This is a genomic window from Methylorubrum rhodinum (genome assembly GCF_014199935.1).
Classification (GTDB): Bacteria; Pseudomonadota; Alphaproteobacteria; order Rhizobiales; family Beijerinckiaceae; genus Methylobacterium; species Methylobacterium rhodinum.
The window spans coordinates 1-451,433 of sequence record NZ_JACHOP010000001.1; the positions used below are offsets into that span (position 1 = coordinate 1).

General features: G+C 70.5%; 406 protein-coding genes, 3 tRNA genes, 1 other RNA gene, 3 pseudogenes and 1 other annotated feature (1 of these 414 running past the window's edge). Of the genes and pseudogenes, 195 read left to right on the plus strand and 218 right to left on the minus strand.

All coding sequences use genetic code 11. The features are described 5' to 3' along the window. Window positions 1-178 precede the first annotated feature (178 nt). From zigA to speG, 3 genes are all read left to right on the plus strand, one after another. Window positions 179-1,396 carry a zinc metallochaperone GTPase ZigA gene (gene zigA, locus HNR00_RS00005; RefSeq protein WP_183562903.1) on the plus strand — a complete coding sequence of 406 codons (1,218 nt, stop codon included), beginning with the start codon at window positions 179-181 and terminating at the stop codon, window positions 1,394-1,396. Then, window positions 1,396-1,689, plus strand: a complete 294-nt coding sequence (locus tag HNR00_RS00010; RefSeq protein ID WP_183564190.1) for a hypothetical protein — start codon at window positions 1,396-1,398, stop codon at window positions 1,687-1,689. Before zigA ends, HNR00_RS00010 begins: the two co-directional genes overlap by 1 nt. A gap of 82 nt (window positions 1,690-1,771) precedes the next feature. Then, a complete protein-coding gene (gene speG, locus HNR00_RS00015) occupies window positions 1,772-2,320 on the plus strand; it encodes a spermidine N1-acetyltransferase (protein WP_183562906.1) in 549 nt (182 codons plus the stop codon). A gap of 303 nt (window positions 2,321-2,623) precedes the next feature. On the opposite strand, the gene HNR00_RS00020 is transcribed toward speG, so the two are convergent. Beyond that, window positions 2,624-3,886, minus strand: coding sequence for a hypothetical protein (locus tag HNR00_RS00020; protein WP_183562909.1), 1,263 nt, complete (start codon window positions 3,884-3,886; stop codon window positions 2,624-2,626). Between the two features lie 487 nt (window positions 3,887-4,373). Between HNR00_RS00020 and fabZ the strand changes: the two genes are divergently transcribed. From fabZ to HNR00_RS00045, 5 genes are read left to right on the plus strand one after another with little or no spacing between them, the layout of a single operon-like run. Beyond that, entirely contained in the window at window positions 4,374-4,847 is a 474-nt protein-coding gene (fabZ, locus tag HNR00_RS00025) for a 3-hydroxyacyl-ACP dehydratase FabZ (RefSeq protein ID WP_183562912.1), read from the plus strand. 5 nt (window positions 4,848-4,852) lie between these two features. Further along, window positions 4,853-5,659: an acyl-ACP--UDP-N-acetylglucosamine O-acyltransferase gene (gene lpxA / locus HNR00_RS00030; RefSeq protein WP_183562915.1), complete on the plus strand. Its 807-nt coding sequence runs from the start codon at window positions 4,853-4,855 to the stop codon at window positions 5,657-5,659. A gap of 2 nt (window positions 5,660-5,661) precedes the next feature. Next, window positions 5,662-6,510 (plus strand): LpxI family protein, encoded by an 849-nt coding sequence (locus HNR00_RS00035; RefSeq protein WP_183562918.1) that lies wholly within the window; start codon window positions 5,662-5,664, stop codon window positions 6,508-6,510. Further along, a complete protein-coding gene (gene lpxB, locus HNR00_RS00040) occupies window positions 6,507-7,670 on the plus strand; it encodes a lipid-A-disaccharide synthase (protein WP_183562921.1) in 1,164 nt (387 codons plus the stop codon). Before HNR00_RS00035 ends, lpxB begins: the two co-directional genes overlap by 4 nt. An 11-nt stretch (window positions 7,671-7,681) precedes the next feature. After that, entirely contained in the window at window positions 7,682-8,158 is a 477-nt protein-coding gene (locus HNR00_RS00045; protein ID WP_183562924.1) for a YaiI/YqxD family protein, read from the plus strand. Between the two features lie 42 nt (window positions 8,159-8,200). Here HNR00_RS00045 and HNR00_RS00050 read toward each other — a convergent pair whose 3' ends face one another. From HNR00_RS00050 to HNR00_RS00065, 4 genes are all read right to left on the minus strand, one after another. Beyond that, window positions 8,201-8,689: a DUF1178 family protein gene (locus HNR00_RS00050; protein ID WP_183562927.1), complete on the minus strand. Its 489-nt coding sequence runs from the start codon at window positions 8,687-8,689 to the stop codon at window positions 8,201-8,203. Between the two features lie 64 nt (window positions 8,690-8,753). Next, window positions 8,754-9,590 (minus strand): carbon-nitrogen hydrolase family protein, encoded by an 837-nt coding sequence (locus tag HNR00_RS00055; protein ID WP_183562930.1) that lies wholly within the window; start codon window positions 9,588-9,590, stop codon window positions 8,754-8,756. An 8-nt stretch (window positions 9,591-9,598) separates the two neighbouring features. Then, entirely contained in the window at window positions 9,599-9,856 is a 258-nt protein-coding gene (grxC, locus tag HNR00_RS00060) for a glutaredoxin 3 (RefSeq protein WP_183562933.1), read from the minus strand. A 470-nt stretch (window positions 9,857-10,326) separates the two neighbouring features. Next, entirely contained in the window at window positions 10,327-10,557 is a 231-nt protein-coding gene (locus HNR00_RS00065) for a hypothetical protein (protein WP_183562936.1), read from the minus strand. A gap of 301 nt (window positions 10,558-10,858) precedes the next feature. Here HNR00_RS00065 and HNR00_RS00070 point away from each other — a divergent pair, with 301 nt between their 5' ends. Further along, the gene (locus HNR00_RS00070) at window positions 10,859-11,113 is read left to right on the plus strand and encodes a hypothetical protein (RefSeq protein ID WP_183562939.1); all 255 of its coding nucleotides are present in this window, start codon (window positions 10,859-10,861) and stop codon (window positions 11,111-11,113) included. A 123-nt stretch (window positions 11,114-11,236) separates the two neighbouring features. On the opposite strand, the gene HNR00_RS00075 is transcribed toward HNR00_RS00070, so the two are convergent. Continuing rightward, window positions 11,237-11,860 carry a DNA-3-methyladenine glycosylase family protein gene (locus HNR00_RS00075; protein WP_183562942.1) on the minus strand — a complete coding sequence of 208 codons (624 nt, stop codon included), beginning with the start codon at window positions 11,858-11,860 and terminating at the stop codon, window positions 11,237-11,239. Window positions 11,861-12,159: 299 nt separating this feature from the next. Between HNR00_RS00075 and HNR00_RS00080 the strand changes: the two genes are divergently transcribed. Further along, entirely contained in the window at window positions 12,160-13,857 is a 1,698-nt protein-coding gene (locus HNR00_RS00080; RefSeq protein ID WP_183562945.1) for a methyl-accepting chemotaxis protein, read from the plus strand. Between the two features lie 20 nt (window positions 13,858-13,877). Here the strand turns inward: HNR00_RS00080 and HNR00_RS00085 are convergent, their stop codons facing one another. The 4 genes from HNR00_RS00085 to HNR00_RS00100 all read right to left on the minus strand — a co-directional run bounded on the left by HNR00_RS00085 (window position 13,878) and on the right by HNR00_RS00100 (window position 17,606). Beyond that, the gene (locus tag HNR00_RS00085) at window positions 13,878-15,374 is read right to left on the minus strand and encodes a carboxypeptidase M32 (protein ID WP_183562948.1); all 1,497 of its coding nucleotides are present in this window, start codon (window positions 15,372-15,374) and stop codon (window positions 13,878-13,880) included. 215 nt (window positions 15,375-15,589) lie between these two features. Then, complete coding sequence (locus HNR00_RS00090) at window positions 15,590-15,727, minus strand: hypothetical protein (protein WP_183562951.1); 138 nt, start codon at window positions 15,725-15,727, stop codon at window positions 15,590-15,592. A gap of 284 nt (window positions 15,728-16,011) precedes the next feature. Next, window positions 16,012-17,283 (minus strand): NAD(P)/FAD-dependent oxidoreductase, encoded by a 1,272-nt coding sequence (locus HNR00_RS00095; RefSeq protein ID WP_183562954.1) that lies wholly within the window; start codon window positions 17,281-17,283, stop codon window positions 16,012-16,014. After that, window positions 17,280-17,606: a c-type cytochrome gene (locus HNR00_RS00100; RefSeq protein WP_183562957.1), complete on the minus strand. Its 327-nt coding sequence runs from the start codon at window positions 17,604-17,606 to the stop codon at window positions 17,280-17,282. The genes HNR00_RS00095 and HNR00_RS00100 overlap by 4 nt, the downstream gene beginning before the upstream one ends. Before the next feature lie 521 nt (window positions 17,607-18,127). On the opposite strand from HNR00_RS00100, the gene HNR00_RS00105 reads away from it, so the two are divergent. From HNR00_RS00105 to HNR00_RS00130, 6 genes are all read left to right on the plus strand, one after another. Then, window positions 18,128-18,427: a hypothetical protein gene (locus HNR00_RS00105; RefSeq protein WP_183562960.1), complete on the plus strand. Its 300-nt coding sequence runs from the start codon at window positions 18,128-18,130 to the stop codon at window positions 18,425-18,427. Between the two features lie 69 nt (window positions 18,428-18,496). Then, window positions 18,497-20,215 (plus strand): NAD(P)H-dependent oxidoreductase subunit E, encoded by a 1,719-nt coding sequence (locus HNR00_RS00110; protein ID WP_183562963.1) that lies wholly within the window; start codon window positions 18,497-18,499, stop codon window positions 20,213-20,215. A gap of 64 nt (window positions 20,216-20,279) precedes the next feature. Beyond that, window positions 20,280-23,249, plus strand: a complete 2,970-nt coding sequence (gene fdhF / locus HNR00_RS00115) for a formate dehydrogenase subunit alpha (protein WP_183562966.1) — start codon at window positions 20,280-20,282, stop codon at window positions 23,247-23,249. Between the two features lie 453 nt (window positions 23,250-23,702). Continuing rightward, a complete protein-coding gene (locus HNR00_RS00120) occupies window positions 23,703-24,377 on the plus strand; it encodes a hypothetical protein (RefSeq protein ID WP_183562969.1) in 675 nt (224 codons plus the stop codon). Between the two features lie 356 nt (window positions 24,378-24,733). Beyond that, window positions 24,734-25,900 (plus strand): multidrug effflux MFS transporter, encoded by a 1,167-nt coding sequence (locus HNR00_RS00125; protein ID WP_183564193.1) that lies wholly within the window; start codon window positions 24,734-24,736, stop codon window positions 25,898-25,900. A 79-nt stretch (window positions 25,901-25,979) separates the two neighbouring features. Then, window positions 25,980-26,492 (plus strand): DoxX family protein, encoded by a 513-nt coding sequence (locus HNR00_RS00130; RefSeq protein ID WP_183562972.1) that lies wholly within the window; start codon window positions 25,980-25,982, stop codon window positions 26,490-26,492. On the opposite strand, the gene HNR00_RS00135 is transcribed toward HNR00_RS00130, so the two are convergent. Beyond that, window positions 26,449-27,912 (minus strand): MFS transporter, encoded by a 1,464-nt coding sequence (locus HNR00_RS00135; RefSeq protein ID WP_183562975.1) that lies wholly within the window; start codon window positions 27,910-27,912, stop codon window positions 26,449-26,451. The genes HNR00_RS00130 and HNR00_RS00135 overlap by 44 nt on opposite strands. 259 nt (window positions 27,913-28,171) lie before the next feature. On the opposite strand from HNR00_RS00135, the gene HNR00_RS00140 reads away from it, so the two are divergent. Beyond that, on the plus strand, window positions 28,172-29,065 hold the full coding sequence (locus HNR00_RS00140; protein WP_183562977.1) for a DUF3313 domain-containing protein: 894 nt from the start codon (window positions 28,172-28,174) through the stop codon (window positions 29,063-29,065). 36 nt (window positions 29,066-29,101) lie between these two features. Here the strand turns inward: HNR00_RS00140 and HNR00_RS00145 are convergent, their stop codons facing one another. Together HNR00_RS00145 and HNR00_RS00150 are read right to left on the minus strand one after the other, a co-directional pair. Further along, the gene (locus HNR00_RS00145) at window positions 29,102-30,037 is read right to left on the minus strand and encodes a glycosyltransferase family 2 protein (protein WP_183562980.1); all 936 of its coding nucleotides are present in this window, start codon (window positions 30,035-30,037) and stop codon (window positions 29,102-29,104) included. A 246-nt stretch (window positions 30,038-30,283) separates the two neighbouring features. Next, window positions 30,284-32,200, minus strand: coding sequence for a cation:proton antiporter domain-containing protein (locus HNR00_RS00150; protein WP_183562983.1), 1,917 nt, complete (start codon window positions 32,198-32,200; stop codon window positions 30,284-30,286). Window positions 32,201-32,471: 271 nt separating this feature from the next. On the opposite strand from HNR00_RS00150, the gene HNR00_RS00155 reads away from it, so the two are divergent. The 4 genes from HNR00_RS00155 (at window position 32,472) to HNR00_RS00170 (ending at window position 35,748) form a co-directional block, all read left to right on the plus strand. Then, on the plus strand, window positions 32,472-33,680 hold the full coding sequence (locus HNR00_RS00155) for an ATPase (protein ID WP_183562986.1): 1,209 nt from the start codon (window positions 32,472-32,474) through the stop codon (window positions 33,678-33,680). A gap of 50 nt (window positions 33,681-33,730) precedes the next feature. Continuing rightward, window positions 33,731-34,384 (plus strand): glycoside hydrolase family 25 domain-containing protein, encoded by a 654-nt coding sequence (locus tag HNR00_RS00160; RefSeq protein WP_183562989.1) that lies wholly within the window; start codon window positions 33,731-33,733, stop codon window positions 34,382-34,384. 61 nt (window positions 34,385-34,445) lie between these two features. Beyond that, a complete protein-coding gene (locus HNR00_RS00165) occupies window positions 34,446-35,297 on the plus strand; it encodes an AAA family ATPase (protein WP_183562992.1) in 852 nt (283 codons plus the stop codon). A 52-nt stretch (window positions 35,298-35,349) separates the two neighbouring features. Beyond that, window positions 35,350-35,748: a hypothetical protein gene (locus HNR00_RS00170; RefSeq protein ID WP_183562995.1), complete on the plus strand. Its 399-nt coding sequence runs from the start codon at window positions 35,350-35,352 to the stop codon at window positions 35,746-35,748. 75 nt (window positions 35,749-35,823) lie between these two features. Here HNR00_RS00170 and HNR00_RS00175 read toward each other — a convergent pair whose 3' ends face one another. After that, on the minus strand, window positions 35,824-36,804 hold the full coding sequence (locus HNR00_RS00175) for a catalase family peroxidase (protein WP_183562998.1): 981 nt from the start codon (window positions 36,802-36,804) through the stop codon (window positions 35,824-35,826). A gap of 245 nt (window positions 36,805-37,049) precedes the next feature. On the opposite strand from HNR00_RS00175, the gene HNR00_RS00180 reads away from it, so the two are divergent. The 4 genes from HNR00_RS00180 (at window position 37,050) to HNR00_RS00195 (ending at window position 43,478) form a co-directional block, all read left to right on the plus strand. Next, window positions 37,050-38,030, plus strand: coding sequence for an aldo/keto reductase (locus HNR00_RS00180; protein WP_183563001.1), 981 nt, complete (start codon window positions 37,050-37,052; stop codon window positions 38,028-38,030). Then, window positions 38,027-38,557 (plus strand): SixA phosphatase family protein, encoded by a 531-nt coding sequence (locus tag HNR00_RS00185; protein ID WP_183563004.1) that lies wholly within the window; start codon window positions 38,027-38,029, stop codon window positions 38,555-38,557. Before HNR00_RS00180 ends, HNR00_RS00185 begins: the two co-directional genes overlap by 4 nt. A 155-nt stretch (window positions 38,558-38,712) precedes the next feature. Then, entirely contained in the window at window positions 38,713-39,867 is a 1,155-nt protein-coding gene (locus tag HNR00_RS00190) for a hypothetical protein (protein WP_183563007.1), read from the plus strand. A 338-nt stretch (window positions 39,868-40,205) separates the two neighbouring features. Then, window positions 40,206-43,478, plus strand: a complete 3,273-nt coding sequence (locus HNR00_RS00195; protein WP_183563010.1) for a glycosyltransferase — start codon at window positions 40,206-40,208, stop codon at window positions 43,476-43,478. A 90-nt stretch (window positions 43,479-43,568) separates the two neighbouring features. On the opposite strand, the gene HNR00_RS00200 is transcribed toward HNR00_RS00195, so the two are convergent. The 9 genes from HNR00_RS00200 to coxB form a co-directional block, all read right to left on the minus strand. Beyond that, window positions 43,569-43,994, minus strand: coding sequence for a DUF4864 domain-containing protein (locus HNR00_RS00200; RefSeq protein ID WP_183563012.1), 426 nt, complete (start codon window positions 43,992-43,994; stop codon window positions 43,569-43,571). An 82-nt stretch (window positions 43,995-44,076) separates the two neighbouring features. Continuing rightward, window positions 44,077-44,844 carry an SURF1 family protein gene (locus HNR00_RS00205; protein WP_376770342.1) on the minus strand — a complete coding sequence of 256 codons (768 nt, stop codon included), beginning with the start codon at window positions 44,842-44,844 and terminating at the stop codon, window positions 44,077-44,079. Further along, entirely contained in the window at window positions 44,841-45,212 is a 372-nt protein-coding gene (locus tag HNR00_RS00210) for a DUF983 domain-containing protein (protein WP_183563015.1), read from the minus strand. Before HNR00_RS00210 ends, HNR00_RS00205 begins: the two co-directional genes overlap by 4 nt. Window positions 45,213-45,340: 128 nt before the next feature. Continuing rightward, window positions 45,341-46,192, minus strand: a complete 852-nt coding sequence (locus HNR00_RS00215) for a cytochrome c oxidase subunit 3 (protein WP_183563018.1) — start codon at window positions 46,190-46,192, stop codon at window positions 45,341-45,343. A gap of 143 nt (window positions 46,193-46,335) precedes the next feature. Beyond that, a complete protein-coding gene (locus tag HNR00_RS00220; RefSeq protein WP_183563021.1) occupies window positions 46,336-46,944 on the minus strand; it encodes a cytochrome c oxidase assembly protein in 609 nt (202 codons plus the stop codon). A 10-nt stretch (window positions 46,945-46,954) separates the two neighbouring features. Continuing rightward, window positions 46,955-47,119: a cytochrome c oxidase system small membrane protein gene (locus HNR00_RS00225; RefSeq protein WP_183563024.1), complete on the minus strand. Its 165-nt coding sequence runs from the start codon at window positions 47,117-47,119 to the stop codon at window positions 46,955-46,957. Between the two features lie 8 nt (window positions 47,120-47,127). Continuing rightward, on the minus strand, window positions 47,128-48,075 hold the full coding sequence (locus HNR00_RS00230) for a heme o synthase (protein WP_183563027.1): 948 nt from the start codon (window positions 48,073-48,075) through the stop codon (window positions 47,128-47,130). Between the two features lie 200 nt (window positions 48,076-48,275). Beyond that, on the minus strand, window positions 48,276-49,904 hold the full coding sequence (gene ctaD / locus HNR00_RS00235) for a cytochrome c oxidase subunit I (protein ID WP_183563029.1): 1,629 nt from the start codon (window positions 49,902-49,904) through the stop codon (window positions 48,276-48,278). Window positions 49,905-49,984: 80 nt separating this feature from the next. Further along, the gene (gene coxB / locus HNR00_RS00240) at window positions 49,985-50,827 is read right to left on the minus strand and encodes a cytochrome c oxidase subunit II (RefSeq protein WP_183563031.1); all 843 of its coding nucleotides are present in this window, start codon (window positions 50,825-50,827) and stop codon (window positions 49,985-49,987) included. A 278-nt stretch (window positions 50,828-51,105) separates the two neighbouring features. Here coxB and fdhD point away from each other — a divergent pair, with 278 nt between their 5' ends. After that, window positions 51,106-51,945 carry a formate dehydrogenase accessory sulfurtransferase FdhD gene (gene fdhD / locus HNR00_RS00245; RefSeq protein WP_246390129.1) on the plus strand — a complete coding sequence of 280 codons (840 nt, stop codon included), beginning with the start codon at window positions 51,106-51,108 and terminating at the stop codon, window positions 51,943-51,945. Window positions 51,946-51,960: 15 nt separating this feature from the next. On the opposite strand, the gene HNR00_RS00250 is transcribed toward fdhD, so the two are convergent. Continuing rightward, on the minus strand, window positions 51,961-52,965 hold the full coding sequence (locus tag HNR00_RS00250) for a hypothetical protein (protein WP_183563036.1): 1,005 nt from the start codon (window positions 52,963-52,965) through the stop codon (window positions 51,961-51,963). A 595-nt stretch (window positions 52,966-53,560) separates the two neighbouring features. Between HNR00_RS00250 and gltB the strand changes: the two genes are divergently transcribed. From gltB to HNR00_RS00270, 4 genes are all read left to right on the plus strand, one after another. Continuing rightward, window positions 53,561-58,273 (plus strand): glutamate synthase large subunit, encoded by a 4,713-nt coding sequence (gltB, locus tag HNR00_RS00255; protein WP_183563038.1) that lies wholly within the window; start codon window positions 53,561-53,563, stop codon window positions 58,271-58,273. 7 nt (window positions 58,274-58,280) lie between these two features. Continuing rightward, the gene (locus HNR00_RS00260) at window positions 58,281-58,517 is read left to right on the plus strand and encodes an AbrB/MazE/SpoVT family DNA-binding domain-containing protein (protein ID WP_183563040.1); all 237 of its coding nucleotides are present in this window, start codon (window positions 58,281-58,283) and stop codon (window positions 58,515-58,517) included. Further along, window positions 58,518-58,919 (plus strand): type II toxin-antitoxin system VapC family toxin, encoded by a 402-nt coding sequence (locus HNR00_RS00265; RefSeq protein WP_183563043.1) that lies wholly within the window; start codon window positions 58,518-58,520, stop codon window positions 58,917-58,919. Between the two features lie 68 nt (window positions 58,920-58,987). Next, window positions 58,988-60,421, plus strand: coding sequence for a glutamate synthase subunit beta (locus HNR00_RS00270; RefSeq protein ID WP_183563046.1), 1,434 nt, complete (start codon window positions 58,988-58,990; stop codon window positions 60,419-60,421). 132 nt (window positions 60,422-60,553) lie between these two features. Here the strand turns inward: HNR00_RS00270 and HNR00_RS00275 are convergent, their stop codons facing one another. From HNR00_RS00275 to galE, 3 genes are all read right to left on the minus strand, one after another. Beyond that, window positions 60,554-61,999, minus strand: coding sequence for an SGNH/GDSL hydrolase family protein (locus HNR00_RS00275; protein WP_183563049.1), 1,446 nt, complete (start codon window positions 61,997-61,999; stop codon window positions 60,554-60,556). Window positions 62,000-62,109: 110 nt separating this feature from the next. Further along, window positions 62,110-63,291 carry a lytic murein transglycosylase gene (locus HNR00_RS00280; RefSeq protein WP_183563052.1) on the minus strand — a complete coding sequence of 394 codons (1,182 nt, stop codon included), beginning with the start codon at window positions 63,289-63,291 and terminating at the stop codon, window positions 62,110-62,112. Continuing rightward, on the minus strand, window positions 63,288-64,280 hold the full coding sequence (galE, locus tag HNR00_RS00285; RefSeq protein ID WP_183563055.1) for a UDP-glucose 4-epimerase GalE: 993 nt from the start codon (window positions 64,278-64,280) through the stop codon (window positions 63,288-63,290). The genes HNR00_RS00280 and galE overlap by 4 nt, the downstream gene beginning before the upstream one ends. 174 nt (window positions 64,281-64,454) lie before the next feature. Between galE and galU the strand changes: the two genes are divergently transcribed. Then, window positions 64,455-65,315 carry a UTP--glucose-1-phosphate uridylyltransferase GalU gene (gene galU, locus HNR00_RS00290; protein ID WP_183563058.1) on the plus strand — a complete coding sequence of 287 codons (861 nt, stop codon included), beginning with the start codon at window positions 64,455-64,457 and terminating at the stop codon, window positions 65,313-65,315. A 347-nt stretch (window positions 65,316-65,662) separates the two neighbouring features. On the opposite strand, the gene HNR00_RS00295 is transcribed toward galU, so the two are convergent. Then, window positions 65,663-66,559: an N-formylglutamate amidohydrolase gene (locus tag HNR00_RS00295; RefSeq protein ID WP_183563061.1), complete on the minus strand. Its 897-nt coding sequence runs from the start codon at window positions 66,557-66,559 to the stop codon at window positions 65,663-65,665. Between the two features lie 206 nt (window positions 66,560-66,765). Between HNR00_RS00295 and cpdR the strand changes: the two genes are divergently transcribed. From cpdR to HNR00_RS00325, 6 genes are all read left to right on the plus strand, one after another. Continuing rightward, window positions 66,766-67,125: a cell cycle two-component system response regulator CpdR gene (gene cpdR / locus HNR00_RS00300; protein WP_056242220.1), complete on the plus strand. Its 360-nt coding sequence runs from the start codon at window positions 66,766-66,768 to the stop codon at window positions 67,123-67,125. A 480-nt stretch (window positions 67,126-67,605) separates the two neighbouring features. Next, entirely contained in the window at window positions 67,606-68,853 is a 1,248-nt protein-coding gene (locus HNR00_RS00305; protein WP_183563064.1) for an Hsp70 family protein, read from the plus strand. Between the two features lie 163 nt (window positions 68,854-69,016). Further along, window positions 69,017-70,417 carry an RluA family pseudouridine synthase gene (locus HNR00_RS00310; protein ID WP_183563067.1) on the plus strand — a complete coding sequence of 467 codons (1,401 nt, stop codon included), beginning with the start codon at window positions 69,017-69,019 and terminating at the stop codon, window positions 70,415-70,417. A gap of 215 nt (window positions 70,418-70,632) precedes the next feature. Then, complete coding sequence (locus HNR00_RS00315; protein WP_183563070.1) at window positions 70,633-71,001, plus strand: serine/threonine protein kinase; 369 nt, start codon at window positions 70,633-70,635, stop codon at window positions 70,999-71,001. 16 nt (window positions 71,002-71,017) lie between these two features. Further along, the gene (locus tag HNR00_RS00320; protein WP_183563073.1) at window positions 71,018-71,719 is read left to right on the plus strand and encodes an HAD-IA family hydrolase; all 702 of its coding nucleotides are present in this window, start codon (window positions 71,018-71,020) and stop codon (window positions 71,717-71,719) included. 38 nt (window positions 71,720-71,757) lie between these two features. Next, window positions 71,758-72,564 carry an ATP12 family chaperone protein gene (locus tag HNR00_RS00325; protein WP_183563076.1) on the plus strand — a complete coding sequence of 269 codons (807 nt, stop codon included), beginning with the start codon at window positions 71,758-71,760 and terminating at the stop codon, window positions 72,562-72,564. Between the two features lie 22 nt (window positions 72,565-72,586). Here the strand turns inward: HNR00_RS00325 and HNR00_RS00330 are convergent, their stop codons facing one another. Next, complete coding sequence (locus HNR00_RS00330) at window positions 72,587-73,744, minus strand: 2OG-Fe(II) oxygenase (RefSeq protein WP_183563079.1); 1,158 nt, start codon at window positions 73,742-73,744, stop codon at window positions 72,587-72,589. 245 nt (window positions 73,745-73,989) lie between these two features. Here HNR00_RS00330 and HNR00_RS00335 point away from each other — a divergent pair, with 245 nt between their 5' ends. Then, window positions 73,990-75,522: an acyl-CoA carboxylase subunit beta gene (locus HNR00_RS00335; RefSeq protein ID WP_183563082.1), complete on the plus strand. Its 1,533-nt coding sequence runs from the start codon at window positions 73,990-73,992 to the stop codon at window positions 75,520-75,522. Between the two features lie 174 nt (window positions 75,523-75,696). Here HNR00_RS00335 and HNR00_RS00340 read toward each other — a convergent pair whose 3' ends face one another. The 4 genes from HNR00_RS00340 to dusB form a co-directional block, all read right to left on the minus strand. Continuing rightward, window positions 75,697-76,026, minus strand: coding sequence for a hypothetical protein (locus HNR00_RS00340; RefSeq protein ID WP_246390131.1), 330 nt, complete (start codon window positions 76,024-76,026; stop codon window positions 75,697-75,699). 108 nt (window positions 76,027-76,134) lie between these two features. Next, window positions 76,135-77,598, minus strand: a complete 1,464-nt coding sequence (gene ntrC, locus HNR00_RS00345; RefSeq protein ID WP_183563085.1) for a nitrogen regulation protein NR(I) — start codon at window positions 77,596-77,598, stop codon at window positions 76,135-76,137. 10 nt (window positions 77,599-77,608) lie between these two features. Continuing rightward, entirely contained in the window at window positions 77,609-78,745 is a 1,137-nt protein-coding gene (locus HNR00_RS00350) for a two-component system sensor histidine kinase NtrB (protein WP_183564203.1), read from the minus strand. A 14-nt stretch (window positions 78,746-78,759) separates the two neighbouring features. Next, entirely contained in the window at window positions 78,760-79,806 is a 1,047-nt protein-coding gene (gene dusB, locus HNR00_RS00355) for a tRNA dihydrouridine synthase DusB (RefSeq protein ID WP_183563088.1), read from the minus strand. A gap of 126 nt (window positions 79,807-79,932) precedes the next feature. On the opposite strand from dusB, the gene HNR00_RS00360 reads away from it, so the two are divergent. From HNR00_RS00360 to HNR00_RS00370, 3 genes are all read left to right on the plus strand, one after another. Further along, window positions 79,933-81,237 carry a bifunctional 2-C-methyl-D-erythritol 4-phosphate cytidylyltransferase/2-C-methyl-D-erythritol 2,4-cyclodiphosphate synthase gene (locus HNR00_RS00360; RefSeq protein ID WP_183563091.1) on the plus strand — a complete coding sequence of 435 codons (1,305 nt, stop codon included), beginning with the start codon at window positions 79,933-79,935 and terminating at the stop codon, window positions 81,235-81,237. Beyond that, window positions 81,234-81,731 (plus strand): CinA family protein, encoded by a 498-nt coding sequence (locus tag HNR00_RS00365; protein ID WP_183563094.1) that lies wholly within the window; start codon window positions 81,234-81,236, stop codon window positions 81,729-81,731. Before HNR00_RS00360 ends, HNR00_RS00365 begins: the two co-directional genes overlap by 4 nt. A gap of 62 nt (window positions 81,732-81,793) precedes the next feature. Continuing rightward, window positions 81,794-82,408, plus strand: coding sequence for a hypothetical protein (locus HNR00_RS00370; RefSeq protein WP_183563097.1), 615 nt, complete (start codon window positions 81,794-81,796; stop codon window positions 82,406-82,408). Window positions 82,409-82,460: 52 nt separating this feature from the next. Here the strand turns inward: HNR00_RS00370 and HNR00_RS00375 are convergent, their stop codons facing one another. Next, a complete protein-coding gene (locus tag HNR00_RS00375; RefSeq protein ID WP_183563100.1) occupies window positions 82,461-83,315 on the minus strand; it encodes a methyltransferase domain-containing protein in 855 nt (284 codons plus the stop codon). A 405-nt stretch (window positions 83,316-83,720) separates the two neighbouring features. Here HNR00_RS00375 and HNR00_RS00380 point away from each other — a divergent pair, with 405 nt between their 5' ends. Then, window positions 83,721-85,508 carry an ABC transporter ATP-binding protein gene (locus tag HNR00_RS00380; protein WP_183563103.1) on the plus strand — a complete coding sequence of 596 codons (1,788 nt, stop codon included), beginning with the start codon at window positions 83,721-83,723 and terminating at the stop codon, window positions 85,506-85,508. 198 nt (window positions 85,509-85,706) lie between these two features. Here HNR00_RS00380 and HNR00_RS00385 read toward each other — a convergent pair whose 3' ends face one another. Further along, a complete protein-coding gene (locus tag HNR00_RS00385; RefSeq protein ID WP_183563106.1) occupies window positions 85,707-87,803 on the minus strand; it encodes an ethylmalonyl-CoA mutase in 2,097 nt (698 codons plus the stop codon). Between the two features lie 196 nt (window positions 87,804-87,999). Next, window positions 88,000-88,215 (minus strand): hypothetical protein, encoded by a 216-nt coding sequence (locus HNR00_RS26135; RefSeq protein WP_446685654.1) that lies wholly within the window; start codon window positions 88,213-88,215, stop codon window positions 88,000-88,002. Window positions 88,216-88,850: 635 nt separating this feature from the next. Here HNR00_RS26135 and ccrA point away from each other — a divergent pair. Beyond that, a pseudogene (ccrA, locus tag HNR00_RS00395) lies at window positions 88,851-90,149 on the plus strand (crotonyl-CoA carboxylase/reductase). Between the two features lie 35 nt (window positions 90,150-90,184). Beyond that, window positions 90,185-91,351 carry a DUF5677 domain-containing protein gene (locus tag HNR00_RS00400; RefSeq protein WP_183563109.1) on the plus strand — a complete coding sequence of 389 codons (1,167 nt, stop codon included), beginning with the start codon at window positions 90,185-90,187 and terminating at the stop codon, window positions 91,349-91,351. A gap of 201 nt (window positions 91,352-91,552) precedes the next feature. Here the strand turns inward: HNR00_RS00400 and HNR00_RS00405 are convergent, their stop codons facing one another. Next, window positions 91,553-91,729: a hypothetical protein gene (locus HNR00_RS00405; protein ID WP_183563112.1), complete on the minus strand. Its 177-nt coding sequence runs from the start codon at window positions 91,727-91,729 to the stop codon at window positions 91,553-91,555. A 180-nt stretch (window positions 91,730-91,909) separates the two neighbouring features. On the opposite strand from HNR00_RS00405, the gene leuD reads away from it, so the two are divergent. Continuing rightward, window positions 91,910-92,512 carry a 3-isopropylmalate dehydratase small subunit gene (leuD, locus tag HNR00_RS00410; RefSeq protein WP_183563115.1) on the plus strand — a complete coding sequence of 201 codons (603 nt, stop codon included), beginning with the start codon at window positions 91,910-91,912 and terminating at the stop codon, window positions 92,510-92,512. A gap of 203 nt (window positions 92,513-92,715) precedes the next feature. Here leuD and HNR00_RS00415 read toward each other — a convergent pair whose 3' ends face one another. The 3 genes from HNR00_RS00415 to HNR00_RS00425 all read right to left on the minus strand — a co-directional run bounded on the left by HNR00_RS00415 (window position 92,716) and on the right by HNR00_RS00425 (window position 93,993). After that, window positions 92,716-93,027, minus strand: a complete 312-nt coding sequence (locus HNR00_RS00415; RefSeq protein ID WP_183563117.1) for a hypothetical protein — start codon at window positions 93,025-93,027, stop codon at window positions 92,716-92,718. Between the two features lie 86 nt (window positions 93,028-93,113). Beyond that, on the minus strand, window positions 93,114-93,617 hold the full coding sequence (locus tag HNR00_RS00420) for a VOC family protein (RefSeq protein ID WP_183563120.1): 504 nt from the start codon (window positions 93,615-93,617) through the stop codon (window positions 93,114-93,116). Window positions 93,618-93,687: 70 nt separating this feature from the next. Then, on the minus strand, window positions 93,688-93,993 hold the full coding sequence (locus HNR00_RS00425) for a hypothetical protein (RefSeq protein ID WP_183563123.1): 306 nt from the start codon (window positions 93,991-93,993) through the stop codon (window positions 93,688-93,690). 269 nt (window positions 93,994-94,262) lie between these two features. On the opposite strand from HNR00_RS00425, the gene HNR00_RS00430 reads away from it, so the two are divergent. Next, window positions 94,263-95,735 (plus strand): hypothetical protein, encoded by a 1,473-nt coding sequence (locus HNR00_RS00430; RefSeq protein ID WP_183563126.1) that lies wholly within the window; start codon window positions 94,263-94,265, stop codon window positions 95,733-95,735. Window positions 95,736-95,880: 145 nt separating this feature from the next. Here HNR00_RS00430 and HNR00_RS00435 read toward each other — a convergent pair whose 3' ends face one another. From HNR00_RS00435 to HNR00_RS00450, 4 genes are all read right to left on the minus strand, one after another. Further along, complete coding sequence (locus HNR00_RS00435; RefSeq protein WP_183563129.1) at window positions 95,881-96,351, minus strand: hypothetical protein; 471 nt, start codon at window positions 96,349-96,351, stop codon at window positions 95,881-95,883. A 246-nt stretch (window positions 96,352-96,597) separates the two neighbouring features. Then, window positions 96,598-96,672: transfer RNA gene (locus HNR00_RS00440), tRNA-Gly, on the minus strand. Window positions 96,673-96,777: 105 nt separating this feature from the next. Further along, on the minus strand, window positions 96,778-97,251 hold the full coding sequence (locus tag HNR00_RS00445) for an NUDIX domain-containing protein (RefSeq protein WP_183563132.1): 474 nt from the start codon (window positions 97,249-97,251) through the stop codon (window positions 96,778-96,780). 27 nt (window positions 97,252-97,278) lie between these two features. Further along, a complete protein-coding gene (locus HNR00_RS00450) occupies window positions 97,279-97,974 on the minus strand; it encodes a fumarylacetoacetate hydrolase family protein (protein ID WP_183564206.1) in 696 nt (231 codons plus the stop codon). Window positions 97,975-98,145: 171 nt separating this feature from the next. Between HNR00_RS00450 and HNR00_RS00455 the strand changes: the two genes are divergently transcribed. From HNR00_RS00455 to HNR00_RS00465, 3 genes are all read left to right on the plus strand, one after another. Continuing rightward, on the plus strand, window positions 98,146-99,594 hold the full coding sequence (locus tag HNR00_RS00455) for an FAD-binding oxidoreductase (RefSeq protein ID WP_183563135.1): 1,449 nt from the start codon (window positions 98,146-98,148) through the stop codon (window positions 99,592-99,594). 376 nt (window positions 99,595-99,970) lie between these two features. Next, window positions 99,971-100,264 carry a DUF2218 domain-containing protein gene (locus tag HNR00_RS00460; protein ID WP_183563138.1) on the plus strand — a complete coding sequence of 98 codons (294 nt, stop codon included), beginning with the start codon at window positions 99,971-99,973 and terminating at the stop codon, window positions 100,262-100,264. A 56-nt stretch (window positions 100,265-100,320) separates the two neighbouring features. Next, entirely contained in the window at window positions 100,321-101,571 is a 1,251-nt protein-coding gene (locus HNR00_RS00465; protein ID WP_183563141.1) for an aminopeptidase, read from the plus strand. Window positions 101,572-101,640: 69 nt separating this feature from the next. Here the strand turns inward: HNR00_RS00465 and HNR00_RS00470 are convergent, their stop codons facing one another. The 4 genes from HNR00_RS00470 to HNR00_RS00485 all read right to left on the minus strand — a co-directional run bounded on the left by HNR00_RS00470 (window position 101,641) and on the right by HNR00_RS00485 (window position 105,875). Next, window positions 101,641-102,363 (minus strand): DUF1223 domain-containing protein, encoded by a 723-nt coding sequence (locus HNR00_RS00470; RefSeq protein WP_183563144.1) that lies wholly within the window; start codon window positions 102,361-102,363, stop codon window positions 101,641-101,643. Beyond that, window positions 102,363-103,379, minus strand: coding sequence for a lipid A biosynthesis lauroyl acyltransferase (locus HNR00_RS00475; protein ID WP_183563147.1), 1,017 nt, complete (start codon window positions 103,377-103,379; stop codon window positions 102,363-102,365). Before HNR00_RS00475 ends, HNR00_RS00470 begins: the two co-directional genes overlap by 1 nt. A gap of 346 nt (window positions 103,380-103,725) precedes the next feature. After that, window positions 103,726-104,454, minus strand: coding sequence for an acetoacetyl-CoA reductase (phbB, locus tag HNR00_RS00480; protein WP_183563150.1), 729 nt, complete (start codon window positions 104,452-104,454; stop codon window positions 103,726-103,728). A gap of 236 nt (window positions 104,455-104,690) precedes the next feature. After that, window positions 104,691-105,875, minus strand: coding sequence for an acetyl-CoA C-acetyltransferase (locus tag HNR00_RS00485; RefSeq protein ID WP_183563153.1), 1,185 nt, complete (start codon window positions 105,873-105,875; stop codon window positions 104,691-104,693). Between the two features lie 323 nt (window positions 105,876-106,198). Between HNR00_RS00485 and phaR the strand changes: the two genes are divergently transcribed. Next, window positions 106,199-106,795, plus strand: a complete 597-nt coding sequence (gene phaR, locus HNR00_RS00490) for a polyhydroxyalkanoate synthesis repressor PhaR (RefSeq protein WP_183563156.1) — start codon at window positions 106,199-106,201, stop codon at window positions 106,793-106,795. 191 nt (window positions 106,796-106,986) lie between these two features. Here the strand turns inward: phaR and HNR00_RS00495 are convergent, their stop codons facing one another. The 9 genes from HNR00_RS00495 to HNR00_RS00535 all read right to left on the minus strand — a co-directional run bounded on the left by HNR00_RS00495 (window position 106,987) and on the right by HNR00_RS00535 (window position 117,228). Beyond that, window positions 106,987-108,363 (minus strand): FAD/NAD(P)-binding protein, encoded by a 1,377-nt coding sequence (locus tag HNR00_RS00495; protein WP_183563159.1) that lies wholly within the window; start codon window positions 108,361-108,363, stop codon window positions 106,987-106,989. A gap of 22 nt (window positions 108,364-108,385) precedes the next feature. Then, window positions 108,386-109,333: an aliphatic sulfonate ABC transporter substrate-binding protein gene (locus tag HNR00_RS00500; RefSeq protein ID WP_183563161.1), complete on the minus strand. Its 948-nt coding sequence runs from the start codon at window positions 109,331-109,333 to the stop codon at window positions 108,386-108,388. Window positions 109,334-109,532: 199 nt separating this feature from the next. Further along, window positions 109,533-110,519: a sulfonate ABC transporter substrate-binding protein gene (locus HNR00_RS00505; RefSeq protein WP_183563164.1), complete on the minus strand. Its 987-nt coding sequence runs from the start codon at window positions 110,517-110,519 to the stop codon at window positions 109,533-109,535. An 11-nt stretch (window positions 110,520-110,530) separates the two neighbouring features. Further along, on the minus strand, window positions 110,531-111,730 hold the full coding sequence (gene ssuD / locus HNR00_RS00510) for an FMNH2-dependent alkanesulfonate monooxygenase (protein ID WP_183563167.1): 1,200 nt from the start codon (window positions 111,728-111,730) through the stop codon (window positions 110,531-110,533). 32 nt (window positions 111,731-111,762) lie between these two features. Next, window positions 111,763-112,521 (minus strand): ATP-binding cassette domain-containing protein, encoded by a 759-nt coding sequence (locus HNR00_RS00515; protein WP_183563170.1) that lies wholly within the window; start codon window positions 112,519-112,521, stop codon window positions 111,763-111,765. Window positions 112,522-112,730: 209 nt separating this feature from the next. Further along, the gene (gene ssuC / locus HNR00_RS00520; protein WP_183563173.1) at window positions 112,731-113,570 is read right to left on the minus strand and encodes an aliphatic sulfonate ABC transporter permease SsuC; all 840 of its coding nucleotides are present in this window, start codon (window positions 113,568-113,570) and stop codon (window positions 112,731-112,733) included. Between the two features lie 8 nt (window positions 113,571-113,578). Beyond that, on the minus strand, window positions 113,579-114,532 hold the full coding sequence (locus tag HNR00_RS00525) for an aliphatic sulfonate ABC transporter substrate-binding protein (RefSeq protein WP_183563176.1): 954 nt from the start codon (window positions 114,530-114,532) through the stop codon (window positions 113,579-113,581). Window positions 114,533-114,541: 9 nt separating this feature from the next. Further along, a complete protein-coding gene (msuE, locus tag HNR00_RS00530) occupies window positions 114,542-115,120 on the minus strand; it encodes an FMN reductase (protein ID WP_183563179.1) in 579 nt (192 codons plus the stop codon). Between the two features lie 485 nt (window positions 115,121-115,605). After that, window positions 115,606-117,228, minus strand: coding sequence for an ABC-F family ATP-binding cassette domain-containing protein (locus tag HNR00_RS00535; protein ID WP_183563182.1), 1,623 nt, complete (start codon window positions 117,226-117,228; stop codon window positions 115,606-115,608). 194 nt (window positions 117,229-117,422) lie between these two features. On the opposite strand from HNR00_RS00535, the gene HNR00_RS00540 reads away from it, so the two are divergent. Beyond that, window positions 117,423-118,601, plus strand: a complete 1,179-nt coding sequence (locus HNR00_RS00540) for an MFS transporter (protein WP_183563185.1) — start codon at window positions 117,423-117,425, stop codon at window positions 118,599-118,601. Window positions 118,602-118,656: 55 nt separating this feature from the next. Here HNR00_RS00540 and HNR00_RS00545 read toward each other — a convergent pair whose 3' ends face one another. The 6 genes from HNR00_RS00545 to HNR00_RS00570 all read right to left on the minus strand — a co-directional run bounded on the left by HNR00_RS00545 (window position 118,657) and on the right by HNR00_RS00570 (window position 123,750). Continuing rightward, complete coding sequence (locus HNR00_RS00545) at window positions 118,657-119,355, minus strand: metal ABC transporter permease (protein ID WP_183563188.1); 699 nt, start codon at window positions 119,353-119,355, stop codon at window positions 118,657-118,659. Between the two features lie 208 nt (window positions 119,356-119,563). Beyond that, window positions 119,564-120,364, minus strand: coding sequence for a twin-arginine translocase subunit TatC (gene tatC / locus HNR00_RS00550; RefSeq protein WP_183563192.1), 801 nt, complete (start codon window positions 120,362-120,364; stop codon window positions 119,564-119,566). Further along, a complete protein-coding gene (gene tatB / locus HNR00_RS00555; protein WP_183563195.1) occupies window positions 120,361-120,804 on the minus strand; it encodes a Sec-independent protein translocase protein TatB in 444 nt (147 codons plus the stop codon). The genes tatC and tatB overlap by 4 nt, the downstream gene beginning before the upstream one ends. A gap of 100 nt (window positions 120,805-120,904) precedes the next feature. After that, the gene (locus HNR00_RS00560; protein ID WP_183563198.1) at window positions 120,905-121,189 is read right to left on the minus strand and encodes a twin-arginine translocase TatA/TatE family subunit; all 285 of its coding nucleotides are present in this window, start codon (window positions 121,187-121,189) and stop codon (window positions 120,905-120,907) included. Window positions 121,190-121,358: 169 nt separating this feature from the next. Beyond that, window positions 121,359-123,236 carry an aq_1923 C-terminal domain gene (locus HNR00_RS00565; RefSeq protein WP_183563201.1) on the minus strand — a complete coding sequence of 626 codons (1,878 nt, stop codon included), beginning with the start codon at window positions 123,234-123,236 and terminating at the stop codon, window positions 121,359-121,361. 187 nt (window positions 123,237-123,423) lie between these two features. Then, window positions 123,424-123,750: a HesB/IscA family protein gene (locus HNR00_RS00570; protein ID WP_183563204.1), complete on the minus strand. Its 327-nt coding sequence runs from the start codon at window positions 123,748-123,750 to the stop codon at window positions 123,424-123,426. Window positions 123,751-123,890: 140 nt separating this feature from the next. Here HNR00_RS00570 and HNR00_RS00575 point away from each other — a divergent pair, with 140 nt between their 5' ends. Then, window positions 123,891-125,138 (plus strand): deoxyguanosinetriphosphate triphosphohydrolase, encoded by a 1,248-nt coding sequence (locus HNR00_RS00575; RefSeq protein ID WP_183563207.1) that lies wholly within the window; start codon window positions 123,891-123,893, stop codon window positions 125,136-125,138. Window positions 125,139-125,141: 3 nt separating this feature from the next. Here HNR00_RS00575 and HNR00_RS25745 read toward each other — a convergent pair whose 3' ends face one another. Continuing rightward, window positions 125,142-125,675 (minus strand): hypothetical protein, encoded by a 534-nt coding sequence (locus HNR00_RS25745; RefSeq protein ID WP_183563210.1) that lies wholly within the window; start codon window positions 125,673-125,675, stop codon window positions 125,142-125,144. Window positions 125,676-125,791: 116 nt separating this feature from the next. Between HNR00_RS25745 and HNR00_RS00585 the strand changes: the two genes are divergently transcribed. Further along, the gene (locus HNR00_RS00585) at window positions 125,792-126,256 is read left to right on the plus strand and encodes an acyl-CoA thioesterase (RefSeq protein ID WP_183563212.1); all 465 of its coding nucleotides are present in this window, start codon (window positions 125,792-125,794) and stop codon (window positions 126,254-126,256) included. On the opposite strand, the gene HNR00_RS00590 is transcribed toward HNR00_RS00585, so the two are convergent. Continuing rightward, the gene (locus HNR00_RS00590; RefSeq protein WP_183563215.1) at window positions 126,247-126,513 is read right to left on the minus strand and encodes a ParE family toxin-like protein; all 267 of its coding nucleotides are present in this window, start codon (window positions 126,511-126,513) and stop codon (window positions 126,247-126,249) included. The genes HNR00_RS00585 and HNR00_RS00590 overlap by 10 nt on opposite strands. Beyond that, on the minus strand, window positions 126,513-127,061 hold the full coding sequence (locus HNR00_RS00595) for a hypothetical protein (protein ID WP_183563218.1): 549 nt from the start codon (window positions 127,059-127,061) through the stop codon (window positions 126,513-126,515). The genes HNR00_RS00590 and HNR00_RS00595 overlap by 1 nt, the downstream gene beginning before the upstream one ends. 210 nt (window positions 127,062-127,271) lie before the next feature. On the opposite strand from HNR00_RS00595, the gene argS reads away from it, so the two are divergent. The 3 genes from argS to HNR00_RS00610 all read left to right on the plus strand — a co-directional run bounded on the left by argS (window position 127,272) and on the right by HNR00_RS00610 (window position 131,755). Next, window positions 127,272-129,032, plus strand: a complete 1,761-nt coding sequence (gene argS / locus HNR00_RS00600) for an arginine--tRNA ligase (RefSeq protein WP_183563221.1) — start codon at window positions 127,272-127,274, stop codon at window positions 129,030-129,032. Window positions 129,033-129,062: 30 nt separating this feature from the next. Further along, window positions 129,063-130,487: an SPOR domain-containing protein gene (locus tag HNR00_RS00605; RefSeq protein WP_183563223.1), complete on the plus strand. Its 1,425-nt coding sequence runs from the start codon at window positions 129,063-129,065 to the stop codon at window positions 130,485-130,487. Window positions 130,488-130,750: 263 nt separating this feature from the next. Further along, complete coding sequence (locus tag HNR00_RS00610) at window positions 130,751-131,755, plus strand: glycoside hydrolase family 3 N-terminal domain-containing protein (RefSeq protein ID WP_183563226.1); 1,005 nt, start codon at window positions 130,751-130,753, stop codon at window positions 131,753-131,755. Window positions 131,756-132,003: 248 nt separating this feature from the next. On the opposite strand, the gene HNR00_RS00615 is transcribed toward HNR00_RS00610, so the two are convergent. From HNR00_RS00615 to HNR00_RS00625, 3 genes are all read right to left on the minus strand, one after another. Continuing rightward, window positions 132,004-133,383 carry a septal ring lytic transglycosylase RlpA family protein gene (locus HNR00_RS00615; RefSeq protein WP_183564209.1) on the minus strand — a complete coding sequence of 460 codons (1,380 nt, stop codon included), beginning with the start codon at window positions 133,381-133,383 and terminating at the stop codon, window positions 132,004-132,006. A 416-nt stretch (window positions 133,384-133,799) separates the two neighbouring features. Then, window positions 133,800-134,114 carry a ribbon-helix-helix domain-containing protein gene (locus HNR00_RS00620; RefSeq protein WP_183563229.1) on the minus strand — a complete coding sequence of 105 codons (315 nt, stop codon included), beginning with the start codon at window positions 134,112-134,114 and terminating at the stop codon, window positions 133,800-133,802. After that, complete coding sequence (locus HNR00_RS00625) at window positions 134,098-134,769, minus strand: division plane positioning ATPase MipZ (RefSeq protein ID WP_183563231.1); 672 nt, start codon at window positions 134,767-134,769, stop codon at window positions 134,098-134,100. The genes HNR00_RS00620 and HNR00_RS00625 overlap by 17 nt, the downstream gene beginning before the upstream one ends. Window positions 134,770-135,081: 312 nt before the next feature. On the opposite strand from HNR00_RS00625, the gene HNR00_RS00630 reads away from it, so the two are divergent. Together HNR00_RS00630 and HNR00_RS00635 are read left to right on the plus strand one after the other, a co-directional pair. Next, the gene (locus HNR00_RS00630) at window positions 135,082-135,645 is read left to right on the plus strand and encodes a hypothetical protein (protein ID WP_183563235.1); all 564 of its coding nucleotides are present in this window, start codon (window positions 135,082-135,084) and stop codon (window positions 135,643-135,645) included. 109 nt (window positions 135,646-135,754) lie between these two features. Then, a complete protein-coding gene (locus tag HNR00_RS00635) occupies window positions 135,755-136,756 on the plus strand; it encodes an NUDIX hydrolase (protein WP_210306225.1) in 1,002 nt (333 codons plus the stop codon). Between the two features lie 22 nt (window positions 136,757-136,778). On the opposite strand, the gene HNR00_RS00640 is transcribed toward HNR00_RS00635, so the two are convergent. Next, window positions 136,779-137,294: a Ros/MucR family transcriptional regulator gene (locus HNR00_RS00640; protein ID WP_183563238.1), complete on the minus strand. Its 516-nt coding sequence runs from the start codon at window positions 137,292-137,294 to the stop codon at window positions 136,779-136,781. Window positions 137,295-138,017: 723 nt separating this feature from the next. Next, window positions 138,018-138,959, minus strand: coding sequence for an N-acetyl-gamma-glutamyl-phosphate reductase (gene argC / locus HNR00_RS00645; protein ID WP_183563241.1), 942 nt, complete (start codon window positions 138,957-138,959; stop codon window positions 138,018-138,020). 186 nt (window positions 138,960-139,145) lie between these two features. Between argC and HNR00_RS00650 the strand changes: the two genes are divergently transcribed. Next, window positions 139,146-139,676 (plus strand): hypothetical protein, encoded by a 531-nt coding sequence (locus tag HNR00_RS00650; protein WP_183563244.1) that lies wholly within the window; start codon window positions 139,146-139,148, stop codon window positions 139,674-139,676. A gap of 3 nt (window positions 139,677-139,679) precedes the next feature. On the opposite strand, the gene HNR00_RS00655 is transcribed toward HNR00_RS00650, so the two are convergent. Next, window positions 139,680-139,922 (minus strand): BrnA antitoxin family protein, encoded by a 243-nt coding sequence (locus HNR00_RS00655; protein ID WP_183563247.1) that lies wholly within the window; start codon window positions 139,920-139,922, stop codon window positions 139,680-139,682. Window positions 139,923-139,927: 5 nt separating this feature from the next. Next, complete coding sequence (locus HNR00_RS00660; RefSeq protein ID WP_183563250.1) at window positions 139,928-140,164, minus strand: hypothetical protein; 237 nt, start codon at window positions 140,162-140,164, stop codon at window positions 139,928-139,930. A gap of 400 nt (window positions 140,165-140,564) precedes the next feature. On the opposite strand from HNR00_RS00660, the gene HNR00_RS00665 reads away from it, so the two are divergent. Next, the gene (locus tag HNR00_RS00665) at window positions 140,565-141,305 is read left to right on the plus strand and encodes a Crp/Fnr family transcriptional regulator (protein WP_183563253.1); all 741 of its coding nucleotides are present in this window, start codon (window positions 140,565-140,567) and stop codon (window positions 141,303-141,305) included. A 19-nt stretch (window positions 141,306-141,324) separates the two neighbouring features. On the opposite strand, the gene HNR00_RS00670 is transcribed toward HNR00_RS00665, so the two are convergent. The 6 genes from HNR00_RS00670 to HNR00_RS00695 form a co-directional block, all read right to left on the minus strand. Then, entirely contained in the window at window positions 141,325-142,329 is a 1,005-nt protein-coding gene (locus HNR00_RS00670) for a magnesium transporter CorA family protein (protein WP_183563256.1), read from the minus strand. 21 nt (window positions 142,330-142,350) lie between these two features. Then, window positions 142,351-143,205, minus strand: coding sequence for an SDR family oxidoreductase (locus HNR00_RS00675; RefSeq protein ID WP_183563259.1), 855 nt, complete (start codon window positions 143,203-143,205; stop codon window positions 142,351-142,353). Continuing rightward, window positions 143,202-144,047, minus strand: coding sequence for an SDR family NAD(P)-dependent oxidoreductase (locus HNR00_RS00680; RefSeq protein ID WP_183563262.1), 846 nt, complete (start codon window positions 144,045-144,047; stop codon window positions 143,202-143,204). The genes HNR00_RS00675 and HNR00_RS00680 overlap by 4 nt, the downstream gene beginning before the upstream one ends. Further along, complete coding sequence (locus HNR00_RS00685; RefSeq protein ID WP_183563265.1) at window positions 144,044-144,805, minus strand: enoyl-CoA hydratase-related protein; 762 nt, start codon at window positions 144,803-144,805, stop codon at window positions 144,044-144,046. The genes HNR00_RS00680 and HNR00_RS00685 overlap by 4 nt, the downstream gene beginning before the upstream one ends. Before the next feature lie 132 nt (window positions 144,806-144,937). Beyond that, a complete protein-coding gene (katG, locus tag HNR00_RS00690) occupies window positions 144,938-147,211 on the minus strand; it encodes a catalase/peroxidase HPI (RefSeq protein WP_183563268.1) in 2,274 nt (757 codons plus the stop codon). Window positions 147,212-147,659: 448 nt separating this feature from the next. Next, window positions 147,660-148,679, minus strand: a complete 1,020-nt coding sequence (locus HNR00_RS00695; protein ID WP_183563271.1) for a KpsF/GutQ family sugar-phosphate isomerase — start codon at window positions 148,677-148,679, stop codon at window positions 147,660-147,662. Between the two features lie 181 nt (window positions 148,680-148,860). Between HNR00_RS00695 and HNR00_RS00700 the strand changes: the two genes are divergently transcribed. Next, window positions 148,861-150,708, plus strand: coding sequence for an outer membrane beta-barrel protein (locus HNR00_RS00700; protein ID WP_312885982.1), 1,848 nt, complete (start codon window positions 148,861-148,863; stop codon window positions 150,706-150,708). A gap of 128 nt (window positions 150,709-150,836) precedes the next feature. Here the strand turns inward: HNR00_RS00700 and HNR00_RS00705 are convergent, their stop codons facing one another. Continuing rightward, window positions 150,837-151,400 (minus strand): AprI/Inh family metalloprotease inhibitor, encoded by a 564-nt coding sequence (locus HNR00_RS00705; RefSeq protein WP_183563276.1) that lies wholly within the window; start codon window positions 151,398-151,400, stop codon window positions 150,837-150,839. A gap of 288 nt (window positions 151,401-151,688) precedes the next feature. Between HNR00_RS00705 and HNR00_RS00710 the strand changes: the two genes are divergently transcribed. The 6 genes from HNR00_RS00710 (at window position 151,689) to HNR00_RS00735 (ending at window position 161,167) form a co-directional block, all read left to right on the plus strand. Continuing rightward, window positions 151,689-152,513, plus strand: coding sequence for a DNA-binding protein (locus HNR00_RS00710; protein WP_376770343.1), 825 nt, complete (start codon window positions 151,689-151,691; stop codon window positions 152,511-152,513). Between the two features lie 5 nt (window positions 152,514-152,518). After that, on the plus strand, window positions 152,519-154,024 hold the full coding sequence (locus tag HNR00_RS00715) for a M48 family metalloprotease (protein WP_183563279.1): 1,506 nt from the start codon (window positions 152,519-152,521) through the stop codon (window positions 154,022-154,024). Window positions 154,025-154,274: 250 nt separating this feature from the next. Next, window positions 154,275-155,177, plus strand: a complete 903-nt coding sequence (locus HNR00_RS00720) for a glycosyltransferase family protein (RefSeq protein ID WP_183563282.1) — start codon at window positions 154,275-154,277, stop codon at window positions 155,175-155,177. Further along, window positions 155,174-156,115, plus strand: a complete 942-nt coding sequence (locus HNR00_RS00725; RefSeq protein ID WP_183563285.1) for a glycosyltransferase family 2 protein — start codon at window positions 155,174-155,176, stop codon at window positions 156,113-156,115. The genes HNR00_RS00720 and HNR00_RS00725 overlap by 4 nt, the downstream gene beginning before the upstream one ends. 85 nt (window positions 156,116-156,200) lie before the next feature. Continuing rightward, window positions 156,201-157,934, plus strand: coding sequence for a sensor histidine kinase (locus tag HNR00_RS00730; RefSeq protein ID WP_183563288.1), 1,734 nt, complete (start codon window positions 156,201-156,203; stop codon window positions 157,932-157,934). 377 nt (window positions 157,935-158,311) lie between these two features. Then, window positions 158,312-161,167 (plus strand): S8 family serine peptidase, encoded by a 2,856-nt coding sequence (locus tag HNR00_RS00735; RefSeq protein WP_183563291.1) that lies wholly within the window; start codon window positions 158,312-158,314, stop codon window positions 161,165-161,167. A gap of 19 nt (window positions 161,168-161,186) precedes the next feature. Here HNR00_RS00735 and HNR00_RS00740 read toward each other — a convergent pair whose 3' ends face one another. Beyond that, a complete protein-coding gene (locus tag HNR00_RS00740) occupies window positions 161,187-162,080 on the minus strand; it encodes a hypothetical protein (RefSeq protein WP_183563294.1) in 894 nt (297 codons plus the stop codon). 290 nt (window positions 162,081-162,370) lie between these two features. On the opposite strand from HNR00_RS00740, the gene HNR00_RS00745 reads away from it, so the two are divergent. The 4 genes from HNR00_RS00745 (at window position 162,371) to HNR00_RS00760 (ending at window position 165,956) form a co-directional block, all read left to right on the plus strand. After that, window positions 162,371-162,970: a superoxide dismutase gene (locus tag HNR00_RS00745; protein ID WP_183563298.1), complete on the plus strand. Its 600-nt coding sequence runs from the start codon at window positions 162,371-162,373 to the stop codon at window positions 162,968-162,970. A gap of 327 nt (window positions 162,971-163,297) precedes the next feature. After that, window positions 163,298-164,827, plus strand: a complete 1,530-nt coding sequence (gene murJ, locus HNR00_RS00750) for a murein biosynthesis integral membrane protein MurJ (protein WP_183563301.1) — start codon at window positions 163,298-163,300, stop codon at window positions 164,825-164,827. A 35-nt stretch (window positions 164,828-164,862) separates the two neighbouring features. Continuing rightward, a complete protein-coding gene (locus HNR00_RS00755; RefSeq protein WP_183563304.1) occupies window positions 164,863-165,537 on the plus strand; it encodes a haloacid dehalogenase type II in 675 nt (224 codons plus the stop codon). Between the two features lie 83 nt (window positions 165,538-165,620). Continuing rightward, entirely contained in the window at window positions 165,621-165,956 is a 336-nt protein-coding gene (locus tag HNR00_RS00760) for a hypothetical protein (protein WP_312885983.1), read from the plus strand. Window positions 165,957-165,980: 24 nt separating this feature from the next. On the opposite strand, the gene HNR00_RS00765 is transcribed toward HNR00_RS00760, so the two are convergent. From HNR00_RS00765 to tlpA, 3 genes are all read right to left on the minus strand, one after another. Further along, window positions 165,981-167,750, minus strand: a complete 1,770-nt coding sequence (locus tag HNR00_RS00765) for a carbamoyltransferase family protein (RefSeq protein WP_183563307.1) — start codon at window positions 167,748-167,750, stop codon at window positions 165,981-165,983. 193 nt (window positions 167,751-167,943) lie between these two features. Next, entirely contained in the window at window positions 167,944-169,137 is a 1,194-nt protein-coding gene (gene nhaA, locus HNR00_RS00770) for a Na+/H+ antiporter NhaA (protein WP_183563310.1), read from the minus strand. Between the two features lie 102 nt (window positions 169,138-169,239). Beyond that, window positions 169,240-169,887: a thiol:disulfide interchange protein TlpA gene (gene tlpA / locus HNR00_RS00775; protein WP_183563314.1), complete on the minus strand. Its 648-nt coding sequence runs from the start codon at window positions 169,885-169,887 to the stop codon at window positions 169,240-169,242. Between the two features lie 42 nt (window positions 169,888-169,929). On the opposite strand from tlpA, the pseudogene argH reads away from it, so the two are divergent. The 3 genes and pseudogenes from argH to HNR00_RS00790 form a co-directional block, all read left to right on the plus strand. Beyond that, window positions 169,930-171,318 (plus strand): annotated as a pseudogene (argH, locus tag HNR00_RS00780) (argininosuccinate lyase); the annotation flags it as partial. A gap of 167 nt (window positions 171,319-171,485) precedes the next feature. After that, complete coding sequence (locus HNR00_RS00785; protein ID WP_183563317.1) at window positions 171,486-171,776, plus strand: hypothetical protein; 291 nt, start codon at window positions 171,486-171,488, stop codon at window positions 171,774-171,776. Between the two features lie 117 nt (window positions 171,777-171,893). After that, entirely contained in the window at window positions 171,894-172,592 is a 699-nt protein-coding gene (locus HNR00_RS00790) for an invasion associated locus B family protein (RefSeq protein ID WP_183563320.1), read from the plus strand. 101 nt (window positions 172,593-172,693) lie between these two features. On the opposite strand, the gene HNR00_RS00795 is transcribed toward HNR00_RS00790, so the two are convergent. The 3 genes from HNR00_RS00795 to HNR00_RS00805 all read right to left on the minus strand — a co-directional run bounded on the left by HNR00_RS00795 (window position 172,694) and on the right by HNR00_RS00805 (window position 176,383). Next, a complete protein-coding gene (locus HNR00_RS00795; protein WP_183563323.1) occupies window positions 172,694-173,455 on the minus strand; it encodes an ABC transporter permease in 762 nt (253 codons plus the stop codon). A gap of 10 nt (window positions 173,456-173,465) precedes the next feature. Beyond that, complete coding sequence (locus HNR00_RS00800; protein ID WP_183563326.1) at window positions 173,466-174,392, minus strand: ABC transporter ATP-binding protein; 927 nt, start codon at window positions 174,390-174,392, stop codon at window positions 173,466-173,468. Window positions 174,393-174,610: 218 nt separating this feature from the next. Next, window positions 174,611-176,383 (minus strand): glucan ABC transporter ATP-binding protein/ permease, encoded by a 1,773-nt coding sequence (locus HNR00_RS00805; RefSeq protein ID WP_183563329.1) that lies wholly within the window; start codon window positions 176,381-176,383, stop codon window positions 174,611-174,613. A 261-nt stretch (window positions 176,384-176,644) separates the two neighbouring features. On the opposite strand from HNR00_RS00805, the gene HNR00_RS00810 reads away from it, so the two are divergent. Both HNR00_RS00810 and HNR00_RS00815 read left to right on the plus strand, forming a co-directional pair. Further along, the gene (locus tag HNR00_RS00810; protein WP_183563332.1) at window positions 176,645-177,418 is read left to right on the plus strand and encodes a motility protein A; all 774 of its coding nucleotides are present in this window, start codon (window positions 176,645-176,647) and stop codon (window positions 177,416-177,418) included. Between the two features lie 114 nt (window positions 177,419-177,532). After that, window positions 177,533-178,366, plus strand: a complete 834-nt coding sequence (locus HNR00_RS00815) for an OmpA/MotB family protein (RefSeq protein WP_183563335.1) — start codon at window positions 177,533-177,535, stop codon at window positions 178,364-178,366. Between the two features lie 18 nt (window positions 178,367-178,384). On the opposite strand, the gene HNR00_RS00820 is transcribed toward HNR00_RS00815, so the two are convergent. Beyond that, the gene (locus HNR00_RS00820) at window positions 178,385-178,903 is read right to left on the minus strand and encodes a CAP domain-containing protein (protein WP_183563338.1); all 519 of its coding nucleotides are present in this window, start codon (window positions 178,901-178,903) and stop codon (window positions 178,385-178,387) included. Window positions 178,904-178,956: 53 nt separating this feature from the next. After that, complete coding sequence (locus HNR00_RS00825) at window positions 178,957-181,644, minus strand: DUF3772 domain-containing protein (protein WP_312885984.1); 2,688 nt, start codon at window positions 181,642-181,644, stop codon at window positions 178,957-178,959. Between the two features lie 626 nt (window positions 181,645-182,270). On the opposite strand from HNR00_RS00825, the gene HNR00_RS00830 reads away from it, so the two are divergent. After that, the gene (locus HNR00_RS00830; RefSeq protein ID WP_183563344.1) at window positions 182,271-182,819 is read left to right on the plus strand and encodes an HNH endonuclease; all 549 of its coding nucleotides are present in this window, start codon (window positions 182,271-182,273) and stop codon (window positions 182,817-182,819) included. 4 nt (window positions 182,820-182,823) lie between these two features. On the opposite strand, the gene HNR00_RS00835 is transcribed toward HNR00_RS00830, so the two are convergent. The 13 genes from HNR00_RS00835 to HNR00_RS00895 form a co-directional block, all read right to left on the minus strand. Further along, window positions 182,824-183,060: a hypothetical protein gene (locus HNR00_RS00835; protein WP_183563347.1), complete on the minus strand. Its 237-nt coding sequence runs from the start codon at window positions 183,058-183,060 to the stop codon at window positions 182,824-182,826. 26 nt (window positions 183,061-183,086) lie between these two features. Beyond that, on the minus strand, window positions 183,087-183,989 hold the full coding sequence (locus HNR00_RS00840) for an outer membrane protein (protein ID WP_183563350.1): 903 nt from the start codon (window positions 183,987-183,989) through the stop codon (window positions 183,087-183,089). A gap of 353 nt (window positions 183,990-184,342) precedes the next feature. Further along, window positions 184,343-185,188 (minus strand): outer membrane protein, encoded by an 846-nt coding sequence (locus HNR00_RS00845; RefSeq protein WP_183563354.1) that lies wholly within the window; start codon window positions 185,186-185,188, stop codon window positions 184,343-184,345. 162 nt (window positions 185,189-185,350) lie between these two features. Then, the gene (locus HNR00_RS00850) at window positions 185,351-186,223 is read right to left on the minus strand and encodes an outer membrane protein (protein ID WP_183563357.1); all 873 of its coding nucleotides are present in this window, start codon (window positions 186,221-186,223) and stop codon (window positions 185,351-185,353) included. Between the two features lie 190 nt (window positions 186,224-186,413). Then, complete coding sequence (gene glmM / locus HNR00_RS00855) at window positions 186,414-187,757, minus strand: phosphoglucosamine mutase (protein ID WP_183563360.1); 1,344 nt, start codon at window positions 187,755-187,757, stop codon at window positions 186,414-186,416. 141 nt (window positions 187,758-187,898) lie between these two features. After that, complete coding sequence (locus tag HNR00_RS00860; RefSeq protein WP_183563363.1) at window positions 187,899-188,645, minus strand: sulfite exporter TauE/SafE family protein; 747 nt, start codon at window positions 188,643-188,645, stop codon at window positions 187,899-187,901. 248 nt (window positions 188,646-188,893) lie between these two features. Further along, window positions 188,894-189,211: a type II toxin-antitoxin system HicB family antitoxin gene (locus HNR00_RS00865; RefSeq protein ID WP_376770344.1), complete on the minus strand. Its 318-nt coding sequence runs from the start codon at window positions 189,209-189,211 to the stop codon at window positions 188,894-188,896. Between the two features lie 22 nt (window positions 189,212-189,233). Further along, the gene (locus HNR00_RS00870) at window positions 189,234-189,428 is read right to left on the minus strand and encodes a type II toxin-antitoxin system HicA family toxin (protein ID WP_210306246.1); all 195 of its coding nucleotides are present in this window, start codon (window positions 189,426-189,428) and stop codon (window positions 189,234-189,236) included. Window positions 189,429-189,538: 110 nt separating this feature from the next. Then, window positions 189,539-191,467, minus strand: coding sequence for an ATP-dependent zinc metalloprotease FtsH (ftsH, locus tag HNR00_RS00875; protein ID WP_183563366.1), 1,929 nt, complete (start codon window positions 191,465-191,467; stop codon window positions 189,539-189,541). Between the two features lie 137 nt (window positions 191,468-191,604). Next, window positions 191,605-192,648 carry a tRNA lysidine(34) synthetase TilS gene (tilS, locus tag HNR00_RS00880; protein WP_183563369.1) on the minus strand — a complete coding sequence of 348 codons (1,044 nt, stop codon included), beginning with the start codon at window positions 192,646-192,648 and terminating at the stop codon, window positions 191,605-191,607. Beyond that, entirely contained in the window at window positions 192,645-193,658 is a 1,014-nt protein-coding gene (gene ybgF / locus HNR00_RS00885) for a tol-pal system protein YbgF (protein WP_183563372.1), read from the minus strand. Before ybgF ends, tilS begins: the two co-directional genes overlap by 4 nt. Window positions 193,659-193,754: 96 nt before the next feature. After that, window positions 193,755-194,258: a peptidoglycan-associated lipoprotein Pal gene (gene pal, locus HNR00_RS00890; RefSeq protein ID WP_183563375.1), complete on the minus strand. Its 504-nt coding sequence runs from the start codon at window positions 194,256-194,258 to the stop codon at window positions 193,755-193,757. Between the two features lie 241 nt (window positions 194,259-194,499). Beyond that, window positions 194,500-194,838: an Hpt domain-containing protein gene (locus HNR00_RS00895; protein WP_183563378.1), complete on the minus strand. Its 339-nt coding sequence runs from the start codon at window positions 194,836-194,838 to the stop codon at window positions 194,500-194,502. Between the two features lie 102 nt (window positions 194,839-194,940). On the opposite strand from HNR00_RS00895, the gene HNR00_RS00900 reads away from it, so the two are divergent. After that, window positions 194,941-195,339, plus strand: a complete 399-nt coding sequence (locus HNR00_RS00900) for a response regulator (protein ID WP_183563381.1) — start codon at window positions 194,941-194,943, stop codon at window positions 195,337-195,339. An 8-nt stretch (window positions 195,340-195,347) separates the two neighbouring features. On the opposite strand, the gene HNR00_RS00905 is transcribed toward HNR00_RS00900, so the two are convergent. After that, on the minus strand, window positions 195,348-196,367 hold the full coding sequence (locus tag HNR00_RS00905; RefSeq protein ID WP_246390138.1) for a WcbI family polysaccharide biosynthesis putative acetyltransferase: 1,020 nt from the start codon (window positions 196,365-196,367) through the stop codon (window positions 195,348-195,350). Between the two features lie 69 nt (window positions 196,368-196,436). On the opposite strand from HNR00_RS00905, the gene HNR00_RS00910 reads away from it, so the two are divergent. Then, entirely contained in the window at window positions 196,437-197,549 is a 1,113-nt protein-coding gene (locus HNR00_RS00910; RefSeq protein ID WP_183563384.1) for a GSCFA domain-containing protein, read from the plus strand. Window positions 197,550-197,573: 24 nt separating this feature from the next. On the opposite strand, the gene hemC is transcribed toward HNR00_RS00910, so the two are convergent. Beyond that, the gene (gene hemC, locus HNR00_RS00915) at window positions 197,574-198,500 is read right to left on the minus strand and encodes a hydroxymethylbilane synthase (protein ID WP_183563387.1); all 927 of its coding nucleotides are present in this window, start codon (window positions 198,498-198,500) and stop codon (window positions 197,574-197,576) included. A 210-nt stretch (window positions 198,501-198,710) separates the two neighbouring features. On the opposite strand from hemC, the gene HNR00_RS00920 reads away from it, so the two are divergent. Continuing rightward, window positions 198,711-198,786: transfer RNA gene (locus HNR00_RS00920), tRNA-Lys, on the plus strand. A gap of 307 nt (window positions 198,787-199,093) precedes the next feature. On the opposite strand, the gene HNR00_RS00925 is transcribed toward HNR00_RS00920, so the two are convergent. Both HNR00_RS00925 and HNR00_RS00930 read right to left on the minus strand, forming a co-directional pair. Beyond that, window positions 199,094-199,315, minus strand: coding sequence for a hypothetical protein (locus tag HNR00_RS00925; RefSeq protein ID WP_183563390.1), 222 nt, complete (start codon window positions 199,313-199,315; stop codon window positions 199,094-199,096). A 226-nt stretch (window positions 199,316-199,541) separates the two neighbouring features. Next, window positions 199,542-200,144 carry an LOG family protein gene (locus HNR00_RS00930; RefSeq protein ID WP_183563393.1) on the minus strand — a complete coding sequence of 201 codons (603 nt, stop codon included), beginning with the start codon at window positions 200,142-200,144 and terminating at the stop codon, window positions 199,542-199,544. A gap of 215 nt (window positions 200,145-200,359) precedes the next feature. Here HNR00_RS00930 and HNR00_RS00935 point away from each other — a divergent pair, with 215 nt between their 5' ends. From HNR00_RS00935 to pssA, 5 genes are all read left to right on the plus strand, one after another. Continuing rightward, window positions 200,360-202,438 (plus strand): LysM peptidoglycan-binding domain-containing protein, encoded by a 2,079-nt coding sequence (locus HNR00_RS00935; RefSeq protein ID WP_246390140.1) that lies wholly within the window; start codon window positions 200,360-200,362, stop codon window positions 202,436-202,438. 304 nt (window positions 202,439-202,742) lie between these two features. Beyond that, a complete protein-coding gene (locus HNR00_RS00940; RefSeq protein WP_183563396.1) occupies window positions 202,743-204,662 on the plus strand; it encodes an ABCB family ABC transporter ATP-binding protein/permease in 1,920 nt (639 codons plus the stop codon). Between the two features lie 140 nt (window positions 204,663-204,802). Further along, on the plus strand, window positions 204,803-205,837 hold the full coding sequence (locus HNR00_RS00945) for a diguanylate cyclase domain-containing protein (RefSeq protein WP_246390142.1): 1,035 nt from the start codon (window positions 204,803-204,805) through the stop codon (window positions 205,835-205,837). 61 nt (window positions 205,838-205,898) lie between these two features. Further along, a complete protein-coding gene (locus tag HNR00_RS00950; protein WP_183563399.1) occupies window positions 205,899-206,609 on the plus strand; it encodes a phosphatidylserine decarboxylase in 711 nt (236 codons plus the stop codon). Between the two features lie 31 nt (window positions 206,610-206,640). Next, entirely contained in the window at window positions 206,641-207,462 is an 822-nt protein-coding gene (gene pssA, locus HNR00_RS00955) for a CDP-diacylglycerol--serine O-phosphatidyltransferase (protein ID WP_183563402.1), read from the plus strand. 6 nt (window positions 207,463-207,468) lie between these two features. Here the strand turns inward: pssA and cysS are convergent, their stop codons facing one another. Beyond that, a complete protein-coding gene (gene cysS, locus HNR00_RS00960; protein WP_183563405.1) occupies window positions 207,469-208,857 on the minus strand; it encodes a cysteine--tRNA ligase in 1,389 nt (462 codons plus the stop codon). Between the two features lie 314 nt (window positions 208,858-209,171). Here cysS and HNR00_RS00965 point away from each other — a divergent pair, with 314 nt between their 5' ends. Together HNR00_RS00965 and HNR00_RS00970 are read left to right on the plus strand one after the other, a co-directional pair. Beyond that, window positions 209,172-209,504, plus strand: coding sequence for a hypothetical protein (locus tag HNR00_RS00965; protein WP_183563408.1), 333 nt, complete (start codon window positions 209,172-209,174; stop codon window positions 209,502-209,504). A 90-nt stretch (window positions 209,505-209,594) separates the two neighbouring features. Next, on the plus strand, window positions 209,595-209,870 hold the full coding sequence (locus tag HNR00_RS00970) for a type II toxin-antitoxin system Phd/YefM family antitoxin (protein ID WP_183563411.1): 276 nt from the start codon (window positions 209,595-209,597) through the stop codon (window positions 209,868-209,870). Between the two features lie 145 nt (window positions 209,871-210,015). Here HNR00_RS00970 and HNR00_RS00975 read toward each other — a convergent pair whose 3' ends face one another. Continuing rightward, window positions 210,016-210,552 (minus strand): CreA family protein, encoded by a 537-nt coding sequence (locus HNR00_RS00975; RefSeq protein WP_183563414.1) that lies wholly within the window; start codon window positions 210,550-210,552, stop codon window positions 210,016-210,018. A 154-nt stretch (window positions 210,553-210,706) separates the two neighbouring features. On the opposite strand from HNR00_RS00975, the gene HNR00_RS00980 reads away from it, so the two are divergent. From HNR00_RS00980 to HNR00_RS00995, 4 genes are all read left to right on the plus strand, one after another. Next, complete coding sequence (locus HNR00_RS00980; RefSeq protein ID WP_183563417.1) at window positions 210,707-211,708, plus strand: DUF2865 domain-containing protein; 1,002 nt, start codon at window positions 210,707-210,709, stop codon at window positions 211,706-211,708. Window positions 211,709-211,861: 153 nt separating this feature from the next. Beyond that, window positions 211,862-214,204 carry an OmpA family protein gene (locus HNR00_RS00985; RefSeq protein WP_183563420.1) on the plus strand — a complete coding sequence of 781 codons (2,343 nt, stop codon included), beginning with the start codon at window positions 211,862-211,864 and terminating at the stop codon, window positions 214,202-214,204. A gap of 166 nt (window positions 214,205-214,370) precedes the next feature. Beyond that, window positions 214,371-215,573 (plus strand): MFS transporter, encoded by a 1,203-nt coding sequence (locus HNR00_RS00990; protein WP_210306228.1) that lies wholly within the window; start codon window positions 214,371-214,373, stop codon window positions 215,571-215,573. A gap of 7 nt (window positions 215,574-215,580) precedes the next feature. After that, window positions 215,581-216,360, plus strand: coding sequence for a class I SAM-dependent methyltransferase (locus HNR00_RS00995; RefSeq protein ID WP_183563423.1), 780 nt, complete (start codon window positions 215,581-215,583; stop codon window positions 216,358-216,360). A gap of 527 nt (window positions 216,361-216,887) precedes the next feature. Here HNR00_RS00995 and gltX read toward each other — a convergent pair. The 7 genes from gltX to HNR00_RS01030 form a co-directional block, all read right to left on the minus strand. Next, window positions 216,888-218,237 (minus strand): glutamate--tRNA ligase, encoded by a 1,350-nt coding sequence (gltX, locus tag HNR00_RS01000; RefSeq protein WP_183563427.1) that lies wholly within the window; start codon window positions 218,235-218,237, stop codon window positions 216,888-216,890. A 128-nt stretch (window positions 218,238-218,365) separates the two neighbouring features. Next, a complete protein-coding gene (locus tag HNR00_RS01005; RefSeq protein WP_183563429.1) occupies window positions 218,366-220,084 on the minus strand; it encodes a methyl-accepting chemotaxis protein in 1,719 nt (572 codons plus the stop codon). Window positions 220,085-220,272: 188 nt separating this feature from the next. After that, complete coding sequence (locus HNR00_RS01010; RefSeq protein ID WP_183563432.1) at window positions 220,273-221,340, minus strand: efflux RND transporter periplasmic adaptor subunit; 1,068 nt, start codon at window positions 221,338-221,340, stop codon at window positions 220,273-220,275. Further along, window positions 221,337-221,531, minus strand: coding sequence for a DUF1656 domain-containing protein (locus tag HNR00_RS01015; RefSeq protein WP_183563435.1), 195 nt, complete (start codon window positions 221,529-221,531; stop codon window positions 221,337-221,339). The genes HNR00_RS01010 and HNR00_RS01015 overlap by 4 nt, the downstream gene beginning before the upstream one ends. 5 nt (window positions 221,532-221,536) lie before the next feature. Beyond that, window positions 221,537-223,561 (minus strand): FUSC family protein, encoded by a 2,025-nt coding sequence (locus HNR00_RS01020; protein WP_183563438.1) that lies wholly within the window; start codon window positions 223,559-223,561, stop codon window positions 221,537-221,539. Then, a complete protein-coding gene (locus HNR00_RS01025) occupies window positions 223,558-223,992 on the minus strand; it encodes a DUF4345 domain-containing protein (RefSeq protein ID WP_183563441.1) in 435 nt (144 codons plus the stop codon). Before HNR00_RS01025 ends, HNR00_RS01020 begins: the two co-directional genes overlap by 4 nt. Window positions 223,993-224,079: 87 nt before the next feature. Further along, window positions 224,080-224,346, minus strand: coding sequence for a hypothetical protein (locus HNR00_RS01030; protein WP_183563444.1), 267 nt, complete (start codon window positions 224,344-224,346; stop codon window positions 224,080-224,082). A gap of 239 nt (window positions 224,347-224,585) precedes the next feature. Here HNR00_RS01030 and HNR00_RS01035 point away from each other — a divergent pair, with 239 nt between their 5' ends. Together HNR00_RS01035 and HNR00_RS01040 are read left to right on the plus strand one after the other, a co-directional pair. Continuing rightward, the gene (locus tag HNR00_RS01035) at window positions 224,586-225,221 is read left to right on the plus strand and encodes a glutathione S-transferase N-terminal domain-containing protein (RefSeq protein WP_183563447.1); all 636 of its coding nucleotides are present in this window, start codon (window positions 224,586-224,588) and stop codon (window positions 225,219-225,221) included. A gap of 572 nt (window positions 225,222-225,793) precedes the next feature. Further along, window positions 225,794-226,285, plus strand: a complete 492-nt coding sequence (locus tag HNR00_RS01040; protein WP_183563450.1) for a DUF3280 domain-containing protein — start codon at window positions 225,794-225,796, stop codon at window positions 226,283-226,285. A 456-nt stretch (window positions 226,286-226,741) separates the two neighbouring features. Here HNR00_RS01040 and HNR00_RS01045 read toward each other — a convergent pair whose 3' ends face one another. The 9 genes from HNR00_RS01045 to ruvB all read right to left on the minus strand — a co-directional run bounded on the left by HNR00_RS01045 (window position 226,742) and on the right by ruvB (window position 237,214). Beyond that, the gene (locus HNR00_RS01045) at window positions 226,742-229,057 is read right to left on the minus strand and encodes a calcium-binding protein (protein WP_183563453.1); all 2,316 of its coding nucleotides are present in this window, start codon (window positions 229,055-229,057) and stop codon (window positions 226,742-226,744) included. A gap of 297 nt (window positions 229,058-229,354) precedes the next feature. Continuing rightward, a complete protein-coding gene (gene tolB, locus HNR00_RS01050; RefSeq protein ID WP_183563456.1) occupies window positions 229,355-230,695 on the minus strand; it encodes a Tol-Pal system beta propeller repeat protein TolB in 1,341 nt (446 codons plus the stop codon). Between the two features lie 55 nt (window positions 230,696-230,750). After that, a complete protein-coding gene (gene tolA, locus HNR00_RS01055) occupies window positions 230,751-232,109 on the minus strand; it encodes a cell envelope integrity protein TolA (RefSeq protein WP_183563459.1) in 1,359 nt (452 codons plus the stop codon). Between the two features lie 16 nt (window positions 232,110-232,125). Continuing rightward, complete coding sequence (locus HNR00_RS01060; protein WP_183563462.1) at window positions 232,126-232,572, minus strand: ExbD/TolR family protein; 447 nt, start codon at window positions 232,570-232,572, stop codon at window positions 232,126-232,128. 28 nt (window positions 232,573-232,600) lie between these two features. Continuing rightward, a complete protein-coding gene (tolQ, locus tag HNR00_RS01065) occupies window positions 232,601-233,317 on the minus strand; it encodes a protein TolQ (protein WP_183563465.1) in 717 nt (238 codons plus the stop codon). A 173-nt stretch (window positions 233,318-233,490) separates the two neighbouring features. After that, entirely contained in the window at window positions 233,491-233,931 is a 441-nt protein-coding gene (gene ybgC / locus HNR00_RS01070) for a tol-pal system-associated acyl-CoA thioesterase (RefSeq protein WP_183563468.1), read from the minus strand. 281 nt (window positions 233,932-234,212) lie between these two features. Then, window positions 234,213-234,929 (minus strand): DUF4142 domain-containing protein, encoded by a 717-nt coding sequence (locus HNR00_RS01075; protein WP_183563471.1) that lies wholly within the window; start codon window positions 234,927-234,929, stop codon window positions 234,213-234,215. Between the two features lie 294 nt (window positions 234,930-235,223). Next, window positions 235,224-236,144, minus strand: coding sequence for a metallophosphoesterase (locus HNR00_RS01080; RefSeq protein ID WP_183563474.1), 921 nt, complete (start codon window positions 236,142-236,144; stop codon window positions 235,224-235,226). Between the two features lie 5 nt (window positions 236,145-236,149). Then, window positions 236,150-237,214, minus strand: a complete 1,065-nt coding sequence (gene ruvB / locus HNR00_RS01085) for a Holliday junction branch migration DNA helicase RuvB (protein WP_183563477.1) — start codon at window positions 237,212-237,214, stop codon at window positions 236,150-236,152. 161 nt (window positions 237,215-237,375) lie between these two features. On the opposite strand from ruvB, the gene HNR00_RS01090 reads away from it, so the two are divergent. Beyond that, on the plus strand, window positions 237,376-239,073 hold the full coding sequence (locus tag HNR00_RS01090; protein WP_183563480.1) for a L,D-transpeptidase family protein: 1,698 nt from the start codon (window positions 237,376-237,378) through the stop codon (window positions 239,071-239,073). Between the two features lie 156 nt (window positions 239,074-239,229). Continuing rightward, the gene (locus tag HNR00_RS01095) at window positions 239,230-239,757 is read left to right on the plus strand and encodes a Dps family protein (protein ID WP_183563483.1); all 528 of its coding nucleotides are present in this window, start codon (window positions 239,230-239,232) and stop codon (window positions 239,755-239,757) included. Window positions 239,758-239,818: 61 nt separating this feature from the next. Here HNR00_RS01095 and HNR00_RS01100 read toward each other — a convergent pair whose 3' ends face one another. The 3 genes from HNR00_RS01100 to HNR00_RS25750 all read right to left on the minus strand — a co-directional run bounded on the left by HNR00_RS01100 (window position 239,819) and on the right by HNR00_RS25750 (window position 244,159). Continuing rightward, window positions 239,819-241,096, minus strand: a complete 1,278-nt coding sequence (locus tag HNR00_RS01100) for a glycosyltransferase (RefSeq protein ID WP_246390144.1) — start codon at window positions 241,094-241,096, stop codon at window positions 239,819-239,821. 130 nt (window positions 241,097-241,226) lie between these two features. Continuing rightward, entirely contained in the window at window positions 241,227-243,938 is a 2,712-nt protein-coding gene (locus HNR00_RS01105) for a bifunctional acetate--CoA ligase family protein/GNAT family N-acetyltransferase (protein WP_183563490.1), read from the minus strand. A gap of 86 nt (window positions 243,939-244,024) precedes the next feature. Further along, on the minus strand, window positions 244,025-244,159 hold the full coding sequence (locus HNR00_RS25750) for a hypothetical protein (protein ID WP_281383217.1): 135 nt from the start codon (window positions 244,157-244,159) through the stop codon (window positions 244,025-244,027). A 143-nt stretch (window positions 244,160-244,302) separates the two neighbouring features. Here HNR00_RS25750 and HNR00_RS01110 point away from each other — a divergent pair, with 143 nt between their 5' ends. The 6 genes from HNR00_RS01110 (at window position 244,303) to cynS (ending at window position 251,041) form a co-directional block, all read left to right on the plus strand. Further along, the gene (locus tag HNR00_RS01110; RefSeq protein ID WP_183563493.1) at window positions 244,303-244,953 is read left to right on the plus strand and encodes a class II aldolase/adducin family protein; all 651 of its coding nucleotides are present in this window, start codon (window positions 244,303-244,305) and stop codon (window positions 244,951-244,953) included. Window positions 244,954-245,311: 358 nt separating this feature from the next. Next, on the plus strand, window positions 245,312-245,758 hold the full coding sequence (locus HNR00_RS01115) for a Ros/MucR family transcriptional regulator (RefSeq protein ID WP_183563496.1): 447 nt from the start codon (window positions 245,312-245,314) through the stop codon (window positions 245,756-245,758). A 146-nt stretch (window positions 245,759-245,904) separates the two neighbouring features. After that, window positions 245,905-246,690: a restriction endonuclease gene (locus tag HNR00_RS01120; protein ID WP_183563499.1), complete on the plus strand. Its 786-nt coding sequence runs from the start codon at window positions 245,905-245,907 to the stop codon at window positions 246,688-246,690. Window positions 246,691-246,899: 209 nt separating this feature from the next. Next, a complete protein-coding gene (locus HNR00_RS01125) occupies window positions 246,900-249,086 on the plus strand; it encodes a transglycosylase domain-containing protein (protein ID WP_183563502.1) in 2,187 nt (728 codons plus the stop codon). Window positions 249,087-249,360: 274 nt separating this feature from the next. After that, window positions 249,361-250,434 (plus strand): adenylate/guanylate cyclase domain-containing protein, encoded by a 1,074-nt coding sequence (locus HNR00_RS01130; protein WP_183563505.1) that lies wholly within the window; start codon window positions 249,361-249,363, stop codon window positions 250,432-250,434. Between the two features lie 118 nt (window positions 250,435-250,552). Further along, a complete protein-coding gene (gene cynS / locus HNR00_RS01135; RefSeq protein ID WP_183563508.1) occupies window positions 250,553-251,041 on the plus strand; it encodes a cyanase in 489 nt (162 codons plus the stop codon). A 347-nt stretch (window positions 251,042-251,388) separates the two neighbouring features. Here cynS and HNR00_RS01140 read toward each other — a convergent pair whose 3' ends face one another. The 13 genes from HNR00_RS01140 to HNR00_RS01200 form a co-directional block, all read right to left on the minus strand. Beyond that, entirely contained in the window at window positions 251,389-255,696 is a 4,308-nt protein-coding gene (locus HNR00_RS01140) for a translocation/assembly module TamB domain-containing protein (RefSeq protein ID WP_246390190.1), read from the minus strand. A 192-nt stretch (window positions 255,697-255,888) separates the two neighbouring features. After that, window positions 255,889-257,874: an autotransporter assembly complex protein TamA gene (locus tag HNR00_RS01145; protein WP_183563514.1), complete on the minus strand. Its 1,986-nt coding sequence runs from the start codon at window positions 257,872-257,874 to the stop codon at window positions 255,889-255,891. Between the two features lie 209 nt (window positions 257,875-258,083). Beyond that, window positions 258,084-258,776 (minus strand): HWE histidine kinase domain-containing protein, encoded by a 693-nt coding sequence (locus tag HNR00_RS01150; RefSeq protein WP_183563517.1) that lies wholly within the window; start codon window positions 258,774-258,776, stop codon window positions 258,084-258,086. 49 nt (window positions 258,777-258,825) lie between these two features. Continuing rightward, entirely contained in the window at window positions 258,826-259,566 is a 741-nt protein-coding gene (locus HNR00_RS01155; RefSeq protein ID WP_183563520.1) for a Crp/Fnr family transcriptional regulator, read from the minus strand. Window positions 259,567-259,750: 184 nt separating this feature from the next. Next, window positions 259,751-259,834 (minus strand) — tRNA-Tyr (locus tag HNR00_RS01160). A gap of 252 nt (window positions 259,835-260,086) precedes the next feature. Continuing rightward, entirely contained in the window at window positions 260,087-261,910 is a 1,824-nt protein-coding gene (gene recJ / locus HNR00_RS01165) for a single-stranded-DNA-specific exonuclease RecJ (protein WP_183563523.1), read from the minus strand. Window positions 261,911-262,187: 277 nt separating this feature from the next. Continuing rightward, window positions 262,188-263,585, minus strand: coding sequence for an NAD(P)(+) transhydrogenase (Re/Si-specific) subunit beta (locus tag HNR00_RS01170; protein WP_183563526.1), 1,398 nt, complete (start codon window positions 263,583-263,585; stop codon window positions 262,188-262,190). 4 nt (window positions 263,586-263,589) lie between these two features. After that, a complete protein-coding gene (locus HNR00_RS01175) occupies window positions 263,590-264,036 on the minus strand; it encodes a proton-translocating transhydrogenase family protein (RefSeq protein WP_183563528.1) in 447 nt (148 codons plus the stop codon). Between the two features lie 23 nt (window positions 264,037-264,059). Next, a complete protein-coding gene (locus tag HNR00_RS01180) occupies window positions 264,060-265,199 on the minus strand; it encodes a Re/Si-specific NAD(P)(+) transhydrogenase subunit alpha (RefSeq protein WP_183563532.1) in 1,140 nt (379 codons plus the stop codon). 121 nt (window positions 265,200-265,320) lie between these two features. Beyond that, a complete protein-coding gene (locus tag HNR00_RS01185) occupies window positions 265,321-265,614 on the minus strand; it encodes an aa3-type cytochrome c oxidase subunit IV (RefSeq protein WP_183563535.1) in 294 nt (97 codons plus the stop codon). 120 nt (window positions 265,615-265,734) lie between these two features. Beyond that, the gene (locus HNR00_RS01190) at window positions 265,735-267,105 is read right to left on the minus strand and encodes an ABC1 kinase family protein (protein WP_183563538.1); all 1,371 of its coding nucleotides are present in this window, start codon (window positions 267,103-267,105) and stop codon (window positions 265,735-265,737) included. Window positions 267,106-267,282: 177 nt separating this feature from the next. After that, the gene (locus HNR00_RS01195) at window positions 267,283-267,507 is read right to left on the minus strand and encodes an AbrB/MazE/SpoVT family DNA-binding domain-containing protein (protein WP_183563541.1); all 225 of its coding nucleotides are present in this window, start codon (window positions 267,505-267,507) and stop codon (window positions 267,283-267,285) included. 65 nt (window positions 267,508-267,572) lie between these two features. After that, a complete protein-coding gene (locus HNR00_RS01200; RefSeq protein ID WP_183563544.1) occupies window positions 267,573-269,450 on the minus strand; it encodes a M3 family oligoendopeptidase in 1,878 nt (625 codons plus the stop codon). A gap of 323 nt (window positions 269,451-269,773) precedes the next feature. Between HNR00_RS01200 and HNR00_RS01205 the strand changes: the two genes are divergently transcribed. The 3 genes from HNR00_RS01205 to HNR00_RS01215 all read left to right on the plus strand — a co-directional run bounded on the left by HNR00_RS01205 (window position 269,774) and on the right by HNR00_RS01215 (window position 275,150). Beyond that, window positions 269,774-271,264 (plus strand): sigma-54-dependent transcriptional regulator, encoded by a 1,491-nt coding sequence (locus HNR00_RS01205; RefSeq protein WP_183563547.1) that lies wholly within the window; start codon window positions 269,774-269,776, stop codon window positions 271,262-271,264. A 268-nt stretch (window positions 271,265-271,532) separates the two neighbouring features. After that, complete coding sequence (locus tag HNR00_RS01210; RefSeq protein WP_183563550.1) at window positions 271,533-273,290, plus strand: L,D-transpeptidase family protein; 1,758 nt, start codon at window positions 271,533-271,535, stop codon at window positions 273,288-273,290. Between the two features lie 345 nt (window positions 273,291-273,635). Then, window positions 273,636-275,150, plus strand: a complete 1,515-nt coding sequence (locus tag HNR00_RS01215; RefSeq protein ID WP_183563552.1) for a peptidoglycan L,D-endopeptidase MepK — start codon at window positions 273,636-273,638, stop codon at window positions 275,148-275,150. A 102-nt stretch (window positions 275,151-275,252) separates the two neighbouring features. On the opposite strand, the gene HNR00_RS01220 is transcribed toward HNR00_RS01215, so the two are convergent. The 4 genes from HNR00_RS01220 to HNR00_RS01235 all read right to left on the minus strand — a co-directional run bounded on the left by HNR00_RS01220 (window position 275,253) and on the right by HNR00_RS01235 (window position 277,374). Next, window positions 275,253-275,750, minus strand: a complete 498-nt coding sequence (locus tag HNR00_RS01220; protein ID WP_183563555.1) for a lipocalin-like domain-containing protein — start codon at window positions 275,748-275,750, stop codon at window positions 275,253-275,255. 95 nt (window positions 275,751-275,845) lie between these two features. Further along, window positions 275,846-276,112 carry a DUF2312 domain-containing protein gene (locus HNR00_RS01225; protein ID WP_003601858.1) on the minus strand — a complete coding sequence of 89 codons (267 nt, stop codon included), beginning with the start codon at window positions 276,110-276,112 and terminating at the stop codon, window positions 275,846-275,848. A 119-nt stretch (window positions 276,113-276,231) separates the two neighbouring features. Then, window positions 276,232-276,540: a DUF1244 domain-containing protein gene (locus HNR00_RS01230; protein WP_183563558.1), complete on the minus strand. Its 309-nt coding sequence runs from the start codon at window positions 276,538-276,540 to the stop codon at window positions 276,232-276,234. Between the two features lie 60 nt (window positions 276,541-276,600). Continuing rightward, entirely contained in the window at window positions 276,601-277,374 is a 774-nt protein-coding gene (locus HNR00_RS01235; RefSeq protein WP_183563561.1) for an N-formylglutamate amidohydrolase, read from the minus strand. A gap of 220 nt (window positions 277,375-277,594) precedes the next feature. Between HNR00_RS01235 and HNR00_RS01240 the strand changes: the two genes are divergently transcribed. Both HNR00_RS01240 and HNR00_RS01245 read left to right on the plus strand, forming a co-directional pair. Then, on the plus strand, window positions 277,595-278,908 hold the full coding sequence (locus HNR00_RS01240; protein ID WP_183563564.1) for a glycerate kinase type-2 family protein: 1,314 nt from the start codon (window positions 277,595-277,597) through the stop codon (window positions 278,906-278,908). A gap of 115 nt (window positions 278,909-279,023) precedes the next feature. Further along, window positions 279,024-279,440 carry a DUF1036 domain-containing protein gene (locus HNR00_RS01245; protein WP_183563567.1) on the plus strand — a complete coding sequence of 139 codons (417 nt, stop codon included), beginning with the start codon at window positions 279,024-279,026 and terminating at the stop codon, window positions 279,438-279,440. Window positions 279,441-279,476: 36 nt separating this feature from the next. Here HNR00_RS01245 and HNR00_RS01250 read toward each other — a convergent pair whose 3' ends face one another. Then, entirely contained in the window at window positions 279,477-280,034 is a 558-nt protein-coding gene (locus tag HNR00_RS01250; RefSeq protein ID WP_183563570.1) for a GcrA family cell cycle regulator, read from the minus strand. A gap of 432 nt (window positions 280,035-280,466) precedes the next feature. Between HNR00_RS01250 and HNR00_RS01255 the strand changes: the two genes are divergently transcribed. Then, the gene (locus HNR00_RS01255; protein ID WP_183563573.1) at window positions 280,467-281,342 is read left to right on the plus strand and encodes a cell envelope integrity EipB family protein; all 876 of its coding nucleotides are present in this window, start codon (window positions 280,467-280,469) and stop codon (window positions 281,340-281,342) included. A gap of 10 nt (window positions 281,343-281,352) precedes the next feature. Here HNR00_RS01255 and HNR00_RS01260 read toward each other — a convergent pair whose 3' ends face one another. Then, window positions 281,353-282,264 (minus strand): MBL fold metallo-hydrolase, encoded by a 912-nt coding sequence (locus tag HNR00_RS01260; protein ID WP_183563576.1) that lies wholly within the window; start codon window positions 282,262-282,264, stop codon window positions 281,353-281,355. 185 nt (window positions 282,265-282,449) lie between these two features. On the opposite strand from HNR00_RS01260, the gene HNR00_RS01265 reads away from it, so the two are divergent. Next, window positions 282,450-283,784: an ATP-binding protein gene (locus HNR00_RS01265; protein WP_183563579.1), complete on the plus strand. Its 1,335-nt coding sequence runs from the start codon at window positions 282,450-282,452 to the stop codon at window positions 283,782-283,784. Window positions 283,785-283,792: 8 nt separating this feature from the next. Beyond that, window positions 283,793-284,437, plus strand: coding sequence for a response regulator (locus tag HNR00_RS01270; RefSeq protein ID WP_183563582.1), 645 nt, complete (start codon window positions 283,793-283,795; stop codon window positions 284,435-284,437). Between the two features lie 5 nt (window positions 284,438-284,442). Here HNR00_RS01270 and HNR00_RS01275 read toward each other — a convergent pair whose 3' ends face one another. Beyond that, a complete protein-coding gene (locus HNR00_RS01275) occupies window positions 284,443-285,720 on the minus strand; it encodes a DNA polymerase IV (protein WP_183563585.1) in 1,278 nt (425 codons plus the stop codon). A gap of 43 nt (window positions 285,721-285,763) precedes the next feature. Between HNR00_RS01275 and HNR00_RS01280 the strand changes: the two are divergent. Next, window positions 285,764-286,573: pseudogene (locus HNR00_RS01280) on the plus strand (cobalt-precorrin-6A reductase); the annotation flags it as partial. 136 nt (window positions 286,574-286,709) lie between these two features. On the opposite strand, the gene HNR00_RS01285 reads toward HNR00_RS01280, so the two are convergent. The 4 genes from HNR00_RS01285 to HNR00_RS01300 form a co-directional block, all read right to left on the minus strand. Then, window positions 286,710-288,305 carry a glucosamine inositolphosphorylceramide transferase family protein gene (locus tag HNR00_RS01285; protein WP_246390146.1) on the minus strand — a complete coding sequence of 532 codons (1,596 nt, stop codon included), beginning with the start codon at window positions 288,303-288,305 and terminating at the stop codon, window positions 286,710-286,712. A 54-nt stretch (window positions 288,306-288,359) separates the two neighbouring features. Beyond that, the gene (locus HNR00_RS01290; RefSeq protein WP_183563592.1) at window positions 288,360-289,799 is read right to left on the minus strand and encodes a L,D-transpeptidase family protein; all 1,440 of its coding nucleotides are present in this window, start codon (window positions 289,797-289,799) and stop codon (window positions 288,360-288,362) included. A 144-nt stretch (window positions 289,800-289,943) separates the two neighbouring features. Continuing rightward, the gene (locus HNR00_RS01295; protein WP_183563595.1) at window positions 289,944-290,699 is read right to left on the minus strand and encodes a DUF1796 family putative cysteine peptidase; all 756 of its coding nucleotides are present in this window, start codon (window positions 290,697-290,699) and stop codon (window positions 289,944-289,946) included. A 171-nt stretch (window positions 290,700-290,870) separates the two neighbouring features. After that, window positions 290,871-291,833: an acetyl-CoA carboxylase carboxyltransferase subunit alpha gene (locus HNR00_RS01300; RefSeq protein WP_183563598.1), complete on the minus strand. Its 963-nt coding sequence runs from the start codon at window positions 291,831-291,833 to the stop codon at window positions 290,871-290,873. Between the two features lie 342 nt (window positions 291,834-292,175). Here HNR00_RS01300 and HNR00_RS01305 point away from each other — a divergent pair, with 342 nt between their 5' ends. Further along, a complete protein-coding gene (locus HNR00_RS01305) occupies window positions 292,176-292,961 on the plus strand; it encodes a 3-hydroxybutyrate dehydrogenase (RefSeq protein ID WP_183563601.1) in 786 nt (261 codons plus the stop codon). A 28-nt stretch (window positions 292,962-292,989) separates the two neighbouring features. On the opposite strand, the gene HNR00_RS01310 is transcribed toward HNR00_RS01305, so the two are convergent. Both HNR00_RS01310 and HNR00_RS01315 read right to left on the minus strand, forming a co-directional pair. Then, the gene (locus tag HNR00_RS01310) at window positions 292,990-293,349 is read right to left on the minus strand and encodes a CsbD family protein (protein ID WP_183563604.1); all 360 of its coding nucleotides are present in this window, start codon (window positions 293,347-293,349) and stop codon (window positions 292,990-292,992) included. Between the two features lie 125 nt (window positions 293,350-293,474). Then, complete coding sequence (locus HNR00_RS01315; protein WP_183563607.1) at window positions 293,475-294,884, minus strand: malonyl-CoA decarboxylase; 1,410 nt, start codon at window positions 294,882-294,884, stop codon at window positions 293,475-293,477. A gap of 341 nt (window positions 294,885-295,225) precedes the next feature. Between HNR00_RS01315 and HNR00_RS01320 the strand changes: the two genes are divergently transcribed. From HNR00_RS01320 to HNR00_RS01330, 3 genes are read left to right on the plus strand one after another with little or no spacing between them, the layout of a single operon-like run. After that, window positions 295,226-296,482 carry a pilus assembly protein TadG-related protein gene (locus HNR00_RS01320; RefSeq protein WP_183563610.1) on the plus strand — a complete coding sequence of 419 codons (1,257 nt, stop codon included), beginning with the start codon at window positions 295,226-295,228 and terminating at the stop codon, window positions 296,480-296,482. Next, complete coding sequence (locus HNR00_RS01325) at window positions 296,479-297,084, plus strand: TadE/TadG family type IV pilus assembly protein (RefSeq protein WP_183563613.1); 606 nt, start codon at window positions 296,479-296,481, stop codon at window positions 297,082-297,084. Before HNR00_RS01320 ends, HNR00_RS01325 begins: the two co-directional genes overlap by 4 nt. Continuing rightward, the gene (locus HNR00_RS01330) at window positions 297,084-297,719 is read left to right on the plus strand and encodes a TadE/TadG family type IV pilus assembly protein (protein ID WP_183563616.1); all 636 of its coding nucleotides are present in this window, start codon (window positions 297,084-297,086) and stop codon (window positions 297,717-297,719) included. Before HNR00_RS01325 ends, HNR00_RS01330 begins: the two co-directional genes overlap by 1 nt. 35 nt (window positions 297,720-297,754) lie before the next feature. On the opposite strand, the gene HNR00_RS01335 is transcribed toward HNR00_RS01330, so the two are convergent. Beyond that, a complete protein-coding gene (locus HNR00_RS01335) occupies window positions 297,755-297,955 on the minus strand; it encodes a hypothetical protein (RefSeq protein ID WP_183563620.1) in 201 nt (66 codons plus the stop codon). Window positions 297,956-298,194: 239 nt separating this feature from the next. On the opposite strand from HNR00_RS01335, the gene HNR00_RS01340 reads away from it, so the two are divergent. Next, window positions 298,195-299,370: an MFS transporter gene (locus HNR00_RS01340; protein WP_183563623.1), complete on the plus strand. Its 1,176-nt coding sequence runs from the start codon at window positions 298,195-298,197 to the stop codon at window positions 299,368-299,370. Here HNR00_RS01340 and cobD read toward each other — a convergent pair. Beyond that, on the minus strand, window positions 299,363-300,352 hold the full coding sequence (cobD, locus tag HNR00_RS01345) for a threonine-phosphate decarboxylase CobD (protein WP_183563626.1): 990 nt from the start codon (window positions 300,350-300,352) through the stop codon (window positions 299,363-299,365). The genes HNR00_RS01340 and cobD overlap by 8 nt on opposite strands. A gap of 4 nt (window positions 300,353-300,356) precedes the next feature. Between cobD and cbiB the strand changes: the two genes are divergently transcribed. Both cbiB and HNR00_RS01355 read left to right on the plus strand, forming a co-directional pair. Further along, window positions 300,357-301,352: an adenosylcobinamide-phosphate synthase CbiB gene (gene cbiB / locus HNR00_RS01350; protein ID WP_183563629.1), complete on the plus strand. Its 996-nt coding sequence runs from the start codon at window positions 300,357-300,359 to the stop codon at window positions 301,350-301,352. A 210-nt stretch (window positions 301,353-301,562) separates the two neighbouring features. Continuing rightward, the gene (locus HNR00_RS01355) at window positions 301,563-302,651 is read left to right on the plus strand and encodes a DUF3616 domain-containing protein (RefSeq protein ID WP_183563658.1); all 1,089 of its coding nucleotides are present in this window, start codon (window positions 301,563-301,565) and stop codon (window positions 302,649-302,651) included. Here the strand turns inward: HNR00_RS01355 and HNR00_RS01360 are convergent. Beyond that, on the minus strand, window positions 302,627-304,093 hold the full coding sequence (locus tag HNR00_RS01360) for a cobyric acid synthase (RefSeq protein WP_183564240.1): 1,467 nt from the start codon (window positions 304,091-304,093) through the stop codon (window positions 302,627-302,629). The two genes, HNR00_RS01355 and HNR00_RS01360, sit on opposite strands and share 25 nt — an antisense overlap. 481 nt (window positions 304,094-304,574) lie before the next feature. On the opposite strand from HNR00_RS01360, the gene HNR00_RS01365 reads away from it, so the two are divergent. Then, on the plus strand, window positions 304,575-304,832 hold the full coding sequence (locus tag HNR00_RS01365) for a hypothetical protein (protein WP_183563661.1): 258 nt from the start codon (window positions 304,575-304,577) through the stop codon (window positions 304,830-304,832). A 209-nt stretch (window positions 304,833-305,041) separates the two neighbouring features. Further along, on the plus strand, window positions 305,042-305,881 hold the full coding sequence (locus HNR00_RS01370; protein ID WP_246390149.1) for a cell wall hydrolase: 840 nt from the start codon (window positions 305,042-305,044) through the stop codon (window positions 305,879-305,881). 11 nt (window positions 305,882-305,892) lie between these two features. Here the strand turns inward: HNR00_RS01370 and HNR00_RS01375 are convergent, their stop codons facing one another. Then, a complete protein-coding gene (locus tag HNR00_RS01375) occupies window positions 305,893-307,524 on the minus strand; it encodes an alpha-D-glucose phosphate-specific phosphoglucomutase (protein WP_183563667.1) in 1,632 nt (543 codons plus the stop codon). A 92-nt stretch (window positions 307,525-307,616) separates the two neighbouring features. After that, window positions 307,617-308,297: an MgtC/SapB family protein gene (locus HNR00_RS01380; RefSeq protein WP_183563671.1), complete on the minus strand. Its 681-nt coding sequence runs from the start codon at window positions 308,295-308,297 to the stop codon at window positions 307,617-307,619. A 139-nt stretch (window positions 308,298-308,436) separates the two neighbouring features. On the opposite strand from HNR00_RS01380, the gene lgt reads away from it, so the two are divergent. The 5 genes from lgt (at window position 308,437) to HNR00_RS01405 (ending at window position 313,520) form a co-directional block, all read left to right on the plus strand. Beyond that, complete coding sequence (gene lgt, locus HNR00_RS01385) at window positions 308,437-309,327, plus strand: prolipoprotein diacylglyceryl transferase (protein WP_183563674.1); 891 nt, start codon at window positions 308,437-308,439, stop codon at window positions 309,325-309,327. A 35-nt stretch (window positions 309,328-309,362) separates the two neighbouring features. Further along, the gene (locus HNR00_RS01390; protein ID WP_376770346.1) at window positions 309,363-310,400 is read left to right on the plus strand and encodes a class I SAM-dependent methyltransferase; all 1,038 of its coding nucleotides are present in this window, start codon (window positions 309,363-309,365) and stop codon (window positions 310,398-310,400) included. 14 nt (window positions 310,401-310,414) lie between these two features. Continuing rightward, complete coding sequence (gene pgeF / locus HNR00_RS01395; protein ID WP_183563677.1) at window positions 310,415-311,176, plus strand: peptidoglycan editing factor PgeF; 762 nt, start codon at window positions 310,415-310,417, stop codon at window positions 311,174-311,176. A gap of 412 nt (window positions 311,177-311,588) precedes the next feature. After that, entirely contained in the window at window positions 311,589-312,485 is an 897-nt protein-coding gene (locus HNR00_RS01400; RefSeq protein WP_183563680.1) for an outer membrane protein, read from the plus strand. A gap of 294 nt (window positions 312,486-312,779) precedes the next feature. Next, on the plus strand, window positions 312,780-313,520 hold the full coding sequence (locus HNR00_RS01405) for a DUF2076 domain-containing protein (protein ID WP_183563682.1): 741 nt from the start codon (window positions 312,780-312,782) through the stop codon (window positions 313,518-313,520). Window positions 313,521-313,610: 90 nt separating this feature from the next. Here the strand turns inward: HNR00_RS01405 and HNR00_RS01410 are convergent, their stop codons facing one another. Next, a complete protein-coding gene (locus HNR00_RS01410; protein WP_183563685.1) occupies window positions 313,611-314,906 on the minus strand; it encodes a TadE/TadG family type IV pilus assembly protein in 1,296 nt (431 codons plus the stop codon). Between the two features lie 122 nt (window positions 314,907-315,028). Beyond that, window positions 315,029-315,757: a L,D-transpeptidase gene (locus HNR00_RS01415; RefSeq protein ID WP_183563688.1), complete on the minus strand. Its 729-nt coding sequence runs from the start codon at window positions 315,755-315,757 to the stop codon at window positions 315,029-315,031. 216 nt (window positions 315,758-315,973) lie between these two features. Here HNR00_RS01415 and HNR00_RS01420 point away from each other — a divergent pair, with 216 nt between their 5' ends. The 4 genes from HNR00_RS01420 to moaD all read left to right on the plus strand — a co-directional run bounded on the left by HNR00_RS01420 (window position 315,974) and on the right by moaD (window position 320,087). Then, entirely contained in the window at window positions 315,974-316,696 is a 723-nt protein-coding gene (locus HNR00_RS01420) for a chemotaxis protein (protein WP_183563691.1), read from the plus strand. A 316-nt stretch (window positions 316,697-317,012) separates the two neighbouring features. After that, window positions 317,013-319,088, plus strand: coding sequence for an excinuclease ABC subunit UvrC (uvrC, locus tag HNR00_RS01425; RefSeq protein ID WP_183563694.1), 2,076 nt, complete (start codon window positions 317,013-317,015; stop codon window positions 319,086-319,088). An 82-nt stretch (window positions 319,089-319,170) separates the two neighbouring features. Further along, window positions 319,171-319,770, plus strand: coding sequence for a CDP-diacylglycerol--glycerol-3-phosphate 3-phosphatidyltransferase (pgsA, locus tag HNR00_RS01430; RefSeq protein ID WP_183563697.1), 600 nt, complete (start codon window positions 319,171-319,173; stop codon window positions 319,768-319,770). 65 nt (window positions 319,771-319,835) lie between these two features. Further along, window positions 319,836-320,087 (plus strand): molybdopterin converting factor subunit 1, encoded by a 252-nt coding sequence (moaD, locus tag HNR00_RS01435; protein WP_183563700.1) that lies wholly within the window; start codon window positions 319,836-319,838, stop codon window positions 320,085-320,087. Window positions 320,088-320,285: 198 nt separating this feature from the next. On the opposite strand, the gene HNR00_RS01440 is transcribed toward moaD, so the two are convergent. Together HNR00_RS01440 and HNR00_RS01445 are read right to left on the minus strand one after the other, a co-directional pair. Continuing rightward, complete coding sequence (locus tag HNR00_RS01440) at window positions 320,286-322,166, minus strand: S9 family peptidase (protein WP_183563704.1); 1,881 nt, start codon at window positions 322,164-322,166, stop codon at window positions 320,286-320,288. A 55-nt stretch (window positions 322,167-322,221) separates the two neighbouring features. Then, entirely contained in the window at window positions 322,222-323,193 is a 972-nt protein-coding gene (locus HNR00_RS01445) for a L,D-transpeptidase (RefSeq protein WP_183563707.1), read from the minus strand. Between the two features lie 354 nt (window positions 323,194-323,547). Between HNR00_RS01445 and HNR00_RS01450 the strand changes: the two genes are divergently transcribed. The 6 genes from HNR00_RS01450 (at window position 323,548) to HNR00_RS01475 (ending at window position 331,337) form a co-directional block, all read left to right on the plus strand. Continuing rightward, window positions 323,548-323,796, plus strand: a complete 249-nt coding sequence (locus HNR00_RS01450; protein WP_183563710.1) for a hypothetical protein — start codon at window positions 323,548-323,550, stop codon at window positions 323,794-323,796. Window positions 323,797-323,929: 133 nt separating this feature from the next. Further along, entirely contained in the window at window positions 323,930-325,174 is a 1,245-nt protein-coding gene (locus tag HNR00_RS01455) for an exonuclease SbcCD subunit D (protein WP_183563713.1), read from the plus strand. 116 nt (window positions 325,175-325,290) lie between these two features. Further along, window positions 325,291-325,536 carry an AbrB/MazE/SpoVT family DNA-binding domain-containing protein gene (locus tag HNR00_RS01460; protein WP_210306230.1) on the plus strand — a complete coding sequence of 82 codons (246 nt, stop codon included), beginning with the start codon at window positions 325,291-325,293 and terminating at the stop codon, window positions 325,534-325,536. Beyond that, complete coding sequence (locus HNR00_RS01465) at window positions 325,490-325,882, plus strand: type II toxin-antitoxin system PemK/MazF family toxin (protein WP_183563716.1); 393 nt, start codon at window positions 325,490-325,492, stop codon at window positions 325,880-325,882. Before HNR00_RS01460 ends, HNR00_RS01465 begins: the two co-directional genes overlap by 47 nt. Before the next feature lie 53 nt (window positions 325,883-325,935). After that, window positions 325,936-329,682, plus strand: a complete 3,747-nt coding sequence (locus tag HNR00_RS01470; protein WP_183563719.1) for an AAA family ATPase — start codon at window positions 325,936-325,938, stop codon at window positions 329,680-329,682. Window positions 329,683-330,077: 395 nt separating this feature from the next. Next, window positions 330,078-331,337 carry an MFS transporter gene (locus tag HNR00_RS01475; protein WP_183563722.1) on the plus strand — a complete coding sequence of 420 codons (1,260 nt, stop codon included), beginning with the start codon at window positions 330,078-330,080 and terminating at the stop codon, window positions 331,335-331,337. A gap of 117 nt (window positions 331,338-331,454) precedes the next feature. On the opposite strand, the gene HNR00_RS01480 is transcribed toward HNR00_RS01475, so the two are convergent. Together HNR00_RS01480 and HNR00_RS01485 are read right to left on the minus strand one after the other, a co-directional pair. Further along, a complete protein-coding gene (locus HNR00_RS01480; RefSeq protein ID WP_246390151.1) occupies window positions 331,455-332,219 on the minus strand; it encodes a ComF family protein in 765 nt (254 codons plus the stop codon). A gap of 22 nt (window positions 332,220-332,241) precedes the next feature. Beyond that, window positions 332,242-332,469 (minus strand): hypothetical protein, encoded by a 228-nt coding sequence (locus tag HNR00_RS01485; RefSeq protein WP_183563725.1) that lies wholly within the window; start codon window positions 332,467-332,469, stop codon window positions 332,242-332,244. A gap of 143 nt (window positions 332,470-332,612) precedes the next feature. On the opposite strand from HNR00_RS01485, the gene HNR00_RS01490 reads away from it, so the two are divergent. Continuing rightward, window positions 332,613-333,509: a methyltransferase domain-containing protein gene (locus tag HNR00_RS01490; RefSeq protein ID WP_183563728.1), complete on the plus strand. Its 897-nt coding sequence runs from the start codon at window positions 332,613-332,615 to the stop codon at window positions 333,507-333,509. Continuing rightward, a complete protein-coding gene (locus HNR00_RS01495; protein ID WP_183563731.1) occupies window positions 333,506-333,850 on the plus strand; it encodes a DUF427 domain-containing protein in 345 nt (114 codons plus the stop codon). The genes HNR00_RS01490 and HNR00_RS01495 overlap by 4 nt, the downstream gene beginning before the upstream one ends. 167 nt (window positions 333,851-334,017) lie before the next feature. Here HNR00_RS01495 and HNR00_RS01500 read toward each other — a convergent pair whose 3' ends face one another. Genes HNR00_RS01500 through argJ form a run of 4 tightly spaced genes read right to left on the minus strand, consistent with a single transcriptional unit; the run spans window position 334,018 to window position 337,965 of the window. Further along, window positions 334,018-335,574 (minus strand): DUF6880 family protein, encoded by a 1,557-nt coding sequence (locus tag HNR00_RS01500; RefSeq protein ID WP_183563734.1) that lies wholly within the window; start codon window positions 335,572-335,574, stop codon window positions 334,018-334,020. 23 nt (window positions 335,575-335,597) lie between these two features. After that, window positions 335,598-336,017: a (deoxy)nucleoside triphosphate pyrophosphohydrolase gene (locus HNR00_RS01505; protein WP_183563737.1), complete on the minus strand. Its 420-nt coding sequence runs from the start codon at window positions 336,015-336,017 to the stop codon at window positions 335,598-335,600. Continuing rightward, a complete protein-coding gene (locus HNR00_RS01510; protein WP_183564251.1) occupies window positions 336,014-336,697 on the minus strand; it encodes an SIMPL domain-containing protein in 684 nt (227 codons plus the stop codon). The genes HNR00_RS01505 and HNR00_RS01510 overlap by 4 nt, the downstream gene beginning before the upstream one ends. Window positions 336,698-336,720: 23 nt before the next feature. Next, the gene (argJ, locus tag HNR00_RS01515) at window positions 336,721-337,965 is read right to left on the minus strand and encodes a bifunctional glutamate N-acetyltransferase/amino-acid acetyltransferase ArgJ (protein ID WP_183563740.1); all 1,245 of its coding nucleotides are present in this window, start codon (window positions 337,963-337,965) and stop codon (window positions 336,721-336,723) included. A gap of 251 nt (window positions 337,966-338,216) precedes the next feature. Here argJ and HNR00_RS01520 point away from each other — a divergent pair, with 251 nt between their 5' ends. Together HNR00_RS01520 and HNR00_RS01525 are read left to right on the plus strand one after the other, a co-directional pair. Continuing rightward, window positions 338,217-338,684: a response regulator gene (locus HNR00_RS01520; protein ID WP_246390153.1), complete on the plus strand. Its 468-nt coding sequence runs from the start codon at window positions 338,217-338,219 to the stop codon at window positions 338,682-338,684. 151 nt (window positions 338,685-338,835) lie between these two features. Continuing rightward, the gene (locus HNR00_RS01525) at window positions 338,836-339,387 is read left to right on the plus strand and encodes a glutathione peroxidase (RefSeq protein WP_183563743.1); all 552 of its coding nucleotides are present in this window, start codon (window positions 338,836-338,838) and stop codon (window positions 339,385-339,387) included. Window positions 339,388-339,510: 123 nt separating this feature from the next. Here HNR00_RS01525 and HNR00_RS01530 read toward each other — a convergent pair whose 3' ends face one another. Next, a complete protein-coding gene (locus tag HNR00_RS01530) occupies window positions 339,511-340,707 on the minus strand; it encodes an MFS transporter (protein ID WP_183563747.1) in 1,197 nt (398 codons plus the stop codon). 93 nt (window positions 340,708-340,800) lie between these two features. Here HNR00_RS01530 and HNR00_RS01535 point away from each other — a divergent pair, with 93 nt between their 5' ends. Beyond that, complete coding sequence (locus HNR00_RS01535) at window positions 340,801-341,556, plus strand: AraC family transcriptional regulator (RefSeq protein WP_183563750.1); 756 nt, start codon at window positions 340,801-340,803, stop codon at window positions 341,554-341,556. 4 nt (window positions 341,557-341,560) lie between these two features. Here the strand turns inward: HNR00_RS01535 and HNR00_RS01540 are convergent, their stop codons facing one another. After that, a complete protein-coding gene (locus HNR00_RS01540; RefSeq protein ID WP_210306231.1) occupies window positions 341,561-341,794 on the minus strand; it encodes a hypothetical protein in 234 nt (77 codons plus the stop codon). A gap of 11 nt (window positions 341,795-341,805) precedes the next feature. On the opposite strand from HNR00_RS01540, the gene HNR00_RS01545 reads away from it, so the two are divergent. Both HNR00_RS01545 and HNR00_RS01550 read left to right on the plus strand, forming a co-directional pair. After that, the gene (locus HNR00_RS01545) at window positions 341,806-342,135 is read left to right on the plus strand and encodes a hypothetical protein (RefSeq protein WP_246390156.1); all 330 of its coding nucleotides are present in this window, start codon (window positions 341,806-341,808) and stop codon (window positions 342,133-342,135) included. A gap of 103 nt (window positions 342,136-342,238) precedes the next feature. Further along, window positions 342,239-342,481: a DUF2188 domain-containing protein gene (locus tag HNR00_RS01550; RefSeq protein ID WP_183563753.1), complete on the plus strand. Its 243-nt coding sequence runs from the start codon at window positions 342,239-342,241 to the stop codon at window positions 342,479-342,481. 249 nt (window positions 342,482-342,730) lie between these two features. Here the strand turns inward: HNR00_RS01550 and HNR00_RS01555 are convergent, their stop codons facing one another. After that, complete coding sequence (locus HNR00_RS01555) at window positions 342,731-343,678, minus strand: aspartate carbamoyltransferase catalytic subunit (protein ID WP_183563757.1); 948 nt, start codon at window positions 343,676-343,678, stop codon at window positions 342,731-342,733. 453 nt (window positions 343,679-344,131) lie between these two features. On the opposite strand from HNR00_RS01555, the gene HNR00_RS01560 reads away from it, so the two are divergent. From HNR00_RS01560 to topA, 4 genes are all read left to right on the plus strand, one after another. Then, window positions 344,132-344,422 (plus strand): hypothetical protein, encoded by a 291-nt coding sequence (locus HNR00_RS01560; protein ID WP_183563760.1) that lies wholly within the window; start codon window positions 344,132-344,134, stop codon window positions 344,420-344,422. 100 nt (window positions 344,423-344,522) lie between these two features. Beyond that, window positions 344,523-345,395 carry a cytochrome b/b6 domain-containing protein gene (locus HNR00_RS01565; RefSeq protein WP_183563763.1) on the plus strand — a complete coding sequence of 291 codons (873 nt, stop codon included), beginning with the start codon at window positions 344,523-344,525 and terminating at the stop codon, window positions 345,393-345,395. Then, entirely contained in the window at window positions 345,395-346,300 is a 906-nt protein-coding gene (locus HNR00_RS01570; protein ID WP_183563766.1) for a molybdopterin-binding protein, read from the plus strand. The genes HNR00_RS01565 and HNR00_RS01570 overlap by 1 nt, the downstream gene beginning before the upstream one ends. A gap of 364 nt (window positions 346,301-346,664) precedes the next feature. Then, window positions 346,665-349,376, plus strand: a complete 2,712-nt coding sequence (gene topA, locus HNR00_RS01575; RefSeq protein ID WP_183563769.1) for a type I DNA topoisomerase — start codon at window positions 346,665-346,667, stop codon at window positions 349,374-349,376. Between the two features lie 100 nt (window positions 349,377-349,476). On the opposite strand, the gene HNR00_RS01580 is transcribed toward topA, so the two are convergent. Continuing rightward, on the minus strand, window positions 349,477-351,900 hold the full coding sequence (locus HNR00_RS01580) for a penicillin-binding protein 1A (RefSeq protein WP_183563772.1): 2,424 nt from the start codon (window positions 351,898-351,900) through the stop codon (window positions 349,477-349,479). 154 nt (window positions 351,901-352,054) lie between these two features. Next, window positions 352,055-353,329, minus strand: a complete 1,275-nt coding sequence (locus tag HNR00_RS01585; RefSeq protein ID WP_183563776.1) for an N-acetylmuramoyl-L-alanine amidase — start codon at window positions 353,327-353,329, stop codon at window positions 352,055-352,057. Between the two features lie 907 nt (window positions 353,330-354,236). Between HNR00_RS01585 and HNR00_RS01590 the strand changes: the two genes are divergently transcribed. The 3 genes from HNR00_RS01590 to HNR00_RS25755 all read left to right on the plus strand — a co-directional run bounded on the left by HNR00_RS01590 (window position 354,237) and on the right by HNR00_RS25755 (window position 357,776). Beyond that, window positions 354,237-357,266, plus strand: a complete 3,030-nt coding sequence (locus HNR00_RS01590) for an Rne/Rng family ribonuclease (protein WP_183563779.1) — start codon at window positions 354,237-354,239, stop codon at window positions 357,264-357,266. Between the two features lie 81 nt (window positions 357,267-357,347). Next, a complete protein-coding gene (locus HNR00_RS01595; protein WP_183563782.1) occupies window positions 357,348-357,641 on the plus strand; it encodes a hypothetical protein in 294 nt (97 codons plus the stop codon). Window positions 357,642-357,644: 3 nt separating this feature from the next. After that, window positions 357,645-357,776, plus strand: coding sequence for a hypothetical protein (locus tag HNR00_RS25755; RefSeq protein ID WP_281383219.1), 132 nt, complete (start codon window positions 357,645-357,647; stop codon window positions 357,774-357,776). Between the two features lie 9 nt (window positions 357,777-357,785). On the opposite strand, the gene HNR00_RS01600 is transcribed toward HNR00_RS25755, so the two are convergent. Beyond that, entirely contained in the window at window positions 357,786-358,958 is a 1,173-nt protein-coding gene (locus tag HNR00_RS01600) for a pyridoxal phosphate-dependent aminotransferase (protein ID WP_183563785.1), read from the minus strand. Between the two features lie 190 nt (window positions 358,959-359,148). Between HNR00_RS01600 and HNR00_RS01605 the strand changes: the two genes are divergently transcribed. Then, a complete protein-coding gene (locus tag HNR00_RS01605) occupies window positions 359,149-359,373 on the plus strand; it encodes a type II toxin-antitoxin system HicB family antitoxin (protein ID WP_183563788.1) in 225 nt (74 codons plus the stop codon). A 10-nt stretch (window positions 359,374-359,383) separates the two neighbouring features. Here the strand turns inward: HNR00_RS01605 and HNR00_RS01610 are convergent, their stop codons facing one another. Continuing rightward, window positions 359,384-360,427, minus strand: coding sequence for an HD-GYP domain-containing protein (locus HNR00_RS01610; protein WP_183564263.1), 1,044 nt, complete (start codon window positions 360,425-360,427; stop codon window positions 359,384-359,386). A 304-nt stretch (window positions 360,428-360,731) separates the two neighbouring features. Here HNR00_RS01610 and HNR00_RS01615 point away from each other — a divergent pair, with 304 nt between their 5' ends. Beyond that, the gene (locus tag HNR00_RS01615; protein ID WP_183563791.1) at window positions 360,732-361,511 is read left to right on the plus strand and encodes a DsbA family protein; all 780 of its coding nucleotides are present in this window, start codon (window positions 360,732-360,734) and stop codon (window positions 361,509-361,511) included. Window positions 361,512-361,556: 45 nt separating this feature from the next. Here the strand turns inward: HNR00_RS01615 and HNR00_RS01620 are convergent, their stop codons facing one another. From HNR00_RS01620 to HNR00_RS01640, 5 genes are all read right to left on the minus strand, one after another. After that, window positions 361,557-363,248 (minus strand): AMP-binding protein, encoded by a 1,692-nt coding sequence (locus HNR00_RS01620; protein WP_183563794.1) that lies wholly within the window; start codon window positions 363,246-363,248, stop codon window positions 361,557-361,559. Window positions 363,249-363,368: 120 nt separating this feature from the next. Further along, window positions 363,369-364,079, minus strand: coding sequence for a hypothetical protein (locus HNR00_RS01625; RefSeq protein WP_246390159.1), 711 nt, complete (start codon window positions 364,077-364,079; stop codon window positions 363,369-363,371). Window positions 364,080-364,090: 11 nt separating this feature from the next. Then, window positions 364,091-365,581: a leucyl aminopeptidase gene (locus HNR00_RS01630; RefSeq protein WP_183563797.1), complete on the minus strand. Its 1,491-nt coding sequence runs from the start codon at window positions 365,579-365,581 to the stop codon at window positions 364,091-364,093. 124 nt (window positions 365,582-365,705) lie between these two features. Continuing rightward, window positions 365,706-366,005: a type II toxin-antitoxin system RelE/ParE family toxin gene (locus tag HNR00_RS01635; RefSeq protein WP_183563800.1), complete on the minus strand. Its 300-nt coding sequence runs from the start codon at window positions 366,003-366,005 to the stop codon at window positions 365,706-365,708. After that, on the minus strand, window positions 366,002-366,292 hold the full coding sequence (locus HNR00_RS01640) for a type II toxin-antitoxin system ParD family antitoxin (protein WP_246390162.1): 291 nt from the start codon (window positions 366,290-366,292) through the stop codon (window positions 366,002-366,004). Before HNR00_RS01640 ends, HNR00_RS01635 begins: the two co-directional genes overlap by 4 nt. 196 nt (window positions 366,293-366,488) lie before the next feature. Here HNR00_RS01640 and lptF point away from each other — a divergent pair, with 196 nt between their 5' ends. The 7 genes from lptF to HNR00_RS01675 all read left to right on the plus strand — a co-directional run bounded on the left by lptF (window position 366,489) and on the right by HNR00_RS01675 (window position 379,892). Continuing rightward, entirely contained in the window at window positions 366,489-367,658 is a 1,170-nt protein-coding gene (lptF, locus tag HNR00_RS01645; RefSeq protein ID WP_183563803.1) for an LPS export ABC transporter permease LptF, read from the plus strand. A 13-nt stretch (window positions 367,659-367,671) separates the two neighbouring features. After that, window positions 367,672-368,760 carry an LPS export ABC transporter permease LptG gene (gene lptG, locus HNR00_RS01650; protein WP_183563806.1) on the plus strand — a complete coding sequence of 363 codons (1,089 nt, stop codon included), beginning with the start codon at window positions 367,672-367,674 and terminating at the stop codon, window positions 368,758-368,760. Between the two features lie 75 nt (window positions 368,761-368,835). Then, on the plus strand, window positions 368,836-371,436 hold the full coding sequence (locus HNR00_RS01655; RefSeq protein ID WP_183564272.1) for an LPS-assembly protein LptD: 2,601 nt from the start codon (window positions 368,836-368,838) through the stop codon (window positions 371,434-371,436). Window positions 371,437-371,476: 40 nt separating this feature from the next. Then, complete coding sequence (gene pdxA / locus HNR00_RS01660) at window positions 371,477-372,517, plus strand: 4-hydroxythreonine-4-phosphate dehydrogenase PdxA (protein WP_183563809.1); 1,041 nt, start codon at window positions 371,477-371,479, stop codon at window positions 372,515-372,517. Window positions 372,518-372,533: 16 nt separating this feature from the next. Beyond that, complete coding sequence (gene rsmA, locus HNR00_RS01665) at window positions 372,534-373,406, plus strand: 16S rRNA (adenine(1518)-N(6)/adenine(1519)-N(6))-dimethyltransferase RsmA (protein ID WP_183563812.1); 873 nt, start codon at window positions 372,534-372,536, stop codon at window positions 373,404-373,406. A 346-nt stretch (window positions 373,407-373,752) separates the two neighbouring features. Continuing rightward, the gene (locus tag HNR00_RS01670; protein WP_183563815.1) at window positions 373,753-377,448 is read left to right on the plus strand and encodes a cadherin-like domain-containing protein; all 3,696 of its coding nucleotides are present in this window, start codon (window positions 373,753-373,755) and stop codon (window positions 377,446-377,448) included. 194 nt (window positions 377,449-377,642) lie between these two features. Continuing rightward, entirely contained in the window at window positions 377,643-379,892 is a 2,250-nt protein-coding gene (locus HNR00_RS01675) for a CHASE2 domain-containing protein (protein WP_246390164.1), read from the plus strand. 10 nt (window positions 379,893-379,902) lie between these two features. On the opposite strand, the gene HNR00_RS01680 is transcribed toward HNR00_RS01675, so the two are convergent. From HNR00_RS01680 to modC, 6 genes are all read right to left on the minus strand, one after another. Further along, window positions 379,903-381,381 carry a SulP family inorganic anion transporter gene (locus HNR00_RS01680; RefSeq protein WP_183563818.1) on the minus strand — a complete coding sequence of 493 codons (1,479 nt, stop codon included), beginning with the start codon at window positions 381,379-381,381 and terminating at the stop codon, window positions 379,903-379,905. Between the two features lie 65 nt (window positions 381,382-381,446). Next, window positions 381,447-381,502 (minus strand) — a sequence feature (sul1 is cis-regulatory element that is thought to sense ions involved in sulfur or methionine metabolism; They are found in Alphaproteobacteria). 58 nt (window positions 381,503-381,560) lie between these two features. Then, on the minus strand, window positions 381,561-382,706 hold the full coding sequence (locus HNR00_RS01685; RefSeq protein ID WP_183564278.1) for an adenylate/guanylate cyclase domain-containing protein: 1,146 nt from the start codon (window positions 382,704-382,706) through the stop codon (window positions 381,561-381,563). 206 nt (window positions 382,707-382,912) lie between these two features. Further along, window positions 382,913-383,629 (minus strand): LrgB family protein, encoded by a 717-nt coding sequence (locus tag HNR00_RS01690; RefSeq protein ID WP_183563821.1) that lies wholly within the window; start codon window positions 383,627-383,629, stop codon window positions 382,913-382,915. Beyond that, window positions 383,626-384,027, minus strand: coding sequence for a CidA/LrgA family protein (locus HNR00_RS01695; protein WP_183563824.1), 402 nt, complete (start codon window positions 384,025-384,027; stop codon window positions 383,626-383,628). The genes HNR00_RS01690 and HNR00_RS01695 overlap by 4 nt, the downstream gene beginning before the upstream one ends. Before the next feature lie 10 nt (window positions 384,028-384,037). Further along, on the minus strand, window positions 384,038-384,517 hold the full coding sequence (locus tag HNR00_RS01700; RefSeq protein ID WP_183563827.1) for a tellurite resistance TerB family protein: 480 nt from the start codon (window positions 384,515-384,517) through the stop codon (window positions 384,038-384,040). Window positions 384,518-384,567: 50 nt separating this feature from the next. Further along, window positions 384,568-385,671, minus strand: coding sequence for a molybdenum ABC transporter ATP-binding protein (gene modC / locus HNR00_RS01705; RefSeq protein WP_183563830.1), 1,104 nt, complete (start codon window positions 385,669-385,671; stop codon window positions 384,568-384,570). Between the two features lie 159 nt (window positions 385,672-385,830). On the opposite strand from modC, the gene HNR00_RS01710 reads away from it, so the two are divergent. Then, a complete protein-coding gene (locus HNR00_RS01710; protein ID WP_183563833.1) occupies window positions 385,831-386,487 on the plus strand; it encodes a glutathione S-transferase in 657 nt (218 codons plus the stop codon). 200 nt (window positions 386,488-386,687) lie between these two features. Here the strand turns inward: HNR00_RS01710 and modB are convergent, their stop codons facing one another. From modB to HNR00_RS01730, 4 genes are all read right to left on the minus strand, one after another. Beyond that, window positions 386,688-387,389, minus strand: a complete 702-nt coding sequence (gene modB / locus HNR00_RS01715) for a molybdate ABC transporter permease subunit (protein WP_183563838.1) — start codon at window positions 387,387-387,389, stop codon at window positions 386,688-386,690. 22 nt (window positions 387,390-387,411) lie between these two features. Continuing rightward, window positions 387,412-388,206 (minus strand): molybdate ABC transporter substrate-binding protein, encoded by a 795-nt coding sequence (modA, locus tag HNR00_RS01720; RefSeq protein ID WP_183563842.1) that lies wholly within the window; start codon window positions 388,204-388,206, stop codon window positions 387,412-387,414. 97 nt (window positions 388,207-388,303) lie between these two features. Further along, window positions 388,304-388,474: a hypothetical protein gene (locus HNR00_RS01725; protein WP_183563845.1), complete on the minus strand. Its 171-nt coding sequence runs from the start codon at window positions 388,472-388,474 to the stop codon at window positions 388,304-388,306. Between the two features lie 68 nt (window positions 388,475-388,542). Next, window positions 388,543-388,743: a hypothetical protein gene (locus HNR00_RS01730; RefSeq protein ID WP_183563848.1), complete on the minus strand. Its 201-nt coding sequence runs from the start codon at window positions 388,741-388,743 to the stop codon at window positions 388,543-388,545. A 229-nt stretch (window positions 388,744-388,972) separates the two neighbouring features. Here HNR00_RS01730 and HNR00_RS01735 point away from each other — a divergent pair, with 229 nt between their 5' ends. Further along, window positions 388,973-389,902, plus strand: coding sequence for a 50S ribosomal protein L11 methyltransferase (locus HNR00_RS01735; protein WP_183563851.1), 930 nt, complete (start codon window positions 388,973-388,975; stop codon window positions 389,900-389,902). Window positions 389,903-389,954: 52 nt separating this feature from the next. Here HNR00_RS01735 and HNR00_RS01740 read toward each other — a convergent pair whose 3' ends face one another. Then, on the minus strand, window positions 389,955-391,400 hold the full coding sequence (locus HNR00_RS01740) for a methyl-accepting chemotaxis protein (RefSeq protein WP_183563854.1): 1,446 nt from the start codon (window positions 391,398-391,400) through the stop codon (window positions 389,955-389,957). 308 nt (window positions 391,401-391,708) lie between these two features. Between HNR00_RS01740 and HNR00_RS01745 the strand changes: the two genes are divergently transcribed. Together HNR00_RS01745 and HNR00_RS01750 are read left to right on the plus strand one after the other, a co-directional pair. Further along, the gene (locus HNR00_RS01745) at window positions 391,709-392,710 is read left to right on the plus strand and encodes a helix-turn-helix transcriptional regulator (RefSeq protein WP_183563857.1); all 1,002 of its coding nucleotides are present in this window, start codon (window positions 391,709-391,711) and stop codon (window positions 392,708-392,710) included. Window positions 392,711-392,797: 87 nt separating this feature from the next. Next, complete coding sequence (locus HNR00_RS01750; RefSeq protein ID WP_183563860.1) at window positions 392,798-394,630, plus strand: aminopeptidase P family protein; 1,833 nt, start codon at window positions 392,798-392,800, stop codon at window positions 394,628-394,630. On the opposite strand, the gene HNR00_RS01755 is transcribed toward HNR00_RS01750, so the two are convergent. Both HNR00_RS01755 and HNR00_RS01760 read right to left on the minus strand, forming a co-directional pair. After that, entirely contained in the window at window positions 394,617-394,952 is a 336-nt protein-coding gene (locus HNR00_RS01755; protein ID WP_183563863.1) for a DUF6883 domain-containing protein, read from the minus strand. The two genes, HNR00_RS01750 and HNR00_RS01755, sit on opposite strands and share 14 nt — an antisense overlap. Then, window positions 394,949-395,236 carry a DUF4926 domain-containing protein gene (locus tag HNR00_RS01760; protein ID WP_246390166.1) on the minus strand — a complete coding sequence of 96 codons (288 nt, stop codon included), beginning with the start codon at window positions 395,234-395,236 and terminating at the stop codon, window positions 394,949-394,951. Before HNR00_RS01760 ends, HNR00_RS01755 begins: the two co-directional genes overlap by 4 nt. Before the next feature lie 71 nt (window positions 395,237-395,307). Between HNR00_RS01760 and HNR00_RS01765 the strand changes: the two genes are divergently transcribed. Both HNR00_RS01765 and HNR00_RS01770 read left to right on the plus strand, forming a co-directional pair. Next, window positions 395,308-395,772, plus strand: coding sequence for a low molecular weight protein-tyrosine-phosphatase (locus HNR00_RS01765; protein ID WP_183563866.1), 465 nt, complete (start codon window positions 395,308-395,310; stop codon window positions 395,770-395,772). After that, a complete protein-coding gene (locus HNR00_RS01770; RefSeq protein WP_183563869.1) occupies window positions 395,769-396,572 on the plus strand; it encodes a fructosamine kinase family protein in 804 nt (267 codons plus the stop codon). The genes HNR00_RS01765 and HNR00_RS01770 overlap by 4 nt, the downstream gene beginning before the upstream one ends. Before the next feature lie 102 nt (window positions 396,573-396,674). On the opposite strand, the gene HNR00_RS01775 is transcribed toward HNR00_RS01770, so the two are convergent. The 3 genes from HNR00_RS01775 to carA all read right to left on the minus strand — a co-directional run bounded on the left by HNR00_RS01775 (window position 396,675) and on the right by carA (window position 401,680). Next, complete coding sequence (locus HNR00_RS01775; RefSeq protein WP_183563872.1) at window positions 396,675-398,792, minus strand: ABC transporter ATP-binding protein/permease; 2,118 nt, start codon at window positions 398,790-398,792, stop codon at window positions 396,675-396,677. A gap of 294 nt (window positions 398,793-399,086) precedes the next feature. Beyond that, window positions 399,087-400,352, minus strand: coding sequence for an adenylate/guanylate cyclase domain-containing protein (locus HNR00_RS01780; protein ID WP_183563875.1), 1,266 nt, complete (start codon window positions 400,350-400,352; stop codon window positions 399,087-399,089). A gap of 68 nt (window positions 400,353-400,420) precedes the next feature. Next, window positions 400,421-401,680, minus strand: coding sequence for a glutamine-hydrolyzing carbamoyl-phosphate synthase small subunit (carA, locus tag HNR00_RS01785; protein ID WP_183563878.1), 1,260 nt, complete (start codon window positions 401,678-401,680; stop codon window positions 400,421-400,423). Window positions 401,681-401,871: 191 nt separating this feature from the next. On the opposite strand from carA, the gene HNR00_RS01790 reads away from it, so the two are divergent. After that, window positions 401,872-402,330: a GatB/YqeY domain-containing protein gene (locus HNR00_RS01790; protein ID WP_183563881.1), complete on the plus strand. Its 459-nt coding sequence runs from the start codon at window positions 401,872-401,874 to the stop codon at window positions 402,328-402,330. A gap of 15 nt (window positions 402,331-402,345) precedes the next feature. Here HNR00_RS01790 and HNR00_RS01795 read toward each other — a convergent pair whose 3' ends face one another. Both HNR00_RS01795 and HNR00_RS01800 read right to left on the minus strand, forming a co-directional pair. After that, entirely contained in the window at window positions 402,346-403,503 is a 1,158-nt protein-coding gene (locus HNR00_RS01795; RefSeq protein WP_183563884.1) for an L-dopachrome tautomerase-related protein, read from the minus strand. Window positions 403,504-403,514: 11 nt separating this feature from the next. Continuing rightward, window positions 403,515-404,477, minus strand: coding sequence for an SMP-30/gluconolactonase/LRE family protein (locus tag HNR00_RS01800; protein ID WP_183563887.1), 963 nt, complete (start codon window positions 404,475-404,477; stop codon window positions 403,515-403,517). Window positions 404,478-404,599: 122 nt separating this feature from the next. Between HNR00_RS01800 and dnaG the strand changes: the two genes are divergently transcribed. From dnaG to HNR00_RS01815, 3 genes are all read left to right on the plus strand, one after another. Beyond that, window positions 404,600-406,507: a DNA primase gene (dnaG, locus tag HNR00_RS01805; protein ID WP_183563890.1), complete on the plus strand. Its 1,908-nt coding sequence runs from the start codon at window positions 404,600-404,602 to the stop codon at window positions 406,505-406,507. 211 nt (window positions 406,508-406,718) lie between these two features. After that, a complete protein-coding gene (gene rpoD / locus HNR00_RS01810; protein WP_183563893.1) occupies window positions 406,719-408,719 on the plus strand; it encodes an RNA polymerase sigma factor RpoD in 2,001 nt (666 codons plus the stop codon). Between the two features lie 424 nt (window positions 408,720-409,143). After that, the gene (locus HNR00_RS01815; protein ID WP_183563896.1) at window positions 409,144-409,518 is read left to right on the plus strand and encodes a hypothetical protein; all 375 of its coding nucleotides are present in this window, start codon (window positions 409,144-409,146) and stop codon (window positions 409,516-409,518) included. On the opposite strand, the gene HNR00_RS01820 is transcribed toward HNR00_RS01815, so the two are convergent. Continuing rightward, complete coding sequence (locus HNR00_RS01820) at window positions 409,515-412,196, minus strand: heparinase II/III domain-containing protein (protein ID WP_183563899.1); 2,682 nt, start codon at window positions 412,194-412,196, stop codon at window positions 409,515-409,517. The two genes, HNR00_RS01815 and HNR00_RS01820, sit on opposite strands and share 4 nt — an antisense overlap. A gap of 147 nt (window positions 412,197-412,343) precedes the next feature. On the opposite strand from HNR00_RS01820, the gene flgB reads away from it, so the two are divergent. From flgB to fliP, 10 genes are all read left to right on the plus strand, one after another. Then, window positions 412,344-412,730, plus strand: coding sequence for a flagellar basal body rod protein FlgB (flgB, locus tag HNR00_RS01825; protein ID WP_183563902.1), 387 nt, complete (start codon window positions 412,344-412,346; stop codon window positions 412,728-412,730). Beyond that, a complete protein-coding gene (flgC, locus tag HNR00_RS01830) occupies window positions 412,727-413,143 on the plus strand; it encodes a flagellar basal body rod protein FlgC (RefSeq protein ID WP_183563905.1) in 417 nt (138 codons plus the stop codon). The genes flgB and flgC overlap by 4 nt, the downstream gene beginning before the upstream one ends. A gap of 10 nt (window positions 413,144-413,153) precedes the next feature. After that, window positions 413,154-413,489 (plus strand): flagellar hook-basal body complex protein FliE, encoded by a 336-nt coding sequence (gene fliE / locus HNR00_RS01835; protein WP_183563908.1) that lies wholly within the window; start codon window positions 413,154-413,156, stop codon window positions 413,487-413,489. Between the two features lie 12 nt (window positions 413,490-413,501). Further along, window positions 413,502-414,290, plus strand: a complete 789-nt coding sequence (flgG, locus tag HNR00_RS01840; protein ID WP_183563911.1) for a flagellar basal-body rod protein FlgG — start codon at window positions 413,502-413,504, stop codon at window positions 414,288-414,290. Between the two features lie 61 nt (window positions 414,291-414,351). Further along, window positions 414,352-414,861: a flagellar basal body P-ring formation chaperone FlgA gene (flgA, locus tag HNR00_RS01845; protein ID WP_183563914.1), complete on the plus strand. Its 510-nt coding sequence runs from the start codon at window positions 414,352-414,354 to the stop codon at window positions 414,859-414,861. Beyond that, complete coding sequence (flgI, locus tag HNR00_RS01850; protein ID WP_246390168.1) at window positions 414,861-416,015, plus strand: flagellar basal body P-ring protein FlgI; 1,155 nt, start codon at window positions 414,861-414,863, stop codon at window positions 416,013-416,015. Before flgA ends, flgI begins: the two co-directional genes overlap by 1 nt. A 221-nt stretch (window positions 416,016-416,236) precedes the next feature. Continuing rightward, window positions 416,237-416,848 (plus strand): MotE family protein, encoded by a 612-nt coding sequence (locus HNR00_RS01855; protein ID WP_183563917.1) that lies wholly within the window; start codon window positions 416,237-416,239, stop codon window positions 416,846-416,848. Then, complete coding sequence (flgH, locus tag HNR00_RS01860) at window positions 416,848-417,561, plus strand: flagellar basal body L-ring protein FlgH (RefSeq protein ID WP_183563920.1); 714 nt, start codon at window positions 416,848-416,850, stop codon at window positions 417,559-417,561. The genes HNR00_RS01855 and flgH overlap by 1 nt, the downstream gene beginning before the upstream one ends. A gap of 180 nt (window positions 417,562-417,741) precedes the next feature. After that, window positions 417,742-418,227, plus strand: a complete 486-nt coding sequence (locus tag HNR00_RS01865; protein ID WP_183563923.1) for a flagellar basal body-associated FliL family protein — start codon at window positions 417,742-417,744, stop codon at window positions 418,225-418,227. Window positions 418,228-418,454: 227 nt separating this feature from the next. Further along, window positions 418,455-419,192, plus strand: a complete 738-nt coding sequence (gene fliP, locus HNR00_RS01870; RefSeq protein ID WP_210306258.1) for a flagellar type III secretion system pore protein FliP — start codon at window positions 418,455-418,457, stop codon at window positions 419,190-419,192. Between the two features lie 15 nt (window positions 419,193-419,207). Here the strand turns inward: fliP and HNR00_RS01875 are convergent, their stop codons facing one another. Next, window positions 419,208-419,501 carry a type II toxin-antitoxin system RelE/ParE family toxin gene (locus tag HNR00_RS01875; RefSeq protein ID WP_183563929.1) on the minus strand — a complete coding sequence of 98 codons (294 nt, stop codon included), beginning with the start codon at window positions 419,499-419,501 and terminating at the stop codon, window positions 419,208-419,210. Next, window positions 419,498-419,725, minus strand: coding sequence for a hypothetical protein (locus HNR00_RS01880; RefSeq protein ID WP_183563932.1), 228 nt, complete (start codon window positions 419,723-419,725; stop codon window positions 419,498-419,500). Before HNR00_RS01880 ends, HNR00_RS01875 begins: the two co-directional genes overlap by 4 nt. Before the next feature lie 218 nt (window positions 419,726-419,943). On the opposite strand from HNR00_RS01880, the gene fliF reads away from it, so the two are divergent. The 6 genes from fliF to HNR00_RS01910 are packed head-to-tail and all read left to right on the plus strand — an operon-like array spanning window position 419,944 to window position 429,472. Next, complete coding sequence (gene fliF, locus HNR00_RS01885; protein WP_183563935.1) at window positions 419,944-421,644, plus strand: flagellar basal-body MS-ring/collar protein FliF; 1,701 nt, start codon at window positions 419,944-419,946, stop codon at window positions 421,642-421,644. Continuing rightward, complete coding sequence (locus HNR00_RS01890) at window positions 421,644-422,405, plus strand: hypothetical protein (RefSeq protein ID WP_183563938.1); 762 nt, start codon at window positions 421,644-421,646, stop codon at window positions 422,403-422,405. Before fliF ends, HNR00_RS01890 begins: the two co-directional genes overlap by 1 nt. 1 nt (window position 422,406) lies before the next feature. Continuing rightward, on the plus strand, window positions 422,407-423,819 hold the full coding sequence (locus HNR00_RS01895) for a MotB family protein (RefSeq protein ID WP_183563941.1): 1,413 nt from the start codon (window positions 422,407-422,409) through the stop codon (window positions 423,817-423,819). Beyond that, window positions 423,816-425,132, plus strand: a complete 1,317-nt coding sequence (locus HNR00_RS01900) for a MotC family chemotaxis protein (protein WP_376770345.1) — start codon at window positions 423,816-423,818, stop codon at window positions 425,130-425,132. Before HNR00_RS01895 ends, HNR00_RS01900 begins: the two co-directional genes overlap by 4 nt. Before the next feature lie 43 nt (window positions 425,133-425,175). After that, window positions 425,176-428,868 carry a flagellar hook-length control protein FliK gene (locus tag HNR00_RS25400; RefSeq protein WP_246390207.1) on the plus strand — a complete coding sequence of 1,231 codons (3,693 nt, stop codon included), beginning with the start codon at window positions 425,176-425,178 and terminating at the stop codon, window positions 428,866-428,868. Then, entirely contained in the window at window positions 428,822-429,472 is a 651-nt protein-coding gene (locus tag HNR00_RS01910; protein ID WP_183563944.1) for a transglycosylase SLT domain-containing protein, read from the plus strand. The genes HNR00_RS25400 and HNR00_RS01910 overlap by 47 nt, the downstream gene beginning before the upstream one ends. 175 nt (window positions 429,473-429,647) lie before the next feature. On the opposite strand, the gene HNR00_RS01915 is transcribed toward HNR00_RS01910, so the two are convergent. From HNR00_RS01915 to HNR00_RS01940, 6 genes are all read right to left on the minus strand, one after another. After that, window positions 429,648-430,331, minus strand: a complete 684-nt coding sequence (locus tag HNR00_RS01915) for a response regulator transcription factor (protein WP_183564293.1) — start codon at window positions 430,329-430,331, stop codon at window positions 429,648-429,650. 265 nt (window positions 430,332-430,596) lie between these two features. Further along, window positions 430,597-431,043: a BspJ family T4SS effector nucleomodulin gene (locus tag HNR00_RS01920; RefSeq protein ID WP_183563947.1), complete on the minus strand. Its 447-nt coding sequence runs from the start codon at window positions 431,041-431,043 to the stop codon at window positions 430,597-430,599. After that, window positions 431,040-432,104 carry a flagellar biosynthesis protein FlhB gene (gene flhB / locus HNR00_RS01925; protein WP_183563951.1) on the minus strand — a complete coding sequence of 355 codons (1,065 nt, stop codon included), beginning with the start codon at window positions 432,102-432,104 and terminating at the stop codon, window positions 431,040-431,042. The genes HNR00_RS01920 and flhB overlap by 4 nt, the downstream gene beginning before the upstream one ends. An 85-nt stretch (window positions 432,105-432,189) precedes the next feature. Further along, on the minus strand, window positions 432,190-433,233 hold the full coding sequence (locus tag HNR00_RS01930; RefSeq protein ID WP_183563954.1) for a flagellar motor switch protein FliG: 1,044 nt from the start codon (window positions 433,231-433,233) through the stop codon (window positions 432,190-432,192). A gap of 46 nt (window positions 433,234-433,279) precedes the next feature. Then, window positions 433,280-433,600 carry a flagellar motor switch protein FliN gene (gene fliN, locus HNR00_RS01935; RefSeq protein ID WP_183563956.1) on the minus strand — a complete coding sequence of 107 codons (321 nt, stop codon included), beginning with the start codon at window positions 433,598-433,600 and terminating at the stop codon, window positions 433,280-433,282. Window positions 433,601-433,678: 78 nt separating this feature from the next. Beyond that, complete coding sequence (locus HNR00_RS01940) at window positions 433,679-434,425, minus strand: competence/damage-inducible protein A (RefSeq protein ID WP_183563959.1); 747 nt, start codon at window positions 434,423-434,425, stop codon at window positions 433,679-433,681. 97 nt (window positions 434,426-434,522) lie between these two features. Here HNR00_RS01940 and sfsA point away from each other — a divergent pair, with 97 nt between their 5' ends. Then, window positions 434,523-435,245, plus strand: coding sequence for a DNA/RNA nuclease SfsA (gene sfsA, locus HNR00_RS01945; RefSeq protein ID WP_183563962.1), 723 nt, complete (start codon window positions 434,523-434,525; stop codon window positions 435,243-435,245). A 54-nt stretch (window positions 435,246-435,299) separates the two neighbouring features. Here sfsA and HNR00_RS01950 read toward each other — a convergent pair whose 3' ends face one another. After that, a complete protein-coding gene (locus HNR00_RS01950) occupies window positions 435,300-436,097 on the minus strand; it encodes a GGDEF domain-containing protein (protein ID WP_183563964.1) in 798 nt (265 codons plus the stop codon). A 168-nt stretch (window positions 436,098-436,265) separates the two neighbouring features. After that, the gene (locus HNR00_RS01955) at window positions 436,266-437,096 is read right to left on the minus strand and encodes an FkbM family methyltransferase (protein WP_183563967.1); all 831 of its coding nucleotides are present in this window, start codon (window positions 437,094-437,096) and stop codon (window positions 436,266-436,268) included. A gap of 122 nt (window positions 437,097-437,218) precedes the next feature. On the opposite strand from HNR00_RS01955, the gene HNR00_RS01960 reads away from it, so the two are divergent. Continuing rightward, a complete protein-coding gene (locus HNR00_RS01960; protein WP_183563970.1) occupies window positions 437,219-437,983 on the plus strand; it encodes an alpha/beta fold hydrolase in 765 nt (254 codons plus the stop codon). A 78-nt stretch (window positions 437,984-438,061) separates the two neighbouring features. Here HNR00_RS01960 and HNR00_RS01965 read toward each other — a convergent pair whose 3' ends face one another. Both HNR00_RS01965 and HNR00_RS01970 read right to left on the minus strand, forming a co-directional pair. Continuing rightward, window positions 438,062-438,295 carry a hypothetical protein gene (locus HNR00_RS01965; RefSeq protein ID WP_183563973.1) on the minus strand — a complete coding sequence of 78 codons (234 nt, stop codon included), beginning with the start codon at window positions 438,293-438,295 and terminating at the stop codon, window positions 438,062-438,064. A gap of 402 nt (window positions 438,296-438,697) precedes the next feature. Continuing rightward, entirely contained in the window at window positions 438,698-439,375 is a 678-nt protein-coding gene (locus tag HNR00_RS01970; RefSeq protein ID WP_183563976.1) for an HAD family hydrolase, read from the minus strand. Between the two features lie 267 nt (window positions 439,376-439,642). Between HNR00_RS01970 and HNR00_RS01975 the strand changes: the two genes are divergently transcribed. After that, entirely contained in the window at window positions 439,643-439,990 is a 348-nt protein-coding gene (locus HNR00_RS01975; protein ID WP_183563979.1) for a PetM family of cytochrome b6f complex subunit 7, read from the plus strand. A 4-nt stretch (window positions 439,991-439,994) separates the two neighbouring features. Here HNR00_RS01975 and HNR00_RS01980 read toward each other — a convergent pair whose 3' ends face one another. Continuing rightward, window positions 439,995-440,378 (minus strand): PRC-barrel domain-containing protein, encoded by a 384-nt coding sequence (locus tag HNR00_RS01980; protein WP_183563982.1) that lies wholly within the window; start codon window positions 440,376-440,378, stop codon window positions 439,995-439,997. A gap of 108 nt (window positions 440,379-440,486) precedes the next feature. Between HNR00_RS01980 and mepA the strand changes: the two genes are divergently transcribed. After that, on the plus strand, window positions 440,487-441,410 hold the full coding sequence (gene mepA, locus HNR00_RS01985) for a penicillin-insensitive murein endopeptidase (protein ID WP_183563985.1): 924 nt from the start codon (window positions 440,487-440,489) through the stop codon (window positions 441,408-441,410). Between the two features lie 85 nt (window positions 441,411-441,495). Here mepA and msrA read toward each other — a convergent pair whose 3' ends face one another. Beyond that, the gene (msrA, locus tag HNR00_RS01990; RefSeq protein WP_183563988.1) at window positions 441,496-442,155 is read right to left on the minus strand and encodes a peptide-methionine (S)-S-oxide reductase MsrA; all 660 of its coding nucleotides are present in this window, start codon (window positions 442,153-442,155) and stop codon (window positions 441,496-441,498) included. Window positions 442,156-442,289: 134 nt separating this feature from the next. Here msrA and HNR00_RS01995 point away from each other — a divergent pair, with 134 nt between their 5' ends. Next, window positions 442,290-443,357 carry a PAS domain-containing protein gene (locus HNR00_RS01995; protein WP_183563991.1) on the plus strand — a complete coding sequence of 356 codons (1,068 nt, stop codon included), beginning with the start codon at window positions 442,290-442,292 and terminating at the stop codon, window positions 443,355-443,357. Window positions 443,358-443,450: 93 nt separating this feature from the next. After that, window positions 443,451-443,714, plus strand: a complete 264-nt coding sequence (locus tag HNR00_RS02000; RefSeq protein ID WP_183563996.1) for a hypothetical protein — start codon at window positions 443,451-443,453, stop codon at window positions 443,712-443,714. 45 nt (window positions 443,715-443,759) lie between these two features. On the opposite strand, the gene HNR00_RS02005 is transcribed toward HNR00_RS02000, so the two are convergent. Then, on the minus strand, window positions 443,760-445,319 hold the full coding sequence (locus tag HNR00_RS02005) for a YifB family Mg chelatase-like AAA ATPase (RefSeq protein ID WP_183563999.1): 1,560 nt from the start codon (window positions 445,317-445,319) through the stop codon (window positions 443,760-443,762). Window positions 445,320-445,585: 266 nt separating this feature from the next. Here HNR00_RS02005 and HNR00_RS02010 point away from each other — a divergent pair, with 266 nt between their 5' ends. Further along, complete coding sequence (locus tag HNR00_RS02010; protein WP_183564002.1) at window positions 445,586-445,846, plus strand: PepSY domain-containing protein; 261 nt, start codon at window positions 445,586-445,588, stop codon at window positions 445,844-445,846. 297 nt (window positions 445,847-446,143) lie between these two features. On the opposite strand, the gene HNR00_RS02015 is transcribed toward HNR00_RS02010, so the two are convergent. Beyond that, entirely contained in the window at window positions 446,144-446,620 is a 477-nt protein-coding gene (locus tag HNR00_RS02015) for a DUF5991 domain-containing protein (protein ID WP_183564006.1), read from the minus strand. An 84-nt stretch (window positions 446,621-446,704) separates the two neighbouring features. Between HNR00_RS02015 and ffs the strand changes: the two genes are divergently transcribed. Both ffs and HNR00_RS02025 read left to right on the plus strand, forming a co-directional pair. Further along, window positions 446,705-446,801: signal recognition particle sRNA small type (gene ffs / locus HNR00_RS02020), an RNA gene on the plus strand. Window positions 446,802-446,863: 62 nt separating this feature from the next. Next, window positions 446,864-448,726: a DNA polymerase III subunit gamma/tau gene (locus tag HNR00_RS02025; RefSeq protein WP_183564009.1), complete on the plus strand. Its 1,863-nt coding sequence runs from the start codon at window positions 446,864-446,866 to the stop codon at window positions 448,724-448,726. Between the two features lie 139 nt (window positions 448,727-448,865). Here the strand turns inward: HNR00_RS02025 and HNR00_RS02030 are convergent, their stop codons facing one another. Together HNR00_RS02030 and HNR00_RS02035 are read right to left on the minus strand one after the other, a co-directional pair. Beyond that, window positions 448,866-449,141 carry a hypothetical protein gene (locus HNR00_RS02030; RefSeq protein ID WP_312885987.1) on the minus strand — a complete coding sequence of 92 codons (276 nt, stop codon included), beginning with the start codon at window positions 449,139-449,141 and terminating at the stop codon, window positions 448,866-448,868. Window positions 449,142-449,253: 112 nt separating this feature from the next. After that, window positions 449,254-449,598, minus strand: coding sequence for a hypothetical protein (locus HNR00_RS02035; protein ID WP_183564015.1), 345 nt, complete (start codon window positions 449,596-449,598; stop codon window positions 449,254-449,256). Window positions 449,599-449,795: 197 nt separating this feature from the next. Between HNR00_RS02035 and HNR00_RS02040 the strand changes: the two genes are divergently transcribed. The 3 genes from HNR00_RS02040 (at window position 449,796) to HNR00_RS02050 (ending at window position 451,045) form a co-directional block, all read left to right on the plus strand. After that, window positions 449,796-450,119: a YbaB/EbfC family nucleoid-associated protein gene (locus HNR00_RS02040; RefSeq protein ID WP_183564018.1), complete on the plus strand. Its 324-nt coding sequence runs from the start codon at window positions 449,796-449,798 to the stop codon at window positions 450,117-450,119. Between the two features lie 117 nt (window positions 450,120-450,236). Continuing rightward, window positions 450,237-450,596 carry a zinc metalloprotease gene (locus HNR00_RS02045; protein ID WP_183564020.1) on the plus strand — a complete coding sequence of 120 codons (360 nt, stop codon included), beginning with the start codon at window positions 450,237-450,239 and terminating at the stop codon, window positions 450,594-450,596. 101 nt (window positions 450,597-450,697) lie between these two features. After that, the gene (locus HNR00_RS02050) at window positions 450,698-451,045 is read left to right on the plus strand and encodes a hypothetical protein (RefSeq protein WP_183564023.1); all 348 of its coding nucleotides are present in this window, start codon (window positions 450,698-450,700) and stop codon (window positions 451,043-451,045) included. 87 nt (window positions 451,046-451,132) lie between these two features. On the opposite strand, the gene HNR00_RS02055 is transcribed toward HNR00_RS02050, so the two are convergent. Then, window positions 451,133-451,433: the end of an alginate lyase family protein gene (locus HNR00_RS02055; protein WP_183564026.1), read on the minus strand. 677 nt of this gene lie beyond the right edge of the window; the window shows 301 of its 978 coding nt (coding positions 678-978); its start codon lies off the right edge, out of view — the gene reads right to left on this strand; the stop codon is at window positions 451,133-451,135.

The following is a 451,433-nucleotide window of genomic DNA, read 5'->3' on the forward strand; positions in this document are numbered from 1 at the left end:
CGCCCTCATGCGGCGCCTCATCGTCATCGCAAACGCGCGCCTGCGCGACGCCTTCGCCGAAAAACGACAGGTCGCCACGAACTGAGTTGATGACGCAGGCGCGTCGATGGTCGGCCGACGAAGGCTTGACGGAGCAGGCAAATGCAACGTTATAAAGTTTCAAACTGAAGGAGTTCCGATGCCGTCCACCGATGCCCGTCTTCCCGTCACCGTGCTGTCCGGCTTCCTCGGCGCGGGCAAGACGACGCTGCTCAACCACGTGCTCAACAACCGCGAGGGCCGCCGCGTCGCGGTGATCGTCAACGACATAAGCGAGGTGAACATCGACGCCGACCTGCTGCGGGCCGGCGGCGCGAACCTGTCGCGCACCGACGAGCGGCTGGTGGAGATGACCAACGGCTGCATCTGCTGCACGCTGCGCGACGACCTGCTCGCCGAGGTGCGCCGCCTCGCGACTGAGCGCCGGTTCGACTACCTGCTGATCGAGGGAACCGGCATCGCCGAGCCGCTGCCCGTCGCCTCGACCTTCTCGTTCCGCGACGAGGCCGGCCATGCGCTCGCCGACGTCGCCCGGCTCGACACGATGGTCACCGTGGTCGATGCCGTGAATCTCCTGCGGGACTACGGCTCCAACGAATTTTTGAGGGACCGCGGCGAGACCGCGGGTGCCGAGGACACCCGCACCCTGGTCGATCTCTTGGTCGAGCAGATCGAGTTCGCCGACGTGGTGGTGATCAACAAGGCCGGCGACGTGAGCCCCGAACAGCTCGACCTCGTCCGCTCGGTGGTGCGCGGGCTGAATGCCGACGCCCGCATCGTCGAGGCCTCGCACGGGCGCGTGCCTCCGGAAAAAATCCTCGAGACCGGCCTGTTCGACGAGGAGAAGGCGCAGGAGCATCCGCTCTGGTTCAAGGAACTCTACGGCGCCCACACGCACGTGCCGGAGACCGAGGAATACGGGATCGGGTCCTTCGTCTACCGGGCGCGCCGGCCGTTCGACCCACAAAAGTTCCAGGCCTTCGTGAACGCGACTTGGCCGGGGCTGATCCGGGCCAAGGGCCATTTCTGGCTCGCCACCCGGCCCGACTGGGTCGGCGAGTTCTCGCTGGCCGGCGCGGTGGCGCATGTCGGCGCCATGGGCTTCTGGTGGGCGGCGGTGCCGCGCCGCCGCTGGCCGGAGGAAGAGGTGTTCCGCGAGCGGCTGCATTCGGTCTGGAGCGACAATTGGGGCGACCGGCGCCAGGAACTCGTCTTCATCGGCCGCGACATGGACCGGGCGGCGATTCAAGCCGCGCTCGATGCCTGCCTCGTCGGCGCGGAGGCGGCGCGGTTCGAGCCGGAGGCGTTCCGCCACCTGCCCGACCCGTTCCCGGCATGGCGCCGGGCGGCGGCCTGATGGGCTTCGTCACTCTCCGCGATTGGCGCGCCCGCTCGGCGGCGCTGGCGCAGAGCGCCGCGCGCGCCAAGGCACTGATCGCCCCGGCGCTTGGGCTCACCGAGGCCGACGCGCTTTCGGTCAACGAGATCGTCTGCCACGATCCCGCCTGCCCCGGCGCCGAGACGGTGGTGCTGGTGATGCGCGCGGGCGAGCCGACGCGGGCGTTGCGCCTCCCCTGCGGGCTCGATGCGGTGACGGGGGCCGAGGCGGCGGCGCTGGCGGTGGAGGAGGCCGCGTTGCGCGGCGTTTGAGAGCCGGCTTTCATCATTCCGTCGTGACGGCCGTGGGAGTAGGCCATGGGGCAACGTCACAGCCTCACGGCCCGAGACCGCCATGACCATCAAGCTGAGACCGCTGGAGCGCGAGGACCTCCTCTTCGTGCATCAGCTCAACAACAACGACAGCATCATGCGCTATTGGTTCGAGGAGGCCTACGAGTCCTTCGCCGAGCTGGCGCAGCTCTACGAGCGCAACATCCACAACCAGACCGAGCGTCGTTTCATCATCGCCACCGAGCGTGGAGAGCCCGCCGGCATGGTCGAGCTGGTGGAGATCAACCACCTGCACCGCCGCTGCGAATTCCAGATCGCGATCCACCCCGACCATCAGGGGAAGGGCTACGCCAAGCGCGCCACCCGCATCGCCATCGACTACGCGTTCAAGGTGCTCAACATCCACAAGCTGTACCTGCACGTGGACAAGGACAACAAGCGCGCCGCCGGCATCTACGAAAGTTGCGGCTTCCGCCCCGAGGGCATCCTCCGGGACGAGTTTTTTGTGAATGGCCGCTATCGGGATGCGGTTAGGATGTGCCTGTTCCAGCCGCATTACCTCGCCGAGCGCGGCGCGGGCGAGGTGGCCGAGCCGGTGCTGAAGACCTGATTTTTTTCACATAGGCTTCGACCACCCTCCCCGTCATTGCGAGGTGGAGCCGAAGCAATCCAGCCCTTCGCATTATCCGAAAGAGGCGCTCACGGAGCCGTTTCGTCGGCGCGGTCTCGCCTTCCCTTGAGAGGTCGCGCTCTGGATTGCTTCGGCTCCGCCTCGCAATGACGGCGTGAAGCGGAAATGGAAGCGCAGGTTCGGAAAAACGAAAACGGCCCCTACCCGAAGCGGGTGAGAGCCGAATTCTCCGGGCTTCGAAGCCGCGCCCCTTCGCGAGGTGCGCGGCTCCAAAGGTGAGCCTTACCGGCCGCCCATACCCTCGCGGCCACCGGCGCCGCCGCGGCCGGACTCCATGCCGCCCGAGGCGCCGCCCTTCATGCCGCCGGCCTCGCCGCCGCGCATGTTGCCGCCGCCCATCGAGCCGCGGTCGGCGCCGCCCTTGTCGGAGGCGTTGCGGACGGTGTCACCGCCCTCGCCACCGCGCATGCCGGCATTGCGCATGCCGTCGCGCTCCGTGCCCTTGTTGTCCTTGCCGTCGCGCATGCCGCGGTCGTTCATGGCCTTGTCGCCGCCCATGCGCTCGCCGCGGGTCCGGTCGCCGCGCATCTCGTTGCGCTGCGAATCGCGGGTCTCGGTGCGACTGGCGTTGCGGACATCCGTGCGGCTGGAGCGGCTCTCGCTGAAGCCGACGCCGACCGCGCCGCCGCGGCGCTCGGTGGTCGAGACCGTGGTGGAGAGGCGGCGGTACTCCGGCGAGCCGTAGACGACGCGCTGGCCGCGGATCGTCACGATGCGGCGCCCCTCGCCGACGCTGACGAGGCGGCGGTATTCCGGCGAACCGTAGATCACGCGCTCGCCGCGTATGGTGACGTAGCGGCGGCTCTCGCCTCCGGTGCCGACCAGACGGCGGTATTCCGGCGAGCCGTAGATCACCCGCTGGCCGCGGATCGTGACGTAGCGGCGCGGGCCGGAGCTGGTGCGCTCGGTGACGATCAGGCGGCGGTACTCGGGCGAGCCGTAGACGACGCGCTGGCCGCCGATGAACACGAACCGACCCTCGCGGCGGAAGCCGCCGTCGACCGTGGTCGAGCGTATGTCGGTGCGGCTGCCGACGCGGGTCCGGTCGCTTTCGCGGAAGCTCGAACGCTCGTTGCGGTCGCCGCGCATCCGCTCGCTGCGGTCACCGCGGTCGCCCCGCTCGGCGGTGTCGCGGTCGCGTCCGGCGCGGCCGTCCATGCCCCGCTCGCCGCGGCCGTCGCGGGCCATGTCGCCCTTCGTGTCAGCGTTCATGCCAGCCTTGGCGCCCTTGCCCTCGGCCTTGTCCATGTCGCCGCCGCGGCCGGCCATATCGCCCTTCGTGTCGCCCCGATCGGCCTTCATGCCAGCACCGCCGCGCTCACCGCCCATGCTGTCGCCGCCGCCGCGGGACTGCATGCCGCCCGAGGAACCGCCGCGCTCCGCGCCGGACTGCATGCCGCCGCGCTCCGCGCCACCCGCCGCCCCTTGAGCGTAGACCGAAGTGCTCATCAGCAGAGCGGCAAGACCTATGGCAACCGTTCTCATCGGCGTAACCTCCATATTTCGAAAGACGCACTGAAACGCAGCAGATATCGAAACGGTTCGCTAAAAAACGTGGCGGATGTGGAAGGATTTTCGCCATCTGTCTCTCTTGGTCCGCACTGAAGAGAGCTTGGCCATGAGCGCGCGAGGCCTTGGTGCGGGCCGCGATAACTGGCGACGCGCGCAAAGCGTTCCGCGCGAATGCAGACGTTGCGGCAGCAGAGCGACCCCCCTCGGCGCAGACGGCCGGCGCGGTCGCGCGAAGCCGCGTCGGCGGCCTCGCGCCGCGAGAGTTCGCGGGGCGGGCGCCGGCGATGGCGGCAAGCCGGAAACCGAAGCGAAAGCGTCGAGCGATTGCCCGGCCAATCGGCCCAAACGTCTTGCATCCGCCCGATTTTCTGCCGAAGAGGCCGCATTCCACCGGACAGGGTCACCGGAACGGGGCGGCACAAGCCGCGCCGCATGCGTCGAGCGGGGAGCGTTGGGACCGATGAGCGAAGAGCCGCGGGAGCTGGGATCGGCCGATATCCAGAAGGTTCTGGAATTGCTGCCCCACCGCTACCCGTTCCTGATGATCGACAAGATCATCGAGATCGATCGCGACGAGAGCTGCATCGGCATCAAGAACGTCACCGCCAACGAGCCGCAGTTCACCGGGCACTTTCCCGGCATGCCGGTGTTTCCGGGCGTGCTGCTGATCGAGGCCATGGCCCAGACCGCAGGGGCGATCTGCTGCCGCCACGTCATCGGCGACCGGGCGGCGGAGCTGAAGACCAAGCAGGTCTTCTTCATGACCATCGACAAGTGCAAGTTCCGCAAGCCCGTCGTCCCCGGCGATCAGGTGCGGCTGCACATGACCAAGATGAAGCAGCGCAAGACGATGTGGTGGTTTCGCGGCGAGGCCCGCGTCGAGGGCACCCTCGTCGCCGAGGCCGAGATCGGCGCCATGCTGGTGACGGAGTGAGCCCCTTGCGCGACGGTATCCACGAGAGCAGCGTGATCGAGGACGGCGCCCGCCTCGGCGAGGGCGTGCGGATCGGCCCGTTCTGCCATGTCGGCCCCGAGGTGACGCTGGGCGACGGCTGCGAACTCATCAGCCACGTGGTCGTGGCCGGCCGGACCACGGTCGGGGCCCGTACGAAAATCTACCCCTTCGCCTCGATCGGCCATCCGCCGCAGGACCTGAAATATCGCGGCGAGCCCTCGACGCTCACGGTCGGCGCCGATTGCCTGATCCGCGAGGGCGTGACCATGAACCCCGGCACCGCGGGCGGCGGGCTGGAGACGGTCGTGGGCAACCACTGCGCGTTCCTGGCCAACAGCCATGTCGGGCACGATTGCCGCGTCGGCGACCACGTGATCTTCTCCAACAACGTCATGCTCGCCGGCCATTGCACGGTCGGCAACTACGCGATCCTGGGCGGGGGCGCGGCGGTGATCCAGTTCGCCCGCGTCGGCGACCATGCCTTCGTCGGCGGCCTGTCGGGACTGGAGAACGACTGCATCCCCTACGGCATGGTGCTCGGCAACCGCGCCTATCTCTCGGGCCTCAACATCATCGGCCTGCAGCGCCGCGGCTTTTCCCGCGAGGACATCCATGCGCTGCGCCGCGCCTACCGCCTGCTCTTCGCGCAGGAGGGCACGCTGATGGAGCGGGTCGAGGACGTGGCCGCCGAGTTCGACACCCACCCGGCGATCCACGAGATCCTCTCCTTCATCCGCGAGGGCGGCAAGCGCTCGATCTGCACGCCGCGCCCCGTCGCCGCGGCCATCTAGCGGTGAGCGGAACCGCCCGGCCGCTCGCGCTGGTGGCCGGGGCGGGCCGCCTGCCCGAACTCGTGGCCGACTCGCTGGAGCGGGCGGGCCGGCCGTTCCGGGTGCTGGCCGTGCGCGGCTTCACCGAGCGGGCGATGCGGGCTCGCGCCGACGCGACCGTCGATCTCCTCGACATCCCCGGTACGCTGCGCATCCTGAAGGACTGGGCGCCCGAGGCCGTGGTGCCCGCGGGCGGCGTCGCCCGCCCGAGCCCGGCGGCGCTCCTCAACGCCGCCCACGCCGTGAAGAACCGCGACATTCTGCGGGGGCTGGCCGGCGGCGACGACCGGCTGCTGCGCGCCGTGCTGGCGCTGCTCGAAGAGAACGGCCACCGGGTGCTCGGCGTGCACGAGGTCGCCCCCGACCTGCTCGGGCGGCCCGGCCGCCTCGGCCGCCACGTGCCGGACAAGGAGGCCACGCTCTCGATCGCCACCGGCCGCGCCATGCTCGGCGCGCTGAGTCCGTTCGATGTCGGGCAGGCGGCGGTGGTCGCCGCCGAGCGCGTGATCGCGGTCGAGGGGCCGGAGGGCACCGACCGGATGCTGATCCGCGCCCGCGCGCTCGGCCGCAAGCCGTTCGGCTACGGCAACGCCCCCAAGGGCACGGTGCTGGTGAAGCTGCCCAAGCTCGGTCAGGACCTGCGCATCGACCTGCCGGCGATCGGCCCGCGCACGGTCCACCGCGCGGCGGCCGCGGGCTGTGCCGGCATCGCCATCGGCGCCGGCTACACCCTGGTGATCGATACGGAGCAGACCGTGGCGGCAGCGGACGCGGCCGGGCTCTTCCTGATCGGCCTGGAGGTCGCGCCGTGAGCCAGCACCAAAAGATCTGGCTGGTGGCGGGCGAGGATTCCGGCGACCAGCTCGGCGCCAAGCTGATCCGGGCGCTGCGCGCCCTCTCGCCCCAGCCGCCGACGCTCGGCGGCGTCGGCGGCGAGGCCATGGCGGCGGAGGGTTTTTCGTCGCTCTTCCCCATCGATGACGTGGCGGTGATGGGCTACCTGCCGGTTCTCGCCCGCGCCCGCACGCTGCTGCGGCGCATCCGCGAGACCGCGGACGACGTGGTCGCGGCCGGTCCCGACGTGCTCGTCATCATCGACAGCCCCGGCTTCACCCACGCGGTCGCGACCCGCGTGCGCAAGCGCCTGCCCGATCTGCCGATCGTCGATTACGTCTCGCCGAGCGTCTGGGCGTGGCGGCCGTGGCGGGCCAAGGGCATGGTGCCGTTCATCGACCACGTGCTCGCCCTCCTCCCCTTCGAGCCGGAGGCGCATCGGCGCCTGGGCGGCCCGCCCTGCACTTACGTCGGCCATCCGCTGATCGAGCGGCTTGCCGAGTTGCGCCCCTCCCCCGAGGAGCAGGCGGTCCGCGAGGGCCGCCCGCCGGTGCTCGCGGTGCTGCCGGGCTCGCGCCGCTCCGAGATCGAGCGGCTGATGCCGGTCTTCGGCCGCGCGCTCTCGGAACTGACCAAGCGCGTCGGCCCGTTCGAGATCGAATTGCCGGCCGTCAGCCGTCACAGGGCGCTGATCGAGCGCCTCGCGGTCGCCTGGGAGCGTCATCCGCGCATCGTCCACGGTGAGGCCGCGAAGTACGCGACCTTCCGCCGGGCCCGCGCGGCGCTGGCGGCCTCGGGCACCGTCACCCTCGAACTCGCGCTGTCGGGCGTGCCGATGGTGGTGGCCTACAAGGTCTCGCGGGTCGAGGAAGTCATCGCCCGCCGCCTGATCCAGGTGCCGACCATCGTGCTCCCGAACCTGATCCTGTCCGAGAACGCCATGCCGGAATTCGTGCAGGCCGATTGCACGCCGGAGCGGCTGGCCGACACCCTGGCCCCGCTGATGGCCGGCGGCCCCGCCCGCCGGGCCCAGCTCGACGCGCTGGCCCGCATCGACGGCAGGATGCGGCTGGCAAACGACGAGGAGCCGAGCCGCGCGGCGGCCCGCATCGTCCTCTCGGCCCGGCGGGCGGCATGAGTGCCCCTGACATGAGTGCACCCGACCCGATCCGCATCTACGTCGATGCCGACGCCTGCCCGGTCAAGGACGAGGTGTTTCGCGTCGCCGGCCGCTACGGGCTCCACGTGTACGTCGTCTCGAACAGCTTCCTCAACCTGCCGCGCGAGCCCTGGATCGAGCGCGTCGTCGTCGGCGACACGTTCGACGCCGCCGACGATTGGATCGCCGAGCGGGCGAGCCCCGGTGCCGTCGTCATCACCGCGGACGTGCCGCTGGCGAGCCGCTGCGTGAAGGCCGGCGCCACGGCCCTGAGCCCCACCGGAAAGGCCTTCACCGACGCGTCCGTCGGCATGGCGCTGGCCACCCGCAACCTGATGCAGGAATTGCGCGAGGCCGGCGCCGTCACCGGAGGACCGAAGCCGTTCTCGAAGAGCGACCGCTCGGCATTTCTCGGCGCGCTCGACCGGGCGATCGTGCGGCTGCGGCGCGAGCGGGGGATGCGGTAGCGGAGCGTCGCGCCGATCGGCCGGCGACGGTCAAAAGACGAATCAGTGCCGGTCGTCCGGGGCCGGCGGCAGGGGCATGACCTCGATGCCCTCCTCCGCCAGCTCCCGCGCCTCGTGCGCCGTTGCTTCGCCGTAGATCGGGCGGCTGTCCGCGTCGCCGTAATGGATCGCCCGCGCCTCCTCGGCGAAGCGGTCGCCGACATGCTCGGCGGTCGAGACCACGTGCTCGCGCACCGCCTTGAGCAGGGCGCGCAGCCGTCGCTCCGGCTCGGCGATCATCGGCACGGGAGCGGTGGGCGGAGGGCCTGGGACCGCGGGAAGGCCGGCCGAGGCGGGCGGCTCGGCGGCGGGACGGCGCTCCCGGTCGGTGCGGGCCACGGCCGGAGCCATCGGTGCCTTGGTGATCTTCGCCGAGTCGCAGACCGGGCAGGTCACGAACCCGCGGGCCGTCTGCTCGTCGTAGGCCGAGCCCGAGGGGAACCAGCTCTCGAAGCCGTGGCCGGAATCGCAGACGAGGGTGAAGCGGATCATGGTGACAGGAGCCTCGGGCCCCGGCGCGGAAGGCCGGGTCCGCGGGCGAGACGTGACAAAGAAATCAGACCCGGCGCACGTCGAAGGGGCGGGCGTGGGACAGGGTGGGGATGCGGGCGCGGGCGTCCGCGACGCGGGCGAGGTCGATCTCGGCGAGGATGATGCCCGGCGCGTCGCCCTCGGCCTCGGCGAGGATGCGGCCCCAGGGATCGACGATGAGCGAGTGCCCGAAAGTCTCGCGCCCGTCCTCGTGCCGCCCGCCCTGCGCCGCCGAGATCATGAACGAGCCGGTCTCGATGGCGCGAGCCCGCTGCAGGATGTGCCAGTGCGCCTCGCCGGTCTGGCGGGTGAAGCAGGCGGGCGCCGTCAGCACCGTGGCCCCGGCCTCGGCCAGCGCCCGGTAGAGCGCGGGAAAGCGCAGATCGTAGCAGATGGTGATGCCGAAGGCCGCGAGCGGCGTTTCGGCCACCACCGCGCAGGCCCCGCCCGAATAGGTCGCCGATTCGCGCCAGCTCTCGCCGTTGGGCAGATCGACGTCGTAGAGGTGCAGCTTGTCGTACGACGCGCGGATCTCGCCGTCCGTGCCGATCAGGAAGGCCCGGTTGGCGATCTTCTCGCCCTCGCGGATCGCCAGCGAGCCGATCTGCAGGACGATTCTGTCCGCCCGCGCGACCTCGCGCAAGGTGGCGAGCGTGGCGTCGGAATCCTGCGGGCCGACATGGGCGAACAGGGCGTCGCGGTCGCGCTCGATCAGCGAGGTGGTCTCGGGCGTCTGGACGTAGGCGGCGCCCGCCGCGGCCGCCTCGCGCACGGCCGTCACCGCGGCCTCACGGTTGGCGGCCGGATCGCGCCCGCCGCGCATCTGCACGCAGGCGGCGACGAACTTCGACGCGTCGCTCATCGTGGCGCTCATGCGGCCAGCAGCGGGTCGAGCCCGCCCGCGCGGTCGAGGGCGTAGAGATCGTCGCAGCCGCCGACATGGCGCTCGCCGACGAAGATCTGCGGCACGCTGGTGCGCCCGCCGGCCCGCTGGACCATCGCGGTCCGCGCGCCCGCCGTCTTCTCGACGTCGATCTCGGTGAAGGCCACGCCCTTGTCGCGCAGCAGGCTCTTGGCCGCCGAGCAATAGGGGCACCAGGCCGTGGTGTAGATCGTGACCGGCTGCATGGTCGCTCGCGCGCCCGAGGAAGGGGGAGCAGCCGATATAGGTGAGGGGGGCCGATCTTCCTACTGCGCCGAAGACACAGCGAGGGCGAACGCAGCGCCTTCGGGCGCCATGCCGAAGCACGCTGAGGGGAGAGGCACCGTCCTTCCGGGGCCGCGGAGCGGAATCCGGACCCGAAGGGCGCGCCGGAGGCGTGCAGCCCACCCTCCCGCGCCCCGGAACGGCGTTGGTGGGAGGCCGGCAGCCGTTCCCCGCCGCCGGCCGGATCGTCGAGCCATATCCGACCCGATCGCATCGGGCCGGCGGCTCTTGCTCCCTGTTCTGCCGCGCATTCGCACGACGAACCGGTTTCCGCCGCGTCGGAATGCGCTTCGGAGAATCGTCCCGGCTCCCGAATCCCGGACGACTCTCTGAGTCTTCGTGCCGCATCGGATTTTTCCGATAAGCCGGCACCCGCCTTTCGGGCCGATGCCTAACCCGGCACCTTCTTGACTGCCTGAGGCTTTGGGGTAGCGGCGTTCGCGACTTCGGCCGGGCGTGCGGTGTCCTGCACCGCCCCGGAGAGGGCGACGGCGTGGAGCGCCAGCACGGGCACGAAGACGAGCGCCATCATCAGCGCCACGACGAGACCCGCCGGGCGGCTGCGCTTGTGGCGGGCCGCGCGGGTGCGGGCACGCCGGGTGGTTACGGTGGAGTCAGTCATGGCTCACCTCCGGTCGGACCAGCCGCCAAAGGCCGGTCGCGGGGCGAGCCAGATCGGGACGATCAGGCGCGGATCACGCGGGCGGCCAGAGGCGGCGTGGTCGATCGACTACTGTCGTCGGGCATGGGGTTCGGTCGTTCCTGTGGAACCGGGCAGTGGATTCCGAGGATGGTCTCACGGCACACTGCACGGATAACGCGCCGATGCCCGACTCGTTCGCCGTCGTCAAGCGCGGGCGGGACACGGTCCCCTTGCAATCGACGCAATGCGAACGGAAACGCGCCGGCCGCATTGTGGGAGCATGGCCTCTTCTCCCATCGTCTGGTCCCAGGCCCGCTCGGCGGGCGTGCCGATGCAGCGCTTCACCGGCCATGTCGGCACGGTCGAGGTCGGGATCGTCGAGTACGACGGCTCGAACCGGCTGTGGACGTGGTGGAGCCCGCTCGCGGAAGCCGCCTGGGGCCACGGGCAGGACGCCGAGGGCGCGCAGCGCGGGTTCGAGGCGTGGCTGCGCGGCTGGCTGGAGAATTTCCGGCCGTTTTTCGAGCACGCGTGAGACGGCTCATACCAAGTTGCACGGACCATGACCGATGGTCCTGTTCCGTGCGTCCGGCGGACGGCCGCCGCCGCGCAGTCGCGCGGGCAATCGGCGATGAGTCATGATCATCGCCGATTGGTCTCAGGCCGCCTCGATGGCCGGGGCGGCGGCGTCGCGGGCACGCCAGAGGTATCGCGCGAGGATCGAGCGGTAGGGCGCGAAGCGGGCGGCGACCGCCGTGGTGTCGTTCCGCTCCGTGAGCCGGCGCAGCACGCCCACCGCCGCCACGTCGCCCGCGGGCCAGATGTCGGGATCGAGGAAGTGGAAGATGCCGACCATGTCGGCGGTCCAGGGCCCGACGCCGCGGATGCCGCACAGCACGGCCGCGCGCTCCCCATGCGGCAACAGGCCGAGATCGGCCCCGAGCAGGCCCCGTGCCTCGGCCTCGCGCACGGCATGGAGCGCCCGCACCTTGTTGGCCGATACGCCGCATCCGCGCAGAACCGCCTCGGTGCCCGGCACGAACAGGTCGCGGGGTGCTCCCCCCTGCGCCTGCGCGGCGGCCTCGATCCGCGACCAGATCGCGAAGGCCGCCTTGGTCGAGAGCTGCTGGTTGACGATCTCGACGAAGAGCCGTTCGGCCACCCCGGCATGGACCGGCGGTTCGATCGCGACCGGGCCGATGCGGGCGATCGCCGCGTGCAGGGGCGCGCTCGTCGCCTCGGCTTCGGTCAGGAGCCGGCGATAGACCTCGGGATCGAGCATGGATGCGTCCCGAGCCGACGACGTCCGAGCAGATGCGTCCAATTCCGTCCACATCTCTCGCCTCCCGCTCGTATCGGCGCTGCATATTCGCAAATGATGTTTTCAAGCTCACACAACATTTGTTGTTTTTATCGCGCGAGGCGAGCGGGTTGCCATCGCAAATGCCTGATGGATCCGACGCTCTACGATGCGGCGTCGAAAACGATCACGTGCTGTTAACTCCAATTGATCACTTATCCGTGATCCGCCCCGGTTCAGGGCGCCGCGCGGATCGCTGCAACGCCCCTCGATGGCCGATCATGAGCTGGTTCCTCGATCTCCGCCTGCTCGGAAAACTGGCCATTCCGGCGGCGCTTGCCGCGCTCGTCGCCATCGGCATCGTCGTCATGGCGCGCGGCAACATCGCGACGCTCGCCGACGTCGCGCGGGAGGTCGTGGACGTGCGCGGCGCCCGGGCTGTCGGCGCGCTTCAGGTGGCCGCCGCCACGGACGAGGCGGTCATCGCCGAGAAGAACATCATCATCGAGACCGACGAGGCGGTGATGGCGGTCCAGCACGAGCGCTTCCGGACCTCCCGTCGCAAGGCCGAGACCGCGATGGATCACCTCGTCGAGCTGGCCGACTCGCCGGAGCGGCGGGCGGTGCTGGTCGGCATCCGGGAGCAGCTCGCCGCCGTGTTCGCTGCTGCCGAGCGCTCGGTCGCGCTCGGTTTGCGTCATCGGCGCGAGGAGGCGACCCACGTCTCCTACGACGAGGTCCGACCGGCCCGGATGAAGCTGAACCAAGCGATCGAAGGCCGGATCGAGGCCAACCTGCACGATCTCGACCGCGCCCGCGACGCGGCGACGGCGCTCGCCGCGTCGGCCTCCGCGACGATGACGGCGGTCGCGGCCCTCGGCCTCGTCCTCGCCTTCGGCCTGCTCGGGCTGATCGTCGTGGCGGGCGTGACACGGCCGATGGGCCGGCTGGTCGCCGTGCTTCAGCGCATGGCGCAGGGCGCGATCGACACCGACATCGCCGAGGCGCGCCGCGGCGACGAGATCGGCGCGGTCGGCCGCGCGGTCGAGGGCATCAAGGCGATGGTGGCGCAAAAGGCCGCCGAGCAGGCCGAGATGAAGCGGATCGCCGACGCGGCCGCCGCCCAGGAGCGCCGCCGCACCATGATCGAACTCGCCGACGGCTTCGAGCGGACCATCGGCAGCGTGGTCGGCATGGTCTCGGCCTCGGCCACCGAGTTGCAGGCCACCGCCTCGTCGATGACGGCGACCGCCACCGAGACCGCCGCGCAATCGACGGCGGTCGCGGCCGCCGCGGAGGAGGCCGCCTCCAACGTCGGCACGGTCGCGGCAGCGGCGGAGGAACTCGGCGCCTCGGTCCACGAGATCGGGCGGCAGGTCGGCAGCTCGGCGGACATCGCGCAGGTCGCCGTCGGCGAGGCGGACCAGAGCGCGGTGCTGGTGAACGAACTCAGCCAGGCGGCCGCCCGGATCGGCGACGTGATCAGCCTGATCTCCTCGATCGCGGCGCAGACCAACCTGCTCGCGCTCAACGCCACCATCGAGGCGGCACGGGCCGGCGAGGCGGGGCGCGGCTTCGCCGTGGTCGCGGCGGAGGTGAAGGAACTCGCCTCGCAGACCGCGCGGGCGACCGACGAGATCGCGGGGCAGATCGCCCGCATCCAGGGGGCGACGGGTCAGGCCGTCACCGCGATCGGCGGCATCACGGGGCGCATCCGCGAGATCAACGCGGTGACGACGACCATCGCCGCCGCGGTCGAGGAGCAGGGCGCGGCGACCCAGGAGATCGTGCGCAACGTGAGCCAGGCCGCGGCCGGGGCCGGCGAGGTGACGAGCAACGTCGCGGGCGTCGCCCAGGCCTCCGAGGAGACCGGCGCGGCCGCGGCGCAGGTACTCGCCTCCGCCGCCGAGCTGTCGCGCCAGTCGGAGCATCTCAATGCCGAGGTGACGCGATTCCTGTCGGAGGTGCGGGCGGCCTGACGCCCGGTCGGGATGCGCCCTCACGCTTCCCCGAGATACCGCCGCCGCAGGTGCGCCAGGAAATCGACCGTCCCGAGCGGGCGGCCGGTGGCGGCGATCAGCAGGTCGTCGGTCTCCATCAGGCTGGCGCGGGCGTGGACGTGCTCGCGCAGCCAGCCGAGCAACGGTGAAAAATCGCCGCGCGCGAGGCCGGGCCGGATGTCCGGCACCGCGGCGCAGGCGGCGGCGAAGAGCTGGGCGGCGGCGAGCGCGCCGAGCGTGTAGGTCGGGAAGTAGCCGAAGCTGCCGCCGGGCCAGTGGATGTCCTGCAGGCAGCCGAGGCGGTCGCTCGGCACGGCGAGGCCCAGAAGCTCCTTCATCCCGGCGTCGAAGGCGCCCGGCAGGTCGGCCACCGCGAGGTCGCCCGCGATCATCGCGGTCTCCAGGCGGTAGCGCAGCAGGACATGGGCCGGATAGGTCACCTCGTCGGCATCGACCCGGATGAAGCCGGGCTCGACCCGCGTGTAGAGCCGGTGCAGGTTCTCGGAGGTCCAGGCCGGGCCTTGCCCGCCGAAGGCCTCGCGCAGGACGGGCGCGAGATACGCGCAAAATTCCGGACCGCGGCAGGCCTGCATCTCGATCAGCAGCGACTGGCTCTCGTGCAGGCTCATGCCGCGGGCGAGCCCGACCGGCTGGTGGCGCCACGCGGCCGGGCGGCCCTGCTCGTAGAGGGCGTGGCCGGTCTCGTGCAGCACGCCCATCAGGGCGCCGGTCGCGCTCGCCTCGTCGTAGCGGGTGGTGATGCGCACGTCGTCGGTCGCCCCGCCGCAGAACGGGTGCAGGCTGACGTCGAGCCGCCCGCGCGAGAAGTCGAAGCCGGCGGCCCGCATCAGCGCGAGGCCGAGTTCTCGCTGGGTCGCGACGGGAAAGGGGCCGGGCAGCTTCAGGGGCGAGGCCTCGGCGGCCTGCCGCTCGCGCACCTCGACGACCAGATCGGGCAGGACGGCGCGCAACTCCGCGAACAGCGGATCGATGCGGGCCCGGCGCATGCCCGGATCGTAGCCGTCGAGCAGGGCGTCGTAGGGCGAGAGCGCGAGTACCGCGCCCTTGGCCTCGCCGACGAGCCGCTGGAGCCGCAGCACCTCCGTCAGATGCGGGCGCAGCTTGGCGAAATCGGACTCGGCGCGGGCCTCGCGCCAGACCATCTCGCAGCGGGTCGCGGCCTTCGAGGCCGCGGCGACGAGGTCGCCCGGCACGGCGGCCGCATGGACATAGGCCCGGCGCATCTCGCGCAGGTTCGCCCGCTCCCACCCGCCGAGGTTTTCCGCATCGCCCTCCGCGGCGTCGAGCCGTTCGAGGGTGCGCGGATCGGTCAGGATCTCGTGGGAGAGCACCTTGAGCACCGCCATCTGTTCGGCCCGGGTGTCGGCGGCGCCGTCCGGCATCTGGGTCTGGGTGTCCCAGCCGAGGATGCCGCCGGCATCGTCGAGCGCGCCGAGACGAGCGAAGGTCGCCGCGAGGGTGGTGTAGGCCTGCATTGGGCTTCCCCGTGATGTCGCCGGGGCCGGTCTAAAGCATCGGCCCGAGCGACGGCAGCCGGCTTTCGGAAAAAAGCCGATGCTTCGGAGGCAGGCGGCGGTGCGAGGCGATCGGGCGATGACCGCCTACGGGGCGCGCACGATCCTCCCGCCGGATCCCGTCGCCGCTGGCGTCGAGCGCCCGCGTTCCGGAAGCGCGCCGCGATGCCGAATCGTCAGCGGCTCAGAACCCTCACCTTGTTCGGCTCCGGCTTGACGATCTGCACGATCTTCCGGTTTCGAAACTCGTCGGATTCGAGGTAGCTCTTGAGCACGTCGGCCAGATCGTTGCCGATATGAGCTTTGGTGTGCACGAGGATTTCCTCGGTCGATGGCTCGCGGCCGAGCAGGATCCTGAAACAGGCCGCGATATCGGAAAACGTTGCCTTCACACTGGCCCCCTCTGCATGCGCGGCGGCATCAAAAGCAGATTTCGCACCAATCCCAAATGGCCGTGCGTCTCAAAAATCGCGACGATCCGATCGGCGGTTCGGATTCGACCTCGGCGAGGCCACGACGCCCCGTCCGCGGATCCGTCCGGACGACGGCGCCTCGTGCCGCAGCGCGACACGGCCGTCCTGCGAACGGGATCGCGGCCTCAGCCGAACAATTGCCGCGTCATGCCGGCGAACCACGCCCGTCCCAGGTCCGCCTCCCGTGCCCGGAGCGCCGGGCTCGCGTCCTCCGGGCTGAGACCGTCCGAGCCCGGGACGGTCACGAGCCGGTCCCATTCGGGCCGGTAGACCCCGGCGATGGAGAAGCCGTAATCCGGCGCGGCGAGGCTGTAGCAGACGTTGATCAGCTTCGGCTCGGGCGGGGCGCGGCCGGCCAGCAGGTCCGCCACCGCCCCGGCGCAGACCTGGGCCTGCGCGAAGGCCGAGAAGGCCGATTTCGGCATCGCCCCGGCCGCCGCGGCGTCGCCGATGACGTGGATTCCCGGCCGAAGGGCGGATTCGAAGGTGATCGGATCGACCGGACACCAGTCGCCGGCGTTGGCCAGCCCGGCCTCGATGCAGAGCCGCGGTGCCGTCTGGGGCGGGACGACGTTGATCACCGCGGGCCGGAACAGCCCGGCCTCCGCCCTCAGCGTCCGGGCGGCGGCATCGACCGAGTCCAGCCGGCCGCCCTTCCCGAGCGGCACCCACTCGATGTGGTCGGGATAGAGCGCGGTCCAGGCGGCCTGGAACAGGGGCTGCTTGGAGAAGCTGTCCTTGGCGTCGAGGACGATCACCTTCGAGCGCGGCTTCCTCGTCTTCAGGACATGCGCGATCAGGCCGGCCCGCTCGTAGGGGCCGGGCGGGCAGCGATAGGGCAGAGCCGGCACCGTTAGCACGACGAGGCCGCCGTCCTCCATCGCCGCGATCTGGCGGGCCAGCAGGGCGGTCTGCGCGCCCGCCTTCCAGGCATGGGGGATCGTGGCGCTCGCCGCCGCGTCGTAGCCCGGGATCGCGTCGAACCGCAGGCCGATGCCGGCGGAGACGACGAGCCGGTCGTAGGCGAGGCTTTGGCCGCCCGCGAGCCCGATCCGGCGCGCGTCCGCATCGATGGCGGTCACCGTGTCGTGGACGACCGTCACGCCCGCCCGCCGCACGCCGTCGTAGCCGAAGGTGATCGCCGACATCGGCATGAGCCCGGCGATGACCGCGTTGCTCGACGGGCAGGTGGCGTAGAGCGTCGAGGGTTCGATCAGCGTCGCGGCGATCCCGCTCCGGACCAGGGCGCGGGCGGCCGCGGTGCCGCCGAAGCCGCCGCCGACGACGATCACCCGGGGCGCGGCACGGGCCAGGGCCGGTGCGGCCAGGGCTCGCGTGGACAGCGAGGCGGCCGTCAGGCCGGCGAGGAGCCCGCGCCGGGTGGGGCCCGCGCTCACCGGGCCGCCTCCTCCGGTTCGGGATCTCGGCCGAGCGCGCGCGCGAGGGCGCGGGCCTCGTCTGCGGAAAATCCCCTGGCGATGCGCGGCATCACCGTGCCGGCCCGCGCGCCGGAGCGGTAGGCCGCCAGCGCCTCCTCGATCGCCCGCGCCGACAGCGATCCGAGATCGGCGAAGGCGCCGTCCGTCTCGGGGCCATGGCAGGCGCGGCAGGACGCGGCGCCGGGCGGCGCCGGCTCGGCCCGGCCGGCGCCCGAACTCGCCGCGAGAACGAGCCGGGCGGCGCAGGCGGCGCCCCCCGCCGGAAAGGGCGGCCGGCTCATCGGCCCGCGCCGTTGCGGCTCGGGGCCGCCGGTCCCCGCGAGGCGTCGCGCGTAATAAAGTGCATCGCTCCCGACCGTCGGCCGGGTTCGAGGCGTGCCGCGAACGCGGGCTGCGCCCTCATGCGGGCGCAGGACGATGCGTCGGGATCGTCGCCGGCCGGCACCACGCGTCTCATGAACCTCTCCTCCGGACGCGTGCGAAGATCGTCCCCGCCGCGGGCGAAAGCGAGGCCGCGCGGCCATCGACCGCGGCGCTCCGCACGAACGCGCGCCGATGGCCGGGATCGCGCGCGAAGGGAGGCGAGGCGCACGACGCCCGGGCGCGCCGGGCGGCATCGACCACGTGCGGCCGGGCGGGCCCAAGGCATCGCGGCACGCTGATGGGGTATGTCCTACGCGCAGTTTGAGATAATGATAATTCGACATATGACCTGCATTATATCGCTCTTCGACGGTCGCGGTTGGTCAGGGGTATACGAGGTCGGCATGCGTAGCTTTCCCATCGCGGACACCGGACAGGCATGACCACGGATGCCCGCCGTCTCGCGGCCGCCGTCACGGATGCCTACGCCGCGCAAGCCAAGCCGCCGCTCACGCAGGAGCTGCTCGCAAAGGTTCGCGAGACGCTCGAGTGGGCCGTCGAGTCCGGTGCGGGCGCCGATAGCCTGGAGCGGCTGAACGCCGCCCTCGACGCGTTCGAGACGGATCTCGACGCCGTCGTCGGTCCCCGGGTCGCCTCGCTCGACGAGGCGTCGGGGACGGTCGCGATGCGGTCGCGCTCCGAGGCCGGGCAGCCGCTGCGTGCCTTCGGCGGCCAGTAGCGCCCTTCGACCGCCTTTCGGCACCCTCCCGTCCGTTCGCATCTCCGAAGCTGGAACACAGGTCGCGCCATGAGTGAGGATACGGGGACTGTCCGGCGCTTCGCGCATCCGGGCCGTGGCCGCAACGTCGCCCGCGCCGTGCCGAAGGGCCGTCAGGTCGATCCGCAGGCCAAGGTCGAGATCGAGGAATTGCTCGGCGCCCGCTCGCGCCAGCGCGACCTGCTGATCGAGCACCTGCACCTGATCCAGGACACCTACGGCCAGATCGGCGCCGACCATCTCGCCGCGCTCGCCGACGAGATGAGTCTCGCCTTCGCCGAGGTGTTCGAGACCGCGACCTTCTACGCGCATTTCGACGTGGTGAAGGAGGGCGAGGCCGACATCCCGCGCCTGACCGTTCGGGTCTGCGACAGCATCACCTGCGCGATGTTCGGCGCCGACGAACTGATCGAGACGCTGCAGCGCGAACTCGCCTCCGACACGGTGCGCGTCGTGCGCGCCCCCTGCGTCGGCCTGTGCGACCACGCGCCCGCGGTCGAGGTCGGCCACAACTTCCTGCACAAGGCTGACCTCGCCTCCGTCCGTGCCGCGGTCGAGGCCGAGGATACCCACGCCCACATCCCCGACTACATCGATTACGACGCCTACCGGGCCGGCGGCGGCTACGCCCTGCTGGAGCGGCTTCGCTCGGGCGAAATGCCGGTCGACGACGTGCTGAAGGTGCTCGACGACGGCGGCCTGCGAGGCTTGGGCGGCGCCGGCTTCCCGACGGGGCGCAAGTGGCGCTCCGTGCGCGGCGAGCCGGGTCCGCGGCTGATGGCGGTCAACGGCGACGAGGGCGAGCCCGGCACCTTCAAGGACCAGCTCTACCTCAACACCGACCCGCACCGCTTCCTCGAGGGCATGCTGATCGGCGCCCACGTGGTCGAGGCCGCGGAGGTCTACATCTACCTGCGCGACGAGTACCCGATCTCCCGCGAGATCCTGACCCGCGAGATCGCCAAGCTCCCGGAAGGCGGCACCCGCATCCATCTGCGCCGGGGCGCGGGCGCCTATATCTGTGGCGAGGAATCCTCGCTGATCGAGTCGCTGGAGGGCAAGCGCGGCCTGCCGCGGCACAAGCCGCCCTTCCCGTTCCAGGTCGGCCTGTTCAACCGCCCGACGCTGATCAACAACGTCGAGACCCTGTTCTGGGTGCGCGACCTGATCGAGCGCGGCGCCGAGTGGTGGAAGAGCCACGGCCGCAACGGCCGCGTGGGCCTGCGCTCCTACTCGGTCTCGGGCCGGGTGAAGGAGCCGGGCGTCAAGCTGGCGCCCGCGGGCCTCTCGATCCAGGAACTGATCGACGAGTATTGCGGCGGCATGTCGGAGGGCCACAGCTTCGCGGCCTACCTGCCGGGCGGCGCCTCGGGCGGCATCCTGCCGGCTTCCATGAACGACATCCCGCTCGATTTCGGCACGCTGGAGAAATACGGCTGCTTCATCGGCTCGGCCGCGGTCGTGATCCTGTCCGACCGGGACGATGTGCGCGGTGCCGCGTTGAACCTCATGAAGTTCTTCGAGGACGAATCCTGCGGCCAGTGCACGCCCTGCCGCTCGGGCACCCAGAAGGCCCGGATGCTGATGGAGAACGGCATCTGGGATACCGAGCTTCTCGGCGAGCTGGCGCAGTGCATGCGCGACGCCTCGATCTGCGGTCTCGGTCAGGCGGCCTCGAACCCCGTCAGCTCCGTGATCAAGTATTTTCCGGATCTCTTCCCGGAGCCGCGGGCCGTGGCGGCCGAGTGACGCCCGATCCGACGCCCACACCGACACTGACTCACCTCAAGAAGCCAGAGCCTGGAGCGGACGCATGAGCAACGGCCCCGAACCGCGCGGCGACAAGACCGGGCGGCCCGAGATCCGCGCCAACGGCCGGCAGGATGCCGGCGGCCCGGCAAACGGCGCGCAAGCCGCCACCGGCGGCGCCTATTCGCAGGGCGCCAAGGCCGGCGGCCAGGCCGCGCCGGAGCCCACGGGCACCTACGGCATCAAGGACCGCCCGACCGCGCCCGCGACCATCGCGTTCGAGCTGGACGGACAGCAGGTCGAGGCGCGGCCCGGCGAGACGATCTGGGCCGTCGCCAAGCGGCTCGGCACGCATATCCCGCATCTCTGCCACAAGCCCGAGCCCGGCTACCGCCCGGACGGCAATTGCCGCGCCTGCATGGTCGAGATCGAGGGTGAGCGCGTGCTCGCCGCCTCGTGCAAGCGCACGCCCGCCATCGGCATGAAGGTGAAGTCGGCCACCGAGCGCGCCACCAAGGCCCGCGCGATGGTGCTGGAACTGCTGGTCGCCGACCAGCCCGAGCGCGCGACCTCGCACGACCCGTCGTCGCATTTCTGGGTCCAGGCCGACGTTCTCGACGTGTCCGAGAGCCGCTTCCCGGCCTCCGAGCGCTGGACGAGCGACGTCAGCCACCCGGCGATGAGCGTCAACCTCGACGCCTGCATCCAGTGCAACCTCTGCGTCCGCGCCTGCCGCGAGGTCCAGGTCAACGACGTGATCGGCATGGCCTACCGCTCGGCCGACGCCAAGGTCGTGTTCGACTTCGACGATCCCATGGGCGCCTCGACCTGCGTCGCCTGCGGCGAGTGCGTCCAGGCCTGCCCGACCGGCGCCCTGATGCCCTCGGCCTATCTCGACGCGAACCAGACCCGCACCGTCTACCCCGACCGCGAGGTGAAGTCGCTCTGCCCCTATTGCGGCGTCGGCTGCCAGATCTCCTACAAGGTCAAGGACGAGAAGATCGTCTACGCCGAGGGCGTGAACGGCCCGGCCAACCAGAACCGGCTCTGCGTCAAGGGCCGGTTCGGCTTCGACTACGTGCACCACCCCCACCGCCTGACGGCGCCGCTGATCCGCCTGGACAACGTGCCCAAGGACGCCAACGATCAGATCGATCCGGCCAATCCCTGGACCCACTTCCGCGAGGCGACCTGGGAGGAGGCGCTCGACCGCGCCGCCGGCGGCCTCAAGCGCATCCGCGACACCAACGGGCGCAAGGCGCTCGCGGGCTTCGGCTCGGCCAAGGGCTCGAACGAGGAGGCCTACCTCTTCCAGAAGCTCGTGCGCCTCGGCTTCGGCACCAACAACGTCGACCATTGCACGCGGCTGTGCCACGCCTCGTCGGTCGCCGCCCTCATGGAGGGCCTGAATTCCGGCGCCGTCACCGCGCCGTTCTCGGCGGCCCTCGACGCCGAGGTGATCGTCGTGATCGGCGCCAACCCGACCGTGAACCACCCGGTCGCCGCGACCTTCCTCAAGAACGCGGTGAAGCAGCACGGCGCCAAGCTGATCATCATGGACCCGCGGCGCCAGACGCTGTCGCGCCACGCCTACCGGCACCTCGCCTTCCGCCCCGGCTCGGACGTGGCGATGCTCAACGCGATGCTGAACGTCATCGTCGAGGAAGGTCTCTACGACGAGCAGTACATCGCCGGCTACACCGAGAACTTCGAGGCGCTGAGGGAGAAGATCGTCGACTTCACGCCGGAGAAGATGGCGCCGGTCTGCGGCATCGACGCCGAGACCCTGCGCGAGGTCGCGCGCCTCTACGCCCGGGCCAAGTCCTCGCTCATCTTCTGGGGCATGGGCGTCAGCCAGCACGTCCACGGCACCGACAACTCGCGCTGCCTGATCGCGCTCGCCCTGATCACCGGCCAGATCGGCAGGCCGGGCACCGGCCTGCACCCCTTGCGCGGCCAGAACAACGTCCAGGGCGCCTCCGACGCCGGCCTGATCCCGATGGTCTATCCGGACTATCAGTCGGTCGAGAAGTCGGCCGTGCGCGAGCTGTTCGAGGAATTCTGGGGCCAGTCCCTGGACCCGCAGAAGGGCCTCACCGTCGTCGAGATCATGCGCGCGATCCACGCGGGCGAGATCAAGGGCATGTTCGTCGAGGGCGAGAACCCGGCGATGTCCGACCCCGACCTCAACCACGCCCGCCACGCTTTGGCGATGCTCGACCACCTCGTGGTGCAGGACCTGTTCCTGACCGAGACCGCCTTCCACGCCGACGTGGTGCTGCCGGCCTCGGCCTTTGCCGAGAAGGCCGGTACCTTCACCAACACGGATCGACGCGTGCAGATCGCCCAGCCGGTGGTCGCCCCCCCCGGCGACGCGCGCCAGGATTGGTGGATCATCCAGGAACTGGCCAAGCGGCTCGGCCTCGACTGGACCTATACCGGCCCGGCCGACATCTTCGCCGAGATGGCGCAGGTGATGCCGTCGCTCAACAACATCACCTGGGAGCGCCTGGAGCGCGAGGGGGCGGTGACCTATCCGGTCGATGCCCCGGACCAGCCCGGCAACGAGATCATCTTCTACGCCGGCTTCCCCACCGAGAGCGGGCGCGCAAAGATCGTCCCGGCGGCGATCGTGCCGCCGGACGAGGTGCCGGACGCCGAGTTCCCGATGGTGCTCTCGACGGGCCGCGTGCTGGAGCATTGGCACACCGGCTCGATGACCCGGCGCGCGGGCGTGCTCGACGCGCTGGAGCCCGAGGCGGTGGCGTTCATGGCGCCGAAGGAGCTCTACCGCCTGGGTCTGCGTCCGGGCGGCGCGATGCGGCTGGAGACGCGCCGCGGCGCCGTCGAGCTGAAGGTCCGCTCCGACCGCGACGTGCCGGCGGGCATGATCTTCATGCCCTTCTGCTACGCCGAGGCCGCCGCCAACCTCCTGACCAACCCGGCCCTCGACCCGCTCGGCAAGATCCCCGAGTTCAAGTTCTGCGCGGCGCGCGTGGCGCCCGTGGAGCCCGCGTCGATCGCGGCGGAATAGTAGCGCCCCGCTCGAAGCCGGCGGCCCGCCTCGGCGCGCCGCCGGCGTCGCAAGAACGGTCCGTCCTCCCGCAGGCCGTCGCCCCCGCCGGCCGGGCCGGTACGGCCCGCAAGGATTCGCCTCGCCCCCTGTCGGGCGGACGCGCTCGCCCCGGCGCCGCCGCGCGGGGCCTGCCGCGGCACGGCTCCGCGCCGGACGCCCCGTCACCTGCCGTTCCCCGCTCCGGGGCCGTCGAGCCGTTCGAGGCACGCACGCGACCGTGTCGTGGCCCGCTGCAACCGTTTCCGGCTCGGGACGTTTCGGGGGCGCAGCATGGGCGGGGCGCAGCTTGGGCCGCCCCCTCGGCGATCACGGTTTCGCCGCGACGCGCAGACATTCTCCCACGGCTCGACCGGGCCCGCCCTCGGCCCTCGGCCCCGGACGAGCGACGACACAGCTGAAGGCAGACGATCCATGACGACATCCGCGCGCCTCTTCCTGGCCGCCTCCCTCGTCGGAGCGGGCTTGGCCGCCGCCTCCCTCGTGAGCGCCCCCGCGCTCGGGCAGAAGGCGGACGCCGCCGGGCCCAAGGCTCCCGAGAAGGCCTTCCCCGCGGAGAAGGCCGCGGACGCGCCGAAGCCGGTCGCCCTGACGCAGGCCCAGATCGACGGCGTGCTCGCCGCCCAGCCCGAATTGGCCAGGATCGACGGCGGCTCCGCCGACAAGCCCGACCCAAAGGCCGAGGCCAAGGCGCAGGAGGCGGCCGAGGCCATCGTGAAGCGCAACGGATTCGCCAGCCTCGACGCGTTCCAGGACGCCAGCGAGAGCATCGATGCGGTGCTGGAGGGGATCGACCCCGAGACCAAGACCTATGTCGGCGTGACGCCGCTGCTCAAGAAGCAGCTCGCCGCGGTCGAGGCCGACAAGACCCTGCCGGCCAAGGACAAGGCGGCGGCGGTCAAGGAGCTGAAGGGCGCCATCGCCTCGGGCGAGCCGGGCGGCAAGCCGCCGGAGGGCAACATCGCCCTCGTGACCCAGAACTACGACAAGCTCAACGCGGCGCTCGGCCCGGACGTCGGCGACGACAAGGAGGCCGGCAAGGCGGCGCCCGCGCAGGATTCCTCGGGGAAGGCCGCCGGGAAGAAGTGAGGCTCGCGCTGCGAGCACGCGCCTCTCCTCCCCCTTGCGGGGAGGAGCCGGAGGTGGGGGTGGTTCAGGATCGAGCGCGGCGGTGCCTCCTGCCCGACCCCCACCCCTGACCCCTCCCCGCAAGGCGGAGGGGACCCGTGCTTGCCGTTCGGGAACGATCCCCGCGCACGGTGCCTTTCCGCACCGACCGCGCCCGACGCCGCTCCCCACAAGCGGCCGGGTCATCCCGGCCGCCTCAAGGCATCGCATCCGTGACCCCCTCCCCCCGGCCCGCTCCCGGCAGCGCGACGCCCGCCGCCGGGCCGCCCTGGTCGGGGCCGGGCTTCGCCGAGTTCGTTGGCATCGTCGCGCTGATGATGGCGGTCACCGCCATGTCGATCGACAACCTGCTGCCGGCCTTCCCGCTGATCCAGCAGCGCTTTGCCGTTCAGGACGCCAACAGCCTCCAGCTCCTCGTCTACGTCTACATGATCGGCTTCGGGCTGGCGCAGATCGTCTACGGGCCGGTCTCGGACGCGCTCGGGCGGCGCAGGGTGCTGCTCGCGAGCCTCGCGATCTACGCCGCCGGCTGCGGGCTGGCGATGGTGGCGCCGAGCTTCGAGTGGCTGCTCGCCTCCCGCGTCATCCAGGGCATCGGCGCGGCGGGGGGAAGGGTGCTCTCCACCGCGATCGTGCGCGACCGCTTCGCGGGGCGCGAGATGGCGAGCGTGATGTCGCTCATCATGATGGTGTTCCTGATCGTGCCGATGCTCGGGCCGGCCATCGGCGCGACGATGCTGCTGCTCGGCTCGTGGCACTGGGTGTTCGTCTCGATGCTGGCGCTCGGGGGCATTCTCGCCCTGTGGTTCGCCGCGCGGATGCCGGAGACGCTCCATCCCGAGTATCGCCGGCCGCTGTCTTTCTCGGCGACGCTGCAGGCGCTCGGCACCGTGCTGCGCACCCGCGTCGCCATCGGCTACGCCACGGCGCTCGGGCTGATGACCGGCTGCATCATGGGCTATGTCGGCTCGGCCCAGCAGGTGTTCGACACCGGACTCTACCATCTGGGGAGCCTGTTCCCGGCCGCCTTCGGACTGGTGGCGGGCGCGATGGGCGCGGCGACGCTGGTCAATTCCCGCCTCGTGCGGCGGCTCGGGATGCGCAGCCTCTCGCATGCCGGCGTCACCGCCTTCACCGCGGTCGGGCTCGTGCAGGTGGGGATCGGGCTCGCCTATCACGGACAGCCGCCGATCGCCCTGTTCCTCGGGGTGCTGGCAGCCAACCAGTTCCTGATCAGCTTTGTCATGCCGAACTTCAACGCGCTGGCGCTGCAGCCGCTCGGAGCCATCGCCGGCACCGCCTCGTCGTTCCTCGGCTTCTACACGACGATGCTGGGCGCCTTTTGCGGCTGGCTGATCGGGCGCGCCTTCGACGGCACGGTGATGCCGGTGGCGGTCGGCTATGCGGGCCTGGGCGCCCTCTCGCTTCTCGTCGTCGCCTGGACCGAGCGGGGGCGCCTGTACCGGGCCGGGATTTCCGGTTGATGGTCGGGTCCGCTTAACCGGCGATTCAGCCTGACAGGACACCGTTCCGGGACTGCTTTCCTGCCTCGGAGCGTCCCCCGTGTTCGGTTCTGCCCAGAACGGCGTGCTTCTCGCCGCCCGCCTCCTCATGGCCGCGGCGCTCCTGCCGACGGGGATCGCGCGGGCGCTCAACGTCTCTGGCTTCGCGCTCACGCTCGCGGGCGCGGGCTGCCCGGCTCCGAACGCGGTGGCGACGGCCGCTGTGATCGTGCAGGTGTTCGGACCGCTCGCCCTGATCCTCGGGGTGATGCCGCGGGTCACCGGGCTCGCCATGGCGCTGTTCGTGGCCGCCATGGCCGCCCTGCTGCATCCGTTCTGGCACTATGTCGGCGGCAGCGCCGTGACCGAGCGCAGCTTCTTCCTGGCCGATCTCGGGCTCGCCGGCGCCTTCCTGATGTACGCCATGACCGGCCCCGGCGCCTGGAGCTGGCAGGGCTATTTTGCGCGTTCTGGCCGTGGGCCCGAGCCGGCCCGGGCTCCGGCCCGGGCGGCTGCGAAGAACGCGCCGGCTAAGCGCGCGGGCGGTCGGGCGCCGGCGCGGGCGGCGGCGTGAGAGAGGGACGCGTCGAGGCCGGCCCGTCGCCGCTCACGCGGCGCTGACCCGACACCTCGGCGCCGGCATCCGGCGCGAGCCGCCGGAACACGAAGAACGAGCCCGCCGAGATGACCGCCACCGCGAGGAAGGCGATCGAAAAGTCCTCCGTCCGGATGCCCGAATGGCCGTGCCAGGAGGCCGCCCCCTCCAGCGCCAGGGCGCCGATGGAGACGCCGAGACTGAGCGAGAGCTGTTGCGCGACGCTGGCCAAGCTGGTCGCCGCGCTCATCTCCCGCGACTCGAGATCGGCATAGGCGATGGCGTTGACGCAGGTGAATTGCAGCGAGCGCACGCAGCCGCCGAAGAGCAGCACGCAGACGATGATCCAGTGCGGGGTCTGCGCGGTGAACAGCCCGTTGATCGCCAGGAAGGCGGAAGCGATCAGCGCGTTCGTCACCATCACCCGGCGGAAGCCGTGAGCCCGCAGGATGCGGGGACCCACGATCTTGATGAGCAGGGCGCCGGCGGCCGCCGCGAAGGTGATCAGCCCCGAATGCAGCGGATCGAGCCCGAAGCCGATCTGCAGCATCAGCGGCAGCAGGAAGGGAATCGCCCCGGTGCCGATGCGGAACAGGCTTCCCCCCGTCACCGCGGCCCGGAAGGTCGGATAGCGGAGAAGGTCGAGGCGGATCAGCGGGTGCGCGGTCCGCCGGGCGTGGCGCAGGTAGAGCGCCATCAGCACCGCGCCGGCGCCCATGCAGCCCCAGGACACGCCGTCCGGCAGGAGATGGCGCCCGGTCGAGGCGAAGCCGAGCATCAGGAGCGCCAGCCCGGCGCCCGAGAGCAGGAAGCCGATCCCATCGAGCGGCGGGCGCTCTTCTTCCCGAATGTCGCCGATATAGAGCGTCGCCAGAACGATCCCGGCGAGGCCGATCGGGATGTTGATGAAGAAGATCCAGCGCCAGTCGGCATAGGTGGTGATGAAGCCCCCCAGCGGCGGCCCGAGGATCGGGCCGATCAGCGCCGGGATCGTCAGGTAGGCGAGCGCCCCGACGAGTTCGGATTTCGGCACGGAACGCAGGATCACGAGGCGCCCGACCGGCACCATCATGGCCCCGCCGATCCCTTGCACGAAGCGGGCGGCGACGAAGCCGAGGAGCGAGTTGGAGGCCGCGCAGGCCAACGAGCCTGCCATGAAGACGCACAACGCCGTGCGAAAGACGTTGCGGGCGCCGTAGCGGTCGGCGGCCCAGCCCGAGACGGGGATGAAGATCGCGAGGCTCACGAGATAGGCGGTGAGCGCGAGCTTCAGGGCAATCGGGTCCTCGTTCAGGCTCGCGGCGATGGCCGGCAGCGCCGTGGCGATCACCGTGGAATCGGTGTTCTCCATGAAGAGCGCGGTCGCGACGACGAGGGGGACGATCTGGGCGGGACGCATCGGCGGAGACAAGCGCGGGGCGGGCGGATCGGTTGCAACGCGACGGGGATCGAGGCAAGCGCCGGAGCCACCGGAAACAACGTTGCCGAACGGTCACAGACGGCCGGATACGGGGCCATCGAGGCGGCACGGCCGCACGGCGTCCTTCCGGCGGGGGGCCGCTAAGGCTAGGCTTGCCGCCAGAGACGACATACCCCTTCCGCCCCTGGCGGGGCGGCGCTCCTCGGGCGCCCGCTCCGTCCATCCGCGAAAGAGACTGATGCTGCGGTCGCAATCCTCCCGCTCGCCCGTTCGGGCGGTGCGCCTCGGGCTGGCCACGGCCGCTTTCGGCCTGCTCGCCGGCTGCGGCGACGTGGTGCTCACCGACGGGCGCTCGCTGTCGCGGGCCGACCAGTTCGTGACGAGCGACGCGGTCGCCTCCGAGTCCAAGCTGTTCATCGACCCGACCCTGCCGCAGACGGTCCGCACCGTGCGGATCGTGCCGACCGTGTTCACGCAAGCCGTGTCCGGCCCCGGCCTCGACGCGGTGGAGCGACGCCTCGTCGCCAACGCCGCCGACCGGGCACTCTGCTACGACCTCTCGCTGCGCTACGACATCGTCTCCTCGGGCCGCGCCGACCTCACGGTGCGCTCGGCGATCACCCGCATCGACCTCACCAACGTGCCCGCGGCGGGCGCCACCATCGCGGCCTCGACGGCGATCTCCATCGCCGGACAGGTCGGCGTGGGCTTCGCCAACACTGTCGGCAAGGTGCCGGTGCCGCGGGTGCCGCTCGGGCTCGGCAGCCTGACCATCGAGGCGGAGGCGCTCGACGCGCGCAACCGCCAGCGCGCCGCGATGATCTGGGGCGGCGCGGCCAACGCCTTCACCAACCAGGCCCGCTTCTCGGCGGCCTCCGACGCCTACGACCTCGCGGGCGAGTTCGGCCAGGATTTCGGCTCCTACCTCGCCACCACCAAGGACCCCTTCCGGGGCGAATTGCAGATCCCGACCTACGACCGCATCCGCATCACCACGCTGGGCGAGGCGCCCCTCGATCCGGATTGCGACGCCTTCGGTCGCGCGCCGGGCATCGACGGCATCATCGGCGATTCCCTGGGCCTGCCCCCGGACTGGACCGACCGGGGACCGGACGCCCGGCCGTCCCGGTAGGGCGGCGACGCGGCGCGACGGATCGCGCGGCACCTTTCAATCGAGCGGATAATCCAGCCCGAGCACGGTCGATGGCGCGGCGCCCGGCTGCATCTCGTCCAGATCCCTCTGGAAGGGATATTCCGCCGCCACGCGCGCTAGGCGGGCCTTGAACGGAATCGTCCTGGCGTTCGGCGTCTTGAAGCCGGCGATGTAATCGGCCTCGGACATCAGGAAGTAGGGGACGAGATGGCGGCCCCGCCCCTTTCGGGCGATCAGGTCGGTCAGGTCCTCGCGGGAGAACGACTTCACGCGCCCGGCCAGCTTCTGCCGCGCCGAGCGCAGGAGGCTGGCATAGGGCCGGTTGTGGAAGTGAAGCAGCGCGATGCTGCGAACCGTCTCGGACGTGCCGTTGACCGCCTGGCCGTGGTGGAAACCCGTGTCGAGGGACTTCAGGGTTTCCCTTTCGAAGAACGACTTGCGTTCGTTCTTGAAGTAGAATTTGTCGATTTCGGTCGGATGGTTATTGTACGTCCCGCGAACGTACTTGGCCGACCCGGTTCTCGGCAACGCTTCCAGGACGCCCAGAACGGCGCCGTCCGAAAGGTCGACAGCATTCTTGTCGTTGACGGCGACGATGAATTCGTCGCAATCGAGGAAAATGAAGTAGGTGTAGTCCGGATCGCTTTTTTCGAGCTGGCGGACCTTGGACTTGAAGACCTCGCCCTTCTTCTCGAAATGCATGTGCGTCTTGCAATCCAAGATCACTTGGGCGCCGGCCTCGCCGGCCCGGGCCACGATCCCGAGCGTTTCCTCGTCCGTGCTTCCATTGTCGAAGACGTACAGGTTTTCGATCCCGAAGAGATCAGCGTGATAGCGGATCCAGCTGTCGAGCATCCTCCCTTCGTTCTTCTGCATCATCAGGCAAGCGACTTTCACCGACACCATCTCCCATCCGAGCTCCGGCAGGCCGCGCCTGCTCGGATCGTCCACCTTCGTCGCCGAGCACTTCGAGATCCGTTCCCGAGGCGGATGCCCGATACACCGATGAAGGGATGGGCATCGCCGGGCGGCCCTCTCCGAAGCGTCGTGCGGAATGCCGCCGGTGACGCTCGCCGACCTCACGATCCGCCGATATACACGCAGTGCGGCCTCCTCCCATAGGCCCGGGACCACACGGATTAAATGTGTCCTCCGATCGTCACGCCGTCCCGGCCGGACGGGCGAGGTCGGAGGCCCTCACGCGCTCCGGCTCACCGGCTCCGACGGCTTGCCCTCGCGCGGCGCGGCCGGTTCGGGCGCGATCCCGCTTCCCTTCCCGCTCTCCTTGCCGCTCTCCTTGCCGACGGTGCGGCGGGCGCGGAAGACCGGGCGCTGGTCCGCCTCCTTGCGCTTGAGCATGGTCCGGTACTCGTCCCGGCGCTCGTGGATCGAGGCGATGACGTGGCCCATCGGCACGCCGACATCGACGAGCAACGCCTCCGAGAGCTGGAGCGAGGCCTCGATCGTCTCCGGCACCGCGTCGGTCACGCCCATCTCGTAGAGCTGCGTGGCGTGGCGGGCGTCGCGGGCACGCGCCACGATGGTCAGGTCGGGCCGCTCGGCGCGGGCGGCCTGCACCACCGCCTCGACGGCGCTCGGATTGTCGAGGGTGACGACCAGCGCCCGCGCCGTGGCGATGTCGCAGCGGCGCAGCATCTCGGTGTTGGCCGAATCCCCGAAATAGACCGGGCTGCCCAGCCGCCGCTGCTCGGTGACGCGGGCCGGATCGGCGTCGAGGGCGAGGTAGGGGATGTCGTGGCGTTTGAGCATCTCGCCGACGAGCCGCCCGACCCGGCCGAAACCCGCCACGATCACCCGGTTCTGCACCGTCTCGGGCACCGGCTCGGCGCGCGCCCGGCCGAGCTGCGCCTTCGAGACGCGCCGGCCGACGCGACGCCCCAGCGCCGCGAGCGCGGGGATCGCGATCATGGTGACGGTGGTGACGATCAGGGCCGCCCCGCCGACGGGCTCCGGCACCAGCCCCGCGATCATGGCGCCGCCGATGAGCACGAAGGCGAACTCGCCGCCGGGGCCGATCAGCAGCGCCGTCTCCAGGGCGACGGGGCGGGGGATCCCCATGAAGCGGGCGCCGGCCAGCACCACCGCGCCCTTGATGGCCAGGAGGCAGAGCGCGAGGCCGAGGATCGCGCCGGGCGCGGCGAGAAGCTGGGCCGGATCGAGGCTCATGCCGACCGAGACGAAGAACACCCCGAGCAGCAGACCCTTGAACGGGTCGATCGTCGCCTCGATGGCGCGGCGATACTCGGTCTCAGCCAGCAGCAGGCCGGCGACGAAGGCCCCGAGCGTCATCGACAGGCCGCTCGCGGCGGCCACCAGCGCGGTCGCCACGATGACGAGCAGGCAGGCCGCCATGAACAGCTCGGGCGAACGGGTCAGCGCCACGAGGTGGAACAGCGGGCGCAGCGCGACGCGGCCGGCGACCACGATCAGCGCCAGCGCCACCGCCGCCTGACCGAGCGCCAGGGCGAGCGCCGCGCCGAGATTGCCGCCGTCGTTGCGGCCGAGCACGGCGATGGCGAACAGGATCGGGGCCACCGCGAGGTCCTGGAACAGCAGCACGGCGAAGCTGGTGCGGCCGGCGGGCGTGCCGAGCCGTTTCTGCTCGGCCAGGACCGGCAGCACCACCGCGGTGGAGGAGAGCGCCAGCGCGAGCCCGACCAGCACCGCGCCCGCCACCGGCTGTTCCAACACCACGAGGATCGCCGCGATGATCCCGGCCGAGGCGATCACCTGGATCGAGCCGAGGCCGAAGACGAGGCGGCGCAGCACCCGCAGGCGCTCCCAGGACAGCTCGACCCCGATCATGAACATCAGGAAGATGACGCCGAATTCGGCGAGATGCGCGATCTCGGAGCGGCTGCCGATGGTGACGGCACCGAGCCAGGGATGGTTCTCGGCGAAGCGGCCGAGGCCGAACGGCCCGAGCAGGGCGCCCGCGCCGATGAAGCCGAGCACCGGGCTCACCCGCAGGCGGTGGAACAAGGGCACCACCACGCCCGCGGTGACCAGAAAGAGGATCGCCTCCTTGTAGCCGCCCGCCTGCGCGCCGGCCTCGGCGGCGATCTGGGTGGCGGCCTGCACGGGAACGGTCATCGAGGGATCACGCTGGGGCCTGTCGGTGAGGGTCGGGGCTTGCCACAAGGTCTGCCGCCATCATGGGCGGCGGGTCCACGCGGGGGCAACCGATTTCATCCCGCAGGACGATCGCCTCGCGAGGAATCCCGCGCTGCGGCAATCGGCAACGCCTTCGTCCACCACTCAAAGGGCGAGCCGGCACAACTTCGGCACAATGCACGCTTACGCTTGAGTAACGCGATGTTAGGGAATGGCCCGTTCGCCGCCCCGCAGAGGCCCGTCGAGATCCATGTTGAGCAAGCCGCCGAACCGGGACGTCGCGCGGGAACGGCGCGAATGGGCGCTCGACCAGAGCCGGTGGAAGCACGAGCGCGCCGTCGAGCGCGGCTACCGCATCAAGTGGGGCTACGTCGGAATCGCCTACCTCGTCGAGTTCATGGTGATCGGCGCCTCGCTGGCGGGGGCGTGGCTGTTCGCAGATTACTACAGCGACGGCGACAACCGGGCCTTCTACTTCATGCTGCTGGCGCCGCTGGTCTACGCCGCGGTGGAGCTGTGCCGGGTGCCGCTCGGCATCCTGGCGCGCACCCAGCGCTCGTGGTTCGTGAAGGGGCTCGCGATCATCGGCATCGTGTTCGCGGCGGGCGTGACGACGAAGTCGGTGTCGCAGCTCGGCGAGATGATGTTCCATCCCCGCCTGATGGACGCGGCCAAGGCCAAGACCGCCCTCAAGGACGCCCAGGCCGACCGCGACAGCATCGACACCCGGATCGCCGCGGCCAACGCCCGCGTCGAGCAATACGCGACGGAGCTGGAGCAGATCGAGAAGCGCTCGGCGGAGAACGCCTCGCAGCTCGCGGGCCTGCCGGCGCAGCGCTGCGAGCGGGTCTACGGCACCAACAGCCGGGGCGTGCGCTACTCGAACCTCAAATGCGTCACCGATCCGCGCACCGCGACCCTCAACGCCGCGGTGTCCAAGGCCGGCACCGACCGCGGCGCCGTCGTCAAGGAGCTGGAGGAAGCACGGAAAGCCCGCGGGCTGCTCGATCGGGGTGCCGCCGACCGCAAGGTGGCGGATGCCGAACAGACCTACCGCAACGCGGTCAACCGCTCGCAGCTCCACTCCTTCACCGCCATGGTCTACGGCGTCGATCCGATCGAGGTGAGCGACGCGCAGGTCCACGCCTTCCTGCGCATCTTCGTGTTCGTGCCCGCGCTCTGCGCCGCCTTCGCCTCGACCATCCTGGCGCTCTCGGCGGTCTCGGTGCGCAAGACCTTCATGGACGAGGACGATCTCGGCGCCGCGGTGAGCGCGGAGGCCGCGCCCTACCTGCTGGCCACGGTCGCCGAGACGGTGCGGCAGGAGATGGCGACCAACCCCCTCCGGCCGGCGGCGGCGCGGGAGGGCTCGGTCATCCCGCTCGACCGCCGCACCGCCCCGACGGTGCCGCCGGGCCCGCCCGCCCCCGTGCCGGCCACCGCCGGCGCCTCCGCTTAGGTCTTCCCGCGCACGTCTAACGGCGCGAATCTTCCGATGAGTGTTCGGTCATGAGCATCCTCACCGACGGCACGCACGAGAACATCGTGCTGGCGCAGAGCGTGAACAGCCGCCTGCGGGCGGAATCGCGCATGACCTCCGCCCGGGCCTTCCTGCTGCAGGCAACCGGGGCGGGCGCGTTCGTGGCGCTCGCCGGCCTCGGAATCGGCCTCGCCTCCTACGGCTACGCCTACATGAACCAGTTCGACTCGGCCGCCGAGAAGATCGCGACTGCGATGCAGACGGCGCTCGCCGACGTGACGCTCAAGACCAAGGGCGAGGTGACGCTCACCGACACCACCCTCAAGCTCGAAGGGCTGCCGGCCCCGCGGGCCGAGGCGGTGCCGACCCCGACCAAGGCGCAGCTCGGCGCCGAGGCCACCCCGGCCTCGAAGGCCCCGGTCAACACCACCTTCACGGTGTTCAAGCAGGTGCCCTATCTCGACGGGCAGATCGTGACCGGCTGGAACTTCAAGGCCAACGAGGACCGGCCCTACCAGCAATATTGCTACTTCTCCCGCCGGTCGAACGAGACGAAGGGGCAGGTCGAGATCAAGATCGACCTCGCCATGGACGGCCGGACCCTGCCGCAGCCGCAGAAATCGGACGTGAACCTCGGGATCCTCGCCACCAACTGCGTGTGGCACGACGGGAAGACGCTGTAGGCTTGCGGCGGCAGAACGGGACGCGTAGGGCGACGGACACGCCCTTGCATCGGAAGCCCCCATGCGATTCACCGGAACCGACACCTACGTCGCGCCGCCCGATCTCACCACCGCGGTCAACGCCGCGATCGTGCTGGAGCGTCCGCTCCTCGTGAAGGGCGAGCCCGGCACCGGCAAGACGGTGCTGGCGGAGGAGATCGCCAAGGGGCTCGGGGCGCCGCTGCTGACGTGGAACGTCAAGTCGACGACCAAGGCGCAGCAGGGGCTCTACGAGTACGACGCGGTCTCGCGCCTGCGCGACTCGCAGCTCGGCGACCCGCGGGTGTCGGACATCGCCAACTACATCCGCCGCGGCAAGCTGTGGGAAGCCTTCACCGCCCCGGAGCGGCCGGTGCTGCTGATCGACGAGATCGACAAGGCCGACATCGAGTTCCCCAACGATCTCCTGACCGAACTCGACCGGATGGAGTTCCACGTCTACGAGACCGGCGAGACGGTGCGGGCGGCCGTGCGCCCGATCGTCATCATCACCTCGAACAACGAGAAGGAGCTGCCGGACGCGTTCCTGCGGCGCTGCTTCTTCCACTACATCAAGTTCCCGGACGCGCAGACGCTGCAGGCCATCGTCGAGGTGCATTATCCGGGCATCAAGCACCGCCTCGTCGAGGAGGCGCTGCGCGTCTTCCTCGAGACCCGCGAGGTGCCGGGCCTCAAGAAGAAGCCCTCGACCTCGGAACTCCTCGACTGGCTCAAGCTGCTGGTGGCCGAGGACATCTCGCCCGAAACCCTGCGCGAGCGTGACGGCCGCAAGCTGATCCCGCCGCTGCACGGGGCGCTGCTCAAGAACGAGCAGGACGTCGGCCTCTTCGAAAAGCTCGCCTTCCTGATGCGGCGGGATGGGAGGGGCGGGTAGACAATCAAAACCTTAGCGCTAAGAGTCGTATGTATTTGACTTGGAAAAAACGATGAGTATGTTCCTGGATGCAAAAGATGTATTTTTGATATTTATCGGATTTGCGCTCAATTTAGCCGCAGCAGCTGTCTATACATGGTGGGGAGCAAGATCGCAGAAAGCTAAGGCGACATCCGAAGAAAATACCAACGTATGGAAGCGGCGAATCAATAGCAAAGATATTAATGATAGAACCGATGCGTTCTTCGAAATAATTATCAGATCATTTTACTGGCTGATTGTTGGAAATATGCTTTTTGCAGCCTCGGGTCTGGCCTGGGTTCTAGATTTGACTGGAATCGATGGATTTCAGTCTGTGTTTGCGTCAGCAACATCTTTCATTGCTTTATTCTTCTTTTGGATTTCCCTAAAATGGCTGAGGATGTATTTCAAATTAAAAACTTCGATTTGAAATATAAATAATTCCAGATATGCAAGTCATAATTGGCAGGGCGGAATTGCCGCCCTGCTCGCTGATACCAAATTATCAATTCGCCCGGCGCGAGACCGAGACCGCGTAGGCCGGCGAGCGGATCGCGAACATCGGGTCGTCGCTCGGGCCGGCCACGCCCTCGGGCAGGTCCACCACCGGATCGAAGGTGCGGGCGTCGCAGGTGGCGTCGGGCTCGATGGCCGTGATCGAGAGCGTGCCGAGCGTCTCGGCCTTGCGCTCGTCCTCCGGCCACGCCACCGTCGGGTCGCTGGTCGTGTCGCCGGGCTGCCCCAGGACCGCGACGAGGTCGAACTTGGCCGGGCCCTTGGCCAGACGCTCCTTCAACTCGTCGGCGTAGAAGCTGTCGGGCTTGGCCTTCAGCTCGTCGTCGGAGAGGCCGGCCTTGTCGGCGGCGACGAACTTGAGCCGGGCGGTCTTGGTCTCGCCCCCCGCATTGGTCAGCGTGTAGGCGTGGACCGCCCAGTAATCGACGCCCGCGAAGCTCGCCGGCACCGGGCGGGCGTTGAGCCACGCGGCCTGGCGCGTCGTCTCGGGATTGGCGGCGGCGAAGGCCTTGACCTTCTCGGCATCCGGCTTGCCGTCCGGGCCCGGCGCCCGGACCCGCACGAATTCGAGGAGTTGCGCCGGGGTCTTGGCCGAGAAGACCGGCGCCGAGATCGTCACGAACACCATGTCGCCGGCCTCCCCGCTCATCCGCACCGAGAGGCCGCGGGTGACGGGCTTCACCTTGTCCGAGACCTTGGGGTTGCTGCCGCCCATGGAGAAGCGGGCGGTCACCGGCACTTCCTTGGCGAAATGCGGGGCCTTCGACAGGGTCGCCGCGCCGGAAGCCGGCGCGAAGCTGCCCTTGAGGCAGACGCCCTTGGCGCCGCTGGCGCGCACGCCCGCGTGGTTGCCGCCCGCCGCGAACTGCCCGGCGACGATCGCCGCCGGGTCAGTCTCCTCCGCATGCGCGGCCGTGAGGAGGCAGGCGGTCGCGGCGAGGCCGCCGAAGAGCGCGCGGGTTCGGCTCATGGTCGTGGTGTCCCCTCACTTTGGAATCGCGCGAAATTGCGCATGGCCACTCGTGAATTGCGCGCAATCTTTTTGCAAGCGCCTTGGTCGTCACGGGCCCGTCATATCGCTCGAAAAGATCCGCCCCCGCCGCAAGCCTCACGCTTGCCGCAAGCCCCGCGCTTGCCACAGGGCCGGGCCGCGGTGACGATCGCCGCGACCGCCCCAATTAAGGGCGCGTCGCCCTCCCGCGCGGTGCCATTCGCATGAAGACGAAGAAACTCGGCCGCACCGGCCTCGACATCTCGCCGCTCTGCCTCGGCTGCATGACCTACGGCGTGCCGGAGCGCGGGCCCCATCCCTGGACCATGGGCGAGGAGGAGAGCCGGCCGCTGATCCGCCGGGCGCTCGACCTCGGCATCAACTTCTTCGACACCGCCAATTACTATTCCGACGGCACCTCGGAGGAGATCGTCGGGCGCGCGCTGAAGGATTTTGCCCGCCGCGACGACATCGTGCTGGCGACCAAGGTCTATTATCCGCTCACCGACCGACCGAACGCGGGCGGCCTGTCCCGCAAGGCGATCTTTGCCGCCATCGACGCCTCGCTGAAGCGGCTCGGCACCGACTACGTCGATCTCTACCAGATCCACCGCTGGGACTACGACACGCCGATCGAGGTGACGCTGGAGGCGCTGCACGACGTGGTCAAGGCCGGCAAGGCCCGGACCATCGGCGCCTCGTCGATGTACGCGTGGCAGTTCTCCAAGGCGCTCTACACCGCCGACCGCAACGGCTGGACGCGGTTTTCCACGATGCAGAACCACCTCAACCTGCTCCACCGCGAGGAGGAGCGGGAGATGATCCCGCTCTGCGCCGATCAGGGCGTCCCGCTGATTCCCTGGAGCCCCCTCGCCCGCGGCCGGCTGACCCGCGACTTCGACGAGGGCAGCGCCCGGCAGGAGAGCGACCTCGTCGGCAAGGGTCTCTACGACGCGACGGTCGAGTCCGACCGCAACGTGGTCGAGGCGGTGGCCGGGATCGCGCGGGCGCGCGGCGTGTCGCGGGCCCAGGTGGCGCTCGCCTGGGTGCTCCAGAAGCCGGGGGTGGCCGCCCCGATCGTCGGCGCCTCGAAGCCGGGCCATCTCGACGAGGCGATCGCCGCCCTCGACCTCGCCCTCACGGCGGACGAGATCGCCGCGCTGGAGGCGCCCTACGTGCCGCACGCCGTGGTGGGCTTCAAATGACCCGCCGCCTGCTGCTCCTGCGCCACGCCAAGTCCGCCTATCCGCAGGGCGTGGCCGATATCGACCGGCCGCTCGGCCCCCGCGGGCGCGAGGCCGCCCCGCTGATGGGCGCCTACATCGCCGGCGAAGGCCTGCGGCCCGACCTCGCCATGGTCTCGCCCGCGCGGCGCACGCAGGAGACCTGGGCCGCCGTGCGCCCCTTCCTCGACGGGACGCGCGAGGAGACCGTGCCCTCGATCTACGAGGCGCCGTCGAACCGCATCCTCGCCGCGATCCGCTCCGCGCCCGACGCGGTCGGCACCCTTCTGGTGATCGGCCACAATCCGGGGATCGGCGAGGCGGCGCTTCGCCTCGTCGGCGAGGGCGAGAGCGACCTTCGGCGCGACCTCCGCGAAAAATTCCCCACCGCGGCGCTCGCGGTGATCGCGTTCGAGGCCGAGCACTGGACGGCGATCGCGGACGGGGCCGGGACGCTCCTGCGCTACGTGCGCCCGCGCCAGCTCGCGGCGGAGATGGAGGACGATTGAGGCGCAAGGGACTTCGAAGCGACGCCGCGGCGTGACTCCGCCGCGCCGCATGGGTTAGGCCTCCGGACAGGGCGCATAGAACCGTCCGGAGGCCTCCGCCGTTTCCGACCGAAGCCGCGCCGAGAGCGCCCGCAGATCGCCCGACGGGGAAAGTCTTGCTCCTCGAAGCCCTCCTCGTCCTGACGATGCTGCCGCGCGAGGCCGGGACGGCGGGCCGGGCCGCCGTGCAGGCGGTGCAGGCACGGCTCCCGCCGCGGCCGGCCCCGGAGGCGGCGCCGGCCCCGCCGCCGAGCCTCAGCCTCGTCGCCCGGGCGGTGTCGAACTGGCGCGAACAGGCGGGCGACAACCTCGCGCCGCTCTCGCTGGCCTTCGTGGTCCGCCACGCCGCGACCGAGCCCGGCTTCGTCGCCCGCTGCGTGCGGCTCAACAATTACTGGTGCGTGAAGCAGGCACGCTGGTCGGGCGAACTCGGCGGCGACGCGGAGGGCCATACCGGCTTCGCCACCGCCGCCGACGGGGCCGATGCCGCGGCCCAGCTCCTGCGCCGCTACTATCGCGGCTACGGCCGCCGCACCGCACTCGCCATCGTGCGGCGCTGGGCGCCCGCCGAGTGCGGGGCGCCGCGCCCGGCGGCCCGCGCGGCCCCGCAGGCCGGGGCGGTCTCGTCGGCTATCGCGCCGCAGGGCATCGGCCGGACGCTGCGCGCCCGCTTCCTGGCGCGGCACGGTCGGGGCGGCGTGGCGCGGGCGGCGCCGGTCGCGGTCGGCTTGAGGGTTCAGCCCTGGTCGGCGCGCGCGCGTCTCGCCGGCCATCCCGGCCGCATCCCGGTGCCCCGGGCGGCGGCGCTGCCGCCGCTCAGGCCCTCCGCCGATATCGCGACCGGCCTGACCGCCGGGACGAGCGCCCGTCCGGGGACGGCCTCCGCCGGTTCCGCTCCCCGCGCCGCGGCGGACCCCGCCGCGCTGCTCGCGCCGAATCGCCTCGCGGCGGAGGCCGCCGCCCTGCCGCCGCTCGCCGCCCTGCCGAAGGGAAGCCTGCTCGACCTCTCCATCCCGGCCCCGCTCTGCGCTGGCGACGAGACGCGCATCCGCAACTATGCCGCACGCATCGCGGGCAGCGTCGGCGTCGGACCCGAGGACGATCTGCGGTTGTTCGGCGAGGACGGCGGGGCGGGAGAAAACCTCCTGCCGGTGATGCGGGCGATGTCGGCGGTGGAACTCGGCACGCTGCATGCCTCGCGAGATCTGATCGCGGCGGCCGTCGCGCGTCTTCGGGATCGTCCCGCCGCGGCCGCGGCCGCGGAACCCTAGGCTGAGAGCGGCTTTCAGGTCGCGGAACGCAGCATCGATCCGATCACGGCCCGCACCCTGCACGCAAGACTATTATCGTCGAGCGCAATATCTCGTAAGAAACTAACCAATACCTGTCTCAATATCACCTCGATCCGTAGATATTGATATCGGATACTCAGTCATTCGTCGCTTGACCGAGCGGATCGGTTCCCATACTGACGGTTACGCCGGTTGTCGACATCGGGGGCGTGGTCGGCCGCGGCGGCGCGAACCCTCGAAACGACATCCAAACCTCCTGTCGACAGGGCCATCGGGACATGACCATCCATCGCGCTCAGGAAGATGCGAAAGGCCATGTGGCGTCCTACAAGATCTGTTCCGACAAGACGATCGAGTTCATCCAGGCCGGTGCACCGGATATCGAGGCTTCGGTCATCCTGCGGGATCGTTACGGCTTCCAGGAGACCGGCGTCACCCTGAGCCGTCGCGCCCTCGACCGGAAGACGGTCAACCATCTGGTCACGACCGACAAGGGCCTGATCTGGCGGCTCGTCGAGACGCCGACGGGCGCGCGCATCGGCAAGAACGTCCGCAACTGGACCCTGACCGGAAGCGACACCTACTTCATCTTCACGGAGAACGACCTCGCCGGGGGCGGCCAGCCCGCCAATGCCGTGGTGCGGCTGCTCGACCCGCTCGGCGGCGAGGACCTCGCGGTGGAGCCGCGGCAGCCCTACCTGTTCTCGGCCCTCGTCGCCGCCCATCGCTGCGAGGCCCGCTTCGTCTTCCAGTTCCTCGATGCCGACGGGCAGACCCTCCACCGGCAGATCCACGACGTCGCCACCGTCCGCCGGGGTGGGGCGCGGATCGAGGATTATCAGCCCGTGGTCGTCCGCCTCGACGTCCCCGCCGCCGCCGCGGGCCTGCGCATCCTGGTCGAGAAGGGACCCAGCACCAGCCAGACCAACAGCTACCTCTTCCTGGCCAAGCCAGCGCTGGCCGTGGAGGTCGAGGATCCGATCGTCCTGTCGAGCGAGTTCCTCCGGCTGACCCGTGAGGAGGGTCCCGCCCAGATGCTGGCCTACACGGCGAAGCTGCCGCTTCTCGCCTTCGAGGGCCGCAAGGGCACCAACGACATCGCCATCGTCATCGGCGAGCAGGAGCACGTGATCAAGAATGCGATCTCGTACGGGTTCGATTTCAAGATCAACGAGTTCCGGGTCAACTTCGATCAGATCAACGTCTCGGTCTCGCGCAATTCGGCGAACCATACCTACGTCAAGCTCGGCGCCTATATCGACGAAGAGCTGATCGGCCAGCTCGATCTGATGCTCGGCACCGATCAGATCGGGCACAGCCTCAAGATCGACCGCAAATACTTCGACGGCCAGTACCACCTCGTCTCGATCCGGAACATGGACGACGGCACGGTGCTGCATCACACGACCGTGGTGCTCGACTTCCAGATGACCCCCTGGGAGGCGCTGCAGACCTACGCCAAGAAGCCCTTCGACACGACGCTGTCGCCGCTGGCCGCCTATCACCTCAAGTCGTTCCGGAGTTGGCACCGCGACCCGCGGGACGCGGAGCGCATCCCGAACCTCTACGCGCTGCAGGAGACGCTGCTCGACGGCATCCGCAAGCGCGCCAGCTACCGGCCGATCGCCTTCCCCGCGGTCGAGACGCCCGATGTCAGCATCGTCATCCCGCTGCACAACAAGTTCGAGGTGACCTATCTCTGCCTGTCGGCGCTTCTGTTCGCCTACACGGCCTACAGCTTCGAGGTGATCGTCGTCGACGACGGCTCGACCGACACGACCGTCTCCATCGCCGAGATCGTCTCTGGCCTCACCTGCCTGCGCAACCCGACCGCCAAGGGCTTCGTCGAGAGCTGCAACCGGGGCGCCGCCGCCGCGCGGGGCCGCTACACGGTGTTCCTCAACAACGACACCGAGGTCACCGCCCACTGGCTCGACGAACTGATCCACGCCTACGAGGATTTTGACGAGGTGGGCCTCGTCGGCTCCAAGCTGATCTACCCCAACGGTGCGCTGCAGGAGGCCGGCGGCGTCGTCTGGGGCAGCGGCAACCCGTGGAACTACGGCCGCAACCAGAACAACCACGACCCCAAGTTCAACTACCTGCGCCAGGCAGACTACGTCTCCGGGGCGGCGCTGCTGATCGATTCCGGCCTGCTGCGCGAGATCGGCTATTTCAGCCGCGAGTTCATCCCCGGCTATTTCGAGGACACGGACCTCGCGATGAAGGTGCGCAACGCCGGCAAGCGCGTCCTCTACGTGCCGAGCTCGGTCGTGGTGCATTACGAGGGCCAGTCGTCGGGCACCGACGTGTCGTCCGGCATGAAGAAGTTCCAGGAGGTCAACCGGCCCAAGTTCAAGAAGAAGTGGGTGAGCCTGTTCAAGGACCACGGCCGCGAGGGCGTCAACGTCGACCGGGAGAAGGACCGGCACGTGCGCCAGCGGCTGCTCGTGATCGACAACCACTATCCGATGGTCGACAACGACGCGGGCAGCTACGCCGCCTTCCAGGAGATCCGGCTGTTCCAGAGCCTGGGCATGAAGGTCACCTTCCTGCCGCTCAACCTCGCCTTCATGGACCGGCACACCCGGGTCTTGCAGAAGATCGGCGTCGAGTGCCTGTACGCGCCGTTCGTCACCGACATCTCGGCCTTCATCCGCGACCGCATCGGCGAGTTCGATCTCGTCTACGTGACGCGCTACTATACCTTCGGCAGCGTCATCTCGCTGATCCGCGAGCATTCGCGCGCCGTCAAGGTGATCCTCAACCTCGCCGACCTGCACTTCCTGCGGGAGATGCGGGCGGCCAAGGCGCAGGAGCCGAACTACAGCATCGAGGGCGCGATGGAGACCAAGCGCCGCGAGCTGGAGATGATCGCCGAGGCCGACCTGACGCTGAGCTATTCCGACGTCGAGCTGACGGTGCTGGAGAGCCATCTCCCGGCGGCGAAGCTCGGGCGGGTGCCGTGGGTCGTCGACATGCGCGCCGACCTCAAGCCGAGCTTCGCCGACACCAAGGACATTCTGTTCCTGGGTGGCTTCGGCCATCCGCCGAACGTCGAGGCGGCCCGCTTCTTCGTGTCCGAGGTGATGCCCGAGCTGCTGGCCCGGGACCCGTCGATCGTCTTCCACATCGTCGGCAGCAACCCGACCAAGGAGGTGATGGACTTCGCCTCCGACAGCGTGAAGGTGCACGGCTACGTACCGGATCTCGAAGCGGTGCTGACCTCGACCCGCGTCTTCGTCGCCCCTCTCCGGTCCGGGGCGGGCATCAAGGGCAAGGTGCTGGAGAGCCTCTCCTACGGGCTGGCCGGCGTGTTCTCGCCGATCGCCATCGAGGGCACGGGCCTGTCGGACTCGCTCGACTGCCTCGTCGCCCAGACCAATCAGGATTGGGTCGAGCAGGTGCTGCGGCTCTATTCCGACGAGGATCTGTGGGAGCGCATCAGCACGGGTGCCCTGGCGCGCGCCAAGCGGTTCTCGTTCGAGCACGCCCGCGACGAGTTGCAGAAGACGCTGGCGACGGTCGACATCTACACGACCAAGGACGGCCTGCATTACCAGCGCGTCCGGCCGCGTTCCTACCTCTGACGCCCCGATGACACCCGCCGCTCCGTCGGCGGGCGTCATTCCCGGAGGACGGGTCGCGTCCGCGCCGATCGACGGCGCGCCCGGTCGCCGTCAGGTCGCCTCGCCCGGCGCCTTCTTCAACTGGCAGCCGGTGATGCGCCATTGGCCGTCGACCTGCCGCTGGAGCGTATAGAGCGCGACCCAGTCGATGCCGGCCTCGTCCTGCAGGCTGACGCCTTGCGCGATCTCGTCTTCGGCCGTCTCCTTGGCGGTCTCGAAGCGGTAGCTGCGCGGGCGCAGCACAGGGGCGTAGCCCTTCTCCACCATGGCGATGAAGGTGTCCGGCGAGGGGAACAGGTTGCGGATCTGCGGGGCGGCCTCGGCATAGGCGGCGCCCGAATCGTTGCGGCGGAAGGCTTCGATCTGGCGCTCGATGGTGGCCTGGGCGGCCTTGCGGGCCGCTTCGTCGGCCCGGACGGGCGGGGCGGTGACGGCGCCGACGAGGGTGAGAGCGAACAGGACGGCGGCTCTGCGCATCGCGGGGGCGCTCCGTGCTTCCGGCACCGGAGACATGTCCGGCGCGGCCTGCCTTCGTGAAGCAGGCGGTGGGCCAACGCGGTCAGGCCGCGCCGGGCTCCGCCGGATCGTGCAGGCGCCGCCACGCGAAGACGGAGAAGACGCCGACGAGGCAGGCGGCGATGCCGAACCACGTGAAGGCGTATTGCAGGTGGTTGTTGGGCAGATCGACCCGTAAGTTCCCGCCGCGGGGCCAGCCGCCGGGATTCTCGGTGGCATCCGCCTCGATCAGGTAGGGGGCGACGTTCGTCAGCCCGCGGGCGGCTCCGATCGCCGCGATGTCGCGGATGTACCACTGGTCGCGGGCCGGGTCGGATTCGGGCACGAACATCGTGCGGACCTCGCTGCCGCGCAGCATGCCGGTGACGCTCGCCGCGCCCGCGACCTGTCCGGCCGCCCGGCTCTTCGGGTCCTTCAGCTCCGTCGGGATGAAGCCGCGATTGACCAGGATGGTCGTGCCGTCGTCGCGCTCGAGCGGGGTCAGCACGTAGAAGCCCTGGAGCGCCCGGCCGGGCTCGCCCGGCGCGAGGCCGTGGACCAGCGTCTCCTTGTCGTGAAGGAAGGTGCCGCTCGCCCGCACCCGGCGGAACTCGTCTGCCTTCGGATCCCAGGCCTCGAAGGGCGGCGGCGCGGCCGGCGGCTCGGCGCGGGAGCGCTCGATGATGCGGGCGATCAGCGCCTCCTTCTCGCCCTTGCGGGCGAGCTGCCAGACGCCGAGGCCCAGCAGGATCGCGAGGCAGACCAGCGCCGCGAGACCGGGGGCGATCAGGCTGCGCAGGCGGGCGACGCGGTCGGCGGCGGTCACGGTCACGGTCGAAATCGTCCCTGCTCGGCCTTGTTGGCGAACTGGACGGCGGCCAGCACCCCCTTCAGCGGGCGGACCAGCAGCAGGCTCAAGCCGATCGCGAGCGTCCCGGCCACGGCAGCGTGGACCCAGATCGGCGGCTCGAAGGTGAACTCCATCCACAGCGCGGTGCCGGCCACGACGAAGCCGGTGATCGACATCACGAAGAAGGCCGGACCGTCGGCGGAGTCGAACCGCGAAAAATCCTGGCCGCAGACCTCGCAGGCCGGGCGGACGGCGAGGAAGCCGCGGAACAGATGCCCTTCGCCGCAGGCCGGGCATCGGCCGCGCAGGCCGGTCGGGATCGGGGCGGGGGTGGTGACGGTTCGGTTCACGGGCTTTTCCTCGCGCCCTCTCGGTATGACGAGCCGGGAGGGACGGCGCACGCGAAAAAGGGCGGCTCGCGCCGCCCTTCAGGGTTGCCGCCCACGCAAGACGCGAGGGCGGCGGAGTGCGAGAGGCCTCAATGGGCCGAGGTGCCGGCGCCCCAGACGTAGATCGCGGCGAACAGGAACAGCCACACCACATCGACGAAGTGCCAGTACCAGGCGGCGAACTCGAAGCCGAGATGCTGCTTGGGGGTGAAGTCGCCCTGATAGGTGCGAAGCAGGCAGACGGCGAGGAAGATGGTGCCGATGATGACGTGGGCGCCGTGGAAGCCCGTCGCCATGAAGAAGGTCGCCGAGTAGATCGAGCCCGAGAAGCCGAAATGGGCGTGGCTGTACTCGTAGGCCTGGCAGGCGGTGAACAGCACGCCGAGGATGATCGTCAGCCACAGGCCGTATTTCAGGCCCTTGCGGTCGCCGTGCAGCAGGGCGTGGTGGGCCCAGGTCACGGTGGTGCCGGAGGTGAGCAGGATCAGCGTGTTGAGCAACGGCAGGTGCCAGGGGTCGAACGCCTCGATGCCCTTGGGCGGCCACACGCCGCCGGTGAATTCGACGCGGGTCGCCTGGATCGGATCGGCGGTGTAGATCGCGGCCTCGAAATAGGCCCAGAACCACGCCACGAAGAACATCACCTCGGAGGCGATGAACATGATCATGCCGTAGCGGTGATGGAGCTGGACGACGCGGGTGTGGTCGCCGGAATTCGCCTCGTGGGTGACGTCCTTCCACCACGACAGCATGGTGTAGAGCACGCCGAGGGTGCCGGCGCCGAACACGTAGGGTCCGACGGCCAGACCGCCGAGCGACAGGCCCTTCATCCAGAAGACGGCGCCGAAGGCCATCAGGAACCCTGAGAACGCACCGATCAGGGGCCACGGGCTCGGGTTGATGATGTGGTAGTCGTGATTCTTGGCGTGCGCCCCGGCCATCGCAATGGGTCTCCCTTCGCCCCTACCCGTCTCGCCGCATCGACGGCCGGGCCCTCTCTTGCCTTGCTCGAGGACCGCGCCCGTCAGGCCCGATCCCGGTGAAGCTCTACTGCGGTCCCCGCGCGCTTGTCACGCTTCGGCCTTCAGAAATTCGTGGTCCTGGCCGGCTTGGCCACCTCCGCCACCGGCGCCCCGTTCTTCGACGGGAAGTAGGTGTAGGACAGCGTCATCTCCGCCAGCGTGCCGATGTCCGGATCCTTGCGCAGGGCCGGATCGACGTAGAACACCAGCGGGAACTCCGCCGACTCGCCCGGGTGAAGGGTGTGCTCGTCGAAGCAGAAGCACTGCACCTTCACGAAGTAGGGGCCCATCAGGTCGGGCTGAACGTTGAACACGGCGATGCCCTTCGAGGGCTCGGTGCCCGTGTTCGTCACCTTGAAGAATACGGTGGCGGTCCGGCCCGGCACCGCCTCGACGCTCGACTGCTCCGGCCGGAAGCGCCACGACAGGTTTTTTGCGACGTTCGTATCGAAGCGGACGGTCACGGGGGCCAAAGCCTCGCCGTCGGTGATCGCGGGGGCGGCACCAACGAGCGGCGTGCCGTTGAAGCCGGTCGCCTTGCAGAACATGTCGTAGAGCGGCGCCGAGGCGAGCGCGAGGCCGCCCATGGCCAGCACCACGCCCGCGCAGGCCGCCACGGTGCGGCGCACGCCGCGGGCCGCCTGACTCTGCCTGTCGGAGCCTTGCGTCATTCCCTCGCCCCTAGAGCGGCCGCTGCAGGACCTGCGGTCCGAGCTTGGCGATCGTCAGCACGAAGAACAGGATCACCAGGGCGCCGAGCGTCAGTGCGATGGCGATCGAGCGCTTGCGGCGGGTCTGCGCCTCTTCGGGCGTCAGCGGGCGCAGGCCGTCGGGAAGGTCGCTCATACCCGGCCTCACACCAGCACCGCGCGGTAAAGGCCGAGTCCCTGTTCGGCCAAGAGCGCCGAGAACAGCAGGAACAGGTAGAGGATCGAGAAGGCGAACAGGCCCATCGCGGCCTTGCGCTCGGATTCACCCTGGCGCAGGCGAAACACCTGCACGGCGCCCGCCAGCATGCCGAGGCCGCCGAGCACGCCGACGAGCGCATAGAGCCAGCCGCCGAAGCCGAGATAGACCGGCGCGAGGCCGAGCGGCGCGAGCAGCAGGGTGTACCAGACGATCTGGCGGCGGGTGGAATCCGGGCCGGCGACGTTCGGCATCATCGGGATGCCGGCGCGCGCGTACTCGCCGCTCTTCACCAGCGCCAGCGCCCAGAAATGCGGCGGCGTCCAGATGAAGATGATGGCGAACAGGATCAGCGACTCGATGCCGACATGGCCGGTCACCGCGGCCTGGCCGACCACCGGGGGCAGCGCGCCCGCGGCGCCCCCGATGACGATGTTCTGCGCCGTCGCCCGCTTCAGCCACATCGAGTAGATCACGGCGTAGAAGACGATGGTGAAGGCGAGCAGGCCCGCGGCGAGCCAGTTGGAGGCGAGCCCGAGGATCAGCACGGAGCCGACCGAGAGCACGATGCCGAAGGCGAGCGCCTCGTCGGGGCGGATGCGCCCGTCGGGGATCGGCCGCTTGGCGGTGCGGGTCATCAGGGCGTCGATGTCGGCGTCCCACCACATGTTGAGGCAGCCCGAGGCGCCCGCGCCCACCGCGATCATCAGGAGCGAGATCGCCGCGATCACCGGGTTCACGGTGGCGTCCGACACCACCATGCCGACGAGCGCGGTGAAGATGACGAGCACCATCACCCGCGGCTTCAGCAGCGCGAAGAAGTCGCGCACCTCGCCCCCCACGGCAGGGGCGAAGGACGGGGTGTCGGCGGTGACGCTGTTCGACAGGGTCGTCATGAAAACCGTGATCTGAACGCTTGGGTGGAGGCGTGGGGTGGGGGAGGTTCGGATCGCCGCCCTTTGCCGGAAGCCTTCGGTTGTCCGCGAAGGCCTCGGGGAAAGGGCGAGGACCGCCGGGGCGGTCCTCGCGTTTGGCCTAGGTTCTGTGCCGCATCGGCTTCTTCCGAAAGCCGGCACCCACCTTTCGGGCCGATGCTTTAGTGGGCCGGCTCGTCGACGATCTTGGGGAGCGTCTCGAACTGGTGGAAGGGCGGCGGCGAGGACAGGGTCCACTCCAGGGTGGTGGCACCCTCGCCCCACGGATTGTCCGCGGCGCGGGTCTTCGAGCGGAAGGCGAGCACGATGCCGATCACGAAGACCACCATGCCGAGCGCGAAGATGTGTCCGCCGAGCGTCGCGACCTTGTGCCAGCCGGCGAAGGCCTCCGGATAGTCGGCGTAGCGACGCGGCATGCCGGCGAGCCCGAGGAAGTGCATCGGGAAGAACAGGACGTTCGCGCCGACGAAGGCCAGCCAGAAGTGCAGCTTGCCCGCCCACTCGGGGATGATGTGGCCGGTCATCTTCGGGAACCAGTAGTAGACACCGGCGAAGATGATGAACACGGCGCCGAGCGAGAGCACGTAGTGGAAGTGCGCGACGACGTAGTAGGTGTCGTGCAGGTACTTGTCGACCGCCGAGTTCGCGAGCACGACGCCGGTGACGCCGCCGACCGTGAACAGGAAGATGAAGCCGACCGCCCAGTGCATCGCGGCGGTGAAGCGGATCGAGCCGCCCCACATGGTGGCGATCCACGAGAAGATCTTCACGCCGGTCGGGACCGCGATCACCATGGTGGCGAAGACGAAGTAGGACTGCGTCTGGAGCGACAGGCCGACGGTGTACATGTGGTGGGCCCACACGACGAAGCCGACGACGCCGATGGCGACCATGGCGTAGGCCATGGCGAGGTAGCCGAAGACGGGCTTCTTCGAGAAGGTGGCGATGATGTGCGAGACGATGCCGAAGGCCGGCAGGATCATCACGTACACCTCGGGGTGACCGAAGAACCAGAACAGGTGCTGGTAGAGCACCGGGTCGCCGCCGCCGGCCGGATCGAAGAAGGTGGTGCCGAAGTTGCGGTCGGTGAGCAGCATCGTGATCGCGCCGGCGAGCACCGGGAGCGACAGGAGCAGCAGGAAGGCGGTGACGAGTTCGGCCCAGGCGAAGAGCGGCATCTTGTGCAGCGTCATGCCGGGAGCGCGCATGTTCAAGATGGTGGTGATGAAGTTGATCGCGCCGAGGATCGAGCCCGCGCCCGCGAGGTGGAGCGAGAAGATCGCGAAGTCGACCGCCGGGCCCGGATGGCCGGCCGTGGAGGAGAGCGGCGGGTAGACGGTCCAGCCGGTGCCGGCGCCCTGTGCGCCGGGCGAGCCCTCGACGAACAGCGAGCAAACGAGGCAGGCGAAGCCGGCCACCGTCAGCCAGAACGAGATGTTGTTCATCCGCGGGAAGGCCATGTCCGGCGCGCCGATCATCAGCGGCACGAACCAGTTGCCGAAGCCGCCGATCAAGGCGGGCATCACCATGAAGAACACCATGATGAGGCCGTGGCCGGTCACGAACACGTTGTAGGTGGCCGGGTTGGAGAAGTACTGGAGCCCCGGCTCCTCCATCTCCATGCGGATGCCGAAGGAGAGGAAGGCGCCGATCGTGCCCGCCATGAAGGCGAACACGAGGTAGAGCGTGCCGATGTCCTTGTGGTTCGTCGAGAGGAACCAGCGGGAGAAGAACGAGGGCTTGTGGTCGTCGTGGGCGTCGTGCCCGGCATGTGCTGCGGCTGTGGCCATCTCTCGTGCCTTGCTCAGATCTCTGTCGCCTCTGGCGAGTTCAGGGTTCGGCCGGAGCGGTGCCCCGGCCCGACGAAGCGTCAGCGGGCGTCCGCGAGGCGCGAGCCGTTGTCGATGGCGGCGTACTTGGTCTTCGCCTCGGTCAGCCACTCGGCGTAGGCCTGCTCGGAGACCACGCGCACGGTGATGGGCATGTAGGCGTGGCGGGCGCCGCACAGCTCGGAGCACTGGCCGTGATAGGTGCCCTCGCGGTCGGCCCGGAACCACCACTGGTTCAGGCGGCCGGGGATCGCGTCGATCTTGCCGCCGAAGGACGGCATCGCCCAGGAGTGGATCACGTCGCCGGAGGTGACCTGCACCTTCACGACCTTGCCGACCGGCACGACCATGTCGTTGTCGGTGGCGAGCAACTTCGGCTGCTTGTCCTCGTCGACGTTGGCGTCGAAGGTGAAGCCGCCCTTGTCGCCCTCGGCGGTCGGGTACTCGTAAGACCAGTACCACGCGTGGCCGATCACCTTGACCATCACGTCGGCCTTCGGATCGGAGAGCTGGGTGCGCAGCGTCCGGAACGAGGGGATCGCGACGGCCACGAGGATGAGGACCGGGATGATGGTCCAGGCCACCTCAATCATCGTGTTGTGCGTCGTGCGCGAGGGCGTCGGGTTCGCCTTCTCGTTGAACTTGAAGATGCAGTAGACGATCAGCGCCAGCACGAACAGCGAGATGCCGAACGCGAGCCAGTGCAGCCAGTTCTCGAAGACGTGGAGGTCGTGGGCTTCCGCCGTCACGGCGACCTGACGGTCCATCTGCCACGGCTCGGGCTGGCCGATGCCGGCCGCCAGCGCGATGGAGGACGGGACGAGGAGGGCGCCGAGAGCGGCGGCCCCTCTCAGTGACCAATGTTGCGCCTGCGTCGTCCGCATGTTCCCCGCCTGGCTCCCCAAAGTGCCTGTTGAGTTCTTAGCCCTTGAATTCGCGAAGCTTGGTCGCAAATCCTTTGGGCAACCCGACCCTGGCGTGCCAAGCCGTTGTTCGGCTTGATCTGGCGCTGCCGGTTGGGCGATCGCGACGTAGAACCATACTGATCGTAAAACCGCAACCGCAACGGCGTCGCTTCGCGTCGGTTGGACGCGGGTCAATGGGTGCGGCGTGACAGCCGGCGTGGTCTGAAGGTGCGACGATGGAGCAGGGCGGAACCGGCATGGACGCAGGCCTTCCCCCCACCGCCGTCCGGGTCGGCACGCTGGTCGTCGCCTACGGGTCTCCCGAACCGAGGCCCGATTCGCGTGCTCTCGCGGTCGAGACACCGGTCAACGTCGTCTACGGCAGCGTGCCCTACGCCGTGATGATGCTGACGCCGGGCGACCTGACCGACTTCGCCTACGGCTTCAGCCTGACCGAGGGCGTGGTCGAGTCGGCCGACGAGATCCGCGGCGTCTCGGTCGAGGAGGGAGAGGGGGGCCTGCGGCTCCTCGTCGATCTCGCGCCGGGGCGGCTTCGCGAACACCTCGCCCGAAAGCGCGCCATCGCGGGCCGGACCGGCTGCGGCGTCTGCGGCATCGATGATCTCGCCGCCCTCCCCATGGCGAAGGCACGGGACGACGCCGCCTCGAGCGGGCCGCGCGTGTCCCTGCTGGCGATCCAGGCGGCGCTCGACGCGCTCTTCGACAGGCAGTCCCTCAACCGCGAGACCCGCGCGGTCCACGCCGCCGGCTGGGCCCGGCTCGACGGCAGCCTGCTGGCCGTGCGCGAGGATGTCGGCCGCCACAACGCGCTGGACAAGCTGATCGGCGCGCTGATGCGCGAGCGCGTGGGGCCGGACGAGGGCTTCCTGGTCATCACCAGCCGCTGCTCGTTCGAGATGGCCGAGAAGGCCGCGGTGCTCGGCGCCTCGGTGCTGGTGGCGATCTCGGCCCCGACCTCGCTTGCCATCGAGCGGGCGCGCTGCCACGGCCTGACGCTGTGCGCCATCGCCCGCTCCGACACCCTCACGGTGTTCTCCGGCCGGGAGCGGCTGGTGCTGGCGGGCGAGGAGGGCTGACGCCCTCCGTCGCGCTCAGTTCGCGCCGGCCTCGCCCGTGCCGCCGGGGACGATCGTCGCACCGCCGATCACCCGGACCGGCTTGCGGTCGGCGGGCGGGTCCTGCCAGTTGCGATCCTTGGGTGCGGGCGCCGGAGCCGGGGACGACTCGGCGGTCTTCACCGCGCCGGAATCGCCGGCCGGCTCCGTCGTCTTCGCGGGGGCCGCGGCGTCCACCGGCTTCTCATCCGACTTCGCCGCCGGCGTCATCTCGCTCGGAGCGACAGCTTCGGCCGGGCGCAGGCTGGGCGCGGGGGCGGGCGGGGCCGTGCGGGCGACCGAGGGCTTGGCCGGCGGGGCGGTCCTGGCCGTCCGGCGCGCGGCGTCCGCGCGGGGGGGCGCGTCGGGATTGAGGCCGTAGGGATTGGCCTCGGGCGCGGCCTGCGGGGCGATGCCCGCATGGGCCTCCTGGCGCGGCAGCGCGGGGCGCGACGGGCGCTCGGCCCGGACGCGGCCGTCGTCGAGGGACGGGCCGCGAGGGGCAGGGACCGAAGGCGCGGCGGAGGGGATGTCGGCGGGCGGCAGGAACGCTTCGGCCTCGCGGAAGCGGCGGGGCCGGTCGTCCTCCTCGGTCCAGCCGTAGCCCGGCGTCACCGGCCGCGGGCGGATCGCGGACGGGTAGTAGGCATCGCCGACGACCTCGCGGCCGATCACGGCGCCGTCGCGGGCATCCACCACGAGGCGCAGCCGCGCGCCGCGCGGGCCGGTGGCGTCGACCACGTAGGCGCGCCCGTCGAAGCGCGGGCGGCCGATCTCGGTGAAGCCGCGATCCTGCAGGCTGTAGGCGACGGAGCGCGGCGACAGCGGCGGCTCGGCGCGATAGACCGCCCGCGGTGGCCCGTAGACCTCCTCGGGGCCGTAGCCCCAGGAATAGCCTTGCGCGGCGGCGCCCTGCATGCCCGCGCCGAGGAGAAGCCCGGCGGCGCCTGCGCGGCGCAGGATCGTCGCGGCACGACCGGAGACGGAACGGCTCGGAGCCATGCGGACCTCGCGAGATCGAAACTGGAAAAGACCTTGTATCCGGGAGCCCGCTGTTGGCCTCGGGTCTCCCGGCGTCACGGGCGGTCGCGTTTCCCCGCATTCCCTCCGTGCCGGCGGACACGGTTGAAGCCTCCGAATGGGGCGAGATTGCGAAGCGCCGAACCGATACACCGGCTGATTGCGCGCGCCGCGCCAGGGTCGCGTCGGGCGAATTGGGGGCATGCTCCGGCGCATGGTTGAAAGGCGCGCCGCTGCGGCTCTGCGCCCCTTGCTGGAAACCCTAAAATCTGGCAACGTCCCCTATAGGACAGCAACACTGTCCCATTTATCGCGCCGGCCGCCGGGCGAGCTTTGGGGATCCCTCACGTGATCGACGTGACGTCCGAACGAGCTGACAAACCGGCGACCGTCAAGGCGATCCGGGCGAGCGACGGCTGAAGCGAGCCGGATGCTGCAGCCCGCGGGTCTCGCGGGCGATTCCGGCAGGAAGACCCCGACAGGACCGATCGGCCAAAAGTCGCGCGCGGCCCGGGCACCGTTGGTGTTCGGGCACGAAACATGCTCGCATGCGGGCAGGGTCGGAGATTGGCGGACGATGAGTGGAATTTCGTCTGAACTGTCGGTGGTCGAACACGAGGCGCCCGCTCCGTCGCGGGCCGGGCCCGCGACGCTGATCGTGCGCGATCCCGCCCTGCCGATCGCGCAGGGCGCCTACGATCCGGCCCGGGAGCGCGACGCCTGCGGCGTCGGCTTCGTCGCCGACATGCACGACCGGCGCAGCCACGCGATCGTCCAGCAGGGTCTCAAGATCCTGGAAAACATCGACCACCGCGGCGCGGTCGGCGCCGACCCGACCATGGGCGACGGCTGCGGCATCCTCACCCAGATCCCGCACGGCTTCTTCGCCGAGGAATGCTCGCGCCTCGGCTTCGAGCTGCCGCCCGCCGGCGGCTACGCCATCGGCCAGTTCTTCATGCCGCAGGCGGAGGACGCCCGCGCGATCATCGAGGGCATCGTCGAGAAGACGCTGGCCGACGAGGGCCTGCCCCTGCTCGGCTGGCGCGACGTGCCGGTCGATTCCGCCGATCTCGGCAAGGCCGTGAAGGAGACCGAGCCGCATCACCGCCAGCTCTTCATCGGCTGCCCGGCCAGCGTCACCGATCAGGACGCCTTCGAGCGGCGCGTCTACATCGCCCGCAAGGCGATCTCGGGGAAGGTCTACGGCCACGACGACAAGCGGCTGATGGCGTTCTATCCCGTCTCCGTGTCGAGCCGGACCATCGTCTACAAGGGCATGGTGCTCGTGCACCAGCTCGGCCACTACTATCTCGACCTGAAGGACGAGCGCTTCGTCTCGGCGCTGGCCCTCGTGCATCAGCGCTTCGCCACCAACACCTTCCCGACCTGGCGCCTGTCGCACCCCTATCGGCTGGTGGCCCATAACGGCGAGATCAACACGCTGCGCGGCAACGTGAACTGGATGGCCGCCCGCCAGGCCAGCGTCGATTCGGAGCTGTTTGGCAACGACATTTCGAAGATCTGGCCGATCTCCTACGAGGGCCAGTCCGACACCGCCTGCTTCGACAACGCCCTCGAATTCCTTGTGATGGGCGGCTACTCGCTCTCGCACGCGATGATGATGCTCATTCCGGAGGCATGGGCCGGCAATCCGCTCATGAGCGAGGAGCGGCGCGCCTTCTACGAGTACCACGCCGCCCTGATGGAGCCGTGGGACGGCCCCGCCGCCGTCGCCTTCACCGACGGCCGCCAGATCGGCGCGACGCTCGACCGCAACGGCCTGCGCCCCGCCCGCTACATCGTCACAGACGACGGCCTCGTCGTGCTCGCCTCCGAGATGGGCGTGCTGCCGATCCCGGACGAGAAGATCGTCCAGTCCTGGCGCCTCCAGCCGGGCCGGATGCTGCTGATCGATCTGGAAAAGGGCCGCATCGTCTCCGACGAGGAGATCAAGGGAGAACTGGCCGGCGCGCATCCCTACGCCGACTGGGTGAAGAACACCCAGATCGTGCTGGAGGAACTGCACCCGATCCAGCCGCGGGCCTCGCGCACCGACGTGTCGCTGCTCGATCGCCAGCAGGCCTTCGGCTACACCCAGGAAGACCTCAAGCTGCTCATGGCCCCGATGGCCGTGACCGGCCAGGAGGCGGTCGGCTCCATGGGCTCGGACACGCCGCTCTCGGCGCTCTCCGACAAGCCCAAGCTCCTCTACACCTACTTCAAGCAGAACTTCGCGCAGGTCACCAACCCGCCGATCGACCCGATCCGCGAGGAGGCCGTGATGAGCCTCGTCTCGTTCATCGGCCCGCGGCCCAACCTGCTCGACATGGAGGGCGCCTCCCGTCGCAAGCGGCTCGAAGTGCGCCAGCCGATCCTGACGAACGGCGACCTCGAAAAGATCCGGTCGATCTCGCATTTCGAGGACCGCTTCGACACCCGCACCCTCGACATCACCTACGCGGCGGAGGCCGGCGCGAACGCGATGGAGGGCGCGCTCGACCGCCTGTGCGACCGCGCCGAGGTCGCCGTGCGCGGCGGCTACAACATCATCATCCTGTCCGACCGCGCGGTCGGGCCGGACCGCATCCCGATCCCGGCGCTGCTGGCGACCGCGGCGGTCCACAACTACCTGATCCGCAAGGGGCTCCGCACCTCGGTCGGCCTCGTGGTCGAGTCGGGCGAGCCGCGCGAGGTGCATCACTTCGCCTGTCTGGCCGGCTACGGCGCCGAGGCGATCAACCCCTACCTCGCCTTCGAGACGCTGATCGCGATGAAGGGCGAGTTCCCGCCGGACCTCACCGACGACGAGATCGTCTACCGCTACATCAAGTCGATCGATAAGGGTCTGCTCAAGGTCATGTCCAAGATGGGCATCTCGACCTACCAGTCCTATTGCGGCGCGCAGATCTTCGACGCGATCGGCCTCAACGCGGACTTCGTCGCCCGCGACTTCTTCGGCACCGCCACCACCATCGGCGGCATCGGCATGGCCGAGATCGCCCGCGAGACGGCGGAGCGCCACCGCGACGCCTTCGGCGACGCCCCGATCTACCGCACCGCCCTCGATGTCGGCGGCGAGTACGCCTATCGCCTGCGCGGCGAGACCCACACCTGGACGCCCGACACCGTGGCCACGCTCCAGCACGCGGTGCGCCTCGGCGCGCCCGAGCGCTACCGCGAATACGCCCGGCTCGTGAACGAGCAGGAAAACCACCTCAAGACCCTGCGCGGCCTGTTCCGCATCAAGACCGCCGCCGACCTCGGCCGCGAGCCGATCGACATCTCGGCGGTCGAGCCGGCCGTCGAGATCGTCAAGCGGTTTGCCACCGGCGCGATGTCCTACGGCTCGATCTCGAAGGAGGCGCACGAGACGCTGGCCATCGCCATGAACTCGTTCGGCGGTCGCTCGAACTCGGGCGAGGGCGGCGAGGAGCCGCGCCGCTTCGTCACCGGGCCGGACGGGCGCTCGCGCCGCTCGGCGATCAAGCAGGTGGCCTCGGGCCGCTTCGGCGTGACGACCGAGTACCTCGTCAACGGCGACATGATTCAGATCAAGGTGGCCCAGGGAGCCAAGCCCGGCGAGGGCGGCCAGCTCCCCGGCCACAAGGTCGACGCCAAGATCGCCAAGGTCCGCTACGCCACGCCGGGCGTCGGCCTGATCTCGCCGCCCCCGCACCACGACATCTACTCGATCGAAGACCTCGCGCAGCTCATTTTCGATCTCAAGAACGTCAATCCCGCCGCCGACATATCCGTAAAACTGGTCTCCGAGGTGGGCGTCGGCACGGTTGCGGCAGGCGTCGCCAAGGCGCGCGCCGACCACATCACGATCTCCGGCTTCGACGGCGGCACGGGCGCGGCCCCGCTGACCTCGATCAAGCACGCGGGCGGCCCCTGGGAGACGGGTCTCGCCGAGACTCAGCAGACCCTGGTACTCAACGGTCTGCGCGGTCGCGTTGCGCTCCAAGCCGACGGCGGCATCCGCACCGGCAAGGACGTGATGATCGCCGTGCTGCTGGGCGCCGACCAGATCGGCTTCTCGACCGCGCCCCTGATCGCGGCCGGCTGCATCATGATGCGCAAGTGCCATCTCAACACCTGCCCCGTGGGTGTCGCCACCCAGGACCCGGTGCTGCGCAAGCGCTTCAAGGGAACGCCGGAGCACGTCGTCAACTACTTCTTCTTCGTGGCCGAGGAGCTGCGGGAGCTGATGGCGGCGATGGGCTTTGCCCGGCTCGAAGACCTGATCGGCCGCTCCGATCTCCTCGACAAGCGCGAGGCGATCGAGCACTGGAAGGCCCGCGGCCTCGACTTCTCCAAGCTGTTCCACCGGCCGGATGTCGGTCCCGAGGTGGCGATCCGCCATGTCGAGAAGCAGCACCATCCGATCGACACGGTGCTGGACCGCCGCCTGATCGCGGGCGCCGAGGCCGCGCTCGCCGGCGGCGAGGCGGTGACGCTGACCGACGTGATCCGCAACTCGGACCGCGCGGCGGGCGCCATGCTCTCGGGCGCGGTCGCCAAGGCACACGGCCACGATGGTCTGCCCGACGACACCATCGTGGTGAAGCTCTCCGGCACCGCCGGCCAGAGCTTCGGCGCGTGGCTTGCCGCGGGTGTCACCTTCGACCTGACCGGCCACGGCAACGACTATGTCGGCAAGGGCCTGTCCGGCGGCAAGCTGATCATCCGTCCGAGCGACGCGCTGAAGGCGCCTCCCGCCCGCACGATCATGGCCGGCAACACTGTGCTCTACGGCGCCATCGCAGGCGAGTGCTACATCCGCGGAGCCGCGGGCGAGCGCTTCGCCGTGCGCAACTCGGGCGCCATCGCGGTGGTCGAGGGCATGGGCGACCACGGCTGCGAGTACATGACCGGCGGCGTCGTCGTGTCGATCGGCGTGACCGGCCGCAACTTCGCGGCGGGCATGTCCGGCGGCCTCGCCTACGTCCTCGACGAGGACGGCTCGTTCCGCGACCGCTGCAACCTGTCGATGGTCGATCTCGAACCGGTGGAGGAGGAGGACGACATCATGCGCCGCTTCCACCAGGACGGTGACCTGGAGACCAAGGGCCGGGTCGACATCCTCGCCGACATGTCGGGCCACGACGAGGAGCGGCTCAGCCAGCTCCTCACCAACCACCTCAAGTACACCGGCTCGCCGAAGGCCAAGCAGATCCTCGACGACTGGGCGGGCTTCCGCACCAAGTTCGTCAAGGTGATGCCGGTCGAGTACCGCCGGGCCCTGCGCGAGATGGAGATGGCGCGGATGCCGGCGGCGGCGGAGTAGGGGCGCGATGGGCGAGCAGACGGCGCGCGTCCGCCTCGTCCGGACGCCGGACGGGCAAAGGCTCGACATCCCGCCCGGCTTCATGCTGGGCGGGGACGAGGCGATCCTGACGGCGAAGGACGGGCGGCTCGTCGTCGAGCCGGTGGCCCGGTCTTCGCTCCTGTCCGTCCTGGCCGGTCTCGACGACCTCGACGAGGATTGGCCGGAGATCGACGACGCGGCGCCGGGCGACGTCTTGCTTTGAATGCCGTATCTGCTCGACACCAACATCCTCTCGGCGCTGGTGCGCGCGCCGCGGGGACCGGTCGCGGAGCGGATTCGACAGGTCGGCGAGGCGCAGGTTTATACGAGTGTCATCGTCGCGGCGGAACTTCGCTACGGCGCGGCACGGAAGGGGTCTGATCGGCTGTCGCGGCAGGTCGAAGCCGTGCTCGGATCGATCCGGATCGCCGGATGGAACGAGCCCGCCGACCGGACTTACGCGGGATTGCGTCTCGCACTGGAGTGGGCCGGGACGCCGATCGGTGGAAACGACCTGCTCATCGGGGCCCAGGCGCTCGCCGATGGCAGCGTTCTGGTAACGGACAACACGAGGGAGTTCGAACGGATCACCGGATTAACGATCGAGAACTGGCTTCGGCCATGATCGACCGTCTCATCCGAGCGAACCGGGTGTTCCTCGCCACAGGCAAAGCGGCGCGATTGGACTGATCGATGGGCAAGGTCACGGGCTTCCTCGAATTCGACCGGCAGGAGCAGAAGTATCAGCTCGCGGCCGACCGCGTGCGGCACTTCCGCGAATTCACGCTGCCGCTCGACGAGCACGACCTGTCGAAGCAGGCGGCGCGCTGCATGGATTGCGGCATCCCGTTCTGCCACGGGCCGACCGGCTGCCCGGTCCACAACCAGATCCCGGACTGGAACGACCTCGTGTTCCAGTCGGACTGGCAGGAGGCCGCGCGCAACCTCCACTCCACCAACAATTTTCCGGAGTTCACCGGCCGCATCTGCCCGGCGCCGTGCGAGGAAGCCTGCACGCTCAACCTCGAGAACCAGCCGGTCGCGATCAAGACGATCGAGCAGGCCATCGCCGATCGCGCCTGGAACAACGGGTGGGTCAAGCCCGAGCCGTCCGAGACCCGCACGGGCAAGCGCGTGGCAGTGATCGGCTCCGGCCCCGCCGGCATGGCGGCGGCGCAGCAGCTCGCCCGCGTCGGCCACGACGTGCACGTCTACGAGCGCGAGCCCAAGGCCGGCGGCCTGCTCCGCTACGGCATCCCGGACTTCAAGATGGAGAAGCGCCACATCGACCGGCGCGTGAAGCAGATGGAGGCCGAGGGTGTCGTCTTCCACTACAAGGCGAATATCGGCGTCAACGTGCCGCTTGAGGAGCTGACCGGCAAGTTCGACGCCGTGCTGTTCTGCGGCGGCGCCGAGGACCCGCGCAACCCGCAGCTGCCGGGCCAGGAGCTCGACGGCGTGCACTACGCCATGCCCTACCTCGTCCAGTCGAACCGCCGGGTCGGGGCGGAGCCGATGCCGGGCAACGGCGAGCTGCCGATCCTGGCCGCGGGCAAGAACGTCGTCGTCATCGGCGGCGGCGACACCGCGTCGGACTGCGTCGGCACAGCCTTCCGCCAGGGCGCGCTCTCGGTGACGCAGCTCGACATCCGCCCGCGCCCGCCCGAGCGCGAGGACAAGCTGACCGTGTGGCCCTACTGGCCGACCAAGATGCGCACCTCGTCGAGCCAGGCGGAGGGCGCCGAGCGCGAGTTCCAGGCCGCCACCCTCAAGCTCCAGGGCAACCGCAAGGGCCAGCTCACCGGCGTGGTCTGCGCCCGCGTGGACGAGAAGCGCCAGCCGGTCGAGGGCTCCGAGTTCGTGCTGCCCGCCGACCTCGTCTTCATGGCGATCGGCTTCGCCGGCTCGATGCGCAAGGGCCTCGTCGAGGAATCCGGCGTGGCCCTGGACAAGCGCGGCAACGTGGTCGCCGACGACGAGAGCTACCAGACCTCGAAGGACAAGATCTACGTCGCGGGCGACATGCGCCGCGGCCAGTCGCTGGTGGTCTGGGCAATCCGCGAGGGCCGCCAGGCCGCCCGCTCGATCGACGAGGCGCTGATGGGTGCAACGGTCCTGCCGCGCTGAGCGCGATTTTTGGAGATGATCGGGGCCGTCGCTGCGAAGCGGCGGCCTTTTCTCTATACCGTCCAAGCATGAGGTGCGTGGTCAGCCCGGCTCCGTCTCACGATGACGGCGCGACGCGAAAGTCCCCAAAAATCACCCCGGCGGCCACCGGAAATCGTCCGCCCGGCCCGGCTGGGGCAGCGGTGCGGCGCCGCGTTGCAGGCTGCGCTCGCGGGTGCCGGTGGCGTCGCCCTCGGAGGGGCGGCCGGTCATCAGCGTGCCGCCCGGCGCGGTCTCGGCCCGGCCCAGCGGCACCACCGGGCCGGCCGCGGGCTTCACGGGAAGCGTCGGGATGCCGGGGGGCTCGGGCAGGCTCGGCAGCATCGCGGTGATCTTGCGGTCGATCGCCGCCGTATCGTCGAGGTTCGATGCCCCCGAGGCCGGCGCGCCCTCGGGGGGAGCCGTGGTGGCGACCGGGGCGGCGGGTTGCTCGGCGGGCAGGCCGCCGCGGGCGCCCATCAGGCGCTTCAGCTCCACGTCGGCGAAGTGGGCGACCTTGCGGGCGCCCGCGCTGGTGAAGTGAATGCCGTCGGCGGTGCGCAGCCGCGCCTGCTGGCCCTCCACGTCGGGGCCGTTGGCGGCGAAGCGGTTGCGGTCGTCGACGAAGCCCTGCCAGATCTCGACATAGGTCTGGCCGGCCTTCTGCACCCGCTCCCGCACGAGGTCGTTGATGCTGGCATAGTCGCGGGTGAGGCTGTCGCTGCGCACCGGCGGCAGGCCGACCCAGATCAGCGGCACCTTGGCGTCGGCGAAGACCTTGAGCACCGCATCGACGCGGGCGGCGTAGAGTTCGCGCCAGCGGTCGGACAGGGCCTCGCTGCTCTGATCGCCGTCGCGGATCGCCTGCCGATCGTTCGCGCCGACCATCATCAGGGCGTAGGAGAGATTGGGATTGGCCTTGAGGAAGTCCTCGGCGCTCTTGGCCCAATCGACCACGTCCTTGCGCACAAGGCCGCTGTCGCCCTTGGAGCGGTCGATCACCGCCACGTCGGCGTTGTCGGAAAACGCCTCGTCGACGCCTTTGCCGAGATAGCTCGCCAGCGAATCGCCGAACACCGCGATCTGCGTGGTCGGCGTCGCCTTCGGCACCGCGGGGCCGGGCGGCTGGGCGATGCTCGGCGACGGGCTCGGCCGGCGGCGGCGGGCGGCGCGCTCGTCTTCGGGGCGGTTCGTCGCCGTCGGGGCGCGGGGGCGGGTGGGCCGCGCAGTGCCCGGCGCGCCCTGTGCCGCCCCCTGGCTCGGCGGCTGCTGGGCCGGCTGGCCGCGCGGCTGGTCCTCCCAGGGCCAGAAGAACGAGCGCGATTCCTGCTGCGGCTGCGGCGCATAGCGGCGGGGTTGGGGCCGGGCGTAACCGTCGTCGCGGTAGCCGCCGCGGGGGCGCCGCGGGGCGTAGTAGGGATCCTGCGGCGGCGCGTCGTAGGTGTCCCCCCACTGCGCCGCGGCCGGCGAGGGGGCCGTGAGGCAGGCCGTGAGCGTGAGCAAGCCGAGGATCGCGGCGGCGCAGGGCAGCGCGGGGCGATCTTTCGGGCGGTGATCCATCCGGGAACCTCGGGGCGATGATGCGCGGGTCGGGCGCGCGGCCGGCCCGATCTGAAGGGGTCAGGATAGCGCGGGAGGGCGCCCGCGTCGAAGCCTTGGGACAATCGGGCTCACGGCCGCCCCTCCAGCCGCTCCAACAGAGCCGGGCGGGCGTAGCCGTCCGCGGGCAGGCCCTCGCGGATCTGGTAGCGGCGGATCGCCTCGCGCAGCTTTGGCCCGGCCCGCCCGTCCTGATCGCCCTCGTAGAACCCCTCGCGGGCAAGCCCCGCCTGGAGCCGCTTCAGGCCCGGCCCGTCGAGGCGGGCGGCCCCGTTCGGCCAGGGGGCGGCGAGCGCCGGGGCGCCGGCGAGCCGGTCGGCGAGGTGGCCCACGGCGAGCGCGTAGGAATCGCTGGTGTTGTAGCCGCGGATCGCCTCGAAGTTCGGGGTGATGAGGAAGACCGGGGCGCCCAGGCCTCCGGGCAGGAACAGGCTCGCCTCGCCCGCCTTCGGCAGCGGCTTGCCGTCGGTGCGGCGGACACCGCGGGCGGCGAAGTCGGGAATCGGGCCGCGGTAGCGCGTCAGGTCGAAGTCTTTCGGCAGGGTGACCTCGTAGCCCCAGGAGAGGGCCGGATCCCAGCCGAGCGAGCGCAGGTAATGGGCGATGGAGGCGAGCGCGTCGGCCTCCGAGCGCCAGATGTCGCGTCGCCCGTCGCCGTCGAAATCGACCGCCTCCCTCAGGTAGATCGAGGGCAGGAACTGCACCTGCCCCATGGCGCCGGCCCAGGAGCCGACCATACGCGTCGGCTCCACGTCCCCGTTCTCGAGGATCTGGAGGGCGGCCAGGAGTTCGTCGCGAAACAGGCGGCCGCGATGCCCGACCGAGGCGAGGCTCGCCAGCGACCGCACCACCGGCAGGCTGCCCGCGCTCGCCCCGAAATCCGACTCGATCCCCCAGAAGGCGAGCACCACGGCGCGCGGCACGCCGGTCTTCGCCTCGATCGTCGCGAGCGTGGCCGACAACCGGGCGGCTTGCGCCTTGCCCTTGGCGATCCGGGCGCCCGAGACCGCGCCGACGAGATAGTCCCAGACTGGGCGGCTGAACTCGCTCTGGCGGCGGGTGCGGGCGATCACGTCCGGATCGGGCCCGCTCACCCCGGCGAACGCCGCGTCGAAGGTCTTTTGCGAGACGCCGCGGGCCTTGGCCTCGGGCCGCAGCGAGGCGACGAAGGCGGAGAAGTCGCCCTCCTGCGCCCGCGCCGGACCGGAGGCGACGAGGACCGCCGCGAGCAGGGCCGCGAGGCGCCGCCTCACCGCCGATTCCGCTTGGCCAAGGAATCCTCCCAGGCCAGCGCCTGGGCCACGATGGCGTCGAGGTCGTCGTGCTTCGGGGTCCAGTCCAGCTCGGACCGGATGCGGTCGGCGCCCGCCACGATCTGGGCCGGATCGCCGGGGCGTCGGGGCGAGAGCCGCACCTCGAAGTCGCGGCCGGAGATGCGCTTGACCACCTCGATCACCTCCAGAACCGAGTAGCCGCGGCCGTAGCCGCAATTGAGCGTCAGGCTGTCGCCGCCGGAGCGCAGGTGGTTCAGCGCCACCATATGGGCCTCGGCGAGGTCGGAGACCTGGATGTAGTCGCGCAGGCACGAGCCGTCGCGGGTCGGGTAATCGGTGCCGAACACCTCCAGATGCGTGCGCTGGCCCAGCGCCGCCTGCGTCGCGACCTTGATCAGGTGGGTGGCGTTCGGCGTCGATTGCCCGGTGCGCCCGCGCGGGTCGGCGCCGGCCACGTTGAAGTAGCGCAGCACCACGTACGTGAAGCCGTGCGCCGCCGCCGCATCGGCCAGCATCCACTCGCTCATCAGCTTGGAGCGGCCGTAGGGGTTGATCGGGTTGGTGGCCAGAGTCTCCGGCACCGGCACGGTCTCGGGCTCGCCGTAGACGGCCGCGGTGGACGAGAAGATGAAGTGCTTCACGCCCGTGCGCGCCGCGGTCTCGATCAGCGCGCGGGTCTTGACCGTGTTGGCGAGGTAGTAGCCGAGCGGGTCGGTGACCGAATCTGGCACCACGATCTTGGCGGCGAAATGGGCGATGGCATCGATCCGATGGCGCAGGATCGTCTCGGTGACGAGCGCCTGATCCGAGACGTCGCCGACGACGAGGCGCACCTCGGGCGGCAGCGCCCAGTCGAAGCCGGTGGAGAGGTCGTCGAGCACGACCACCTCCTCGTGCCCCGCATCGACCAGCGCCAGCACCATGTGGCTGCCGATATAGCCCGCGCCCCCGGTGACCAGAACGGCCATGGATTTCCCCCTCGATCGGTTCGGCGCCAGCATAACGGCGAAAGTTTCAGGCCCGATTAATCGCGAAAAGCGCCGTCTGCCGGGCGAAGCGGGGCTGTTGCCGGGCGCGAGCGTGCTATCTCAGCATGATCGACCAGGGTCGTCCCGAAACACGCCATCAACGGGTCCCGCCACATGAAACCGATTCGCAAGGCCGTCCTCCCCGTCGCCGGCCTCGGCACGCGCTTCCTGCCGGCCACCAAGGCGGTGCCCAAGGAGATGCTGACGGTCGTCGACCGCCCGGTGGTCCAGCACGTGGTGGACGAGGCCCGCGAGGCCGGCATCGAGCATTTCATCTTCGTCACCGGCCGCGGCAAGGCCGTGATCGAGGATCATTTCGACATCGCGTTCGAACTCGACCACACCCTGCAGGAGCGCGGCAAGACCGCCGCCTACGAGGAACTGAAGCGGGACCTGCCCAAGGCCGGCCAGACCAGCTTCACCCGCCAGCAGGCCCCGCTCGGCCTCGGCCACGCGGTGTGGTGCGCCCGCGAGATCGTCGGCGACGAGCCGTTCGCGGTGCTCCTGCCGGACATGCTGAGCCGCGGCTGCATGGGCCAGATGCTCAAGGCCTACGAGCAGCACGGCGGCAACGTCATCGCCGTCGAGGAGGTGAAGCCCGAGGAGACCCACCAGTACGGCATCGTCGCCGTGGGCGAGACCTTCGGCCAGACCTTCGAGATCACCGGCATGGTCGAGAAGCCGAAGCAGGGCACCGCGCCCTCGAACTTCATCATCTCCGGCCGCTACATCCTCCAGCCCGAGATTTTTTCCATTCTGGAGCGCGGCGACAAGGGCGCGGGCGGCGAGATCCAACTCACCGACGCGATGATCCGCCTCTCCGAGCAGCAGAAGTTCTACGGGATGCGCTTCGACGGGCGCACCTACGACACCGGCTCGAAGATCGGCTTCCTCACCGCCAACCTCGCCTACGGCCTGGAGCGGCCGGAACTCGCCGAAGCGCTGAAGGCGGAAATCCGCGCGCTGCTCGGCTGAGGCCGACGGCCGGGGCGAGCGATCCCGGCTCTTGAGAGAATCCGATACGGATCAGACGTTTAGGGGCCCGCCTGGGATACCGTATCCCATGCGGGCCCCCGTTTTTGGAAGGTTCCCTGCCGGAATGCGGGCCGGCCATGCATATGGCGCAGGTGGAATCGTTCTCACGAGACTTGCGCTTTGTGCAGCGCGATGCGAATTGTGCGTTGCGAGATCGCGATGGCGTCGCGGTCCCGCAGCCCTTCTTGGGCGTTTCCTCCCTAGACTTCGGGCCGTCCCTCGGGACGGCCTTTTTTCTTTTCTTTCGGGATTTGCCTCAGCCCGGCTCGCCGCCAAGAGGAAACCGGCTACTCGGCCGCGATGCGAAGGGGCGTCGTATCGACCGTCTCGGCCGCGACTTCTGCGAACACCTGGGCGAGATGCCGGCTGAGCGGGGCGAAGCCCGCGGTGAGCGCCAGCGACTGCTCGTTCATGTAGAGCGCCCGGTTGATCTCGATCTGCAGCGCGTGCCGCCCGAGCCCCGGCTCGCCGTAATGCTCGGTGATGAAGCCGCCGGCATAGGGCTTGTTGCGCACCACCCGGTAGCCCAGCGCCCGCAGGCGCACCTCGACGCTTTCGGTCAGCGTCGGCGCGCAGCTCGTCCCGAAGCGGTCGCCGAGCACGAAATCGGCCTGGGCGGCCTCGTCGCGCCCGAGGCTGGAGGAGGGCATCGAGTGGCAATCGATCAGGATCGCCTTGCCGAAGGTCCGCGCCGTGCGCTGGACCAGGCCGCGCAGGGTCCGGTGATAGGGCTTGTAGAGGGTCTCGATCCGCGTCACCGCCTCCTCGACGGGGAGCCGCTCGCGGTAGATCTCCTGTCCGTCGGCGACGATGCGCGGCACGGTGCCGAGGCCGCCCGCGACCCGCATGGAGCGGGTGTTGGCATAAGCCGGCAGGCGCCCGGTGAACATGCGCGGGTCGAGCTCGTAGGGCTCGCGGTTCAGGTCGAGATAGGCGCGGGGAAAATTCGCCCGCATCAGAGGTGCGCCGAGCCCGACCACGGCGGCGAACAGCCGGTCGACATGGGCGTCCTCCGAGCGGCGCAGCGTCAGCGCGTCGAGCCGGGAGGCGGCGAGGAAGGCCGGCGGGTAATGCGCGCCCGAATGCGGTGCGTTGAACACGAACGGAACGGCGTGCGTGGCGGGCTCGTCCACGTCGAAGGGCGGATCGAACGTCTCGTTGCCGTCGGCGGGGGGGAAGCTCATCGCGTGGCGGGCGCCGATCTGCGGTTCGGGAGGACCATCGACATCACTTTGCGGCGGCGGCGGCGGCCTGTCCACTGGGGCTCACGCCGTCGCGAGCGGGCGCGCCGAGCGCGATCGGACGCCGCGCGTTCTTAACCCCGTGTTTACCATGCCGCCGCTTTATGGAATGAACACCCCAGGGCGTAGAGGCATCGGGACGTCGTGCGATGAAGATCCTGCTCGCGGAAGACGACAACGACATGCGTCGGTTCCTGGCCAAGGCGTTGCAGAACGCCGGCTACGACGTGCTGTCGTTCGACAACGGTCTGTCCGCCTATAACCGCCTGCGCGAGGAGCCGTTCGAGCTCCTGCTCACCGATATCGTGATGCCCGAGATGGACGGCATCGAGCTGGCGCGCCGCGCCACCGAGCTCGATCCCGACATCAAGGTGATGTTCATCACCGGTTTCGCCGCCGTGGCGCTGAACCCCGATTCGAAGGCTCCGAAGGACGCGAAGGTCCTCTCGAAGCCCTTCCACTTGCGCGAACTCGTCAACGAGGTCGAGAAGCTGCTCGCCGCGGCGTGAGGCGCGAAAGCCGCTGGACGAGGCGGCGCTTCGATCCGCGTCCGGCCATCGGCGGGTGCCAATGATACATCGGCAACGGTGTCTCCAGGCCGTTGCTCGATGGGTCGGGCGGCACACCGAACCGGGGCGGCGCGCGCCCGACGGCCACAGCTCGTCTGCCTGCCGCCCGACACGCCCGAACTCCAGCCCGCATATCCCTCGACAAGCTCAGGATGAGGAGCTCCGGCGCCTCGTCGACGAGCACTTCGATACGACGGCCGCGGATCCAGCCCCGCATCGAAGCGCGATGCCGCGACCTCGACGCCGATCCGGACACGAGGCGGAACCACACCCTCTTCCACGGGTAGCCCCCCGAGACCAAACCGATCCGATCGTCCGGAAATGACATGATCCGCGCCCGGCCCGACTTTTGGATTGCACGCGGCGTCGGGGCGCCTTAACGGGGCCGCCCTCCCGGCAGACGAGAAGCGATCCCGTTCCATGGCGGCCTGCGGCCTCGATTTCGGCACGTCCAACACCACACTCGGAATCGGCCGCGACGGCGTTCCGTCCCTGGTGCCGCTGGAGGGCGCGCACCGCACCCTGCCGAGCGCAATCTTCTTCGCCCCCGGCCGCGAAACCCAGATCGGCCGCGCCGCGATCGAATCGTATGTCGAGGGCACGCCCGGCCGGCTGATGCGGGCGCTCAAATCCGTGCTCGGCTCGTCGCTCGTCGAGGAATCGACCCCGGTCGGGCGCGAGCGCATCCGTTTTCGCGACGTCATCGCCCGCTACCTCGCCGCGGTGAAGGCCCGCGCCGAAGCCGAGACGGGCATGAGCCTCGACGCGGTGGTGCATGGCCGCCCGGTCCACTTCGTCGACGACGACCCGGCCGCCGACCGCAAGGCCGAGGACACGCTGCGCCGGATCGCCGAGAGCATCGGCTTCCGCCACGTCCGCTTCCAGTACGAGCCCATCGCCGCCGCCCTCGATTACGAGCGCACCGTGACGGGCGAGGAGATCGCCCTGATCGCCGATATCGGCGGCGGCACGTCGGATTTCTCCATCGTCCGCCTCTCGCCCGAGCGGCACCGCCGGGAGGATCGCGCCGACGACATCCTGGCCAATGACGGCGTGCGCATCGGCGGCACCGATTTCGACCGCACGCTCAGCCTCGGCGCGGTGATGCCGCTCCTCGGGCTCGGCAGCCCGATGAAGCGGGGCGATCTCGCCGTGCCGAACGCCTATTTCCATGATCTCGCCACGTGGTCGAGCATCAACCGGCTCTACAACCCGAAGACCCTGCGGGAGATCGACGAGGTGGTGCGCGACGCAGCCCGCCCCGAACTCGTCACGCGGCTGCGCCGGGTGGTCGAGGCCGAGCGCGGGCACGCGCTCGCCATGGCGGTGGAGGGCGCCAAGATCGCGACCTCCGACGAGGGCCGGGGCACGGTCGATCTCGGCTGGGTCGAGCCCGACCTCTCGGCCACGGTCGATCGCCCGCGGCTCACCTCCCACACCGACGACCTCGCCCGCCGCATGGCCCAGCGCATCGGCCGCTGCCTCGATCAGGCCGGCCTCTCGGCCGAGCGCATCGACGCCCTGTTCCTCACCGGCGGCTCGACCGGCCTGCCCCACGTCCGCGCGGCGCTGACGGCGGGCGTGCCGGGCGCGCGGGTGGTGGACGGCGACACCTTCGGCTCGGTCGGGCTCGGGCTCACCCTGGAGGCGGCCCGCCTCGCCGGCTGATTCCTTGTGATGGAAACAGCCGTGTCTCACCGGTCTCCGCTTTGGCGCATCGGTAGGTGCCGAGCGTGTCCCCTCCCCACAAGGGCGAGGAGAGCGCCTGCGGCATCCTCAGCTTGCGTCCGCCCCGCTTTGCGCCGTCATCCCAGGATGATAGCAGCGGACCATGAAGGGACGTCCTCCACATCGCGGCTCGGGCGGCAAGCGCCCCCCGGGCAAGCCCGGCTTCGCCTCGCGGCCGGGCACCGGTCCGCGCACCTCCGCCCTGGAGGCGGCCAAGCGCGCCGCCCGCAACCGCGGCGAGGACGCGGGCGAGCGCGCGCCCTGGGGCGAGGCGGAGGCCGCGCCGCCGCCCCGCCCGCCGCGCACCCGCAAACCGGCGCCGGCCGAGGCGGAAGCGCCCCCGCCGCGCCGCTCGGCTCCCAAGCCGTTTGCAGCCAAGCCGTCTGCAGCCAAGGGGCCGTCGCCCAAGGGACCCTCCCCTAAGGCGCCCTCCCCTGATAAGAACCCGGCCCCGCCCGCCGGCCCGACCCGGCGCGAGCAGCGGGCCGCCGCCTCGGCGACGCTGGCGAGCGGCGTGCAAACGCTCACCGTCGCCCCCGACGAGGCCGGGATGCGCATCGACCGCTTCCTGAGCGTGCGGTTTCCCCAGCTTCCCTTCACCCGCGTCCAGAGTCTCGTGCGCAAGGGCGAATTGCGGGTCGACGGCAAGCGCGCCAAGGCCGCCGACCGGCTGGAGCCCGGTTCCTCCGTGCGGGTGCCGCCGCTCAAGCTCGATCCGCAGCCCGACCGCCCGCGCAGCCCGGGCAAGGCCGCGAACGACGCCGAGTTCCTGCGTTCGCTGATCCTCTACGAGGACGCGGAGATGATGATCCTCAACAAGCCGTTCGGGCTGGCCGTGCAGGGCGGCTCCGGCACCGTGCGCCACGTCGACGGCCTGCTGGAGGCGCTGACCGGGCCGGACGGGCAGCGCCCGCGCCTCGTCCACCGCCTCGACAAGGACACGGCCGGCTGTCTCATCGTCGCCAAGACCCGGCTCGCCGCCGCGACGCTCGCCAAGAGTTTTCGCTCGCGGGCGGCCCGAAAGATCTACTGGGCGCTGGTGGCGGGCGTGCCGCGCACCCGGCAGGGCCGGGTCTCGACCTACCTCGCCAAGGACGAGCCGACGGACGCCGACGCGCGCATGCGGGTGGCCAAGCACGGTGACGAGGGCGCGAGCCACGCGCTGACCTACTACGCCACCGTCGATCAGGCGGCGCAGAAGCTGGCATGGCTCTCGCTGAAGCCCGTCACCGGCCGCACCCACCAGCTCCGCGCGCATGCCGCCCATATCGGCCACCCGATCGTCGGCGACCCGAAATATTTCGAGGTCGAGAATTGGGAGCTGCCCGGCGGCCTCCAGAACCGCCTGCATCTGCTCGCGCGCCGGATCGTGATCCCGCATCCGCGCACCGGCCAGCCGGTCGATGTCAGCGCGCCGCTGCCGCCGCACATGGCCCAGAGCTGGAATCTTCTGGGCTTCGACGCCGCCCGCTACGACCCGATCGTCGAGGCGCCGGAGGCCTGAAGGTCCCTGCCCTCGCCTTGGAAAGCGGACCTTCCGCCATAGGTCGTGGCGGCGCGCGAGAGTCACGCCCGGACAGCGCGCCCGAAACGTCGCCGATGCCGCGTGGACGGGTGAGCGGCGAGATGATTGTATTCGCGCGATCGAGATTCGGGAGGAGGCGGACACCGCCTTCCCCGGTCGTGCCGACGACGCCGTCGCATCGAGGTCAGGAACGCATGAGGCTGCCCACGCTGATGTCCCTCGTGCTGGCCGTATCGCTTGCGGGCGCGGCCGTGCCGGCCCCGGCGGCGGCGCCCGAGCGCGACGTGGCCCCAGAGCGTGCGCCCGCCGAGCGGACCCCGCCCGTCTCCGGTGTCGCGGCGAATCCCGTGAATCCTGCCACCAACCCCACTTCGGCTCCCAATACGGCCCCCGCGACGCGGCCGGGCGAGCGCCGCCGCCGTCCCTCCTACGCCGCCTGCAACCGCGAATCGCATCGGCGCAATCTCTACGGCGGCCCGCGCCGCCGCTTCCTCATCCGCTGCCGCCTCGGCTACGAGCAGCGGCGCCCCGGCCCCGCCGCCGGGCCGGCGCGCCGGCCGTGACGGATCGATCGCACCCGTGGTGAAACTCGTCGTCTTCGACGTCGACGGCACCCTCGTCGACAGCCAGCACCTCATCGTCGAGGCGCAAAGGCGCGCCTTCACCGAGCACGGGCTGGTGCCGCCGCCGCGCAAGGAGGCCCTGTCGGTGGTCGGCCTGTCGCTGCCCGACGCTTTCCGGCGCCTCGTCGGCGAGGCGGGGCCGATCGAGGCACTCTCCCACAGCTACCGCCGCGCGTTCCAGGCCCTGCGGATCGACCCGGACTACGAGGAGCCTCTGTTCCCCGGCATGGCCGAGCTGATCGCGCGGCTGCGCGGGCGCACCGACATCAGCCTGGGCATCGCCACGGGCAAGTCGCGCCGCGGCGTCGACCATCTCGTCGACAAGCACGGCTGGGACGGCTGGTTCGCCACGATCCAGACCGCCGACGACGCCCCCTCCAAGCCCGATCCGACCATGCTGCGCCAAGCCATGGCGGAAGCCGGCGCAGAGCCGGCCATGACGGTGATGATCGGCGACACCACCTTCGACATGCTGATGGCGCGGGACGCGGGCGCGGCCGCCGTCGGCGTCGCCTGGGGCTATCACGCGCCGGGCGCCCTGTTCGGCGCGGGCGCGGTCACGGTGGTCGAGACGGCCGAGGCTTTGGGCGACCTGTTCTCCGGCCCCCTCGACGCGTCGGAGGCCACCCCGGTGACGGAACGTCTCGGCCTGCGCTGAGGCTCGCGCGGACCGCGCAAAACCCCTATCTGCGGGACATGAGCACCGATGACGACGTGACCCGCGACTGGCTCGGCGGACCTGGCGATCTTGGCGAGACCCGGCGCCCCGATCCGCTCCGCGCCGCCCGCGCGAGCACGGCCCCGCCCCTGCCGAAGCGCTTCTACGAGCAGGCGGGCCTTGCCGAGATCGAAGCCGGCCACCGCCTCGTCCTCGACGGGCGCGGCGCCAACACCCCCGGCCGCCGCCCGCTCGCGGTGCCCTCGCGCGCGCTCGGCGAAGCGCTCGCCGCCGAGTGGGCGGCGCAAACCGAGACCATCGATCCGCGCACGATGCCGCTGACCCGCCTCGTCAACACCGCGATCGACGGCGTCGCCGAGCGCATGCCGGAGGTCGCGGCCGATCTCGGCGCCTTCGCCGACACCGACCTGATCGCCTACCGCGCCGCCTCGCCCGAGCGTCTCGTCGCCGAGCAATCCGCGGCCTGGGACCCGCTGGTGGCCTGGGCCGGCGAGACCCTGGGCGCACGCCTGTTCCTCGCCGAGGGCGTGATGCATGTCGCACAGCCGGAGGCTTCCGTCGCGGCGCTCCGCGCAGCGGTCCAGGCCGTGGACGATCCCTTTCGGCTCGCCGCGCTCCACACCCTGACGACGCTCACCGGCTCCCTGGTGATCGGCCTCGCCGTGCTGCACGGGCGCCTCTCGCCCGACGAGGCCTGGGCCGCGGCGCATGTCGACGAGACCTATCAGGCAAGCGTCTGGGGGCCTGACGCCGAGGCCGAGGCGCGGCTGGCGCATCGGCGGACGGAGTTCGAGGCAGCGGCGACGGTGGCGGCCCTGGCTTGAGAGCGTAGGCCCGCGCGCGGCTTCAGGCCGCCGGTGCCGCCACATCTGCTCGATACCCGCTCCCTTCGCTCAGATACCCGGCATTCGCCTCGCGCAACTTGGCCGCCGCCTCGTCGTAGAGGAACGGCAGGAAGGCGAAGCGGCGGCCCGTCGTCACCCGCGAGACCGCGTGGAGCAGCGCGCAGGGGAAGATCACCGCGCCGCCGGGCGGGGCCTTGAAGCTGCGCTTGCCGTATTCCGGAAAACTGACTTCGCCGCCCTCGAATTCGGCGTTGAGGTTGATCGAGACGGCGAAGCGCCGGTGCGCCGTGCCGCGGGTGGTGTTGTCGCGGTGCGCGCGGAAATGGCCGCCGTCCTCGGCCGCGTAGCAGGAGACGATGTAGCGCTCCATCCGGGTCGCGTCGAAGTGGAAGATCTTCTTGATCTCGCTCGCCACGCGGCGCCGGATGCGGGCCTGGATCGCGCCGACGAGCCCCGGCTCCTCCACCGTCACGTCGCGGCGCCGCTTGTGCGCGTGGTCGTGGACGAGCGTCGTCTTGCCGTCGACCTCGCGCATGAAGCCGGATTCCTCGCCGCCCTGGCGCTCGTAGAGGGCGATCAGGTCGCGGCAGAGCGCGGGCTCGAACACGTTGGGCAGCACGAGGATCGGCGGCGGGATCTCGAAGCCGGCGAAGCGGTCGGGCGGCGGCAGGCGGGCGAGTTCGGAAAACAGGGCCTCGCGGTCGCTGCCGTCGCGGGTGAACGGGATGCGGGCCAGCACCCGCAGGGTCGGGTCGAGGACGATCCAGAACGGCCGGATCTCGACGCGTGCGCCGGTCTCGGCCTCCCGCGGCACGGCGCCGTAGAGGCGCGAGACCTGCCAGTCGAAATCGAGGAAGTGGCGGATGCCCGGCAGGTTCTCGCGGATGCGGTCCTCGGCCCGGTCCGCCGGATCGAGGCTGACGCCGAAGAACGAGATCCGCTCGTCGTCGAACAGCGTCCGGTTCCGCTCGATCGCCGCGAGCGCCGCCGCGCCCGCCTCGCTCCCGGCCGAGCCGTAGAAGCCCAACACGATGTAGCGGCCCGCCGCCGTGTCGAAGGTGTAGCGTGGGTTGCCCGTGCTTCCTTGCGCGAACCAGGGCGCCGGATCACCGGGCGAGAGCACGACGTAGGACATCTTGGGTTCGGCGGAGGCGCTCATCGGCGATTCTCAGGGCGATTTCTTCGCACACCATCGCACCACCCTCGGGTGAATGCCCCCGACTCATCGCATGCGGCGGCGCCCCTCGCCAAGTGGCCGAGGGTGGGGCCGTGCAGGAGCGTCCAAGCCCCGTTTCCGCCGGCAAGGCCGCGTGCTAAGGGCGATTCATCCAAGCAAGGTCAAGCTGTTCGGCTTCGTCTTGTATTCAAAAAACGTTTGTGCCCGCAGGGAGGCTCCTCAGGACCATGAAGGACATTCTCGAGAAGCTTGAGGAACGTCGCGCCCAGGCCCGCCTCGGCGGCGGTGAGAAGCGGCTCGAGGCCCAGCACAAGCGCGGCAAGCTCACCGCGCGCGAGCGCATCGAACTCCTGCTCGACCACGGGTCGTTCGAGGAGTTCGATATGTTCGTGCAGCACCGCTCCACCGATTTCGGCATGGAGAAGCAGAAGATCTCCGGCGACGGCGTCGTGACCGGCTGGGGCACCGTCAACGGGCGCACCGTCTTCCTGTTCTCGAAGGACTTCACGGTCTTCGGCGGCTCGCTGTCCGAGGCGCACGCGGCCAAGATGGTCAAGGTTCAGGACATGGCGCTCAAGATGCGCGCCCCGATCATCGGCATCTTCGACGCGGGCGGCGCCCGCATCCAAGAGGGCGTGGCGGCGCTCGGCGGCTACGGCGAGGTGTTTCGCCGCAACGTGATGGCCTCGGGCGTGATCCCGCAGATCTCGGTCATCATGGGCCCCTGCGCGGGCGGCGACGTGTACTCGCCGGCCATGACCGACTTCATCTTCATGGTGCGCGACACGAGCTACATGTTCGTCACCGGCCCGGACGTGGTGAAGACCGTCACCAACGAGGTCGTCACGGCCGAAGAACTCGGCGGCGCCAAGGTCCACACCTCGAAGTCCTCCATCGCCGACGGCTCGTTCGAGAACGACGTCGAGGCGATCCTGCAGATCCGCCGCCTTCTCGACTTCCTGCCCGCCAACAACATCGAGGGCGTGCCGGAGATCGAGAGCTTCGACGACGTCGAGCGCCTCGACAAGTCGCTCGACACCCTGATCCCGGACAACCCGAACAAGCCCTACGACATGGGCGAACTGATCCGCCGGGTCGTCGACGAGGGCGACTTCTTCGAGATTCAGGCGGCCTACGCCCGCAACATCATCACCGGCTTCGGCCGCATCGAGGGCCGGACCGTCGGGTTCGTGGCCAACCAGCCGCTGGTGCTGGCCGGCGTGCTCGATTCGGACGCCTCCCGCAAGGCCGCACGCTTCGTACGCTTCTGCGACTCGTTCTCGATCCCGATCGTCACCTTCGTCGACGTGCCGGGCTTCCTGCCGGGCACCGCGCAGGAATACGGCGGCCTGATCAAGCACGGCGCCAAGCTGCTGTTCGCCTATACCCAGGCGACGGTGCCGCTCGTCACCATCATCACGCGAAAGGCCTTCGGCGGCGCCTACGACGTCATGGCCTCCAAGCATGTCGGCGCCGACCTCAACTACGCGTGGCCCACCGCGCAGATCGCCGTGATGGGCGCCAAGGGCGCCGTCGAGATCATCTTCCGCAGCGAACTCGGCGACCAGGAGAAGATCGCGGAGCGGACGAGGGAATACGAGGACCGCTTCCTCTCGCCCTTCGTCGCGGCCGAGCGCGGCTACATCGACGAGGTGATCATGCCCCACTCGACCCGCAAGAGGATCGCGCGGGCGCTCGGCATGCTGCGCACCAAGAAGATGGAGCAGCCCTGGAAGAAGCACGACAACATCCCGCTCTGAGGGGGATGCTCGGCGATCATCCCGACCAACTGTCCTCATCCTGAAGTGGCGGCGCAAAGTGCCGCCCTCGAAGGAGGGCTCCCGTGCATCGCGCGATCCCTGGAGCCCTCCTTCGAGGCCGCTTCGTGGCACCTCAGGATGAGGGTGAGTGTCGGAGAAAGCCGTCTTGGCGCGCTACTCCGGCACCGCCGCCACGCACAGCCGCACCGCCGCGTCGAGTTCGAGGTCGCGCGGGTCGCCGATATTCACCGTTTCTTCCAGGCAGCGGATGAAGTAGTCGCGATCGAGCCGCGGCGAGAGCGCCGAGAACGACTTGGCGAGGCGGTTGGCGAGGTCGATCCGGTCCTCGCTCGACGCGCGGCGATAGGTGCTGAGCTTGTCGGTGACCGAGAGCCGCGCCTCCGCTGCCCCCGTCAGGGCGCCGAGCAGGCCGCAGGCCAGGAGCAGCGCACGGATCGGACGCGGCGCGGCCGTCGTCGGGATTCGGGAAGGGGCGAGCGGCATCGGCGATCCATGGTCGACCCCCGGATGCGGGGGGCGCCCATCTCGCCGTGCGGCCGATGAAGGGTCAATGGCAATCGGTCAGGCAAAAGTGCCCGGCGGGCCCGCCCGTCAGCGCGAGGTGCGGAACACCTGAAGGTCGAGATCGCGCACCTTCTTGCGCAGGGTGTTGCGGTTGACGCCCAGAAGCTCCGCGGCGCGGATCTGGTTGCCGCGGGTGGCGGCGAGCGCCGCGCCGATCAGCGGCCCTTCGATCTCCCGCAGGATGCGGTGATACAGGCCGGGCGGGGGCAGCGTGTCGCGGTAGCCCGAGAAATAGTCGGCGAGGTGCCGCTCGACGGCGCCGGACAGAGTCTCGCTGTCCGAGGCGCCGTTCTTGCGCGGCGCTCCGTTGGCGGCCGCGGGCTGGGCGAGCGGCAGGGTGTCGAGTTCGGCCTCGATGACCGGGCCGGTGATCGTCTCCTGCGGGTAGAGGGCGGCCAGCCGCCGCACGAGGTTCTCGAGTTCGCGCACGTTGCCGGGCCAGCGGTAGCGCTTCAGCCGCTCCATGGCGTCGCCGTCCAGCGTCTTGCGGGTCAGGCCCTCGCGCTCGACCAGGACGAAGAAGTGGCGGATCAGGTCGGGTACGTCCTCGGCGCGCTCGCGCAGGGCCGGCAGCCGCAAGGGGACGACGTTGAGGCGGAAGAACAGGTCCTCGCGAAAGATCCCCTGCTGGATCGAGACGCGCAGGTCCTTGTTGGTGGCCGCGATGATGCGGACGTTGGTCTTGATCGGCACGCGCCCGCCGACGGTGGTGTACTCGCCCTGCTGAAGCACGCGCAGGAGCCGGGTCTGCGCCTCCATCGGCATGTCGCCGATCTCGTCGAGGAACAGCGTGCCGCCCTCGGCCTGCTCGAATCGGCCGGCCGAGCGCGACAGCGCTCCCGTGAAGGCGCCCTTCTCGTGGCCGAAGAGTTCCGACTCGATCAGGTCGCGCGGGATCGCCGCCATGTTGACCGGCACGAACGGCCCGGTGCGGCGGCGGCCGTAATCGTGGAGCGCACGCGCCACCAGCTCCTTGCCGGTGCCGGACTCGCCGGTGATCATCACGGTGAGGTCGGTCGGCATCAGGCGCGCGAGCGCCCGGTAGATCTCCTGCATCGCGGGCGAGCGGCCGACCAGCGGGATGTCCTCGTTCTCCGGCCCTGCCCCGGGCGCGGGCGCCCCGCGGGGACGGGACAGCGCGCGGCCGACGATGGCGGTCAGCTCCTTCAAGTCGAAGGGCTTGGGCAGGTACTCGTAGGCGCCCCGCTCCGAGGCGCGGATCGCCGTCATGAAGGTGTTCTGCGCGCTCATGACGATGATCGGCAGTTCGGGCCGGACCCGCTTGATGCGCGGCAGCAGATCGAACACGTTCTCGTCGGGCATCACCACGTCGGTGATGACGAGGTCCCCCTCCCCCTGCGCCACCCACCGCCAGAGCGTGGCGCAGTTCGAGGTGGTGCGGACCTCGTAACCGGCCCGCGACAGCGCTTGGTTGAGCACGGTGCGGATCGCTGCGTCGTCGTCCGCGACGATGATGTGGCCGTTGGGCATGACTCTCGACTCAGCGCTCCGCGGCCGATTCACGCCCGTCGCGGGCGCTCGACATGGGCAACAGGATTCGGAAGGCGGTGCGGCGGGGGACGGGATCGCACTCGACGATGCCCCCGTGGTCCCCGACGATCTTGGCGACCAATGCAAGTCCGAGGCCGGAGCCCTGCGCCTTGGTGGTCACGAACGGGTCGAACAGGTCGCTCAGCAGGTCGGCCGGGATGCCCGGCCCGTTGTCGCGCACCGCCACCTCGATCGGCAGGCTGACGCGCTCGCGCGAGCCCGGCACCTGCAGGCGAAGGCCTGTGCGAAAGGCGGTCGACAGCGTGATCTCGCCCTCAACCGTGTCGGTGCCGATGGCTTCCGCCGCGTTCTTCACGAGGTTGAGGATCACCTGGATCAGCTGATCGCGGTTGCCGAGCACGGGGGGCAGCGAGGGATCGTAGTTCTCGATGAAGCGGATGTGACGGGCGAAGCCCGATTGCGCCGAGCGCTTCACCTGATCGAGCACGCCGTGGACGTTGACGGGGCCGCGCTCCACGGGCCGCTCCTCGCCGAACAGCTCCATCCGCTCGACGATGCGCACAATCCGGTCGGACTCGTCGCAGATCAGCCGCGTCAGCACCCGGTCCTCGTCCTCGCGGTCGAGTTCGAGCAACTGCGCCGCGCCGCGGATGCCGGCGAGCGGGTTCTTGATCTCGTGGGCCAGCATCGCGCCCAGCGCCACCATCGAGCGGGCGGCGCCGCGATGGGTGAACTGGCGGTTCATCTTGTCGGCGATGGTGCGCTCCTGCAGCATCAGCACCACCGAATCGTCCTCGTCGCGCAGCGGCGTGGCGAAGACGTCGACGCTGCGCTCGGCGCCCGAGCGCGGCTGGATCAGCTCGACGCGATACTCCGCGACCGAGGAGCGGCGGCGGCGCACCTCCGCCACCAGCGCGATGATCGGCGAGGCGAAGGGGATGATGTCGCGCAGGCGCCCCCGCTGCATCACCTTGGCGGAGGCGTCGAAGAACAGCTCGGCGGCGTGGTTGACCCGCAGGATGCGCTCGTCCGGCCCGATGGTGAGCACCGGCAGCGGCAGGGCGTTGAGCACGGATTCCGCCGCCGGCAGGGAGGCGGGATCGGGCTCGTCGCCGGAGAAGCTCATGGTGTGGCGCCCGGTCATGCGGCCTCGCCGATCGTCGTGGCGGCGGATGCCGGATCGAGGAAGGCCGGATCGAGGAAGGCCCGCCGCAGCAGGCCGAGCGCGTCGGCCGGGTCCGAGGTGGTGACGAGCCGGCGCCGGTCGGCCGGGTTCAGCGCGCCGGGGCCGGCGGCGTCGGCATAGGCCGCCAGATGCTTGCGGGCGTGGCGCACGCCCATGGCCTGCCCGTAGAGCGCGATCAGACCCTCGTAATGCTCGGTGGCCGCCGCCACCCGCGCCTCGGCCGAGAGCGGAGCGAGGGTGCGCCCGGCGAGCCCCGCGGCGATTTCGCCGACGAGCCAGGGGCGGCCGACCGCCGCGCGCCCGACCATCACGCCCGCGGCCCCCGAGGCCGCGAGGCAGGCCCGGGCGTCCTCCAGGCTCGTCACGTCGCCGTTGGCGATCACCGGCAGGCCCGTGGCCTCGACCACCGCGCGGATCGCCGACCAGTCGGCCCGCCCCTTGTAGAATTGCTGCCGGGTGCGGCCGTGGACGGTGACGCCGTTCAGGCCGAGCGCCTCGGCGCGGCGCGCCAGTTCCGGCGCGTTGAGGCTCGCGTGATCCCAGCCCAGCCGCATCTTCACCGTGACCGGCACCGCCACCGCCTCCCGCACGGCGGCGAGGAGGCGGGCGGCGTGGTCGAGGTCGCGCATCAGCGCCGAGCCCGCCACGCCCCCGGTCACGGTCTTGGCCGGGCAGCCCATGTTGATGTCGATGGCGTCGGCGCCGTTGTCCACGGCGATCCGGGCAGCCTCGGCCATCGGGTTCTCCGCACAGCCGGCCAGCTGCACCACGTGAGGGCTGACGCCCTCGCCTTCCGCCCGCACCTGCGATTCGGCATCGCCGCGGGCGAGTTCGGCCGCCGCCACCATCTCGGAGACGACGGCGCTCGCCCCGAGCCGTTGGGCGATGCGGCGCATGTGCAGGTCGGTGACGCCCGACAGCGGAGCGAGCAGCACCGGCGGCGAGCCTGCGCGCCGGACGTCCGCGGAGCGCAGGGCGCTCAAATAATGGTCAGGCTTCATTCTGCCCAATAAGTAGCCAAACCCCGGCAGGACGCAAGCGCCGCCTGCGTTTGCCTTCGGACATTCCGACGCATATGAGCCCTGCAATCCCGGCTTTCCCCAGCCGAAATCAACCGAGGCTCGATCATGTCCGACAGCGCCGCGCGGCAGGAGGTGGCCGCCGTCGTGGTGGCGGCGGGCAAGGGCCTGCGCGTCGGCGGCGATCTGCCGAAGCAGTATCGCCGCGTCGGCGGGCGCGCCGTCCTGACCCGGACGCTGGCCGCGCTGGCGGATTCACCCCGCATCGGCCGCATCCAGCCGGTGATCGCCCCGGACGCCGCCGACTTTTTTTCAGAATGCGTCGCGGAGCTGGAGCCCGCCCATCGCGAAAAGCTCGCCGAGCCGGTGCCCGGTGGGGCGACGCGCCAGCAATCTGTGGCCGCCGGACTCGAAGGGCTGGCCCGCATCGGCGCGCCCGATCTCGTGCTGGTGCACGACGCCGCCCGCCCCTTCGTCGACGAGGCGCTGATCGCCCGCGCGGTCGCGGCGGGTGCCGAGCACGGTGCGGCGGTGCCGGGTGTCGCCGTCTCCGACACCATCAAGCTGGTGGAGGAGCTGTCTCCGGGCATCGGCCGCGTCCACGAGACGCCCGCCCGCGAAGCCCTGCGCGCGGTGCAGACCCCGCAGAGCTTCCGCTTCGGCCCGCTCCGCGACGCCCATCGCCGGGCGGTCGCGGAGGGTCGCGACGGCTTCACCGACGACGGGGCGCTGGCCGAATGGGCCGGGCTCTCCGTCGTGGTGTTCGAGGGTGATGCCCGGAACCGCAAGATCACTCAGGCCGCGGACCTGATCGAGGCGGATCGGGCTTTCTCCGGCCAGACTTTCGCTGACGGCCCGCCCGCGATATCTGAGGGCCCCATGACCACCTACGTGACCCGCCTCGGCACCGGCTTCGACGTCCACGCCTTCACCGAGGGCGACCATGTCTGGCTCGGCGGCATCCGAATCCCGGCCGACCGGGGCGTGCTCGCCCATTCCGACGGCGACGTGGCGCTCCACGCGCTGACCGACGCGCTGCTCGGCGCCATCGCCGACGGTGACATCGGCACCCACTTCCCGCCCTCCGACGAGACGTGGCGCGGCGCCTCCTCGGACCGGTTCCTGGCCCACGCCTGCTCCCTGGTGCGGGCGCAGGGCGGCAAGATCGACCATCTCGACATCACCGTACTGGCGGAAGCCCCGCGCATCGGCGCGCATCGCGAGGCGATCCGCGCGCGCATCAGCGAGATCGCGGGCGTGCCGCTCACCGCCGTCTCGATCAAGGCGACGACGACGGAAAAGCTCGGCTTCGTCGGGCGCGCCGAGGGGCTCGCGGCCCAGGCCGCCGCCACCGTGCGCCTGCCCGAGGTCGAGGTGGACACCGGCAGCGAGACCGCCGAGCGCCGCTCGTGATCGAGGACGCCGCGCTCCTCGCCCGCGCCGAGGCGCTGGTGCGGGCCTACGCGGCGTCGGGCAGAAGAATCGCGACGGCCGAATCCTGCACCGGCGGCCTCGTCGCAGGGCTGCTCACCGCCGTGCCCGGCTCCTCCGCGGTGGTGGATCGCGGCTTCGTCACCTATTCCAACGCGGCCAAGGCCGATCTCGTCGGCGTGCCGATGGACCTCATCGACACCCACGGCGCGGTGAGCGAGCCGGTCGCCCGCGCCATGGCGGAGGGCGCGCTCGCCCGCTCGCTCGCGGACGCGGCGGTCTCGATCACCGGCATCGCCGGGCCGGGCGGCGGCTCCGCGGACAAGCCGGTCGGCCTCGTGCATTTCGCCCTTGCCGCGAAGGACGCCCCCACCCGCCACGTCGAGCGCCGCTTCGGCGACCCCGGCCGAGCGGAGATCCGGCTTCTGTCGGTGGAGCAGGCGGTGGCGCTGCTACAGGACGCGGTCGAGACCTGATGCCGCTCGCACGCGGTCATCGTCTCCCCCCGACCGGAAGAGGCGGGTTCAGGGTGAGGCCGATGCGTTTCGGCAAGCGAACCATCGTCGCCGTTCTCTTGGTCGCCGTTCTCCTGGCCGCGAACATCTGTCGACTGGACACGGCCTCGGCCGATTCCCCGATGCGGTGCCAAAACCTCGACGATCAGGAGCCGATCACGATCGATGCGGTTCCGGCGCGGCAGCGCGCACGGGCTCGATTCCTTCTGGAACAGGCCGCGTCGATCGCGGCGCGCCGCGGAACCGCGGGTCTGCCTGTGCTGATACGGCTGAAGAGCAACGATCCAGGCGTCGTCAGCCTCGTGGCGTGGGTGCGCGATCCGGCCGGAGGCGCCGTCGTCCTGATCCTCTACACCAGCGGCCTCGACCAGATGCATTCGCTCGTGGACGGATCGCCGTTCTTCGTGAAGAGCAGGAATGAGCCCGTCTTCAAGGGTGCTCATTCCGAGGAAACCGGCTTCAGTTACCAGTTCTACGACCGGACGAACGACCACATCCACCTGTCCGACTCGATGATCCGAACCGCGCGATCAGGGAAGGCCGATCGCACGTCCTATCGGCAGACGATCATGACCGGCTATTCCTACGGCGGCTTGCCGACAGCCTGCCGGACCTCCGGTGGGACCGGAGCCGAATGAGCGCGCCAGACGTCGCGCTTGGAACAATCGTTAAGCGATACGGGTCTGCGTCTCATCCCCGATCCGACGGAAACGGACTCGCGAACCGCAGCGGCGGCGGGTCGCCGGGGCCGGGCTCTCCCTTCTGCGCCACCACGACGATGTTGTAGGGGCGGCGCGCCTCCACCGCGAGCGGGCGAAATCCCGCCTGCCGGAGCATCGCTTCGGCGAGGCCCGTGTCGAACACATGGTGGTGCAGGGCGCGGTGGGCGAGGTTGTCCTGCGAGCGCCGCACGAAGTCCTCCCGCGTGCCGCCTCCGGGATCGCGCGACAGATCGTGGTGCGCCAGGATTTCGGGCAGATGCGTCCGGTCGTCCTCGCCCGTGCCGGCCTCGAAATCCGCGATCAGGTGATCGAGGCGCGTCACCGGCCGGCGGTGATCGAAGGTGCGGTCCTTGTGCGGGGCGATCAGCACCAGGAGCCCGTCCTCGGTCAGCAGGCGGCGCCATTCGGCGAGCGCCTTCAACGGGTTCGCCGTGTGCTCGATCGTGTGCGAGGACAGGATCACCTCGTAGGCGCCCGTCGGCACGGCGGCGAGATCGGTCGCCTCGGCGATGAACTGGCGCCCCGGCGGACGGGCGGGATCGGTGTGGAAGCTCGCCCCGGCCTCGATCGTGCCCTCCCACAGCGTGGTCGAGGCGAAGTTGCAATTGTCGACGCCCGCGAGCCGCGGATAGACCGGGAAATAGCCCTGCGCCCGGAAGCAGGCGCTCGGGCCGCCGATCTCCAGGGCGCGGCGCCCGTCGAAGCGCTGGTGCAGCGCCTTGAAGCTGCCGGCGCGGGCGCGGACGAGCCGACTTCCGGCCCGGTGCAGCAGGCCGCCGATCCCCTCCGTGCGCGCGACCGACAGGATCTGGTTGAGCAGCATGGCGGTTCGCGTGAGCCCCGGCCGGAAATCCGAAGCGCTCTATAGCAGGCCCTCGGCCGATCGCATCCGGGCGGCGCCGTCGAAGCCCGGATGCGTGACTTCGGATCTCGAACGCGAGGCGCCGCGACGCCCAGGTTGCGAATCACCACCGCGCCGCTTACCTCTGGCAGCGGTCGCACGGGAACAGGGAGAGGACCGTATGAGCGTCATGCCTGCCTTCTCCCCCCTCGGAATCGCTGCGATCCGCGCGCGAGCCGGGCTCGCCTAGGCGCTTTCCCTCGAGCCGCCGGCCTCGCGGCCCCGCCGCTCTTCACACCCTCCCGATCCGACCCTGCCGGTCCGCTCCGTTTCCTTTGCGCGGGCCCGTGCCTTTCGGAGCCGACGCCCTGGCGTCGGGCGCTTCCCATGGCCCTGTCTTCTCCCCGGCGCACGGACGCGGTCCGTCGCGTCCTCGTCTTCGTCGTCCGCGGCTGGCGCAGGCGGCGCGCCACCGTCTCAGGCCTCGTCGCCGCGATCACGCTGGCGACCCTCGCCGACGTGATGCTGCCGATCTTTGCCGGCCGCCTCGTCGATGCGCTGGCCGGCGCCGACCGCGAGGCGGCGCTCGATGCCGCGATGCCGGCCTTCGCCGCGATGACCAGCTTGAGCCTCGCGGCGGTCGGCCTGCGTCATGTCTCGTGGGCCCTCGTCGTGCCGCTGACGCTCGGCACCATGTCGGACGTGCTCGGCGACAGTTTTGCGCGCGTCCAGCGCCTCTCGACGGAGTGGCACGCCAGCACCTTCGCGGGCTCGACCGTGCGCAAGATCTCCCGCGGGATGTGGGCGATCGACAGCCTCAACGACGTGCTGCTGCTCTCGCTGCTGCCCTCCCTCGTCGTGCTCGCCGGCACCGCCCTGGTGCTCGGCCTGCACTGGCCGGCGATGGGGGCGGTGGTCGGGATCGGCGCGCTCGCCTACGTCGCGGCCTCCGTGTTCCTGGCGACGCGGGTGATCGCGCCCGCCGCCACGCTCTCGAACGCCCTCGACACCCGGCTCGGCGGCGCGCTGTCGGACGCGGTCGGCAACAACGCCGTGGTCAAGGCGTTCGGCGCGGAGGCGCGCGAGGAGGCGCGGCTCGCCCGCATCCTCGGCCGCTGGCGGCGGCGCACGCACCGCACGTGGATGATCGTGACGTGGAGCGGCACGGCGCAACTCGGGCTGCTGCTCGCCTTCCGCACGGCCATCGTCGCAACGGCCTTATGGCTGTGGTGGGTCGCGCGGGCGAGCCCCGGCGAGGTCGCCTACGTGCTGACCACCTACTTCGTGGTCCACGGCTACCTCCGCGACATCGGCGGCCACATCAACCACCTCCAGCGCGCGGTCAACGAGATGGAGGAATTGGTCGCGCTGGAGGCCGAGCCCGCTGGCGTGGCCGACCGGCCGGACGCGGTGCCGCTCGCGGTCACGGGTGGCGCGGTCCGGTTCGAGGGCGTGCGCTTCCACTACGGCGAGCACGGCACGCCGCTCTACGACGGCCTGTCGGTGACGATCCCCGCCGGGCAGCGCGTCGGCCTCGTCGGCCGCTCGGGCTCGGGCAAGACCACCTTCGTCAAGCTGATCCAGCGGCTCTACGACGTGGCGGACGGGCGCATCGCCATCGACGGGCAGGATGTGGCCGGCGCCACGCAGGCGAGCCTGCGGGCGCAGGTCGCGATCGTGCCGCAGGAGCCGGTGCTGTTCCACCGGAGCCTGGCCGAGAACATCGCCTACGGCCGGCCCGGTGCCTCGCCGGAGGCGATCGAGCGGGCGGCGCGGCTCGCCAACGCGCACGACTTCATCGCGCGGCTGCCGAAGGGCTACGCCACGCCGGTGGGCGAGCGCGGGGTGAAGCTCTCGGGCGGCGAGCGCCAGCGGGTGGCGCTCGCCCGCGCGTTCCTGGCCGATGCGCCGATCCTGATCCTCGACGAGGCGACGTCGAGCCTCGATTCGGAATCGGAGGCGCTGGTGCAGGAGGCGATGGAGCGGCTGATGCGTGGGCGCACCGCGATCGTGGTGGCGCATCGCCTCTCGACGGTGCAGGCGCTCGACCGCATTCTCGTGTTCGACCGCGGCCGCATCGTCGAGGACGGCCCCCATGCCGCCCTGATGCGCCGCCCGAACGGCGCCTACCGGTCGCTGTTCGAGCGGCAATCGGTGCTGGCGCAGAGTGCGTAAAGGCGCCTCCGGCAATCCCTCTTCCCGCATGCGGGAAGCGCAGGCGAAGCCGGAGCGATGGTGAGGGGGAGTTGCCGAAGGAGTCTCTTCCGTCGAAGCCCCCTCACCCCCCGCTGCCGCCTCGCTTCGGCGACGACCAGGTCGCCGAAGCCCTCTCCCCGCACGGCGGGGCGAGGGGATGCTTCGGCCAACGGCCGCTCAGAAAACCTGCGCGGCGTTCCCGTTGCTCTTCGGCGCGCCGGGCACGCCGGCCGCGGCGTCCGCCCTGTCGGCGGCGTGCTTGTCGAGGGCGCGTCCGACCACCTTGGCCAGCCCGACCATGATCTTGTCGAGCTCGTAGTCCTTCGGCGTGTAGACCGCGGTGACGCCCATGTTCTTGAGCACCAGCTCGTCCTCGGGCGAGATGATGCCGCCGACGACGACCGGCACGTGGTCGAGCCCGGCCTCGCGCAGCTTCGCCTTTACCTCGCGCACCAGCGGCACGTGGCTGCCCGACAGCACCGACAGGCCGATGACGTGGGCGCCGCGCTCGACCGCCTTGGCGACGATCTCGGTCGGGGTCTGGCGGATGCCGTCATAGGTGACGTCGAAGCCGACGTCGCGGGCGCGCAGCGCGATCTGCTCGGCGCCGTTCGAATGGCCGTCGAGGCCCGGCTTGCCGACGACGAGCTTCGGCGTCTCGCCGAGGCGCTCGCCGAGATCGGCGATGAGGAGCTTGGCCTCCTCCGCCGCACCCGACGAGACGGTCTGCAGCGTCACGCCGGTCGGCGCGCGGTACTCGCCGAAGACCTGGCGCAGGCGCCCGCCCCACTCGCCCGTCGTCACGCCCGCCTTCGCGGCGGCGATCGAGACCGGCATGATGTTGGCGCCCGAGCGCGCGGCCGCTTCGAGATCGTCCAGCGCCTTGCCGACCGCCTTGTCGTCGCGCTTCGAGCGCCACTCGCGGATGCGGGCCTCGGCCTCCATCTCCACCGTCTCGGAAACGGTGAAGATCGCGCCTTCGCCCGCAGTCAGCGGCGAGGGCTCGCCGTTCTGCCACTTGTTGACGCCGACGACGATCTGCTCGCCGCGCTCGATCGCGGCGATGCGCTTGGCGTTCGACTCCACCAGCGCCCGCTTCAGCTCGCCCGCCTCGACCGCGGTGACGGCGCCGCCGAGTTCGGCGATGCGGGCCAACTCGGAACGGGTCTGTTCCTTCAGCGCCTCGACGCGGGCCTCGATCACCTTCGAGCCGTCGAAGATGTCGTCGTATTCGAGGAGATCCGTCTCGAAGGCGAGGATCTGCTGCATCCGCATCGACCATTGCTGGTCCCAGGGGCGGGGCAGGCCGAGCGCCTCGTTCCAGGCCGGGAGCTGCACCGCGCGGGCGCGGGCGCGCTTCGACAGGGTGACGGCCAGCATCTCGATCAGGATGCGGTGGACGTTATTTTCGGGTTGCTGTTCCGTCAGTCCGAGACTGTTGACCTGCACGCCATACCGAAAGATGCGCTTCTTGGCGTCGGTGATGCCGTAGCGCTCCTGGGCGATCTCGTCCCACAGCTCGGCGAACGCCCGCATCTTGCAGATCTCGGTGACGAACCGCATGCCGGCGTTCACGAAGAACGAGATGCGGCTGAACACGTTCGAGAAGTTGGCCTCGTCGAAATCGGGATCGTCGCGCACGGTGTCGAGCACCGCGATGGCGATGGCCAGCGCGTAGGACAGCTCCTGCACCGGCGTCGCGCCCGCCTCCTGCAGATGGTAGGAGCAGACGTTCATCGGGTTCCACTTCGGCACTTCCTTGGTCGTGAACAGGATCACGTCCTTGGTCAGCCGCAGGCTCGGCGCGGGCGGGAACACGTAGGTGCCGCGCGAGAGATATTCCTTGATGATGTCGTTCTGCGTGGTGCCCTGGAGCGCCGAGATCGGCGCGCCCTGCTCCTCGGCCACCGCGAGATAGAGGGACAGCAGCCACGGCGCCGTGGCGTTGATCGTCATCGAGGTGTTCATCTGCGCCAGCGGAATCTGGTCGAACAGCGTGCGCATGTCGCCCAGATGCGCCACCGAGACGCCGACCTTGCCGACCTCGCCGCGGGCGAGTTCGTCGTCCGGATCGTAGCCGGTCTGGGTCGGCAGGTCGAAGGCGACCGACAGGCCGGTCTGGCCCTTGGCGAGGTTGCCGCGGTAGAGCTTGTTCGATTCCGCCGCGTTCGAATGGCCGGCATAGGTCCGGATCAGCCAAGGTTTGTCACGCTCGGGCTTGTCGCGCTCGGGCTTGTCGTTCTTGGTCTCGGCGACGCTCGCGGTGGCGCTCATCCGGCTCGACTCCCTCAACAGTCTTGGTCTGCGCGCCGCGCGCGCGATGTGAGCGGCACCGTAGCGAAGCTGCGGCGGCCCGTCATCCGGGAGAAAGGTCGAGGAGCGACCCGAAACTCTGAGGAAAACTTGACGAGCCCGTGAAGCGGACTTTTCGGGGACGGCCCGCCCACCGGAGCGGGCGGACCGTCCGGGATCAGCGGGCGCCGCCGCAGACGCGCATCCGGCCCGGCCCGCCGTTGCTCTGATGGCTCTTGGCGTGGCCGATCGAGCCGGTCATGTCCTGGGTCGGGTTGCCGCCGGGACGCTTCACGACGATGTCGCAGCGCTGGCCGCCACCCCAACCGGGGAACGGCATCGTCGGCATGCCGCCGACGACCGGGGCGGGCACGATGCGGCCCGGTGCGGGCAGCGAGCCGACCCGATCGACATCGGGTGCGATGCTCGACCAGTGCGAGGCGGGTTTGCCGATCTTGGCCTTCTTCGGCGCGGTCCTGGCCGGGCGGCGGTCCTGGCCGGCGACCGGTCGCGCATCGGCCGGCAGGGCCGTGCTGGCGACGAAGACGAGGGAGAGCGAGGCAAGGGCGAACAGGCGCGGCAAGGTTCTGCTCCAAAAGATGTCGGACACTGATGAAACGAACGGCGCCTGCATCTTCATTGAGCGATTTTTTCGACGATGTGTGTTTCGTCACAAATATAAAAAGCCGATTTAATCCTGAAATATGGAATTTATCTCGATGGATTATTTGCGCAGTGCGCTCTCATGACTTCGGCCGTTGGGCCTGCAACGACCGCGACCGGGGGGCGTACGACACGGGCCTCACTGCGATCCGTTCGACTTTCGCGGACCGCTCAGATGGCGTCGAAAAGATTATTTTGCATTCACAGGGGTCGGCATAGATTGCTGCCTATTTTTTATGCGGAGTGGAGGAATCCTCGCCTTTTAGGCCACTTGGAAGGCCTGGAACATCATGCATATAGCTTCAGCCAAGTTCGCTGCGGCGCCTTCGCCCGCGGACCAGCGATGATAATGATAGGGAGTGCATGATGGCTGACAGCGCAGCGCCGGCCTGGACCGGGCAGACGGCGGAAGCCAAGGACCTTTACGAACTCGGTGAGATCCCGCCGCTCGGCCACGTGCCGGCCAAGATGTACGCCTGGGCGATCCGCCGCGAGCGCCATGGCCCGCCGGAGCAGTCGCACCAGCTCGAAGTGCTGCCGGTGTGGGACATCGGCGACGACGAGGTGCTGGTCTACGTCATGGCCGCGGGCGTCAACTACAACGGCGTCTGGGCGGGCCTGGGCGAGCCGATCTCGCCGTTCGACGTGCACAAGGGCGAGTACCACATCGCCGGCTCCGACGCCTCCGGCATCGTCTGGAAGGTCGGCGCCAAGGTGAAGCGCTGGAAGGTCGGCGACGAGGTCATCGTCCACTGCAACCGCGACGACGGCGACGACGAGGAGTGCAACGGCGGCGACCCGATGTTCTCGCCCTCGCAGCGCATCTGGGGCTACGAGACGGGCGACGGCTCGTTCGCGCAGTTCTGCCGGGTGCAGTCGCGCCAGCTGATGAAGCGCCCGCAGCACCTCACCTGGGAAGAGGCGGCCTGCTACACGCTCACCCTCGCCACCGCCTACCGCATGCTGTTCGGCCACGCCCCGCACACCGTGCGTCCGGGCCAGAACGTGCTGGTTTGGGGCGCCTCGGGCGGCCTGGGCGTGTTCGCGGTGCAGCTCTGCGCGGCAAGCGGCGCCAACGCCATCGCGGTGATCTCGGACGACACCAAGCGCGACTACGTGATGAGCCTCGGCGCCAAGGGCGTCATCAACCGCAAGGACTTCGAGTGCTGGGGCTAGCTCCCGAAGGTCAACTCGCCAGAATACAACACCTGGCTCAAGGAAGCCCGGAAGTTCGGGAAGGCGATCTGGGACATCACCGGCAAGGGCAACGACGTCGACATCGTGTTCGAGCATCCGGGCGAGTCGACCTTCCCGGTCTCGACGCTCGTGGCCAAGCGCGGTGGCATGATCGTGTTCTGCGCCGGCACCACCGGCTTCAACATCACCTTCGACGCCCGCTACGTCTGGATGCGCCAGAAGCGCATCCAGGGCTCGCACTTCGCCCACCTCAAGCAGGCCTCGGCCGCGAACCAGTTCGTGATCGACCGCCGCATCGACCCCTGCATGAGCGAGGTGCTGCCCTGGGACAAGATCCCGGCCGCCCACACCAAGATGTGGAAGAACCAGCACCCGCCGGGCAACATGGCGGTGCTCGTCAATTCCACCCGCGCGGGCCTGCGCACCGTCGAGGACGTGATCGAGGCGGGGCCGCTCAAGGCGATGTAAAACGAGCTGAAACTTCAGCGAGCTTCGAGTAGAAAATGAGCGCAGGTCGGGCAGCTTTATCAAGAGATCATGCTCGACCTGTGCGTACCTCTGGCGCTATCGATGTCAGTAATTCCATTAATTTGGAGGACTGGATTGTTTGGCCGAAAGACCATTTTCAAAAAATTTTCGAGGAAGCATTAGACTCCAAGACTGATGGAGAGCTGGAGCTGCCGGATGAAGAGCCGCCAGACGAAAAAGAATTAAATGGTATTATTAGGTCTGAAATCGACAAATTTTCGACCGCCGTCTCCCTGCAGATAATTAAAAAGGCTCCTTTTGATCGAATTTCTTATCTTATCGAGTATGAGCAAACTGAGGCGTTACAGCAAATTCTGCTGCGCAAAGTATGGGGGCTGACCTTCGAACAAGCTAAATATCAATGGTTTATTGCTCGTGATACATATTCTTATGTATATAAAAATCACACAAGCAGATTTAAAAAGAGTAAGCGAGAAGCTATCGGCTCTATCATTACAAGGTCGTTGTTGGTCTATAGAGAAATTCTTGCTCTTTGTGAGGCGGGATTTCCAGACGGAGCCGTAGCTCGGTGGCGGACATTATACGAGCTTTATATTGTTTTTCTCTCGATCCGGAAGATGGGTGGTAAGGCGTACGAGCTTTTTTTAGTTTCAGAGCAGATGCAGAAATTTCGATACCAGGAATCGCTTGAGCGCCAGATAGGTAATAGCTCAAAGAAATTTGAGGCCCTAAGGAAGGAAATCGAAAGTCTCCGGCGCACGTATGGAATCGCCATCACAGAAGATTATGGTTGGGCAACGATTTGCTTAAACAAAAAACGCGTAAATCTGCGGGATTTAGAAATATTTGTTGGACATGAGCTCCAAAGGGCAGAAGTCAAATTCGTTTCGAAATTTATCCACGCTGGGCACCTGAGTCCTGACCAATTTTTAGCATTCCCGGATTGGGCCGGGTCGCTTAGCCCTATCGTTGGGCCAAGTCCTTATGGAATACAGTATCCCATTAACGAAGCGGCTCGAACCCTAACGTTGCTGGCCCTCGAAATCGCCGGTATAAAATATACCATGGATACAATAATATTATCCAAGGCAAACGTTGCAAATTACAATAAGATAGAAAATTCTATCAGAATTTCCCTGAGGTTGTTAAAGCTCCATACCCAAGAGGTTAACAAGCGTTGAGCGTTTGATTGCTTGGAATGGTATCTAATAATCAAAACAGCAGTGATATATCTGTTGATAAGACATCATAAAAGATGCGTCCCTTTTTTTAGGGGCTCGCACTGTGGGTCCTGGTCTTCGCCCAATTCTTCGGTCTCGTGCCGCTTGGCTGCACGACGAATTCGACCGACCGCCCGTAACGATTAACCGTGTGGAGCGGCGTCAGCGCCGCTTCGGCTCGTCCTGGCGCAGGTGGCGCTCGTAGCCCTCCTGCTTCGCCTCGCGCTCCTTGATCAGGTCGGCATAGGCCTGCCGCATCTCCGGCGACACCGCCACGCTCTTGCCCTTGGACGGCTTGCGCTTGGGCGCCTTCTTGAAGGTGTCGGACGTGTCGGCCATCGGTCGCAGCAACCCCTCGCGTGCCGGCGGCGGCGTGGAGCGAGGCTCGAGGCCGGGGCGGCGCGCATCCGCGACGCCTTCCGGCACGGCGGCCCCGCTGCTAGAACGCGCCGGACATCGGAACGAGCCCAGCATACCCGTTCCGCGCGACGGTATCGAGACGAGCGACCGAGACGAGCGATGGAAAAGTTCACGACCCTCGAGGGCGTCGCCGCGCCCATGCGGATCATCAACGTCGACACCGACCGGATCATTCCGAAGCAGTATCTCAAGACGATCAAGCGCACCGGCCTCGGCACGGGTTTGTTCTCGGAGATGCGCTACAACGACGACGGCTCGGAGAAGCCGGATTTCGTCCTCAACCAGCCGGCCTACCGCCACGCCAGGATCCTCGTCGTCGGCGACAATTTCGGCTGCGGCTCGTCGCGGGAGCACGCGCCGTGGGCGCTGGCTGATTTCGGCATCCGCTGCCTCATCTCGACGAGCTTCGCCGACATCTTCTTCAACAACTGCGCCAAGAACGGTATCCTGGCGATCATCGTCTCGCCCGAGGATCTGGAGAAGCTCTTTCAGGATGCCGAGCGCGGCGCCAACGCGACGCTGACGATCGATCTCGCTGCCCAGACCATCAAGGGCCCGGACGGCGGCACGCTGCATTTCGACATCGACGAGGGCCGCAAGCACAACCTGCTCAACGGCCTCGACGAGATCGGCCTGACGCTGGAGCGGGCCCCGGCCATCGCGGATTTCGAGGCGAAGCTCGCGCAGCGGGAATGGGCCTGACCGCCCTCCCCTGTCAGGAAGTCGCGGCTCCGCGGTTGCTTCGCGGGGTGAGCCGACATCCCTCTGTCGTCATTCCGGGGCGCCGTAGGCGAACCCGGAATCCACGACTGGCCGCGTCGCTTTGCCGATGCCGCGCATCACGGGTGGATTCCGGGTTCCGCTGCGCGGCCCCGGAATGACGGCGGAGGATGGAAAAGTTCGGCTCAGTGCCGCTCGTTCGGCTTGCTGCGGAACGGGCGCAGCATCCAGGCGAGGCGCCCGATCTCGTCGTCGCGACGGGCCCGCTTCGGGTCGGCGCGTTCCGTGTTGATCTCGTGCATCACCTGGCCCAGCAGCGGCGGCAGCGCCTGCCCGTAGGCGTCGAGCAGCTCGGCGGCCTCGACGAGGGCGCGCAGCTGCAGGTCGGGGATCGGACGGTGCTCGATCTGCGCGTCGAGCGCTTGGTCGGCCAGCAGGGTCGCGAGGCGCGAGACCTCCGACAGCCGTGCCGGCGAGGAATGGATGCCGCTGCTCATGGATAACGCTCCCTTCGGGTCCGAGCCGATGCAGGCTAGACCGCTAAGGTGAGCCAATCGTTAGGGCGCGGTTTTGCGCATTGTCCTCATCCGGCCGCGGCGCGCTCCAGGGCGGCGACGTCGATCTTCACCATGCCCTGCATGGCGGTGAAGACGCGGGCGGCAACGGCCGGATCGGGATCGGCGAGGAGGCGCGGCAGACTCTCGGGAAAGACCTGCCAGGGCACGCCCCAGCGGTCGCGCAGCCAGCCGCAGGCGATCTCGGCGCCGCCCTCCGTCAGTGCCGCCCAGAGGCGATCGACCTCGGCCTGATCGGCGCAAGGGACCGAGATCGAGGCGGCGGTGCCGTATTCGGCCCGCGTGCCGCCGTTGAGCGCCTGGAAGCTCTGGCCGCCCAGCGTGAACGCGATCAGGATCACGTCGCCTGCCGCGCCCGCCGGCCACGGGCCCGGGGCGCGCTGGACGTGATCGATGCGCGAGTCGGGCACGAGCGCGACGTAGCGGGTCACCGCCTCTTCCGCGTCCCGCTCGAACCAGAGGCAAGTACTGACCTTGAGCGTGCTGACCTTGAGCGTGCTGATGTCGGGCATGGGCGTCCTCGCTGCACGGCGACTCGGTCGAGGATAGCCGGATCGCGCGCCGCGCTGAACCCGCCGCCGCTCAGCGGGCGGGGCCGGAGCGCCTGGGGCCGCCGGAGCCGAGCACGCTCCGGAGCACGCTTCGGGTCGAGGGGCTCAAGCCCTGATCGCCGCGCAGGCGCCGCGGGTCGGCCCGGTCCAGCCGCTCGATCTCGACGGCGCATCTCCGGACGGCGTCTCCGGCCCCGGCGCGCTGCGCCCGCGCGCCTTCAAGCTCGAACCGCAGGCACGTGGCCAGATCGGCCTTGAGATCGTCGAAGGCCGCGGCCCTGGCCTCCGGGCCGAGGGCGAGAAGCAGCAGGACGAGCGCGGCGGCGCGGGCGGGCATGGAACGGCTCCGGTGGAGGGCGACTGAAGCCGACAACGCGGCAGCCGGCGGATCGTGGCGTGCTCTTCGACGGCGGGCCGAACACCCTTGTCGAATGCCGGCATCACGGGAAAAGTGTCCGGCAGGTCCGACCGGCCGGCTCGCCCAGGCTCCGGCGGCGCGAACCGCAGGTGATGGACCACCGCAGGAACTTTCTTTAAGGTGTAATTTTATTGAAATTCAACTTCAGATAGGATAACTCGATGCTCCCGTATCGATGGGGGCACATCATGAAGATCCGTGTTCTTTCATTCCTGGCGTTTGCCGCCGCGCTGCCGGCGGCACCGGCCACGGCGTTCCAGATGGGCGACGCGACGCAGACGCTCTGCGCCGACGGGACGAACGCCCTGTGCAGCACGCAGCCGACCGACATGAACGGGCACCCGCCGTCGATCGGCTACGATCCCAACACGTCCGAGGGAGGTCCGCAGAGCTTCAACCAGACTTTCGTCGATTACTTCGGCTGGCAGGCTTTCGTGGCCCTCAACTGGCCCGTCGATGCCGATGGGAGGCCCTCGACCGGTCGGACGATCGTGACGGACACCACGTCGCCGCGTGTCTGGACGACGTTCAAGACCAAGGACGACGTCTTCGGGACCGAGAAGAGCGCGCTGAGCGGCACCGATTGCGCGACGAAGAAGGGCAGTCTCAAGCTGTTCCGAACCTCGAAGTTCGGCTTGTCCGATTTCACCGAAGCCTTCACGCCGTATCCGCTCATCGACCGCCAGGGCAATTTCGTGCTCTACGATGTCAGGCTGAACGACACGGAGGTGAAGTACCTTCTGTCGAACAACCTGACCACGAAGGCCGGTCAGCAGGCCTTCGGCAAGGCCTACGATTTTCCCGGAGGAAGCGGCACGCAGGTCGGCTCGATCGAGATCAAGTCGTCATGGCGGATCATGACCGACAAGGACGACAGGTCGCGCTACTACACCTCGCCCGCCACGATCGTCGTGCCGGCCAAGTACAGCGAGACCGACCAGCCGATGTGCATCGAGGCGGTCGTCGGACTGGTCGGCATGCACATCATGCAGAAGTTCAGCAATCCGAGCCTGTTCTCGAACTTCTGGTCTTGGTCGACGTTCGAACATGCGCTGAACGCGCCACTGGCCGACGGCGCGCCCGTGTCTCCGGTCAATCCGCGTTCGACGGTGACGTCGCTGGCGCCGCCCGCCTGCAACCGCTCCCCCGATCCGGGCGATACCACGTCCTACTCCTTCTACAACCAAGCCTGCCAGTCCGGCACCCAGAACTGCCCGGTCAACCAGCCGCCGAAGCTGCAAGGCTCGCAGACGGTCTACAAATGGTCGGCCTCGCAGCCCTACGCGAGCGCTTACCTGACGGCGGGGGCGAACGGGAAGTACGGCACCCAGGTCGCCCGCTGCTTCGCCCTCTATCCGAGCGCCCTGATGGTGTCGAAGACCTTCCAGGCACAGTTGGCGAACTCGCCCTGGTCCAACTACATGCTGGTGGGGGCGCAGTGGGCGGCGAACACGACCACCGAAACCGGACCCTTCCAGAAGTTGAGCCCCTTCGCGGCGCCGCTCTACTTGGCGAACACCACTTCGGAAACCTACCTGCAGACCGGCTCGCTGACCGATCCGAACAAGGGGTCGGGGTCGTGCATCACCTGCCACAATCTCGGCACGGACACGGCGAACAACCCATCGAACTTCAGCTTCCTGCCGGGCGACGCGCAATAGGAACGGCTGTCGGAGCACGCTCAGACCCGACCGAGCGGCCCGGCATTCGAGCCTCGTTCTGAATATCGGATCCGGGACGAGGCTCTCTGTCCTTGTGCCGGATCGTCTTTTTCGAAAGCCGGAAACCAGCTTTCTTGGCGATGCTCTACCGGCTCCAGCGCCCGAGGCGCCGGGTCTTCCAGCGCTCGCCGCGGGGAAGCTCCGCGACCGGCAGGTCTTTGCGCTTGCGCGGGCCGGTGGGGGACGGGGCTGCGGGTTCCGGCGAGACGGCGGTCTCGGGCTCCGCGACCACCTCGACCTTCGCGAGGATCGGCGCCTCGACGGGCAGCGCGAAGGGAAGCGGGTTCTTGCGCGGACGTCCGCGCGGGCGCCGCGGGGCTGCGTCCTCGGCGACGGGGGGCGGGACGGCCTCGATGTCCGGCACCTCCGGCACGATCAAGTTCGGCAGGACGCGGCGCTTCTCGGCGGCCGGCTCGCGGGCGGAGGCGGGGGGCGAGAAGATCGAGTGCGTGGCGGGCGCCGGAGGCGCGGCGACGCGGGTCGGGATGATCGCCGCGGAACGGCGGCCGACCGATTTGACTTCGACGGTGAAGGACCGTCGAGAAACATTGCGCATGTGGCAGGACTTCCGGGCCGGAGCGTTCCGGCCGACACGATGATTATGAAGATGCGATCTTAACGAAAGAACACCGGGCTCAGTTCGGTCGCGAACAGTCGATTCGCGGGATCGCTCGGGTCTCGATGGCGTAGACTGCGAAACGACGAATAGGCAAGGGCTAATCCGGTCGTTCCGGTCATCGTCGGCACGATTGCGGCGGCCGTCGATCGGCGGCCATCCTCGTGAAGATCCGGTTGGGAAAACTGGAGCGGGCGAAGGGATTCGAACCCTCGACCCCAACCTTGGCAAGGTTGTGCTCTACCCCTGAGCTACACCCGCTCTCTGTTCCGTCCGGTGGCGCCGTGGCGCTCGCCGTCGGTGGCGTGTCTAAACACCATTCCGGCGGACGGCGCAAGTGCGAACTTCGCCTTTCGTTGCCCGGGCTCACCATGCCTCCGACGGGACGCCTCCGGTGCGGATCTCGTCGAGGCGCGCGCGGGTGGCGCGGGTGGTCTCGGGCGGCAGCGCGTCGAGGGGGAAGAAGGCGCATTCCGCGATCTCGCGGTCGGGACGCTTCGGGCCGGTCACGGCGAAGGCCGGGGCCACGTAGACCGCGATGTGGTCGCGCCGGGGCGCCCGCGCGTTGAGGAAGAAGCCGTGCAGCCGCAGCGGCACGGCGGGATCGACGGTGATCTCCGCCTCCTCGCGGAACTCCCGGCGCATCGCCTCGGGGGCGCTCTCGCCGGGGTCGATCGCGCCGCCGGGCAGGTGCCAGCCGCCGACATAGGTGTGGCGCACGAGGCAGACTCGGCCCTCCCCGTCGATCGCCGCGCCCCGCACCCCCAGCGTCATGCCGCGGGTGAGGAGGCCGGCGCGCATGAAGAGGCCGTAGAGCCAGGGGCGGTCGAGACTGATCATGGCCCGTGTCTATCCGGCGCGCCGCCCTCAGGCGACCATCAGCGCGAGACTGCCGACGCCCTCGATCCGCGCGTGAAGCGTCTGGCCGCGCCGGACCGGCCCGACGCCCGACGGCGTGCCGGTGAAGATCAGGTCGCCCGGATGCAGCTCGAAATAGGTCGAGAGCAGAGCCACCTGCTCCGGCACCGACCAGATCATCTCGGACAGGTCGCCGCGCTGGCGCTCGGCTCCATCGCAATCGAGCGTGATCGCGCCCGCCCTGGGGTGGCCGATATCGCCCGCCGGGTAGAGCGGGCCGACCGGCGCTGAGAAATCGGCGGCCTTGCCCATCTCCCAGGGGCGTGACAGGCGCTTGGCTTCGTCCTGGAGGTCGCGCCGGGTCATGTCGAGGCCGACCGCGTAGCCGTAGACATGGGTGCCCGCATTCTCGACCGGGATGTCGCGCCCGCCCCTGCCGAGCGCGGCCACCAGCTCCACCTCGAAATGATAGTTGTTGGTGCGCGGCGGATAGGGGTGCTCGGCGGTCTCGCCCTCGGGGATCACCTGCAGCGTGTCGGCGGGCTTGAGGAAGAAGAACGGCGGGTCGCGCTCGTCGGCGCCCATCTCGCGGGCATGCGCCCGGTAATTGCGGCCGACGCAATAGACCCGGCGGACCGGAAACAGGTCGGCGCTGCCGTGGATCGGCAGGGCGGGGCGCGGCGGATTCGGGATCACGGACAGCATGGCGTCGGGCGGCCTCGGGTCGATGGCGTCGGGGAGAGTGTAGCGCAGGTCGCGCGGCCTCGCGCTGCGGATCGACAACGGCGAACCGGCGCCCCGCGTGCCGCTCAACCGTGCAAAACCGGGCGGGCCGGCTTATGATCCGCGCCCGTTCCGGAGCCCCCTGCCCCGCCGATGTCCGACACCTCCGCCGCACGCCTGCTCGCCACCCTCACGGAGCGGCTCGGCGCGCGCCATGTGCGCACCGACGCGGAGGCGCTGGAACCCCACCTCGTCGAATCGCGCGGGCTCTATCGCGGCCACGCGCTGGCCCTGGTCGAGCCGGGCAACACCGAGGAGGTGGCGTTCACGGTCGCGGCCTGTGCCGAGGCGCGGGTGCCGGTCACCGCGCAGGGCGGCAACACCGGCCTCGTCGGCGGCGGCGTGCCGTTCGGCGGGATCGTGCTCTCCTTGAATCGCCTGAACCGCCTGCGCGCGGTCGATCCGCTCGGCGCCAGCATGACGGTGGAGGCCGGCATGGTGCTGGCCGACGTTCAGGCCGCGGCGGCCGAAGCCGGCATGCTGTTCCCGCTGTCCTGGGCGGCGGAGGGCTCGGCCCGGATCGGCGGCGGCATCGCCACCAATGCCGGCGGGCTCGCGGTGCTAGCCTACGGCAACGCCCGAGACCTCGTGCTCGGTCTCGAAGTGGTGCTGGCCGACGGGCGCGTCTGGAACGGGCTGAAGGCGCTCCGCAAGAACAACGCCGGCTACGACCTCAAGCACGCCTTCATCGGCTCGGAAGGGACGCTGGGCATCATCACCGCCGCGACCCTGAAGCTGTTTCCCCGCGTGCTGTCGCGCAGCGTCGGCTTCGTCGGGCTGCCGTCAGTGCGCGCCGCGCTCGCCCTGTTCGAGCGGCTGCGGGCCGGGGCCGACCGGGGCTTGACCGCCTTCGAGTACATCCCCCGCTTCGGCCTGGAGATGGTGCTGCGCCACGGCATCGACGTGCGGGCTCCCCTCGAAGGCCGGCACGCGGCCTACGCGCTCGTCGAACTCTCCTCGCCGCGACCCGGCGCCGACACTCGCTCCGAGCTGGAGGAACTGCTCGGTGAAGCGATGGAGGCGGGCCTCGTCGAGGACGCCACCATCGGCGGGAGCGCGGCCCAGGACGCCGCCCTGTGGCGCCTGCGCGAGTTGCTGCCGGAGGTGCAGAAGGCGGAGGGCGGCTCGATCAAGCACGACGTGTCGCTGCCGCTCTCCCGCCTCGCCGACTTTCTGGAAGAGGCGGAGGCCGCGTGTCTGGCCGCGATGCCGTCCTTACGCCCCTGCCCGTTCGGGCATTTCGGCGACGGCAACATCCACTTCAACCTCACCCAGCCCGTCGGCATGGACAAGGCGGCCTTCCTCGCCGAGTGGGCCCGCTTCAACGACATCGTCCATGCAATCGTCGCGCGGATGGACGGCTCGATCGCCGCCGAGCACGGCGTCGGCCTGATCAAGCGCGACGAACTCGCCCGTACCGCCGATCCCGTCGGCCTCGACCTGATGCGCCGCCTCAAGGCCGCGCTGGACCCGCACGACCTGCTCAATCCCGGCAAGGTCGTGGCGCTGTCCGACGATCCGCCCCCCGCCCTGCCGGTGTGAGGCACAGGGCTGCGATCCGGGAACGACCCGCCCGCGCGTCCGCGTTCTTCCGATGACGATCGCGTGACGCCGCGCACGCCGAGCCGCCTCGGACCTTCACCGGTCATTGTGCATCGCACAAGAAATCGGCATGATCTTCCCCGAACCCGTGGGGAATCAGCCTTGCGCACAACCGGAAACGCGGTCCGGATGATGGAAGCGTTAACCATTGCGGCCCGACAATCGCCTGAAACGGCGAGGCTTGGCGGGTTTTCCCGCCTCGGTTTCGTCGCAAGGCCCGCTTACCCCGATCCCCATGCTGCGCTGCGGCGCATCGGAGAGCCCGGCGCCCCGCGCCGGCGATCCGTTTGACAAGACCATTCCGAAAGGAGACGACATGCCCACCTCTCAGGCCCGTGTCCCCACCGCGGAAGCGAGCCGTTACCTGAAGCAGCTCTGCCGCCACTGGAGCCACAAGTTTCCGGTCGAGGCGAGCGAGGAGCACGGCCGCGTGCCCTTCGGCGAGGACCGCATCTGCACCTTCGAGGCGAGCCCCGACGCCCTGCTGATGCGCGTCGCCACCCCCGATCCCGCCGCCCTGACCCGGCTGGAGAATGTGGTCTCGGACCACCTCCTGCGCTTTGCCTTCCGGGAGAATCTGGGCGAGATCACGTGGTCGCGCGCGGCCTGATCCGACCCTGACCGGCCGGCGCGCATCGGGACGACCCGCCAGGAGAAGGCTCCACGATGACCGCCATCCCCACCCCGCCGGCCTTCGCCGAGCGCCTCGACCGGCTCGCCGAGGTCGCGGTCCGGGTCGGCCTCGGGTTGAAGCCCGGCCAGGAACTGGTGATGACGGCGCCCCTCGAGGCGGTGCCGCTCGCCCGCGCCATCACCGAGCACGCCTACCGGGCCGGCGCCTCGCTGGTCACCACCTTCTACGCGGACGACGCCGCGACGCTCGCGCGCTTCGTGCACGCCCCCGACGAGGCCTTCGATCACGCCGCGGGCTGGCTCTATGCGGGCATGGCCGACGCCTACCGCAACGGCGCCGCGCGTCTCGCCATCTCCGGCGACGACCCCTCGCTGCTCTCCGGCCAGGACCCCGCCAAGGTCGCCCGCGCCAACCGGGCGCGCTCCCGCGCCTACGTGCCGGCTTTGGAGTTGATCGCGGGCTTTTCCACCAACTGGACCATCGTCTCGGCGGCCACAAAGCCGTGGGCCCGCACCGTCTTCCCCGAACTCCCCGAAGATGAGGCTTTGGCCCGCCTGTGGGACGCGGTGTTCGCCGCCTCGCGCATCGACGGGCCGGACCCGGTCGCGGCCTGGGAAGCGCATAACGGCGATCTGCGCGCCCGCACCGAGCGGCTCAACGCCGCCCGCTTCGCCGCTCTGCGCTTCACGGGCCCCGGCACCGACCTGACGGTGGGACTCGCCGACGACCACGAATGGTGCGGCGGCGCGACGACCGCCAAGAACGGCGTGGTCTGCAACGCCAACATCCCGACGGAAGAGGTCTTCACCACCCCGCACAAGGACCGGGTGGAGGGCACCGTCACCAGCACCAAGCCGCTCTCCTACCAGGGCACCCTGATCGACGGCATCCGCGTGCGCTTCGCGGAAGGCCGCATCGTCGAGGCCACCGCCCGCACCGGCGCCGACGTGCTCGCCAAGGTGCTGGAGACCGACGAGGGCGCTGCCCGTCTCGGCGAGGTCGCCCTGGTGCCGGCCTCCTCGGCGATCTCGGCCTCGGGGCTCCTGTTCTACAACACCCTCTACGACGAGAATGCCGCGAGCCACATCGCGCTGGGCCAAGCCTATTCGAAGTGCTTCCGCAACGGCGGCGAGGGCCTGAGCGAGGCCGACCTCTCCGAGCGCGGCGCCAACCGCAGCCTGATCCACATCGACTGGATGATCGGCTCGGCCGAGATCGACGTCGACGGTGTCACCGGCGAGGGCGAAGCCGTGCCGGTGATGCGCCGGGGCGAGTGGGTGTAAGGGTCGGAGGTTTCGAAAGGACAAGTCCTTTCGCGGGTCCAGGGCAGAGCCCTGGAAGGAACGCAGGGCCTACAATCCCGGCCCCTTGGCCGCCCCCAGAATCCGCCGGTTGGCGCCGCCGGCCTGGAGCAGCACGGCGTAGCCGTCGGCGCCGCCGATGCGGGCGGTGGCGCGGGAGAGTTCGAAGCGGGCCGCCGCCCCCGTCCACGTGCCGACCCGGTGGAAGCCGCGCACGACGTTGGCGTAGACGGCGACCCGGCCCTCGTTGGCGCCCCGCCCGATCACCACCGGGCGGCTGCGGGCGACCGGGACCAGCCAGATCTCCGCCGGGCGGGCCGTGGAATCGGCATCGATGTCGATGACGATGCGCTCGTTGTGCTCGTACACCTTGACCCGTACCGGCAGCGTCCCGGATTCGGCGATGAGGCGGGACAGCCGGCCCCGGTCCGAGCCGGGGATCAGCTCGCGGCCGCTCACCACCGCCTGCGGCGTGGCGAGCTGGTGGAAGCGGTTCTGGACGGCGTAGGCGCGCTGGCGCTCGTCGAAGGCGTGCTCGGCGAGCGTGTCCTTCCAGCCGAGATAGTCCCAGTAGGTCACCGGCACGGTCAGCGCGAGCAGCCCCGGCTCGCGGCTGAACTCGCCGGCCAGCCGGTCGGCGGAGAGGCAGGCGGAGCAGCCCTGGCTCGTGAACATCTCGACCACCGCCCGCACCGGAGGGGCGGGGTCGGCGAAAGCGGGGCGGACGGGGAGCGCGAGGGCCGCCGCCAGCCACACCGCCCAGGTGCTCCGCATCAGCGGCCCCGCGCCCCGTCGAGAGCGGGCTCGGTGGCGGTTTCGACCGGGCCCGGCGTCGCGACCGGGCTCGGCGCCGCGAGGCCCTCGGGCAGCATCGACGGGCGCCAGCGGCGGTGCATCCACAGCCACTGGCCGGGATGCTCGCGCACCCACTCCTCGATGACCGAGGTCATCGCCTGCATCGCACCCTGCACCTCGATCAGCCCGTCCGGGCCGCGGGGCAGGTTCAGGGCAGGCGTCAGTTCGAGCAGGAAGCGCCCGCCGGCTTTCCGCACCACCCGCACCCCGTGAACCGGGCAATCGTGATGGCGGGCGAGCTTGCCGAGCAGCGGGTTGACCAGCACCGGCCGGTCGAAGAAGCGCACCACCACGCCGCGGGTGAAGTGCTGGTCGATGAGCTGGCCGAGATGCCCGCCGCGCTCCACCGCGCCCTGCATGGCGAAGACCGCGCCGGGGCCGGAGGCGGCCAAGCCCCCCATGGTCTTGCGGCGCACTTCCTGCACCAGCTGCGCCGCGGCCGGGTTGTTCGGCGGGCGGAACACGGCGGTGGTCTCGAGCCCGAACTTGTGGGCGCAGATCGCCGGCAATTCCCAGTTGGCGAGATGGGCGGAAAAGATCAGCCCCGGCCGGCCGTCGTCGCGAATCGCATAGAACTGCTCGATGCCGCGCACCTCCATGCGCTGGCTGTCGGTGTTGTCCGGGTCGTAGTCGAAGATCGTGTCGAGATGGGCGTATTCCGCGCCCGTGCGCCCGAGATTGTCCCAGGCCCCGAGCGCGATCGCCCGCAGCCCCGCCTCGTCCGTCTCCGGGTAGGCGGCGCGCAGGTTGGCCATCGCGGTCCGGTGAGAAGGCAGGAGCGGGCCGACCGTGCGGGCGATCCATCCGCCGAGTGCGCTCGCCCGGTCGGTGCCGAGTGCGCGGGCGAGCCAGAACAGGATCCGGATCAGGGGAACGGTCGCGAAGCCCGCCAGCCGTGGCAGGTTGCGCCGGAGGATCAGCGCGAGACGCAGCACGGACGGATCATCGAGGCATGGACATGGAAGGGCGGATACCAGGCGGCATGGTTCATCGATACCAGTAGCATGCGGACCCTGCGAGAAAATGCGGCATTTTCCATACCGTATCCGAAAGGGTTGCGGAGCCTCATCTCGGAACGGAGGTCCGGTTCGTCCCGGATCGTGTGCGGAATCCTCCCGACCGCCGCCGACAGGGTCCTGAAACGTCTGGGCAATTTCGCCTGTCGATCCCGGGGCGGGAGGCCGGTTGCGGCATGCCGCGAACATGCCAGAGCCGCCGGCCCGTTTCCGGATCGGCGGCTCTGGCTCGCGGTATCGTGTCTGAGGCGCGGACGGCGCCCGATCAGACGAAGTGCTGGCCGCCGTTGATCGTGATGGTCGAGCCGTTGACGAAGCCGGCCTCGTCCGCCGCCAGATACTCGACGGCGTGGGCGATCTCGTCGGCCTCGCCGAGGCGGCCGGTGGGAATCGTCGAGATGATCTTGTTGCGGATGTCCTCCGGCACGGCCATCACCATCTCGGTGGCGATGTAGCCCGGCGCCACCACGTTGACCGTGATGCCCTTGGAGGCGCTCTCCTGGGCCAGCGCCTTGGCGAAGCCGATCACGCCGGCCTTGGCGGCGGAGTAGTTGGTCTGGCCGGCCTGGCCCTTCTGGCCGTTGATCGACGAGATGATGATGATGCGGCCGAAGCCGCGCGAACGCATGCCCTCGATCAGCGGACGGGTGCAGGTGAACATCGAGTCGAGGTTGGTCTTGATGACCGCCTGCCACTTCTCGAAGGTCATCTTGTGGAAGGCGCCGTCGCGGGTGATGCCGGCGTTGTTGACGAGGATGTCGATCGGGCCGACCTCGGCCTCGATCGCCTTGATGCCGGCCTCGCAGCTCGCCAGATCGCCGACGTCGAACTTGAACACCGGGATGCCGGTCTCGGCCTTGAAGGCGTTGGCCGCCTCGTCGTTGCCGCCGTAATTGGCGGCGACCTTGTAGCCCTTCTCCTTCAGGCGCTTGGAGATGGCGGCGCCGATGCCGCGCGTTCCGCCCGTGACGAGGGCGACGCGTTCCTGAGCCATGATTTCCTCCGTGTGTTGGGTCGTGTTCTGGTCGAGTTTCTGAGCTGACCTCGGCGGTGCTTCTAACCCGGCCCTACCGGGAGCGGCACGCCATTTAAATTTCCGCTGCGGTCAAAGCGGATTTGCGCAAATTTTTTTGAGTTTTGGGAGGGCCCGCAGGCCCTCCCGGAGCGCGCTCGATTGGTGTGCCGCATCGGCTTTTTCCGAAAGCCGGCGGCCACCTTTCGGGCCGATGCTCAGACGCGCTCGACGCACATGGCGACGCCCATGCCGCCGCCGATGCAGAGGGTGGCGAGGCCCTTCTTGCCGTCGCGGCGCTTCAGCTCGTGCAGCAGGGTGATGAGGACGCGGGCGCCCGAGGCGCCGATCGGGTGGCCGATGGCGATGGCGCCGCCGTTGACGTTCACCTTCTCGTCGTCCCAGCCCATGTCCTTGTTGACCGCCAGAGCCTGGGCCGCGAAGGCCTCGTTGGCCTCGATCAGGTCGAGGTCGGACGGCTTCCAGCCGGCCTTCTCCAGGGCCTTGCGCGAGGCCGGGATCGGGCCGGTGCCCATCACCTTGGGATCGACGCCCGCGGTCGCCCACGAGACGATCCGGGCGAGCGGCTTGATCCCGCGCTTCTCGGCCTCGGAGGCCGACATCAGCACGAGGGCGGCGGCGCCGTCGTTGAGGCCGGACGCGTTGGCGGCGGTGACCGTGCCGTCCTTGGCGAAGGCGGGCCTGAGCTTGGCCATCGCCTCGACGGTGGCGCCGTCGCGGATGTACTCGTCGGTGTCGACGATGGTGTCGCCCTTCTTACCCGCCACGGTGACCGGGACGATCTCCTCCTTGAAGCGGCCCTCCTTGCGGGCGGCCTCGGCCTTGTTCTGCGAGCGGACCGCGAACTGGTCCTGCTGCTCGCGCGTGAGCTGGAAGGCCTGGGCCACGTTTTCGGCGGTCTGGCCCATGTGGTAGCCGTTGAAGGCGTCCCACAGGCCGTCCTTGATCATGGTGTCGACGAGCTTGAGGTCGCCCATCTTCTGGCCGCCGCGCAGGTACTGCGCGTGGGGCGCGAGCGACATCGATTCCTGGCCGCCCGCGACGATGACGGTGGCGTCGCCGTTGGCGATCTGCTGCATGCCGACCGCGACGGTGCGCAGGCCCGAGCCGCAGACCTGATTGAGGCCCCAGGCGGTCGCCTTCTCGGGGATGCCCGCGGCGATGGCGGCCTGACGGGCCGGGTTCTGGCCGGCGGCCGCCGTGAGCACCTGGCCGAAGATCACCTCGTCCACGTCGTCGGGCGAGACGCCGGCGCGCTCCAGGGCGGCCTTGATCGCCACCGCCCCGAGTTCGTGGGCCGGCACGCTGCCGAAGGCGCCGGCGAACGAGCCGACCGGCGTGCGCGCCGCCCCGACAATGACGATATCTTCGCTGGCTGCCATCGTGCGTTCTCCTCGTTCCGGCGGCGCGATCATGAGGGACGGGAAGCGTCCGGCGCGCGGCCTGCCGTTCCCCGGATGAAGAGCGCGGACCCCCCGAAGTCAAGCCGGCACGGGGACAACCCTGGCTGATCGTCGCGCAGAAGTGGGTGGAGCGTGGCCGGAATCTGCGGGACAAGAGATAAATTGCTGTTTTCGCCGCCGGGCGAGTGCCTTAAGGTCGGCTTTGGACGAGCCAAGAACCCGCCCGCGCGCGGGCAGCCGAAATCGAAGCGGAGCGGTGAGCTTTGCGCGGACTCATGAGCGAAGCGGGAGGCGTCTCAACGATGGCCGAGAGCGGCAGGGCGCACCAGACCGTCATCAAGAAATACGCCAACCGGCGGCTCTATCACACCGGCACCTCGACTTACGTCACCCTCGAAGACCTCGCGACGATGGTGCAGAACGGCGAGGATTTCGTCGTCTACGACGCGCGCTCGGGCGACGACATCACCCGCTCGGTGCTCACGCAGATCATCTTCGAGCAGGAAAACAAGGCCGGCGACGACAACCTGCTGCCGGTGGCGTTCCTGAGGCAGCTGATTCGCTTCTACGGCGACAGCATGCGCACCATGGTGCCGAGCTTCCTCGAATTCTCCATGGCGAACTTCGCCAAGGACCAAGACGGCCTGCGCGAGAAGCTGGCTCAGAGCTTCGCCCCCTCCGCCTTCCAGCAGGCGGTGCAGGAGCAGGTGCGGGCGAACATGACCTTCTTCGGCGATGCCATGAAGATGTTCACCGGCGGCTTCGGCCCCCCCGCCCCGCCGGCCCCGTCTCAGCCCGCCTCGCCGCCCGCGCCGGTCTCCGGCGGCGGCGATCTCGACGAGTTGAAGAAGCAAATGGCCGAGATGCAGGCGCGGCTGGATTTGCTGGCGCGGAAGTAATTTTTCGGCTTCAAGCCTCTCCGGCGACACCGGATTTTGCGCGGGTCCCCTCCCCCTTGCGGGGAGGGGTTCGGGGTGGGGGTGGTTCAGAAGGCACCGCCGAGGTTCCTCCTGAACCATCCCCACCTCCTCCCTTCTCCCCACAAGAGGGAGGAGAGCCCCCGTTTGAGCCTGAGAGCGGTTCGATCGCGTTAGGCCGCCACGGCCCGCTCCAGATCCGCCGCGATCAGACCGGCCAGCTCCGCCGCCTCGTTGCGGATGTCGGGCACTGCGGTGCATTCCCATAAGACCCCGCGCAGCAGCGGACCCAGGAGCCAGAGCGGGCGGCCGCCAGCCGTCCCGCGCGCCCGGTAGTCGGGCCCGGCGTCGAGGCCGAGGCCGAACGGTTCGGGGCGCACCAAACCGCGCTCCAGCAGGCGGCGCAGCAGCGGGTCGCGGCTCTGGGCCAGATGGCCGAAGCCGGTGGCGTCGATCATCGCCTGCACGCCGAGGCGCTCGGGCGCCGCGGCCCCGCGCAGGCGCAGGGTCACGATCGCCTGCGCCGACTCGTCGGCCACGTCGAGCAGGCGCCCGGCCCGCACCGTCAGGGCACCGCGGGCGATCTCGGCGCGGATCGTCTCGGCCGCGGGCGGGGCGGTGCGGTGGCGATGCACGTCCCAGAACGGGCGTAAGTGGCGCAGGAAGCGGCGGCGCTCGGGCGGCGGCAGGCTGCGCCAGATCGTGTCGGTGAGCGGGCGCAGGGCGTCGATCACCCCGTGCCAGCCGATGCTTTGGGCGTTTGCCCTTGCCACCTCGGCGCGGATGCGGGCGAGCAGGCGCGGCAGCGAGGCGAACTCGGTGGGGGTGAGGTTCGGCGTGGGCCAGAGGGCGGCCGGGGCATGGGCGTTGGGCAGCAGTCCGCGCCGGGAGAGCGCCAGGATCGCGCCCTCGAAGCCGTGGGCACGCAGGCTCGCGACCGCGTCGAGCATGGTGAGCCCGGTGCCGAGGATCAGCACGGGGGCGTGCGGGTGCAGGCGGCCGAAATGCTCGGCGTCCCACGGATCGAGGCTGTGGCGGCTGCGCGCCGGGGCGGTGGCGAGGTTGCCCATGGCGAGCACGGCGCCTGCCACCGCATGGCTCTGGCCGCCCTCGGTGTGCAGGCGGAAGTTTTGGCCGCGCGGTTCGAGATCGGTCACGGCGTCGAGCAGGAGCCGCAGGCGGCCCGCTTCCCGGCCAGTGACGGTTTGGGCCAGCAGTTCGGTGAGGTAGCGCCCGTAGAGGCCGCGCGCCGCGAAGGTGCCGGCCGATGTCGCGCGGATGCCCTCGGCCTCCTCCGGCCCGAACTGGGCGAGCCAGTCCTCGAAATGGCCCGGCCGGTCGGGGAAGGCGCTCATGTTGGCAGCGCGCAGGTTGAGCAGATGCGCCGGATTGCCGGTGCCGTAGGCGAGCCCCCGCCCGAAAGTCCCCGCGCGCTCGCACAGCAGCACCGGCCGCTCCGGCGGCAGCGTCGAGAGCAGTTGCAGCGCGGCCATCGTGCCGCTGAACCCGGCGCCGATCACGGCGACGGGCGGCAGGCTTGCCCGGGTCATGTCCCAAAAATCCTTTTGACGGTCAGCGGGTCGGCGGCGCCCAGACCGGGAGCGCCGCGGCATCGACGGCCCGCGGCAGCAGCCCCTCGGCCCGGAAGGCGTCGGCGATGGTCTGCTGCTCGGTGAGCCCGTCGAGGGTCACCGGCTCGACCCGGTAGGTGCGGCGGGCATTGGCCCTGAGAACGATGGGCGCCTCGATCTTCCACAGGGCGGCGAGCCGCTCGGCCGCGGCCTCCGGGTTGGCCTTCACCCAGGCGCCCGTCTCCTTGAGCTTGCCGAACAGCAGGGCCAGCACGTCCGGCCGCTTGGCGGCATAGTCGTCGGAGGCGAGGTAGTAGCGCTTGTAGTCCGACAGGCCGGTGCCGTCCTTGAGGACGCGGGCGCCGGCCTGGACCTCGGCCGCCGACAGGAACGGGTCCCAGGCCACCCAGGCCTCGACGCTGCCGCCGGCGAGCGCGCTGCGCCCGTCGGCGGGGGTCAGATAGGCCGGAACGATGCTCTTGAACGGCAGCCCCTCGGCCTTGAGCGCAGCGAGCAGCAGGTAGTGACTGCCCGCGCCCTTGGTGACGGCAACCTTGCGGCCCTTCAACTCGGCGACTGACTTCAGCGGGGAATCGCCCGGCACCAGGATCGCCTGCGCGGTCGGCGAGGCGGCCTCCTGCGCGAAATAGGTGATCCTCGCGTTCGCCCCCTGCGCGAAGACCGGCACGGTGTCGGCGACATCGGCCGACACGTCGATGCGCCCGACGTTCAGCGCCTCCATGATCGGCAGGCCGCTGGTGAACTCGTGCCAGGAGACCTCGACGTTGAGGGGCTTGAGCGCGGTTTCCAGGGCGCGGTCCTCGCGCAGCAGCGCGATGAGGGTGGAGGAGCGCTGGTAGCCGATGCGCAGGGTGGACGGGTCTTGCGCCGCAACTGGCGCGAGGCCGGCGGCGAGGAGCGCGAGAGCGGCGAGGAGGGAGCGGATCACGGGGGGTACCGGTACGGGAGGACGTGAGGGTTGGTTCGGTTCTGATTTTCCCACCCAACCCCCTCATCCTGAGGTGCTGCGAAGCAGCCTCGAAGGAGGGCTCCAGTACGCGCGCGATCCCTGGAGCCCTCCTTCGAGGGCGACGCTGCGCGCCGCCACCTCAGGATGAGGGAGTTGGGTGGGATGAGGGGAAAGGGAGCTAGCTCCCCGGCTTGCGCACGGCGCCAGCGATGTCGACCGCCTTCGGGACCAGGCCGAGGCCGTGAAACGTGTCGGCGATGCGCTGCTGCTCGGCGGTCACCGCGGCATCGAGCGGGCGGATGCCGTAGGTCTGGCGCCGGAGCGCGGCGGCGAGGATCGGCGCCGGGATGCCGACGGACGGGCTCAGCTCTTTGGCGGCGGCGTCGGTGTTGTCCTTGGCCCAGGCATCGACCTCGGCCACCGCCGCCACGACCGCGTCGAGTGCGGCGCCGTTCTTCGCGGAAAAATCGCGGGAGGACAGGTAGAACTGATGGTTCGGCACGAGGCCGGTGCCGTCGGCGAGCACGCGGGCGTTGCCGCCGGCTTCCGCCGCCGCGAAGAACGGGTCCCAGATCACCCAGGCATCGACCGCGCCGCGCTCGAACGCGGCCCGACCGTCGGCGGGAGCGAGGTAGACCGGGGTGATGTCGGCGAGCGAGAGTCCGGCGGCGTCGAGCGCCCGCACCAGCAGGTAATGGACGTTCGAGCCCTTGTTGAGCGCGACCTTCTTCCCCCGCAGGTCGGCGACCGACCGGATCGGGCTCGCCTTGGGCACCAGGATCGCCTCGCCCTGGGGCGCGGCGGGCTCATGCGCCACGTAAGCGAGTGCGTCGCTCGCGGCCTGGGCGAAGATCGGCGGGGTCTCGCCGGCCGAGCCGAAATCGATCGCGCCGGCGTTCAGCGCCTCCAGCAGCGGCGGGCCGGAGGGGAACTCCGACCACTGCACCCGGTAGCCGAGCGCCTTGAGCTTCGGCTCGAGGTTGCCGCGGCCCTTCAGCAGCACCAGCGTGCCGTATTTCTGGTAGCCGATCCGCACCACTTTATCGTCGGCACGGGCGGCGAGCGTCAAGCTCGCGAAGATCAGGGCGGCGAGCGCGAGCCAGAGGCGCGACAGGATCGTCGGCGCCAAGGGGGTTCGGGAGAGCGCGCGGGAGCGGGTTTGCATCTCGCGCCTCCTCAATGTGCGCCGACGCGGCGGGTCGGCACGATGTCGTTGGCGATGACCTCGCCGAACGGGCCGTTGTTGCGCGCGGTGCTCGGCGCCCGGCCGGTGGTGGCGCGCAAGGGGAGCTTCGGGAAGACCAGTTCGGCGAAGCGGTAGGCCTCCTCCAGGTGCGGGTAGCCGGAGAGGATGAAGCGGTCGATGCCGAGATCGATGTACTCCTTCATCCGGTCGGCGACTTGGGTCGCCGAGCCGACGAGCGCCGTGCCCGCGCCGCCGCGCACGAGGCCGACGCCGGCCCAGAGGTTGGGGGAGACCACCAGCTTGTTCCGGTCGCCGCCGTGCAGCGCCATCATCCGCTTCTGCCCTTCCGAATCCTGACGCTTCAGGGTGGCCTGCGCCTGGGCGATGGTGGTGTCGTCGAGCCGCGAGATCAGTTTTTCGGCTTCCGCCCACGCCTCGGACTCGGTCTCCCTCACGATGACGTGGAGCCGAATGCCGTAGGAGAATTTTTTGCCCTTCTTCTCGGCGGCCTCGCGGGCGCGGGCGAGTTTCTCGGCAACGCCTGCGGGCGGTTCGCCCCAGGTGAGGTAGACCTCGCAATGCTCGGCCGCGACCTCGATGCCGGCGGGCGAGGAGCCGCCGAAATAGAGCGGCGGATACGGCGCCTGGACGGGGCGGAAGATCACCCGGCCGCCCTCGGTGCGCAGGTGCTTGCCCTCGAAGTTCACGGTCTCGCCGGCCATCAGCCCGCGCCAGATGTGCAGGAACTCGTCGGTCACCTCGTAGCGCTCGTCATGCGCCAGAAACACGCCGTCGCCCTTCAGCTCGACGGGGTCGCCGCCGGTGACGACGTTGATGAGGAGGCGCCCGTCCGAGATCCGGTCGAGCGTCGCGGCCATGCGGGCGGCCACCGACGGCTCCTGCAGGCCCGGCCGCACGGCGACGAGGAAGCGCAGGCGCTGGGTCAGGGGTGCCAGCGCCGAGGCGACCACCCAGGAATCCTCGCAGGAACGTCCCGTCGGCAGCAGCACGCCGAAATAGCCGAGCTCGTCCGCGGCCTGCGCGATCTGCCGGAGATAGGGCAGCGACACGTCGCGGGCGCCCTCGGAGGCGCCGAGATAGCGGCCGTCGCCGTGGGTCGGCAGGAACCACAGGACGTCGGTCTTGCCGTCGGTGGGCGGGTTGCTCGGTAGGCCGGTCGAAGTGCTCATGGGGGTACGCTCCGGAAAGTCTTCCAAAAAAATCAGGCGCCGTTGCGCAGCAGCCGGTCGAGGATGCGGCCCTCCAACTCGGCGAGCGCCGGGTCGCCGCGGCGGCGGGGGCGGGGCACGTCGACATCGACGTCGAGCGCGATGGCGCCCTCCTCGATCACGAGGATGCGGTCGGCCATCGCCACCGCCTCGCCGACATCGTGGGTGACGAGGATCGCGGTGAAGCCTTGGGCCTCCCAGATCCGCTCGATCATCGCCTGCATCTCGATGCGGGTGAGCGCGTCGAGGGCGCCGAGCGGCTCGTCCAGCGCCAGCAGCGCCGGGCGGCTGACCAGCGCGCGGGCGAGGGCCACGCGCTGACGCTGACCGCCCGACAGGGTGGCGGGCCATTGCCCGGCCTTTTCCGACAACCCGACCTCGCGCAGCACGTCGAGGGCGCGGACCTTGCGGTCGGCCTTGCCGATGTCGCGGGAGAGCCCGACGGCGACGTTGTCGGCGACCCGCGCCCAGGGCAGCAGCCGCGGCTCCTGGAACATGATTCTCTTCGTTTGTTCGCTGCCGTCGAGCGTGATGCGGCCGGCGCTCGGTTCTTCGAGGCCGAGGATCAGCCGCAGCAGGGTGCTCTTGCCGCAGCCCGAGCGCCCGACCACGGCGACGAACTGGCCGGCGGGGATCGTGAGGTCGAGACCGCGGATGACGGCGGGGCCGTTCTCGAAGGATTTTGCGAGGCCGCGCACGTGAATGGCGAGGCCGCGGTCGGGTGTTTCGGAGAGGCGGAGGGCGGCGGTCATTTTTCAGGTCCGAGCTTCGAGGTTCGGGTCGCGTCGCTCATCCCACCCCTCCCCCCTCATCCTGAGGTGCGGAGCGAAGCGTAGCCTCGAAGGAGGGCTCCAGAAGTCGCTGTGATCCCTGGAGCCCTCCTTCGAGGCCCCTTGCCGAGGCAAGAGGCACCTCAGGATGAGGGGAATGGGTGGGATGGCTGGGAGGTCGAAAAAACCTCTCACGTGTTCCGGTAGGCCGGGTTCCAGCTCAGGCAGGCGCGCTCCAGGGCGCGGGTCAGGCTGTCGGCGAGCTTGCCGAGGGCGGCGTAGATCAGGATCGCCAGCACCACGACATCGACCAGCATGAACTCGCGGGCCTGCATCGCCATGTAGCCGAGGCCGGAATTGGCCGAGATCGTCTCGGCCACGATCAGCGTCAGCCACATGATGCCGAGAGCGTAGCGCACGCCGACGAAGATCGACGGCAGCGCGCCGGGCAGCACCACGCGCCAAAAGAGTTCGTGCCGGTTCATGCCGTAGACCCGGCCCATCTCGATCAGTTGCGGATCGACCGAGCGGATGCCGTGGAGCGTGTTGGCGTAGATCGGGAAGAACACGCCCAGCGCCACGAGGAAGAGCTTGGCCTCCTCGTCGATGCCGAACCACAGGATCACCAGAGGGATCAGCGACAGGTGGGGCACGTTGCGCACCATCTGCAAGCTGGTGTCGGTGAGCCGCTCCGACAGGCGCGACAGCCCGTTGGCGAGCCCGAAGAACAGGCCGATGCCGCCGCCGATCAGGAAGCCGGTCGCCGCCCGCGCGAAGCTGACCCAGAGGTTCTCGAACAATTCGCCCGTCAGCGCGAGGCGCCAGCCCGCGGCGGCGACGTCGAGGGGAGCGGGCATGAAGCGGGTGGAGACCAGTCCCAGGCTCGCCGCCGCCTGCCAGCCGACGATGACGAGGGTCGGCAGCAGCCAGGGCAGCAGGCGCCCGGCATCGTATCGGGCGGCGGATTTCGGGATGGCCTCGGCGGCGCGGGCGCGGCCGGGAAGCGAGCGGATGGCGGCGGAATCGGCCATGGTGGGGCTCATCCGTTGTTGGTGTTGCGCTGACGTCCGACGATGTCGGCGACGCGGATGGGGCGGGGAATGATGCCGAGGCCGTGGAAGCGATCGGCGATGCGCTGCTGCTCGGCGATCACGACCTCGTCCATCGGCGCGATGACGTAGCGGATGCGGTCCACCGTGCGGCGCGTGGCGGCGAGCGGCACGCCGGTGATGCGCGACAGGCTGGCGGCGACCGAGCCGCGGTTGGCCTCGCACCAGATCGCGACCTCGCCGAGCGCCGCGAGCGCGCCGTCGAGGAGGGCGGGCTGCGCCTCGGCGAAGGTCTTGTTGGCCAGGAAGAAGTTGTTGGTGGGGGTGATCTCGGGCGCCTGCGCCAGCACGCGCACCCCCTCCCCCTGCTCGGCGATGGCGAAGTAGGGATCCCACACCGTCCAGGCATCGACGGTGCCGCCCGCGAACGCCGCGGCGCCGTCGGCGGGGCTCAGCAGCACGGGGGTGATGTCGCGGTAGGTCAGCCCCGCCTTCTCCAGCGCGGCGACGATGAGGTTGTGCGAGGAGGAGCCCTTGGCGAAGGCGACGCGCTTGCCCTTGAGTTCGGCCAGCGAACCGATGGTCGACCCCTTCGGCAGCAGGATCGCCGCGCCCGAGCCGCCGTTCGGCTGGGCGGCGGCGTAGACGAGGTTGGCGCCAGCCGCCTGGGCGAAGATCGGCGGCGCGTCGCCGGTCTGGCCGAAATCGATCGCGCCGAGATTCAAGGCCTCCAGCAGCGGCGGGCCGAACGAGAACTCGACCCAGCGGACCGTTGCGCCCTGCCCCTTCAGCCGCGCCTCGATCGCGGCCTGCTCGCGGGCGACCGCGAGGATGCCGTTCTTCTGGTAGCCGATGCGCAGCACGCCGGGCTCGGCGGCGCGGCTCGCCCGCGGCACCAGCGCGGTCGCGAGGCCGACGGCGAGGAGATGACGACGGTGGAGCATCGCCCGCCCTCAGCGCGCGGCGGCGCGGGGGAGCGCCTCATGATGCGCCTCTCGGGGCGCGGCCGCATCGATCAGCCGGGCGAGTTCCGCGGCGGCCTGCGCGACGCGGGCCCGCACCACGTCGTCGGCGACCCTGCCGTCGGCGATCTCGGTGTCGCCGGCATAGACCGAGGTCGGCGCGGTCTGGGCCGCGAAGAAGCCGAACAGCGGACGCAGGGAATGCTCGACCACGAGCGCGTGGCGCGGGCCGCCGCCGGTCGCGGTGAGCACCACCGGTTTGCCGACCTGCGTCTCCGGGCCGACGAAGTCGATCAGGTGCTTGAACAGGCCGGCATAGCTGCCCTTGTAGACCGGTGAGCCGACGATCAGCGCGTCCGCGCCCTCGATCGCCTCGACGATGCGGGCGGCCGGCAGCGGCAGGGCCGAGCGGTTCGCCACCGCGATGCCGGTGCCGGCATCGACGAGATCGAACACCTTCAGCTCGATAGGCCGCAGCCGCGCCACCTCGGCGGCCACCGCCTCGACCAGGGTGCGGGTGCGCGAGGGGCGGTGCGTGTTGCCCGAGAAGGCGACGATCCGGGTGGGCATGCGGGGTATCCGTCCTGCTGGCTCGTCCGGCGGCCGATCGGCACAGCTCTCCCGTCAGCCGGCGCAAGGTCGCGCCGTCCGCCGGAGAAGGATGCCGTTCGTTGTGCGGGATGAGCGTGTGTCGTTGGACGGAAATGTAATGAATGCAGGGGCCTCGGAGCAACGGATCGATCTTGCGTTGTTGATCCGAGGTGGAAAAGGATAGCCTGCCGCGTCGGGTGATAAAGGGAATGTTCTTCGCGGCGGCTCTCCGCGACGACGCCTCGCGGGATCGGGGCGTCCTTTCGCGCCGATCGTCTCTCGTTCGCTGAGACGAACGAATGCCGGTTTCGAGTGAGGCTCGATCTATGACGTCGGGCCTCCCCCTCCCCCTTGTGGGGGTGGTTCAGGATGAGGCAAGAGCAGCGCCTCCTGCACCACCCCACCTCCCACCTCCCCTCCACGAGGGGGAGGAGAAGCGGCCGTTTCGGTGCCGTCGAGGCGCCCTACCCCCGCAGCCCCGGCGCCTCCTGGCCGGTGCGCGCGACGTATTCGGTGTAGCCGCCGCCGTACTGGTGCACCCCGTCCGGCGTCAGCTCCAGCACGCGGTTCGAGAGCGCGGCGAGGAAGTGGCGGTCGTGGGAGACGAACAGCATCGTCCCCTCGAACTGCGACAGCGCGTCGATCAGCATCTCCTTCGTGCCGATGTCGAGGTGGTTGGTCGGCTCGTCGAGCACCAGGAAATTCGGCGGGTCGAACAGCATCTTGGCCATCACGAGGCGCGCCTTCTCGCCGCCCGAGAGCACCCGGCACGGCTTCTCGACATCGTCGCCCGAGAAGCCGAAGCAGCCCGCGAGCGCCCGCAGCGAGCCCTGGCCGGCCTGTGGGAAGCTCGCTTCGAGATCGCCGAAGACGGTGGCGTCGCCATCGAGCAGGTCCATGGCGTGCTGGGCGAAGTAGCCGAGCTTGACGCTGCCGCCGACCGTGACCGTGCCGGCATCCGGCGGGGTGCTGCCGGTGATGAGCTTCAGGAGCGTCGACTTGCCGGCGCCGTTGATGCCCATGATGCACCAGCGTTCCTTGCGGCGGATCGAGAAGTCGAGCCCCTCGTAGACGATGCGGCTGCCGTACTTCTTGTGGATGCCCTTGAGCATGGCGACGTCGTCGCCCGAGCGCGGCGCGGGCTGGAACTCGAAGGCCACCGTCTGGCGGCGCTTCGGGGGCTCGACCCGCTCGATCTTGTCGAGCTTCTTCACCCGGCTCTGCACCTGCGCGGCGTGGCTCGCCCGCGCCTTGAAGCGCTCGATGAACTTGATCTCCTTGGCCAGCATCGCCTGCTGGCGCTCGAACTGCGCCTGGGCCTGCGTGTCGGCCATCGCCCGCTGCTGCTCGTAGAAGCCGTAATCGCCCGAATAGGTCGTGAGGCTGCCGCCGTCGATCTCGACGATCTTGGTGACGATGCGGTTCATGAACTCGCGGTCGTGCGAGGTCATCATCAGCGCGCCGTCGTAGTTCTTCAGAAAATCTTCCAGCCAGATCAGGCTCTCGAGATCGAGATGGTTCGACGGCTCGTCGAGCAGCATCACGTCGGGGCGCATCAGCAGGATGCGGGCGAGCGCCACGCGCATCTTCCAGCCGCCCGACAGCTTGCCGACATCGCCGTCCATCATCTCCTGGCTGAAGCCGAGGCCCGCCAGCACCTCGTAGGCCCGGCCCTCCAGCGCGTAGCCGTCGAGTTCCTCGAACCGGCCCTGCACCTCGCCGTAGCGCTCGATCAGCGCCTCCATCTCGTCGGCGCGGTCGGGATCGGCCAACCCCGCCTCGATCGCCTTGAGTTCGGCCGCGATCTCGCTGACGGGCCCGGCCCCGGCCATGGTCTCGGCGACCACGCTGCGCCCGGACATCTCGCCGACATCCTGGCTGAAATAGCCGATGGTGATGCCGCGGTCGGTCGAGACCTGGCCCTCGTCCGGCGGCTCCTCGCCGGTCATCATCCGGAACAGGGTGGTCTTGCCGGCGCCGTTCGGGCCGACGAGCCCGGCCTTCTCGCCCTTCTGCAGCGCAGCGGAGGCTTCGACGAAGACGAGCTGCCGGCCGTTCTGCTTGCCGATCTTGTCGAGGCGTATCATGGCGTCCGCGGGTATGTTTTGGGGGTGACTCGCCGCGGATCTACGGCATCGGCGCTCTCGCGGAAAGCCGCAGCCCTGCCCCGCGCGCAGGCCAGCCTCCCGCCCCCTCCCGGTCCACGCAGCGACGGAAGCGGCCATCTACCGGGCTTACCGCAGCGCACCATCGCGCCCTCCCCCGTGTCCGAAGGAGCCCCATGCTCCCGCTCCCCATCCTCGCGCTCGCCGTCGCCTCGTTTGGCATCGGCACCACCGAGTTCGTCATCATGGGGCTGCTGCCCGAGGTGGCCCGCGATTTTTCCGTCACCATCCCGCAGGCGGGCCACCTCGTCTCGGGCTACGCCATGGGCGTCGTGATCGGCGCGCCCATCGTCGCGATGGCGACCGCGCGGCTGCCGCGCAAGGCCGCTTTGCTCGCCCTGATGGCGGTGTTCACTCTGGGCAACCTCGCCTGCGCGCTCGCGCCGGCCTACTGGCCGCTGATGGCGGCCCGCGTCGCGACGGCGTTCGCCCACGGCGCCTTCTTCGGCATCGGCGCCATCGTCGCCCGCGACCTCGTGCCCAAGGAGAAGCGCACGCAGGCCGTGGCGCTGATGTTTGCAGGACTCACGCTCGCCAACGTGCTCGGCGTGCCGCTTGGCACCGCACTCGGTCAGGCGCTCGGCTGGCGCGCGACCTTCTGGGCCGTGGTCGGGATCGGGCTCGCGGCAGGCGCCGCCATCGCGTTCGCGCTGCCCGGCGGGATGCCGGGAACGCGCGGCGGACTGGCCAAGGAATTCCGGGCGCTCGGGCGTTGGCCCGTGCTGCGGCCGATGCTGGTCTCGACCCTGTCCTCGGTGAGCTTCTTCACCGTCTTCACCTACATCGCCCCCTTCCTCACCGGCGTGACCGGGCTGACGCCCGGCGGCGTCACGGGCGCACTGTTCGCCGCGGGCGTCGGGCTGACGGTGGGCAACCTCGCGGGCGGCTGGCTCGCCGACCGCAGCCTGATGGGCACCGTGCTCGGGAGTTTTTCCGGCATCGTCGGGGTGCTGCTCGTCCTAGCCTTCGTCGCGCCCCACACGGTGCCGGCGCTCGCCGTGCTGGTTGTGTGGAGCGCGCTGGCCTTCGCGCTGGTCTCGCCGCTTCAGGTCTGGGTGGTGGAAGCGGCGAGCGATGCGCCGAACCTCGCCTCGACCCTGAACCAGGGCGCGTTCAACCTCGGCAACGCCACCGGCGCGTGGCTCGGCGGCACGGCGCTGACGCTGGGCGCCGGCTATCGCGAGTTGCCGGTGCTGGCGGCGGTGGTGTCGCTGATCGGGCTTGGGCTCGCCGCCACAGCGGTGATGCGGTCAAAAGAAAAACCGTCCTTGAGCCTCGCCCAAGGACGGTCCTGACGACACCGACGGCGCCCGCCCGATGCACGGGCGGGCGCCAATAACTCGAAAAGAATCACATCGGCGGGGTGAGGCCGTCCTTGCCGACCGCGACCAGCTTGGCCGTCAGCTTGTCGCCGTCCTTGGCGGCGACCACGAACACCTTGCCGCCGGGCGTCAGCACCGACTTGTCGGATTTTTCGAACGCGACGATCGGGGCTTTGGGCGGCACCACGATCGTCTTCGAGCCGTCCTTGTCGTAGGTGACGGTGAGCGTGCGCTCGCCCGCGGCGCCGCTGGCGGTGTTGCCGGTGACGGTGGCGTTGGTCATCGAGCTCTTGACCTTCGGGGCGCCGCCCGAACTGGCACCGCCGGCCTTCACGGTGCCGTTGGTCATCGAGCTCTTCACCACCGAGCCGCCGCCGGTCTGGTCGGGGATCGCGTCCCAGGCGTAGTGGCCTTCCGCCGTGCCGCGCATCTCCTCGGGGAACAGCACGACTTCCAGCGCGGTCGGCGGGTTGTCGCCCTTGGTGGCGGTGCCGATGAAGACGCCGTCCTTGATCTGGTCGAGGCTCGACTTCACCACCCAGGCGAAGGTCGCGCCGTCGATCTGCACCGTCTGCGTGCCGCCCTCAACGGTCTTGACCGTGAGCGTGCCGCCCTCGCTCTTCTCGACCGTGCCGCGCACGCGCTGCAACTCCGGCGCCGCGAAGGCGCCGCCGCCGAACGTCGTCATCGCCGCGACCGCGAGCGCCGTCCACATCGTCCGTCTCATGTCGTCTCCTCCGGATCGGATTTCGGAGGGGGTTATGGGGCGGAGGTTCGCGGCATCCAGCTTGCGCACGACAGAGTGATGCGCAAGCGAGTTTATTTTTCGCTTACGCTGAGCGGCGGTGGCCGAGGCCACCGCGCCCGGCGGACGTCCGCCGCCCCGCAGTCGCGGGGGCGATCGGCGATGTCGCGCCGATCGGATTTCGCGTGCTTCAGTCCTCCAGCCCCTGCGCGCGGCGGCGCGCGGCGCGGATCTTGTCCATGCGGGCGACCGAGAACACGGAGGCCTCGTAGAGCAGCAGCATCGGGATCGCGAGCGAGAGCTGCGAGATCACGTCGGGCGGGGTCAGGATCGCGGCGGCGACGAACACCAGCACGATGGCGTAGCGCCGCTTCTCCCGTAGGAACGCCGCGTCGATCACGCCGACCTGACCGAGCAGGGTGAGGATCACCGGCATCTGGAAAGCCAGCCCGAAGGCGAAGATCAGCGTCATGATCAGCGAGAGGTACTCGTCGACCTTCGGCAACAGCTTGATCGTCGCCTCGCCCGGCTGCCCGATCTGCTGCAGCGAGACCGAGAACTGGATCAGCAGCGGCATCGCCAGGAAGTAGACCACTAGCGCGCCGAGCACGAAGAAGACCGGCGTCGCCACGAGATAGGGCAGGAAGGCCTGCCGCTCGTTGCGGTACAGCCCCGGCGCCACGAAGGCATAGACCTGGGTGGCGATCACCGGAAACGACAGGAAGCCCGCGCCGAACACGCTGAGCTTGATGTTGGTGAAGACCTGCTCGAGGAAGTGGGTCGCGATCAGCTCGGCGTTCGAGGCGCCGACCACCGAGACGTAGGGATGGACGAGGATGTTGTAGATGTTCTTCGAGAAGAAGAAGCAGCCGAAGAACATCACGATGAAGGCGATCAGCGACTTGATCAGTCGCGAGCGCAGCTCGATCAGGTGCTCCAGGAGGGGCGCCCGCGAGGCCTCGATCTCGGCCTCGTCACGCTCGTCGGTCATGGAGTCGGGCCTGTCTCGGGCTTGGCCGTGGCGGGGCTCGCCGTGGAAGGAGCCGCAGGGGGATTTGCCACGGCGGCCTGCTGCTCGGCGCCGGGGCGCGGCACGTCGAAGCTGCCGGTCTCCTTGGCGGGAGCGGCAGGGGACGGGGCGCGCCCCTCGACGGCGCTGCGGATCTCGTTGCGGATGGTATCGACCGGGTTGAAGCCGGGCTTGGCGGCATCGACCGTGCGCTTCACGCCCTCGACGTCGCGGCGGACCTCGTCGAGTTCCGCCTCCCGGATCGCCTCGCTGAACTGGTGCTGGAACTCGCCCGCCATGCGGCGGACCTTGGTGGTCACCTGCCCCAGCGTACGCAGGGCCTTCGGCAGGTCCTTGGGTCCGATGACGATCAGGGCGACGCCGCCGATCAGCATCACCTCGCCCCAGCTCATGTCCAGCATTGCAGCGTCCGTCCCGCGGGTCCGCGCCTGATTAGGACGGTCGCGCCGTCCGCGCCATCCCGTCCGACGCCGGTCTCATGGCGTCGCAGCGCGTGGTCCGTCAGAGCGCCTTGTGATCGCCGGCCGGCACGTGGGTCTGCTGCGGGCTCGCATGGGTCGCGCCCGGAGCCGGGTTCGGCGGCAAGGTCCGCATCGGCTCGCCGGCGGACGGCGGCGGCACGGCGTTGTTGACGCCCGGCGCGGTCTCGTCGTCGGCCATGCCCTTCTTGAAGGCCTTGATGCCCTTGGCGACGTCGCCCATCAGCTCGGACACCTTGCCACGGCCGAACAGCAGCATGACGACGACCGCCACGATGACCCAGTGCCAGACACTCATGCTGCCCATGGCAACCTCCTGCGCCGCGGCCCCATGGCGGCGGCGCCTCTCCTGAACGCGTGAATTGGGGCGAACCTAGGGATCGGCTTGCGCGAACACAAGCAGCACAGGAGGCCGCGGGCGGGACAAAGCGCGTATTGACGGGTCGCCGCGGCCGCAGCCCGCTCCGGCTTCGCCTTCACTCCGCCTTGGCGTTCACCTCCAGCTTGTCCAGCACGGCGGCCGGGGTCGGGGCGGTGCTGACGTCGACCATGCCGAGACCCTCGCCGTTCTTGGCCTTGGCGCTGATCGACAGCGTGCCGGGCTTCGAGACGAATTTGCCCATCGCCGCGCCGATCGCCTTGGCGGCGGCGGAGTTGCCGAGGATCACCGGCACGCCGATGACGCTCGCCGTGACGTATTCCTTGCGCAACTCGTCGGGCTTGAGGCTCAACGTCTTGGCCTGGGCGGTGATGAAACGGTCGAACAGGCCGCCGTTCTCCAGGGTCAGGTCGAGCGCCTTGGCGGTGGCCGAGAGCATGGCGAAGCCCGAGACCGCCGCATCGGGATCGAACACGTCGGGGCCGATGCCGCCGAGCGTCGCGTTGAGGCGAAGCTTGCCCATGTCCTTGCCGGTGAGCGACAGCTCGTTGAAGGACAGCTCCTTCGTGCCCTCGTTCCAGGCGGTGTCGGCGATCACGTCGAGGTCGAGGTCGCGGTAGCCGTAGAGGCCGAGCGAGCCGAGGCCCGGCACGCTCTCCACCGCGCTCGCCGGCAGGGTCAGCCCGGTCAGCGACAGGCGGCTCGCCGTCGGCACGCCGTCCTTGGGCGGGCCGAAGGTGACGCTGCCGCCGCGCACGCCGATCGACATCGGCTTGGCCGCGGCATCGGCGCCGTGCCCGGGCAGATCGAGATTGAGATCGGAGAGGGTCAGGGTACCGATCACGGGGGTCAGGCGGCGCCATTCCGCCTCCTGCGCCGCTGGATCGACGGCGGGCGGCAGCGGCGCGGGCTTCTCGCCCGGCTTCTCCGGGGCGGCGGGCTTGTCGGGCGCCGCCTTGGCGAGGCGCCGCAGGGTGGCGATGGTGGGTTCCAGCGAGAAGCCGGTGAGCGCCAGCCGTCCGAGCCTGCCGTTCGCCTCCGCCGAGCCGAAGGCGATGTCGGCGAGGCTCACGCCGGCCTCGGCGCCGTTGCCGGTGTAGGAGAACCGGCCGATGCCGAAATGCAGCGGATCGGGCCCCCTCACCTCCTTCACCGCGATGTCGTTCGCCTCCAGGCTCCCGACCGAGACCGATTCGGCGAGATCGGCGACGAGACCGGCAGCCCGTGCGCGCTTGGCCGGATCGGGCTGCGACAGGTCGGCGCCCGCCAGCGACTCGACCGCGCCGGACCACGTGGCGGGCGTCTGGCGCCCGGCGAGGTCGCGGCCGGCGAGCCGCGCGATCGAGACGGTGGTGCCGCGTTCGTCGACGAAGGCGATGGCCTCGACCGCAAGCGCCGCGTAGAGCCGCTGGAAGCCGCTGCGGGCGGTGCCGGCCTCGGCGTAGAGGCGGGCGAGCGCGGTCAGATCGACCTCCTCCGCCCGGATCTTGCCGTAGCTGCCGCTGGCCTTGGCCGGCTGCCCGGCCGCACCCTCGACCGAGAGGGTCGCGCCGGCCGACGTCAGCTCGCTGATGCGCCCGCCATGGACGTTGCGCGCGGTCACGTCGCGGTAGGTCACGACCTGCCGCTTCTCGCCGCGGCGCTCGACCCGCAGTTCCGGCATCGTCAGGCTGCCCGCGTCGAGGCGCTGGAGCCGGGTGCCCCAGCTCTCCTTGGCGTCGCCCTGGAAGATCGCCAGCAGCTCCTCCTTCGACAGCCGGGTGCCGCTCACCGCGACCCGCGGCGCGCTCACACCGGTCTCGCCGAAGGTGAGCGCGACGTTCTCGAGGACGAGGTCCTGGACCGCGGAGGCCGCCTCCTGCGCCGCGACGGGCGCGAGCAACGGCGACGCGGCGGGCGCGGCCAGCAGGGCGGCGGCGCAGGCCGGGGCGAGCAGCGCCCGCGTGAGGACGGGACGGCGCGTCGGAAGCGTCATGGTTCGATCGGATCGAAGGCTGTCGAGGGAAGGGAGCCGTGTGCGGGCCCCATCCCTGCCGGTTTTCCACAGGCGAGGCAATTGCGCGGAGGCCACGGAGGGGCGTTGTTTCCGGCTTGCCTCGGGCGTCGAGGGGAGCGCCGTTCGCTCCCGACGATACGGAACGCCGTGATGCCCCGATGCGGGATCAGATCGCGAAGGACGTGCCGCAGCCGCAGGAGGCGGTGGCCTGTGGGTTCTCGATCTTGAAGGACTGGCCGATCAGGTCGTTGACGAAATCGATGGTCGCCCCGCCCATGTATTCGAGCGAGGTCGGATCGACCAGCACGGTGGCGCCGTCGCGCTCGATCACCACGTCGTCGCCCTCGCGGGCCGCGGTGATGTCGAAGGCGTAGGAGAACCCGGAGCAGCCGCCGCCGTTCACGCTGATGCGCAGCGACGAGCCCGGTGGCTCCGAGCCCATGATCTCGTTGATGCGCTTGGCGGCGCGGGCGGTCAGATTGATGTCGGCCATCGCGGTGGCGGTCCCGTCTCGAACCTGTGTGTGGGTCTGCGGCCGCGATTGCCGCGGGCGCGTTCCACGCAAGATATGAGGCCAAGATATGGGTTGATGACCGGGGCCGCAACGCGGCCGAACGCGGGGAAGGCGAGACAGTGCGGCAGAACGGCGAGCGCTGGCGGGCGCAATACGCGACCGATCCGGGCGCGACCCGCGGCCGGCTGATCCCGGAGGCCGCCTCGCCGACCCGCAGCGACTTCCAGCGCGACCGCGACCGCATCGTCCACTCGACGGCCTTCCGCCGCCTCAAGCACAAGACCCAGGTCTTCGTGCATCACGAGGGCGACCATTACCGAACCCGGCTGACCCACACCCTCGAAGTCAGCCAGATCGCCCGTGCGCTTGCCCGCGCGCTCGGCCTCGACGAGGACTTGGCGGAGGCGCTCGCGCTCTCCCACGACCTCGGCCATACCTGCTTCGGCCATACCGGCGAGGACGCGCTCGACGCCTGCATGGCGGCCTACGGCGGCTTCGACCACAACGCCCAGGCGCTGCGCATCGTCACCCGGCTGGAGCGGCGCTACGCCGGCTTCGACGGGCTCAACCTCACCTGGGAAACGCTGGAGGGGCTGGTCAAGCACAACGGGCCGCTGCTCGACGCGTCGGGCGCCCCGGTCAGGCGCTACGCTGCCACCGGCATCCCGGCGGCGGTGATCGAATACGACGCGATCAACGATCTGGAGCTGTCGCGCTTCGCCGGGCCGGAGGCGCAGGCCGCGGCGTTGGCCGACGACATCGCCTACGACGCGCACGACCTCGACGACGGCTTGCGGGCCGGGCTGTTCGACCTCGCCGACCTCGCCACCGTGCCGTTCCTGAAGGGGCTGCTCGACGAGATCGAGCGGCTCCACCCCGGCCTCGAACCGTCGCGAAAGATCCACGAGCTGGCGCGGCGGGTCATCACCCGCTTCGTCGAGGACGTGATCCGCGAGGGCGAGGCCCGGCTCGCCGCGCTGGCGCCGAAGACCGTCGCCGACATCCGCGGGGCGGACGCGCCGGTCATCGCCTTCTCGGCCGGAATCGCCGAGGCCGACGCCTCGATCAAGCGCTTCCTCTACGCGCGGATGTACCGCCATCCGGGCGTCATGGCGGTGCGGGCCAAGGCCAACGCCATCGTGGCCGACCTGTTTTCCGCCTTCCGTGAGGACCCGACCCGGATGCCGCCGGAATGGTGCGAGGGGCTCTCGGGCGCGGGCGAGGCGCGGCTGGCGCGGCGGGTGGCCGACTACATCGCCGGCATGACCGACACCTACGCGGTGCTGGAACACGGGCGCCTCTTTGCCGAGACGCCCGATCTCCACTGGAGCCCGCCGAGCCGCGGGCTCCCGCTGACGGAGCCGTGAGGCTCAGTAGCAGACGCAGTTCGAGCCGGTGTTGTAGGCCGGGGCGTATCCGGTGGCGGTGCCGTAGCCCGTGCCGTAGGCGGCCGGGGCGTAGCCGTAAGCGGCCGGAGCGTAGCCGGTTCCGTAGCCGTAGGCCGGGGCGTAGCCGTAACGCGCGCCGTAACCGTAGCCCGAGCCGTAGCCATACCCCGAGCCGTAGGTGCTGCCGGCCGAGAGCGCGCCCGCGGCGAGACCGAGGCCGAGCCCCACGCCGGCACCCGCCAGCCCGAGCCCGACGCCCCGGCCGTAGCCGCCGTAACCCCGGCCATAGCCGCTACCGGCATAGCCGTAGCCGCGGTGACCGGCGAAGCCGCCATGATGGCCGAAGCTACGATGGCCGCCGAAGCCGCCGCGGTGACCGCCGAACCCACCGTGATGGCCGAACCCGCCATGATGACCACCGAAGCCGCCGTGGCGGCCGAAGCCTCCGGCTTGGGCGGTGGCCGGGAGGGCGATGAGGGCGGCCAGCGCCGCGCCCGTCAGAACGAGGGACTTCATGGAATCGCGATCTCCTGTAGAGGCGTCGGATCCCACAACGCCGCCTCGGACGGCGACCGCGCAACGGTGCATTCTACTGAAGCCGCACGCCGTCCCGGACAAAACCGAAGAGAGCCGTGAGCGACACTGAAAAAGCCCCCCGCGCGACCCGCAGCCGGTATCCCCGCCTCGTGCCGCTCGCCACGCGCTGGGGCGACAACGACGTCTACGGGCACGTCAACAACGTGGTCTACTACGCCTTCTTCGATACGGCGGTGAACGGCATCCTGGTCGAAGCGGGCGCCCTCGACATCGCCGACGGCCCGGTCATCGGCCTCGTGGTCGAGACCGGCTGCCGCTACTTCGCCCCCGTGGCCTTTCCCGATGCGCTGACGGCGGGCGTGCGGGTGGCCCGTCTCGGCCGCTCCAGCGTCCGCTACGAGGTCGCGATCTTCGCGCCCGATTCGGACGAGGCCGCCGCGCAGGGGCATTTCGTGCATGTCTACGTGGACCGGACGACGCGCCGGCCGGTGCCGTTGCCGGGGGAGTTTCGGAGCGTGCTGATCGGGTTGATGCCGGAGCGCCTGACCGCCTATCCGTAGGCGCGGTCCACGTAGTCGTGGTTGCCGATGTCCACCATCTCATAGCGATCGTCGCCTTCGTCCCGCACGACGATCCGATGGTTCATGTCGACGCGGATCGTGCAGTAGTTCGAGCCGCTCAGCTTTTCGAAATGCAGCGAGGGATGGCGCGGGTTGGCCTGGAACTGCAGCAGGGACTTCTTGGCGCGCTCCATCTGCTTGTGCCCGAGCTTCTGCAGCGCCTTGACGAATTTCGGTGTGAGCCGAACCTCGGCCATCAGGACGGCTTTATCGAAGAAAGAAATTCGTTTAAAGATTTTGTGTCGTTGAAAGTGGGTCCGCCGCGCGCGTTCGGGTCGTAATCGGCCCGAAGGGCTATTAATCTATAATAAAAACCTATTCTTTCGTTGTTCCACTTCCTGGCGAGAGCAGTAAAATTATCATGGAATTTTAAGAACCAACCATCATCGCCCTGAGACTTGTTTAGTTTAACGATTCTCTTGCGAATTTTTTCGTCGCTTTTGAGTGCGGCTTTTTCATTTTCGATCTTTGCGCTAATTGCCTCCACGACAGTATCGATGAAGCTCACAATATTCTCTGGATTTTCTCCATTTTCTGAAAAAGTTGCGCGAAGCTCGTCTATTAGCGGCGCAAGTTCTTGTTTCCACTCGAAAAATTCTACTTCAGCGTCATGTAGAAATTCTGCAAACTGTGCCTCTGTTGTTGGCCAGGCAGTGCTTGCTTCGAAACTTAACACACTCAAATGCTTGGGAGCCACAAGCCCCCTTCCCAAAACTTCCAATGCCATTGCCGCTGCAGCAGCCATCTCGCCTACCTCCGGGCAGCCTCGATCCCTAGCATAGATAGGGGTGACATGATGCCTTGCATGAGAGCAGCGGAGGCAGGAGGGATCAGGACCGCAAATTCGACCCCTATCCGTGACACCCCCCGCGCCCGTTGCTATGCCGCGGCCCTGACCTTTCGGCCGCCCGACCCGTTCGCCGCGCGGCCGCGCCAGCGGAATGCGTCTCGCCCCATGAACATCTTCGCCCTCTTCGAGACCCGTGTGCGGGAGGCCCTCGAGGCTCTGATCCGCTCCGGCACGCTGCCCGCGGGGCTCGACCTGTCGCGCGTGCTGGTCGAGCCGCCGCGCGATCCCGCCCACGGCGATCTCGCCACCAACGCCGCCCTGGTGCTGGCCAAGGAGGCGCGTCAGAACCCGAAGGCGCTGGGCGAAGCGCTGGCCGCGGAACTGCGCGCTGATCCGCGCATCGTCGAGGCGAGCGTGGCCGGCCCCGGCTTCATCAACCTGCGGCTCGATCCAAAAGTCTTCCACGAGGTGATCCGCGCCGCCCTGTCCGAGGGCGAACACTTCGGGCGTGCAAAAATGCCGGGCGGCAAGGTCAACATCGAGTACGTCTCGGCCAACCCGACCGGGCCGATGCATGTCGGCCACGGGCGCGGCGCGGTGTTCGGCGACGCGCTCGCCAACCTCCTGGTCGCCGCCGGCCGCGACGTGACGCGCGAATACTACATCAACGACGCCGGCGCGCAGGTCGATGTGCTCGCCCGCTCCGCCTACCTGCGCTACCGCGAGGCGCTCGGCGAGGCGGTCACGATTCCCGAGGGCCTCTATCCCGGCGATTACCTCAAGCCGGTGGGCGAAAAGCTCGCCGAGGCGCAGGGGCGCGCGCTGCTCGACCAGCCCGAGTCCGCGTGGCTGCCGCCGGTGCGCCGCTTCGCCATCGACGCGATGATGGACATGATCCGCGAGGATCTCGCAGCCATCGGCATCCGCCACGACGTGTTCTTCTCCGAGGCGACGCTCCAGGGCGGCGAGGCCGGCAACAAGGTCGCCGAACTGCTCGCGGCGCTTCGCGACAAAGGCCTCGTCTACGAGGGCCGCCTGCCCCCGCCCAAGGGTCAGTTGCCCGAGGATTGGGAGGATCGCGAGCAGACCCTGTTCCGCTCGACCGGGTTCGGCGACGACGTGGACCGGCCGCTGCTGAAGTCCGACGGCACCTACACCTACTTCGCTTCCGACATCGCCTATCACCGCGACAAGTGGCTGCGGGGTGCCACCGAACTCATCGACGTGCTCGGCGCCGACCACGGCGGCTACGTCAAGCGCATGCAGGCGGCCGTGCAGGCGGTGAGCGACGGCGAGGCCCGGCTCGACGTCAAGCTCTGCCAGCTGGTGCGGCTTTTGCGCGCAGGCGAGCCGGTGAAGATGTCGAAGCGCTCGGGCGAGTTCGTGACGTTGCGCGACGTCATCGACGAGGTCGGGCGCGACGCGATCCGCTTCATGATGCTCTACCGCAAGAACGACGCGACACTCGATTTCGACCTCGCCAAGGTGGTCGAGCAGTCGAAGGACAACCCGGTCTTCTACGTGCAGTACGGGCATGCCCGCCGCTTCTCGGTGCTGCGGCAGGCCCGCGAGGCCATGCCGGACGAGGACGTTTCGCGAGACGGCCTGCTTCGCGGGGCCGATCTGTCGGTGCTGACCGATCCGGGCGAGATCGAGATGATGCGGTTGATCGCCCAGTATCCGCGGGTGCTCGAATCGGCGGCCGCCGCCCACGAACCCCACCGAATCGCGTTCTACCTCTATGAGACCGCGAGTTCGCTGCATAGTTTCTGGAATAAGGGCAAAGACTTGCCGCAATTACGGATTGTTAATCCAACCGACAGAAAGTCCACCCGGGCCCGCTTGGCCCTCGTTGAGGCCCTCGGCGGCGTGCTCGCCTCCGGCCTTGCGGTTCTGGGTGTCTCCGCGCCGGACGAGATGCGGTGACGCCGTCGGGCGTTTGATGAGGTTGAGGCCATGACGGGACACGCTTCGCGCGCGACGGTCGATTTCGACGCCTTCGAGCGCGAGCTGCGTCAGAGCGCGGGCGAGAACGGGCAGGCCAAGGCGGCGGCCCATGGCGCTGCAAAGGCCGACCCGCTGGCCGAGCTCGCCCGCATCGTCGGGCAGGACGACCCGTTCCGGGCGCTGCTGGAGGCGCGGGAGAAGTCCGCCGCCCCCGCCACGGAGGCCCGGCCCGGCCGGGTCGAGCCGACCTTCCTCGACGCGCCCGCCCCGGCGCAGGATGACCCGACCGCCCAGGGACGCCCCGCCATGACCACCCCCACCCCGCCCGCGGGCGGCCAGCCCGCCAACCCCGCCGACGCCTTCGACCAGTACCTCGCCTCCGTCGAGCAGGGCCTCTACGCGGGCCATCCGGCCGAGGATCAGGCGGTCTTCGCCGAGGCCGGCGAAGGTTACCGCGCCGGTCCCGTCGAGCGTCCGCGCCATCGCGGCCGGATGGTCCAGGTCGGTGCCGGCCTCGCGGTGCTGGCGGTCTGCGTCGGCGGCGCGCTGGCGTGGCGCGGCACCCAGGGCGGCAGCGCCGGGCCGATCACCGTGCTCGCCGACAAGACCCCGCTCAAGGTCCAGCCCGCGGCGACCGACGGCGTCGAGATCCCCGACCAGAACAAGCAGATCTACGACCGCAACGCCAAGGACGGTCAGATCAAGATCGTCAACCGCGAGGAGCAGCCCCTCGACGTGAATCAGGCGGCCCGCACGGCGGCCGCGCGCGGCGATGCCGGCCCGGCCGCGGCCGGCCAGGGCGGCGCCACGCCGGGCCAGGGCGGCATGCTGACCGATTCGCTCGGCGAGCCGCGCCGGGTGCGCACCGTCGCGGTCAAGCCCGACACGCCGCCGCCGGCTCAAGCCCCGGCCCCGCAAGCCCAGGCCGCCGAGGTCCCGCCGACCTCGCCGATCCCGACCATGATGCTGCCCGAGGCCGCGGGCGGCTCGACGCCCGCCGCCACGCCGCGCCGTCCCTCGCGCACCCTCGCCAGCGCCGCGCCGCTGCCGATGGCCGACGCCACCACGCCGGCCCAGGCCGAGCCGGCGCCCGCCCCGCGCAAGACGCCCCAGCGGATCGCGTCCGTCGAGACCACCGCCAGCACCCAGGCCGAGCCGTCCGAACCGGCCCCGGCCGTCTCGCAGGCGAGCGTCGGCGGCTTCTCGGTCCAGCTCGGCGTGCGCGGCAGCGAGAGCGAGGCCCGCGCCGCGTTCCGGCAGATGCAGGCCAAGTACAGCCAGCTCTCCGGCAAGCCCGAATTGATCCGCCAGGCCGAGGTCAACGGCAAGACGATCTACCGCGTCCGCGTCGGGCCGCTCGCCAAGACCGAAGCTTCGAGCCTCTGCACCGAGCTGCAGGGGGCGGGCGGCCAGTGCTTCGTGGCGAAGAATTGAGTTTTCTTTCGCTGACGAGAACCTTCAACGTGCGATGAGCGCCGAATGACGCGCGATTCCCCTCCCCCTTGCGGGGAGGGGTAGGGGTGGGGGTCGGGCAGAAGGCACCGCTCCCGCCTCATCCTGAGCCACCCCCACCTCCATCTCCTCCCCGCAAGGGGGAGGAGAGGCGCCTTCCGCGGTTGGCGTAGTGATTCCGGAGCGCGGGCTGCACGAGCGCGATAGCGTCGTTGCCCCTCGTTCGCTTTCAGGACGCCGGCCCCATGACCTCCGCCCCCGACGCACGCGCCGTCATCCTCGGCTGCTCCGGCACGACCCTGACGCCGGAGGAGACCGCGTTCTTCCGCGACCTGCGGCCCTGGGGCTTCATCCTGTTCAAGCGCAACATCGGCACGCCGGACGAAGTGCGCGCGCTCACCCACTCCTTGCGCGAGACCGTCGGCCGGCCCGATGCGCCGGTCCTGATCGATCAGGAGGGCGGGCGGGTGCAGCGCATGGGCCCGCCGCACTGGCCGAAATACCCCTCCGGCCGCAGCGTCGGCGCGCTCCCCCTCGACCTCGCCCGGCTCGGCGCCCGGCTGATGGCCCATGACCTCGCCGAGGTCGGCATCAACGTCGATTGCGCGCCGATGATCGACGTCCCGGTGGCGGGCTCCAACGACATCGTCGGCGACCGGGCGTTCGGCACCTCGCCGGAGGCGGTGATCGCCACCGGCCGCGCCGTCGCCGAGGGGCTCCTGGCGGGCGGCGTCCTGCCGGTGATCAAGCACATGCCCGGCCACGGGCGCGCCACCTGCGACAGCCACCTCGACCTGCCGGTGGTGGGGGCCGACCGGGCGAGCCTCGCCGGGAGCGATTTTCGGCCCTTCCGGGCGCTCGCCGACCTGCCGCTCGCCATGAGCGCGCATGTCGTCTTCACCGCGATCGACCCGGAGCGCCCCGCCACCCTGTCGCCGACGGTGATCCGCGAGATCATCCGCGGCGCGATCGGCTTCGACGGCCTCCTGATGACCGACGACCTGTCGATGCACGCGCTCCAGGGGCCGTTCCGCACGCGGGCCGAAGCCGCGTTCGCGGCCGGGATCGACGTCGTGCTCCACTGCAACGGCCGGATGGACGAGATGCGCCCCGTCGCGGAGGCGACGCCGCGTCTTGCCGGCGATCCCGCCCGCCGGGCCCGGGCCGCGCTGGCCCGCCTCGCCGCGCCCGAGCGTTTCGACGTCGCCGAGGCCCGCGCCCGCTTCGAGGCGGCGCTCGCGGTGGCCTGACGCGGCCCCCCTCCCATTCGCGCGAGGACGCCTTCGTCCGGGTTGCCTCGTGCGCCGGGCGCCCTGTCACGGCCGCATGGCGCCCGTGAGCCGCTGTCTCCATCGGGTCGATCATCTTTGCGCGGTGCCCAAGGGCACCGTCGCGGATCGGCTGCGGAACCACCTCGGGGCGCGCCACCGCAGCGGTCGTGCGCCTCGCTTCCGTTCGGCTCCGCCTCGCGCGAGAGGAACGGAGCCGGAAAGCGGGTTCAGTAGACCTCGGCTACCTTCGCGCGAGCCGAGGGCTTGGCCGGTGCCTTCGCGGGGACCGCCGCCGGAGTGACGGGCTTGGCCGGAGCGGCGGAGACGGCCGCGAGGCGCGCGATGGCGAGCTTCGAGGCGGACGGCATCGCCCCCGTCTTGGACTCTGCCGTCCTGGAGACCGGTTCCGGCGCCGCCGGGCGTGCGGGCGCCTTCGCGGCGGTGACCGGGAGGGGCGCGGCGCGGGCGGGGACCGGCGCCGACGTCACCTTGAGCGGGGCGGCGGCGAGGCGCAGCGGCGGCGGTGCGAGACGCAAGGGGGCGTCGCGATGGCCGGCGGGGGCCGGGCTCCGGGCCTCGGCGACCGCCCGGTGCGGCTCGCGGGAGGGCGCCGTCCGCTCCGGCGCGCGGGCGGCGGCGGCCGCGACCGCCGGGGCCGCCACGGCCACGGGCCGGAATGGAGTGCCGCGGGCTGCGGTCGGCTGGACGGCGGCCGGCACGGCGACGCTCGCCGCGCTCGCCAGCATGATCGGCGCGGGCCGGGCCGGGCGCGGCGCCGGGGTTGCCTCCCGCACCGCCTCGAGGGCGTCGTCGCGCTCGTCGGCGGGCTTGAAGGCGAGGGCCCGATTGGGCCGCTCGAACCGCTCGGTGAGGCGTTCCTGCGCGGGTTCGGGATCGGAGGGACCGAGATCGGCCATCATGACCGGCGCGCGGCCGATGCTGGCCGGCGTGCCGTCGGTGCGCAACGACGCCAGCAGCTTGCGGTCGTCGCTGCCGGCGATCGAGGCCTTGCCGGCATATTCGATCCGCACCCGCGCGGTGCCGCGGCGGTGGAAGTCGAGCGCGCGGGCGGCTTCCTCCGACACGTCCATGACGCGGCCGGCGTGGTAGGGCCCGCGATCGTTGACGCGCAGCACCATCGAGTAGCCGTTGTCGAGGTTGGTCACCCGGACGTAGCTCGGCAGCGGCAGGGTCGGGTGGGCGGCGGCGATCGAGTGGCGGTCGAACACCTCGCCGTTGGCGGTGACGCGGCCATGGAAGGCGCTGCCGTACCACGAGGCAAGGCCCTCGCGGACATAGCCGCGGGCGTCCTCGCGGGGCACGTAGGTCTTGCCCGCCACCACGTAGGGCTTGCCCGAGAAGCGGCGTCCGCCCCCCTTCGGGATCGCCTCGCCCTCGTTGTAGACGCGCCGGCTCGCCCGCACGCCGTATTTCGGATCGATGCCGTTGCCCGAGGAGGGGGCCGCGCCGGCGAATTGCGGCGGCTTGCCGGCGCAGTTGGCGGCGAGAAGCGCCACCGCGCAGGCCGTGGCCAGCCGCGCGACCGGCCCGTGACCCAGCAGGGATCGCTGCGCCGGATGCCATCCGGCCGTCCTGACACCCGCCATGTTGCCCGCCCGCTTTCCGCTCGACGCCACAGGGCTCCCTCCGGCCGCGGAAAGCAGGGCCGGCGGGATCACGCTTTCGGTCGGACAGCACGCGTCCTACCGTCCCCAGAGGATCGTCCGGACGCGGTAAAGGAAGGCTGAACGGAGGCGGCGGAACGGCGCCGGGGGAGGGCGGATCGCGCAAGAGAACCGGCGCAAGTGCCTGATCGATCTGGGAAAAACCCGGATGTCCCCGATTCTCGCAAGAATTCGTGAGGCAGTGCTTGAGCAAAGGCCCGCAAGCGATTGATCGGACTGACGATCGGAGCGGTGGACGTTCGGTTCGCAGGCTACGGTCCGGCGCCGCTGCGCGCCCCCCTCCCCTGCCGAGGCCCGCCGGGGCGGGCCTCTCGGGTTGGGCGAAGCCGGCCCCGCCTTCAGCGCGGCCGCTCTCCCAAGATCTGCTCGATGGAGCGGGCGCCGCGCTGCCGGAACAGGAGGTCGAGGGCCTCCAGCATCAGGCCGTGCATCTTGGCGCGCTCGGCATAGGCGAGGTCGCGCAGCTGATCGTAGACCGGGGGTTCGAGATAAACCGACATCTGCTTGGCGCGCTGCTTGAGCGTGCCGGCGCTCGCCGCGGGCGATGCCGGGGCGCGGTCGAGGGTGACGATCTCGGCGCCCGGTGGCCGGGCGGGTTTCGGGGTCGCCTCCGCCACGATCGAGGCGAGGCTGAGCTTAGGCGGCTTGGACATGACGGCCCGCCCCCCTGCCCCGGCCGGTCAGCGGGCGCGCCGCCTGCATCCGCCGCTCGATCCAGCTCCACAGCCGGCGCACCTCGCCCGCGGCCTGGCCCTTCGGGTTGAACTCGGTCACGCCCTGGCCGACGCCGATGGCGTCCTGATGGTCGGTGCGGGCGACGATGTTGACGTCGGGCAGGATGCCGAGCACCGCGAGCCCGTCCGCCGCGTCGCGGATGCGGTAGGAGCGCGGCGGAGTCTGGTTCAGCACGAAGGCGAACTTCTTCTCCAGCCGGTAGACGGCCGCCAGCGTCGGCTTGAACGCGCGCAGGTCGGCCGGCGTCGGGCGGCAGGGGATGATGCACAGGTCGGCCGCGCGGATCGCCGAGAGCGTGCCGGTGGAATCGACGCCGGGCGTGTCGATGAACACGTAGTCGTAGGCCGACTCGGCCAGCCGCTCCATCACGGCGTCGATCTGCGTCGCGTCGATCTGGGCGACCTCCGGACCCTCGGCGGTGCGGTGGTCGAGCCAGTCGGAGATCGTGGCCTGCCGGTCCATCTCCAGGATGCAGACGCTGTGGCCCGCCTCCTGGGCGGCGACGGCCAGCGAGATGCACAGGGTGCTCTTGCCGCTCCCGCCCTTCTGCGTGACGAACGTGATCGCTTTCATCGTGCGGCCCCTTTCCGGGGGGCCCGGTCCGGACGCGCGTGTCCTGTGATGCCGGGATGCCCTGATCCCGGATCTCATCCCGACATGGTTAACCGCCGGTTAAGGCGCGGCCGGCCCGCTGGTCCGCCGGAATCATACTTCAAGTTGATACAACTGCGCCCCCGCACTGAACGCTTTACGCGAGCGCAGGAGAGAAGCTAAGGTTTCGAGCAGGCGGCGGCGCCGCAGGAATTTACCTCAGGTAATCTCGGCGGACGTTCGGAACGGTCGCCGGACGGGCGCCCCGCGCGTCAGGCTCGCTTCGGTGACGACATGACGGTCTTCCATCCCGACCTTCCGACGGCTTTTGCCGGTTCCGCCTGCATCGGCGCCTGGGCGCACAATCCGCAGACCGACCGGATCGCCCTCTCGCCCGCCCTCGCCCGGCTGCTGGCGCTGCCCGAGGCGGCGGCCTCCGGCGCGCCGCTGCGACTGGCGCTCGCCCGGATCGAGCCGGAGGACGCGCTGCGGCTGGAGAGCGTGCTGCGGGCCGCGGGCGAGGACGGCTGCCCGTTCGAGGCCGAGTTCCGCATCCGCGGCGGCCCGGCCGGCGCCCGCTGGCTCCGGCTGATGGGCCGCTGTGCCCGCGATCCGGCCTCCGGCGCGCTCGCGACTCAGGGACTGGCCTTCGACCTGACCGAGGGCCGCGCCGACGGCCCGGCCGACCGGCTCGCCCAGCGCCGCGCCAACCGCCTCGCCGACCACGCGGTGGCGATGAAGGGGCTGGTGGCGGAACTGCGCAACCCGCCGCTCGCCCGCCTCGTCGACGAGGTCGCGGTCGAGGTCGGCCACGAGGTCGCCCGCCGCCTGCGCGGTGGCGGGGGCCCGGTGCATTAGGCCTGTCCTCGCCGCGTCCTCATCCTCACGTTGACGATGCCGGTCCCCATCCGGCATGAGCGGGGCACCCTGGGTCACCGGGGATGTGGGGAGCATCGGGGCCGAGGGGATGAGCACGGCCGAACCGGGTGTGGCCGCCCTCGCGGACGGCCTCGATCGCACCGCGAACGCGTCGGCGGTGGGGCTCGTGGCCGTCATCGTCGCGGCCACCGACGGCGAGCCGCGGGCGCTCACCGTGCAGGTGGCCGGGCAGGCGCCGGGCCGCAGCACCGGGCTTCCGGCCGGTCCGCTCGTGCCCGCGCACGCCACGCTGGAGCGCGGCCTGCGCGCCTGGGTGGAGCAGCAGACCCACCAGCGCCTCGGCTATGTCGAGCAGCTCTACACCTTCGGCGACCGCGACCGGGAGGGCGGCGGGCGCGGTGTGCACCTGCTCTCGGTGGCCTATCTCGCGCTGGTGCGCGAGCTGCGCCCGGCCGGTCTCGCCGAGGCCGCGTGGCGCAACTGGTACCGCTATCTCCCCTGGGAGGATTTTCGCGAGGGCCGCCCGAAGGCGCTGACCGCGATCGAGGCGCGGCTGATGGACTGGGTCGCCAAGGGGCCGGACGCCAAGCTGCGGCGGCTGCGCGAGGACCGGGTCGGCCTCAGTTTCGGCCTCGGCGGGGCCTGGAACGAGGAGCGGGTGCTGGAGCGCTACGAGTTGCTCTTCGAGGCCGGGCTGATCCCCGAGGCCCGCGGGCAGGCCGGCGCGGCGGTGCCGGACGACGCGGACGTGACGGGCCAGCCCATGGCCCTCGACCACCGCCGGGTGCTCGCCACCGCGATCGGGCGCCTGCGCGGCAAGATCAAGTACCGGCCCGTGGTGTTCGAGCTGATGCCGCCGGCCTTCACGCTGCTCCAGTTGCAGCGCACCGTCGAGGCGTTGTCCGGCACCCGCCTGCACAAGCAGAACTTCCGGCGCCTCGTCGCGCAGCAGGGGCTGGTGGAGGAGACCGAGGACGTGACGAGCGGCACGGCCGGACGTCCGGCCCGGCTCGTGCGCTTCCGCCGCGAGGTCCTGCTGGAGCGCCCGGCACCGGGCGTGCGGCTCACCCCCACGCGCCGGCCGGGCTGAGCCGCCGCCGGCGCGGGGGCGCTCAGGCGTCCTTCTTGCGGCGCGGCGCGCGGGGCTTCTTCGCCGGCGCGGCCTCGGCCTCCGGCTCGGGCGCCGCTTCGACCGCCGCCTCGGGTTCCGCCCGGCGGCGCTGCTGGCCGAGGCCGAGCGCCCGGGCCAGTTCCGAGCGCTGCTCGGAATAGCTCGCCGAGGTCATCGGATAGTCGTTCGGCAGGCCCCACTTGGCCCGGTAGGCCTCGGGCGACAGGCCGCGCAGGGTCAGGTGGCGGCGCAGCGTCTTGTAGGGCTTGCCGTCCTCGAACGAGATCAGGAAGTCGTGGCTGACCGACTTGCGGATCTCCTGCGGCGTCGCCTTGGGCGGGCCGCTGTCGGCCGGTGCGGCGCTGGCCGTGACCGAGCGGATCGCCTCGTGCACGTCGCCGATCAGGCGCGGAAGGTCGGCGCTCTGGACATGATTGTTGCTGACATAAGCCGAGACGACATCCGCCGCCAAGGTGATGAGGCGTGCGGTTTCCGCATCCTGTTCGGTGGTGTCCATGGCGCCGTCTTCTCGTTCCGAGGGATTACTTGAATGAGCGTAAGCTCAGTGTCGCGACGGAGCAAGTCAGTTTGTCGTTCTTGATTCGGTTGTATGACGAAGAAAATCGAGGCGCGAAGGGTCTATCGGACATGCTCCGCGTTCCGATGAAAAGGCAGGGAGGTCTAGTTCGACGACATCTCGGCGGCGGCAACGGACGGAATTTTCGGGCGGCCGAATATTTCAAATGTTAAAAGAACGGAGACGAATTTTGGAAAAACGTTTTTGTTCAGAGGCTTGGGAGGGGCCTCATCCGGTCGCTCGCCGCGCGGGGATCGTGGCAGCGCGAAAAGCCGAACGGTCAAGGCCGATTGCGGCTCACCACACGCATCGGTATGCGGCGGGCCGCCGCAGGCCTACGTATTTTCTGTGGATTTCCAGGGCTTATGCGCAGGCGGCCGGTGGCCGATGCAGCCGCGATGCGCCGGTCGACGGCTTCGGCAGACGGCCGGGACGCCTATGAGCCGGCTATCGCGACAGAATTCGCTTCAACGAATACGGCCGATCGGCGTCGAGACGGCTTTCGAATCCGGGGCGGCAAGGCGGGGCGACGCAGGATGCATTCGGTCGTGCCGCAGGTGAACGCCGGCATGCATTGACAAGCCATGGCGCGCCGGAGCGCACGAACGAAAAACCCCCGGCGATCGTCCGACCGCCGGGGGGCTCGTCTGGAAAAATCAGCGCTCAGTCCAGCCCGAGCATCAGCCCGAGATTCTGCACCGCCGCGCCGGAGGCGCCCTTGCCGAGATTGTCGAGGCGGGCGACGAGCACCGCCTGTCGGTGGCCGTCCGAACCGAACACCCGCAGCTCCAGCCGGTCGGTGTCGTTGAGCGCCTCCGGCTCGATCCGCTCGCGGTGGGCGCCGTCCTCGGCACCGGGCACGACCCGCACCTGATCGGAGTCCGCGTACCATGCGGTCAGGGCCGCTTCGAGATCGCCGGCCGCGGGGCGGGCGGGCAGCGCGTCGAGGTGGAGCGGGATGCTCACCAGCATGCCCTGCCGAAAATTGCCGACGGAGGGGATGAAGATCGGCCGCCGGGACAGGCCGGCATAGGTCTGGAGTTCCGGCAGGTGCTTGTGGCCGAAGCCGAGGCCGTAGAGCTCGAAGGCCGGGGCGCGGCCGGCCTCGTAGGCCTCGATCATGCCCTTGCCGCCGCCGCTGTAGCCGCTCACCGCGTTGACGCTGATCGCTGTGTCGGGCGCGACCAGCCCGGCCTCGACGAGGGGGCGCAGCAGGGCAATGGCCCCGGTCGGGTAGCAGCCGGGATTGGCGACCCGGCGGGCGGCGCGGATGATGCCGGCCTGATCGCGGGTCAGCTCGGCGAAGCCGTAGGCCCAGCCCTCGGCGACGCGGTGCGCCGTGCTGGCGTCGAGCAGCTTCGGGCCGCCGTTCGAGAGGGAGTCGGCAAGCTGCGCGGTCTCGCGGGAGGCGTCGTCGGGCAGGCACAGGACCGCGAGGTCGACCGCTTCGAGGATCGCCCGCTTGGCGTTCGGGTCCTTGCGGCTCTCGTGCGGGATGCTGACCACGGTGACGCGGCCGTCGCGCTCCAGCCGCTCGCGGATGCCGAGCCCGGTCGTGCCGGCCTCGCCATCGATGAACACCTTCGGCCTGCTCGCCTCGGACATCGCGTTCCTCGCTCGGCCGGATTACCGGCCTCTTCCGTTCTGGCGCGCAGGTGGAAGCTTCGCCCGCGCCTGTCAACGCCGATGATCGGCCCGTTCTGTCCACCGCGGAGAGCGGGCCCTGGCGGAACTCAGCATGCGACCTTCTGTTGACAGCCGAATGTCGAAGCCCCGAACCGGAGGAAGGTCATGGCCGAGCGCGCGAAGAAAACCGATCCGAAGCTGTGGGACAAGGTGAAGAAGGAGGTCACGCAGTCCTCCAAGGGCGGCAAGCCCGGCCAATGGTCCGCCCGCAAGGCGCAGATGGCGACCTCCGAATACAAGAAGGAGGGCGGCGGCTACGCGGGGAGGAAGACCGACGACAACAGTCTCAAGCAGTGGACCGACGAGGAGTGGGGCACGAAGTCGGGCGAGGAGAGCGGGAAAACCGGCGAGCGCTACCTGCCGAAGAAGGCCCGCGAGAAGATCTCCGATTCCGAGTACAAGCGCTCGAGCGCCAAGAAGCGGGCCGACACCGCGAAGGGCCGGCAGCACTCGAAGCAGCCCGCGGACGTCGCCGAAAAGGCGGCCTCGGCCCGCAAGACAGGCGGCAAATCCGGGAGCACGTCGGATCGCGGCGGCGTCACCAAGGCGGATCTGATGGAGCGGGCGCGCAAGCGCGACATTCCCGGCCGCTCGAAGATGACGAAGGGCGAGCTGGAGCGCGCGCTCTCGGCCTGACCCTCAAAGGCCCGCGGCGGCCTTCAAGGCGGCGTTGATGCGGTCCTGCCAACCGGGGCCGTCCTTCTGGAAGTGCTCCAGCACGGCCCGGTCGAGGCGCAGCGTCACGGATTCGCGGGCACCGGGGATCGCCACCGGTGCCGGGGCGGCGGGCGGCGCCTCGGGCGTCTTGCGGGTCACGGCCTTGAAGGCGGCCTCGGCGGCCTGACGCGGGTCGCTCGGGCGGCGGGTGCGGTCCATCGCCATGGGTTTCAGCCCGCGACCTTCTTGCGGCTGCGCTTGGGCGCGGCCGGGGGCTCTGCGGCCTTAGCGGCGGCTTCCTCGGCTTCCTTGGCCAGACGCAGGGCCCGCAGGCGCACGGTGCGCTCGTCCACGGCCTTGACGGCGGCGAGGTGCTCGGCCATGGCCTGCGCCCCCTCTCGGGCCATGCGCTCGGACCGCTCCGCGCGCTCCGCGGCGCGGGTCTTGGCGTCTGTGTCGTCGCTCATGAAAGGGTCTTTCGATGAGGGTCGTGCCGCGCGAGATCGCGTGTGCGGCAAGCGGCGGCCCGGCGGTAAGCGAGACGCACGGGGCGGCAGCGGTCCTCGGACAGGATCGTCGGGACCCTTCGGGGATTAGCACGAAAGCGCCGGCGATGACCAATTCGCCGGGCGCGGGGCGGGTTATCCCCCGGCGATGTGCCCAAACCTGCGCCGGACCGCCGCAAGAGTGGACATCGCACGGCCGCGCGCGCCTGGACCCCCCTCGATGTCCGGGTCGGCACCGCAGCTCGGCCGGAAGGCGGCCATGACCGCCGCGACCGGTCTTCTCAAGCCCGGGACGATCGCGCAATGTGAGCGCCCAGCGCGCCGTCCGGCCCTCAGCGCAACCACCCTCGAAAAAGGCCTCATGTCCGCGACGACCGACCGTTTCCTGCGGCCCCTGCTCCGCCGCCTGCAGAGCACGGCGACGTTTTCCGACACGGTGATCCGGACCTTCGCGGAACTGCCGATCACGATCCGGGACTTCGAGCCGGGCCAGGACATCCTGCGCGACGGCGACCGGCCCGAGCACTGCGCCATGGTGGTCGAGGGCTGGGTCTGCCGCCTCAAGCTCCTGCCCGGCGGCGGGCGCCAGATCATCGCCTTCCACATCGCCGGGGACATGCCGGACCTGCAGAGTCTCCATCTCGGGGTGATGGATCACGGTCTCTCGGCCGTGACGCCCGCCACGGTCGCCCTGATCCCGCACGACGCGCTGCGCGAGCAGACCGCCCGCCGGCCCGAACTCGCCGCCCTGCTGTGGCGCGAGACCATGATCGACGCGGCGATGTTCCGCGGCTGGCTCACCGCCATGGGCCGTCGCACCGCCTACGGCCGGGCCGCGCACCTGTTCTGCGAACTCTACCTTCGGCAGCGGGCGGTGGGCCTCGCCGAGGCGAACCTCTGCCCGATGCCGCTGCGGCAGACCGACCTCGCCGACGCGATGGGCCTGACCGCCGTCCACATCACCCGGACGATCGGAGCCCTGCGCCGGGCCGGCCTGATCGATCTCCAGGCCCGCGCGTTGACGATCCGCGACTGGGACGGCCTGTGCAGGGTCGCCGAATTCGATCCGTCCTACCTGCACCTGAAGGGCGTGGCGGACTGAGCCGGCGACACGGCGCCCCCTACAGCCACTTCTTCCAGCGGAAGAACACGTAGGGCAGCACTGCGGCCACCACCATCATCACCACGGCGGCCGGATAGCCGAACTGCCATTTCAGCTCCGGCATGATCTCGAAGTTCATGCCGTAGATCGAGGCGATCAGGGTGGGGGGCATGAACACCACCGCCATGACCGAGAACAGCTTGATGATGTTGTTCTGTTCCAGATTCACCAGCCCGAGCGTCGCGTCGAGCAGGAACTGGATCTTGGAGGAGAGGAACGTCGCGTGCTCCTCCAGCGACTGGAGGTCGCGCAAGGTCGAGCGCACGTCCTCGCGCAGTTCCCGCGGCGCCTTGGCTGTGCGGTAGGTCGCCGAGAGCGAGAGCAGGATGCGCTCCATCGAGACGAGGCTCTCGCGCTGCTTCGAGATCAGGTCGCCGTGGCGCCCGAGCGCGCGGAGCGTGTCCTGCAAGGCGGTGTTGCGGGCCGACGGGTCGTCCCGCTCCTCGAAGATTTTTCGCGATAATCTATCGATGCGCTCGCCCTGGAGCTGGAGCACGTCGGCCGCGCGGTCGATCACCGCCTCGATCAGCCCGGCCAGGATCGTCTCGCCGGTGGTCGAGCGCGAGGGCCCGTTGCCGGTGGTGCGGCCCGCGCGCTGGGCGTACATGCGGAACGCTTGCGGCTCCTCGTAGCGCACCGTCACGAGGCGGTTGCCGCGCAGGATGAAGGTGATGCCGGCCAGACCCGGCTCGTCGGAATCGCTGACCTTCGAGAGCACGCGGCCCGTCATGTAGCGGGCCCCCTCCTCGACGTAGAGGAGTTCGGAGGGCTCGATGTCCTTCATCTCCTCCCGCGTCGGCACCTGGATGCCCATGAAGGATTCGACCTTCACGTCCTCCTCGCGGGTCGGCCGGATCATGTCGAGCCAGACCGTGTCCTCGGGGATCGCGTCCTGCAATTCGAGGGGGCTGCGCTCCAGCAGGCTCTGCGCGCCGCCGGCGACCGGCTGGTGAATGAAGATCAAGGGCGGACTCTGGAAGCGGTTCTAGTCGAGGGCGCCGGGCGGCGGCTCGCTCGCATCCGGCACGAAGAAGTCCGGCGCAAGGGGAACGCCCGCTGTGACGCGGTATTTTGAAAAGTCCGTGACACCCTGCTCGGCCAGGAAGCTGTCGTCGATGAGGAAGCGGCCGGTGGTCTCGCGCGACGGCTTGAGGAACAGCGCGTGCGCGGCGTCCGCCATGATCTCGGGCGTGCGGCTCGCCTGCATCAGGGCGTCGCCGCCGAGCAGGTTCTTCACCGCCGCCGTCGCGATGGTGGTGCGCGGCCAAAGCGCGTTGACCGCGATGCCCTTGCCCCGCAGTTCGCCCGAAAGCCCGAGCACGCAGAGCGACATGCCGAACTTCGCCATGGTGTAGGCGAGGTGCGGCGAAAACCACTTCTCCGCCATGTCGAGGGGCGGCGACAGCATCAGGATGTGCGGGTTGTCCGCCTTCTCCAGATGCGGGATCGCGTGCTTGCTGACCACGAACGTGCCGCGCGCGTTGATCTGATGCATCAGGTCGTAGCGCTTCATCTCGGTTTTGGCCGTGTTCGTCAGCGAGATCGCGCTGGCGTTGTTCACGACGATGTCGATCCCGCCGAATTTTTTTGCGGTTTGGTCGAGGGCGTCCTTCACGGCGTCCTCGTCGCGCACGTCCACCACCATCGGCAGCGCTTGGCCGCCGGCCCGCTCGATCGCCTCGGCCGCCGTGTGGATGGTGCCTTCGAGCTTCGGATGGGGCGTGTCGGTCTTGGCCGCGATGGCGACGTTGGCGCCGTCGCGGGCCGCGCGCAGGCCGATGGCGAGCCCGATGCCGCGCGAGGCGCCGGTGATGAACAGCGTCTTTCCCTGGAGGCTCATGCGTCCCTCGCGATGCGGAAGCGCTCCGGCCGGCGCCCGTCTTCGTCGCTGAAGCCGTAGGCTTGCGCCAGATCCCCGGCATGGAGGATCTGTCCGGCCCGCGCCAGCACGTCCGGGTCGGCGGCGAGCGCGGCGAGCGCCCGGCCGGCATAGAGCGGGCTCTCGGTCGCCATCTCGGTCTGGCCGGCGTCGCGCACCCGCTCGGTCGCGACGAAACCCGGCGAAAGCCCGAGCGCGCAGACGCCGTGCGGCTTCAGCTCCGCCGCACAGGCGAAGGCGAGCCGGTTCGTCACCGACTTGGCGAGGTCGTAATAGAGGTCGCCGAGATAGTCCTCGGTGCCGAACGAGACGAAGGCGAGCAGCCCGCTCTTGGCCGAGACCATCGCGGGTGCCACGGCACGCGCCAGCAGCAGGCCGGGATAGGGGCCGGTGCCCAGGAACCCGGCGAAGGGCTCGGCCGAGCGGCGCCAGAACGGCGTGCCCCAGCTCGCACCGTCGGGATAGCGCTCGCCGTCATAGCCCTCGTTGCCGCCCCAGACGCTGGAGACCGCGACATCGATCCGGCCGAACCGGCGCAGCGCCCAGTGGACCAGTTCGTCCACCTGCCGCTCGCTGGTGTGGTCGCACAGGTAGTGGTGCCCCTCGCCGCCGGCCGCATCGACGGCGCGGGCGGTGTCCTCGATGGTCTCGGGCCGGGTCTCGGTGCGCCGCCCGGTCTCGGAGGATCGCGCCGTGACGATCACGGTCGCGCCGGCTTCCCCCAAGCCCCGCGCGATGCCCCGCCCGACCCCGCGCGAGGCCCCGGCCACGAGACAGATTTTTCCACGCAGAGGCAGGCTCACGGCTTGCGCGCGCCCGACAGGAAGCGGGCGAAGGCGGCCTGCGCCTCATCCGAGGCCAGCCGCTCGGAGAAGGCGACCGCCTCCGCTTCGATCGCGGCCTCCACCGCCGCCTGATCGCCGCGCATCAGCGCCCGCGTCGCCGCCACCGCCTCCCGCGGTAGGGCGGCGAGCCGGGCCGCTTTGTCCAGCGCGTGGGCTTCCACCTCTTCGGAGGGCAGCAGCGCGTTGGCGAGGCCGAGGGAGACGGCGGTCTCGGCGTAGAACGTTTCGGACAGGAGCAGCAGGGCGGACGCCCGCGCGGCGCCGATCCGGCGCGGCAGCAGATAGCTCGCGGCAGCCTCCGGCACGAGGCCGAGTTCGACGAAGGGCATGCGGAAGCGGCTCTGCGGCCCGACGAAGACGAGGTCGCAATGCAGGCACAGGGTGGTGCCGACACCGACCGCGAGCCCGTCGATGGCCGCCACCAGCGGCGTGCGGGTGCGGGCGAGCTGCCGGATGAAGTGCAGCGCAGGCATGTCGAGGAACGAGCCGCCTTTCGACGCCGCGACGAAGTCGGCGAGATCGTTGCCCGCGGTGAAGGCGCCGGGTAGCCCGGCCAGCACGACGGCGCCGATCTTTTCGGATTCATCCGCCTCGGCGAGCGCATCGCGCAGGGCGTCGTACATGGCGCAGGTCAGGGCGTTCTTCTTCTCCGGACGGTTCATCCGGATCAGACGCACGCCGTCCGCACGGTCCTCGACGATGACGTGCTCGCTCATCAGCGATCCGCTCCCCGCGCCCTGCCCCGCCTCTCCTTCGGACGGATGGCGGGGATTGTCGAGGGGTGGTCACCTCAAACGGAAAACGGGCGGCCAACCGGCCGCCCGCTCTCTTCAACGATGCTCGTCCGATCAGACCCGCAGGTCGAACCGGTCGAGGTTCATCACCTTGTCCCACACCTTCACGAAGTCGCGCACGAAGCGCTCGTGGCCATCCGTCCCGGCATAGACTTCCGTCACCGCGCGCAGCTGCGAGTTCGAGCCGAAGACGAGGTCGCAGCGGGTCGCCGTATACTTCGTCTCCCCGCTCTCGCGGTCGTCGAGGGTGAAGGTCATGGCCGAAGCGTCCGCCTTCTTCCACTCGTAGTCCATGCTGGTCAGCACGGTGAAGAAGTCGTTGGTCAGCACGCCGACGCGGTCGGTGAAGATGCCGTGGTTCGAGCCGTCGTGGTTGAGGTTGAGCGCGCGGGTGCCGCCGGCGAGCACGACCCATTCGGGGGCGGTGAGCGCCAGGAGGTTGGCCCGGTCGAGGAAGACCTGCTCGGGCGCGACCTTGCCCTGCGTGATCTCGGCGAAGCTTTCGTCGATGTAGTTGCGGAAGCCGTCGACCACGGGCTTCAGCCACTCGAAGCTCGCCGCGTCGGTGAGTTCCGCGGTGGTGTCCATCCGCCCCGGCGCGAACGGCACGGTGACGTCGACGCCTGCGCCTTGCGCCGCCTTCTCCACTGCGGCGCAGCCGCCGAGCACGATCAGGTCGGCGAGCGAGACCTTCTTGCCGCCCGTGGCCTTGCCGTTGAAGCCGGAGGCGATGCCGCGCAGCGTTTCGATCACCGGCACGGCCCGCCGGTTGACCGACCACCCGATCTGCGGGGCCAGCGCGATGCGGGCCCCGTTCGCGCCGCCGCGCTTGTCGCTCTTGCGGTAGGTCGAGGCCGAGGCGAACGCCGTGAAGGCCAGATCCGACACCGAGTGACCACTGCCCAGAATCTCCGCCTTGAGAGCCGAGATGTCGGAGGCGTCGATCAGCGGGTGATCGAGCGGCGGGATCGGGTCCTGCCAGATCAACTCGTTCTCGAGCTTCTTCTCAGGGCCGAGGTAGCGCTCCTTCGGGCCCATGTCGCGGTGGGTGAGCTTGTACCACGCCTTCGAGAACTCGTGCGTGAAGAGGTCGAAGTCGTCGAGGAACTTCTGGCAGATCTCGCGATAGACCGGATCGACCTTGAGCGCGATGTCGCTGGTCATCATCATCAGCGGGTGGGTCTGGCCCGGCACGTGCGCGTCGGGGGTGCGCGGCGCGTCCGGGTCGGTCGGCTCCCATTGCAGGGCGCCGGCCGGGCTCTTGGTCTGCTTCCAGTCGAACTTGAAGAGGTTGGTGAGGTAGTCGTTGTCCCACGTCGTCGGGTTGGGCACCCACGAGCCCTCGATGCCGTTCGTCATCGTCTGCTCGGCGGAGCCTTTGCCCTCCGGGTTGTGCCAGCCGAGCCCCATCGCCTCCATCGGGGCGATCTCCGGCGGCGGGCCGATCCGGTCGGCCTTGACCATGCCGTGGCTCTTGCCGAAGGCGTGGCCGCCCGCGATCAGGGCGACGGTCTCCACGTCGTTCATCGCCATGCGGGTGAAGGTGGTGCGGATGTCGCGCGCGGAGGCCGCCGGGTCGCCGCTGGCGTAGGGGCCCTCCGGGTTCACGTAGATCAGGGCCTGGTGCGAGGCCGCGAGCGGCTGCTCCAGGTCGTAGTCCGGGTCGCCGTTCTGGCCGCGCCAGCGCTTGTCGCGGTTCACCATCTCGTCGGGAGACTTGACGTTGTGCGGGTCCCACAGCTCCGGGCCCCAGTATGTGGCGTTGTCCGCCTCCCAGGCGTCGCGCCGACCACCCGCGAAGCCGTAAGTCGGGAAGTTCATGATCTCGAGCGCCACGGTGCCGGTGAGCACCATCAGGTCGGCCCAGGACAGGGCGTTGCCGTATTTCTGCTTGATCGGCCAGATCAGGCGGCGCGACTTGTCGGTGTTGCCGTTGTCCCACCAACTGCTGATCGGCGCGAAGCGCTGCAGCCCCTCGCCCGCGCCGCCGCGCCCGTCGGCGATGCGGTAGGTGCCGGCGGAGTGCCAGGCCATGCGGATCATCTGCGGGCCGTAATTGCCGTAATCCGACGGCCACCACGAGACCGAACTCGTCAGGAACGCGCGGATGTCGGCCTTGAGCGCTTCGTAGTCGATCGATTCGAACGCGGCCTTGTAGTCGAAGTTGGGCCCGAGCGGGTCGGCCTGCGGCCCGTTCTGGTGCAGCGTCTCGACCCGTAGCCGGTCGGGATACCACTGCTCCAGCGTCGGGGGCGACGCGAACGTGCCGCCGATGCGGTCCCCGCCGAAGGGACATTTGCCCGAAAGGACATCGGTGTAGGTTTCCATGGTCCTTCCCCTTGTCGTTGCGTGTGCAGGCGACGGGAAGGCGGTCGTCCGGCCTCGATCCCGCGCGGGACGCGACCGGCCTCGGCGTTGGGCCGGAAACCGGAGCGTCAGAACTGCCGTCGGGGCCCGTGGTGCTCGAACGGCCCGCCTCAAACGCTCAAGCCACCGAATGTTCCCGAGCTTGGCCGGCGCCATTTCGGCGCACCTCGGACCGGGATTTCAGGGGTGGACGTGGGTGCGATGCGACCCAGTGCGGCGGCGTTCTCCAACGCTCGTCCCATCCATCCCCCTCATCCTGAGGTGCCGCGTAGCGGCCTCGAAGGAGGGCTCCAGAAGCCGCGCGATCCCCGGAGTCCTCCTTCGAGGGCGCCGCTTCGCGCCGCCACCTCAGGATGAGGGGGATGGGTCGGATGAGGGGCTGCAGCGGATGCTCGGCCACTCAAACGCGTTACGCGACGCCCGTGCGCAACAGATCGTGATAATGCACGAGGCCGACCGGGCGCCCGTCCTCGACCACGACGAGGGCGGTGATCTTCATCGCCTCCTGGATCTGCAGCGCCTTGGCCAGCAGGGTCTCGGGCGTGATGGTGCGGGGGTTGCGGGTCATCACCGCGTCGACGGCGAGGTCGTCGAGGCCGGTCTTGGAAAAGATCGCGCGGCGCACGTCGCCGTCGGTGACGATGCCGGCCAGCCGTCCGTCGGCGTCCGTCACCAGCACCGAGCCGAACCCCTTGGCGTCGATCTCGGCCACCGCCGCCCGCATGGAGGTGCCGAGCGCCACGATCGGCAGGCGCTCGCCGCCATGCATCACCTCGCGCACCTGCCGCAGCGAGGCGCCGAGCTTGCCGCCGGGATGGAACACGGAGAAGTCGCGGGCCGAGAAGCCGCGGGCCTCCAACAGGGCCACCGCCAGCGCGTCGCCCAGCGCGAGCTGCATCGCCGTCGAGGTCGTCGGCGCGAGCCCGTTGGGGCAGGCTTCCTTGGCCTTGGGCAGCGTCAGGCAGATGTCGGCCTCGCGCCCCAGCGTCGAGCCGGCGTTGCAGGTGATCGCCACCAGCGCGACGCCGTAGCGGCGGGTGTAGCCGATGATGTCGGCGAGTTCCGTGGTCTCGCCCGACCACGACAGGGCCACCACCACGTCCTCCGGCTGCACCATGCCGAGATCGCCGTGGCTAGCCTCTGCCGGGTGGACATAGAGGGCCGGCGTGCCGGTGGACGCCAGGGTCGCGGCGATCTTGCGGGCGACGTGGCCGGACTTGCCCATGCCGGTGCAGATCACCCGGCCGCGTCCCGCACCGATCCGCGCCACGGCCCGCGCGAAGGCCGCGCCCATGCCGTTGCCGATCGCCGCCATCAGGCAGGCCAAGCCCTCGCGCTCGGTCTCGATGGTGCGCAGCGCCGAGGCCACGGCCTGCGGATGGGCCTCTTCGGCGCCGTCCGTCGCCTCGATCCGCTGGGCTAGGGCCATGTGGGGGTCCGGTTCGTGTTCTCGGTCTCTCGCGAGCGTTCTTAGCCGCGAATGTGGTCGCAAGGCGGCTGGACGCGGAGCCCGCCGAAACCGGCCGTTAACCCTGCTCGGTATAGCTCGGTTAACCATGGTGGACCCGCGGGACGGGTCCGCCGGCCGCATCGAGGGAAGAGCGCAGCCGGTGACACGCGAGCGGCCGATCACGGAAGAGCGCGCGAACCGCGCCGGGGCGGGCGCCCTCGCGCCGCTCCGGGGCCTCGCCGCGACGCTCGCCGCCGCCCTGGTGCTGGCGCCGCTCGCCGGCCCGGCCTTCGCCCAGGATGCCAGCCCGTCCGCGACCGACCCGTCCGCCGCTCCTGCGGAAGGGGCGGAGGCGTCCGCCCGCGCCCGGCCCCGCCCCACCGGCATCGAGACCGCCTCGCCGCTGCGCGGCGGCCTGATCTCGTCCGGGCTCGGCGCATCGAATTCGGCTTCCTCGACCTCCGGCACGTCCGGGGCCGGCAGCTTCGGCCCCCGCGCTCCGGCCTCCACGGGCGACGCCCCTGCCCCATCCGCCGATTCCTCCGACGACAGTGTCTCGCGCCTGCCGCGCTTCCGCACCGCTCCCGGCATCACCGGCGGCGCGACGGTGAACGGGGCCCGGCCCTCGCTGTTGCGCCAGCGGGCGGCGCCGCCGCGCCGGCTCGGCTCGGCCACCAAGCAGATCACCCAGGCGCGGGTGCAGCAGACCACGACCGACCTGCGCCTGTCGCCGGTGATCCAGAGCCCGGTCTCCGGCGTGCCGCTGCCGAGCACCTTCGTGCGGCTCGGCCTCGTCAACCCGGCCAATGTGCTGGGGCTCGGCCTCGGGCTCGGCACCATCGTGCAGGGGAGCCTGAGGCCCATCGATCCGGCCTACGCGCCATTGGGCTACCGGCTCGGCGCCTTCACCCTGCTGCCGGCCTTCACCCAGAGCATCGGCTACGACACCAACCCGAACCAGACGGTCGCCCGCTCGGCCCAGCCCTCCCTGGTCCTGCGCAGCGAGGGCGAACTCGCGGTCCGCTCGGACTGGTCTCAGGCCGAGTTCACGGGCGAGATGCGCGGCAGCTATCTCGAATATCCCGACAACCCGGATGCGAGCCGCCCCAATGCGGTCGGCGTGTCGCGGCTGCGGATCGACGCCAACCGCGACACCCGCATCGACGTCGAGACGCGCTTCCTGCTCGACAGCCAGCGCGCCGGCAGCCCCGATCTCAACGCCGCGACCGCCAGCCGCCCGCTGTTTGCCAGCTACGGCGCATCGGTGGGCGTGCAGGAGAACTTCAACCGGCTGCAGCTGTCGCTGCGCGGCTCGATCGACCGGCAGGTGTTCGAGGATGCGCGCCTGTCGAACGGCACGGTGATCCGCCAGAGCGACCGCGACGCCAACCAGTACGGCGTGCGGCTGCGGGCGGGCTACGAAGTGTCGCCGATGTTCACGCCCTTCGTCGAGACGCTGATCGACACCCGCGTCTACGACACGCAGGTCGATCAATACGGCCTGCGGCGCGATTCCGACGGCATCGCCTTCTCGGCGGGCGCCAGCATCGAGTTGAACCGCGCGCTCACCGCCGAGGTCTCGGCGGGCATGCAGCACCGCTCCTACGTGGATCGCACGCTCCGCCCCATCGACGCGCCGCTCGTCAGCGCCGCGCTGATCTGGACGGTCTCGCCGCTGACGACCGTGCGCTTCAACCAGCAGACCGGCGTGATCGAGACGGCGGTGCCGGGCTCCAGCGGCGCCTTCACCGACGTGGCGACGTTGGAGGTGCAGCACGACCTGTTCCGCAACCTCTCGATCAATGTCGGCGCCACCTACCTCGCCAACACCTACGAGGGCGTGGCGATCCGCGAGCGCGGCTACTCGGCCTTCGCCCGGCTCGATTACCGCTTCAACCGCTGGCTCACCTTCCGCGGCAGCTACCTCTGGTCGACGCTGACGAGTTCCAGCGCCAATGCGAGCTACGAGGGCCACGCCGTGCTGCTTGGCGTGCGGGTGAACCCCTGAGGCGGCGTGTGAGAGTGGAGCGAGCGCCCCGCGCAGCGGGCCTCGGCTTTGCCGAGGCGTCGAGCGGAGCGAGAAGCCAAGCCCGCGGAGGCGGGCGCCGGCGCTCGAGGCAGCAGGAAGACGGCGCGTCAGCGCGCCAATGCGAGCTGCGCGCCCGACTTCGACAGCGCGCCGTCGAGGCTGCCGCCGGCCTGGCGCAGGCGCGCCGTGACGGTGCCGCCGGGCTGGTAGAGATAGACCTCGCCGTCGCGAAAGTCCCAGGCCGAGACCTTGGCGAGATCCTTGTTGGCGCAGCCCGAGGTCGAGGCCTTGTAGAGGTCGAGCGCGGGCGCGCTCGACAGCGAGACCTTGCAGCTTCCGGTGGCATCGGTGGCGTTCCACGAACCCACCACCGAGGAGCGGCCGGTGGCGACGACGGGGGCCGGCGAGGGCGCAGGCGGCAGCGGCTCGGGCTCGATCACCGGCGAGGGCGCGGCGGCGACGCTCGGCGGCGCATCGACCGGGGCGGCGCTGGCGCCGGGCGGGGGGGCGAGCGGCTCGCTCGTCACCCGGCCCGCGGGCAGGGCCGGCGTGGCGGGCTCCAGGGCGGCCTGCGGGCGCGGCCGCGGGCCGTCGAAGCGCGACGTGCCGCAGGCCCCGAGGCTCGCGGCGAGCGCGAGACAGGCTGTGGTCGAGAGCAACCCGCGCGGCATCGAGACTCCTTGCTTCCCCGGCGAACCCGCGGCTCCCGTCGCGGCCAAATGCGATGGCGGCAAGGCGCGCGGGACAAGCGAGGCGGGAAAAGCCGGGCCGTGGCCGGAATCCGGGCGAGTGTGGCGGGAGGGTCTCACTCGACGCATCGGGCGGGCGCGTACCCACTGTGGCGCCCCTGCCGCAGCGTCGCCGAATCCGCGCAAGCCGCATGTCTCGGCCCCGATCCCGGCACGATCCGCCGCGATCCTGGCATCCGACCGATGTCATCAGTCTCGAGCGAGACGCGCGTGAACCCACCGCCCGCCATCGCGACACGGCGCCCGCCCGGCCCCGCCCGCCGGGGCGGTGCCCTGTGGCTGCTCGCCGCCTGCGGGGCGCTGCCCTTTTCCGTGGCCGCGGACGAATCCTGCCGGCCGGGCGCGGCGCGGGCGGACCGGCTCGCCGGCCTCGGTTCGCGCGGCGAACTCATCCTCGCCTCCGGGCGCCGGGCGGTGCTGTCGGACCTGCGCTGGCCCGACGAGCCGGAGGCCGAGGCGGCGGCCCGCGCATGGCTCCTGCCGTTCCGCGATCGGCCGCTCGCCCTGACCGAGCGCGGCGGCGAGGACCGCTGGGGCCGCCGTCGGGTCGATGCGGTGACTGAGGGCACGGAACCGGCAGACCTCGCCGGCGGATTGATCGCGGCGGGCCTCGTCCATGCCGATCCGGGCGAGGCGGATACCCTGTGCCGCCCGTCCCTGCGGGCGCTGGAGGCGGCGCCGCGCGCGGCCGGGCTCGGCCTGTGGGGGGCGGGCGCGGTCGAGGCGAGCGATGCCGCGGCGCTCACCGCCCGCGCCGGGCGCTTCACCGTCACCGAGGGGCGCATCCTGCATGTCGGCGAGCGCAGCGCGCGCACGTATCTGGACTTCGCCCCGCGCGGGGCGCAGGGCCTGACCGTCACAGTGCAGAAGCGCACTTGGCGGAGGCTGGCCGAACATGGTTTGTCTGCGGCTACGCTGAAGGGACGCCTCGTGCGGGTCCGCGGCACGGTCGAGATCGGGCGGGGCCCGGTCATCGATCTGGGCAGCCGGGACGCGATCGAGGTCGTCGAGGGGGAGCGGGCGCTGCGGCGCTGAACGGCATGACGGGGGATCGGCACAACGGATCGGTGCGGCTGGACGCTTCGGCGCGCCGCGCGCGGCGGCTCGCGGGGCTTGCCGGGAGTCTTGCGCTCGCGGCCCTGCTCTCGGGCTGCGCCGGCGACCAGACCGGCAGCGTGATCACGCCCGCGGTCATCAAGGTGCCGGAGCAGGCGCCCAAGACCACCGGCCGCGTCCGCACCGGCGACAACGCGGATCATGCCAAGCTCGTCGCCTCCTTCGGCGGCGAGTACCGCGCGCCCGCCGCGCACCGGCTCCTCACCGAGGTGACCGAGCGGCTGGTGAAGGCGAGCGAGCGGCCGGACGAGGCCTACGCGGTCACGCTCCTCGATTCGCCCGTCGTCAACGCCTTCGCCCTGCCGAGTGGCCGGCTCTACGTCACCCGCGGCCTGCTCGCGCTCGCCACCGACACCTCCGAGGTGGCCGCGGTGCTGGCCCACGAGATCGCCCACGTGACGCTCCGCCACGCCACCGCCCGCAGCGAGCTGGCGCTCCGCTCGCAGCTCGTCAGCCGGGTCGTGGCCGACGTGCTCAACGATCCGGTGACGGGGAAGCAGCTGGAGAACCAGTCGAAGTTCACGCTGGCCCGCTTCTCCCGCGAGCAGGAATTCGAGGCCGACACCAGCGGCGTGCGGGTGCTGGCCCAGGCCGGCTACGACCCGTTCGGCGCGAGCCGCTTTCTCGAGGCGCTCAACCGCACCATGGCGCTCAAGTCCGGCACCGGCACCGCGAGCGAGCCCGACATGCTGGCGACCCATCCGGCCACCACCGAGCGCATCGCGCTCGTCACCCGCGCGGCCCGGCGCATCGGCGCCCCCGGCCTCGGCGCGGACGAGCGCGCCCGCTATCTCGCGGCGATCGACGGGCTCGCCTACGGCGACAACCCCGGCGAGGGGCTGGTGCGCGCCCGCCGCTTCCTGCATCCGGGCCTGCGCATCGCCTTCGAGGTGCCCGACGCCTTCGCCATCGAGAACACCCGCAACGCCGTGCTCGGCACGACGCCGGAGGGCAGCCGCCGCCTGCTGTTCGATCAGGTCGAAGCCAGCGCCGACCGCGGCCTGGAGGACGTGCTGCGCGCCACCTGGAACGACGCGATCGATTCGGGTTCGGTCGAGAACCGCATCGTCAACGGGCACTCGACGGTCACCGCCCTGTCGAAGGGCAAGGACTGGACCTTCCGCCTCGCCGCGATCCGCGTCGGCGAGACCACCTACCGCATGATCATGGCGGCCAAGGGCACGACCGATCCCGACCCGGCCTTCCGCCGCTGGGTCGAGAGCCTGCGCCCGATCGAGCCGGAGGAAGCCGCGAGCCTCAAGCCCGCCCACATCCGCCTCGCCACCGCCGCGCCCGGCGACACGGTGGACAGCCTTGCGCGACGCATGGTGGTGCCGGACCGCGCGGCCGAGCGCTTCCTCGTGCTGAACGGGCTGGAGCGCGGGGCGAGCGTGAAGCCGGGGCAGAACTATAAGGTGGTGGTGGAATAAGCCGCGAGGCCTTCACCCTCCACCGTCATTCCGGGGCGCCGCAGGCGAACCCGGAATCCACGACTGGGCACGACGGTGCAGCTTCAGCCTTGGCATCCCGCATCACGGGTGGATTGCACGCCTCCGGCGCGCCCCTTCGGGTCCGGGTTCCGCTTCGCGGCCCCGGAATGACGGGGGTGGCGGGAAGTCTTCGGCTTGCCCCTTCCCCGCTTCCTGTCTTAGGCGGTCCGCGCACCGCTCCGGGTCCGATGTGACGCCCTCTGCCCCCACCAACGACACCGCCGTCGGCGTCGTGTTCTTCCGCCCCTCGCCCGCGCAGGTGGAGCGGATCGTCGAGTGCTTTTCCGGGCGCATGCCGGTCTTCGTCTACGACAACGGCGGCATCCCGGCCGATGCCGTGGCGCGGCTCGATGCGGCAAGCGTGACGCGTCTCGGGGAAGGCCGCAACGACGGCATCGCCGCCGCCCTCAACCGGCTGTGCGAGGCGGCCGCCGCCAAAAACTTCGCCCGGCTGTTCCTGCTCGATCAGGACGCCGACACCTCGCCCGAGACGGCCCAGGCGCTCGGCCTCGCCCTCGACCGCCTCGGCACCGCGAGCCCGCCGCCCGCGCTCGTCGGCCCGGCGCCCGCGCCGAACCCCGGCCACAAGGCGCCGCGCTATCCGCTGCGCCCCGGCATGGCGCCCCACGGCGCCCTGCTGCCGGTGGCGTTCCTGGCGACCTCGGGCTCGCTGGTCGATCTCGCGACCTTCCAAAGAATCGGGCCGTTCCGCGAGGACTTCTTCATCGACGCGGTCGATCTCGAATGGTGTTTTCGCGCCTGGGGTCAGGGATTCTCCTGCTGGATGGATCCAGCGACCGCGATCCCCCACAGCGTCGGTCGCGGCACGATCCGCGCCCGCTTCCTGCCGATCGCGATGCCCGACCAGCCACCCTTCCGCATGGCGGTCTACCTGCGCAACACGGCCTTCAGCTGGCGCCTGCCGCACGTGCCGGTTCGGTGGAAGCTCAAGCAGATGGCCTATCTGCCGGCCCAGATCGGCCTCTATTGGGCCCATCACGGCTTCGAGCCGAAACTGCTCGGCCGGCTCCTGCGGGCGGTGGCGAACGGCCTGAGGGGGCGGCTCGGGCGGCCGGCGGACGCGCCGCCATGAGCCTTCGCGTGAGCCGGCTCGACGTCGTCATCGTCAACTGGAACGCCGGGGAACAGCTCGCCGCCTGCCTGTCGAGCTTGGCGGCCTGCGACGACGCGGCTTCGTTGCGCGTCGTCGTCGTGGACAACGCCTCCATCGACGGCTCGGCCCAAAAGCTGGAGCGGCCGGGGCTACACGTCACGGTGCTGCGCAACAGCCAGAACCTCGGCTTCGCCCGCGCCTGCAACCAGGGCGCGGCCGTGGGCTCGGCCGAGGCGATCCTGTTCCTCAACCCCGACACCGCGGTGAGCCGCGACGGCATCGCCGAGGCCCGCGCCGTGCTGGAGGCGGATGCCCGCACCGGCATCGTCGGCGCCCGCCTCGTGGACGAGTCAGGCCGGACCCACCGCACCTGCGCGCGGACGCCGACGGGCTTCAGCCTCGTTGCCCACACCCTGTTCCTCGACCGCCTGATGCCGGGACGCATCCCCCCCCATTTCCGGCTCGACTGGGACCACGCCGACACGCGGCCCGTGGACGCCGTGATGGGCGCCTTCCTGATGATCCGCCGCCCCCTCTTCGAGCGGCTTCACGGCTTCGACGAGCGCTTCTTCGTCTATTGGGAGGATGCCGACCTCTGCGCCCGGACGGGCGAGGCGGGCTTTGCCGTGTGCCATGCCGCACGGGCCGTGATCCGCCATCGCGGCCAGGGCACGACCGAGGCGGTGAAGGACCGGCGGCTGTTCTACTTCCTGCGCGCCCAGGCGCTCTACGCGGGCAAGCACCATGGACGGGCTGCCCTCCTCGGCGTCCTGGCCGCGGCGTTCGCCGTGAACCTGCCGGTGCGCCTCGTTCGTGCCCTGCTGCGGGGCGGACCAGGCGACGCCGGGGCCGTTCTGCGGGTGGGACGGTGGCTCGCGAGCGCTTCACCCAAGCTGTTGACCCGGCGGCCGAGTTAGGGCTTGCCTCCGCCGTGGCCTTGCCGGTCGCCGCGCCCTCGGCCATGCTGACGGGAGCGGCCCGGGCTGCTGAACGGGGAACGGATTGCTCGAACGGGCGGACCAGGGTTCTCGATCGCCGGATGTCTCGCCCGGCCTGTACCGGGCTGCCTTCGATGCCGCACCGGTCGGCCTCGCCATCCTCTCGCCCGACGGCCGCACCATCCGCGCCGCCAACCCGCGCCTGTGCCGCTGGCTCGGGCACGCCGCGGGCGCCCTCGACGGGTGCGCCGCTTCGTCCGTGCTGGAGGGCGCCCACGCGATCGAGCCCGGCATCGCCCGCTGGCGGCGGGCCGACGGCAGCGGCATCGACCTGCGCCTGTCCCTCTCCGAGGAGGCGGGCGGCGAGACGGTGGCCGTGGCCGAGACGGTCGATGCCGACGAACTGGTGCGCGCCGAGCAGAACCGCGACGCGCTGACCGCCGCGGGCCTCGGCGAATGGCGCTGGGACCTCGTCACCGGCGAGATGGCCTTTTCGCGCCGCGCCGCGCAGATCCTCGGCTACGCGCCGGGCCGCTCGGTCACCTGGGCGGCGATGCGCGGGCGGATCGACCCGGACGACGCCGAGCGCATCGCCAGCGCCGTGTCCGAGGCCATCGAGCAGCGCCACGCCTACGAGTTCCAGACCCGCTTCCGCCGCGCCACCGACGACGCCGAGATCTGGGTCGGCGCCCGCGGCGAGGCGGTCCTCTCCGGCGAGGGCACGCCGGTCGGCATCGTCGGCGTGGTGCAGGACATCACCACGCGGGTCGAGGCCCGCGCCGCCTTGGCCGAGCGCGAGGAGCGGCTGCGGGTCGCCACCACGGTCGCCGATCTCGGCATCTTCGAATGGCACGTCCTCGACGACCGGGCGACCTGGGAGAACGAGCGGATGTTCGCCCTGTTCGGCCGCCGGCCGGAAGAGGGCAGCATCGGCAAGTCGACCTTCCTCAAGGAGATCCTGCACCCCGAGGACCGCCCGGCCTTCCGGCACGCCATCGTGCGGGCACTGCGCGAGGACACGATCCTGCACGCCACCGGCCGCATCCGCCGCCACGACGACGGCACGTGGCGCACCATCGACATGGCGGGCAGGTTCGAGCGGCGGAAGGCCGGCGAGTGGCCGCGGCGCCTGATCGGGGTCGTGGCCGACGTGACCGACCGGCACCAGTCGGAAGAGCGCCGCAGCCTGCTGATCCGCGAACTGCACCACCGGGTGAAGAACACGCTGGCCACCGTCCAGGCCATCGTCGGCTCGACCGCGCGCACGGCCACCAGCATCGACAGCTTCCACGAGGCGTTCGTGGGCCGCATCAAGTCGCTCGCCCACACCCACAGCGTGCTGACCGAGGCGACGTGGCAGACCGCGCGCCTGCGCGACCTCCTCGCCTCCGAACTGATGCCCTATGCCGAGAGCGAGACCGAGACCTCGCCGGACCTGCGCATCCTGCTGGACGGCCCGCCGGTCGATCTGCCCTCCGACATCGCGGTTCCGATCGGCATGGCGATCCACGAACTGACCACCAACGCGGCGAAGTACGGCGCCCTCTCCACCGGCCGCGGGCGCGTCGCCATCACTTGGAACGTCGAGGGCGGGGTGCTCCATCTCGATTGGCGCGAGAGCGGCGGCCCCCCGGTCGCACCCCCGACCCGCCAGGGCTTCGGCTCGCGGCTGCTGCAGCGGGTGCTGACGACGCAGGTGCAGGCGACGATCACGACGGACTACGCGCCGGAAGGCTTCCACCTCACGCTCGCCGCCCCGATGCCGGCGCGCAACCCGGCGCTCAACCCGCTGGCCTGAGACGGACGGGCGGTCGGCGCACGACCGTCGCGCAGGCATCCCCGGCGCGACGATCGGGACACTATCCGTTCGGATAGATGTCGAAGTCCCGCGAATCGTTTATTGTTCTCGTCGGATCCGGTCCCGTGGAAATGGGCGATTCAACCGGCACGCCTCGTCTCGATCCGAGTGAGTGTCGGTTGTCCGCCTCGACATCCGTAGAAGCGGCGCTGCCCGGATGGGACCGAAGTCAATCTTGGGTCGTATTCAGGTGGGACGGGGCCGACTTTCGGGCGGGTCGATTCTGCGATAGATCTGCGATCGGACCTGCTGATCCGATCTTGTGGCCGTAAGCCCGCGACTGCGCGGGCCGGATCGGCGGTGCCTGGAGACGAGCGATGACGCCGAACGACCCGCTCTACGCGAATCAGTGGCATCTGCGGATGCTCGGTAACATCGAGACGATCTGGAACGACTATACGGGCGCCGGCATCCATGTCGGCGTCTACGATTCCGGCGTCGACTACCGCCATCCCGACCTGAAGACGCGCTACGACGCGACGCGCCACGTCGTCGTCGACGGCCGGGTCCTCGTCCCCGATCCGGACGACAGCCCGGGCAACGAGAACAACTGGCACGGCACCGGCGCCGCCGGCCTCATCGCGGCGACCGGCAACAACCGCACCGGCGTGGTCGGCGTGAGCTGGGGCGCGAGCCTCACGGGGGTGAACATCCTCGGCAAGACCTCGCCGGCCTACCTGAACGATCCGGACCCGGTCGGCTTCCTGTCGGCGATCCACCAGATGACGCGCTTCGACGTCACCAACGGCTCGTGGAACGCCACGCCGGGCTACGCCAGCACCTTCCAGAACCTCAACAATCCGAGCGCCTTCGCGGCGCGGCTCGCCGCCGAGTACGCCTACGTCTCCGCCAACGGCCGCGGCGGCCTCGGGACGGTGATCGTCCAGTCCGCGGGCAACGACGACCTCGACGTCAACGGCAACGGCACCAACGTCACGCGCCACAACATCACCGTCGCGGCGGCCAATCAGGACGGCTTCGTCTCCAGCTACTCGAACTACGGATCGAGCGTCCTGCTGACCGCGCCCGGCTCCGAGACCGAGGGCAGCATCGTCACCACCGACCGCTCGGGGACCGCGGGCCGCACGAGCGGCGACTACATGGGCAACTACAACGGCACCTCGGCCGCGGCCCCGATCGTCTCCGGCGCGGTCGCGCTGATGCTGCAGGCCAACCCGAATCTCGGCTGGCGCGACGTCCAGACCATCCTGGCCCTCTCCTCGACCCATACCGGCACCCGCATCGGTGCGAGCCAGCACTCCGCGGAGGAGAACAATTTCTGGCAGGTCAACCGCGCCGACACGTGGAACGGCGGCGGGATGCACTACAGCAACGATTACGGTTACGGCATGCTCGACGTCTACGGTGCCGTGCGCATGGCCGAGGCGTGGAAGCATTTCAGCCCCACCGCCCAGACCTCCGCCAACGAGGTGCGCTTCTCGACCGGCAACCTGACCGTCAACGGCAACAACTACATCCCGGACGGCAGCTACCTGAACGTCACCCTCAACGTCACCGCCTCGATGATCCTCGAGCATGTCGACCTGACGCTGACGTTCCGCCATGGGAACTTCAACTTCGTCAACATCTACGCCTACTCGCCCGAGGGCACCCGCGTCCTGCTCCACGACGGCAGCACGGGAGAGTGGAACACCGCCGCCAACGGCCTGACCTGGACCTTCGGCATCGATTCCCTCCGCGGGGAGGCCGCGGCCGGCACCTGGACCATCCAGTTCGTCGACACCTACCCGGAGACGGCGGACGGGTTCTTCACCAATGTCGAACTCGTCGCCTACGGCACGCGGCCCACCGCCGACGACGTCTACCACTACACCGACGAACTGGTGGAGATGAGCGCGCTGAACGCGGCCCGCCTCTCCCTGAACGACACCGATGGCGGGATCGACTGGATCGACGCCGCGGCGGTCACCGGCAACTGCTTCGTCAATCTCGGACCCGGCGGCAAGACGACCATCGCCGGCAAGGAGATCGCCATGGGCAGCGGCGTGATCGAGTGCGCCGTGACCGGCGACGGCAACGATGTCCTCGTCGCCAACTCGGCCCGGAACACGCTGGTCGGCGGCCGCGGCAACGACACCTATCTGCTCGATTCCGCCACCGACGCGGTGGTCGAGAAGTCCGGCCAGGGCGCCGACACCGTCATCGCCTCCGTGAGCTACCGGCTCGCGGCCGGCCAGTCGGTCGAGACCCTGCTGGCCGCCAACAAGACCGGCACCGCCCGGATCGACCTGACCGGCAACGAACTCGTCAACGCCCTCCAGGGGACGAACGGCGCCAACCGGCTCGACGGCGGGCGCGGCGCGGACACGATGACGGGATTGGGCGGCGACGACACCTACGTCGTCGACAATGCCCGGGACCGGACGGTGGAGGCGGGCGGCACCACGGGCGGCATCGACACCGTCCTGGCCTCCGTCAGCACGGTGCTGGCGGGCTTCGTCGAGAACCTGACGCTCACCGGGACCGCGGCCCTGACCGGCACCGGCAACGGGCACGCCAACCGCATGACCGGGAATACCGGCGCCAACGTCCTCGACGGCAGGGGCGGCAGGGACACGATGGCCGGCGGGCGCGGCGACGACACCTACGTCGTCGACAACCTCGGCGACCTCATCCTCGAGGCGGCCGGCCAGGGCCGCGACGGGGTGCGCAGCGGGGTGAACTACGCCCTCGCAGCCGGCCAGGAGATCGAGAGCCTCGCCACGACGCGGGATGCCGGCACCGGCGCGATCAACCTGAACGGCAACGAGTTCGCGAACACCATCCGCGGCAATGCCGGTGCCAACATCCTCGCGGGCAAGCTCGGCGCCGACACCCTGACGGGCTTGAGCGGAGCGGACAGCTTCCTGTTCAACTCGGGACTCTCGTCGCGCAACGTCGATCACATCACCGATTTCTCCGTCCGCGACGACACGATCCGCCTGGACGACGCCGTCTTCACCCAGTTCGCGGTGGGCACGCTCGCCTCCGGTCTGTTCAAGGATGTCGGCAACGCAGGCGCCAGGACCGACGCCGACGACCGCATCCTCTACGACCACCGCTCGGGCGGGCTGTACTACGACAAGGACGGCTCCGGCGTGTCCAAGGCGGTCCTGTTCGCCGTGATCGACACCAAGGCCCTGCTGACCTTCCAGGACTTCCTGGTGGTGTGAGGCCAGATTCGGGGCGCGATCAGGCCGCGCCCCGCGTCTCCTCGCCGCCCGCGTTGACGAAGCTCTTCAACTCGTCGAGGGAGCCGAAGGTGAAGCGGCCCCGCGGCGTGTCCGCCTCGATCGAGCCGTCGGAGAACATCACGTAGGTGTTGGCGCCCGAGGCATAACTGCCGACCGCGTGGCGCTCCGGTTCGGGCTCCGGGCCGTCCTCGTCCTTGATCGGCTCCGCCTCGACCGTTGCCCGCTCCGCGATCTCGGCCTTCGGCGCGTGATCCTCCGATGCGGACGGCGGCTCGGCCGGGAGGTCGAGGGCGGGGCGCAGGCCGAGGCCTTCGGCCACGGGCAGCTTCGGCTCGGACGGCGTCGGCGCGGCCGCGAACAGGGCCTCGTCCTCGCGGTCGCGATGCGCGGCCGGCGCTTCCGGCAGCAGATCGGGCAGCAGCGGCTCGACCTCCCGCCGGCTCTCCGGCGCGGGCTCGGGGTCCTCGAACACGGGCTCGCTGCCCCGGCCGTTCGCGCGCGGGGGGCCGAGGCCGCCCAGGCCCAGGCCGGCCAGCCCCGCCGTGCCCGCGAGCGCTCCCGCTCCGGCCGACGGCGCCTCGAAGGACGGCGGCGGCACGACGGCGGGCCCTTCCGGCGCGGCGAGCCACGGGGCCGCCTCGCTCCCGGCCGCAACGGAACCCTGCGGCTGAAAACCCTCCTCGCGCAGGAGGACGATGGCGCGCTGCACCCGGCGCAGCCGATCGACCACGGCCGAGAGGCCGAGCAGGATCACCCCGGCCGAGGCGGCGGTGGAGCCGCCGATCACCATGGCGAGCCCGCTCTCCAGCCGCACGTAGGGAAAGCCCTGAACCACCGCGGCGACGCCGCCGAGGATCATGACGAGACTGAGCGCGAGCAGCGCGACGACCATGGTACTCTCGACTGACTGTCGCGGGCCTTGGGGAACGACAGGATAACCCCCGGAACCCGCATTGCAAAATTCGTGGCAGGGACCTTGCGGACGTTGCGCGGGGAAATCAGGCGTTTCCACGGCTTTGCCGTCGTCCAAACCCCTTGCACCCACAGTTCGCGGCGTTGCCGAGTTCGGGAGAGCGACTTACCTACCCGCCCGTCGCCTCGCCGGCCGCGCGCCGATCCCGCCCTTCGGCGCGCCGCATCACCACAGGGCCCGCGAGGCCCGGATCACTCAAGGAGACTCGCATGACGTTCACCCTGCCGGAACTGCCCTACGCCTACGACGCGCTGGGGCCCTACATGTCGAAGGAGACCCTCGAGTTCCACCACGACAAGCACCACAAGGCCTACGTGGACACCGGCAACAAGCTGCTCGAAGGCACGGATCTCGCCGGCAAGAGCGTCGAGGAGATCGTCAAGGCGAGCCACGGCACCAACCAAGCGCTGTTCAACAACGCCGGCCAGCACTTCAACCACCTCCATTTCTGGAACTGGATGAAGCCCAACGGCGGCGGCCAGCCCCCGGCGGCGCTCGCCTCGAAGATCGACGAGGATCTCGGCGGCTACGAGAAGTTCAAGGCCGACTTCATCCAGGCGGGTGTCGGCCAGTTCGGCTCGGGCTGGGCGTGGCTCGCGGTCAAGGACGGCAAGCTCGCCATCATGAAGACCCCCAACGGCGAGAACCCGCTCGTCCACGGCGCCACCCCGATCCTCGGCGTCGACGTGTGGGAGCACTCCTACTACATCGACTACCGCAACCGCCGGCCCGACTACCTCAAGGCGTTCATCGAGAACCTCGTGAACTGGGAGTACGTCGAGAAGCTGTACGGCGAGGCGAAGGCCTGATCGGTCGCGTTCGATACGCGTGTTCCGGGCCGTCCCGTCTCCGATGGGGCGGCCTTTTTCGTTTAAGGCGTGGCCCCGCGGTCATTGCCCCGCCGCGCCCTCGCCCCGTACTGCGGAGGCCAAGCTCCGCGTCGCTGTCCTACCCACACCCTCATCCTGAGGTGCCGAAGCGCAGTGGAGGCCTCGAAGGAGGGCTCCAGGGATCGCGCGGCCTCTGGAGCCCTCCTTCGAGGCTGCTTCGCAGCACCTCAGGATGAGGGGAATGGGTGGGATGGAGGGGGATGGCGGCCGGGCCATCGTCAATCGCGCGGGAAGAATCCCAAAAAAATGATCCGCTCGATTCTCTCCGTCGGCGGCTGGACGCTGGTCTCGCGGGTCACCGGGTTCGCCCGCGACGTGGTGACGGCGGCCGTGATGGGCGCAGGACCCATCGCCGACGCCTTCGTCGTCGCTTTCCGGCTGCCGAACCACTTTCGGGCGATTTTCGGCGAGGGGGCGTTCAACACCGCCTTCGTGCCGGCCTATGCGCGGCTCGAAGAGGCGGGCGAAGCCGGCGCGGCCAAACAATTCGCGGATCGCGTCTTCACCCTGATGCTGCTGGTGCAGGTGGGGCTGCTGGCCCTCGCGCTTCCGGCGATGCCCTGGGTGGTGCGCGCGCTGGCGCCGGGCTTTTCCGACGACGCCGAGCGGTTCGGGCTCGCGGTCGATCTCACCCGAATCACCTTCCCCTACCTGCTGTTCATGACGCTGGTGACGCTGTTTTCCGGCATCCTCAACGCGCATCGCCGCTTCGCTGCCGCCGCGGGCGCGCCGGTGCTGCTCAATCTCGCGATGCTGGCGGCGCTGGCCCTCGCCTTCCTCTTTCCGAACGCGGCCTACGCCGCCGCCTGGGGCGTCTCGGTCTCGGGCGTGCTGCAATTCGCCCTCGTCTGGTGGGACGCCCGCCGCGGGGCCTACGCGCCGCGGCTGGTCAAGCCGACTCTGCGCGACCCCGACATGACCCGCTTCTTCAAGGTGCTGGGGCCGGCGGTGATCGGCTCGGCGGGGTTCCAGATCGCGTCGTTCGCCGACACCATCATCGCGAGTTTTCTGCCCGTCGGCGCGGTCTCGGCGCTCTACTATGCCGACCGGCTCTACCAGCTCCCCTTCGGCGTCATCGCCATCGCGGCCGGAACCGTGCTGCTGCCCGAGATGAGCCGGCGGCTCGCGTCCGGGGATGTCGCCGGGGCGCATGCGGCGCAGAACCGGGCGGCCGGGTTCTCGCTCGCGCTCTCGGCGCCCTTCGCGGTGGCGTTCCTGACCCTGCCGGGGCCGATCATGGCCGCCCTGTTCCAGCGCGGCGCCTTCACCGCCGAGGATGCGGCCCGCTCGGCGGCCGTGCTCGCCGCCTACGGGCTGGCGCTGCCCGCCGTCGTTCTGGTGCGTTCGGCGGTGGCGAGCTTCTATGCCCGGCAGGACACGAAGACGCCGCTCTACGCCTCGCTCACGGCCATCGCGGTCAACGTGGCGCTCAAGCTCGTGCTGACCGGGCCCTACGGCGTCGCCGGGCTGGCGCTCGCCACCGCCATCGGCGCCTGGATCAACCTCGCGCTCCTCTACGCGCTCGCGCTCAAGCGCGGCTGGACCACGCCGGGGCGCACGCTCCTCGTCACCGTCGCGGTGGTCGTCGCGGCGAGCATCGGTCTCGCGGGGCTGGCGGTCCACGGCCTGCCCTTCGCCGAGCGGATCGTGCCCGCCCTCCCCCATCTGCGCGAGATTGCGGTTCTGGCGCTGGTGGGGCTCGCCGGGGCGCTCGCCTATGGCGGAGCGCTGCTGCTGGGCCTGCGCCTGTTCGGCGTGCGCCTGCGCCGCCGATAGCTGGTCGAAACGCCCGCCCGCCACAGATGGCGGGCATGACCCGACCCGATCTCCTCGCCGGCAAGACCCACGCCGTGTTCGACGCCTACGGCACGCTGTTCGACGTGCATTCCGCGGTCGCCCGCCACGCCGAGGCGATCGGCCCGAAGGTGCAGGCGTTTTCGGAGATGTGGCGCGGCAAGCAGCTCGAATATAGCTGGGTCGTCGGGCTGATGGGCCGCTACCAGCCGTTCTGGACGCTGACCGAGCGGGCGCTCGACTTCGCGCTGGCCAAGCACCCGGACGTGGACCCGACGTTGCGCGAAAAACTGCTCGACGCCTATCGCGACCTCGATGCCTACGCGGAGGTGCCCGGCGTGCTGGCGCGCCTGCGGGACGCCGGCTTGAAGACCGCCGTCTTCTCCAACGGAGACGCGGCGATGCTGGCGCGGGCGGTCGCCTCCGCCGAACTCGGGGAGCGGCTCGACGCGGTGCTCTCGGTCGATCCCGTCCGCACCTTCAAGACGGCACCCGCCGCCTACCGGCTCGTCCTCGACCGGCTGGGGGCGGCGCGGGAGGGCGTGCTGTTCTTCTCGTCGAACCGCTGGGACATCGCCGGCGCCACCGCCTTCGGCTTCGATTCGGTGTGGGTCAACCGCACCGAGCAGCCGGACGAATACCCCGACCTGCCGCCCCGGACTGTCGTGACGGCCCTCGACACGCTCGTGTGAACGGGCGCCGCCCCGCGCGTTCGCCAATCCTTAAGCACGTGCGCGGCATTGTACGGGAGCGTCCCCTGGAGGTTCTTGGTCCCGTGTCCGTCTCCGTCCTTGCCCGGAAGGGTTCTTGCGCGGCCCTCGTCGTCGCCGCCCTCGTCTCCGCCGCGCCGGCCTCGGCCCGCGACGGCCGCAACGGCGCCCTGATCGGCGGCGCCGCCGCCGGCATCGTCGGCGGCCTCGCGCTCGGCGCCCTGATGAACGGCGCCGCTCCCCCGCCGCCGCGCCCGGCCCCGCGCCCGGTCTATGTCGAGGACGAGCCGGTCTACGTCGCCCCGCCGCCGCGCCGCGGCCCGATCTGCCACTACGAGCGCCGCAAGCAGTGGCTCAACGACATCGAGTTCACCTACAGGAACGTCGAAGTCTGCGAGTAAGACCGTTGCCGAGAGGCGTCCGCGTCAAGCGGGCGCCGTCTTCGTCATGATCCAGTCCTCGACCACGATGGCGTCGAGGCCCGTCGTGAAGAACATCAGGATCGCGTCCTCCGCCGTGTGGAGGATCGGCTTGCCCATCACGTTGAAGCTCGTGTTGAGCAGGATCGGCACGCCGCTGCGTTCGGCGAAGGCCGCGATCAGCGCCGCGTAGCGCGGGTTGCGCTCGGCCGTCACGCTCTGGAGCCGGCCGGTGCCGTCGGCGTGGACCACCGCCGGGACCCGCGCCCGCACCGCCTCGCGCCAGACCAGCGTGCGCTCCATGTAGGGGCTGTCGGAATAGTCCTCGAACCAGTCCGGCCCGGCCTCGGCCAGGATCGAGGGCGCGAACGGGCGGAACGCCTCGCGGTACTTCACCTTGGCGTTGAGCGAATCCTTGGCGTGGGCCGGGCGCGGATCGGCCAGGATCGAGCGGTTGCCGAGCGCGCGGGGCCCGAACTCCGCCCGACCCTGCACCCAGCCGACGAGCCCCCCCTCCGCGAGGATTCTCGCGGCTTCCCGCGTCACGCCCTCATGGCCGAGGCGCCGGGCGCGGGGCTCCCACGCGGCCATGCGCTCCAAGGGCTCGGTCGAGACGGCGGAACCCAGATAGGGCGTGAGCGGGCGCGCCTGCGCCGCCGGGCCCTTCCAATCCGGATCGTCTTCGGCCAGCGCCAGCCACGCGGCGCCGATGGCGTTGCCGTCGTCGGCGGGCGCCGAGGGGACGTGGAGGCGCCGGAAGCCGGAGCGGCCGAGCACGCGGCCGTTATAGGACGAGTTGAGCCCGCAGCCGCCCGCGATCACGAGGTTTTCGGATGGCGCCAGCGCCCAGGCCTCGGCCACCAGCACGTCCATCAATTCGCAAAAGATGTCCTGGCCGCAGCGGGCGAGGTCGGCCCAGCCCTGCTCGCCGACATCGTCGGGCCGCCGCGCCAGCACTTCGGCGGCGACCGCCTGCACGGTCTCGGCCTCGGCGAACCGCAGGCGACCCCCCTCGACCGAGAACAGCCGGCGCAGCAGGTCCATCAGCGCCGGGTCGGTGCGGCCGTAGGGGCTAAGCCCCATGATCTTCCATTCCTCGCCCTTGATCTGGTCGAAGCCGGCGAGATCCGTGACGAGCCCGTAGAGGAAGCCCACCGAGCCGCGCCCGCGATGGCGGCGCACCTCCTCGATGCGCCCGTCCTTCAGCCGGTAGATCGCCGCCGCCCCGGTCTCGCCCATGCCGTCGACGATCAGCGCCGTCGCCGCCTCGAACGGGCTGCCCCACAGGGCGTAGGCCGCGTGGGAAAGGTGGTGGGCGTAGCGGCGCTGCCCGGCAATCGCCGCGCGCGGCTTGCCGCCGAACCCACGGGTTTCGTTGTCGAGCGCCAGCATCGTGCCGTAGCCGGCCCGCGCCTGCATGGCGTGGAGATCGGCGATGAAGACGCGCTCGGCCCGCTCCGGCACGAAGGAGCGGTTGAGGGTCGAGGGGTGGGCGGCGAGCGCCGTCAAGTCGAAGGCGCCCGAGGCCGCCTGACCTTTCAGGAAATCCGAAAACTGCTCGCCCCAGGAGGAGGCGACGACGAGCTCCGAGCCTTCCGGCACATAGCGCCCGAGAAGCCCGGCCATGCGGGTGCCGGGATCGGGCTCGCAGTTCGGCGCGCGCTTGTATTGCAGGTAACGCTCGGCGGCCTCGGCGAACAGCACGGCGCCGTCCGGCCCGACGAGGGCGAGCGCCGGATCGTGGAAGGTCGTGGCGAGGCCGAGGTAGTGTCGCATGGGAGCCGGGCTACACCTCGCGGAGAGGGGCCGCAACGCAGGGTCGGTCTTCATCCTCGCCGATGTCTTCCGCCCCTTCCATGGCGGCCAGGATGTCCGGCGGAAGCGTATCGAAATCCTCCGCCATGCTGATTCGCCCCTTCTTCACGCTCCGTTCCTCGACCCGAGGCATCGCGTGCGCGCCCAAGCGACGTCAAGCGTCGGGCGACCTCCGTCGAGCGAGGACGAGCACCACAGCCCCGACGATACCCGACAGGAGCGAACCGGCGAGCACGCCGAGCTTGGTCTCGGTCTCGTGCAAGCCGTCGGTGAAGGCCAGCCCTCCGATGAACAGGCTCATGGTGAAGCCGATGCCGCACAGGAGCGTCACGCCGTAGACCTGCCCCCAGTTCGCCCCCGCAGGCCGCGCTGCGAGCCCGGTGGCCACAGCGAGGCGCACGGCGGCGAAGATGCCCGCCTGCTTGCCGAGGAACAGGCCGAGCGCGACGCCGAGGGTCACCGGATCGAGCAGCGCTTTGGCCGGCAGACCCAGCAGCGTGACGCCGGCATTGGCGAAGCCGAAGACCGGGACGATTAGGAACGACACCCAGGGGCTCAGGGCGTGCTCCAGCCGGTGCAGCGGCGATTCCACGTCCTCCGGCCGTCCCGGGCTCGGGCGGATCGGCACGAACAGGGCGAGCAGCACGCCCGCCACGGTGGCGTGGACGCCCGAGCGCAGCACGAAGAACCACAGGGCCAGCCCGGCCAGCAGGTAGGGTGAGAGCGCCCGCACGCCGAGGCGGTTGAGGGCGAGGAGCAGCGCCAGCACGCCGGCGGCGGAGGCCAGCATCACGCCGTCGAGGCTGCCCGTATAGAACAGGGCGATGATGATCACCGCGCCGAGATCGTCGACGATGGCGACCGCTGACAGGAAGATCTTGAGCGAGATCGGCACGCGGGGCCCGAGCAGCGCGAGGACGCCGAGCGCGAAGGCGATGTCGGTGGCCGCCGGGATCGCCCAGCCGCGCGCGGTGCCGGAGCCGGCGTTGAACGCGAGGTAGACCAGCGCGGGCGCGATCATGCCGGCCGCGGCGGCGAGCCCCGGCAGCACCCGATCGGGCCAGGTGCGCAGGCGCCCGTCGAGGGCCTCGCGCTTGATCTCCAGCCCGACCAGCAGGAAGAACACGGCCATCAGGCCGTCGTTGATCCAGTGCAGCAGGCTCAGCGGCCCGAGATGGATGTGCAGGGCGTGGTGGTAGCTCTCCGCCAGGGCTGAGTTGGCGACGACGAGCGCCGCCGCCGCGGCCACCATGAGCACGATGCCGCCCGCGGCCTCGTTGGCCATGACGGTGCGGATCGCCGAGAGCGGACGCTTCAAGGCGCGGACGGGCTTGAGGGGCGCGTTCATAGGGCTCCGGTGCCCTGTCTCGCTCGATGAGGCAAGCAAGATCGGGCCGGACAAATCCGGTTTTCGGTCGCTTGCTCGGGGGATGCGACCGATGCCGTGCGATCAGGCTCCCTCGCCCAAGGCCGCCCGGATCAGTTTCTTCCCCTCCTCGCCAGACCATTCGGCCGGGCCCTTCATCACGCCGAGCATGCAGCCCTTCGGGTCGACCAGGGCCGTGGTCGGCAGGCCCGTCGAGCCGGCGGCCGATTGCAGCGCCGGCAGCACCTTGCCTTCGGGGTCGCCGTAATAGGTCAGGCCCGCGATGCCGTTGGCCTTGAACCAGGCCGGCGGCCGGTCGAGGTTGCGCGTCTCGACGTTGATCGCCACCACCTGGAAGCGGTCCCCGCCGAGTTCGGCCTGGAGCCGGTCGAGGGCCGGCATCTCGGCCTTGCAGGGGGCGCACCACGTCGCCCACAGGTTCACCAGCAGCAGCTTTCCGCCGAGCGCCGCGAGGTCGGTCGGAGCGCCGTCCGGGCCCTTGAAGGCGAGCGCCGGGGCGGGCTTGGGCGCCGGCCACGCCTCGAAGGCGGCGATTGCGCCGCGCGCGAGTGGCGCGAGCCGGGCAGCGGTGGGGGCGGCCTCCGCGCAGGGACCGGTGGGCCCGAGGCCGACGAGGTTGCCGAGGTTCTGGCCGGTCCCGTATAGGGCGAACCCGCCGATCAGCGCGGCGGCGAGCGCGCCGCCGGCCAGGAATGTCGGGTTTGCCCTCACCGGCAGGCTCCTTTGCGCGCAGTCGAGAAGGTGGAACGGGCCATGAGCAACCGGATGTGGGGCGGGCGCTTCGCGAGCGGCCCCGCCGAGATCATGGAGGAGATCAACGCCTCCATCGGGTTCGACCGGCGCCTCGCGCCCCAGGACATCCGCGGCTCGCTGGCGCATGTCGCGATGCTGGGCAAGAAGGGCATCCTGCCGGCCGACGATGTGGCCGCGATTTCCGACGGGCTCAAGTCCGTCGAGGCCGAGATCGCGCGCGGCGAATTCGCGTATCGGCGCGAACTGGAAGACATCCACATGGCGGTGGAGAGCCGCCTCACCGAGATCGTCGGCCCAACTGCGGGGCGCCTCCACACCGCCCGCTCGCGCAACGATCAGGTCGCCACCGACATGCGGCTGTGGGTGCGCGACACCCTCGATGCGCTGGACGCGCAGGTCGCCGAATTGCAGCGGGTGCTGGCCGAGAGCGCGGAGAAGTACGCCGCAACGGTGATGCCGGGCTTCACCCACCTGCAATCGGCCCAGCCCGTCACCTTCGGCCACCATTGCCTCGCCTATGTCGAGATGCTGGCGCGCGACCGCGGCCGGTTCCGCGATGCCCGCGCGCGCCTCAACGAGTGCCCGCTCGGCGCTGCGGCGCTCGCCGGCACCTCCTTCCCGATCGACCGGCACGCGGTCGCCGCCGCGCTCGGCTTCGACCGGCCGACGGCGAATTCCCTGGATTCGGTGGCCGACCGCGACTTCGCGCTCGAATCGCTCGCCGCCGCCTCGATCTGCGCCGTCCACCTCTCGCGCTTCGCCGAGGAGCTGGTGGTGTGGACCTCGGCCCAGTTCGGCTTCGTGAAGCTGTCCGACCGCTTCACCACCGGCTCGTCGATCATGCCGCAGAAGCGCAACCCCGACGCCGCCGAGTTGGTGCGCGCCAAGGCCGGCCGCATCGTCGGCGCGCTGACCGGCCTGCTCATCGTGATGAAGGGGCTGCCGCTCGCCTATTCCAAGGACATGCAGGAGGACAAGGAGGGCACCTTCGACGCGCTCCAGTCGCTCTCCCTGTGTCTGGCCGCCATGACCGGCATGGTGCGCGATCTCGAGCCCGTCACCGAGACGCTGAAGTGCGCCGCGGGCTCGGGCTACGCCACCGCCACCGATCTGGCCGACTGGCTGGTGCGGGAACTCGGCATGCCGTTCCGGCAGGCCCACCACGTCACCGGTCGGGTCGTCGCCGCGGCGGCCGAGCGCGGCGTCGGGCTGGAGGAGCTTCCGCTCGACGCGATGCGGGAAATCGAGCCGCAGATCACCGACGCCGTGTTCGCCGTGCTCGGCGTCGAGAATTCGGTGGCGAGCCGCACCAGCTACGGCGGCACCGCGCCGGACAACGTCCGGGTCCAGGCGCAGGCCTGGCTCGCGAAACTGGCACCTGTGGAGAAGGTGGACGGCGGCGCGGGAACGGGCATGGAAAGTGCGGCGTTCATGGAACGGCCAGCTGAGCTTAGCTAGAGCATCGGTCTGACAAGGTGGTCGCCGGCTTGTCAGAGAAAGCCGATGCGCTCGGGGAGCTTGGCTATCCGGACGCTCGAACCCGCGGAGTCCCGTCGATGAATGTTGAGAGCTGGATCACGGTCGAGGAAACCCCTGCCCTGGCGCAGGCGGCGCGGGAGGCGATCGAAGCCCGTCTGGCCCGGTTCTCTGTCGCCCAGCGCGACGCGTTCTGGGCCTCGATCGTGAAGGCCTACAACACGCCCTACAACGACCCGGTGAAGAAGCCGGCGGCCCCGAAGCCCGCCGAGCCGGCGCCGGTGGTGGAACTGGTGGTCCTGCCGGAGATCGCGTTGCCGGTAGCCGCCATCGCCTCCGCGGCGCTCGCCGCCGAGATCCGCGCGGCCTGAAACGGCTGTTTTTAGGTTGATGCCGGGCCGGCGGGACTTTCCCATCCCGCCCGCGGCCATCATGCTGCCGCGAGAGAAGGCGAGCGGAGCCGTTCGTTCGACCGGAAAAAGCGTGAGATGCAGCGGACCCGCCTCCCGACCCTCCTGACCGCCCTCCCCGTCCTGCTCGCGCCCTGGCTGATCGCCGCCGGCGCGTCGCTCGTGCCGATGCCGGCAGAGCGCGCCCATGCGCAGGCCGCCGCCGAGGCGCAAGCGGCCGAAGCGGCCCCGGAGGAAGGGCGGCGCGGCCGCCGCGGGCGTCGGCAACAGCCGAAGAGCGCGGCCCTGCCGCCGGGCATGCAGCAGGCGGTGCCGCTCGCGGTGTTCGGCGACTGGAACGTGTTCACCAATGGCGGGCAGGCGCGCGACAAGCTCTGCTACGCCATCGCCCAGCCGACGACGCGCAGCCCGAAATCGCTCGCCCGCGACACCGGCTTCCTGTTCGTCTCCTTCGCCAAGGGCGGCGCGCAGAGCGAGATCGCAGTGATGCTCGGCTTCAAGCCGAAGCCCGCGGCGGCGCAAGCCAAGCCGGGCGCGGCCGCCGCCCCGAGCGACCCGTATCTGACCGTCGGCGCGACCCGCTACGGCCTCGTCGTCAAGGACGAGAACGCCTGGGTGCAGAACCAGGCCGAGGAGCCGCGCATCGTCGCCGAGATGAGCCGCACCCAGACCGCCACCGTCCGTACCACCTCCCAGCGAGGCAACCCGACCCAGGACGAGTACGCGATGGGTGGGTTCGCCGAGGCGCTGAAGCGGGCCCGGGAGGAGTGCAAGTAGGGTTTTTGGACCCTCACCGTCATCGCAAGGCGTCGAACACGTCCGACGAATCGCGTCGGCCGCTGCCTCACGCCGTCATTGCGAGGCGGGATCGTCGGCTTTCAGCTCTTGAGCCGATATCCGGTCCGAAAGATCCACGTCACCAGCCCGAGGCAGAGCGCCAGGAACAGAAACGTCACCGCGACGCTGACGCCGACCGCCACGTCGCCCTTGCCGAAGAAGGCCCAGCGGAAGGCGCTGACGAGGTAGACCACCGGGTTGGCGTGGCTGACGGCGTACCAGAACGGCGGCAGCATCTCGATCGAGTAGAAGCTTCCGCCGAGGAAGGTCAGCGGCGTGACGATGAGGAGCGGCACGAGCTGAAGCTTCTCGAACCCGTCCGCCCACAGGCCGATGACGAAGCCGAACAGGCTGAAGGTCACGGCCGTCAACAGCAGGAAGGCCACCATCCAGACCGGATGCTCGATGTGCAGCGGCACGAACAGGGCGGCGGTGGCGAGGATGACGAGGCCGATGAAGATCGACTTGGTGGCCGCCGCGCCGACATAGCCGAGCACCACCTCGAACGGCGCGATCGGGGCCGAGAGCAGTTCGTAGATCGTGCCGGAGAAGCGCGGGAAGTAGATGCCGAAGGCGGCGTTGGAGATGCTTTGGGTCAGGAGCGAGAGCATCATCAGCCCCGGCACGATGAAGGCGCCGTAGGGGATGCCGTCCACGCTCTCGACCCGCGAGCCGATCGCGGCGCCGAACACCACGAAGTAGAGCGAGGTCGCGATCACGGGAGCGACGATGCTCTGGAGCGCGGTGCGCCAGAAGCGCGCCATCTCGAAGCGGTAGATCGCCAGGACCGCCGGCAGGTTCATGGCTGGAGCCTTATGCGCGCTCGCGGACGAGATCGACGAAAATCTCCTCCAGCGAGCTCTGGCTGGTGTCGAGGTCGGTGAAGCCGATGCCGGCGGCGGAGAGATCGGTGAGCAGGCGGGTGATGCCGGTGCGCTCGCGCTGGGTGTCGTAGGTGTAGACGATCTCGCGGCCCCCCGGCCCGATCTGCAGCGCGTAGCCGGCGAGGCTGTCCGGGAGGGCGGCGAGCGGTTCGGCGAGGTGGAGGGTGAGCTGCTTCTTGCCGAGCTTGCGCATCAGCTCGACCTTGTCCTCGACGAGGATGATCTCGCCTTTGCGGATCACGCCGACCCGGTCGGCCATCTCCTCGGCCTCCTCGATGTAGTGCGTGGTCAGGATCACGGTGACGCCCTGGTCGCGCAGGCGCCGCACGAGGCGCCACATGTCCTGGCGCAGCTCCACGTCCACGCCCGCGGTCGGCTCGTCGAGGAACAGCACCTGCGGCTCGTGGGCGAGCGCCTTGGCGATGAGCACGCGCCGCTTCATGCCGCCGGAGAGCTGCATGATGCGGCTGTCGCGCTTCTCGTAGAGGGAGAGGTCGCGCAGGATCCGCTCGATATGGGCCGGGTCCTGACGCAAGCCGAACAGGCCGCGGCTGAAGCTCACCGTGTCCCACACCTTCTCGAAGGCGTCGGTGGTGAGTTCCTGCGGCACCAGCCCGATCATTCGGCGGGCGGCGCGGTAATCGGTGCGGTTGTCGTGGCCGCCGACCCGGATCGAGCCGGAACTCGGCGTGACGATGCCGCAGACGGTGTTGATCAGCGTCGACTTGCCGGCCCCGTTGGGCCCGAGCAGAGCGAAGATCTCGCCCTTGCCGATCGCGAGGTTCACGTCCTTGAGGGCGTGGAGGCCGGAGGCGTAGACCTTCGACAGGTTCTCGATCGAGACGATCGGCGGCATCGCGGTCCGGAAGTGGGGTTGGGGCGCGCCCTATAGCACGCCCCGGGCCCGCGGGAAGCGCCGTTGCGCACCGGCCGAGATGCGACGTTTCAACATTCTTGGATGGTTCGTCGGGGAACCGTTCATGTTCCCCGCGCTTTCCATCAAGACTCTCCTGCGAAAACCTCCCCTGATCCGGCCTGCCCTCTCACGAAGGCGGGCCGTTTTCTTGCGTCGGATCAGGCGGCCAGCGGCAGGTCGTCCTCGGCTTGCGCGGCCATGAACTGCGCCTTGGCGAGGTCGGCGAAGCGGTGGCCCTGCGCGACCAACTCGTCGAAGGTCCCGGATTCCACGATCTTCCCGTGCTCGAACACGAGGATGCGGTCGGCGTTGCGGATCGTCGCGAGACGGTGGGCGATCACGAAGGTCGTGCGGCCCTCCATCACGGTCTCCAGAGCCTGCTGCAGCTTGCGCTCGGTGGCGGCGTCGAGCGCGCTCGTCGCCTCGTCGAGGATCAGCACCGGCGGGTTCTTCAGGAGCGCGCGGGCGATCGAGAGGCGCTGGCGCTCGCCGCCCGACAGCGAGCGACCGCGCTCGCCGATCACGGTGTCGAGGCCGTCGGACTGGCGGGCCATGAACTCGCCGGCCTGGGCGCGTTCCAGCGCGTCGAGCATCTCGGCGTCCGTGGCGTCGGGGCGGCCGACCTGAAGATTCTCGCGGATCGAGCGGTTGAACAGCATCGGCTCCTGGAACACCACGCCGATGTTGTGGCGCAGGGACGAGAGGCCGATGTCGCGGATGTCGGTGCCGTCGATGCGGATGGCGCCCTGGTCCGGGTCGAAGGTCCGGTGCAGCAGGCCGAGCGTGGTCGACTTGCCGGACCCCGTGGTGCCGACGAGCGCCACGGTCTCGCCGGGCCTGGCCGAGAACGAGACGCCATCGAGGGCTTGGCGGCGGCCGTCGTAGGAGAAGGCGACGTCCTCGAACTCCACCGCGCCCTCGGGCCGGGCGAGCGGCTTGGCGTGCGGCCGGTCGCGCACGGTCGGCACCGTGTCGAGCACCTCGAAGAACTCGCGCATCTTCGGCGCCTGCATGAACACCCCGTTCACGAAGGTGACGACGTGGTCGAGCTTGGTCACCAGCATGGTGGCCAGACTCATGAAGGCGACGATCTCGCCCACCGTCGCGGCACCCTTCTGATGCAGCATGATGCCGGTGATGAAGATCGCCGTCATGGTCAGCGTGCCGGACGCGCGGGTGGCGACGTTGGCGAGCGCCCACCACGACAGGACCGGGATCTGCACCTTGAGCAGGTCGTGGATGATCGAGCGCATCGCCTCCTTCTCGGCCCGTGCGCGGGTGAAGGACTGGATGACGGCGACGTTGCCGAGCGCGTCGGAGGCGTGCGCGGCGAGGCCCGACTGGTACTCCTCGACCTCGCCCTGCAGCGTCTCGGTGCGGCGCAGGACATAGCTCGCCAGCGCCGTGAAGATCAGCACCAGCACGACGAGGATCGCCCCGAGGCGCCAGTTCACGAACAGCGTCAGCGGCAGCAGCACGCCGACGGAGAGCAGCGCGGAAAAATGCTCGCGGAAGAAGTTGAGCCAGATCCAGGCCATGCCGTTGGTGCCCTCCAGCATCGCCTTCAGCACCCGCCCCGAATGGTTCGAGGAGTGGAAGGCGATGGGCAGCTCCAGCACGTGCTCGAAGAAGTTCGCCATGGTGGCGAGCCGGTTGCGGTGCGCCAGCCGGTCGGAATGGAGGGCGATGGCCACGCCCGCGCCGATGGTGAACAGGCCGAACACCACCCAGGCCACGATCCACGGGGCGAGCGAGATCGCGGGCGCCTCCTTCGACAGGTGCGTCAGCCCGTCGATGATGCGGCCCATGATGAGCGGCTCGGCGAAGGCCGCGACCGAGAGGGCGACGTTGGCCAGGATCAGACCCACGGCCAGCCGCTTCTCCGCCCCGAGCAGGCCCAGCACCCGCGCGTAGAGACGAATCATCGACATCTGCGTTTCGCTCCCGTCCCGGCCGGCCGTATCCTCGGCTCCGGGCTCTTGAGACCCGCCGGGACAGGTCCCGGCCCCGGCGATCCGGCTCCGCTCAGGCGGGTTTTCGGACCATCGGTGCGGGACTTATGCCCCGCTTCCCCTGAACGGCACATGACGCGGGCGCGAGCGCTTCGGCAACGTCCTTTACGGTTCCTTCAGGCTGTTTTTTTAGATCTGTGACGAGTGCCCGCAGGCGGGCAGGATCGGGCGTCGCGTCTCATGGATCTCGCAACCGGTATCGGGCTCGTCGGCGGCGTCGGCGTCGTCTTCACCCTGATCATGATCGATGGCGGCAACTTCGCCGCCTATTTCGACAAGCATGCGGTGATCGTCATCTTCGGCGGCGCGGTCGCCGCCACGATGATCCGGTTTCCCTTCTCGACCATGCTGCACGGCCTGCCGATGGGCCTGCGCTACGCCTTCACCATGCGGGCGATCAAGCCGCACGACCTGATCGAGGAGATCACCAAGATCGCCGAGGTGGTGCGCAAGAGCGGGCCCATCGCGCTGGAGAACATGGAGATCTCCGATCCCTTCCTGGCCCAGGGCGCGCGCTACATCGCCGACGGCTACGACCGCGACTTCATCCGCGACACGATGGAGCGCGACCGCGACAACTTCCTGATGCACCTCGACGAGGGCTCGAAGATCTACCGGGCGTTCGGCGACTGCGCCCCGGCCTGGGGCATGATCGGCACCATCCTCGGCATGGTGACGATGTTCGCCAACATGTCCGACCCGTCGAAGCTCGGCCCCGCCATGGCGACCGCCCTGCTCGCGACCCTCTACGGCGCCTTGATCGCCAACATGATCACCCTGCCGATCGCCGACAAGCTCCACGTCAAGCTGGAGGAGGAGGACGTGTCGCGTTCCCTGATCATCGACGGCATCCTGCTGATCCGCGACCAGAAGAGCGCCTCACTCGTGCGCGAGATGCTGATCGCCTACCTCCCGGCCAACCACCGCGCCGACCTCGTCGCCGAAGCGGCCTGATCTTCATGTGCCCCGCTCCCGCGGGGCGTCCGGCGGACGGCCGCCGCGGCGCGTTTGCGCCGGCAGACCGCGATGGTGAGGCACCATCGCGGTCCGGTTTGAGGAGAGAGGGACGTGGCCAAGAAGAAGCGCGGCGGCGCGCATGGCGGTCACGGCTGGTTCGTGACCTTCGCCGACCTGATGGCGCTCCTGATGAGCTTCTTCGTCATGATCGCCGCCTACTCGACCCAGGACCAGAAGAAGCTCCAGGTCGTGGCGGGCTCGATGCGCGACGCGTTCGGCACCAACAAGGAATCGAAGTTCGCCGGCATCATCGAGCAGGAGGGCCTGCCGACCGCGGACAAGCTCAAGCACCTGCGCGACGTGCCGCCGGAGCGGGCCTCCGACCGCACCACCCCGCCGCAGGTCGACAGCGGCCTCGACGACGGCATCCCCGACCGCGGCTATCCGGAAGCGTTCGGGCAGGCCGCCGCCTCGCTGCGCCAGGCGATGCAGGACATGCCGGAGGTGGCCGAACTCTCGAAGAACATCATCATCTCGCCGACCCGGCGCGGGCTCGACGTGGCGATCGTCGATCAGGACGGGCGCTCTATGTTCCCCGAAGGATCGACCCGGCCCTACGACCGCACCCGGCGCCTGCTGGAGAAGCTGGTGCCGACGCTGGCGCGGCTGCCCAACCGCATCGTCGTGACGGGCTACACCGCGACGCCCCGGCCGGGCTCGCGCGACACGGCCCCGCCGTGGGAGCTGTCGGCCAACCGCGCGCTCAGCGTGCGCGAGATCCTGGCCGGCGCCGGCCTGTCCGACGACCGCTTCGCCTCGGTGAGCGGCAAGGCCGACACCGAGCCGATGTTTCCCGACAATCCCTATCTCGCGGCCAACCGCCGGGTGACGGTGACGCTGCTGGCCGAGGCGCCGCCGACGCCGAACGGCAAGTCGCTGCCGTAGCGGCTCCCCGAGGAGCGGCTACTTCGCCACCAGCAGCGCCCAGTACACCTTGTATTTCGAGCCCGGCGCGTAGGCAGTGGCGATGCCCATGCGGGTCGCGCCCGCGTTCAGCATCACGGCGCGGTGCGGAGGGCTGTCGCGCCATCCCGAAAACGCTTCGGCCAGGGTGTGGTAGCCGGCCGAGAGGTTGGCGTCGGCGCCTTCGTAGCCCAGCCGCGTCACGGCGCTTCGCACGGTGCGGTTGCTGCTCGGCCGATCGGCGGCGGCCATCGACGCGGCCTCGGCCTCGGCGAGGCGCTGAAGGTCCGGGTCGAGCCGGAGCGGGGCCTCGCCGTTGTTGCCGCGATAGGCCGAGATCATGTCGCGCGCCGCCCCGGCGTCGAGGGCGGTCGAGGCGGTCGTCAGCGGCAGGTACAGGCTCGGCAGCCCGGCGTCCGGCGTCGTTCGGCCCGCGCAGCCCTGAAGCAGGGCCGCGAGGGCGAGAGCCGCGGTCGCGGCGAAGGCAGGCGGACGTCCGAGCACGAAGCCATGTCCCATGGGCAATGGGCTCAGGTGGGAACGGCCGGGCTTTTGCTCAAGAGGCTCAAGGCTCAGGAGGTCTGCCCGAGCTTGCGCCGTCCCGCCTCCCACTGGCCCTCCCCGCGGCGCGATTCCTCGCGCGAACCGGGGGCCGGATCGGCCACGGCGGCCGTCTGCGACGTGCCGACCGCGTGGGCGATCTGTCCGAGCGCGTCGCGCACCGGCTCCAGACCCTGCACCGTGATGAAGCTTGAGGCCGGGCCCATCGCCGGGATGAACTCGGCGTCCGACAGCGCCTTGAACACGGAGAAGTTCAGGTCGCTCTGGACCTTCTGGCTGAGGTTCACGTCGACGATCATCGCGATCAGATCGAATTCGAGGAAGGGATCGCCGATCTTCTTGAACACCACCCGCGGCGGCGGCTGCTTGAGCACGTCGGCGTGTGCGCTCGCGCATTCCACCAGCATCTCGGCGGCGCGCACCGGGTCCTGGTTGCGCAGGACGCTGACCGAGATGATGACCCGGCCGGTGCGGTCGCCGCGCACCCGGTTCTTGACGATGCCGGAGATCAGGTTCGAGTTCGGCACGATCACGGCCGAGCGGTCGAAGGTCTGGATCTCGGTGGAGCGCACCGAGATGCGCTTCACGATGCCCTCGGAATCGCCGATCAGCACCTGATCGCCGACGCGGATCGGGCGCTCCCACAGGAGCAGCAGGCCCGAGACGAAGTTGTTGACGATGGATTGCAGGCCGAAGCCGATACCGACGGAGAGCGCGCCGGCGACGATCGTCAGCTTCTCGAGGGAGAGGCCGAGATACGAGAAGGCCAGCGCCAGGGCGAGCAGGAAGCCGACATAGCCGGCCACCGTCGAGATCGAGTTGCGCAGGCCTGCGTCGAGGTCGGTCGCGGGGAGGTAGGTGTTCTCCAGCCAGCGCTGGGTGGCGCGGGTGATGAAGACGCCGACGCCCAAGATGGTGATGCCCAGCACGATGGCCGAGGGCGAGATCGTGACGTCGCCGATCTTGAAGCCAAAGAAGGCGGTGCGGATCGAGGCGAAGACGTCGGTCGAATCGAAGCCCCAGGGCGCCAGGATCAGCAGGGCCGCGGTGGCGATCAGCAGCACCCGCGCCGCGCCCGTCGCCAGCACCGCGATCTGGTTGAGGGAGCGTCGGCGCAGGCCCGTATTGGCCTGGAGCGTCGTGGCGAGCCGCGTCTCGCCGCTCAAGGAGCCGCCGATCAGCGTCTCCGCGCTCGCCATCAGCAGCCACAGGAGGACGATGATTCCCGCCGCCCAGATCAGCTGATCGACGAGGAAGGCCGAGAGCGCGACGTAGCCGACGAGCGGCCCCACCGCGATCACCGCCGCGGCCGCCCAGCCGAGGAGGCGCAGGGGGCCGCCGATGCCGCTGGAGGCATCGGCGGCAACGTAGGGGCCGAAGCACTCCTCCTCCTTCTCCGCGGTGTCGGCGAAGCGGTGGAGGCCGATGGCCAGCAACGCGGCGGCGGCGACCGCGCCGAGGCCGCGGGTGGCGATGGAGATCGGCAGCGCGGCGTAGATCGCCGAGTTCAGCGCCTCCACCGACTTCGAGACGGTGATGACGACGGCGATGGAGACGGCGAGCGCCGAGATGCGCCATGCGGCGGCATCCGAGACCGGGGCCGGGCGCCAGGCCGGCTTGCCGACGGCGAGCAGCGCGTCGGCGGTCGCCTGGACGAAGGCCACGAAGGCGAAGCCGCCGACGATGGCGCTCGCCACCGGCAGGAAGCGCGCGGGCAGGAGTTCGGTGGCGTCGAGCGCGTAGTAGATCGCGTAGCTGCCGGCCACCGCCGGCAGCGTGCCGAGCAGCAGCACCCGCCACGCCGCCAGCAACTTGCGGCGGCGCGAGGGATCGGTGACCGCCGTGTCGCGCCGCCCGAGGCGGGGGGCGATGTTGCGGCGCCCGAAATAGAGCGCGAAGGACAGGCCGAAGGCGAGCCCGAGCACCAGCAGGTTCCACAGGGTGCCGTTGCGCCGGAACAGCGTCACGGTGTCGTCGAAGCCGGAGCGCAGCGAGGTGACGTCGCGCGGAATGTCGGCGGCGACCCGCATCCACAGGTCCGGGCTCAGCAGCGAAGAGGCGCGCTCGAACAGGCCGCGGGTGAAGGCGGCGCGGCGGCGGTTGGCGATCTGGTCGACGATCTGGTCACTCTGGACGAGGAGCGACTTGGCGAGGCGCTGCGTGCCGTCGACGTCGTTGACCGCCTGCTCGCGCTCGGCCCGCTCGCGGGCCACGTCCTCGCCCTCCTCGCCCTCCTTAGGCTTCGGGCCGATCTGCTCCAGGCGCTCGCGGGCGGCGTCGAGGCGCGGACCGAGGGCGTCGACGATCGCGCGAAGCCGGTCGGCGAGCCCGTCGAGGCCGTCGCGGGCGCGGGTGAGGTCGCCGGGGCCGACATTCGGGCCGGTGATCGCCTTCTCGCGGGCTTCGAGGTCGGTCTTGATCTCCTCCAGGCGGTCGCGCACCGTCTGCAGCGCCTCGGAGGCCGGCGTCTTCGGGGCCGCCGGCTTTGCGGCGGGGGCCGGTGCGGGCGCCTGGGCTTGCGGCGGCGCGCCCTGGGGCGCGGCCTTCTGCGCGGGCGCTGGAGCCGTCGGCGGGGCGGCGGGGGGCGCCGGCTGCCCCTGGCCCGTGGCCGCGTTCGGTAGCAGGGCGCTGGCGCCGAGGGCGGCGATCAGGGCGGCGCTGCGGGCGAGGCGGCGGAGGCCGGGGAGCAATCGAGGCATCGTCATCCTTTGCCGGAGGAATCGGGTTCGTCGGGCGGCCGGGGCGGCATGAGCCCACCATGAGGCCGACAGCTAGGGCCGCGTCCCGCGCCGCCGAGGGGCCGAAGGGGAGCGAGGCCTGCGCGCGGCGCGCATCGGCCGGGATTTCGGGCCCTCCTGCTCCCGCAATGGGGCGAAACCGTGCGGAGGGACGATTCTCGGCGCATCGGCCCGAAAGGGAGGGAAGCGGCTTTGGGCAAAGAGCCGATGCGGCGCGATGCACGCGGCGTGCCCGTCCCATCGCCGGGGGATAGGCGCCGGCCGCGACCATGCAGCCGGCGCTCTCGCCTTCACAAGCTTGTCACGCTGATATTAGACTAAGCGGCGATGGACTTGGCCTTATCCTCACGCAGCGAGGAGGCGGCGCTGATCGTCCGCCCCGCCACGCTTGGGACCGCGCCGGCACGTTCCGCCGGACGGGAGAAGCGTCGCCGTCGGGATACCCCTCATCAGGATGCCGTGCGCTTAGGTCCGACCCTGTCGGGACCCGGGCTTCCGCCGTGGCGGGTGCGGCATGGGCCTTCCGGACTTCCTCCGGCCGAGGCCGCGGCGCCACCGGGCGCCGCCGCGAGCAGCGAGTGGCGTCGATGATCGATCTGCAGACCCTGGTCCTCAACGCGGATTACCGGCCGCTTTCCTACAATCCGCTGTCGTTGTGGTCCTGGAAGGACGCCTTCACGGCCCTGTTCCTCGACCGCGTCACGCTGGTGGCCAATTACGACGTCGAGGCGCACAGCCCGAGCCGGTCCCTCAAGGTGCCGAGCGTGGTGGCCCTCAAGAGCTACGTGGCGCTCGCCCGCAGCCCCGCCTTCACCCGCTACAACATTTACCTGCGCGACACGTTCAGCTGCCAGTATTGCGGCCTGCGGCTACCGTCCGGCGGCCTGACCTTCGACCACGTGGTGCCGCGCTCCCGCGGCGGCCTCTCGACCTGGGAGAACGTCGTCGCCGCCTGCTCGCCGTGCAACCTGCGCAAGGCCAACCGGACGCCGGCCGAGGCCGAGATGCCGCTCCTGAACGAGCCGCACCGCCCGACCCGCTACGAGCTGCACCGCCGCCAGCCGGAATTCGACCACCGGCAATACCACCACACCTGGCTCGACTACCTCTACTGGGACAGCGAGCTGGAGACCTGAGCGTTCAGCGGAGAGCCTGCGGCGGCTCGTTGTAGAGCGGCTGGTTGGTCGGGCGCGGCTGGTAGCCCTGCACGGTGTAGCTCACCGTCGGCGGGCTCGCGCGGACCACGGGTCCGGGCGGCGGCAGGCGGAAGCGCGGCCGCGGATCGCGATAGGGCACCTCCGGCGGCAGCGGCTGCGCCAGCGCCGCCGAGGCGAACAGGCCGGCCACGGCTGCGAGGATCGGGAGGGTGTGCCGCATGGCGCTGCCTCTTGGGTTCGAGCGCGTCAGAACTTGACCGCCGCGCCGCCGCGGACGGTGTTGATCTCGGCGCTGTGTCCCTTGAAGTCGTTGAACAGGACGTACTGGTACTCGCCGCGCAGCAGGATGTTCGACGTCAGCGCGAATTCCAGGCCCGCGCCCAGGGCGACGCCGCCGACGGTCACCCGCTTCCTGCCGCCGTAGGTCACGGCCGTGGCCGCGATGCCGTTGCCGGGATCGCTTCCGTCGAAATGCGCGTAACCGTAGTTGTTGACGTAGGCCGGTGGTGTCGTCGACTTGAGATTCGAAAGATAGGTCGCCTTGTCGTAGCCGAAGTTCTGGATCGCCACCGTATCGTTCACGGTGGCGCGCCCCACCGCGACGCCGCCGGTGACGTAGGGCAGGAACGACCCGAACGCGTAGCCGAGCCGGCCGCGGATGGTGCCGTAATCCTTGATGGAGGTTCTGGCCTGTCCTTCGAGCCCGACCGTCGTCAGGTAGCCGTCCTTGGTGTCGCCGACGCGGCCGATCCGGTCGTAGCTCGATCCGGACATGCCGAAATGAGTGTAGTCGGCCTCGATACCGAACACGACTTCGTCGAATTGCATATTGTAGCCGGCCAGGGCTCCGAAGGTCGTCGCGTTGGTGTGCGTCGAGCGCGCCGCGAGGAAGGACGAGGCATTCATCTCCTCTTCGGCGGTGGTGTGGCGCAGGGCGTTGGCGACGATCGGCTGGAACACGTTGCCGAACCCCAGGCCGGCCGACGAGTAGCCGCCGTGCCCGCCGACATAGACACCGCTCCAATCGATCGGAGCAGCGGGGGCGTAATCGTCCTCGCCGCCGCGGAGATAGCCGTAATCGAGATCGGCGGCGGCCGCACCGGAGGCGGACGCAAGAACAGCCAGGAGACCCAGGGTCGCGATACGCATCGTCATCGTCCTCAAGGCACCGGTGCCGAACGCTGCGCCGGGCTGACCATACCGTCTTACTTCGGTAACCTTAATTTTCTGTTCCGAGGCTTTTCGGAAAGCTTCCCGATCTTCGAGGATCGGGAAGCGTTCGGCTCCAGGCCGCATCGTCCGGTGCCGGATGGGCGCAGCGCGCTGCGCCCATCCGGCCACGTCGCGCAGCCGACCGATTCGCCGTCGCTCGCGATGGCGGCCTTGGACACCCCCATCGCCACCGCGGCTCTCCCGACCGAGGCCGCGCCGCGCGACGGATCGGGACGGGGCGCATCGATCCGCCCGACGTCGGCACGGGCCGAGGCGCAGGAAGCGTCCGATCAGTTGCCGTACGCGTTGCCCGCCAAGCCCGGCGTGAACAGATTGGAGAAATTGTAGCGCAGGCCCACGCGGAACTCGTTGGCGGCGAGATCCTTCACGCGGGTGCCGTAGCCGTAGGCGTCGAGCCCGCTCTTGGCCCGGCCGAGATCGACGTAGCGGTAGGCAGCGTCGAGGGTGAAGCCCGCGCCGATGTCGTAGGACAGGCCCGCCGTGAGCGCCCAGGCGAAGCTGGTGAGCGAATGGTTGGCGCGGGCCACGGCCTCGCGCGGGCCGGCGCCGGGGCCGCCGTCGCAGGCCGGAATCAGGCAGGTGGTCTGGGTGTAGTTGCGGCGGAAACTCTTGTCGGCGAAGCCGATGCCGGCGCCGACATAGGGCGTGAAGCCGTACCACGTGCCGAGATCGGCATAGACGTTCACGAGGCCGGTCAGCACGTCGATCTTGCCGGCCTCGATGTTGTAGCCGGTCACGAAGGTCGAGCGGGACGAGAAGGCGCGGAAGTCCGATCCGCCGCGCTGGTCGATCGTCGCGTCCACGCGCAGCCACGGGAAGATCCGGTAGCCGATGCCGCCGCCGTAGCCGCCCTCCGGGCTCATCCGCACGCCGACGAGCGGGGGCATGCCGGGATCGTTCGGATCGGGCCGGGCCGCGTCCTTGGGATTGAGGAACCAGCTCTGCGTGAAGTCGCCGCGCAGGTACCAGCCGCTGCCGATCTCGACCGGCGGGGGGGCCACCGGCGGCGGGGGCGGCGGGGGCAGCAGGTCCGCCGCCGCGGCGAGGCCGGGGAGGGCGATGACGGGCAGGGCGATGACGGTCGCCGCGAGGGCGAGACGATGCGCAGCGATCATGGACTCTCTCGGGAAATCGGCAGCTTCAGGCCGCGGTTCGATTGCCCAAGAGCTTGATCGAAAGAGGTTATGATCGGCTTAACCTTAACTGCATTGCAGCGCAAAAGAAGAACGGCGCGAGTTGCCCCGCGCCGTTCGATCGATTGCGATCCGCGTGACGGATCAGTACTTGCGCACCAGCGGACCGGGCGGGGGCGCGTAGTCGACCGGCGGCAGCGGCGCCGGGCCGCCCAGCAGGTAGCGCAGGCCGACCTTCACGTCGTGGGAGTCGATCTCCTTGGCGCGATAGACGGTGCTGAGGCAGCTCGCGCCGCAGGTGACGATGCCGGTCTGGGCGTCGCCCATGTTGAGGTAGCGGTAGGCCAGTTCGAGCTTGACGTTGTGCGAGAGGGCATAGGCCACACCGGCATGCGCCGCCCAGGCGAAGTTGGTCTTCTCCTTGGCCGGGCCGGTGCCGTAGCCGCCGTAATAGTTGCCGAAGCCGTAATCGTGCACGGTGCCGAACATGTGGTGGGCAAAGCCCACGCCGGCGCCGAAGAAGGGCGTCACGCCGAAGAAGGTGCCGAGTTCGATGTAACCGTTGACGAGGCCGACGACCGAGTCGAACTTGCCCTTGGTCAGGTTGTAGCCGCCGGTGTTCGGGACCGTGGTGTCCTCGGCGAAGAGGTGCCACTTGGTCTGGAAGCGGTACTCGCCGGTCGCGTCGAAGCGGAGCCAGGGATTGAACTGGTAGCCGATGCCGCCGCCGGCGAACCACTGGCTGCCGACCTTGTCCTGGATCGCCTTGTAACCGTAGGCGGTCGGGTGCTTCGAGACGTCGATCGCCTCGGTCTTGCGCAGTTCGAGATCACCCCAGCCGGCATCGCCGCGCAGGTACCAGCCGCCGGCGAAGTCGACGGGCTCGATCATCGGCGGCAGCGGCGGGGGCGGAGGCGGGGGCAGCAGGTCGGCGGCTTGTGCCAGGCAGGGCACCCCGACGCCCGCAAGGAGCGTGAGAGAGCGCGCCCAGGCGAGGAGCGTGGTGCGGCGGCGCATGCGGGTTTCCTTCACTCGTCGGGCGCGCCGGAAACTGAGGGGCCGGCCCGTGGTGCGAGTTGGAGAATGATCCGTGAAGGTTAAGCCGCACTTAACGTAAAAAATTAGCCTTGCCGGTCGAAGGCTTTTCTCGGCGTGACTGCAAAAGGGTCACGCCGGGGGAAGGCGGGGACGGGATGCCGGGTGGACCTCAGGCGGCGGCCCGGGTCACCGCGTCGACCACCTCGTCGACCACCGCGTTGACGAGGTCGCGGTCGTCGCCCTCGGCCATCACGCGGATCACCGGCTCGGTGCCGGACGGCCGGATCACGAGGCGGCCCGAGGCGCCGAGCCGGTCCTTGGCCTGGGCGATGGCGGTGACGACGGAATCGGCCCGAAGCGGCTCGCCGGAGCGGAAGCGGACGTTCTTGAGGATCTGCGGCAGCGGCTCGAAGCAGTGGCAGACCTCGCTCACCGGCCGCTCCTGGCGCTTGACGACGCTGAGCAGCTGGAGCGCGGCGACGAGCCCGTCGCCGGTGGTGGCGTAGTCCGACATGATGATGTGGCCGGATTGCTCGCCGCCGAGGTTGTAGCCGTGCTCGCGCATGTGCTCCAGCACGTAGCGGTCGCCGACCGCGGTGCGGGCGAGGTTGAGGCCGAGGCCGTTGACGTAGCGCTCCAGACCCAGGTTCGACATGATGGTGGCCACCAAGCCGGGCTGGGTCAGCCGCTCGTCCTCCTTCCACGAGCGGGCGACGACGGCCATGAGCTGGTCGCCGTCGACCTTCTGGCCCTTCTCGTCGACGATCAGGACGCGGTCGGCGTCGCCGTCCAGCGCGATGCCGACATCGGCGCGCAGCTCGCGGACCTTGTTGACGAGGGCGGCCGGCGCCGTCGAGCCGACATCGTGGTTGATGTTGAAGCCGTCCGGCTCGACGCCGATGGAGATCACCTCGGCGCCGAGTTCCCACAGGGTCTCGGGGGCGACGCGGTAGGCGGCGCCGTTGGCGCAATCGACCACGACCCTCAGGCCTTCCAGCGTCACGTGGCGCGGCAGCGTGCGCTTGGCGAACTCGATGTAGCGGGCATGCACGCTCTCGATGCGCTTGGCGCGACCGAGATCGCGCGAGCCCGCGAGCTTCTTGCGCAGGTCGCCGCCGTCGAGCAGGGCCTCGATCTCGAGTTCGACCTCGTCGTTGAGCTTGAACCCGTCGGGCCCGAACAGCTTGATGCCGTTGTCCTCGAACGGGTTGTGCGAGGCCGAGATCATCACGCCGAGATCGGCCCGCATCGAGCGGGTCAACATGGCGACCGCCGGCGTCGGCATCGGCCCGAGCAGCAGCACGTCCATGCCGACCGAGGTGAAGCCGGCCACCAGCGCGGTCTCGATCATGTAGCCGGACAGCCGCGTGTCCTTGCCGATGACGACGCGGTGGCGGTGGTCGCCCCGCTGGAACACGACGCCCGCCGCCTGCCCCACCTTGAGGGCGAGTTCGGGGGTGATGACGCCGTTGGCGCGCCCGCGGACGCCGTCGGTTCCGAAATACTTGCGCAACGTCGCTTCTCCGCGTTCCGGACGGGTGCCAGCCGGTCGCACTCTAGCAGATCGAGGCCCGAACCTGCTGAACGAGCCGTGGGCGTGGTGAATCGGTTGCTCCGCGACAAAGGCGGTCGAAATGCGGCCGAGGAACCGTCGCTACGCCAGCTTCGGCAGCGCGGAGGCGAGCATCGCCACGCCCGAGACCGTCAGGAGGCCGAGCACCAGCCGGCGGAAGCCCGCCTCGCTGATCCCGGCATAGACGCGGGTGCCGAGCAGCGTCGGGACCAGCATGGCGAGCAGCACCAGCCCGAGCATCGGCAGCATCGACGGGTTGACGACGCCCGAGGCGAGGTAGGCGATCATGACGGCGAGCAGCATCGACAGGTTGAAGTTCTGGATGACGGTCCGCTGCACGTCGCGCTCGTAGCCGCGCAGGGTGCACCAGAGCGTCGGCAGCACGCCGGTGAAGCCGCCGAGCCCTCCGAGCACGCCGCCCGCGAGGCCGACAGCGGTATCCGCGGCCCGGCCGCCGACGGTGATCCGCGGCAGGTTCCTGGCGAACAGCATGGCCGGGCACCAGACGACGAGTAGGCCGCCGAGGATCGCCTTGAACCACGCCACGTCGAGGCGCGGCAGCAGGGCGACGCCGAGGGGAATGCCGACGAGGCCGCCGAGGACGAAGGGCGCCAGCAGCGGAAGATCGAAGCCGCGGCGGACCTTCACGGCGGCGACGAGCTGCCCGCCGAGGCTGCCGGCCACCGAGAGGACGGCGGCGAGCGCCGGATCGATCACCCAGGCCCAGACCGACAGGGCGGTGAGGCCGAACCCAAAGCCGGACAGGCCCTGCACGAACCCCGCCAGCGCGGCGCCGAGTGCGACGATCAGATAGGTCGATAGGGGCATGGTCGGGTCTGTCTCATGCCAAGCAAGGGGTGACACTGTCGTCCCGCTACTCGGCCGTCTTGGTCCGGTCGTCTCGCGATGCCTGCTTCGATCCATCCGCGCCTGTCGAGGCGTGCCCGGTCGACGGATGCGAGGAGGCAACACTCGAAGCAGCTTCGCTGCGTCGGGCCGTCACAACGGTTGGAGGGAGCGCGGAGACGCGTTGGTTTGCCTGAGTTTGGGCACGGCGTACCGCTCGCCCGATCTCGTCAGCCGGTCGCGGCGCGCTCGACTTGAGCCCGGATGAAGGCATCGAGGGTGACGCCCGAGCGTGCTGCCGTCTCGGCGGCACGTCGGTGAAGTTCAGGGCCGAGCGTGATCGAGACGGAGCCCGTGAATGGCTCCTCGGGCACCTTACCACGCTCGGCGCACCAGGCCTTGTAGTCGTCGATCGTGTCGCGGAAGGCGAGCCGCAGTTCTTCGAGCGAACGGCCCTGGAAGGTGAGGACGTCGCGGATGTTCACGACCTCGCCGTGAAACACGCCCGCTTCGTCATCCAGCGACAGGACGGCGACGTAGCCGTCCAAGCTCATCGTGCTCATGCGAGCCTCAACCGTTGGGCCGTTCCGCTTCCGAGCGGTCGAACCCCGCCTCTCGGAGGAAGCGGCGCACCGCCTTCAGGGCGCCTTTGTCGGTTTCCGGCCGCGGATGCGGCCGATGGAAGACCGCATCGATCCCGTTCAGGTTGATGCGCAGACGAGAACCACGCCCCTCCGATAGGGCTGCGCCGAGAGCCCGACACAGGCTCTCGACATCGCTTCAGGCTACGTCCGACCAAGCCGGTTCTTCGAAGATGGCTCGGACGGTTCATCGGTGACGCGCGTTCACGGCGCGACCGTCCGAGGGTACTCAGGTCATCCCTGCGGCTGGGGCGAGGGCTCCAATCCGCCGTCGCTGCCGCGCGGGCGACCGCGGCCGGTGGAGGGCACCGTGGAGCCGCGGGCCGGGGTCGGCGGGACGTCGCCGGAATCGCGCACCGGGGGTTCGCCCTTGAGCAGCTTCCGGATCTCGTCGCCCGAGAGCGTCTCGTATTCCAGCAGCCCCTGGGCCAGCGCTTCCAGGTCGTCGGCCTTCTCGCCGAGGATGCGGCGGGCATCCTCCAGACCGGCCTCGACGAGGCGGCGCACCTCGGCGTCGATCTTCCGAGCGGTGGCCTCCGAGACCGTCTGCTGACGGCCCATCGACATGCCGAGGAAGACCTCGTCGTTGTTGTCGCCGTAGGCCACGGTGCCGAGTTCCGGCGAGAAGCCCCAGCGGGTGACCATCATCTTGGCCAGCCGCGTGGCCTGCTCGATGTCGGACTGGGCGCCCGAGGTCACCTTGTCCTTGCCGAAGGTCATCTCTTCCGCGATGCGCCCGCCCATCATGATCGCGAGCCGCGAGGTCATCTGCTCGAACGACATCGACAGCTTGTCGCGCTCGGGCAGCTGCATGACCATGCCGAGCGCACGGCCGCGGGGGATGATGGTGGCCTTGTGGACCGGATCGGTCGCCGGGACGTTGAGGGCGACGATGGCGTGGCCGCTCTCGTGATAGGCGGTGAGCCGCTTCTCGTCCTCGGTCATCACCAGGGTGCGCCGCTCGGCACCCATCATCACCTTGTCCTTGGCGTCCTCGAACTCGTGCATCGTGACGATGCGCTTTCCGCGGCGGGCGGCGAGCAGGGCGGACTCGTTGACGAGGTTCATCAGGTCGGCGCCCGAGAAGCCGGGAGTTCCGCGCGCGATCGTCTTCAGGTCCACATCCGGAGCCAGCGGCACCTTGCGGACGTGAACGCGCAGGATGCGCTCGCGGCCGGTGACGTCGGGGTTCGGCACCATGATCTGGCGGTCGAAGCGGCCGGGACGCAGCAGGGCCGGGTCGAGCACGTCGGGGCGGTTGGTCGCCGCGATGATGATGACGCCCTCGTTGGCCTCGAAGCCGTCCATCTCGACGAGAAGCTGGTTCAGCGTCTGCTCGCGCTCGTCGTTGCCGCCCCCCAAGCCCGCGCCGCGGTGACGGCCGACGGCGTCGATCTCGTCGATGAAGATGATGCAGGGGGCGTTCTTCTTGGCCTGCTCGAACATGTCGCGGACGCGCGAGGCGCCGACGCCGACGAACATCTCGACGAAGTCCGAGCCGGAGATGGTGAAGAACGGCACGTTGGCCTCACCGGCGACCGCGCGGGCGATCAGGGTCTTACCCGTGCCGGGCGGGCCGACGAGCAGCACGCCGCGGGGAATGCGCCCGCCGAGCCGCTGGAACTTCTGGGGGTCGCGCAGGAACTCGACGATCTCCTGCAGGTCCTCCTTGGCCTCCTCGACGCCGGCCACGTCGTCGAAGGAGACGCGCCCGTGGGCCTCGTTCAGGAGTTTGGCCTTGCTCTTCCCGAATCCCATCGCGCGTCCGGCTCCGGACTGCATCTGGCGAGAGAGAAAAATCCAGGCGCCGATGAAGACGAGGATCGGCAGCCAGCTGACCAGCAACTGGATGAACCAGGGGGTGTTGTCGGAGGGCGGGCGGGCGGTGATCGACACGCCCTTGCTCTGGAGCTTCGAGACGAGGCTCGGATCGTTGGGGATGTAGCTGGTGAAGTTGCCGCCGCCCACATAGGTGCCGCTCACGTCCTGCCCGGCGATGACGACGGACTGGATCTTGCCGGAATCGGCGTCGTTGAGGAGCTGGCTGTAGGCGATCTCGCTGCCGCCGCCGCGGTGACCCGGGTTCTGGAACAGGGTCACCAGCGCGAGCACTAGCAGGAAGATGACGACCCACAGGGCGAAATTGCGGAAATTCGGGTTCATCTCTCGGTCCTGAGAGGCGTGCGGGCGACTTCCCGCGGCTGCCGGGGCATGCTCCACGCGCTCCGGGCCAATGTAGGCGGCGCTCCTCCCCTTGCCAAGTAAATCGCACGGCCCTGCGGCGAGGTCGCCGCACAAGGTTATTTCCGCGGTTCCGCAGGCCGGCGCGGCGGCGCGGGCGTGAGGCGGATGCGGCCCGAGGGGCCGATGCCGACAATCGTTTCGCGCAGCGTTCGGCGCAGGGGCTCCGTGCGGGCGAGCGCCGGCAGGATACCGTCGAGGACGAGGCGTTCGAGGCGTTCCAGCCGCTTCGGCGCGGGCTCGCCGTCCCCGGCTTGGGCGACGGCATCGAGGGCGGCATCGACGACGCGCAGGACGATGGCCTCCGGTTCTCGGGCGAGGCGGCGTCCATCGAGCATCAGCCCCTTCCCCACTTTCCCGATCCGCACCTCTTCGAACACGGTCGCGGCGCGGGCCGCGAGCGCCGCCTCGTCGCGGGCGAGGCGGGTGGCGAGCCGCGCCAGCCGGGCAATCGACAACCCCTCCCCTTCCAGACGCGGCCGCAATCGGCGCAGGCGGGCGCGGGCGAAGCGCTCGTCGGCGTTCGACGGGTCGCTCACGAAGGGCAGCGCATGCGCCGCGCAGTATGCAACGAGATCGGCCTTGGCGAGGCCGAGGAAGGGTCGGACGAGGCGCAGACCGTCGCTCAAGGGGCGCTCGGGCCGCATCCCGGCAAGCCCCGCCGGGCCGCTGCCGGCGAGGAGCCGCATCAGGACGGTCTCGGCCTGATCGTCGCGGGTGTGGGCGGTGAGGATGCGGTCGGCGCCGATCGATTCCGCATGACGCGAGAGAAGCCGGTAGCGTGCCGCCCGCGCCTCCGCCTGGATGCGGCCGTCACGCCGCTGCGTCTCCCAGGTCAGGATCGCGTGCGGCAGGCCGAGCCGCGCGGCGAGGCGGCCGACCTGTGCGGCTTCCTCGGCTGACGCTGCGCGCAATCCGTGATCGACGGTGGCGACGAAAGGGGTCGTCCGCGCGCCTCGGATCGCGGCGGCGTGCATCAGGGCCGTCGAGTCGGGCCCGCCGGAGACGGCCAGCAGAACCGGCCCCGTCGCCGTATCCAGGGCCGGCGCAAGGGCGCGGGCGAGACGCTCGTCGAGGGACGAGAGGGGGTCGGCCGGGCTCAAGCCGCGCAGCGGGCGCGCTTCTGCTCCCGCTCGACGCCCTGGCGCACGCTGGCGCCCGCACCGGGGAACTTGCGCTCCACCTCCGCCAGCGTCGCACAGGCCTGGGCCTTGGCGCCGAGGGCGTGGAGCGAGGCGCCGAGCTTCATCATCGCCTCGGGCGCGACCGGCGAAGAGGCGTAATCGGTCGAGACCTTGAGGAACTGCTCGGCGGCCTCGCGGGAGCGGTTGCGCTGAAGGTAGCTCTCGCCGAGCCAGTAGGTCGCCTTCGGCACCAGCCGGTCGCGGGGATGCGACTGGATGAACTGGCGCAGGCTCATCTCGGCCTGCTCGTATTGCCGCTCGCGGATCAGCGCGTAGGCGGAGTCGAAATCGGCCTGGGCGTCGTCGCTGCCGGTAGCGGCGATGCTCGCCGAATTCGGCGGCTCCGCGGCCGCGACCCGGCTTGGCGGCGGGGCGATGTCGACCGGCCCGCCGAGGCCCGGCGGCGGCAGGTCGGTGTCGCCGGGCTCGCCCGCATCGCCCTCCTCGACGCCGGCCCGGCGCAGCGGCGCCTCGGCCTCGGCGATGGCGCCGGTCGGGAGCGGCAGGGAGGGCTGGGTCGTCCCGAGTTGCTTCGGCGCGCCCGGCGCGTTCGGGTTCTGCGCCGGGTCGAAGGCGTCGCCGCGCTTGGCCGGCTTGCCGTCCCCCGGATTGACGCCGTAGGGCGTGCCGCCCGAGGGCGCCGCCGCCGGAGGAGCGGCGGGCGCGCGCTTGGCGGCCGGGGCCGGGGCGCTCCCCTTCCCGTCCTGGAAGCGGAACTCGACATCCTCTTGGAACTTGCGCAGCTGCTCCTTGAGCTGGCGGTTCTCGTATTGCAGCGTCTCGATCTGGCCGGAGAGCTGCCGGGAGACGTTCTCCAGGCGGTTCAGGCGCACGATCAGCTCGGAGGCGTCCTGCGCCCGCGCCGGCGCGATGGCCGGAGCGGCGAAGGCGAGCGCAAGCCCGACGGTGAGGAGAAGGCGGCGGAGCATGGGGCTGGCACCGATCGTCAGTTCGTTCGCGGCCGTGTTCCCGCGTTAGCAGAAGCCTCGGCCGGCCGCAAAACCGGTTTCTTCCGCGGCTCGTGCCTACGAGCCGGCGCCGTTGTCGAGCACGGTGACGGCGCGGCGGTTCTGCGACCAGCACGAGATGTCGTTGCAGACGGCCACCGGCCGCTCCTTGCCGTAGGACACCATCCGCATCCGGCCCGCCGCGATGCCGCGGGAGGCGAGGTAGTCCTGCACCGCCTGACCGCGCCGGGCGCCGAGCGAGAAATTGTACTCGCGGGTGCCGCGCTCGTCGGCGTGACCCTCGATCAGGAAGGTATAGCGCGGGTAGCGCTGCAGCCACGCGGCCTGCTTGTCGAGGGTGGCGGTGGCGGTGGGCGTCAGGTCGGTCGAGTCCGACTCGAAGAACACGCGGTCGCCGATGTTGACGACGAAGTCCTGCGCGGTGCCCGGGCGCGCCGGGCCGCCCGCCCCGAAGCCCGAGGCGTCGGCGAGGTTCTGGTCCTTGGAGCAGGCGCCGAGCCCGAGGGCCGCGCACAGAGCCAGGGTGAGGGAAAGCCCACGGATACGCGCGGGTGTCGGCATCGTCTGTCTCCTCGGCCCGTGGGATTCGGACCGGCTGCGTTCAATGGCGAACGGTTTATCCGTCGATGGTTAAGCGTCCTTGACGGCGGGGCTTGGTAACCGCAGCCGCGCTGCGGCCCGGTGCGTCCGCACACTCAAGCTTTCACCCGATCAATGCGGCACCTCGGCGGCACCTCGGCGGCACCTCGAACCCGACAAGACATTCGACGATTGTTGTTGCGTTGCAGCAACAGGGGCGCGGTCAAGCCGCGCGGAGGACCGCGATCGCCGTGCGGGCCCGCGCCGCGTCGGCGAGGACGTCGCTCAAGGCGTCCTCGACGTCGGCCTCGCGCAGGCAGGCATGCTCCAGCCGGGCGCAGGCCTGCGACAGGGACGAAAAGGCGAGCGCCCCGCTCGACGAGACCAGCACATGGGCGTCGCGGGCGAGCTGGGCCCGATCGCCCGAGGGGGGATCGAGCCGCGCCGCGATCTCTTGGTCCAGGGCGCCGAGGAGTTCGAGCAGGCGCGGCCGCCCGAACAGGTCTTCGAGCTCGGCCATGACCTCGGCGTCGAACTCGGGTGCCGTCTCGAGTGCGGTCATTCCACGATCCTGCCTTTCGATTCCTTGCCGTGATCCGGTTGCGTTTATCGATCCTTAACCGGCCGGCGCTGTGATGGGCCCGGATCACACCGGAACAAGGCCATGGTTTCACGTCCGACGGTCCTCATCGTCGAGGACAATTATCTGCTCCTCGAGATGCTCACGAACTTGTGCGAGCAGGAGGGCATCGCCGTGCTCGCGGCCTCGAGCGGCGAGGCGGCGCTGACCATGCTGCGCGAGGGCCGCGCGGCGATCGACTGGCTGTTCACCGACATCAACCTGCCGGGCCTGATCGACGGCTGGAGCGTGGCCGCCGCCTATCGCGAGCGCCATCCCGACCGCCCGGTCATCTACGCCTCGACCGCGGCGCGGCTGGAGCGGCGCACGGTCCCGGGCAGCATCTACGTGCGCAAGCCGTTCCAGATCCGTGAGATCCTGGCGCTCGCCCGCATGATGGCGGCCGTCGAGGTGAGCCAGGAGGGCCTGCGCGCCGCCGGCTGATCCGCGCCTCAACCGCCCGCCCGGTCCGTGCGCCGGGCGGCGTCCTCGAACAGCGCCCGGATGTCGGGGTCGCCCGCCCAGGCGTCGACGCGGACGCAGGCGAGCGCCGCCGACGGCAGGCGCGCGTAGAGTGCGAAGCTCTCGGCCACGAAGTCCGGCAGGTCGAGCAGGCGGGGCGGTGCCGTCCGCCCGTCGCCCTTGAACAGGGTCGAGCCCGGCACGCCGAGCCGCTCGGCCAGCGGCGGCAGCACCGGCCACACCGCTTCCTCGGCCAGGGCGTCGCGCAGGTAGGCCTCCACCGGAAGTCCGCGCTGGGGCAGGCCGTCCTCCGCGGCGAGGCGCCGGGCGATGTCGCCGAGCACGGCGAGCCGCGGATGGTTGAGCGTGTGCATGAAGACGCCCGCCCGGCACCAGCGCGCGAAGTCCCGGTCGAGAGGCAGGCCGACGTCCCGCGCGGTGCGCAACAGGTATTCGGCGCTCGCGTCCCACATCCGTTCGTAGCCGAGCCGCGCGAAGGCCTCGCTCTCGTAGAGCCGCAGGGCCGCATCGACGCCGAGTCCGCTCCGGAAGGCGAACAGGGCGATGGCCGAATGGTACGGCCCGATCGGCGAGGCGACGAGCCGGGAGAGCCGCAGGCTCGCCTCGTCGCCGACATGGACGAGATCGGGATGGAAGCCCGAGAACAGGATCGTCGGGAACAGCCGCAGGCGCACCCGCTCGGCCAGCGCGTGGACGTTGCCGCCCGGCACGAAGCCCTCGGGGAAGAACTGCGCGAAGACATGGTCGGCCCCTGCGAGATGGCGGACGAGCCGGTCGAGATGCCCGAACCGCCCCGCGAGCCGCGCCAGCGGCAGCGTCTCGACCTGCGCCCCCGGCAGGTTCAGCCGCAGCGATTGCGCGACGCCGTCGGCTTGGCAATTGCCGATCACCGCGATGCGGGGGCCGGACGAGCGCGAAGGGGCGGGGGCGGACGTGCGGACGCGCCACGGTCTCGCCCAGGATCGCGGCGAGAAGGCGGGTGCGGGCAACCGGGGGGGCGTCGGGGCCAATCGGCGCGCAAGCCTCTCGCGGACGGATGGACGGGAGCGGATCGGGCGATGAGCGGAGCTGACGAGACGCCTCCCCCGCCGCCGCGAGCCGCAGGCGCGGCGAGGCCGTCCAACCCCTATCGCGATCTACCGGCCGAGCGATTCTGGCGCAAGGCGGTGGCGGGCGTGGCGCCCTTCGCCCTCGATCCGGGGCCGCGGGACGCCTTCCGCATCGCCCGCACCGACCGCGTCGCCACGGCCGGCTCCTGCTTCGCCCAGCGCGTGTCGCAGGCGCTGGCGCGGGGCGGCTTCCGCTATCACGTCACCGAGACCGCGCCCGAGGGCCTGAGCCCGGCCGAGGCGCAGGCCCGCCAGTTCGGCACCTTCTCGGCCCGCTACGGCAACCTCTACGGCCCGCGCCAGTTCGTGCAGCTGTTCGACCGGGCCTTCGGCGCTTTCACCCCGGCGCTGCGGGCATGGCGGCGGGAGGACGGGCGGTACGTCGACCCGTTCCGCCCCACCATCGAGCCCGGCGGCTTTTCCGACCCCGACGCGGTCGAGGCCGCGCGAAACGGCCATCTCGCCCGGGTGCGCGACCTGTTCGAGACCCTCGACGTGCTGATCGTGACCCTGGGGCTCACCGAGGGCTGGCGCTGCCGGGCCGACGGGGCGGCGCTCTCGCTCGCGCCCGGCGTCGCGGGCGGGAGCTACGATCCGGCCGAGATCGCCTTCGTCAATGCCGGGACCGCGGAGGTGATCGCCGATCTCTCCGGCTTCCTCGACCGGCTGTGGAGCGTGAACGCGCGGGCGCGGGTGATCGTGACCGTCTCGCCGGTGCCGCTCGCGGCGACCTATCTCCCGCACCACGTCCTCGTGGCGAACGCCCGGTCGAAGGCGGTCCTGCGCGCCGCCGCGGGGGAGGTCTGCGAGCGCGGCGATCCGCGGCTCGTCTACTTCCCGTCCTACGAGATCGTCACCAGCCACAGCCATGGCGGGCGCTACTACGACGAGGACCAGCGCACGGTCACCGAGGCCGGCGTCGCCCACGTGATGCGCTCGTTCATGACGAGTTTTTCGCCCGAGGCCTGCCCGGCGGTTCGCGCCCCCGTCGGCGAGGCGGAGTTCGCCGGCGCCGCCGGGGTGGTCTGCGACGAGGAGGCGATCGAGCGCTCGCTGGCCTGACCGCCCTCCCTTTCCGGCCGTCCGCTACTTCAGATGGGCGAAGTACACGTCGCCCGCTGCCCGCTTCAGCTCGGCGCCGGCCTCCCGCCCGATCGCGGCGGCGTCGGAGGCCGCGCCCTCCCGGCGCACCGCCCAGTGCCGCGAGCCGTCCGGCAGGAACAGCAGGCCGTCCAGGCTGATCCGCTCGCCCTGAACCTGCGCCAGCGCGGCGATGGGCGTGCGGCAGGAGCCGTCGAGTTCGGCGAGCAGGCCCCGCTCCGCGTCGAGCGCGGTCGTGGTCGTGGTGCAGGCGACCGGCGCCAGCAGGGCGCGGATCGCGTCGTCGCCGGCCCGGCACTCGATCCCGAGCGCGCCCTGCGCCACCGCGGGCAGCATCTCCTCGACCGAGAGGACGGAGCGGGCGACATCCTCCATCCCGAGGCGCTGCAGGCCGGCGAGCGCCAGCAGCGTCGCGTCGCATTCCCCCGCCTCCAGCTTGCGCATGCGGGTGTTGGCGTTGCCGCGCAGGGGAACGATCCGGAGGTCCGGCCGGTGCATCAGCACCTGCGCCCCGCGCCGCAGCGACGAGGTGCCGACCCGCGATCCGGCCGGCAGGTCGGAAAGGTTCGTGGCCGCGCCCGCGGTGAGGAAGGCGTCGCGCGGATCGTCCCGCTCCAGGATACAGGCGATGACGAGCCCATCCGGAAGCCAGGTCTCCACGTCCTTCATGGAATGTACCGCGACGTCGATCGCGTCGGAGAACAGCGCCTGTTCCAGTTCCTTGGTGAACAGGCCCTTGCCGCCGATCTCGGAGAGCGGCCGGTCGAGGATGCGGTCGGCCACCGTCGAGACGACGACGATCTCGGTCTCCAGTCCGGGATTGGCCGCGACGATCCGGTCACGGACCATCCCGGTCTGCGCCAGCGCCATGGGGCTGCCGCGGGTTCCGATTCGCAAGGGGCGCACGCTCATGCTTCGCGTCGTAGCCGAGACGGCGTCGCCCGTCACGCGCGCGTCGCGTGTTCTCCCGCTCCTCCTTCGCGGTGCCGCCGGATGCCGACCGCACACGTTCCCGGCAAAATCTTCGACCGGCGGGGTGGACAGCCGCCCCGAGCGTTGCTAATTGCCCGCCACCGCAAGGGATTGGTGGCCCGGCGGTCCGGCTTCCGCAACGAAGCCGACGGGCGCATAGCTCAGTTGGTAGAGCAGCTGACTCTTAATCAGCGGGTCCTAGGTTCGAACCCTAGTGCGCCCACCAAATATCCCAGGCACGTAGACAGCACCAACCGCGACCATTGCGACATGGGGTCAGCGGTTCGTTGCGACGCGTATTTCCTCTTCGTTCTCGCCTCCAGCCGTTTCCGCATGCCCGCCTGCCTCTGCTTCGGCGTGTCCTGGGCGTAGCGCAGGAGGGCTGCGGTGGTCGGGTGGCCGCTCGACGCGCGAAGCTGTGGTCGGTCGGATCGGCCTCGGCGCCCTCGCCGTTGCCGCCGGTCCAGTTGCTCGCGGGTGACGATGAGTGTGCGGCGCCGCAGGGCGGCGTCGAGCCGCTGCATCAGTTCGGGTCACAGCGCGGTGCCGTCGGTGTCGTAGAGCGGCACCTCGACGAGCTCGCCCGTCTTGTGGTGGAACACGCGAGCGATTTCCGGGGTGTCGGCCGGGCGGTAATGGCCCCACGAGAGGCGCGCGAGGATGTCCTCCTGTCGCTTAAGCCAGAAGAACGCAATCATCGCCGCCGTGCCGAGTGAGCCCTCCCCGCCTTCGTCGGCCGCGCGCACGAAGCGCATCAGTTCGTCTTGGTTCACTGGCCGGGTGCGCTTCGATGTATGACAGCCCCACCTTGGCGAACGGGTTGTCCGCCGGGATCAGGCCCGATCGGTCCAGGCGCGCCACGTTCGAGGCACGCTTGCACACCGTCATCGCCAGGATCGCGGTGCGGGTGCGGGCCGGAGAGCCTCTGCGGAGTCACAGCGTCCGTCCCGGCGTTCATGGCTCGGTCGACCCGGGCACCGCTCAGAAGCGCTTGGCGATCAGGGCTTCGGATTGGGGCGCGGGCTGCGCCTGCGCGAGCGCCCGGCGCAGGATCTCCACCGCCGTGCCGGGATCGTCGCCGACGAGGTAGTTGAGGTCGAGCCCCTCGCGGATGAAGCCGTGGCCGCGCATATGGTCGAGCAGCGTGATCAGCGGGTCCCAGAAGCCGTTCACCGACAGCAGCAGGATCGGCTTGGAATGCTGGCCGAGCTGCGCCCAGGTCATCTGCTCGACGAGTTCCTCCAGCGTGCCGATGCCGCCGGGCAAGGCCACGAAGGCGTCGGCGCGGTCGAACATCAGCCGCTTGCGGGTGTGCATGTCGGAGACCACGATGGTCTCCTGGATCGCGTCGAGCATGCGCTCGCGCGACTTCAGGAAGTCCGGGATGATGCCGACGACGTGGCCGCCCGCCTCCAGGGCCGCCTGCGCGACCGTGCCCATCAGGCCGACATTGCCGCCGCCGTAGACGAGGCCGATGCCCTCGCGGCCGAGCGCCGTGCCCAGCGTGCGGGCGGCCTCGGTGAAGGCCGGATCGCCGCCGAAGCCCGAGCCGCAATAGACGCAGACCGAGGTGAGGCGCTCCATCACAGGCCCCCCCGCCGGGAAGCCGCCGCGCCGTACGTGCGGAAAACTGCTGAATTTCCAGATGAATCCCGGTGCGGCGCGGGTTGGAGCTTTGGTGTTCTTCTCATGTTCGATAAGATGTCACGGGAATGGGACGGGTTGGCGACGGTGGCACGGGCGGTCCTTGAGGAGCGCGCGGGCCCGCCACGGGGCGGACGAGCGGGAGTCGGTGAGCCATGACGGCTGAAGTGCGGCGAGGCATCGTGCTCGCGCTCGCGGGCCTGCTCGGCGGCTTCGCCATGGTCGTGGCGCTGTTTGGAACGGGGGAACTCCTCAAGCGCAGCACGGCGGGCGGTTCCTCCGCCGAGCCGCCCTCCGCGGGATCGGAGACGGGCACCCCTCTTGCCGCTCTCACGCCGCCGCCGCAAGGGAAAACCCCCGGTCCGGAGACGGCACCGGGCGCAAGCCCGGAGCGGAAGCCCGCCGAGGCCGAGGGCGCGCCGGCCTTCGACATCGTGCGTGTCGAGCCGGACGGGGCCAGCGTCATCGCCGGGCGCACCGCGCCGAACGCGAAGGTGGAACTCCTGCGCGACGGAAAGCCCTATGCCAGCGCCGCCGCCGACGCCTCGGGCCAGTTCGCCCTCACGCCGCCGGACCTGCCCCCCGGATCGAGCGAGATCGCGCTGCGGGCTTTCGCGCCCGACGGCAAGGCCCTGCCCGGTCGGGAGAGCGTCACCGTGGTGGTGTCCGAGAAGCGCGACGCCAAGCCGCTGATCGCCCTCTCCGCTCCCGATGCGCCGACGCGGGTGCTGTCGCAGCCCGATGCGCCGGAGGCCGGCGCGGGCCGTCCCGCCACCGCCTATGCCGAGCCCCCCGGCAGGGCGGCAGCGGACGCGAAGGCGACCGACCCAGGCAAGCCCGCGGAGTCCGGCAAGCCGGCCGAGCGGCGGGAGGCGGGGCGTACCGGGGCGAACAGGGCCGAATCCAGTGGCGGCGGAACCGGTATCGGCGGCGGACGGACCCCGGATGCAGGGGCTTCGCCGACGCGGGATGCGGCGCGGCCGGCGGAATCCGCCAGGGACAAGCCGGCTTCCGGCGCGGCGGCCCAGGCCGGACGCGAGGCGGCGCCGCGGATCGTCAGCGTCGACGCGCAGGACGGCGGCCGGCTCGACGTGACCGCGCAGGCCCCGCTCGACAGCACCTTGCGGCTCTACCTCAACGACACCCTCGTAGCCTCCGGGCGGCCCGGCCCGGACGGGCGGATCGCCTTCACCATCGGCCGCGGCGTGCGGGCGGGGGCCTATCAGATCCGGGTCGACTCGGTCGATCCGGCGGGCGGCAAGGTGCGGCGGCGGGCCGAGGTGTCCTTCACCTATCCCGAGAGCGCGGCGCGGGTCGCGACCGCGGAAAAGCCGGCCGCGGAGGCGAGCGGCGCCCGCAGGGCGGCGGAGAGCAGGACCGACCACAGAGCTGCCGACCACAGAGCTGCCGACCACAAGCCGGCGGAGGGAGCCGCCGTGCCGTCCGCCCCGAAGCCGGCCGCACCTTCGGGCGAGCCGAAGCCGGGCCCGACGGCCTCCGGACCGGACGCGAAGCCGGCCGCGCCGACGATGGCAGAGGGCACGATGCAGGAGCGCCGGCCCGGCGGCGCCGGAGCCGCCGAGGCGCAAGGCGGCGCGTCCCGGCCCGGAGGTCTTTCCGTGGCCGAGCCGCGGCCCGGCGCTTCGCCGACGGGTCGAACGCCGGCGCAAGCCCCGGCGCAGCGGCCCGACCCGCGCCCGGCGGAGGGTGCTACGGGTCCGACTTCTCCGAGTGCGCCGGCCCCGACCAAGGCGGCCCCGTCGCAGGCCTCGCCCGAGACCCGATCCGCGCCGAGCCTCGCCGGCGATCCGGCCGCCGTCCCGCCGCCCGCCGCCCCCTCCTCCGGCACGGCGACGCCCGGCACGCCCTCCGTCGCGGCCGGCACCGGCGTCGGTGCGCCGAAACCCGCCACCGACGGCGCCGCGGCGGCGGCCCTCGCGCCCAAGCTGCCCGAGAGCGCCGCGCCGCCCGAGGCCGGGCGGATGGCGGAGGTGCCGGGCCCGAGTGCCGGCACCGTGTTCGTGCCCGAGATCAGCACCGCGCGCATCACCCGCGGCGACAGCCTGTGGCAGATAAGCCGGCGCACCTACGGCAAGGGCAACCGCTACACGGTGATCTACGACGCCAACCAGGAGCAGATCCGCGATCCCGACCTGATCTATCCGGGCCAGATTTTTGTGCTGCCGAAGGATGCGCCCGCCGCGGCGGACAATCCAGCGCCCAAGAGAACCTGATCCCCTCGCCGCGCTTCGTCGGCGTGGCCACGCATGATGGTGTCTCGCCGGATGCCGCCGTTCCCTCCGTCACCGCACGCGGGGCGAGGGGATGCTCGGCACGGAACGGCGATCGTCCGAAGAGGTGATCGTCCCAAGACGTGCCGCCGGCCGCTCGCGCGTTCCCTGAGCGGCTCGCTCATGGCAGCATGCGTCCCCGCGCCGGATGCGCGGCCGCGTGCCGAGGCCTATATGCAGGCGATCGACAGTCCGGGACGCCCTCGCGTCCGGGCCGTCACCCTGGCATCCGCTTCCCGAACCGATCATGGCAACCGCATCCGAGCCGGCGGCGCCGAGCGCGTCCGCGCCGCTCGAACGACCCGGCCTCCTGGCCACCTACCGGCGCCTGTGGCCCCATCTCTGGCCGCACGGCCGGGGCGATCTCCAGCGTCGCATCTTCCTTGCCTTCGGCCTGCTGATGCTGGCCAAGGCCGCCACGATGGTGATGCCCTTCACCTTCAAGTGGGCGACCGACGCGCTGGTGGCGGCGACCGACAAGAGCGCGCCCGCGGCCGTTCCGGCGGGGCTGATCTCGGCGCCGTTCGTCTTGATCGGCCTCTACGGCCTGTCGCGGGTCGCCATGGCGGCGATGACGCAGGTGCGCGACGGGCTGTTCGCCAAAGTGGCGATGCACGCCGTGCGCCGCCTCGCGCTGCTGACCTTCGAGCACATGCACCGCCTCAGCTTGCGCTTCCACCTGGAGCGCAAGACTGGCGGCCTCACCCGCGTGCTGGAGCGGGGCCGCAACGGCATCGAGGAACTGTCGCGCCTGATGGTGCTGACGCTGGTACCGACCATCGTCGAGCTCGCCCTGGTGCTCGGCATCCTCGCGTGGGAGTTCGACTGGCTCTACTCGGCCGTCGTCGCGACCATGATCGCGGCCTATCTCGGCTTCACGTGGAAGGCGACCGAGTGGCGCATCGGCATCCGCCGCCGGATGAACAACTCCGACACCGACGCCACAACGAAGGCGGTCGATTCGCTCCTGAACTACGAGACGGTGAAGTACTTCGGCGCCGAAGGCCGTGAGACCGCCCGCTACGACGCCTCGATGGCGACCTACGAAAAGGCCTCGACCCAGACCTACGTCTCGCTCGCGGTGCTGAACGCCGGACAGGCCGTGATCTTCACCCTCGGCATGACGGCGGTGATGGCGCTGGCCGCACGGGACATCATGGCCGGGCGCACCACCATCGGCGGTTTCGTGCTGGTCAACACGATGCTGGTGCAGCTCTCGATGCCGCTCAACTTCATGGGCATGATCTACCGCGAGATCAAACAGGCGCTCGTCGACATCGACGACATGTTCCGCATCATCGACCGCAACCCCGAGATCGCCGACCGCCCCGGTGCCCCGGCGCTCGCGGTCCCGGCCGGGACCGTGCGGTTCGAGGACGTGCGCTTCGCCTACATCCCGGAGCGGCCGATCCTGCGCGGCGTCTCGTTCGAGGTGCCGGCCGGCCGCACGGTCGCCATCGTCGGCCCCTCGGGGGCGGGCAAGTCGACGCTGTCGCGCCTGCTGTTCCGCTTCTACGAGCCGCAGAGCGGGCGCATCACCATCGACGGGCAGGACATCGCGAATGTCCGCCAGGATTCCCTGCGGGCGGCCATCGGCATGGTCCCGCAGGACACGGTGCTGTTCAACGATACCATCGGCTACAACATCCGCTATGGCCGCTGGGATGCCACCGAGGCGGAGGTGCGCGAGGCCGCGCGGCTGGCCCAGATCGACCGCTTCATCGAGAGCCTGCCCGAGGGCTACGAGACCCCGGTGGGCGAGCGCGGCCTGAAGCTGTCGGGCGGCGAGAAGCAGCGCGTCGCCATCGCCCGCACCATCCTCAAGAGCCCGCCGATCCTCGTCCTCGACGAGGCGACCTCGGCGCTCGATTCGTTCACCGAGCGCGAGATCCAGGCGGCTTTGGACCGGGTCAGCCAGGGCCGCACCACCCTGGTGATCGCCCACCGCCTCTCGACGGTGGTCAACGCCGACGAGATTCTGGTGCTCGATCACGGCCGCGTCGTCGAGCGGGGCGATCATGCGAGCCTGCTCGCCCGCGGCGGCGTCTACGCCGCTCTCTGGGACCGGCAGCGGCAGGCGGACGCGGCGCGGGAGGCGCTCAAGCGCGCCGAGGATGAGCGGGCGCTCGGCGCTCGTTCTGCGATGGAACCGCAGCCGGTCGGGTGACGTACGGTGGAATGTTCACGCCAACGTGAACAATCTACTGTGGAGGGGATGAATTCGGCTCGTTGATCGTCATTTGAGTCGTCTCAAGCTTCGCAGCGACGACCCGCCGCGACGGCGCCGAACCCGGACGGTCCTCATCGATGCCCGACGCTCCGAGGATTGGTGGAAATCACGAAGGTTACGACGCCGCCGAACTCGATCGCCTGCGCCTGCAACTCCGCATCCAGGCGGCCATCATCGCGGCCCAGCAGGACGCCCTGCACATGGACGCCCTCGGCGATCGGGCAATGCAGGCCGCCGGGTTGGGCTTGTGGGAGTGCCGCCTCCCCGATGACGGCCTGCGCTGGACCCGCGGCGTCTACGACCTGTTCGGCATCCCCTACGGCGTCCTGCTCGATCGTCGCACCATCATCGCGCAATACCTGCCGGAGTGCCGTGAGAGGCTGACGCGGCTGCGGGACCGGGCGCTGGCGGATGGGACCGGGTTTCGGCTCGACGCCGCGATCCGCCTGCCCGACGGGCGGCAGCGCTGGCTGCGGCTCACCGCGACGGTCGATCACCGCGACGGCGTGCCGGTGCGGCTGTTCGGCCTCAAGCAGGACGTGACCGACGAAATCCTGCTGCTGGAGCGCACCCGTCACCTGGCAGAGACCGACGCGCTGACGGGGCTCGCCAACCGCGCCCGCTTCGACGCGCGGCTACGCACGGCGGTCGGCACGCTGTTCCTGATCGACCTCGACGGCTTCAAGGCGATCAACGACGCATTCGGGCATCCGGCGGGCGATGTCTGTCTGCGCGAGGCGGGCCAGCGGCTTATGCGCACTTGTCGCCGGGGCACCCTCGTGGTGCGGCTCGGCGGCGACGAGTTCGCGGCCGTCCTCGACGAGCGCCTCCGGCCGAGCGACGCCGCGGCCCTGGCGCAGCGGATCGTCGAGGTGCTGGGTCGCCCGGTCGACCACGAAGGCCGGCGCTACCGCCTCGGCGCCTCGGTTGGGGTCGCCATCTCGGTCGCGGAGTCGGGGCCGGAGGCCGGCGACCTGTTCGCGCAGGCCGACACCGCCCTCTACGCCGCCAAGGCGGCCGGGCGGCGCACCTTCCGCCTGTTCGAGCCGGCGGCTGTCCCGGCGCTCGCGGCCGTGCGATGCGGCGTGCCGCCGAACGAGGCCTCCGGTTGACGGGCGCGCGGGCCCCTGCCATCCGGCGCGGGCAACCGCACGCCGAAAACCCCGCGAAGCCATGACCGACCTCATCGAGACGATCCGCCGGACGCTCGTGCCGATCCACAAGGAGGGCTATCCCTTCATCCTGATCGGCATCGTGCTCACCGTCGGCGCCGGGCTGTTCTCGCAGTTCTTCGCCTGGGTGTTCCTCATCCTGACGCTGTGGGTCTGCTACTTCTTCCGCGATCCCGAGCGCGTCGTGCCGGTCGGCGACGGCCTGATCGTGTCGCCCGCCGACGGGCGGGTGAACCTGATCTCGACCGTGCTGCCCCCGCCCGAACTCGACCTGTCGCACGAGCCGATGCTGCGCATCTCGGTGTTCATGAACGTGTTCGACTGCCACGTGAACCGCGTGCCGGTGACCGGCAAGATCGGGCAGATCCACTACACGCCCGGCCTGTTCCTCAACGCCGAACTCGACAAGGCGAGCGAGGACAACGAGCGCAACGGCCTCGTCATGGAGACGACCCATCGCGGGCAAGCCTTGCGGATCGGCGTGGTGCAGATCGCCGGCCTCGTGGCGCGCCGCATCGTCGGCTTCGTCTCGGCGGGCGAGACCAAGCAGGTCGGCGAGCGCTTCGGCCTGATCCGCTTCGGCTCGCGGGTCGACGTCTACCTCCCCGTCGGCACCCGCATCCTCGTCGGCCTCGGCCAGAAGGCGGTGGCGGGCGAGACGGTGCTGGCCGATCTCGGGGGTGGCCCAGAGCGGGCCTTCCGCCGTATCTGACCGCAGCCGAACGAGCCGAGTAAGAGGCGACATGGACGATCTCTTCCCGCCCTTCGCGCCCGATCCCAACGACCGCCCGCGGCGCTTCCGCCCGGTGCCGTTCCGGATGATCGCGCCGAACATGATCACGCTCCTGGCGCTCTGCCTTGGGCTCACCGCGATCCGGCTGGCCTTCGAGGGCCGGTTCGAGCCCGCGGTGCTGGCCGTGGTGGTCGCCGCCGGTCTCGACGGGATCGACGGGCGGGTGGCGCGCCTGCTCAAGGGCACCTCGCGCTTCGGGGCGGAACTCGATTCGCTGGCCGACTTCGTCAACTTCGGCTGCGCCCCGGCGCTGATCCTCTACAGCTTCGCCCTGCACAACCTGAAGCAGGTCGGCTGGATCGTCGCCCTCGTCTTCGCCATCGCCATGTGCCTGCGGCTCGCCCGCTTCAACGCGATGCTCGACGACCCGAACCGGCCCGAGTGGAAGAAGGACTACTTCGTCGGCATGCCCGCGCCCGCGGGCGCGCTCACCGGCATGTTGCCGCTCTACCTGCACTTCCTCGGCGTTCCGTTCCCGCAATGGAGCACGGTGCTGATCCTGATCTACGAGTTGGTCATCGCGCTGCTCGTGGTCTCCACCGTGCCGACCTTTTCCGGCAAGACCTGGGGCAAGCGCGTCTCGCGCGACCTCGTGCTGCCGATCTTCCTCGTGGTGGTGGTGGCCTTCGGCCTCGTGATCTCGTTCCCGTTCGAGACGCTCGCCGCGGTCGGCCTCGGCTATCTCTGCATCATCCCCTTCGGCGCCATGCAGTACCGCAAGCGCCTGAAGCAAGAGGGCGGGGAGACGCCGCCGGCCGAGGCGGCGCCGTAAGGGGCCTCAGCCCGCCACCGTCCAGGTGGTGGTGCCGTCCTTGTTGTCCTTCAAGGCAACGCCCATCGCGGCCAGCGCATCGCGCACCCGGTCGGAGGCCGCCCAGTCCTTGGCGGCCCGGGCCGCCTTGCGCTCGGCGATCAGCGCCTCGACCTTGGCGACGTCGACCCCCGCCGCGTTGACGCGGGCGGCCTCGCGCTGCGCCTTGGTCTCGCCGAGAAAGCCCATCACCCCGGCCGCCGCCTTGAGCGCCGGAGCGTCGGCGCCCGCGAGCCGATGCAACTCGCCGAGGGCCGAGGGGGTGTTGAGATCGTCGCACAGGGCCTCGATGACGCGCTCCGGCACGGTCTCCGACGGCGCGGCCTCGCCGGCCGCGTCGTACCAGCGCTCCAGCATCCGGCCGGATTCCTCCAGGCCGCGCAGCGTCCAGTCGATCGGCTGGCGGTAATGCGTCTTGAGCATGTTGAGGCGCACCACCTCGCCCGGCCAGTCGGCCAGCACCTGCCCGATGGTGATGAAGTTGCCGAGCGACTTCGACATCTTCTCCCCCTCGACCTGCAGGAAGCCGTTGTGGAGCCAGACGTTGGCCATCACGCTCGTGCCGAAGCAGCAGCGGGACTGCGCCACCTCGTTCTCGTGATGGGGGAAGATCAGGTCGATGCCGCCGGCATGGATGTCGAAGGTCTCGCCGAGATGCTTCCACGACATCGCCGAGCACTCGATGTGCCAGCCGGGGCGCCCGGCTAAGTCGATCCCGCAGGGAGACGGCCAGGACGGCTCGCCCGCTTTTGACGGCTTCCACAGCACGAAATCGAGGGGCGAGCGCTTGTAGGGCGCGACCTCGACGCGGGCGCCGGCCTCCATCTCGTCGAGCGGTCGCTTCGAGAGCGCGCCGTAATCGGCCATCGACGGCACGTCGAACAGCACGTGGCCTTCCGCGACGTAGGCGTGGCCGGCGCTCACCAGCCCCTCGATCAGCCGGTGCATCTCGCCGATATGGTCGGTCGCCCGCGGCTCGACGAAGCGGGGGCGCTCGCCCGAAACATTCACGTCGTCGGCCATCAGCACGCCGAGCGCGCGGATGTCGGCGTGGAACTGCGCCAGCGTGCCGTCGGTGAGTTCACGGATGGTGATGCCGCGCTCCGCCGCGCGGGCATTGATCTTGTCGTCCACGTCCGTGACGTTGCGGGCGTAGGTGACGTGGCCCGGCCCGTAGAGGTGGCGCAGCAGGCGAAATAACAGGTCGAAGACGATGATCGGCCGGGCGTTGCCGATATGGGCCGCGTCGTAGACCGTCGGCCCGCAGGCATACATCCGCACATGGGCTGGATCGATCGGCTGGAAGGCCGCCTTCTCGCGGGTCAGCGTGTTGTAGAGCCGCAACATCGGGGTCATCGAAGGGGTCCCGCCGGAACCGTCCGGCCTTCGCGACGGCGAGGCGCCGTCCTCGGTTTCTCGTTGCGCCGCAGCGTGTTCGGGCTCCTCTCGGGAAGTGCCGCCACATTGCCGCCGGACCCGCAGCCGCCCGCTGTTGCAACGCCGCGACGGTCGCCGGTCCGGGCATGAGCTAACCCAGAACCGTGAGGAATTCGAGAACGGCCGCCCCCGCGTCACGGCTCAAGCAGCCGTGACCGGTCGGTGCAAGGATTTGTTTACCGAGCCGTCCGAACACTCCGCAACCGAGCGAACCCGTTAACAAGGTTTCCACCATGCGCCGTCCGGTCGCCGCCCTCCTCGCCCTCGCCCTGGCCTCGGCCGCGCCCCAGGCGCTCGCCGGCGAACCGGCTGCTCCGGCCCGCGCGCATGTCGAGAAGACGTTCCTGATCCCGGCGGAAGAAGGCTACGGCGTCGGCGAGTGCCTCAGCGGCGGCCCGAGTGAGTGCGGCCAGGTGGTCGCCAATGCGTGGTGCGAGGCGCAAGGCTACGCCAGCGCGGTCAATTACGGCGTCGCCGCCCAGGACGAGTATACCGGCGCCATCCCGGCCACCCCGATCCCGGCCCCGACCGCCGCCCGCCCGCTGCGCATCACCTGCCAGGACTGATTCTTTTTCGGTGCTCGCCCGCCGCTTGCGGCCTCTCCGGGCGGCCTTTGCCCGATCCGCAGCGGAACGGTTGCGGATCGGAGGACAGCCATGGCTCGGGTCGGGTTGACGGAGTTGCGGCGTCACCTCGCCGAGCATCTCGACCGGGTCGAGGCCGACCGCACCGAACTCGTGGTTTCGCGCCGCGACCGCGAGGATCTGGCGATTATCCCGCTTGCCCAACTCGAACGCCTGCGCGAGACGATGCACCTGCTCGGCACCCCCGCGAACGCGGCGCGGCTGCGGGAAGGCATCGAACAACTCGACGCGGGCAGGGGCCGCGAGCAAAGGCTCGATGTGTCCGGCATCGCTGCCCGGATTTCCTAAACTCTCGACCGTCATTCCGGGGCCGCGCAGCGGAACCCGGAATCCACCCGTGATGCGCGGCTGTTGAAGGCGTCGCGCCCAGTCGTGGATTCCGGGTTCGCCTGCGGCGCCCCGGAATGACGGCGGTGAGATGTAAAAAGATGTTCTACTTCACGAAGTCCGCACACTTCTGCGGCGCCTCCGTCCCCCACGGCGCCAGGGGCACGCTGGAGGTGGAGTTCTTGGGCGAGCCCTGCACCACCTTGTCCGAATACACCATGTAGATCAGCGTGTTGCGCTTGGCGTCGCAGCCGCGCACGATCTGCATCGACTTGAAGATCAGCGAGCGCCGCTCGCTGAACACCACGTCCCCCTGCTTGACCTTGTCCTTGAACTGCACTGGCCCGGTCTGGCGGCAGGAGAGCGAGATGTCGGAGACGTCCTCGGCCAGCCCCAGCGTGCCCTTGATGCCGCCCTTCTCCGGCTGGGTGTACCAGCAGGCGATGCCCGAGACGTCGGGATCGTCGATGCCGTAGACCACGAGCTTGTCGTTGGGCGTCAGCGGGCGCCACACCGTCGACTTGTCGAAGATCCGGTCCGGATCCTCCGCGGCGCCGGCCGCCCCCGGCACCAGTGCCGCGGCGAGGCAGGCCGCCGCGAGCAACATCCGTGTGTTTTCCATGGTGCCCCCGAGCCACATCATCGACGCAATCCCCTCAAAGCCTGGCCGTAAACACATGGTGTCCCTGTCCCCCGGCGGCGAGGGGCGCTAACACAGGTGTGAGGTGCCTCAAGCCGTCGCGCACCGGCCCGGCCGTCTCCCGCGACCCCCTGCCCGAGATCCCAGCATCCGCCCCATGCCGCTGATCGGACCGCAGCTTCGCCGTGCCTTCGCCGCCCTCGTCGCGGTCTCAGGCCTCGTCCTCGCTCAAGGCGGCTCGGCCGCCGCGGGCGATGTCTGGGCGTGCCAGCGCTACAAGACCGAACTCGCCAACCTGAACGCCAGCGCCTCCACGGCCGCCGCGCTCCAGAGCGAGGTGTCGCGGCTCGAATCGTACTATCGCAGCCTCAATTGCGAGGGCGGGAAGTTCCTGTTCTTCGATACCCGGCCGCCGCAATGCGGGGCGGTCGAGGCCCGGATCCGCTCGCTCAACGCCACCTATGGCGGCGGCGACGGCGAGGTGGTGGCGGCCCGCCGCCGCCAGCTCGTGGCCGCGGTGTCGAACGCCTGCTCCGGCGTGATGCCCGAGGCCGGCCAGGAGGCCCGTGTGGGCGGCGCCCAGACCGCGCGGGGCGGCCCGCAGGTGATCTGCGTCAAGACCTGCGACGGTTCCTACTTCCCGATGGCGAACCTCCCCGACGGGCGCGAGGGTGCCGACGAGATGTGCCAGGCGCTCTGCCCCGGCACCGAGTCGCTCGCCTACTCGATGCCGCACGGCGACGATGCGCTGAAATACGCCGCGACCCTGAAGGGCAGCCGCGCCTACGCCGCGACGCCGACGGCGTTCAAGTTCCGCACCAGTTTCGTCTCGAACTGCTCCTGCAAGAAGGAGGGGCAGAGCTGGGCGCAGTCGCTCGCCAAGGCCGAGAGCATGCTGGTGCGGCACAAGGGCGACATCTTCGTCACGCCGATGACCGCCGAGCGGCTGTCGCGCGCCCCGAAGGTGCGCCTGACGCTCGTCGGCCGCGCCGACCGGACAGCGGCCTCGCTCGCCGCCGATGCCGCCAACCGCGAGGGCGTAGCGACGACGGCCCCCGAGGCCGCCGCCGCGGACGCCACCGGCTCGACGGGCGAGGCCCGCGGCAGCGCCATCCGCGTCATCGTCCCCGGCCTCGTCCCGGTTCCGCCCACGCCCTGATGGCGCGGTTATTCGATCCATGCGGCGAGTATCGCCACACGGATCGATGTGGAGAGCCGGCCTCGACTTGAAAGTTTGACGTCTCGTGATCGGGAACCATATCGGCCCGACACTGTTCGGAACCGCCGATCGCGTTTCACGAGGCCGTCCTACATGCGGATCACCCGCTCTCTGCTCCTGACCGGTACGATTCTGCCGGCCCTCCTCCTGTCGGATTTGTCCTTCGCACGCTCCCTGGGCGAGGCCGCCACCGGGCGGATCGAACTGGCGCAGCGAGGCGATCCCGACGGGCCGGGCGGCGGACCCGGCGGTGGCCGTGGCGGGCCGGGAGGCCCCGGAGGACCCGGCGGGATGGAGCGCGGCGGACCGGGCGGTCCCGGCGGCGGCGGCGGCGGTCGCGAGCGCCCCGAGCCGCGCGAGCGGCCGGAGCCGCGGCAGGCCCAGCCCGAGCGTGCGCCGCCGGCCGCGCGCGAGCGGCCCGATCGCCCCGAGCGACCCGACCGTCCTTCGCCCGCAGAGCGTCCCTCGCCCGCCGAGCGCGCCGCCCCGCCGGCCGCCCGCGAGCGCCCCGACAGGCCCGAGCGTCCGGATCGCCCCGAGCGGCCGGAGCGTCCCGCCGCCCCCACCCGTCCCGACCGCGATGTGCCGGATCGCCCCGACCGGCCGACGCCGCCAGCTGCCCGCGACCGCGCGCCGGACCGCGATGCGCCGGCTCGCCCCGGTCGCGACGCCACACCGGACAAGCCCGACCGTCCCGGCCGCGACGCGACCCCGGATCGTCCCGGCCGCGACGCGCCGGCCAAGCCCGATGCCGCCAAGCCTGACCGTGATGGCAAGCCCGACCGCGACGGCCCGGCCCGGCCCGGCCGCGACGCCACACCGGACAAGCCCGACCGCCCCGGCCGCGATGCGACCCCGGACCGTCCGGGCCGCGACGCGCCGGGCGCCGCCAAGCCAGATCGTGACGGCAGGCCCGACCGTGACGGCGACGGCAAGCCCGACCGCGACGGACCGAACCGCGGCGGGCGCGATGCCGACGCGCCGCCGAACCAGCGCCCCGGCGTTCCGGGCCGCCCGGTCCAGCCGCCCGGTACCCCGCCGAACGCCGACCAGCCCGGCCGTCCGGGTCAGCCCGGCGCTAACCCGGCGACGCCGCCGAACCAGCAGCCGGGTGTGCCCGGCCGCCCCGTGGCCCCGAACCAGCAGCCCGGCGTTCCGGGTCGCCCGGTGCAGCCGCCCGGCACGCCGCCGAACGCGCAGCAGCCGGGTCAGCCGGGCCAGCCGGGGGCGCTCCAGCCCGGCCAGCCGGGCTACCAGCCGGGCGGGCGCGACGGCCGCCTCGACGACGACCGCCGCGACGGGCGTGACCGCGACGACCGCTTCGGCCGGGACGGACGCGACCGCGATGATCGCTACGGCCGCGATGGCCGCGACCGGGACGAACGCTATGGCCGCGACGACCGGCGGGATGATCGCTACGGCCGTGACGACCGGCCCGGTGGCCGCGACCGCTTCAACGTGCCCGGCACGCCGGCCTACATCCCCGGCGGGTTCCGCGACGACGACGACCGCATCCGCGACTACGACACCATCCGGCGCGACCGGCGCGAGTACGACGTGGACGGCCGCACCTATTACCGCGAGCCGGGCCGCATCATCGTGCGCGACCGCGACGGCTACTTCATCCGCCACGACGAGAACGAGCGCTTCCGCACGATCTACGGCGGTCGCGGCTATCGCAGCGAGCGCCGCGGCGGCGAGGTCTACAGCTACGTCGACAGCCCGGCGGGCGGCCAGATCGTCACCGTGGTGGACGACGACGGGCGCCTGCTGCGCCGCTCCCGCCGCTACAGCGACGGGCGCGAGGTGTTCCTGATCAACAACGCCTATGGCGGCGCGCCGCGGCCGGTCTACGAGGACGTCGTCGACCTGCCGCCGCCGGACATCCGCATCCCGCGGGATCGCTACATCGTCGATTACGAGCGGGCCGACGAGCGCCAGGTCTATCAGGCGCTCTCCGCCCCGCCGGTGCAGGCGGTGGACCGGCGCTACACCCTGGATCAGGTGCGCTACTCGCCGCAACTGCGCGCCCGGATGCCGAGCGTCGACATCAACACGATCACGTTCGAATCCGGGTCGTTCACCGTGACGCCCGATCAGGCCCAGCGCCTGTCGAGCATCGCCGCGGCGATCAACCAGACGGTCAAGGCCAACCCGCAGGAGGTGTTCCTGATCGAGGGCTACACCGACGCCGTCGGTGCGGAGGTCGACAACCTGTCGCTCTCCGACCGCCGTGCCCAGTCTGTCGCCGCGGTGCTGACGCAGAACTTCCAGGTGCCGCCGGAGAACCTGACCACGCAGGGCTACGGCGAGCAGTACCTGAAGGTGAACACGCAAGAAGCCAACCGCGACAACCGCCGCGTCACGGTCCGTCGCATCACTCCGCTGCTCCAGCAGCAGGCGGATGGGCAGCAGCCGGCAGCCCCGCCGCAGTAACGTCGCCAACGGTCAACCCTCTCCCCTCCGCGGGAGAGGGTGGCCCGCGAAGCGGGTCGGGTGCGGGGAGCGACGTTTCCGGAAAGCGCGCTCCCCTCACCCGCTTGCTCCGCAAGCACCCTCCCCCGCATAGGGGGGAGGGTTTTTTCGTTGAGGACACGGCATCATGGATGAAGCCCGGTTGATCGAAGCCGGCACGCCGGCCTTTCGCCGGGCGACCTTGGCGCTGTTCGCCGCCGGGTTCTCCACCTTCGCCGTGCTCTACGGCGTGCAGCCCCTCCTCCCCGTCTTCGCCGATAACTTCCACGTCTCGCCCGCCGAGAGCAGCCTCGCCCTGTCGCTGCCCTGCGCGACGCTCGCCATCGCGCTCCTCGTCGTCAGCCCGTTGTCGGAAGTGTTCGGCCGCAAGCCGGTGATGACCGCCTCCCTGTTCGCCTCGGCGCTGCTCACCATCGCCGCGGTGCTGATGCCGGACTGGCACGGCTTCCTCATCCTGCGGGCGCTCACCGGCCTTGCCGCCAGCGGCCTCCCCGCGGTGGCGATGGCCTATTTGAGCGAGGAGATGCACGGCCGCGCCATCGGCCTGTCGATGGGGCTGCTGATCGGCGGCAACGCGCTCGGCGGCATGGTCGGGCGGCTGCTGGCGGGCGTCATCGCCGATCACGCCTCCTGGCGCTGGGGGCTCGGCACCATCGGCGTGCTGGCGCTGCTGGCGGCGGTCGCCTTCCAGTTCGCCCTGCCGGCCTCCCAACGATTCCGGGCGCACCGGATGCGCTGGCGCGAGGTGCCCGGCACCTTCACCCACCATTTTTCCGATGCCGGCCTGCCGTGGCTGTTCCTGGCGCCGTTCCTGCTGATGGGCGGGTTCGTCTGCGTCTACAACTACATCGGCTTCCGCCTGCTCGATCCGCCCTACTCGCTGAGCCAGACGGCGATCGGCCTGATCTTCGTGGTCTACCTCGCCGGCACCGCGAGTTCGGCGCTCACCGGCCACGTCGCGAGCGTGCTCGGGCGGCGCAAGGTGTTGTGGCTCGCGATCCTGCTCGGCCTCGTCGGCATCGCCCTGACGATGGCGGAAAGCCTCATCCTCATCATCCTCGGCATCGTCGTCGTCACCGTGAGCTTCTTCGGGTCGCATTCGGTGGCGTCGAGCTGGGTCGGGCGGCGCGCGTCGAGCGACCGGGCCCAGGCCTCGGCGATCTATCTCTGCCTATATTATCTCGGCTCGTCGCTGCTCGGCACCGCCGGGGGCTGGTTCTTCCTGCATTACGGCTGGTCCGGCGTGGCCGGTTTCTTTGCCAGTCTCTACGTGGCCGCTCTCCTCGTCGCCCTTCGATTGACCCGTCTTCCGCCGCTTCCGCTCTCGTGAGGCCGCCATGAGCCGATCCGACAGTCACGAATCCCAGGTCGACCGCCAGTTCGGGGCGCGGGCCGCCGACTACGTCGCCAGCGCCGTCCATTCCGCGGGCGCCGACCTCGAAGCGCTGGCCGGCCTCTGCCGCGACTTGCCCCAGGCCCGGGTGCTCGATCTCGGCTGCGGCGGCGGCCATGTCGCCTACGCGGTCGCCCCGCATGTCCGCACGGTCACCGCCCTCGACCTGTCGCAGGCGATGCTCGACGCGGTGGAGGCGGAGGCCGCCCGGCGCGGCCTGACCAACCTCGACACGCACCGCGCCGCGGTCGAGTCCCTCCCCTTCCCAGATGGGAGCTTCGACCGGGTGCTCACGCGCTACAGCGCCCACCACTGGGCCGACGTCCCGGCGGCCCTGCGCGAGGCCCACCGCGTGCTCAAGCCCGGCGGCCGCCTCGGCCTCGTCGATGTCATCCACCCTGGCTCCCCGCTGCTCGACACCCATCTCCAGGCCTGGGAACTCCTGCGCGACCCCTCGCATGTCCGCGACTACGGCGAGGCGGAGTGGCGCGCGATGCTGACGCAGGCCGGCTTCGTGCCGGGGGCGGTTCAGCGCTGGCGTGTCAGGATGGAGTTTTCGAGCTGGGTTGCGCGGATGGGAACGCCGGCGGCGAATGTTGCGATGATTCGGGCGTTGCAGGCGGGGGCGCCGGCGGCGGTGCGGGGGTATTTCGAGGTGGAAGTGGACGGCAGCTTCATGCTCGATGTCATACTGATCGAGGCTGAAGTGGATAGTGTCGGATGATATGCTTCTAAAAACGCCGGTGGTGCTCTTGGGTGAGAAGGACTAAGCTCAAGCTTGGATTGCCTGCGAAGCTAGCGTCTCGTTTAATAAATCGACCACAAATTTGTGGAAGAAAATTCTGGAATTATAAGGCGCATGGGAAGAAGCAATTGCCATATACATGGTATCCTACCTATAGCTCTTGCTGCGCCGTCTGTAGTGATGCGTGTCAGGTCTGGTCACAAAATTGCGCGCAATGATATGTTCGAATTGCCAATCTGGATTTATGATAATTGGGTTGTTTGTTTTATAGATAGAGAATTTATGATTCAGAATGAATTGAAAGTATTTGCGGGATCTAAGCTGTGTTTGTTATTCGACGAGGATCAAGTTTTTGAAATATTTGAAAAATTGGACGGTTGTTGTTCCGGGTGTCTATTTCAGTAATTGGAGTCTCTAAGTTAAATGAACATATTTTAGAAAACATTTAGTCACAGAAATTGATGTATCAAATAATATCTTTTCACTATACAAATCATTGGCCTTGGTTAGAGGCTGTCATGCTCTAACCGCTCCACCGCCCGCTCCCGCCCAATCAAAGGCAGCAACCCCGTCAGGTCCGGCCCATGCTCCAACCCCGTCAGCGCCAACCGCAGTGGCATGAACAGCGCCTTGCCCTTCGCTCCGGTGGCGGCCTTCACGGCGTCGGTCCAGGCCTTCCACGTGCCGGGGCCGAAGGGGGCGTCAGGCAGCAGGCGGGCGGCCTCGGCGATGAAGGCGGGGTCGGGGACCACCGGGGTCATCGGGCCGGTCACCACGCGCCACCAATCGGCGGCCTCGCTGACGCGGGCGAGGTTGGCCCGCACCGCGAGCCAGAATTGTTCGGAAATCTCCTCCGGCACCCCGAGGGCCGTCAGGCGCGCGCTGGCCTCCGAGAACGGCATGTCGTGGACGAGGCGGGCGTTGAGGCCATCGAGTTCGGTCGGGTCGAACCGGGCCGGCGCGCGGGAGAGATGGGCGAGGTCGGCGAGCGCCGCCAGCTCGTCGAGGGTGGCGACCGGGCGCACGGCCTCGGCCGAGCCGGTCAGCACCGCGAGCGAGCGCACGGCCGCCGGCTCGTAGCCAGCCTCGCGGAGCGAGCGCAGCGAGAGATGGCCGAGGCGCTTCGAGAGCCCCTCCCCGTCCGCCGTGGTCAGCAGGTTGTGGTGGCCGAAGGCCGGCACGGGGGCATTCAGCGCCTCGAACAGCTGCACCTGCACGCCGGTGTTGGTGACGTGGTCCTCGCCGCGGATCACGTGGGTGACGCCCGTCTCGGCGTCGTCCACCACGGAGGGCAACGTGTAGAGGTAGCTGCCGTCGGCCCGCACCAGCACGGGGTCGGACAGTGAGGCGCAATCGACGTGGCTGTCGCCGCGCACGAGGTCGCTCCAGGCGACGACGCGGTGATCGAGCCGGAAGCGCCAGTGCGGGCGCCGGCCCTCGGCCTCCAGCGCGGCGCGGTCGGCCGCGGTGAGGCTCAGCGCAGCCCGGTCGTAGACCGGCGGCTGGCCGCGGCCGAGTTGGCGCTTGCGGCGGCGCTCCAGCTCTTCTTGCGTCTCGTAGCAGGCGTAGAGCCGGCCCGCCGCCTTCAGCCGCTCGGCGGCCGCGTCGTAGAGGGCGGTGCGGTCGCTCTGGCGGAAGAACAGGTCCGGGTCGACCCCGAGCCAGGCGAGATCGGTCTCGACGGCCTGCGCGAATTCTTGGGTCGAGCGCTCCCGGTCGGTGTCGTCGAGCCGCAGCAGGAAGCGCCCGCCGTGGCGCCGGGCGTAGAGCGCGTTGAGCAAAGCCGGGCGGGCGTTGCCGATATGCAGGAAGCCCGTCGGCGAGGGGGCGAAGCGGACGAGGGGAGCGGCACTCATGCCGCCCGTCTACCGAAATTTCGGAGGTGTCGCACGCGCTGAGGGGGCGGCAGCGAAGGGAATTCCTCCGCCCCTCACGTGAGGGGCGTCTCAGGACGAGGGGATCGGATGGAACGATCCGAAAGGACTCACGCCGCCTGCCGTGTCGCCTCGCCGGCGAGCGGGGCCGGGTCGCGGCCGGTCGCGGCGCGGTAGGCGGCGGCGAGTTCGGCTGCGCCCCGCAGGTTGCCGGGTTCGTCGCGGTAGCCGGCAGTGCCGGCGACCGGGGCGCCCTGCCAGCGGCGCTCGATCGCGGCGCGCTCCGGGCTCGTCACGAAATGGTCGAGGAAGGCGTCCACCGCCATGAGCAGGCGGCAGGAGGACGGGTGGTCGGCCACCGCCGCGGCGTAGAACCAGGGCGCCGGGGCGATGTTGCCGGGAAGGATCTCGATACGCCCGCGCCAGGGGCTGTCCGAATGGGTGCAGGCCCAGTGCATGATCGGGGCGTCGACCGCGAAGGCGTCGACGATGCCCTCGGACAGCGCGTCGTGGAGGCGGCCCTGGTCGGTCATCGGCACGAGGCTGCCGAGCGTCGCGACGCGGCGGCCTTTGACATGGAGATTGTCGCCCCAGCGGATGCCCGCGTTCGTGAGCGTGGCGTAGGCGCTCGGATCGTTGATGACGCCGAGCGTGCGGCCTTCGAGGTCGGCGAGCCCCCGGATGCGGCCGTCGCCGGCCCGGCGCGCCAGCACGTAGTGCAGGTAGGTGTAGGCCCGCGAATAGGCGACGCCGGAGAAGGCTTCGCTCGGCGGCAGGGCCGACCAGACGATGTCGGCGGGCGCCTCCCCCGGGCCGGCGCCGGCCTCCAACAGCTCGGTGCACTGGTCCCAGGGGCACTCGACGAAATCGGGCGCGACGCCGAGATGGCGGGCGAAGGCCTGGACGTACTCGATGTCGAGGCCGATCAGCGGCCCGCCCTGGCGCTGGCGGAAGGACAGGCCCTTGAAGGCCGGCTCGATGGCGACCCGCAGACGCCCACGGGCCCGCACGGCGTCGAGCCGGTCGAAGCCGGGGCTCGGCCGGGCGAGGCCGTGGCGGGTCACGTCCGGCGAAGGACCGCCGCGGGCGGCCTCCAGCCCCTCCAGCGAGAGGTCCAGGGCGCGCCGCGCCTTGGTCTCGGTGCGCTCGATCGAGGTCTGCATGGCACCGAGCGCCTCGCCGATCGAGGCGTTGCTGGCGCTGATCGCGGCGAGTTCCGTGCCGACGCCGCCGAGCAGCGTCTCGATCCGGTCGGCGGTGGCGCGCACGGCGGTGCCCAGTCCATCGAGCGCCCGGTCGGTCGAGATGCGCAGGGCCTGAAGCTCGGCACGCACGTCGGAGAAGTCGATGGCCGAGGCGACCTGCCGCGCGCTCTCGCGGGTCTGGTCGGCCAGCTCCCGCACCTCGGCCGCGACGACCGCGAAGCCGCGCCCGTGCTCGCCCGCACGGGCCGCCTCGATGGTGGCGTTGAGCGAGAGCATGCGGATGGTGGCGCCGATGCCGTCGATCGCGGTGGCGACGCGCGCGGCTTCCGCCGCCTTGGCGTCGATGCGCTCGCCGATGCGCCCGATCTCGGCGGTGACCTTGTTCATGGCTTCGGCCACGGCACCGGTGAGTTCGCCGCGCAGCTGCTCGGCGGTCACGGCGGCGGTGTCGCGCCCGACGCTGCCGCGGGTCGCGGCGAGCGAGCGATCGACCCCGAGGGACTGGCGCCGGATCTCGCGGGTGAAGTCCCCGGCCTGCCCGCTCGCCCGCAGGGCGTGGCGCAGCAGCGTGCCGACGCCGCCGAACGCCTCGGCAGAGCCCGCCTCGAAATCCTCGCTCCGCATCGTCGGCCGGCCTCGTCGGGGCGATGACCGCCCGATCCGTCGAATGAAGCGCAGGCAGCGTTAAGGTTGGGATAACGGGAGTAATGCCGAGGGAAAGGCGATCGTAGGATTGCGTCAATCGCCCGGAATTGCAGTCGAACGAGGCAATCGGCTGCAAAAATATGCAGTTCGACTGCAGCCGAGATGGCTCACTTCGGCGTCGATCCGGCGTCCGGATACGGGGGCACGAGGCCGAGGAAGCGCTGGCGCAGGGCCTCGGCCCAGGCCGGACGCTGGCCCGCGCCGTCCTCGATCACCACCGTCGCGGTCATGCCGGCCACCAGCCGCACCTCCGGCGGCACCCGGCCGATGCGGATGCGCACGGGCACGCGCTGGGCCAGCCGCACCCAGGTATAGACCGGATCGACGTTCGGCAGCCCTTGCGTGCTCGGCGCGGCGTTGGCGGTGGAGATGCCGAGCGTCACGCTCTCGACCGTGCCGTGGAGCGGCGTCGCGTAGCCCATCAGCGCCATTTCGGCGCTCGCGCCGACGCGGATGTTGGCCATCTTCGTCTCCTCGAAGTAGCCGTCGATCCAGAAGGAATCGGTGTCGATCACCCGGACGTTGGCGGTCCCTGTCGCGGCGAAGTCGCCGACCCGCAGGAGCAGGTTGGTGACGCGCCCGTTCACCGTCGAGCGGACCTGGGTGCGCTCCAGATTCTTCCGTGCCTGGGCGAGCTGGGCCTTCGCGCTGTCGAGCGCCGCCTCGGCGATCTTGGCGGTGCCCGCATATTGCTGCTTCTCCTCCACCGAGGTCGAGACGGTGGAAAGCGCCGCGCGGCGGGCAGCCTGCGCCTGCTTGACCTGAAGGTCGGCCTCGCGGTTCTTCACCTCGGCTTCGGCCGAGGTCACCGAGACCTCGAAGTCGAACGGATCGATGACGTAGAGCACGTCGCCGACCTTGACCTCCTGGTTGTCCTCGACCTTGAGCGCGACGATCGAGCCCGAGACCTGGGGGGCGATGTTGGCGACCTGCACCCGCACCCGCCCGTCGCGGGTCCAGGGGGCGGTGACGTAGAACTGCCAGACCACCGCGGCGGCCAGCCCCGCGACGCCCAGGATCACCGCGGTCGCGGCCAGCCGAAACACCTTGCCGACGCGCAGACGCCGCCCGGCCTTCGGCCTGTCGGCCGAGCGGGCGGCCTCGCGCCCGGCGGGGCGGGGCTCGTCCTCCGGCGCCTCGTCACCGGCATCCGGGCGGGCATCGTCGTTCTTCACAGCAGCACCACGACGAGGGCGAGGACGCAGACATAGATCCCGGCCTCCGCCAGCGGCGGATTGGCCACGAAGCGGCCGAGCCGGATCCGGCGGAACAGGACACGTAGCACCACGAGGATCGCGAAGGCGACAAGCGCGTCGAGGACGAAGGGCGAGACCAGAACCCCGCCGATGGTGATGTCGTGGCGCATCGTCCTCAGGAACTCGGAAGAGAGAGGCGTCGGAAGAAGCGACCGTGCCGCCCGATAACGCGCGCGGCCGTCGCCAGATCGGTGATGGCCCGCGCGAGCATCAGGCGCACCTCGCGCCCCTCCCCGCCCGCCGCCCGGATCAGGTCCGCGGCGGCCGTATCGAGGGCGTCCGAGCGGCCGGCGGCGAGCGCTTCGCGGGCCCGCCCGATCCGCCCGGTCAGGCTCCCGACATGCCGCAACTGCCTCAGCTGCGCGTGGGCGCGGGCGGCCGCCGCTTCCAGTTGGGCGAGCGCGAAGGCGTGGTGGAGGCTCGCCCGGCGCACCGCGCCGCTGCCGGAGTTCCAGGCCGAGAACTGGACCAGCCGGTCGGCGTTCAGGCTGGTGCGCGTGGTGGCGTCGCCGCCCTCGCCGGCCAGCGCCTCGGCGAGGTCGCGCCGCGCCTCTTCCAGGGCGAAGGCGCGGTGCTGCGAGGGCGAGATCGGCAGGACGAGCCGGACCGTCAGGAACAGGATGACGGCCGCGATCACCACCAGCAGCGCGTTCATCAGGAAGGTCTGCGGATCGTAGCTCTGCGGGTTCTCGGGCGCGATCATCACCGGCGTGAAGACCAGCATGATGAAGCCCACCGTGAAGGTCGGCGGGTTGAGCGAGAGGAAGCAGGCGAGGAACACCACCGGGGCCATCGCGATGGCGAGCAGGGGAAAGCCCTGGTTGCCGTTCAGTACCACGAACAGGATCGTGCCGGCGCAGAATGCGGCGAGCGGCATGCCCATCAGCACGCCGAGCGCGAATTTTTTCGGGTCCGGCGTCACCGAGGACAGCGAGCAGGTCGCGGCCACCTGCACCAGGGCGAAGGAGGTCTGCGGCAGGCCCGCCAGCACGAAGAATCCGGCGGTCAGCCCGAAGGCGATGGCGACCCGGAAGGCGGCGCGCAGCGCCACCTGGAAGTCGCGATGCGTCGGCAAAGCCACGTCGCGCAGGGGCTTGTGCCCGTCGCCGAGCGCCCGCAATCCGTCCTCGGCGAAGGTCGCGGCGTTGGCGACATCGAGCGCGCGTTGCAGCGCCATCACCTCGTCGAGGGGGCGCTCGCCGCCCCCGAGGCCTTCATCGACGAGGTCGCGCAGGCGGGCGCCGTCGCGGGCGAGGTCGTCCGCCGAGCAGCCTTCCGAGACCGAGCGCAGGGCGAGCGCGTGGGCCTCGCGCACGATTCTGTCGGGCTCGGGCAGACGCGCCATGGCGGCGGCCAGCGCGCGGCTGGCCGCCGCCAGCACGTAGAGCGCCGCGATGGCGCTGCGGGCGCCCGCGGCCCGGTGCACGCCGTCGTCGAGTTCGCCCGCGATGGCGCCGGCATCACCCCGCATCGGCGCGATGGTGCCGATCAGCGCCGCCGTCCGCTCCGGGCCGGGATCGCCCCGGGTCAGGGCCTCGCGAGCGAAGCGTCTGGCCGCCGCGAAGGCGTCGGCGAGCCGGGGGCGCAAGCCCTGCCAGGTGCTCGGCGAGGCCAGCGCATCGTTGATGAAGGTGATCGTCACGACCGCCACGGTGATCGCGGCGATGCGGCCGACCGCGGCGTCGAAGGTGGTCTGCGGCGCGTCGATATGGGCGACCGCGATGATCGCCACCGTGTAGCCCGACAGCATCGCCCCGTAGGCGCGGGTGTCCTGCAGGAACTGGGCGACGAACACGCACAGCCCCAGCCAGACCGCGAAGCCGACGAGCAGCAGCACCCTGTCCTGCGCGAACAGCGCCATCAAGAAAATCGCCACCGCGCCGCCGATGAGCGTGCCGAGGAAACGGTAGAGCGCCTTCGACAGCGCCTGCCCGCGCTTGGGCTGGGCCAGGATTGCGACGCCGACGACGGCCGAGGACGCGCTGTCGAGCTGGAGCCAGAAGGCGGCGTAGAGCGCCAGCATCATGGCGAGCCAGATTCGAAGCGCGAAGGCCCACGCCGCGGGCTTCGGTACCCACCAGTCGACGGCGTCGAGGAGGTGCGCTCCGGGACCGCGAGCGCCGGCGTCCGACCGGCTCATCGCACCGGCTCGGACAGGAGGGCACCGTCTCGGGCGGCGTCGCGGGCGCGGTTCGCCACCCGCGCCTGCCACAGGCAGAGCAGCGGCGCGAGCCCGAGTTCGACGACGAGGGCGGCCAGCATCGTCACCGAGGGCACGCCGGTCAGCGCGAGCCCGAGCAGCCGGGCGAGGCCGCCGAGCGCCACGACGAGGGTGAGGAAGCGGAACAGGGTGGTCTTGCCCTCGATCCCCGGCACGCAGGTGAGGAACAGCAGGCCGATGCCGGTCTGCAGCCCGGAGAGATAGCGGAAATGGCTGTCCGCCGAGACGTTCGCCGTCGGGTCGGTGCCGAGGCCGTCGATGCCGGTCAACACGCCGTAGAGCCCCGCCGCGACCGGCAGGATCGCGGCGAGCGCCACACTGCGCTGGAGGGCACGGCGTTCACGCAGCATCCCGGCGGGCCTTCCGATCGCGACCGCACGGGCTCTCGACCGGAACGGCTCGCCTCCGGTTCACGCAGGGCAACTCGCGCGTGGCCGTCAGGCCTTCTTCTCCTTCAGGCGCTTGACGCATTTGCTGTAGTATTGCGGCCACTTGGGGCCCTGCGCGGTCTTCTCGGCGGCGGTCAGCGCGCGCCACTCGGCGCCGCACTTCTTCTGCCGCTCGCGGGCCGCCGATTGCGCCACGCTCGGCTCCTTCGCCGTCTCCTTGGGGGCGTCCTTGGCGGCCTGGGCGGTCGTCGGCGCGACCTGCATCAGGAAGAGCGGCGCCGCGAGCGCGAAGGCGGCGAGGAGACGAGGCAGCATCGGGCGACTCCGGTGGGCCGGACTCGCGATCCCGCGGCCCGTAGGGCGCATCTCAGCCGTATCCGGGATCAAAGAGCAAGCGCCCGTTACGCTTGCGCACGACGATCCTGTTCGCGTGAAGCGTGGCCCGGCGCTTGAGCCCCCGGCCCGAACCGCGCTACGTCCTTCGGGACGGACGGGCACGGGCCCGTCGCGGGCGCCTCCGCCCCTCGGCAGGAGCCCCAATCCGGGATGCCAGCATGGCGGTGACGACGGACCGGCCGATCGAGGTCCACACCTGGAGCACCCCGAACGGGTGGAAGATCCCGATCATGCTGGAGGAATGCGGCCTCCCCTATCGGATCGTGCCGGTGAACATCGGCAAGGGCGAGCAGATGGCGCCGGATTTCCTGGCGATCTCGCCCAACAACAAGATCCCGGCCATCGTCGATCCCGACGGGCCCGGCGGGCAGCCGATCTCGGTCTTCGAATCGGGTGCGATCCTGCAATATCTCGGGCGCAAGACCGGCTGTCTCTATCCGACCGACGAGCGCGCCCGCGTCATGGTCGACGAGTGGCTGTTCTGGCAGGTCGGCGGCCTCGGGCCGATGCTGGGGCAGGCCCACCACTTCCGCATCTACGCGCAGGAGAAGATCCCCTACGCCGTCGATCGCTACACCGAGGAGGCCAAGCGGCTCTATCGTGTGCTCGACCGGCGGCTCGACGGCCGAGAGCACCTCGCCGAGACCTACTCGATCGCCGACATCGCCTGCCTGACCTGGGTGAAGTTCCACGAGAAGCAGGGCGTGGCGCTCGACGGACTGCCCAACGTCCGCCGCTGGCGCGAGGCGCTGCTGGCCCGCCCGGCGGTGCAGCGGGGCTTTTCGGCGATCTGATCGGCTTTGTTGCTCCTTGCCTCGGACCCTCCCCGTCATTACGAGGCGGAGCCGAAGCAATCCAGTGCGCCCCGCTGCCGGAACCTCCGGATCGCGTGCCGTTGAAGCCGCTTCATTCAGCGGTTCGCCCGCTTCGGAGGATGCGGAGCCCTGGATCGCTTCGGCTTCGCCTCGCCATGACGGTTTGGGTTGTCATACCAAGTTGCACGGACCATGACCGATGGTCCTGTTCCGTGCGTCCGGCGGACGGCCGCCGCCGCGCAGTCGCGCGGGCAATCGGCGATGAGTCATGATCATCGCCGCTTCGTATCAACCGGGCGGATCGGTCGGAAACGGTCCGACATGGTCGGAGGAAGCAGACGGGCCGGCGCTTCTGCCGGGGGATTTCGCATCGCGCCGGCCCGCCGGCCTGCCCCGCCTTCGGGGGAAAGGAAGCGGGGTCAGGTTGGAAGCCTGCGCCGACAATGATGCTGAATTGTTTCGGTCCGCCCGACTTTTGAGCAAAGCTGCGTGACGATGCGTTCCCCCCGATGCCACGCCCGACCCGAGGGCGATGTTGGGAGGATTTCCGGATGCATTCCCTGTCGTTGGCCGCCGCCGGTCTGTCCATCGGTCTCGCCGCCACGGTCGCCCGAGCCGAACCTGAGAAGGCTGCCGTCTTCGATTTCCAGTTCGCCCGCGGCGCGCCGACGGAGCCGACCGAGGAGGACCGCGCGCGCCTGCGCCGGACCAGCGAGACGTTTCGCACGCTGCTGACCGAGAGCGGGCGCTACGCCGTCGTCTCGACCGACCCGGTCCGGGACGCGGTGAGGAACAGTTCGGATCTCCGCGCCTGCAACGGTTGCGCCGACGATTTCGCCAAGAAGCTCGGGGCGGATGCGGCGATCACCGGCGAGGTCCAGAAGGTCTCGAATTTGATCCTCAACATCAACGTCTACGTGAAGCCGCTCAGGAACAGCGCACCCGAGCAGGCCTACAGCGTCGATCTGCGCGGCAACACCGACGAATCCTTCGACCGCGGCATCCGCTACCTCGTGAAGAACCGCATGCTGGAAGGTCGGTAGGCCGGACGGGGCGGCTCGCAAAAAAAGTGCGGCCGGCAAGTCGTTGCCGGCTCACGGTTTTCGCTGTCGGGCGGCGCGCAGGACGATATCTTGAGAGCGTGGCCGTTTTTTCCGTCTTGACGCCGGGCCAATACGGTCGCAACCTCCTCAAGTGCTTCGCGACAGCAAGCACATCGGCCAGGAAACGGCGCTCTCCGCACGCGATTTCTTGGCGGAAGCTGGAGGAGACAGGGATGACTCCACCGCAGCAGGAAGCCGCAACGAAGGCCCGGGATTGAGTTCGGTCCCGGACTGAGCGGCCCCATACGAGCACCGGACGGAAGCGACTCCCTAGGGGCGCAGAAGCGGCCGACACGGCACGTCTTCGAACACGCACCAGCCCCACCTGTGGAGCGCTTCCGCCGCGGTCTCGGCGGATGCCCGGCAGCCTTTCGACTGCGCGGGCGATGTCCTGCGTCAGACGACGAAGATCTGGTACGACATGAGTTCCGGATGTGTCGTCGCCCCGACCTCGCCGAGCACGGCGAACTGCACCGCCTTGGCCTTGCCGCTCCCGTCCGCGTCGTAGGACAGCGCACCGGTGTTCTCATTGTAGAGGATCCGGTCGTCGGCGTCGATCGACCCGCGCGCCGTGTTCTTGAACGCCGACGCCGCCAATTCGCCTTTCGCGAGCCCCTTGAAGATCGCGTCGTCGAGTTGGATCATGTCGGCATTGAACCATCCGGTGCTGAAATCCGTGATCCGATCGATATTGTACTTTCCGAGCGTGGTATCGAACACGAACACATCGCGGATATAGCTGTCGTCACCGCCGCTGAGAATGTCCGAGCCGGCCTTCCCATTGATGATGTCGGACCCTCGATGGCCCTCGATGACGTTGCTCCGGTTGTTTCCGATCAGGGTCAGTTTCGCATCCGCATCGACGAAGTCCGTTTTCAAGACATCGATCGATTGATCTTCCGTCAATGTGTAGCTGACCCTCGTCTTGACCGTATCGGTGCCTTCACCGGATTTCTCGAACACCCGATCGCCCGCGTCATCGACGTAGTAGGTGTCGTTGCCGGCCCCCCCCTGCATCACGTCGCTGCCGCCGAACCCGATGAGTTCGTTGGCCGCCGCGTTGCCGACGAGGACGTTGTTCAGGGCGTTGCCGTGGCCGTCGATCGCCTTCGTACCGGTCAGGGTGAGGTTCTCGACATTGGCGGTGAGGCCGTAGCTGACCGAGGACCGGACGGTATCGACGCCGGACCTGGACGCCTCGATGACGATGTCACCGAAATGATCGACGATGTAGGTGTCGCTGTCCTTTCCGCCCTCCATCCGGTCGGCGCCCTTGCCGCCGTCGAGGACGTCCCGGCCCCTGCCGCCGAAGAGACGGTCGTTGCCCCCGAAGCCGGAGAGGCGGTCGTCGCCATCGGCGCCATCGATCGACTCGGCGAGGTTGAGGGTCGCGCTCCCCTTCAGCACGTCGGCTCCGGCGGTGGCCCCCTTCACCGTGACGAACCCGGCCGTGGACAGGCCGTAGGCTTGGATCGTGCCGTGGTCGGGCCCCTGGAAAGCGAGCGAGTTCCGGAAGGTCATCAGGAAGCGCCCGTCGGCCAGGGCCGTGACGGCGTTGGAGGCGGTCAAGCGACCCGCCGCGCTCGACGCGTAGAGGAAATCGACGACCTCGCCGGTGGCGTCTCCGGCGCTGTCGTAGACGTACCCCTTCAGCGTGCTCTCCGCGCCCCCGGCCGCGGTCGTGAACTGCTCCTTGATGATCTCGATGTACCGGCCGTCCGACAAACCCGCCAAGCCCTTGAGGAAGGTGCCATCCGACTTCGCGTCCGCCTTCGCCACGGTGACGTGGCTGGGCCCGGCCTTGAGTGCGCCGCTCTCCGTCCGGATCCAGACCTTGCCCTCGATGCTGCCGCGGACGGCCATGCTGGCTTTTGGATCCTTCGGATCGTAGTACGACTCGCTGCTCTCGAGCGTGATCGCGAAGCCGCCATCGGCGAGCGCCGCCACTTCGTGTTCGATCTGGGTGACGCCGGGCGTGCCCAGGTCGTCGACACGCGCGGCGACGAAGGCCGAGCCGTCCAGCTTGCCCTGCTTCGTGACGACCTGTGCCTTGACGACGGTCGTCTTCGCAGCTTCCTCGACCCAGGTCACGAGGAAGCGGCCGTCGGCCAGCGCCGTGACCTCCGTCGAACCGTTCACATCCGCCTTGACGTTCCGGTCGATGGCGACGGAGGCGACCAGCTTGCGATCCGGGCTCAGGATATCGACGGTCCGATAGAGGCCGGTGTTGTCCGATGCGATCCGGGCCAGCGCGATCGTGTTGTCCTTGCCGAAGGCGACGTTGCCGGAGGACGGGTAGGCCGTGCCCCCATCCTCGTTCAGGAGGGGCGCCGAGTAGAAGGTCTCGATCGCTCCGGACTTGCTCACCGTTCCGAGCGAGGCCGTCCTGCCGTAATCCGAGCTGACAGAAACGAGCAGCGAGCCATCCGCCAAGGCCTTCGCCGCCTTGATTTCGATGTCGCTGATCCTGACTCCGTTGTTGTTGATCTCGCCGAGCAGGATCGGCTTGCCGACCGGTACACCGTTCGCCCCAACCGTCACGAGGTAATTCTTCGGGGCGTCGTTCGGCCACGACGTGAAGCCGATGGGAGCCTCCCGGACGACCATGGTGTAGCCGCCGTCTTTCAGGGGCACCACCACGTCGACGCCACTGCTGCTCAGGTAGGCCCTGGTGTCGAGCGGGTCGCCGACGTTGACGAGATTGATGGACATGGGGGGTCTCGGGTTGACAGACCCCAGGTTGTACGCGGCGCGGGCCGGGCCGACAATCGTCCTGCTGCAACACCCGCTGCGATATCCAATCATTGTTGCGCGGCGGCAACGTCTATGCAGCAAGGACGAGAGTTCGTCTTGTGCAATTACCGCACAAGAAACGATTCTCTTTTGAAATACGGTTGAGGCGATCCGGCGGCGATTCCGCCCGGAGCATGGTCCCGAAATAGGTCATCCGGGGCCATGCTCTGACTTCACCCGTCGCTTCGACTTTCAGAGCGCTCCATGAGCGCCGGCTCACCGCCCTGCCAGCAAGGGCGACCACGTCGGGTCCGAAGCGTAGCTCGGGGTCGGCACCGGATGCTCGACCTTGCCGGTGATGTCGACCATGTAGAGCTTGCCGCCGCCCTGGCCGCCGGGGTCGCGGAAGAACATCACGTACTGGCCGTTGGGTGCGAAGGTCGGGCTCTCGTTGTGGAAGCCTTCCGTCAGCACCCGCTCGCCCGAGCCGTCGGGCTTCATCACGCAGATGGCGAAGCCGCCCTTGCGCTGGCGGGTGAAGGCGATGAGGTCGCCCCGCGGCGACCACGCCGGCTGCGAGGCCGAGCCCTCGCCGAAGGAGATGCGGCGCGGGTTCGAGCCGTCGGCGCCCATCACGTAGACCTGCTGCGAGCCGCCGCGGTCGGATTCGAACACGATCTGGCTGCCGTCCGGCGCGTAGGAGGGCGAGGTGTCGATGGCCAGCCCCTGCGTGATCGGTGTCTGCGCCTTGGAGCCGAGATCCACCGTGACGATGTCGGCGTTGCCGCCCTGCTGCACGCTCATCACCAGGCGGCGCCCGTCCGGCGAGAAGCGCGGGCTCGCGCTCATGGAGGCGAAGTTGCCGACCGTCTGCCTCTGGCCGGTCTCGAGGTCGATCATCTGCACCTTGGGCTGCTGGCCGGTCGCCTGGGTCATGAAGGCGATATCCTGGCCGGCGGGCGAGTAGCGCGGCGCCACCACGGCGACATCGCCGCCGCCGGTGAGCGCGCGGACGTTGGCGCCGTCCTGATCCATCACCATCAGCCGCTTGCGGCGGTTCTCCTTCGGGCCGGATTCGTCGACGAAGGCGACGCGGCTGTCGAACCACGGCCCGAGGCCGGTGATCTTGGTGTAGACCGCGTCCGAGACGAGATGCCCGGTGCGGCGCGCGTTGGCGACATCGGTGCCGTATTGCTGGCCGGTCATCTGCTGGCCCGAACCCACGTCCCACAACCGGAACGCGACGGTGAGGCGGCCCGCGGCGTCGCGCCCGACCCGGCCGGTCACCAGCGCCTGCACCCCGGTGCCCTTCCAGGCCTCGAAGTTCGGCGCGGCGTCGAAGCTCGGATTCTCGGGGAAGCGGGCCTTGTCCAGCGGCGTGAAGTAGCCGGAGCGGCGCAGGTTGTTGGTGATGACGCTGCCCACCAGCGTGCCGAGGCTGGCGTCGCCCGAGAAGTCCGCCACCGCGATCGGCATCGGCTGGAACGCGCCGCTGCCGATGCGCAGCTGAAGTTGGGCGTGGGCGGGCGTGGCGGCCGGCAGCGCCAGGGCGAGGACGCCGAGGGCGGCCGAGAGCGCCGGCAGGAGGGCGCGCCGGGTGAAGGTTTTTCCAGGCATGGGAAGTCGTCCGAAGAGGTTCGCTGGGAAACGAAAAGGCGCCGGGCGTTCGCGCTCAGACGGGCGAGAACTCGAACTCGGCGTTGATGGCTTTCCAGTCGTTGTAATACGGCGCGTATTGGGCCGGGATCTTGTAGGGGGCGCAACGCCGCACGGCGCGCAGCGCCGCCTGGGCGATCGACTGATCGACGGCGTTGGCGCCGCCGCGCATGATCCGCGGCTCGTTGGTGAGCGAGCCGTCGGGGTTCAGACGGATATCGAGCATCGGCAGCACCACCCCCTGCGCCGCGCCGGGCGGGGCCGAGTAGCACCGCTCGATCTGCTGCTGCAGCATGCCGACAAGCGCGTCGCGCAGCGACGGCGACAGTTTTTGCGCGTTGCCGCTGGCCGCGCCCAATGACGCCGTGCGCTGCACCTCGCGGCCGGTCGAGCCGGTCGATTGCGAGGCGGCGTGCGAGGCGAGCGTCTGGCGGATGTCGCCCGCGTTGAATTTTTCGGCGAGCGCGGCCTGCTGGCGCGCCTTGGCCTCGGCGTCCGCCTTGGCCTTCGCGTCGGCCATCGCCTTGGCCTTGGCTTTCGCCGCCGCTTCGGCCTTGGCTTTCGCATCGGCTTCGGCCTTGGCGGCGGCGTCCGCCTTCGCCTTGGCGTCTGCGAGCTGCTTCTGGTGCTCGGCCTCGCGCGCCTTGGCCTCGGCTTCCGCCTTTGCGGCTTCTTTCGCTTCCGCGTCCGCCTTGGCCTTAGCCTCGGCCTTGGCTTTCGCGTCGGCCTTCGCCTTGGCCTCGGCTTTGGCCTTCGCTTCCGCCTTCGCGGCTTCCCTGGCCTCGGCTTCCGCCTCCTCGCGCTCGATCAGCTTCTGCAATTCCTCGCGCTTCTCGGCCTCGGCCTTGGCGGCGGCCTTCGCGGCTTCCGCTTTTGCCGTCGCATCGGCCTTGGCTTTCGCCTCCGCCTTCGCCTTGGCTTCCGCCGCCTTGGCGGCCTCGGCCTTCGCGGCTTCCGCCTTGGCGGCGGCTGCCTTTGCGGCAGCCGCTTCGGCCTCCTCCTTCACCGGGTCGGCGGTGTCGGAGCGCAGCGGCATCGCATCGACCGAGGCGACCTTCACGTCGGCGGTGCGGGTGGGCGCGGTTGGCGCATCCACCTTCGCGTTCTCGGGCTCGCGCTCCTCGATTTTTTCCGAGACGCGATCGGCGCGGTTGGGGGTGTTCTCGGGTTTCTCGGCGTCGCGCTGGCCGCGCGTCATCTCCGAGAATTCCTGCTCGGTCAGCACCTCGACCGGCACGCCCTCCTGCGCGTCCGGCAGCGCCGGCGCGGCGACCGCGAACAGGGCCACGCCCAGCACGGCGGCATGCGCGGCGCCCGAGATCCAGACGCCCGGTTCCCGGCGGTCGAGTTCCTTGAAGGGCCAGCGCAGAGCCACGGGTCCGCGAACTCCCTTAATTGTCCGGCTCGGTGACGAGGGCGACCTTCTTGAAGCCGCCGCCGGTCACGATCGCCATCACCTGCGCCACGCGGCCGTAATCGACCCGCTTGTCGCCGCGCACGAACACGCGGTCCTCGGTACCGGACTTGGCGGTCTGCATCAGTTGCGGGACGATGTCGTCGTCCTTCAGCTCGATCTCGCCGAGATAGATCTCGCCGGTGCGGCGGATCGACAGCGTGATCGGCTTCACGTCGGAATTGAGCGGGCTCGCCTTCGATTGCGGCAGGTCGAGCGGCACGCCGACCGTCATCATCGGGGCCGCCACCATGAACACGATCAGGAGCACCAGCACGACGTCGATGAACGGCGTCATGTTGATCTCGTTGATCGCACCCGTCCCGCGGCGTCCGCGGCGGCGGCGCTTGCGGCCGCCGTTGCCCGCGCCGTGCGTCATGGCCATGGGATCGGCTCCTGTCGAACGGGCGGGATCAGGCGGCGACCGAGAGGCGCTCGTCGATCTGGCGCGAGAGGATCGCCGAGAACTCGTCGGCGAAGCCCTCCAGCCGCGACTGCGACTTGGAGACGGTGGCCTGGAGCTTGTTGTAGGCCAGCACCGCGGGGATCGCCGCGAACAGGCCGATGGCGGTGGCGAACAGCGCCTCCGCGATGCCCGGCGCCACGACGGCGAGCGAGGTGTTCTTGGAGGCCGCGATCGAGGTGAAGGCGGTCATGATGCCCCACACCGTGCCGAACAGGCCGATATATGGGCCGGCCGAGCCGATCGAGGCGAGGAACAGCAGGCGGGAATCGAGCCGCTCGACCTCGCGCTGGATCGTCACGTCGAGCACCTTGTCGATCCGCTGCGACAGCGAGTGGATCTGCCGGCCCGAGCCCTCGAACGAGCGCTTCCACTCGCGCATGGCGGCGACGAACAGCGCGCCCAGCCCCGTCGGCTGGCGGTCGTTGAACGAGCGGTAGAGCTCTTCGAGCGAGCGGCCGGACCAGAACGCCTCCTCGAAGGCGTCCATCTCGGCCTCGACGCGGCGGAACAGCAGCGTCTTGTCGACGATGATCGACCAGCACCAGATCGAGGCGCCGAGCAGCCCGACCATCACGAGCTTGACGACGAAGTGGGCCTGCCAGAACAGGCCGAACAGGCTCATGTCCACGGCGGGGGCGGCGTGCATCGCGTCGGCTGGCGTCATCGAACGATCCCTCGCGTCGTCAGGGCCGCGCCGCTGCGCGCCGGACTGCCCGACCGATCCGTGGAGTGATGGGCTTTGAGATCACTCGCGAATCTGTCGAAAGAAAGGTTGGGTCGCGCCCTTTCGGGGCACGGCACCGCCGTTATCGAGGGTCGTTTCAACACCTGTCAGGGTTAAGGAACGGTTGCGATGGTGCGGTGCGTGCGTGACAGCGCCGCCCGCAGGCCTTCCGGCAGCCGGATCGCCCGCCCGTCGCGCACGCAGGCGACGACGACCTCGGCCTGCACCAGGGTGTCGTCCCCGCGCCGCACTTCCTGCGTGAGATGCATGGAGGCGCCGCGCAGCTCGCTCGACCACGTCACCACATCGATCAGGTCGTCCATGCGGGCGGGCTTGAGGAAGTCGAGATTCATCTTGCGCACGACGAAGACGATGCCGGCGCCCTCCTGGTGCATCTCCGACTGGTCGCCCGCGAGGCCGCGCAGCAATTCGGTGCGTCCCCGCTCCATGAAGCGCAGGTAGCTCGCGTGATAGACGAAGCCGGAGAAGTCGGTGTCCTCGTAGTAGACGCGCAGCGGCAGGCGGTGGGCGTTGGCAGGAGGCGTCGAGGTCATACGGGTCCGTGAGCCTCCGCTACGTTGTGGTTCGGTTTAACGGGTCCATTATCGAAGAGCGACCGGACGCACGGTGTCTCTTCTTCGCTCACGCCGTCATTCCGGGGCGCCGTAGGCGAACCCGGAATCCAAGACTGGCCGCGACGCCTCGTATGGCCGCGCATCACGGGTGGGTTCCGGGTTCCGCTCCGCGGCCCCGGAATGACGGCGGGGGTCGTGTGAAATGACGAAAGGGCCGCCCCGAGGAGCGGCCCTGCCGTCGTCCGTATATCCGAAAAGAATCAGCCGCCGATGCTGCCGGCGAGGCTGGCCGAGTGGGCGTGCTCGTCGGCGATGTAGGGCAGCGCCTCGTTGGCGAAGGTGCGGCCGGCGGCGCTATCGCCGTTGCGGGCGTAGGCGTCGTAGAGGGCGAGCGTCCGGGCGTCGGAGCGGGCCTGCTGATCGACGTAAGTGCGGTCGAACTCGCGGGCGGTGCGGGCGGCGCGCAGGCGCTCCAGGCGGTTCTGGCCGTTCGGACCCAGAGCCACGCGGCGGCCGGGCTCGGCCGGGCTGTTGTCCACGAGGCCGACGCCGCCGAGCACGCCGCCGACGATGCCGGCGCCGATGTTGGCGGCAATCGTCACCGGGGCGAGCACGAGGCCGACCGGGTTGTCGAGGCGGGTCTCGATGCCCTGGTTGTCCGGGACGACGCGGCCGGTGGCCGAGAGCGAGGTGCCCTGCGGCAGAAGCGCCTTGGTGGTGGCCTCACGCTCGGTCAGGACCCGGTTGGCGTAGTTGCGCACGCGCGGGTTGCGGGAGCGCTCCAGGGCGATGCGGCTCGCCTCGATGCTGGCGGCGTCCGAGCGCAGGGCCTCGGCGCGGAATTCCGGGGTCGAGGTCGCGGCGGCCCCGATCGGCGCGTCGGCGCCGATGCGCAGCGGCAGGGCGTCCTGTGCGAGCGCAGGCGTGGCGAGGGCGGCGACGGACAGGCCGAGGGCGGCGAGCACGGTCGACTTCATGGCGGGGTCTTCCTTCGAAGATTTTGTCTGGTGTTGATTTGCCGGCGCTCACGGAGCGCGCAGTCGGGCCCCCAACCGGTGTGCGTCCTGCGTGTTCCGCATGCACACAAACCTGTGATCACGGGATCAGGGGAGCGTGGCCGTTCGTACGATCCCAGACCGTCGTGAGGCGAACGTGTTTTTCTTCAGTGGCTTGAATTGGGGCAGGCTGATGCTCCGGCGAGGGGTCTCAGGCCAACGGCAATTCCCGCCTTGCCCTGAGTTCCGATGAGCCATGCTTCTGAAGCATGCGACTCACGCCGCCTCGTCGCCGAGATCGACCACGACGATTTCCGGCGGCACGCCGAACCGCACGGGGGCGATGCTCATGCCGAGGCCACCGGAGACGATGAGGTCGGCCTGCTCGCGGACATGGCCGTAGGCGTAGCGGGCGCCGTAGCGCGAGGGCACGACCGGCGCCCGGCCGAACAGGCGCACCTGCCCGCCATGCGTGTGGCCCGACAGCGTCAGGGCGATCCGCGGCGGCACGTTGGGAAAGATGTCGGGCTCGTGCGCCAGCAGGATCGCGGGTGCGCCGTCGGGAATTTTGGCCAGCGTGCCGGGTAGGTCGTCGAGGCCGATGCCGGCCGCGCCGCGGCGCTTGCGGCTCGGCAGGAAGGCGAGCTGGTCGCCGAGCCCCGCGAGCCAGAATGTCTGGCCGCGGACCGTCAGCGGCAGCGCCTCGTTCTCCAGCACCCGGATGCCGTTTCGCGCGAGCGCCGCGCCTGCGATGGTCGGGCCGGCGCCGCGCGTTTGCGCCGTGCGGTCCTCCCACCAATCGTGGTTGCCGAGGATGGCGTAGGTGCCGAGCGGCGCCTTCAAGCCGCCGAGGACCGGCGCCCACTCGGCGGCGTCCACGTAGCGTGTGACCGCGTTCATGCCCGAGACGTAGTCGCCGAGCAGCACGACCACGTCGGCGCCGAGCCCGTTGGCGGTGGCGACGATGCCCGCGATCCGCGGGAGCGGCATCCACGGCTCGCAGGCGTGGAGGTCGGCGAGTGCGACGATGCGTAAGGTGAAGCCCGCCGACCAGGGCCCGAGCGGGCGCAGGGCGTAGCGGGTGACGACGAGCCGCATCGGCTCGATGCCGACGGCGTAGGCGCCCGTGCCGAGGCCGGCGAGCGCGACGCTACCGATCCCCGTCAGCACCGACCGGCGGGTGATCCGCACCGGCATCGGCCTCAGGCTTCCGGATCGTCCGAGCCGCCGAACAGCCCGAACTGCGTCGCCGGATCGCGCCGCGGCTCGGCAAAACCCATGTGGCGGAAGGCGTGCGGGGTCAGCACCCGCCCGCGGGGGGTGCGCTGCACAAAACCCTTCTGGATCAGGTAGGGCTCGATGATGTCCTCGATGGCGTCGCGCGGCTCGGAGAGCGCGGCGGCGATGGTCTCGATGCCGACCGGCCCGCCGCCGAACGAGGCGGCGATCAGCGTCAGGTACTTGCGGTCCATGACGTCGAGGCCGACGGGATCGACGTCGAGGAGTTGCAGCGCCCGGTCGGCGATCTCCCGGGTCACCATCGGCGCGTCCGCGACGATGGCGAAGTCGCGCACCCGGCGCAGCAGGCGCCCGGCAATGCGCGGGGTGCCCCGCGCCCGCTTGGCGATCTCGTTGGCGCCCTCCTCCGACATGCCGAGGCCGAGCACGCGGGCGCCGCGGCGCACGATGAGTTCGAGCTCGTCGATCTCGTAGAATTCGAGGCGGATCGGGATGCCGAAACGGTCGCGCAAGGGCGTCGTCAGCAGGCCGGCGCGGGTGGTGGCGCCGACCAGCGTGAACTTCGGCAGCTCGATCTTGACCGAGCGGGCGGCCGGCCCTTCGCCGATGATGAGGTCGAGCTGGTAATCCTCCATCGCCGGATAGAGGATTTCCTCCACCGCCGGGTTGAGGCGGTGAATCTCGTCGATGAAGAGCACGTCGCGCTCTTCCAAATTGGTGAGCTGCGCCGCGAGATCGCCCGCCTTGGCGATGACCGGCCCCGAGGTCGAGCGGAAGTTCACGCCGAGTTCGCGGGCGACGATCTGGGCGAGCGTGGTCTTGCCCAGCCCCGGCGGGCCGACGAACAGCACGTGGTCGAGGGCCTGGGCCGTCTTCTTCGCCGCCTCGATGAAGATCTGCATGTTGGCGCGCGCCGCCCGCTGGCCGATGAACTCGGACAGGCTGAGGGGGCGGATCGACTGATCGGCGTCGTCCGGCCGGCGCTCCGGCGTCAGCAGGGTCTTTTCCGAGGGGCGGGCTTTGCTCACGGGGGTCTCGCGGGGCGGCCGGTGAGCCGGGTTTTGCACATCCCGGACGCGGGCACCACCGCGAGGGACGGCGCGTCGCGGCACAGTCGCGAACGGCCGCGCGCAGGGAGATGGTAACCAACGCGGCCGACAATCGCGCCGTGACCCCGACGAGATCCGCGATGCCGCATGTTACTTTCGCTCCGCGCGGCGTTTCCTGTGCCCCGCGCGGCTTGCCCCGTGCCCGGCTGCTCGGCGGCACCGCAGCCGCGCTGGCCCTCCTGCTCGCCGCTCCGCTGCGGGCCGAACCGGTGGATTCCAAGATCAACCTGCGGATCGAGCCGCGGGCCGAGGGCAGGGCGGAGGCCAAGCCGGAACTCAAGGCCGAGCCGAAACCCGAGACGAAGGCAGAGGCCAAGCCCGAGCCGAAGCCTGCACCCGAGAAGGCCGAAGCCGCCCCCGTAGAGGGCGCACCCGTCAAAAAGGTGTCGCGCGAGCTGCCGCCGACGGTCTACGCCCGCGTCTCGGAGGACCCGCTGCCGACCTACACGGCGCAGACCTTCATGGACACGATGCGCGCCGCCGAGCGCTATCAGATCTACGCCGAGGCCGGCGGCTGGAAGGCACTGCCCGCCGACTTCGCCCCGAAGCCCGGCGACAGCCATCCGGCGATCCCGTCGCTCCGCCATCACCTGACGCTGACCGGCGACCTTCCCGCCGACGCGCCGCCCTCCGACCGCTACGACCCGCCGCTGGTCGCCGCCGTCAGGGCGTTCCAGGCCCGCCACGGCCTGCCGGATGCCGGCATCTTCGGGCGGCTGACGCTCAATGCGCTCAACGTGCCGGCGGATGTGCGCCAACGCCAGCTCCGCGCCTCGGCACAGCGCCTGATGGGCTCGAACTTCGCCTTCGGCGAGCGCTACGTCGCGGTCAACATCCCGTCGGCCACGGTCGAGGCGGTGGAGAACGGCGCCGTGACGCGCCGCTTCGTCGCGGTGGTGGGCAAGACCGACAAGCAGACGCCGGTGGTGGAAACCCGCATCACCGACGTGAATCTCAACCCGACCTGGACCCTGCCGATCTCGGTGATCAAGAACGAGATCATCCCGACGATGCGCAAGAATCCGGGCTATCTCGCCAAGAACCGCATCCGCATCCTCGGTCCGGGCGGGGTCGAGGTCGATCCGACGACGATCGACTGGTCGACCGAGAAGGCCGCCAACTACACCCTGCGCCAGGATTCCGGCCTCGACAATTCGCTGGGCCAGATGCGGATCGACATGCCGAACCGCCACGCGATCTACATGCACGACACGCCCTCGAAATCGCTGTTCGCGGGTTCGGTGCGGTTCCACTCGCATGGCTGCGTCCGGGTGGGGCAGGTGAAGGAGTTCGCCGCGTGGCTGCTCCAGGGCACCGAGGGGCCGAACGGGCCGGGCTCGGTCTGGGGACCCATCGAGATCGAGACCGGCATCGCCACGGGCGAGCGCCGCGACATCAAGCTGGTGAAGCCGACGCCGGTCGCCTTCGTGTATCTGACCGGCTACGCGACCTCCGACGGGCGCGTGCATTTCCGCGACGACATCTACGGGCTCGACAGCCCCGCGCCCGCCGCCGCCACGGCGCCGGACGTGGCGACCACGGGCGCCATCACGCCGCGGGCGAACCCGGCCCCGCGCAAGCCCGACGCGGTCCCGCCGCCGCGCCCCGCCCTCGCCAAGCCGGAAGCCGCGAAGCCCGCCGCAGCTCCCGTCGCGCCCCCAGCTGCAGTTGCCGTCGCGCCGAAGACGCCGATCCGCAAGCCCGCGCCGCCGGTCGAGCGCACGCCCGACGCCGAGCCCGCTCTGATGCCGCCCGGCCTCGTCGGCGGACGGACCTGACAGCCCAGCCAAAAGACCTGCGGCGCGGCGTCCCGTCCACAGGGAGGCTGCCATGCGTGCCGGAACAATCGCCTCGAATCCCCGCTTCTGCCCGATGAGCGCCGGTGCATCGTATTCGCCGGCCGCATGTCGTGAACAGTTTCGAGGAATTATCCGATGGCCAAGGCTAAGCTGCGCGTCGCCAGCGACCGGCTCAACACCCCGACCGACCTGAACCCCGAGGACGTGACGAAGATTTCTCACGGCCTGACCGTGCTGCTGTCCGATCTCTTCGCGCTCTACATCAAGACGAAGAACTTCCACTGGCATGTCAGCGGCCCGAACTTCCGCGACTACCACCTGCTGCTCGACGAGCAGTCCGAGCAGATTTTTGGCATCATCGACGCGGTGGGCGAGCGCGCCCGCAAGATCGGCGGCACCACGCTGCGCTCGCTGGGTCAGGCCGAGGGCCTGAAGCGCGTTCAGGACAACAACGCCGACTACGTCAGCCCGCTCGAGATGCTCAAGGAGCTGCGGGACGACAACAAGGCGCTGACCGCCAACATGCGCGAGCTGCACGCGATCACGGACGAGGCCAACGACGTCTCGACCACCAGCCTGTTGGAGGAGTGGATCGACCAGTCCGAGGAGCGCACGTGGTTCCTCTACGAGTCGACCCGCGACGCGACCGAGAGCGGTCACTGATCCATCCGGTTCCGACCTGTCGCCGGGGCCGCCGATCCGAGAGGGTCGGCGGCCTCTTCCGTCATGCGAGCATCGTCTCGATCCGGGCGACGGCACCGGGTAGCCCCGGCTCGCGGGCCATGCCGACGGCGAGCCGGCGGGCGGCCTCGCGCATGCTCGAATCCGTGGTCGCGCGCGAGATGCGGGCGGCCAGCGTCGCCGGGTCGATCTTGGTGATCGGCACCGGCGCTTCCGCGGCGCCCCGCGCCGCCACCGCCCGCCCCCAAAAGAGCTGGTCGGAGGCGACCGGCAGGATCACGCAGGGCAGCCCGCTGGCGAGCGCCTGCGCCGTGGTGCCCGCGCCGCCGTGATGGACCGCGGCTGCGACCCGGGGAAACAGCAGGGCGTGCGGCAGGCTTCCGACGAAGAGCACGTTGGGCGGGGTGGAATCCGGGCGCGCGAGGCCGCCGGCGCCCGTCGCGACGATCGCCCGGCCGCCCCAGAGCGCAAGCGCCTCCATGACGATGCGGGTGTTGCGCCGGGCGCCCCACAGCATCGAGCCGAACCCGACATAGACGGGCGGCGGACCCTCGGCGAGGAAGCGCTCGACCGCCTCCGGCAGCGCCTCGCCGGGACGTGCGTCGCGCAGCCAGAAACCGGTCTCGGTCGCACCCGCGCCGGGGTGCGGCCCGGCGAGGACCGGACTGTAGGCGCGGATCTGGTGCGCGTGCGCCAGGGCGAGCCCGACCGGGGAGGTCCAGGGGCGGAGCAGACGGCCCTTCCCGGTGTCGCGGCGGAAGCGGCGCACGGCGCCCCAGGTGAGGAGCGAGGCGCCGCGCATCAGTTCGTAGGAGAGCCGGTTGAGCGGCGCGCCGAAATCCCGCCCGCTCAGCAGCACCGAGGAGAACCGGCCGGTCGGCTCCACCGGCTGATAGGCGACGTAGACCGACGGAATGCCGGCCTCCTTCGCCAGCGCGCCGGCGAACCACGCGAGGGTGGTGTAGATCACGAGGTCGGCGGAGTGCACCTCCGCCATCACGCGATGCAGGATGTTCGGCATCAGGCCGGATATCCGCTCGCCGTAGCGGCGCACCGTCCCGAGCAGGGCGAGCGGTCGGCGGTGGCGCTCCAGGAAGGCCTTCTCGAACGACGCCTCGCGAAACGTCTCGGCGAAGGCGAGGCCGACATCGACGTAAGCGACGCCGTAGCTCGCGACCGTGCGCGCGTAATCGGCGTTGGTCGCGACCCGCACCGCGTGGCCGGCCTCGGCCAGCGCCTGGGCGAGCAGGCAGATCGGTTGCACGTCTCCGCGGCTTCCGAAGGTGACGAGCAAGATCTGCTTTCGCGGCGCGTTCGACATGCCGCAGCCGCGATAGAGACTCGATCGGCAAATGAAAAGGCCCGCCGAGGATTTCGCCCGCACGTGACCGCGGATCCCGTATAGAGCGGGTCCGGCCTCGAGACTGCATTCGCCGCGGGGCCCGTGCCGTTCAGGACTGAGTCCGCTCCGGCACCCGCAGCGTCACCTTGACGAGGCCCGGCTCGTCCGGGGCCGGCCGCTCCGCGAAGCCGAGCTGGCGGCAGACGCCCCGCATCGCCCTGTTCTCGGCGAGCACGTCGCCCTCGATCACGGCGATGCCGTCGGCCTGCGCCCAGTCGATCATCATCCGCATCAGGGCGATGCCGAGCCCGGTGCCCTTGATGTCGGAGCGCACGAGGATCGCGAACTCGCCCCGGTCGTGGTTGGCGTCGGCGTGGAGCCGCACCGCGCCCAGCATGCGCCGGGCTTCGTCCATCCCCTCTTCGGTCGCCACGAAGGCGATGGCGCGGGAATAGTCGAGTTGGGTCAGCCGGGCCAGGAAGGCGTGGCTGAAGTCGCGCACGGGGGCGAAGAAGCGCAGGCGCACGTCCTCCGCGTCGACCTGCCCGAAGAAGGCGCGGAACATCGCCTCGTCCTCCGGCCGCACCGGACGGACGAGGACGCGCCGGTCGCCCGCCACCAGCCGGCGCTCCCACTCGGCCGGATAGGGCCGGATCGCGAAGCGGGGGTGCCAGTTGCCGCGACGGCGCTCGCGCCCGGTCTCGGCCTCGATCCGCACCCGCGCGTCGAGGGCGACGACGCCGTCGGCATCCGCCAGCAGCGGGTTGATGTCGAGTTCGCGCACCGCCGGCAGGTCGGCGGCGAGCTGGGCGAGCTTCACCAGCGTGAGCGCGATGGCGTCGGTATCGGCCGCCGGCACGTCGCGGTAGGCGGCGAGCCGGCGCGCCACGCGGGTGCGGCCGATCAGTTCGCCCGCGAGCGCGAGGTCGAGGGGCGGCAGCGCCAGCGCGCGGTCGTCGATCACCTCGACCGCGGTGCCGCCGCGCCCGAACACGACGACAGGGCCGAAGACCGGGTCCTCGGCCAGTCCCGCGATCAGCTCCCGCGCCTGCGCCCGGCGCACGGTCGGCTGCACCGCGAAACCGGCGATGCGCGCATCGGGCCGCTGGGCCCGCACCCGTGCGATCATCGCGGCGGCCGCCGCGCGCACGTCGGCCTCGGAGGTGAGGCCGAGGCGCACGCCGCCGACCTCGGACTTGTGCACCACGTCGGGCGAGACGAGCTTGAGCGCCACCGTGTGTCCCGCCGCGATCAGCGGCCACGCGGCGGCCGCCGCGCCGTCGGGGTCGGGGACCAGCGTGCTCGGCACCGAGTCGATGCGGTAGGCCGCGAGCAACGACGCCACGGAGGCCGGATCGAGCCAGGTCCGGCCCTCACGGATCGCCCGCTCGATCACGGCGCGGGCGGCGTCGATGTCGGGGGAGAAGTCGCGCGGCAGCGAATCCGGCGTGCGCATCAGGTCGTCCTGAGCCTCGCGGTAGCGCACGAGATGCAGGAAGCCCTCGACCGCGTCGGCATCGGTGGCGAAGAGCGGAATCTTGGCCCGCCCGTAGATCGACCGGACCGCCTCGTCCTCGCCGATCGAGACGGCGAAGACCGGCTTGCGGCGCCCGGCGGCCCGGCCCATGGCGACCGCGTCGGCCACGTTCTGCGCCACCTCGCGGGAGCCGGCCCGCGCCGTCGGGACGTGGATCGCCAGCAGGGCGTCGCTGCCGCGGTCGGCGAGCAGGGGTTCGAGGGCGCGGGCGAAGTCGCGCGGCACCGCGTCGATGCCGAGATCGAGCGGGTTCGCCTGCGCGCCGTGGCGCACCGGCTCCAGCTTCGTCAGCGTCTCGTCCGAGGGGGCGCTCAACGCCCCTTCCCGGTCGGCGAGGCCGTCGGCGGCGAGCGCGCCGATGCCGCGCCCGTTCGCGACGATCATCAGCCGCTTGCCGGGGAAGGGGCGCTGGCGCCCCAGGGTCTCGACCGCCGAGAACATCGCGTCGAGCCCGTCGACGGCGAGGAGGCCGGCGCGGCGGAAGGCGGCCTCGTAGACGGCACCGGGCCGGGCGAGGGCCCCGGTATGGGTCGTCGGCGCGCGGTCGAGCCCGTCATGGCGTCCGGTGCGCAGCACCACCACCGGCTTGGCGCGGGCCGCGGCGCGGGCCGCGCTCAGGAATTTGCGCGCGTCGGCGACGTGGTGGAGCGAGAGGATGATGGCGCGGGTGCGAAAATCCTCGGCGAAGTGGTCGAGGCAGTCGGCCACGTCCACGTCCGCCGAGCGGCCCAGCGTCATCACCGCCGAGAAGCCGACGCCGCGCCGCCCGGCCCATTCGGCGATGGCCGAGGCGACGGTGCCGGATTGCGAGACCAGCGCGAGGTCGCCGGATGTCGGCGGACGGGCGAGCAGGCTGGCGTTGAGGCCCTGCGCCGGCACGCTCAGGCCCACGCTTTCGGGGCCGATCAGCCGCAACCCGTGGCGCCGGGCCGAGGCGCGGGCGGCGCCCAGCGGCGCGGCTTCGCCCTGGCCGAGATGGGCCGACAGGATCACCGCCGACGCGGCGCCGACGCGGCCCGCCTCCTCCACGATGTCCGGCACCGCGAAGGGCGGCGTGGCGATCATCACGAGGTCGGGGGCGGCGGGCAGGTCGGCGAGGCGGGATACGCAGGGCAGGCCGTCGACGCTGGACTCGCGGGGATGGACCGGAACCACCTCGCCCGAGAAGCCGCCGGCGCGCAGCCCGTCGATGATCGCGCGCCCGACGGAGCCGGGGCGATCTCCGGCGCCCACCACCGCGATCCGGCGGGGAGCGAGCAGCGTCTCGAAACGGTATGTGCTCATGGCGCGCCGAACCCCGGACCGGTCGGCGACGGGTTACACCACAAGGCCGGCCCTGGGCACCGGGCCGGCGTTGCGGCAATCTCGTCCTACGCCGCGCACCGCGGCGCCAGCACGAACGTGTCGTGAAGCCTGAACACTTTCGGCCAATGCTCACGATCGGCCAGCGCGCGGGCTTCGGTGAGCGAAATCCCGCGCGCGTCGGCGAGGTCGGCCAGGCTCATCCAAGCGTTTTGCATCGATACGCACCCCTGAATATTTGTTATGCCGCCAAGCTATCCATCGCCGACCTAACGGGACCTGAACGAAGAGGTTCCCGCCGCCGGTCGTTCCGAGCACCGTTAATCGCGAGCAAAAGGAGATGCGCGTGGCCCCGTTCGCGACCCGCCAGTCCATTGTCGAGGCCATGCGCAGCCTGCTCTCCCTCGGCTTGAGCCAGGGCACCTCGGGCAACGTCTCGGTGCGCTGGGGCGATCGCCTCCTCGTCACGCCTTCGGGGATTCCGGCCGAGCAACTCAGCCCGGACGATCTCGTCGAGATGGACATGGACGGGGGCTACGACCACCCGCTCGCACCGTCCTCGGAATGGCGCTTCCATCGCGACATCCTCGCGGCCCGGCCCGAGATCGGCGCCGTGGTCCACGCCCATCCGCCCTACGCCACCGCCTTCGCGATCTGCGGGCAGGAGATCCCGGCGGTGCACTACATGATCGCAATGGCGGGCGGGGCGAACATCCGCTGCGCGCCCTACGCGCCCTACGGCACGCAGGCGCTCTCCGAACACGCGCTGCGGGCGCTCGACCGGCGCAGCGCCTGCCTTCTGGCCAACCACGGCATGATCGCCACGGGGCCGAACCTCGCCAAGGCGCTCTGGCTCGCCGTCGAGGTCGAGGTACTGTGCCGCCAATACGCCCTGGCGCTTCAGATCGGCACGCCGGTCGTCCTGTCCGACGCCGAGGTCGCCGAGACCGTCGAGCGGTTCAAGTCCTACGGCCCGCGGGACAAGGCCGGCCGTTGAGCAGGTCGTCGATGCGGCATTGCTCCAATCGCCCGAAATAGAGACGGCGCCACCGACCGTCATGTGACGGCCGAGTGGAACGGTTGACGCGCGCGGTGGCGGCGCGGCGGCCTGCGGGAACGCGTGACAAAGCCTAAGCCGTTGACTCGTAAGGGCCTGATTTTGGAGAAGTGGGTTATACCGTGTGGCCGATGTAATTGAATTCAATTTGGCGCACGAAATCCAGCTTGCGAATTGCTCAATCGACGGCTAATCGTCAGTCGATCACGCAGTGACTTCGTCTCCGTCAACGGCCGCGTCGTCCTGATGACGCCGGCCGATGGCGGCGTTCGGGTGTTTAACAGGGGGGTTGTTGAGGATGTCTCTGGAGGACGGCCCCGACGACGACTACGTGTCGCTCACCGTCGACCTCGTGTCGGCTTTCGTCGGGCACAATTCTTTGGCGGCCGCGGAGCTTCCGGGGTTGATCGTGGCGGTCCACGGGGCGCTGGCCGGGCTCGCGAGCCGCTCCGCCGAGCCGGAGGCATCCGCGCCGACGCCCGCAGTCTCGATCAAACGCTCGATCCAGCAGGACTACCTGATCTGCCTGGAGGACGGGAAGAAGTTCAAGTCGCTCAAGCGCCACCTGCGCACGCGCTACAACCTCTCGCCCGACGAGTACCGCGCTCGCTGGAACCTGCCGGACGACTATCCCATGGTCGCGCCGAGCTACGCCCAGACCCGCTCCGAGCTCGCCCGGACGATGGGGCTCGGCCAGCAGCGCCGCAAATGGCCGGGCAAGAACCCGCCCGGCGGCGAGAGCTGAGGCGCGACCCCGCACGGGATTGTCCACAGGCGATCCCCCGGCGCCCTGCCCCGGCCGCTCGGCCCGTTAGAGGTCGGGCAACCCTTGACCCCGAACAGTCGCGGCTCCCGCCGGGCCGCGCGCCCGGCTCCCCTTCAGGAGCCCCGATGTCCGGCCGGTCGCCCCTTGCCGTCCGCCTGTTCTGGACGCTCGTCGCCGGCTCGTCCGCCGGCTTCTGGTACGGCGCGCCCGCCTTCGCGGCCACGGGGGCGGCCTGCCTCGCGATCCTGATCCACCGCCTCGACCGGCCGCGGCGCTTCCGCGCCCTCGTGCGCCGGGTCAGCCGGCGGCATGCCGAGACGCTCGCCCTGCGGCGGCGGCAGGAGCGCTTCATCGACGCCTACGGCAACACCATCGAGGACGGCTGGCTGCGGGAGCGCGACTACTTCGTCGAGCGTACCCTGATGCCGCGGATCGAGGCGCGCGGTTTTTCCGATTACGCCGAGGCGCGATTCGAGGAGATGGCGGAGATCGTCGAGCGGGTCGCCCGCCGCCACGCCCTGCCCGAGACCGACGACAGCCCGGAGGACGGCATCGCCTACGAGCGGTACTGCGCCGAGCTGTTGCAGCAGGCCGGCTGGCGGGCGCGGCCGACGCAGGCCAGCGGCGACCAGGGCTGCGACGTGATCGCCGAGCGCGAGGGTTTTCGCCTCGTGGTCCAGTGCAAGCGCTACGGCCGCCCCGTCGGTAATGCCGCGGTGCAGGAGGCGGCGGCCGCCGCCCTGCACTGGTCGGCCGACATGGCCGCGGTCGTCTCGAATGCCGGCTTCACCCCGGCCGCGCGAAAACTCGCCGGCACCACCGGCGTGCGGCTGCTGCACCACGATGCGCTGGCCGACCTCGAACCGCCGCGGGAGGTCGGCCGCCGGCTGCTGCCGGCCAGCCAGCGGTGAAGCGTGAGCGCACGGCAGAGACCCGCCGACGACCGGTCAACGCCGGGGCGGCGGTGGCTCGGGTGAGTTAACACCCCCTTAAACCCGCCGCATTTAGGCTGCGGAAACGATGACGGAACCGCTCCGCCGCGAGGCGCGAAGGTCCCCAACCGGAACGGAAGCGGGTGCGGGATCTCGCCGAGATCGCTTAAGCCCCACGCATGGATCGCATGGCGAAGACAGGCGGACGCAAACCCCGCAGCGAACCGAGCTTCGATATCCCGGAAGGGAGCGATCCGGCGCGCCTCGACGTGCGCCTGTCGCGCGGCGACCGCACCGGCGGCGGGGCTCAGCGGGGCGTCGCCAAGGCGGCTCCGCGCCCGGCCGCGCGGCGGAAATCGCCCGGCGGCGGTGGGGGCAAGCCGCCGCGGCGTCGCCGTTCCTGGCTCGGCCGGATCGTCCACGGCGTGGTCGTGCTCGGCATCTGGGGCGTCATCGCGCTGGCCGGCCTCATCGCCTACCACGCCTCGCAACTGCCCCCGATCGATCAACTGGCTGTCCCGAAGCGCCCGCCCAACATCGCGATCCTGGCGAGCGACGGCTCGCTGCTCGCCAACCGCGGCGAGACCGGCGGGCGCGTCGTCTCGATCAAGGAGCTGCCGCCCTACCTGCCGCGGTCCTTCGTGGCGATCGAGGACCGGCGCTTCTACGACCATTTCGGCGTCGATCCGGTCGGCATCGCCCGCGCCATCACCCAGAACCTGACCCGGCGCGGGCTGGCGCAGGGCGGCTCGACGCTGACGCAGCAGCTCGCGAAAAATCTGTTCCTGACACCGGAGCGGTCGGCATCGCGAAAAATCCAGGAAGCGATCCTGGCTTTGTGGTTGGAGCACAAATACTCGAAGGACGAGATCCTCGAACTCTACCTCAACCGGGTCTATTTCGGCGCCGGCGCCTACGGCGTCGAGGCGGCGGCACAGCGCTATTTCGGCAAGCCCGCCAAGAACGTGACCCTGGCCGAGGCCGCGATGCTGGGCGGCCTCGTCCAGGCGCCGTCGCGGCTCGCGCCCAACCGCAACCTCAAGGCCGCGCAGGCGCGGGCCGCCCACGTGCTCGCCGCCATGGAGGAGCTGGGCTTCGCCAAGGCCCCCGACGTGAAGGTGGCGCTGGCGCAGCCGGCGCGGCCGGCCTCGACCCGCGGCGGCGGCTCGCCGAACTACGTCGCCGACCTCGTGATGGACGTGCTCGACGATTTCCTGCCGAAGTTCGAGGACGACATCGTCGTCTCCACCACCGTCGATGCCGGCTTGCAGGCCACCGGCGAGCGCGCGCTCACCGACGAGCTGAACGCCAAGGGGGCCCGCTACAACGTCGCGCAGGGCGCGCTGGTCTCGATGCGGCCCGACGGGGCGATCCGTGCGCTGATCGGCGGGCGCGACTACGCGCAGAGCCAGTTCAACCGGGCGACGACCGCCAAGCGCCAGCCGGGCTCCTCGTTCAAGCCGTTCGTCTACCTCGCCGCAATCGAGAAGGGGCTGACCCCCGATTCCGTCCGCGACGACGCGCCGATCCGCATCGGCAACTGGGCGCCGGAGAATTATTCGCACAGCTACAGCGGCGCCGTGACCCTGCGCGAGGCGCTGGCGCAGTCGCTCAACACGGTGGCGGTGCGGCTCGGCCAGGAGGTCGGCCCCAAGGCGGTGGTGCAGACGGCGCAGCGTCTCGGCATTTCGTCGCCGCTTCAAGCCAACGGCTCGATCGCGCTCGGCACCTCCGAGGTGACGCCGCTGGAGATGGTCGGCGCCTATTGCGCCTTCGCCAACGGCGGCACCGGGGTGATCCCATACGTCATCGCCGGCATCAAGTCGGCGGGCGGCAAGGTGCTGTACAAGCGCGGCGAGGGCGGGCTCGGTCGCGTCATCGATCCGAACGCCGTCGGCATGATGAACGCCATGATGCACGACGTCTTCACCATGGGCACGGCCAAGAAGGCCGATATCCCCGGCTGGGACCTCGCCGGCAAGACCGGCACCAGCCAGGATTTCCGCGATGCGTGGTTCATCGGCTATTCGGGCACGCTGGTCACCGGAATCTGGCTCGGCAACGACGACGGCGAGCCGACCAAGAAGGCGTCGGGCGGCAGCCTGCCCGCCGAGATCTGGAAGAGCTACATGACGGTGGCGCTCAAGGCCGACAAGCCGGTCGGCCTGCCCGGCCTCAACCGCTGGCGTGCCCGGCCGCAGGTCGCGAATGCGGGCGAGCGCGAAGGCCCCGGTGGCCTGATCGGCGCGCTCATCGGCGAGCCGGACCGCACCGCCTCCGTTCCGCCGCCACGACCCGTTCCCGGCGGGCGCGGCCAGGGGCCGAGCCAGGACGACCGGAACTTCCTCGAGAAGCTGTTCGGGCTCGGCGAGTAGCCTCGTCCTTTCCGGATCGCCCCGAGCGCTCCGGCGCCTTTCTCCCGATCGCACCGGGTGTCGCGTCGGCGTGGCGGCGTGCCACATTCGCGCCATGTTGCGGGCATGAGCCTTGGATGACACGGGAGCGCGTGGCGCCGCGTCGCGGCCCCGCCTCCTGTCTCGAAGAAGGAGCCTCCGTGTCCTCCCCCCTGCCCGACCGTCGCGCCCCAGGCCTCCCGGTCGGCGCGGACCGGCCGGGCGTGCCCCCTGCCGGATGCCGGAGCCGCGCCTGATGCTGCCGCACCATCGCTGGTTCTGGTTCCTGATCCTGCTCGCCACCGGCGGGGCGGGCCTGCTCTACAACGTGATCTTCGCAGGCGGCGCGAGCCCGGCGGCGGGCTTCACCTACGGCCTCTGCGTCGGCATCGCCGCGCTCGCCTTCGACCGGGGCGTGCTGCTCGCCGGCCTCCAGGCGCGCATCCGCCGGTTGCCCGCGGGCTTCTACGTGGTGGCGGCCGAACTCTCCTACGTGGCGATGATCGTGGCCGGCAACGCGCTGGGCGGGCTCGTGGTCTGGCTGCTCGGCCTCACCTCCGATCCGCTGCTGGAGGCGGTGCGCACCACGCCCCGCGTGCTGGCCTACGCGCTCGCGGTCTCGGCGCTGCTCGTCTTCGTGATCCGCATGCGCGACCTCATCGGCGGCGAGGTGTTCATCAACTTCCTCGTCGGGCGCTACCACCGCCCGGTGGAGGAGGAGCGCATCTTCCTGTTCCTCGACGTGGTCGGCTCGACCGCCTTCGCCGAGACCCACGGCGACCTGCGGGCGCAGGAATATCTCAGCGCGGTCTTCGCCACCCTGGCCGAGCCTGTGCGCCGCTTCCACGGCTCGGTCGACGACTATATCGGCGATCTCGCCATGATCACGTGGCCGATGGAGCGCGGCCTCAAGGATGCCCGCTGCGTCGCCTGCCTGTTCGCCGTGCGCGACCGCATCGAGGCCGACGCCGCCGCCTGGGAGGCGCGCTTCGGCACCGTGCCGCGCCTGCGCGCGGGCCTGCACGGCGGCCCGGTGGTGACGGCGGAAGTGGGGGTGGACCGGCACAAGATCGCCTATTTCGGCGACGCGGTGAACGTCGTCGCCCGGACCGAGTCGCTGTGCCGTCCGCTCGGCGTCGATACCCTGATCTCCGAGGACCTGCTTGCCCGGCTGCCGCACCTGCCGAAAGGCATCACGGCCCGCGGCCTCGGCAGCCATGCGCTGCGCGGGCGCGGGCGGCGCCTGTCGGTGGCGACGCTGGAACGGGGGGCAGAGCTGCCCAATCCAGAGGCACGTCCGCTGGCCCGCTCCCGCGAGGCCACCGGCTGACGCTCAAGCCCCGGGCAGATCGCCGCCCCGAAGCGCATCTGCCCGCGAAAGCGGCCGTCTGGCGCGCGGCTTGCGAGCCGGCCCCGTGTCACGCGATCAGCGAGAAGCACGGGACCCCATGAAGCGCGAAGACCTCACCGAGAAGCTGCTCGACATCAAGCGCGAGAAGGGCTGGACCTGGAAATACATCCAGGACGAGATCGGCGGCATCTCGCCGATCCTGATCACCGCCGCCTGCATGGGCCAGATGAAGCTCCCCAAGGCCCAGGCCGCCAAGGCCGCGGAGCTGTTCGGCCTGACGAAAGCGGAGGAGCGGATGCTCAACGAGGCGCCCTATCGCGGCTCGATTCCCGCGATGCCGCCGACCGACCCGCTGATCTACCGCTTCTACGAGCTGGTGATGGTCTACGGCACGACCTGGAAGGAGCTGATCCAGGAGGAGTTCGGCGATGGCATCATGTCGGCGATCGACTTCAACATGACTATGGAGCGCGAGCCCAACAACAAGGGCGACCGGGTGAAGATGAACCTCTCGGGCAAGTTCCTGCCGTACAAGTATTATGGCAACGACGAGGGCGTGCCGGAATACGGGTTCAAGGAGCCGTAGGGCGGCGCCGGCTCGATCGCGCCGGGATGACGCGCATCCCGTCTCCCCGCTGGGCACCACGGTGATATCGCGGGGGAGCCACATCCCGCGCGGCGCTTCCACCATCGGCCGGTACGCCGTTTCCTCCGCCGTCATTCCGGGGCGCCGCAGGCGAACCCGGAATCCACGACTGGTCACAACGCTCCGTTTGGCGTCGCGTCACGGGTGGATCGCACGCCTCCGGCGCGCCCCTCCGTGTCCGGGTTCCGTGGCTCGGCCCCGGAATGAAGGTAGAGCTTCATCGAAACCCAATCGACCTCGCGTCGGTGCTGCCCGTCATCCCAAGCGCGATGGGACGGAACGCGCCCCTACCACTCCCACTCGGCGCCGACGCCCACGGCGGTGCGGCCGTCGCTGCCGGCCTCGCCGTTGAGCTTGATCCGACGGGTGACGTCGTAGTTGATCGTGGCGGCCGTGTCGGCCGGCTTGGCGCCGGCCTTCACGCCGACGCTGATGCGGTCGTTGATGTAGCGCGAGGCGCCGACCGCCGGGCCGCCGCTGGCGCCGGTCGAGACGTCGAGGCTGTCGAGCCCGAGGCCCTTGCGGGCGGATTCGAACACGTCCGGCCCCCCGGCTCCGCCGGAGAGCTGCGCCACCGCTTGGGCCAGTTGCAGCGCCTGGAACGGCGAGAGCCCGCCCGCCGCCTTCTTGAACAGGATGCGCGACAGCACCTCGTCCTGCGGCAGGCTCGGATCGGAGGACAGGGCGAAGACCGGCTGCGAGGCCGGGCCGGTGACGGCGACCCGCGCCGTCACGTCGCCGGCCTTGGTCTCGGCGATGAAGTCGAGATCGGGCTGGGCGAGGTCGCCCGCAAAGGCGATGCGGCCGCGGGAAAAGTCGAGCCGCTGGCCGACGAGGCTGAGGCGCCCGCGCCGCATCTCGAAATCGCCGTTCGCGCGGGGATTTCGGGACGAGCCGGTCACCCGCAACTCGCCGCCGAGTTCGGCGTCGATGCCGCGCCCGCGCACAAAAATGCGGTTCGGGGCGCTCACCAGCACGTCGAGGGTCGCGTCGAACGGGGCGGCGGCCTTCTTGCGGCTGGCGGCGGCGATCTGCGCCTTGCGCTCGCCGCGCTTGGCCAGCCTTTCGCGGATTTCCGGCGTGGTGTTGACGTGGCGGATGCCGGGCAGCGGCTGGACGGTGGCCGGGAGCCGGTCGGGCACCGACACGTCGATCGACACCACATCGACCCGGCCCGACACCTTCGGGGTGCGGGCGAGCGGGCCGGAGAGGGCGAGATTGAGGCTCGTGACCGCCGTCATCAGCGGGCTCGACACCAGTTCGGCCTTGTCCGCGGTGATCCGGAGCGAACCGGGGAAGCCGGAGGCCGGCTCGACGGCGACGCGGCCGTCGATGGCGATGCGCCCGCCGTTGCGGGTCGCGGCGGTGAGGCGCTCGATCTGGATCGCGTCGCCGCGTCCCGTCACGCGGCCCTGGATGTCGGTGAGGCGGATGCCGTTGAGCGGATCGGTGAGGCTGCCGCCCGAGAGCGTCGCCGCGCCCTCCACCCGCGGCGCCGCGAGGGTGCCGGTGACGCCGGCGTCCAACGCGACGCGGCCGGCCACGCGCTGGCCGCCGGTGCTGAGGAGCGAGTTGGCGAGCGCCGCGTCGAGGGTGCCGCGGGCCTTCAGGTTGAGCGCGCCGCCGGGCTCGACGGGGATCGCGCCGGTCACCGTCACCTCGGCGCCGCGGCCGGCGGAGACGCGCCCGTCGATCGTGGCGGCGCCACCGCTCAGCGTGCCGCTCGCCCGCGCATCGATCGGCGGCAGACCGGCCTTGCGGGTCTCCGGCGTCACCAGCTTGGCGACGCTCAGCGCGTAGCGGCCTTCGGGGCGCGAGGCGGTGCCGCGCAGGTCGGCCTCGCCCTCGACCGTGCCGGAGAGCGCGAGGCTCGGGGCGGCGATGCGGGCGAGCGCCAGCGGCAGGGCGCGGATGCCGACCTTCAGATCGAGTTCCTGCCCCGCCCGCCCCTGGACGCTGATGCGGCCGGAGCCGGCGGCAACGACAAGGTTCTCGATCAGTGCCGAGCCGTCGTCGAGGGTGATCGCGGCGGGGCCGGCGAGCGCGAAGCGGTCGCCGCCGCGCTGGGCCGAGAAGCGGGCGATCTCGACGCGGGTGCGCTCGGCCGGGATCAGCCGGGCGGCGCCGTCGAGGTTGAACCCGCGGGCCTGGGCAGTGAGGACGAGGTCGCTCGCCTGCGCCGTGCCGGCGGCGGTGAGCCGCACCGTGTCGATGGTCTGGCCGGCGGCGACGATGCGCTCGAGACTTGCCTTTCCGTCGATGACGGGGTGGGCGCGCAGATCGCGGCCGGTGAGGTCGGCGTCGAGGTTGGTGATGCCGACATCGTCGTAGCGGAGGTTGGCCCCGGTCGCGCGGATCGCGGCGTCCTGGCGTCCCCCTTCGCGGGAGAGGGTCACGGCGGCGTCGAGGGTGCCGCCCATGCGGCCGAGCGCCAGCGCCGAGAGGTCGGCGAGGTCGCCCGCGCGGACGGTCAAGGCGCCCTCCCCCAGCAGGGTCCTGGCATCGACCACGGCGCGGCCGTCGATGGCGACCGAGCCCAGCGCGAAGGCGAGGCGGTCGAGGGCGTAGTCGCTCTTGCCCGGTCGGGCGACATGGGCGTCGGCCTTGAGCGCCTTGCCGGCCACGTCGCCGGTCAGCCGCACGGTGCCGTCCAGCGCGCCGGTGAGGTCGGTCAGCGTCGCGTCGAGGCGCAGATCCTGGATCGGCTTGCCGTCGGCCTTCGCCGCGGGAGCGCGCAACGCCGTGGTGAGGTCGGGCTTGCGCAGCGAGCCGGTGAGTTTTGCATCCGCACTCGCGGCCCCGGCGAGCCGCGCGTCGAGGGCGGAGAGGTTCTTGAGGTCGAGGCGGGCGGCGACATCGGCGCTGCGGGCGGTGGCCTGCCCCTGGAGCGTGGCGACGAGTTCGGCACCCTCGAACAGAAGACGGTCGAAGCCGTAGCCGTCATAGGTCTGGAACACGCGGCCCTTCAGCGACGGCGTGCGGCCGACGAGGCGGTCGGCGATGTCCTGACCGAGCACCAGTCCGCCGCCGCGCAGGTCGAGGTCGGCCGCGAGCGCCTTGCGGGCCGGGTCGCCGCTCAACACCGCCTTGGCGTCGAGACGGCCGGCGAGATCGCGCCCGGCCAAGCCGGAGAAGGCGGCGATGTCGGAGAGCGCCGCCTGGAGCGTGCCGGCCAGCGTGTTCTGCCCGACCTTGCCGACGTAGGAGACGCGGGCGGTGTCGGCGTCGAGCGTCAGGCCGGCGATGTCGATGACGCCGTCAGAGCCGGCATCGGCCCGCAGCGTCAGCTTCGCCCGCTCGCCGATCGCCCGACGGAGCGCCGGGTCGGCGAGCGATAGGCCTTCCACGCTGCCGTCGGCGCTGATCGCGAAGCGGCGGGTCGTGTCGGTGCCGGTCGGCTCGACGGAGAGCAAAGCCTCGACGCGGTCGAGTGTGGATTCCCTGGTGCGCAGGCCCGCGGCCTTGAGGGCGCCCTTCACCTGCGGGGCGGTGAGCGGACCCTTCAGGCTGCCATCGAAGACCAGCGTTTCGAGTTCGCTCTCGGCGGCCTTGGTCTTGCCGCCCTCGGTCGGAACCGCGCGGGCTTCGATGCGGAAATCGGCCTGCCTATCGGCGCTCAGCGTCCCGCCGATCCCGAGGCGGGCGGTGCGCGAGGTGAGATCGAGCCGGTCGATGCGGAAGGCGCCGGAATCGGCGAAGGCCAGACCGCCGTCGAGCTTGGTCGTGCCGGAAAAGATCGCGGCGAGCGGGCCGGGCACGAGGCCCTCGATCCGCGAAGCGAGATCCAGGCTAAGCCGCCGGTCGGTGCCGATGCGCGACAGCCGGGCGCCGCCCTTGGCGCCGATCTCGGGGCCGGCGTCGAAGTCGAGCCGGGCGTTGAAGCTGTCCAGCGTGCCGCGGCCTTCGAGGTCGAACCGGATCGGCGGCGTGCCGGGGAGGTTGGCGGCCTTCGACAGCAGACCGCCCTCGGGCTCGGTCAGCGCGGCCTTCAGTTCCAGCTTCTCGCCCTTGGGCACGAACAGCAGCCGGGCGTCGAACAGGCCGGCGGCGTCGAGGCGACGCGCCGTCACCGCGAGGTCGAGGCCCTCCGACGGGTTGCCGAGCTTGGCCTTGCCGTCGGCCGAGAGCCGGGCCGGCTGGCCGGCGACGGTCTCGCCGAGGATGAGTTCGGCGAGCTTGAACGCCTTGATCTCGACCTTGACCGGGAGATCGGGCAGCAGCGAGCCGTCCGGCGGCTCGGCATCCGCCGGGGGTGGGCCGGAGATGGGTTTGCGCAGCACTTCGAGCCGGCCGAGTTCGAGGCTGTCGACTTCGAGGCGGCCCGACAGCAGCGCGAGGCGGCGCCACGCGAGGCGGGCGCGGTCGAGCTTCAGCCAGGGGCCGTCCGCGTCGCTGATGACGACGTCGCGGATGGTGGCGTCGGAGGAGAGCGCGCCGTCGACGGCGCCGATGGAGACCTGGGAGGAATCGCTGGAGAGGGCTTTGGAGAGGATGCCGCCAAGGACAGTCTTTTCGCCTTCGGCGGCGCGGGTGAGATCGGTCGGGATCAGCGCAGCCGCTAAGATCAGGACCAGAACCAGCAGTGCCGCGAACAGCCCTCTCCCCTCCGCGGGAGAGGGTGGCCGCCGAAGGGGGTCGGGTGAGGGGAGCGCCGCTTCCGGAGATGACTGGACGACGGCGGCCAAGCGGGACCGTCGCGCTGCCCCTCTCCCGCCTCGCATCCGCGAGGCACCTTCCCCCGCGGAGGGGGGAGGGTTGGCGCTGCGCGAGATGCGAAAAAACCCCATTCAGAAGGCCTGTCCGAGACTGATGTACAGGGCGACCGGGCGCTCGTGGTATCCCTTGATCCGGTCGAGCGGGAAGGCGACGTCCACGCGGATCGGGCCGATGCCGGTGTAGTAGCGGAGCCCGAGGCCCACCGCCTTGCGGATACGCTCATCGAAATCCGGCAGGGTCGAGGCGAAGGCGGTGCCGGCGTCGAAGAACGGCACGATGCCGATGGTGTCGGTGACCTTGATGCGGGCCTCGATCGAGGCCTCCAACAGGCTGCGCCCGCCGATCGGCAGGTTGAACGGCCCGCGCGGTCCCAGCGTGCGGAAGGCGAAGCCGCGCACCGAGCCGCCGCCGCCCGCGAAGAAGCGGAAATTGTCGGGAATCTCGTCGAGTCGCGCGCCGGAGACCGAGCCGAAGCCGAGGCGTCCGGCCAGCACGTAATTCGCGTCCTCGTCGAGCGCGTAATAGGTCGAGCCCTGCGCTTTCGCGACGAAGATGCTGGGATCCGAGCCGAGGAAGCCCGGATAGGGCGCGGCCGAGGCCTGGAAGCGGAACCCCTGCGTCGGGTCGAGCAGGTTGTCGGTCGAATCGTAGGTGACCGAGACCGGCACGCCGACGAGGCGGTACTTCACGGTGCCGAGCGCGTCCTGCGAGCGGCCGACCTGCCCGTCGAGGCCGACCTGCGCCGAGAAGGTGTCGGAGAAGCGGTGGCGGACGGCGACCGATGCGCCGACGGCATCGACGAAGTAGCTCTGCTGCACCTCGCGGGTGACGAAGGCGTTGGCCAGCAGATCGTTGCGGCTGCCCCAGAGCGCCGGCTTGACGAAGGTCGCCGAGAGGCGCCCGCCGAGGCCCGACGTATCGATGCCGGCCGCCTTGCGCTGCTGCGCGAACGGATCGTAGCCGAGGCCGAGATAGTAGATGTCGGCGTCGAGCCGGAGCGTCTCCATGCCGCCGAACAGGTTGCGGTTGGCGTAGTAGGCGCGGATGCCGGGACCGTCGACGGTGGAATAGCGGGCCGAGACGCCGATGAGGTTGCGCTCGCGCTCGCTCACCTCGACGAAGATCGGCAGGTTGCCGGCTGCGTCCAGGCTCTCGCCCTCGCGCACGCGGACCGCGCCGAGGCCTTCGATCCGGGCGACGGAGCGGCGGATGTCGGCGACCGCCTTGGGCGAGTACGGATCGCCCGGCTCGGTGTAGATGAAGGAGCGGATGACGGCCGGGTCGATGCCCTCGGAGGCCTTCACGGCGACCTCGCCGAGCCCCGCCTTGGGCCCGGGATCGATGGTGAAGGTCACGTCCATGACGTGGGCGGCGTCGTCCACCACCGGATCGCGCGAGACCGCCTTGGCGAAGGGATGGCCGAGCGACCGGAAGCGATCGACGATCTTCGCCTCGCGGGCCAGCACGGTGGCGGAGCGGGCCGGAACGTCGTCGCCGGGGCGCACGAACCGCTCGGGCAGCACCTCCGCCGGAAAGGGATTTCCGCGCGGGTCGAACGCGCGCACCGAGCGGACGGTGTAGGCGGGGCCGAGATCGACCGCGATCTTCACCGGCACCAGGGCGCGGGCGCGCGAGCCCTCCGCGGCGCGGGCCGCAGCCATGAGCGAAGCCTCGCCGGTCACCGGCACGCCGTCGATGCGGATCGAGACCGTGCCCTGGTAGTAGCCGTAGCCGGAGAGCACGTCGGTCAGCCGCCGCAGGTCGGCCTCGGCCCGGCGCACCAGCCCCTCGCCGTCCGGCGGGGCCTCCTGGCGCAGGCGGTAGAGGGTCGAGGTGTCCTGGAGCGCGGTCAGGACGTCGGAATCGTCGGTGCCGGTGATGCGGATGCTGTAGGGCAGTGACCCTTGCGTCGGAGCGGGCGGCTCCTCCTCCGAACCGAACAGGCCGAACAGATCGAAGGCGGCGGCCGGCTGCGGCAGGCCCGCCGCGAGGGCAGCCGAGAGGAACACGCCACCGATCACGGGCGAACGCAGGGGCTGAGTCTTCCGGACGGTCATTCGATCGGGCGGGTCCGTGCTCTCGGTTCTCGTGCCGCATCGGCATTTTCCGAAAGCCGGTACCCACCGTTCGGGCCGATGCTCTCTGCCGGGGCGATGCCGCGATAAGAGCATCAAACGGTAAACTACCCGTCGATGCGCACCAGGGATACCCGGTCAAGCTTGTTCGACTGCCGTCTCAAGAGATGGTGACCGGAAATCACCACCTGCTACTCGTCCTCCTCCACCAGCCTGATCTGCGGCGGCAGCGGAAGGGTGATGGTGCAGCGCAGGCCGTCCGGCCTGTAGGCGAGGTCGGTCTCGGCCTTCAGTTCGTAGCGCAGGCTGCGCTCCAGCACCTCGGAGCCGAAGCCGCGATGCGGCGGCTCGGCGGGCAGGTCGTCCACGCCGCTCTCGGTCCAGACGAAGGTGAACTGCCCGCCCGGGGCAGGCGGCACCACCGACCACGTCACCGCGATGCGCCCGTGCGGCACCATCAGGGCACCGTGTTCGACGGCGTTGACGGTCAATTCGTGGATCGCCAGCGCCATGATCTCGGCGGCGCCGGGGCGCAGCCGCAGGTTCGGCCCGGAGATCGCGACCTGATCGCCCTCGCGGGCGAGATGCGCCAGGAGTTCGTCGGCGATGAGCGCGTGCAAGGCCACGCCGTCGGGCACGCTGCGCATCAGCGCGCCGAGCACGCGGGCGATGGCGTCGAGCCGCCCGTCGAGATGGGCCGCATAGGTCTCGACGGTGTCGGCGGTCTCCGCCGAGCGGCGGATGATGGCGCGCAGCATCGCCAGCGTGTTGCGGACCTGATGGCGCTGCTCGGCGGGCAGGCCCTTCTCGTCGAGGAAGCGGCGCAGGCGCCTGTTCTCGGCCTCGAGTTCCGCGATGCGCGGGTCTTGGTTGTCCTGGGTCATCACCTTGCCATCCACCTCACGCGCATGTGGCTGGCCCTCCCCCTCTGGCTCAAGTGTCGCTGACTGCCGATGCCGTAGTCTCACGCTCGTGGTGCAGATAGGACGGATCGAAGAGGGAAGCAGACTGCAGGGCGGCGAAATCGGGAATGGTGAGCTGGCGCCCGCGCAGGCGGATCAGCCCGGCGGCGCGCAACTCCTTCAGGGTGCGGTTGATGTGGACCGTCGAGAGCCCCATCGCGTCGCCGAGGTCGGCCTGGGTGATCGGGAACTCGCAGGACGTGCCGTTGGTCAGGCCGACCGCGGACAGGCGCATGAACAGCTCGCAGAACAGGTGCCCGAGCCGCTCGGTCGCCAGGCGCTGACCCAAGCTGACGGTCCATTCCCGCTGGATCGCCGCCGAGACCAGCATCTCCCACCACAGGGCCTCCTCCAGCCGCGGACTTTCCGCGGTGACCTCGCGGATCGAGGCCTCCGACACCTCGGCGATGAGGCAGGAGGTGAGCGTGCCGAGCGAGTGGTCCATGTTCTTCAGCACGAAGACGTGCGGATCGCACAAGTCGCCGGGCAGGAAGATCGAGATGACCTGGCGGCGCCCGTCCTCGAGCTGCTTGTAGCGGCAGGCCCAGCCCTCGACGATCAGGTTGACGTGGCGCGGACGGTCGCCGTCGCGGATCACGTCCTCGCGCGGCCCGAGCCTTCGGGTGTTCTGCGTCACGCGATCGAGGGATTGCCGCTCCGCGGAGGAGAGGCGGGCGAAGTTCTCCAGCTTGCGGACGAGAGGGTTGACCACGACTCTTCCTTACGAATTCGCGGCAACTTAACCGTCATCGAGGCGGTGGAAATTCAACAAAGTTATATCTTGCAGGCTGCCATGAACAGCGATCCGATGATTCGATGAAGAACGCTCAAGGCCCGCGGGACACCCTGCGGCACCAGGCAGCCGTATTATCGTACCGGTTGTGGCGAGGTGGGTTTGGTGGGGGAAGTAGGACTCGAACCTACGAAGCTTACGCAGCGGATTTACAGTCCGCCCCCTTTGCCGCTCGGGACATTCCCCCAAACCGCTGTCACCGCGGGCCGGAGACTGGCGCTCCGCGGCGGGCGTCGTCCTTATGGTGACGCCGCGGGCGGGTGTCAACTGGATCGCTGGCAGCGATCCAGTTGGTCTTTGCTTTTGCCTCAGGCGCCGGCAGCCGCGTCCGCGGCTTCGGCTAACGCTCCGCTAGACGCCTCGGCTAGGAGCCGAGGCCGCTGCGCGCGGCGCTCTTCGCGCCGGGCCATACGGATTCGAGCGGCCTGCTTTGCTCTCTTCATGCGCACGGCGCGAGGTCGCAAATCCGCAACTGCGCCCGCTCGGCCCCGCGCCAGCGGTCGCAGGAGAGCGTGCCGGCGGCGTGGAAGGTGCGGCCGATGCCGCCGAGCAGGGCCGTGCCGACGGGCCCTTGCGCCGCCCGGAAGGCGATGGCGCCGAGCGTCTGGCCGTCGCCGCTGGCGAAGCGCGCGCGGACATGGCCGTTGCCGACGATGCCCGCATCGACGAGGCGGTGGCGCGGCAGCGCCATCACCGGCTCGGGCGCGCCCTGCCCGAACGGGCCGGCCCGCTGGATTAGCCGCACCAGTTCGGCGGTGGCCCCGCCCGCGCTCACCGTGCCGTCGACGAGCAACGCCTCCGCCGCGCGGGCGCGGGCGACCGACTCGGTTAAGGCACGGTCGAGCCCCGCCCCGAAGGCCTCGATCCGTCCGGCGGCGAGCGTCACCCCCGCCGCCATGGCATGACCGCCGCCCTTGAGCGCGAGCCCGTCCTCGACCGCGGCGCGCACCGCCGCACCGAGATCGGCGCCCGCCACCGAGCGCCCGGAGCCGACCGCACTCCCGTCGGGCTTGACCGCGAAGGCGAAGGCCGGGCGGCCGAACCGCTCCTTGAGGCGGGCGGCGATCAGCCCGACGATGCCCGGATGCCATTCGGGCGAGGCGGCGACCAGCACCGGCCGGTCGGGATCGAGGGTCAGCCTTCGGTCCATCTCGGCCTCGGCTTCCGCCACGGCGACGGCCTCGATCGCCTGCCGCTCGCGGTTGAGCCGGTCGAGCTCGGCGGCGATGCCGCGCGCCTCGATCGCGTCCGATGTGGTGAGGAGGCGCGCACCGAGCCCGGCATCGCCGATGCGCCCGCCCGCATTGATGCGGGGCCCGAGCAGGAAGCCGAGATGCCACGCCTCCGGTGGCTCACTGAGCCCCGCCGCGTCGAGGAGCGCCGCAAGGCCCGGCCTACCGCGGCCGCGCATCACCGCGAGGCCCTGGACCACGAAGGCGCGGTTGAGGCCCACCAGCGGCACCACGTCGGCGACGGTGGCGAGCGCCACGAGATCGAGGGAATCGGTGAGCCGAGGGCCCTCGCCGGACCCGAAGGCGCCCTCCCCCCTGAGCCGCCGGGCCAGCGCCACCAGCGTCATGAACACCACGCCCGCCGCGCAGAGATGGCCGAGGCCGGAGAGGTCGTCGAGGCGGTTGGGGTTCACCACGGCCCGCGCCGTCGGCAGTTCCTCAGGGGCGCCGTGATGGTCGAGCACGATCACGTCGAGGCCGAGACCGGCGGCGGCCGCCAGCGGCTCGTGGCCGGCGGTGCCGCAATCGACGCAGACGAGGAGCTTTGCGCCCTCTTCCGCCAGCGCGGTGACGGCGGCGACGTTCGGGCCGTAGCCTTCCGTGATCCGGTCGGGGATGTGGATGCGCACCGGCACGTCCAGCGCCCGCAGGTACTCGGCCAGCAGCGCGGCGCTCGCCGCGCCGTCCACGTCGTAATCGCCGAAGATCGCCACCGGCTCGCGGGTTCGCACGGCATGAGCGAGGCGCTCCACCGCCGCCTCCATCGCCACCAGCACGAACGGGTCCGGCATCAGGTCGCGCAGGCGCGGCGCGAGATAGGCCTGCGCTTCCGCCGGCCGCACGCCCCGCCCGGCGAGCACCCGCGCGAGCAGGTCGGGCAGGCCGTATCCTTGCGTCATCGCCGTGGCGAAGGCCTGGAGGCCCGCATCGGCGCAGCGCTCGCGCCACGGTCGCCCCAGCACGGAGGCGTCCACGCCGAGGATGGTTTTGTCGGATTGGATGAGGGCTGCGGTGGACACGGGCGGGAGCATAGCCGCTTCAAGGCGCGAAGGCTGCGCCTTGCAAGCGACAGCTGCGGCTCTGAAATCAGTCCGCCGGAAGCAGCGACTTCGTCCCGAAACCCACCGCCGTCATTCCGGGGCGCCGAAGGCGAACCCGGAATCCACGACTGGCCGCGACGCTGTGCTGGCACCGCGCATCACAGGTGGATTCCGGGTTCCGCTGCGCGGCCCCGGAATGACGAGGGCGTCGCAAAAAACGGGGCGGGCGATTCCTCGCCCGCCCCGCCGATGGTCCATTGGCTGTCGCTCAGAGGTTCTTGAGGATCGAGTCCACGACCTTCTTGGCGTCGCCGAACAGCATCATGGTGTTGTCGCGGAAGAACACCTCGTTCTCCACGCCCGCGTAGCCCGAGCCCATGCCGCGCTTGATGAAGAGCACGGTCTTGGCCTTCTCCACGTCGAGGATCGGCATGCCGTAGATCGCCGAGGACTTGTCGGTCTTGGCGGCCGGGTTGGTGACGTCGTTGGCGCCGATCACGAAGGCGACGTCCGCCTGCGGGAACTCGCCGTTGATGTCCTCCAGCTCGAACACCTCGTCGTAGGGGACGTTGGCCTCGGCCAAGAGCACGTTCATGTGGCCCGGCATGCGGCCCGCGACCGGGTGGATCGCGTACTTCACGTCCACGCCTTCCTTCTTGAGCATGTCGGCCATCTCCCGCAGCGAGTGCTGCGCCTGGGCGACCGCCATGCCGTAGCCGGGGACGATGATGACCTTCTCGGCGTTCTTCATGATGTAGGCGGCGTCGTCGGCCGAGCCCTGCTTGACCGGACGCGTCTCGACCTGGCCCGAGCCGGCCGCGGCGGTGTCCCCGCCGAACCCGCCGAGGATGACCGAGATGAACGAGCGGTTCATCGCGTGGCACATGATGTAGGACAGGATCGCGCCCGACGAGCCGACCAGCGAGCCGGTGATGATGAGCGCGAGGTTGCCGAGCGTGAAGCCGATGCCGGCCGCGGCCCAGCCCGAGTAGGAGTTCAGCATCGACACGACGACGGGCATGTCGGCGCCGCCGATCGGGATGATGAGCAGGCCGCCCAGCGCGAACGACAGCAGCACGATGAGCCAGAAGACGAACTTGCTCTCGTTGCCGATGAAGATCGCGATCAGGACGACCAGCGCGATGCCCAGCGCGATGTTGATGGCGTGCCGCTGCGGCAGCATGATCGGCTTGCCCGACATGCGGCCGTCGAGCTTGGCGAAGGCGATGACCGACCCGGTGAAGGTGATCGCGCCGATGGCCGCGCCCAGCGCCATCTCGAACAGCGACTCCTTGTGGATGTGGCCGTTCTCGAGGATGCCGACCGCCTGGGGGGCGTAGAGGGTCGCCGCCGCACCCGCCACGGCGGCGAGGCCGACGAGGGAGTGGAAGGCCGCGACCAGCTGCGGCATCGCCGTCATCGGCACGCGCTTGGCGATCACCGCGCCGGCACCGCCGCCGATGCCGAGGCCGAGCAGCACCAGGATCCAGGCGCCGAAGCCCGCCGGCGGATGGCCGATGAGCGTGGTGAGCACGGCGAGCGCCATGCCGATCATGCCGTACAGGTTACCCTGTCGCGACGTGGTTGGGTGCGAGAGTCCCCGCAGCGCCATGATGAACAGGACGCCGGCGACGATGTAGAGAAGGGAAGAGACGTTTTCCGACATCGCCTCAGGCCTTCTTCTTGTACATGCCGAGCATGCGCTGCGTGACGAGGAAGCCGCCGAAAATGTTCACGGAGGCGAGCACGATGCCGATGAAGCCGAAGAACCGGGCCCAGCCGGTGCCCTTCTCGATGAGCGGCACGCCGGCCGCGAGCAGAGCGCCGACGATGATGACCGACGAGATCGCGTTGGTGACCGACATCAGGGGGGTGTGCAGCGCCGGTGTCACCGACCAGACGACGTAGTAGCCGACGAAGATCGCGAGCACGAAGATCGCGAGCTGGAACACGGTGGGATCGACCGCGCCGTGGGTGGCCGCCGACACGCCGTGCGCGAGCGAGTCGGCGATGGACTGCGCCTGGGCGGCGTTCTGCTGGGCGATTTCGGCCGCCGTCTTGGCGGCGGCCGCAGCGGCCTGGGCCTGCTCCGCGGCAGGAAGAGGTACGTTAGCCATGTCTCAGGATCCTCCGCGAGCGGTCAGGCTTTGGGCTGGAAGTTCGGGTGAACCACCTGACCGTCGCGGGTGAGGTTGGTCGCCTTGACGAGTTCGTCGTCCCACTTGATGGCCAGCGCCTTCGACTCCTTGTCGATCAGGGTCTCGACGAAGGCGTAGAGGTTGCGGGCGTAGAGGGCGGAGGCGGTGGCCGCGAGGCGGCCCGGCACGTTGGTGTGGCCGACGATCTTCACGCCCTTGTCGGTGGTGACGATCTCGCCGGCCTTGGCGCCCGCGACGTTGCCGCCGCGCTCGACCGCCAGATCCACGAGCACCGAGCCGGGCTTCATCGAGGCGACCATCTCCTCGGAGACGAGCTTCGGCGCCGGCCGGCCGGGGATCAGGGCCGTGGTGATGACGATGTCCTGCTTGGCGATGTGGCCCTTGACCAGCTCGGCCTGCTTCTTCTGGTACTCCGCCGACATCTCCTTGGCGTAGCCGCCGGAGGTCTCGGCCGACTTGAACTCCTCGTCCTCGACCGCGACGAACTTCGCGCCGAGCGACTCGACCTGCTCCTTGGTGGCGGGGCGCACGTCGGTCGCCGTGACGACCGCGCCGAGGCGGCGGGCGGTGGCGATGGCCTGGAGGCCGGCGACGCCGACGCCCATGATGAAGATGCGCGCGGCCGGGACGGTGCCCGCGGCGGTCATCATCATCGGCAGGGAGCGGCCGTACTCGGCGGCGCCGTCGATCACGGCGCGGTAGCCCGCGAGGTTGGCCTGGGAGGACAGCACGTCCATGACCTGAGCGCGGGTGATGCGGGGCATCAGCTCCATGGAGAAGGCGTTCACGCCCGCCTCGGCCATCGCCTTCAACTCGTCCTCATGGCCGTAGGGGTCCATGATCGCGACGACGGTGGCGCCCTTTCCGATCTTGCCGAGTTCCTCGGCGTTCGGGCGGCGCACCTTGAGGACGAGGTCGGCGCCAGACAGCGCCTCCTCGGCCGACGGGGCGATCTTGGCGCCCGCCGCCTCGTACTCGGAATCGGGGACGCCGGCCGTCGCGCCGGCCCCCGATTGCACCACGACCTCGCCGCCCAGGCCGACGAATTTCTTGACCGTTTCAGGGACGGAGGCGACCCGCGGTTCCGCGGGATCCGCCTCCGTCAAGACGGCGATGCGCATTCGGTTGCTCCCGTTCTTACAGCCGCCCATTCGGCGTGCCGGTATCCGAGCTATGTGGACGGCTCAATTGTCATGCAGCAAGGCCGGCCCGTATCCGGACCGGCCCTACGGCGGAAATTTTTCAGCTCAGGAAGAGGATACCGAGGAGGATGGCGAGGAGGACGGCCTGGGCCTTCCAGCCGACCGCCGGAACGAAGGATCCGAGGGCGGCGAGCCCCCAGGAGACAAGCACGCCGACGATCGCCGTGATCCAGGCCTCGTGCACGCCGCCGATGGCGAGCGCCACCACCCAGCACAAAACCGTGACCGTCCCGATCTCGACGAAGCGGATGAAGCCCCGATAGGTCTGCTCGTGGGTCTTCTCGTCCATCGCCGGGCTGTAATTCAGGCCCGAGAGGGTCTTCGTGTCCGCCATTGCGCGCCCGTTCCCTGACTTCGTTCTGCTTGTCACGCGCGGATTTAGCGCAAGGCAAAGCGGGGAGCAATCAGCTTGACCGGCCGGTTGACAAACGGATGACGGTTTTGTCGTGTCGGCTCAGGCCGGCCGTGGCAGCCCCGCCGCGTCGAGCGCGCTTCCCTGGCGCTCGGCCAGGGCGTCGAGCGAGAAGCGCTCGATCTCCGCCTCGAACAGGCGGTGGTAGTTCAGCTCCGAGCGCAGGTGCAGGAACACCGCCCCGAGACCCACTGCCGCACGGTCCATGAACACGAATTCCTGCGGGATCGTGACAGGGCCACGCTCCTTCAATGCCTGATGCACCGAGAACGCCTCGCGCCGGCCGTAGGCGCCGGGCGCGATACCGTCGGCGACGGTGCGGGTGCGGTCCTCGAGCAGCGGCCCGTAGATGAAGCGGGCCCAGATGTTGAGGATGTCGACCGTCTCGCGGTCGAGCTTCTTGAAACCCCACACCTCGTAGGCGTGGACGATCCGGTCGCGGTCGTTCTCCAGCAGGCCGCGATAGAGATCGACGACGCCGCCGACGAAGCGCGGGTGGAAGATGCGGACGCAGCCGTAATCGAGCAGGTTGATGCCCTGCGGCTCGCCGCCCTCGGAGAAGACGGTGTAGTTGCCGAGATGCGGGTCGCCGTGGATGACCGCGGCGCGGCTGAACGGGTGCCACCACGCCTTGAACATGGCCTGGGCCAGCCGGTTGCGGGTCTCGATCGGCGAGCCCGCGAAATTCAGGATCTTCTCGCCGTCGAGCCAGCCGAGCGTCAGCAGGCGCTTGGTCGAGAGGTCGGTGCGGACCTCCGGCACGCGCACCGAATCGATGTCCTTGAGGACGGCACCGTAGAGGGCGGCGTGCTTGGCCTCGCGCTCGTAATCGAGTTCCTCGCGCACCCGTGCGCCGATCTCCTTGGCGATCTCGGTGGTGTCGAGCCAGGAATTCATGCGGCGGTGGAAGGCGAAGGCGACCTGAAGCTGCTTCAGGTCGGCCTCCACCGCCGACTGCATGTCCGGGTACTGGAGCTTGCAGGCGAGCGGCGCGCCGTCGAGCGACACGGCGCGGTGGACCTGACCGAGCGAGGCCGCCGCCGCGGGCTTCAAGTCGAAACTCTCGAAGCGGCCCTGCCAGTCGGCGCCGAGCTCGGCCATCATCCGGCGCTTGACGAAGGCCGCGCCCATCGGCGGCGCGTCGGCCTGCAGTTTCTGCAACTCCGCCGCATATTCGGGCGGGAGCAGGTCGGGCACGGTGGCGAGCAGCTGCGCCACCTTCATGATCGGGCCCTTCAAGCCGCCGAGCGCCTGGGCCAGCGCGGCGGCGTTGGTGGGCGCGGCGCCATCCTTACCCCCGAACAGGCGCGCGGCGGCCATCCGGGCGGCGACGCCCCCGACATTGGCGCCGACGCTGGCGTAGCGGCTCGCGCGGGCGGTGAAGCGGTTGGCTTCGCGATCGGTCTCGGCCATGGCCTTGCGGATCATTCCTGATGGGGATGTGATCCGAGATAGGCGCGGCGGCACGCCTCGCCCAGGGCGCTGGGACGGCGCGCCGCGGAGGTTACGCTTCCGGCCAGTTGTCGCGAATCCAACGGATGAGTCCGGGCTGGCCCGAACGAGATCGTACGCCCGCCGCGAGGACCCTCTTCACTTCTTCAGTTCGGTGAGGGCGTTCCGATAGGTGTCCATCGCCTTCTCGGCGACTTTCATGCCCTTCTCGAAGGCCGGATCGTGCGGCGAGAGGTCCAGCGTGCCGTCTGCGTTCACCGTCGCATACAGCGAAGCGCCTTGATCCAGCTTGAGCCTGCCAACGAGGTCGTCGGGCAGGATCAGGCCGAGTGAATCGCCGATTTGCTGAACTTCGAGCTTCATGGCCTCGGCTCCGTGCAGGTTCGATCGATCATAACACGCACGGAGCCGCCTTCATCGGGGAACGGCTACGCCGCCTCCATCCCCTCCAACTCGGCGATCATTCCCTCGATCATCCCGAGTCCGATCTGCCAGAAGCCCGGATCGCTGGCATCCAGCCCGAACGGCTTCAAGAGTTCGCCGTAGGGCTTCGAGCCGCCCGCCGAGAGCAGCGCGAAGTAGCGCTCGACGAAGCCCGGCTCGGCGCGGGCGTAGACGCCGTAGAGCGAGTTCACGAGGCAGTCGCCGAAGGCGTAGGCGTAGACGTAGAACGGCGAGTGGATGAAGTGCGGGATGTAGGCCCAGAACGGCTCGTAGCCCTTGTCGAGGGTGATCGCCGGCCCGAGGCTTTCGGCCTGCACGGACATCCACAGCGCGTTGATCTCGTCGGCCGTCAGTTCGCCCTTGGCACGGGCCAGATGCACCTTCCGCTCGAACGAGTAGAACGCGATCTGGCGCACCACCGTGTTGATCATGTCCTCGACCTTGGCCGCCAGCATCGCCCGGCGCTGGGTCGGGTCGGTGGTCTCGGCGAGGAGCTTCCTGAAGGTCAGCATCTCGCCGAACACGCTCGCGGTCTCGGCGAGCGTCAGCGGGGTCGGGGCCATCAGGGCGCCGTTGGGGGCGGCCAGCACCTGATGCACGCCGTGGCCGAGTTCGTGCGCCAGCGTCATCACGTCCCGCGGCTTGCCCTGGTAGTTGACCAGAACGTAGGGGTGGGCGGACGGCACGGTCGGGTGGGCGAAGGCGCCGGGCGCCTTGCCGGGCCGGGTCGGCGCGTCGATCCAGCCGCCGTCGAAGAATTTTTTTGCGATCCCCGCCATGTCCGGCGAGAAGGCGTCGTAGGCGTCGAGCACCGTATCGCGGGCCTCGGCCCAGGGGATCGTGCGCTGCTCGACCTTCGGCAGCGGGGCGTTGCGGTCCCAGTAGGGCAGCGCGTCCACGCCGAACCACCTGGCCTTGAGCCGGTAGTAGCGGTGCGACAGGCGCGGATAGGCGGCGCGCACCGCCTCGACCATCGCGGCGACGACCTCGGGCTCGACGCGGTTCGAGAGGTGGCGGGCATCCGCCACGTCCTTGAAGCCGCGCCAGCGGTCGGAGATTTCCTTGTCCTTGGCCAGCGTATTGGTGATGAGCGCGAAGACGCGCAGGTTCGCCCGCAGCGTGTCGCCGAGCGCGACCGCCGCCTCCTGGCGCACTGCGCCGTCGCGGTCCTGAAGCTTGTTGAGGGTCGGCTCCAGGGTGAGCTGCTCGCCCTGCACCGAGAAGCGCAAGGCCGCGATGGTCTCGTTGAACAGCCGGTCCCAGGCGGCGTTCGCGGTGACCGACTTCTCGAGGAACAGTTTTTCGGTGCGGTCGTCGAGCTGGTAGGGCTTTTCCGCCCGCAGGTCCTCGATCCACGGTCGGTATTGGGCGAGCGGGCCGTCCGCCATCGCCCGGTCCATCACGGAATCCTCGACGCGGTTCAGCTCCAGCCCGAAGAACAGGAGGTCGCCGGAGGCCGCGGTCAGCCGCTCGCGGGTGTCGCCGTAGAACTTGGCGCGGGTCTCGTCGGTGGTGTCACCGGAATAGACGAGGCCGGCGAACGACATCAGCCGGCCCATCAGGTCCTCGATCGCTTCAAAAGCCGCGACCGCCCGCCCGAGTTCGACCGAAGCGTCGGGGCCCGCGGCGATCTCGACGATGCGGCCCGCATAGCGCTCGGTGAAGGCGCGGGCCTCGGCCTCGGCCCGTTCGAGGTCGTCGCGGAAGGCCGGCGAGTCGATGCCGGAATAGAGGTCGCTCAGATCCCATTCGGGCAGCACGCCGAGTTCGACCGCCTCCGTCGCGCTGCGCAGGGCCGAAAGACCGTCCGGGGCCCGCGCCGGTTCCGGGGACAGGGCGGCGGTGACGGCTCGGCTCGACATTGATTGGGCTTCCTCGCGAAGAGACGGGTCAAGGCCGGCGAGCCCGCCCGTGTTCCGGATGCCTGATATCGAGCGCCGGGCCCCGCCGATCAACTCGGGTCCGCCCTCGACGCACAAGGGGGCGGAACGCCGCGCGAAAATGCCGTGCAAGCCCCCCGAAAACCCTTTCGAGCGGAATGTGCGGGCGTCGTTAAGCGCCGCTTTACGCATCTGGGCGACCTTGTGCGCCGAAACGAAACAGCCCGCTCCGCGCCCGATCGGCCCCGCTCACGCGGTGCGCCGCGCGCGGTCGGCCGGGAAAAGCGGAAAGCGAGGCGCCCCGCATGTCCACCACCGTCCTGATCATCGACGACGATCCCGTGCAGCGCCGCCTCGCCGAGGCGATGGTGCGCCGCCTCGGCTTCGAGGCCAGAATCGCCGAGAACGGTCTCGACGGCCTCAACCTGCTGCGGGCGGGCGAGGGCATCGACGTGGTGCTGCTCGATCTCGTCATGCCGGGCGGGATCGACGGGCTCGGCGTGCTGGCCGAGATGCGCAAGGCCGGCATCGACACGCCGGTGATCGTCCAGACCTCGAACGGCTCCATCGACGCCGTCGTCAACGCGATGCGGGCGGGCGCGGTCGATTTCGTGGTCAAGCCGGCGGGCGCCGAGCGGCTCCAGGTGTCGATCAAGAACGCGCTCCGCGTCGATCAACTGGAGGAGGAGGTGCGCCGGATGCGCCGCCGCGCCTCCGGTTCGCTCGGCTTCAAGGATCTGGCCTCGAAGAGCCCGGACATGGAGCGGGTCATTCGGCTGGCCGAGCGTTCGGCGAAATCCAACATCCCGGTGCTGATCGAGGGTGAATCCGGCGTCGGCAAGGAGGTGCTGGCCCGCGCGATCCAGGGCTCGGGCGAGCGGCGCGGCAAGTCGTTCGTGACGGTCAATTGCGGCGCGATCCCCGACAACCTCGTCGAATCCACCCTGTTCGGCCACGAGAAGGGCGCCTTCACCGGCGCCACCGAGCGCCATGTCGGCAAGTTCGTCGAGGCGTCCGGCGGCACGCTGTTCCTCGACGAGATCGGCGAACTGCCCCTCGACGCGCAGGTGAAGCTCCTGCGCGCGCTCCAAGAGGGCGAGGTCGATCCCGTCGGCGGCAAGCGGGCGGTGCGGGTCGACATCCGCCTGATCTCGGCGACGAACCGTTCGCTGCTCGACCTCGTCAAGCAGGGCAAGTTCCGCGAGGACCTGTATTACCGCCTCAACGTCTTTCCGATGACGCTGCCGCCGCTCAGGGCCCGCCGCGAGGACATCCCGGACCTCGTCCGCTCGTTCTGCGCCCGCTTCGCCGCGGAAGAGGGCAAGCGTCTGCGCGGGATCACCCAGGAGGCCATGGCGCTCCTCTCGCGCTATCCCTGGCCCGGCAACGTGCGCCAACTGGAGAACGCGCTGTTCCGCGCGGTGGTGCTCGCCGACGGCGACGAGCTGACCGTGGCGGAGTTCCCGCAGATCGCCGCGCAGGTCGAGGGCTTCGACGTGCGCATCCCGCCGGTCCCGAACCAGCCGGTGCTGCCCGCGGGCGGGATGGAGCCGGTGCGCGAGATCGTCCGCGTCGAGGTGCGCGATCCGCACGCGATGTCGCTCGTGGTCGAGGACACCGGCGAGATGAAGACGATGGAGGCGGTCGAGGCGGAGACCATCCGCTTCGCCCTGCAATTCTACCGCGGCCGAATGTCCGAAGTGTCCCGCCGCCTCGGAATCGGCCGATCCACCCTCTACCGCAAGCTCAAGGAACTCGGCCTCGACGAGGAGGAGCGCTCCGACGACGCGGCGTGAGGCCAACACGGCCGGCGCGACTTAAGATTGCCCAAAGGCGGGCAAGCGAAGTCGTGCGGCAGCGCCGTGTAACCGGACGCGAAGAGCGCCCCGCGCGGCGGCCCCGGCTCTCTGCCGATGCGTCCAGCGGAGCGAAGCCTGAGGCTGCGGACGCAGCCGCCGGCGCTTGAGGCCCACACACGAACAGTGCGGTTGCGTACGGCCGCGCTTCGAACGATGATCTTTAACGATGGCTGCGGCAATCTCGGCCGTCGCCAGGGAGAGCCGCATGCGCGCTGACACGGGAGCCGGATCGAGCGTGGCGCGGACTCTGTCCGTCGCGTTCGCGGCCCTCCTCGCCCTTGCCCCGGCGGGCCGGGCCGAGGAGATCGGCGCTGCGGCGCCCGGGGCGACGATCCGCAAGGCCGCGGTCGAGACAGACGGTCCGTCGGCGGCTCCCTCCGCGGCGCCCTCGGCGGTCGCCCCCCCTGCGGCGGAGGCTCCGGCCACGGGATCGGCTCCCTCCGCCGAGGCGCCTGCTGCGTCCGAACCCCCGGCCCCGGCGGCGGAGGCCCCGCCCGCGCCCGTGGCGCCGAGCGAGCCGTTGCCGGCGGCTCTCTTCGCCCGCCTCAACGATCCCGCCCCCCTGCTCCAGCGCCTCACGGCCAAGGACCGGGAGGCGATGCAGGCCTTCTACGCGCTCGGCAACTTCAAGCCCGCCTGGATCGAGGCCGGCGCCTTCACTCCGGCGGCGACCGCGGCCATCGAGCGCCTGCGCGCGGCGGCCGAGGACGGGCTCGACCCGAACGCTTATCCGGTGCCGGTGCTGGGCAAGCTCAGCCGTCCCGACACCGACGCGGAGCTGGCGGAGGCCGACCTGAAGCTCTCGGCGGCCATCGCCCTCTACGCCCGCGACGCACGGGGCGGGCGCGTCAACCTCGCCTCGATCTCGAAGCTCGTCACCCCGAGCCTGGACCTGCCGACGGCGGACGCGACGCTCGCCCGCGTGGCGAGCGCGGGGCCGAAGGCCGGCGAGACCCTGCAGGCCTACAACCCGCACCAGCCGGGCTACCTCGCCCTGAAGAGCCGGCTCGCGAGCTCGCGCGCAGGCCGGCCGCCGGATGCCCCTTCCGAGACCTCGCACAAGCGCGCGAAGGCCACGGGCGGCGAGGCCGAACTCCTCGTCAACATGGAGCGCTGGCGCTGGCTGCCGTCCGAGCTCGGGCCGGACTACGTCTTCGTCAACGTGCCGGAGTTCAAGCTGCGGGTCTTCCGCAACGGCGCCCTGAAGGACGAGACCCGCGTCATCGTCGGCAAGACCGAGAGCCCGACTCCGACCTTCTCGGGGATGATGGAATACGCGGTCGTCAACCCGTCCTGGTACGTGCCGCCCTCGATCCTCAAGCAGATGCTGGCGTCCGGCCGCACCGCCGGGTTCGAGGTGGTGCGCCGCGGCGGCCAGATCTCGCTGCGCCAGCCGCCGGGCGAGCGCAACGCGCTGGGCTTCATCAAGTTCATGTTCCCCAACCAGCACGCGGTCTACCTGCACGACACGCCGAACCGCTCGCTGTTCTCGGCGACGAATCGCGCCTTCAGCCACGGCTGCGTGCGCGTGGACGATCCGTTCCGCTTCGCCGACGCGGTGCTGCCGGACTGGACGGAGGAGCGGCTGAAGAAGCTGATCGGCAAGGGCGAGCGCACCCTGCGCCTGCCGGAAAAGCTGCCGGTCCACCTCGCCTACTTCACGGCTTACGTGGACGAGTTCGGCGCCTACCGCACGCTGAACGACCTCTACGGCTACGACGGCCCGATGAAGGTGGCGCTCGGCCTCGCCGCGCGCTCGGATGCGGTTGCGCGCGTCCCTGCCGGCAAGGCGAAACAGGCCGCGGGCAACCGCCCCGTTGCGCCGACGCCGAGCACCGTGCGCGACGTGCATCGTCCCGCGCCGCGCCAAGCCGTCAGGTCCGAACCGCGGCGCAACGTCGACATGTTCGGCGAGCCCTGGCCGTCCGAGCCGGTGCGCCGGGAGACGCGGAGCTTCTGGTAGCCGCCGCGTCTTTACCTTCGGTCGATCCCGCCCATCCCCCTCATCCTGAGGTGCCCCTTGCCTTGGCAAGGGGCCTCGAAGGAGGCCTCCAGGAATCGTGCGGCTAGCTGGCTCTCCTTCGAGGCCCGCTGATGCGGGCGCCTCGATGAGGGTGTGGGTGGGAAAAGCCACGCGCCTTCGCAATTCACAGCGGTTTCGCCGTCCCCGTGCGCCGACGCTCTTGCGCGGCACTTTTCCGCCACGGTTGGCCCCCAGCATCGCCACGGTTGCCTCTTAGCCGTCGATCCGACGGTCGGCGTGCGACCCAACAGGGTGGGCTCGACCCTCCCGGCGGAGGTGAGGACAATGCTGCAGGGTCGCTTGCGAAACCGCGTGCCTGCCCTCTTCCCGCTTCCCGGGCGGCGGCGCCTCGCCGCCATCGTCGCCTCGGTCGCCGCCGCGCTCGTCGCCGGCACCGCCGACACCCAGGACGCGGTCGCCAACGGCGACACCCGCGAACTCTCGATGGTGCATCAGCACACGGCTGAGACCATCACGGTCACGTTCAAGCGCGACGGGCGCTTCGACCGGGCCGCCCTCGACCGGCTCAACTGGTTCCTGCGCGATTGGCGCGAGAACGAAGCCACCAAGATGGACCCGCGCCTGTTCGACGTGGTCTGGGAGGCGAAGCGCTCCATCGGCTCGACGGGTCCGATGCACATCGTCTCCGCCTATCGCAGCCCCAAGACCAACGGGATGCTCCGCCGCGCGTCCTCCGGCGTCGCCGAGACGAGCCAGCACATGGCCGGCAAGGCGATCGACTTCTTCCTGCCGGACGCCAGCATCGATCAGCTTCGCGCCGCGGGCATGCGGCTCCAGCGCGGCGGCGTCGGCTGGTATCCGCGCTCCGGCTCGCCCTTCGTCCATCTCGATGTCGGCTCGGTCCGCGCGTGGCCGCGGATGACCGGCGACCAGCTCGCCCGCCTGTTCCCGGACGGAAAGACCGTCCACCTGCCCGCCGACGGCAAGCCGCTCGCCCGCTACGAGGAGGCCCGCGCCGAGATCCTGGCCCGCGGCGGCACGGTCTCCGGCCAGACCATGGTGGCGAGCGCCGACGAGATCGACGACGGCCCCGGCCTGAAGGGCTTCTTCGCCTCGCTGTTCGGCGGCGGCGCGAGCCCGGCGCCGGCCGCAACCGTCGCCGCTGCCCCCGCTCCGGCGAAGAGCCGGACGAAGCCGACCGTCGTCGTGGCGAGCGCCGATCCGACGGTCGCCATCGGCGCGCCCCAAGCCGCGACCCAGACCCCCGCGCAAGCCCTCGCCTACGCCGCGCCGAACGCCTCGGAGGCCCTGCGCGACGCCGCGCTCCGGTCCGGCACGCCCTCGGCCAAGGAGCTTCTCACCGGCATGGCCGTTCCGGCCGGCTCGGTCGTCGCGCCACTGCCGCCCCGCCGCCCCGCCGACTTCGCCGCGGTGGCGGGCCTGCACAGCGTGCCGCTGCCGCCGCGCCGCCCGATCCAGCTCGCCTCGCTCGACGGCTCGGGGCTCGCCGGCATGGCCAACCTCGCCCCATCCACGGTCGAGACCTCCGCGGAGACCGAGACCGCCGAGGCCCCTGCCCCGCTCGTCCCAGCCGATGCCGACCCGCGCGAGCAGGTCCGCAGCCTCTTCGTCGCCGCGGTCCAGCCCTCCGCTGCCCCGACCGCTCCGGTGCGCGTGGCCCAGGTGCGCCCATTGCCCGACGCGACGCCCCCCGGCGCGCTCTCGATGCCGGATGGCAGCACGCCCGCCGGGCGCTTCACCAAAGCGTTCGCGCCGAGTGCGTTTCCGGCTGCCCGCCTCGACCGCGCGGTGACGCAGCCGGCTCTGCTGCGACACTGACCGGCGTCTGATCACCCTCTCGGGGTTCCGCCGCTCCCCCCTCTCCCCGCACGGCGGGGCGAGGGGATGCGCGGGGCCCGAGGCGATCAGCCGAGAATCACATCAATCCTTCCCGCGCACGAAGGTGACGATGCTGCGGGTCTCGCCCTTGTCGGCCCAGTTGGGCATGACGCGCCACGGTGTCAGCACCCGCAGGCGCTCGCCCTCCAGCGTGAACATGCGGGTCTGCTCGGTGCCGACCCATTTCGGGTCCCAGGCCACGTCGACCTTGGCGGTCCAGCTGTCGCCCTCGGTGCGGAAGGTGCCGGAATAGGAGACCAGAGTCCCCAGCAGGGCGGCGCGCTGCGCCTCCGTCCCGGCGGGCTTGCGGCCCTCGCCGGTGAGCACGAAGAAGAGGCGGTTCTCCGGGGTAAAGTAGGCGTAGCCGGTGGGCTTCTCGCCCATCACCGGCGCCTTGCTCCCGTCGGTGCGGACCTCGACCTCGTAGGAGACGAGCGTCCACAGGCCGGTCAGCCGCGGATCGGATTCCGCACGAACCGCGCCGGGCACGGCGACCGCCGCGAGGGAGAGGATGGCGCCGAAGCGGCCCGATCTGCGCATGAAGAACCTCGTCCGGCGTGGAAGCTTCGCTCCAACGCGGGACGGGGCGATACGATGCCGGCCGCCCTGAGACGGACGGCGCGGTTCGTAACCGGCTACGCCATCCCGAGCGCTTGCAGGTACAGCTCGAGGATCGCCTCCTCCTCCTGGCGCTCGTCGTGGTCGCGCTTGCGCAGGGAGATGATCTTGCGCAGCACCTTCACGTCGAAGCCGTTGGCCTTGGCCTCGGCGTAGACGTCCTTGATGTCGCCCGCGATGCCGGCCTTCTCCTCCTCGAGCCGCTCGATGCGCTCGATGATGCTCTTGAGCTGGTCGGCGGCGACCGAGGACGGGTCGACGGCGGGGGCAGGCGATGCGGCCATGGCGGCGCTCCTTCGTGCGGGAGGCGGGCCGACCCCCACGGGCCGGCGCGCCGGATCGTCCCGAGGTAGCCCATCAACCTTACCCAGCCGTTGATGCGCCGCTGCGCTCAGTGCCGCACTCAGTGACCCTTGGCCTGGCTCGCGTCGAAGCGGGCCTGCTGGTCCGGGCTCGCCTCGGTCTGGTGCTGCCGCTTCCACTCGTCGTAGGGCATGCCGTAGACGTGCTCGCGGCTCTGGTCCTTGGTGAGCCCGAGGCCGCGCGCGTCGGCGGCGTCCTTGAGCCAGTTCGACAGGCAGTTCCGGCAGAAGCCGGCCAAGTTCATCATGTCGATGTTCTGCACGTCGGTGCGGTCGCGCAGATGCGCGACGAGGCGGCGGAACACGGCCGCCTCCAACTCGGTCTGCGTGGTGGGGTCGATCTCGCTCATCGTGACGAATCCTGGCGGTGACGGAGGTCGTCCCTCAGGTCGTCCCGCGGCACCGGGCCGTCAAGCCGCGTTGCGCAGCATCGGCCGCAGGAGGCCCGCGAAGCGATGCGCCCACTCCTCTTGCCCCTCCGGCCCGCCGATCAGATCCTGCCGGATCTCGATCAGCGCGTTGGGCAGGCCGCGGGCGGTGGCGTGGCGGTCGATCGTGTCGCCGGGGAGCCCCCCGCCGTAGGGCTGGTTGTCGCCGACGCACAGGCCGGCCGGATCGGCCTTCAGCGCCGCGATGATCGGGTGGGCCATCCGCGCGTCGTGATCGTAGAGCACGCCGACCTGCCAGGGCCGCGCGACCGTGCGCCAGAACGGGGTGAAGCTGTGCAGGGTCAGGATCATCGGCGGCGCGCCGGCCTGCTCGCACCGCGCCACCGCCGCGTCGACCGCCCGGTCGAACGGCGCGTAGAAGCGCCGGATGCGCTCGGCGATGCCCGCGGCATCGATGCGGGCGTTGCCCGGCACGATGGCGCCGTCCGAGAGGCGCATCACCAGCGTCGGGTCGCGCTTCCCCCGATTCGGATCGATGATCAGGCGGGAGAAATGCGTCAGCACCGCCGGCACGCCGAGCAAGCCGGCGAGCCGGCGCGTCACCGCCGCCGCGCCGATGTCGTAGGCGATGTGGCGCGAGAACTCCCGCTCCGGCACGCCGAGACGGGCGAGATCGTCCGGCACGTGGTTCGAGGCGTGCTCGCACAGGAGGAGCAGACCGCGGGCGGGATCGCCCTCGATGGTCTCGGCGGGCTCTTCCGGGTGAAGAATGGTCGCGGGATCGGGGCTGAGCATGGCGCTTATCTGGGCCGGCCCGTGTGCTTCGACAGAGCCGGTGGGCCGGCAGGACGCCCGATGCGGGATCGATGCCGGAATTGCGCGCCGTTCTCGGAAGCACCACCAAAAAGAATGCTGTGCCCTTCGAAAGTTTTGTGAAACGGCGAAGGCTTGCCGCGCCGCCGGGGCTCGGGCAAGCACAGGACAAACCAGACAAGACGCTGCCGCGAGGACGCCCATGACCGCCCCTGCCCCGACCGATCCGGCCATCCGGGAGCGGCGCGCCCTGCTGTCCGCCATCCTCGACGAGGCCATCGCTGCCGCGCACCCGCGCAAGTGCCTCGTCGGCCACCTGCCGGCGCCGACGCCGGGCCGCCTGATCATCCTGGGCGCGGGCAAGGCCGGCGGCTCCATGGCCGCGGTGGCGAGCCGCTTCTACCGCCAGGAGCACGGCGTGCCGGAGGACCGCATCGTCGGCTTCGCGGTCGCCCGCCACGGCTACGGCGAGGACGCGCCGGGCATCCGCATGGTCGAGGCCGGCCACCCGGTGCCGGACGCCGCCGGCATCGAGGCGACCAAGGAGACGCTGGCGCTCGCTGCAAGCGCCGGCCCGGACGACGAGGTGCTGGTGCTGCTGTCCGGCGGTGGCTCGGCCAACTGGATCGCCCCCGCGGGCGACCTGACGCTCGCCGAGAAGCAGGCGATCACCAAGGCGCTGCTGCGCTCGGGCGCGCCGATCAACGAGATCAACGCGGTGCGCAAGCACCTGTCCCGGATCAAGGGCGGCCGCCTCGCCGTGGCGGCGCGAAATGCCAAGAAGATTCTGACGCTGGCGATCTCCGACGTGCCGCACGACGACCCCTCGGTCATCGCCTCCGGCCCGACCGTGCCCGATCCCTCGACGCTGGCGGACGCCCGCGCGATCTGCAAGCGCCGCGGCATCACGCTCCCCGACTCCGCCGTCAAGCTGCTGAACGATCCAGCCAACGAGACCCCGAAGGCGGGCGATCCGGCGTTCGCGCGGGCCGAGTACCGCATCATCGCCCGCCCGATCGACGCGCTGGAGGCGGCGGCCGAGGCGGCCAGGCGCGCCGGCTACGAGCCGGTGATGCTGGGCTCCGATCTCGAAGGCGAGGCCCGCGAGGTCGCCGCCGAGCACGCGCGTCTCGCTCTCGACGCCAAGGCCGAGGGGCGCCGCGTCGCCCTGATCTCCGGCGGCGAACTCACCGTGACGATCCGCGGCGAGGGCGACGGCGGGCCGAACCAAGAATATGCGCTGGCGCTCGCCGTCGCCCTCGACGGCGCCGCGGACATCGCCGGCATCGCCGCCGACACCGACGGCACCGATGGCGGCCGGGGTGCCGCCACCGATCCGGCCGGCGGCCTCGTCGATCCCTCGACCCTGGAGCGCGCCCGCGCCGCCGGGCTCGATCCGCAAGGCATGCTGACGGACAACGATTCGACGCGATTCTTCGCCACCATCGGCGATCTCGTCCAGCCCGGTCCGACCCGCACGAATGTCAACGATTGCCGCGTCATCCTCGTCGGTTGAATCCGGGTTCCCAAAGGGATCATCCCTTTGGCGGGGCGCCGGGGCGGAGCCCCGGCTTCCCTCCAAGGCCAGGGCTCTGCCCTGGACCCGCGAAAGGACTCGTCCTTTCGAAACCTTGATTGGGCTAGGCGCCTGCTTGCTCGCGTTGCTGCCGCTTCCGGCGCGCGCGGACCTGCGGCTCTGCAATCAGACCGGCAGCAAGGTCGGGGTGACGCTCGGCTACCGCGATGCGCAGGGCTGGGTCACCGAAGGCTGGTGGGACCTGAAGCCCCGCGCCTGCGAGACCCTGCAGAAGGGCGTGCTCGCGGCGCAGTTCTACTACGTCTACGCCGTCGATTACACGCGCGGCGGCGAGTGGGGCGGCCGGGCGATGATGTGCACCCGCGACACCGCCTTCACGATCCGCGGCGTCGAGGATTGCCTCGCCCGCGGCTTCGACCGCAACGGCTTCATCGAGGTCGATACCGGCCAGCAGAAGAACTGGACGATCCAGCTCTCCGACCCGGGCCAGCCGGTCACCGGCGGGCCTTAAGGCGGCAGCGCCGCCTCACGCGGGAAAGCGAGCCGACTACCGCATGCCCGCGACGCGCCGGTCGCGCTTGCGCTCGGCCGCCGGCTGGTAGGCCACCTGGGCGTGCTGGGTGCAGTAGGGCAGTCCGGTGATGGCGCGGGCGCCGCAGAAGCGGAAGTCCGGCGTGGTCGGGTCGCCCATCGGCCAGCGGCACATCGAGTCCCGCAGGTCCATGATGGTGACGCGCTCGGACACCGCCAGCGCGACCGGCTGGGCCGACGGCGCGGGCGCGGCGGCGGCGGGCCGCGGCTCCAGCGGGAAATCCGGTGCAGGGCGGTGGGCGACGATGGCGGGCGGCTCCGGCAGCGTCGGCTCCTCGACGATGACGGCGGTCTCGATCTCCACCTCGTCGGCCTTGCGCTGTCCGTTGACGGCGGCCGGACCGATCGGCTTCACGCGGCCGGCGAGACCGAGGCGGTGGACCTTGCCGATCACGGCGTTGCGGGAGACGCCGCCGATCTGGAGAGCGATCTGGCTCGCGCTGAGCCCGTCGTCCCACAGGCGACGAAGCAACTCCACGCGCTCATCCGTCCAGCTCGGGACCGCTTCCGTCATTGCCCCCTCCACCCGTCGCGGCCCTTCGCGGCCGAACAACCCAAGACCGCTCCGCGCGCCGGCCCACGACACGGGCCGCCTCGTCGGGGCCGCCGGGCGGCCCCGCACAGGTCGGTTAACAAAACGCCGAACAACCGTTCGGCGATGTCGGGGAGACTACAGGACAGCTCGACCACGGAGCAAGGGTCGCGGCGGTGCCCGCGCCGGTTTCCACCGTGAATCGGCGGCGGGCGGCGCGGCGCCGCCGCCGCCCGCCGCCTGCGCCCGTCAATGTTTACAAGCCACTGCCGGATATCGACAATTTTACGAAACGGCCGCCGCCGAACCTGGCGTCGCGAAAGGACTTCGACCCGTGCATTTGCATGCACCGGCGCATCGACTATCTGTCGGGCACCCGGTCACGCGACCGGCCAGAAAACTTCCGGAGTTCGCATGCGCCTGCGCCTCGCACCGGCCCTCCTGATCCTTGCCGCGACCGGCGCCTCGGCGGCTGGTCCCGCCGCGCCGGTTCCGGACGAGGCGGCGCCCCGGCTCGCCAACCATCGCGCGGTCTATGACCTGTCGCTCGCCAAGTCCGAGGGGACGCGGGCGGTGGAGGGCGTGCGCGGGCGCATCGTCATCGACTTCTCGGGCGATGCCTGCCGCGGCTTCACCATGCAGACCCGTCAGGTGACGATGCTCGACTCCTCCGAGTCCGGCAACCGCACCTCGGACCTGCGCAACTCCACCTTCGAGAGCGGCGACGGCGGCAGCTTCCGCTTCCGCACGGCCACCTTCCTCAACAACGTCCCCTCGCCGGCCGTCGACGGCACCGCGGAGGCCGCCGCCGAGGCGCTCAAGGTGAAGTTGAAGGAGCCCAAGCGGGCCGAGTACCAGACGGCGGGCGAGGTGATGTTCCCGGTCCGCCACATGATCCGCCTGCTGAAGGCCGCCAAGGCCGGAGAGACGACCGTTTCCGCCAAGGTGTTCGACGGCTCCGACGACGGCCGCAAGGTCTACGACACGCTCGCCGTGATCGGCCGGGCGAGCGCGGCGCCCGCCGCCGACACCGAGCGCGACAAGCCGCTCCGCGAGGGCGACCTCGCCGCCATGCGCCGCTGGCCGGTGACGCTGAGCTACTTCACCGCGGGCGAGGGCGAGCGCACGCCGATCTACACCCTGACCTTCGACCTTTACGAGAACGGCGTCAGCGGCCGCCTCAACCTCGATTACGGCGACTTCGCCATCGCGGGGAACCTGACCCAACTCGACCTGCCCGAGGACAAGGGCAAGGACAAGGGTGCGGGCGCCACCGATTGCCGGCGCTGAGGGCGCTTCCTCAGGTCAGCACGTAGCCGGCGCCGTCCCGCGCGATCCGGCCCCGCACGGCCATGTGCATGCCGGCGACCCGAAGGCTCTCGCTCGCCGCGCGGTCGATCAGGCGACGGCGCGTCGCGATCGCCTGCGCCGGATCGGCATCCCAGATCACGGTCCAGTCCGGATGCGGCATCTGCAGCAGCCGCGAGTGGATCACGTCACCCCAGATCAGCAGCCGCTCCGCTCCGTCGGCGACGAGGACGCCCATGTGGCCGGGCGTGTGGCCGGGCAGCGGCAGGGCGTGGACGCCGCCCGTCAGCTCCACCTCGCCCGCGATGCGCCGGACCCGGCCGGCATAGGCGCCGAGCACGGCCGAGGCGGTGTCGAACATCGGGCCGAGGGCGGCCGAGGCGTTCGCCCGCGCGCCCGTATCGGACCAGAAGGCGACCTCCCGCTCCTGCAGCACGAGTTCGGCGTTGGGAAAACGCGCCTGCCGCTCCGGCGTGAGGAGGCCGCCGATATGGTCGGCGTGCAGGTGGCTCAGCCAGACCGTCTCGACCTGATCCGGCCGCACGCCCTGGCCGGCGAGCGCGTCGCTGACCCGGTCGAAGCCCGGTCCGAACACGGTGCCGCAGCCGGCGTCGAGCAGCCAGTGCCGCTCGCCGCGGCGGATCAGGAAGGCGTTGACCGGCTCCGGCGAGGGGCCGCTCGGCGGCAGGCCGGCGCCCTCCAGCAGGCCTCGGCCGGCGGGACTCTCGGCACCCGGGATCATGCTCGGCTCCAGCGGAAACAGCCCGTCCGTCAGCGGGACCACGGTGAACGCGCCCACCCGCCACGGTCCGCTGGCGGTCTCGGCGACGGCGGGCCGGTGCAGGGCGAGGGGCAGCAACGCGCCCGCACCGAGCAGGCTGCGGCGGGTGATCGGACGGGGCATCGCGGACTCCGCATGGTTCGGGACCGCCATCCTCGCGGGCCGGCCCGCCGGGGCCAGGGAACCGTGCCCGCATCGACCGGGCATTCTTCCCGAGCGCGTCCGCGGCGGCTTGCGCAGCAGGGCCGTCCGGGTACCAAATCGTCGGAAACCGCATCCGCCGAGAGTGCCTCGACCATGAGCGTCCGTTGAATCTCGCCGCCCATCTCGGCCTGCGCCTGGCGCTGGTCGCCCTGCTCTGCCTCGCCGGCGCGGTCGCCTGGACGCTCGCGGAGGCGCGGTCCGGGCTGGCACACGAGGCGGCGGTCTCGGCCGAGCGGATCGCGGCGCAGTTCGGGCGCCAGCCGGGCCTCGGCAGCGCGGGCCCCGCGGCGCGGCTTGCCGGCGATTCGCCCTCCGCCGCCCCCGCGGTGCTGACGCTGCTGCCCGGCATCTGCGCGGAGATCCGCCTGGGTGCCGAGGCGCCCCGCCGCTATTGCGGCGACTGGGACGGCCTCGACGCCGCGCCCGCCGGGCTGCGCGCCGCGCTCGCCCCGCGCGCCGAGGCGGTGACGGCGGAGCGGGCCGTGCTCTATCGCGGGCGTGCCGTCGGCAGCGTCACCGCCTGGCCCGATCCGCAAGCCGCCGCGAGCCGCATCTGGCGACAGGTGCGGCTCGCGGGCGGCCTCGCCCTGGCGCTCGCCGCTGCGACGGCCCTCCTCGGATGGATCGCCACCGCCCGTCTCGTGGCGCCGGCCGGCCGGATCGTGCGCGGCCTGGAGCGGTTGGAGACGGGAGCGCCGGCCTCCCCGCTGCCGCGCTTCGCGGCGGCCGAGTTCGATCGCATCGCCTCGGCCTGCAACGGGCTGGCGGGCCGGCTCGCGGCGGCGGAGATCGAGCGCATCGACCTCCTCAGGCGCCTCGTCGCGGTGCAGGAGGAGGAGCGCCAGGTGCTCGCCCGCGACCTGCACGATGCCTTCGGCCAGTGCCTCGCAGCCGCGGGCGCCCGCGCGGCGTCGATCGAGGCGGCGGCGCCGCGCGACCGCGAGGACCTGCGGGAGGAGGCCCGCGGCATCGAGGCGGTGGTCGCGAGCATGCGCGAGAGCCTGCGCGGGGCGCTCGCCCGCCTCGAACTGCCGGACCTCGCCGGGGCCGGGCTGGTCGAGGCCCTGCGCGATCTCGTGGCGCAGTGGCGGGGGCATGTCCGGGCGGGGCCGAGCCTGCATCTCGACGCCGCCGGCGATCTGTCGGGACTACCGCCGGAAACCTCGGCGGGCCTCTACCGGATCGCGCAGGAGTTGCTCACCAATGCCCTGCGCCACGGCCGCCCGAGCCGGGTGTTCCTGCGGCTCGAAGCCGGCCCCGGTGCCGCGACGCTCACGGTGGACGACGACGGCGGCGGCGATCCCGCCCGCGCCCTCGCGGCCCCCGGCCGGGGCCTCACCGGCATCCGGGCCCGGCTCGCGGCGCTCGGCGGAAGCCTGTCGCTCACCGGCACGGGCAGCGGCCTGCGCGCCCGCGCCACCGTGCCGATGCCCGCGTGAGGCGCGACATGACGACCGTCCTGCTCGTCGACGACCATCCGGTGGTGCGCGAGGGCTACCGCCGCCTGCTGGAGCGGCAGCCGGGCCTCACCGTCGTGGCCGAGGCCGAGAACGCGGCCGAGGCCTACCGCCTCTACAAGGCGCACGCGCCGGATCTCGTCGTGCTCGACCTGTCGCTGCCGGGCCCGAGCGGGATCGAGGCGATCCGGCACATCCGCCAGTGGGACCCGGCCGCCCGCATCCTCGTGTTCAGCATGCGCACCGGCGCGGCGGTCGCGCGAAAAGCCTTCGCCGCCGGGGCCTGCGGCTATGTCAGCAAGGCGAGCCCGCCGCGCGAACTGCTCGACGCGGTGGCCGCGGTGCTGCGCGGCGTGCGGGCGATGAGCGCCGACATCGCCCAGGCGATCGCGCAGGATGACGTCTTCTCCGGGCGCGCGGCCCTGGACGACCTCACGGCGCGCGAGGTCGAGATCCTGGGGCTGACGGCGGGCGGGATGACCGCCCAGGCAGTGGCGGACGCGCTCTGTCTCAGCCCGAAGACCGTGCAGAACAACCTCTCGCTGATCCGGGCCAAGCTCGGCGCCCGCACCGACGCGCATCTCGTCTGGATCGCGATGGGGGCCGGGCTCGTCTCGGCGCCGGACCGGGTCTGACGCCGTCAGCCCCGCCGCCGTTCGGGCTCTCCGGTGAAGACCAGCCCGCGCTGGATCGCCCCCGCGCCGAATTTCTCCCGCACCCGGTCGAGGGCGGCCTCGCGGCGGGCCAGCCGCTCGATGCCTTGGTCGGCCAGATCGCCCCGGTCGGCGTGGAGCCCGGCGCAGAGATCGCCGCCGCCGATGCCGATGAGGCGAAAAGAGGTGCCGTCGCAGGCCGCGCGCAGCATCGGCTCGCTCGCGCGAAACAGGCTCTCGGCGAGCTGCGTCGGTTTGAGGCCGCCGCGGGTGCGCGTGCGCAGGCGGAAGCGCGCATCCTTCAGCTTCAGGGTGACGCTGCCGGCGGCGAGATCCGCCCGCTTCAGCCGGGACGAGACCCGCTCGCACAGGCGCCACAGGATCGGGCGCAACTCCTCGAAGCGGGCGATGTCGGCGGAGAACGTCGTCTCGGCCGAGACGCTCTTGGCCTCGCGGGTCGGGCGCACGGCCCGCGCGTCCCGGCCTTCGGCGAGCGCCAGCAGGCGCAGCGCGTCGCGGCCGATGGCGCCGTGCAGCCGCTCCGCGCCCACCCGCGTCAGGTCGCCGATCCGGTGGACGTTGAGGCCGGCGAGCCGGTTGCGGGCGCTCTCGCCGATGCCGGGCAGAATGCCGACCGGGCGCTCCGACAGGAAGGCAGTGGCGTCCTCGCCGGCGATGATCGAGAAACCGCGGGGCTTGTCGAGGTCGGAGGCGATCTTGGCCAGGAACTTGTTCACGGACAGCCCGACCGAGACCGTGATGCCGATCTCGGCCTCGACCCGCGCACTGAACCGCGCGAGCGTCAGGGCCGGGCTCGTACCGTGCAAGCGCTCGGTGCCGGAGAGGTCGAGGAACGCCTCGTCGATCGAGACCGGCTCGACCAGCGGCGTCAGCGCGAGCATCATCGCCCGCACCTCGCGGCCGACGCGAGAATACTTCTCCATGTCGGGCCGGACGACGACCGCCTCGGGACAGCGCTTGAGCGCCTCGAACATCGGCATGGCCGAGCGTACGCCGGAGATGCGGGCAAGGTAGCAGGCGGTCGCCACCACCCCGCGCTTGCCGCCGCCGACGATGAGCGGCCGGTCGCGCAGGGACGGGTCGTCGCGCTTCTCGACGGCGGCGTAGAAGGCATCGCAATCGACATGGGCGATGGTCAGCCGGTCGCGGGCCGGATGGTCGAGCAGCCGCGGCGAGCCGCAGGCGCGGCAGCGCCGGGCGCCCTCGCTTTGCGTCGTCAGGCAATCGCGGCAGAAGGGGGACACTCGGACCTCCGCCTCCAGCCGGCGGCTTGAGGACAGTGTACGAATGACGAACGCGGCGGGCCAGGGGCAGGTGGGCGACGAACGCCGCCGTCCTCCGAAAATTCTGATCCGAAAAATTTTGATTCTTGGGGGCACCACCGAGGCGAGCGCCCTCGTCGCCCGGCTTGCCGGTCGGCCCGAGTTCGACCTCACCCTTTCGCTCGCCGGGCGCACCGCCGCGCCGCGGCCCGAGCCGGTGGCGACCCGCATCGGCGGCTTCGGCGGACCGGAGGGTTTGGCGCGCTGGATCGAGGCGAACGGAATCGATGCGGTGATCGATGCGACCCATCCCTTCGCCGCCCGCATCTCGGCCAACGCGGCTTCGGCCTGCCGCGCCCACTCCGTGCCGCTGCTGGCGATCCGCCGCCCGTGCTGGGCGCGGCAACCGGGGGACGACTGGATCGAGGTGGGGAGCGTGGCGGCCTGCGTGCCGGCGCTCGGCCCCGCATCGAAGAACGTCTTCCTGACGATCGGGCGGCAGGAGCTGTCCGCCTTCGCGGCGGCGCCGCAGCATGCCTACCTGGTCCGCACCATCGAACCCGTCGGCGACGCGCTGCCGGTGCCCCGCGTGACGGAGCTGCGCGCCCGCGGGCCCTTCACCCTGGAGGACGAGATCCGGCTGATGCGCGAGGCCGGGATCGATCTGCTGGTGACGAAGAACTCGGGCGGCGCGGCGACCTACCCGAAGATCGAGGCGGCGCGGCGGCTGGGGGTGCCGGTCGTCATCGTGCAGCCGCCGGTGCTGCCGGAGGTGCCGTCGGTGAGCGATGCGGAGGGCGCTGCCGAGTGGCTTGCTGCGCATCTTGCAGGACGAGCGCGGGTCCCCTCCCCCTTGTGGGGAGGGGTTCGGGATGGGGGTGGTGCAGAAGGCACCGTGACGCTCGATCCTGCGCGACCCCCACCTCCAACTCCTCCCCACAAGGGGGAGGAGAGCGCGTCGAGCGTGAACGTCACCGCCAGCGCGGCGCCCGGCCCGAGCCGTCGATGAATTCGAACTCCGTACTCCGGTTCAGCGTGTGCAGCCGGGTGCCGGGCCAGAGCGGGCCGGGGCGCAGGATGGTCTCCACCGTTTGTGAAAACCCTTCCTCGTCCAGCCGATCGATGCGGGCGAGCGCGAGCGCCGCGCCGTAGCCGGCGCGTCCGTCCTGCACCGGGCGGATCAGCCTGCCGCCGCGGGAGACGATCCGTCCGGCGGGGCGGGCGGCGGCGATGTCGATCAGCACGGGGTTTCCCGGATGCGGCACGAAGGGCCCGCGGAAATCCGGCGCCGACCACAGGCACAAAGCGTCCGAGAAGGCGCCGCGGGGATCACGCGCGGTGGCGCCGTCGCGGATTGTCGCGAACAGCCACCAGCGGCCGCCATGCTCGAGCAACGTCGCGTCGCTCGCGGTGACGCCGGAGAGAAGTGTCGCCTCCTTCACCCAGCCGCCCGGATAGGCGCGTGCCCGGTAGAGATCGACCGTGCCGTTCCGGCTCGCTTCCGGCACCATCCAGGCGGCGCCGTCGCGGGCGAAGACGAAGGGGTAGGAGAGATGCCACGGCTCCTCCAGCACCGGCCGGGGCGCGCCCTCCGGCCCGTCGGGGCCGAACGGTACGGCGGAGATCACGCCCTTGCCGGTGGCGTGCGGGTATTCCTCGACGAACAGCACCGTGCGGCCCTGCGCGTCGAGCGGGAACGGATCGGCGTAGAAGCGCCGGCCGTCGTCGGGCAGCACGCGCCAGCCATCGGCCGGATGCGCGCGGAGGTCGAAAAGGTCCGGCCCGTCGAGCCGGCGCCAGCCGACCCGCCAGTGCGGGGCGCGGTAGCAGAGCCGGTAGAGGCGGTGGACGACCGCCCGCGCCAGCACCCGCAGGGCGCGCTCGCCGAGCGCGGCGGGCGTGAGGGCGAGGCGCTGCGCTTCGGGCTCCGAGGCGGGGTCGGCGGGGCGCGCGCCCGTCAGCGCCGAGGCCACGAGGGTGATCGTGCGCATCAGCCCGTCCTCGAACGCGGCGAGCATCGTGCCGGGCGTCTCGCTGCCGAGGCGCCCCGCGGCGACGCGGCGGGCGCCCTCGCTCAGCGTCGCCACGGGGGCATGCCCGGCCATCAGGGCGGCGAGCAGGGCGGCCTCGCCGCAGGCGCCGTCATAGGCGAGCCTCCAGACCGGGCCGGACTCGGCATCGCCGCACAGGTCGAGGGTGAGGTCGGGCGGTGCGGGGGCGGCGCGATAGGCGTCCAGCGATCCCGGCGGCAGCGGCGCGGCGGGGCCATCCGTCGGCATCCGGCCCAGGATCGCTTCGAGGTGGAACAGCCGTTCGGCGCTGCCGGTCAAGCCGCCGGGGCCGGGGCGGTCGTCGAGGGCGATGCCGAGGCCCTGCGCCGTCAGCCGGTCGAGGAGCAGCCGATGCCAGCGGCGCGGCCGGGCGCCGTCGAGGCGCAGGCGCAGGCGGCGGATCGGTCGGTCGGCGTCTCTCTCGCCGGGGAAGTTTGGATTGGCGCGGTCCCCTCCTCCCCCGTGTGGGGAAGGGGCAGCGGTGGGGGTCGGGCAGGAGGCACCGGGGCGCTTCATCCTGAACCACCCCCACCTCCGGCTCCTCCCCGCACAGGGGAGGAGAGGCCCCCGTCAGTTCTTGAGCGAGCCCGTCGTCGTCACGGCGGCCTGGGGCTTGGCGCCTGGGGTGGCCGCTTTCGGGGCGGCCTCGTTGGCCGGCTTGGGCTTCGTGGTCGCCGGCGCCGGCTTGGCGGCCTGCGCCTCGGCCGGAGCCGCGGCCTTGTCCTTCTTGGCGCCGAGGTTGCCGAGCAGCTTGTGATAGGCGGTCGCGTCGCCCTCGGCGTCGGCTACCGCAATGCGGGCCGGCTTGGCATCCGCGGGTTTGGCGTCCGCAGGCTTGGTCTCTTCCTTCACGGCCACCACCGTCACCGGCTTCTCCTGCGCCTTGCGGGCGGCGGCGGCCTTGGTCGGGCCCGGCGCGTCGGCGGGGGCGGCGGCGATCAGGATCGGCTTGCCCTTGGCGTCGACCTCGATCTCGCGCGGGCCCAGCGCCAGGCTCTCGGGCCGGCTGATCTCGCCGAGATGATGGCGGCCGTAATCCTTGGCCGTGTAGGCGAGTTCCTTCTCCTTCTCTTTCTCCTTGTCGGAGTCGATCAGGCTGGCGAAGGTGGTCGTGGGGGCCGGCTGCGGGCGGAACACCGGGTTCTGGCCGCCGTCCTCGTAGACCACGCGGGTGGCGGGCGCGCCCTTGGCGATCAGCTCGGCGACCTCGCGGTTGTCGCGGTCGCGCTTCTCGGCCACCTGCGTGTCGACCCGTGGGGTGCAGTTGCCCGCCGCCACGTCGTTGCCGCCGAACACGTACTTGGTGCCGCAGGCCGCCACGCGCGGCTCCTCCTTGAGGGTCTCGAAATAGTCCGAGCCCTCCTTGAGGTTCTTCCAGAACGGCGCGTTCGGATCGTTGCGGAATTTTGCGATGTTCGAGGCCGTCATCCGGAACGGGTAGGCCTGGAACTGGAACGCGCGCTGGCCGCCGGCGAACGCCTCGCGGGCGATGGCGTAGATCTCCGACATCGACGCGTCGGTCATGGCGAAGCAACCGGCCGACGAGCAGGTGCCGTGGACCATGATGTAATTGCCGGTGCCGCCCTTGGCGCGATCGACGGCGTTCGGATAGCCGACGTCGAACGACAGGTAGTAGCTGGAATTCGGGTTCATCTGACCCGGCGTGATCGTGTAGAAGCCCTCCGGCGCTTGCCGGTCGCCCTGCTTGTTCTTGGGGCCGAGCTGGCCCGACCAGCGGCAGATCGGGAAGGTCTTGAGCAGCGCGTACTGGCCGGTGCCATTGCGCTTCCAGACCTCCATCTCCGCTTCTTTCTTGAAGGCGCGGATCAGGATCGGGTCGCCCTGGCTCATGCCCTTGGTCTGCATGAGCGAGACGGTCTGGGGCGGAATCGGCGTCAGGCTGCGGGTCGAGGCGCCGCCGAGCATGGCGCTGTCGTTGCAGGCACCGAGCGAGAGCGCGAGGCTCGTCGCCAGAGCGGCGGCAGCCGCCGCCAACGGACGCACAGCCATGGGGAACCCGTCCTCGACTACATTCGTCCGCCGGACTTCAGCCCGTTCGCGGACGCCACTCCCCGTCACCCATAGCTCGGGTAAACTTACCCGAACCTTACCACAAGGCGCCGCCGCATTTGGTCGGCGAGTGTGGCCCGCAAGTTACGGTTCCGCGAGAAGTCGCGCCCGCCCCCCGACGAGACCGGTCACGAAGGCGTCATCGGTAGGGTCGGCGAAGCGGATTCCGGTGGAGGGCGAGCGGGTCTCGACCCGGAGCCGGTCGAACCCGGCCTCGCGGGCCAGTTCGACGGTCGCCGGCGTCTCGGCACCGGGGACGAGTTCGAGCACGGTCAGGTGGTTTTGCGCACGCCGCGCGGCCAGCAGACTGCGGATTTCGGGGAAAACCTCCGGGTCCGTCGGAACCGTGGTCATCAGGTAGAAGCCGTTGTGCGTCCCCGGCATGTCGAGCGCCGTGCGCAGCCGCCGGACGCCGGCCTCGAGGAAGCGGTAATCCGCCTCGCTCGACGCCGGGTCGTGGTGGTTGAACACGAACGGGATCGCGTGACGATCCCGGTAGAGGCGGTGGCGGCAGCGCGTCTCATGCGGCGCCATGCGTTCTTCAAGCGGCGTGCTCTCGTATTGGGTGCGGTCGAGCAGCGCCGAGAAGTCGTCGGCGAGGCAGTCGCGGATCATGCCGGGCGACGAAAAAATCCAGTCGAACGGGCCGGACCACGTGCGCAGCCCCTCGGCCTTGAGGATCTGCGCCATGTGGCAGTGGCTGCCTAGCGAGATGTGGTTGAGCGCGCCCGGCTCGCGGCTGTCCCGCAAGTGCAGGCGATTTGGCAGGCGGCGGACAAGCCGCTTCAGCAGCCCGGCGCCGGGAAGGCGGAGGGGGCTTTTCGGACCGGTCTCACGCATCGCGGTGAGTCTTCTCCCTTCCAACCCCCTCATCCTGAGGTGCCGGAGCAAAGCGGAGGCCTCGAAGGAGGGCTCCAGGGATCGCAGAGACTTCTGAAGCCCTCCTTCGAGGCCGCTTCGCGGCACCTCAGGATGAGGGGGGTGGGTGGGATGATCCGATCGAACCCGCGCTCAGAGCTTGCGGCCGATCTCCAGAAACTTCTGCGCCCGCCGGTCGCGGATCTCGTCGCGGCTCAGGCCGTCGAACTCGGCGAGCGCGCGGGCCAGCGCTTCGCCGGTCGCGTTGAGCGCGGCCTCGCGGTCGCGATGCGCCCCGCCGGTGGCCTCCGCCACGACGCCGTCGATGATGCCCAGCCGCAGGAGATCCTGCGCGGTGATCTTCATGGCTGTGGCGGCCTCGTGGGCGCGGCCCTGGTCGCGCCACAGGATCGAGGCGGCGCCCTCCGGCGAGATCACGCTGTAGATCGCGTGTTCCAGCATCAGGACCTTGTTGGCGGTGGCGATGGCGATGGCGCCACCCGAACCGCCCTCGCCGATGACGACCGCGACGTTCGGCACGCCGAGCGCGAGGCAGGCCTGGGTCGAGCGGGCGATGGCCTCGGCCTGTCCGCGCTCCTCCGCCTCGATGCCGGGGAAGGCGCCGGCGGTGTCGACGAAGGCCAGCACCGGCAGGCCGAAGCGGTCGGCGGTCTCCATCAGGCGCACTGCCTTGCGGTAGCCCTCGGGCCGGGCCATGCCGAAGTTGTGGCGCAGGCGCGCCTCCGTCGTCGCGCCCTTCTCCTGGCCGAGCACCAGTACCGGCCGGCCGCGGAAGCGCCCGAACCCGCCGATGATCGCCTCGTCCTCGCCGAAGAAGCGGTCGCCGGCCAGCGGCGTGAATTCCTCGATCAGCCCGGCGCAGTAATCGACGAAATGGGGCCGCTGCGGATGGCGGGCGACCTGCGTCTTCTGCCAGGGGGTGAGCCCGGCATAGAGGTCGGAGAGCGCCTGCGCCGCCTTGGCCTCCAGCCGCCCCACCTCCTCGTGGATCGAGACGGCGCCGTCGCGCTGGCCCAGCGCCCTCAGCTCTTCGAGCTTCGCCTCGAGTTCGGCGACGGGCTTTTCGAAGTCGAGATAGGAGCGCGTCGCCGCCATCGAATGTCGGTCCAGTCCAATTCGGGTCCGCGGCCCCGCCCGGCACGGTGGGGGGTGATGTCGGGAAAGCGGGCGCGGGTGTCAACCATGGCGGCCCGGTAGGCCGCGTTCACGGCTACCCCGACCACCCGCAACGCCCGTCACGCCGGCGCCGCGAAGCGGAACCCGGAAACCACCCTCGACGCGCGGCGACGAGAGGCGTCGCGGCCGGTCGTGGATGCCGGGTTCGCGGATCAGCGCCCCGGAATGACGGTGGGGAGCGGCTGTAAGTCGACTTCGCGCGAGCCATCGGGCATGTCCGTCCCGGACTGCCCGCGCGGCGCGCAACGGAGAGACGTTTCCATGAGCCTCAAAGGGAAAACCGCCGTCGTCACCGGCTCCACCAGCGGCATCGGCCTCGCGATCGTCCGCGGGTTCGCGAAGGAAGGCGCCGACGTCGTCCTCAACGGCTTCGGCAAGCCGGACGAGATCGAGGCGGCTCGCACCAAGATCGAGTCCGAGTTCGGCGTGAAGGCGGCCTATTCGCCGGCCGACCTGACCAAGCCGTCCGAGATCGGCGGCCTGATTGCGCTCGCCGTCGAGTCGTTCGGCGGCGTCGATATCCTCGTCAACAATGCGGGCGTGCAGTTCGTCTCGCCGATCGAGGAGTTCCCGCCGGAGAAGTGGGACCAGATCATCGCGCTCAACCTCTCCTCGGCCTTCCACACCATGCGGGCGGCGATTCCCCACATGAAGGCCAAGGGCTGGGGCCGCGTCATCAACACGGCCTCGGCGCACTCGCTGGTCGCCTCGCCCTTCAAGTCGGCCTACGTGGCGGCCAAGCACGGTATCAGTGGGCTGACCAAGTCGGCCGCGCTCGAACTCGCCACCTTCGGCATCACGGTCAACTGCATTTCGCCGGGCTATGTCTGGACGCCGCTGGTCGAGAGCCAGATCCCCGACACGATGAAGGCGCGCGGCCTCACCAAGGAGCAGGTGATCGAGGACGTGCTGCTGAAGGCGCAGCCGACCAAGGAATTCGTCACCGTCGATCAGGTGGCCGCGCTCGCGGTGTTCCTGTGCGGGGACGGCGCCAGCCAGATCACCGGCGCCAATCTCGCCATGGATGGCGGCTGGACGGCGCAGTAGCGCCGCCCGCCGACCGTCCGGCGCGTCGTCAGCGGCGCGCGTTGTTCACGAGCAGGGCGAGGCCGTAGCCGACCGCGCCCGCGATCAGCAGGGCCAGGAAGGGATTGTCGCCCACTTGGCTCTGCACCCGCTCGCGTCCGTCGCGCAGATAGGTGCCGCCGTTCCGCGAGACGCGGTCGTAGGCGTCGCTGGCATAGCCGCCGAGGTCGTCGGCGACGTCCCGCACGGTGTCCTTGGCCTGCCCGTAGAGCCGCTGCGTCCGCCCTTCCGCCTCGCGGTAGCGGCCCTCCAGCGAGTCCCGGTCCGAGCCGACGGCGTCGCCGACCGCTCCCTGGGCGCGGCCGCCGAGATCCTTGGCGGCGCCGACGATGCGATCCGTGTCGACCATGGCAAAACTCCTCGTGCTTCGCGGGACGGCCGTTCATGCGCAGCCACCCGGCGTCGGACAGGAGAACGCTCGGGGAGAGGATCGGTCCCGCGCTGCAGCGTAAAAAGCGGTTCGCCGAGCTTGCCCTACCCCGCCTCCGCCAGCACCACCGCCCGCGGCGGCGGCAGGTTCGCCCTCAGCTCTCGGCTGACCGCGGAAGAGGCCGCGACGGTGCCGAGATTGGCGTAGGTCTCGTGGTTCTTCTCGATGGCCGAGAGGTCGTAGAGGTAGTTGACCATCAGCCCGTAGGACTGGCCCAGCCCCTTCTTCGACGTGTCGCCCAGAAAGTTCATCCGCTCCAGCCGGGCGCCGTTGCCGAGATGGAACCGGGCGACCGGATCGAGGGGCCGGCCGCGCTCGTTCTTGGCGCGCAGGAAGTAGGCCGCCGCCGCGGGCAGCATGGCGCGGCGCACCGCCTCGCAGGTCGCCTTGTCGGTTTGCCAATCCTCGCCGTCCAGAGCGCGCAGCGTCTCGACGTCCTCGCGGGTCAGGCCCTGCGGCGCGTCGGCCCTCCGCTCGCGGTCGAGCCAGGTGCGGAAGCCGGGCACCGGCGAGAGCGTCACGAAGGTCTTGAGCGAGGGGATCTCGCGGGCGAGATCCTCGACCACCTGCTTGATCAGGAAGTTGCCGAAGGTGACGCCGGCCAGACCCTTCTGGCAGTTCGAGATCGAGTAGAAGATCGCGGTCGTGGCGCTGCGCGCCGGCACCGGCTCGCGCTCGTGGGCGAGGATCGGCTGGATCGCCGGGGCGATGGCGCCCGTCAGCGCCACCTCGACGAAGATCAGCGGCTCGTCGAGCAGCGCCGGATGGAAGAAGGCGAAGCAGCGCCGATCCGGCGGCTCGATGCGGCGGCGCAACTCCTCCCAATCGGCGATCTCGTGGACCGCCTCGTAGCGGATGATCTTCTCCAGGATGTCGGCGGGCGTCGACCAGTCGATGTGGCGCAGCACGAGGAAGCCGCGGTTGAACCACGAGGCGAACAGGTGCTCGAAATCGCTGTCGAGGCTGTCGACGGCGTCGCGCGCCTCGGGTGCGGCGCCCTGCTCCTTGAGCCGCTTGCGGAGGACAAACAGATCCTCGCGCATCCGCACCAGCGCCAGCGTGCCGCCGCGCGCGAGGTTGAGCCGGCGGATGAGTTCCTGCGAGCGCGGCTCGGCCGCCTCGTGCAGGACGCCGAGACGGCTGCGGGTCGGCTCGGCGCGGTAGGCCGCGATCGCCTCGTCCACCGCCGCGTGGTCGGCGCCGAACTCGCTCGCGACGAGGTCGAGGAAGGCGAGCCGCTCGTCCTGCGGCAGAAAGGCGTAGCGGTCGAGGATCAGCCGGGCGAGCGCCACGCCCGAGGCCTCGCCGCGCCGCGAGATCAGGTCCTCGCACAGCTTGGCGAGGTCGGCGGCACTCGCCGTGCGGGCGAGGTCGCTGCGGCCGAAGCTGATGAGATCGCGACCGCGGTCGCTGATGGTCTGGATGAGATCGCCGAGGAACGAGATCGCCGCCATGACCGACAGGCTCCTGCAAGCCGGGCCGGCGCCCCGGACGGGCGGCCAAGCCTTGCGGGCAAGTTAGGGCCGGGGCTCTCCGTTCGCCAGCGCCGTCACGCCTCGGCGGCGCCGATTCCGGGGAAAGGCGGTGTCCCGAACGCCGGAAAGATTCGGATAACCCTGCGGACGGGACCCGGCCGTTATCCGGGATAGCCCCGGTTCCCGAACAATCGCTTAAACATTTTTCAATTGGCCGTGAATACAGAGAAGCGACCAGTTTTCTCGAAGTCTTTGCGACGGCCATGACCAGCATCGGAAGAATCAAGCGCCTGGGTCGGGACGAACGGGGCTCTCTCCCGATGATCCTCGCCGTGATGATGGTGCCGCTCGCCGGCATCGTCGGCGGCGCGGTCGATTTCGGCCATGCCGTCTCGGAGCGCACCCGGCTCAACACGGCCCTCGACGCCGCGGCCCTCGTGGCCGCCAAGGCTGCGCAGGATGCCGACGTCGCCGGCAAGTCGGACACCGACATCCGCACCAGCGCCGAGAAGGCGGGTTCGGACTACTTCAACGCCATCAAGAACCTGCCCCCGGGAACCGCCGGGCGGATCGAGGTCAAGCTCGTCGACCGCGTCGCCAGCGTGGGGGCGAGCTACACGTCGTCGATGCCCACCACCATGCTGGGCGTGCTCGGCTTCAAGACCCTGCCGATCAGCGGCCGGGCGGCGTCCAACATCAATCTGTCGCCGATGGTCGACATCCATCTGCTGATCGACGTCTCGGCCTCAATGGCCATCGGCGCGACGAGCGCCGACGTCACCAAGCTCCAGAACCGGTTCGGCTGCGCCTTCGCCTGCCACGACAATGCGCAGGTCATCGATACGGTAACGACCGGGCCGTGGTGGAAGCCCAAGACCACCACGACGGTCTATGCCGACTCTTTCGACTGGGCGCAGAAGAACGGCGTCAACCTGCGGATCAACGAGATCAACAAGGGCATCACCGATTTCGTCACGTGGCTGCAGCAGCAATCGGCGACGAACAAGCGGCTGCGCATCTCGGTCCACTCGTTCAGCAACGACCTCACCCAGCTCGTGCCGCTGACTTCGACGCTGGGCAACGCCCTCACCTCGCTCCCGAAGAGCCCCAATGCCTCGAACGAGTACGAGGGGGCGACGCACTTCGCCGAGAACATGCCGAGCTTCGCCAACATGGTCGGCAAGGGCGGCGACGGCAGCGTCACGCCGCGCAAGCTCGTCATCATCGCCACCGACGGCGTTCAGGACCCGAACCGGACCTGGACCTGGAACACCCCGCTTCGCGCCAATGTCCGCCCGTTCGCGCCGAGCGATTGCCGCAAGCTCGACTCGAACGTCTCGGTCGGCGTGCTCTATGCGCCCTATATCGACCTGTCGCCGGACTGGGGCTACCTCGCGACGCTCGGTCAGCCGAGCCAGATCGGCAACAACGGCACGCGCTTCGACGACATCGTCCCGCAGCTCAAGGCCTGCGCGACCGGCGAGAAGCTCTTCATCAACGCCGCGACCTCGACCTCGATCGGCGACGCCTTCAAGGAGATCTTCAAGTCCTTCACCCTCGTGAGGCTCTCGAAGTGAGCGGGCCGGACCATCCGCGCGCGCCGCGCCGGCCGGGCTTCGTCCGCGACGAGGGCGGGGCCTACGCCATCGAGTTCGCGTTCTTCGGCTCGCTGATGGTCGCGGTGATGCTGATCCTGATCCAGTACGCGGTCGTCCACCTCGCGCGCCAGAACCTCAACGCCTCGCTCCAGGTCGCGACCCGCGCCCTGTTGACGGGCTCGTTCCAGAGCGAGAACGGGCCGACGCTCACCCAGGCCAAGGTTCTGGAGAACATGCGCGCGATGATGTGCGGCGGCAGCGGCGCCCCGGCGGTGTTCTTCAAGTGCGAGAACCTGAAGATCGACGTGCAGGTCTCCACCACCAGCTTCGACACCAATGCCTGGAACGCCTCCGCGGTCGATCCGAGCACCGGCAACTGGTCCAAGAGCTACGGCCTCACCTATCAGTGTCCCGGCTCGCAGAGCACCGCCATCGTGCGCGCCGCGGTGAAGCTGCCGATCGTCGCGCCGCTGTTCCTCAAGCTCGGCATGGACGGGTTCAAGGACGGGGCGGTGCTGCTGCAGGCCGCCTCGGTCTTCCGGGTCGAGCCGTTCCAGAAGAGTCTGACCGGAGGCTGCTGATGCGCCGTTCCGTCCCTGGTCCCCTCGCGCTCCGCCGACGCTTCGCCGCCAGCGAAACGGGGATCGCGACGCTCGAATTCGCGGTCCTCGTGCCGCTCCTTTTGGCCTTGGTCTACGGCGTGGCCGAGTACGTGAACGCGTCCGACCATCGGAACAAGGTCAGCGCGCTCGCCCGCACGTTGGCGGACCTGACCTCGCAGAACGTCACGAAGCAGATCCTGCCCGCCACGATGACGGACAACCTGCGCTCGGCCGCGCCGGTGCTGGCCCCGTTCAACGCCACGCTGGCGACGATCCAGATCTCGTCGATCGGCGTCAACGCCGGCAACGCGACCTTCGTCTGCTCGACATGGCCCAAGACCGGCGGGATCCGCACGAAGGGCAAGTCCACCACGATCGACGTCCCGACGAACTTCCAGAGGGCCGGGGCGCGCTTCGTTCTCGCCGAGGTGCGGATGGACTACCAGCCGCTGTTCGGACGGGCCCTCAGCCACCTGATGAGCAGCGCGAAGTTCAACTTCAAATGGTCGGAGACCGTCGCGTGGCCGGTCCGCGGCGGCGAGAGCCTGAAATCGGGCCAGGATGCCGAGGTCGTGATGCCGGAGGGAACGGCCTGCGATCCCAGCCTGACCTGAGAACCGGATCGAGGCTCGGCCAACCACCCGGCGGATCAATCGTCGCAGCGCGGCTCCGCGAGCGCCACGCTGTCGGCGCATTCGCGCCAGTCGGCGACGCCCCGCGTCCGGGCGAAGCGGATCTCGGCGGCCCGCAGGGCTCGCCCGGCATCGCGCGCGCGGGTGATGTCGACATGGCCGACGGTGAACGGAACTCCGAAAATCTCCTTCGCGAACTGGATGCGGTAGGTCGACATGCACGGCTCCATCGTGTCGTGAACGTGTCGCACGCCCTGCCCCGAAACGATCGGCCGTTCTCGGCAGCCGGTCCCGCGTCGGGGACCCGAACCGCGCCAGTCTGCTGAGGGATCAGCCGCTTTCTGCCCTTCGGGCGGGAGGACGCACGGGAAGACATATAGGCAACCGTCCCGCGCATGCCAGCGTCCGCGCCCGTCGGACTGGCGCCCGGCCTTGCCCACGGCGTAGACCGCCGGCCATGCAGAGCCCCGCGCGCGACCTCTCCCGGCCGACCCGGATCGGGCTGACCCTGATCGCGGGCGGCGCGGTCGCCACCATCTACTACAACCAACCGCTGCTAGCTGTGCTGGTGGCCGAGTTCGGCGAGCGGGCGGCCCTCCTGGTGCCGACCGCGAGCCTCGTCGGCTACGGTCTCGGCATCCTGTTCCTCGTGCCGCTCGGCGACGCGCTGCCCCGTCGCGACCTGATCGTGCGCCAGCTCCTCGGGCTCGCGCTCGCCCTCGTGGTCGCGGGCCTTGCCCCCAACCTCGCGGTGCTGACTTTGGCGAGCCTCGCCATCGGCGTGCTCGCCTGCGCGGCGCAGCAGGCGGTGCCCTTCGCCGCCGAACTCGCCCCCGACGCCACCCGCGGGCGCATCGTCGGCGGGGTGATGACGGGGCTCCTGTCCGGCATCCTGTTGGCGCGCACCGCGAGCGGCCTCGTCGGCGCGCATCTCGGCTGGCGCAGCGTTTTTCTCGCCGCGGCGATCGTGTCCGTGGTGCTCGCCTTCGTCGCGTGGCGCACCTTGCCGCGGATCGTGCCGAAGCAGCGCCTGCGCTACCGCGCCCTGATGCTCTCGCTCGTCCACCTCGTGCGGACGCAGCCGGTTCTGCGCAACGCCAGCCTGACCCAGGCCCTGCTGTTTGCAAGCTTCAACGCCTTCTGGGCGACGCTGGCGCTGCTGGTCGAGGCGCCGCCCTTCGGGCTGACGTCGGCGGGCGCCGGATTGTTCGGGGTGATCGGCGTGGCGGGTGCGCTGATCGCGCCGCATTCCGGGCGCTACAGCGACCGGCGCGGGGCCCGTCCCGTCGTGATCGCCGGGAGCGTGTTCGTCGCGGCGGCCTTCGCGGTGCTGGCGCTCGCCGGCCAGACCTCGCTCGCGGCGATCGGGCTCGGCGTGCTGCTCCTCGACATCGGCATCAACGGCGCGCTCATCGCCAACCAGACCCGCGCCTACGCCCTGGTGCCCGGCGCGCGCGGGCGCATCAACACCGTGCTGTTCACGGCGATCTTCGTCGGCGGGGCGCTCGGCGCGTTCGGCGGCTCGCAGGCCTTCCTCCATGCCGGCTGGCCCGGCGTCTGTGCGGTCGGCGGATCGTGCGCACTGGCGGCGCTCGCCGTCGCGCTGCTCGACCGGCGCCGAAGCGTCACTTGAGGACGCGGGAGAGCCGGCACCACGCCGCCTTGTCCAGCGGCAGGCCGAAGCGCAGGTCGTTCGGCCGCTCGGGGAAGCGGCGGACATAGAGGCCGGCTTCGCCCAAACGGCGGAACAGGCCGGGCCCGTCGTCGAACGTGGCGGTGCGGAACAGCCGCGTCCCCCCGATGACGCGACCTCCTGCGCGAAGAATCATGCGGTCGAGGCGGGCCGCGTCGTGGCCCCGCGCCGCGGCGGCCTCCCGGCGCCAGCCCGCGTCGGGGAGCGCGATGACGCCCGCCGCGATGGCCGGGCCCGAGACGGCCCAGGGCCCGAGTGCCGCCTCCAGCCGCCGCGCCAGCGCCGGCTCGGCCAGCGCGAAGCCGAGCCGCAGCCCCGCGAGCCCGAAAGTCTTGCCGAAGGAGCGCAGCACCACGAGGCCGGGGGCGGGCGCGGCGGGTGGCATCTCTTCGAGGTCGGCGAAGGCCTGATCGAGCACCACGAGCCCGCCGGGCGCCACGGCGCGGCGAAGGTCGCAGGACGAGAAGATGCGGCCGTCCGGGTTGTTCGGGCTCACCGCCACCACGACGCCCGCGCCCGCGGCGCCCGCGAGATCGGGCACGACCTCGACCGCGTGCCCGCCCCGCGTCCAGGCGGCGGCGTGCTCCGCATAGGTCGGGCCGACCACGGCGACGTGGGATTTGGGCACCAGCCGCGGCAGCGTCTCGATCAGAATCTGCGTGCCGGGCGCCGCGGCGACGTGGTCCGCGTCCGGCGCGCCGTAGGCGTCGGCCGCCGCCGCTTTCAGCCGGCCGAGGTCGTCGGGCGAGGGCAGGCGGTGCAGCGCGCTGGCCTCGAACGGCGGCAACGGGTAGGGCACCGGGTTGATGCCGGTCGAGAGGTCGATCCACGGCTCGGGCGCCTCCGGAAATAGCCGGCGCGCCGCGCCGAGATCGCCGCCGTGCGGGATCGCCCCAGGCCCTTCCTCCACGCCGCTCCCCATACAGATGCCCTGGACCGCCCTGATCCATCCGCCCGACGCCCTCGGCATCCTCGCGCTCGCGATGACGATCGAGGCGGTCTGCGGCTATCCCGACGGCCTCTACAGGGCGCTCGGCCACCCTGTCACCTGGATCGGCCGGCTGATCGCCCGGCTCGATGCCGGGCTGAACCGCGGCGACATCCGCGCCCGCCGGCTCAAGGGGGTGCTGGCGTTGGTGCTGCTTCTGGCCGTCGTCGCGGCCTGCACCCTGGCGCTCACGGCGCTGGCCGGGCTCGCAGGCGAGATTGTCGGCATCCTGATCCTGGCCCTCCTCACTGCAAGCCTTCCGGCGCAGCGCAGCTTGTTCGTCCACGTCGCCCGCGTCGCCGCCGCGCTCCGGCACGAGGGGCTGCCGGGGGGGCGCCGCGCCGTGTCGATGATCGTCGGCCGCGATCCCGACAGCCTCGACGAGGCCGCCGTGTGCCGCGCCGCGATCGAGAGCCTGTCGGAGAACTTCTCCGACGGCGTGGTGGCGCCGGCCTTCTGGATCGGCGCCGGGGGGCTGACCGGCGGGGCGCTCTACAAGGCGATCAACACCGCCGACAGCATGATCGGCCACCGGACCCCGCGCCACGAGGCCTTCGGCTGGGCCGCGGCCCGGCTCGACGACCTCGTCAACCTGCCCGCCTCGCGCCTGACCGCCCTCCTCCTGATCGCCGCCGCCGCCCTCGACCGCGACGCCTCGGCCCGCGACGCGTGGCGGGCCGTGCGCCGCGACGCCCGCCACCACCGCTCGCCGAACGCCGGCTGGCCCGAGGCCGCCATGGCCGGGGCGCTCGGCCTGCGCCTCGCCGGCCCCCGCACCTACGGCGCCGCCCGCGTCGAGGACGCCTGGATGGGCGACGGCCGTGCGGAGGCCGGCCCCGCCGACATCGAGCGGGCGCTCAGGCTCTACCGGCGGGCCTGTGGGTTGATGTTCGCGGGTGTCGTCGCGGCTGTGGGCGTCGCGTTCGGGCTGTGAGCGTTTTTTCCACCGCCGTCATTCCGGGGCGCCGGAGGCGAACCCGCAAACCACCCGTGATGCGACATTCTGCAACCCGTCGAGGCCCGTCATGGATTCCGGGTTCCGCTCCGCGGCCCCGGAATGACGGCGCCTGGGTTTGAAGCGCCGCGCGTTGACAGCACGCCGCCCCGCCCTCGACACTCCGAAACATCACACCGGACCATCCGATTGCGTTCGTTCCTTCGCCTCTCGACCGTCCTCCTGTTCACGGTGGCACCGGCCATGGCCTCCGAGCCGATCCTGCAACCCGACCCGCAAGCCTACGAACTCGCGGGCGACCTCTGGGCGCCGGGCCGGGACGAGGCGGGCCGGAAGAACGTCGCCGAGGACATCAGCGGCATCGCCTGCGTCGATCTCGGCGGGGGCAAGCGCCGCTGCCTGCTGGTCAACGACGAGGGCGGCAAGGCGCAGTTCGTCGCCATCGACGGTCTCCGGATCGAGGCGAAGCGGCGCGTCGATCTGATCGGCGAAGGCCCGAACCCGGAGACCCTCGGCCGACGGCCGACGGGGCCGGGCTGCCCGGACGCCAAGCAGAAGTTCAAGGAACTCGACGGCGAGGGCGTAGCCTACGCCGCCCCCTACTTCTACGTCACCGGCTCGCATGGGTGCGGGCGGCGGTCGAAAGCGTTCACGCTCTCGGCGATGTTGCTCGCCCGCATCCGCGTGACAGGCGAGGGCAAGCCGGACGTTCCCGAGGGCGCGGAGCCGGAGGGCGCGGTCGAGACCACGTGGCGGCTCGGCGATGCCCTGGCGCGGGCCGAGACCGTCGGCCCCTATTTCCTCAAGGACCTGACCGACGGGAACGGCCTCAACATCGAGGGCCTCGCCGTCGCAGGCGACGACCTCTACGCCGGCCTGCGCGCGCCCTCGCTGGACGGCAAGGCCTTCCTCGTCGCCGTGTCGGTGGAGGCGTTGTTCGCCGAGGGCCATGAGCCCTATACCGGCAGGCCGCGGGTGATCCCGATCGAGGTCGGCGACGGCGCGGGCATCCGCGACCTGACCGTGTTGCCGGACGGCCAACTCCTCGTGCTGACCGGCCCGGCCCAGTTCCAGGACGTGCCCTACCGCCTGTTCCGCTTCGATCCCAAGGGCAATGCCGGCCCGGTGGCGCTCGGGCGCCTCGCCCCGCTCGACGAATCCGAGAGTCGCGGCAAGCCCGAGGCGATCACCATGGTCGGGAAGGACCGCGTGCTGGTGTTCTTCGACAGCCTGAAGAACGGCGCGCCGCGCAGCTACACCGTCCCCGGTTTGCGATAGGGTTCGGCGAGCGCCAGCAGCCGGTCGCAATCGAGATGCGTCTCCAAATGGTCGGCGAAGCGGTCGAGCACCGTCTCGATGCCGGCCTCGTAGCTCTCCGATGACGGCGGCGCGCCGAGCCGCGCGAGCCACGCCGCGCGCTGGCGGTCGTCGGCGAACAGCCCGTGGACGTAGGTGCCGGACACGAGCCCGTCGGCCGAGACGGCGCCGTCCGGCCGCCCGTCGGCGAAGCGCAGCAGCGGTTTTTGGGTGTCCGGCCCGGTCGTATCGCCGATATGCATCTCGTAGCCGGAGAACGGTGCGCCGTCGCTCAACGTCTCGCCGGTCACGGCGACGAGGCGCTTCTGCCCGCGCATCACCGTCTCGACGTCGAGCAGGCCGAGGCCGGGTATGGTGCGCGGCGCGCCCTCGATCCCGTCGGGGTCGGCGATGGTGCGGCCGAGCATCTGGTAGCCGCCGCAGAGACCCAGCACCGGCCGCCCGCGCCGCACGTGGGCCAGGATGTCGATGTCCCAGCCCTGCGCCCGGACGAAGGCGAAGTCGTCGATCGTGGTCTTCGAGCCCGGCAGCACGATCAGCGCGGCCTCCGCCGGGATCGGCGAACCGGGGCGCACGAAGGTGACCGCGACGCCCGGCTCCTGCCGCAGCGGGTCGAGGTCGTCGAAATTGGCGATGTGCGGCAGCACGGGTACGGCGACGAGCGGCACGCCCTCGCGGCGCGCATCCGGAGCGTCGAGCGCCACCGCGTCCTCCGGCGGCAGGCGGGCGGCGTCGGGGAAGAACGGCACGAGGCCGAGCGGGGCCCAGCCGGTGCGCGCCGCGATCAGCGCCATGCCGTCGGAAAACAGCGTCGGGTCGCCGCGGAAGCGGTTGACGATGAAGCCGCGGATCATCGCCGCGTCCTCAGAGTCGATCACCGCCTGCGTGCCGACGAGGCTGGCGATGACGCCGCCGCGGTCGATGTCGCCGACGAGGACCACCGGCGTGCCCGTCGCGCGGGAAAACCCCATATTGGCGATGTCGCCCCGGCGCAGGTTCACCTCGGCCGGCGAGCCGGCGCCCTCGACCAGAACGAGGTCGGCTTCCGCCGAAAGTATGTCGAAGCTGTCGAGCACCGAGGCCATCAGGCGCGGCTTCCAGCTCTGATACTCGCGGGCCTTGGCGGTGCCGATCATGCGCCCCTGTACCACCACCTGCGCGCCGATATCGCTCTGGGGTTTGAGCAGCACCGGGTTCATGTGGACCGAGGGCGTCACCCGCGCGGCCCTCGCCTGGAGCGCCTGGGCCCGGCCGATCTCGCCGCCATCCTCTGTGACGGCGGCGTTGTTCGACATGTTCTGCGGCTTGAACGGGCGCACCCGCAAGCCGCGCCGGGTGAAGGCGCGGGCGAGCCCCGCCACCAGCAGCGACTTGCCGACATCGGAGCCGGTGCCCTGGATCATCAGGGCGCGGGTCACGGGGCGGGGCTCAGCGCGTTCGGCATGCGCTCCGAATGGCACCGCGCCGTCGCGCGGTCGAGGGCTTTGCACTTCGGAGTCGCACGCAGCTTCCATCGACGCACGCTGTCGTTCCGGGTCGACGCAGGCGAACCCGGCTCCCACGACGGGCCGCGACGGCGCGGCGCCACGGGGCATCGCGGCGAGTCGCAGATTGTACGCCTCCGGCGCGCCCGTCCGGGTCCGGGGGCCGCTTCGCGGCCCGGGAACGACGCGCGGTCAGGAGGGGTATGTCGCAGGAGGGGTCTGTCGATCGCGGTCATCAGGCCGCTCTCGCCCTCCTTCGGCTGCGGGCGCGCAAGCTACGCAATAATTTTGCGGATGACGGCGTGAACCCATGTCGTGCTGGTGCGTTTGCTGCTAACGGGAGTCCGCGCGCGGGAGCGCCGGCCTGTCGTATGGTCCGGGTCCTCGCGGGACTTGCCACATGCCGAATCCCGAATCCCCCGTCGCCCTTCTCGATGCGCACGCCGGCGTGCCGGTTCCCCGGGCGATGCAACACGCCTATCTCTGGATTCTCGCGAGCCTGATCACGGCTTTTGGGCTTTTGGGGCTCGCCTACGCCCTGTCTACGCACAGCGAGCGCGAGGCCGGCCGAATGATCGTCGCCTCGCAGGCGGGGGCCGGCTATCTCGCCGTGGTGGTCGGTGGCTTGGCCGCACGCCACGGCCACCCGGTCCGGTGACCGCGTCCACCCGCCGAGGGGGCCGGGCTTAACCGTCCGGCAACCACGTTCGCGATTAAATCCGCGCCGATAAGGAAAGGTCGCCGCAGCCTGCGCTAGGCTGTGGCTCCCGGACCTGCCGTGAGCGTGGGATGTCGGCGTTGCGTGCGAGTCGCGTTCGAGGACTAGGCCTGGGGCCGCGCTTCGTCGTCTCGGCTGTCGTGCCGTGGATGCTGGCGAGCGGCCTGCTGATCTCCTTCACGGCCAGCGCCGGCACCGACGCGACCCTGCCGCCGGAGCGGCTGTTCGAGCGCGAGGTCGCCACCACCGGCGCGATCTCTCCGGCCTGGAACGCCGACATGATCGCCGCCGGCATCGTCGTGACGCCGGATTCCGCGCATGACGGAGAGCCCGACGACGGCTCCCTCCCCTCTCTCGCGAATTCCGACGGCGCGACCCCTGCCGTGCCCCGCGCCGTCGCCCTTTCCTCGGTCACGCCCGCACCCGCCGACGCGACGCCGATCGAGGTCGCCGCGGCGAGCCTCGTCCTGCCGGGCTTCTCGCCGCGCCTCGACCGCGCCCCGCAGCCGAGCGAGCCGGAGGCGGACACGGCCTCGCCCGAGGCCAGGCATCGCTACGCCGACCTGATCGTGCCGGAGGCGATGGACAAGGAGCAGCGCTGCCTCGCCGAGGCCGTCTACTTCGAGGCCCGCAGCGAGCCGGAAGAGGGGCAGGCCGCGGTCGCCCAGGTGGTGCTGAACCGCGCCAAGAGCGGGCTCTACCCCTCGACCGTCTGCGGCGTCGTCTACCAGAACCGGCACCGCTTCATGGGCTGCCAGTTCTCCTTCGCCTGCGAGGGCAAGTCCCTGCGCATCACCGATGCCGGCTCGTGGCAGACCGCCACCCGCATCGCCAGCGCGGTGATCGAGGGCCGGACCTATCTCAGCGAGGTCGGCGGAGCGACGCACTACCACGCCGATTACGTGAAGCCCGGCTGGTCGCGCCGGCTGAAGCGGAACGACGTGATCGGCCGCCACATCTTTTATCAGTTGAAGCCGAACCAGACCTGAGCCGCCGCGCCCTACGTCACCACGCTCGGCTCGGCGCGGCCCGTGATCGCCTCGATCTCCGCCAGATCCCGCGCCACCGCGACGACCGGGGCCAGCACCTCGACCACCGGCTGCTCCAGCCGCGCCGGATCGCTCTCGTAGCGCTCAAGATAGACCCGCAGCGTCGCCCCGGCGGTGCCGGTGCCCGACAGCCGGTAGACGATGCGGGCATCCTCGGCGAAGGTGACGCGCACGCCCTGCGCCTCGGTGACCGAGCCGTCGACCGGATCGACGTAGCGGAAGTCGTCGGCCGCCTTCACCGTCATCCCGCCGATCGTCGTGCCCGGCAGGCTCGCGACCTTGGCGCGCAGGCCGTCCATCAGCCGCTTGGCGGCGTCCGAATCGATCTCCTCGTAATCGTGGCGGGTGTAGTAGTCGCGGCCGAATTCGGCCCAGTGCGCCCGCACCAGATCCTGAGCCGGCTTTCCCGTCGCGGCCAGGATGTTGAGCCAGAGCAAAACCGCCCAGAGCCCGTCCTTCTCGCGCACGTGGTTCGAGCCGGTGCCCGCGCTCTCCTCGCCGCACAGCGTGATGCGGCCGGCATCCAAGAGGTTGCCGAAGAACTTCCAGCCGGTCGGGGTCTCGAACGCCTCGATCCCGAGCTTTTTCGCCACGCGATCCGCCGCGCGGCTCGTTGGCATGGAGCGGGCGACGCCCGAGAGCCCGCCCGCATAGCCCGGCGCCCGGTGGGCGTGGGCGGCCAGGATCGCGAGGCTGTCGCTCGGCGTCACGAACAGGCCCGGCGCCACGATCATGTTGCGGTCGCCGTCGCCGTCCGAGGCCGCGCCGAAATCGGGCGCATCGGGGCCGTGCATCAGGTCGTAGAGTTCGTGGGCGTGGACCGGGTTCGGATCGGGATGGTGCCCGCCGAAATCGGGCTTGGGCTCGCCGTTGACGACGGTGCCGGGAGCCGCGCCCAAAGTGTCCTCCAAGATCGCCTTGGCGTAGGGGCCGGTGATCGCCGAGAGCGCGTCGAAGCGCATGCGGAAGCCCGAGGCGAACAGCGTCGTGAGCGCCTCGAAGTCGAACAGTGCGTGCATCAGCTCGGCGTAGTCGGCGACCGGATCGATGATCTCGACGCTCATGCCGTCGATCTCATGGGTTCCGGTGGTGCCGAGGTCGAGGTCGGGCGCGTCCGAGATGCGGTACGCGGCGATCGCCTTGGTGCGCTCGAAGATGGCGCCGGTGACGCTTTCCGGCGCGGGACCGCCGTTGGCACCGTTATACTTGATGCCGAAATCCCCCTCCGGCCCGCCGGGATTGTGGCTCGCCGAGAGCACGATGCCGCCGATCGCCCCGTGCTTGCGGATGACGCAGGAGGCGGCCGGTGTCGAGAGCAGGCCGTCGCGGCCGACCAGCACGCGACCGAGGCCGTTGGCCGCCGCCATCTTGATCGCGATCTGCACCACCTCGCGGTTGAAGAAGCGCCCGTCGCCGCCGATCACCAGGGTCGCGCCCTCGCGCTCCGGGATGCAGTCGAGGATCGCCTGCACGAAGTTCTCGACGTAATGCGGCTGCCGGAACACCGGCACCTTCTTGCGCAGGCCCGAGGTGCCGGGCTTCTGGTCCGGGAAGGGGGTCGTGGTGACCTGCTTGGCAGCCATGCTGGCGCGTTCCTCAGATTCGCTGCGAACGTCCTAGCGCAGATTCGCCCCGCAACGAGGCCGGCAACGCCGATTTCCCCGCCCGGATCGCGTCATTCCTGGCCCCCGGAGCGGACGCGGATCACCGCCGGGTTCTCGCGCAGGCGCCGGGCGACCGCCTCGACGCTGGCGCGCGGCAGACGGGCGAAGGTGATCGTGACCTCCTCCAGCCCCGGCTCCTCGCCCGGCCGCACAACGAATTGCCGGATGCGCGAGGCGCGCTCGCCTGTGACGTCGGGCAGCGCGTCGATGGCGAGGCTGCCGGCCTTGACCGTGAGCCGGAGTTCGCAGGCCTGATTCCGGTCGCGCCAGCGCTCCTCGATCGGCTTCACGCCCGCCAGGATGCCGACGACGAGCGCGGTCGCCGCGATGGCCGGCACGTAGAGCCCGCCGCCGACGGCCAGCCCGATCGCCGCCACCGCCCACAGGCTGGCCGCGGTGGTGAGCCCCTTCACCACCTCGCCGCGCAAGAGGATCGTGCCTGCCCCCAGGAAGCCGATGCCGGAGACGACCTGGGCCGCCACGCGCGAGGGATCGAGCACCACGTCCTGGCGCCCGAGCACGTCGGAGAAGCCGAAGGCCGAGACCAGCATGAACAGGCAGGCGCCGACGCAGACCAGCATGTGGGTGCGCAGGCCCGCGGCCCATTGCAGCCGCTCGCGCTCGAACCCGATCACGCTGCCCATGGCGCCGGCCAGAAGCAGCCGCGCCACCATCTCCGTGTTGCCGAGCATCGCTTCTCCTCGAACGCAGGGACGCCGGAAACTCTGCGCCCGCCGCTCGGCCGGGTGCAACCCGCCCGCCTTGACGCCCGAAGCCGCGCGGGTCCAATGCGGCGCGATTGTTCGGAAAAACGTCGCCCAAGGGCCGCCGATGCCGCCGCTCCTCGCCCTGCCCTTTCCGGCCGTCGATCCGGTCGCGGTCTCCCTCGGGCCGGTCGAGATCAAGTGGTACGCGCTCTCCTACATCGCCGGTCTGATCGGCGGTTGGTTCTACGCGCGCCGGCTGGTGCAGGCGGAGTCGCTGTGGGGCGGGGTGAAGCGTCCGAGCCTCACCGACATCGACGACCTCGTGGTCTGGGTCGCGCTCGGCGTCGTGCTCGGCGGGCGGATCGGCTACGTGCTGTTCTACAATCTGCCGCTCTATCTCGATCAGCCGCTGGAGATCCTGGCGATCCGCAACGGCGGCATGTCGTTCCACGGCGGCTTCCTCGGCGCGGTCCTGGCGATGCTGCTGTTCGCCCGCGCGCGCTCGCTCGGCGGCCTCAACCTGCTTGACATCTCCGCCGTGGTGGTGCCGATCGGCCTGTTCTTCGGCCGCATCGCCAACTTCGTGAACGGCGAGCTGTGGGGCCGGGCCGCCCCCGATTTCCCCTACGCCGTGGTCTTCCCCACCGGGGGCGACGTGCCGCGCTATCCGAGCCAGCTCTTTGAAGCCGCGACCGAGGGCCTGCTGCTGTTCGTCGTCATGGCGTTGGCCGTGCGCCGCTTCGGCTTCCGCCGGCCGGGGCTGCTCGGCGGCCTCTTCGTCCTCGGCTACGCGGTGACCCGGACCTTCTGCGAGTTCTTCCGCGAGCCGGATCGGCAGCTCGGCTTCCTGTTCGGGCAGGACGTGAACGCGCTGGGCGGGGGCATCACCATGGGGATGCTGCTCTGCGTGCCGATGGCGCTCGTCGGCATCGTCGCGATCGTGCTCGCCGCCCGTGGAGTCACGCGGCCGCGTCGGAAAAGCCCGGAGATCCAGGCCGAGGCCGGGCAGATCTGAGCGTGGCGACGCCGCTCCACGCCGTCCTCGCGCGGATGATCCGCACCGACGGGCCGATCGGCCTCGACCGCTACATGGCGCTCTGCCTGAGCCACCCGGCCCACGGCTACTACGCCACCCGCGATCCCCTGGGCGCGCGGGGCGACTTCGTCACCGCGCCGGAGATCAGCCAGATGTTCGGCGAACTCGTCGGCGCCTGGGCGGCGGCGCTGCTCGCGGGATTCTCCGGCTCCCGAAAACCCTGCCTCGTCGAGTTGGGACCGGGCCGCGGCACGCTGATGAGCGACGCGTTGCGCGCGCTGCGGGCGGCGGGTCCGGAATTCGACCTCCACCTCGTCGAGACCAGCCCGGTGCTGCGGGCGCTCCAGGCCGAGCGGCTCGCCGACGCCGAGCCGGTCTTCCATGACAGCATCGCGAGCCTGCCCGAGGCGCCGCTTCTCGTCGTCGCCAACGAGTTCTTCGACGCGCTCCCCGCCCGCCAGTTCGTGCGGACTCCGCGCGGCTGGTGCGAGCGCCGGGTCGGCCTGAGCGAGGACGGCACGCTCGCCTTCGGCCTCGACCCGGAGCCCGACCCGCAGATCGCGGCAGAGGCATCCGAGGGCGCGGTGCTCACCGTGCCGAGCGCGGCGCTCGCCGCGATGCGCGACCTCGCCCGTCGCCTCGCGCGGGACGGCGGCGCGCTGCTGGCCATCGATTACGGCCACGATGGTTCGGGCTTCGGCGACACACTGCAGGCGGTGCGCGGACATGCCTTCGCCGATCCGCTCGCCCGGCCGGGCGAGGCGGACCTCACCGTCCATGTGGATTTTGCAGCGCTCGCTCGTGCCGCCGTCGTGGAGGGCACCGGCATCCACGGCCCGGTCCCGCAGCGCGACTTCCTCCTCGCCCTCGGGCTGGAGGCGCGCGCCGCCCGGCTTAAGGCCCGCGCCTCGGCGGAGCAGGCGGCGGCGATCGACGCGGCCGTGTCTCGGCTCACCGATCCCGATCCCCGCGGCATGGGCGCCCTGTTCAAGGTGCTCGGCGTGAGCCACCCGGCGCTGACCGCGCTTCCCGCCCTCCCCTCCTCATCCTGAGACTGCGAGAGCCCATGTTCATCGAAGCGCCCGAACTCAGCTCGCACGCGTATCTCCGCCACGCCTTCTTCACCCGGCAGGGCGGCGTGTCGGAGGGGCTCTACGCCTCGCTGAACGGCGGGCTCGGCTCGAACGACGCGCAAGGTGCCGTCGCCGAGAACCGGGCGAGGATGTGCGCGCAACTCGGCCTGCCCGCCCCGAACCTCGTCAGCCTGTATCAGGTGCATTCCGCCGACGTGGTGACGGTCGAGGCGCCCTTTGCCGAGCGCCCGAAGGCCGACGCGATGGTGACGCGGGTGCCCGGTCTCGCGCTCGGCATCGCCACGGCCGATTGCGGGCCGATCCTGTTCGCGGATCCCGAGAACCGCGTGGTCGGCGCGGCCCATGCCGGCTGGAAGGGCGCGCTCGGCGGGGTGGTCGAGGCGACGGTGGCAGCGATGGAGCGCCTCGGCGCCGAGCGCGAGACGATCGTCGCGGTGCTCGGACCGACGATCTCGCAGGGCAATTACGAGGTCGGCGCCGATTTCGTCGCCCGCTTCCGCGACGAGGTGCCGGACTCGGAGCGCTTCTTCGCGGAGGGCCGGGAGGGGCACGCGAAGTTCGACCTGCCGGCCTTCATCCTCGCGCGGCTCGCGGAAGCCCGCGTCGGCGAGGCGACGGCCCTGGGACTCTGCACCTATGCCGACCCGGAGCGCTTCTACAGCTTCCGCCGCACCACCCACCGCAGCGAGCCGGATTACGGCCGGCTGATCTCGGCGATCGCGCTGACGCCGTAGGGCCTCCCCTTCTACCGGAAGTCGGAAGCTCCCCTCGGATCGGGTGGTGCCGGAAAGCCACACCCGATCCGAGGGGGAGCGCTGCGGCCAGGCTTTTGTGCGGTGCCGCACGTGCGAGGCCGTCGGCGCGTCGTAAGCCCACCGGGTCACGGATCGCCGCGGCCCACTGGCTGCGACAATCTGTCATTGGGCGACGCCGGAAAAAGCTAGGCCGTAAGTGAACCTTGGCCATTCGGTGGCGTTTGATGATCGAACGGACGGCAACGAACGATCTTCGCCACAAAGGGGCCGCCTTCGGGACGGTCGGCGTGATCGAGCCGCAACAGTATCTTTCGAGATGCTGGAATAGATACGGGGCACCGTGCCGCTGAGCTTCTCGAAGCCGCCGGCACAGTCAAAAAGGACCAGAGTGATGAAAGCAATTCTTCGGGCCGGTACCGCTCTCGCCGGTATCGTCGTCGCCGGTTCGGCGCTCGCCGCCGACCTTCCGCGCCGCGCCGCCCCGCCGCCGGTCTTCACGCCGGTTCCGGTCTTCACCTGGACCGGCTTCTACGCCGGTTTCAACGCCGGTTACGGCTTCGGCACCAACGACGGCAACCGCGCTCCGACCGTGGTCGGCGTGAACGGCGCCTCCGGCCTCGTCGCCCCCGGCACCACCGCGGCCTTCGCGTTCAGCAACGCCCGTGAGAACACCGACGGCTTCGTCGGCGGTGGCCAGATCGGCTACAACTACCAGTTCACGCCGGGCTCGGGCATCGTCGTCGGTGTCGAGGCCGACGCCCAGTACGTCGACTTCGGCCGCAACCGGAACCAGTTCGGCATCGCCACGGGCAGCGCCCCGCTGCTGACCGGCGCGCAGGTGTTCAACCCGAACGGCGTCTCGGGCCTCGACTACTTCGGCACCGTCCGCGGTCGCCTCGGCTACGCCTTCGACCGCACCCTGGTCTACGGCACCGGCGGCTTCGCCTACGGCGCCGGCGGCGGCCGCGACTTCGGCCTGCCGAACGGCTCCAACGACGACTTCCGCACCGGCTGGGCCGCCGGCGGTGGCATCGAGTACGCTCTTCCGACCGACTCGTTCCTGAACTTCTTCCGCTCCTCGGCCGTGACGCTGAAGGTGGAAGGTCTCTACGTGAACCTCGACCGCGGCAGCCGCACCACCGGCGCCTTCGGTGCCACCCCGGCCGGCGCGCTCGTCTACACGAACAGCCCGGGCGTCGTCCTGGCGAGCGGCGGCGGTGCCCGCGAGCGCGACACCGAGTTCGCCGTCGTCCGCGCCGGCATCAACTACAAGTTCGGCTCGTACTAAGCCGAACCCCGGCGGCGGCCCTCCCTGCGGGGGTCGCCTCCAACCCGATCCGGAAGAAGCCCGGCGCGCCTGCGCCGGGCTTTTTTCGTGGCCGCGGCGGATTCCGTGCGTCGGAAATCCGGTCTCGCTCGTTCATCGCACGAGACCGGATTTCCGGCGCTCGCGCCCTCCTCCGGAAGGTGACGGCATCGGGAATGCGGCCTCTCGTCCGGCTCTTACATTAGCTCGGCCGATACCCATCTCATCGGCACCGCACGGTGGACGACAGCGCCGGCGCTCCAGGAGGACGGCTCCATGAACAGCGAAGAACGCGACATCATCAACGGCATCTTCCAGCGGCTCGAACAGGCATCCGGCCATTCCCGCGATGCCGATGCCGAGCGCTTCATCGCCGACAAGCTGCGCAACCAGCCCTACGCACCCTACGCCATGGCGCAGCTGATCTACGTGCAGGAGGAGGCGATCAAGAGCCTCAACCAGCAGCTGGAGCAGGCCCGCCAGCAGCCCCAGCCCCAGTCCTCGGGCGGCGGCGGCTTCCTGTCGAGCATCTTCGGCGGCGGCGGCCGCTCCGAGCCGCAGCGTCCGGCCGGCGGCCAGTGGGGCCAGCAGCCTCCGGGCTACGGCCAGCAACCCGGTTACGGGCAACAGCCGGGCTACGGCCAGCAGGGCGGTTTCGGCGGACCCCAGCAGGGCGGTCCCTGGGGCGGCCAGCCGGGCTACGCCCAGCAGCAGCCGGCCCGCGGCGGCGGATTCCTGGCGACCGCGTTGCCGATGGCGGCGGGCGCGGCGGGCGGCATGCTGCTCGGCAGCGCCCTGTCCAACGCCTTCGCGGGCGGCCATTCGAGCCTCGGCAGCGCACAGGCGGCCGGTCTGACCGGCGGCGACGCGGCGAGCGTTGCGGGCGGCGACCAGGATCTCGGCTCGGCGCTGGGCGGCGGTGACGGTGGCTTCCAGAGCGCCGGCTTCGGCGGTGGCGATTCCGGCGGCGATTTCGGGAGCGACCTCGGCGACGGCGGCGACGAAGACTGGGCCTGATCCCGTCCGGCCGAATTCGGAAGGGCCGGCGCCGTGCCGCGGCGTCGGCCCTTTCCGTGACCGCCGCGACCGTCCGACGCCGTCAGGCCCTCACTGGCTGATGAGCAGGCGTCCGCCCCGCGGGCCGACGCCTTTCGGCAGCGGCACGTCGCTGAGCCCGTAATTGGCGTTCATGACCAGGCTCGAGAACTTCGCGATGTTGATCTGGCGGGCGACGATCACGGTGTAGGCCGAGTCCTCGGCCACCGCCCGCTCGGCATCGACGATGAGTCGTCCCCGCGGCAGGTAGATCGTCCCGATCAGGCGCCGGGCGTTGTTGCTCGTGATCAGGTGGTCGCGCAGGGGCGGCGCCGATCGGTCCTCGAACAGGAGCAGGCCGGAGAGCGGCCCGTCCTTCGGCGCCGTGAGGCTGACGGTGCTCTCCTTGGCGAATTTGAGCGTTCCGGACGCGTTCTTGAGGTAGAAGCCGACATATTCGCCGGTCAGCGTCGCGTTGCCGTCCACTTCGAGGGGACCGTCGTCGATGACGTACGTGCCTTGCCCCAGCGTCACCACGGCACCGTTCGTGACCTTCAGCCCCTTGCAGTAGGTCCCCGGCGACAGGCTCCGGGACGCCGTGATCGTCAGTCCCGTCGCGGTGCAGCCCGAGGATGGCGGCGCCACCCGGTCGGCGAGCGGATCGCCGAGGCTCGGGCATCCGGTCTGGGGCGTCGGGATCGGGGCGTTGCTGGTCTCGACCTTCGCGCCGCCGGCCGAGCACACCTGCGAGGCGGTCAGCTTCGAGAAGCCTTCGAGCGTGATGCCCTGCTTGCCCGAGGCGTTGGAGTAGATGGCGCATTGCGTCGCCCGGACCTGTCCGCTCTCCTGCATGCGGATGGTCGCGTCCTCCGTCGGGTCGACGGCCAGGATGCACAGGCGCATCTTCCCGTAGAGCTGTGCCTTCGAGCGCGCCGACACCGTTCGGGACGCCATGCCGATGAAGGGTCCGAAGGCCAGCCTGACCTCGCTGGTGAGCAGCGCCGAGACGCTCGACGCTCCGAGATCGACGACCGTCTCGATCGCCAGATGCTTTTGGCCGGCGGCGGCGTCCGCCTCCTTGATCGCGTTCTCGGTCGTGCCCCTGATCGCCGCGGAATCGGACGCGGCGAGTTTCATCGTGGCGCCCCCGGCCATCACGCCGGCATCGGCCGCCTGCTGAAGCTGGACCTGCCGGAGGTGGAGCCGGGAATAGTCGATCGCGCCGCCGACGAGCCCGATCAGGGCCGTCGCGCTCAGGCCGAAGATCAGCGCGACCGCGCCGCTCTCGTCGGAGGCGAACCGTCTCGCGAGACCGGCCGACGGCGCCCCATCGCCCGACGGCTCACCCCGCGCGGAGGATCGACGCAACGTCCACATCGTGCCGACGGACCTCGTTCTTCATCAGCCACGCTGCACGGCGAAGTCTGAACGGATCCTTCCGCCGATCGCAGACTCCACCACCGACCGCGCCGTTCCCCCGCCCCGACACCTCAGATCACATCGACGCGGGTGCCGACCGGGATGCGCTCGTAGAGGTCGATCACGTCCTCGTTCATCATGCGGATGCAGCCCGAGGACACGTTCTGGCCGATCGTGTGCGGCTCGTTGGTGCCGTGGATGCGGTAGAGCGAGGTGCCGAGATAGAGCGCCCGCGCGCCGAGCGGGTTGCCGGGGCCGCCCTCCATGTGCCGCGGCAGGTCGGGGCGGCGGGCCAGCATCTCGGCGGGCGGGATCCAGTCCGGCCATTCCTTCTTGGCCGAGATCGTCTTCACCCCGCTCCAGGTGAAGCCGGGGCGCCCGACGCCGATGCCGTAGCGGATCGCCTGGCCGCCGGGCTGGATCAGGAACAGATGCTTGGCGTTCGTATCGATGACGATGCTGCCGGCTTTGCCCGGACCGTCATAGGGCACGACCTGACGGGCGAAGCGCGGATCGACCGCGCGCGCGATGGCCCCGTCCTCCGCTTGCGGCTGGGAGGGGAGCGCGGCCAGCCGCGTGCGCGCCTCGAGCCTCGGGGCGGCCTGCGGCACCGGTCGCGGGGCGAGCCCGCCATAGCCGTCGACCGCCGGGGGGCGCGGCTGCCCCGGCGCGCTGCCCGTCATCAGGAACTCGATGAAGCCGCCGCCGTACTGGCCGGACTGGACCTGCGCTTGCGCCAGGGCCGGTCCCGATCCCAGCAATGCGAGGCCGAACGCCGCCCCGCTCCATCCGAACCGCATCGTCCCCTCCCGCCGGTCGCCCGTGATGCCGCAAGGGTCCGGCACGGCGGCTCGCGGCCGATGAACGAAGATGGTGAATCGAAACGCCCCGCACGCAAAACGCGAAGCGTCGTCAACGCCCCGTAAACGTGGCTGGGACGCGAAAACCTTCAGCAAATGGAAACCACTGCGCGGGATTGTGGTCGGACGACCCGCTCCCGAAGGCCAGCACGACCGATGATGACCAAGCGCTACCGCATCGAGGAGAGCCTCGGCTTGGCTGCCGCTCCGGTCGCGCCCGTGCCACAGGCCGAAGCCCCGTCGAGCCCGCGCCTCGACGAGATCCTGAACGCCATCAACGATCTGCGCCGAGTCACCCAGGCCAGCGCGGGCGAGACCATCGAGGCCTGCCGCCGGGAGCTCGGCGAGGCCTTCGCCATGCGCCACGAGCTGGAGGTGATGAAGGAGGCGATCGCCCGCACCAAGTCCGAGATCGCGAGCCTCTACCGCTCGGAGAATTCCGGCAAGGGCATGCGCCGCGTCGCGGGCGAGCTCGACGCCGTGGTGGAATCGACCGAGCAGGCGACCTCGAACATCCTCGGCGCGATCGAGCGGATCGAGACCAACGCCAACATGATGCGCGGCACCCGCCTGCCTAAGGCCGCCCAGGACAACCTCGACGCCATCCTCGACAGCGTGGTCGGCGCCTACGAGGCCTGCAACTTCCAGGACCTGACCGGCCAGCGCATCAGCAAGATCGTCGGCGTGCTGAAGTTCGTCGAGGAGCATCTCGACCGCGTCATCGACGCCTGGAGCGGGCTGGACAGCTTCCGCGACCTCATGGGCGTCGATGCCGCGGCCCCGGACGCCGACGACGAGAGCTCGCTCCTCAACGGGCCGAAGCTCCAGGACGATCCGGGCCACGTCGACCAGTCGGACATCGACGCACTCTTTGATTGATCCTTTTCGTTTGATTGCCTCGCTGCCCGACGCATCCCCTCTCCCCGCACGCGGGGAGAGGGCTTCGGCGACCCTGTCGTCGCCGAAGCGAGGCGGCAGCCGAAGGTGAGGGGGCGGCACCGGATGAGGCTCAGGCGGATACGCCCCCTCACCCCCGCTACCGCTTGTCGCGACGACGACGAGGTCCATGCAGGCCTCTCCCCGCGTGCGGGGAGAGGGACGCAACTGGCCGCGAGGCGACCAATAGGAACGCTGATCCGGTGTCGCGCCCGTCCCGACCCTTCCAACCGGAATCCCCCCGGCCTACATGGGCGGCATGAGCCGCGCGACCCGATCCAGCTTCGAGGACGTCCCGCCCGAGAGCTTCGACGAGGACGAGCGCGAGGCGGATGCCGAGATTGCCGCGCTCGACGACGCGCCGGAAATCGACTTCGACATCGACCACTCCGCGGTCAAGGTCGGCACCGAGATCATCCGCCGGTTCTGGTCGACCCTGCCGACCTCGCCGGGCGTCTACCGGATGTTCGACCACAAGGGCGACGTCCTCTACGTCGGCAAGGCCAAGAACCTGAAGGCGCGGGTCGGCTCCTACGCGCGGGGGCAGGCCCACTCGAACCGCATCGCCCGCATGATCGCGCAGACGGCGGCGATGGAGTTCGTCACCACCGCGACCGAGACCGAGGCGCTGCTGCTGGAGGCCAACCTCATCAAGCAGTTGAAGCCCCGCTTCAACGTGCTGATGCGGGACGACAAGTCGTTCCCCTACATCCTGCTCACCAGCGACGGCCCGGCCCCGCAGATCGTCAAGCACCGCGGCGCGCGCCGCCGCAAGGGCAACTATTACGGCCCCTTCGCCAACGTCTGGGCGGTCAACCGCACGGTGAACGCGCTCCAGCGCGCCTTCCTGCTGCGCACCTGCTCGGACAGCTATTACGAGAACCGCACCCGGCCCTGCCTGCTGTTCCAGATCAAGCGCTGCTCCGGCCCCTGCACCGGCGAAATCCCCGAGGCGGATTACGTCGCGCTGGCCGACAACGCGCGGGCCTTTCTGTCCGGCAAGTCGAACGCCGTGAAGGACCGGATGCGCGAGGAGATGCAGGCGGCCTCCGAGAACCTCGAATTCGAGCGCGCCGCGCGCTTTCGCGACCGCATTGCGGCGCTCTCGGCGATCCAGGGGACGCAAGGGGTGAACACGCAGGGGGTCGAGGAGGCCGACGTGTTCGCCCTCGACGAGCAGGCCGGCCAGTTCTGCATCGAGGTGTTCTTCTTCCGCAACTTCCAGAACTGGGGCAACCGCGCCTACTTCCCCAAGGCCGACCGCTCCATGAGCGGCGATGAGGTGCTGGCCTCGTTCATCTCGCAGTTCTACGACGACAAGCCCGCGCCGCGGGTGGTGCTCGTCAGCCACGCCGTCGAGGATGCGGAACTGGTCGCCGCCGCGCTCTCCAGCCGGGTCGAGCACCGGGTCGAACTCCACCTGCCGCAGCGGGGCGAGCGCAAGAACCTCGTCGACTACGCGAAGCGCAACGCCAAGGAGGCGCTGGGACGGCGCCTCGCCGACACCGCCTCGCAAGGCAAGCTCCTGGCGGCGCTGGGCCAGACCCTCGGCCTGACCACGCCGCCGCGCCGGGTCGAGGTCTACGACAACTCGCACATCTCCGGCACCAACGCGGTCGGCGGGATGATCGTGGCCGGACCGACCGGCTTCATGAAGACCCATTACCGCACCTTCAACATCAAGTCGGAGGAGCTGACGCCGGGCGACGATTTCGGGATGATGCGCGAGGTGCTGACCCGCCGCTTCAAGCGGCTGGCCAAGGAGACGCCGCGCGCCTCCCGCGACGCGGAGGCCGGCATGCCGCAGGCCGTGGCCGAGGAACAGGCGGCCCCCGCCGCCACGGAACTGGAAACGGCTCTGGAGAATGCGGAAAACTTCCCGGCCTGGCCCGACCTCGTCCTGATCGACGGCGGCGCCGGGCAACTGGAGGCGGTGCGCGGGGTGCTGGCCGAGATCGGCGTCACCGACGTGCCGTTGGTCGGCATCGCCAAGGGCCGCGACCGCGATGCCGGGCGCGAGACCTTCTTCCTGCCGGGCCGCCCGCCGTTCAAGCTGCCGCCGCGCGATCCCGTGCTCTACTTCGTCCAGCGCCTGCGCGACGAGGCCCACCGCTTCGCCATCGGCACCCACCGGGCCCGGCGCAAGCGCGAGATGACCCGGAATCCGCTGGACGAGATCGCCGGCATCGGCCCCACCCGCAAGCGGGCGCTGCTGCACCATTTCGGCACCGTGAAGGCGATCGAGCGGGCGGCGCTCGAAGACCTCGCCAAGGCACCGGGCGTGAACGCGGCGACCGCGCGCGCCGTCTACGACTTCTTCCACGCCAATGCCTGAGCCGCACCCCGAACCCGCGCGGGAGGCCGGGCCGCATTCGCCGCGGTTGACGCCCTCCTCGGCCCGTGATTTCACCGCCCCGATGAACGCCGTCCTCCCCCGACGCCGGTCGCAGGCCTGGACGCTCGCGAACTGCCTCACCTACGGCCGCCTCGTCGCGGTCCCGGTCGTGGTCGTCCTGCTGTTCTGGCCGGACGAGTTCGCCGCGCGCTGGGCCGCCTTCGGCGTCTTCGTTGCCGCCGCGATCACCGACTACCTCGACGGCTACGTCGCGCGCACCTACGCGCAGAGTTCGGCGCTCGGGCGCATGCTCGATCCGATCGCCGACAAGCTGCTGGTGGCCGCCTGCCTGTTCATGCTCGCCGCCGACGGGACCATCGAGGGCCTCTCGATCGGCGCGGCGATCGTGATCCTGTGCCGCGAGGTGCTGGTCTCGGGGCTTCGCGAGTATCTCGCCGAGCTGAAGGTCGGCCTGCCGGTCAGCCGCATCGCCAAGTGGAAGACGACCGTCCAGCTCCTGGCGCTCGGCGTGCTGGTGGCGGGTCCCGCGGCGGAGGCGCTGATTCCCGGCAGCATGGCCCTCGGCATCGTCCTGCTGTGGCTCGCCGCCGCCCTCACGATCTACACCGGCTGGGACTACATGAGGGCCGGCATCCGGCACGCGATCGACGATCCGCGCTAGTTTTTTGTTTTTTGGGACTTGGGGACCGCCCGTCTGACGTCGGTCCGGGTCCGGGAGTGCGGCGCATGAAGCTCGTCTACTTCGCCTGGGTGCGCGAGCGCGTCGGCAAGCCGGAGGAGACCGTGACTCCGCCCCCCGAGGTCGCGACGGTCGCCGACCTGATCGGCTGGCTGAGGACGCGGGGCGAGGAATACGCCTACGCCTTCGAGACCGAGGGCGTGGTCCGCACGGCCATCGACCGGGTGCATGCCAAGCCCGCCAGTCCGATCGCGGGCGCGCAGGAGATCGCGTTCTTCCCGCCGATGACGGGGGGGTAGGCCGCGCAGCGACACGCGGCGCCCCGCCTCACCCTCCCCCGTCGTTCCGGGGCCGCGAAGCGGAACCCGGAATCCACCCGTGATGCGGGATGCCCGGCTTGAAGCGAACCGTCGCGGCCAGTCGTAGATTCCGGGTTCGCCTGCGGCGCCCCGGAATGACGGCGGCGGTGAATCGATCCACGCGGTGGCCGGCCCCGACTACCCCTCCCGCACCACCTGCACCGAACTCCCCGCCGCCTCCCCCTCCCGGATCGGCTCGCAGCGCCCGCCGAGATGGCGCGCCAGGAACGGCTCGGCCCGCGCGAAGAAGGCCAGCCGGTTCTCCGGCCGCACGAGGCCGTGGCCCTCGTCCGGGTAGAGCAGGTAGGTCACCGGCACGCCGCCGCGCTCCAGGGCCGCGACCATCTGATCGGATTCGGCCTGTTTCACCCGCGGGTCGTTGGCGCCCTGGACGATCATCAGCGGCGCCTTGATCCGGTCGGCGAAATAGACCGGCGAGCGCTCGCGGATCAGCGCCATGCCCTCCTCCGTGTCCGGATCGCCGATGGCGCGGTGGAGCTGCGTCCGCATCGCCTCCCAATAGGGCGGGATGGTGCGCACCAGCGTCTCGAGATTGGACGGGCCGACGAGGTCGATGCCGCAGGCGTAGACGTCGGGGTTGCGGCACAGAGCCATCAGCGCGGCGTAGCCGCCGTAGCTGCCGCCCATGATCGCGACGCGCTTCGGGTCGGCCACGCCCTCGGCCACCGCCCAGGCGACGGCATCGAGCAGGTCGTCGTCCATGGCCCGGCCCCAGGCGCCGTCGCCCGCGTTGAGGAAGGACTTTCCGAAGCCGGTCGAGGAGCGGAAGTTGACGCTGAGGGCCGCGTAGCCGCGGTTGGCCAGCCACTGGTGCATCGGATCGAAGCCGAAGCTGTCGCGCGCCCAAGGCCCTCCGTGGACGAGGAGCACCAGCGGCCCCGGCCCGTCCGCGCCGAGCGGTCGGCTCAGGTAGGACACGAGGTCGAGCCCGTCGCGGGAGCGGATCACCGCCGGATGCATCGGCACCAGCGGCGCGCCGTCGAGTTCCGGCCGGGCGCTGCCGAGGGGGCGCAGGGTCTTGGCGCGCCGGTGGTAGAGCGCCGCCTCGCTCACCCGCGTGTCCGCGCGGGCGACGACGATCCAGAGCGCGTCGTCCTCGCTGCGGCTCGACGGATACCAGTCGCCCAGCCCCTGACCGTCGAGGAAGGCGAAGTCGTCGCGGAAGCGGTCGTCCAGCACGTGCCAGCGGCGGCGGGCATGGGTGACCGAATAGGCGATCGGCTCGCGGGTCTCGATGTCGTGGAGAACGGTGCCGATATCGGCCTCGTCGTGCGCCGCGATCGTCCGCACCGCGCCGCTGGCGATGTCGATCCGGGTGAGCGCGGCGGTGTCCCGGCCGCGGCTGTCGCGGCAGAACAGGATGCGTCCCGTCGCGTCGAGGTTCTCGGCGCCCGAGGCGCGGGCATCCTCCGGCGGGAAGGTCAGCCAGGGTTTCCAGCCCTCGCCGTCGCGGATCAGGGTCTCGCTCGCCCCGTCGCGCCGGTTCCGGATCGCGAAGCGCGCGACGTAGTCCTCGTCGATGATGAAACCGAGAAAGCCGGGGTTCTCCGCCACGAGTTGCCGCTCGCCGGTGGCCAGATCGACGCTGTGCAGGTCGTGAAAGCGCGCGTCGCGGTCGTTCAGCGCGAGCAGCACCCGGCCGCGCACCAGCCGGCTCATCCCGACGATGGCCGCGGCGATGCCGGGATAGGGCGTCAGGTCGCGGTGCTCGCCCGACTCGAGGTCCGCGGCGAACACGTGAAAGTTCTCGTCGCCGTCGACGTCCTGCACGTAGAGCAGGTGGCGCCCGTCATAGGCGAAGGCGAAGCTGTCGACCGCCCGGCGCCGGTCCCGCGTCACGGGCCGGGCGGCGTCGAGCGCATCGAGCGGCGCCGACCAGATGTTGAGCACGCCCTCGTAGGGCGCGACCCAAGCGAGCCGCTTGCCGTCCGGGCTGATCTGATGGCCGTACCGCGTCGGGTTGCCGAACAGGTGCTCGCGCGGGATCAGATCGACCATGGCGTCTCCTCGCGGGGCTCTTCGCTCAGGCCCCGCGAGGAAAGGTAAGGCCGCTTCAGCCGAGCACCACCACCTTGGTGCCGACTTCGACCCGGTTGAACAGGTCGATCGCGTCCTGGTTGATCATGCGGATGCAGCCCGAGGACACGCTCTGGCCGATGGAGTGCGGCTCCAGCGTGCCGTGGATGCGGAACAGGGTGTCCTTGTTGTTCTGCCACAGATACATGGCGCGCGCGCCGAGCGGGTTGCGCGAGCCGCCGGGCACGCCGAGCCCGCTCTGGAGCTTGTCGACCTGACCGGCGAGGTCGGGACGCCGGGCGATCATCTCCTTGGGCGGATACCAATCGGGCCAGGCCTGCTTCGAGTTGATCGTCGCGGTGCCCGACCACGCGAAACCCTGCTTGCCGACGCCGACGCCGTAGCGGCGGGCGCGCCCGCCCGGCAGGACGAGGTAGAGGAAGCGGGCGCGCGGATCGATCACGATGGTGCCCGGCGGCTCGGTGGTGCGGAAATCGACCTCCTGGCGCAGGTAGGTCTGGTTGAACTTCTTGTAGTTGATGGCCGCGACCGGGAACGGCTCACCGGAGGCCGGGCCATAGGCGCGGCCGTAGTCGATCGGGCCGTTGTCGGGCTGCTGCGGCGGCATCTGCCAGCCGGCCTGCCCCGGAGCGGCCGGGCGCGGCGTCTGGATCGGGCCGTTGGCCGGGGACTGGTTCAGGGCCTGTCCGGCCGGCGCCTCGGGCGGCGGCTCGCCGTAGCGCTCGGCCCGTCGGCGGGCATAGGCCTCGGCGTCGAGATCGCCGGCGTCCGGCACCGGACGGCCGTTGCTGACTCGGCCGTTATAGGGGACGTATTGCCCGCCGCGCTTGCGGTAGAGCTGGCCCGCGGCGTCCTGATAGAGCCGGTCGTCGTCGTAGCCGCCGAATCCTTGCGCCGCGGCGAGACCGGGCAGGCCCACGAGCGGGGTCAGGAGCGCGAGGCTCGTCGCTGCCCCGAGGAGAAGGGTACGGCGGTTTGGCATGGACATGGATCGCTCGAAAGAAATGCGCCGGACCGGCCCCGGATTCCGAAAGCGGATGACGGTCACGATCGTCCGGGCCGGCTGAACTGCCCCGCTTGCATGTAACAAGGACCAGACCGCGCGTCACGCCGACAGCCCGGCTTAGCAGTGGGCTAGCACGACGACCGTGCGAACATTGTGTCCGAAGGGTTACACTCGGGCCGCTCGTCCGATCCGGGGACGGACAAATCGGCGGACATTAACGATTTTGAAAAAATTGTGCCGATGAGGGCGAAATCGTGGTGGACGACGATTGCAACCGGGCCAACACCGCTTAGATGAAGCGTGACCGTTCGGCCCCGACCACGGACCCCTCAGATCGTGCGCGCCTCGCCCTTCCGCATCTTGCTCGGATCGCTCAGCCTCGCCTTGAGCTGGTCCACCGCTGCCCTGGCCGCGCCCGAGGCGAAGGTCAAGGCTCCCCGTCTGGCCGAGGCGCCCGCCGCCCCGGCCGCCAAGCCCGGCACCGTCTGGACCGCTGCCGAACCCGACAATTGCTCCCGCGCCCGGCGCAAGCTGTGGCAGGAGGGCGAGGGCTGGATCGTCAAGACGATCACGGTCTGCCGGTGATCTCGCCGCCGGTCGCGGCTTCATCACAGGAGATCGGGCGCCTGAGCGCCTGACCCCTCGAAGCCGGCTGCCGAACCCGCTACAACCCCGCCGCCGCGCAGACCCTGCGGCGACGGCTCGGCGGACTCTTCCGGTGATACGCGTCCTCCATACGGGCGACTGGCATATCGGGCAGACCCTGCGCGGCTTCTCGCGCGAGTCCGAGCACGCGGCCGTCTTCGCCCGGCTCGAAGCCATCGCCGCGGAGCGCGAGGTCGACGCCCTGGTGGTCGCGGGCGACGTGTTCGACTGCCAGAACCCGTCGGGCGAATCGCAAGGACGCTTCTACGCCCTGATGGCGCGCCTCCACGCGGCGCGGCCGGCCATGACCATCGTGATCACCGCGGGCAACCACGACGCCGCCGGGCGGCTGGAGGCGCCGCGCCCGCTGCTGGAGGCGATCGGCGTGCGGGTGATCGGCAATGTCCGCCGCCGCGACGGTATGATCGACCCGAGCCATCACCTCGTGCCGATCCGCGACGCCTCCGGCGAAGTGGCGGCGCAGGTGCTCGCCGTCTCCTACCCCACCGCCGCCTGCCTGCCGCCGCTCTCCTCGATCAACAAGGCGGAGGGCGGCGACCCGTCGCCCATCGTGCGCGGCGTGCGCGACCTCTACGGCCAGCTGTTCGAGGCGGCGCGTCCCCGGCTCGGCGGGCTGCCGCTCCTCGTCACCGGCCATCTCCACGTGGCGGGCGGGCTCGAATCGGAAGGCGCGGAGCGGCGCATCCTCGTGGGCGGCGAGCACGCCGTGCCGGCCGACGTGTTTCCCGACGAGGCGCGCTACGTCGCGCTCGGCCATCTCCACAAAGCGCAAGGGTTGGGGCGCGGGCACGTGCGCTATTGCGGCTCGCTGATCCCGCTCTCGGCCGCCGAGCAGCCCTATCGCCACGGGGTCACGCTCGTGACGCTGGGCTCCGGTCCGGCCGAGGTCGAGCAGATCGCAATCGAGCGCCCGGTGCCGTTCCTGCGCCTGCCGGCCGCCAGTGACATGACGCTCGACGACCTCGGCGACCATCTGACGGCGCTCGGGCTCGATCCCGACCTGCCGCCGGAGGCCCGGCCCTACATCCAGGTGCGGCTCGCCCGCGAGGGGCTGCTGCCGGGCTACCGCGCCGAGGTCGACCGCATCGCCGAGAGCTTCCCGGTGCGGATCGTGGACGTGCGCGTCGCCGTGCCGGCGCGGGTCGCCATCGAGATCGAGGAGACCGAAGCGCCGCCGCCGCGCCTGTCCGAGCGTGACCCGGAAGAGCTGTTCCGCCTCGCCTACCGCGCCCGCTGGGACGAGGAGCCGGGCTTAGCGCATCTCGACGTGTTCCACCGCGCGCGGGCCGAGGCCTGAGCCGATGTACGAGCGAGCGTGCAGACGCTTGTTCGGCGCGATGAACTGACGTATCTACGATGACGATACGGATGGGGGCAGCCTGCGCGAGAGCCGGAAGCCCGATGGATGTTCCAATGATCGTTCAGTTCTCGAAATGGGGCAACAGCCTCGCCCTGCGCATCCCAGCCCATGCGATGCGCGACATCGGTGCGACCGAGGGCATGAAGGCCGACCTGATCGTGGAGGACGGCCGTCTGGTCGTCGTACCGATCGTCGAGAAGCGCCGCCGCAATTTGGAGGATCTCCTGGCACGCGTGACCGAGGACAATTTGCATGACGCGATCTTCGAAGGCCCGGAAGTCGGCTCCGAAGAGTGGTGACGCCTCGGCCGACTACGTCCCGGAGGCCGGCGATCTGGTCAAGGTCGATTTCAGCCCGACCGTCGGCACCGAGAAATCGGGCTTTCGGCGAGGGCTCGTCATCTCGCCCCGGTCGTACAACGCCCGGGTCGGCCGTTGTCATGTCTGCCCGATCACCACGCAGGCCAAGGGCTACCCGTTCGAGGTGCCGTTGCCGCCCGGCCTCGATGTGACGGGGGTCGTCGTTCCGGATCAGGGAAAGCCGCTGGATTATCGGGTTCGCCGGCTTGTCTTCGTCCAGGCGGCCCCGCAAGACGTCCTCGACGAGGCGCGCGAGATGATCCGGGTGTTCCTCGCGATCGAATGAGGGCCGACGGGCGGACCCTCCGGCTCCACCGCCCGCAACCTTGCCGTTGAGACATGCGCATCCTCGCGATCCGCGGCGAGAACCTCGCCAGCCTCGCGGCGCGGTTCGAGATCGATCTCGCCGCCGGGCCGCTCGGCACGACCGGCCTGTTCGCCATCACCGGCGAGACCGGGGCCGGCAAGTCCACCATTCTCGACGCGCTCTGCCTCGCCCTCTACGGGCGCTATCCCCGCGTCGCGGTGAGCCGCCGCGAGGACGTGCCGGACCCGAGCGGCGAGGCCCTGAGTGCGGGCGACGGCCGGGCGATCCTGCGGCGCGGCGCGGGCGCGGGCTTCGCCGAGATCGACTTTATCGGGCAGGACGGCCTCCCCTACCGCGTCGGCTGGGAGGTTTTTCGCGCCCGCAACCGGGTGGACGGGCGGCTTCAGAACGAGCGGCGGCGGCTGCACCGGCTCGACGACGGCAGCGCCGTGGCTTCCGGCAAGACCGGCGTGCTGAGTGCCGTCGAGCGGCTGACCGATCTCACCTTCGACCAGTTCCGCCGCACGGTGCTGCTGGCCCAGGGCGAGTTCGACGCCTTCCTCCTCGCCGCCGAGGGCGAGCGGGCCGAATTGCTGGAAAAGATCACCGGCACAGAGATCTATTCGGAGATCTCGAAACGGGTCCATGCCGGCTACGAGGCGCATAAGCGCGCCGTGGACGCGCTGGAGACCCGCCGCGCCGAGATCGGCCTGCTCGACGCCGAGGCGCGCCGGGCCCGTGCCGACGAGGCGGCGGCGATCCGGGCCGAGGCCGCTCCGCGGCACGCCCGGCAGGCGGCCCTGCGCGACAGTCTGGAGACGGCCCGCCGCCTTGCCGCCGCCCGCCAGAGCCTCGCTGCGGCCGAGTCGCGGGTGGGAGCCACCGACGCCGCCCTCGCCGCGGCCGAGCCCGACCGGCTGCGGCTCGCCGAACTCGACGCGGTCGAGCCCCTGCGCGGGCGCGCCGAGGTCGTCGAAGAGAGCGCCCGCGCCCTCGCGACGACGGAGGCGCAGGCGCAAGCGAGCGCCGGGCGGGTCGAGGCGGCGCAGGCCGAGACGCGGGCGGCGGAGGCCGAGCGCATCGAGGCGGCGGCGGCGGACGAGGCCCTGGAGGCCCTGTTCAAGAGCTTCGGGCCGCTCTGGGATCGGGCAGCGGAACGCGACGCCGCCATCGTCCACGCCGACCTTGAGGCGCAGGCCGCCGCCGCCCGCGCGGAGGCCGCTGCGACCGCAGCCGACACGGCGCGGACGACGCTCTCCGGGTTGGACCACCGGCTGGCGGCCTCGGCCGAGGCGAGCCAAGCCGACGCCCGCCGGCTGGCGGCGGATTCCGGCCACGCCCTTCTGGCCGAGCGCGGCGAGGAGATCGGCCGGCGCATCCGCGAGCGGGGGCGGCTGCGGCGGGAGGCGGAGGCCGCCGCGGCTTCGAAAGAAAAGCACCGGGCCGCGATCGCCCGCTGCGACGCGGCCGCCGAGGCCGGCAGCGGGCGGCTCGCGGAGATTTCCGCCCGCCGGGCCGCGCTGGCGACGCGCCGGGCCGAGCGCGAGGCGGCGCTGGCCGTCCTCGACGAGCCGGCGGCGCTGGCGCGGGCGGGCCGTCTCGAAGCCCTGCTCGACGCTCTGCGCGAGGCCTACGCCCTCGCCGGCCGCCACGCCGCGGCGCTCGCGGACGCCGCCGCGGCCCGTCAGGACGGGGCCGGCGCGGAGGCCGACCACGCGGCGGCGACCGCCCGCTGGGTCGCGGCGGAGGCCTGTCTGACGGATACGCAGGGGCGCCGCGCCGAGCTGCTGCCGCTCGCCGAACTGGCGGAGGAGAGCGTCTCGCGCGAGGCGGCGCGGCTGCGCAGCCTGCTCGTGCCCGGCGAACCCTGCCCGGTCTGCGGCGGCTGCGAGCATCCGCACGCCCACGCCTCCAACGACGCCCTCGGCCGGCTGGCGGAGGCGTTGCGCACCCGCCGCGCCGCTCTCGACACCGAGATCGCCGCGCAGAACGCCGCCCGCGACCGCGCCCGCAGCGAGACCGCGGCGGCCGACGGGCGGCGCGGCGAGGCCGGGCGCCGGAGTGCGGCGGCGGCCGCAACCTCGCAGGAAACCCTCGACCTCTATCGCGATCTCCTGCCCCGGCTTCTCGACGCGCTGGCCGCGGCGGGCGTCGCCGCCGCGCTGCCGCAGGCACCCGACGCCGAGTCGCTGGCCGCGGCCGGGCTCGCGGCGCGGGCAGAGCGCGAACGGATCGTGCAGACCCTCGACGCCGCCCGCGCGTTGCGCGGCGAGATCGACGGCTTGGTCCGCGCCCGCGACGAGGCGGAGGGGCAGGCCGCCGCCGAGAGCCGCGCGCACGAAGACCTGATCCAACAACGGCAGGCGGCGGCGCTCGCCGCCGGCCGGGCGGAGGCGGATTGCGCGGCACTGGCGGAGCGCATCGCCGCGCTGACCGTCGACCTCGGCCCTGCGCTCAGCGCGGGCGATTTTGCGCAAGCCGATCTCGACCGCGACGCCGAGGCCGCCGCGCGGCGGATCGAGGCCCTGGGCCAGGCCTACGCGGCTCTGCGCGCGCGCCACGCGGCCCGCGAGGCCGAGCGCGCCGCCCTCGCCCCGGAACGGGCGGCTGCGGTCACGGCCCTCGCCGAACGGGACGAAGCCGCGCGTCAGGCAAAATCCGAAGCCGCGACCCGCGCGGAAAAGCTGGATCAGGAGCGGGAGTTGCGAAAAACCCTGCTCGGCGGCGAGGCGACGGGCCCTCACCGCACCCGCATCAACGCCGAGCGCCGCGCCGCCCACGACGCCCTGAAGCGGGTGCAGGAGCGGGCGGCGGAGGCGGCCCGCGCCCTGGCGGTTCGCCTCTCCGAGGCCGCGGGTGCGGCGGCCGAGCGGGAGCGGGCGCTGGCCCGTCGCGAGGCGGCGGAGGCCGAGTTCAAGCAAGCCTGCGGCGAGCGGGGCCGCGCGGCGGTGGCGGCGCTCCTCACGGTGCCTGCCCCGGAACGGGAGGCCTTGCGCGCGGCCCTCGACCGGCTGGTCCGTGAGGCGGCGGAGGCCGGAACCGCCCGCGCCACCCGCCGGGCCGATCTCGATGCGCTTGCCATTGCTGCCGAGATCGACGTCGCCGCCGTTCAGGCCGAGGCCGATGCGCTCACCGAGGCCGACACGCAGGCGCAGCAGCGCCTCGGCGCCCTCGACGCGGACCTTGCCCGCGACGACGCAGCGCGCGTGCGGGCCGAGGGCCTGGAGGCCGAGGCCGCGGCCGCCAAGGCCGCGTTCGCGGTCTGGGCGCAGGTGGAGGAGGCGATCGGCTCGGCGGGCGGCGACCGCTTCCGGCGCTTCGCGCAGGGGATCACCCTCGATCACCTCGTCTTCCTCGCCAACGAGCAGCTGCGGGCGCTCAGCCCGCGCTACCGCCTCGCCCGCAGCCCGGCCGCGGACCTCGCCCTCCACGTGGTCGACCGCGACATGGGCGAGGAGCGCCGCGCCACCCGCAGCCTGTCGGGGGGCGAACGCTTCCTCGTCTCGCTGGCGCTGGCATTGGCGCTGTCGGGCCTGGAGGGGCGGCAATCCTTCGTCGACACCCTATTCATCGACGAAGGGTTCGGCTCCCTCGACGCCGAGACCCTCGACCTCGCGGTGGACGCCCTCGAAACCCTGCAGGGTCGCGGGCGAAAGGTCGGCGTCATCACCCACGTGGCCGGGATGATGGAGCGCATCGCCGTACAGGTGCGCGTGGAGAAGCGCGGCAGCGGGCGCAGCGTCGTCCGCGTGGTGGATCGCGGCACTGCCGTGATTTGAGGCAATGGTCACGGTTGCCTGCGTCCTGGGCAGCAGGTGCCGCGCGCTGCGCCAACGACAGCGCCGCCGCTTCGTCTTCCGCAACACCACCGTCATTCCGGTGCGCCGAAGGCGAACGCGGAATCGACCCGTGAGCCGAGGTCCGCGCCGCGCATCGCAGATGGATTCCGGGTTCCGCGGCGCGGCTCCGGAATGACGGCAAGCGAGACTTCCCGATCGGGGCAAGCCTCATCGGAGGCTTGGCACGGCGGCTGCATATCTGCCTCCGGCTGCCCTCGGGCAGCGGCGGGGCAACGGCGCCTCGCGGTCCGGACGGCGCTGGTCCGGCAACCTCCCCCGCTTGTGCGGCCGCTCCGACCGGAAGGTCGGCGGTCCGCCGGAAAACGAGCACGCCGATGGCTTCCTTCAAGACCGTGATGAAGTCGGGCCACCCCCCGACGCTGTTCGCCGCATTCCTCTATTTCGACTTCTGCTTCGCGATCTGGGTGCTCAACGGCGCCATGGGTCCGTTCATCACCGAGACCTACAAGCTCACCCCGGCCCAGACCGGCTTCATGATCTCGCTGCCGATCCTGGCCGGCGCGCTCATGCGCTTCCCTCTGGGCATTCTCGCCCAGTACATCGGCCGGAAGAACGCGGCGCTCACCGAGATGGGCATCATCGTGCTGGCGATGGCCTACGGGTTCTTCTTCATCTCCTCCTACAACGACGTGCTCGCCATGGGCGTGCTGCTCGGCATCGCCGGCGCCTCCTTCGGCGTCGCGCTGTCGCTCGGGTCCGGCTGGTTCCCGCCGGAGCACAAGGGGCTCGCCATGGGCATCGCGGGCGCCGGCAATTCCGGCACCGTGCTCGCGGTGCTGTTCGCGCCGCCGCTGGCGCAGGCCTATGGCTGGCAGGCGGTCTACGGCTTTGCCGGAATCGTGATGATCGTACCGATCCTCGTGATGATTTTTCTCGCCAAGGAGCCGCCGGACTGCCATGGCCAGACCTTCAAGGAGCACGTCTCCTGCCTGTTCACCAAGGACGGCTGGGCGTTCTCGCTGATCTACGTCATCACCTTCGGCGGCTTCATTGGCCTGTCGAACTTCCTGCCGACCTTCTTCTACGAGCAGTTCGCCGTCACCAAGGTCGAGGCCGGGCGCCTCACCATGCTGGCCGCGCTGATGGGCTCCGGCATCCGCATCCTCGGCGGCTACTTCGCCGACCGGATGGGCGGCATCATGGTGCTCTCCATCGTGTTGCTCGCTGCCATCGGTTCGTTCCTGGCGCTCACCGCGACGCCGTCGCTCGCCGCCACCACGATCCTGTTCATGCTCTGCTTCGCCGCGCTGGGTGCGGGCAACGGCGCGCTGTTCCAGCTCGTCCCCCTGCGCTGGCCGACCAACACGGCGGTCGCCGGCTCGATGATCGGCGAGGTCGGGGCGCTCGGCGGGGCGATCCTGCCGAACGTGATGGGCCTGTCGAAGCAGTATACCGGCGGCTTCGCCCCCGGCTTCGTCGCCTACGCCGTGTTCGCGGGCGTGGTGCTCGGCTGCCTGTTCATGTGGCAGCGCAAATGGGTCGGCGCCTGGGTCGGGCCCCGCGGCAAGGTGCTCGACAAGTCGAGCGAGGCGCCGGCGGGTGCGGGCGGACGGATGGAGCCGGCCGCGGTTTGAACGCTTGTCCCCTCCCTCTTTGTGGGGAGGGGTTCGGGATGGATCGCCGAACTTCATCCGGCACCATCCCCACCTCCCCTCAAGGGGTGAGGAGAACGCGAGCAGCGGCAGGCACCGTCACAGCGGCTCGCCCGCCACCGTCGCGAAGGTCAGCAGATCGACGCTCTCCGCCCCACCCCGCAGCAGCGCCCGCGCGGCGGCGTTGCCGGTGGCGCCCGTCGTGGCGACGTCGTCGATGAGCACGATGCGGCGCCCGGCGATGCGCGGGCGCGCGGTCTCCGCCACCCGGAAGGCGCCCTGGAGATTCAGCGCACGCTGGTTGCGCGTGAGCCCGACCTGCGACCGCGTCGCCCGCACGCGGGCGAGCGCCCGGACATCGCAGGGTTTGTCGGAGAGGCGCCCGATCGCGCGGGCGAGAAGCGCCGCCTGGTTGAAGCGGCGGCGCCACAGGCGGAACAGGTGCAGCGGCACCGGGACGATCAGGTCGGTCTCGTCCAGCAATTCCCGCCCGGACGCGGCCATCATCCGCGCCATCGTGCGCGCGAGGTCGAGGCGGTCCCCGTACTTGAGGCGATGCACGAGGTCGCGGGCGGTGCCGTCGTAGAGGGCAACCGCACGGGCACGCCCGTAGACCGGCGGATCGGCGATGGCGCGCGGCGACAGCAGCGGACCGGTCCCGAGATCGAGCGCGAAGGGCGTGCCGAGCCGCTCGCAGAAGGGACGCTCGATCAGGCGCAGGCCGCTCCAGCAGCCGGCGCAGAGGGCGTGCGGCTCGGCGGTGGCCGCACCGCAACCGGGGCAGGTCGGCGGGTATACGAAGCCGAGTCCCGCCGACGCGGCGCGGCGCAGGGCCTGCCGCAGGGCGGGAAACGCCGCGCTCAACGTCGATGCGCGGTAATCGGGATCAGCGGGACATCGGCTGGGCGTCGTTCTGCGACTTCGCCTTGTCCGACTTGTTGGCCTCGTGGCGGCCGATGGCGCAGCCCGCCGCCGCGCCCGCGATGCCGTGGCCGACCGCGTGACCCGCGATTCCGCCGACGACGGCACCCTTGAGGCAACCCTTCGCCTCGGCGGCACCGGCCAGCGCGACCGCGGCCAGGATCAGCGCGGCCCGGAGAACGATCCGTGACATGTGAACCTCCTTGATCGACGGGCCAGGAACGGTTGCGCGCCATTGAGGTTCCAAACCGTTTTGCCGCATCCGGACCTTCATTCCCGATGCATTTTCCGGTCTCGTCTGGCCGCCGCCCGATTCAGGCCCCATCTGCGCTCTCGATGAGCGATCCGACGCCCCTGTTCGACACCGCCCTGATCCGGCGCCGCCTCGTCCGCGCGCGGGCCGGGGGCTATGCCGGCTTCCTGATGGAGCGCGTCCTCGACGATGTCGAGGATCGGCTCGCGGCGGTGACCCGGCCGTTTCCCCTGGCCCTCGATCTCGCCAGCCCAACCCCTGTGCTCGCCGACCGCCTGCGCGGAATGGGGCGGGTCGGGCGGCTGGTGCGGATGAGCCCGGTGCCGGAGCCGGAGGCCGATTGCGTCGGCGACGCCGAAGCCCTGCCCTTCGGCGCGGGGGCGGGCTTCGACCTCGCGGTGTCGGCGCTGGCGCTCCAGCACGTCAACGATCTGCCGGGCGTGCTGGTGCAGCTGCGCCGGGCGCTCAAGCCCGACGGCCTGTTCCTCGGCTGCCTGCTCGGCGGCGCGACGCTCACCGAACTGCGCCAAGCCTTCCTCCAGGCCGAGAGCGAGACCGAGGGCGGCGCGAGCCCGCGGGTCGCCCCGGTCGCGGAGCTGCGCGACCTCGGCGGCCTGCTGCAGCGGGCGGGCTTCGCGCTGCCCGTGGTCGATTCCGACACGATCCGGGTGCGCTACGCCGATCCGTTCGCGCTGATGCGCGATCTGCGGGCGATGGGGCTGACCAACGCGCTGACCGACCGCCGCCGCACGCCGCTGCGCCGGGCCACCCTGATGCGCGCCGCCGCGATCTACGCCGAGCGGTTTTCCGACTCGGACGGCCGGCTGCGGGCGACCTTCGAGGTGCTGTGGCTCTCCGGCTGGGTGCCGCACGAGAGCCAGCAGAAGCCGCTGCGCCCCGGCACCGCGCAGACCCGCCTCGCCGAGGCGCTCGGCACCGCCGAGCACCGGCTGACGCCGAACACGGGAGACGAACCATGAAGGAACCGGGCCCCGCCCATCCGATCACGATCACGCCGCACGAAGGCACCGTGCGGGTGCGGGCAAACGGCCGCGTCGTCGCCGAGAGCGCGCGGGCGCTGGAGTTGCGCGAGGCGAGCTATCCGCCGGTGCTCTACATCCCCCGCGAGGACGTGGCGGCGGACGCGCTCACCGCGAACCCGCGGCGCACCCACTGCCCCTACAAGGGCGAGGCGAGCTATTTCGACGTCGCAGGCGGGAGTGCGGCGGCGTGGTCCTACGAGAACCCGTTTCCGGCGGTCGCGCGCATCCGGCGCCATCTCGCGTTCTATCCGGACCGGGTCGAGGCGATCGAGGCGTAGGGCGTCGCGGCGTGCCCGTGGCCGCACCATCCACCGCCGACATTCCGGGTCGCTGGTGAGCGAACCCGGAATCCGCCCGTGATGCGCGGTTTGACGAGGCGGCGAGACCCGTCGTGGATTCCGGGTTCCGCTGCGCGGCCCCGGAAGGACGGTCGAGGCAAGTTCGCCTACTTCTCCATCAACTGCCAGAACCCGTATTTCCGTCCGTGCGCCTTGCGTAACTCCGCAACATAGGCCGTGTGGTCCGGCTTGAGGCTCCCCGCCTCCACCTCCTCGGCCAAAGCCGCGAGCTTGGCGAGGTCGCGGGCGGCGTGGCCGTAGGCGTTGGAGCGGGCGCGCTCCAAAATGTCGTCGATCAGCGCGCGGTAGAGCAGGCTCGCGGCGAGCGGGTGGTCCGGCGCCAGCGCATCGGCGGCGGGTGCCAGCACCTCCCAGTTGCGGCCCGACCATTCCGTGCGCCGCGCCAGCACCATCCGGGCGGCGCGGTCGAGGTTCGGCCAGCCGATCAGAAAGTAGAGCCCGTAATGCGGGTCCTTGCTCTTCTCGGCCAGATCGAAGGCGCGCTCCAGCGCCTCCTCGTCCTCGAAATCCGGCAGCTTGGCGAGGTGGCCGCGCAACATCTGCGGATCGAGGGTCTGCGCGAACCGGTTCCAGCGCAGTGTCTGCGCCTCGTCCTTGCGCCCGAGCGCGTCGAGGATGCGGGCCTCCAGCGCCGTGCGATCCGTCGCCGACGCTCCGAGGCCGAGGGCGCCCTCGAGCAGATTCTCCATCGTCAGGGCGACGGCGCGCGGCTTCGGCGCGCGGCGGACCCAATCGAGCGCCTCCTCGGGCCGGCCCGCCTCGAGAAGCCGCTCCGCGACCGCCACGATGTCGGGACGGTCCGGCGCGTTCTTCGTCTCCAGGGTGATGAAGGCATCGACATCGCCGCGGGCATCGGCCACCGCCTGGCGCAGCTTGCCGAGGCGCAAGCGGTGATAGCGGCTCTCCCACGCTGCCTGGCCGGCCGCGAAGGCGTCGCGCCCGGTCGTCTTCGCCGGCTTCGGCAGGGCGCCCTGCGCCTCCGCCAGTACCCGATCGACGCGGTCCAGGGCGGCTTTCGGCAGTTCGGGCACGAGGTCGTCGAGAATGCTGCCGAGGAAGCCGTAGCCGTCCCCGGCGAGCCCGCCGACGAGACGCGTCGCGAACGCCTCCGCAGCCTCCGGCGGCAGCGCCAGGGCGATCCCGGCGGCGGCCTCGGCGGCCGTCTCGTAGACGGCGTGGACCTGCCCGCTCGAATCGTCCACCCGCTCCAGCGTCGTGTCGGCGGTGGCGAGGAAGCGCAGCAGCCGGTCGAGCGCCATGCCGGTATCGAGCGGCCTCAGATCGGCCAGCACCGTGGTGACCGTGGCGTCGAGGTCGGCCGCAAAAGCCTTGCGCTTCTGCCAGTCGATGAAGCCGCGCGCCTTCTCCAGGGCCGCGAGGCGCCGGTCGATCACCGCCGCGACCGCGTCCGGCCCCTGGAGCGAGGCGAGCGCCGCGGTGACGCGCTTCTTGAAGGCCGGGTTCTGGCCGACCTCCTCCAGGATCAGCGCGATCAGCCGCTCCTGGCTCAGGGCCGAGAGGGTCTCGGGCGAGGGCACGGTGCTGCGCGACTTGCGCGGCTTCGGGATGGGTTGTTTGGCGGCAGGTTTCTTGACGTCGGGTTTCTTGGGAGTGTCCGCCGCTGCCTTCGCCCGCTTGGCCATCGTGCCCGTCCCTTGTCGGCCCCTCAGGGGCCGAGCAGATCGATCAGGAAGGGAATCAGCGGCAGGTCGGCCGGCGGCATCGGCAGGTCGCGTAAGCCCCCCGGACGCTGCCAGCGCAGGGCTTGCCCCTCGCGCGACTGCGGAATCCCTTCCCAGCGCCGACAGATGTAGAGCGGCATCAGCAGGTGGAAATCCGGGTAGGCGTGGCTCGCGAAGGTGAGCGGCGCGAGGCAGGGCTCGCGCACGTCGATGCCGAGTTCTTCCGCGAGTTCGCGGATCAGCGTCTCCTCCGGGCGCTCGCCGGGCTCGACCTTGCCGCCGGGAAACTCCCACAGGCCGGCGAGCGCCTTGCCCTCCGGCCTTTGCGCCATCAGCACGCGCCCGTCGGAATCGACGAGGGCGGCGGCGACAACGAGCACGAGGCGGATCGGGGCGGCGCTCATCGGACGATCGCGAACACGGCCTCGACCTCGGCGGCCGTCTCGATGCTGCCGGCCTCGATCGGCACCGCGGTCCGCCCCCGCGGCGCGGCGGCCTTCGCCGCCATGGCGTAGGGCATCGGGCGCGCGCCCTCGCTCCGCGGCGGCGAGGTGATGGCGAGCGCCGGTCCCAGCCGCACGCCCGCGGCCTCGGCGAGGCGCTCGGCCTGGGCGCGGGCGTCCTTCATCGCCGCGGACTGCACGTCGGCTTCCGCGGCGGACGGATCGCGCAGGCCGAAGGCGATGCCGTCGATCCGGTTGGCCCCGGAATCGAGCGCGCGCCGCAGCAATTCGCCGAGCTTGCCCATCTCGGCCAGCCGCACCCGCACGAGGTTGCCGGCGGTGTAGCCGTCGGGCTGCTCGCGCACGGTGCCGTCGGGCTGATGAACCGTCCGGGTCCGGGCCTGGAGCGTGATCGCGGTCGTGCCGATGTCGGCCTCCGGCACGCCCATCTCCCGGGCCGAGGCGATCACGCCCTTGGCGGCACGGCTCGCGGCATCGAGCGCCGCGGCCGGGGTGGCCCCCCGGCTCTCGACGCCGACCTCGACCGAGGCGAAGTCCGGCGCGCGTTCGCTTTGCGCCCGGCCGATCACGCGGATCCGGCCCTCCTCGTCCGCCGCGGCGGGGACGGCGAGGGCGAGCATCAGCGCGGCGGCGAGGGCAAGTCTCACGAGCGGTAATCTCCGTTGATCTCGACGTAGGCCTTGGTGAGGTCGCAGGTCCAGACCCGCGCCGTGCCCTGCCCGAGGCCGAGATCGACCCGCACGGTGATCTCGGGCGCGCGCATGACGGCGCTGGCGGCGTCCTCGCTGTAGGCGGGATCGCGGGCGCCCTCGACCGCCACGCGCACGTCGCCGAACCAGATCGCGAGGCGGTCGCGGTCGGCGGGCTCGCCCGCCTTGCCCACCGCCATGACGACGCGGCCCCAATTGGCGTCCTCGCCCGCCACCGCGGTCTTCACCAGCGGCGAGTTGGCGATGGACATCGCGATCCGGTGGGCGGAGGCGTCGCTCTCGGCGCCCTCGACCCGCACGGTGACGAGCTTGCGCGCACCCTCGCCGTCGCGGGCGACGAGCTGGGCCAGTTCGATCAGCAGATCGTCGAGCGCCGTCCGGAAGCTTTGGAGGCGCGGGTCGTCGGCATGCTCGATCGGATCGGAGCCGGCGGCGCCGGTGGCGAAGAGCAGCAGCGTGTCCGAGGTCGAGGTGTCGCCGTCGACCGTCACGCAGTTGAAGGATTTTTTCGTTCCTTCGCCGAGGAGTTCCTGAAGGACCGTTTGCGGCAGCGCCGCGTCGGTGAAGACGAAGGACAGCATCGTCGCCATGTCGGGGGCGATCATGCCGGCACCCTTGGCGATGCCGTTGATCGTCACCGTGCTGCCGCCGATCTCGGCCGTGCGGGTCGCGAGCTTCGGGAAGGTGTCGGTCGTCATGATCGCCTGGGCGGCCTCGGTCCAGGCCGCACCGCCCGGCTCGGCGCGGGCGGCGCAATCGGCCAGCACGCCCCCGAACTTGGTGGCGTCGAGCGGTTCGCCGATCACGCCGGTCGAGGCGATCATCACGGCCTCCGGCGCGCAAGCCGCGGCGCGGCCGGCGATCTGCGCGGTCAGCGTCACCGCCTCGCGACCTTTCAGCCCGGTGAAGGCGTTGGCGTTGCCGGAATTCACCACCAGCGCGCGGGCGCCGGCCTTGGCCTCGAGCGCCGAGCGGCACCAATCCACCGGCGCGGAGGGGCAGCGCGAGCGGGTGAACACGCCGGCCACCTGGGTCCCTTCGTCGAGCGCCACGTACAGCACGTCGGTGCGGCCCTTGTAGCGGATGCCGGCCTGCGCGGTGGCGAGGCGCACGCCCGCGATCTCCGGCAGCGACGGCTGGGTCGTAGGCGCGAGCGGCGAGATTTGCGGGGAGGACATCGTCGGGCGGCTCCGGTCTGGCCCCGGCGGGGGCACGAAGGGCGGCGCCCTCGCATGCGGACGCGACACTCACGTGAAGCCCCGAAGGACGGCATCGGGGCGCCGCGCTCTGTTGCGCCACTGGCGCCCGCCGTCAACACGAGGCCTGCTGCGCCCTGAATGCCCCGGCGGAACGAAAGTGCCTGTCGAAGAATGTTGCATTGCACCGTCGAACGGCTTGAACCCGGTACCGCCTCTGCTAGTCTGGAGCCATGCGAAGCAATCAGGACGTTGCTGCACAAGGGACTTTCGGCGCCGCACGCCGCGGCTCACGACCGCTCGCCGGCGCGGCTTCGCAGCGAAGCTGCTACGGCATCCAGGTTCTCGTCGCGGGCCGGCGCAAGCAGTGGCGGGACGAGATCGGCGCGCAGATCCGCCGGGCCGGCTTCACCGCCATCACGGTCGATTCGGCGGTCGATGCCCTCACCGTCCTCGTGCTCGGCCTGCCCGTGGACGTGCTCGTGACCGATGCGGACCTGCGCGGCGCGCTCTGCTGCTCGCGGCTCGCCGCCGAGGCGCGGGCGCTGCGGCCCAACCTCGGCATCGTGTTCGTGGGCGACTCGGCGGCATTCGACCGCTACGAGTCGATCCCGCCGGACGTCATCGCCCTGCCGGCCCTCGGCGATGAAACCGCGCTCGCCCGCACCGTTCGCGAGGCCCTGGCGACCCGCGTCAGTTAAAGCGCGGGACAAGACGATAGAGTATCCTTCCGTCAGCGGGTTGCCGGCTTTCGCGCGGATGCGTTGAGACGCCCGCGACGATCCGAACCGTAGGGCCGTCGCCGCTGGCGTGGCAGCCTCCCGGCAAACACCGATTGCCCGGAGGCCCTCCATGCTGATTCGTCGCCGCGATTGTCTCGCCATGCTGGCCGTCACCGCCGCGGGCGCCGCCCGCGCCGCGGAGGTGAAGGCCGAGACCTTCTCCTTCGACAAGCCCGGCGGCGGCCAGCTTCCGCTCGCCGAGTATGCCGGCAAGCCGATCCTCGTGGTCAACACCGCCACCGCCTGCGGCTACGCCCCGCAATTCGCCGGATTGGAGGGGCTGTGGACCCGCTTCGGCGCGCGCGGTCTCGCGGTGATCGCGGTGCCCTCGCCGGATTTCGGCAATCAGGAGCCGCTCGACGGCGTGGCCATCGCCGAGGCCGCGAAGAAGAACCACGGCGTCACCTTCCCGGTGGTGGACAAGACCCACGTGCGCGGCCCCGCGGCCCACCCGTTCTACCGCTGGGCGGCGGAGCGGAAGCCCGGCCAGAGCCCGCAATGGAACTTCCACAAATACCTGATCGGCCGCGACGGGGACGTGCGCGCCGCCTTCGCCACGCAGGTGGATCCGAGCGACCCGCGCATCGTCAGCGCGATCGTGGCCGAACTCGGCTCGGCGTAATACCAATCGGCGATGATCATGACTCATCGCCGATTGCCCGCGCGACGGCGCGGCGGCGGCCGTCCGCCGGACGCACGGAACAGGACCATCGGTCATGGTCCGTGCAAATTGGTATAAGCCCGGCTATTCGGCGGCGGCGAGGGCGTGGGCGCCGTCCTGCCGCGTCAGCGCGAAGAAGCCGAGGGCGGCGGCGAAGATGGTCGCGCCGAAGGCCGCCGCGATCCCGAGCACGAGGCCGAAGCCGCCGCGCGCATGCAGGAGCGCGATCATCGGCACGACGAAGCCGCTCACCGTGAAGCCGAGGAAGTAGCGCACGCTGTAGGCCCGCGCCCGGTAGGCGGCGGGCACGTAGCGGGCCACCATCGCGTCGTTGATGACGACCTGCCCGTAGAGCGCCGCCATGGTCAGGACGAGGCCGAGCAGGAGCGGCAGGCCCGTGCTCACGGCGGCCAGCCCGAGGCCCAGCGGCTGCAGCAGCGACAGCCCGACAAACAGGGTCGGCAGGCTGTAGCGGTCGATGAGGCGCCCCATCAGGAGTTGGGTCAGCGCGCCGAAGAGGAAGACCAGGGTCGCCACCGAGCCGATCAGGACGAGGGGCAGCCCGTCGCCGATGCGCTCGTCCACGATCTTCGGGAGCGCGATGGTGGTGATGTTGAAGGTCATGCCGCCGGCGACGATGGCGAGCGCGAACATGGCGAGCAGCGGCAGCGGGCGCGCGACCACGATCACCGGGGCGCCCCCGGCCTTGCCGCGCGTGCCCTCGCCGTCGCCGGGGACGAGCGCCAGGAACGCGGCCCCGCAGGCGAGGCAGAACAGGCCGGGCACGATGAAGGCCGCCTGCCAGCCGAGCCCCGCCGCCAGCAGCGCCGTGATGCCCGAAGCCGAGGCGGCGCCGAGATTGCCCCAGACCCCGTTGACGCCGAGGTCGCGCCCGAGGCGGCGCGCATGCGTCACCAGCATGGTCGAGCCGACCGGGTGGTAGATCGCCGAGGCGAGGCCCAGCACGCAGAGCCACAAGGCGAAGGCCGCTGGACTCGAAGCACTTGCGACGCCGAGGCAGGACAGGCCGTAGGCAAAGAAGAAGACCGCCAGCATGGTGCGCCGCCCGAACCGGTCGGCGAGCCAGCCCATCGGCAGCGAGCACAGGCCGAAGGCCACGAAGGCGCCGGTGGCGAGCCCGATCAGCTCGGCATAGCCGAGGCCGGTCTGCGCCGCGATGGCGAGGACGGCGGTCGGGTAGATCAGCAGCACGTAATGGTCGAGGCCGTGCGCCACGTTGACGAAGCGCAGGGTGCGGCGGGACAGGGTGTCGGCATCCATCGGGCGGCGCCTCCGGGGAATCCGCCTTCGGTCTACCTGACCCGTTGAACGGCGTCGGGCCGAAGATGTACACGATCGGGCCAGGGAGGCGCGATGCGTTCGATCCGGGCCGAGGATTATCAGGAGGTGCCGCGCGCCGTCGCGGTGATGCCGAAATCCTTCGCGGCGGGCAGCCACACCGACCGCCACTTCCATCCCCGCGCGCAGCTTCTCTACGCCACCGCCGGCCTGATGATGGCGACCGCCGAGGACGGCACCTGGGTCGTGCCGGAGGGCCACGCCCTGTGGATTCCGCCGCGCCTGCCGCACGCCGTGGCGATGCACGGCGCGGTCTCGATGTGCTCGGCCTATCTGGCGGTCGAGGCGCTCGCCGGGTTCCCGACGCGGGCCCGCGTCATCGAGGTCTCGCCCCTGCTCGCCGCCGCCCTCGTCGCCCTGACGCGCGAGCCGGTGCTCTACGACGAGGCCGGCCGTGGCGGACACCTCGCGGCGCTCGTGCTCGACGAGATTGCCCGCGCGCCCGAGACCAAGCTGACGCTGCCGCTGCCGGGCGACCCGCGGCTCCGGCGTGTCTGCCTCGGGCTGATCGGCGACCCCGCCGCCGCGTTCGACCTCGACGCCTGGGCCGAGCGGGCCGGCCTCAGCCGCCGCACCCTGACCCGCGGCTTCCGCCGCGAGACCGGGATGAGTTTTGGGCAATGGCGCGCCCGCGCCCGGGTGGTGCGCGCCCTGGCGCTCGCCGCCGACGGGCAGGCGCCGCGGCAGGTCGCGACCGCGGTCGGCTACCGCAGCGTCCAGGCGCTGCGGGGGCGGACCGGCAAGCTCGTCGGCCCCGACCCGGAGGCGTGAGGGCTCAGCGCGCCGCGCCGCCGCGTTCGCCGGGGATGAAGGCGGGCGGGACCGGGCCCGGCTCGCTCCGGCGCGGCGGCGACCGGCGCCGGGCGGGGAGCGCCTGCGCCCGCTCCGCGCGGGAGGGCGCCGCCGAAGGGTAGTTCGAGGCGAAGGGGTTGGGCGGCACGCCCTGGCCGAGGCAGGGCTGCGCGGAAAGGCCGGCGCTCAGCACGAGGAGGAGGACGGTCGGGCGCATGAAAATCCGCGATGGGTGAAGGCCAAGGTCTCGCGCTGGTACAGGGCGGCTTCCTACATGACGACGGACTTTGGCGACAGGCCGGCACTTCGCCCGGCGTGAAGGCGCGATGCATGGACCCGCACAGCTTCGAGCATGACGGCATCCTCTACGAGGTCCGCTTCGAGCGCACCCCCGAGGGCTGGCTCGCCCGCATCCGGCCGGAGGGCGGGTCGGAAGCCCATCTCCTGGCCTTTCCCGAGGGACCGGGCTTCGACCCGGAGGACGTGCGCGGCTCGCTCATCGCCGGCTGCCGCGCCGCGGTGGAACGCCTGCCGCGCCGCCCGCCGACCCGACATTGAGCGTCGACCAACCGGAGGCGCGACCGCGCGGCGGCGGAACCACCGGCATGGCCATCGGTTCGCGATCCAACGCAGGTTCGCGGATCGAGCGAGATTCCCATCGATGACCGAAGTCACCTATCACATCGTCGAGCACGACGGCGGCTTCGCCTACAAGGTCGGCGACGTCTTTTCCGAGACCTTCCCGAGCCGTCAGGAGGCCCTGGAAGCCGCCCAGGCGGCGGCCGCCGAGCAGCAGGTGCCGGGCTCGACCGAGGGCATCCGCTATCAGGACGGGCGCGGCCAGTGGCACGACGAAACCGCCGATGGCGGCGACCGGCCGGTCGCGAAGGTGGTGGAGGACTGACGCGCCGCGTCATGGACGGTGCGCCGGTTCAGGCTGCCGAGTTCGGGCAGCCACGCCGGCAGCGCCCGGCAGGCGACCGGGTCAGCGCCCCTGCACGAGCGCAGGCGGCCGGCTGTCTCGCCAGCTCGGCATCGGCGGCCACCGTGGCGTCGAGGGCGCGGCCGGCTAGGACGACGTCACGACCCGGATCGCTTCGGCTCCGCCTCGCGATGACGGCGCGCGTATCAGGCTGCGTCGAAGCGAAACAACTCACTCGTTCGGCAGGTGGGTCGCCAGCGCTTCGAGCACGGCCATGCGCACCGCCACGCCCATCTCGACCTGCTCGCGGATGAGCGACTGCGCTCCGTCGGCGATCTCCGAGGAGATCTCGACGCCGCGGTTCATCGGGCCCGGATGCATCACCAGGGCGTCGGGCTTGGCGAGCGCCAGCTTGTCGCCGTCGAGGCCGTAATAGCGGAAGTACTCCTTCACCGAGGGGACGAAGGAGCCGTTCATGCGCTCGCGCTGGAGGCGCAGCATCATGACGATGTCGCAGCCCTTCAGGCCTTTACGCATGTCGGTGAACACCTCGACACCGAAGCGGGCGACGCCCGGCGGCAGGAGCGTCGAGGGGCCGATCACCCGCACCCGCGCGCCGAGCGCGTTGAGCAGGATGATGTTGGAGCGCGCGACCCGCGAGTGCAGGACGTCGCCGCAGATCGCGACCGTCAGGCCCTCGATGCCGCCCTTGTTGCGGCGGATCGTCAGCGCATCGAGGAGCGCCTGGGTCGGATGCTCGTGGGCGCCGTCGCCCGCGTTGACGACCGCGCAATCGACCTTGCGGGCGAGCAGATGCACGGCGCCCGCGGAATGGTGGCGCACCACGATGATGTCGGGCCGCATGGCGTTGAGGGTCGCGGCGGTGTCGATCAGGGTCTCGCCCTTCTTCACCGAGGAGGAGGCGACCGACATGTTCATCACGTCGGCACCCAGCCGCTTGCCGGCGAGTTCGAACGAGGATTGCGTCCGCGTCGAGGGCTCGAAGAACAGGTTGATCTGGGTGCGACCGCGCAAGGTGGTGCGCTTCTTCTCGACCTGCCGCGACAGCGCCACCGCGTCGTCGGCGCGGGCGAGCAGGGCCTCGATGTCCGGCCGGCTCAGACCCTCAATGCCGAGCAGGTGACGGTGCGGGAAGGCGGGTGCGATCTCGGCGGTCATGCTGCGGTTCCGGCGTCGGCCGTGGCTATAGGTGGGGGCGCACGCCCCGGCAAGGCGAGCCTCGACGGTCCTGCTTCACCGGCATCGTCGTTCCGGGGCCGCGCAGCGGAACCCGGACCCGGAGGGACGCGCCGGAGGCGTGAAACCTATCCGTGATGCGCGGCTCGCGAGGCGTCGAGGCCAGTCGTGGGTTCCGGGTTCTCGCCTTCGGCGACCCCCGGGATGACGACCGTCGAGGTGCCGTCAGAGTTGGAGATGTCACAGTCGACCACGTGCGAAATCGTTCCTCCGTCCCAGCCTCGGTGAAGAGAATTTTCTGATCCTCGCGAGGCCGTGAACGAGAAAATTTTGAACGATCCGGGAGGCGGGCCGTTGGCAGCCTGTCCGCGCGCACGGCGGCCCGGATGCGCTCACGCTCCCGGCCGCCCCGCTCGCAGAATCGAAAGGAATGCCATGAACGCTCGACTTCTCCTCACGGCCGGCGCCCTCTCGCTGGGTCTCGGCCTGTCGTCGGGAGCCTTCGCGCAGGGCATGCAGCCCGGTGCCGGAATGGATCCGGGCATGGGCGGCCAGATGCAGCAGGGCCAGATGGGTGACGACATGGGCCAGGAGCAGCGTCCGATGAAGCGCAGCTCCATGAAGATGAAGAAGTCCATGAAGAGCAAGAAGATGATGCGGTCCAAGCGCATGAACTCCGGCTCCGGCATGGAGTCCGGCGGCATGGGCGCCCAGGGCGGGATGTAACCTTTTCGCCCGACGACCCGTATCGGGATATCGTCAGCCCGCCCGTCCGGCTCGACCGGGCGGGCGTTGTCGTGTGGAACGGTAAGAGGGAAGCCGCGCCTTGGCCGCAGGAACCGCTTTGGGAAGGGGCGACGTCGTCGAGACCGTGCGCCATCGCTGGATGTTCCGCCATCCGCTGGTGATCCGGCTGGCGCACTGGATCAACGTGGTCTGCCTCGCGGTCCTTCTGATGAGCGGGTTGCAAATCTTCAACGCCCATCCGGCGCTCTACTGGGGCTCGGCCTCGACCTTCGACAAGCCGTTCGTCGCCATCACCGACGATCAGCGCGACGACGGCACGGCCCGCGGCGTCACCTACGTGGCGGGAAAATCCTTCGACACCACCGGCTGGCTCGGCCTGTCGAACTACAATGGCGAGGCGACCGGCCGCGGCTTCCCGTCCTGGGCGACGCTGCCGGCCCATCAGGACCTCGCGACGGGGCGGCGCTGGCATTTCCTGTTCGCCTGGGCCTTCGTGATCAACGGGCTGATCTACCTGCTCTACGGCATCGGCAGCGGGCAACTCCGCCGCCGCCTGATCCCCGAGGGCGACCAGATGCGGGGCCTCGGCGCCTCGATCCGCGAGCATCTGACGCTGCACTTCGCGAAAGGCGACGAGGCCAAGCGCTACAACGTGCTGCAGAAGCTCACCTATCTCGTCGTGGTGCTGGGGCTTCTGCCCTTGATGGTGCTCACCGGCCTGTCGATGTCGCCCGGTGTCAACGCCGTGGTACCGCTGCCCGACCTGTTCGGCGGGCGGCAATCGGCCCGCACCCTCCACTTCATCGTCACGAACCTCTTGGTGCTGTTCGTGATCGTCCACGTCCTGCTCGTGCTCGCCTCCGGCGTCTGGAACAACATGCGCAGCATGCTGACCGGCTGGTACGTCATCGAGCGCCGCAAGCTGCCCGCCGGCTCGGAAGAGATCCGCTGATGCGCCGCCTTTCGATCCCCGCCCCCCACCGCCGCGGCTTCCTCACCGCGGCTGCCGGCCTCATCGGCGTCTCGGCGCTCGGCGGCTGCGACCGCTTCGCCGTGACCCCCACCGGCCGCCAGACGCTGAAGCTCGGAGAGGACGCCAACCTCTACGTCCAGCGCCTGCTGCTGACCCCGGCCTCGCTGGCGAAAGAGTTTCCGGACTCCGAGATCTCGCCCTGGTTCAAGCCGAACGGAACGATCGACCCGCAGGACCGGGACTACAAGTCGCTGGCCGCGAAGAACTTCGAGGGTTGGAAGCTGCGGATCGACGGCCTCGTAGAGAACCCTCAGGCCTTCACGCTCGCCGATTTGCGGGCGCTGCCCGTCCGCACCCAGACCACGCGCCACGACTGCGTCGAGGGCTGGAGCGCCATCGGCAAGTGGACCGGCGTGCCGCTGGCCGAGATCCTGAAGCGCGCCGGGCTGAAGCCCAACGCCCGCTACGTCGTGTTCCACTGTGCCGACACGATGGAGTTCGCGGAAAGCGACGACACCGAGACCGCCAACCCGGACATGACCGCCCGCGCGGAAGGCGAGGAGAATCAGGCGAGCGATTCCAAGGCCGCCGGGGCCGAGGCGCCCGATGCCGACGCACCGAAGGGCACGCCGATCCGCTACTACGAGAGCATCGACCTCACCGACGCCTACCACCCGCAGACGATCCTGGCCTACGACCTGAACGGCAAGGCGCTGCCGGTCTCGAACGGTGCGCCCCTACGCCTCAGGGTCGAGCGCCAGCTCGGCTACAAGCAGGCCAAGTACGTCATGCGCATCGAGGTACGCGACACGCTCAAGGGCGTCGGCGACGGCGAAGGCGGCTATTGGGAGGATCGCGGCTACGAGTGGTACGCGGGCATTTGAGGCGCCGTTCGATTGGTCCTCCCGATCAACGGTGACCGTCCTTCCGGGGCATCGCAGGCGAACCCGGACCCGGAGGGGCGCCCCCGAGGCGTGCAATCCACGACTGGCTGCGACGCTCTGTCCGGCCGCGCATCACGGGTGGATTCCGGGTTCCGCTCCGCGGCCCCGGAATGACGGACGGGGACGGAAGTGCCGCCGTCAGCCAGAGCGAGAAGCCCGGCTTTGCCACGAGTGCCGATTTGACAACGTGGCCCCGCTCACCCACTTCTGCGCGGCGCGAGCCCCGGCCGTCGACGGATGTCCGGTCGGCGCTTGATCCCCAAAACCGTCCCCGCGGTGAGGCTCTGGCGAGAGGCAGAGGTTCATGAAAGTCGTCGTCGTCGAGTCGCCGGCCAAGGCCAAGACGATCAACAAGTACCTGGGGAGCGACTACGAGGTTCTGGCCTCCTTCGGTCACATCCGCGACCTGCCGGCCAAGGACGGCTCGGTCGATCCGGAGGCCGACTTCGCCATGATCTGGGAGTTGGAGGATCGCGGCTCGAAGCGCGTCTCCGAGATCGCCCGGGCGCTCAAGGGCGCCGAGAAGCTGATCCTCGCCACCGACCCGGACCGTGAGGGCGAGGCGATCTCCTGGCACGTGATCGAGGCGCTCAACGCCAAGAAGGTGCTCAAGGGCATCCCCGTCGAGCGGGTGACGTTCAACGCCATCACCAAGGCGTCCGTCGATGCGGCGATGAGGAAGCCCCGCGAGATCGATCAGGCGCTGGTCGATGCCTATCTGGCACGCCGGGCGCTCGATTACCTCGTCGGCTTCAATCTCTCGCCCGTGCTGTGGCGCAAGCTGCCCGGCGCGAAGTCGGCCGGCCGGGTGCAGTCGGTGGCCCTGCGCCTCGTGGTCGAGCGCGAGATGGAGATCGAGCGGTTCCGCCCAAGGGAATACTGGTCGCTGGTGGCCACGCTCGTGACCGACAAGGGCGGCGTGTTCGAGGCCCGCCTCGTGGGGGCCGACGGCAAGCGCATCCAGCGCCTCGACATCGGCAACGGCGAGGCGGCGGCCGCGTTCAAGCGCGACCTCGAACTCGCGACCTTCCAGGTGGCGAGCGTGGAGGCCAAGCCCGCCAAACGCCACCCGCAGCCCCCGTTCACCACCTCGACGCTCCAGCAGGAGGCGTCGCGCAAGCTCGGCATGGCGCCGGCCCAGACCATGCGAGTCGCCCAGAAGCTCTACGAGGGCGTCGATGTCGGCGGCGAGACGGTGGGCATCATCACCTACATGCGGACCGACGGCGTCGACATGGCGCCGGAGGCGATCGCCGACGCCCGCCGGGTGATCGGGAAGGAGTTCGGCGACACCTACGTGCCGGACGTGCCCCGCAAATACACGGTGAAGGCCAAGAACGCTCAGGAGGCCCACGAGGCCGTGCGTCCGACCGATATGGGCCGGCTGCCGAAGAACGTCGCCCGCTTCCTCGAGCCGGAGCAGGCCAAGCTCTACGAGCTGATCTGGACCCGCACCGTGGCGAGCCAGATGGAATCGGCCGAGTTCGAGCGCACCACCGTCGACATCGCCGCCAAGGTCGGGCCGCGCCAGCTGGAACTGCGCGCCACCGGACAGGTCGTGACCTTCGACGGCTTCCTCGCGCTCTATCAGGAGGGCAAGGACGACGAGGAGGACGAGGACGGCAAGCGCCTGCCCGCGATGAAGGCCAACGATCCGCTCAAGCGCGAGCGCATCACCTCGACCCAGCACTTCACCGAGCCGCCGCCGCGCTATTCCGAGGCCAGCCTCGTCAAGCGGATGGAGGAACTCGGCATCGGCCGGCCCTCGACCTACGCGGCGGTGCTGCAGACCCTGCGCGACCGCGAATACGTCAAGATCGAGAAGAAGCGCCTCCAGCCGGAGGACAAGGGAAGGCTCGTCACGGGCTTCCTCGAGAGCTTCTTCAAGCGCTACGTCGAGTACGATTTCACCGCGAGCCTGGAGGAGCAACTCGACCGGGTCTCGAACGCCGAGATCGACTGGCGGGCGGTCCTGCGGGACTTCTGGCGCGATTTCTCCGCCGCCATCGGCGGCACCAAGGAGCTGCGCGTCGCGGAAGTCCTGGAGGCGCTCAACGGCCTGCTCGGGCCGCACATCTTCCCCGACAAGGGCGACGGCTCGGACCCGCGCAGCTGCCCGACCTGCGGCTCGGGCCAGCTCTCGCTCAAGCTCGGCAAGTTCGGTGCCTTCATCGGCTGCTCGAACTATCCCGAGTGCAAGTACACCCGCCAGCTCTCGGCCTCGGCGGTCGAGGGCGAGGGGGACGGGTCGTCGGCGGACGGCGGCCAGCCGGGCGTGCGGGTGCTGGGCGAGGATCCGGCCACGGGCCTTCCGGTGAGCCTCCGCGACGGCCGGTTCGGCCCGTTCGTGCAGTTGGGTGAAGCCTCGTCCGAGAAGGGGGCGGAGAAGCCCAAGCGCTCCTCGCTCGCCAAGGGCATGACGCCCTCCTCCGTCACCCTCGACATGGCGCTCAAGCTGTTGTCGCTGCCGCGCGAGGTGGCCAAGCATCCCGAGACCGGCGAGCCGATCCTGGCCAGCATCGGCCGCTACGGGCCCTACGTGCAGCACGGGAAGACCTACGCCAACCTGGGCAAGGACGACGACGTGCTGGAGGTCGGCGCCAACCGCGCCATCGACCTCATCGTCGCCAAGGAGCAGGGCGGCGGGCGCGGCGGCCGGGGGGCGGCCGATCCGGGCCGCGTCGTCGGCAAGGATCCGGGCGGGCTCGACCTCGTGGTCAAGGCCGGCAAGTACGGCCCCTATGTCAGCGACGGTTCGGTCAACGCCACGCTGCCGAAATCCATGAGTGCCGAGAGCCTGACGCTGGAGCAGGCGATCGATCTCGTGAACGCCAAGCGCGCCGCGGGCGGCGGCAAGAAACCCGCCCGAAAGACCGCGGCGCGAAGCCGGACGGCGAAGCCGGCGGAGGGCGGCACCGAGGCCAAGGCGAAGAAGCCGGCGGCCCGGAAGTCGGCGGCGAAACCCGCCGCGAAGTCTGCAGCCAAGCCGGCCGCGCGCAAGAAGCAGGCGGGCTGACGTCGCGCGATCCCGGCCCTTCCGTCATTGCCAGAGGCCGATACGAAAAGAGCCGCCCCGGCCGGGGCGGCTCTTTTCGTTCGCGGGCGCTTCGTGCGCCTCAGTACACCCCGCCGGCCTGGGCGGCGGCGCCGGCATCCGGCGGGACCGTGGCGGGCGGGCCCGAAGGCGCGGCGACGTAGGCGTCCGGCGGGGCGGTGCCGGGCTTGAACGCTTCGAGGATGGTGCCGCCGCCCTCGCCCGAGCCGGCGCGGGTGCCCGACGAGGCGTTGACGCGGATCAGCTTGATCCCCGGCGGCACGCGGAACGGCGTCGGCGGCTTGTCCTTGAGAGCCACTTTCAGGAAGTCGAGCACGATCGGCGCGGCGAGCCCGCCGCCGGTCGCCCGGTCGCCGAGCGAGCGCGGCTTGTCGAAGCCGAGATAGACGCCGACCGCGAGATCGGGGGAGAAGCCGACGAACCACGCATCCTTGGCGTCGTTGGTCGTGCCGGTCTTGCCGGCGAGCGGCTTGCCGATCTGCTTGAGGATGGTCGCGGTGCCGCGCTGGACCACGCCCTCCATGATCGAGACCATCTGGTAGGCGGTCAGCGGATCGAGCACCTGCTCGGACTCGTCGACGAGCCTGGGCTCGTCCTGGCCCGACCACTTCTCCGCCTCGCAGCCGATGCACTTGCGGTTGTCGTGGCGGTAGATCGTCTCGCCGGTGCGGTCCTGGATGCGGTCGATCAGCGTCGGGCGGATGCGCCGCCCGCCATTGGCCAGCATCGAGTAGGCGGTGACCATGCGCATCACCGTGGTCTCGCCCGCGCCCAGCGACATCGGCAGCACGGGGAGCAGGTCGTCGTAGACGCCGAAGCGGCGGGAATACTCGGCGATGAGCGGCATGCCGATGTCCTTCGCGAGCCGCACCGTCATCAGGTTCTTCGAGTGCTCGATGCCGTAGCGCAGCGTGTGCGGGCCGCCGGACTTGCCGTCGTAGTTCGAGGGCGTCCACGCTTCCTGGCCGGGGCCGGCCTCGATGGTGATCGGCGAATCCTGCACCACGGAGGACGGGGTGTAGCCGTTGTCGAGCGCCGCCGAGTAGACGAGCGGCTTGAACGAGGAGCCGGGCTGGCGCATCGCCTGGGTGGCGCGGTTGAACTCGGAATCGTCATAGGAGAAGCCGCCGACCATGGCGTGGACGCGGCCGGTATAGGGGTCCATCGCGACGATGGCGCCCGACACCTCGGGCTTCTGGCGCAGGCGGTAGAGGGCGCGGCCCGTGTCGATCGGCTCGACATAGACCAAGTCGCCGACCTTGAGCGCCGTGGCGACCGGGCGGCCGGTCCACTTCACGCCCTCGGCCGTGATCGAGCCGGTCTCGCGGTCCTTCGAGACGGCACCGGAGGCCTCGCGCCGGGGCTGGAGGCCGATCTGCGCCACGCCGCCCGACGTGCTCAGCACCACGGCGAGCCGCCAGGGGGCGATGTCGCCGAGCGCGGGCATCTCGGAGACGGCCAGCCCCCAGTCGCGCCCGACGAGGTCGACCTGCCGCTCGGCGCCGCGCCAGCCGCGGCCCTGGTCGTAGCGCACGAGGCCGTCCACCAGCGCCTTGCGGGCGAGCGCCTGCATCTTCGGATCGAGGGTGGCGCGCACCGACAGGCCGCCCTCGTAGAGCTTGCTCTCGCCGTAGCGCTCGGAGATCTCGCGGCGCACCTCTTCGGTGAAGTAGTTGGCGTTGGCCGCATTGGGGAAGGCGACGCGCGGGTTGACGCCGAGCGTCTGCTTCTTGGCCTCCGCCGCCTCGTCCCCGGTGATGTAGCCGTTCTGGGCCATCAGGCCGATGATCTCGTTGCGGCGCGACATCGCGGCCTGGGTCTTGCGGTAGGGGTGGTAGTTGTTCGGGCCCTTCGGCAGCGCGGCGAGGTAGGCGGCCTCGTTGATGGTCAGCTCGTGGACCGACTTTCCGAAGTAATCCAGCGCCGCGGCGGCGACGCCGTGCAGGTTACGACCCGGCACGATGGTGCCGAGAAAGATCTCGTTGAGGTACAGCTCGAGGATCTTGTCCTTCGAGTAGGTCGATTCGATCCTGAGCGCGATGAGCGCTTCCTTGATCTTGCGGTCGTAGGTCTGCTCGTTGGAGAGCAGGAAGTTCTTGGCGACCTGCTGGGTGATGGTCGAGGCGCCCTGCTTCTTGCCCGACTGGGCGTTGGTCAGGATCGCGCGCACGATCCCCTCGGGGTCGATGCCGCCGTGCTTGTAGAAGTTCTTGTCCTCCGCCGAGAGAAAGGCGGCGACCACGATCTTCGGCATCGCCTGGATCGGCAGGTAGAGCCGCCGCTCGTGGGCGTATTCGGCGAGCAGCGAGCCGTCCGCGGCGTGGACGCGGGTCATCACCGGCGGCTCGTAATTGGCGAGCGCGGCGTGGTCCGGCAGGTCCTGGCTGTACTTCCAGTAGAAGAACGCGCCGACCGCCGCGGCGACGCAGAACATCACCGCGCCGGCCGAGAACAGGAAAGCGAAGAATCGCAGGATGAAACGCATCCGGTGTCCGTCCGTCGCTCGTCCGCTGCGCGCTTGAGGCTCGGGCTCGGCACAAGGGGCCAGCCGGCTCAGGGCTCGTGTCGAGGCCCCGCGCGATCCGCACGGCGTGTGGCGGACGGGGGCCTCTCGTGAAGGCCCCGTATCGACACCGGTTCTATGGTGAAACTGGGGCGATGGAGGCCGCCTTGCGTGGCGCGGCCGATGTGGGCCGGGACAGCGTCGCCCGGCCGGCGAAGAACAGGTCGATGGCTTTGGCCATCGAGCCCGTCACCTTGGTGCGCCACTCCTCCGAGAGCAGCTTCTCGAGGTCGCTCTTGCTCGACAGGTAGCCGAGTTCGACCAGCACGGACGGCACGTCGGGCGAGCGCAGCACGCGGAAACCCGCCTCGCGATGGGGTTTCGAACTCATCTCCATCACCGGCGAGAGCTGGCCCATGAGCTTGCCGGCGAAGCTCGACGAGAAGCCGCGGGTCTCGCGGAGCGTCAGTTCCTGGAGGATGTCGGCGACCTCGCTCGCGCCCTCTCCCGCCTCGCTGCCGCCCGCAGCGTCCGCCCGGTTCTCGCGCTCGGCGAGACGGGCCGATTCGCCGTCGGTCGCCTTCTCGGAGCCGGTATAGATCGTGGCGCCCTTCACCTGCGGGGCGGCCGAGATCGAATCGGCGTGGATCGAGACGAACAGGTCGGCCTTGGCCTCGCGGGCGATGCGGACCCGCTCGGACAGCGCGACGAACACGTCGCGGTCGCGGGTCAGGGCGATGCGGTAGCGTCCTGTGCTCTCGAGGCGCTCGGACAGGGCCTTGGCGAAGCCGAACACGATGTCCTTTTCGTAGACGCCGGTCGCCGCGATGGCGCCGGGATCGATGCCGCCGTGGCCCGCATCGATCACGACGAGGGGGCGCGTGTCGGCGGCTTGCCCCGGGGCCGGCGCCTTGGCGGCCGAGGGGTTGGGATCGCCCGCGACCGACGCCTTGCGGAAGGCGTCGCGCTCGACCCGGCGGAAGGGGATGGTGACGAGGGTCGCCCCGTCGCGGGTTTTCGTCGTTTCGATCGCCTCGACCACAGCCGGGCCGGCGAGATCGACGACGATGCGCGAGCGGCCGGGCGCGAACAGCCCGTAGCGGAACGAGGCGACGACGCCCTCGCGCTTTCGCCCGGCTTCGCTGCCGACCTGGAAGTTCACCTCGGGCAGGTCGATCACGGCGCGGTCGGGCCGCTCCATCACGAAGGCGCGGGCCTCGACGGGCTTCGAGAGGGTGAGCACGAGCTTGGTCGTCCCGCCCTGGCTCGCGAGATCGGCCGCGATGGCGACCGCCGCGTTGCGGGCGGGCCCGTCCTGGGCCGGCGCCGGGCCGGCGGTGAGCATCAGGCTCCCCGTCAGAGCCAGGGAGCGGAGAAGTCCGAAGCGGAATGTGCGGGCGCGCGGCTGCATCGGTCTGCCAAGGTTCCGGGAGCCTCCGATACGGGATACGACCGGGATGGTTAACCGTTCCTCACCACGCGGGCGTCGGTTGCCGGGTGGCTGTTGTGCCGGCGCGACACCCCGCTGTCCGGGGGCGGTGGGTCTCCATCGAAACACCCCCGTCATTCCGGGGCCGCGCAGCGGAACCCGGAATCCACGACGGGCCGCGACGCCTCGTGGCACCGCGCATCGCGGGTGGATTCCGGGTTCGCCTTCGGCGCCCCGGAATGACGGGGGTGGAAAGGGCATGAAACCACCCGGTACGGCGCGAAGCCGTATGGCCCTGTCCTGCACCCGGCGTCCTGCGTCAACGCATGAACCTCTTGCATTCATCCCGCGACACTCTGTAATGGTATCGACCCCATTCCCGAGCCGGCGCTTCGGCGGCCCTCGGGGGCGCCTGGGTCCCGTGACGCCGCCGCCTCGCTTGAATTGCTTCAGCGTCGCTTCCGCGCCTCCCGGCATCCGGGCGGGTGTCACGGCATTCGCGGCCTCCTCGCACGTCTGAGGAACGCCGCGCCCTTGAAATCCTCAGGGCCGCTCGCCGGCCCACCTTAGTTTCGCGAGGCCGGTACAAGGATGGGAGGACGCACAGCATCGGTTGCCGTTGCTCGTGCTCGTGGCGCGCGGTTCCCGCGTCGCCCCGCGTCTCCCTTCGCGCCGGCCCTGTTCAACCCCCAGCGCGCCGATGCCCGGCGCCTTACGGCGGTTGACGGCAATCCCCTCCCCGCACCTTCCGCGACCTCGGCGACGAGGCCGGCACGCGCCTACCCCCCACCGGCCCTGAGGCCGGGGGCGGCGCCGCCGGGATCACGCGGCGTGAGCCCGAGGGAAACGACGTCGGCCGCCATGTCGAAAGCACGAGAGTCGACTCGTCATGGCCAACAACAAGATGCTCATCGATGCGACGCACCCGGAGGAGACCCGGGTCGTCACGGTCCACGGCTCTAGGGTCGAGGAATTCGATTTCGAGGCCGCCAACCGCCGGCCTCTCAGGGGCAACATCTACCTCGCCAAGGTGACCCGGGTGGAGCCCTCGCTCCAGGCGGCCTTCGTCGAGTACGGCGGCAACCGCCACGGCTTCCTCGCCTTCAACGAGATCCACCCGGACTATTACCAGATCCCGATGGCCGACCGCCTCGCGCTGATCGAGGCCGAGGCCCGCGAGGAGGAGGAGCACCGCGAGCGCGAGGAGCGCCGCACGCGGGGCCGCCGCTCGCGCGGGCGCCGGGCCGAGGCCCGCGGGGCGCGCGGCGACGAGACCGTGTCGGCCGAGGCCGTGCCCGGCGAGGGCCCGGCCGCCGATTCCGAGTCGCCGGAGGCGATCGAGGCGGTGCGCGCCGCCATCGTCGAGGAGGGCGGCGAGGTTGTGGCCTTGGAGACCGCTCCGGGGGAGTCCCCCGTGCCGGGCGGCGACGCCTCCGCGGCCCTGCCCGAGTCGGCCCTTGATCCCGGTGCCGACGCGGCCGCGCCCGCCGAGGCGACGGTCGAGCCCTCCGACATCGCCGCCATCTCCGAGGCGCCGAACCCGCCGGCCGAGGGCGCGGAGCCGGCTGCCGAGCCCGAGCCCGCGCCCGCCGAGGCGGCGCCGGAGCCGGTCGCGGCCTCCGCCCCCGTCACGGACGAGGCCCGCGAAGTCTCCCCCGACGCGGACGACGAGTCGGAAGAGGACGAGGACGACGAGGAGTCCGACGACGAGGAGGACGATTCCGAGGAGGACGACGAGGATTCGGACGATTCCGACGAGGATGACGAGTCCGACGACGAGGAGCACGACGAGGACGGCGAGCCGAAGGTCGCCCAGGTCGGCGGCGCGGGCGACGCGCTGGCCGAGATCCCCGAGCGCCCCCGCGCCTATCGCCGCCAGTACAAGATCCAGGAGGTGATCAAGCGCCGCCAGATCATTCTGGTGCAGGTCGTCAAGGAGGAGCGCGGCACCAAGGGTGCGGCGCTCACCACTTACCTGTCGCTGGCCGGCCGCTACTCGGTGCTGATGCCCAACACCGGCCGCGGCGGCGGCATCTCCCGCAAGATCACCTCGGCCGCCGACCGCAAGCGCCTGAAGGAGGTCGTGTCCGATCTCGACGTGCCGGAGGGGATGGGGATCATCCTGCGCACGGCCGGCGCCTCGCGCACCAAGCCCGAGATCAAGCGCGACTTCGAGTACCTGATGCGCCTGTGGGAGAGCGTGCGCGAGCTGACGCTGTCCTCGACCGCCCCGGCTCTGGTCTACGAGGAGGGCTCGCTGATCAAGCGGGCGATCCGCGACCTCTACAACAAGGACCTCGACGAGGTTCTGGTCTCCGGCGAGGACGCCTACCGCGAGGCCAAGGACTTCATGCGGATGCTGATGCCCGGCCAGTCCAAGGTCGTGAAGCCCTACCGCGAGGTCGCGCCGCTGTTCGCCCGCTACGGCGTCGAGCAGCAACTCGACGCGATGTTCTCGACCCACGTGGCCCTGCGCTCGGGCGGCTACCTCGTCATCAACCCGACCGAGGCCCTGGTCTCGATCGACGTGAATTCCGGCCGCGCCACGCGCGAGCACGACATCGAGGACACCGCGCTCAAGACCAACCTCGAAGCCGCGGAGGAGGTCGCCCGGCAGGTGCGCCTGCGCGATCTGGCCGGCCTCGTCGTGATCGACTTCATCGACATGGAGGAGAAGCGCAACAACCGCGCGGTCGAGAAGCGGCTCAACGAGGCGCTCAAGAACGACCGCGCCCGCATCCAGGTCGGGCGCATCTCGCCGTTCGGCCTGCTGGAGATGAGCCGCCAGCGCATCCGTACCGGCGTGCTCGAATCCTCCTCGATTCCCTGCGCCCATTGCGGCGGCTCGGGCTTCGTGCGGGCGACCTCCTCGGTGGCCCTGCACATCGTGCGCTCGCTGGAGGAGGCGCTGCTCAAGTCCGCCTCGCACAACCTGATCCTGCGCACCCACGCCGAGGTGGCGCTCTACATCCTCAACCAGAAGCGGGCGCACCTCTACGATCTGGAGCAGCGCTTCTCCGTCACGATCACGGTCGTGGCCGACCAGCATCTTGCCGCGACCTCGCCGTTCGGGCTCGACCGCGGCGACCTCGCCGTGAAGAACGCCGCGCCGGTCACCGGCGTGCGGGCGACGGCGATCTCGCCGGCCTACGACGCCGACGATTTCGACGATGACGTCGTCGAGGAGGAGGCCATCGAGGCCGAGGCCGAGGAGGCCCCCGCCGCCGAGAGCCGCCCGGCGCCGGAGACGAACGAGGAGGGCGGCGGGCGCCGCCGTCGCCGTCGCCGCCGTCGCGGTGGACGCGGTGGCGAGGGCGAGTCCCGCGCCGACGGCGACGAGAACGGCCAGGACGGTGACGAGGGCCAGGACGGGTCCGACGAATCCGAGGAAGGCGAGGCCGAGGACGCCGTCGAGGCCGTGGCCGGGGAGGCCGCGGAGGCCTCCGCCGAGCGGAACGAGGCCGCCTCCGACGACGACGAGGGCAACGGCCGCCGCCGCCGCCGCGGTCGCCGGGGTGGCCGGGGCCGCGCCCGCGGTCGCGACGAGGCGCAGGACGGCGTTCAGGACGAGGCCGACGGCGACGCGGCGCAGGCCGATCGCGAGGGTGAGGTCCGGGCCGAGGCGCCTGCGGAAGAAACCGCCGCCGACACCTTGCCGGTTGGCCCGGAGGAGCCTGTCCCTGCCGCCGACGTGACCATGGTCTCGGTCGATGCCCGCGATGGCACCGCCGCCGCGCCGCCGCTGGTCGTCCCCGCGCCGGAGGCCGAGCCGGTTGCCGCCGAGGCGCTGCCCGAGCCCGCCGCGGCCCCCGAGCCCGCCCCCGAGCCGGTGGCCGTGGTCCTCACCCCCGCCGACCCGAACCGCCCGAAGCGCGCCGGCTGGTGGTCGCGCACGAAGGCCGCGATCGGCGGGGAGTGATCCTCGACCGCGTCGTTCCGGTTTGTCCGGGACGACGCGGTGCCAACGTCAATCGTCCGACGGATCGAGGGGAGGTCCGAGGTGGCGGAGCCCGTCTCGGATAGTCATGAAGTCGCCGAGCGGGCCGCTGCCGACGGCTCCGAAGTCGCTTTGCGCAAGTTCAGCGCCAAGCGTGTCAACGAGCATGTCAAATCGGTCTACGCCTTCGCCTACACGCTCGCCGCGGCCATCATCGGTGCGGCCTACATCATCGCATCGGTCACGAAGGGCGCCGCTCAAGTCGATCTCGATGCGCCGGGTTGGGTTCTGATCGGCTTGACCCTACATGGCTTTGGGCATTTCGTGATTTGGCGATTCCTGCGCAGGGAGGATTAGGCGATGTCTCTGACCGTCCAGCTTGCCTTGGGTGTCGGCCTTTTTATGCTCGGTTCGAGCGTCTTCCTCTGGCGCATCACGGCCGCCTTCGACCGCGATCATGCCCGCCGGCCGGGCGCTCCGACGAAGCCGTAGGCGGTCCGCCTACCGCCCCAGCCACCCCCTGATCCGCGCCACCGCCTCGCGGCACGCCGCCTCCGAGCCCGCGAAGGAGAAGCGGACGTGGTGGCCCCCCTCCCCCGGATCGAAGTCGAGGCCGGGGGTTGCCGCCACGCCGGTCTCGGCGAGCATGCGGCGGCAGAAGTCGGTGGCATCGCCCGAGAGTTTCGCGATGTCGGCGTAGAGGTAGAAGGCGCCGTCCACCGGGTGGATGCCGGTGAAGCTCAAGCCCGGCAGCGCGTCGAGGAGCAGGGCGCGGTTGCGCGCATAGCCGTCGCGGATGGCGCCGATCTCGTCGAGCGCGTCGAAGGCCGCAAGCGCGGCCACCTGCGACAGGTAGGGCGCCGAGATGTAGAGGTTCTGCGCCAGCCGCTCAATCGGCCGCACGAGCGCTTCCGGCACCACCATCCAGCCGATGCGCCAGCCGGTCATGCAGTAGAATTTCGAGAACGAGTTGATCACGAGAGCGTCCGGATCGAACTGGAGCGCGGTCGCGGTCGGCACGCCGTAGCTGAGGCCGTGATAGATCTCGTCGGAGACGAACGGCAGCCCGAGACCGCGCGCGGTGGCGCACAACTCGGCGAGGCGGGCCGGCTCGATCACCGTGCCGGACGGGTTGGCCGGGCTCATCACCAGAACCCCCGAGAGCCTTTTCGACGCGTGAACGTCGCGCAGCAGGGCGCTGGTGGGGGCGAACCGATCCTCGGCCCGCAGGATCATCGGCTGCGGGATCAGGTCGAGGGCGCGCAGGATGCCGTGATAGGCCGGATAGCCGGGGCACGGCACGCCGACCCGCGCGCCCGCATCGAACAGGGCGAGGAAGGCCAGGACGAAGCCGGCGGACGAGCCCGTCGTCACCACGACCCGCTCCGGCGAAATCCGCACGCCGTAGGTCTCGGCGTAGTGGCGCGCGATGCGCTCGCGCAAACGCGGCATCCCGAGCGCTTCGGTGTAGGGGATGCGCCCGTCGGCGAGCGCGCTTTGCGCCGCCGCAATCACCGCCCGCGGCGCGGGCGCCGAGGGCTGGCCGACCTCCATGTGGATCACGCCCTCCCCGCGCCGCTCCCGCGCGCCGGCCTCGGCCATCACGTCCATGGCGAGGAAGGGCGCGACGGCCTGCGCGCGACGCGAGAGCGAAGGGCTGGACTCGGTCGGCATCGGCGGGCTCCGGGTTCGCGGGGAGCGCGGCCCATAGCAGATCGGGGCTGCGCAGGAGAGCGTGGCGAACCGCCTGCCGTGCCCATGCTTGCAACCCCTTGCCGCGAGCGTCACCATCGGTGGCGGGCGTTCCGGCCAGCTTACACCGAAAGAGACGTCGCCTTCGTGGATCGTGTCAGGAGCCTGTCCGATGTTCGTTCGTGACTACGACGTCAGACTGGACTGGCTGCCCGCCTCGGAGGGCGGCGGATGGCACGCGACCGTGCCCGACCTGCCCGGATGCATGTCGGACGGGGATACGGTCGAGCAGGCCATGGCGAATGTCGAGGATGCCATCGAATGCTGGATCGCGGCGGCGCGACGCCTCGGGCGCGCGGTGCCGGCGCCCGCCGAAGTCACCGCGCGGCGGGCCTGAACCGAAAACGTTACGGCGCGCTCTCGACCGCCCGGCCGAAGGCCTGGACGAGGCCGCCTTCCAGCTTGCCGTCCATGGCCGAGAGGATCGCGAGGGCGTCGCGGGTCGCCATCGGCTTCTTGTAGGGGCGCCGTTCGATCAGGGCGGCGTAGATGTCGCAGATCGTCAGCAGGCGCACCGGGTCGCCGATCTCGGCGGCGCTGAGGCCGTCGGGATAGCCGGAGCCGTCGAGCATCTCGTGGTGGTGGCGCGTGACGGCGAGCGTCACGGGATCGCAGCCGCCCGAGGCGCTGAGGATCTCGTGGCCGATCGGCGCATGGGTCTGCATCACCGCCCGCTCGTCGTCGTCGAGGCGGCCCGGCTTGTTCAGGATGGCGTGGGGGATGCGCGACTTGCCGACATCGTGGACGAGGGCGGCGCGGGTGAGGCGCTGGCGGTCGGTCTGGGACAGCCCGAGACTCAGCGCGAAGGCCGCCACCGTACCGGACACCAGCAGGCAGTGCTGGAAGGTGACGTCGTCGTAGGCCCAGACCTCGTCGAGCCAGCGCGACAGGCCGCCGTCGTGGATGGCGTCGAGCACCGGATCGATGCCGCCGTCCACGACCTTCATGTCGAGAGTCCCGGTCTCGGCGGTCTTGAGCAGGGCCGTCATCGTCGCCCCTGCCCGTTTGATCTCGCGGGTCACCACGAGGTCGGCCACCGACTTGTCGGGCCAGACCTCGCGCACGAGCGATCCCACCACCAGGCGCGGCTCGACATGGGCCGAGAGGCAGACCGTGGCCCCGAGGTTGCGCGCCTCGATGAAGGCCGCCTGGCTCTCGCTGCGGGTCAGGTAGATCAGCGGCGAGCGCGTGCGGCCCGGCCGGCTCGCGAGCCGTCGCAGGCAGCTCTTGGCTTCGGGACGGCTCAGGGTGATGTCCGCGACGACGCCGCCGAGCGGGCCGAGCCGATCCCAGGTCTCGTCGATGCCGACGACCCGGCACTCGGCCACCGCATTGATCGCGTCGACCAGCGGCTTGCTCCGGTCGGGTCGGTCGCTGAGAACGACGATCACACCCCGACTCATCCGATGCTCCCGCCGACGCCCGTCCCGAACTTGTGATGGCGGGAGCTTATCATTCCGCTAATCCAACCGCGTCTTCCTATCGGAATCCCGCACGTCTCCGGTCCGGAGGGCGCCGCGAAAACGCCGCACCGCGGCGGCAGGAGTCCGAAGGCGTCCCGCGGGGCCGCCCGAAAAGAGTCGCATCGGCGGACTCGTCGCCCCATGCCATAACGTGGCGTGCCATAACCCCGCGTGCCGTCCCCATGGGCCGCCTCCTTCGCCGAAGACCGGCCCCCAATCAATCGAGGTATCGATGCAGCCCTTCCGCTCCGTTCCGGCCCTCGCGCTCGCCGGCACTCTCCTGCTCGGCGCGGGCCCGGCGGCCTTCGCGGAAGACGCCGCCCCCTTCACCGACGCCCAGCGCAAGGCGATCGAGGGCATCGTCAAGGACTACCTCGTCAAGAACCCGGACGTGCTGCAGGAAGCCATCGCCGAGGGCGAGCGCCGGGCCCAGGAGACGCAGCGCCTCGCCCAGGCCGCCGCCCTGAAGGAATCGCGCGAGGCGCTGGTCAACTCGCCCCATGGCATCGTGGCCGGCAACCCCGCGGGCGACATCACCGTGGTCGAGTTCTTCGACTACAATTGCGGCTATTGCCGCAAGGCGTTCTCCGACGTCCAGGCGCTGATCAAGTCCGACCCGAAGCTGCGGGTCGTGCTCAAGGACTTCCCCGTGCTCGGCGCCGAGTCGCTGGAGGCCAGCAAGGTGGCGCTCGCGGCCAAGCTCCAGCTCAAGCCCGAGAAGATGTTCGACTTCCACGCCAAGCTCCTGGAGACCAAGGGCCGCATCAACGCCGAGCGGGCGCTGGCCGTGGGCAAGGAACTCGGGGCCGACGTCGAGCGGCTGAAGAAGGACGCGCAGGGCCCCGAGGTGAAGGCGGCGTTGGCCGAGAACGTGGGGCTCGGCGACAAGCTCAGCCTCTCGGGCACGCCGGCCTTCGTCATCGGCGACGAGATCCTGCCCGGCGCCGTCGGCGTGGACGCCATGCGCAAGACCATCAGCGACGTGCGCCAGTGCGGCCACGCGAGCTGCTGAGACCGGTGACGGGCACCGCCTCCGGGCGGTGCCCTTTCAAGATCGTCAGGCGGCGCCGTCCCTGAGGGCGCGCCGCAGCACCTTGCCGACATTGGTCTTGGGCAGCGCGTCGTGGACCACGACCTTGCGCGGCACCTTGTAGCCGGTCAGCCCGGCGCGGGCATGCGCCCGGAGGATGTCCGCGGTGCAACTCTCGTCGCGCAAAACCACGTGGGCGACCACCATCTCGCCGCTGTCCTCGCACGGCGCGCCGACGACGGCGCATTCCACCACCGCCGGGTGGGTGGCGAGCACGTCCTCGACCTCGTTCGGGTAGACGTTGAAGCCGGAGACGAGGATCATGTCCTTCATCCGGTCGACGATGCGGATCTGCCCGTCCGGGGTCATCACCGCCACGTCGCCGGTGCGGAAGAAGCCGTCCTCGGTCGTGGCGCCGCGGGTCTCCTCCGGGCGGTTCCAGTAGCCGGCCATCACCTGGGGGCCGCGCACGCAGAGTTCGCCCGGCACGCCGAAGGGCAGGACCGCGCCGTCGGCCCCGCGGATCGACACCTCGGTCGAGGGCAGCGGATAGCCGATCGTGCCGGTCCAGTCCTTCAGCCCGAGCGGGTTGACGCTCACCACCGGCGAGGTCTCGGACAGGCCGTAGCCCTCTAGGATGGTCTGGCCGGTGATCGCCTTCCAGCGGGCGGCGACCGCCGATTGCACCGCCATGCCGCCGCCGACGACGTAGCGGATCTGCGACCAGTCCACGCTGCCGATCTTCGGGTGGTTGTTGAGCGCGTTGAACAGCGTGTTGACGCCGGCGAAGTCGGTGAACCGCGTCTTGCTCAGGGTCTTCACGAAGCCGTCGATGTCGCGCGGGTTGGGGATCAGCAGGCAGCAGCCGCCGAGCCGGAAGAAGAACAGGAAGCAGGCCGTGAGCGCGAAGATGTGGTAGAGCGGCAGCGCCGTCACCGCGACCCTCAGGTCCGTATCGTCCTCCGAGGCCCCGAACCAGACCCGGCTCTGCTCGACATTGGCGACGATGTTGGCGTGCGTCAGCATCGCGGCTTTCGCCACGCCCGTGGTGCCGCCGGTATATTGCAGGAAGGCGAGATCGTTCGGGCCGACCGTCGGCGTCGGCGGCTTCAGCGCGCGGCCTGCCTTCACCACCGCCTCGAAGCGCTGCGTCATTTGCGGCGGCAGCCCGAAGGGCGGCACCGCCCGCTTCACCCGCCGCGACACGGTGTTGACGACATGGCCCTTGAGACCGAGCAGCTCGCCTGGCGCCGCCACGACGATGCGCTCCAGGGCCGGGACCTGGGGGAGCGCCTTCTCGACGGTGTGGCCGAAGTTTTCGAGCACGAAGAGGGCGCGGGCGCCGGAATCGTTGAGCTGGGCCGCCAGCTCCCGCGGGGTGTAGAGCGGGTTGACGTTGACCACCGTGCAGCCCGCCGCGAGCACGCCGAGCAGGGTCACCGGGCAGGCCGGGACGTTGGGCATCATCACCGCCACGCGGTCGCCCTTGCCGTAACCGTTGTCCGCGAGCCACGCCGCGACTGCGCGGGCCGCCGCGCCGACCTCGCGGTAGCGCAGGCTCGTGCCGAAGCAGCTCACGGCCGGGCGCTCGGCGAAGCGCGCCACGCTGCGCTCGAACAGGTCGATCACCGTGCCGAGCGATTCCGTCTCGATCGTGTGCGGGATGCCCGGCGGGTAGGCGGACAGCCAGGGCCGCTCCGCGCTCCGGTTCTCGGCCATCCTCGTCCTCCCGGCCCGTGACTGTCGGGCGTTGCCCCCGGCCGCCGGACGTAGCGCCGGCTCGGCCTGTTCCGCACAATGGCTTAAGCGTTTCGGACGCGTCCGATCAACCCGCGGCGCCTACCCCGTGACCCCGATCCGCCTCGGCCGGAGTCGGGATCCGATCAGCAGCACGTGCGGCAGCGCCGCCGCCGTGATCAGGCCCGCCGCGATGGCGAGGTCGCCCCCGTCGAGCGGGCGGCGCGGCCAGGGGCCGAGGCCCAGGTCGCGGCCTGCGCCGATCAGCGCCGCGCCGAACCACAGGGCGAGGAAGGCCCCGACCATGCCGACGAGGCCGCGCCCCAGCGCGCGCCAGCGGCCCCCCGGTGCCGGGTGGCCCGGCCGGCCGGCGAGGAGCACGCCGAGCCCCATCGCCAGCCCGAACACGCTCGCGCCCGCGGCGGCGCCGAGCGCGTAGGCGATCGCCATCGGCATGCCGTTGAGGAAGGCGCCGCTGCCGGTGCCGAAGCCCGCCCGCAGGATGAGGCCGCCGAAGGTCGGATGCAGGCTCGCGCCCGCCACCAGCGCGAGGCCGAGGAGGCCGCCGATCAGCCGGCGGATCACGCCCGCGCGCCCCGGCGCCAGCGCCGCGACGAGAATGCGGGCGAGCCCGTAGACCAGCACGAAGGCGAAGAGCGGGTAGCGGTCGAGGAAGAAACCGTAGAAGCGGTTGGCCACGTCCGGCGGCATCGCCGCGCGTTGATCGAAGCCCGTCGCGTAGGTCGCGACGAGCGCCAGCAGCGCCACTGCCAGCGGCGCGGCGGCGACGGTCCAGGCGGCGGGCGCGGACAAGGCCGGACCGCTCAGCGCTCGTAGTTGTCGCGCACCAGCCGGTCGAGCAGGCGCACGCCCCAGCCCGCGCCCCAACTGCGGTTGATCTCGGACGGGGTCGAGGACATGGCCACGCCCGCGATGTCGAGATGCGCCCACGGCACGTCGTTGACGTAGCGCTTGAGGAAGGCGGCCGCCGTGGCCGCGCCGCCGTGGCGCCCGCCGGTGTTCTTCATGTCGGCGAACTTCGAGTCGATCGCCTTGTCGAAGGCCGGGATCAGCGGCATCCGCCACACCTTCTCGTTCGCCGCCTCGCCCGCAGCCGTGATCTTGGCCGAGAGGTCGTCGTCGTTGGAGAACAGGCCGGCGATGTCCTGGCCGAGCGCGACGATGATCGCGCCGGTCAGCGTCGCGAGGTCGATCATGGCCTTGGGCTTGTAGGTCGCCTGGATGTGCCAGAGCACGTCGGCGAGCACGAGGCGCCCTTCCGCGTCGGTGTTGATGACCTCGATGGTCTGGCCGGAGAGCGAGGTGACGATGTCGGACGGGCGGTAGGCATTGCCGTCGGGCATGTTCTCGACGATGCCGATGGCGCCGATCACGTTCGCCTTGGCCTTGCGGGCGGCCAGCGCGTGGAGCGTCCCGACGACCGCGGCCGAGCCGCCCATGTCGCCCTTCATGTCCTCCATGCCGCCGGCCGACTTGATCGACACGCCGCCGGAATCGAACACCACGCCCTTGCCGATGAGCGCCAGCGGCGGTTCATTCGCCTCGCCCCCGTTCCAGCGCATGATGACGACGCGCGGCTCGCGGACCGAGCCCTGGGCCACCGCGATCAGCGCGCCCATGCCGAGCTGCTTCAACTGCGCGAGATCGAGGATCTCGACCTCGACGCCGAGCTTGGTCAGCTCCGAGACGCGCTTGGCGTACTCTTCCGGGTAGAGCACGTTCGGCGGCTCGTTGACGAGGTTGCGCGCCAGAACCACACCCTGGGCGACCGCGGCGGCGTCCTCGGCGGCGCCCTTGGCCGCGGCGGGGTCGGCGGTCAGCAGCGTGAGCGCGGCGGAGGCCTCGTCCTCGTCCTTCTTCTTGGTCTTGTAGCGGTCGAAGCTGTAGCTGCGCAGGCGCGCGCCGAGGCTGAAATCGGCGACGTCCCGGGCGCTGCCGGCGTAGCCCGGCCAGTCGAGCACCACGCGGGCCTTGCGCGCCCCGACCTTGCCGGCGGTGAGGCCGCCGAGCAGGGTCCAGTCGAGCTTGGCCCGGTCCTTCTCGGAGCCGAGCCCGATCACCACGAGGCGGTCGGCCTCGACGTTGGCGGGGGCGGGCAGCGAGAGCGCCGACTGCGCCTTGCCCTTGAAGCGCTCGCTGGCAGAGGCGCGGGCCACGAGTTCGGCGCCCTGGCGCCCCAGAGCCTCGCTCGCCGCCCCCGACAGGGCGAGGTCGTCGCCCACGAACACCACGAGGTCGCCCCCGGATCCGCGCGACGACAGCGGCTCAAAGGCGATTTCGATCCCACCGGCCATAATGCTCTTCGCTTTCCACCCGTCTTCCGGCGGCTTTTCGCGCCCCGCGCGTGAAGCCGGCGACCTGTGTAGCCGCTGAGGCGGAGAACGCAACGCGCACGGTGGGGTGCGGCGATGAGACTGTTCAGTCGGCCGGAAACAGGATCGCCTCGTAATCCTGTGCCCCGTTCAGCACTCGCAGCACTTCGATCGTCTCGCTGACGAGGCGGTAGAAGATCAGGTAGTCGCCGTAGACCCTTCGGCGGATGCCCGAAGCCTCGCGGCCCGGCAGCAGCGGGTAGGCGCGCGGCATCGCGGCAAGCCCGAGGCAGCGCTTTTCGAGTTCGGCCACGAAGCTGGCCGCCCGTGTCCGGCTGTCGAGGCCGATGAAGCGGCCGATGCGAACGAGGTCGCCCACCGCCGCTTCGGTGAGGACGACGATCACGGTTTCGCGGCGTCTTCGTCGAGGCCGAGTTCGGCCCGGATGCGGGCGAAGGCCTCGCCGACCGGCATGACGCGGCCGGCCTCGGCGTCGGCGATTCCTTCCGCGAGCGCTGCGTCGAGGGTGCGCAGGCGCGCCTCGCGCTCCTTCTCGGCGAGATAGCGCGTGCGAACGAGGTCGCGGATGTACTCGCTGGTCGTCGCGAAGGCGCCCTCGCGCACCTTGTCGCGCACGAACTGCTCCAGTTCGCGCGTCAGCGTGACGGTCATCTGACCGGTCGGCGTCGGCATTCCGGCCTCCTGGCTTCCTACAAAAAAGATTACAATGAAAATCACTGGCGCATAGCCCGGTGGGCGCTGCCGGCCTTCGACGCCCTGCCCCGAAACAGCCGCATTCCGGGCGCCCCGAACCGTCCGGGCGACACGGCTTGGCTTGGCCGCGCCGGGCGGCGAGAATGCAAGGCGGGGACGGCGCGAGAGGCGCGGGATGAGCCAGATCGAGCGCTACATATTCAGGATCGCGCTCGGGGCCTTCCTCGCCTGCCTGATCGGGCTCACCGGCACGATCTGGGTGACGCAGGCCCTGCGCGAGCTCGACCTCGTGACCGCCAAGGGCCAGACGCTCCTCGTCTTCCTGTTCATCACCGGGCTGTCGCTGCCGACGCTGATCACCGTGATCGCCCCGGTCGCCCTGTTCATCGCCTGCGTCTACGCGCTCAACCGGCTCAACGGCGACTCCGAGCTGATCGTGATGTCGGCGGCCGGCATGGCGCCGCGCCGCCTGCTGAAGCCGTTCCTCACCCTCGCGCTCGCGGTCAGCTTCGTGACCGCCTTCCTGACGATCCAGGTGATGCCCTCGTCGTTCCAGGAACTGCGCGACGTGCTGACCCGCGTGCGCGGCGATTTCGTCGCCAACGTCGTCAAGGAGGGCCAGTTCACCGCGCTCGACAGCGGCATCACCTTCCACTTCCGCGAGCGCGGGGCCGACGGCTCGCTCCAGGGTCTGTTCATCCAGGACAAGCGCGAGGCGGGCAAGGCGGTGGTCTATCTGGCCGAGCGCGGGCGCGTCGCCGAGGCCGACGGGCAGACCTATCTCGTCTTGGAGAAGGGCAGCATCCACCGCCAGCAGAAGGACAGCCGCGATTCCTCGATCGTGAGCTACGAGCGCTACGCCGTCGATCTCGCCGCCTTCACGCCGCCGGACGCGGAGGTGGTCTACAAGCCGCGCGAGCGCTCGACCACGGCCCTGCTCTTCCCCGACACCTCGGAGGTCTACTACCAGTTCCAGAAGGGCCGCTTCCGCGCCGAGCTGCACGACCGGCTCTCGGCCTGGCTCTACCCCCTGGCGCTCACCTTCATCGCGTTCGCCGCGCTCGGCGATCCGCGCACCACGCGCCAGGGCCGCGGGCTCGCGGTGGCGGGGGCGGTGGTCGGCGTCGTGATCCTGCGCATCGCGGGCTTCGCCGCGAGCAGCGCCGCCGTGCGCAGCCCCGGCGCGGTGGCGGCGATCTACGCCGCGCCGCTCGGCGCCATCGCCCTGTCCTCCCTGCTGATCTTCGGCGGCGCTCGGGTCCGCGCCTTGAGCGAACGGCTCGCCCGGGGGCGGCGCGCCCTCGTCGCCTCCCTGCGGCGGCGCCCGCAGGCCGGGCGGGCCTGAGGGGAGCCGCGCCATGCTGATCGGGCCGACGCTCGGGCGCTACTTCGCGTGGCGCTTCGTGCGCACCATCCTCGGCGTGTTCGTCACGGTGTTCGCGCTCGTCTACACCCTCGACTTCGTCGAGCTGCTGCGCCGCGCGGGCGACACGCAAGGCGCCTCGGCCGGGCTGATGGCTCAGCTCGCCCTCTACCGCACCCCCGCGGTCGCCGAGAGCGTGCTGCCCTTCGCGATCCTGTTCGGGTCGATGGCCGCTCTGCTCCAGCTCTCGCGCAAGCTCGAACTCGTCGTGGCGCGCGCCGCCGGCATCTCGGCCTGGCAGTTCCTCCAGCCCGGCGCCTTCGTGGCGCTCGCCATCGGCGTGATCGCCATCGGCGCCTACAACCCGCTCTCGGCGGCGCTCAAGCAGCGCTCCAGCGAGATCGAGGCCAAGATCTTCGCCAAGGCCACCAAGGCCGGCACCGGCAAGGACCTGTGGCTGCGCCAGCGCAGCATCGACGGGCAGGCGGTCATCCGCGCCGAGACCGCCATCGAGGGCACGACGACGCTCGCCGGCGTCACCGCCTTCCTGTTCGACGATTCGGGCGCCTTCACCGCCCAGGTCGAGGCGGCGCGTGCGATTCTGCACGACGGGTGGTGGGAGCTTCAGGACGTGCGCGTCCTCACCAAGGATTCGCCTCCCGAGAGCCACGACAGCTACCTGATCGCCTCGACGCTCGACCTCGGCCAGATCCGGCAGCGCTTCACCCCCCCGGAATCTGTGCCCTTCTGGCAACTCCCGGAGACCATCGCGCGCCACGAGCGGGCCGGGCTGGATGCCACGCGCTACCGCCTCCAGTACGATGTGCTGCTGGCGACACCCCTGCTCTACCTCGCGATGGTTCTCGTGGCGGCAACGGTTTCCTTAAGGTTCTTCCGGTTTGGTGGGGTCGGCAAGCTGGTGCTCGGCGGGGTGGCGGCGGGCTTCGTTCTGTACGTCGCGCGTCAGGTCATGGAGGGCCTGGGCGCGTCGGGGATGGTCGCGCCGACGGTGGCGGCGTGGTTCCCCGCCGTGGTAGGGAGTCTTCTCGGTACGCTCACGCTTCTCTATCAGGAGGACGGCTGATGCGCGGTTGTCCAGGGGACGCGTCGGGTGGACGGGGTCGTCGTGCAGGGGGCTGCACAGGAGACGGGTGGCGCGTTGCGTAAGGTCGCCGACATCACTGTCACGGTCTCGCTGGCTGCGCTCATGACGGCGGGCCTCGGGCTCGCCGCGCCGCGCGCCCAGGCCCAGGCCGGGCTGGAGCGGCTCGCCGGCTCCCCTCAGGATCCGAAGGGCAAGGATTCCAAGGACCAGCGCCTGCTCGTCGAGGCGGACGAGCTGATCTACGACAACGACCGCAACACGGTCACCGCCCGCGGCAACGCGCAGCTCAGCTACGGCACGCGCACCCTCCAGGCCGACCGGGTCCGCTACGACCGCGGCACCTCGCGGGTCTTCGCCGAGGGCAACGTGCGCCTGACCGACGAGACCGGCGCGCTCGTCACCGGCGACCGGATGGAGCTGACCGACGACTTCAAGAACGGCTTCGTCGACGCGCTGCGCATCCAGCAGACGGTCGAACTGAAGGGCGAGACCGTGCGCACCCGCATCTCCGCCCCGCGGGCGGAGCGGATCGCGGGCGAGGTGTCGAGCTTCGACTACGCCACCTACACCGCCTGCGAGCCCTGCAAGGACAACCCGGCCAAGCCCCCGCTGTGGCAGATCAAGGCCGCCAAGATCATCCACGACAACCAGACCCACACGATCTCCTACGAGGATTCGACCCTCGAGATCGGCGGCATCCCGGTCGCCTACCTGCCCTATTTCGAGTCGGCCGACCCGACGGTGAAGCGCAAGACCGGCTTCCTGACGCCGCGCTTCATCACCTCGACGGCGCTCGGCTCCGGCCTGTCCACACCGTTCTTCATCAACCTCGACCCGAGCTACGACCTGACGCTCTCGCCCGCCTTCGTGAGCCGCCAGGGCGTGCTCGGACAGGCCGAGTACCGCCAGAGGCTCGACAACGGCTCCTACAACGTCCGCCTCTCGGGCATCTTCCAGTCGACGCCCTCGGCCTTCCTGCCGGGGCCGCTCGGCGCCGCCGACCGCGAGTTCCGCGGCGCGGTCGAGTCGCGCGGGCGCTTCTTCATCAACGAGCGCTGGCGCACCGGCTGGGACCTCGTCGGCGTGACCGACAAGTGGTTCCTCGACAATTACCGCATCCGCAACCAGAGCATCACCACCGACTTCTTCCGCGAGGCGGTCTCGACCGGCTACCTGATCGGCCAGGGCGACCGCTCGTGGTTCGAGGCGCGCGGCTACTACTTCAAGGCGCTGTCCAGCTTCGACTGGCAGAAGGAGCAGCCGATCGTCGCGCCCGTCATCGACTACGACAAGCGCATCGACGGGCCGGGCAAGATCGGCGGCGAGGTGCGCTTCCAGGCCAACGTCACCAGCCTGACCCGCGAGGCGACCGACTTTCAGGGCATCCCGCGCACCGGCAGCTACGTGTTCGCGCCGAGCGTCAACGGCATCAGCTACCCGCTCTACGAGACCTGCACGACCTTCGTGCGGGAGCGCTGCATCGTGCGGGGCCTGGGGGGCACCACCACCCGCCTCTCGGCCCAGGCCTCCTGGCGGCGCAGCTTCATCGACGATGCCGGCCAGGTCTTCACGCCGTTCGCGTATCTGCGCACCGACCTGTTCTCGGTCAATCCGAGCCTGTCGGGCTTCCAGAACCAGAACGTCGCCAGCATCACCACCGTCGACGACGGGTTGTCCGGCCGCGTCATGCCGGCGATCGGCATCGACTACCGCTATCCGTTCGTCGCCGATTTCGGCGGCCTCGGCGTCCACACCCTGGAGCCGATCGCCCAGCTGGTCGCGCGCCCGTCCGAGACCCGGATCGGGCGCCTGCCCAACGAGGATGCGCAGAGCCTCGTCTTCGACGACACCTCCCTGTTCGAGTGGGACAAGTTCTCCGGCTACGACCGGGTCGAGGGCGGCGTGCGGGCCAATCTCGGCGGCCAGTATTCCGTGGTCACGCCGTCCGGCTGGTACGCGAACGTGATGTTCGGCGAATCGATCCAGGTCGCGGGCGTGAACTCGTTCCGCCGCGGGGATCTGGCCAATGTCGGCCTCGATTCCGGCCTGGAGCATCGCCGCTCGGACTTCGTCGGCCGCGCCCAGGTCTCGCCGAACCAGAACATCAGCTTCATCAGCCGCTTCCGGCTCGGCCAGGGCGATCTCGGCGTCAACCGCTTCGAGACCGGCGTGACCGCGCGCTTCGCGCCGTTCCTGCCCCTCGAGACCTCGCTGTTCTACTCCTACTACCAGGCCCAGCCGGCGCTCGGCTTCGCCCATCGCCGCGAGGGCGTGACGGCGTCCGCGACCTACCGGATCACGCCGAACTGGTTCCTCACCGGCTCGGCGCTCGTGGACCTGACCCACTATCTCGACGCCCGCGACACCTACACCGACCTCTACACCGGCTATCTGGCCACCGGGGGCGCCGCGCCGATCTACAAGAATCCCGGCGCGTTCTACCTCTCGGGCATGAGCCTCGGCGGCGGCTATCAGGACGAATGCACGACGGTCTCGCTCAACTACATCGTCTCGCCGATCGCCACCGCGATTGGCGTGCGCGAGCGCAACCAGACCTTCCTGCTGCGGCTGGAACTGAAGACGCTGGGCGAGGCGGACCTGCGCCAGAACGTCGGCACCGTGACGACGGCGGACGGAATCGCGGCGGTGCGGTGAGGGGGCGGCAGCCGGGCGGGATGCCTGTATAAGCCCGTTCATGCCCGCCGCCGAACGTCCGCTTGCCCTCACCCTCGGCGATCCCTCCGGGATCGGCCCCGAACTCGCGCTCAGTGCGTGGCGGCTGCGGGCCGAGCGCGGGGTGCCGCCGTTCCAGTTCATCGGCGATCCCGACTTTCTGGAGCGCACCGCCCACCGGCTCGGCCTGTTCGTGCCGGTGGCCGAGGTCGAGCCGGACGATGCCGTCGAGGTCTTCTCGAAAGCCCTGCCGGTGCTGCCGCTGCCGAGCGGCGCGACGGTCGAGGCGACCCCCGGCGCGCCGGATTCGGCCAATGCCGGCGCCATCGTCGAGTCGATCACGACCGCCGTCGGTCTGGTGCGGACGGGTCGCGCCTCGGCGGTGGTGACCAACCCGATCGCCAAGTTCGTGCTGACCAAGGTGGGCTTTGCCCATCCGGGCCATACCGAATTCCTGGCGGCGCTCGCCGCGAGCCCCGGCCGCGAGCCGCCGCTGCCGGTGATGCTCCTGTGGAGCGAGATGCTCAGCGTCGTGCCGGTGACGATCCACGTGGCCCTGCGCCGGGTGCCGGACCTGCTGACGCAAGCGCTGGTCGAGCGCACCGCCCGCATCGTCGAGGCCGACCTTCGGACCCGCTTCGGATACGAGAAGCCGCGCCTTGTGCTGTCCGGCCTCAACCCGCATGCCGGGGAGGCCGGCACCATGGGCACCGAGGACCGCGACGTGCTGGCCCCCGCCGTCGCGGCTTTGCGCTCCGAAGGCATCGATATCCGGGGCCCGCTGCCCGCCGACACCCTGTTCCACGAGCGGGCGCGGGCGACCTACGACGTGGCGCTCTGCCCGACCCACGATCAGGCTCTCATTCCGATCAAGACGCTCGCCTTCGACGAGGGCGTGAACGTCACGCTGGGGCTCCCCTTCGTGCGCACCTCGCCCGACCACGGCACCGCCTTCGACATCGCCGGAAAAGGCGTGGCCCGGCCCGACAGCCTGATCGCGGCGCTCAAGCTCGCGCGGCGGCTGAGCGCCAGCAACGTCACCCCCTTCCCCGTCCGCGCCTGATGCTTTTCCGGAACCGATGACGACCGAACCCGTCAGCGCCGATGGCCTGCCGCCGCTCCGCGAGGTGGTGCGCCGCCACGGCCTGGAGCCCAGGAAGGCGCTCGGCCAGAATTTCCTGTTCGATCTCAACCTCACCGGACGGATCGCCCGGAGCGCCGGCGCGCTCGACGGCGTCACCGTGGTCGAGGTCGGCCCCGGCCCCGGCGGACTGACCCGCGCCCTGCTGGCGGCGGGCGCGAGCCGCGTCATCGCCATCGAGCGCGATCCCCGCGCCCTGCCGGCTCTGGCCGAGATCGCCGCCCACTATCCCGGCCGCCTCGACGTGGTCGATGCGGATGCGGTGGGTTTCGACCCGCGCCCGATGATTGGCGAGGGGCCGGCCCGGATCGTCGCCAACCTTCCCTACAACGTCGCGACCCCCTTGCTCACCGGCTGGCTCGGCGCCGACGCCCACGACGAAGCGTGGCCGCCGTGGTGGGACTCGGCGGTGCTGATGTTCCAGCGCGAGGTCGCCGAGCGCATCGTCGCCGACGAGGCGGATCGCCCCAATTACGGTCGCCTCGGCGTGCTCTGCGGCTGGCGCACGCAGGCCACCATCCTGTTCGACGTGGCCCCCTCCGCCTTCGTGCCGCCGCCGAAGGTCACCTCCAGCGTCGTCCACCTGCGCCCGCGGGAAAACCCCCTGCCCTGCCGGATCGCCGATCTGGAGCGGGTGACCCGCGCGGCCTTTGGCCAGCGCCGCAAGATGCTGCGCCAGAGCCTCAAGGCGGCGACGCCCGATCCGGCCGGGCTGCTGGCCGCCGCCGGCCTGCCCGAGACGGCGCGGGCGGAGGAGATCCCGGTCGAAGGTTTCGTGGCTTTGGCCCGCGCGGTCGCGGACGCTCGATAGGTTCGGCCCGATCCCTGCAAGGTGATCGCCGTGATGCGGAGTCCGTTGACGAGGCCGTCACCAGGCTCCGCAACCGGCGGCGTGTTTTCGCTTGAACAGCCGCACGGTTTCGGACGATGGTCGGACGAGGGCGCATCAGACGTCCGACGTTGCAGAGGGGCCGGCACCATGATCATCGAAGGTTTCGCAGCCAATCCCCTTGTGGGCAATTCGGTTGCCGGCATGCCGATGTCTTAGGCCCCGTGTCCGCCCGGTGACCGGGCGCACCCCCGCACAGCCGCTTCCCGTCTAGCACGCACCCTGTGCGGAAGACGGACGCGGTTGTCCGAACGGGACGTGATCGGCCGTGAGAGTTCTCGACGATATTCCGGCGCCGGCGCCCGGCCCGTCCTATGGCGGGTTGTTCTCCACGCGCGTCTACGAGGCCGAATCGGGCGGCACGATCCGTCTCGACGATGCGGCCCTGCTGTTCAAGGGCGAGTTCGCCCGCTTCGGCAGCGACCTCGTCATCAGCGACGCCTTCCACCGTGTCGTCGTGCAGGACTATTTCGCGGTCGAGTCGCGCCCGCGGCTAGAGGCCCCGAACGGGGCCGCGCTGAGCGAGGCGGCGATCGCAGCGCTGAGCCTGCATCCGAACGGGGAGCAGGTGGCGCAAGCGACAGTCCCCGATGCCGGCGCGCCCGGGGGCAACGCGGCGATCGGCCGGGTCCAGACGCTGACCGGCACCGCGACCGTCATCCGCAACGGCACCAGCGTGACGCTGCAGGTCGGCGACCTCGTCTACAAGAATGATGCGCTCCAGACCGGCCGCGATTCGTCCCTCGCCGTCTCCTTCCTCGACGGCACCCTGTTCAGCCTCGCCTCCGAGGCCCGGATGGTGCTGAACGGCATGGTCTACACGGAGGGCGGCGGCGGCAACTCGGCCCTGTTCGACCTCGTCCAGGGCACGATCTCGTTCGTGGCCGGCAAGGTCGCCAAGACCGGCGACATGAAGGTCGGCACGCCGGTCGCCACCATGGGCATCCGCGGCACCGCGGTGCACATCCAGATCGACGCCGACGGCGGCGAGACCCGCTTCTCGGTGATGACCGAGCCCGACAGCACGGTCGGCCGCTTCGAGGTCTACGACCGCAACGATCCCTCGAAGCTCCTGTTCACGGTCTCCGACGCGACCGTCGCCACCGTCGTCATCCCGGAGGATGGGCGCACGCCGCGCGTGGAGACGGTACAGAAGACGCCCGCCGAACTCGCCGAGGAGAACGGCCTCGTCCAGTCCCTGTTCAAGACCATCGCCGAATCGCCCCGCCTGCCGGTGTTCCAGGGGCCGAACGGCGGCGGGCCGGGCTCGAGCGTGCCGCCGAACGTGTTCCAGGACGGGCCCGGCGGCGGCGGCCCGGATCCGACCGGGCCGCGCCCGCCCCCCGACACGCTCCAGCCCAACAATCCCGGCCCGGTGGCGCCCAATCCCGGCGGCAACGAAACGCCCGGCAACGAGGGCCCCGGCGTGCCGCCGTCCGAGCCGGATCGCGACGCGCCGCCGCTCGCCGTGGCGCCCCAGACCGTGCCGGTGCTGCAGGACGCCGCCCTCGTCACCACCGATCCGGCCCGCGGCCTGCTGGGCTCCGGCGCGGTGACGGGCTCGGGGCAGCTCAGCGTGCTCGCCGCCCGCGCCGGCACGGTTCCGGGCGGGTCCGACACGGCGCTGTCCGACGGCAGCGTGACGCTCCGCGGCACCTACGGCGACCTCGTGCTGCACGCCGACGGCACCTATTCCTACCATGCCGACCGTGCCGCCTTCCTGGCCGAGGGCCGGGTCGGCACCGACGCGTTCAGCGTCACGCTCGGCGGGCCCAACGGGGCTATCCTGCACACGGTCTTCTCGGTCGACGTGACCGGCCTCAACGACGCGCCGACGGTCGCCCGGCCGGTGGCGCTCGCCGAGAGCCGCGTCGGCGAGGCCCGCGAGATGAGCGCCGCCGATCTCTGCGCGGGCGCCGTCGACATCGACGGCGACAGCCTCGGCGTCACCGGCCTCACCGTGGTGAGCGGCGGCGGCCGGATCGTCGAGCTCGGCGAGGGGCGCTTCCGCTACGAGCCCGGCGCGCAGTCGCACGGTACGGTGACGCTGAGCTACCGCGTCAGCGACGGCCATGGCGGTTCCTGCCTCCAGACCGCGACCTTCGAGCTGACCGGCGCCGAGGCGCCGCCGGTCCTCACCCTGCCGGACGAGGATGCGAGCTACCGCGAGGATGCCGCACCGGTCGGGCTCGCCGAGGGTCTGACGATCCGCGACGCCGACGGCACGACCCTGACCCGCGCCACCGTGCGGATCGCCGAGAATTTCCGTCCCGGCGAGGATGTGCTCGCCGTGGACCTGCCCGATGGAAGCCCGCTGCGTGCGCAGTACGACGCCCGCACCGGGACCCTGACGCTCACGGGAGCCGGAAGCCTCGCCGACTACGCCAAGGCGCTGGTCTCCCTCACCTACGCCAACGGCAGCGACGCGCCCTCGCAGGCGCCGCGCACGGTCTCGATCGTGGTCGAGGACGAGGGCGGACTCGTCAGCCGCCCCGTGCTGCGCGACGTCGCGGTGATCGCGACCCCGGACGCGCCCGAAGCGCGCGACGACAACGCCTTCGTCCAGGCCGGCGAATCCGTCACCGTCGCGGTGCTCGCCAACGATTCCGATCCCGACGGCGGCGCGGTGCGCGTCGACGGCGTGGGCGAGCCCGGTCACGGCTCCGCGGTGCTGAACCGCGACGGCACGATCACCTACACGCCGAAGGCCGGCTATACCGGCCCCGACAGCTTCACCTACACGGTCCGCGACGCCGACGGCCTGACCGCGCAGGCCACCGTCGACGTGATCGTGGGGCGCGCCGGCCACCAGACGGTGGGCGGGGACGTGTTCCTCCAGGGCGCCTACATGGAGATCGGGGTGGCCGAGCACGGCTCGCTCGGCACGAAATCCGACGCGCCGGACGGCTTCCACCCGCAGGCGGGCGGCTCGAAGCAACTGTCCTTCGTCATCGACGACGACGGCTGGGACACCGGCGAGGAGACCACCTCCAACGACGTCACCATCCCCGGCACGCCGGAGGACGCCATCGTCATCGCGCATGACGGCAAGAGCTTCGCCAATTCCGAACGCACCGGAAAGATCCAGTTCGAGGCGACGACCACCGACACGTCGAGCGGCGGCCGGCTCCAGGCGACGACCGTCGGCACCGCCGCGGACGGGCTGAAGATCACCCAGGTGATCGACCTCGACCCCAACGCCACCTACTTCAAGACCACGGTGACCCTCACCAACACCACGTCCGGCACCCTGAAGGACGCGCGCTTCATGCGCAGCTTCGACCCGGATCAGGACGCGATCCGCCACGGCGACTTCGCCACCGACAACGACGTGCTGGCCAACCCGACCGCGAAGGGCGGCGTCGCGGTGGTGCAGGCCTACGGCACGAAGTCGGGCGTCTCGGTCAACCTCATCGCCTTCGACAAGGCGGCGCGCGCGTCGAGCGACGGGTTCTACAACCACGACGCCTATCTGCCGAACGTCTACGACACGCCGAAGGACCCGAACGGCGCCCATATCGACACCGGCATCTCGCTCAACATCAAGTTCGGCGACCTGCGCGCGGGCCAGAGCGCGACCCACACCTTCTACACCTCGCTCAACGGCAGCCAGGGCGCCAACGACCTCGTGGTCGGCAGCGCGCGCGCCGAGACGCTCGACGGGCGCGGGGGCGACGACATCGTCCTCGGGCTCGGCGGCGGCGACACGCTGACCGGCGGCACCGGCAGCGACACCTTCGTCTTCGACGCCGCGACCTTCAAGCGGACGACCATCACCGACTTCACTGCGGGCGCCGACACCCTCGAATTCGACCGCTCGGTCTTTTCCAGCGCCGACGCGGTGCTGGACCGGGCGACCCAGTCCGGCGGTGACGTCCTGATCGCCTACGACCGGGAGCACGTCCTGACGCTGAAGAACGTGGTGCTGGCCAACCTCCACGCCGACGACATCCATATCCTGTGAGGGGGTCGGCCATGACCTCCCACTCTCCCCCTCATCCTGCGGTGGCGGCGCGCGGCGGCGCCCTCGAAGGAGGGCTCCAGGCGTCGCAGCGATTTCTGGGGCCCTCCTTCGAGGCCGCTCCGCGGCACCTCAGGATGAGGGCGCGAGGAGGAAAGCCCGTCCGTCCGGCCGTGGCGCGAGCCTGAGCGCCGCCTTTGCCCCTCCCCCGCCCCTTCCGCCGCGCCGCCGCCCCGGCTCCGCGCCCCCAAACCACAAGGAAAATCGGCCTCGATCGGGCGCTGGCGCTCCTCGTCCTCCTCGCCCTGGTGGCCTTGCGGATCTGGGACCCGGCTCCGGTCGAGACCCTGCGGCTGCGCACCTTCGACGCGCTGCAGGCGCTGCATCCGCGGCCCGTGACGCTGCGGCCGGTCACCATCGTCGACATCGACGAGGCCAGCATCCGCGCCTACGGGCAATGGCCCTGGGCCCGCACCCGCGTCGCCGAGATGGTGCGGCGGCTGACCGAGGCCGGGGCGGCGGTGATCGCCTTCGACATGGTGTTTCCCGAGCCCGACCGGCTCTCCCCGGCGCGGATCGCGCAAGGCCTCGACGGGCTCGACGGAAGCGCCCGCGACGCGCTGGCGCGCCTGCCCGACACCGACGCGGTGCTGGCCGAGGCGATCCGGGCCGGCCGGGTGATCCTGGGGCAGTCGGCCCTGGAGCAGCTGGCGGCGGAGGCCCCCGACCTGCCGCGCACCGGCTTCGCGATCCTCGGCCCCGACCCGTCCGCCCATCTCGCCCGCTTCCCCGGCCTGCTGCACAACATCGCCGAGCTGGAGCGCGCCGCGGCGGGGCGGGGCCTCTTCACCATCGTTCCCGAGCGCGACGGCATCGTCCGGCGGATTCCGCTCGCGGTGCAGGCGGGCGGGCGGCTGGTGCCGGGGCTGGGGCTGGAGATCCTGCGGGTGCTGACCGGCTCCGGCGCGGTGCTGCTGCGCGCCGACGCGGCCGGCGCGCTGGCGCTGGCGCTGCCGGGCTTCGAGATTCCGACCGATGCGACGGCCTCCGTCTGGCTCCACTTCTCCGGTCGCGACCCCGCCCGCTCTATCCCGGCCCGCGCCGTCCTCGACGGCAGCCTCGATCCCGAGCGCGTGGCGCAGAAGATCGTGCTGGTCGGCACCTCGGCGCTCGGCCTCCTCGACAACAAGACCACGCCGGTCGAGCGGGTGATGCCCGGCGTCGAGGTGCAGGCACAACTCCTCGAGAGCGTGCTGTCGCGCACCACCCTGTCCTATCCGAACGACGCCATCGTCGTGGAGATCGCGCTGACGCTGGCCGTCGGCCTGATCGTCGTTGTGTTCGCGCCGCTGCTCGGCGCCGTGCGGCTGCTGCTGCTCGGGGCCGTCATCGCCCTGTTCCTCGCCGCCACCGCGTGGTTCCGGTTCAAGGAACTCGGCATCCTGCTCGACGCCACCTTCCCGCTCGGCGCCAGCCTCACGGTCTACGCGGTGCTCGTCTTCACCAACTACACCCGCGAGCAGACCGGGCGGCAGCGCATCCGCGCGGCCTTCGGCCAGTACCTCTCGCCCGCTTTGGTCGAGCAACTCGCCGCCCATCCCGAGACGCTCAAGCTCGGCGGCGAGGAGCGGCAACTCACGATCATGTTCTCGGACGTGCGCGGCTTCACCGGCATCGCCGAGTTCTACCGCAACGACCCGGCGGGGCTCACCGCGCTGATGAACCGGTTCCTGTCGCCGCTCACCGACGCGATCATCGGGGCCCGCGGCACCATCGACAAGTACATGGGCGACGCCATCATGGCGTTCTGGAACGCGCCGCTCGACGACCCCGATCAGGAGGCCAATGCCTGCCGCGCCGCCCTGGAGATGATCGCCCGGATGGACGCGCTCAACGCGCTGCGCAAGGCGGAGGCCGAAGCCGGCGGGCATCCGGTGCTGCCGATCGACATCGGCATCGGCCTCAACACCGGCCGCTGCGTCGTCGGCAACATGGGCTCCAGCTTGCGCTTCGACTACTCGGTGCTGGGCGACCCCGTGAACGTCGCCTCGCGGCTGGAGGGCCAGTCCAAGGCCTACCGGGTCAAGACGATCCTGGGGGCTGCCACCGCCGCGGCGGTCGCCGACCGCTTCGCCGTGCTGGAGATCGACCTCGTCCGGGTGAAGGGGAAGACCGAGGCGGAAGCCGTCTCGACGCTGGTGGGGGACGCCACGGTGCGCGACTCCCTCGCCTTCCGGCGCCTCGCGGCGCGCCACGCCGAGCTGCTCGCCGCCTATCGCCGCCGCGACTGGGCCACCGCCCGCGGGCGGCTCGCGGCTTGCCGCTCCGAGGGCGCGGCCTTCGGCCTCGCCGGCCTCTACGACCTCTATCTGGAGCGCGTCTCCGCCTATGAGAGCGTCCCGCCCCCGGCCGACTGGTTGGGGGTGCATGTGGCGCTGACGAAGTAGCCGCCCCTGTTCAGTGCACCGGGAGCGAGGCACCCGGCTTGTCGTGCCGGCTGAAGCGCTCGACCAGGGTGGCGCTGGCCTCATTGAGGCCGACCACCTCCACGACCCGGCCCTGGCGGCGGGCCTTCTCGACCACGCGGTCGAGGGCACCCACCGCCGAGATGTCCCAGAAATGCGTCGCGTGCAGGTCGATGACGAGGCGCTCCGCCGGCGCGCGGGCGTCGAGCGCATCAGTGAAGGCGCCCGCCGAGGCGAAGAACACCTGTCCGCTCACCCGGTAGGTCCGGGTGCCGCCATCCGGCGACAGTTCGGAGGTGGCGCGGACCATCCGCGAGACCTTTCCCGCGAAGAACACCCCCGACAGCAGCACGCCGACGAGGACGCCGATGGCGAGGTCCTTCGTCGCGACGACGACGGCGACGGTGGCGAGCATGACGAGCGAGGATGGCAGCGGGTTGGTGCGCAGTTCCAGCAGCGAGCGCCACGAGAAGGTGTTGAGCGAGACCATGATCATCACCGCCGTCAGCGCCGCGACCGGCACGACGGCGAGGAGATCCTGCAACGCCACGAGCAGCACCAGCAGGACGACGCCCGCCACCAGCGTCGAGAGCCGGCCCCGCGCCCCCGACGACACGTTGATGACCGATTGACCGATCATGGCGCAGCCGCCCATGCCGCCGAACACGGCCGAGCTCATGTTGGCGAGCCCCTGGCCGACGCATTCGCGGTTCTTCGAGCTGCCGGTGTCGGTCATGTCGTCGACGATCTGCGCGGTGAGCAGGCTCTCCAGCAGGCCGACCGCGGCGAGCGTGGCCGCATAGGGCAGGATGATCCGCAGCGTCTCGAAGGTGAGCGGCACGTCGGGCAGCGCGAAGGATGGCAGCGTCGTCGGCAGCGCGCCGAGATCGGCCACCGTGCGCACGTCGAGCCCGAGCCAGGCGGTGAGCGCGGTCAGCACCGCGATGGCGACGAGCGGCGAGGGCACCGCGCGGGTGATCCGGGGAAAGCCGTAGATGATGGCGAGCCCGAGCGCGATCAGCCCGTAGGTCGCCGGCGTGACCCCCGTCAACTCCGGTAGCTGCGCCAGAAAGATCAGGATCGCGAGCGCGTTGACGAAGCCGGTCATCACCGAGCGCGAGACGAAGCGCATGAGGCGCCCGAGCCGCATCAGGCCGGCGGCGATCTGCAGGACGCCCATCAGGATGGTGGCGGCGAAGAGGTACTGCACGCCGTGATCGCGCACGAGATCGACCATCACCACGGCGGTCGCTGCGGTGGCCGCCGAGATCATGGCGGGCCGCCCGCCCGCGAACGCGATCACGATGGCGATGACGACGGAAGCGTAGAGACCGACCTTGGGATCGACCCCGGCGATGACCGAGAAGCCGATGGCCTCCGGGATCAGGGCCAGCGCGACGACGAGGCCCGAGAGCGTGTCGGCCCAGGGCGAGCCGAGCCACGCGCGGGCGGCGTTTTTGACGGAGGACATCGTTGAAAATTTCCGCAAGGACGCAGGCCCACGCGGGAGGCGGGGCGATGGAGGCGTCTCGAATGCGTGATCCGGCGGATCGGCGGCCGGAAGAGCCACCCGGGCTTGCACCGGGTCCAGGCGAATTTTTTGTGTTTAGAGGGTCGGGTGCTGCGGTGCAACGTGTTCGGCACCTCGGTTCAAGCGGAGGCTGCCGACCGTCCGGGCACGCCGGCCGCCGCCTGCGGCCGCGTCGGCCGTGCCGCGTGGTCCGGCTTACGGTCGGCGACGACGCCCGTGCGATGACCCGACGAAACGGCCGTGACCGGAGCCCGCGCCTGCGCCAGCGCATGCACGGCCATGGTCTCGCTGCGTCCTCGCAGGCGGTGATCACCGAGCGCCTCGGCCTCGATCCCCTCGGGAAGGGCGGGCAGCCGGGCCAGCACCGCATCCGAGACCAGCACGCTGCGTCCGGTCTCCCGGCACAGGCCCTCCAGTCGCGCGGTCGCGTTCATGACGTCGCCGAAATAGGCGATCTTGTGCCGGTCGACGCCGACCTCCGCCGTCACCACGCTGCCGCCGTGCAACGCCGCGCGCAGTTCGGGAACGAGGCCGAACCGGGCGAGCCAGCGCTCCCGGTCCCGTTCGAGCGCCCGGTGGATCGCGAAGACGCAGGCGACGCAGCGCGCCCGCTCGATGCCCCGCGCCAGCGGCCAGGAGACGATGACCTGATCGCCGATATAGTCGTCGACCTGTCCGCGATGGCGCCGCACCGGCTCGGCGATGGCGGCGAAGACGGCCTTCAGCAGTTCCTGGGCGGCGAGGTCGCCGTGCCGCTCGGCGTAGGCGGTCGATCCGACGAGATCGAGGAACAGGAACACGCGCTCCTCGCTGACCGGGCGGTGATAGCGCCCGAGGATGAGGCTCGCGAAGGTCTCGCTGCCGATCAAGTCGCGCACGCGCAGGACGGTGACGATCAGCGCCGAGACCGCGAGCGCGAACGGAACGGTGTGGAGCTTCGGCGTCACCGCTTCGAGGAAGGGCTTGTCCGCGATGCCGAGCGCCCAGATCACCACGCCGGTCGCCGACATCGCGACGACGATCAGGACCGCCATGCTGATCTCGGCGGCGGCGAAGTAGGCGAGCGTCGGCAATTGCCGCAGGCGCCGGCTGTAGGCGGCCAGGAAGAGCCCGCGCTCGTAGGCGATCATTAGGACGCCGACGCAGGTGCCGTAGATCGTGCCCACGAGGGTCGGCCCGTCGTGGAACAGGACGCCGTGCAGCGCGCCGAACCCGGCGCTGACGGCGGCCATGACGATCCAGAAGGCCGGGCTGCCGTACGACATCGTCCTCACCGGCTCGGGGGCTCTCCGAAGGTGGATCGGCAATCGCGGCGACAGCGTGACCTTCGAACACGTTTCGGCCTCGCCCGCTTCCCTGTCGTGCGCTGCCGCACGGGACGCGAAACCGCAATGCCCGATCGGGAAGGGCCGCATGGACGATCTGTCGGCCTCCGCCGTTCGCCGATTTTCCGGCCGAGCGGCGGGCCGCGTCAGCGCAAAAAACTCACCGCCACCGGCACCAGCACGGCGGTCAGGAAGGCGTTGAGCCCCATGGCGATGCCGGCGAAGGTGCCGGCGACCTCGCTGACCTGGAAGGCGCGGGCCGTGCCGAGGCCGTGGGCGGCCAGCCCCGCCGCGAAGCCGCGGGCGCGCATGTCCTCGACGCGCAAGAGCCGCATCAGCGGCGTGACGATGAGGGCGCCGGCCATGCCGGTCATCATCACCAGCACCGCGGCGAGCGTCGGGTCGCCGCCGAGCGCCTCGACGATGCCCATGGCCACGCCCGTGGTCACGGATTTCGGGGCCATGGCCAGCATCACCTCGTAGGGGATGCCGGCGATCGTCGCGAAGACCAGCGCCGAGCCCATCGCGGTGACGCAGCCGACGACGAGCGCGGCCCCCATCGGCAGGAGCGCGCGCATCACCGTCTCGCGCCGCTCGTAGAGCGGCACGGCGAGCGCCACGGTGGCCGGCCCGAGCAGGAAGTGGACGAACTGCGCGCCCTGGAAGTAGGTCGGGTAGGGCGTGCCGGTCACGAGCAGCACGAGGCCGATCATCCAGACCGCATGGATCACCGGATTGGCGGCCGGGTGGCGCCCGGCGGCCTGGAAGAGCCGGTCGGCCACGGCGTAGGCCAGCAGCGTCACCGTGAGCCACAGCAGCGGCGTCTGGGTGAGATAGACCCAGAGGGCGAAGTCGCCGCTCATGGCCGTTCCCCGCCCCGCCGGGCCATCAGCCGCGAGACCGCGACGAAGGTCAGCACGGTCGCGGCGAGCGTTAGCGTCACCGAGAGGCACAGCACGATGGCGAGCGCCAGCCCATGGCTCGCCAGCACGTCGAGCTTGCCGACGATGCCGACGGCGGCCGGCACGAACATGATCGAGAGATGGGCGAGCAGCCCCTTGGCCGTGGTCTCCAGCCCGCCATCGACCAGGGGCGGCGGCAGCCAGCGGGTGGAGGCCGGGCGCCAGCGGTCGCGCAGCGCCAGGAAGGCGAGGAGAAGCGCCATCCCGATCACCGGCCCCGGCACCGGCACCCCGACGGCCCGGGCGCAGGTCTCGCCGAGGAGCTGCGCCAGCAGGATCAGGGTCAGGCCGACGATCATCGGACGGCGATCAGGCGAGGGCGGCCGCGCCGCCGCTCTGGGCCAGGGGGCGGGCGGCCTGGATGCCGGCCTCGTCGAAGCCGAGCAGCTTGCCGAGCCGCCAGACCAGTGCTTCCTCGAATTCGTGCACCGCCCCGTCGGCGCCCGCGACCGCCCAGGCCATGGCGAGGAGCTTCTCCCGTTGCTCCGGCGCGCCGTCCTCCCCGATCAGCTCGACGAGGCTCGTCAGGTCGCGGGTCTGCGCGTCGAAGGCGGCGGCGCGGGCGATCAGGTCGCGCGCCGCCGCGTCGCTGTCGGCGTAGCGCCCGCGCACGAGGCGGGCCAGCCGCTCGGTCTCGGCCGCGTCGAGCACGCCGTCGGCGCGGGCGATGTGGACGAGGAGCGCGGTTGCCGCGAGATGCGCCTCGTCGCCGTCGGGCAGCGCCTCGGTCGGAGCCGGCAGCCCGAAGGCGGAGGAGGCGTAGGCGAGGAGACGGGACAGCAGAGCCATGGCAACGCTCGTACCCCATCCGGTCACCCTGCGGGAGAGCCGCAGCGCACTCAGATCTCGATGCGCGCGCCGGGCGTGAGGCCGGCATCGAGGGCGACGCTCTTGACGATGGCGTGGACGGGCGCGCCTTCCGCGAGCCCGAGGTCGAGCGCCGAGGCGCGGGTGAGACGGGCAAGCAGGATCGCCTCGCCGCAGGCGACCTCGACGAGGCAGGCGGCCCCCTCCTCCCGCAGAGACGCAACCCGGCCGGGCAGGACGTTGCGGGCGCTCAAGCCCCGCGGCGCCTCGGTCGCCAGCAGCACGTCGCGGGCGGGTAGGCGCAGGTTCAGCCGCCGGCCCGGCGGCAGCGCCAGAAGCGGCACGTCGAGCCGCAGACCGCGTCCCTCGCCGGGGCCGGTCAGCCGGGTCAGGCCGGAGGCCGCGTCGTGGCCCTCGACCGTCATGGCGAGCACGCTGCCGGCCTCCGCCCCGTCCGGGATCAGGTCGGCCCGGCGCAGCACCGCATCGACCGGCCCCTGGCCCGCGACGCGGCCCGCGTCCAGCACCACCACCGTCGAGGCGAGGCGGGCGACCTCGGCGACCGAATGGCTGACATAGACGATCGGCAGCCCGGCCTCGTCGCGCAGCCGCTCGATATAGGGGAGGATCTCGCGCTTGCGGGCCTCGTCGAGGGCCGAGAGCGGTTCGTCCATCAGCAGCAGACGCGGGCGGGCCAGAAGCGCCCGGCCGATGGCGACGCGCTGGCGCTCGCCCCCCGACAGGCCGGCCGGGCGCCGCTCCAGCAGGGCCGCGATGCCCAGGAGGTCGGCCACCGCATCGAGGCTCGGGCCCCCGGCCCCGCGGGAAAACAGCCGGCCGAAGCGCAGGTTCTGCCGCACCGAGAGATGCGGCAGCAGCCGCGCCTCCTGGAACACGCAGCCGATCCGGCGGCGATGCACCGGCACCCGCACGCCCTTTTCCGTGTCGAGCAGCACCGTGCCGTCGACGACGATGCGCCCGCGCTGCGGCTGCGCGAGACCGGCGATCAGGTCGATCACCGTGGTCTTGCCCGAGCCGGAGCGGCCGAACAGGGCGGTGAGCCCGGCGTCCGCGGTGAAGGCGACCTCCAGCGAGAAGGTTTCGCGCCGGAGCGCGACGTCGACCTCGATCGTCACGGGCTAAGGGCTCCGGAGCGGGCTATCGCCGTGTCCGACCACTCCGGGTCGGATCACGCCTCCAGCCTCTTGTTTTGACGCGCTTTCTTTCGACGAACCGGTATCCACTTCGTCGGAAGGCGCTCCTGCCGGGTTGTCGGCGGGTAGCAAGGAGCCCCGATGATCACCGTCCACCATCTGGAGAACAGCCGCTCGCAGCGGGTGCTGTGGCTGCTTGAGGAACTCGGCCTCGCCTATTCGGTGAAGCGCTACGCCCGCGACCCCGCCACCATGCTGGCGCCGCGGGAGCTGCGCGCCGTGCATCCGCTCGGCAAGTCGCCAGTGATCGAGGCGGACGGCCACGTGGTGGCCGAGACCGGCGCCATCGTCGAATTCCTGACGACCCGCGCGGGCGGCGCCCTGGTGCCGCCGCCGGGCAGCGCGGAGCGGGCGCGCTACACCTACTTCCTGCACTACGCCGAGGGCTCGGCGATGCCGCCGCTGCTGCTGAAGCTCGTGTTCTCGCGGCTCGCCCCGGGCAGCCCCGCCCTGCTCCGGCCGCTGGTGCGGGCGATCGCCGCGAAAGTCACCGGCGGTTTCGTCGATCCGGAGCTGCGCCGCCACGCCGATTACTGGGAGGCGGAACTGGCCGAGCGCCCGTTCTTCTGCGGCGAAGCCTTCACCGCCGCCGACATCATGATGAGCTTTCCGCTGGAAGCCTTTTCCGCCCGCGGGACCAGTGCGGGGCCGCGGGTGAGCGACTGGCTCGCCCGCATCCACGCCCGGCCGGCCTATGGCCGCGCGCTGGAGCGGGGCGGGGCCTACGCCTACGCGTGACGCCGGCTTCGATCGGGTGTCCCGAGCCGGATCGCGCGCGCATTCCCCTCCCCCTTGCGGGGAGGGGTAGGGGTGGGGGTCGGGCCGAAGGCACCGAAGCGGTTCCTCCTGAACCACCCCCACCCCGAACCCCTCCCCGCAAGGGGGAGGGGACGCCCCGCGGCGCCCGACCGCCACATTGTCGAAGGCAGCGTTCCCCATCACCCCGCCCCCAGCCGCCGCCGCATGCGCCGGGCCAGCACCTCGGAGGCGAGCAGCGCCAGCATCGAGACCGCGACCGAGACGAGCGTGAGCCGGAGCGCCGCCCCCTCCCCGCCCGGAACCTGGGTGAGCGTGTAGATGGCGGACGGCAGGGTCTGGGTCTCGCCGGGGATGTTCGAGACGAAGGTGATCGTCGCGCCGAACTCGCCCATCGCCTTGGCGAACGCCAGCACCGCCCCGGCGAGGCAACCGGGCAGGCTCAGCGGCAGGGTGACGAGCAGGAACACCAGCGGCGGGGCGGCGCCCAGCGTGCCCGCGGCCTGTTCGAGCTTGCGGTCGACCGCCTCGATCGACAGCCGCATCCCCCGCACCATCAGGGGAAAGCCCATCACCGCGCAGGCGAGCGCCGCCCCGGTCCAGCGGAACGAGAATACGATTCCGATCTCGGAAAGCCACGCCCCGAACACGCCCCGGCGGCCGAAGCCGAGCAGCAGCAGGTAACCCGTCACCACCGGCGGCAGGATCAGCGGCAGGTGGACCAGCCCGTCGAGCAGCGCGTGGCCGGGGAAGCGCCGGCGTGCCAGGAGCCACGCCACGGCGAGCCCGGGCGGGAGGCTGCACAGGGTGGCCACAGTCGCGACCTTCACCGACAGGAGGAGCGCCGTCGCCTCGTCCGGGGTGAGGCCGAGCCCGCTCAGCATGGCGCGGTCGGACGGCGCGGGCTCAAGAGCGCTTCTCGGTGCCGATCACCCCAAAACCCTGGCGCTCGAAGAACGGCCGGGCCGCGGGGCTGCGCAGATAGGTGAGGAAGGCAGCAGCATCGGCGTTCCGGGACTCCTTCGTCAGCGCGGCCGGGTAGACGATCGGCGGATGGCTTCCCTCGGGAAACGTCGCCACCACCTCGACGCCGGGCTCGCTCGCGGCGTCGGTCGCGTAGACGATGCCGAGCGGCGCCTCGCCGCGGGCGACGAGGAGCAGGGCCGCCCGCACGTTCTCGGCCTGGGCGACTTGTGTCCTCACGCCGTCCCAGGCGCCGAGCTTTTCGAGCGCCGCCTTGCCGTATTTACCCGCCGGCACCGCCTCGACGTTGCCCATCGCGAGCCGCCCGCCGGCGAGCGCCTTGGCGAGATCGACGCCCGGCTCCAGCGCGACTTTTTGGGTCGAGCCCTTCGGTGCCACCAGCACGATGGCGTTGCGCAGGAGGTTGACGCGGGTCTCAGAGCGGATCGTGCCGTTCTTCTCGGCGTAGTCCATCCAGGCGAGATCGGCGGAGACGAACAGGTCGGCGGGCGCGCCCGCCTCGATCTGCTTGGCCAGCGCGTTCGAGCCCGCATAGGAGATGCGCGTCGTCTTGGCGGTCTCCTGGGTCCAGGCGGCGCTCGCCTCGTCCAGCGCGTTCTTCAAGCTCGCGGCGGCGAAGACCGTCACCGGCTCGTCGGCGCGGGCCGGGGTCAGACCGCCCGCGAGAGCGAGCATCAGGCCGGCGATCCAGGCGCGGCGGGTGCGGGATACGGTCATGGGGACGGCCTCCGGCGCCGCCGTCGCGGCGGCCCGGAAGCGCTATAGCCGAGCGGGAACGACGCTGCCAGGGGCAGCGCCGGTTCCGTCGACGGCCTCAGCCATTGTCCGGCCCGGTCGCGGAGGGCTCCGGCTCGCCGGCCGTGAATCCTTCGAGCCAGTCGAGGCTCTGCTGCGAACCCGCCTCGTAGGGGTTGGCGGAATCCGGCTGGCCCTGCGCCTTGGCGGCCCGGCCCTCGTCGTAGATCGCACGCGACACAACAGCCATCGAATCGTCCTTCTGGAAGTTCGTCCGCTCGAAGAAGCCGGCCGGCGCGAGAGTGTTCCCCGAGCCTGTCAGCCCTGCGGCGTCTGTTCGTCGCCCGGCCGGGTCTCGGCGCGGTGGAGGCGGCTGAGCAGCACCAGCAGCGGGCCGGGCAGCGGCGCTTCGAGGGCGCCGGCATCGAGAATCGGCGGGCGGCCGGTGCGGCGCCGGTCGGGCCGCGGCTCCTGCTTGACGACGATGGGCGGTCGGCGGCGGACGGGGCTGGGTGTCATGACGACCGGAACTCGAGGACGCCTATGTGGGAACGAATGCGGTTGTGAACGCGGGTTTTGCACGCCGGTTCCGCGATATTCGTCTACAAATTAAACAGGTTGCCCGCGGATTAGGCTGGTTCGGGCTTGCGTGTGGCGTGCCCGCGACGGCCCGGTCCGGTCCCCGCGCCGGCGGTTTCCTGCGAGAAGTCCGTGGCCGGACGGACCGGCGGATGCTAGAGGGCGCCCCATGCTCGAAGGCCTGCCGCCGCACCGTCCCACGCACGTCCTGCGCCTGATCACGGACGAGCCGTCCGCGCGCGCCATGACCGAACTGCTGGGCGAGATGTTCGATCCGATGGAGACGGCGGTCGCCGCCTTCGAGGTCGAGGAGACCGGCGTGGAGACCGGGACTTGGCGCCTCGAAGCCTACTTCTCGGAAGAGCCCGACGCGGAGATGATCCGCGCGCTGATCCGCCCGCTCGTGGGCGATCGGGCGGACGAGGCCGCCTTCGAGACCATCGACCAGCAGGATTGGGTGCGCGCCTCGCTCGAAGGGCTGAAGCCCGTGCGGGCCGGGCGCTTCCTCGTCCACGGCTCGCACGACCGGGAGCATGTCCGCGCCAACGACCTCGCCATCGAGATCGAGGCGGCGCTCGCCTTCGGCACGGGGCACCACGGCACCACGCTCGGCTGCCTGCGGGCGCTGGTGGCCGAGTTGAAGCGCCGCCGCCCGGCCCGGGTGCTCGATGTCGGCACCGGCACCGGCATCTTGGGGTTCGCCGCCGCCCGCGCGCTGCACACGCCCGTGGTGGCGGGCGACCTCGACCCGGAAGCGGTCCTGACCGCCCGCGAGAACGCCCGCCTCAACGGCCTCGGCCCCCTGATGCGGCTCTACCAGGGGCCGGGCGTGCGCCACGCGCTGGCGAACCGCCCCCGCGGCTTCGACGTGGTGTTCGCCAACATTCTGGCCCGGCCGCTCAAGCGGCTCGCCCCCACACTCACCGCGGTGGTGGCCGACGACGGCGTGCTGATCCTGTCGGGCCTGATCGAGCGCGACGTGCCCGGCGTGCTCTCGACCTACCGCCATCGCGGCTTCCACCTCGCCCGCGCCGGCCTGATCGAGGGCTGGGCCACCCTGGTGCTGCGCCGGGGCGGCGCGGCGGCGAGACCTCGCTGAAGACAAGATCTCGCCGAATCTTTGCCGCGCCGAGGCGGCAAGGGGCGGATCGTCAGGCGAACGCCCTCGCAGACTCCCGCACCTGCCGCGTCGCGTCGTCGACCCGCGTGCTCGCCTGCGCGATCGTATCGACGCCGGCCGCGATGCTGGCAGCGCCGCGCGAGGCCGCCTGCATGCTGCCGGACATCTCGCGCGTGACCACCGATTGCTCCTCCACCGCCGCGGCGATGGCGGCCGACACCGCGTCGAGCGAGCGGATCGTCGCCTGGATCGAGCCGATCGCGGTGACGGCCTCGTGCGTGGCGCCCTGCGTCGTCGCGATCTGATCCCGGATCTGCGTCGTGGCGCGCGCGGTCTGCTCCGCGAGCGCCTTGACCTCTGCGGCGACCACCGCGAACCCTTTGCCGGCCACGCCCGCCCGCGCCGCCTCGATCGTCGCGTTGAGGGCGAGGAGATTGGTTTGCGCCGCGATGCTCTGGATCATCGAGACGACGTCGCCGATCTGCGCCGCCCGGCTGCTCAAGCTGGCGATGATGTCTCCGGCCTGCCGGGATTGCTCGACGGCCTCCCGCGCCATCTGGGCGGCGGCATCGACCTGCTGTCCGATCTCGCCGACCGAGGCCGACAACTCCTCCGAGCCGGCCGCCACGGTCTGGATGTCGCCGGCCACGCGGGCGACCGTGCCGGCCGCCTGCGCGGCCTGCTGGGCGACATCCTCGACGGCCTGCCCGATCGCGTCGAGATCGGTGCCGATCCGCCGCTGCGCCTCGGCCCGCCGCTGCCGCTCGTTCACCTGCGCCGTGATGTCCGTGGCGAACTTCACCACCTTGATCACCCGTCCCTCGGCGTCGAGGACGGGGTTGTAGGTTCCGTGGATGTGGACGATGCGTCCGCCGCTGGCGACGCGGCGGTATTCGGCCGCCTGATGCGTACCGTCGGCGAGCGCCGACCAGAAGGCCCGGTAGTCGGGGCTCGCCTGTTCGGACGGATCGACGAAGAGCCTGTGATGGCGGCCCTTTATGTCCTCCAGGCGATAGCCCATCAGGGTGAGGAAGTTGCGATTGGCCTCGACGATCGTGCCGTCGGGCGTGAAGACGATCACCGCGTGCGAGCGGTGCAGGGCGGCGATCTCGCCGTCGAAGTCGCTGACCAAGGCCTTCCGCGCAGTCACGTCGGTCGCCAGCATGACGATTCGGGCGACACGACTCGAGCGGCCCCCGAGGCCGAGATAACTCGCCTCGAGCCAGACCTCGCGCCCGTCCTTGGCGATCCGCTTGAACGCGCCGGTCCGGTCGATGCCGCGGCCGAGCGCGTCCCAGAAGTCGCGCTCGTCCGCGGCCTCGCGCTGAGAGGGATCGACGAGCAGGCCGTGGTGCCGTCCCCGAAGCTCGCCCGCTTCGTATCCCATGATGCTCAGGAAGTTGGCGTTGGCCGTCAGGATCGTTCCGTCCGGGCCGAACTCGGCCATCGCGTGTGACTGGTCGAGCGCTGCAAACATCCCGATCGCCGTGGGAAAGTGAAAGCCGAACACTGCGGGACCCCCGAATATCTCCGATATGCGAGACGTTCGATACGTCGCACATCTGTAAGACCTGCAATCAACTTATGCATCCGGGCTTAAAGCGTAGTTAATCGTCGCTTTTGCGTAATAATTATACGTTATGCGTGATCATGATACAGTGACAACAATATTGCGCTGAAAGGACGCGGGGTTGCATCTCGTTGTTCGGCAGCACTACACACGTCCGGCGAGCCTCGGGCTCCTGCCGGACAGAGCACGTTTTCGCCCATGCACCCGTCCGCACGATGACGAGCCCGAGCCCGACCCGGCCCGACGTCTGGCGGCCTCAGGCGCATCTCTCGGCGAAAATCCATTCGCTCGATGAACTGAGGCGGTTCAACGAGCGCGGCGGGATCGCGGTCGACATCGACGTCCTGCGCTCGGTCGATCCGTGGGTGGAGATATCCGGCAGCCAGAGCGAGGATTTCAGCTTCTGGCGGACCTCGTCCCGCAGCGGCTTCGTGACGAAACCGAAATTCTCCGCCGACCTCGTGACGATCCGCTTCGTGGTGAGCGGCCACTTCACCTATTCAGGCCGGGGCGGGGACATCCTCGGATCGCCGGCCCACGCCACGCTCGTCGGTTTCGAGACCATCGCCGAGGTACGCGCCTCGGACTGGGTCGATGCGGTCAGCGCGACGATCGCGGCCGAGACCCTCACGGCGGCCAACCACGCCCTGACGGGCCGGGACGATCCGGGGCTTCCGACCTTCGCGCCCGTCGCCGACATGACGCTGCCGGGCATGAGCGCCCTGTTCCGCACGGTCCAGCGAGTTCAGAGCTGGACCCGGGACCAGGATCGCCCGGTCGACCTGCTCTATCCGCTGATCCGGGAGGTCATGAGCTATCAGCTTCTGTCCTCCTGGCCGAAGGCGGCCCCTCCGAGGCAGGCGGCCGGGGCGGACGTACCGTCCCGGCGGCTCGGGATCGCGATCGATTACATCGAGGAGAACCTGTCGAAGACCATCGTCCTGTCCGACGTCGCCGCGGCCGCCTCGATGAGCGTCCGGTCGCTGCAGGACAAGTTCAAGAAGGAACTCGGGCGCACCCCGGTCCAGTTCATCGTCGATCGCCGCCTCGAATGCGTCCATCGGGACCTGATCGCCGGACCCAAGGCCGCGTGGTCGATCGCCCGGATCGCGCGCCACTGGGGCTTCGCCCACATGGGCGATTTCGGGCAGCGCTATCGCCGGGCTTACGGCTGCACGCCGTCCGAGACGCGGCGGAAATCCGCCTCGAATCCTTGAGGGTCTCGCGACGGCGCCGTGCCCGCTCACGACCCTCGGCGAGACCCGCCATTGTCCCCGCCCCGGCCGCGGCGTAACCCTCCTCCCATGACGCGCGCCCGCTTCCAGACCTTCGACGATCCGAGCCACGCCAAGGGCCCCGAGCGGATCGAGGCCCTGCGGGCGGCGCTCCGCGAGATCGGGGCCGACGGGTTCGTGGTGCCGCGGGCCGACGAGCACCAGTCGGAATACGTGCCGGCCGATGCCGAGAGACTGGCGTGGCTCACCGGCTTCACCGGCTCGGCCGGCACGGCCATCGTGCTGCAGGAGAGTGCCGCGCTGTTCGTCGATGGCCGCTACACCGTGCAGGCCCCGGCCCAGGTGGATACCGGCATCCTCACCGTGGTGTCCGTCGCCGAGACCACCCCGGAGGCGTGGCTCGGCGCGCACCTGAAGAGCGGGCAGATTCTGGCCTACGATCCGTGGCTGCACACGCCGGACGGCGTCGCCCGCCTGAAGCGGGCCGCCGCCAAAGTTGGCGCCACACTTCGCGCGACGGAAAAAAACCTCGTCGATGCCGTCTGGGCCGGGCGGCCGCGCCCGCCCGCGGGCCGGGTCGTGGCCCATCCCGAGGCTCTGGCCGGCGAGAGCGTCGCCGACAAGCTGGCGCGGGTCCGCGCGGCCTTGGCCGAGGGCGGGCTCGACGGGCTCGTGGTGTCCGATCCGCACAACCTCGCCTGGACCTTCAACCTGCGCGGGGCCGATATCGGCCACACGCCGCTGGCGCTCGGCTACGCCCTCGTGCCGGCGGAGGGCCGGGCCGCACTCTATCTCGGTTCGCCGGCCATCGATCCCGCCCTGCGCGCCGCCCTCGAACCGCTGGCGGACCTCCATCCGCGCAGCGCGTTCCCCGAGGCGCTGGCCGCCCTCTGCGTCGGGGCCGCGCGGCTGCGGCTCGACGCGGCGACCGGCTCGGCGGCGCTCCGCGCCCTGGTGGAGGCGGCGGGCGGCGTGGCCGATGTCGGGCCCGATCCCGTCACCGCCATGAAGGCGGTCAAGAACGCCGCCGAGATCGCCGGCGCCCGCTCCGCCCATCACCGCGACGGGCTCGCCGTGACGCGCTTCCTCGCCTGGCTCGACCGGACCGGGCCGGTGAGCGAGATCGCGGCGGTGGAGGCGCTGGAGGATTGTCGCGCGGAGGGGGGTGCGTTGCGCGACGTGTCGTTCCCGACGATCTCGGGTTCGGGCGCCAACGGCGCGATCGTGCATTACCGCGTCACCCGCGCCACCGACCGGTCCTCGCAGCCCGGCGAACTGTTCCTGATCGATTCCGGCGCCCAATACGCCGACGGCACCACCGACATCACCCGCACCGTCGCGGTGGGCGAGCCCTCGCCCGAGATGCGGGAGCGCTTCACCCGCGTGCTCAAGGGCCACGTCGCGATTGCCCGCGCGGTCTTCCCCGAGGGGACGACGGGGGCGCAGATCGACGCGCTGGCGCGCCTCAGCCTGTGGCAGGCCGGGCTCGATTACGACCACGGCACCGGCCACGGCGTCGGCGCCTTCCTCTCGGTCCACGAGGGGCCGCAGCGCATCGCCAAGACCGGCACGGTGGCGTTGAGGCCCGGCATGATCCTCTCGAACGAGCCGGGCTACTACAAGCCAGGGGCCTACGGCATCCGCATCGAGAACCTCGTCCTCGTCGAGGCGCGGGCGATCGAGGGCGCGGAGAGGACAATGCTCGGCTTCGAGACGCTGACGCTGGCCCCCCTCGACCGGCGGCTGATCGATTTGGGCCTGCTCGGCGAGCGCGATGCCGCCTGGGTCGATGCCTACCACGCGCGGGTGCGGGAGAGCCTGGCGCCCGACCTCGACGTGCAGACGCGGGACTGGCTGGAGGCGGCGACGCGGCCGCTCGCCGGGGGCGTCAGCGCCGCGTGAGCGGTACCGCGGTGACGAGGCGCCACGCCGTGCCCTCCTCCGGCTGCCAGACGCTGCGCACCCGCGGGTCGCGGCCGTCCGGCGTGTGCAACGGACCCTCCACCACCCATCGCTCGGGCGTCACGGGCGTGGAAGGCACGAGCGTGCCCGGGTTGAGGAGGAAGTGCCCGATCAGGGCGTCGGCCATGATGCCGGGTTTCGTCGGATCGAATCCGAAGCTCAGGAAGAAGCGCGCCTTGGGCCCGCCTTTCGGATGATCGACGTTCAGGAGATAGAAGACGATCTTGTCGTTGGGGATGCGGAGCGGGCCGGACCCGCTCAAGGCACGGGTCGCCCTGTGAAGACCACATCACCGGCCGCGACCGTCGCGAGCGCGCCCATCGGCTCGGGAAACTCGACCTCGTAGGCCTCGCCGCCGCCCCAGACGGCGACCACGGTGCCCTCAGTCCCGGCCGGAACCGTATCGCCGTCCATCGTCGTCACGGCGACCAGCACGCGTACGTCGTCGAGTTCCCGAAGCGCCGCCTCGGGACGATCCGCGCGCCACTGATGGACGACCTCGACCGACATCGGCGAGAGAGTGCGATCCAGGCTGCGGGCCGTCAACTCCGCGGTCGCCGTGGCCCTTCCTCTCGACGGGTGATTCACGTGGGCGCGTGCGTGATAGACTGGCCTTCATGACCACCATCCTCTTCGTCTGCCTCGGCAACATCTGTCGCTCGCCCTTGGCCGAGGCCGCGTTCCGGTTCGAGGCCGAGCGGGCCGGGCTCGCCGTGACGGTCGATTCCGCCGGGACCGGCGACTGGCATGTCGGCGAGCCGCCGGACCCGCGCGCCATCGCGGTCGCCCGCGCCCACGGCCTCGACATTTCGGGTTATCGCGGCCGGCAGGTGGCCGCCGAGGATTTCGAGGCGTTCGACCATGTGGTGGCGCTCGACCACGCCAACCTGTCGCGCCTGCGGGCGCTTCGGCCGGAGGGCGCGCGGGCGGAATTGAGCCTGCTCCTCGACCACGTGCCGGGCCGGGCGGGCGAGCCGGTGGCCGACCCGTATTACGGCGGACCGGAGGGGTTCGAGACCACCTGGGCCGACGTGACGAGCGGCGCCCGCGCGCTGGTGCGCCGGATCGCGGAAGCGGCGTGAGCGCGGCGCTCGCGCGCCGCGCCGCCGCGCTGCTCGGCGGAGACTTGGCGCAGACCCGGACCTTGCCCGGCGGCGACCTCTCTGAATGCGTTCTGATCCGCCTCGCCGACGGGCGCGAGGCGGTGGCGAAGTCGGGCCCCGCCCCGCGGATGGAGGCCGCGATGCTGGCGGCGATCGCGGGGAGCGGCGCTCCGGCCCCGGCGGTGCTCGCCGTGGACGACACGGTCCTCGTGCTGGAGCGCTTGTCCGATGCGGGCGCGCCCGCGCCGGCCGAGCTCGGGCGCGCGGTGGCGCGCCTGCATGCGGTGTCGGGCGCGCGTTACGGCTGGCATGCCGACTACGCCTTCGGGCCGGTGACCATCGCCAACGCTTGGAGCGACGACTGGCCGGCCTTTTGGGCCGAGCGGCGGCTGCTCTGTCATGCGGGCCACGTGCCGGGGGCGCTGATGCGCCGCCTCGAAGCGGTGGCCGCCGACCTCAAGAACCGTCTGCCGGCCCGGCCCCGTCCGGCCCTGCTCCACGGCGACCTGTGGGGCGGTAACGTGCTCTCCGACGGTGTGCGGGTCACGGGGTTGATCGACCCGGCCTGCTACCACGGCCATGCCGAGGTCGATTGCGCCATGCTCGCCCTGTTCGGCCGCCCCGGCCCCGGTTTTCGCGAGGCCTACGGGCCGCCGGAGCCGGGTGAGGCCGAGCGCGCCGCGATCTACAAGCTCTGGCCGGCTCTGGTGCATCTCCGGCTGTTCGGTGCCGGGTATCGCGGGATGGTCGAGGGGTTGTTGGAGGCAGCGTGGGTCTGACGACGCGCCTTCATCCCGAGGTGCTGCGCAGCAGCCTCCGGCTGAGCGCCTCGGGATGAGGGGGATGGGTGGGAGAAGGCGGCTCCGCCTTCTCCCGAAAAACTACTCCGCCGGTGCCGCGAGCGGCGCCCCGGCCCGCGGCTCGAACCGGCCCTCGCCCGTCGGCACCATCTCGATGCGGTTTTCGTGGTGCTGGTGCAGGGTCGAGCGGTGGCCGATCGAGACGATGGTGGTGCCGGGCAGTTTTTCGCGCAGCGTCCGGTAGATCGAGGCCTCGCTCGCCTCGTCGAGGGCGGCGGTGGATTCGTCGAGGAACAGCCAGTCGGGCTTGGCCAGGATCGCGCGGGCGATGGCCAGGCGCTGCTGCTCGCCGCCCGACAGCCGCCGTTCCCAGGTATCGACCTCGTCGAGCCGGTTGGAGAGCGCCGGAAGCTGCGCCGCGATCAGCGCGTCGCGGATCGCCTCGTCGGAATACTGGTCGGTGGTGTTGGGATAGACCACCGCGCCGCGCAACGAGCCGAGCGGGATGTAGGGCCGCTGCGGCAGCACCATCGCGGACTGGCCCTCCGGCACGTCGACCCGGCCCTTGCCGAACGGCCAGATGCCGGCGATGGCCCGGAACAGGGTCGACTTGCCCGAGCCCGAGGGGCCGGTCACCAGGGTCGCGCCGCCCTTGGGCAGGGTGAGGGACGCCGCCCGCACGATCTCGCGGCCGTCGGGCAGCGCCAGCGTCAGGTCGCGGCCGGTGACGTCGCCCGAGCGGTCGTGGCCCTGCGCGAGGCCGTAGCCCGCACCCGCCAGCGCTTCGGCCTTGGTCATCGCCCGCTTGAACGCGCCCAGACGAATGGTGTTGGCCTTGTAGGCCGCGAGCGTCGTGTAGGCGGTGATGAAGAACGACAGCGAGTTCTGGACGTTGCCGAACGCGTTCGAGGTCTGCTGCAGCGTCCCCAGCGTGATCTTCTTGGCGAAGAACGACGGCGCGGCGATGACGAGCGGGAAGATCGTGCTCGCCTGCCGGTAGCTGAAGGTGAAGGCGATCAGCTTGATGCGCCGGTAGATGATGCCGACGTAGTTGTCGATGATGGCGTGAAACAGCCCGGTCAGCCGCGAGGCCTCGGCCCGCTCGCCGCGCAGCAGCGCGATCTGCTCCGAGTAGATGCGGTTGCGCGCCAGCGCGAAGCGGAAGTCGGCCTCCACCTGCTCCTGGCGGAAATCGAGGCCGATCAGCGGCTTGCCGATGATGTGGGTGAGCCACGTGCCCACCACCGCGTAGGCGATCACCAGCCAGACGAGGAAGCCCGGCACGATCGTGTCGGTGAAGGGCAGCACGAAGTCGCGCGAGAGCGTCCACAGGATGACGATGAAGGAGACGAGCTGCGCGGCTTGGCTGAGCAGCCGGATCGACAGGCCCGCGGTCTGCTGGATGAAGGCGTTGACGTCCGACTGGATGCGCTGGTCCGGGTTGTCCGCCTCCTCGTCGGTGAAGGGGATGCGGTAGTGGGTGCCCTGGCCGAGCCAGCGCTCGTACAGGCTGTGGGTCAGCCACGTGCGCCAGCGGACCTGCAGCGCCGAGTCGACGTAGAGGTCGAACATGCCGATGACGATGTTCAGCGCCGCCAGCGGCACGAAGATCCAGACGATCTGATACCAGAACGCCGCCGCGTCGAGCGCCTGCAGCGAGTTGTACATGTCGCGGTAGAAGAAGTTGAAGCCGAGCGTCAGCGCCACGTCGGCGAAGTTCACGAAGATCGACAGCCCGACCAGATTGCGGCCGATCTCGCCCTCGGTGCGGCCGAACCAGCGAAAAAGGCCGATCTCCTTCGTCGGCGCGTCGCGGTTGGCGAAGTAGGGGTCGGCGATGAGCGTGATGTCGCGGATCGGGCGCCAGTGGGAGATTCCCAGTACGATGCCGGCGAAGACCACGGCGCCGGTCGCGGCGAAGTCCGGCGGCAGCAGTGCCGCGACGACGCCCGGCAGCGCCCCCATCGCGGCCAGCGTCTTGGAGAGCGCCAGCAGCAGGTAGCCCAGCCCGTAGACCGAGACGAAGATCTTCAGGTAGGCCGAGATCTCGCGGGAGGCGTAGAGCAGCCCCGCCATGGCGAAGCCCGCGAGCGAGACGTAGAGCGGCGGCGAGGGCAGGCCCGGCATCGCGAGCAGCAGGAGCGCGACGAGCGCCGTGAGCGCGGCCTGTAGGCCGAGCCCGCTCTTGAATGCGGCCACGCGGTCGTCTCCCTCTCGCTCTGCCGGCCCGGACGCCTTCGGGAGGCGCAGGTCTTGTTCCGGTCCGGGACATCGCCGAATTCGGCGGCCCTGGCTATCCGTCTTGGCGAGATCGGGGCGCGGGCACGCGCCTGTCACGTGAATTTTCGGTCATGTCGGGGCGCGCGCAGAGCGCGACGGCGGACGCGGTGCGACACCGTGGACCGGCGATGGCCGGACGTTTCCACCTCTGGCCGTCCTTGCTGCGGATGTTCGGCAAGTCGTTGATGGCGGCGGGGTGCTTGAGTGGCGCGCTCAGCCCGCCTTCGCCAGCGGCTTCGATTTCCGCTCCGGCCGAAACACCGCCATCGGCTCGGGGAAGCCGTCGAGGGGGTGGCTGCCGAGCGGTTCGGGATCGCCCCAGAGGAAGTCCACGAACGGCTTCGACATCAGCAGCGGCTCGCCCAGGATGCGGTTGAGCCGGGCCAGCCGGCTCGCGAGGTTCACGTCGCGGCCGATCACGGTGAAATCGAGCCGCGTGCCCGAGCCGACATTGCCGTAGGCCGCCTCGCCGTGATGCAGCGCGATGCCGGCATCGACCGCCTTGCCGGAAAAGCGCCCGACCGCGTTGGCCTCAGCCAGCGCGGCGAGCGCCGATTGCGCAGCCGTGAGCGCGCCTTTCGCGGCACTTCCCATGTCGTCACCGGATTCGCGAAAAATCGCGAGCAGGCCGTCGCCGAGATATTTCAGCACCTCGCCGCCCTCCCGCTCGATCGGCGGGACGAGGCAGTCGAAGAAGGCGTTGAGGAGATCGACCGCGCCCTCGGGCGTCAGGTCGGCGGAGAGGCGGGTGTAGTCGCGCATGTCGGCGAACAGGATCGCCGAGCGGATGCGCCGCACCTGACCGCGGCGGATGTCGCCCGACAGGATCGCCCGGTGCGGCTCGTCGCCGACATAGATGCGCAGGACCGTGTCGAGCTGCTTATTGAGGAGCCGCATCTCCATCACCGCGGCAAGCGTCGGCATGACGAAGCGCAGGATCGCGATGTCCTCGTCGCGGAACCCCTCGCCCGAGCGGGTCGCGAAGGTGATGCCGTTGCGGGTGCCGTTGGTGAAGATCAGCGGGGCGACGATGTAGTGGGTGTAGCCCGCGGCCTTCAGCTCGGGGATGACGGCGTAGGCGTCGTCCGGCGTGCGCGCGAGATCGAGGACGAGCCACTCGCCCGATTGATGCACGGTGTAGAACGGGCTCTCGCGATAGGCCCTCTCGGACGCCTCGCCGTGGGGAAACAGCCGGACGCTCGATCCCTCCTCGCGGGTCCAGCGCCGGCCGACGCCGGAATACTCGGAATGCAGCGTGTCGATGGCGGTGGTCGCCCGATCGATCGGAACGCCGATGGCGTCGAGGCGCTGGGCAAGGCCGGCCAGCAGATCGTCGGCCTTGGGCAGCCGCGCGCCCTCGCCCAGCAGCCAGTCGCGGATGCCGACGCAGGCCTGGAGCGCGCCGAAGGGTACGTCCTCGGCCTCCGATCCGTCGGCGAGGGCGGTCGGGGCTTGTCGCGGGGCGTCCTCGTCGAGCATCCGCGGAAATTGGTCACTCCGCCGGGCAAAGCAAGGCTTGCCCGCTCATGGATGCCCGGCGGCGGGCGTCAGCCGCCGGATCGGGCGCGCTCCGGCTTGTTCTCCCGCATCAGTCTCACGAAACGCTCGAACAGGTAGTGGCTGTCGCGCGGGCCCGGCGAGGCCTCCGGGTGGTGCTGCACCGAGAAGGCCGGGCGGTCCGTCAGAGACAATCCGCAATTCGAGCCGTCGAACAGCGAGACATGGGTCTCGACCGCGGTCTCGGGCAGGCTTTTCGGATCGACCGCGAAGCCGTGGTTCATCGAGACGATCTCGACCTTGCCGGTGGTGTGGTCCTTCACCGGATGGTTCGCGCCGTGATGGCCCTGGCCCATCTTCACCGTGCGCCCGCCGAGCGCGAGCCCCATGAGCTGGTGGCCGAGGCAGATGCCGAAGGTCGGCACGTGGCTGTCGAGGAGCTGGCGGATCACCGGGACGGCGTATTGCCCGGTCGCGGCCGGGTCGCCGGGGCCGTTCGAGAGAAAGACGCCGTCCGGCTTCATCGCCATGATCTCGTCCGCAGTCGTCGTAGCCGGCACTACGGTGACGTCGCAGCCGGCCTCCGCCAGCAGGCGCAGAATGTTGCGCTTCACGCCGTAATCGATCGCGACGACCTTGAGCCCCTCTCCGGCTACGCGCGAGCCGTAGCCGCCCTTCACCGCCCAGACGGTCTGGGTCCAGGCGGAAGGCTCGCGCGAGGTCACCGGCGGCACGAGGTCGAGGCCCTCCATCGGGGCGAGCGCGGCGGCCCGCGCCTTGAGGGCCTCGCGGTCGAACCGGCCTTGCGGATCGTTGGCGATGACGGCGTTGGGCATGCCGTGGTCGCGGATCAGGGCGGTCAGCGCGCGGGTGTCGATCCCGGTGATGCCGACGATGCCGCGGGCCTTCAGCCAGCCGTCGAGATGCGAGGAGGAGCGCCAGTTCGAGGGCTTCGTGACGGCGGACGCGATCACCGCGCCGCGCACGCCGGAGGCCGGGGCCTGGTCCAGGCTCTCCAGATCCTCGTCGTTGGTGCCGACATTGCCGATATGCGGGAAGGTGAAGGTGACGATCTGCCCGGCATAGGACGGATCGGTCAGGATTTCCTGATAGCCGGTCATCGCGGTGTTGAAGCAGACCTCGCCGTCGGCGACCCCCTCATGGCCGATGCCGAAGCCTTCGAGCACCGTGCCGTCGGCGAGCACGAGCAAGGCCGTCGCGAGCGGCTCGGCCCAGGGTTCGGGAGTCTTGGTCTCGGGGGCGTTGCGCGCGGGATCGGCGCGCAGGGTCGCGGGTTCGTCTTGCAGCATGGGTCCGATCCGGCTTATGTCCGCCGCCTCGCGCGGCCCGTCCTCGGGGCCGCGGGGATGTGCGGGATCTTAAGCCCGGCTCATAGCGAGCCCGTGGCTTCGGGGTCAATCTGGGCGCGCCCGCGTGCCCGTGCAATGCGCTGGCGACACAGGCCAGCCCCGCACCCACTCACGCCTGGAGTTACACCGTCATGCTGCGCGAGCGCATCACCGCCGAGATGAAGGAGGCCATGAAGGCCCGCGAGCAGCAGAAGCTCTCGACGATCCGCATGATCCAGGCGGCGCTCAAGGACAAGGACATCGAGGCCCGCGGCCTCGGCAAGGGCGAGACGAGCGACGACGACATCCTCGCGCTGCTCCAGAAGATGATCAAGCAGCGCCAGGAGGCGGCCGGCGTCTACGAGCAGGGCGGCCGGCCCGAACTCGCCGAGTCCGAGCGGGCGGAGGCCCAGATCATCCAGACCTTCCTGCCGCAGCAGCTCGACGAGGCCGAGACCAAGGCCGCCATCGCCGACGCCATCGCCGAGACGGGCGCGGCCGGCCCGAAGGACATGGGCAAGGTGATCGGTACCCTGAAGGGCAAATACACCGGACGCATGGATTTCGGCCGCGCCAGCGCGCTGGTGAAGGATGCGCTCGCCGGCAAGTGAGCTTCACGTGCGGATCTATGCCGGCCCGGCATCGATCCGCATGCGGAAGATGCCGTAGGGCGATTGCTGGCGATCGACGCCGCCATTGTGTTCCGGGCGGCGGTTCGCCTGGGCGGCGGAGAGGTAGAGCCAGCCGTCCGGGGTGATCCAGAACGTGTCGGGCCAGACCAAGTTCGGGTCGCGGGCGATGATCTCGATCCGCCCGTCCGGGTCGCGCCGGCCGATGGCGCCGAACTCCTGGAGGCTGAGATAGACCCGGTCGCGCGAATCGGCGGCGAGCCCGCCGGTCAGGCCCTTCTCGCCGAGGTCGCGCACGGTCTCGGCGACCGACGCGTCGTCGCGGGCGGGATCGAGCAGCGCGGCGGTCTCGACCGCGTAGAGCCGCCGGCTCATCAGCGGCGTGTAGTAGAGGCGCGCGCCGTCGGGGCTCAGCGCGAGGCCGTTGGCCCCGCCCTGGATCGGGCTCGTCGTTCCGTCGGCCTTGCGCTTCAGCAGAACGCGGCCGTCGACGATCTTCAGAATGCCCTCGACCGATTGCGTGCTGACATGGCCGGCGAGGCGGCGCAGTGCGCGGCCGCTGGCGAGATCGACGGCGATCAGCGCGCCCGCGCCGTCCTGTCCCTGGTCGGTGATGTAGGCGACCTCGCGGCCCGGCCTCGCATCGACCCGCAGGTCGTTCAGCGACGAGGTTTTGGTCACCACGTCCTGCAACGGGATCGTGCGGGTGATCGCGTTGCTCGCGAGATCGAGGCCAACGAGCTTGGCCGCCCCCGGCACCGGCTCGCCGGAGGAGGCCATCAGCCCCGCATCGAGCAGCCACAGCCGCCCGCGGGCATCGACCACGCCGTTGGGAACGTGGAACAGCCGCTCGTTCGCCCTGGCCGGATCGGGGCGGTTCACCGCCTCGTCGGGATAGGGCACGACGCGGCCATCGGGAAACACCTCGCCCGCGGTGAACACCGTGCTTTCGTCGAAGCGGGGCATGAACAGGAACATCCGGCCGTCGGGCGCCAGCGTCAGCCCGGTCGGCGTCGTCGGCGCGCGGGCGGCGACCGCGAGTTCGAGCGGGCCGGTGCCGGGCTCGGCCAGCGCCGGACGAAATCCCGTGAGGCTCGCAGCGAACAGGCCTGCCGCGCCGCCGAGCAGGTGGCGCCGTTCGATTCCTGTCGTCATCCTGGAACCTCTCACGCCGGAACGCGAGCGCCGCGCACCCGCGTCTCGACCGCGAGCACCTTCGGCCCGGCGCAGATGTACAACCGGCGCCCGTCCGGGCCGCCGAAGGCGATGTTGGCGCAGGGGCCCTCCGTCGGGATGAGGCCGAGGAGGGCGCCGTCCGGGCTCCACACCCGCACGCCGTCGCCGGTCCCGGCATAGACCCGGCCGTCGGTGTCGGTCTTGAGCCCATCGGGGACGCCGGCTTCCAGCCGGGCGAAGATGCGGCCGTTTGAGAGCTGCCCGCCCGAAACGTCGAAGGCCCGGATGGTCCGCGGCTTCGAGCCGTCGGGCGCCCTGCCGCTCTCGGCGACGTAGAGGACGCGCCCGTCGGGCGAGAAGGCGAGCCCGTTCGGCTGATGGAAGTCGGTTGCCGCCGCGGCGAGCGTGCCGTCCGGCGCGAGGCGGTAGACGAAGCTTCCGGCCTGCTCCGAGGGGCGCGGCTCGCCCTCGGAGGCCTGGGTGATGCCGTAGGTCGGATCGGTGAACCACACCGCGCCGTCGCCGGCCACGACGGCATCGTTGGGTGAATTGAGCCGTCCGTTCCGGTAGCGCTCGGCCAGCACCGTGAACGACCCGTCGACGTCCTGGCGCACCACGCGACCGGTGCGGTGCTGGCAGGTGATGAGGCGCCCCTGTCCGTCGAGCGTATTGCCGTTGGCGTTGTGCGACGGCTCGCGAAAAGTCACCGGAGACCCGCCGTCGGGGATGCGGATCATCCGGTTGCGGCGGACATCGCTGAAGACGAGGCTGTTCAGCGCCGGCACCCAGACCGGTCCCTCGCACCACTCCCCGTCCGCGTAGAGCGTCCGAACGTGCGCACCCGGTGCGAGGATCGCGGCGAGTTCGTCCGCGGCGAGCGCGGCGAGAGCGGCGAAGGGCGCGAGCAGCGCGATGCCGAGGAAGGGGCGGCGGGTGAGGGTAAGAGCCGTCATTGGCCCGCCAACGCGCCGGGCGGGTGAAGGCTCCGGCGGCGAGACTCCGTTAGGCACTCGGCGCTAAACTACGCCCCCACGCCGGAGGGCGTCCGCGGTCGGCCATCGAAGCGAAACAATCCGTGCGCTACCCGCCCCACATCCTCGAAGAGATCCGCACCCGGCTGCCCGCCTCCGACGTGGTCGGGCGGCGGGTGAAGCTGAAGAAGGCCGGCCGCGAGTGGCGCGGCCTGTCGCCGTTCAACGTGGAGAAGTCGCCGAGCTTCTACGTGAACGACCAGAAGCAGTTCTACCACTGCTTTTCCTCCGGCAAGCACGGCGACATCTTCACCTTCCTGATGGAGACCGAAGGCGTCAGCTTCCCCGAGGCCGTCGAGCGGCTGGCGAGCGAGGCCGGCGTCAGCCTGCCGAAGATGACCGTCGAGAGCGAGCAGGCCGAGGCGCGCCGCACCGGCGCCCTCGACATCATGGAACTCGCCGCGCTCTATTTCGAGGAGCAGCTCCGCGGCCCCGGCGGCGGCGAGGCCCGCGCCTATCTCGACCGGCGGGGCCTGGGCGAGAACACCCGCCAAAAATTCCGGCTCGGCTATGCCGGGAGCGCCCGCTACGCCCTGCGCGACCACCTCGCCGGCAAAGGCATCGAGCGCGACACGATGCTGGAGCTGGGGTTGCTCGCCACGGCGGAAGGCGTCGCCGTGCCCTACGACAAGTTCCGCGACCGGGTGATGTTTCCGATCCGCGACGTGCGCGGGCGGGTCGTCGCCTTCGGCGGCCGGGCGATGCAGGCCGAGGCCAAGGCGAAGTACATGAACTCGCCGGAGACGCCGCTCTTCCACAAGGGGCGGATGCTCTACAACCTCGACCTGGCCCGCAAGTCCGCGCACGACCGCTCGCGCATCGTCGCGGTGGAGGGTTACGTCGACGTCATCGCCATGACGCTGGCGGGCTTTCCCGAGACGGTGGCGCCGCTCGGCACGGCGCTCACCGAGGACCAGCTCGCCCTGCTCTGGCGCCACGCCGACGAGCCGATCCTGTGCTTCGACGGCGACGGCGCCGGCCAGCGCGCCGCCTTCCGGGCGCTCGACGTGGCGCTGCCGATGCTGGAGCCCGGCAAGTCGCTGCGCGTCGCCATGCTGCCGGGGGGCCAGGACCCGGACGACCTCGCCCGCTCCGGCGGTGCCGCCGCGATCGACGCGGTGCTGGCCTCGGCCCAACCGCTCGTCGACGTGCTGTGGGCCCGCGAGACCGCGGCCGGCGCCATCGACACGCCCGAACGCCGGGCGGGCCTCGCCAAGACCCTGCGCGAGGCGGTGGCCGGCATCCGCGACGAGACGGTCAAGCGCTTCTATCGCGACGAGATCGAGGGGCGGCTGCGCGGACTTTCGGGACGGCCGGAGCGCGCCGAGGGCGGTTATTCCGCAGGGCCGCGCGCCCCCCGCGCACCGTTCCAGCGCCGGCCGCGCCCCGGCGATCCGCCGCCTTCGCCGCGCATCGTCACCGGCTTCAACCCGCTCCTGAAGGTCACCACCCAGGCCCCCGTGCAGGGCGGACGCTTGGCCAAGCGCGAGGCGATGATCGTGGCGAGCCTGCTCGCCCATCCGGAACTGCTCGGAATCGAGGAGGAGGCGCTCGCCGCCCTCGAACTCGTCAACCCGGACGCCCAGGTCCTGCGCGACCTGCTGCTGGAGCGCGCGGCGGACGTGGATGCGCTGGAGCCGGAACTGATGGAGGCGCGCCTGCGCCGGGCCGGTCTGGAGGAGGCGCATGCGCGGCTGACGGCCCTGGTCACGTCCGGCGACCGCTGGATGCTCGATCCGCATGCGGATCCGGCGCGCCTGGAACACACCCTGCATCAGGCGGTGATCTTGCACCGACAGGCGGGCGCGCTACATAACGAGCTTCACCAAGCCGAGCGCGCTCTTGCCGAGGATGGGTCCGAGGCCAATTTCGCGTGGCTATGCGACGTGCAGCAGCAACTCGCGGTGATCGCCGCAGCGGAAGCCGAAGCGGAGGTCTCCGGGCAAGAATGATTTTGCGGAAGCGTGGCCCCGCTGCGATGGCGGCAGGCCGGACGTTATGGTTAACGGACGGTCAAGGGGCGTCGCGCTAGAGCGAATGCAACGAGAATCGGCGCGAGCCCTCGACAAGCGCACCATTCCCCTACATTGCGACGTGTCTTTCGCGGGGAGCGCGCGGGCTTAAAAAAGCCCCGGCCGCCGCCACGAGAACAATAGGCTGAGCATGGCAACGAAGGCAACCGAGCGGGACGATACGGACGCTGCCCAGGAGCAACCGTCGGATGGCCCGCTCCTCGACCTGACGGATGCCGCGGTCAAGCGGATGGTGAAGCTCGCCAAGAAGCGCGGCTACGTCACCTACGAGGAGATCAACGAGGTCCTGCCCGACGGTCAGGTCGACGGCGACCAGATCGAGGACGTGCTGGCGCAACTCGACGACATGGGCATCCGCGTCGTCGAGGCCGAGGAATCCGAGGAGACCGCGACCGAGGCCAAGGCCAACGGCGAGGCCTCCGAGGACGAGGAGGCCTCCGAGGGCGGCGAGGTCGCCGAGACCACGTCCGCGCGCGCCGTCACCGTCGCGACGCCCACCGCCAAGGAGCCGACCGACCGCACGGACGATCCCGTGCGGATGTACCTGCGCGAGATGGGCTCGGTGGAGCTGCTCTCCCGCGAGGGCGAGATCGCCATCGCCAAGCGCATCGAGGCCGGGCGCGAGGCGATGATCGCGGGCCTGTGCGAGAGCCCGCTGACCTTCCAGGCCATCATCATCTGGCGCGACGAACTCGTCGACGGCAAGGTGCTGCTGCGCGACATCATCGACCTGGAGGCCACCTACGCCGGCCCCGACGCCCGCGGCGCGCCGCAGGCGCCCGAGGAGGGCGCGGAAGAGACCGAGGAGGGCGACGGCGCGGTCCCACCTGAGGGTGGGGACGACGAAGACGACATGGAGAACAACGTGTCGCTCGCGGCCATGGAGGCCGAGATCAAGCCGCGCGTGCTCGAGACGTTCGACAACATCGCCTCGAACTACCGCAAGCTGCGCAAGCTCCAGAACGAGGAGACCGAGCTGAAGGCGGGCGGCGGCACGCCGACGGCCGCGCAGGGCAAGAAGCAGGCGGAGCTGAAGGACATCGTCGTCACCGACGTGAAGTCGCTCTCGCTCAACGCCAACCGCATCGAGGCCCTGGTCGAGCAGCTCTACGACATCAACAAGCGCCTCATCTCGCATGAGGGCCGCCTGATGCGCGCCGCCGAGAGCCACGGCGTCGCCCGCGACGAATTCCTGCGACACTACCAGGGCTGGGAGCTCGACCCGAACTGGATGCAGCGCGTCGCCACTCTCGGCGGCAAGGGCTGGAAGAACTTCGTCGAGCGCGGCGGTCGGCAGGTCGCCGACCTGCGCGAGCAAATCCTGACGCTCGCCTCCGAGACCGGGCTTCAGATCGGCGAGTACCGCAAGATCGTCGCGATGGTCCAGAAGGGCGAGCGCGAGGCGCGGCAGGCCAAGAAGGAGATGATCGAGGCGAACCTCCGCCTCGTGATCTCCATCGCCAAGAAGTACACCAACCGCGGCCTGCAGTTCCTGGACCTGATCCAGGAGGGCAACATCGGCCTGATGAAGGCGGTCGATAAGTTCGAGTACCGCCGCGGCTACAAGTTCTCGACCTACGCCACGTGGTGGATCCGGCAGGCGATCACCCGCTCGATCGCCGACCAAGCGCGCACGATCCGCATCCCGGTGCACATGATCGAGACGATCAACAAGATCGTCCGCACGTCGCGCCAGATGCTGCACGAGATCGGCCGCGAGCCGACGCCCGAGGAACTGGCCGAGAAGTTGGCCATGCCGTTGGAGAAGGTTCGCAAGGTCTTGAAGATCGCCAAGGAGCCGATCTCTCTGGAGACGCCCATCGGCGATGAGGAGGATTCGCATCTCGGCGACTTCATCGAGGACAAGAACGTCGTCCTGCCGATCGACGCGGCGATCCAGTCGAACCTGCGCGAGACCACGACCCGTGTGCTCGCCTCGCTGACGCCGCGCGAGGAGCGCGTTCTGCGCATGCGCTTCGGCATCGGCATGAACACCGACCACACCCTCGAAGAGGTCGGCCAGCAATTCTCGGTGACCCGCGAGCGCATCCGCCAGATCGAGGCGAAGGCCCTGCGCAAGCTCAAGCACCCGAGCCGCTCGCGCAAGCTGCGGAGCTTCCTCGACAACTGATAGGTCTCGGCTAGTCGCGCCGGTGCCGCTGCTTTCCCCTCTCCCCGCATGCGGGGAGAGGCCCGCATGGACCTCGTCGTCCATGCGGGAAGCGGAGGCGAAGCCGCAGCGGCGGTGAGGGGGAGGCTCAGGATGAGCCTCTTCCCTACGCTCCCCCTCACCTTCGGCTGCCGCCTCGCTTCGATGACGACGAGGTCATCGAAGCCCTCTCCCCGCGTGCGGGGCGAGGAGATGCGCGGCCAACTTCATCCATAATCGTAAGCCGTTGGGCCGCTCCTCGGGCGGCCTTTTTCGCTGTGCCACATGCCGTCGCGCCAAAAGGTTCCCGCGCGCGTCACAAAAAACCCAGACTTCCCCGGCATCCCCGTCTCCACGAGGCCGGCGACGCCAGAATCACCGGCCGGCTCGATGTGGGGTTTGCCGGATGACGCTCGACGACGCGCGCGACGACTTCTCGCGGTTGCATCGCCAGTTCACGCTGCATCTCGGGGTGGCGGTCGGCCTGTCGTGGCTGACGGCGCTCTACGCGGCTTCCTATGCCCCGTGGGTGCGCAACATCCGGGCGCTGATCGACCCCGCCGGCCCGCTCCGGGTCGAGAGCACGCTGTCCTACCTGTTCGTGCTGCCCGCCGTTCTGACGCTCGCTTGGGCCTCGGCCTATTTCGGCCGCGAGACCATGCGCCGGTTCCAGACCCTGCCGAACCAGACGCTCGAATTCGCTGCCGCCGCCGCCGTCGCCTTCGGCGTGTTCTACCTGTCGATCGACCGGGCCGTCGCTGTCCTGCTCGCCGGTTTTTAAAACCCCTCGGCGAGGCGCCGCACGGCGTCCGTCCCGAGCAAGTGCACGAGGCGGCGCTCCGCCTCCCCGTCGGCGGCCAAAATCATGCCGCCGCAGACGCGGCCGCGGCCGGTGAAGGCGTAGCGCAGCACCGGCGCCGCCCGGAGCCCGCCATTGCCCGCGGCGACGAAGCCCTGCATCCGCCCCGGCCGGTCGCTGCGCCCGATCACCACGTCCATCCCGGCCCCCTGCCCCGTCACGGTCCAGGGCTGGAAGTCGAGCCGCCCGCCCTCCTGCCGGGCGAGCGCCCGCCGTGGGCCGGACAGGGCGACGAGGGTATCGGGCGGCAGATGCAGCAGACCCTCGAACGACACCGCCCGGCTCGGCCCATCGCTCCGCGCCACGAAGCGGTCGAGCACCGCGAGCCCGCCGAGATCGTCGAGGACGAGGAAGAGGCGGGCATGGTCGTAGTCCGGCCCGTGAACGTTGCTCGCGAAGGCCAGGACCCGCGCCCCGTCGAGATCGAGCCGCGCCGTCGGCCAAGCCCGCCCCGCCACCGGCTCGCGGCCGTCGGGGATCGCGACGTTGTGGGCGCGCGCCGACGGCAGGTAGTGGCGCGCCGCCCCCGTCTCCGTCCCCTCGCCGCCGCCCTCGACGATCCAGCGTGAGCCCCCGGTGGCGAAGACGAAGGAGGTGGCGTCGCGGTGCTCCGGCAGCGACGGGCCGGCATGCTGGCAGGCGAAATGCGCCCAGCCCCGCTCCGGCCCGTCATAGCGCAAGGCGGTGACGTCGCACGCTTCCGTCGGCGGCTCGGCCGGCGCCGCGTCGCGGGCGGCGACGAGGTCGCCCGCCTCCGGCCGCACGAGCCGGGCGATCCAGCCGGCATGGTCGAGCGCGCTTGCGCCGTCGCCGAAGGGGGGCAGCCGCCCGCCCGGATCGAGCAGCCGGGCGAGGCCCGGAAGGGCCGCGGCGACACGGGCGGCGATCGTCGGGCCGGGCGCCTCGTCCCCCAGCAGGTCGGCGACGCTGCGGCCGTGGCCCAGGAGGTCGAGCCGGCGCTGGAGCGCGGATTCGGCAAAGGTGCCGTCGGTGCCGAGCAGCGCGTCGAAGCCCTGGTCCAGGCTGCGCCGGGCCAGCGTTTCCCAGAACGGCGCGAAGGGAAAGGCCGGCAGAGCGCGCGCGAGCGCCAGCAGCGCGGCGGCCGCCTGGATGCCGGGGAGCCCGCGGGCCAGCGTGTTCTGCCCGACGATCTCGGCGAGGGCAAAACCGTGCCGCGCCGCCTCCGCCGCGATCGTCCCACGATCCGGGCCGTCGCCGGCCAGCAGGCTCGCCAGCACCTCGGCGCGGGGCGCGAGCGCGGCCGGATGCAGGCTCAGGGGATCGCTCGGCATCCCCCACGGATTGGCCGCCGACCATGAGGCCGCGAGCGCCCGGGCGCGCCGCTCCTGCCCGGAAAGGCCCGCGAGCGGCAGGAGCCACGTCAGCGACTGGTAGGCGAGCCGCCAGGGAACCGAGCGGAACGGATCCTCGCGCCAGTCCGGCGCCGCCGGCACGCTCCAGTCCGGAAGGCCGGCGAGGGCGAGGGACGCGCCGCCTTCGTCGTCGAGGCGGATGCTGCGGTCGGGCCCGGCGCGCAGCGCGCGGGCGCGGGCGAGCGGCGCGGGCGACGGGACAGGATCGCCGCCCAGGGGCGCGATCCAGCCCACCGGCCTGTCCTCGGGCAGGCCGAGGCGGTCGGCGAGGCGGGCGAGGAAGACGGCTGCGTCGAGGGCGTCGTCGCCGCACAGACTCTCCAGGCGGAAGTCGTCCTCCAGGGCGAGTTCGGGCTCGCCGACCAACTCGGCGCCGGTCGGCCGCTCCGCATCCTCCCAGGGGCCGATCGCGAGGTCGACGCCCGCCGCGCCGGTGGGCGGGCGGAGCGCCAGGGTGAAGCGGCGTGCCTGCGGGACGGCGGAAAGGTTCACCACCGCCCCGAGCCCCGGCACCGAGACGGCACCGGGATAGGGCGGCGCGATCTCCGCATCCGCGGCGTCGCGGTAGACGAGCCGCACCCGCGCGGCGTGCTCGTCCGGCCGCGGCGCGGTGAGCTGGCCGCGGAGCGTGAGGCCGACGCCGTCCGGCAGGGCGTAGCGCAGGACGAGCGGGCCCTCGTCGAGGCGCCGTCGGCGCGGCGCCGGGCCGGGATCGGGCCGGCCGATCAGGAGGATCGGATCGGACACGGTGACGGGTGCGGTGTTGCGCCACGAGCGCACCGTGACGGCGAGGTCGCACGCCTGATCCGGCATCCGGAAGGCGACGCGCACCGGGCGCTGCCCGTCGGCGAGCGCGGGGCCGGCGATCCAGGCGGCCTGCGGATCGAGCAGGCTGCGCGCGAGGCCGGGCACGTGGTCGAGGTCGAGGCTCGATCCGTCCGCCGCCAGGAAATCGAAGCCGATGCCGATGCAATCGGGGCTGAGTCCGGCCGCCTCGGTGCCGTCATAGGCGAGGCCGAGTTCCAGGCAGGCCCAGGCGCCGGGCCGGAGCCCCTCGAAGGCGAGGACCGCGCGGGCGAAGCGGTGGTTGGCCGCGACGACGTGCAGGCCGGCGCGCCCGCCCGGCCCCGCGCCTCCGGCATAGCGGACCGCGGCCGGCAGCCGTACGGGCACGCCGCCCTGTCCGTCCTCGCCCTCCAGCCCCCGTTCCGCGTCGCGCTCGCCCATGGGCGCAGGCGCACCGGGCGGGCCCCGCCTGTCAAGCCGGGAGCCAGCCTCGTGCAAGATTGCCGACCTACACCCCGGAGGACGACGGGAGGCTTCGGCCGTTCCGTCCAGCAATCGAAGGGGCCCTTCAAGGATGGGGGCGTTGCCATGACGACGGGCGTCTACCTGTTCGACCTCGCCTCGCAGCACGCGCGCTACCTCGCGGTGCGGCAGGCCACGATCGCGGGCAACGTCGCCAACGCGAACACCGCCGGCTTCAAGGCCCGCGACGTGGTGCCCTTCGCCCAGGTGCTGGCCCGAACCGGCCTCGACATGAGCACGACGGCCGGCGCCCATCTGGAGCAGCAGGGCAGCCGCATCCCGGTGCGCGAGCAATCCGCGGGCGCCTGGGAGGTGCTCGAATCGTCGAGCGGGGTCAGCCTGGAGCAGGAGATGCTCAAGGGCGGCGAGGTCGCTCGCCAGAGCAACCTCGACAACGCGGTGGTCAAGTCGTTCCACCGGATGCTGATGTCGGCCGTGCGGAGCGGGTCATGATCGATCCCCTGCTCTCCGCCTCCCGGCTCGCCGCGGCCGGGCTCCAGGCCCAGTCGGTGCGCATGCGCGTCGTCTCGGAGAACCTCGCCAACGCGCAATCGACCGGCGAGACCCCCGGCGCCGATCCCTATTCCCGCAAGACGGTGACGTTCCGGGCCGAGCTCGACCGCGCCGCCGGCTTCGCCTCGGTCAAGCTCTCCACCATCGGCACCGACGACACGCCGTTCCGCACCGAGCACGATCCGGCCAACCCGGCCGCCGACGAGAACGGCAACGTCAAGCTGCCGAACGTCAACATGCTCGTCGAGATGGCGGACATGCGCGAGGCCAACCGCTCCTACGAGGCCAACCTCCAGGTCATCAAGCAGGCCCGCGCCATGGTCGCGGGCGTGATCGATCTCCTCAAGTCCTGAGACAACAACGATGATCGAGGCACTCACCTCGCTGTCGGCCTTCGACAAGGTCGCCGGCACCTCCTTCGCCGAGACGGCGCCGGTCCAGCGCGCGGCCGCGCTTCCCGTGCAGGCCGCCGCGCCCGCGGGCGCGGAGTTCGGCGACATCATGGCCCAGTTCGCCACCCAGGCGCGCGACGCCCTGCGGATGGGCGAGGCGACCTCGATCGCCGGCATCAAGGGCACGGCCTCGGCCCAGCAAGTGGTCGAGGCGGTGATGTCCGCTGAGCAGAGCCTCCAGACCGTCGTGGCGATCCGCGACAAGGTCGTGGCCGCCTATCTCGAACTCAGCCGCATGCCGATCTGAGGAACCTGACCCATGCGCGCTCTCGCCATCGCCGCCACGGGCATGTCGGCCCAGCAGCTCAACCTCGAGGTCATCGCGAACAACATCGCGAACCTCAACACCACCGGCTTCAAGGGCGCGCGGGCCGAGTTCACCGACCTGCTCTATCAGGCCGAGCGCCAGCAGGGCGCGCCGAACCAGGCGGGCCAGGAGGCGGTGCCGGAGGGCGCGATGCTGGGGCTGGGCGTACGCGCCGCCGCGATCCGCAACCTGCATCGGCAGGGGCAACTGGCCAACACCGGCAACCAGCTCGATCTCGCGGTCAACGGGCGCGGCTACTTCCAGATCACCAGCCCGAGCGGCGAGATCAACTACACCCGCGCCGGCGCCTTCAACCGGAACGCCACCGGCCAGCTCGTGACCCTCGAAGGCTACGCCGTCGATCCGGCGATCCTGATCCCGCAGAACGCCAGCCAAGTGACGATCAACGAATCCGGTCAGGTCTTCGCCAAGGTCGAGGGGCAGGTGGCGCTGCAGAACATCGGCCAGCTGACGCTGACCAACTTCGCCAACGAATCCGGCCTGGAGCCGCTCGGCAACGGCCTCTACCGCGAGACCCCGGCCTCCGGCGCGCCGGTCGTCGGCAATCCCGGCGATGTCAGCTTCGGCCGGCTGCACCAGGGCTACCTCGAAGGCTCGAACGTCGATCCGGTGAAAGAGATCACCAACCTGATCACGGCCCAGCGCGCCTTCGAGATGAACTCCAAGGTGATCCAGGCCGCCGACGAGATGGCCGGCACCGTCTCGAAGGGCATCCGCTGACGCGCTTTCTTGCGTGTCGCGACGCCCGCCCTCCCCTCGTTTTCGTATCGGCGCGATTCCCATGGCCCGCAAGATCTTCGCCAATTGTCTCGCCCGCTGCCTCGCCCTCGCCCTGCTCGCCGGGTCCGCGCCCGTGCCGGCGCTGGCCGTGGACGGTATGGCGGCCCCCTCGGCGGCGCCCGAGATCATGCTGCCGGTGCCGGTGGTCACGATCTATCCCGGCGACACGATCAGGGAATCGATGCTGCGGATGCAGGCCTATCCCTCGACCTTCAAGGCGCGCTCGGCCGTGATCGACGCGCCCATGGCGATCGCCGGGCGGCAGGCCCGGCGGATGCTGCTGCCGGGCGAGCCGGTGCCGGTCAACGCCGTCGACGACCCCCGCCTCGTGAGCCGCAACACCCCGACCCAGCTGGTGTTCGAGGAGAACGGCCTCGTCATCACCACCGTCGGCGCGCCCCTTCAGAACGGGGGCTTGGGCGAGACGATCCGGGTGCGCAACACCGACACCAACCGCATCGTGCTCGGCACCGTGATGGCCGACGGCCGCATCAAGGTCGGCGCCCAGTGATGTCTTCATCGACGATGCGTCGCCCGTTCCACCGCCTCGTCATCGCGATCCTGCTCGGGCTCGTCACGGGGCTCGGCTTCGCGCTCGCCGCCGGCCCGGTCCGCGCCGCGCCGGGCACCCGGATCAAGGACATCGCCACGCTCAAAGGCGTGCGCGACAACCAGCTGTTCGGCTACGGCCTCGTCACCGGCCTGCAAGGCACCGGCGACACCCTGCGTAACGCGCAGTTCACCGAGCAATCGCTGCAATCGCTGCTCGACCGGCTCGGCATCAACGTGCGCGACGCGCGGCTGCGCACCCGCAACATCGCCGCCGTCATGGTGACCGCGGACCTGCCCCCCTATACCGGCACCGGCTCGCGCATCGACGTGACCGTCACCTCCATGGGCGACGCCACCTCGCTCAAAGGGGGTACCCTCTTGATGACGCCGCTCACCGGCGGCGACGGTCTCGTCTACGCGGCGGCGCAGGGGCCGCTGGCGGTCTCAGGGTTCACCGTGCAGGGCGCGGCCGAGCAATTGACCCAGGGCGTGCCGACGGCGGGCCGCATCCCCAACGGGGCGCTCATCGAGCGCGAGGTGCCCGGTACGTTTCGTGATCTGCCCGAACTCGTGTTCGAGCTGAAGAACCCGGACTTCAAGTCGGCGATCCAGGTCTCGGATGCGATCAACGCGTGGTCGCTCGGGGCCTTCGGCCGCCGCATCGCCTCGGCCCGCGACCAGCGCTCGGTCGTGGTGATGCGCGGGCGCCAGATGGCGCAGACCCGGCTGGTGGCCGAGATCGGCGACCTGACGATCCAGCCCGACACCCCGGCCCGCGTCGTGGTGGACCAGCGCACCGGCACCGTCGTGATCGGCCGCAACGTGCAGATCTCCACGGTCGCCGTCACCCACGGCAACCTCACGGTGCGGGTCACCGAGGCGCCCGAGGTGTCCCAGCCCGCGCCCTTCTCCAACGGCCAGACCGTGGTGGTGCCCCGCACCGAGGTCGCCGCCCAGGAGCAGATGGGCAAGCTCGCCATCCTCGGCGGCTCCGACCTCCAGACGCTGGTGCGCGGCCTCAATCAGGTCGGCCTGAAGCCCACCGACATCATCGCGATCCTGCAGGCGGTGAAGACCGCCGGCGCCCTCCAGGCGGAGCTGGTCGTCCAATGAACCGCCTCGTCGAACCAGCCGGACGCATGACGGGAACCCCCTCTCCCCGCACGCGGGGAGAGGCCTGCATGGACCTTGTCGTCCATGCGGGAAGCGAAGCGGCGGTGAGGGGGCTTCTCCGGAAGAGTCTCATGCGGACAAGCCCCCTCACCTTCGGCTGCCGCCTTGCCGCGCCGACGACGAGGTCGTCGCGGCCCTCTCCCCGCGTGCGGGGCGAGGGGATGCGGCTTCGCCCTCCCGCCTCTCTCGTGAGCCTGCTTGCCCTCTGGCTCGCCCTCACCGGCACAGCCCTCGCCGCGGGCGGCGGCGACAAGCCGGACCCGGCGAAGGAGGCCGCGATGAAGGCACTCGCGATCCGCGACGCGCCCAAGGACGTTTCCGCCCAGGACTTCGTCGCTGCGGCGCCGGCGAAATCCGGCTACTGCGCCAACATCGCCGACGCCGCGGCCGATGCCCGGTTCGCGTGGCAAAAGGAACAGCTCGCCACCCTCGAACGTCAGGTCGAGGAGCGGATCAAGGCGCTGGAGGAGAAGCGGGCCGAGTACGAGACCTGGCTCAAGCGCCGCAACGAGTTCCTGGCCAAGGCCGACGAGACCGTGGTCGCGGTCTACGCCAAGATGAAGCCCGACGCGGCGGCGCTCCAATTCGCCAACATGCCGGAGGAATCGGCCGCCGCGCTCCTGACCAAGCTCAACGCCCGCGCGGCCAGCGCCATCCTCTCCGAGATGGAGGCGACCCGCGCGGCCAGCCTCGCCCGCAAGATGTCGGATGCCGGCCGCAAGGACGCGCCCGCCGCGCCCGCGCCGGCTCCCAGAAAGAACGAGAGATCGTGATGCGCAGGCCTTCCCTCGCCCTCGCCGGCTGCCTCGCGCTCGGTCTCGGCGCCTGCCAGACCAGCGAACTCGACCGGCTCGGCCGCGCGCCCGTGCTGACCCCGGTCGGCACCGGGCTCAACGCCCCGCGCGAGCCGCTGCCGACCACCTTCGGCGCCTACGGCCCGCGCCACAGCTATCATTCCACATGGTCGCCCGCGAGCGCCGACCTCTACCAGGACCCGCGCGCCAAGAACGTCGGCGACGTCATCACGGTGGCCATCGCCATCAACGACAAGGCGCAGTTCGACAACGCGACCGAGCGCGAGCGCAGCCAGAAGAGTTTTCTGGGCTTCGATTTCGGCTACGGCGTCTCGGCCCTCAAGGATTCGGCCACCGCCGACACCGGCATCCGCTCCGGCACCTCGACCAAGGGCCAGGGCAACATCGACCGCAAGGAGACGCTGAGCCTCTCGGTCGCCGCGATCGTCACCGAGGTGCTGCCCAACGGCAACGTGATGATCTCCGGCTCGCAGGAGGTGCGGGTCAACAACGAGGTGCGCGTGCTCAACGTCGCCGGCATCGTCCGCCCGCGCGACATCTCGCGCAAGAACACCATCGACTACGACAAGATCGCCGAGGCCCGCATCTCCTACGGCGGTCGCGGCCGCCTCACCGACGTGCAGGGGCCGACGCTGGGGCAGCAAATTTTTGAAAACGTGGCGCCGTTCTGAGGCGCGATCATCCTCGTCCCACCCTCCCCCTCATCCTGAGGTGCCGGAGCGAAGCGGAGGCCTCGAAGGAGGGCTCCAGACATCACGGCGATCCCTGGAGCCCTCCTTCGAGGCTGAGCTGACGCTCAGCACCTCAGGATGAGGGGGATAGATGGGAAGCGCACCGGCGGAAGAATCATCATGGCCGATACCAAGGACGGCGCGAAGAAGGGCGGCAAGGGCTGGATCGGGGCGCTGCTCCTGGCCACGCTGGTCGCCGTCGGCACCGGCGGCGGGCTCGGCGTCTACCTGCTCGGCAACGTCGAGAAGTCGGTCGACCTCAAGAAGCGCGAGGAGGCCGACAAGGCGGTCAAGGTGCTCAACTACACCGGCGACCTGTCGCTCCGCCGCGTCGGCTCGGCGGTGACGAACCTCGCCGAGCCCGCCGATTCCTGGGTGCGGATCGAATCCTCCATCGTCTTCAAGACCGGCACGCTGCCGAACCCGGACGTGACGCTCGCCGAAATCCGCGCCGACGCGGTGGCCTATCTGCGCACGATGTCGCTCGCCCAGATCGAGGGCGCCAGCGGCCTCCAGCACCTGCGCGAGGACCTCAACGAGCGCGTCGCCATCCGCACCAAGGGCGCCGTGCGGGAATTGATCGTCGAATCGCTGGTGGTCCAGTGAGCCGGGCCATGGCCGCGGCGCCCCTTCCCTCCCCCCTCCGCGGGGGAGGGTGGCCCCCGAAGGGGGTCGGGAGAGGGGAAGCCCCACTTCCAGCGATTTCGGGTCGAGCGCGGCCAAGCGGCACCGTCGCTCCCCTCTCCCGCCCTGCATCCGCAGGGCACCCTCCCCCGCAGAGGGGGGAGGGTTTTTTCCGCGCACGCCTCCTCTTTCCGGTCGCGGTGACGGCCCTGACCCTCGTCTCCGTCGGCTCCACCGCCGCCCTCGCCCAGAACGCCGGCGGCGTCACCGGCCTGCCCGGCCTCGACGCGCTGCTGCCGCCCGGCAATGGGGCGGCGAGCGGGCGCATCATCCAGCTCGTGGCGCTGCTGACCGTGCTGTCCCTGGCGCCGGGCCTGCTCGTGATGGTGACGAGCTTCACGCGCTTCGCCGTCGCCTTCTCGTTCCTGCGCTCGGGCCTCGGGCTGCAAAGCACGCCGGCCAACCTCTTTCTCGTGTCGCTCGCCCTGTTCATGACCTTCTACGTCATGGCCCCGACCTTCGACCGCGCCTGGAACGAGGGCGTGAAGCCGCTGCAGGAGAACCGCATCGGCGAGGAGGAGGCGTTTTCCAAGATCGTCGAGCCGTTCCGGGAATTCATGACCCAACACGTGCGCCCGAAGGACCTCCAGACCTTTTCGGACTTGGCCAGCCGCAACTTTCCCAAGGCCGAGCAGGGGGAAAAGATCGACCTGCGCATCCTGATCCCGGCCTTCATGATCTCGGAACTGCGCCGCGGCTTCGAGATCGGCTTCCTGATCGTGCTGCCGTTCCTCGTCATCGACATCATCGTCTCCACCATCGTGATGTCGATGGGCATGATGATGCTGCCGCCGACCGTGATCTCGCTACCGTTCAAGGTGCTGTTCTTCATTTTGATCGACGGGTGGAACCTGCTGGTGAGCGGGTTGGTGCGGTCGTTCTTCTGACGGCTTGCCCTGCAATCAAGGCACCGGCCGCCGTGCCGTGTGCCGGAAGCGCTGCACGATGATGGCGGCGTCGGTCGTGACGTCGTCGACGAGGTAAGGATAGGAAACGAGAGAGATGCGGCGCACGCCGGCAACCGACGTCCTGACGCCGAGTTTCGGATGCGCGCGAAGGCGCTCCAACAGATCGGTCAGCCGCGCCTCGACCTTCGCCGCGCCTTGGGGCGAGCGGGCATGGACGTAGCCGAGCGCCTCGTCGATCTGCTGAAGCGCCCGCGCCTGGAAGCGCAGGACGCGCGGGGACGAACTCACCCGCGATACTTCGCGAACACGGCCTCGACGGCTGTAGCGTCGGCGAACTCGCCCCGTTCCATCTCGCTGCGCGCTTCGAGGAGATCGGCCTCTTCGTCGGGCGTGAGCACGAGAACCTCGTCGTCCTCACCGGCATAGGCGAGCACGAGGCGCGCGATCTCGTCCTGAACGTCGGCCGGGAGCGACTGAGCGCGCTCCATGGCCTGCTCCAGCCGCTTCGTCATGCCTCGACCTCCCGCGCCGCGCATGAAGACCATCCCACTCTGAATTTTAAGGCGAGCGCCGGCCCCATGTCGATGGGATGCCCGTTCCTCCGTGTTGCCGGATCGCCCCTCCCATAGCGGCCCCCGCCGCGGCCATCCTCCGCGCAACCCCCACGCAAGGCTGACCGGCAACATGGCACCCGGACCAAGGACCCGGTCCGGTTCGGAATGGCCCCAGGATGCCCGGTCGCGAGCAAGCCGAGAGATTGTGGAGCAACATCGTCGATCTCGGCGCGAGGCGGCTGATGGCCCTCGGGCTGGTCGGCCTGCTGGTGTTCCTGGGCGTTGGAATCGGCGCCTATTACCTGAGCCGCCCGGCGCAGGAGACGCTCTATACGGGGCTGTCGCGCGAGGATGTCGGCCGCATCGGCGGCGTGCTCAAGGACAACGGCATCCCCTTCGACGTGTCGGCGGACGGCTCGGCCGTGCTCGTCTCCTACGGCCACACCGCCCAGGCCCGGATGCTGCTGGCGGAAAAAGGCCTGCCGCAGAGTTCGAAGTCCGGCTACGAGCTGTTCAACGATCTCGGCTCGCTCGGCATGACCTCGTTCATGCAGGAGGTGACCCGCGTCCGCGCGCTCGAAGGCGAGATCGCCCGCACGATCCAGGGCATGAAGGGCGTGCGCGCCGCCCGCGTCCATCTCGTGCTGCCCGATCGCGGCTCGTTCCGCCGCGACCAGCAGCCGGCCTCGGCCTCCGTGGTGGTGCGCACCGAGCCCGCCGACGACGTGTCGGGCGCGCAGGCCATCCGCCATCTCGTGGCCTCCGCCATCCCCGGGATGAAGCCCGACCGCGTCACCGTGATCGGCTCCGAGGGCACGGTGCTCCTGGCCGGCGACGATGCGACCACCGCGCCCACCGGCAAGATGGCGACGCTGGAAAAATCCGTCAGCCGCGAGATGCAGGACAACATCCGCCGCACGCTCGCGCCTTATCTCGGCGTCGGCAATTTCGAGGTCAGCGTCGCGACGCAGCTCAACACCGACAAGACCTCGACCAACGAGACGATCTACAACCCCGACCAGCGCGTCGAGCGCTCGGTCCGCTCCGTGCGCGAGAGCGAGAACGCCCAGAACCGCGCCAGCCAGCGCCCCACCAGCGCCCAGGAGAACCTGCCCGACCAGCGCACCCGCTCGGACGGCAACGACCAGTCGAGCAACGAGACCTCGAAGAAGGAGGATCTCACCAATTACGAGATCTCCCAGAAGACCGTGCAGACGGTGAGCGACGGCTACGCCATCCGCCGCCTCTCGGTCGCGGTGCTGGTCAACCGCTCGCGGCTGACCGCGCTCGCCGGCCCCGACGACAAGGCCGCCCTGGAGAAGCAGATCGCCGAGATCGAGGAACTGGTCGGCTCGGCCTCCGGCTTCAGCAAGGAGCGCGGCGACACGATCAAGGTTGCGGCGGTCGGCTTCGTCAACGACGGCCAGCCGCTGGAGCCGGTGCCGCCGCTCTCGGTCACCGACGTGCTGATGAAGCAGTCCGGCACGCTCATCAACGCCGCCACCATCCTCGTCGTCGCGACCCTGCTGATCTGGTTCGGCCTGCGGCCCGCCTTGCGCTCGATTCTCGCCGTGCCGGAGGCGCAGCAGGCGGAGGTCGCCGCCCTCACGGCTCCCGAGGGCGCGCCCGCGCTGGCCGCCGGGGCAGCCGTGGCCGGGCTCGTCGAGGGCGCCCCCGCGCTCGCGGCCCCCGGAGCGGTCGCCGCCGCCGGAGACTCCCAGAAACTCCTCCCGCCGGGCATGGCCGGCCTGATGGAGGAACTCGAGGACAAGATGGCCCGCTCGCCGCAGAAGCGGCTGGAGCAGCTCATCGACATCGACGAGGAGCAGGTCGCGGCCGTCCTCAAGCGCTGGCTGATGCGTGAGGAGCCGGCGTGATGGAGGGCCAGATCGCCCGGCTCCTGCCCGAGATCGGGAAGGCGCCGCCCCCGGCCGCCCCGCGCGCGCCCGACTTCGACGCGGACTGGTTCCGCCCGGCACAGCGCACCAAGCCTCCGGCCGCCGCGCCGGCGCCGGCCACCGCCCCGGAGAAGATGGCGACCGCGCCCGTCTCCGGCATCGTCGCCCCCGGCCTCGCGGCCTTCGCGCCCGTGACGCTGGCCGTCGCCCCGGCGCCGCCGTCGGAGGATCGCGAGGCGCTGATCGCGGCGGCCGAGGCGCGCGGACGCGAGGCCGGCCGGGCCGAGGCTCTGACGCAAGCCGAGGAGCGGCTCGCCGCCGAGCGTGACGCCTTCGAGGAGCGCCTCGCGCAGGCGCGCCGCGACTGGGCCGAGGGCGAGGGCGCCGCGCTCGCCGGTCAGCTCACGGCGGCCTTCGCCGGCCTCGACGCAGCATTGTCGGAGCGCGTGGCGCGCCTGCTCGCCCCCGTCCTCACCGAATCCCTGCGCCGTCAGGCGGTCGAGGCTCTGGCGGCGGCGGTGACGCGGCTGCTCGCCGAGCCGCAGCCGGCGGCGATCTCCGTCACCGGACCCGAGGATCTGATCGCGGCGCTCTCGGCGCGGCTGTCCGGCCTGTCGGCCGCAATCGCCTTCACGGCGTCCGACGCGACCGAGGTGACCGTGAGCGCGGGCGAGACCGTGATCGAGACCGAATTGTCGGCCTGGCGCCGGCTGATCGCCGCCGCCGTGGCGGAGGCGTGAGATGTCCGAGCACCAAGAGATCATCATCATCAAGCGCCACGGCGACCACGAGGACGGTCACCACGGCGGCGCCTGGAAGATCGCGCTCGCCGACTTCATGACGGCGATGATGGCGCTGTTCCTCGTGATGTGGCTGATCAACTCGACCAGCAAGGAGCAGAAGCAGACCATCGCCGAGTACTTCAACCCGGTGAAGCTCGCCGAGGTCACGCACGACCGGAAAGGCGTCAACGACCCGCAGGACGTGCCGAACGATCCGGCCCCCGCCGGCAAAGGCAAGGGTGGCGAGGGCAAGGGCGGCGAGGGCGAGGCCGCGGGCGCGCCGGGCAGCCGCGCGCGCGAATCCGCCCTGTTCCAGGATCCCTACGCCGTGCTGGCCAAGCTCGCGGCGGAGGCCGAGCCGGGCCCGGAGGCCGCGAGCGCCGACGCCTCCGCGCTCGAATCCGGCCAACCCGGCGTGGCCGGCGGCGAGACCGGCCGCGACCCGTTCGATCCGCTCTACTGGCAGGTGGCCGCCCTGCCGCGCCGCCGCACCGAGACTCCCGGTTCCCTCGACACCGCCGCCGCGGCCCCGTCCGAGGCGCGCCTCGATGCCGGGGCGCAAACCGGCGCGGCGCCGGCCAAGGAGACTCCCAAGGACGCGGCGAAGAAGGAAGCCGCGCGGCAGAGCCTGAACGAGGCGATGAAGGCGGCCGGCGTCCGCCTCGCCTCCGCCGAGCCGATGCCGCTCCCGAAGGAGCCCGAGCCGAAGGCGGCCGAGATGCCGGAAGCACCGGGCGAGGCCGGGCTGCCCGACGTCAAGACGCCCGAGGCCCGGGGGGGCGATGCGAAGACGTCCGAGAGCAAGGCCCCGCAGACGAAGTCGGCGGCCATCGCGAAATCGGCGAAGGAGCCGGCCCGCGAGGCCGTCGCGGAGGCAAGGGCCAGCGACGCCAAGGCGGCCGAGACCGCGGCGATGGCGGAGTTGAAGGCCGAGATCGCCAAGGCGGTGCAGCCGCTGGCGACCGCGAGCCCGGCGCCGAACGTCGAGGTGCGCCGCACCGGCGAGGGCATCCTCATCAGCATCACCGACGAGATCAACTTCAGCATGTTCGGGATCGGCTCGGCCGAGCCGACGCCGAAGGTGGTCAAGGCGCTGGAGCGCATCGCCAAGGTGATCAACGGGCGCCCCGGCCGGATCGTCGTGCGCGGCCATACCGACGGGCGGCCGTTCAAGTCCGAGTCCTACGACAACTGGCGCCTGTCCTCGGCGCGTGCTCAGATGGCGTCCTACATGCTCGTGCGCGGCGGCGTCGACGAGGCCCGCGTCGAGCGGATCGAGGGCTACGCCGACCGCCAGCCCCGCGTACCGGCCGACCCGAAGGCCGCCGAGAACCGCCGCATCGAGATCCTGCTGCGGGGGCTGCCGGAATGATGCGGTGGCTGTCGAACTCCTCCTTTCGCGCGCAGCCGAAGGCGGCCGAGTCGTACGCCTTCCCTCCCCCCAACGGATATCGGGCAAGCCCGATATCCGTTGGGGGGAGGGTCTTGCTCGCGCTCGTCACCCTCCTCTGCCTCGCTCTCCCGGCGGCCGCAGCCGGCGACGGACACGGCGGCCACGGCGAACCGGCCAAGCCCATCGAACCCCTTCCGGTGACGCCGCACGGGCTGCCGGTGGAGCTGGTGCGCACGCTCCAGCTGCTGCAGGACCGCATCGCCCGCGGCTCGACCCAGGCCCACCTCGCCCAGCGCCAGCTCCTCGTCCATATCGAGCAGAAGCTCGCGGAACTCGACGCCGAGACCTGGGCTGCACCCGAGAACGTGCGCGCCGTCGTCACCTTCGCGCTGGCCGGCGGCGGACCCGGCGCGCTGCGCCGCGTCCTCGGCTCGGGCAAGGTGCCGGAGGCGGAGACGCCGCTCGCCCAAGGGGCGCTCGACTATCTCCAGGGCCGGGAGAAGGACGCGCGCACCAAGCTGGCGGCGATCGATGCCCGCACGATGCCGGCGGGCCTCGCGGGGCAGCTCGCGCTCACCCAATCCGCCCTGCTGGTGCGCGAGGCGCCGGTGCGCTCGCTCGAACTGCTCGACCTCGCCCGCCTGCTGGCGCCGGGAACGCTGGTCGAGGAGGGGGCGCTGCGCCGCCAGATCTTCGTGGTGGCGCAGGGCGGCGACGCGGCGCGCTTCGAGGCGTTGTCGATCCAGTACCTGCGCCGCTTCCGCCGCTCGGTCTACGCGGGCAATTTCCGCCAGCGCTTCGCCGCCGCGCTGACCCGGCTCGACTTCGACAGCGACGGCAACCGCATCGCCAGCCTGCGGCGGATGCTCGACGAGATCGAGCCGGAGAGCCGGCGCGACCTCTACCTCCTCGTCGCCCGTGCCGGGCTGGAGCAGGGACGGCGCGAGACCGCCCTCTTCGCCGCCGAGCGCGCCGCCGGGCTGGCAGATTCGGACAGCCGCGCCGCCGCCCAGGCCCGCCTCTACCGGGGTGCGGCCTTGATCGTCGCCGACGGCCGGTTCGAGGAGGGCTACGACGCCCTGCGCAGCCTCGACCGCACCGCCTTCGTCGAGGGCGACGCCGCGCTTCTCGACGCGGCCCTCTCGGCTGCCGGCCAGATCCGCGGCCCGCTGCCGGAGGCGGTGGCCCCGCCCGCCGCCGAGACGCCCTCGACCCGCGCGGTGCCGGAGCCGCCGGCGATCGGCCGGGCCAGGGAGGCGCTGGCCCGTGCCGAGCGGGCGCTCGCCCCGTGAACCCGAACGACTTCCACGCCCGAAGGTGGACCGTCCCCGCGTGATGATGTCCCTCGACACCCTCAATCTGCTTCGCACGAAGGCCGAGACCGGCCGCGCGCCGACGAGCGACGAGGCCGGCCCGCCCGCGGCCCCCGGCTTCGAGGCGATGCTCGAAGCGTTCGAAGCGCGGCCCGCCGCGTCGGAGCCGGCCGCGACCGCCGAGGGGGCCGAAGCCGCGTCGCTCCCGACCTCGACCGAGGCGCGGTCCTCCGAAGCCGGGACCGACCGGACCGAGGCCAGCCTGCGCGACCTGATGGCGCTCGCCGCCCCGATTCCCGCCCCGCCGCCTTCAGCCGCACCCCCCTCGGTCCCGCCGCCGGAGGCCACCCTCGCCGCCTTCGTGCAGCGGGCCGCCGCCCGTGCCAGCGCTCCCTTCGCGGAAGCGCCCGCCGCCGCGCCGCGGATCGCCATCGTCGGCATCGAGACGCATTTCGCCCCGGTGCGGCCCCGCGCCGTGCCGGGACAGGGCGAGGCGGCAACGACGGGTCCCGCGACGGCGGCTCCCGCGACGACCCGCGCGACCGAGCCGCCGGCCCCGGTGTCCGTTGCGGCATCCAAGCCGGACGATCGGGACATCGCGGTGCCGGGCACCGTGGCGAAGAGCGTCGGCCAGCCGGACGGGCCGGCGACGCGCACTCCGATCCCGGCGGAGCCGAGCATCGCCACCGGCCGCCCTGCATCCGAGACCGAGACCGGACCGGGTGCCGCCGAGGCAGGCCTCGCCAACCCTGTTCCGCCTCGCGCCATCACCGCGGACGCGCAGCCGGCCACCGCGCCTCGCATGCCGGCACGGGCCGATCCTTCGACGCTTTGCGGATCGACGCGTCCTGCGACGCCCCTGACGCCTGCGGCGGCCCGGGCCGCCGTCCCGGCCGCCCCGGACGGGACCGAAAGCCCCATCGGACCGGTGGCAGCGGCCGCCGCGCCGGAGACGATGCCCCGACCGGCCCAGGCGCCGACCACGCCCGTCGGCCCCGGAGATCGTCCGATCCTCACGGAGACGGCGGAGCCGAAGGGACCGGCCCGCGCGGCGACGGAAGCCCTGCGCGCAGCCCCGGCCTCGGTCTCTCCCGACCTCCGACGCGAGCCGCTGCCCGGATCGAACACGGACGCGCGGGCGACGGCACCGGACCGGCCGGCCTCAGTGCCGGTCGGCTCCGGAAATCGTCCGATCCCCACGGAGAGCGCGCAGCCGAAGGGCGCCGCCCGCGCGGCGACGGAAGTCCTGCGCGCAGCCCCGGCCTCGGTCTCTCCCGACATCCGACACGAGTCGCTGCCCGGACCGAACGCGGACGCACGCCAGACGGCACCGGAGCGGCCGGCCTCCGTGCCGGTCGGCACCGCGGATCGTTCGATCCCCTCGGAGACGGGGAAGCCGAAGGGTACGGCCCGCGCGGCGACGGAGGCCCTGAACCCAGCCCCGGCATCGGTCTCTCCCGACATCCGGCACGAGCCGCTGCCCGGACCGAACGCGGACGCACGCGAGCCGACACCGGAACGGCCGGCCTCCGTGCAGGTCGGCTCCGGGGATCGTCCGATCCCCACGGAGACGGCGGAGCCGGAGGGCACCGCCCGCGCGGCGACGGAAGCCCCTCGCGCAGTCCCGGCCTCGGTCTCTCCCGACCTCCGACGCGAGCCGCTGCCCGGACCGAACGCGGACGCACGGGCGACGACAGCGGAACGGCCGGTCTCCGTGCCGACCATGTCCGCCGCCTTGGACAGGGTAGAGGCCGTCCCCGATCCGGCCGTCCCTCCGACTGCGGTTCCGTCCGCCCGACGAGCCGTCGCCGAAGCGTCCGACGCCGTCCTCACGCCGGACCCGGCGCCGACGCCCTCCGATGCCGTCGACGTCGCGCCGATTCGCCCCGTGACGCCGCCCGCGTCGGAGGTCGTGCCGATGGGGGAACCGGCACTCGAGCCGGCCCCCGCATCGCCGATCGAGGTGGGGGCGGGCACGCGCGCCGAATCGGCGACGGGGCGAGACGGCCAGCCGCAGGCCGCGACCACCGAAGCGCCGTCAGCAGCGCCGCCCCAGGTGCGGACGAACGCCACGACCGTCCGGCCCGGCCCGGCTCCGGCCGGCTCCGGCCCTGCGGACACGGCACGGCCTTCGTCGACGCTCGCCGCATCCGATGCGCCGATCCCCGCTTCCCCGCAGCCGGCGGCCCCGAACGACGGCATCGTCGCGGCAAGCCAACCCGCCCAGGCTGCTGCCGGAGCGGAGATCGCGGCCTCGCACCCCACGATGCCGGTCGAGACCATCGCGGCGAAGACCGTGCCGTCCGACACCGCGCCTCCACCGCATGATGGGGGCCCGCACGACGTCATCCCGCACGAGCTTGCCCCCCTCGCCCCGAGCGACGCCCCGCGCGCGGCGGCGACGGCTCCGGCCGTCGCCGCCGCGCGCGTGCTCCAGAGCCCATTGCGGCCCACGCGCGAGAGCGCGTCGCGAACGGCGGTCGAGCCCGACGGCGCGGAACCGGCGGCAACCTCGGAGGCCGTCGTCGATGCGCCGGCGGATGCGGTCGCCCGCACCGACGAGACTCTTGCGCGCCGGGTGTTCACCATCGACGGCCCGCAGGCGGTGCCACGGGCCGCCCCATTGGCCGCGACGCCCGCGACCGACGAGGTCGCGGGCACGAGTGTCGCGGCCGCTCCTTCGGATTTCTCGCCGTCGACGGAGGCCGACGTGAAAAAGGCGCTGCCGGCAAGCGGCGACGCCCCGCACCGGGCGGTGGCGTCCGGCGGCGCTCAACTCCCGCTTCGACCGGATACCGGCTCGAACGCGGCCTTGCCGGCGAGCGGCGACGCCGCCTCCTCGACAGTCGCGGCTGACGAACTCCGGACAACAGGTCGGACGGACTCCGCCCGAACCCCGGTCCGAAACACGGTCATGCCGTCGGACGGCAACGGCGGCGCCCCGCAGGCGACGATGCGCCCCGATCCGGCCGTGGTGCCGGCGCGAACGGAGGCGGCGGTGGCGCCGCGGGATGCGGAGCACGGCCGGGTGATCGTCCCGCCGGCGGAAGCGGCGCGGATCGAGCCCGCCGCCTCGCCGGACCGGACACAGGATCCCACCCCTCACGCGGCCGAGAGGCCGGAGCCGGCCGGGACGCCCGCACCGGAGACGCCCGTACTCGCGGCCACCGCGCCGACGGCGCCGGCCGGCTCTCCGCTGCCGGCGTCGCCCCTGCGCCAGATCGTCGATGCGGTGAGTGCGCAGTTCCCGGCGGCGCCCGCCGCGCCGGTCCGGACCGCGGTGCCGACGGAGGCGGGGCCGCTGCGCATCCTCACGCTCCAGCTCCATCCGGCCGATCTCGGCACCGTACTGGTGCGGATGCGGCTGCAGGACGGGCGGCTGGAGATGAGCCTGCGCACGGGCCGCGAGGAGACCGCCGAGCGCCTGCGCCGGGAGGGCGGCGCGCTCTCCGACCTGCTGCGGGAGGCCGGCTACGCGCCGCAATCCCTCACGATCGAGTCGGGCGGCAGCGCGGCGGCGGGCACGGCCACGGAGCGCGGCGTGGCCCAGGGCTTTTCCGCGGGCACGCAGAGCGGACATCCGGGCGGCGCCACGCCCGACCAGCAGCCGGGCCGGCGCCCCTCCCGCGAGGGACACGAGGCCGCCCCCCGCGCCAAGGAGCAGGATCATGACACGCCGTCTCACCCTCGCGATCGCGGCGACCTTTATCTCTAGCGCGGTCGTCTCCGGCGCGGTCGACGCCGCGACGGCCGTTCCGCCGGTCGCCGAGACCGGGCGGCACGCCACGGCGTCCGACGGGCCGGACGGCAACGCGCGGGCGGGCTCGAACATCTGCGAGCAGCAGATGGCGCGGGCCGCCGCCCGCCACGGCGTGCCGCTCGGCATGCTCTACGCAGTCGGCCTGACCGAGAGCGGCAAGCGCGGCTCGCTCCAGCCCTACGCCATGAACATCGGGGGGCGCGCCTATTTCGGCACCGGCCCGGCGGACGTGATCGCCCGCATGGGTCAGGCCCAGCGCGAGGGCGTGCGGCTGGTCGATCTCGGCTGCATGCAGATCAACCACCACTACCACCGCGAAAAGTTCGCCTCGCTGGAGGCGATGATCGATCCGGCCCAGAACGTCGAGTACGCCACCCGCTTCCTCAAGGAGCTGCGCGACCGGGAGGGCAGCTGGACGCTGGCGGTGGCGCGCTACCACGCGGGCCCGAACAACAACCCGGCCCAGAAGGCCTATGTCTGCCGCGTGATCACCAACATGGTGGCGACCGGCTTCGGCAACTGGACGCCGGGGGCGAAGGCGTTCTGCCAGCCGGGGTGATCTTTGCGAGGATCGCTCCCCATCGCGCCCTCATCCTGAGGTGCGGAGCGTAGCGAAGCCTCGAAGGAGGCCTCCAGGGATCGCGCGCTTTCTGAAGCCCTCCTTCGAGGCCCGCTTGCGCGGGCACCTCGGGATGAGGGGGTTCGGTTGGAAGGGCGATGGTCGGCGCGTCGGCTCACCCGTTGTAGGTGTAGCCCATATACCGCTTGGCCTCGATCGGGTCGTGGCCCAGCCGCTCGGCGAGCTTCTTCCGGAGCTTGCTGACGTGGCCCTCGATCACGCTCTCCTCGACGCCGTTGCTGTAGACGCCGTAGACCACGTTGAAGACCTGGGTCTTGGTGAGCCGGCGCCCGCGGTTGCGCACGAGGTATTCGAGGATGTGGCGCTCGCGCCGCGGCAGGGAGAGCGGCACGCCGTCGATCTCGGGATCGCGCCCGTCGTGGAAGACCTTGAGGCGCTCGGGCGCGGGAGGCGCCTCGGCGGGGACGGGCAGCGCGCCGTTGACCCGGCGCCAGATCGCCTCGGAGCGGGCCAGGATCTCGCGCACGTGGACGGGCTTTCCCAGCACGTCGTCGATGCCGGCATCGAGCAGCTGTACCGTCTGCTCAAGCGAGCGCAGGTCGGCGAGCGCGATGATCGGCGCGCGGGAATGGCGGCGGATCGAGGTGGCGCACTTGGCACGCTCCTCGAAATCGCCGAGCAGGAAACCCTGGACCGCGTCGAGGTCGCTCTGCGAGGCGGCCTCGATCCAGCTCAGGAACTCGTCCGGCAGGAGGCCGAAGGAGGACACGCCCTCCCGCTCGAAACTGGCCTTGTAGCCCGCATTCACCGATTCCCGCGGATCGACCAGGAAATACATCGACGGCTTCATCCCCCGGATCCGGCCGGTGTGCCGGCCGGGGGCCGCGGAGGGCGCGGGCTCCGTTCCGGTCGGAGCCGGCGCGAACCCCCGATTCGCGACCACCGACCATCCATGTCGCGGTGCAATGAGAGGGTCAATTCCAAGGTCGATATATTCAAAATTCCAAGCGCGGGCGTTGCATTCCTGCTCTCGCGCGTCATCGAGGCGATGGCGTTCCGCCCGGCGGGCGAGGCTCGCGTCGCCGGTCCGTCTCGCAAGGGAATCAGGCGTGGCCGACGCGGGCGCAGTTCAGGGCGTGGGCGAAGCCGTCGAGGCAGAGCGCGGCGGCGTCCTCGGCGACGATGCGCTGGATCGCGACGCCCGCGAACATCTCGTTGAGGACGAGCTTGAAGAACACCGTCAGCGGCCGGGCGGCGAACTCCATGTCGAGCACGACCTGCATGGAGCGGCCGAAATCGAGGCACACGTCGGCCCCGTCCGCGTAGGTGAGGACGGAATCCTTGAAGAACAGCTCGGCGGAGGAGGCCACCACGTCGGCGATGTTGCCGTGATGCTGACCCCGGATCCAGCCGATCAGCACGCCGCCGTCGACGAGGCAGAGCTCGCCGATGAAGTCGCGCAGGACATTGGCGAACATCTCCTCCGCCGCGGCGAGGCCGGGCGGTGGCCCGGCCCGGTCGGGCGAAAGGGAATTGGCCTGAAGGGTCATCGGGCTCTCGCGAACAGGAAGAACAGGATTTGCGCCACGGCGCGGTAAAATTCCGCCGGAATCGTCTGATCGACCTGCACAGCATCGTACAGCGATCTTGCGAGAGGCTTGTCCTCGATCACGGCGATGCCTTTCTCTTCGGCGATCGCGCGAATACGTAATGCAATCAGATCCTGTCCCTTGGCGAGCACGAGCGGCGCGGGGTTTTCCGTGGGCTCGTAGCGCAGGGCCACGGCGAAGTGGGTCGGGTTGGCGATCACCACGGTGGCGCGATCGACGTTGGCGAGCATCTTGTTGCGGGCACGGTCCTGCGCGAGCGAGCGCAGCCGCGCCTTCACGGACGGATCGCCCTCGGTCTGCTTGTGCTCGTCCTTGATGTCCTGGTGCGACATGCGCAGCGAGCGCTGCCAGCGGATCCGCGACCAGACGAGGTCGCCCGCCACGATCACGATGATCGCGATGGCGACCGCCGCGACGAGGCGGATCGAGACGGTGAGGATCAGCTCCGGGAGCTGGCTCGGATCGACGAACATGGCATTGACGGCTCTTGTCCGCTCCGAGCGAAGGAGCAGGAGGGCGACCACAGTGACCGACAGGAATTTAACGACGGATTTCAGGAACTCGACTTGACCTTGCAGGCCGAAGATCCGTGACATTCCGGCCATCGGCGAGACCCGCGACCACTTCGGCGTGATCCGGTCGCCGACGAAGCGCGGCAGGTTCTGCAGCAGCGAGGCCGCGAGGCTGCACGCGCACAGCAGCACGAGGAACGGCAGCAGGAAGCGCCCGGTGGCGAGCGCCACCTGATTGAGCAGCATCACCGCGTCCTCGCCGCTCTCCAGGCGAAAGCCGCGGGGTTCGTCGAGGAGCGGCGACAGGCTTTGCGCCAGCTCCGTCGCCTGACCACGCGCGAAGAAGGCGAGCGCCAGCAGGAAGCCGAGGATCGAGGCGAAGACCGGCGCCTCGCGCGAGAACGGGATGTCGCCCTTCTCGATCGCGTCGCGGACCCGCTTCTCGGTCGCGGCTTCGGTCTTACTCTCCTTGTCGGTGTCCTCCGCCACGCCTCAGCCCCGTCGGGCCGAAGGCGCCAAGGTGGAGCGCCGACGATCCCGACACGGGCCCGCGGCAAAGTCCCAAACAAATCCTTCAGCGGATGAGGGCTTCATCCTCGCCTCCCGGATTGATCTCGATCTCGCCGCGGCCGGCCATCTCCATGGCCATGTCGGTGATGGAGCGGCGCGCCTCCATGACGTCGCGCTGGGCCGCCGGCTCGCCGCCGTTCAACTCGTGCTCGACCATGCGGCGCACGCGGGCCGACAGCGCCGAGAGCACGGTGCCGCGGAACTCCGCGTCGGTGCCCTTCAGCGCCAGCACGAGCCGGTCGTTCGGCACGGCGTCGAACAGGGTGGTGCGGGCGCGCGGCGCCAGCTTGACGATGTCGTCGAAGGTGAACAGCAGACCCTTGAGGATCTCGACGGATTTGGGCCGCGACTCGCCGAGGCTGGTGAGCACGTCGTCCATCTGATGGCGCTCCATCTTGTTGATGATGTCGGCCATCTTGGCGTGGGTGTCGGCGCCGGAATTGCGGGCGCCGTTGATCATGAAATCCTCGTGCAGCGTCTTCTCGATGCTCTGGAGCACCTCGTCGACGATCGGCTTGAAGCTCAGCATCCGCCGCATCACGGTGTTGCGGGTCGGCGCGGGCAGGTGGCCCATCACCTTGGCGGCGGTGGCGGGCTTGACCTTCGACAGGATCAGCGCCGCGGTCTGGGGGTGCTCCTTGACGAGGTAGCTCGCCAGCACGCTCTCCTGCACCGTGCCGAGGCGCTCCCAGACCGAGCGGGTGGCGCTGCCGCGCACCTCGGACAGGATGTCGGCGATCTGGTCGGCGGGCAGCAGCCCGGAGAGCAGCTTCTCGACCTCGTTGGCGGTGCCGACGAGGCTGTTGCCGGCCTTGAACTCTTCCGCGAAGTGCTCGACCACCGCGTCGAGCTGGTCTGGGCTGACCGCGCCGAGCTGCGAGGCCGAGCGGGTGATGCGCTTCAGCTCGTCCGGCTCGAAATACTTGATCAGCCGCCCGGCCGCCGGCTTGCCCATGGCGAGCAGCAGCGCGGCGACCTGATCGGTCGGATCGAGCCGGCGGGCCGCGGCGCGGCCCGGTGCGGGAGCGGGAACGGGGCTCGCGGACATCCTCACCCTGTCGGAGTGCTAGAGCACGATGCGGAAGAAGGTGAGACTAGCCGTTCTGGTCGGCGGAGGAAGGCCCGACCACCTCGGTGAGCGAGATGCCGAAGCGGGAATTGTCCTCCTCGACGATCACGATCTCGCCGCGGGCGATGACCCGGCCGTTGACCATCACGTCCACCGGCTCGCCGACCCGGTGGTCGAGGGGCACGACGGCGCCGCGGCCGAGCTTCATCAGGTTGGCGACCGGCATGGTCGCCGAGCCCAGCACCACCTGCATCAGGACGGGGATGCGCAGGATCGAATCGAGATTGCGGCCCTCGCCGACCAGGGTGTCGGCGGCGGTCTCGGTGTCGGGAAACGGGCTGCTCATCGCGGGTAAGCTCGTGGGTCTGAAGCCTGGCCTTCCCGTCGCTCTAGCGCCCGTGGCTGACGCGAGGCTGTCGCCGCGCTACGACCGCAACGGCTCCAGCATCGCCTCGATGGCGGCCCGCGCCGCCGCGACGGCTTCCGCCTCGCGCCCGCGCACGACGATGCGATTGCGAAACCCCTCCGCCGTCATCGACGGGTAGGAGCCGATCGAGACGCCCGCATGCGCCGCCGCGAGGGTGCCGAGCGCGCCCGCGAAATTGCCCTCGGGGATGGCGCCGGCCTCGATCGTCTCCGAGATCACCGGGGCGTTCGAGGTCAGCGTCGGGCGGATCTCGTCGAGCATCGCGTTCATGATCTGCGGCACGCCCGCCATGACGTGGACGTTGCCGATGCGGAAGCCCGGCGCCTTCGAGATCGGATTGGCGATGAGATCGGCGCCGAACGGGATGCGGGCCATGCGCAGGCGCGCCTCGTTGAGGTCCTCCGGGCGGTGGCGCTCCAGCAGCATGGCGCGAGCCCGCTCGTCCACGTTGATGCCGACCCCGAAGGCCTTGGCCACGCTGTCGGCGGTGATGTCGTCGTGGGTCGGGCCGATGCCGCCGGAGGTGAAGAGGTAGGTGTAGCGGGCCCGCAGCGCGTTCACCGCGGCGACGATCTCGTCCATCACATCGGGCACGATGCGCACCTCGCGCAGGTCGATGCCGATCTCGGTCAGCACGTCGGCGATGGCGCCGATGTTCTTGTCCTTGGTGCGCCCCGACAGGATCTCGTCGCCGATGATCAGGATCGCGGCGGTTACTTCGGATTTTTCGGTTTCCTGGGACATGCGGCCTCGGCGACGAATTCGGCTCTGGAAGCTAGAGCGCGGATCGGCGAAGGCGAAGCCGCCGCGTCCGTCCCGCGCGGCGTCACGGGTGCGACCGATGCGCTTTCCCTCGGAGCTGACCGAAGGCCGCCTCGTGCGGCGCTACAAGCGCTTCCTCGCCGACGTGACGCTTCCCGACGGGCGCCTCGTCACCGCGCATTGCGCCAACCCCGGCGCGATGCTCGGGCTCACCGCGGAAGGGTCGCGGGTGCTGCTCTCGACCTCGACCAACCCGTCGCGAAAGCTGCCCTACTCCTGGGAGCTGGTGGAGGCGGACCTGCCCGGCGGGCCGCAATGGGTCGGCATCAACACCGCGCGCCCCAACGCGCTGGTGGCGGAGGCGTTTCGCGATGGGAGGCTCGCGCCGCTCGCCGGCTACGACACGCTTCGGCCCGAGGTCGCCTACGGCAAGGCGAGCCGCGTCGACTTTTTGGCCAGCGGCGGCGGCCTGCCGCCCTGCCACGTCGAGGTGAAGAACTGCCACCTGATGCGCCGGCCCGGCCTCGCCGAGTTCCCCGACTGCAAGGCCGCCCGCTCGGCCCGGCACATGGAGGAACTGGCGAACGTGGTGCGGGAGGGCGGCCGGGCGATGCTGATCGTGGTGATCCAGATGCGGGCGGATCGGTTCGATGTGGCGCGCGACATCGATCCGGGGTTCGATCGGGCGTTTCGGGAGGCCTTGGCGGCGGGAGTGGAGGCCTATGCGTATCGGTGTGAGGTTGGGTTGGAGGGGGTGGTGATTGCGGAGGCGGTGCCGGTCGTTGATGGCCACTCTGCTTGATCGATGCAAATCTTCATAAATTTCACCAAAGTAGTTATTTTTGCAAGGCAGTACCTAGGCTGCCTTTTGATCCATTACTATGGTATATGTCAAATCCTCGTTGCCGCGAGGTTCGATTGCCGTCGCCGTCAAAATCCGATTGCGGCCCGATGCCTTGGCAGCGTAGAGCGCACGATCGGCGGCGACATATAACTCGTCGATACTTTGATCATCAAATCTTAATGCAAGACCACCTGATACGGACACCGACACTTTCTGACCCTCGACTGAGATCGAAGCAGAGGCAACAGCTTCACGAAATTTGTTGAGGCGCAGCTCCAGCAATTTTTGCGCCACCTTCGATGACAGAAAGGCGAATTCTTCTCCGCCGACCCGCCCCACGCGTCCAAGATCGCCGAGGTGATCCGCCATGAGCCGCGCCACTGCGCAAATCACAGCATCTCCGACAAGATGACCATAACGGTCATTGACCTGCTTAAAGTGATCGATGTCGACAATTGCCAAAGCCATGTCATCAGCTGTGTCTTCAGAAGCAAATAGGGCGCGACGATTCAGCAATCCAGTGAGCGGGTCGGTCCGGCTCAAGTGCTCGACTTCGACCTTGGCGCGGTACAGTTCAAGTTGTGTCCTGCCGATGGCGCGCGATGCCACAAAGGCGACACATCCGGCTATCCCGAATGCCAGGGCGCAGATGTGCAGCATACTGCCCCAGCTCGAAAAGAACACGACTTGGTCGACAGCGGAGATGGATACGGCGCAGCAAACGCTGCGCGCTGTCGTCCGCCCCACATATAATTTGAGTTCCGCCTCGCTACGAATCTCCGAGAGCCAAAGCCGGTAGAGGAAGCACATGATTCGGAATCTGCATGTCGGATGTGAATCCAACACGTATGCCGAATTCATTAAAAAACATTGACGAGACAACTTATTATTTTAAAGTATTAACAGATCGAACAACTTTACGGGGCGCTTCGCGGCTGGAAGTCAATCAGAGCAGCATCGACGAGCGAGAACCGTCACTCACCCCACCCGCTCGAACACCAGATTCAACCGCGTCCGCGCGATCCGCCGATACCCATACCCCTCCAGCAACGCCGGCAGATCCATCTGCCACTGCTCGGTGCCGTCCTCGACGATCAGCAGCGCCGGGCGCAAACTCTCCGGCGCCTCGCGCAAAAACGGCTCCAGGATCAGGTCCTCGGCGCCCTCGACGTCGAGCTTGATCGCGTCGATGCGCTCGATGCCCTCGGAGCGGCACAGGCTGAGCAGGGTCACCGCGGGCACGCGGATCGCCGCGCTCTTGTGGGTGCCGACGATCTTCACGCTCGATTCGCCGCGGTTGCGCGGATCGATGAACAGGGTCAGCTCGCCGGCCCGGTCGGCGACCGCGCAGGCGATGGCCTTGACGGTGCCGAACGGGTTCTGGCCGATGTTGTAGACCAGCCGGTCGAACACGTCGGGCTGCGGCTCGACCGCGAGGATGCGGGCGCGGGGGCCGGTGAGCGCCGCCACGAACAGGGCGTAGGCTCCGATATTGGCGCCGACATCGAGGAACACCGCGTCGTCCGTCAGGCGCGCCTTCAGGATCGCCCGCTCCTGCGAGTCGAAGAACTGCGGCGTGAACAGCACCTTCTTCTCGCAATTGTTGTTGTAGGGATGCAGCCGCATCCGCGCGCCGTAGCGCTCGACATCGAGCGGTCGGCCGCCGAGCAGCGAGATCGCGATCCGGCGCAGCAGCATCGCCATCCGCCGCCCGCGCCAGGAACGCTCGTCGAGCGTCTGCGTCCGCTGCGCGATCCGGGCGACGAGCCCGGTCGGGGCGTAGGTGCCGTAGGGCTGGGAATCCTTCATCGTGCGCGCCTGATGCCAGCCGATTGGGGCCGCGGCAAGTCGCGCGTTCTGTCATGCCGGATGGAGAGGGATGGATGTTGAGGCCTTTGACAGCGCGGGGGGCGAGGCTGCATGTCGAGACGATGCAGACCTTCGATTCCGACGGCGTCGCGATCGCCTATATCGACGTGCCGGCCAAGGGCGGCACCGGTGACCCGATCCTGCTGATCCACGGCTTCGCCTCGAACCACGCGGTGAACTGGGTCAACACGCTCTGGGTCAAGTTCCTGTCCGAGGCCGGCTACCGGGTGATCGCGCTGGACAACCGCGGCCACGGCCAGAGCGAGAAACTCTACGCCCCGGAGGCCTACGGGGCCGACCTGATGGCGGGCGACGCGTTGCGGCTGCTGCGCCATCTCGGTCTCGAACGGGCCGACGTGATGGGCTACTCGATGGGCGCGCGCATCGCCGCCTACCTCGCCCTCGACTATCCGGACGTGGTGCGCTCGCTGCTGATCGGGGGCCTCGGCTTCCATCTCGTCGACGGGCGCGGCCTGCCGCAGAACATCGCCGAGGCGCTGGAGGCGCCCCCCGGCACGCCCGCTCCGAACCCGACGGCGGCTTCGTTCCGGATGTTCGCCGAGCAGACGAAGAGCGATCTCAAGGCGCTCGCCGCCTGCATCCGCTGCTCGCGCCAGACCCTTTCGCGGGCCGAACTCTCGGCGATCGACACGCCGACGCTGGTCTCGGTCGGCACGCTCGACACGGTGGCGGGTTCCGGCAGCGAACTCGCCCGGCTGATGCCGAACGCCCGCGCCCTCGACCTGCCGGGCCGCGACCATTCCACCGCCGTCGGCGACAAGCTGCACCGCCAGGGCGTGCTGGAGTTCCTGGCGCAGCGGCCCTGAGAGACGTCGGCAGCGCATGAAAAAACCGGCGGCCGTGCTCGGGCCGCCGGTGCAAGTCCGTCTCGGGATAAACGCCGCTTATGCGCGCAGGCGCGTCGGGCGGCTCTTGTCGCGGGCGGCGCGGGCCGCCTGCTCGACATTGCGGAACAGGGTGCCGTCGAGGCCGTCGAAGCGGCGCTCGGACGAGAAGAACCGCACGCCGCCGCGCTCGGGGACGGCGATGCCGGCGGTGAGGTCGCCGATCTCGATCACGCGCGTGGGCGGGCTGTCCTCGGCGGTGAGGATGTCGGCGAAGGGTTGGACACGGGTCATGACGGGGTGAACTCCTGCGGCCTCTTCAGGGCCGGTTGTCGGTGAGGCGTTCGCGTGGGCTCCTAGCCCACCAACATGACTGCCCGACAACACTCCCGCCCCCGTCCGGCCCTGCCGCCGACAAGTCTGGAAGTTTTCAAATGCGAAAGACCGTTCAAGGCAAGTCCTCCTGATTGGCGAGGACCACGAAGCACAATGCTCCGTGATGCATTAGCGTTTGATAACGCGGCGCAAGCGTGCCGTGGACAAATCACCGCGGTGCGGAGACGACCGCACGCGCTGAAGATGAGCGCTCAGGCCTTCACCGTCAACGGAATGTTCTTTCGAAGATCAGCTTGACAGGGAAAGAACACGCCGGGTTTTCGGCCGAATCCGACGTGTCTCGCCTTTGGTCTCCGAGGCTTAGCCCAAGGCGACGATCCGCCCGAGATCGGCGTGCGCCGTGAAGACGCGAGCCGCGCCCGCGGCCAGCAGGTCCTGCCCGGTCCGGTCGTGGCCCCAATGGCCGCCGCCGGTGAAGCCCGCGACCCGCATTCCGGCGGCACGCGCCGCCTGGACGCCGGGCACGCTGTCCTCGACCACGAGGCAGGCGGCGGGCTCCGCGCCCATCCGGGCGGCGGCGTGCAGGAACAGGTCCGGGAACGGCTTTCCGCGCGCGACTTCCGCCGAGGAGTAGATGCGGCCGTCGAAGAACGGCAGCAGGCCGGTGAGGGTCAGCGAGCGGCGCAGCCGCACCGGATCGCTGCTGGAGGCGACGCAGAACGGCCGATCGAACGCGGCCAAGGCCTCGGCGATACCGGCCATGGCCGACAGCTCCGCCTCGAAGGCCCGCAGCGTCTCGGCCTTCACCCGCTCGGCAAAGCTGTCCGGCGGTTGGACGCCGTCTTCCGTGGCGATCCGCTGCATGATCGAGACCATGGAGGTGCCGGCATAGCGCGCCCGCACCGTCTCGACGTCGAGGGGAAGGCCGATCGCGTTGAGGCCGCGGGTGAGCACGCCGAGGCTGATCGGCTCGCTGTCGACCAGCACGCCGTCGCAATCGAAGATCACCAGGGCCGGGAGGGAATGGGGGTCCGTCATCGGGCTCGGCGTCTCGCACGGGTGCGGCGGCGCTGGCAACGCGGCGTGGAGCCGTCCTCGAAGAAGGAACGGCCGTACGGCCGGGCGCGAAGAGCGCCTCGCGCAGCGGCCTCGGCGAAGCCGAGGCGTCTAGCGGAGCGGGAAGCCTAAGGCCGCGGACGCGGCTGCCGGCGCTTGAGGCCGGCAAGGAAGGAACTTGCCAGGATCGCCGGGCTCGGCCTAGTCAGGCGACCAAGCGCGGCGGCTCGAGCCCGCGCGAGGTCGGACATGCTGCGAAACGTCGCCCGCTTCCTCGGATTGCCGTTCTTCAGCCGCGCGATCGGGCTCGTGGTCATGGCGGGGGGCTTCGTGCAGTTCTGCTACGACGGTGCGCGTTCCGTCGCCAACAACGGCCTGCGCATCACCACGCTCGCCGACTGGATCCACGCCCTGCCGCAGGATCGCACCGCGGCGCTCGGCCAGACGGTCGAGAGGATCGCGCCCTGGGCCGACGCGGTGCTGCTGGCCCCGCTCGGCCTCGTTCCCGCCTCCCTGTTCGCCCTCGGTGTCGGCGCCGTGCTGATCTGGCTCGGCCAGCCGCCGCGGGAGCCGATCGGTTTCCTGACGGGGCCGTGAGGCTTCAAATCCCCCAATAGGGCGCCGCGTTGTAGTGCCGGTGGACGTGCTCCTCCCACGCGCGCTCGTCGTCCGGGTCGCCGCCCTCCGGCGAGCGCTCCGGGGCGGCGCGCAACTGCGCCTCGGTGATGTCGACGACGTAGGCGTCCTGCCCGGCATCGAAGCGCAGCACCGGCCAGGGCAGCGTGTAGAACCCCTCGCCCATTCCCAGAAAGCCGCCGAAGCTCATCACGGCGTAGGCGACGCGGCCCGATTCCTTGTCGAGCATCAGCCGCTCGATCCGCCCGACCCGGCTGCCGTCGGGCCGGCGCACGTCGGTGCCGATGACGCGGTCGCTGGCGATGAGGCTGCGCGGGCGGGCCGCGGCGGCGGGTGCGGTGTCGTCCATGGCGGCGGCCCTGCAACGTTGTTACAGCTTGCCTTGAAAAACGCCCACCTCGCCGGGCACGTTCCGGGCGCTCGCCGCCCCTCCCCCGATCCGGACGAACCGACGCGCATGACGCTGCCCCGCCTGTCCCTCTCCGCCCTCGCTCTCCTGGTCCTCGCAGGGCCGGCCGCCGCGCAGGATCGCGGCAGCGTCAATCCGAAGCCCCTGCCGCCGCTCGCCAACCCGGACGATCCCTCGACGCCGGCCAAAGCCCTGTTCGGCCGCGTCACGGGGCCGACCGGCGGCCAGCCGCAATCCTTCGGCTCGTATGCCAAGGGCTGCTTCTCCGGCGGCGAGGCGCTGGCGATGGACGGGTCGAACTGGCAGGTGATGCGCCCCTCGCGCAACCGGATGTGGGGCGTGCCGCATCTCGTGAACTTCATCGAGCGGCTGGCCTCGCAGGCGCCGCGGGCCGGCTGGCCGGGGCTCCTCGTCGGCGACATGTCGCAGCCCCGCGGCGGGCCGATGCTGACCGGCCACGCCTCGCACCAGCTCGGCCTCGACGTCGATGTCTGGCTCACCCCGATGCCGGGCCACCGCATGAGCCGCGCCGAGCGCGAAGAGACGTCGGCCACGAACGTGGTGCGGCCCGACCGGCTCGACATCGACCCCGACGTGTGGACGCCGCAGCACACGGCGCTGATCCGCATGACGGCGCGCCAGCCGGAGGTGGCGCGCATCTTCGTCAACCCGGCGATCAAGAAGGCCCTGTGCCGCGAGGCCGGGGGCGATCGCGGCTGGCTCACCAAGGTGCGCCCGATGTACGGGCACAATTACCATTACCATATCCGCCTCGCCTGCCCCGGCGGCGAGGCGGCCTGCGACGACCAGGCCCCGCCGCCCCCCGGCGACGGCTGCGGCGCGGAGCTCGATTACTGGTTCAGCCCGGCGATCCTCAACCCGCCCAAACCCAAGACCCCGCCGCGGCCCCGCCCGCCGATGACGCTGGCGGGCCTGCCGGACGCGTGCCGGGCGGTGCTGCACGCGCGGTAGGGGCGCTTGTATGCAGCGCCCAGCGGACCGGATAAGCGCTCTCCTCCCCGCAAGGGGGAGGGGAACGCGCGCTCGATCCTGACCCTCACTCCGCGGCGATGCCGGTGCCTACCGGGCAGGACACGCCGGTGCCGCCGAGCCCGCAATAGCCGCCGGGGTTCTTGGCCAGATATTGCTGGTGGTACGCTTCCGCGAAGTAGAACGCGCCGAGCGGCTCGATCTCGGTGGTGATCGGCCCGAAGCCGCGGGCCCGGAGCGCGGGGGCGTAGGCGTCGCGCACCGTGCGCGCGGTCTCGGCCTGACTCTCGTCGGCGGTGTAGATGCCGGAGCGGTACTGCGTGCCGACATCGTTGCCCTGGCGGTAGCCCTGCGTCGGGTCGTGGCTCTCGAAGAACACCTTGAGGAGTTCGGCGAGCGGCAGCACGGCGGGGTCGAAGGCCACCAGCACGACCTCGTTGTGGCCGGTGCGGCCGGTGCAGACCTCCTCGTAGGTCGGGTTCGGCGTGAATCCGCCGGCATAGCCCACCGCCGTCACGTGGACGCCGCGGGGCAGCTGCCAAAACTTGCGCTCGGCGCCCCAGAAGCAGCCGAGGCCGAGCACGATCGTCTCGATGCCCGGCGGATAGGGCCCCTTCAGCGGGTTGCCGTTGACGAAGTGGGCCTGAGCGGTCGGCAGCGGATCGGGCCGGCCCGGCAGGGCCTCGGAGGCGGCAGGCATTTCGGGCCGCTTGCGGAAGAACAGCATGAGACTTCCCTCGAAGGTGACGTCGAACTCGTGTCGCGGAACGGTTTCCCCTGATATGGTCATGGTCGCGCGCTTTGACGACGGCCCCGGCGGGACCGATTCGGGGAGGGCGATAGGGGAGCGTTCAGGAGCGGATGGAGCCGGGCGACGACTGGCAGCTGACCGAACGGGTGCGCGCCAGCGCCCATCGATCCGGCAAGGGCGACCCGTTCGCCGCGGCCGTGCGGGCGACCCGCATGGCGATGATCATCACCGACCCGCGCCGGCCCGACAACCCGATCGTCTTCGCCAACGACGCGTTCCTGGCACTCACCGGCTACACCCGGCTCGAGGTGACGGGCCGCAACTGCCGCTTCCTGCAGGGGCCGGAGACCGACATGCACGAGGTCGCGCGGGTGCGCGCGGCGATCGCGGCCGAGCGGGACGTCCATGCCGAGCTGCTGAACTACCGCAAGGACGGCACGACCTTCCACAACGCGCTGTTCCTCAGCGCCGTCCACGACGAGGACGGCACGCTGCTGTTCTTCTTCGCCTCGCAGCTCGACGTGAGCGACCGCTATGCCCTGCGCGACGAGCGCGACAGGACGCAAGCGGCGCTGGACGCCAACGCGCTGCTTCTGCGCGAGGTCGGGCACCGGGCCCGCAACGACCTGCAGATGATCAGCGCGATGCTGGTCCACCAGAGCGGCGACAGCACCGATCCGGCGGTGCGGGCGGCGCTCGAAATCGCGATCGGGCGGATCGACGCGCTCGCCGCGCTCTACCGGATGCCGCAGGGCGAGCACGAGGCGCGCGACCTCGCCGAGCTGACCCGCGAGGTCGCAGGCACCCTCGTCGAGGCGACGGGGCGCGACGACGTGGCGCTGACCCTCGACCTCGCGCCGGTCCCGATCCGGGCCGACGCCGCCGGGCCGCTGGCGCTCATCCTCAGCGAGAGCGTCTCGAATGCGCTGCGCCACGCCTTCCCGGACCGGCCGGGCCGGGTCGCCGTGCATCTCGCGCGGGACGGGGCGGCGGTGGTGCTGGGCGTCGCGGATGACGGGGTCGGACTGCCCGAACCGTCCGGAGAACACGGATCTGCCGGCCGGGGCTTGGTCGACGTCCTCGTGCGCCAGCTCGACGGCGCCCGCAGCGTCGAGCCGGAGCCGACCGGCGGGACCCGCATCGTCTTCCGTTTCCCGGCGGAGCGGATCGGCGTGTAGCCGGCCTCGGGGGCGAAACCGGTCAGCCATCAGGCTGGCTTTCGAGCAGCGGAGCCCTACACCTTCGCGAGCCGCCTTGCTCAGGAACCGCTCATGCCGTCGCGATCTGCTCTGTGGGGTCTGTCCGCGCTGGCGCTCGTCGCGAGTGCGGCCCAGGCGCAGCAGCCGACCGGGCAGATGGAGCTGAACTGCTCGCAGTTCACGCGCAACCCGGACGGATCGTGGAGCGTGAAACAGCCGCTCGAACTGTTCAGCGACAACGGGCGTGTGCGGATCATGCCCGGGCCGCCGTTCAAGCCCGGAATGTCGTTCGGCGGGCTCGACATCGCCCGGATGCTCGACGAGCAGTGCCGATAGGCGCGCGCCTATCGGTCGAGGCGAGACGATCCCGGATCGGCGACCTCACGCCCGCGGATGCGCCTCGGGCCGGCGGCCGGGCGGGGCTTCGCCGCGCCCACGATAGGACAGGGCCTCGGCCAGATGCAGCCGCCGCACCCGCGCGTCGCCGTCGAGGTCGGCGAGCGTCCGGGCGACCCGGAGCGTTCGGTGGAAGCCGCGGGCGGAGAGCCGCATCGTCTCGGCGGCGTTGCGGATCAGGGCGGCGCCCTCCGCATCGGGGGCGGCGGCCTCCTCGATGACGGGCGCCGGGCAGGTCGCGTTGGTGGTGGAGGCGGGCAGACCCTTGTCGGCAAAGCGCGCGTTCTGCCGGGCGCGGGCCGCCGCGACCCGGGCGGCGGCCTCCGAAGAGCCTTCCGCGGGCGGCGGCAGGATCAGGTCGGCGGCGGTGACCGCGGCGACCTCCACCCGCAGGTCGATCCGGTCGAGGAGCGGGCCGGAGATGCGGGCGCCGTACTGCGCGGCGCAGCGCTCGTTCGGGCCCTTGCGGCAGGCATAGCCCGGCTCCAACGCCATGCCGCAGCGGCACGGGTTCATCGCGGCGACGAGCTGGAAGCGGGCCGGATAGGTGACCCGGTGGTTGGCCCGCGCGATCATCACTTCGCCGGTCTCCATCGGCTGGCGCAGCGAATCGAGCACCTGGGGGGTGAATTCGGGCAGTTCGTCGAGGAACAGCACGCCGCCATGGGCGAGCGAGACCTCGCCCGGCCGCGCATTGAGGCCGCCGCCGACGAGCGCCGCCATGGAGGCGGAGTGGTGCGGTTGGCGAAAAGGTCGGCGGTTCGAGAGCGCGCCGTCCTTGAGCACGCCCGCCACCGACTGGATCATCGAGACTTCGAGCAGTTCACGGGGCCCGAGCGGCGGCAGGATCGAGGGGAGGCGCGCGGCCAGCATCGACTTGCCGGCGCCGGGGGGCCCGTTGAAGATGAGGTTGTGGCCGCCCGCCGCGGCGATCTCCAGGGCGCGCTTGGCGCCCTCCTGCCCCTTGATGTCGCGCAGATCCGGCATCGCGCCGGATGGCGCCGCGATGGCCGGCTGCGGGCGGGCCATCACCTGGCTGCCCTTGAAGTGGTTAGCGAGCTGGATCAGCGAGCGCGGGGCCAGCACGTCCATGTCGCCCGCGGCCCACGCCGCTTCAGGCCCGGTCGCGGCCGGGCAGATCAGCCCGAGTCCCCGGCCGTTCGCCGCCATCGCGGCGGGCAGCACGCCCGCGACCGCGGTGATCGAGCCGTCGAGCGCCAACTCGCCGAGGACGCAATAGCCGGCGAGCGCGTCCTCCGGCAGCGCGCCGATGGCACCCATGACGGCGAGCGCGATCGGCAGGTCGTAATGCGAGCCTTCCTTCGGCAGGTCGGCGGGGGCGAGGTTGACGGTGATGCGCTTGGCCGGCAGTGCCAGCCCCGAGGCGATCAGCGCCGAGCGCACCCGCTCGCGCGATTCCGCCACCGCCTTGTCCGGCAGGCCGACCACGGTGAAGGCGACCATGCCGGGGGCGATCTGCACCTGCACGTCGACGGCGCGCGCCTCGATCCCCTCGAAGGCGACGGTGGCGACGCGGGTGACCATGCAGGGGAAACGTCTCGAATCGTGGAAGTTGCAGCCTACAGCATCGGCCCGAAAGGTGGGAACCGGCTTTCGGAAAAAGCCGATGCGACGCAACAACCTGGAGCATCGTGCCGGATAGGATATCCGGCACGATGCTCCAGACGGGCGTTCGCGGACTGGCAATCGCAAGCGGAGCCGTGACGGCGAAGGCAAGCCGGCAAAATGAGACGGAACCGCGCGGAAATCCGGCCGTTCGCTTCGGACATCCCACCCGATGGAGTGCCTGAATGTCGTTTCGCCCCCTCGCCGCCGCCCTCGTCGGCGTCGCCCTGCTCTCCGGCCCGGCGCTCGCCGACGAGAAGCTGCCGCCCGATCAGCAGGCCAAGGTGGAAGAAATCCTGAAGAAGGAAGGCTTCACCAAGTGGGACGAGATCGAACTCGACGACGGCATGATCGAGGTGGACGACGCCATCGACGCCAACGGCAAGCAGTTTGACCTCAAGCTCGATCCGAAGACGCTGGAGATCGTGAAGCGCAAGGCCGAGTAGGACAGAACGTCCGGCACCGGACCCGACGAGTGCCGTCTCCGACCTGATTGCGTCATGTCGGAGACCGCTCCAGGTTCCTGCCTTGCCGCGCATTCTCGCGACGAACCGGTTTCCGCTTCGTCGGAATGCGCCGGATTCTCGTGCCGCATCGGCAATTTCCGAAAGCCGGGCCCTACCCTTCGGACCGATGCTCCGGATCCGGTGCGCAAATCCCTTCATCCGGTCGAGGCGATCGGTCCGGCGGAACCGAATTCCGGTGGATGGCCGGAGGGAAAAATCCGCCGCGGTGGCGGGATCCTACCGTAGTTCCATGAAATACGCGCCGCTCTCGGCCACGCTCTCCCCGTCCGGCCTCAGGCTGCGCCAGCGGGTAATCGGGCCGGTGCCGCTGCCCGACCCGGATCGCGAGAGTGTGAGCAGGGCCTCGCCGGGCTTGTAGACGGCGGTTCCGTAGCGGTTCACGAGCGATCCGTTCTCGTAGCGGTGGAAGGTGACGGTGAGCGTCGAGCCCTCGGTCCGCGTTTGGCACAGGATGCGCTCGTCGGTCTGGAAGCCGCGGATCGTCAGCAGGCAGCCGCCGCGGGCCCCTTGAGGGCCGAGGGCGAGATCGTAGGAGACGAGGGTGGCCGAGCCGCCCTCGCTGAGGCCGGGATCGTGCTCGTAGACGTAGCGGCCCTGCCAGTCCCGGCCCGCGCCCTCCGGCGCCGCGAGCGCGGCCCAGGCCGCGAGCGCGGGCACGGCCGCCAAGCCCAACCGTGTCGCTCGTCCCGTCATCGTCCCTCCTCCGGGCAGGGTGGCCCACCGGCCCCGTGAGCGGTGCGCTTGCATCCCGCCGCGCGGGCCTTCATATACGGCCTCGGGAGGTTGGCGAGGGACGTTTCACTCGCCAACCGGGTCAGGTCCGGAAGGAAGCAGCCCTAACGAGACCGAGCGGGTCTTTGTCCAGCCTCCCACCTTCGCCGTCCGTGCGCCCCGCGCGGCCCCGGCGGCCGGCCTTCCAAAAAATCCGATCGGCGCATGGACGAGACGCACGGCACGCTCCCCGACGCGCCGGGCCTGCCCGGCCTACCCGCCCCGGCGACGCCCTACCGGGTGCTGGCGCGCAAATACCGCCCCCAGACCTTCGACGACCTGATCGGCCAGGGCGCCATGGTGCGCACGCTGGCCAACGCCTTCGCGGCGGGCCGCATCCCCCAGGCCTGGATGCTGACCGGCGTGCGCGGCGTCGGCAAGACGACGACTGCCCGCATCCTGGCCCGCGGCCTCAACTATTTTCGCGATGGGCAGCCCGATACCGGACCGACGGTGACGATGCCGGAACTCGGGCGCCATTGCCGGGCGATCATGGAATCCCGGCACATGGACGTGCTGGAGATGGACGCGGCCTCGCATACCGGCATCGACGACGTGCGCGGGATCATCGACGGCATCCGCTACTCGCCGACCGAGGCGCGCTACAAGGTCTACATCGTCGACGAGGTCCACATGCTCTCGGAGAAGGCGTTCAACGCCTTCCTGAAGACGCTGGAGGAGCCGCCGCCCCACGCCAAGTTCGTGTTCGCCACGACGGAAATCCGCAAAGTCCCGGTCACGATCCTGTCGCGCTGCCAGCGGTTCGACCTGCGCCGGGTCGAGGCCGAGACGCTGTCCGCCCACCTCAAGAAGATCTGCGCCGCGGAAGGCGTGAACGCCGAGGCCGAGGCGCTGGCCGCCGTCACCCGCGCGGCCGAGGGCTCGGTGCGCGACGCGCTCTCGCTGCTGGATCAGGCCATCGCTCACGGCGCCGGCACGGTCACGGCGCAAAGCGTGCGCGACATGCTGGGGCTGGCCGACCGCGCCCGCATCGTCGATCTGTTCGAGGCGGTGATGCGCGGCGACGTGCCCGCCGCCTTCGCCGAGTTGCGGGCGCAGTACGATTCCGGGGCCGACCCGGCGGTGGTGCTCTCGGATCTGGCCGGCTTCACCCACCTCGTCACCCGCCTGAAGATCGTGCCGGACGCCGCCGCCGATCCGACCCTGAGCGAGGCCGAGCGGGTGCGCGGGGCCGACTTTGCCGCGCGGCTGCCGGTGCGCGCCCTGTCGCGGGCGTGGCAGATTCTGCTCAAGGCCCTGCCCGAGGTGCAGGCCGCGCCGCGCCCCCTGCCGGCGGCCGAGATGGTCATCGTGCGCCTCGCCTACGCCGCCGACCTGCCGACCCCGGACGAGGCCCTGCGCCGCCTGCGCAGCGACGAGTCGATTTCCGGTGGCCCGGCCCCGCAGGGCTCCGGCGGGTCCTTCTCCGGCGGATCGGGCGCGCGGGGGTCCGCGGCGCTCGCCCGCGAGAGCGCGCCGCTCGCCGCCCCGCGGGCGGCCGCCCCACCGCGCCCGGTGCTCGCTTCGGCCAACCCGGCCCCGGAGACCGCCCGCCCGGCCGCGGCCGCTGCGCCCCCCGGCCTGCGACTCGGGCGGTTCGAGGACGTGGTGGCCCAGGCCGAAGCGAAGCGCGACATCGCCCTCAAGGTGGCGCTCGAGCGCGACGTCCACCTCGTGCGCTTCGAGGAGGGCCGGATCGAGTTCCGCCTCGCGCAAGGCGGCCGGCCGACACTCGCCAACGATCTTGCCCGCGCGCTCGACGAGTGGACCGGCCGCCGCTGGATCGTGGCGCTCTCCAAGGACGAGGGCGGACCGACCCTCGCGCAGAATTCCCGCGCCGCCGAGCAGACCCGCCACGAGAACGCCGCCGCCCATCCCCTGGTGCGGGAGGTGATGGCCCGCTTCCCCGGCGCGCAGATCGTGGACGTGCGCGACAAGGCTGCTGCCGACGTGGGCCCCGCGACGGGCGTGGCGGCGGCCACCGGCCCGGTCGAGGCCGTGCCCGAGGAGCCCGAGGACGAGGGCTAGGTCCAGAACCCGAATAGCTGACCATACGAGGGACTGCTTCCGACCCTTCTCGGACCCTCGTGAGGTCACTTGCAGGCTGTTTGAGCGTAGGCGCGGCCTCACGGTAAGGTGCGGCGCATCCTCGACCCCGGAGCCTCCCTCAATCTATGACCTTGAGGTCGTTCACATTCACGTCGCCATCCTGGGTAGAGAAGCTCGGTGCCCGGCCGTTCGACTGGGAGACACCGCTGATTCGGTGGTCGCCGCTATCGTAGGTGGCCAGTTTGCCGTCGATCTCGACGAGGAGCCGCTGCTTATCGGGGAAGAACGCGTAGCGCATACCGTTCTGGCCACCGCTGGTAGAGGGCTGGCCGAGCTCCTGCGGCCACCATGGCTCCGAGCCTTTCATTGGCTCCATGGGCTTCATGGGTTCCATGGGCTTCATAGGCTCCATCGCGCTCGGTCCTCTGGCGGAATGTCTGAAGCCGACGCTACGCTTGAGGCGCCGAAAGGTTTCCCAGAAAACCAAGACGACGAAGTCTGCTGTTCTACCTGACGCTCCCACGGGCGCAGACCAAGGCAGTCGGTCCATTTACGACCGCGAGTTGACCGTCGAACGACTCGCTTGCCGCGATGGCCCGCGTGACCATTTCGCCCATCTCGGCCTGCCGTTGCGGGGTCATGCGGTCCGTGAAGTCTGCGAGCCCCCGAGGTTCGTTTGAGAGCGGGAAGCCCCAGAGATTGAGGAACGCGGCGTCGCCCCAGATGAGCTTGTCGCGCAGGTCCCAGCGCCACGTTCCCATGCGACCGTCTGTGACCGCGAGGCGATACCGCGCCTCACTCTCTGCGAGACGACGTTCGAGGTTGGCGATGGTGGCGCGTTCATCCATCATGCCATTGAACCCGGAGCGGAGATCAGGTGCAAACTAACGTCCGCTTCGGGGCGAAAGGCCAGGGACCGCTCCCCACCCTCGGCAGCCCTTCGCACGCTCGAACTGAGTTGGGTTGTGACCCCAGCCCTGGCGGCAGCGGGCGGCGACGCCTAAGTCAGCGGAGCGATCATTTCGAAGACGACCGGAGCGGACCGATCATGCGCGACCTCATGGGCATCATGAAGCAGGCCCAGGCCATGCAGGAGAAGATGGCCTCGCTCCAAGCCGAACTCGACACGGTCGAGGTACGAGGCGCCTCCGGGGGCGATGCCGTGAGCGTGCGGATGACCGCCAAGGGGCAGGTGCTCGGCGTCTCGATCGATCCGAGCCTGATGGTCGCCGACGAGCGCGAAATCCTCGAAGACCTGATCGTCGCCGCCTGCAACGACGCCCGCGGCAAGGCCGAGGCGACGGCGCAGGAGCGCATGGCCGAACTGACCAAGGGCCTGCCGCTGCCGCCCGGTATGAAGCTGCCGTTTTGACGGTCGGCTACGGCCGGCAAAAGACCCGCATCGTCATTGCTGTGGATGTTCAGCAATTCGTTGATCGCGGCGGGGTGACCAGTCGACGATCCGGTCGCGGGCTACCGTTGCGGCGATATGGCGCATGTCTTCGGCCACGAGATCGACCACGCGCTCGGCCTGAAACATCCCTTCGAGGGCGACGTGATCATCGACAGCGGTCTCGACGACACCGACCATACGGTGATGAGCTACAGCGGCGACGGCCCGAAGCTCGGCCCGATCGACATCGCCGCGATCCGCTCCCGTTACGGCGGCCCGGCCTCGGACGGGAGCCATGTCGCCGCCTGGTCGTGGGATGCCGCCACCGACACCCTGGCGCAGATCGGCGGCAATGGTGCCGACACGATCCGCGGCGTCGCGTCGGCGGACGTCACATACGCGGGGCGGGAGGCGACGACCCGCTCTCCGGCGGAGCCGGCAACGATACCTTTCTGATCGACGCGGCGCGCGACCGTGTCGTCGAGGCCAGGGGCGAGGGTCGCGACAAGGTCCTCGCCGCCGTCTCCTACACCCTCGCCGCCGGCTAGGAGGTCGAGGTGCTTCAGTTCGACGCTTCGGCGGAGACGGCCAGGCTCAGACTGCGCGCCAACGCCTTCGCCCAGACCCTGATCGGCAATTGCGACCGCATCGCCGATTTCGCATCCGAGGACACGATCCGACTGTCGAGGAGCATCTTCGCGGACCTCACCGCGGGGGGCCTCGCCGAGACCGCGTTCAAGAACATCAGCGCCGGGACGATCGATGCCGACGACCGCATCCTCTACTGGAAGACGACCGGCGACCTGTTCTACGACCCCGACGGCTCCGGCACGCGCGGGGCGGTGAAGTTCGCCGTTCTCGACAACAAGGCCGTGCTGACGGCCGCCGACTTCATCGTGGCGTGACACGTCCTCCTCCGCTGTCGGCGGCGACGTGCCCGCGAACGGCGGAAGAGGCACGGGCCACCCGGACGGGCGGGCGCCCCGGGGGCCTCAGCGGCAGCGGGAGAGGGCCTGCCGCAGGTTGGTGATGTTCCCGCCGAGCTTGTCCTCGAAGTAGTTCTGCGGCCCGCCCCCCTGGAGTGCGGTGACCGCCGGCATCGCCTTGGCCGGGAATTGCTCGCTCCCCGCCCGCGCGGCCAGGAATTGCGGGTCCTGTTGGATCGAACGCAGGAGGCCTCCGAGGCGCTGCAGCCGGTCCGCCTGTCCGGCATCGACGCCCCCGCGGCAGCTTTGGATCAGGCTGGTCGCGAAGAGCGGCATGGCGGCGAAGACGTGATAGCTGGAGGCCCGC

Excerpts from the sequence above, each read along its gene's own strand:
- moaD (WP_183563700.1), top strand. The coding sequence starts at position 319,836 with ATGAAGCTCGTCTACTTCGCCTGGGTGCGCGAGCGCGTCGGCAAGCCG.
- recJ (WP_183563523.1), bottom strand. The coding sequence starts at position 261,910 with ATGCTCCCGCCCGTGTCCACCGCAGCCCTCATCCAATCCGACAAAACC.
- ctaD (WP_183563029.1), bottom strand. The coding sequence starts at position 49,904 with ATGGCCACAGCCGCAGCACATGCCGGGCACGACGCCCACGACGACCAC.
- tolQ (WP_183563465.1), bottom strand. The coding sequence starts at position 233,317 with ATGACGCCAGCCGACGCGATGCACGCCGCCCCCGCCGTGGACATGAGC.
- HNR00_RS01185 (WP_183563535.1), bottom strand. The coding sequence starts at position 265,614 with ATGGCGGACACGAAGACCCTCTCGGGCCTGAATTACAGCCCGGCGATG.
- HNR00_RS00605 (WP_183563223.1), top strand. The coding sequence starts at position 129,063 with ATGACGGGACACGCTTCGCGCGCGACGGTCGATTTCGACGCCTTCGAG.
- HNR00_RS00980 (WP_183563417.1), top strand. The coding sequence starts at position 210,707 with ATGCCGCTGATCGGACCGCAGCTTCGCCGTGCCTTCGCCGCCCTCGTC.
- HNR00_RS01970 (WP_183563976.1), bottom strand. The coding sequence starts at position 439,375 with ATGACGGACCCCCATTCCCTCCCGGCCCTGGTGATCTTCGATTGCGAC.
- HNR00_RS00940 (WP_183563396.1), top strand. The coding sequence starts at position 202,743 with ATGGCAACCGCATCCGAGCCGGCGGCGCCGAGCGCGTCCGCGCCGCTC.
- HNR00_RS00420 (WP_183563120.1), bottom strand. The coding sequence starts at position 93,617 with ATGCCCGACATCAGCACGCTCAAGGTCAGCACGCTCAAGGTCAGTACT.
- HNR00_RS00445 (WP_183563132.1), bottom strand. The coding sequence starts at position 97,251 with ATGATCAGTCTCGACCGCCCCTGGCTCTACGGCCTCTTCATGCGCGCC.
- HNR00_RS00250 (WP_183563036.1), bottom strand. The coding sequence starts at position 52,965 with ATGGCTCCGAGCCGTTCCGTCTCCGGTCGTGCCGCGACGATCCTGCGC.
- coxB (WP_183563031.1), bottom strand. The coding sequence starts at position 50,827 with ATGCGGACGACGCAGGCGCAACATTGGTCACTGAGAGGGGCCGCCGCT.
- dusB (WP_183563088.1), bottom strand. The coding sequence starts at position 79,806 with ATGAAGCCTGACCATTATTTGAGCGCCCTGCGCTCCGCGGACGTCCGG.
- HNR00_RS02040 (WP_183564018.1), top strand. The coding sequence starts at position 449,796 with ATGCGCGACCTCATGGGCATCATGAAGCAGGCCCAGGCCATGCAGGAG.
- HNR00_RS01530 (WP_183563747.1), bottom strand. The coding sequence starts at position 340,707 with ATGGATGCCGACACCCTGTCCCGCCGCACCCTGCGCTTCGTCAACGTG.
- HNR00_RS00835 (WP_183563347.1), bottom strand. The coding sequence starts at position 183,060 with ATGCGGCACACCCTCCCGATCCTCGCAGCCGTGGCCGGCCTGTTCGCC.
- HNR00_RS02030 (WP_312885987.1), bottom strand. The coding sequence starts at position 449,141 with ATGGAACCCATGAAGCCCATGGAGCCAATGAAAGGCTCGGAGCCATGG.
- HNR00_RS01235 (WP_183563561.1), bottom strand. The coding sequence starts at position 277,374 with ATGCTCAGCCCCGATCCCGCGACCATTCTTCACCCGGAAGAGCCCGCC.
- HNR00_RS01215 (WP_183563552.1), top strand. The coding sequence starts at position 273,636 with ATGCTGCAGGGTCGCTTGCGAAACCGCGTGCCTGCCCTCTTCCCGCTT.
- HNR00_RS00925 (WP_183563390.1), bottom strand. The coding sequence starts at position 199,315 with ATGCGCTTCGTGCGCGCGGCCGACGAAGGCGGGGAGGGCTCACTCGGC.
- HNR00_RS01260 (WP_183563576.1), bottom strand. The coding sequence starts at position 282,264 with ATGCCCCGTCCGATCACCCGCCGCAGCCTGCTCGGTGCGGGCGCGTTG.
- HNR00_RS00650 (WP_183563244.1), top strand. The coding sequence starts at position 139,146 with ATGGCCGAGCGCGCGAAGAAAACCGATCCGAAGCTGTGGGACAAGGTG.
- HNR00_RS00660 (WP_183563250.1), bottom strand. The coding sequence starts at position 140,164 with ATGAGCGACGACACAGACGCCAAGACCCGCGCCGCGGAGCGCGCGGAG.
- HNR00_RS01685 (WP_183564278.1), bottom strand. The coding sequence starts at position 382,706 with ATGTCGTACGGCAGCCCGGCCTTCTGGATCGTCATGGCCGCCGTCAGC.
- HNR00_RS00295 (WP_183563061.1), bottom strand. The coding sequence starts at position 66,559 with ATGAGCTTCCCCCCCGCCGACGGCAACGAGACGTTCGATCCGCCCTTC.
- HNR00_RS00425 (WP_183563123.1), bottom strand. The coding sequence starts at position 93,993 with ATGCCCGCCCGCGCCGCCGCGCTCGTCCTGCTGCTTCTCGCCCTCGGC.
- fliE (WP_183563908.1), top strand. The coding sequence starts at position 413,154 with ATGATCGAGGCACTCACCTCGCTGTCGGCCTTCGACAAGGTCGCCGGC.
- HNR00_RS01210 (WP_183563550.1), top strand. The coding sequence starts at position 271,533 with ATGCGCGCTGACACGGGAGCCGGATCGAGCGTGGCGCGGACTCTGTCC.
- HNR00_RS00705 (WP_183563276.1), bottom strand. The coding sequence starts at position 151,400 with ATGCCGCGCGGGTTGCTCTCGACCACAGCCTGTCTCGCGCTCGCCGCG.
- HNR00_RS01090 (WP_183563480.1), top strand. The coding sequence starts at position 237,376 with ATGCCGCATGTTACTTTCGCTCCGCGCGGCGTTTCCTGTGCCCCGCGC.
- zigA (WP_183562903.1), top strand. The coding sequence starts at position 179 with ATGCCGTCCACCGATGCCCGTCTTCCCGTCACCGTGCTGTCCGGCTTC.
- HNR00_RS01485 (WP_183563725.1), bottom strand. The coding sequence starts at position 332,469 with ATGTCACGGATCGTTCTCCGGGCCGCGCTGATCCTGGCCGCGGTCGCG.
- HNR00_RS00615 (WP_183564209.1), bottom strand. The coding sequence starts at position 133,383 with ATGGCGGGTGTCAGGACGGCCGGATGGCATCCGGCGCAGCGATCCCTG.
- HNR00_RS00150 (WP_183562983.1), bottom strand. The coding sequence starts at position 32,200 with ATGACCGTTCCCGTGCAGGCCGCCACCCAGATCGCCGCCGAGGCCGGC.
- HNR00_RS01930 (WP_183563954.1), bottom strand. The coding sequence starts at position 433,233 with ATGTCCGCGAGCCCCGTTCCCGCTCCCGCACCGGGCCGCGCCGCGGCC.
- HNR00_RS00590 (WP_183563215.1), bottom strand. The coding sequence starts at position 126,513 with ATGGCCGAGGTTCGGCTCACACCGAAATTCGTCAAGGCGCTGCAGAAG.
- HNR00_RS01855 (WP_183563917.1), top strand. The coding sequence starts at position 416,237 with ATGCGGCTTCGCCCTCCCGCCTCTCTCGTGAGCCTGCTTGCCCTCTGG.
- HNR00_RS01605 (WP_183563788.1), top strand. The coding sequence starts at position 359,149 with ATGTTCGTTCGTGACTACGACGTCAGACTGGACTGGCTGCCCGCCTCG.
- ybgC (WP_183563468.1), bottom strand. The coding sequence starts at position 233,931 with ATGACCTCGACGCCTCCTGCCAACGCCCACCGCCTGCCGCTGCGCGTC.
- HNR00_RS00665 (WP_183563253.1), top strand. The coding sequence starts at position 140,565 with ATGTCCGCGACGACCGACCGTTTCCTGCGGCCCCTGCTCCGCCGCCTG.
- HNR00_RS00105 (WP_183562960.1), top strand. The coding sequence starts at position 18,128 with ATGACCACGGATGCCCGCCGTCTCGCGGCCGCCGTCACGGATGCCTAC.
- HNR00_RS00350 (WP_183564203.1), bottom strand. The coding sequence starts at position 78,745 with ATGAGCTTCTCCGGCGACGAGCCCGATCCCGCCTCCCTGCCGGCGGCG.
- HNR00_RS01780 (WP_183563875.1), bottom strand. The coding sequence starts at position 400,352 with ATGCTCGACGAGGACGCCCCGCGACAAGCCCCGACCGCCCTCGCCGAC.
- murJ (WP_183563301.1), top strand. The coding sequence starts at position 163,298 with ATGATCCGCTCGATTCTCTCCGTCGGCGGCTGGACGCTGGTCTCGCGG.
- HNR00_RS00120 (WP_183562969.1), top strand. The coding sequence starts at position 23,703 with ATGACGACATCCGCGCGCCTCTTCCTGGCCGCCTCCCTCGTCGGAGCG.
- katG (WP_183563268.1), bottom strand. The coding sequence starts at position 147,211 with ATGGAAACCTACACCGATGTCCTTTCGGGCAAATGTCCCTTCGGCGGG.
- HNR00_RS00560 (WP_183563198.1), bottom strand. The coding sequence starts at position 121,189 with ATGGGCAGCATGAGTGTCTGGCACTGGGTCATCGTGGCGGTCGTCGTC.
- HNR00_RS01390 (WP_376770346.1), top strand. The coding sequence starts at position 309,363 with ATGATCCGCACCGACGGGCCGATCGGCCTCGACCGCTACATGGCGCTC.
- HNR00_RS01790 (WP_183563881.1), top strand. The coding sequence starts at position 401,872 with ATGCTGCGCGAGCGCATCACCGCCGAGATGAAGGAGGCCATGAAGGCC.
- HNR00_RS00305 (WP_183563064.1), top strand. The coding sequence starts at position 67,606 with ATGGCGGCCTGCGGCCTCGATTTCGGCACGTCCAACACCACACTCGGA.
- HNR00_RS00360 (WP_183563091.1), top strand. The coding sequence starts at position 79,933 with ATGTCCGACAGCGCCGCGCGGCAGGAGGTGGCCGCCGTCGTGGTGGCG.
- phbB (WP_183563150.1), bottom strand. The coding sequence starts at position 104,454 with ATGGCTCAGGAACGCGTCGCCCTCGTCACGGGCGGAACGCGCGGCATC.
- HNR00_RS00630 (WP_183563235.1), top strand. The coding sequence starts at position 135,082 with ATGACGGTCTTCCATCCCGACCTTCCGACGGCTTTTGCCGGTTCCGCC.
- HNR00_RS01225 (WP_003601858.1), bottom strand. The coding sequence starts at position 276,112 with ATGGCCGCATCGCCTGCCCCCGCCGTCGACCCGTCCTCGGTCGCCGCC.
- HNR00_RS00620 (WP_183563229.1), bottom strand. The coding sequence starts at position 134,114 with ATGTCCAAGCCGCCTAAGCTCAGCCTCGCCTCGATCGTGGCGGAGGCG.
- HNR00_RS00740 (WP_183563294.1), bottom strand. The coding sequence starts at position 162,080 with ATGGTCGTCGCGCTGCTCGCGCTCAGTCTCGTCATGATCCTCGGCGGC.
- HNR00_RS01815 (WP_183563896.1), top strand. The coding sequence starts at position 409,144 with ATGACGCTCGACGACGCGCGCGACGACTTCTCGCGGTTGCATCGCCAG.
- HNR00_RS00825 (WP_312885984.1), bottom strand. The coding sequence starts at position 181,644 with ATGCCTCGATTGCTCCCCGGCCTCCGCCGCCTCGCCCGCAGCGCCGCC.
- HNR00_RS00800 (WP_183563326.1), bottom strand. The coding sequence starts at position 174,392 with ATGCCGCCGATCGTCTCGATCGAGAACCTGTCGAAGGTCTACGCCTCC.
- HNR00_RS00435 (WP_183563129.1), bottom strand. The coding sequence starts at position 96,351 with ATGCGCAATGTTTCTCGACGGTCCTTCACCGTCGAAGTCAAATCGGTC.
- HNR00_RS01765 (WP_183563866.1), top strand. The coding sequence starts at position 395,308 with ATGACCACCATCCTCTTCGTCTGCCTCGGCAACATCTGTCGCTCGCCC.
- HNR00_RS02045 (WP_183564020.1), top strand. The coding sequence starts at position 450,237 with ATGGCGCATGTCTTCGGCCACGAGATCGACCACGCGCTCGGCCTGAAA.
- HNR00_RS01205 (WP_183563547.1), top strand. The coding sequence starts at position 269,774 with ATGTCCACCACCGTCCTGATCATCGACGACGATCCCGTGCAGCGCCGC.
- HNR00_RS01725 (WP_183563845.1), bottom strand. The coding sequence starts at position 388,474 with ATGGCTGTTGTGTCGCGTGCGATCTACGACGAGGGCCGGGCCGCCAAG.
- HNR00_RS01005 (WP_183563429.1), bottom strand. The coding sequence starts at position 220,084 with ATGCGGAGCGAGGATTTCGAGGCGGGCTCTGCCGAGGCGTTCGGCGGC.
- HNR00_RS00200 (WP_183563012.1), bottom strand. The coding sequence starts at position 43,994 with ATGCGCAGAGCCGCCGTCCTGTTCGCTCTCACCCTCGTCGGCGCCGTC.
- HNR00_RS01800 (WP_183563887.1), bottom strand. The coding sequence starts at position 404,477 with ATGACGGCTCTTACCCTCACCCGCCGCCCCTTCCTCGGCATCGCGCTG.
- modA (WP_183563842.1), bottom strand. The coding sequence starts at position 388,206 with ATGACCGTATCCCGCACCCGCCGCGCCTGGATCGCCGGCCTGATGCTC.
- HNR00_RS01620 (WP_183563794.1), bottom strand. The coding sequence starts at position 363,248 with ATGGCCGAGAACCGGAGCGCGGAGCGGCCCTGGCTGTCCGCCTACCCG.
- fdhF (WP_183562966.1), top strand. The coding sequence starts at position 20,280 with ATGAGCAACGGCCCCGAACCGCGCGGCGACAAGACCGGGCGGCCCGAG.
- HNR00_RS01795 (WP_183563884.1), bottom strand. The coding sequence starts at position 403,503 with ATGACGACAGGAATCGAACGGCGCCACCTGCTCGGCGGCGCGGCAGGC.
- HNR00_RS00330 (WP_183563079.1), bottom strand. The coding sequence starts at position 73,744 with ATGAGCGCCTCCGCCGAACCCAAGATGTCCTACGTCGTGCTCTCGCCC.
- sfsA (WP_183563962.1), top strand. The coding sequence starts at position 434,523 with ATGCGCTTTCCCTCGGAGCTGACCGAAGGCCGCCTCGTGCGGCGCTAC.
- HNR00_RS00820 (WP_183563338.1), bottom strand. The coding sequence starts at position 178,903 with ATGGGACATGGCTTCGTGCTCGGACGTCCGCCTGCCTTCGCCGCGACC.
- HNR00_RS00540 (WP_183563185.1), top strand. The coding sequence starts at position 117,423 with ATGCTCCCGCTCCCCATCCTCGCGCTCGCCGTCGCCTCGTTTGGCATC.
- HNR00_RS00485 (WP_183563153.1), bottom strand. The coding sequence starts at position 105,875 with ATGGCAGCCAGCGAAGATATCGTCATTGTCGGGGCGGCGCGCACGCCG.
- fliF (WP_183563935.1), top strand. The coding sequence starts at position 419,944 with ATGCCCGGTCGCGAGCAAGCCGAGAGATTGTGGAGCAACATCGTCGAT.
- HNR00_RS01095 (WP_183563483.1), top strand. The coding sequence starts at position 239,230 with ATGGCCAAGGCTAAGCTGCGCGTCGCCAGCGACCGGCTCAACACCCCG.
- HNR00_RS01735 (WP_183563851.1), top strand. The coding sequence starts at position 388,973 with ATGCTCGAAGGCCTGCCGCCGCACCGTCCCACGCACGTCCTGCGCCTG.
- HNR00_RS00020 (WP_183562909.1), bottom strand. The coding sequence starts at position 3,886 with ATGAGAACGGTTGCCATAGGTCTTGCCGCTCTGCTGATGAGCACTTCG.
- HNR00_RS01180 (WP_183563532.1), bottom strand. The coding sequence starts at position 265,199 with ATGCGCATCGCCGTCTTGACGGAGGCGGATCCCGCGGAACCGCGGGTC.
- HNR00_RS00155 (WP_183562986.1), top strand. The coding sequence starts at position 32,472 with ATGTTGAGCAAGCCGCCGAACCGGGACGTCGCGCGGGAACGGCGCGAA.
- HNR00_RS00265 (WP_183563043.1), top strand. The coding sequence starts at position 58,518 with ATGCCGTATCTGCTCGACACCAACATCCTCTCGGCGCTGGTGCGCGCG.
- HNR00_RS01015 (WP_183563435.1), bottom strand. The coding sequence starts at position 221,531 with ATGCGCCACGACATCACCATCGGCGGGGTTCTGGTCTCGCCCTTCGTC.
- pgsA (WP_183563697.1), top strand. The coding sequence starts at position 319,171 with ATGAACGCCGTCCTCCCCCGACGCCGGTCGCAGGCCTGGACGCTCGCG.
- HNR00_RS01200 (WP_183563544.1), bottom strand. The coding sequence starts at position 269,450 with ATGTCGAGCCGAGCCGTCACCGCCGCCCTGTCCCCGGAACCGGCGCGG.
- HNR00_RS00860 (WP_183563363.1), bottom strand. The coding sequence starts at position 188,645 with ATGCCCCTATCGACCTATCTGATCGTCGCACTCGGCGCCGCGCTGGCG.
- HNR00_RS00340 (WP_246390131.1), bottom strand. The coding sequence starts at position 76,026 with ATGCCGCTCGCCCCTTCCCGAATCCCGACGACGGCCGCGCCGCGTCCG.
- carA (WP_183563878.1), bottom strand. The coding sequence starts at position 401,680 with ATGCTGCAAGACGAACCCGCGACCCTGCGCGCCGATCCCGCGCGCAAC.
- HNR00_RS00850 (WP_183563357.1), bottom strand. The coding sequence starts at position 186,223 with ATGCGCCGCCGCACCACGCTCCTCGCCTGGGCGCGCTCTCTCACGCTC.
- HNR00_RS25745 (WP_183563210.1), bottom strand. The coding sequence starts at position 125,675 with ATGAAGTCCCTCGTTCTGACGGGCGCGGCGCTGGCCGCCCTCATCGCC.
- HNR00_RS00325 (WP_183563076.1), top strand. The coding sequence starts at position 71,758 with ATGAGCACCGATGACGACGTGACCCGCGACTGGCTCGGCGGACCTGGC.
- HNR00_RS01465 (WP_183563716.1), top strand. The coding sequence starts at position 325,490 with ATGACGCGATCTTCGAAGGCCCGGAAGTCGGCTCCGAAGAGTGGTGAC.
- HNR00_RS01940 (WP_183563959.1), bottom strand. The coding sequence starts at position 434,425 with ATGTCCCAGGAAACCGAAAAATCCGAAGTAACCGCCGCGATCCTGATC.
- HNR00_RS00050 (WP_183562927.1), bottom strand. The coding sequence starts at position 8,689 with ATGATCCGCTTCACCCTCGTCTGCGATTCCGGCCACGGCTTCGAGAGC.
- HNR00_RS01405 (WP_183563682.1), top strand. The coding sequence starts at position 312,780 with ATGAACAGCGAAGAACGCGACATCATCAACGGCATCTTCCAGCGGCTC.
- HNR00_RS01150 (WP_183563517.1), bottom strand. The coding sequence starts at position 258,776 with ATGACCCAGGACAACCAAGACCCGCGCATCGCGGAACTCGAGGCCGAG.
- HNR00_RS02015 (WP_183564006.1), bottom strand. The coding sequence starts at position 446,620 with ATGACGGGACGAGCGACACGGTTGGGCTTGGCGGCCGTGCCCGCGCTC.
- HNR00_RS01495 (WP_183563731.1), top strand. The coding sequence starts at position 333,506 with ATGAAGGAACCGGGCCCCGCCCATCCGATCACGATCACGCCGCACGAA.
- fdhD (WP_246390129.1), top strand. The coding sequence starts at position 51,106 with ATGGACGCAGGCCTTCCCCCCACCGCCGTCCGGGTCGGCACGCTGGTC.
- HNR00_RS01310 (WP_183563604.1), bottom strand. The coding sequence starts at position 293,349 with ATGGTCGACACGGATCGCATCGTCGGCGCCGCCAAGGATCTCGGCGGC.
- topA (WP_183563769.1), top strand. The coding sequence starts at position 346,665 with ATGAAAGTCGTCGTCGTCGAGTCGCCGGCCAAGGCCAAGACGATCAAC.
- HNR00_RS01170 (WP_183563526.1), bottom strand. The coding sequence starts at position 263,585 with ATGTCGGAAAACGTCTCTTCCCTTCTCTACATCGTCGCCGGCGTCCTG.
- HNR00_RS01975 (WP_183563979.1), top strand. The coding sequence starts at position 439,643 with ATGCTGCGAAACGTCGCCCGCTTCCTCGGATTGCCGTTCTTCAGCCGC.
- flgC (WP_183563905.1), top strand. The coding sequence starts at position 412,727 with ATGATCGATCCCCTGCTCTCCGCCTCCCGGCTCGCCGCGGCCGGGCTC.
- tolB (WP_183563456.1), bottom strand. The coding sequence starts at position 230,695 with ATGCCTGGAAAAACCTTCACCCGGCGCGCCCTCCTGCCGGCGCTCTCG.
- HNR00_RS00995 (WP_183563423.1), top strand. The coding sequence starts at position 215,581 with ATGAGCCGATCCGACAGTCACGAATCCCAGGTCGACCGCCAGTTCGGG.
- HNR00_RS01230 (WP_183563558.1), bottom strand. The coding sequence starts at position 276,540 with ATGAGCGAGATCGACCCCACCACGCAGACCGAGTTGGAGGCGGCCGTG.
- HNR00_RS00930 (WP_183563393.1), bottom strand. The coding sequence starts at position 200,144 with ATGGAGCGCCTCACCTCGGTCTGCGTCTATTGCGGCTCGGGCTTCGGC.
- grxC (WP_183562933.1), bottom strand. The coding sequence starts at position 9,856 with ATGCAGCCGGTCACGATCTACACCACGGCCTGGTGCCCCTATTGCTCG.
- HNR00_RS01550 (WP_183563753.1), top strand. The coding sequence starts at position 342,239 with ATGACCGAAGTCACCTATCACATCGTCGAGCACGACGGCGGCTTCGCC.
- HNR00_RS01505 (WP_183563737.1), bottom strand. The coding sequence starts at position 336,017 with ATGAGCGCCGCCCCGATCCGCCTCGTGCTCGTTGTCGCCGCCGCCCTC.
- HNR00_RS01980 (WP_183563982.1), bottom strand. The coding sequence starts at position 440,378 with ATGGACGACACCGCACCCGCCGCCGCGGCCCGCCCGCGCAGCCTCATC.
- HNR00_RS01380 (WP_183563671.1), bottom strand. The coding sequence starts at position 308,297 with ATGCTCGGCAACACGGAGATGGTGGCGCGGCTGCTTCTGGCCGGCGCC.
- hemC (WP_183563387.1), bottom strand. The coding sequence starts at position 198,500 with ATGAGCGTGCGCCCCTTGCGAATCGGAACCCGCGGCAGCCCCATGGCG.
- HNR00_RS00965 (WP_183563408.1), top strand. The coding sequence starts at position 209,172 with ATGCGCCGTCCGGTCGCCGCCCTCCTCGCCCTCGCCCTGGCCTCGGCC.
- HNR00_RS00950 (WP_183563399.1), top strand. The coding sequence starts at position 205,899 with ATGACCGACCTCATCGAGACGATCCGCCGGACGCTCGTGCCGATCCAC.
- HNR00_RS00075 (WP_183562942.1), bottom strand. The coding sequence starts at position 11,860 with ATGCTCGATCCCGAGGTCTATCGCCGGCTCCTGACCGAAGCCGAGGCG.
- HNR00_RS00160 (WP_183562989.1), top strand. The coding sequence starts at position 33,731 with ATGAGCATCCTCACCGACGGCACGCACGAGAACATCGTGCTGGCGCAG.
- HNR00_RS01910 (WP_183563944.1), top strand. The coding sequence starts at position 428,822 with ATGACACGCCGTCTCACCCTCGCGATCGCGGCGACCTTTATCTCTAGC.
- HNR00_RS01045 (WP_183563453.1), bottom strand. The coding sequence starts at position 229,057 with ATGTCCATCAATCTCGTCAACGTCGGCGACCCGCTCGACACCAGGGCC.
- HNR00_RS01295 (WP_183563595.1), bottom strand. The coding sequence starts at position 290,699 with ATGCGTGAGACCGGTCCGAAAAGCCCCCTCCGCCTTCCCGGCGCCGGG.
- HNR00_RS00470 (WP_183563144.1), bottom strand. The coding sequence starts at position 102,363 with ATGCGGAGCACCTGGGCGGTGTGGCTGGCGGCGGCCCTCGCGCTCCCC.
- HNR00_RS01415 (WP_183563688.1), bottom strand. The coding sequence starts at position 315,757 with ATGCGGTTCGGATGGAGCGGGGCGGCGTTCGGCCTCGCATTGCTGGGA.
- cobD (WP_183563626.1), bottom strand. The coding sequence starts at position 300,352 with ATGGGGAGCGGCGTGGAGGAAGGGCCTGGGGCGATCCCGCACGGCGGC.
- pal (WP_183563375.1), bottom strand. The coding sequence starts at position 194,258 with ATGCCGACACCCGCGCGTATCCGTGGGCTTTCCCTCACCCTGGCTCTG.
- HNR00_RS01690 (WP_183563821.1), bottom strand. The coding sequence starts at position 383,629 with ATGAGCGGCGACTTCGCCCTCTGGGTCTATCTCACCCAGACGCCGCTG.
- gltB (WP_183563038.1), top strand. The coding sequence starts at position 53,561 with ATGAGTGGAATTTCGTCTGAACTGTCGGTGGTCGAACACGAGGCGCCC.
- HNR00_RS00715 (WP_183563279.1), top strand. The coding sequence starts at position 152,519 with ATGACGGGGGATCGGCACAACGGATCGGTGCGGCTGGACGCTTCGGCG.
- cynS (WP_183563508.1), top strand. The coding sequence starts at position 250,553 with ATGAAGCGCGAAGACCTCACCGAGAAGCTGCTCGACATCAAGCGCGAG.
- HNR00_RS00215 (WP_183563018.1), bottom strand. The coding sequence starts at position 46,192 with ATGGCCGGGGCGCACGCCAAGAATCACGACTACCACATCATCAACCCG.
- HNR00_RS00085 (WP_183562948.1), bottom strand. The coding sequence starts at position 15,374 with ATGCAGGCCTACACCACCCTCGCGGCGACCTTCGCTCGTCTCGGCGCG.
- HNR00_RS00910 (WP_183563384.1), top strand. The coding sequence starts at position 196,437 with ATGAGCGGAGCTGACGAGACGCCTCCCCCGCCGCCGCGAGCCGCAGGC.
- HNR00_RS01600 (WP_183563785.1), bottom strand. The coding sequence starts at position 358,958 with ATGCCGACCGAGTCCAGCCCTTCGCTCTCGCGTCGCGCGCAGGCCGTC.
- HNR00_RS00640 (WP_183563238.1), bottom strand. The coding sequence starts at position 137,294 with ATGGACACCACCGAACAGGATGCGGAAACCGCACGCCTCATCACCTTG.
- HNR00_RS00335 (WP_183563082.1), top strand. The coding sequence starts at position 73,990 with ATGAAGGACATTCTCGAGAAGCTTGAGGAACGTCGCGCCCAGGCCCGC.
- cysS (WP_183563405.1), bottom strand. The coding sequence starts at position 208,857 with ATGACCCCGATGTTGCGGCTCTACAACACGCTGACCCGCGAGAAGGCG.
- HNR00_RS01915 (WP_183564293.1), bottom strand. The coding sequence starts at position 430,331 with ATGTATTTCCTGGTCGATCCGCGGGAATCGGTGAATGCGGGCTACAAG.
- HNR00_RS01125 (WP_183563502.1), top strand. The coding sequence starts at position 246,900 with ATGGCGAAGACAGGCGGACGCAAACCCCGCAGCGAACCGAGCTTCGAT.
- tatC (WP_183563192.1), bottom strand. The coding sequence starts at position 120,364 with ATGACCGACGAGCGTGACGAGGCCGAGATCGAGGCCTCGCGGGCGCCC.
- HNR00_RS00185 (WP_183563004.1), top strand. The coding sequence starts at position 38,027 with ATGACCCGCCGCCTGCTGCTCCTGCGCCACGCCAAGTCCGCCTATCCG.
- HNR00_RS00525 (WP_183563176.1), bottom strand. The coding sequence starts at position 114,532 with ATGCTCCACCGTCGTCATCTCCTCGCCGTCGGCCTCGCGACCGCGCTG.
- HNR00_RS01270 (WP_183563582.1), top strand. The coding sequence starts at position 283,793 with ATGACGACCGTCCTGCTCGTCGACGACCATCCGGTGGTGCGCGAGGGC.
- HNR00_RS00180 (WP_183563001.1), top strand. The coding sequence starts at position 37,050 with ATGAAGACGAAGAAACTCGGCCGCACCGGCCTCGACATCTCGCCGCTC.
- HNR00_RS01895 (WP_183563941.1), top strand. The coding sequence starts at position 422,407 with ATGTCCGAGCACCAAGAGATCATCATCATCAAGCGCCACGGCGACCAC.
- HNR00_RS01680 (WP_183563818.1), bottom strand. The coding sequence starts at position 381,381 with ATGTCCTCCGTCAAAAACGCCGCCCGCGCGTGGCTCGGCTCGCCCTGG.
- HNR00_RS00785 (WP_183563317.1), top strand. The coding sequence starts at position 171,486 with ATGAATGTTGAGAGCTGGATCACGGTCGAGGAAACCCCTGCCCTGGCG.
- ssuD (WP_183563167.1), bottom strand. The coding sequence starts at position 111,730 with ATGAGCACTTCGACCGGCCTACCGAGCAACCCGCCCACCGACGGCAAG.
- HNR00_RS00810 (WP_183563332.1), top strand. The coding sequence starts at position 176,645 with ATGGATCTCGCAACCGGTATCGGGCTCGTCGGCGGCGTCGGCGTCGTC.
- HNR00_RS01040 (WP_183563450.1), top strand. The coding sequence starts at position 225,794 with ATGCATTCCCTGTCGTTGGCCGCCGCCGGTCTGTCCATCGGTCTCGCC.
- HNR00_RS02010 (WP_183564002.1), top strand. The coding sequence starts at position 445,586 with ATGTCGTTTCGCCCCCTCGCCGCCGCCCTCGTCGGCGTCGCCCTGCTC.
- rsmA (WP_183563812.1), top strand. The coding sequence starts at position 372,534 with ATGACGACCGAACCCGTCAGCGCCGATGGCCTGCCGCCGCTCCGCGAG.
- HNR00_RS00165 (WP_183562992.1), top strand. The coding sequence starts at position 34,446 with ATGCGATTCACCGGAACCGACACCTACGTCGCGCCGCCCGATCTCACC.
- msuE (WP_183563179.1), bottom strand. The coding sequence starts at position 115,120 with ATGCCCACCCGGATCGTCGCCTTCTCGGGCAACACGCACCGCCCCTCG.
- flgA (WP_183563914.1), top strand. The coding sequence starts at position 414,352 with ATGGCCCGCAAGATCTTCGCCAATTGTCTCGCCCGCTGCCTCGCCCTC.
- HNR00_RS00755 (WP_183563304.1), top strand. The coding sequence starts at position 164,863 with ATGACCCGACCCGATCTCCTCGCCGGCAAGACCCACGCCGTGTTCGAC.
- HNR00_RS00635 (WP_210306225.1), top strand. The coding sequence starts at position 135,755 with ATGAGCACGGCCGAACCGGGTGTGGCCGCCCTCGCGGACGGCCTCGAT.
- HNR00_RS00595 (WP_183563218.1), bottom strand. The coding sequence starts at position 127,061 with ATGGCTGCTGCAGCGGCAATGGCATTGGAAGTTTTGGGAAGGGGGCTT.
- HNR00_RS00655 (WP_183563247.1), bottom strand. The coding sequence starts at position 139,922 with ATGGCGATGGACCGCACCCGCCGCCCGAGCGACCCGCGTCAGGCCGCC.
- HNR00_RS00140 (WP_183562977.1), top strand. The coding sequence starts at position 28,172 with ATGCTGCGGTCGCAATCCTCCCGCTCGCCCGTTCGGGCGGTGCGCCTC.
- HNR00_RS00225 (WP_183563024.1), bottom strand. The coding sequence starts at position 47,119 with ATGAGCGACCTTCCCGACGGCCTGCGCCCGCTGACGCCCGAAGAGGCG.
- HNR00_RS00535 (WP_183563182.1), bottom strand. The coding sequence starts at position 117,228 with ATGATACGCCTCGACAAGATCGGCAAGCAGAACGGCCGGCAGCTCGTC.
- lptF (WP_183563803.1), top strand. The coding sequence starts at position 366,489 with ATGAGCCAGATCGAGCGCTACATATTCAGGATCGCGCTCGGGGCCTTC.
- HNR00_RS00845 (WP_183563354.1), bottom strand. The coding sequence starts at position 185,188 with ATGATCGCTGCGCATCGTCTCGCCCTCGCGGCGACCGTCATCGCCCTG.
- HNR00_RS01360 (WP_183564240.1), bottom strand. The coding sequence starts at position 304,093 with ATGATCCAGGGCACCGGCTCCGATGTCGGCAAGTCGCTGCTGGTGGCG.
- HNR00_RS01060 (WP_183563462.1), bottom strand. The coding sequence starts at position 232,572 with ATGGCCATGACGCACGGCGCGGGCAACGGCGGCCGCAAGCGCCGCCGC.
- HNR00_RS00935 (WP_246390140.1), top strand. The coding sequence starts at position 200,360 with ATGACGGCTGAAGTGCGGCGAGGCATCGTGCTCGCGCTCGCGGGCCTG.
- HNR00_RS01100 (WP_246390144.1), bottom strand. The coding sequence starts at position 241,096 with ATGTCGAACGCGCCGCGAAAGCAGATCTTGCTCGTCACCTTCGGAAGC.
- HNR00_RS02005 (WP_183563999.1), bottom strand. The coding sequence starts at position 445,319 with ATGGTCACCCGCGTCGCCACCGTCGCCTTCGAGGGGATCGAGGCGCGC.
- argS (WP_183563221.1), top strand. The coding sequence starts at position 127,272 with ATGAACATCTTCGCCCTCTTCGAGACCCGTGTGCGGGAGGCCCTCGAG.
- uvrC (WP_183563694.1), top strand. The coding sequence starts at position 317,013 with ATGAGCCGCGCGACCCGATCCAGCTTCGAGGACGTCCCGCCCGAGAGC.
- HNR00_RS01545 (WP_246390156.1), top strand. The coding sequence starts at position 341,806 with ATGGGTGAAGGCCAAGGTCTCGCGCTGGTACAGGGCGGCTTCCTACAT.
- HNR00_RS01175 (WP_183563528.1), bottom strand. The coding sequence starts at position 264,036 with ATGGCTAACGTACCTCTTCCTGCCGCGGAGCAGGCCCAGGCCGCTGCG.
- HNR00_RS01900 (WP_376770345.1), top strand. The coding sequence starts at position 423,816 with ATGATGCGGTGGCTGTCGAACTCCTCCTTTCGCGCGCAGCCGAAGGCG.
- HNR00_RS01400 (WP_183563680.1), top strand. The coding sequence starts at position 311,589 with ATGAAAGCAATTCTTCGGGCCGGTACCGCTCTCGCCGGTATCGTCGTC.
- HNR00_RS01460 (WP_210306230.1), top strand. The coding sequence starts at position 325,291 with ATGATCGTTCAGTTCTCGAAATGGGGCAACAGCCTCGCCCTGCGCATC.
- HNR00_RS02000 (WP_183563996.1), top strand. The coding sequence starts at position 443,451 with ATGCCGTCGCGATCTGCTCTGTGGGGTCTGTCCGCGCTGGCGCTCGTC.
- modB (WP_183563838.1), bottom strand. The coding sequence starts at position 387,389 with ATGCTGAGCGGGCTCGGCCTCACCCCGGACGAGGCGACGGCGCTCCTC.
- HNR00_RS01950 (WP_183563964.1), bottom strand. The coding sequence starts at position 436,097 with ATGTGCTTCCTCTACCGGCTTTGGCTCTCGGAGATTCGTAGCGAGGCG.
- HNR00_RS01570 (WP_183563766.1), top strand. The coding sequence starts at position 345,395 with ATGCGCCGCCTTTCGATCCCCGCCCCCCACCGCCGCGGCTTCCTCACC.
- argJ (WP_183563740.1), bottom strand. The coding sequence starts at position 337,965 with ATGTCCTCCCCGCAAATCTCGCCGCTCGCGCCTACGACCCAGCCGTCG.
- HNR00_RS01420 (WP_183563691.1), top strand. The coding sequence starts at position 315,974 with ATGATGACCAAGCGCTACCGCATCGAGGAGAGCCTCGGCTTGGCTGCC.
- ftsH (WP_183563366.1), bottom strand. The coding sequence starts at position 191,467 with ATGAACCCGAATTTCCGCAATTTCGCCCTGTGGGTCGTCATCTTCCTG.
- HNR00_RS00685 (WP_183563265.1), bottom strand. The coding sequence starts at position 144,805 with ATGAGCGAGCACGTCATCGTCGAGGACCGTGCGGACGGCGTGCGTCTG.
- HNR00_RS00990 (WP_210306228.1), top strand. The coding sequence starts at position 214,371 with ATGGATGAAGCCCGGTTGATCGAAGCCGGCACGCCGGCCTTTCGCCGG.
- HNR00_RS01440 (WP_183563704.1), bottom strand. The coding sequence starts at position 322,166 with ATGGTCGATCTGATCCCGCGCGAGCACCTGTTCGGCAACCCGACGCGG.
- HNR00_RS00170 (WP_183562995.1), top strand. The coding sequence starts at position 35,350 with ATGAGTATGTTCCTGGATGCAAAAGATGTATTTTTGATATTTATCGGA.
- HNR00_RS01590 (WP_183563779.1), top strand. The coding sequence starts at position 354,237 with ATGGCCAACAACAAGATGCTCATCGATGCGACGCACCCGGAGGAGACC.
- galU (WP_183563058.1), top strand. The coding sequence starts at position 64,455 with ATGAAACCGATTCGCAAGGCCGTCCTCCCCGTCGCCGGCCTCGGCACG.
- HNR00_RS01300 (WP_183563598.1), bottom strand. The coding sequence starts at position 291,833 with ATGGCGGCGACGCGCTCCTATCTCGACTTCGAAAAGCCCGTCGCCGAA.
- HNR00_RS00070 (WP_183562939.1), top strand. The coding sequence starts at position 10,859 with ATGGCCTCTTCTCCCATCGTCTGGTCCCAGGCCCGCTCGGCGGGCGTG.
- HNR00_RS00380 (WP_183563103.1), top strand. The coding sequence starts at position 83,721 with ATGGCCCTGTCTTCTCCCCGGCGCACGGACGCGGTCCGTCGCGTCCTC.
- HNR00_RS00495 (WP_183563159.1), bottom strand. The coding sequence starts at position 108,363 with ATGACCCGGGCAAGCCTGCCGCCCGTCGCCGTGATCGGCGCCGGGTTC.
- HNR00_RS01695 (WP_183563824.1), bottom strand. The coding sequence starts at position 384,027 with ATGATCGTCGGCCTGACCCTGATCCTGCTGGCGCAGCTCCTCGGCGAG.
- HNR00_RS00570 (WP_183563204.1), bottom strand. The coding sequence starts at position 123,750 with ATGGCCGACATCAATCTGACCGCCCGCGCCGCCAAGCGCATCAACGAG.
- HNR00_RS00460 (WP_183563138.1), top strand. The coding sequence starts at position 99,971 with ATGCCCACCTCTCAGGCCCGTGTCCCCACCGCGGAAGCGAGCCGTTAC.
- HNR00_RS01615 (WP_183563791.1), top strand. The coding sequence starts at position 360,732 with ATGCAGCCCTTCCGCTCCGTTCCGGCCCTCGCGCTCGCCGGCACTCTC.
- HNR00_RS00900 (WP_183563381.1), top strand. The coding sequence starts at position 194,941 with ATGGTTTCACGTCCGACGGTCCTCATCGTCGAGGACAATTATCTGCTC.
- fabZ (WP_183562912.1), top strand. The coding sequence starts at position 4,374 with ATGAGCGAAGAGCCGCGGGAGCTGGGATCGGCCGATATCCAGAAGGTT.
- HNR00_RS01520 (WP_246390153.1), top strand. The coding sequence starts at position 338,217 with ATGCGAAGCAATCAGGACGTTGCTGCACAAGGGACTTTCGGCGCCGCA.
- HNR00_RS00545 (WP_183563188.1), bottom strand. The coding sequence starts at position 119,355 with ATGAGACGGACGATGTGGACGGCGCTCGCGGTCGCGGCGATGACGACG.
- HNR00_RS01960 (WP_183563970.1), top strand. The coding sequence starts at position 437,219 with ATGCAGACCTTCGATTCCGACGGCGTCGCGATCGCCTATATCGACGTG.
- HNR00_RS01955 (WP_183563967.1), bottom strand. The coding sequence starts at position 437,096 with ATGAAGGATTCCCAGCCCTACGGCACCTACGCCCCGACCGGGCTCGTC.
- HNR00_RS25750 (WP_281383217.1), bottom strand. The coding sequence starts at position 244,159 with ATGAGCCTGGCCGACCTCGCCGACGCGCGCGGGATTTCGCTCACCGAA.
- HNR00_RS01035 (WP_183563447.1), top strand. The coding sequence starts at position 224,586 with ATGGCGGTGACGACGGACCGGCCGATCGAGGTCCACACCTGGAGCACC.
- fliN (WP_183563956.1), bottom strand. The coding sequence starts at position 433,600 with ATGAGCAGCCCGTTTCCCGACACCGAGACCGCCGCCGACACCCTGGTC.
- ssuC (WP_183563173.1), bottom strand. The coding sequence starts at position 113,570 with ATGGCCGATTCCGCCGCCATCCGCTCGCTTCCCGGCCGCGCCCGCGCC.
- HNR00_RS01740 (WP_183563854.1), bottom strand. The coding sequence starts at position 391,400 with ATGTTTGCAGCGCTCGACCAGTCACACGCGATGGCCGAGTTCGGCCCG.
- HNR00_RS00840 (WP_183563350.1), bottom strand. The coding sequence starts at position 183,989 with ATGCGTATCGCGACCCTGGGTCTCCTGGCTGTTCTTGCGTCCGCCTCC.
- HNR00_RS00415 (WP_183563117.1), bottom strand. The coding sequence starts at position 93,027 with ATGAGCAGCGGCATCCATTCCTCGCCGGCACGGCTGTCGGAGGTCTCG.
- HNR00_RS01305 (WP_183563601.1), top strand. The coding sequence starts at position 292,176 with ATGAGCCTCAAAGGGAAAACCGCCGTCGTCACCGGCTCCACCAGCGGC.
- HNR00_RS02025 (WP_183564009.1), top strand. The coding sequence starts at position 446,864 with ATGGACGAGACGCACGGCACGCTCCCCGACGCGCCGGGCCTGCCCGGC.
- HNR00_RS01120 (WP_183563499.1), top strand. The coding sequence starts at position 245,905 with ATGTCCGGCCGGTCGCCCCTTGCCGTCCGCCTGTTCTGGACGCTCGTC.
- HNR00_RS00370 (WP_183563097.1), top strand. The coding sequence starts at position 81,794 with ATGCGTTTCGGCAAGCGAACCATCGTCGCCGTTCTCTTGGTCGCCGTT.
- HNR00_RS01920 (WP_183563947.1), bottom strand. The coding sequence starts at position 431,043 with ATGACCCTTCAGGCCAATTCCCTTTCGCCCGACCGGGCCGGGCCACCG.
- HNR00_RS01995 (WP_183563991.1), top strand. The coding sequence starts at position 442,290 with ATGGAGCCGGGCGACGACTGGCAGCTGACCGAACGGGTGCGCGCCAGC.
- HNR00_RS01475 (WP_183563722.1), top strand. The coding sequence starts at position 330,078 with ATGGCTTCCTTCAAGACCGTGATGAAGTCGGGCCACCCCCCGACGCTG.
- HNR00_RS00375 (WP_183563100.1), bottom strand. The coding sequence starts at position 83,315 with ATGCTGCTCAACCAGATCCTGTCGGTCGCGCGCACGGAGGGGATCGGC.
- argC (WP_183563241.1), bottom strand. The coding sequence starts at position 138,959 with ATGTCCGAGGCGAGCAGGCCGAAGGTGTTCATCGATGGCGAGGCCGGC.
- HNR00_RS01240 (WP_183563564.1), top strand. The coding sequence starts at position 277,595 with ATGACCGCCCCTGCCCCGACCGATCCGGCCATCCGGGAGCGGCGCGCC.
- HNR00_RS01375 (WP_183563667.1), bottom strand. The coding sequence starts at position 307,524 with ATGGCTGCCAAGCAGGTCACCACGACCCCCTTCCCGGACCAGAAGCCC.
- HNR00_RS01630 (WP_183563797.1), bottom strand. The coding sequence starts at position 365,581 with ATGGCCGGTGGGATCGAAATCGCCTTTGAGCCGCTGTCGTCGCGCGGA.
- HNR00_RS00505 (WP_183563164.1), bottom strand. The coding sequence starts at position 110,519 with ATGCAAACCCGCTCCCGCGCGCTCTCCCGAACCCCCTTGGCGCCGACG.
- HNR00_RS00725 (WP_183563285.1), top strand. The coding sequence starts at position 155,174 with ATGAGCCTTCGCGTGAGCCGGCTCGACGTCGTCATCGTCAACTGGAAC.
- HNR00_RS00385 (WP_183563106.1), bottom strand. The coding sequence starts at position 87,803 with ATGAGCGCCACCGCGAGCGTCGCCGAGACCAAGAACGACAAGCCCGAG.
- HNR00_RS01195 (WP_183563541.1), bottom strand. The coding sequence starts at position 267,507 with ATGAAGCTCGAAGTTCAGCAAATCGGCGATTCACTCGGCCTGATCCTG.
- HNR00_RS00735 (WP_183563291.1), top strand. The coding sequence starts at position 158,312 with ATGACGCCGAACGACCCGCTCTACGCGAATCAGTGGCATCTGCGGATG.
- pgeF (WP_183563677.1), top strand. The coding sequence starts at position 310,415 with ATGTTCATCGAAGCGCCCGAACTCAGCTCGCACGCGTATCTCCGCCAC.
- HNR00_RS01220 (WP_183563555.1), bottom strand. The coding sequence starts at position 275,750 with ATGCGCAGATCGGGCCGCTTCGGCGCCATCCTCTCCCTCGCGGCGGTC.
- HNR00_RS00675 (WP_183563259.1), bottom strand. The coding sequence starts at position 143,205 with ATGAGCCTCCAGGGAAAGACGCTGTTCATCACCGGCGCCTCGCGCGGC.
- speG (WP_183562906.1), top strand. The coding sequence starts at position 1,772 with ATGACCATCAAGCTGAGACCGCTGGAGCGCGAGGACCTCCTCTTCGTG.
- HNR00_RS00625 (WP_183563231.1), bottom strand. The coding sequence starts at position 134,769 with ATGAAAGCGATCACGTTCGTCACGCAGAAGGGCGGGAGCGGCAAGAGC.
- HNR00_RS01335 (WP_183563620.1), bottom strand. The coding sequence starts at position 297,955 with ATGTCGACCTACCGCATCCAGTTCGCGAAGGAGATTTTCGGAGTTCCG.
- rpoD (WP_183563893.1), top strand. The coding sequence starts at position 406,719 with ATGGCAACGAAGGCAACCGAGCGGGACGATACGGACGCTGCCCAGGAG.
- HNR00_RS00270 (WP_183563046.1), top strand. The coding sequence starts at position 58,988 with ATGGGCAAGGTCACGGGCTTCCTCGAATTCGACCGGCAGGAGCAGAAG.
- HNR00_RS01080 (WP_183563474.1), bottom strand. The coding sequence starts at position 236,144 with ATGCCGGTGCGGATCACCCGCCGGTCGGTGCTGACGGGGATCGGTAGC.
- HNR00_RS00315 (WP_183563070.1), top strand. The coding sequence starts at position 70,633 with ATGAGGCTGCCCACGCTGATGTCCCTCGTGCTGGCCGTATCGCTTGCG.
- HNR00_RS00765 (WP_183563307.1), bottom strand. The coding sequence starts at position 167,750 with ATGCGACACTACCTCGGCCTCGCCACGACCTTCCACGATCCGGCGCTC.
- HNR00_RS00745 (WP_183563298.1), top strand. The coding sequence starts at position 162,371 with ATGACGTTCACCCTGCCGGAACTGCCCTACGCCTACGACGCGCTGGGG.
- lgt (WP_183563674.1), top strand. The coding sequence starts at position 308,437 with ATGCCGCCGCTCCTCGCCCTGCCCTTTCCGGCCGTCGATCCGGTCGCG.
- HNR00_RS00610 (WP_183563226.1), top strand. The coding sequence starts at position 130,751 with ATGACCTCCGCCCCCGACGCACGCGCCGTCATCCTCGGCTGCTCCGGC.
- HNR00_RS00045 (WP_183562924.1), top strand. The coding sequence starts at position 7,682 with ATGAGTGCACCCGACCCGATCCGCATCTACGTCGATGCCGACGCCTGC.
- pdxA (WP_183563809.1), top strand. The coding sequence starts at position 371,477 with ATGCCCGCCGCCGAACGTCCGCTTGCCCTCACCCTCGGCGATCCCTCC.
- flgI (WP_246390168.1), top strand. The coding sequence starts at position 414,861 with ATGTCTTCATCGACGATGCGTCGCCCGTTCCACCGCCTCGTCATCGCG.
- HNR00_RS00310 (WP_183563067.1), top strand. The coding sequence starts at position 69,017 with ATGAAGGGACGTCCTCCACATCGCGGCTCGGGCGGCAAGCGCCCCCCG.
- HNR00_RS00010 (WP_183564190.1), top strand. The coding sequence starts at position 1,396 with ATGGGCTTCGTCACTCTCCGCGATTGGCGCGCCCGCTCGGCGGCGCTG.
- HNR00_RS00450 (WP_183564206.1), bottom strand. The coding sequence starts at position 97,974 with ATGCTGTCCGTGATCCCGAATCCGCCGCGCCCCGCCCTGCCGATCCAC.
- flgG (WP_183563911.1), top strand. The coding sequence starts at position 413,502 with ATGCGCGCTCTCGCCATCGCCGCCACGGGCATGTCGGCCCAGCAGCTC.
- HNR00_RS00275 (WP_183563049.1), bottom strand. The coding sequence starts at position 61,999 with ATGGATCACCGCCCGAAAGATCGCCCCGCGCTGCCCTGCGCCGCCGCG.
- HNR00_RS00895 (WP_183563378.1), bottom strand. The coding sequence starts at position 194,838 with ATGACCGCACTCGAGACGGCACCCGAGTTCGACGCCGAGGTCATGGCC.
- HNR00_RS00790 (WP_183563320.1), top strand. The coding sequence starts at position 171,894 with ATGCAGCGGACCCGCCTCCCGACCCTCCTGACCGCCCTCCCCGTCCTG.
- HNR00_RS00975 (WP_183563414.1), bottom strand. The coding sequence starts at position 210,552 with ATGATGTGGCTCGGGGGCACCATGGAAAACACACGGATGTTGCTCGCG.
- HNR00_RS00400 (WP_183563109.1), top strand. The coding sequence starts at position 90,185 with ATGAGCGCAGGTCGGGCAGCTTTATCAAGAGATCATGCTCGACCTGTG.
- HNR00_RS01555 (WP_183563757.1), bottom strand. The coding sequence starts at position 343,678 with ATGACCGCCGAGATCGCACCCGCCTTCCCGCACCGTCACCTGCTCGGC.
- nhaA (WP_183563310.1), bottom strand. The coding sequence starts at position 169,137 with ATGAACGCGCCCCTCAAGCCCGTCCGCGCCTTGAAGCGTCCGCTCTCG.
- HNR00_RS01330 (WP_183563616.1), top strand. The coding sequence starts at position 297,084 with ATGCGCCGTTCCGTCCCTGGTCCCCTCGCGCTCCGCCGACGCTTCGCC.
- lptG (WP_183563806.1), top strand. The coding sequence starts at position 367,672 with ATGCTGATCGGGCCGACGCTCGGGCGCTACTTCGCGTGGCGCTTCGTG.
- HNR00_RS00405 (WP_183563112.1), bottom strand. The coding sequence starts at position 91,729 with ATGGCCGACACGTCCGACACCTTCAAGAAGGCGCCCAAGCGCAAGCCG.
- HNR00_RS01190 (WP_183563538.1), bottom strand. The coding sequence starts at position 267,105 with ATGGCCGAGACCGATCGCGAAGCCAACCGCTTCACCGCCCGCGCGAGC.
- HNR00_RS01075 (WP_183563471.1), bottom strand. The coding sequence starts at position 234,929 with ATGAAGTCGACCGTGCTCGCCGCCCTCGGCCTGTCCGTCGCCGCCCTC.
- HNR00_RS01130 (WP_183563505.1), top strand. The coding sequence starts at position 249,361 with ATGCTGCCGCACCATCGCTGGTTCTGGTTCCTGATCCTGCTCGCCACC.
- mepA (WP_183563985.1), top strand. The coding sequence starts at position 440,487 with ATGACGCTGCCCCGCCTGTCCCTCTCCGCCCTCGCTCTCCTGGTCCTC.
- flgB (WP_183563902.1), top strand. The coding sequence starts at position 412,344 with ATGACGACGGGCGTCTACCTGTTCGACCTCGCCTCGCAGCACGCGCGC.
- HNR00_RS01820 (WP_183563899.1), bottom strand. The coding sequence starts at position 412,196 with ATGGGCGAGCGCGACGCGGAACGGGGGCTGGAGGGCGAGGACGGACAG.
- HNR00_RS00515 (WP_183563170.1), bottom strand. The coding sequence starts at position 112,521 with ATGACCGCCGCCCTCCGCCTCTCCGAAACACCCGACCGCGGCCTCGCC.
- HNR00_RS01580 (WP_183563772.1), bottom strand. The coding sequence starts at position 351,900 with ATGCGTTTCATCCTGCGATTCTTCGCTTTCCTGTTCTCGGCCGGCGCG.
- HNR00_RS01730 (WP_183563848.1), bottom strand. The coding sequence starts at position 388,743 with ATGACACCCAGCCCCGTCCGCCGCCGACCGCCCATCGTCGTCAAGCAG.
- HNR00_RS00220 (WP_183563021.1), bottom strand. The coding sequence starts at position 46,944 with ATGACGCAAGGCTCCGACAGGCAGAGTCAGGCGGCCCGCGGCGTGCGC.
- HNR00_RS01510 (WP_183564251.1), bottom strand. The coding sequence starts at position 336,697 with ATGCTCGCCCTCGCCGTCCCCGCCGCGGCGGACGAGGAGGGCCGGATC.
- flgH (WP_183563920.1), top strand. The coding sequence starts at position 416,848 with ATGCGCAGGCCTTCCCTCGCCCTCGCCGGCTGCCTCGCGCTCGGTCTC.
- ybgF (WP_183563372.1), bottom strand. The coding sequence starts at position 193,658 with ATGCTCCGCCGCCTTCTCCTCACCGTCGGGCTTGCGCTCGCCTTCGCC.
- HNR00_RS00455 (WP_183563135.1), top strand. The coding sequence starts at position 98,146 with ATGTCCGACACCTCCGCCGCACGCCTGCTCGCCACCCTCACGGAGCGG.
- leuD (WP_183563115.1), top strand. The coding sequence starts at position 91,910 with ATGGAAAAGTTCACGACCCTCGAGGGCGTCGCCGCGCCCATGCGGATC.
- phaR (WP_183563156.1), top strand. The coding sequence starts at position 106,199 with ATGGCCGAGAGCGGCAGGGCGCACCAGACCGTCATCAAGAAATACGCC.
- HNR00_RS01285 (WP_246390146.1), bottom strand. The coding sequence starts at position 288,305 with ATGAAGCGCCCCGGTGCCTCCTGCCCGACCCCCACCGCTGCCCCTTCC.
- HNR00_RS01315 (WP_183563607.1), bottom strand. The coding sequence starts at position 294,884 with ATGGCGGCGATCTCGTTCCTCGGCGATCTCATCCAGACCATCAGCGAC.
- HNR00_RS01965 (WP_183563973.1), bottom strand. The coding sequence starts at position 438,295 with ATGACCCGTGTCCAACCCTTCGCCGACATCCTCACCGCCGAGGACAGC.
- HNR00_RS00110 (WP_183562963.1), top strand. The coding sequence starts at position 18,497 with ATGAGTGAGGATACGGGGACTGTCCGGCGCTTCGCGCATCCGGGCCGT.
- HNR00_RS00065 (WP_183562936.1), bottom strand. The coding sequence starts at position 10,557 with ATGACTGACTCCACCGTAACCACCCGGCGTGCCCGCACCCGCGCGGCC.
- HNR00_RS01445 (WP_183563707.1), bottom strand. The coding sequence starts at position 323,193 with ATGTCCATGCCAAACCGCCGTACCCTTCTCCTCGGGGCAGCGACGAGC.
- HNR00_RS00795 (WP_183563323.1), bottom strand. The coding sequence starts at position 173,455 with ATGAACCTGCCGGCGGTCCTGGCGATCTACCGCTTCGAGATGGCGCGC.
- HNR00_RS01340 (WP_183563623.1), top strand. The coding sequence starts at position 298,195 with ATGCAGAGCCCCGCGCGCGACCTCTCCCGGCCGACCCGGATCGGGCTG.
- HNR00_RS00945 (WP_246390142.1), top strand. The coding sequence starts at position 204,803 with ATGCCCGACGCTCCGAGGATTGGTGGAAATCACGAAGGTTACGACGCC.
- HNR00_RS25755 (WP_281383219.1), top strand. The coding sequence starts at position 357,645 with ATGTCTCTGACCGTCCAGCTTGCCTTGGGTGTCGGCCTTTTTATGCTC.
- HNR00_RS00830 (WP_183563344.1), top strand. The coding sequence starts at position 182,271 with ATGATCGATCTGCAGACCCTGGTCCTCAACGCGGATTACCGGCCGCTT.
- HNR00_RS02035 (WP_183564015.1), bottom strand. The coding sequence starts at position 449,598 with ATGATGGATGAACGCGCCACCATCGCCAACCTCGAACGTCGTCTCGCA.
- HNR00_RS01710 (WP_183563833.1), top strand. The coding sequence starts at position 385,831 with ATGATCACCGTCCACCATCTGGAGAACAGCCGCTCGCAGCGGGTGCTG.
- HNR00_RS00970 (WP_183563411.1), top strand. The coding sequence starts at position 209,595 with ATGGCTCGGGTCGGGTTGACGGAGTTGCGGCGTCACCTCGCCGAGCAT.
- tatB (WP_183563195.1), bottom strand. The coding sequence starts at position 120,804 with ATGCTGGACATGAGCTGGGGCGAGGTGATGCTGATCGGCGGCGTCGCC.
- HNR00_RS01890 (WP_183563938.1), top strand. The coding sequence starts at position 421,644 with ATGGAGGGCCAGATCGCCCGGCTCCTGCCCGAGATCGGGAAGGCGCCG.
- HNR00_RS00430 (WP_183563126.1), top strand. The coding sequence starts at position 94,263 with ATGAAGATCCGTGTTCTTTCATTCCTGGCGTTTGCCGCCGCGCTGCCG.
- cbiB (WP_183563629.1), top strand. The coding sequence starts at position 300,357 with ATGCCCTGGACCGCCCTGATCCATCCGCCCGACGCCCTCGGCATCCTC.
- HNR00_RS01500 (WP_183563734.1), bottom strand. The coding sequence starts at position 335,574 with ATGGCCAAGCGGGCGAAGGCAGCGGCGGACACTCCCAAGAAACCCGAC.
- HNR00_RS01320 (WP_183563610.1), top strand. The coding sequence starts at position 295,226 with ATGATCCTCGCCGTGATGATGGTGCCGCTCGCCGGCATCGTCGGCGGC.
- msrA (WP_183563988.1), bottom strand. The coding sequence starts at position 442,155 with ATGCTGTTCTTCCGCAAGCGGCCCGAAATGCCTGCCGCCTCCGAGGCC.
- HNR00_RS00565 (WP_183563201.1), bottom strand. The coding sequence starts at position 123,236 with ATGACGCTTCCGACGCGCCGTCCCGTCCTCACGCGGGCGCTGCTCGCC.
- HNR00_RS01640 (WP_246390162.1), bottom strand. The coding sequence starts at position 366,292 with ATGCCGACGCCGACCGGTCAGATGACCGTCACGCTGACGCGCGAACTG.
- HNR00_RS01250 (WP_183563570.1), bottom strand. The coding sequence starts at position 280,034 with ATGACGGAAGCGGTCCCGAGCTGGACGGATGAGCGCGTGGAGTTGCTT.
- HNR00_RS00695 (WP_183563271.1), bottom strand. The coding sequence starts at position 148,679 with ATGGCCCTAGCCCAGCGGATCGAGGCGACGGACGGCGCCGAAGAGGCC.
- HNR00_RS01025 (WP_183563441.1), bottom strand. The coding sequence starts at position 223,992 with ATGCTGCGTGAACGCCGTGCCCTCCAGCGCAGTGTGGCGCTCGCCGCG.
- HNR00_RS01540 (WP_210306231.1), bottom strand. The coding sequence starts at position 341,794 with ATGCGCCCGACCGTCCTCCTCCTCGTGCTGAGCGCCGGCCTTTCCGCG.
- HNR00_RS00080 (WP_183562945.1), top strand. The coding sequence starts at position 12,160 with ATGAGCTGGTTCCTCGATCTCCGCCTGCTCGGAAAACTGGCCATTCCG.
- HNR00_RS00805 (WP_183563329.1), bottom strand. The coding sequence starts at position 176,383 with ATGTCGATGATTCGTCTCTACGCGCGGGTGCTGGGCCTGCTCGGGGCG.
- HNR00_RS01115 (WP_183563496.1), top strand. The coding sequence starts at position 245,312 with ATGTCTCTGGAGGACGGCCCCGACGACGACTACGTGTCGCTCACCGTC.
- HNR00_RS01750 (WP_183563860.1), top strand. The coding sequence starts at position 392,798 with ATGACGCGCGCCCGCTTCCAGACCTTCGACGATCCGAGCCACGCCAAG.
- gltX (WP_183563427.1), bottom strand. The coding sequence starts at position 218,237 with ATGAGTGCCGCTCCCCTCGTCCGCTTCGCCCCCTCGCCGACGGGCTTC.
- galE (WP_183563055.1), bottom strand. The coding sequence starts at position 64,280 with ATGGCCGTTCTGGTCACCGGGGGCGCGGGCTATATCGGCAGCCACATG.
- HNR00_RS00985 (WP_183563420.1), top strand. The coding sequence starts at position 211,862 with ATGCGGATCACCCGCTCTCTGCTCCTGACCGGTACGATTCTGCCGGCC.
- HNR00_RS00135 (WP_183562975.1), bottom strand. The coding sequence starts at position 27,912 with ATGCGTCCCGCCCAGATCGTCCCCCTCGTCGTCGCGACCGCGCTCTTC.
- HNR00_RS01020 (WP_183563438.1), bottom strand. The coding sequence starts at position 223,561 with ATGAGCCGGTCGGACGCCGGCGCTCGCGGTCCCGGAGCGCACCTCCTC.
- HNR00_RS01880 (WP_183563932.1), bottom strand. The coding sequence starts at position 419,725 with ATGACGAAGCGGCTGGAGCAGGCCATGGAGCGCGCTCAGTCGCTCCCG.
- HNR00_RS01585 (WP_183563776.1), bottom strand. The coding sequence starts at position 353,329 with ATGCAGCCGCGCGCCCGCACATTCCGCTTCGGACTTCTCCGCTCCCTG.
- HNR00_RS01865 (WP_183563923.1), top strand. The coding sequence starts at position 417,742 with ATGGCCGATACCAAGGACGGCGCGAAGAAGGGCGGCAAGGGCTGGATC.
- pssA (WP_183563402.1), top strand. The coding sequence starts at position 206,641 with ATGGACGATCTCTTCCCGCCCTTCGCGCCCGATCCCAACGACCGCCCG.
- HNR00_RS25400 (WP_246390207.1), top strand. The coding sequence starts at position 425,176 with ATGATGTCCCTCGACACCCTCAATCTGCTTCGCACGAAGGCCGAGACC.
- HNR00_RS00100 (WP_183562957.1), bottom strand. The coding sequence starts at position 17,606 with ATGAGCCGGCCGCCCTTTCCGGCGGGGGGCGCCGCCTGCGCCGCCCGG.
- HNR00_RS01145 (WP_183563514.1), bottom strand. The coding sequence starts at position 257,874 with ATGACCGTCCGGAAGACTCAGCCCCTGCGTTCGCCCGTGATCGGTGGC.
- HNR00_RS00230 (WP_183563027.1), bottom strand. The coding sequence starts at position 48,075 with ATGACGACCCTGTCGAACAGCGTCACCGCCGACACCCCGTCCTTCGCC.
- HNR00_RS00055 (WP_183562930.1), bottom strand. The coding sequence starts at position 9,590 with ATGAGCGACGCGTCGAAGTTCGTCGCCGCCTGCGTGCAGATGCGCGGC.
- HNR00_RS01490 (WP_183563728.1), top strand. The coding sequence starts at position 332,613 with ATGAGCGATCCGACGCCCCTGTTCGACACCGCCCTGATCCGGCGCCGC.
- HNR00_RS01030 (WP_183563444.1), bottom strand. The coding sequence starts at position 224,346 with ATGCTGCCTCGTCTCCTCGCCGCCTTCGCGCTCGCGGCGCCGCTCTTC.
- HNR00_RS01290 (WP_183563592.1), bottom strand. The coding sequence starts at position 289,799 with ATGGCTGTGCGTCCGTTGGCGGCGGCTGCCGCCGCTCTGGCGACGAGC.
- cpdR (WP_056242220.1), top strand. The coding sequence starts at position 66,766 with ATGAAGATCCTGCTCGCGGAAGACGACAACGACATGCGTCGGTTCCTG.
- HNR00_RS01535 (WP_183563750.1), top strand. The coding sequence starts at position 340,801 with ATGCGTTCGATCCGGGCCGAGGATTATCAGGAGGTGCCGCGCGCCGTC.
- HNR00_RS01560 (WP_183563760.1), top strand. The coding sequence starts at position 344,132 with ATGAACGCTCGACTTCTCCTCACGGCCGGCGCCCTCTCGCTGGGTCTC.
- ntrC (WP_183563085.1), bottom strand. The coding sequence starts at position 77,598 with ATGCCCAACGGCCACATCATCGTCGCGGACGACGACGCAGCGATCCGC.
- HNR00_RS01700 (WP_183563827.1), bottom strand. The coding sequence starts at position 384,517 with ATGGCTCTGCTGTCCCGTCTCCTCGCCTACGCCTCCTCCGCCTTCGGG.
- HNR00_RS01470 (WP_183563719.1), top strand. The coding sequence starts at position 325,936 with ATGCGCATCCTCGCGATCCGCGGCGAGAACCTCGCCAGCCTCGCGGCG.
- HNR00_RS01370 (WP_246390149.1), top strand. The coding sequence starts at position 305,042 with ATGCTGGCGAGCGGCCTGCTGATCTCCTTCACGGCCAGCGCCGGCACC.
- HNR00_RS00465 (WP_183563141.1), top strand. The coding sequence starts at position 100,321 with ATGACCGCCATCCCCACCCCGCCGGCCTTCGCCGAGCGCCTCGACCGG.
- HNR00_RS01745 (WP_183563857.1), top strand. The coding sequence starts at position 391,709 with ATGACGAGCCCGAGCCCGACCCGGCCCGACGTCTGGCGGCCTCAGGCG.
- HNR00_RS01365 (WP_183563661.1), top strand. The coding sequence starts at position 304,575 with ATGCCGAATCCCGAATCCCCCGTCGCCCTTCTCGATGCGCACGCCGGC.
- HNR00_RS01105 (WP_183563490.1), bottom strand. The coding sequence starts at position 243,938 with ATGAGCACATACCGTTTCGAGACGCTGCTCGCTCCCCGCCGGATCGCG.
- HNR00_RS00175 (WP_183562998.1), bottom strand. The coding sequence starts at position 36,804 with ATGAGCCGAACCCGCGCGCTCTTCGGCGGCCTCGCCGCGACCGCCTGC.
- HNR00_RS01525 (WP_183563743.1), top strand. The coding sequence starts at position 338,836 with ATGCTGATTCGTCGCCGCGATTGTCTCGCCATGCTGGCCGTCACCGCC.
- HNR00_RS01255 (WP_183563573.1), top strand. The coding sequence starts at position 280,467 with ATGCGCCTGCGCCTCGCACCGGCCCTCCTGATCCTTGCCGCGACCGGC.
- HNR00_RS00260 (WP_183563040.1), top strand. The coding sequence starts at position 58,281 with ATGGGCGAGCAGACGGCGCGCGTCCGCCTCGTCCGGACGCCGGACGGG.
- HNR00_RS00125 (WP_183564193.1), top strand. The coding sequence starts at position 24,734 with ATGGCGGTCACCGCCATGTCGATCGACAACCTGCTGCCGGCCTTCCCG.